The 461,373-nt window shown below is 52.9% G+C and carries 353 protein-coding genes, 3 tRNA genes and 24 pseudogenes (2 of these 380 only partly in view); 173 read left to right on the top strand and 207 right to left on the bottom strand.

Annotated elements, in window-relative coordinates; all coding sequences use genetic code 11:
- Positions 1 to 69, bottom strand: the start of a protein-coding gene (locus KRAC_RS19340) for an ABC transporter substrate-binding protein (protein ID WP_007909886.1). Its footprint begins 1,233 nt before the window's first position; only the first 69 of its 1,302 coding nucleotides appear in the window; it begins with the start codon at positions 67 to 69; its stop codon lies beyond the left edge, outside the window.
- Positions 70 to 691: 622 nt separating this feature from the next.
- On the opposite strand from KRAC_RS19340, the gene KRAC_RS66205 reads away from it, so the two are divergent.
- Both KRAC_RS66205 and KRAC_RS19330 read left to right on the top strand, forming a co-directional pair.
- Positions 692 to 1,021: a hypothetical protein gene (locus KRAC_RS66205; protein WP_007909884.1), complete on the top strand. Its 330-nt coding sequence runs from the start codon at positions 692 to 694 to the stop codon at positions 1,019 to 1,021.
- A gap of 137 nt (positions 1,022 to 1,158) precedes the next feature.
- A complete protein-coding gene (locus tag KRAC_RS19330) occupies positions 1,159 to 1,443 on the top strand; it encodes a hypothetical protein (protein WP_169460913.1) in 285 nt (94 codons plus the stop codon).
- 133 nt (positions 1,444 to 1,576) lie between these two features.
- Here the strand turns inward: KRAC_RS19330 and KRAC_RS19325 are convergent, their stop codons facing one another.
- Positions 1,577 to 3,457, bottom strand: coding sequence for a glycosyltransferase (locus KRAC_RS19325; protein ID WP_007909882.1), 1,881 nt, complete (start codon positions 3,455 to 3,457; stop codon positions 1,577 to 1,579).
- 652 nt (positions 3,458 to 4,109) lie between these two features.
- Between KRAC_RS19325 and KRAC_RS19320 the strand changes: the two genes are divergently transcribed.
- Complete coding sequence (locus tag KRAC_RS19320; protein WP_007909881.1) at positions 4,110 to 5,123, top strand: universal stress protein; 1,014 nt, start codon at positions 4,110 to 4,112, stop codon at positions 5,121 to 5,123.
- A 1-nt stretch (position 5,124) separates the two neighbouring features.
- The gene (locus KRAC_RS19315) at positions 5,125 to 6,117 is read left to right on the top strand and encodes a universal stress protein (protein WP_007909880.1); all 993 of its coding nucleotides are present in this window, start codon (positions 5,125 to 5,127) and stop codon (positions 6,115 to 6,117) included.
- Between the two features lie 78 nt (positions 6,118 to 6,195).
- Here the strand turns inward: KRAC_RS19315 and KRAC_RS19310 are convergent, their stop codons facing one another.
- Positions 6,196 to 6,423 (bottom strand): DUF2795 domain-containing protein, encoded by a 228-nt coding sequence (locus tag KRAC_RS19310; RefSeq protein ID WP_007909879.1) that lies wholly within the window; start codon positions 6,421 to 6,423, stop codon positions 6,196 to 6,198.
- 222 nt (positions 6,424 to 6,645) lie between these two features.
- Here KRAC_RS19310 and egtB point away from each other — a divergent pair, with 222 nt between their 5' ends.
- A complete protein-coding gene (gene egtB / locus KRAC_RS19305) occupies positions 6,646 to 7,956 on the top strand; it encodes an ergothioneine biosynthesis protein EgtB (protein ID WP_007909878.1) in 1,311 nt (436 codons plus the stop codon).
- Entirely contained in the window at positions 7,949 to 8,917 is a 969-nt protein-coding gene (gene egtD / locus KRAC_RS19300) for an L-histidine N(alpha)-methyltransferase (RefSeq protein WP_007909877.1), read from the top strand. The genes egtB and egtD overlap by 8 nt, the downstream gene beginning before the upstream one ends.
- Positions 8,918 to 8,994: 77 nt before the next feature.
- Here the strand turns inward: egtD and KRAC_RS19295 are convergent, their stop codons facing one another.
- The 6 genes from KRAC_RS19295 to KRAC_RS19265 all read right to left on the bottom strand — a co-directional run bounded on the left by KRAC_RS19295 (position 8,995) and on the right by KRAC_RS19265 (position 19,708).
- On the bottom strand, positions 8,995 to 10,272 hold the full coding sequence (locus KRAC_RS19295; RefSeq protein ID WP_007909876.1) for a zinc ribbon domain-containing protein: 1,278 nt from the start codon (positions 10,270 to 10,272) through the stop codon (positions 8,995 to 8,997).
- Between the two features lie 214 nt (positions 10,273 to 10,486).
- Positions 10,487 to 11,830 (bottom strand): TIGR02679 family protein, encoded by a 1,344-nt coding sequence (locus KRAC_RS19285; RefSeq protein ID WP_007909869.1) that lies wholly within the window; start codon positions 11,828 to 11,830, stop codon positions 10,487 to 10,489.
- Positions 11,831 to 11,832: 2 nt separating this feature from the next.
- Positions 11,833 to 16,179, bottom strand: coding sequence for a TIGR02680 family protein (locus KRAC_RS19280; protein ID WP_007909868.1), 4,347 nt, complete (start codon positions 16,177 to 16,179; stop codon positions 11,833 to 11,835).
- A 14-nt stretch (positions 16,180 to 16,193) separates the two neighbouring features.
- Positions 16,194 to 17,576 carry a TIGR02678 family protein gene (locus tag KRAC_RS19275; RefSeq protein ID WP_007909867.1) on the bottom strand — a complete coding sequence of 461 codons (1,383 nt, stop codon included), beginning with the start codon at positions 17,574 to 17,576 and terminating at the stop codon, positions 16,194 to 16,196.
- A 27-nt stretch (positions 17,577 to 17,603) separates the two neighbouring features.
- On the bottom strand, positions 17,604 to 19,178 hold the full coding sequence (locus KRAC_RS19270) for a DUF2397 domain-containing protein (RefSeq protein ID WP_007909866.1): 1,575 nt from the start codon (positions 19,176 to 19,178) through the stop codon (positions 17,604 to 17,606).
- 89 nt (positions 19,179 to 19,267) lie between these two features.
- Positions 19,268 to 19,708 carry a UPF0158 family protein gene (locus KRAC_RS19265; RefSeq protein WP_007909865.1) on the bottom strand — a complete coding sequence of 147 codons (441 nt, stop codon included), beginning with the start codon at positions 19,706 to 19,708 and terminating at the stop codon, positions 19,268 to 19,270.
- A gap of 687 nt (positions 19,709 to 20,395) precedes the next feature.
- On the opposite strand from KRAC_RS19265, the gene KRAC_RS19260 reads away from it, so the two are divergent.
- A complete protein-coding gene (locus KRAC_RS19260) occupies positions 20,396 to 21,109 on the top strand; it encodes a DsbA family oxidoreductase (RefSeq protein ID WP_007909864.1) in 714 nt (237 codons plus the stop codon).
- A 104-nt stretch (positions 21,110 to 21,213) separates the two neighbouring features.
- On the opposite strand, the gene KRAC_RS19255 is transcribed toward KRAC_RS19260, so the two are convergent.
- From KRAC_RS19255 to KRAC_RS19220, 8 genes are all read right to left on the bottom strand, one after another.
- Positions 21,214 to 21,624, bottom strand: coding sequence for a nitroreductase family deazaflavin-dependent oxidoreductase (locus tag KRAC_RS19255; RefSeq protein ID WP_007909863.1), 411 nt, complete (start codon positions 21,622 to 21,624; stop codon positions 21,214 to 21,216).
- Positions 21,625 to 22,027: 403 nt separating this feature from the next.
- The gene (locus tag KRAC_RS19250) at positions 22,028 to 23,110 is read right to left on the bottom strand and encodes a lactonase family protein (RefSeq protein WP_007909861.1); all 1,083 of its coding nucleotides are present in this window, start codon (positions 23,108 to 23,110) and stop codon (positions 22,028 to 22,030) included.
- Positions 23,111 to 23,219: 109 nt separating this feature from the next.
- On the bottom strand, positions 23,220 to 23,777 hold the full coding sequence (locus KRAC_RS19245; RefSeq protein ID WP_052568411.1) for an RNA-guided endonuclease InsQ/TnpB family protein: 558 nt from the start codon (positions 23,775 to 23,777) through the stop codon (positions 23,220 to 23,222).
- Positions 23,770 to 25,566: a group II intron reverse transcriptase/maturase gene (ltrA, locus tag KRAC_RS19240; RefSeq protein ID WP_007909860.1), complete on the bottom strand. Its 1,797-nt coding sequence runs from the start codon at positions 25,564 to 25,566 to the stop codon at positions 23,770 to 23,772. Before ltrA (KRAC_RS19240) ends, KRAC_RS19245 begins: the two co-directional genes overlap by 8 nt.
- A gap of 582 nt (positions 25,567 to 26,148) precedes the next feature.
- Positions 26,149 to 26,841: an RNA-guided endonuclease InsQ/TnpB family protein gene (locus KRAC_RS19235; RefSeq protein ID WP_075164315.1), complete on the bottom strand. Its 693-nt coding sequence runs from the start codon at positions 26,839 to 26,841 to the stop codon at positions 26,149 to 26,151.
- 2 nt (positions 26,842 to 26,843) lie between these two features.
- Complete coding sequence (locus tag KRAC_RS19230; protein ID WP_007909859.1) at positions 26,844 to 27,416, bottom strand: IS607 family transposase; 573 nt, start codon at positions 27,414 to 27,416, stop codon at positions 26,844 to 26,846.
- 101 nt (positions 27,417 to 27,517) lie between these two features.
- Entirely contained in the window at positions 27,518 to 30,079 is a 2,562-nt protein-coding gene (locus tag KRAC_RS19225) for a serine/threonine-protein kinase (RefSeq protein ID WP_007909857.1), read from the bottom strand.
- 257 nt (positions 30,080 to 30,336) lie between these two features.
- A complete protein-coding gene (locus tag KRAC_RS19220) occupies positions 30,337 to 31,587 on the bottom strand; it encodes a hypothetical protein (protein WP_040443878.1) in 1,251 nt (416 codons plus the stop codon).
- Between the two features lie 322 nt (positions 31,588 to 31,909).
- Between KRAC_RS19220 and KRAC_RS79550 the strand changes: the two genes are divergently transcribed.
- From KRAC_RS79550 to KRAC_RS19150, 16 genes and pseudogenes are all read left to right on the top strand, one after another.
- Positions 31,910 to 32,161, top strand: a complete 252-nt coding sequence (locus KRAC_RS79550; RefSeq protein WP_075164314.1) for an excisionase family DNA-binding protein — start codon at positions 31,910 to 31,912, stop codon at positions 32,159 to 32,161.
- A 481-nt stretch (positions 32,162 to 32,642) separates the two neighbouring features.
- The gene (locus tag KRAC_RS19215; RefSeq protein ID WP_007909855.1) at positions 32,643 to 34,811 is read left to right on the top strand and encodes a twin-arginine translocation signal domain-containing protein; all 2,169 of its coding nucleotides are present in this window, start codon (positions 32,643 to 32,645) and stop codon (positions 34,809 to 34,811) included.
- 160 nt (positions 34,812 to 34,971) lie between these two features.
- Entirely contained in the window at positions 34,972 to 36,090 is a 1,119-nt protein-coding gene (locus KRAC_RS19210) for a glycoside hydrolase family 18 protein (protein ID WP_007909853.1), read from the top strand.
- 306 nt (positions 36,091 to 36,396) lie between these two features.
- On the top strand, positions 36,397 to 37,542 hold the full coding sequence (locus KRAC_RS19205; RefSeq protein ID WP_007909851.1) for a winged helix DNA-binding domain-containing protein: 1,146 nt from the start codon (positions 36,397 to 36,399) through the stop codon (positions 37,540 to 37,542).
- A 307-nt stretch (positions 37,543 to 37,849) separates the two neighbouring features.
- Complete coding sequence (locus tag KRAC_RS19200; protein WP_007909849.1) at positions 37,850 to 38,728, top strand: SPFH domain-containing protein; 879 nt, start codon at positions 37,850 to 37,852, stop codon at positions 38,726 to 38,728.
- 59 nt (positions 38,729 to 38,787) lie between these two features.
- The gene (locus KRAC_RS19195; RefSeq protein ID WP_007909843.1) at positions 38,788 to 39,333 is read left to right on the top strand and encodes a hypothetical protein; all 546 of its coding nucleotides are present in this window, start codon (positions 38,788 to 38,790) and stop codon (positions 39,331 to 39,333) included.
- Positions 39,334 to 39,445: 112 nt separating this feature from the next.
- A pseudogene (locus KRAC_RS79545) lies at positions 39,446 to 40,128 on the top strand (response regulator transcription factor).
- Positions 40,128 to 40,916, top strand: coding sequence for a sensor histidine kinase (locus tag KRAC_RS19185; RefSeq protein WP_007909835.1), 789 nt, complete (start codon positions 40,128 to 40,130; stop codon positions 40,914 to 40,916). The pseudogene KRAC_RS79545 and the gene KRAC_RS19185 overlap by 1 nt, the downstream one beginning before the upstream one ends.
- Before the next feature lie 115 nt (positions 40,917 to 41,031).
- On the top strand, positions 41,032 to 41,358 hold the full coding sequence (locus tag KRAC_RS76105; protein WP_040443876.1) for a hypothetical protein: 327 nt from the start codon (positions 41,032 to 41,034) through the stop codon (positions 41,356 to 41,358).
- Positions 41,288 to 41,734 carry a hypothetical protein gene (locus tag KRAC_RS76100; RefSeq protein ID WP_244422204.1) on the top strand — a complete coding sequence of 149 codons (447 nt, stop codon included), beginning with the start codon at positions 41,288 to 41,290 and terminating at the stop codon, positions 41,732 to 41,734. The genes KRAC_RS76105 and KRAC_RS76100 overlap by 71 nt, the downstream gene beginning before the upstream one ends.
- Before the next feature lie 582 nt (positions 41,735 to 42,316).
- Complete coding sequence (ltrA, locus tag KRAC_RS19170) at positions 42,317 to 44,113, top strand: group II intron reverse transcriptase/maturase (protein ID WP_007905969.1); 1,797 nt, start codon at positions 42,317 to 42,319, stop codon at positions 44,111 to 44,113.
- On the top strand, positions 44,106 to 44,687 hold the full coding sequence (locus KRAC_RS19165) for an IS200/IS605 family accessory protein TnpB-related protein (protein WP_052568409.1): 582 nt from the start codon (positions 44,106 to 44,108) through the stop codon (positions 44,685 to 44,687). Before ltrA (KRAC_RS19170) ends, KRAC_RS19165 begins: the two co-directional genes overlap by 8 nt.
- A gap of 4 nt (positions 44,688 to 44,691) precedes the next feature.
- Positions 44,692 to 45,117 (top strand): ATP-binding protein, encoded by a 426-nt coding sequence (locus KRAC_RS19160; protein ID WP_083814737.1) that lies wholly within the window; start codon positions 44,692 to 44,694, stop codon positions 45,115 to 45,117.
- Positions 45,118 to 45,569: 452 nt separating this feature from the next.
- The gene (gene iscB, locus KRAC_RS19155; protein ID WP_007909834.1) at positions 45,570 to 46,868 is read left to right on the top strand and encodes an RNA-guided endonuclease IscB; all 1,299 of its coding nucleotides are present in this window, start codon (positions 45,570 to 45,572) and stop codon (positions 46,866 to 46,868) included.
- Complete coding sequence (gene tnpA / locus KRAC_RS66190) at positions 46,784 to 47,179, top strand: IS200/IS605 family transposase (RefSeq protein ID WP_007909833.1); 396 nt, start codon at positions 46,784 to 46,786, stop codon at positions 47,177 to 47,179. Before iscB ends, tnpA begins: the two co-directional genes overlap by 85 nt.
- A 77-nt stretch (positions 47,180 to 47,256) precedes the next feature.
- On the top strand, positions 47,257 to 48,108 hold the full coding sequence (locus tag KRAC_RS19150; protein ID WP_007909832.1) for an alpha/beta fold hydrolase: 852 nt from the start codon (positions 47,257 to 47,259) through the stop codon (positions 48,106 to 48,108).
- 69 nt (positions 48,109 to 48,177) lie between these two features.
- On the opposite strand, the gene metE is transcribed toward KRAC_RS19150, so the two are convergent.
- On the bottom strand, positions 48,178 to 50,508 hold the full coding sequence (metE, locus tag KRAC_RS19145; protein WP_007909831.1) for a 5-methyltetrahydropteroyltriglutamate--homocysteine S-methyltransferase: 2,331 nt from the start codon (positions 50,506 to 50,508) through the stop codon (positions 48,178 to 48,180).
- A 132-nt stretch (positions 50,509 to 50,640) separates the two neighbouring features.
- On the opposite strand from metE, the gene KRAC_RS19140 reads away from it, so the two are divergent.
- The 6 genes from KRAC_RS19140 to KRAC_RS19115 all read left to right on the top strand — a co-directional run bounded on the left by KRAC_RS19140 (position 50,641) and on the right by KRAC_RS19115 (position 59,040).
- Positions 50,641 to 51,258 (top strand): TetR/AcrR family transcriptional regulator, encoded by a 618-nt coding sequence (locus KRAC_RS19140; protein WP_007909829.1) that lies wholly within the window; start codon positions 50,641 to 50,643, stop codon positions 51,256 to 51,258.
- Positions 51,259 to 51,289: 31 nt separating this feature from the next.
- A complete protein-coding gene (locus tag KRAC_RS19135) occupies positions 51,290 to 52,381 on the top strand; it encodes a winged helix DNA-binding domain-containing protein (RefSeq protein ID WP_007909827.1) in 1,092 nt (363 codons plus the stop codon).
- A gap of 514 nt (positions 52,382 to 52,895) precedes the next feature.
- Entirely contained in the window at positions 52,896 to 53,753 is an 858-nt protein-coding gene (locus KRAC_RS19130; protein WP_007909824.1) for a sensor histidine kinase, read from the top strand.
- A 443-nt stretch (positions 53,754 to 54,196) separates the two neighbouring features.
- Entirely contained in the window at positions 54,197 to 55,453 is a 1,257-nt protein-coding gene (locus tag KRAC_RS19125) for an MFS transporter (RefSeq protein ID WP_007909823.1), read from the top strand.
- A gap of 147 nt (positions 55,454 to 55,600) precedes the next feature.
- Positions 55,601 to 57,799 carry a winged helix-turn-helix domain-containing protein gene (locus KRAC_RS76095; RefSeq protein ID WP_007909821.1) on the top strand — a complete coding sequence of 733 codons (2,199 nt, stop codon included), beginning with the start codon at positions 55,601 to 55,603 and terminating at the stop codon, positions 57,797 to 57,799.
- Between the two features lie 197 nt (positions 57,800 to 57,996).
- Positions 57,997 to 59,040 (top strand): alpha/beta fold hydrolase, encoded by a 1,044-nt coding sequence (locus KRAC_RS19115; protein WP_007909816.1) that lies wholly within the window; start codon positions 57,997 to 57,999, stop codon positions 59,038 to 59,040.
- A gap of 51 nt (positions 59,041 to 59,091) precedes the next feature.
- On the opposite strand, the gene KRAC_RS19110 is transcribed toward KRAC_RS19115, so the two are convergent.
- The 7 genes from KRAC_RS19110 to KRAC_RS19080 all read right to left on the bottom strand — a co-directional run bounded on the left by KRAC_RS19110 (position 59,092) and on the right by KRAC_RS19080 (position 64,694).
- The gene (locus KRAC_RS19110) at positions 59,092 to 59,544 is read right to left on the bottom strand and encodes a nitroreductase family deazaflavin-dependent oxidoreductase (RefSeq protein WP_007909814.1); all 453 of its coding nucleotides are present in this window, start codon (positions 59,542 to 59,544) and stop codon (positions 59,092 to 59,094) included.
- A 30-nt stretch (positions 59,545 to 59,574) separates the two neighbouring features.
- A complete protein-coding gene (locus KRAC_RS19105; protein WP_007909812.1) occupies positions 59,575 to 60,453 on the bottom strand; it encodes a haloalkane dehalogenase in 879 nt (292 codons plus the stop codon).
- Between the two features lie 59 nt (positions 60,454 to 60,512).
- Positions 60,513 to 61,754 carry an NAD(P)/FAD-dependent oxidoreductase gene (locus tag KRAC_RS19100; RefSeq protein ID WP_007909811.1) on the bottom strand — a complete coding sequence of 414 codons (1,242 nt, stop codon included), beginning with the start codon at positions 61,752 to 61,754 and terminating at the stop codon, positions 60,513 to 60,515.
- Positions 61,751 to 62,209, bottom strand: coding sequence for a nitroreductase family deazaflavin-dependent oxidoreductase (locus KRAC_RS19095; RefSeq protein WP_007909810.1), 459 nt, complete (start codon positions 62,207 to 62,209; stop codon positions 61,751 to 61,753). Before KRAC_RS19095 ends, KRAC_RS19100 begins: the two co-directional genes overlap by 4 nt.
- A gap of 39 nt (positions 62,210 to 62,248) precedes the next feature.
- The gene (locus KRAC_RS19090; protein WP_007909809.1) at positions 62,249 to 62,953 is read right to left on the bottom strand and encodes an NAD(P)-dependent oxidoreductase; all 705 of its coding nucleotides are present in this window, start codon (positions 62,951 to 62,953) and stop codon (positions 62,249 to 62,251) included.
- The gene (locus KRAC_RS19085) at positions 62,950 to 63,660 is read right to left on the bottom strand and encodes a peroxiredoxin-like family protein (protein ID WP_007909808.1); all 711 of its coding nucleotides are present in this window, start codon (positions 63,658 to 63,660) and stop codon (positions 62,950 to 62,952) included. Before KRAC_RS19085 ends, KRAC_RS19090 begins: the two co-directional genes overlap by 4 nt.
- A gap of 77 nt (positions 63,661 to 63,737) precedes the next feature.
- On the bottom strand, positions 63,738 to 64,694 hold the full coding sequence (locus KRAC_RS19080) for an MmyB family transcriptional regulator (RefSeq protein ID WP_007909807.1): 957 nt from the start codon (positions 64,692 to 64,694) through the stop codon (positions 63,738 to 63,740).
- 272 nt (positions 64,695 to 64,966) lie between these two features.
- Between KRAC_RS19080 and KRAC_RS19075 the strand changes: the two genes are divergently transcribed.
- Complete coding sequence (locus tag KRAC_RS19075; RefSeq protein ID WP_007909806.1) at positions 64,967 to 65,716, top strand: SDR family NAD(P)-dependent oxidoreductase; 750 nt, start codon at positions 64,967 to 64,969, stop codon at positions 65,714 to 65,716.
- A gap of 223 nt (positions 65,717 to 65,939) precedes the next feature.
- On the opposite strand, the gene KRAC_RS19070 is transcribed toward KRAC_RS19075, so the two are convergent.
- The gene (locus tag KRAC_RS19070; RefSeq protein ID WP_007909805.1) at positions 65,940 to 67,511 is read right to left on the bottom strand and encodes an HD domain-containing phosphohydrolase; all 1,572 of its coding nucleotides are present in this window, start codon (positions 67,509 to 67,511) and stop codon (positions 65,940 to 65,942) included.
- Positions 67,512 to 67,736: 225 nt separating this feature from the next.
- Between KRAC_RS19070 and KRAC_RS19065 the strand changes: the two genes are divergently transcribed.
- Positions 67,737 to 68,084, top strand: coding sequence for a hypothetical protein (locus KRAC_RS19065; RefSeq protein WP_007909803.1), 348 nt, complete (start codon positions 67,737 to 67,739; stop codon positions 68,082 to 68,084).
- Positions 68,085 to 68,277: 193 nt separating this feature from the next.
- A pseudogene (locus KRAC_RS66185) lies at positions 68,278 to 69,779 on the top strand (zinc ribbon domain-containing protein).
- Positions 69,780 to 69,912: 133 nt separating this feature from the next.
- On the opposite strand, the gene KRAC_RS19050 reads toward KRAC_RS66185, so the two are convergent.
- Positions 69,913 to 71,079, bottom strand: a complete 1,167-nt coding sequence (locus KRAC_RS19050; RefSeq protein WP_007909790.1) for an alpha/beta hydrolase family protein — start codon at positions 71,077 to 71,079, stop codon at positions 69,913 to 69,915.
- 260 nt (positions 71,080 to 71,339) lie between these two features.
- On the opposite strand from KRAC_RS19050, the pseudogene KRAC_RS66180 reads away from it, so the two are divergent.
- Together KRAC_RS66180 and KRAC_RS19035 are read left to right on the top strand one after the other, a co-directional pair.
- Positions 71,340 to 72,965: pseudogene (locus tag KRAC_RS66180) on the top strand (nuclease/transposase family protein).
- Between the two features lie 247 nt (positions 72,966 to 73,212).
- Positions 73,213 to 76,458, top strand: coding sequence for an ATP-binding protein (locus tag KRAC_RS19035; RefSeq protein WP_007909787.1), 3,246 nt, complete (start codon positions 73,213 to 73,215; stop codon positions 76,456 to 76,458).
- A 57-nt stretch (positions 76,459 to 76,515) separates the two neighbouring features.
- On the opposite strand, the gene KRAC_RS19030 is transcribed toward KRAC_RS19035, so the two are convergent.
- The 3 genes from KRAC_RS19030 to KRAC_RS19020 are packed head-to-tail and all read right to left on the bottom strand — an operon-like array spanning position 76,516 to position 80,234.
- On the bottom strand, positions 76,516 to 79,227 hold the full coding sequence (locus KRAC_RS19030) for an ABC transporter permease (protein ID WP_007909786.1): 2,712 nt from the start codon (positions 79,225 to 79,227) through the stop codon (positions 76,516 to 76,518).
- Positions 79,228 to 79,250: 23 nt separating this feature from the next.
- Entirely contained in the window at positions 79,251 to 80,006 is a 756-nt protein-coding gene (locus tag KRAC_RS19025; protein ID WP_007909784.1) for an ABC transporter ATP-binding protein, read from the bottom strand.
- A 21-nt stretch (positions 80,007 to 80,027) separates the two neighbouring features.
- A complete protein-coding gene (locus tag KRAC_RS19020; RefSeq protein WP_007909783.1) occupies positions 80,028 to 80,234 on the bottom strand; it encodes a hypothetical protein in 207 nt (68 codons plus the stop codon).
- A gap of 212 nt (positions 80,235 to 80,446) precedes the next feature.
- On the opposite strand from KRAC_RS19020, the gene KRAC_RS19015 reads away from it, so the two are divergent.
- Positions 80,447 to 80,950: a GNAT family N-acetyltransferase gene (locus tag KRAC_RS19015; RefSeq protein ID WP_007909781.1), complete on the top strand. Its 504-nt coding sequence runs from the start codon at positions 80,447 to 80,449 to the stop codon at positions 80,948 to 80,950.
- A 1,278-nt stretch (positions 80,951 to 82,228) separates the two neighbouring features.
- Here the strand turns inward: KRAC_RS19015 and KRAC_RS19010 are convergent.
- A complete protein-coding gene (locus tag KRAC_RS19010; protein WP_007909777.1) occupies positions 82,229 to 83,020 on the bottom strand; it encodes a hypothetical protein in 792 nt (263 codons plus the stop codon).
- 434 nt (positions 83,021 to 83,454) lie between these two features.
- Between KRAC_RS19010 and KRAC_RS19005 the strand changes: the two genes are divergently transcribed.
- Together KRAC_RS19005 and KRAC_RS19000 are read left to right on the top strand one after the other, a co-directional pair.
- Complete coding sequence (locus KRAC_RS19005) at positions 83,455 to 83,922, top strand: SRPBCC family protein (RefSeq protein WP_007909774.1); 468 nt, start codon at positions 83,455 to 83,457, stop codon at positions 83,920 to 83,922.
- Positions 83,923 to 83,980: 58 nt separating this feature from the next.
- Positions 83,981 to 85,090: a hypothetical protein gene (locus KRAC_RS19000; RefSeq protein ID WP_007909768.1), complete on the top strand. Its 1,110-nt coding sequence runs from the start codon at positions 83,981 to 83,983 to the stop codon at positions 85,088 to 85,090.
- Positions 85,091 to 85,345: 255 nt separating this feature from the next.
- Here KRAC_RS19000 and KRAC_RS18995 read toward each other — a convergent pair whose 3' ends face one another.
- The 3 genes from KRAC_RS18995 to KRAC_RS18985 form a co-directional block, all read right to left on the bottom strand.
- Entirely contained in the window at positions 85,346 to 86,380 is a 1,035-nt protein-coding gene (locus KRAC_RS18995; protein WP_007909766.1) for a universal stress protein, read from the bottom strand.
- 181 nt (positions 86,381 to 86,561) lie between these two features.
- Positions 86,562 to 88,298, bottom strand: coding sequence for a bifunctional aminoglycoside phosphotransferase/ATP-binding protein (locus KRAC_RS18990; RefSeq protein ID WP_007909764.1), 1,737 nt, complete (start codon positions 88,296 to 88,298; stop codon positions 86,562 to 86,564).
- Positions 88,299 to 88,504: 206 nt separating this feature from the next.
- Positions 88,505 to 88,819: a hypothetical protein gene (locus KRAC_RS18985; RefSeq protein WP_040443865.1), complete on the bottom strand. Its 315-nt coding sequence runs from the start codon at positions 88,817 to 88,819 to the stop codon at positions 88,505 to 88,507.
- A gap of 371 nt (positions 88,820 to 89,190) precedes the next feature.
- On the opposite strand from KRAC_RS18985, the gene KRAC_RS18980 reads away from it, so the two are divergent.
- The gene (locus KRAC_RS18980; RefSeq protein WP_007909762.1) at positions 89,191 to 90,093 is read left to right on the top strand and encodes an aminoglycoside phosphotransferase family protein; all 903 of its coding nucleotides are present in this window, start codon (positions 89,191 to 89,193) and stop codon (positions 90,091 to 90,093) included.
- Positions 90,094 to 90,215: 122 nt separating this feature from the next.
- On the opposite strand, the gene KRAC_RS18975 is transcribed toward KRAC_RS18980, so the two are convergent.
- Entirely contained in the window at positions 90,216 to 90,728 is a 513-nt protein-coding gene (locus tag KRAC_RS18975) for a hypothetical protein (RefSeq protein ID WP_007909761.1), read from the bottom strand.
- A gap of 636 nt (positions 90,729 to 91,364) precedes the next feature.
- On the opposite strand from KRAC_RS18975, the gene KRAC_RS18970 reads away from it, so the two are divergent.
- Together KRAC_RS18970 and KRAC_RS18965 are read left to right on the top strand one after the other, a co-directional pair.
- Positions 91,365 to 91,895: a YceI family protein gene (locus tag KRAC_RS18970; protein WP_007909759.1), complete on the top strand. Its 531-nt coding sequence runs from the start codon at positions 91,365 to 91,367 to the stop codon at positions 91,893 to 91,895.
- 349 nt (positions 91,896 to 92,244) lie between these two features.
- Positions 92,245 to 93,882, top strand: a complete 1,638-nt coding sequence (locus tag KRAC_RS18965; protein ID WP_007909758.1) for a zinc ribbon domain-containing protein — start codon at positions 92,245 to 92,247, stop codon at positions 93,880 to 93,882.
- Between the two features lie 317 nt (positions 93,883 to 94,199).
- Here the strand turns inward: KRAC_RS18965 and KRAC_RS18960 are convergent, their stop codons facing one another.
- Both KRAC_RS18960 and KRAC_RS18955 read right to left on the bottom strand, forming a co-directional pair.
- On the bottom strand, positions 94,200 to 94,712 hold the full coding sequence (locus tag KRAC_RS18960; RefSeq protein WP_040443863.1) for a sensor histidine kinase: 513 nt from the start codon (positions 94,710 to 94,712) through the stop codon (positions 94,200 to 94,202).
- A 42-nt stretch (positions 94,713 to 94,754) separates the two neighbouring features.
- Positions 94,755 to 95,057, bottom strand: a complete 303-nt coding sequence (locus KRAC_RS18955; RefSeq protein ID WP_007909757.1) for a putative quinol monooxygenase — start codon at positions 95,055 to 95,057, stop codon at positions 94,755 to 94,757.
- 474 nt (positions 95,058 to 95,531) lie between these two features.
- Between KRAC_RS18955 and KRAC_RS18950 the strand changes: the two genes are divergently transcribed.
- Positions 95,532 to 96,245 carry a nucleotidyltransferase domain-containing protein gene (locus KRAC_RS18950; protein WP_007909755.1) on the top strand — a complete coding sequence of 238 codons (714 nt, stop codon included), beginning with the start codon at positions 95,532 to 95,534 and terminating at the stop codon, positions 96,243 to 96,245.
- 48 nt (positions 96,246 to 96,293) lie between these two features.
- Here KRAC_RS18950 and KRAC_RS18945 read toward each other — a convergent pair whose 3' ends face one another.
- The gene (locus tag KRAC_RS18945) at positions 96,294 to 96,659 is read right to left on the bottom strand and encodes a VOC family protein (protein WP_007909754.1); all 366 of its coding nucleotides are present in this window, start codon (positions 96,657 to 96,659) and stop codon (positions 96,294 to 96,296) included.
- Between the two features lie 591 nt (positions 96,660 to 97,250).
- On the opposite strand from KRAC_RS18945, the gene KRAC_RS18940 reads away from it, so the two are divergent.
- On the top strand, positions 97,251 to 98,567 hold the full coding sequence (locus KRAC_RS18940; RefSeq protein WP_007909750.1) for an MFS transporter: 1,317 nt from the start codon (positions 97,251 to 97,253) through the stop codon (positions 98,565 to 98,567).
- Positions 98,568 to 98,739: 172 nt separating this feature from the next.
- On the opposite strand, the gene KRAC_RS18935 is transcribed toward KRAC_RS18940, so the two are convergent.
- Complete coding sequence (locus KRAC_RS18935) at positions 98,740 to 99,384, bottom strand: acetate uptake transporter (protein WP_007909748.1); 645 nt, start codon at positions 99,382 to 99,384, stop codon at positions 98,740 to 98,742.
- Positions 99,385 to 99,745: 361 nt separating this feature from the next.
- Between KRAC_RS18935 and ctaD the strand changes: the two genes are divergently transcribed.
- The 7 genes and pseudogenes from ctaD to KRAC_RS18895 all read left to right on the top strand — a co-directional run bounded on the left by ctaD (position 99,746) and on the right by KRAC_RS18895 (position 106,699).
- Entirely contained in the window at positions 99,746 to 101,434 is a 1,689-nt protein-coding gene (gene ctaD / locus KRAC_RS18930) for a cytochrome c oxidase subunit I (protein ID WP_007909746.1), read from the top strand.
- Between the two features lie 183 nt (positions 101,435 to 101,617).
- A complete protein-coding gene (locus KRAC_RS18925) occupies positions 101,618 to 102,229 on the top strand; it encodes a helix-turn-helix domain-containing protein (RefSeq protein ID WP_007909744.1) in 612 nt (203 codons plus the stop codon).
- 13 nt (positions 102,230 to 102,242) lie between these two features.
- On the top strand, positions 102,243 to 103,724 hold the full coding sequence (locus KRAC_RS18920; RefSeq protein ID WP_007909743.1) for a pyridoxal phosphate-dependent decarboxylase family protein: 1,482 nt from the start codon (positions 102,243 to 102,245) through the stop codon (positions 103,722 to 103,724).
- On the top strand, positions 103,721 to 104,191 hold the full coding sequence (locus KRAC_RS18915; RefSeq protein ID WP_040443859.1) for an HAD family hydrolase: 471 nt from the start codon (positions 103,721 to 103,723) through the stop codon (positions 104,189 to 104,191). The genes KRAC_RS18920 and KRAC_RS18915 overlap by 4 nt, the downstream gene beginning before the upstream one ends.
- Before the next feature lie 200 nt (positions 104,192 to 104,391).
- A pseudogene (locus KRAC_RS66175) lies at positions 104,392 to 105,952 on the top strand (nuclease/transposase family protein); the annotation flags it as partial.
- A 57-nt stretch (positions 105,953 to 106,009) separates the two neighbouring features.
- The gene (locus KRAC_RS79540) at positions 106,010 to 106,195 is read left to right on the top strand and encodes an HAD hydrolase-like protein (RefSeq protein WP_085954414.1); all 186 of its coding nucleotides are present in this window, start codon (positions 106,010 to 106,012) and stop codon (positions 106,193 to 106,195) included.
- Between the two features lie 291 nt (positions 106,196 to 106,486).
- Positions 106,487 to 106,699: a DUF2795 domain-containing protein gene (locus tag KRAC_RS18895; protein ID WP_007909742.1), complete on the top strand. Its 213-nt coding sequence runs from the start codon at positions 106,487 to 106,489 to the stop codon at positions 106,697 to 106,699.
- A 192-nt stretch (positions 106,700 to 106,891) separates the two neighbouring features.
- Here KRAC_RS18895 and KRAC_RS18890 read toward each other — a convergent pair whose 3' ends face one another.
- On the bottom strand, positions 106,892 to 108,124 hold the full coding sequence (locus tag KRAC_RS18890; protein ID WP_007909741.1) for an RNA-guided endonuclease InsQ/TnpB family protein: 1,233 nt from the start codon (positions 108,122 to 108,124) through the stop codon (positions 106,892 to 106,894).
- A 246-nt stretch (positions 108,125 to 108,370) separates the two neighbouring features.
- Here KRAC_RS18890 and KRAC_RS18885 point away from each other — a divergent pair, with 246 nt between their 5' ends.
- Together KRAC_RS18885 and KRAC_RS18880 are read left to right on the top strand one after the other, a co-directional pair.
- Entirely contained in the window at positions 108,371 to 109,111 is a 741-nt protein-coding gene (locus KRAC_RS18885) for a TetR/AcrR family transcriptional regulator (RefSeq protein WP_007909740.1), read from the top strand.
- A gap of 215 nt (positions 109,112 to 109,326) precedes the next feature.
- Complete coding sequence (locus KRAC_RS18880) at positions 109,327 to 110,001, top strand: methyltransferase family protein (RefSeq protein WP_007909738.1); 675 nt, start codon at positions 109,327 to 109,329, stop codon at positions 109,999 to 110,001.
- A gap of 189 nt (positions 110,002 to 110,190) precedes the next feature.
- On the opposite strand, the gene KRAC_RS18875 is transcribed toward KRAC_RS18880, so the two are convergent.
- From KRAC_RS18875 to KRAC_RS18795, 17 genes and pseudogenes are all read right to left on the bottom strand, one after another.
- Positions 110,191 to 110,436: a heavy-metal-associated domain-containing protein gene (locus tag KRAC_RS18875; RefSeq protein WP_007909736.1), complete on the bottom strand. Its 246-nt coding sequence runs from the start codon at positions 110,434 to 110,436 to the stop codon at positions 110,191 to 110,193.
- Between the two features lie 194 nt (positions 110,437 to 110,630).
- Positions 110,631 to 112,904, bottom strand: a complete 2,274-nt coding sequence (locus KRAC_RS61980; protein WP_007909734.1) for a WD40 repeat domain-containing serine/threonine protein kinase — start codon at positions 112,902 to 112,904, stop codon at positions 110,631 to 110,633.
- A 4-nt stretch (positions 112,905 to 112,908) separates the two neighbouring features.
- Positions 112,909 to 115,098 (bottom strand): WD40 repeat domain-containing serine/threonine protein kinase, encoded by a 2,190-nt coding sequence (locus KRAC_RS61975; protein WP_007909732.1) that lies wholly within the window; start codon positions 115,096 to 115,098, stop codon positions 112,909 to 112,911.
- Positions 115,099 to 115,101: 3 nt separating this feature from the next.
- Positions 115,102 to 117,447: a WD40 repeat domain-containing serine/threonine protein kinase gene (locus KRAC_RS61970; protein WP_007909730.1), complete on the bottom strand. Its 2,346-nt coding sequence runs from the start codon at positions 117,445 to 117,447 to the stop codon at positions 115,102 to 115,104.
- A 3-nt stretch (positions 117,448 to 117,450) separates the two neighbouring features.
- Positions 117,451 to 119,649: a WD40 repeat domain-containing serine/threonine protein kinase gene (locus KRAC_RS61965; protein WP_007909729.1), complete on the bottom strand. Its 2,199-nt coding sequence runs from the start codon at positions 119,647 to 119,649 to the stop codon at positions 117,451 to 117,453.
- 170 nt (positions 119,650 to 119,819) lie between these two features.
- Complete coding sequence (locus KRAC_RS18850) at positions 119,820 to 120,746, bottom strand: diacylglycerol kinase catalytic domain-containing protein (protein ID WP_007909723.1); 927 nt, start codon at positions 120,744 to 120,746, stop codon at positions 119,820 to 119,822.
- An 83-nt stretch (positions 120,747 to 120,829) separates the two neighbouring features.
- Positions 120,830 to 121,696 carry an SPFH domain-containing protein gene (locus tag KRAC_RS18845; RefSeq protein WP_040443855.1) on the bottom strand — a complete coding sequence of 289 codons (867 nt, stop codon included), beginning with the start codon at positions 121,694 to 121,696 and terminating at the stop codon, positions 120,830 to 120,832.
- Between the two features lie 262 nt (positions 121,697 to 121,958).
- On the bottom strand, positions 121,959 to 122,252 hold the full coding sequence (locus tag KRAC_RS71380) for a hypothetical protein (protein ID WP_007909721.1): 294 nt from the start codon (positions 122,250 to 122,252) through the stop codon (positions 121,959 to 121,961).
- A gap of 350 nt (positions 122,253 to 122,602) precedes the next feature.
- Entirely contained in the window at positions 122,603 to 123,529 is a 927-nt protein-coding gene (locus KRAC_RS18835) for an acetamidase/formamidase family protein (protein ID WP_007909720.1), read from the bottom strand.
- A 92-nt stretch (positions 123,530 to 123,621) separates the two neighbouring features.
- Positions 123,622 to 124,919 (bottom strand): annotated as a pseudogene (locus tag KRAC_RS18830) (RNA-guided endonuclease InsQ/TnpB family protein).
- Positions 124,906 to 125,490, bottom strand: coding sequence for an IS607 family transposase (locus tag KRAC_RS18825; protein ID WP_007909699.1), 585 nt, complete (start codon positions 125,488 to 125,490; stop codon positions 124,906 to 124,908). Before KRAC_RS18825 ends, KRAC_RS18830 begins: the two are co-directional and overlap by 14 nt.
- A 212-nt stretch (positions 125,491 to 125,702) precedes the next feature.
- The gene (locus KRAC_RS18820; protein WP_007909698.1) at positions 125,703 to 126,581 is read right to left on the bottom strand and encodes an ABC transporter ATP-binding protein; all 879 of its coding nucleotides are present in this window, start codon (positions 126,579 to 126,581) and stop codon (positions 125,703 to 125,705) included.
- Positions 126,582 to 126,610: 29 nt separating this feature from the next.
- Positions 126,611 to 127,396 (bottom strand): hypothetical protein, encoded by a 786-nt coding sequence (locus KRAC_RS18815; protein WP_007909697.1) that lies wholly within the window; start codon positions 127,394 to 127,396, stop codon positions 126,611 to 126,613.
- Between the two features lies 1 nt (position 127,397).
- Positions 127,398 to 128,261: a hypothetical protein gene (locus tag KRAC_RS18810; protein WP_007909696.1), complete on the bottom strand. Its 864-nt coding sequence runs from the start codon at positions 128,259 to 128,261 to the stop codon at positions 127,398 to 127,400.
- Positions 128,262 to 128,355: 94 nt separating this feature from the next.
- On the bottom strand, positions 128,356 to 129,309 hold the full coding sequence (locus tag KRAC_RS18805; RefSeq protein WP_007909694.1) for an anti-sigma factor family protein: 954 nt from the start codon (positions 129,307 to 129,309) through the stop codon (positions 128,356 to 128,358).
- A gap of 8 nt (positions 129,310 to 129,317) precedes the next feature.
- The gene (locus KRAC_RS18800; RefSeq protein ID WP_007909693.1) at positions 129,318 to 129,875 is read right to left on the bottom strand and encodes an RNA polymerase sigma factor; all 558 of its coding nucleotides are present in this window, start codon (positions 129,873 to 129,875) and stop codon (positions 129,318 to 129,320) included.
- 518 nt (positions 129,876 to 130,393) lie between these two features.
- Positions 130,394 to 132,964 carry a PAS domain S-box protein gene (locus tag KRAC_RS18795; RefSeq protein WP_007909692.1) on the bottom strand — a complete coding sequence of 857 codons (2,571 nt, stop codon included), beginning with the start codon at positions 132,962 to 132,964 and terminating at the stop codon, positions 130,394 to 130,396.
- A 568-nt stretch (positions 132,965 to 133,532) separates the two neighbouring features.
- On the opposite strand from KRAC_RS18795, the gene KRAC_RS18790 reads away from it, so the two are divergent.
- Positions 133,533 to 134,174 carry a hypothetical protein gene (locus KRAC_RS18790; RefSeq protein ID WP_007909690.1) on the top strand — a complete coding sequence of 214 codons (642 nt, stop codon included), beginning with the start codon at positions 133,533 to 133,535 and terminating at the stop codon, positions 134,172 to 134,174.
- A gap of 132 nt (positions 134,175 to 134,306) precedes the next feature.
- Here the strand turns inward: KRAC_RS18790 and KRAC_RS18785 are convergent, their stop codons facing one another.
- The 8 genes from KRAC_RS18785 to KRAC_RS18755 form a co-directional block, all read right to left on the bottom strand.
- Entirely contained in the window at positions 134,307 to 134,615 is a 309-nt protein-coding gene (locus KRAC_RS18785; RefSeq protein WP_040443852.1) for a zinc ribbon domain-containing protein, read from the bottom strand.
- Positions 134,616 to 134,902: 287 nt separating this feature from the next.
- Positions 134,903 to 135,631: an RNA-guided endonuclease InsQ/TnpB family protein gene (locus KRAC_RS76085; RefSeq protein WP_052568403.1), complete on the bottom strand. Its 729-nt coding sequence runs from the start codon at positions 135,629 to 135,631 to the stop codon at positions 134,903 to 134,905.
- On the bottom strand, positions 135,628 to 136,101 hold the full coding sequence (locus KRAC_RS76080; RefSeq protein ID WP_052568401.1) for an RNA-guided endonuclease InsQ/TnpB family protein: 474 nt from the start codon (positions 136,099 to 136,101) through the stop codon (positions 135,628 to 135,630). Before KRAC_RS76080 ends, KRAC_RS76085 begins: the two co-directional genes overlap by 4 nt.
- A gap of 419 nt (positions 136,102 to 136,520) precedes the next feature.
- Complete coding sequence (locus KRAC_RS18775; protein ID WP_007909689.1) at positions 136,521 to 138,872, bottom strand: glycoside hydrolase family 3 N-terminal domain-containing protein; 2,352 nt, start codon at positions 138,870 to 138,872, stop codon at positions 136,521 to 136,523.
- A 141-nt stretch (positions 138,873 to 139,013) separates the two neighbouring features.
- Positions 139,014 to 139,886 (bottom strand): carbohydrate ABC transporter permease, encoded by an 873-nt coding sequence (locus KRAC_RS18770; RefSeq protein ID WP_007909688.1) that lies wholly within the window; start codon positions 139,884 to 139,886, stop codon positions 139,014 to 139,016.
- A gap of 12 nt (positions 139,887 to 139,898) precedes the next feature.
- Positions 139,899 to 140,945: a carbohydrate ABC transporter permease gene (locus KRAC_RS18765; protein WP_169460912.1), complete on the bottom strand. Its 1,047-nt coding sequence runs from the start codon at positions 140,943 to 140,945 to the stop codon at positions 139,899 to 139,901.
- A gap of 133 nt (positions 140,946 to 141,078) precedes the next feature.
- A complete protein-coding gene (locus tag KRAC_RS18760) occupies positions 141,079 to 142,377 on the bottom strand; it encodes an extracellular solute-binding protein (protein WP_007909686.1) in 1,299 nt (432 codons plus the stop codon).
- A 412-nt stretch (positions 142,378 to 142,789) separates the two neighbouring features.
- A complete protein-coding gene (locus KRAC_RS18755; protein ID WP_007909685.1) occupies positions 142,790 to 143,842 on the bottom strand; it encodes a LacI family DNA-binding transcriptional regulator in 1,053 nt (350 codons plus the stop codon).
- 479 nt (positions 143,843 to 144,321) lie between these two features.
- On the opposite strand from KRAC_RS18755, the pseudogene KRAC_RS79535 reads away from it, so the two are divergent.
- Positions 144,322 to 144,541 (top strand): annotated as a pseudogene (locus tag KRAC_RS79535) (family 43 glycosylhydrolase); the annotation flags it as partial.
- A 395-nt stretch (positions 144,542 to 144,936) separates the two neighbouring features.
- Here the strand turns inward: KRAC_RS79535 and KRAC_RS74575 are convergent.
- From KRAC_RS74575 to KRAC_RS18715, 5 genes and pseudogenes are all read right to left on the bottom strand, one after another.
- Positions 144,937 to 146,829: a carbohydrate binding domain-containing protein gene (locus KRAC_RS74575; protein WP_007909681.1), complete on the bottom strand. Its 1,893-nt coding sequence runs from the start codon at positions 146,827 to 146,829 to the stop codon at positions 144,937 to 144,939.
- Positions 146,830 to 147,654: 825 nt separating this feature from the next.
- Positions 147,655 to 149,406: a pentapeptide repeat-containing protein gene (locus KRAC_RS61950; protein WP_007909676.1), complete on the bottom strand. Its 1,752-nt coding sequence runs from the start codon at positions 149,404 to 149,406 to the stop codon at positions 147,655 to 147,657.
- 371 nt (positions 149,407 to 149,777) lie between these two features.
- Positions 149,778 to 151,643 (bottom strand): cellulose binding domain-containing protein, encoded by a 1,866-nt coding sequence (locus KRAC_RS18730; RefSeq protein WP_157506804.1) that lies wholly within the window; start codon positions 151,641 to 151,643, stop codon positions 149,778 to 149,780.
- A gap of 204 nt (positions 151,644 to 151,847) precedes the next feature.
- A pseudogene (locus tag KRAC_RS66160) lies at positions 151,848 to 153,381 on the bottom strand (RNA-guided endonuclease TnpB family protein).
- Between the two features lie 331 nt (positions 153,382 to 153,712).
- Complete coding sequence (locus tag KRAC_RS18715) at positions 153,713 to 154,309, bottom strand: hypothetical protein (RefSeq protein ID WP_007909672.1); 597 nt, start codon at positions 154,307 to 154,309, stop codon at positions 153,713 to 153,715.
- A 401-nt stretch (positions 154,310 to 154,710) separates the two neighbouring features.
- Between KRAC_RS18715 and KRAC_RS18710 the strand changes: the two genes are divergently transcribed.
- Positions 154,711 to 156,624, top strand: coding sequence for a glycoside hydrolase family 6 protein (locus KRAC_RS18710; RefSeq protein WP_007909670.1), 1,914 nt, complete (start codon positions 154,711 to 154,713; stop codon positions 156,622 to 156,624).
- A gap of 279 nt (positions 156,625 to 156,903) precedes the next feature.
- Positions 156,904 to 157,845 (top strand): helix-turn-helix domain-containing protein, encoded by a 942-nt coding sequence (locus KRAC_RS66155; protein ID WP_007909668.1) that lies wholly within the window; start codon positions 156,904 to 156,906, stop codon positions 157,843 to 157,845.
- A gap of 27 nt (positions 157,846 to 157,872) precedes the next feature.
- Here KRAC_RS66155 and KRAC_RS18700 read toward each other — a convergent pair whose 3' ends face one another.
- The 6 genes from KRAC_RS18700 to KRAC_RS18675 form a co-directional block, all read right to left on the bottom strand.
- Entirely contained in the window at positions 157,873 to 158,685 is an 813-nt protein-coding gene (locus KRAC_RS18700; RefSeq protein ID WP_007909666.1) for an alpha/beta fold hydrolase, read from the bottom strand.
- Between the two features lie 12 nt (positions 158,686 to 158,697).
- Complete coding sequence (locus tag KRAC_RS18695) at positions 158,698 to 159,198, bottom strand: SRPBCC domain-containing protein (protein WP_007909664.1); 501 nt, start codon at positions 159,196 to 159,198, stop codon at positions 158,698 to 158,700.
- On the bottom strand, positions 159,191 to 159,541 hold the full coding sequence (locus tag KRAC_RS18690; protein WP_007909663.1) for an ArsR/SmtB family transcription factor: 351 nt from the start codon (positions 159,539 to 159,541) through the stop codon (positions 159,191 to 159,193). Before KRAC_RS18690 ends, KRAC_RS18695 begins: the two co-directional genes overlap by 8 nt.
- A gap of 64 nt (positions 159,542 to 159,605) precedes the next feature.
- A complete protein-coding gene (locus KRAC_RS18685) occupies positions 159,606 to 161,054 on the bottom strand; it encodes a glycoside hydrolase family protein (protein WP_007909661.1) in 1,449 nt (482 codons plus the stop codon).
- A 142-nt stretch (positions 161,055 to 161,196) separates the two neighbouring features.
- The gene (locus KRAC_RS18680) at positions 161,197 to 164,334 is read right to left on the bottom strand and encodes a winged helix-turn-helix domain-containing protein (RefSeq protein ID WP_007909659.1); all 3,138 of its coding nucleotides are present in this window, start codon (positions 164,332 to 164,334) and stop codon (positions 161,197 to 161,199) included.
- A gap of 227 nt (positions 164,335 to 164,561) precedes the next feature.
- Entirely contained in the window at positions 164,562 to 166,637 is a 2,076-nt protein-coding gene (locus KRAC_RS18675) for a glycosyl hydrolase family 28-related protein (protein WP_007909657.1), read from the bottom strand.
- Positions 166,638 to 167,831: 1,194 nt separating this feature from the next.
- Between KRAC_RS18675 and KRAC_RS18670 the strand changes: the two genes are divergently transcribed.
- Positions 167,832 to 169,751 (top strand): glycoside hydrolase family 30 beta sandwich domain-containing protein, encoded by a 1,920-nt coding sequence (locus KRAC_RS18670; protein WP_007909656.1) that lies wholly within the window; start codon positions 167,832 to 167,834, stop codon positions 169,749 to 169,751.
- 277 nt (positions 169,752 to 170,028) lie between these two features.
- Here the strand turns inward: KRAC_RS18670 and KRAC_RS18665 are convergent, their stop codons facing one another.
- Together KRAC_RS18665 and KRAC_RS76075 are read right to left on the bottom strand one after the other, a co-directional pair.
- Positions 170,029 to 171,813: a glycoside hydrolase family 36 protein gene (locus KRAC_RS18665; protein ID WP_007909646.1), complete on the bottom strand. Its 1,785-nt coding sequence runs from the start codon at positions 171,811 to 171,813 to the stop codon at positions 170,029 to 170,031.
- Positions 171,814 to 172,026: 213 nt separating this feature from the next.
- Positions 172,027 to 172,248 (bottom strand): hypothetical protein, encoded by a 222-nt coding sequence (locus KRAC_RS76075; protein ID WP_244422202.1) that lies wholly within the window; start codon positions 172,246 to 172,248, stop codon positions 172,027 to 172,029.
- Between the two features lie 13 nt (positions 172,249 to 172,261).
- Between KRAC_RS76075 and KRAC_RS66150 the strand changes: the two genes are divergently transcribed.
- The 4 genes from KRAC_RS66150 (at position 172,262) to KRAC_RS76065 (ending at position 175,728) form a co-directional block, all read left to right on the top strand.
- Positions 172,262 to 172,774, top strand: coding sequence for a hypothetical protein (locus KRAC_RS66150; RefSeq protein ID WP_244422200.1), 513 nt, complete (start codon positions 172,262 to 172,264; stop codon positions 172,772 to 172,774).
- A gap of 582 nt (positions 172,775 to 173,356) precedes the next feature.
- The gene (gene ltrA, locus KRAC_RS18650; RefSeq protein ID WP_007905969.1) at positions 173,357 to 175,153 is read left to right on the top strand and encodes a group II intron reverse transcriptase/maturase; all 1,797 of its coding nucleotides are present in this window, start codon (positions 173,357 to 173,359) and stop codon (positions 175,151 to 175,153) included.
- Positions 175,146 to 175,424 (top strand): transposase, encoded by a 279-nt coding sequence (locus KRAC_RS76070; protein ID WP_052568397.1) that lies wholly within the window; start codon positions 175,146 to 175,148, stop codon positions 175,422 to 175,424. Before ltrA (KRAC_RS18650) ends, KRAC_RS76070 begins: the two co-directional genes overlap by 8 nt.
- Positions 175,369 to 175,728 (top strand): zinc ribbon domain-containing protein, encoded by a 360-nt coding sequence (locus KRAC_RS76065; protein ID WP_244422199.1) that lies wholly within the window; start codon positions 175,369 to 175,371, stop codon positions 175,726 to 175,728. The genes KRAC_RS76070 and KRAC_RS76065 overlap by 56 nt, the downstream gene beginning before the upstream one ends.
- 436 nt (positions 175,729 to 176,164) lie before the next feature.
- On the opposite strand, the gene KRAC_RS18640 is transcribed toward KRAC_RS76065, so the two are convergent.
- Positions 176,165 to 177,646 carry an FAD-dependent oxidoreductase gene (locus KRAC_RS18640; RefSeq protein WP_244422197.1) on the bottom strand — a complete coding sequence of 494 codons (1,482 nt, stop codon included), beginning with the start codon at positions 177,644 to 177,646 and terminating at the stop codon, positions 176,165 to 176,167.
- 189 nt (positions 177,647 to 177,835) lie between these two features.
- The gene (locus tag KRAC_RS18635; protein WP_007909642.1) at positions 177,836 to 178,300 is read right to left on the bottom strand and encodes an FMN-binding protein; all 465 of its coding nucleotides are present in this window, start codon (positions 178,298 to 178,300) and stop codon (positions 177,836 to 177,838) included.
- Positions 178,301 to 178,756: 456 nt separating this feature from the next.
- On the opposite strand from KRAC_RS18635, the pseudogene KRAC_RS61935 reads away from it, so the two are divergent.
- Together KRAC_RS61935 and KRAC_RS18630 are read left to right on the top strand one after the other, a co-directional pair.
- Positions 178,757 to 178,927: pseudogene (locus tag KRAC_RS61935) on the top strand (MerR family DNA-binding transcriptional regulator); the annotation flags it as partial.
- A gap of 77 nt (positions 178,928 to 179,004) precedes the next feature.
- Positions 179,005 to 180,300, top strand: coding sequence for an RNA-guided endonuclease InsQ/TnpB family protein (locus tag KRAC_RS18630; protein WP_007909639.1), 1,296 nt, complete (start codon positions 179,005 to 179,007; stop codon positions 180,298 to 180,300).
- Positions 180,301 to 180,548: 248 nt separating this feature from the next.
- Here KRAC_RS18630 and KRAC_RS18625 read toward each other — a convergent pair whose 3' ends face one another.
- Both KRAC_RS18625 and KRAC_RS18620 read right to left on the bottom strand, forming a co-directional pair.
- Positions 180,549 to 181,247 (bottom strand): response regulator transcription factor, encoded by a 699-nt coding sequence (locus KRAC_RS18625; protein WP_007909638.1) that lies wholly within the window; start codon positions 181,245 to 181,247, stop codon positions 180,549 to 180,551.
- Positions 181,240 to 182,472, bottom strand: coding sequence for a sensor histidine kinase (locus KRAC_RS18620; RefSeq protein ID WP_007909637.1), 1,233 nt, complete (start codon positions 182,470 to 182,472; stop codon positions 181,240 to 181,242). Before KRAC_RS18620 ends, KRAC_RS18625 begins: the two co-directional genes overlap by 8 nt.
- Before the next feature lie 763 nt (positions 182,473 to 183,235).
- Between KRAC_RS18620 and KRAC_RS18615 the strand changes: the two genes are divergently transcribed.
- Complete coding sequence (locus KRAC_RS18615) at positions 183,236 to 184,915, top strand: sensor histidine kinase (protein ID WP_007909636.1); 1,680 nt, start codon at positions 183,236 to 183,238, stop codon at positions 184,913 to 184,915.
- Positions 184,916 to 184,980: 65 nt separating this feature from the next.
- On the opposite strand, the gene KRAC_RS18610 is transcribed toward KRAC_RS18615, so the two are convergent.
- The 4 genes and pseudogenes from KRAC_RS18610 to KRAC_RS18595 all read right to left on the bottom strand — a co-directional run bounded on the left by KRAC_RS18610 (position 184,981) and on the right by KRAC_RS18595 (position 188,232).
- Positions 184,981 to 185,373, bottom strand: a complete 393-nt coding sequence (locus KRAC_RS18610; RefSeq protein ID WP_007909634.1) for a hypothetical protein — start codon at positions 185,371 to 185,373, stop codon at positions 184,981 to 184,983.
- Between the two features lie 67 nt (positions 185,374 to 185,440).
- A complete protein-coding gene (locus KRAC_RS18605) occupies positions 185,441 to 186,541 on the bottom strand; it encodes an IS4 family transposase (RefSeq protein WP_157507188.1) in 1,101 nt (366 codons plus the stop codon).
- Positions 186,542 to 186,650: 109 nt separating this feature from the next.
- Positions 186,651 to 186,839 (bottom strand): annotated as a pseudogene (locus KRAC_RS76060) (IS4/Tn5 family transposase DNA-binding protein); the annotation flags it as partial.
- Between the two features lie 160 nt (positions 186,840 to 186,999).
- Positions 187,000 to 188,232, bottom strand: coding sequence for an ISAs1 family transposase (locus tag KRAC_RS18595; protein WP_007909633.1), 1,233 nt, complete (start codon positions 188,230 to 188,232; stop codon positions 187,000 to 187,002).
- 476 nt (positions 188,233 to 188,708) lie between these two features.
- Here KRAC_RS18595 and KRAC_RS18590 point away from each other — a divergent pair, with 476 nt between their 5' ends.
- Entirely contained in the window at positions 188,709 to 190,004 is a 1,296-nt protein-coding gene (locus KRAC_RS18590; RefSeq protein WP_007909631.1) for an RNA-guided endonuclease InsQ/TnpB family protein, read from the top strand.
- A gap of 719 nt (positions 190,005 to 190,723) precedes the next feature.
- Here the strand turns inward: KRAC_RS18590 and KRAC_RS18580 are convergent.
- On the bottom strand, positions 190,724 to 191,986 hold the full coding sequence (locus KRAC_RS18580) for a phosphodiester glycosidase family protein (protein WP_007909629.1): 1,263 nt from the start codon (positions 191,984 to 191,986) through the stop codon (positions 190,724 to 190,726).
- 536 nt (positions 191,987 to 192,522) lie between these two features.
- Between KRAC_RS18580 and KRAC_RS18575 the strand changes: the two genes are divergently transcribed.
- The 3 genes from KRAC_RS18575 (at position 192,523) to KRAC_RS18565 (ending at position 195,816) form a co-directional block, all read left to right on the top strand.
- Positions 192,523 to 192,939 carry a hypothetical protein gene (locus KRAC_RS18575; protein WP_040443839.1) on the top strand — a complete coding sequence of 139 codons (417 nt, stop codon included), beginning with the start codon at positions 192,523 to 192,525 and terminating at the stop codon, positions 192,937 to 192,939.
- Between the two features lie 226 nt (positions 192,940 to 193,165).
- Positions 193,166 to 194,818: a winged helix-turn-helix domain-containing protein gene (locus KRAC_RS18570; RefSeq protein WP_157506801.1), complete on the top strand. Its 1,653-nt coding sequence runs from the start codon at positions 193,166 to 193,168 to the stop codon at positions 194,816 to 194,818.
- On the top strand, positions 194,734 to 195,816 hold the full coding sequence (locus tag KRAC_RS18565; RefSeq protein WP_169460910.1) for a LuxR C-terminal-related transcriptional regulator: 1,083 nt from the start codon (positions 194,734 to 194,736) through the stop codon (positions 195,814 to 195,816). Before KRAC_RS18570 ends, KRAC_RS18565 begins: the two co-directional genes overlap by 85 nt.
- 414 nt (positions 195,817 to 196,230) lie before the next feature.
- Here the strand turns inward: KRAC_RS18565 and KRAC_RS18555 are convergent, their stop codons facing one another.
- A complete protein-coding gene (locus KRAC_RS18555) occupies positions 196,231 to 197,463 on the bottom strand; it encodes an RNA-guided endonuclease InsQ/TnpB family protein (RefSeq protein WP_007909626.1) in 1,233 nt (410 codons plus the stop codon).
- Between the two features lie 59 nt (positions 197,464 to 197,522).
- Between KRAC_RS18555 and KRAC_RS18550 the strand changes: the two genes are divergently transcribed.
- From KRAC_RS18550 to KRAC_RS18540, 3 genes and pseudogenes are all read left to right on the top strand, one after another.
- A complete protein-coding gene (locus tag KRAC_RS18550; protein ID WP_007909625.1) occupies positions 197,523 to 198,143 on the top strand; it encodes a VC0807 family protein in 621 nt (206 codons plus the stop codon).
- 65 nt (positions 198,144 to 198,208) lie between these two features.
- Entirely contained in the window at positions 198,209 to 199,231 is a 1,023-nt protein-coding gene (locus KRAC_RS18545; protein ID WP_007909624.1) for a hypothetical protein, read from the top strand.
- Between the two features lie 24 nt (positions 199,232 to 199,255).
- Positions 199,256 to 199,917, top strand: a pseudogene (locus KRAC_RS18540) (RNA-guided endonuclease InsQ/TnpB family protein).
- A gap of 662 nt (positions 199,918 to 200,579) precedes the next feature.
- Here KRAC_RS18540 and KRAC_RS18530 read toward each other — a convergent pair.
- Positions 200,580 to 201,134 carry a hypothetical protein gene (locus tag KRAC_RS18530; RefSeq protein ID WP_007909622.1) on the bottom strand — a complete coding sequence of 185 codons (555 nt, stop codon included), beginning with the start codon at positions 201,132 to 201,134 and terminating at the stop codon, positions 200,580 to 200,582.
- 603 nt (positions 201,135 to 201,737) lie between these two features.
- On the opposite strand from KRAC_RS18530, the gene KRAC_RS18520 reads away from it, so the two are divergent.
- From KRAC_RS18520 to KRAC_RS18475, 10 genes and pseudogenes are all read left to right on the top strand, one after another.
- Complete coding sequence (locus tag KRAC_RS18520) at positions 201,738 to 202,373, top strand: LUD domain-containing protein (RefSeq protein ID WP_007909619.1); 636 nt, start codon at positions 201,738 to 201,740, stop codon at positions 202,371 to 202,373.
- On the top strand, positions 202,354 to 203,046 hold the full coding sequence (locus KRAC_RS18515; RefSeq protein ID WP_338010121.1) for an NADPH-dependent F420 reductase: 693 nt from the start codon (positions 202,354 to 202,356) through the stop codon (positions 203,044 to 203,046). The genes KRAC_RS18520 and KRAC_RS18515 overlap by 20 nt, the downstream gene beginning before the upstream one ends.
- A gap of 47 nt (positions 203,047 to 203,093) precedes the next feature.
- A complete protein-coding gene (locus KRAC_RS18510) occupies positions 203,094 to 204,182 on the top strand; it encodes an LLM class flavin-dependent oxidoreductase (protein WP_007909615.1) in 1,089 nt (362 codons plus the stop codon).
- Between the two features lie 196 nt (positions 204,183 to 204,378).
- Positions 204,379 to 205,827: a PAS domain-containing sensor histidine kinase gene (locus KRAC_RS18505; protein ID WP_007909613.1), complete on the top strand. Its 1,449-nt coding sequence runs from the start codon at positions 204,379 to 204,381 to the stop codon at positions 205,825 to 205,827.
- 436 nt (positions 205,828 to 206,263) lie between these two features.
- Positions 206,264 to 206,635, top strand: coding sequence for a response regulator (locus KRAC_RS18500; RefSeq protein ID WP_075164368.1), 372 nt, complete (start codon positions 206,264 to 206,266; stop codon positions 206,633 to 206,635).
- Between the two features lie 112 nt (positions 206,636 to 206,747).
- Positions 206,748 to 207,203 carry a MerR family transcriptional regulator gene (locus KRAC_RS18495; protein ID WP_007909608.1) on the top strand — a complete coding sequence of 152 codons (456 nt, stop codon included), beginning with the start codon at positions 206,748 to 206,750 and terminating at the stop codon, positions 207,201 to 207,203.
- A gap of 19 nt (positions 207,204 to 207,222) precedes the next feature.
- Positions 207,223 to 208,170: an SDR family NAD(P)-dependent oxidoreductase gene (locus KRAC_RS18490; protein ID WP_007909606.1), complete on the top strand. Its 948-nt coding sequence runs from the start codon at positions 207,223 to 207,225 to the stop codon at positions 208,168 to 208,170.
- A 241-nt stretch (positions 208,171 to 208,411) separates the two neighbouring features.
- A pseudogene (locus tag KRAC_RS18485) lies at positions 208,412 to 209,721 on the top strand (RNA-guided endonuclease InsQ/TnpB family protein).
- A gap of 302 nt (positions 209,722 to 210,023) precedes the next feature.
- Positions 210,024 to 210,251, top strand: coding sequence for a GNAT family N-acetyltransferase (locus KRAC_RS18480; protein WP_244422189.1), 228 nt, complete (start codon positions 210,024 to 210,026; stop codon positions 210,249 to 210,251).
- Between the two features lie 37 nt (positions 210,252 to 210,288).
- On the top strand, positions 210,289 to 210,813 hold the full coding sequence (locus KRAC_RS18475; RefSeq protein WP_007909604.1) for a GNAT family N-acetyltransferase: 525 nt from the start codon (positions 210,289 to 210,291) through the stop codon (positions 210,811 to 210,813).
- Between the two features lie 344 nt (positions 210,814 to 211,157).
- Here the strand turns inward: KRAC_RS18475 and KRAC_RS66130 are convergent, their stop codons facing one another.
- The 3 genes from KRAC_RS66130 to KRAC_RS18460 all read right to left on the bottom strand — a co-directional run bounded on the left by KRAC_RS66130 (position 211,158) and on the right by KRAC_RS18460 (position 214,134).
- Positions 211,158 to 211,739: an HNH endonuclease gene (locus KRAC_RS66130; protein WP_007909602.1), complete on the bottom strand. Its 582-nt coding sequence runs from the start codon at positions 211,737 to 211,739 to the stop codon at positions 211,158 to 211,160.
- Positions 211,740 to 212,044: 305 nt separating this feature from the next.
- The gene (locus KRAC_RS79530) at positions 212,045 to 212,233 is read right to left on the bottom strand and encodes a WD40 domain-containing protein (protein ID WP_157506798.1); all 189 of its coding nucleotides are present in this window, start codon (positions 212,231 to 212,233) and stop codon (positions 212,045 to 212,047) included.
- A 662-nt stretch (positions 212,234 to 212,895) separates the two neighbouring features.
- Entirely contained in the window at positions 212,896 to 214,134 is a 1,239-nt protein-coding gene (locus KRAC_RS18460) for a serine hydrolase domain-containing protein (protein WP_007909596.1), read from the bottom strand.
- Positions 214,135 to 214,176: 42 nt separating this feature from the next.
- Here KRAC_RS18460 and KRAC_RS71370 point away from each other — a divergent pair, with 42 nt between their 5' ends.
- Positions 214,177 to 214,455, top strand: a complete 279-nt coding sequence (locus KRAC_RS71370; RefSeq protein ID WP_157506796.1) for a hypothetical protein — start codon at positions 214,177 to 214,179, stop codon at positions 214,453 to 214,455.
- A gap of 125 nt (positions 214,456 to 214,580) precedes the next feature.
- Here KRAC_RS71370 and KRAC_RS18450 read toward each other — a convergent pair whose 3' ends face one another.
- The 6 genes and pseudogenes from KRAC_RS18450 to KRAC_RS18430 all read right to left on the bottom strand — a co-directional run bounded on the left by KRAC_RS18450 (position 214,581) and on the right by KRAC_RS18430 (position 219,047).
- Positions 214,581 to 215,144, bottom strand: a complete 564-nt coding sequence (locus KRAC_RS18450; RefSeq protein WP_007909594.1) for a cysteine hydrolase family protein — start codon at positions 215,142 to 215,144, stop codon at positions 214,581 to 214,583.
- 86 nt (positions 215,145 to 215,230) lie between these two features.
- Entirely contained in the window at positions 215,231 to 216,145 is a 915-nt protein-coding gene (locus KRAC_RS18445; RefSeq protein ID WP_007909592.1) for a GlxA family transcriptional regulator, read from the bottom strand.
- Between the two features lie 29 nt (positions 216,146 to 216,174).
- A pseudogene (locus KRAC_RS79525) lies at positions 216,175 to 217,381 on the bottom strand (RNA-guided endonuclease InsQ/TnpB family protein).
- 635 nt (positions 217,382 to 218,016) lie between these two features.
- The gene (locus tag KRAC_RS18435) at positions 218,017 to 218,367 is read right to left on the bottom strand and encodes a hypothetical protein (RefSeq protein ID WP_007909578.1); all 351 of its coding nucleotides are present in this window, start codon (positions 218,365 to 218,367) and stop codon (positions 218,017 to 218,019) included.
- Between the two features lie 36 nt (positions 218,368 to 218,403).
- Positions 218,404 to 218,451, bottom strand: a pseudogene (locus tag KRAC_RS79520) (SEC-C metal-binding domain-containing protein); the annotation flags it as partial.
- A gap of 161 nt (positions 218,452 to 218,612) precedes the next feature.
- Positions 218,613 to 219,047, bottom strand: a complete 435-nt coding sequence (locus KRAC_RS18430; RefSeq protein ID WP_007909576.1) for a UPF0158 family protein — start codon at positions 219,045 to 219,047, stop codon at positions 218,613 to 218,615.
- Positions 219,048 to 219,735: 688 nt separating this feature from the next.
- On the opposite strand from KRAC_RS18430, the gene KRAC_RS18420 reads away from it, so the two are divergent.
- The gene (locus KRAC_RS18420; protein ID WP_007909572.1) at positions 219,736 to 220,701 is read left to right on the top strand and encodes an antibiotic biosynthesis monooxygenase; all 966 of its coding nucleotides are present in this window, start codon (positions 219,736 to 219,738) and stop codon (positions 220,699 to 220,701) included.
- Here the strand turns inward: KRAC_RS18420 and KRAC_RS18415 are convergent.
- The 3 genes from KRAC_RS18415 to KRAC_RS18405 all read right to left on the bottom strand — a co-directional run bounded on the left by KRAC_RS18415 (position 220,628) and on the right by KRAC_RS18405 (position 225,776).
- Positions 220,628 to 222,127 (bottom strand): 8-oxoguanine deaminase, encoded by a 1,500-nt coding sequence (locus KRAC_RS18415; RefSeq protein WP_007909570.1) that lies wholly within the window; start codon positions 222,125 to 222,127, stop codon positions 220,628 to 220,630. The genes KRAC_RS18420 and KRAC_RS18415 overlap by 74 nt on opposite strands.
- A gap of 122 nt (positions 222,128 to 222,249) precedes the next feature.
- Complete coding sequence (locus tag KRAC_RS18410) at positions 222,250 to 224,949, bottom strand: molybdopterin-dependent oxidoreductase (RefSeq protein ID WP_007909568.1); 2,700 nt, start codon at positions 224,947 to 224,949, stop codon at positions 222,250 to 222,252.
- Positions 224,946 to 225,776, bottom strand: a complete 831-nt coding sequence (locus KRAC_RS18405) for an FAD binding domain-containing protein (protein ID WP_007909566.1) — start codon at positions 225,774 to 225,776, stop codon at positions 224,946 to 224,948. Before KRAC_RS18405 ends, KRAC_RS18410 begins: the two co-directional genes overlap by 4 nt.
- Before the next feature lie 311 nt (positions 225,777 to 226,087).
- Between KRAC_RS18405 and KRAC_RS18400 the strand changes: the two genes are divergently transcribed.
- On the top strand, positions 226,088 to 226,921 hold the full coding sequence (locus KRAC_RS18400) for an NAD-dependent epimerase/dehydratase family protein (RefSeq protein ID WP_007909565.1): 834 nt from the start codon (positions 226,088 to 226,090) through the stop codon (positions 226,919 to 226,921).
- 117 nt (positions 226,922 to 227,038) lie between these two features.
- Here KRAC_RS18400 and KRAC_RS79030 read toward each other — a convergent pair whose 3' ends face one another.
- Positions 227,039 to 227,386, bottom strand: coding sequence for a hypothetical protein (locus tag KRAC_RS79030; protein WP_157506793.1), 348 nt, complete (start codon positions 227,384 to 227,386; stop codon positions 227,039 to 227,041).
- Positions 227,387 to 228,288: 902 nt separating this feature from the next.
- On the opposite strand from KRAC_RS79030, the gene KRAC_RS18385 reads away from it, so the two are divergent.
- On the top strand, positions 228,289 to 228,888 hold the full coding sequence (locus tag KRAC_RS18385) for a TetR/AcrR family transcriptional regulator (protein WP_007909563.1): 600 nt from the start codon (positions 228,289 to 228,291) through the stop codon (positions 228,886 to 228,888).
- Positions 228,889 to 229,077: 189 nt separating this feature from the next.
- On the opposite strand, the gene KRAC_RS18380 is transcribed toward KRAC_RS18385, so the two are convergent.
- From KRAC_RS18380 to KRAC_RS18360, 5 genes are all read right to left on the bottom strand, one after another.
- Entirely contained in the window at positions 229,078 to 229,674 is a 597-nt protein-coding gene (locus KRAC_RS18380; RefSeq protein ID WP_007909562.1) for a DUF6230 family protein, read from the bottom strand.
- 165 nt (positions 229,675 to 229,839) lie between these two features.
- On the bottom strand, positions 229,840 to 230,610 hold the full coding sequence (locus KRAC_RS18375; protein WP_007909559.1) for a hypothetical protein: 771 nt from the start codon (positions 230,608 to 230,610) through the stop codon (positions 229,840 to 229,842).
- A gap of 236 nt (positions 230,611 to 230,846) precedes the next feature.
- Complete coding sequence (locus KRAC_RS18370; protein WP_007909558.1) at positions 230,847 to 231,461, bottom strand: DUF6230 family protein; 615 nt, start codon at positions 231,459 to 231,461, stop codon at positions 230,847 to 230,849.
- A gap of 216 nt (positions 231,462 to 231,677) precedes the next feature.
- The gene (locus tag KRAC_RS61925) at positions 231,678 to 232,322 is read right to left on the bottom strand and encodes a DUF6114 domain-containing protein (RefSeq protein WP_007909557.1); all 645 of its coding nucleotides are present in this window, start codon (positions 232,320 to 232,322) and stop codon (positions 231,678 to 231,680) included.
- 214 nt (positions 232,323 to 232,536) lie between these two features.
- The gene (locus tag KRAC_RS18360; protein WP_007909556.1) at positions 232,537 to 233,118 is read right to left on the bottom strand and encodes a TetR/AcrR family transcriptional regulator; all 582 of its coding nucleotides are present in this window, start codon (positions 233,116 to 233,118) and stop codon (positions 232,537 to 232,539) included.
- A 376-nt stretch (positions 233,119 to 233,494) separates the two neighbouring features.
- Between KRAC_RS18360 and KRAC_RS18355 the strand changes: the two genes are divergently transcribed.
- The 5 genes from KRAC_RS18355 (at position 233,495) to KRAC_RS74560 (ending at position 238,223) form a co-directional block, all read left to right on the top strand.
- Entirely contained in the window at positions 233,495 to 234,067 is a 573-nt protein-coding gene (locus tag KRAC_RS18355; protein ID WP_052568389.1) for a TetR/AcrR family transcriptional regulator, read from the top strand.
- 113 nt (positions 234,068 to 234,180) lie between these two features.
- Complete coding sequence (locus KRAC_RS18350; RefSeq protein WP_157506790.1) at positions 234,181 to 235,602, top strand: cytochrome P450; 1,422 nt, start codon at positions 234,181 to 234,183, stop codon at positions 235,600 to 235,602.
- Positions 235,603 to 235,681: 79 nt separating this feature from the next.
- Complete coding sequence (locus tag KRAC_RS18345; protein WP_083814728.1) at positions 235,682 to 237,463, top strand: long-chain-fatty-acid--CoA ligase; 1,782 nt, start codon at positions 235,682 to 235,684, stop codon at positions 237,461 to 237,463.
- A 159-nt stretch (positions 237,464 to 237,622) separates the two neighbouring features.
- Positions 237,623 to 237,817 carry a hypothetical protein gene (locus KRAC_RS74565; RefSeq protein WP_040443824.1) on the top strand — a complete coding sequence of 65 codons (195 nt, stop codon included), beginning with the start codon at positions 237,623 to 237,625 and terminating at the stop codon, positions 237,815 to 237,817.
- Entirely contained in the window at positions 237,768 to 238,223 is a 456-nt protein-coding gene (locus tag KRAC_RS74560; protein WP_211221297.1) for a glycoside hydrolase family 3 protein, read from the top strand. Before KRAC_RS74565 ends, KRAC_RS74560 begins: the two co-directional genes overlap by 50 nt.
- Positions 238,224 to 238,249: 26 nt before the next feature.
- On the opposite strand, the gene KRAC_RS18330 is transcribed toward KRAC_RS74560, so the two are convergent.
- Positions 238,250 to 239,845 (bottom strand): phytoene desaturase family protein, encoded by a 1,596-nt coding sequence (locus tag KRAC_RS18330; RefSeq protein WP_007909552.1) that lies wholly within the window; start codon positions 239,843 to 239,845, stop codon positions 238,250 to 238,252.
- A gap of 484 nt (positions 239,846 to 240,329) precedes the next feature.
- Here KRAC_RS18330 and KRAC_RS18325 point away from each other — a divergent pair, with 484 nt between their 5' ends.
- Positions 240,330 to 241,283, top strand: coding sequence for an aldo/keto reductase (locus KRAC_RS18325; RefSeq protein ID WP_007909551.1), 954 nt, complete (start codon positions 240,330 to 240,332; stop codon positions 241,281 to 241,283).
- A gap of 263 nt (positions 241,284 to 241,546) precedes the next feature.
- On the opposite strand, the gene KRAC_RS18320 is transcribed toward KRAC_RS18325, so the two are convergent.
- The 3 genes from KRAC_RS18320 to KRAC_RS18310 form a co-directional block, all read right to left on the bottom strand.
- On the bottom strand, positions 241,547 to 241,996 hold the full coding sequence (locus KRAC_RS18320) for a nitroreductase family deazaflavin-dependent oxidoreductase (RefSeq protein WP_007909550.1): 450 nt from the start codon (positions 241,994 to 241,996) through the stop codon (positions 241,547 to 241,549).
- Positions 241,997 to 242,007: 11 nt separating this feature from the next.
- A complete protein-coding gene (locus tag KRAC_RS18315) occupies positions 242,008 to 242,337 on the bottom strand; it encodes a putative quinol monooxygenase (protein WP_007909549.1) in 330 nt (109 codons plus the stop codon).
- 74 nt (positions 242,338 to 242,411) lie between these two features.
- On the bottom strand, positions 242,412 to 243,071 hold the full coding sequence (locus KRAC_RS18310; RefSeq protein WP_052568387.1) for a TetR/AcrR family transcriptional regulator: 660 nt from the start codon (positions 243,069 to 243,071) through the stop codon (positions 242,412 to 242,414).
- Positions 243,072 to 243,785: 714 nt separating this feature from the next.
- On the opposite strand from KRAC_RS18310, the gene KRAC_RS18300 reads away from it, so the two are divergent.
- The 6 genes from KRAC_RS18300 (at position 243,786) to KRAC_RS18275 (ending at position 255,114) form a co-directional block, all read left to right on the top strand.
- Complete coding sequence (locus KRAC_RS18300) at positions 243,786 to 246,860, top strand: winged helix-turn-helix domain-containing protein (RefSeq protein WP_007909546.1); 3,075 nt, start codon at positions 243,786 to 243,788, stop codon at positions 246,858 to 246,860.
- 121 nt (positions 246,861 to 246,981) lie between these two features.
- Positions 246,982 to 248,499, top strand: coding sequence for a serine hydrolase (locus KRAC_RS18295; protein ID WP_007909545.1), 1,518 nt, complete (start codon positions 246,982 to 246,984; stop codon positions 248,497 to 248,499).
- Complete coding sequence (locus KRAC_RS18290; RefSeq protein WP_007909543.1) at positions 248,499 to 250,253, top strand: serine hydrolase; 1,755 nt, start codon at positions 248,499 to 248,501, stop codon at positions 250,251 to 250,253. The genes KRAC_RS18295 and KRAC_RS18290 overlap by 1 nt, the downstream gene beginning before the upstream one ends.
- A gap of 173 nt (positions 250,254 to 250,426) precedes the next feature.
- Positions 250,427 to 251,929, top strand: a complete 1,503-nt coding sequence (locus KRAC_RS18285; RefSeq protein ID WP_007909542.1) for a serine hydrolase — start codon at positions 250,427 to 250,429, stop codon at positions 251,927 to 251,929.
- Between the two features lie 201 nt (positions 251,930 to 252,130).
- Entirely contained in the window at positions 252,131 to 253,843 is a 1,713-nt protein-coding gene (locus KRAC_RS18280) for a peptide ABC transporter substrate-binding protein (RefSeq protein WP_007909539.1), read from the top strand.
- Between the two features lie 191 nt (positions 253,844 to 254,034).
- Positions 254,035 to 255,114, top strand: coding sequence for a dipeptide epimerase (locus KRAC_RS18275; RefSeq protein WP_007909538.1), 1,080 nt, complete (start codon positions 254,035 to 254,037; stop codon positions 255,112 to 255,114).
- A 409-nt stretch (positions 255,115 to 255,523) separates the two neighbouring features.
- On the opposite strand, the gene KRAC_RS71360 is transcribed toward KRAC_RS18275, so the two are convergent.
- The gene (locus KRAC_RS71360; protein WP_157506785.1) at positions 255,524 to 255,691 is read right to left on the bottom strand and encodes a hypothetical protein; all 168 of its coding nucleotides are present in this window, start codon (positions 255,689 to 255,691) and stop codon (positions 255,524 to 255,526) included.
- 284 nt (positions 255,692 to 255,975) lie between these two features.
- Between KRAC_RS71360 and KRAC_RS18270 the strand changes: the two genes are divergently transcribed.
- On the top strand, positions 255,976 to 257,217 hold the full coding sequence (locus tag KRAC_RS18270; RefSeq protein WP_007909534.1) for an MFS transporter: 1,242 nt from the start codon (positions 255,976 to 255,978) through the stop codon (positions 257,215 to 257,217).
- Positions 257,218 to 257,475: 258 nt separating this feature from the next.
- On the opposite strand, the pseudogene KRAC_RS66120 reads toward KRAC_RS18270, so the two are convergent.
- Positions 257,476 to 258,641, bottom strand: a pseudogene (locus tag KRAC_RS66120) (RNA-guided endonuclease InsQ/TnpB family protein).
- Between the two features lie 527 nt (positions 258,642 to 259,168).
- Here KRAC_RS66120 and KRAC_RS18260 point away from each other — a divergent pair.
- Complete coding sequence (locus tag KRAC_RS18260; protein WP_007909532.1) at positions 259,169 to 260,281, top strand: DSD1 family PLP-dependent enzyme; 1,113 nt, start codon at positions 259,169 to 259,171, stop codon at positions 260,279 to 260,281.
- 446 nt (positions 260,282 to 260,727) lie between these two features.
- On the opposite strand, the gene KRAC_RS18255 is transcribed toward KRAC_RS18260, so the two are convergent.
- From KRAC_RS18255 to KRAC_RS61910, 3 genes are all read right to left on the bottom strand, one after another.
- Positions 260,728 to 261,219 carry a hypothetical protein gene (locus KRAC_RS18255; RefSeq protein WP_007909530.1) on the bottom strand — a complete coding sequence of 164 codons (492 nt, stop codon included), beginning with the start codon at positions 261,217 to 261,219 and terminating at the stop codon, positions 260,728 to 260,730.
- A gap of 520 nt (positions 261,220 to 261,739) precedes the next feature.
- Positions 261,740 to 263,122, bottom strand: a complete 1,383-nt coding sequence (locus KRAC_RS18250; RefSeq protein WP_007909528.1) for an MBL fold metallo-hydrolase — start codon at positions 263,120 to 263,122, stop codon at positions 261,740 to 261,742.
- Between the two features lie 126 nt (positions 263,123 to 263,248).
- Positions 263,249 to 263,965, bottom strand: coding sequence for a carboxylesterase family protein (locus KRAC_RS61910; protein ID WP_244422176.1), 717 nt, complete (start codon positions 263,963 to 263,965; stop codon positions 263,249 to 263,251).
- Positions 263,966 to 264,480: 515 nt separating this feature from the next.
- Here KRAC_RS61910 and KRAC_RS18240 point away from each other — a divergent pair.
- Both KRAC_RS18240 and KRAC_RS61905 read left to right on the top strand, forming a co-directional pair.
- Entirely contained in the window at positions 264,481 to 265,188 is a 708-nt protein-coding gene (locus KRAC_RS18240; RefSeq protein ID WP_007909522.1) for a response regulator transcription factor, read from the top strand.
- Between the two features lie 9 nt (positions 265,189 to 265,197).
- A complete protein-coding gene (locus KRAC_RS61905) occupies positions 265,198 to 266,751 on the top strand; it encodes a sensor histidine kinase (protein WP_007909520.1) in 1,554 nt (517 codons plus the stop codon).
- Here the strand turns inward: KRAC_RS61905 and KRAC_RS18230 are convergent.
- From KRAC_RS18230 to KRAC_RS18180, 10 genes and pseudogenes are all read right to left on the bottom strand, one after another.
- Positions 266,678 to 269,005: a xanthine dehydrogenase family protein molybdopterin-binding subunit gene (locus KRAC_RS18230; protein WP_007909518.1), complete on the bottom strand. Its 2,328-nt coding sequence runs from the start codon at positions 269,003 to 269,005 to the stop codon at positions 266,678 to 266,680. The genes KRAC_RS61905 and KRAC_RS18230 overlap by 74 nt on opposite strands.
- 2 nt (positions 269,006 to 269,007) lie before the next feature.
- Complete coding sequence (locus KRAC_RS18225; protein ID WP_007909516.1) at positions 269,008 to 269,556, bottom strand: (2Fe-2S)-binding protein; 549 nt, start codon at positions 269,554 to 269,556, stop codon at positions 269,008 to 269,010.
- Complete coding sequence (locus tag KRAC_RS18220; protein ID WP_007909514.1) at positions 269,553 to 270,488, bottom strand: PLP-dependent cysteine synthase family protein; 936 nt, start codon at positions 270,486 to 270,488, stop codon at positions 269,553 to 269,555. The genes KRAC_RS18225 and KRAC_RS18220 overlap by 4 nt, the downstream gene beginning before the upstream one ends.
- Before the next feature lie 21 nt (positions 270,489 to 270,509).
- Positions 270,510 to 271,970 (bottom strand): pyridoxal phosphate-dependent decarboxylase family protein, encoded by a 1,461-nt coding sequence (locus tag KRAC_RS18215; RefSeq protein ID WP_040444440.1) that lies wholly within the window; start codon positions 271,968 to 271,970, stop codon positions 270,510 to 270,512.
- Positions 271,971 to 272,022: 52 nt separating this feature from the next.
- Positions 272,023 to 272,919 carry an FAD binding domain-containing protein gene (locus KRAC_RS18210; protein WP_007909507.1) on the bottom strand — a complete coding sequence of 299 codons (897 nt, stop codon included), beginning with the start codon at positions 272,917 to 272,919 and terminating at the stop codon, positions 272,023 to 272,025.
- Between the two features lie 327 nt (positions 272,920 to 273,246).
- Positions 273,247 to 274,618 (bottom strand): annotated as a pseudogene (locus tag KRAC_RS18200) (zinc ribbon domain-containing protein).
- Positions 274,619 to 274,817: 199 nt separating this feature from the next.
- Positions 274,818 to 275,765, bottom strand: a complete 948-nt coding sequence (locus tag KRAC_RS61900; protein ID WP_007909505.1) for an integrase core domain-containing protein — start codon at positions 275,763 to 275,765, stop codon at positions 274,818 to 274,820.
- Positions 275,747 to 276,154, bottom strand: coding sequence for a helix-turn-helix domain-containing protein (locus KRAC_RS69135; RefSeq protein ID WP_040442046.1), 408 nt, complete (start codon positions 276,152 to 276,154; stop codon positions 275,747 to 275,749). Before KRAC_RS69135 ends, KRAC_RS61900 begins: the two co-directional genes overlap by 19 nt.
- A 324-nt stretch (positions 276,155 to 276,478) precedes the next feature.
- Positions 276,479 to 276,676: pseudogene (locus KRAC_RS79025) on the bottom strand (transposase); the annotation flags it as partial.
- A gap of 100 nt (positions 276,677 to 276,776) precedes the next feature.
- Entirely contained in the window at positions 276,777 to 278,183 is a 1,407-nt protein-coding gene (locus tag KRAC_RS18180; RefSeq protein WP_007909502.1) for an outer membrane protein assembly factor BamB, read from the bottom strand.
- 1,453 nt (positions 278,184 to 279,636) lie between these two features.
- Here KRAC_RS18180 and KRAC_RS79020 point away from each other — a divergent pair.
- Both KRAC_RS79020 and KRAC_RS18170 read left to right on the top strand, forming a co-directional pair.
- Positions 279,637 to 279,879, top strand: a complete 243-nt coding sequence (locus tag KRAC_RS79020) for an HNH endonuclease (protein WP_083814865.1) — start codon at positions 279,637 to 279,639, stop codon at positions 279,877 to 279,879.
- A 22-nt stretch (positions 279,880 to 279,901) separates the two neighbouring features.
- Positions 279,902 to 280,069: pseudogene (locus KRAC_RS18170) on the top strand (Tn3 family transposase); the annotation flags it as partial.
- A 218-nt stretch (positions 280,070 to 280,287) separates the two neighbouring features.
- On the opposite strand, the pseudogene KRAC_RS66110 reads toward KRAC_RS18170, so the two are convergent.
- A pseudogene (locus KRAC_RS66110) lies at positions 280,288 to 281,455 on the bottom strand (RNA-guided endonuclease InsQ/TnpB family protein).
- A gap of 489 nt (positions 281,456 to 281,944) precedes the next feature.
- Between KRAC_RS66110 and KRAC_RS18155 the strand changes: the two are divergent.
- The gene (locus tag KRAC_RS18155; RefSeq protein WP_007909495.1) at positions 281,945 to 282,265 is read left to right on the top strand and encodes an RNA recognition motif domain-containing protein; all 321 of its coding nucleotides are present in this window, start codon (positions 281,945 to 281,947) and stop codon (positions 282,263 to 282,265) included.
- Between the two features lie 255 nt (positions 282,266 to 282,520).
- On the opposite strand, the gene KRAC_RS18150 is transcribed toward KRAC_RS18155, so the two are convergent.
- A complete protein-coding gene (locus tag KRAC_RS18150; RefSeq protein ID WP_007909494.1) occupies positions 282,521 to 283,894 on the bottom strand; it encodes a transposase in 1,374 nt (457 codons plus the stop codon).
- Positions 283,895 to 284,151: 257 nt separating this feature from the next.
- Here KRAC_RS18150 and KRAC_RS18145 point away from each other — a divergent pair, with 257 nt between their 5' ends.
- The 13 genes and pseudogenes from KRAC_RS18145 to KRAC_RS18080 all read left to right on the top strand — a co-directional run bounded on the left by KRAC_RS18145 (position 284,152) and on the right by KRAC_RS18080 (position 298,936).
- Positions 284,152 to 285,003, top strand: a complete 852-nt coding sequence (locus KRAC_RS18145) for an N-acyl homoserine lactonase family protein (protein ID WP_007909493.1) — start codon at positions 284,152 to 284,154, stop codon at positions 285,001 to 285,003.
- A gap of 18 nt (positions 285,004 to 285,021) precedes the next feature.
- On the top strand, positions 285,022 to 285,498 hold the full coding sequence (locus tag KRAC_RS18140; RefSeq protein ID WP_007909492.1) for a MarR family winged helix-turn-helix transcriptional regulator: 477 nt from the start codon (positions 285,022 to 285,024) through the stop codon (positions 285,496 to 285,498).
- Positions 285,499 to 286,358: 860 nt separating this feature from the next.
- Positions 286,359 to 288,018 (top strand): annotated as a pseudogene (locus KRAC_RS79015) (nuclease/transposase family protein).
- A gap of 438 nt (positions 288,019 to 288,456) precedes the next feature.
- Complete coding sequence (locus KRAC_RS18125; RefSeq protein WP_007909491.1) at positions 288,457 to 289,311, top strand: MerR family transcriptional regulator; 855 nt, start codon at positions 288,457 to 288,459, stop codon at positions 289,309 to 289,311.
- Positions 289,312 to 289,343: 32 nt separating this feature from the next.
- The gene (locus KRAC_RS18120; protein WP_007909490.1) at positions 289,344 to 290,438 is read left to right on the top strand and encodes an MFS transporter; all 1,095 of its coding nucleotides are present in this window, start codon (positions 289,344 to 289,346) and stop codon (positions 290,436 to 290,438) included.
- Positions 290,439 to 290,489: 51 nt separating this feature from the next.
- Entirely contained in the window at positions 290,490 to 293,111 is a 2,622-nt protein-coding gene (locus KRAC_RS18115; protein ID WP_007909489.1) for a family 43 glycosylhydrolase, read from the top strand.
- Between the two features lie 334 nt (positions 293,112 to 293,445).
- Positions 293,446 to 294,075, top strand: coding sequence for a hypothetical protein (locus tag KRAC_RS18105; protein WP_007909488.1), 630 nt, complete (start codon positions 293,446 to 293,448; stop codon positions 294,073 to 294,075).
- Between the two features lie 2 nt (positions 294,076 to 294,077).
- Entirely contained in the window at positions 294,078 to 295,367 is a 1,290-nt protein-coding gene (locus KRAC_RS18100; RefSeq protein ID WP_007909485.1) for a hypothetical protein, read from the top strand.
- A 93-nt stretch (positions 295,368 to 295,460) separates the two neighbouring features.
- Positions 295,461 to 297,590: a sensor histidine kinase gene (locus tag KRAC_RS18095; RefSeq protein ID WP_007909483.1), complete on the top strand. Its 2,130-nt coding sequence runs from the start codon at positions 295,461 to 295,463 to the stop codon at positions 297,588 to 297,590.
- 7 nt (positions 297,591 to 297,597) lie between these two features.
- Positions 297,598 to 298,260 (top strand): response regulator transcription factor, encoded by a 663-nt coding sequence (locus KRAC_RS18090; protein WP_007909481.1) that lies wholly within the window; start codon positions 297,598 to 297,600, stop codon positions 298,258 to 298,260.
- 101 nt (positions 298,261 to 298,361) lie between these two features.
- Entirely contained in the window at positions 298,362 to 298,490 is a 129-nt protein-coding gene (locus KRAC_RS78340) for a hypothetical protein (protein ID WP_274532127.1), read from the top strand.
- 19 nt (positions 298,491 to 298,509) lie between these two features.
- A tRNA-OTHER gene (locus KRAC_RS18085) sits at positions 298,510 to 298,598 on the top strand.
- Positions 298,599 to 298,864: 266 nt separating this feature from the next.
- Positions 298,865 to 298,936, top strand: a tRNA-Glu gene (locus KRAC_RS18080).
- Between the two features lie 52 nt (positions 298,937 to 298,988).
- Here KRAC_RS18080 and KRAC_RS71350 read toward each other — a convergent pair.
- From KRAC_RS71350 to KRAC_RS78325, 3 genes and pseudogenes are all read right to left on the bottom strand, one after another.
- Positions 298,989 to 299,309: a hypothetical protein gene (locus KRAC_RS71350; RefSeq protein ID WP_157506782.1), complete on the bottom strand. Its 321-nt coding sequence runs from the start codon at positions 299,307 to 299,309 to the stop codon at positions 298,989 to 298,991.
- 269 nt (positions 299,310 to 299,578) lie between these two features.
- A pseudogene (locus KRAC_RS79515) lies at positions 299,579 to 300,739 on the bottom strand (RNA-guided endonuclease TnpB family protein).
- A 1,265-nt stretch (positions 300,740 to 302,004) separates the two neighbouring features.
- Entirely contained in the window at positions 302,005 to 302,139 is a 135-nt protein-coding gene (locus KRAC_RS78325; protein WP_007909473.1) for a hypothetical protein, read from the bottom strand.
- A 320-nt stretch (positions 302,140 to 302,459) separates the two neighbouring features.
- On the opposite strand from KRAC_RS78325, the gene KRAC_RS61885 reads away from it, so the two are divergent.
- From KRAC_RS61885 to KRAC_RS18035, 7 genes are all read left to right on the top strand, one after another.
- Positions 302,460 to 304,028, top strand: a complete 1,569-nt coding sequence (locus KRAC_RS61885; RefSeq protein WP_007909472.1) for a MauE/DoxX family redox-associated membrane protein — start codon at positions 302,460 to 302,462, stop codon at positions 304,026 to 304,028.
- Positions 304,029 to 304,123: 95 nt separating this feature from the next.
- The gene (tatA, locus tag KRAC_RS78320; protein WP_007909471.1) at positions 304,124 to 304,393 is read left to right on the top strand and encodes a twin-arginine translocase TatA/TatE family subunit; all 270 of its coding nucleotides are present in this window, start codon (positions 304,124 to 304,126) and stop codon (positions 304,391 to 304,393) included.
- Positions 304,394 to 304,422: 29 nt separating this feature from the next.
- Complete coding sequence (tatC, locus tag KRAC_RS18055) at positions 304,423 to 305,256, top strand: twin-arginine translocase subunit TatC (RefSeq protein WP_007909470.1); 834 nt, start codon at positions 304,423 to 304,425, stop codon at positions 305,254 to 305,256.
- 336 nt (positions 305,257 to 305,592) lie between these two features.
- On the top strand, positions 305,593 to 306,828 hold the full coding sequence (locus KRAC_RS18050) for a glycosyltransferase (protein ID WP_007909469.1): 1,236 nt from the start codon (positions 305,593 to 305,595) through the stop codon (positions 306,826 to 306,828).
- Positions 306,829 to 306,844: 16 nt separating this feature from the next.
- Positions 306,845 to 307,594, top strand: coding sequence for a sugar transferase (locus KRAC_RS18045; RefSeq protein ID WP_052568373.1), 750 nt, complete (start codon positions 306,845 to 306,847; stop codon positions 307,592 to 307,594).
- Between the two features lie 16 nt (positions 307,595 to 307,610).
- The gene (locus KRAC_RS18040; RefSeq protein WP_007909467.1) at positions 307,611 to 309,518 is read left to right on the top strand and encodes a tyrosine-protein kinase domain-containing protein; all 1,908 of its coding nucleotides are present in this window, start codon (positions 307,611 to 307,613) and stop codon (positions 309,516 to 309,518) included.
- A gap of 2 nt (positions 309,519 to 309,520) precedes the next feature.
- Positions 309,521 to 312,691 (top strand): oligosaccharide flippase family protein, encoded by a 3,171-nt coding sequence (locus KRAC_RS18035; protein WP_083814721.1) that lies wholly within the window; start codon positions 309,521 to 309,523, stop codon positions 312,689 to 312,691.
- 95 nt (positions 312,692 to 312,786) lie between these two features.
- Here KRAC_RS18035 and tnpB read toward each other — a convergent pair whose 3' ends face one another.
- Positions 312,787 to 313,965: an IS200/IS605 family element RNA-guided endonuclease TnpB gene (gene tnpB, locus KRAC_RS18030; RefSeq protein WP_007909464.1), complete on the bottom strand. Its 1,179-nt coding sequence runs from the start codon at positions 313,963 to 313,965 to the stop codon at positions 312,787 to 312,789.
- 155 nt (positions 313,966 to 314,120) lie between these two features.
- Here tnpB and KRAC_RS18025 point away from each other — a divergent pair, with 155 nt between their 5' ends.
- Genes KRAC_RS18025 through KRAC_RS18015 form a run of 3 tightly spaced genes read left to right on the top strand, consistent with a single transcriptional unit; the run spans position 314,121 to position 317,437 of the window.
- Positions 314,121 to 315,308, top strand: a complete 1,188-nt coding sequence (locus KRAC_RS18025; protein WP_007909463.1) for a glycosyltransferase family 4 protein — start codon at positions 314,121 to 314,123, stop codon at positions 315,306 to 315,308.
- Positions 315,309 to 315,328: 20 nt separating this feature from the next.
- Positions 315,329 to 316,240 (top strand): glycosyltransferase, encoded by a 912-nt coding sequence (locus tag KRAC_RS18020; RefSeq protein ID WP_007909462.1) that lies wholly within the window; start codon positions 315,329 to 315,331, stop codon positions 316,238 to 316,240.
- Between the two features lie 6 nt (positions 316,241 to 316,246).
- Complete coding sequence (locus KRAC_RS18015; RefSeq protein WP_007909461.1) at positions 316,247 to 317,437, top strand: glycoside hydrolase family 5 protein; 1,191 nt, start codon at positions 316,247 to 316,249, stop codon at positions 317,435 to 317,437.
- A gap of 160 nt (positions 317,438 to 317,597) precedes the next feature.
- Here the strand turns inward: KRAC_RS18015 and KRAC_RS18010 are convergent, their stop codons facing one another.
- Both KRAC_RS18010 and KRAC_RS18005 read right to left on the bottom strand, forming a co-directional pair.
- The gene (locus KRAC_RS18010) at positions 317,598 to 327,638 is read right to left on the bottom strand and encodes a non-ribosomal peptide synthetase (RefSeq protein ID WP_007909460.1); all 10,041 of its coding nucleotides are present in this window, start codon (positions 327,636 to 327,638) and stop codon (positions 317,598 to 317,600) included.
- Positions 327,639 to 328,247: 609 nt separating this feature from the next.
- Positions 328,248 to 328,538: a hypothetical protein gene (locus KRAC_RS18005; RefSeq protein ID WP_007909459.1), complete on the bottom strand. Its 291-nt coding sequence runs from the start codon at positions 328,536 to 328,538 to the stop codon at positions 328,248 to 328,250.
- A 920-nt stretch (positions 328,539 to 329,458) separates the two neighbouring features.
- On the opposite strand from KRAC_RS18005, the gene KRAC_RS17995 reads away from it, so the two are divergent.
- Both KRAC_RS17995 and KRAC_RS17990 read left to right on the top strand, forming a co-directional pair.
- Positions 329,459 to 331,642 carry a PAS domain-containing sensor histidine kinase gene (locus KRAC_RS17995; protein WP_040443809.1) on the top strand — a complete coding sequence of 728 codons (2,184 nt, stop codon included), beginning with the start codon at positions 329,459 to 329,461 and terminating at the stop codon, positions 331,640 to 331,642.
- A 272-nt stretch (positions 331,643 to 331,914) separates the two neighbouring features.
- Positions 331,915 to 335,964, top strand: coding sequence for a PAS domain S-box protein (locus KRAC_RS17990; RefSeq protein ID WP_007909455.1), 4,050 nt, complete (start codon positions 331,915 to 331,917; stop codon positions 335,962 to 335,964).
- 385 nt (positions 335,965 to 336,349) lie between these two features.
- On the opposite strand, the gene KRAC_RS71340 is transcribed toward KRAC_RS17990, so the two are convergent.
- The 3 genes from KRAC_RS71340 to KRAC_RS17980 all read right to left on the bottom strand — a co-directional run bounded on the left by KRAC_RS71340 (position 336,350) and on the right by KRAC_RS17980 (position 338,657).
- Positions 336,350 to 336,550 (bottom strand): hypothetical protein, encoded by a 201-nt coding sequence (locus KRAC_RS71340; protein WP_007909454.1) that lies wholly within the window; start codon positions 336,548 to 336,550, stop codon positions 336,350 to 336,352.
- Positions 336,551 to 337,172: 622 nt separating this feature from the next.
- Entirely contained in the window at positions 337,173 to 337,379 is a 207-nt protein-coding gene (locus KRAC_RS17985) for a hypothetical protein (RefSeq protein ID WP_040443808.1), read from the bottom strand.
- A 159-nt stretch (positions 337,380 to 337,538) separates the two neighbouring features.
- On the bottom strand, positions 337,539 to 338,657 hold the full coding sequence (locus tag KRAC_RS17980; protein ID WP_007909442.1) for a hypothetical protein: 1,119 nt from the start codon (positions 338,655 to 338,657) through the stop codon (positions 337,539 to 337,541).
- A 272-nt stretch (positions 338,658 to 338,929) separates the two neighbouring features.
- Between KRAC_RS17980 and KRAC_RS17975 the strand changes: the two genes are divergently transcribed.
- Both KRAC_RS17975 and KRAC_RS17970 read left to right on the top strand, forming a co-directional pair.
- On the top strand, positions 338,930 to 339,481 hold the full coding sequence (locus KRAC_RS17975) for a helix-turn-helix domain-containing protein (RefSeq protein WP_007906090.1): 552 nt from the start codon (positions 338,930 to 338,932) through the stop codon (positions 339,479 to 339,481).
- Between the two features lie 5 nt (positions 339,482 to 339,486).
- Positions 339,487 to 340,221, top strand: coding sequence for a transposase (locus KRAC_RS17970; RefSeq protein WP_052568371.1), 735 nt, complete (start codon positions 339,487 to 339,489; stop codon positions 340,219 to 340,221).
- 34 nt (positions 340,222 to 340,255) lie between these two features.
- On the opposite strand, the gene KRAC_RS76010 is transcribed toward KRAC_RS17970, so the two are convergent.
- The 3 genes from KRAC_RS76010 to KRAC_RS17950 all read right to left on the bottom strand — a co-directional run bounded on the left by KRAC_RS76010 (position 340,256) and on the right by KRAC_RS17950 (position 343,970).
- Complete coding sequence (locus KRAC_RS76010) at positions 340,256 to 341,611, bottom strand: transposase (RefSeq protein WP_007909441.1); 1,356 nt, start codon at positions 341,609 to 341,611, stop codon at positions 340,256 to 340,258.
- A gap of 1,005 nt (positions 341,612 to 342,616) precedes the next feature.
- Positions 342,617 to 342,985 carry an ATP-binding cassette domain-containing protein gene (locus KRAC_RS17955; RefSeq protein WP_075164307.1) on the bottom strand — a complete coding sequence of 123 codons (369 nt, stop codon included), beginning with the start codon at positions 342,983 to 342,985 and terminating at the stop codon, positions 342,617 to 342,619.
- Positions 342,891 to 343,970 carry an ATP-binding cassette domain-containing protein gene (locus KRAC_RS17950; protein WP_040443805.1) on the bottom strand — a complete coding sequence of 360 codons (1,080 nt, stop codon included), beginning with the start codon at positions 343,968 to 343,970 and terminating at the stop codon, positions 342,891 to 342,893. Before KRAC_RS17950 ends, KRAC_RS17955 begins: the two co-directional genes overlap by 95 nt.
- 488 nt (positions 343,971 to 344,458) lie before the next feature.
- Here KRAC_RS17950 and KRAC_RS79510 point away from each other — a divergent pair.
- From KRAC_RS79510 to KRAC_RS17895, 11 genes and pseudogenes are all read left to right on the top strand, one after another.
- A protein-coding gene (locus tag KRAC_RS79510; protein ID WP_007909437.1) for an IS5 family transposase occupies positions 344,459 to 345,311 on the top strand; the annotation gives its coding sequence in 2 pieces (ribosomal slippage) (positions 344,459 to 344,842 and positions 344,844 to 345,311; 852 coding nt in all).
- 520 nt (positions 345,312 to 345,831) lie between these two features.
- On the top strand, positions 345,832 to 347,190 hold the full coding sequence (locus KRAC_RS17940) for a GAF domain-containing sensor histidine kinase (RefSeq protein ID WP_007909435.1): 1,359 nt from the start codon (positions 345,832 to 345,834) through the stop codon (positions 347,188 to 347,190).
- Positions 347,187 to 347,825, top strand: a complete 639-nt coding sequence (locus tag KRAC_RS17935; RefSeq protein ID WP_007909433.1) for a response regulator — start codon at positions 347,187 to 347,189, stop codon at positions 347,823 to 347,825. Before KRAC_RS17940 ends, KRAC_RS17935 begins: the two co-directional genes overlap by 4 nt.
- 237 nt (positions 347,826 to 348,062) lie before the next feature.
- Positions 348,063 to 348,941 (top strand): FAD binding domain-containing protein, encoded by an 879-nt coding sequence (locus tag KRAC_RS17930; protein ID WP_007909431.1) that lies wholly within the window; start codon positions 348,063 to 348,065, stop codon positions 348,939 to 348,941.
- A 1-nt stretch (position 348,942) separates the two neighbouring features.
- Positions 348,943 to 349,455: a (2Fe-2S)-binding protein gene (locus KRAC_RS17925; protein WP_007909429.1), complete on the top strand. Its 513-nt coding sequence runs from the start codon at positions 348,943 to 348,945 to the stop codon at positions 349,453 to 349,455.
- Positions 349,455 to 351,824: an aerobic carbon-monoxide dehydrogenase large subunit gene (locus KRAC_RS17920; protein WP_007909428.1), complete on the top strand. Its 2,370-nt coding sequence runs from the start codon at positions 349,455 to 349,457 to the stop codon at positions 351,822 to 351,824. Before KRAC_RS17925 ends, KRAC_RS17920 begins: the two co-directional genes overlap by 1 nt.
- 82 nt (positions 351,825 to 351,906) lie before the next feature.
- Positions 351,907 to 352,869, top strand: a complete 963-nt coding sequence (locus KRAC_RS17915; protein ID WP_007909427.1) for an XdhC family protein — start codon at positions 351,907 to 351,909, stop codon at positions 352,867 to 352,869.
- Positions 352,870 to 352,876: 7 nt separating this feature from the next.
- Entirely contained in the window at positions 352,877 to 353,344 is a 468-nt protein-coding gene (locus KRAC_RS61870; protein ID WP_007909425.1) for an SRPBCC family protein, read from the top strand.
- A 282-nt stretch (positions 353,345 to 353,626) separates the two neighbouring features.
- Positions 353,627 to 354,277, top strand: coding sequence for an IS607 family transposase (locus tag KRAC_RS17905; protein WP_007909423.1), 651 nt, complete (start codon positions 353,627 to 353,629; stop codon positions 354,275 to 354,277).
- Positions 354,237 to 355,400 (top strand): annotated as a pseudogene (locus tag KRAC_RS17900) (RNA-guided endonuclease InsQ/TnpB family protein). Before KRAC_RS17905 ends, KRAC_RS17900 begins: the two are co-directional and overlap by 41 nt.
- A 119-nt stretch (positions 355,401 to 355,519) precedes the next feature.
- Positions 355,520 to 356,230 (top strand): IS6 family transposase, encoded by a 711-nt coding sequence (locus KRAC_RS17895; RefSeq protein WP_040444417.1) that lies wholly within the window; start codon positions 355,520 to 355,522, stop codon positions 356,228 to 356,230.
- A gap of 782 nt (positions 356,231 to 357,012) precedes the next feature.
- Here the strand turns inward: KRAC_RS17895 and KRAC_RS71315 are convergent.
- Positions 357,013 to 357,162, bottom strand: coding sequence for a hypothetical protein (locus KRAC_RS71315; protein WP_007909419.1), 150 nt, complete (start codon positions 357,160 to 357,162; stop codon positions 357,013 to 357,015).
- A 104-nt stretch (positions 357,163 to 357,266) separates the two neighbouring features.
- Here KRAC_RS71315 and KRAC_RS17885 point away from each other — a divergent pair, with 104 nt between their 5' ends.
- Both KRAC_RS17885 and KRAC_RS17880 read left to right on the top strand, forming a co-directional pair.
- On the top strand, positions 357,267 to 357,749 hold the full coding sequence (locus KRAC_RS17885) for a hypothetical protein (protein ID WP_007909418.1): 483 nt from the start codon (positions 357,267 to 357,269) through the stop codon (positions 357,747 to 357,749).
- A gap of 6 nt (positions 357,750 to 357,755) precedes the next feature.
- On the top strand, positions 357,756 to 358,070 hold the full coding sequence (locus KRAC_RS17880) for a hypothetical protein (protein WP_007909417.1): 315 nt from the start codon (positions 357,756 to 357,758) through the stop codon (positions 358,068 to 358,070).
- Positions 358,071 to 358,561: 491 nt separating this feature from the next.
- On the opposite strand, the gene istB is transcribed toward KRAC_RS17880, so the two are convergent.
- The 7 genes from istB to KRAC_RS17850 all read right to left on the bottom strand — a co-directional run bounded on the left by istB (position 358,562) and on the right by KRAC_RS17850 (position 366,023).
- Positions 358,562 to 359,356, bottom strand: a complete 795-nt coding sequence (istB, locus tag KRAC_RS17875; protein ID WP_007909416.1) for an IS21-like element helper ATPase IstB — start codon at positions 359,354 to 359,356, stop codon at positions 358,562 to 358,564.
- Positions 359,353 to 360,876, bottom strand: a complete 1,524-nt coding sequence (istA, locus tag KRAC_RS17870; RefSeq protein ID WP_007909414.1) for an IS21 family transposase — start codon at positions 360,874 to 360,876, stop codon at positions 359,353 to 359,355. The genes istB and istA overlap by 4 nt, the downstream gene beginning before the upstream one ends.
- 249 nt (positions 360,877 to 361,125) lie before the next feature.
- Positions 361,126 to 362,565: an APC family permease gene (locus KRAC_RS17865; RefSeq protein ID WP_007909412.1), complete on the bottom strand. Its 1,440-nt coding sequence runs from the start codon at positions 362,563 to 362,565 to the stop codon at positions 361,126 to 361,128.
- Positions 362,566 to 362,628: 63 nt separating this feature from the next.
- On the bottom strand, positions 362,629 to 364,179 hold the full coding sequence (locus KRAC_RS17860) for an APC family permease (RefSeq protein ID WP_007909410.1): 1,551 nt from the start codon (positions 364,177 to 364,179) through the stop codon (positions 362,629 to 362,631).
- Positions 364,180 to 364,201: 22 nt separating this feature from the next.
- On the bottom strand, positions 364,202 to 364,522 hold the full coding sequence (locus KRAC_RS73755; RefSeq protein WP_169460908.1) for a hypothetical protein: 321 nt from the start codon (positions 364,520 to 364,522) through the stop codon (positions 364,202 to 364,204).
- Between the two features lie 281 nt (positions 364,523 to 364,803).
- On the bottom strand, positions 364,804 to 365,562 hold the full coding sequence (locus KRAC_RS17855; RefSeq protein WP_007909408.1) for a hypothetical protein: 759 nt from the start codon (positions 365,560 to 365,562) through the stop codon (positions 364,804 to 364,806).
- Positions 365,563 to 365,780: 218 nt separating this feature from the next.
- Complete coding sequence (locus KRAC_RS17850; RefSeq protein WP_007909406.1) at positions 365,781 to 366,023, bottom strand: helix-turn-helix domain-containing protein; 243 nt, start codon at positions 366,021 to 366,023, stop codon at positions 365,781 to 365,783.
- A 255-nt stretch (positions 366,024 to 366,278) separates the two neighbouring features.
- On the opposite strand from KRAC_RS17850, the gene KRAC_RS17845 reads away from it, so the two are divergent.
- Positions 366,279 to 366,494 carry a helix-turn-helix domain-containing protein gene (locus tag KRAC_RS17845; protein ID WP_007909404.1) on the top strand — a complete coding sequence of 72 codons (216 nt, stop codon included), beginning with the start codon at positions 366,279 to 366,281 and terminating at the stop codon, positions 366,492 to 366,494.
- A gap of 83 nt (positions 366,495 to 366,577) precedes the next feature.
- Here the strand turns inward: KRAC_RS17845 and KRAC_RS78315 are convergent, their stop codons facing one another.
- The 13 genes from KRAC_RS78315 to KRAC_RS17785 form a co-directional block, all read right to left on the bottom strand.
- Positions 366,578 to 367,417 carry an NUDIX hydrolase gene (locus tag KRAC_RS78315; protein WP_007909402.1) on the bottom strand — a complete coding sequence of 280 codons (840 nt, stop codon included), beginning with the start codon at positions 367,415 to 367,417 and terminating at the stop codon, positions 366,578 to 366,580.
- Between the two features lie 34 nt (positions 367,418 to 367,451).
- Positions 367,452 to 368,498 carry a phosphotransferase gene (locus KRAC_RS17835; protein WP_007909400.1) on the bottom strand — a complete coding sequence of 349 codons (1,047 nt, stop codon included), beginning with the start codon at positions 368,496 to 368,498 and terminating at the stop codon, positions 367,452 to 367,454.
- Between the two features lie 14 nt (positions 368,499 to 368,512).
- Positions 368,513 to 368,812 carry a lasso peptide biosynthesis protein gene (locus tag KRAC_RS79505; protein WP_157506774.1) on the bottom strand — a complete coding sequence of 100 codons (300 nt, stop codon included), beginning with the start codon at positions 368,810 to 368,812 and terminating at the stop codon, positions 368,513 to 368,515.
- Between the two features lie 680 nt (positions 368,813 to 369,492).
- Positions 369,493 to 371,283: an asparagine synthase-related protein gene (locus KRAC_RS17825; RefSeq protein ID WP_007909398.1), complete on the bottom strand. Its 1,791-nt coding sequence runs from the start codon at positions 371,281 to 371,283 to the stop codon at positions 369,493 to 369,495.
- 153 nt (positions 371,284 to 371,436) lie between these two features.
- Positions 371,437 to 371,613: a hypothetical protein gene (locus tag KRAC_RS71300; protein ID WP_157506771.1), complete on the bottom strand. Its 177-nt coding sequence runs from the start codon at positions 371,611 to 371,613 to the stop codon at positions 371,437 to 371,439.
- Positions 371,614 to 371,788: 175 nt separating this feature from the next.
- On the bottom strand, positions 371,789 to 372,166 hold the full coding sequence (locus tag KRAC_RS17815) for a hypothetical protein (RefSeq protein WP_007909396.1): 378 nt from the start codon (positions 372,164 to 372,166) through the stop codon (positions 371,789 to 371,791).
- A gap of 23 nt (positions 372,167 to 372,189) precedes the next feature.
- A complete protein-coding gene (locus KRAC_RS17810; protein WP_007909395.1) occupies positions 372,190 to 372,585 on the bottom strand; it encodes a hypothetical protein in 396 nt (131 codons plus the stop codon).
- Positions 372,586 to 372,796: 211 nt separating this feature from the next.
- Complete coding sequence (locus KRAC_RS17805) at positions 372,797 to 373,564, bottom strand: TauD/TfdA family dioxygenase (RefSeq protein WP_007909394.1); 768 nt, start codon at positions 373,562 to 373,564, stop codon at positions 372,797 to 372,799.
- 205 nt (positions 373,565 to 373,769) lie between these two features.
- Positions 373,770 to 375,098 (bottom strand): helix-turn-helix domain-containing protein, encoded by a 1,329-nt coding sequence (locus KRAC_RS66080; RefSeq protein WP_007909393.1) that lies wholly within the window; start codon positions 375,096 to 375,098, stop codon positions 373,770 to 373,772.
- A 48-nt stretch (positions 375,099 to 375,146) separates the two neighbouring features.
- Complete coding sequence (locus KRAC_RS17795) at positions 375,147 to 375,587, bottom strand: NUDIX hydrolase (RefSeq protein ID WP_007909392.1); 441 nt, start codon at positions 375,585 to 375,587, stop codon at positions 375,147 to 375,149.
- 372 nt (positions 375,588 to 375,959) lie between these two features.
- Positions 375,960 to 376,130, bottom strand: a complete 171-nt coding sequence (locus tag KRAC_RS71295; protein WP_007909391.1) for a hypothetical protein — start codon at positions 376,128 to 376,130, stop codon at positions 375,960 to 375,962.
- Positions 376,131 to 376,468: 338 nt separating this feature from the next.
- Positions 376,469 to 376,897, bottom strand: coding sequence for a response regulator (locus tag KRAC_RS17790; RefSeq protein ID WP_007909389.1), 429 nt, complete (start codon positions 376,895 to 376,897; stop codon positions 376,469 to 376,471).
- Positions 376,898 to 377,062: 165 nt separating this feature from the next.
- Positions 377,063 to 378,280: a helix-turn-helix domain-containing protein gene (locus tag KRAC_RS17785; RefSeq protein WP_007909388.1), complete on the bottom strand. Its 1,218-nt coding sequence runs from the start codon at positions 378,278 to 378,280 to the stop codon at positions 377,063 to 377,065.
- A 221-nt stretch (positions 378,281 to 378,501) separates the two neighbouring features.
- Here KRAC_RS17785 and KRAC_RS61850 point away from each other — a divergent pair, with 221 nt between their 5' ends.
- The 3 genes from KRAC_RS61850 (at position 378,502) to KRAC_RS17770 (ending at position 381,420) form a co-directional block, all read left to right on the top strand.
- Entirely contained in the window at positions 378,502 to 379,608 is a 1,107-nt protein-coding gene (locus KRAC_RS61850; protein ID WP_007909386.1) for an NUDIX hydrolase, read from the top strand.
- 11 nt (positions 379,609 to 379,619) lie between these two features.
- Entirely contained in the window at positions 379,620 to 380,480 is an 861-nt protein-coding gene (locus KRAC_RS17775; RefSeq protein ID WP_007909383.1) for a PHP domain-containing protein, read from the top strand.
- Between the two features lie 220 nt (positions 380,481 to 380,700).
- Positions 380,701 to 381,420: a YdcF family protein gene (locus KRAC_RS17770; protein ID WP_007909379.1), complete on the top strand. Its 720-nt coding sequence runs from the start codon at positions 380,701 to 380,703 to the stop codon at positions 381,418 to 381,420.
- Between the two features lie 89 nt (positions 381,421 to 381,509).
- Here the strand turns inward: KRAC_RS17770 and KRAC_RS17765 are convergent, their stop codons facing one another.
- The 8 genes and pseudogenes from KRAC_RS17765 to dnaE all read right to left on the bottom strand — a co-directional run bounded on the left by KRAC_RS17765 (position 381,510) and on the right by dnaE (position 391,622).
- Positions 381,510 to 382,376: a PP2C family protein-serine/threonine phosphatase gene (locus KRAC_RS17765; RefSeq protein WP_007909377.1), complete on the bottom strand. Its 867-nt coding sequence runs from the start codon at positions 382,374 to 382,376 to the stop codon at positions 381,510 to 381,512.
- 86 nt (positions 382,377 to 382,462) lie between these two features.
- Entirely contained in the window at positions 382,463 to 383,614 is a 1,152-nt protein-coding gene (locus KRAC_RS61845; protein WP_007909376.1) for a methyltransferase domain-containing protein, read from the bottom strand.
- 19 nt (positions 383,615 to 383,633) lie between these two features.
- Positions 383,634 to 384,623 (bottom strand): MvdC/MvdD family ATP grasp protein, encoded by a 990-nt coding sequence (locus tag KRAC_RS17755; protein ID WP_007909375.1) that lies wholly within the window; start codon positions 384,621 to 384,623, stop codon positions 383,634 to 383,636.
- 131 nt (positions 384,624 to 384,754) lie between these two features.
- On the bottom strand, positions 384,755 to 386,143 hold the full coding sequence (locus KRAC_RS17750; protein WP_007909374.1) for a zinc ribbon domain-containing protein: 1,389 nt from the start codon (positions 386,141 to 386,143) through the stop codon (positions 384,755 to 384,757).
- Position 386,144: 1 nt separating this feature from the next.
- The gene (locus KRAC_RS17745) at positions 386,145 to 387,281 is read right to left on the bottom strand and encodes a transposase (protein ID WP_007909372.1); all 1,137 of its coding nucleotides are present in this window, start codon (positions 387,279 to 387,281) and stop codon (positions 386,145 to 386,147) included.
- An 81-nt stretch (positions 387,282 to 387,362) separates the two neighbouring features.
- A pseudogene (locus tag KRAC_RS17740) lies at positions 387,363 to 387,551 on the bottom strand (RNA-guided endonuclease TnpB family protein); the annotation flags it as partial.
- Positions 387,552 to 387,711: 160 nt separating this feature from the next.
- Positions 387,712 to 387,942 carry a hypothetical protein gene (locus KRAC_RS17735; RefSeq protein WP_007909368.1) on the bottom strand — a complete coding sequence of 77 codons (231 nt, stop codon included), beginning with the start codon at positions 387,940 to 387,942 and terminating at the stop codon, positions 387,712 to 387,714.
- A gap of 167 nt (positions 387,943 to 388,109) precedes the next feature.
- A complete protein-coding gene (gene dnaE / locus KRAC_RS17730) occupies positions 388,110 to 391,622 on the bottom strand; it encodes a DNA polymerase III subunit alpha (protein WP_007909363.1) in 3,513 nt (1,170 codons plus the stop codon).
- A gap of 394 nt (positions 391,623 to 392,016) precedes the next feature.
- Here dnaE and KRAC_RS61840 point away from each other — a divergent pair, with 394 nt between their 5' ends.
- The 3 genes from KRAC_RS61840 (at position 392,017) to KRAC_RS17715 (ending at position 395,342) form a co-directional block, all read left to right on the top strand.
- Positions 392,017 to 393,171 carry a protein-L-isoaspartate O-methyltransferase family protein gene (locus tag KRAC_RS61840; RefSeq protein WP_007909361.1) on the top strand — a complete coding sequence of 385 codons (1,155 nt, stop codon included), beginning with the start codon at positions 392,017 to 392,019 and terminating at the stop codon, positions 393,169 to 393,171.
- Between the two features lie 291 nt (positions 393,172 to 393,462).
- Positions 393,463 to 394,596: a glycine oxidase ThiO gene (gene thiO, locus KRAC_RS17720; RefSeq protein ID WP_007909359.1), complete on the top strand. Its 1,134-nt coding sequence runs from the start codon at positions 393,463 to 393,465 to the stop codon at positions 394,594 to 394,596.
- A gap of 35 nt (positions 394,597 to 394,631) precedes the next feature.
- Positions 394,632 to 395,342 carry a hypothetical protein gene (locus KRAC_RS17715; protein WP_040443800.1) on the top strand — a complete coding sequence of 237 codons (711 nt, stop codon included), beginning with the start codon at positions 394,632 to 394,634 and terminating at the stop codon, positions 395,340 to 395,342.
- 24 nt (positions 395,343 to 395,366) lie between these two features.
- On the opposite strand, the gene KRAC_RS17710 is transcribed toward KRAC_RS17715, so the two are convergent.
- The 4 genes from KRAC_RS17710 to KRAC_RS61835 form a co-directional block, all read right to left on the bottom strand.
- On the bottom strand, positions 395,367 to 396,374 hold the full coding sequence (locus tag KRAC_RS17710; RefSeq protein WP_007909354.1) for a phosphotransferase enzyme family protein: 1,008 nt from the start codon (positions 396,372 to 396,374) through the stop codon (positions 395,367 to 395,369).
- A 96-nt stretch (positions 396,375 to 396,470) separates the two neighbouring features.
- Complete coding sequence (locus KRAC_RS17705) at positions 396,471 to 397,364, bottom strand: hypothetical protein (protein WP_007909353.1); 894 nt, start codon at positions 397,362 to 397,364, stop codon at positions 396,471 to 396,473.
- 62 nt (positions 397,365 to 397,426) lie between these two features.
- Positions 397,427 to 397,999, bottom strand: a complete 573-nt coding sequence (locus tag KRAC_RS17700) for a class I SAM-dependent DNA methyltransferase (protein ID WP_007909352.1) — start codon at positions 397,997 to 397,999, stop codon at positions 397,427 to 397,429.
- Between the two features lie 128 nt (positions 398,000 to 398,127).
- Positions 398,128 to 398,706 (bottom strand): GNAT family N-acetyltransferase, encoded by a 579-nt coding sequence (locus KRAC_RS61835; RefSeq protein ID WP_007909350.1) that lies wholly within the window; start codon positions 398,704 to 398,706, stop codon positions 398,128 to 398,130.
- Positions 398,707 to 399,470: 764 nt separating this feature from the next.
- Here KRAC_RS61835 and KRAC_RS17690 point away from each other — a divergent pair.
- A complete protein-coding gene (locus tag KRAC_RS17690; protein ID WP_007909348.1) occupies positions 399,471 to 400,037 on the top strand; it encodes a non-canonical purine NTP pyrophosphatase in 567 nt (188 codons plus the stop codon).
- Between the two features lie 20 nt (positions 400,038 to 400,057).
- Here KRAC_RS17690 and KRAC_RS17685 read toward each other — a convergent pair whose 3' ends face one another.
- On the bottom strand, positions 400,058 to 400,699 hold the full coding sequence (locus tag KRAC_RS17685) for a hypothetical protein (protein WP_007909347.1): 642 nt from the start codon (positions 400,697 to 400,699) through the stop codon (positions 400,058 to 400,060).
- 629 nt (positions 400,700 to 401,328) lie between these two features.
- Between KRAC_RS17685 and KRAC_RS17675 the strand changes: the two genes are divergently transcribed.
- From KRAC_RS17675 to KRAC_RS17660, 4 genes are all read left to right on the top strand, one after another.
- Complete coding sequence (locus KRAC_RS17675) at positions 401,329 to 401,697, top strand: iron chaperone (RefSeq protein WP_007909346.1); 369 nt, start codon at positions 401,329 to 401,331, stop codon at positions 401,695 to 401,697.
- A gap of 50 nt (positions 401,698 to 401,747) precedes the next feature.
- A complete protein-coding gene (locus tag KRAC_RS17670) occupies positions 401,748 to 402,536 on the top strand; it encodes an alpha/beta fold hydrolase (RefSeq protein ID WP_007909345.1) in 789 nt (262 codons plus the stop codon).
- A 142-nt stretch (positions 402,537 to 402,678) separates the two neighbouring features.
- Positions 402,679 to 402,972 carry an isochorismatase family protein gene (locus tag KRAC_RS17665; RefSeq protein WP_052568358.1) on the top strand — a complete coding sequence of 98 codons (294 nt, stop codon included), beginning with the start codon at positions 402,679 to 402,681 and terminating at the stop codon, positions 402,970 to 402,972.
- Between the two features lie 418 nt (positions 402,973 to 403,390).
- Positions 403,391 to 404,356 (top strand): hypothetical protein, encoded by a 966-nt coding sequence (locus KRAC_RS17660; RefSeq protein ID WP_007909344.1) that lies wholly within the window; start codon positions 403,391 to 403,393, stop codon positions 404,354 to 404,356.
- 596 nt (positions 404,357 to 404,952) lie between these two features.
- On the opposite strand, the gene ltrA (KRAC_RS17650) is transcribed toward KRAC_RS17660, so the two are convergent.
- From ltrA (KRAC_RS17650) to KRAC_RS17635, 5 genes are all read right to left on the bottom strand, one after another.
- Positions 404,953 to 406,677 (bottom strand): group II intron reverse transcriptase/maturase, encoded by a 1,725-nt coding sequence (gene ltrA / locus KRAC_RS17650; protein ID WP_007909343.1) that lies wholly within the window; start codon positions 406,675 to 406,677, stop codon positions 404,953 to 404,955.
- A gap of 655 nt (positions 406,678 to 407,332) precedes the next feature.
- A complete protein-coding gene (locus tag KRAC_RS17645) occupies positions 407,333 to 408,187 on the bottom strand; it encodes an HNH endonuclease (RefSeq protein WP_052568356.1) in 855 nt (284 codons plus the stop codon).
- 118 nt (positions 408,188 to 408,305) lie between these two features.
- The gene (gene ltrA, locus KRAC_RS17640) at positions 408,306 to 410,084 is read right to left on the bottom strand and encodes a group II intron reverse transcriptase/maturase (protein WP_007909340.1); all 1,779 of its coding nucleotides are present in this window, start codon (positions 410,082 to 410,084) and stop codon (positions 408,306 to 408,308) included.
- 287 nt (positions 410,085 to 410,371) lie between these two features.
- Positions 410,372 to 410,503, bottom strand: a complete 132-nt coding sequence (locus KRAC_RS78310) for a hypothetical protein (protein ID WP_007909331.1) — start codon at positions 410,501 to 410,503, stop codon at positions 410,372 to 410,374.
- An 81-nt stretch (positions 410,504 to 410,584) separates the two neighbouring features.
- Entirely contained in the window at positions 410,585 to 411,313 is a 729-nt protein-coding gene (locus KRAC_RS17635) for a reverse transcriptase/maturase family protein (protein ID WP_157506766.1), read from the bottom strand.
- 35 nt (positions 411,314 to 411,348) lie between these two features.
- Here KRAC_RS17635 and KRAC_RS17630 point away from each other — a divergent pair, with 35 nt between their 5' ends.
- From KRAC_RS17630 to KRAC_RS17620, 3 genes are read left to right on the top strand one after another with little or no spacing between them, the layout of a single operon-like run.
- On the top strand, positions 411,349 to 411,612 hold the full coding sequence (locus KRAC_RS17630; RefSeq protein WP_040443796.1) for a DUF5372 family protein: 264 nt from the start codon (positions 411,349 to 411,351) through the stop codon (positions 411,610 to 411,612).
- A gap of 50 nt (positions 411,613 to 411,662) precedes the next feature.
- On the top strand, positions 411,663 to 411,866 hold the full coding sequence (locus tag KRAC_RS17625) for a hypothetical protein (protein WP_169460907.1): 204 nt from the start codon (positions 411,663 to 411,665) through the stop codon (positions 411,864 to 411,866).
- Entirely contained in the window at positions 411,829 to 413,946 is a 2,118-nt protein-coding gene (locus tag KRAC_RS17620; RefSeq protein WP_007909329.1) for a recombinase family protein, read from the top strand. Before KRAC_RS17625 ends, KRAC_RS17620 begins: the two co-directional genes overlap by 38 nt.
- A 24-nt stretch (positions 413,947 to 413,970) precedes the next feature.
- On the opposite strand, the gene KRAC_RS17615 is transcribed toward KRAC_RS17620, so the two are convergent.
- Both KRAC_RS17615 and KRAC_RS17610 read right to left on the bottom strand, forming a co-directional pair.
- Positions 413,971 to 414,348 carry a hypothetical protein gene (locus KRAC_RS17615; protein ID WP_007909328.1) on the bottom strand — a complete coding sequence of 126 codons (378 nt, stop codon included), beginning with the start codon at positions 414,346 to 414,348 and terminating at the stop codon, positions 413,971 to 413,973.
- Positions 414,349 to 414,913: 565 nt separating this feature from the next.
- Positions 414,914 to 415,264, bottom strand: coding sequence for a DUF7694 domain-containing protein (locus KRAC_RS17610; RefSeq protein WP_007909327.1), 351 nt, complete (start codon positions 415,262 to 415,264; stop codon positions 414,914 to 414,916).
- A gap of 971 nt (positions 415,265 to 416,235) precedes the next feature.
- Between KRAC_RS17610 and KRAC_RS17605 the strand changes: the two genes are divergently transcribed.
- From KRAC_RS17605 to KRAC_RS17595, 3 genes are all read left to right on the top strand, one after another.
- Complete coding sequence (locus KRAC_RS17605) at positions 416,236 to 416,613, top strand: hypothetical protein (protein WP_007909325.1); 378 nt, start codon at positions 416,236 to 416,238, stop codon at positions 416,611 to 416,613.
- 193 nt (positions 416,614 to 416,806) lie between these two features.
- Positions 416,807 to 417,019 (top strand): helix-turn-helix domain-containing protein, encoded by a 213-nt coding sequence (locus KRAC_RS17600; RefSeq protein ID WP_007909324.1) that lies wholly within the window; start codon positions 416,807 to 416,809, stop codon positions 417,017 to 417,019.
- A 168-nt stretch (positions 417,020 to 417,187) separates the two neighbouring features.
- Positions 417,188 to 418,324 carry a tyrosine-type recombinase/integrase gene (locus tag KRAC_RS17595; protein ID WP_007909323.1) on the top strand — a complete coding sequence of 379 codons (1,137 nt, stop codon included), beginning with the start codon at positions 417,188 to 417,190 and terminating at the stop codon, positions 418,322 to 418,324.
- A 110-nt stretch (positions 418,325 to 418,434) separates the two neighbouring features.
- On the opposite strand, the gene KRAC_RS17590 is transcribed toward KRAC_RS17595, so the two are convergent.
- From KRAC_RS17590 to KRAC_RS17545, 10 genes are all read right to left on the bottom strand, one after another.
- A tRNA-Leu gene (locus KRAC_RS17590) sits at positions 418,435 to 418,515 on the bottom strand.
- 76 nt (positions 418,516 to 418,591) lie between these two features.
- Positions 418,592 to 419,578, bottom strand: coding sequence for an acetyl-CoA carboxylase carboxyltransferase subunit alpha (locus tag KRAC_RS17585; RefSeq protein WP_007909322.1), 987 nt, complete (start codon positions 419,576 to 419,578; stop codon positions 418,592 to 418,594).
- A gap of 84 nt (positions 419,579 to 419,662) precedes the next feature.
- Entirely contained in the window at positions 419,663 to 420,550 is an 888-nt protein-coding gene (gene accD / locus KRAC_RS17580) for an acetyl-CoA carboxylase, carboxyltransferase subunit beta (RefSeq protein WP_007909320.1), read from the bottom strand.
- Between the two features lie 15 nt (positions 420,551 to 420,565).
- Entirely contained in the window at positions 420,566 to 421,579 is a 1,014-nt protein-coding gene (gene ftsY / locus KRAC_RS17575; RefSeq protein ID WP_007909318.1) for a signal recognition particle-docking protein FtsY, read from the bottom strand.
- 1,139 nt (positions 421,580 to 422,718) lie between these two features.
- The gene (locus KRAC_RS17570; RefSeq protein WP_083814718.1) at positions 422,719 to 423,249 is read right to left on the bottom strand and encodes a site-specific integrase; all 531 of its coding nucleotides are present in this window, start codon (positions 423,247 to 423,249) and stop codon (positions 422,719 to 422,721) included.
- Positions 423,250 to 423,255: 6 nt separating this feature from the next.
- The gene (locus KRAC_RS78305) at positions 423,256 to 423,801 is read right to left on the bottom strand and encodes an ISAs1 family transposase (protein WP_052568076.1); all 546 of its coding nucleotides are present in this window, start codon (positions 423,799 to 423,801) and stop codon (positions 423,256 to 423,258) included.
- Positions 423,740 to 424,456, bottom strand: a complete 717-nt coding sequence (locus KRAC_RS78300) for an ISAs1 family transposase (protein ID WP_040443781.1) — start codon at positions 424,454 to 424,456, stop codon at positions 423,740 to 423,742. The genes KRAC_RS78305 and KRAC_RS78300 overlap by 62 nt, the downstream gene beginning before the upstream one ends.
- 253 nt (positions 424,457 to 424,709) lie before the next feature.
- Positions 424,710 to 424,898 carry a helix-turn-helix domain-containing protein gene (locus KRAC_RS17555; protein WP_007909315.1) on the bottom strand — a complete coding sequence of 63 codons (189 nt, stop codon included), beginning with the start codon at positions 424,896 to 424,898 and terminating at the stop codon, positions 424,710 to 424,712.
- 1 nt (position 424,899) lies between these two features.
- A complete protein-coding gene (locus tag KRAC_RS17550; protein WP_007909314.1) occupies positions 424,900 to 425,478 on the bottom strand; it encodes a hypothetical protein in 579 nt (192 codons plus the stop codon).
- A 19-nt stretch (positions 425,479 to 425,497) separates the two neighbouring features.
- A complete protein-coding gene (locus KRAC_RS17545) occupies positions 425,498 to 426,220 on the bottom strand; it encodes a hypothetical protein (RefSeq protein WP_007909313.1) in 723 nt (240 codons plus the stop codon).
- Between KRAC_RS17545 and KRAC_RS17540 the strand changes: the two genes are divergently transcribed.
- The 6 genes from KRAC_RS17540 to KRAC_RS17500 all read left to right on the top strand — a co-directional run bounded on the left by KRAC_RS17540 (position 426,165) and on the right by KRAC_RS17500 (position 438,293).
- Positions 426,165 to 427,808: a tetratricopeptide repeat protein gene (locus tag KRAC_RS17540; protein WP_075164304.1), complete on the top strand. Its 1,644-nt coding sequence runs from the start codon at positions 426,165 to 426,167 to the stop codon at positions 427,806 to 427,808. The genes KRAC_RS17545 and KRAC_RS17540 overlap by 56 nt on opposite strands.
- A 1,961-nt stretch (positions 427,809 to 429,769) precedes the next feature.
- Positions 429,770 to 431,455, top strand: coding sequence for an McrB family protein (locus tag KRAC_RS17525; protein ID WP_007909305.1), 1,686 nt, complete (start codon positions 429,770 to 429,772; stop codon positions 431,453 to 431,455).
- On the top strand, positions 431,430 to 433,172 hold the full coding sequence (locus KRAC_RS17520; RefSeq protein ID WP_007909302.1) for a DUF2357 domain-containing protein: 1,743 nt from the start codon (positions 431,430 to 431,432) through the stop codon (positions 433,170 to 433,172). Before KRAC_RS17525 ends, KRAC_RS17520 begins: the two co-directional genes overlap by 26 nt.
- Before the next feature lie 358 nt (positions 433,173 to 433,530).
- Complete coding sequence (locus KRAC_RS17510) at positions 433,531 to 434,064, top strand: hypothetical protein (protein WP_007909299.1); 534 nt, start codon at positions 433,531 to 433,533, stop codon at positions 434,062 to 434,064.
- 184 nt (positions 434,065 to 434,248) lie between these two features.
- Entirely contained in the window at positions 434,249 to 436,213 is a 1,965-nt protein-coding gene (locus KRAC_RS17505; RefSeq protein ID WP_007909298.1) for a WD40 repeat domain-containing protein, read from the top strand.
- A 1,054-nt stretch (positions 436,214 to 437,267) separates the two neighbouring features.
- The gene (locus tag KRAC_RS17500; RefSeq protein ID WP_157506763.1) at positions 437,268 to 438,293 is read left to right on the top strand and encodes a sigma-70 family RNA polymerase sigma factor; all 1,026 of its coding nucleotides are present in this window, start codon (positions 437,268 to 437,270) and stop codon (positions 438,291 to 438,293) included.
- A gap of 93 nt (positions 438,294 to 438,386) precedes the next feature.
- On the opposite strand, the gene prfB is transcribed toward KRAC_RS17500, so the two are convergent.
- From prfB to rnhC, 6 genes are all read right to left on the bottom strand, one after another.
- Positions 438,387 to 439,515, bottom strand: a protein-coding gene (prfB, locus tag KRAC_RS17495) for a peptide chain release factor 2 (RefSeq protein WP_157506760.1) whose coding sequence is annotated in 2 segments (ribosomal slippage) — positions 438,387 to 439,448 and positions 439,450 to 439,515 — 1,128 coding nt in all. Because the reading frame shifts where the segments join, the coding sequence is not laid out codon by codon here.
- 55 nt (positions 439,516 to 439,570) lie between these two features.
- Positions 439,571 to 440,740 carry a hypothetical protein gene (locus KRAC_RS17490; RefSeq protein WP_007909292.1) on the bottom strand — a complete coding sequence of 390 codons (1,170 nt, stop codon included), beginning with the start codon at positions 440,738 to 440,740 and terminating at the stop codon, positions 439,571 to 439,573.
- 252 nt (positions 440,741 to 440,992) lie between these two features.
- Positions 440,993 to 441,691: a zinc ribbon domain-containing protein gene (locus tag KRAC_RS17485; protein ID WP_007909290.1), complete on the bottom strand. Its 699-nt coding sequence runs from the start codon at positions 441,689 to 441,691 to the stop codon at positions 440,993 to 440,995.
- Positions 441,692 to 441,899: 208 nt separating this feature from the next.
- Positions 441,900 to 442,484: a GNAT family N-acetyltransferase gene (locus tag KRAC_RS17480; RefSeq protein ID WP_007909288.1), complete on the bottom strand. Its 585-nt coding sequence runs from the start codon at positions 442,482 to 442,484 to the stop codon at positions 441,900 to 441,902.
- Between the two features lie 92 nt (positions 442,485 to 442,576).
- On the bottom strand, positions 442,577 to 443,560 hold the full coding sequence (locus KRAC_RS17475) for a zinc ribbon domain-containing protein (protein WP_007909287.1): 984 nt from the start codon (positions 443,558 to 443,560) through the stop codon (positions 442,577 to 442,579).
- Positions 443,561 to 443,664: 104 nt separating this feature from the next.
- Positions 443,665 to 444,600, bottom strand: coding sequence for a ribonuclease HIII (rnhC, locus tag KRAC_RS17470; protein WP_007909285.1), 936 nt, complete (start codon positions 444,598 to 444,600; stop codon positions 443,665 to 443,667).
- A 289-nt stretch (positions 444,601 to 444,889) separates the two neighbouring features.
- On the opposite strand from rnhC, the gene KRAC_RS61825 reads away from it, so the two are divergent.
- The 3 genes from KRAC_RS61825 to tmk all read left to right on the top strand — a co-directional run bounded on the left by KRAC_RS61825 (position 444,890) and on the right by tmk (position 448,322).
- Positions 444,890 to 446,944: an exonuclease domain-containing protein gene (locus KRAC_RS61825; protein ID WP_007909283.1), complete on the top strand. Its 2,055-nt coding sequence runs from the start codon at positions 444,890 to 444,892 to the stop codon at positions 446,942 to 446,944.
- A gap of 124 nt (positions 446,945 to 447,068) precedes the next feature.
- Positions 447,069 to 447,665: a dCTP deaminase gene (gene dcd / locus KRAC_RS17460; protein WP_007909281.1), complete on the top strand. Its 597-nt coding sequence runs from the start codon at positions 447,069 to 447,071 to the stop codon at positions 447,663 to 447,665.
- 3 nt (positions 447,666 to 447,668) lie between these two features.
- Positions 447,669 to 448,322 carry a dTMP kinase gene (gene tmk, locus KRAC_RS17455; RefSeq protein ID WP_007909279.1) on the top strand — a complete coding sequence of 218 codons (654 nt, stop codon included), beginning with the start codon at positions 447,669 to 447,671 and terminating at the stop codon, positions 448,320 to 448,322.
- On the opposite strand, the pseudogene KRAC_RS17450 reads toward tmk, so the two are convergent.
- The 8 genes and pseudogenes from KRAC_RS17450 to KRAC_RS74555 form a co-directional block, all read right to left on the bottom strand.
- A pseudogene (locus tag KRAC_RS17450) lies at positions 448,302 to 449,973 on the bottom strand (nuclease/transposase family protein). The gene tmk and the pseudogene KRAC_RS17450 sit on opposite strands and share 21 nt — an antisense overlap.
- A gap of 286 nt (positions 449,974 to 450,259) precedes the next feature.
- Complete coding sequence (locus tag KRAC_RS17445; protein ID WP_007909277.1) at positions 450,260 to 451,111, bottom strand: nucleotidyltransferase domain-containing protein; 852 nt, start codon at positions 451,109 to 451,111, stop codon at positions 450,260 to 450,262.
- A 41-nt stretch (positions 451,112 to 451,152) separates the two neighbouring features.
- The gene (locus KRAC_RS17440; protein ID WP_007909276.1) at positions 451,153 to 452,127 is read right to left on the bottom strand and encodes a D-2-hydroxyacid dehydrogenase family protein; all 975 of its coding nucleotides are present in this window, start codon (positions 452,125 to 452,127) and stop codon (positions 451,153 to 451,155) included.
- Positions 452,128 to 452,178: 51 nt separating this feature from the next.
- Positions 452,179 to 452,697 (bottom strand): annotated as a pseudogene (locus tag KRAC_RS79500) (ATP-binding cassette domain-containing protein); the annotation flags it as partial.
- Between the two features lie 270 nt (positions 452,698 to 452,967).
- On the bottom strand, positions 452,968 to 455,766 hold the full coding sequence (locus KRAC_RS17430; protein WP_007909275.1) for an ABC transporter permease: 2,799 nt from the start codon (positions 455,764 to 455,766) through the stop codon (positions 452,968 to 452,970).
- Positions 455,763 to 456,509: an ABC transporter ATP-binding protein gene (locus KRAC_RS17425; protein WP_007909274.1), complete on the bottom strand. Its 747-nt coding sequence runs from the start codon at positions 456,507 to 456,509 to the stop codon at positions 455,763 to 455,765. Before KRAC_RS17425 ends, KRAC_RS17430 begins: the two co-directional genes overlap by 4 nt.
- Positions 456,510 to 456,697: 188 nt before the next feature.
- Positions 456,698 to 457,156, bottom strand: a complete 459-nt coding sequence (locus KRAC_RS17420) for a DedA family protein (protein WP_244422275.1) — start codon at positions 457,154 to 457,156, stop codon at positions 456,698 to 456,700.
- Positions 457,157 to 457,190: 34 nt separating this feature from the next.
- Positions 457,191 to 457,376: a hypothetical protein gene (locus KRAC_RS74555; RefSeq protein WP_211221295.1), complete on the bottom strand. Its 186-nt coding sequence runs from the start codon at positions 457,374 to 457,376 to the stop codon at positions 457,191 to 457,193.
- Between the two features lie 169 nt (positions 457,377 to 457,545).
- On the opposite strand from KRAC_RS74555, the gene KRAC_RS17415 reads away from it, so the two are divergent.
- Complete coding sequence (locus KRAC_RS17415) at positions 457,546 to 458,220, top strand: response regulator (protein ID WP_007909273.1); 675 nt, start codon at positions 457,546 to 457,548, stop codon at positions 458,218 to 458,220.
- A gap of 17 nt (positions 458,221 to 458,237) precedes the next feature.
- Complete coding sequence (locus KRAC_RS17410) at positions 458,238 to 459,473, top strand: sensor histidine kinase (RefSeq protein ID WP_083814715.1); 1,236 nt, start codon at positions 458,238 to 458,240, stop codon at positions 459,471 to 459,473.
- Positions 459,474 to 459,510: 37 nt separating this feature from the next.
- Here KRAC_RS17410 and KRAC_RS17405 read toward each other — a convergent pair whose 3' ends face one another.
- On the bottom strand, positions 459,511 to 459,879 hold the full coding sequence (locus tag KRAC_RS17405; RefSeq protein WP_007909270.1) for a tetratricopeptide repeat protein: 369 nt from the start codon (positions 459,877 to 459,879) through the stop codon (positions 459,511 to 459,513).
- 17 nt (positions 459,880 to 459,896) lie between these two features.
- Positions 459,897 to 460,544: a nucleotidyltransferase family protein gene (locus KRAC_RS17400; protein WP_052568350.1), complete on the bottom strand. Its 648-nt coding sequence runs from the start codon at positions 460,542 to 460,544 to the stop codon at positions 459,897 to 459,899.
- A gap of 281 nt (positions 460,545 to 460,825) precedes the next feature.
- On the opposite strand from KRAC_RS17400, the gene larE reads away from it, so the two are divergent.
- On the top strand, positions 460,826 to 461,373 hold the 5' portion of the coding sequence (gene larE, locus KRAC_RS17395) for an ATP-dependent sacrificial sulfur transferase LarE (protein WP_007909268.1). It continues 334 nt past the right edge of the window; the window shows 548 of its 882 coding nt (coding positions 1-548); its start codon is at positions 460,826 to 460,828; its stop codon lies off the right edge, out of view.

Below are 461,373 nucleotides of genomic sequence, written 5' to 3'. Positions count from 1 at the left end.
CAATGCACTGGTTCCGACGACGACCTTGCCGCCATCCACAAGAAATTGCCGACGTGTCGTAGAATGCATAGTTTTAAAATACTCCTCGATTCCTTTGATGAAGACAGAAAGGATACATGCTCAGTGTCGCGAATGAGCCGTGAGGAATGGTCCAGGGTTCGTATGGACTTCTACCTAATAACATAGAAAAATAGGGTAGAAGGAAGAGCGATCCTACAAGAAGAGGATCGGTCACAGGAGCGAAAGCTTCCTCGCTGGACACACTCGTCTATGAGCTGATCAGGATTCAGGCAAAGCGCGGATTCAAGCGGCGCTGTGCATAGGCGTGAAAAAGATTGCACGTGATTTTGCTACTATTTCTATCACTCAATCTTTCTTGCCATTGCTATACAGTTGATATATTGTATATACCAATAGACTGCTTGTTCACACTATGCCATACTAAATCTCTTCTGTCAACATGCGAGCTCGCTTTATTTTTGTTGAGGCTAGTATAAAAGGGTAGAAAATAGATACTTATAGTTGTGGCCCAGGAGGGGTGCGCGATTATAGGTGGTGTTGTGTGTGCCTGGTGGGGGCTAGCGCGTTTGCAGCTTTATGGTCGGGCTAGTGACGAAATGGCTTAAGCGTGCGTGTCTTCTTGAGAGAATACTTGTGCCAGTAGTGTTTAGTACTCAGGAGGTAATAACGCATGACCCATTCTATGCATGATACGCATGGTGATCACGAACACACTGAACAGTGCGGGCATACCGCGGTCGTCCACGAAGGGCATATCGACTACCTGCATGAAGGTCACCTGCACCATCCCCACGAGGGGCATTATGATGAGCATGTGATTGACGTGAATGCGCAGAATCCCGCCTCGTGTCAGCCAATGGAGTGCTCCTGTGGCGGCCATGATGCCTCCCAGCATGAGCAGGTTCCCCATGGCGATCACTATGATTACCTCTATCAGGGGCACCTGCATCATCCACATGGTGACCACTGCGACGATCATGGCTCCCTACAGACGCGCTAGCCTGGCAGGCAGAAGCACAGAAGCCACGGCGAGAGGATGATCCAACGCGCCGTGGCTTCTTTTATCCAACTTTAAGGTGCTTGTTGTTGCTTGTATAACGAGAAGAGAAAAGTATCTTTTTCCTGGTAGGCGGCCATGTGTATGCCGCCATTCTCGATGAAGGAGCGAGCGTCATGGAGACCTTCCCCCAACCCGAAGAGCGTCGCGATGATATTCCTATTCCGGCTTCGCTGCCTCATGCGGAGGGATGCGATGACATTGGGCGTGAGAACGATTTAGAAAGGTATTCGCCAGTGGGGTCAGGAGAGCCAGAGGTGCTTTCACAGCCCCCTGTCGAGGGGAGAGTGGATATCGCTGAGGATATTGAGCAGGAGCAGCAACAAGCCTATAATTCGGCGAAAGACCGGGAGAAGAAGCCGTAGGATCAGTGGATGTTCTATGGAGAGGGATGCCTGGGACAACAAAAAAGAGGGTTCGTGCTCAGGCCTGAGCACGAACCCTCACGTCATAACGCTATTAGACAACCGTGATAAAGGAATGAGAGGCGTCTAGCGTTTACGCTAAAAGTTCTTGCATATCGAGCTGGACTATTTCTGGAGTAAGGTCAACAGGAAGCTGCTCCTCCGCCAGGCGTTTGACCCATTGGTAGTTCCCCTCAATAGGGATATCCTGTAGGAGTTGCTGTGCCAGGAAGAGCCAGTTGATGGCGTTAGGTAGCGTCAGGTAATCGCTATTAGCGCGCTCGGTGGCATCCTGGCTCATGCGCTGATACTTCTCTGTTTCGGTAAGCAGGGTATACAGATGCTTCGCTACCTGGGTCGTGTTGCCTGGCTCGATCAGGTGGCCGGTAATACCATCCTCGATCTGGAGTGGAATACCCCCCACATTATAGGCAATGACGGGCCTCCCTTTCATCAGGGCCTCCGTCACCTTGACCTCAAAGCCCTCTTTGGTTGAGAGCTGAAGCACCACTTTGCTTCTACGTAGTAGCATGTTGAGCACCTGGTCGCGATGTGGCAGGCGTAACACCTTGATATCATGCGCGAAATGGGCGTATGGCGCTGTTTGCAGGATGTTCCAGATGAGATTATAGATGGGAGCGCCATCGGGATCATCAATCGAGCCATTGCCTGCAATGACCAGTTGTGGAACGGGTAGGCACTGCTCCTCTAACATCTCACGCAGCTTGCGATAGGCGTCCAGTACATCGGGTATGCCTTTGGAGGGATCGAAGCGCGCGATCTGCACAATGAAGGAACGTGTTTCATCCAATGGAGTCTGACCGGCAGCTTCCAGGTAGGTATTGAAGAGCTGCATATAGGTATCGAGCTGCTTCTCGCTCAGCGGCTTGTTCAGGCCATCGAGCGGGTCAGTGGTCGCAGGCATGTAGAAGACCTTGTCCGCGGACACATTATCCGGAATAAACATGCTCATGGGGTGGCTCACAAAGTAGTCCGCGAGCTGAATCTTTTCCCACAAGAAGCTCCAGGTGACATGCTGTGGTGTACCTGGCTGGTTGGCCAGGCCACTCACGATCTGGATATGTGAGCGGTAAATGATCTTTGCCTTGGGATTGACGCGCTTAATATGCGGAATAAGGCCAGCCGGCTGAGGATCATCAATCACGACTACGTTTGCCTGGGTGAAAACCTCGTGCAGCATCGCCGCGTTCTCTTCCGTCCAGGACTCGTAGACCTGTATATCTTCAGGCGTGAGCACCGTGTCGGGACTTGAGACGGCTTGCAGGACATTATGTACTTTAGTCTTTGTGATGTCGAAAACTTCCTTGCTGGGCTGAAGAATATACCAGTGGGCATCGACATCAAAGAGGCGGAGAAGTCGGATGAGGGCATGGCGCATTAAGGCGACGCCACCACCACGCGGGGTCGCGTTGATGAAAATGAGTTTTCGACCCTGTAGGCTCTGGGCCAGGGCTTCCAGGCGCGCGAAGTCGGATGGTGGCGTGACGCGACGGTAATCTTCCTTTGTCACCAGCTCCGATGTGAGAACCTCATTGACGCTGGTGAGCACCGGGTCCACAATATTTTGCTCATCGAATGTTTCCATCATCGTCTTTATACCTGAGGCCAGGGTCGTATCCGCATCTGCTGGCAGGTGGAAGGGGACAATATCCTCTTCAAGCCAGAGACGGGAGTGCAGATCCTGGAAGCGAGGATCGTGCGTAAAGGTACTGGCAATGTACTGTAGGTTGTGTTCCTGGGCGGCCTGGCGCAAAAAGGTGAGAACCTGCTCTACTCCATCCTGGTGGAGTGGTTGAGTAAACGCATGAAACTCCGCATCCTGTTCGCTTTTACGAGTGGCTGCTATATGTAAAGTGTTATCTTCTAGTCGAATGCCAGCGTATTTCGCAGTTGGATTTGCAGTTGGTTTTGTATTTGCGTTGCTCGTACCAGGAGTGTAAACATTTTTCAACATCGCGTACTTCTTTATTTCTTCATTTCAAGAACCAGCATCGGGCTTAAAACCGCGACCTTGGTTTTACACTTCATATGTAACTAAGTATAACTTCGCCAGCGGGTTACATCGGTACCAGGTCATGAGCCATGATGCCAACGCTTCCTGGTTGCTTGAACCAGTTGCGCCCCTCTCGAGCGAGAGCCATTGAACGACGTGGACCAGGCAACCCTTTACCATGAAAGAACAACCGTGAACGCCGCTTCACAGCGACTAGCTTCGCTCACACGATTACATGGTCTGCCGTGTTCTATACCCTACTATCGACCTCTTCATTGCTGGAAACATAATCCCTAGTACTTTATGGCGTGGACACCATAGCATCGATAAATGGCGTAAGGAAAACGAATATAGCTCTTCCTCGCATTTTCCTCTATGGCTTGATCCCGTCTCACCACCTGACCTTCTTATTTTACAGCTTAGCCGTGAACTGTTTCTATCAATATAAACAAAAAAAAACTCCACATTATTTCTGGCGGGATTTCTCAAAGGTGGGCCGCTGGTTGGCTTAGTGGCTGAGATACAGGAGGCAAACTATACTGAATGTGTGATGAGGATGTCAGTGGGGAGCAGAGGAGGCATGCGAGATGGGTAGCAAAAGGAGGAGAAAATAGTGTTTAAGCGCATTCTAGTTCCCCTGGATGGCTCTCCTCGGGCAGAGCGCGCGCTTCCGCTAGCAAAAAGGATAGCGCGTGCCACACGAGGCTCGATTGTCCTGGTTTACGTGGTGGATCCAGTAAGTGATCTCTGGGCAGTGGAACAGGCCCCCCTGGTGGAGATGCGCCTGCGAGAGGCCGAGATGTATCTCAACAGTCTACTAAGTCCTGCACCAACGGGGGAGGAGGCAGAGATAACGGAGCCGCCCATCCCCGCTGAAACGTTGTTACTGCGTGGAAGCGCAGCTGCCAGCATTCTGAATGCGGCCTCTGAAACGCAGGCGGATGGTATTGTAATGTGTAGCCATGGACAAAATGCTGCTTCACACTGGCGTATCGGCGGAGTCGCAGCCAAAGTCGTACGGCACGCGAAAGTCCCGGTCTTGATGCTCAAAGAGGAGGGCGGGGTGCCTGCGGGCCCACATCCAGACGCGACTGAACCCCTCCGCGTGCTGGTGCCATTGGATGGCTCGGCGCCCGCCAGGACAGCGCTTACATCGGCGGCTTCTCTGCTGGCGGACCTGGCTCCACAAACGCCCGCTCAATTGCATCTCCTACATGTCATTCCTGCTAATGTACAGCTTTTAGAAAATGAAGGGCGTAGACGCGAACTGGTGCAGAAGGCGGGAGAATACTTGCAGTCCATGGCTAAAAAGCTCAAGGAGAGCCTGGTGGAACCCTCGCTCTCGCCAAAAAACTTTATGGTCACCTGGTCTGTTATCCTGGACAATGACGTCGCGAACGCCATCGTGCGCGTGGCCGAACAGGGCGATACGCAGGATGGTCTCGGGAGCATGCCCAGGTGTGATGGGATCGCGATGGCGACGCATGGCTTGAGTGGCATCCGGCGTTGGGCCATGGGCAGTGTGACGGAGCGCGTGTTGCATGGTACGCGGTTGCCGCTTTTGATTACGCGTCCAGCCTGGGTCGAGGAGCATGCAGAGGAAGAGGAGACTGAGGAGGAGACATAAGATGTTTCACAATGTTCTGGTTCCTCTGGATGGGTCCGCGTTTGCTGAACGCGTACTCCCACTTGCCGCTGCCATTGTGCGCCGTTCGGGGGGAACGTTGTTTCTGGCACGCGTGGTGCGAGTCATTGATAATATGGGGTCATATATGGCGCTTGCCAATCCCTATGCCTGCTATATGTATGCCGATGACGATGTCGACTCGGCAGAGGATGCGAAGAACTATCTCACACACCTGACTCAGACACCAGTGGTCGCTGGTATAGAGACTCAGCAAGTGGTCTTATATGGCGAGGCGGCATCGTCTCTGCTCGCCTTTGCGCGTGAGCAGCATGTGGATATGTTCGTGATGAGTACGCATGGGAGGACTGGTTTTAAGCGCTGGATGCTGGGAAGCGTAGCGCAAAAGGTGGCGCGCCATAGTCATGTGCCGGTACTCATTATGAGTCGTGCATGCCTGCGAGAGGAATGCCTTACGCTTGAGAAGCCAGGTGCGCTCTGCACCCTGGTTGGCCTGGATGGGTCCAGGTGGGCAGAGTCAGCGCTGTATCCAGCGGCGCAACTGGTGTCTCTGCTCTCAGCACCCCAGCAAGGTGAATTGCACCTGGTACGCGTAATTCAGTCACTCTCTAGCGATGAACTCGCCCTGTACCGTCGCGCGTGCCTCGTCCAGAACATTGAAGAAGAGGCGGCATCGTTGGCACATGAGTATCTCAAGAACCTGGTAGCCAGGTTGAAAGACACGCTTGAAGCGGAAACCAGCGTACGGCTATCATGGGCGATTGTGAAGGGGAGCGACTCGGCCCATACCCTGCTTCACCTGACTGAGACCAGTCAGAGTGATGAAGCAACTCAGCTTTGTCACCTGGTAGCGCTTGCTACACATGGACGTGGTGGCTTTGAGTGCTGGGTTATGGGGAGCACTGCTGAGCGCGTCCTGGCTGCGGCGACGAGGCCCGTATTGCTGGTACGTCCTGATCTCAGGAAAGCATCGTAGCAGTGGGTGGGTACCTGTTCCTTACAGCATGGAACATGTACCCACCCGCTATAGAAGCGGGCTAAACAGGGAAATGGCTTAGAGCTTGAATCCCCCCATATTTCCCAGGTTCCCCATGTTTTTTTGGAGGTCACTCTTGAGTTCATCAGACGAATTATAGGTTTTTTCGGGCAGGCGATCAATAACCGCCGTAATCTGCGGATTGCCCCCGCCAAACTGCTGTGCCATCTGTTTAAGATTGGATGTGGACACAGGGAAGGGAATCTTATTGATCATCTGGTCTACCTGGGTAATGTCAAAGTTCATTCTGGTATTTCCTTTCTGTTTCTCAAGCAAATATCTATGCACCCATGGGATGCTTACGGATCTGTTTTCATCATAAACATGTAGCAAAGGGGAAAGAGTGATGTGAGAGAATCTGCCATCGTGTGGTTTTTTCCGCAGTGTATGCTGAAAGCGAATGCACCATTGGCAGAAACTAATTCAGCATATCCTTGGGCGTTATGCCACCACTAAAGGAGAATACTCATGGTAGATTACGCACAGCCCAAAACATCCTCGGCCCTGGCCCTCTCCCGCCATGCTCTCTCTGAGCAGTACAAACAGGTGCGCGCCTTCTCTGAACTGATCTGTAAGCCGCTGGTGACAGAAGACTATGTTGTGCAATCTATGCCGGATGTCAGCCCGACGAAATGGCATTTAGCCCATGTGAGCTGGTTCTGGGAGACGTTCGTGCTCTCCGCCGCCCAGCCTGGCTATACCTCGCTCCATCCCCAATACACATATCTTTTCAATTCCTACTACAATAGCGTGGGCGCGCGCCATTGTCGTCCCAGGCGTGGCCTGATCTCTCGTCCAACTGTTACGGAAACCTACCAGTATCGCCGCTATGTCGATGAGCACATGCAGGCCCTGTTTGAGCATCTCGATGAGAGCCGCTTGAGCGCGCTCACACCCGTTATCACGCTGGGTCTGCATCATGAGCAGCAGCACCAGGAGTTGATGCTTACCGATATCAAGCATGTGCTCTCCTGTAATCCTCTCAATCCTGCCTATCATGAGGCTCCTGCCTCTCCCTCGCTCTCGGTCGCGCCCCTGAGTTGGATAACTTATCAAGAGGACGTCTACTGGATAGGGCATAAGGGAGATGGGTTTGCCTTTGACAACGAGGGACCCCGGCATAAAACCTATGTCCAGTCCTTCCAACTGGGATCACGCCTGGTCACCAATGGTGAATACCTTGAGTTTATCGAGGATGGCGGCTATAGCACACCTACGCTCTGGCTCTCGGATGGCTGGCGTACCGTGCAAGAGCAGCAGTGGCAGGCGCCTCTCTACTGGGAGAAACGGGATGGTCAGTGGTGCATGATGACCTTGAGCGGCCTGCGCGCGGTCAACAAATACGAGCCTGTCTGCCATGTCAGCTACTACGAGGCCGATGCCTATGCCCACTGGAAGCATGCCAGGCTTGCGACCGAGGCAGAGTGGGAGGTCGCGGCCAGTGGCCTGGACGTGAGAGGGAACTTTGTGGAGAGCGGCGTCTATCATCCCGTTCCCATGCAGGCTACGCTTCAGAAAGAAGGCCCCACGCAGATGTATGGCGATGTCTGGGAGTGGACACAGAGTGCCTATGCTCCTTATCCAGGCTTCCGACCCGCGCCAGGAGCGGTTGGTGAGTATAACGGTAAGTTCATGTGTAACCAGTTTGTCCTGCGTGGTGGTTCGTGTGTCACCTCTCTCTCGCACATACGCCCAACCTATCGCAACTTCTTCCCACCCGATGCGCGCTGGCAATTTACAGGCATTCGCCTGGCCAGGGAGGTAGAGGCGCATGCGTAGCAAGCACCTGACACTCCAACTGCTTGATTGCGCCCCCACCTGCACAACGTTGCGGCAGGAGGTCATGCAGGGATTACAGCAGTCGCCCAAGACCCTGCCCAGTAAATACTTCTATGATGAGCCAGGGTCCAGGCTCTTCGCTCAGATCTGCGAACTGGAGACCTATTATCCAACGCGCACCGAAAGGCGGATCATGCAACAGTGCGTGGGAGAACTTGCTGAACTGCTCGGGCCAGACTGCTTGCTTGTCGAGTATGGGAGTGGCAATAGCCTGAAGACGCGCATGTTACTCGATACGCTGAAGGACCTGGTGGGATATATTCCTATAGACATTTCAAAAGCGTATCTGAAGGAGGCGGCTATCGCCCTGGCGCTGGCCTATCCAGCGCTCGAAGTACTGCCTGTCTGCGCCGACTATACCAGTGAGTTTGAGCTTCCCGTGCCTGCGAGAGCGGTGCGCCAGCGCATCGGCTACTTTCCCGGGTCCACAATTGGCAACTTTGAGCCAATGGAGGCCCGGCGCTTCCTGCAACAGATCGCGCGCACCTGTAGAGGTGGAGGGCTGCTCATCGGCGTCGACCTCAAAAAAGACTTTACGGTCCTGCACCATGCCTATAATGATCCGCAGGGGATCACCGCCCAATTTAACCTGAATCTCTTGCGACGACTCAACCAGGAGTTGGAGGCCGATTTCCAGCTCGCGCAATTTCGCCATTACGCTTGCTATAATCCGAGTGAGGGACGTATCGAGATGCATCTTGTGAGCCTGGAGGAACAGGTTGTGCATATCGATGATATCGAGATCCCTTTTAAGCGTGGCGAAAGCATCTGGACCGAGAGTTCCTATAAATATTCCCTGGAGGAGTTTGCGCGCCTGGCGCGGGCCGCTGGCTTTCGCGTTGAACGCGCCTGGTGCGACGAACAGCACCTCTTTAGCGTCCAGTACCTGGCAACCCTCTAGTTTATAGGCGGTATGGTGAAGCCCTGGCAGCCTACGGCTGCCAGGGCTTCACCATACCGCCTATAAAATCACATGGTCTATTTGAATTGCAGGTCAATGGTTTGTTGCGGCACGGAGCCAGTAGAGGGCGTATTTAATAGAATAAACGTACAATTGGGGTTGCCATCGGGAATCATAAATGCGGCGGTACCGGTCACGTTCGATTGATTAGAGTCGATGCTGGTAGGGACATCACTGTCGCCGTCTGGGGGGCTTGTGGTGTCGCCAGATTGGAGGCGCATATAATCGCCATCGTAGCCAATAAACGTCTTGGAACTGGTATTATCCATGCGTAGCTTGAGCACGACAAAGCGCTTTCCGTTATCGGCCTGTTTGCTCTGGAAGCTCATTTGCAGCGTCGCGCTGGTAATCGTCCAGGTCACATCGGCATACTGGACATGCTTATTGGGTGTGATCGTCGTTGGCTGGTATTTCGTCACGTCTGCATCGGATTTCAAAGGAATATCAATCTGGGCCTCAGTGCTCTTGCCCAGGCGGAGGGTCAACTGGTCTGGCTTAATATTCGTGGCTACCGGGAAATCAAGCCAGTTATCGCGCTTGGTCGAGGCATCGGGACCCGAAGATTTTTGCATGTTGCCTGGCGCGATGCTATTGCCACCGGGCAGAATCAGATGCGCGACGTCTCCATAGTAATAATACGATCCTTTTGAAGAGGTATTATCCTCTTTCAGGTTTAAGCGCAGCAGACCCGTCTGGTTCCCATTCTCATCACCTGGCAGGCTGTTCGCCTGCTGAGCATTGACGATGTTGATGGAGACGCTGGCATAGGTAACGGCCTTGGTATTGAGTGTCGTCGTGATGACTGAACCACCACTGGTGCCTGAGTTATCCGAGCTACTGCCATTAGAGTTATAGGTAGATGGCGTGCTGCGAGAAGCACTGGTGACGGCGCCTTTGATCCATTGGAAACCAAGGTATCCCGCTCCGCCACAGAGCGAGAGTATCACTAGCAGGATAAGTACCGTTCCGCACCCGATCTGTCTGAGCGCTTTGCCTGATGAAGAGGGCTGGGCCTGAGCGTAGGATGGGACGGGCTGGTAATTCATGGGCCGTTCATAGGCTTGCTGTGAGATGGCTGGTCCTTGAGAAGGTGGTGGAGGAGGAGGCGTGGGTGTGGGCGAACTCCATTGGGTTGCCTCGTGCTGGAGTTCACGATACTGAAGTTCCCCTGGCGTACGTTCCGTCGGCTTATTGATATCTTCCTCAACGATTGAGCCACAGTTTGAGCAGAAGCGCTGTCCCGCGCCCAGGGGTGATCCACACGAGGGGCAGGAACGACCTGGTTGTTGAACCATGGAAGTGTTCTCCTTACATTGTATGAGCCTCTATGCGCTTGATAAAGCGGCGCAAAAAAAAGACCGTTGTACAACTGAAGTAAAAAAAGTTGCCAAAGTGGATGAGAAGCGGTCTTACATGATCAACGCTGATGGGCGCATACTTTGGAGAATGAGAAACACTTCATTTGTATTAGCAACTTGCTAATCGATGCAAGAAAAGTATAATGAGTCTCTATGCTCGCTCTTGCTCTTGTTCGTTGAATGCTGTGAGGAGGTGGGCGATGCCTTCCTGGTAGGCCCATTGCTGGTGTGTTTGTAGTGCTTGTACAAGGGTGGTGAAGATGGTGGGGAGCGCCTTGAGTTGGGCTAACTCGTTAGCTGGGGCGAGCACGCCACCGACCTGGAGGGCGAGCATATAGGCCTCTGGATCGATGTGCCAGGGGGTGCAGTGGTTAGGATAACGGTCAAGGAAGTGAGCAGCGATCTGGAGTCCTTTGAGATCGAAGTCGCCACTGTAGTGAAACCGATAATCGGGCGTGGCTGCGATGAGCTTGTCGAGCAGGGTCAGGGCCGCCACGCTGGGCCAGCCAGCGGTGCATATGATGGTGGGGGCCTGTGTGGTGCCAGGTAGATTGTCAATGACCTCCTCAAAGACCTGGGGATTCTCGATGATATAGATATCTCTGGTGACAGCCTGGACGCTGCCCCAATCCCACAGTTGGCGCAGGGTCAGGGGGAGAATACGCTCTCCCGCGGCGGCGATCATTGGGTCGGGCGTGCCATCCTGAAAAGATGCGCTAGCAAGGTTGAAGGCGACAACATAGGAGGAGATGGTATCGACTTGCAAGCCGACCTCCATGTAGAGGCGCAGGACATCCTCGCGGTTCAGACCGGGTTGGAGTGGTGTATGTGTGAGGTCGCCGAGTGCCAGCAAGAGCAGTCGTCCCGCCGCCCGGTTGGGATCAAGCATATGTGGGTCGCCACTGGTTTGCTGGGCGAAAAGCGCCAGGCGTTGCGGCATGGCCTCACCCGGTAACTGGTCGAGGATGTGTGCAATATAGCCAATAACCTCCAGTTGTCGCGCCTGCTCTTCTGGCCTGGCATTTTTGTAGCGTGAGAAGAGCCATTCTTGCCCATGTGTGCCCTCTGTGAGCCAGGTGCGACCTCGCGATGCTTCTGGCAAGGATGTGCGAAGCGTGTCGAGTGCGTCTCGAAAGGCCTGTTGGTGGGCGGTCTGGGTGGCACGGCGCTGGTGACGCGTCACCAGCGCGGAGGCGGGGAAGAAGGCTGCAAGAAGCTCGGGGAGGGTGCAGGCGAAGCCGCTACGCCTGAGCGCGTTATCAACGTCGCTCGCCCTGACCTTGAGTGTGGGACCTGAAGAAGGGGGCTTGCCGAGAAAACTGGCGATCTCGCGGCGCTCCTGGGGCGTGCTCTCCTCCAGCATGATCTGCCCTCCGACCTGCCCCAGCTCAAGATATTTGTCGCGTAGCCTGACGAGCAGGCGCGACAGGCCAGCCTGCGTAAAGAAGGCAACTGCCCTCTGGACATTGGCCTGATCGTGCTTGTTCTGCTCCATATTTATTCAGCCTGCATGCCTGTTTTATCACTCCAGAATGAGGCGGAGGCTGTGGCTATCGCTGAGCCTTTGTCGTGAATCATCAGGTAGCGCGCGCTGGCGGGAATTTTGGAGCCAGCGCCACTGACCTGTGGGCCAGTCATGATCCACTGGAAGCCCTGCGCTACCAGGAACTCCATGATGCGCTGGGTGTTGCTGGCACTTACTTTATCAAAGGCCTCGTCGAGCGCGAGGAGGCGAGGGGCGCCAGGGCTGGCGCTGCCATAGAGCGCGCCCAGCGCGGCGAAGAGCGGCACATAGAGCGCGAAGAGCTGTTCGGCACCGCTACGTGTGCCTGCCAGGCGGTCCGTCAGGCGTTGGCGCTGGCCCCCAATGGGCGTCACCCAGACGTCGAAGTGGAACCACTCGCGATAATCGAAGATCTGCTCCAGGGCCTCCATAAAGTTTAGATCGGGAGACTCTTGCTGGCGCAGGCGAACCGCCTCTATCTCGCGGCGGAATGCGTTCATCAAGGTGTCGCCCTCCTCGTCGGTGAGGGCCTGGGCTGGCTTGCGCAGGAGGCGATGCTGTTGTGCGAGCTGGCTGCCCAGGCGCGTCTGGTCGTACTCGGCGGGCGGCTTCCATTGCAGGGCGTAGTGCTCGCCAATCATAGGCAGGTTGCTGAGCACAGTGTTAATTTGCTGCACCCATTCCTCGGCCTCCAGAATATGCATGCGGATGGCCTCGGCGATCTCTTGTAGCAAGAAGTCCTCGAAGAGTTGGCGCTCCTGCTCATCGAGCAGGGTTCTCTGCATCTCAATGCGCTCGCTCAGGATCTTCAGTAGTTCGATAGGGCGGCTTTGGTTCTCATGGAGGAAATGCACACGCCCCTGCCTGTCGAGGTCTGGTCCATATTCGAGGAGTTGCGATTGCTCTTGATTGAATCTCCGCGCCAGGTCGTTATAGGCATCCCGGTACGCGTTTTCGAGTCGCTCTTTGCGTTGTGGAACCTCGCTCTCGGAGAGCGCGCCATCGAGCAGATGGTGCGCGGCGGCCAGCGCTTCAGTCTGGCTGGCGGCTAACAGCGCCTCTACCGGGTAGGCTGTCAGGAGCTCAAGGAAGCGGGCCTGTCTCTGTACACACTCTTCCTGGGCCTCCTGCAAGTGGGCCTCGATCTCTACGAGGTTGCCTGCGAGATTCTGATAGCGCTCGTCGGCACGGGTGTGTTTTTGCCGGGCCTCATCAAGCTCACCGGTGAGGCTGTCATCGCGCTCACGCAACACGCGTAGTCGTTCGCTAAGTTCCTCGGCATTCGCGAGCGAGGCCACACGCTGAAACTCTTCCATCTCAGCACGGGCCTGGAGCATCTGTTGGTGTACATGCTCATATAAGTGTGTGCTATTGACCTCGTTCGCCTGAGCCTGTTCCAGGGTTGCGCTGGCCCGCTGGTATTCTTCCCAGCTATGGGCGAGGCTCTGGAAGTGTGTTTGCAGCGAGTTGGCCTGGTTTTTGAGTTCAATAACGCTGAAGAGCGTGGCCTGGACGCGGCCAGCATCGCTGGCGAGTGCCGAAACGCCCTGGCTCTCGCGCTCAAGCTGCGCGGTGATGGTGTTATAACTTTGCCGCGCCTCTTGTGTGTGCTGGCGTGCCTTCTGATACCGGTCTCTGGCTGTGTTGAGTGTCTTCTGGGTCTGCACGAGTTCAAGGTAAACCTCTTCCAGGCCACTCTGGGGGAGTACCTTGCGTAACTGCGTTTGCTTCTCCTGTACCTGCTCAAGCTGTTGCTCATAGGCGAAGAGGCGGTTGGTGAACCATTGAAACTCCTCTTCGAGCTGGGCCTGCTGGCTCTCCAACGTTTCCAGCTCGCGCTGCCGTGTACGCAGGCGTGTCTTGCGCCCGATGTAGCGAGCCTGGCCTGGACCGGCGTGGCCACTCAGCAACCCATGTATCCACTGGCCGCTGCTCTCCATGCCGTATATATCACTGGAATGCAGCGTGGCGATGATGTCTGCGGTGAGCGTTTCCCACTGTCCAGTAGGCGCCTGGAGAGCGGTGTCAAAACACAGAATACCTCTTGTCTGCGATGCGTGTGTGCGCGGCTGCAAGCGCCTGAGATCGAGCCAGCAATCGCTGAGGTCTTCGCTGGCAAGGAGCGTGGCGGCGGCGTCTTGCTGGGAAGGCTGGACGACGAGCGCATTGAGCAGGCCCGCGTCCTCTAACGCGGACTCGATACGTCCCGTTTCCTGTTCGTCGCTGCCGGGGGCGAAGTCGAGCAGGGTGTAGAGCGGGAGGGCGGTGATGCCCTGTTCCGCTAGCCGGGTGCGGGCGCGTATATGCCTCTCTGCGTGCTCTGGCTGGTATTCTGGTTCAGCCTTTTTACGCTCATACAGCTCTTTTAGCACCTGGCGTTCGTGTGTCTTGCCGCCGATGAGGAGGTGCAATTCGTGCATCTCGTCCTGTACCTCGGCGGCGGCCTCACTCATCTCGCGCTCAAGGCGTGCGATGGTCTGGTGGTAGCCGCTGAGCAGGGCCGCGAAGCGCTCGACCAGCGTGCCTTCCTGAGCCTCATCGCTCTCCAGGAGGAGCTCTATCTCATCTGCTGGGAATGTTGCTACTGAAGCTGTGTCATCATTAAGCTTGAACGTCTCAAGGGCCTGCTCAACCTGCTGTTGTGCCTGGCGGGAGCTGTCGTGGAGCGCCTGGAGATGGCTGCGTACCTCGTCAAGCTCTTGAAAGCGTGTCGTCTCAAGCTGACGTGCGTTCTGCACTTTGTTATCCAGTTGTGTGCGTTGCTGGTGCAGGGCTTCAAGGCGCTGGAGCCAGGCTATACGTTCCTCGGCAGTTGCGCCGAGAAGCGTGGTCACGCCGGAGGGAATTTCGGGCGCGAAGGATGCATTTGTTGCAAAGGCCTTCACCTGCGCGATAGCGCTCTCGATTTGGATCGCGGCAGCCTCCCAGAGCGCCTTCTCGGCGGCGAGGGTATGCAGTGTACGCAACTGGGCCGCGCTCTCATCCTTCATCCGGCTGAAGCGTGTCTGCTGGCGTTGGACGCTTTGTTCGCTGGCGTTGCTGGCATGGCGCGCGGCGTCGAGGCTCTGTTGTTGCAGGTTCATCTGTGCGGTCGCGGCCTGGACGCGCTGGCGTACCGCGGCAAGCTGGGTTGCCACCTGGAGACCTTCGCTTGCTTCTAGCGCCCTGATCTGCCCGTGGATTTGTTGCTGCTCCTCTTGTAGCAATTGTGAACGCTGCCTGGCCTCCGTGCGCTCTTTATCGGCGCGTTCCAGGGAGCGACGAAGGTTGCTCGCCCGGCTCTGGGCCGCGTCCTCGACTAACTGTGCCCCCTCATATTCGCAGGCCGCCAGTTGTGCGCGGACGCTGGCGAGATGCTGAAGCGAGCGGTGAAGGCGCTCGGCGGCGTCATAGGATTGCTGGACGCGCTCAATCTCGCTCTGGATGGAGTCGATGCGTTCGATGGTACCGATGACGCGCGAAGTGGTTTCGCTGGAGATCTTGCGCAGCGACATTTTTAGATAGTCGTGGACGCGCGAGAAGTTGAGCTCGGTGCTCAGATTTGGGCGGCGCAGGATGAGCAGGAGATTGATCAGCTTCTCGAAATCCTTGCTATCGTGAAAGCCGAAGAGGTAGCGGGCGACCTGGCGCTCGTATTCAGCCTGCGTCTCGCAGATGATGCCATGCCCTTCGAGCAGTTGTTTGAAGCGCAGGTGGTCATAGGCGCGCTTCTCGCCTTTATTTTTCGTGTCATAGATAGTATCGAGCTCGTAGCCGAGGCGTGAGCCATCGGTAATCAGGAAGCGCAGTGCGCGAATGCGCTCGGTGGTGTTGGCGTTGCCAGAGATGCTCAAGCCGATGGTGAGGAAGCGTGTGCTTGTCCGGTCACCGTTCTCCCAGCGTTGGCGTAGTTCGTCGGCGATGGGTGGTCTATCGTTATCGCACCATTCAAATTCCAGGGCGATATAGGCGGTGCGGCGCTCGTGCTGGTAGGGGGTGGCTGAATTGCTGTCGCCAAGTACATAGTATTCGATGCGGCGTTCGCGACCACCAAAGGTATCGAGGCGGTTGGGGCGCAGGTCGCCCTCAAGCGCGAGCGGGAGCGCGGCGGTCAGCACTGTGGATTTGCCGCTGGCATTTTCGCCCGCCAGAAAGAGGCGACCATGCGGGACTTCAAATTCCTGGCGTCCATAGAGCCAGAAATTGGTCAGGATGATGCGGCGCAAGCGATAGCCCTCGGGACCGCCTGCTTGTGCCTGGAGGGTCTCGACAAAGCGTGTGACCTGGTTTGTAAGCGCATCTTCCGAGTTCTCATCGAGCGTCGCTGTCCATTCGGTGAGCTGGTCGAATGTTTCTTGCATAAATCTCTCTTCTCTTACTCCAATCCGGGTAGGGTCGTGGAACGTGTTTTTTGGGCGCGCTTCGAGCTGGCTTTTGCGCGCCCGCGAGTGCTTGTCGTGGCCTCTGGGCCTGGCTTCTCATAGGTGGCGGCATAGCGGGCGGCGGTTGGCAGGATAAGCAGTTGCCCTTCCTCGTCGGGGCCGCGTAGCAGGCCGACCTGGCGCATCTTCTTGTACACATCTTGCAGTAGCACGCGTGAGCTTTTGCTGCGAGCCTCGTTGCCCCAGTTCTCGCCACATTGTTCGCGTACACTATACAGGAGCGCGCTCATATCTTCGACGGAGACATGCAGGCAACCAAAGGCATCGGGCGGGGACCACGCGCTGATCTCGACCTGCTTGCGGATAGCCTGGCAGAGCAGGAGCGTAATCTGATCATTGGTGCCATAGAGGGAAAAGGGGGCGATAGGCCCCAGGGCCATGCCACTCGCGCGTACGACACAGGCATAATCACGCTGGATATCCAGCAGCCAGCCAAAGGTATCAAGAAGCTCATTGGCAACGCTGTCGGCGTGCGTAAGCAGCTCGGCGAAGGCGGAGGGGTCATCGAAGCGGAAGAGCGTGGGGCCGAGCAGAAGTGTCCGCCAGGCGCGTACGAGGGCGGGCGACCTTGTCATATCCGTGAGTAAGGCTGGTTGGAGCGCCGTAGCTGGATCGGACAGGTGTGCTGCCGTGCTCTCAACGGTCTGTGGATTGAGCGCGGCCACCAGTGAGCGTGCCACAGGCGTAAACTCGTACAGGACATCGGCATTTCCGGCCTGCTCCACCCATTCCCGTGTCTGTCCATCGACGAGTTGTAGTCCTCCCAGCTCCTCCAGGTAGTGGAGCGCGCGCTGCATGCTATAACGGTCGGCTGTCCTGCGAAAATCGAATGGCTCTTCACCATCGAGCCCGAGAGCCGACTGTTCCTGAACCTGCTCGGCCAGTTGCGAAAGCAGAAATTGTAGCTCATTGCCGCGACCCGTCAATTGCCGGTTCTCCGAGTACCAGAGCAGCCAGGTTAAGCAAGCAAAATCCTTTGGCTCCTTCAGCCGTTCGTAGAGATAGCCAGGAGTGAGGGCGTTGAGATGGCGCTCCAGGCGGATCACACTGCTATTGCGCTGAATGCGCCAGCCTGTATGCTGATCATGCCATGCCTGCAAGGTATAGTAGTGATGTTGTACCAGGCGGAACAGGTCGCCTTGATGGGAGTGAATAACCTCTTTCTCCATCAACGTCACGTGTGCCTTGAGCAGATCCGCCGTCATGGTTGCCCGGCGAATGCGGTGATTTACCACGTTGGCGGGGTGTTGTTCTCCCTGGGCTGGCTCTATGCCTTCGCCTATCGGGATGTCTTGCTGAACTTCAGTCTCTTGCATGCTCTCTATCCTGTGTGGGTGCTTGCTTTATACCAGCTTTCTCTGCGCCTGCAGTACACTTGCTTGTTGGCGTGACAGACGATAGCGTGGGAGGAACAGGGTACCATCGTCGGCGTGGAGAAGCGTGTAGATCCGCTCGTCTGGATTCAATAGTGTAATGATGGAGCTATCGAGGGCGCGATACTGATGGGAGGTATGCCCCTGGCAGGCATCAATGATCTCGGTGAGCACAGTGCGGTCATCCACGCTCACATGGGTAAGCGCGCCAAGGTCCAGTGTATCGGTGGCGAAGAGATGGGCAATGCGTGCTCGCTGTTCTTGTAGCCGTGTCTCATGCTGTATCACGAGATCACGGATAATGGTCTGGTTATCGATGATGGGATCTTCCAGGGCTGGATTGCCGCGAAAGCTGCGATTCACCGGCCGCAAGTAGAGGGTCACGGCAGGAGCCTCTTGCCAGACGTTGGGCTGCTGGGAATCATAGGTCGCGCTTGGGTCACCAGCGAAGCTCTCAGGCAGGTGGACTGGCAGGTGATTGGCGAAGGCGACAGAGAACAATTGCTGGGCTGTCTCGCCATCGCGGGTCGTGAGCAAATGTCGTGCCAGTGTATCCAGGTGCGTGGCGTAGTTGGCGTTGGGACGAGCGCTTGCAGCCAGTGTCGAAGCGCGCCGCACGACCTTATCAACCTCGGCGAGGGCGTTGCGGCGGAAGGAATCGGCGTTCTTCCCCTCGGCGAACCAGTTTTGCAAGGCCTCGACCTGGTTGCTGGCCTCCTGCCGCAACTCTTCGGGGGCACGCCTGCTCTCGGCGGTCGGCGTGGGCGGCTCAAGGTAGCGGGCAACAATATCGATCAGTGCTGATTGTTTACCCGTTGCTCTCCACATAGAGAGCTGCTCGCGGATGCGTCTGCTATATTGGGTTAAGGCCTGAGCAAAGCCATGCACGTAGGCGACAACCGCCGACTTATAGAGCTGAAATGCTTCCAGGTCAGGGCGAGCCTGTTGAGCGGCACTGATCATCGTCGCAAGATATTGCGCGGCCTCGCGTGCCATCGTGTTCCAGACCTCAAAGGCGCGTTGCCATTCCTCTGCGAGCTCGCGTCCACGGGTTGAGTCCAGATCCAGGCCAGAGCTTTGCAGGGCGTCATCGATAGACTGGAGAGAGGCCCACAGGCGCGGAAGATCGCCCTGGCGCAGCGAACCTCTGGCGGCGCTGGCACGATGTTGCTCATCGAGAAATGTCTCGATGGCGATAGCCTCGGGCGTGGCCTGGTAGAGCAGGGCGGGTGAGAGGAAGCTGGCGATAGAGGAGGCGCGACTGGAGTCGTAGATGGTCGTTATATTGCCCCACTCTTTCAGTGCCACCAGGTCATTCTGGCATTGTTCAAGTGTATATTCAGGATCGAAGGCGGCACGGACTGCGTCACGAATCTCCTGTATCGTGAGCTGATAGCTATAAAACTCACGATGCTGTTGGAGGAAGGTGCGCATAATTGTGCGATACCAGCGAATGCGATTGGAACTGACAAGATAGCTAAAGATCGGCAAGCGATCTGTGATATTAAATGCGGGAGAAGTGGGAAGACCTTCAGTCGTATTCATTGGCTCCAAACTCTTCTATCTATCTCTGGCTCTATTGCCCCATTTCGGCTATTCTATCACACATGTCTATGCATATCCAGCACAATCTTTTACTGCTCAAATATGTCCTTGAGCCATGTCTCCACTGCTTCGTTGATCCGCTGCTCCCTCCAGTCATACCAGGCTTGCTGCCACTTGCTTCCCCTTGTCGCTAACACATCTTTAAAGCGCCTGAACGCGCCTTTCCCACTCAAAGCAATGGCTAAATTTTCGGCGGCACGTTCGTCTTTGGGTGCGACTATCTCATCCACGAAATCGGCCATCCATTGATAGGCCTCAGAGGAGGGGATACGGTCAATGCGCTCATAGTCGTTGCTTCCATCGACCTCTGCCGCCATTTTTTCTTGCTCTTCCTCATCGTCATCTTCTGACCAGAAGAGCACTTCGCCCGTGACCTTGTTGAGGTAATACATATGACTCAGGTCGCTATCTTCTATTGCTACTTCCAGCATATCCATATCGATGGGTTTGCCATTGGGAAGGATTGCCATAGCTGAGATCTCCTCCTGCTATTTTTTGCTGTTCTACATGTGCGAAATGCTAGGCACAATTGCAATTTGCGGATATCACATGTGTCTATATGTGGGATGGGGTCTTGAAGGTGATTTGAAACGTGTGATTATGGCGATGTCTACTACATGGGGAAATCCTGCCAAAAATGTTAAAGCCGAGATGCTGCCCGATATCTGGTAAGCACTCGGCTTTAACTCATTTCTCTCAGTCGTGAAAGTTTAAGAGACACTGCAGAGAAATGCATCTTTGTTGGCGGTGTTTCTTGCGCAACTTTCATTGGCGCAAACCACATAGCAAAGACGGCCTTCCAATATTGACGCGTCTCTTTATTGGGACATTATTAGTATAGACCCAGATTTGCTTTTTTGCAAACACTGCAGTATGTATTCAAGGGCTGTCTGCCAAGTTTCTTCTGGCTCTTGCCCCGGCTCGCGCAGCGAGCCTTGGAGTAAAGAAGGTGTGTGTGGGAAACGGCAAAGCCGTTTCCCACACACACCTTCTTTACTCCTGAGTGCCGCAGGCACGAAGGTTCTTCGGGGAAGATTTTTTCGCTGGCGATTGTTCTTATATGGCAGAGTACGCTATTTATAGAGCAATGTTATTATGAAGCGCGTCACCCTGCTCACATTCGGGGGCGCGCACAAGAATAAGGGAGAGAACCATCCATGAAGGTTGAAATCTGGTCCGATGTTGCCTGCCCCTGGTGCTACATTGGGAAGCGACACTTTGAGGCCGCGCTGGCAGAGTTTCCACAGCGCGAGCAGGTTGATATTATCTGGCGCAGCTATCAGCTTGACCCCAACGCCCCCCGCGACTCGAAGCAAACAACAGGCGAGGCCCTCGCGAAGAAGTTTGGTGGACCCGAGAAGGTAAAGGTTATGAACGAGCGCGTGACACAGGTCGCCGCCGAAGCTGGTCTGGAGTATCATCTAGACACTGCCATCTACGACAACACCTTTGACGCGCACCGCCTGATCCATTTCGCGGCTCACAAGAACCTCCAGGATGAGGCCAAAGAGCGCTTGCTCAAAGCGCACTTTACCGAGGGCGCGGCGGTCTCCGACATTAATGAGCTTGTGCGCCTGGGGACCGAGATTGGTCTCGATGCCGATGAGCTGCAGGGGGCGCTTGAGAGCGATGCCTATGCCGACGAGGTAAAGGCGGACTTCCAGCGTGGCAGTATGTTTGGCATTCAGGGTGTTCCTTTCTTCGCCATTGATGAGAAGTATGGGGTCTCCGGCGCGCAGCCGAGCCAGGTATTTGCGGAGGTGCTCATGAAGGCGTGGTCCGAGTCCCATCCACTTATCAATCTCAGCGGAAGCACGCAGGACGCGGGCGTCTGTGAAGGCGACAATTGCGCCATTCCCCAGAACGACTAAGAGCTTAAGAGGAGGCATGGGCTTTGTATAAAGATCGCGCAAAAGCCCATGCCTTCCTTCACGAGTGGATAGTGGCAAGTATTCTCAACATGCTTTTGCTGCGATTAGATGCGCTCGAGCAGGAAAACGGGGATCTCGCGGGCGGTCTTCTTCTGATATTCGCCGTAAGGGGGAAAGACCGAGATTGCCTTCGCGAAGGCCTGCGCCCGCTCATCGCCACTGAGCAACCTGGCCCTGGCAGGAAACTTCTCACTTCCAACCTCAACCGTGATATTGGAATGTGCCATGAGATTGTGATACCATAGAGGATGCTTCGGTGAGCCTCCCTTGGAGGCGACCGCAAGATAGGTATCCCCATAAGGAACTGACATTAACGGATAGATACGCTCCTGGCCTGATTTCGCCCCCTTTGTTGTAATGAGGATCAAAGGTGCCCAACCTGGGACCTTTCCACTATTAGCGCGAAATTCCTCGACAACTTTTTGATTGCGCTCAATGAACTCAGTATCATTCATGCTCTGTATCTCCTTATCTATCTCCTGGATATTGGATTTCCTCTCCCCATTTTAACACGTGCCCATTTGCTCGATCTGCCCATCAGGAAGAAAGAGTGGTTCAGGTCTCACGCGAGCCTTCCCCATGAACAATGTGCAATATAGGATTAGACCATAACACGCCCTGGGCAACCTCTCGCGCTCCGAACATTGGCTGGTCAACCTCTCCAGCGCGGACGGCAATTACTCAAACGGGAGCGTGACCAATACCATGAGCATCCTGTCACCTGAAACCAATACCATTGTCACCACGTTTGCTACTTATAAGACCTCGATGCTCTATCTTTCGGGTCCCCTCGCCATCGCGGGCTGGACACAACTTTAACCAGGAGATATTACAACAAATCGGCCAAACTCGCATAATCTAGCTCTTTCTGCTCACAAATTGTATGCACGAGGCCCCTGGAATGGCAACTCTGACCACGGGTTCTCCGAGGGCTTGTTCGCTCTCTACTACGGGGAGGACCGTGATCTCGCCGCTATACTGGTTCGCGACCAGCAAGAACCGCCCGTTGGGCGTGATGGCGAAGTTGCGCGGCCAATCGCCGCCCGTGGGCGCAGTTGCCAGGCGCGGCCACTCTCCATCTGGGGCAACGGCAAAAGCTGCGATACTATTATGGCCTCGATTCGAGACATAGAGCCATTCGCCTGAGGGGGCAAAGTGAATATCGGCAACCGCACTCTCAGGGGTGCCTGGCGGTAGCGTTTCGAGTACCTGGCGTGCTTCGAGGTGACAGTCTTCCACGGTGTAGTCGTAGATGACTACGGTGTTGTCTAATTCGCATGCGACCGCGAGCTGTGGATATTGGGGATGAAAAGCCATATGGCGAGGACCGGCTCCAGGCCGGGCGTGAACCTGTGCGTGCGCTTTGAGAGTTCCTTTAACAGGATCAAAGGCATAGATGACAAGCTGATCAATTCCCAGGTCTGCCACGATCAGAAAGCGGTTATCAGGCGTAAAGGTCGCCGAGTGCGCATGTGGACCCTCCTGTCGCTCTGGATTTGGCCCGCTCCCATGGTGTTGGATATGCTCGCTCATTGCGCCAAGACTGCCGTCATCCTGAATGGGAAAGACAGCGACCGTTCCGCTGCCATAGTTGGATACGACCAGCCACTTGCCGCTGGCATCCAGCGCCAGGTGACAGGGCCAGTTGCCACCACTGGCCTGGCTGTTCAAGAGGGGCGAAGTCGCCTGCGCGCCGATATTGTCCAGTGCCAGCCCCCAGACCGAGCCGGCCTTGCCATCTACCTGTTCACTTTGTTCGCTTACCGCATAGAGCCAGCGCCGGTTGGGGTGAGCGAGAATAAAGGATGGATGCACAATGCCAGCAGAGGACCCTTTGGCCATCAATGCTCCAGTTGTCGTGTCAAAGGTAAAGGCATGAATGCCGGTTGCATCGGCAGTGGCATAGCTGCCAACATAGACTGTATAGTGGGAATTCGTCATTTGATGCTCCTAAGCAGTGGATGTGCGAAAGCGCGTTATGTCATCACAGGCGGCGTGCTTTCTAAGAAAGTATTATGTCACAGTTCACCTAAACAATGACAAGCATTGCTCAGTATGTAGGAGCACCTACTGGACGGACTGCCACGCCCTCTATCCCCTGCCCGAAGGATTCAGGGATTGCTTTTCGAATGATATTGAGACTGCCATTCACATCCGCATTGATGTGCCTCCCCGTGTTCGTACGGAACAAACCTCGTTTGACTCGCTTGCCCACATAGCGCTCATGATGGCAGATGGGTTCAAGGTCAAGAAAGCTGCACTTGCTGGTGTGGCTTTCTTCTTGGGGGATGACGCGTATGCCAACCAACTCAGCCTTGTAGATCAGCATGTCAATAAAACGCGCAAAGGGGAGTTGCACAAACTGCTGATTGGTCCTGCGCCCCATGTTCGCTTCTTGCTTCCATCCATCATTTTTGCCAATGACCAGCGTTCCGATGCCTTCCTCGACCAACCGTTCTATGATGCGATGGCTTTGCGTATGTAAGTAGTGGTCGATCTTGCATGTACGCTTATTCGTCAGGCGTTCTAAGCGAGGGGAGGTAAAGCGCTCGTGCTTGCTCAGATGGCTTTGGAGTCGTGAGCGTTCTTTGTTGTTAAAACTAAGCATGAGTGTCACCACTCCTACTCGTCTTCAAAACCGTGCTTGACAGTTTCCCGTCACACGGCTCCTCAGTAACATGGCCTTTGTCGTAGGTACCGTTGGCCTTTTTCGAGTGGCGCTCGTCGTGGCAATGACGATGGAGAGCGAACTTGTTGCTCAATTCCTCTCCGCCTCCTTCACTTTTCGGGGTAATGTGATCGATCTCTATGAGGTCTTCATCTTTGAAGTACAGTCCACACCAACGGCATTTTCCCTCTTGCTTCTGTAAAAGTTTTGCTTTAACTCCGTTAAGAAGCGGGTGTTTCTTGAGTCGCTGGCTCCAGTAAAGAAGATTTCCGTCATATGGGCTGGCAGTTCCTTTCACTTTTACATGACGCCGGATGTATGTTTGTTGGTGGTTTCGTAGTTGTAGGTCGGGGGTTCGGAAGATCCATCCCTTTCCTTCATCCACTTTCCAATACTTTTGCATAATCCAGTGTCGATTTTTGTTTGGGTGCCTGCGATTCGCCCATCTTTCCAGTTGTCGAAAAAGTACCATGTCGCAGTGCTTGAATGCCCTTCTTGCACAGATGCTTCGGTAGTAGTTTGCCCATCCGTAAATGACCGGGTTCAACTCTTTAATGAGCTTTTCCTGTTTCATGCTCCGGTGCTCTGCTACCAGACGATGCGTTTCTTTCACATGGTGCGCAATCGCTTCCTTACTGGGTCTGATGAGTGTCTTGAAGCCAAGTGGTTGACCATTAGGCCGCTTTCCGGTGTGTGTTTTCCCCATCGGATACTGGCGTATGGTGAAACCAAGGAAATCAAATCCCGTTTTTCCCTGATATTCCATCAAGGTGTGCGTGATCCGTGTCTTGCTCGGCTTGAGTTCTAGTCCAATGCGCTGTAACCATTCCGAAAGGATTTCTTTTGCTTTTTCGACGCCTTCGAGCTTGGGATGGAAAACCACCAGATCATCGGCGTAGCGGACAAATTTGGGTCGTCCCTCCTTCCACCGGTAGACCGCTATCAAGTCCGTTTCCATACCATGAAGCGCGATATTCATAAGTAATGGTGAGATGACTCCCCCCTGCGGGGTTCCTTTCCGGGTCTCGTCAAATATGCCATTATCAATGATTCCCGCTTTGAGCCAAGCTTTCACAAGCAGCCTTACTGCGGGATAGGTGTCGAGTTTGGCGAGAAGTGCCTGATGATCAATATGATCAAATGCTCCTTTAATATCGGCATCCAGGACATACTTTGCCTGTGTGCAGATATTGGTGTGAATGGTTTGAATTGCATCATGACAGGAACGTCCAGGGCGGAAACCAAAGCTATTGGGTTCAAATTTGGCTTCCCATTGTGGCTCTAAAGCGAACTTTACGAGGCACTGGTGCGAGCGATCTCGCATGATGGGAATCCCCAAGGGTCTTTTCTCATCCTTTCCAGGCTTGGGAATATAGATCCTTCGCACTGGTTGGGGTTTGTATTGAGACCATTGCTTGGGGTGGATTTGTTCAGCCAGAGTGAAACGCTGGGCCGGTTTGACTGATTTTACTCCGTCAATGCCTGCTGTGCGTTTTCCCTGGTTGTCTTGGGTCACTCGTCGAACCGCTAAAAGCCTTGTCGCTCTGGATTTCATCAGAAGTTTCTGTAGTTTGTGGACTGCTCTTGTGTTGCCACGGCTCTCGGCTTTGAAGATGCGCTTTTGTAGGCGGTAAACATGCTGCTCGAGCTTGCGCCAGGGCAGTTTGTTCCAACTTTCACTCTCAGGGTCAGGTGGTAGCTTGATCTTGGGTGCCTTCGTTTTCACCATACTACTCGTTTCTCTTCATTCCATGTTACCGTGCCTACGTCAGCATATCCTGGGCATTACCCCAGGCATTGGCTTTTTAGGCAATCCTTCTCGGAGGCAGCTTGCGGATGGTTTCCTGCTCATCGTATCGACCTCCAATGAGAGCGTACCTTCGAGTTACTCCGTTCCGATTATCTGTTTTGCGCTGCCGTAGGTTTGTGCTATCCACCGGGTACGCTAGTGAGTGAGGCAGGGTATCACTACACTACCCTTTCACTTTCTCCATTGTTTCGCAGATTGGTACCTTACCTTTTGGTCAAGTCTATCAGCCTGTTTGACTTGTTCAACCTAACGATGGTTCCGTTGCACATTCGCGTTATTCATTCTGTTGAATGAACTACTAACCATAGCCGCCTGACTCGGAGATGGGTCTGCTTCAGACTAGCAGTTTCCTCTCCTGGATACCCGCTTTACGGATTGAGGACCAGTCGCTACCGTAGGGCATCGTCTTTCCGTGCTCACTTCACAGGTGAGGAATTGCACCTCACGTCAGATAATCAGTTATCAAGACATTGATCAATGTCTTGCCAGCCTTCCCCTTACTTATCCAGCAAGTTTCGGCTGAACGGATCGCACGTAGCACTGATTGATACTTTTCAGGGGACGCCCGTTAACAAGCACAGGCTCAAAGCCTGCTTTGTTTGAAGTTAGCGTCGCCAAATTGTTCAACCCAATATCAATACCAGCCACAAGCAAAGGGTCAACGACAGCCGGTTTTGGCTCCTGCTCATAGACAATCTCTATCACATAGAAGCCATTGCGAGGAACCATGCGAACTTGATTGACGTGAGGATGTTTGGTCGGAATTTCAAGACCGAGTTGTGATGGGGCCACCATTCCTTTCTTGAGGGCCTTTTTTGAGATGGCCTGAATATCATAGACGAGAATGTTTCGCCCTTTGTGTTTGTGTTTGTATTTTGGCAACTTGGGGCGACCTAAGAACTTTGAAGGGTCTTCAAACCACGCTGCAAGCCCTTTGCGAAATGCCTTCCAGTTCTTCTCAAGCAAACGCAAAACATCATTGCTTACCTTACGCGGCAAGGCTTTGTAGGCATCAGTGTGCTTGACCAGATGATAGACCTCTGCATATCCCAGGTACTTTCCAGTCTGAATGAACGCCTGGCGCATGTGATAGTTTGCCAGATTGTAGAGGTTCTTGGAAGCAAAGGACGCAGCATCGATGGCAGCATAGCGCACATCGCCTTGATGAATGAAATGACGTTCGACCAGTTGCATCCTTACTCGTCCTTTGCTTCTAATTCCCTGACCATTTTCTCTGTCTTGCGTTTAGCACGGCGTTGCCCATACATCCGTGCGGTGAACGAATACAAGATAGCCGTCAAATCAGCCATCAAGTCTTCTTTATCATCCTCTGCTTGATTCACAACCTCAATAGTTCGCCCTTGGATCGCTAAAAGCATTTCAAGGTAGTGAAATCCAAAGCGCGTCAGACGATCACGGTGCTCAACCACAATGCGGGTAATGCTGGTATCCTTCAGAAGAGAGAGCAACTTGGGATGACTGTCGTTGACCCCTGAAGCAATCTCTTTGACACTCAGGCTGATTTGATAGCCTTTTGCAGCACAATAGGAACTCAAGCGTTCAACTTGTCGTTCTAGGTTGTCTTTACGCTCCCTCGTCGAAACACGAGCGTAAATGGCTATCTTTTCGGCCTGAGTAGTTGGCTCTTCTGGAGTGACAAGAATCGTTCCAGAAGGGGCTTGGTAGCCCTTGATTTGACCAGCTTGCCACCAACGAAACGCCGTTCGGTAACTAATGCCTTGTTGTTTTGCGTATTGACTCAAATTCATACAACAAATGTACTATAAATGGCTACATTTGTCAATATATGGCATCATTTCTTGCGAACGGTTTCTCACACCACCTGGCTGCTTTGTGCAATCTCTACCGGTTACTTGCCTTCGCTCTGTTGCTCTACCAATGCATGCGACGATGTCATCAGTTGCTCGGCCTGCTGATGCGCTGCCAGCGCTCGATCAGGATCTCCGAGCATCTCATAGACCTGCTCCAATTGTCTCCAGGCCTCCATATCTTTAGGGCTGGCGGCCAGGTAGTTTTGATAATCCGCTATGGCCTCAGTAAGATGCGCGAGTTCTCGTTGACTCTGTGCTCGGGTCAAGTAGGCTTCAGCAAGTTCTTCATCCAACGTGAGCGCCTGGGTGCAGTCGGCAATGGCCTGTGCATAATTGTGTGCTTGATACGAGGCTGTGGCGCGTGTCTGCCAGTTGGCAGCATCATCTGGGTTTCTTTCGATCAACTGGCTAAAAGCCTGGTAGGCCCTGTCATTCTGACCAATTGCCAGAAAAACGTTTCCGCGTGTCTGCCAGGGGAGATAGTGCTCGGGATCAAGCGCGCTGGCTCTGCGACAATCGACGAGCGCGCTATTATAGTGCTTCATCTCCAGGTTGCACAGAGCGCGCATGGCGTAGGCAAAGGCGTTATGGGGATTGAATTTAAGTGCTCTGCTATATTGCTGGTGCGCTGAGACAAAACGGTCGTTATACGCGGAACACGATGCCAGTTGAAACCAGGCTTCGGAGAGCGTTGGATGGCGCTGGATGACGCGCAGCAACATGTCTCGAACCAGGTCGTTTCCCCCCAGCTTGAGAAGCAGCGAGGTGAACTCAGACCAGTACTTTGCATTTGTCGGATCGAGTGCAAACGCTTTCTCAAACTCCACCAGCGCCTGCTCATATTGCTGCAAGGTATACAACAGCAGGGCGCGCTCATGATAGGCACGCGTGTAGGTTGGACGAACCTTCGCTGCTTGCGAAAGCTCTTCTAACGCACGTGAGTAATCCCCGAGTTTGATAGATATGCAACCAAGAAGATACCAGCCATCAGCAGATGCCGGCTCCAGTTCCAACGCTCGGGTAAAAGCGATACGGGCCTGCTCATACTCTTCGAGATCATAGGAAATCCCACCCAGCGCGACCCAGGTGTGAGTATCATGCGGGTTTATTTCCTGTGCGTGCCTGATGCAGGCCAGCGCCTCTTCATGTCTGCCAAGTTTATGCAATAACATTGCCTGCTCGTTGTACGCGAGAACCAGGGTTGGCTCTAGTTCCAGGGCCTGCTGGATATTGTCCTGCGCCTTCTGGAATTCGCCAAGTTCACGGTAGACTCCAGCCTGATTGGCATACGCGAGGGCGAAACGTGGGAAAAGCGTAATGGCCTGCTGAAAGTCCGCGAGCGCCGCCTGGAACTGCTCCAACCTTTGATAGGCATAGCCGCGATTATTATACATAACCGCGTCCGCATCATCACGTTCAAGGATGTGGGTCTGGTTGGCGATGGCCTGCTCAAATTGTTCCAACTTGTGATAGACCAGGGCGCGATATTTATACGCGACTTGTAGGTCGGGAGCGAACTCAACCACATGATTTAGATCTTCTAGCGCCGCGGCGTAGTCTTTGAGCTCATATTTGATCAGAGCCCGGTGGGCATAGGCCTCGTAGAAACGGGGATTGAGCGCTAGCGCACGACTACAGGTCTCTTTGGCCTCTTCGTAGCGTTTGGCGTCATGGAGCACCAGCGCCTGGTCGGCCCAAAGCTGGGCACTGGCTTCCTGCGCCCAGTCAATGGGCAGGGCATAAAAATCAGCTTTGGCCTGGCTGGCTTCTTCCAGGGCATCTGCGAAGGCCATGACGTTGGGATAACGCTCATCGGGGTTTATCGCCAGGGCTCGCATGATTACCGCTTCGGCGCCAGCAGGCAGATCGGGAATCTGGTCGCCCAATGGTAGGGGCGGCGTTGCTCCCTGGAAATACGCGGCAAACTGGTGGGTCGAGCCATAAAAAGGAAAGTTGCCGCTTAGCCAGTTGTAGACGGTCACGCCAAGGGCATATTGATCGCTGTTGGGGATCGGAGACCCGAAGAACTGCTCAGGTGCCATATAGTATAGAGTGCCGGAGAAGCGGTAGGGATCATCGGGATCACCGTCACCCTTGTGCGTAAGCGCCGCCAGCCCAAAGTCACTGAGCAAGATTTCCTCGTTGACCCCGAACAGCATATTTTGTGGCTTCACATCACGATGAATTACTCCCAGTTCATGAGCGTAATGCAGTGCTGACGCGACCTGGCGCACGCGTGAGACAATCAGGGCCAGCGGGAAAATTACCCCTAGAGGATAACGCCGCGCAAAGGCTCCATAGGAGCAGTACTCCATCGCCACATACGGTGTTTCTCCCTCCAACTGGCCATCCAGCACATGCACAATATGGGTGTGTTGCATTTGTTGCAATATGCGGAATTCCTGCTGAAAAGCTGCGACAGCCTCTGCATAGGCTTCTTTCTCTTCCTCGTCGTCATCAGAGAAAGTATGGAGTACTTTGAGAGCGACCTGAGTCTGCTTTGTGGTATGTTCCGCGAGAAATACCTTCCCAAAGCCGCCTGAACCAATCTGGCGTTTGAGGCGATAGGGGCCGATCTGAGAAGCAATGGCCGTGAGCATTCTGTATCCTCCACAACGCTGCTTAAGGCAGGAACGTTCCTGCCTGGTTTTTATCGTTATATGCAGAAACATTGTAAGGTTGATTTAGAAAACTCGTCAAGAGCTGTTTGCCCTCTTGCCAGGCCTGGCATCTCTTCTCATCACAAGCAAGACTGATTTTGAATCGATAGAAGTGCTTGCGAAGCAGCCTTTTTTCTAAGGCATGAAAGATCTAGACTGAGGCCTCTCCGGCATACATGCACGGAGGTTCCTGTTCCTCACCCACCGTTTCCGGCCTCTCCCGAAGGAGAAACCGGCTCTTGGTGGAGATAGGCAGGACTTTTCAGCCGACGCGCTCTGGCACGGGCAGCTTTGCCAGAAGCCGACACGCCCATGCTTCGGGGGAATGGCTCCCCTTCATTCGCACGTTGTTGCAGATCCTCCATCACGGCTCGCAGGCGCGGCTCCGCACCTTCCCAGACAGGCTGGGTGATGGAGGGTGTTGTTTGCTCAGGTTCCAGGTGGGCAATCAGGAAGGCCGAATACAGATCACGTTGCACTGGTCCCAACCCGCACTCACAACGGTGCCAACGCTGTGATCGTGGCTTCTTGTGATACTGCCCCGACTTCTGGCAGTACTGAGACAGTTTGGTCTGGTAGGCTGAAACTTCGCGCAGGGTGCCGCCAGTTTTTGCAACTATGCGAGTCAAATGCGCTAGAAACATCCCTGGTGCGCGAAGTCCGATGCTCCGACCATACTGCTTCTGCCATCCTTTGAACGAGGTTTTCTCTATGGTGATCGTGGTGCCCACCGAAGCGATGCGATGAGCCAGGTGTCCATGCAGACTCTTGCGGTGAGCAGCCAGCCGTCTTTCGGTCGTGGCGTGTTGTCTCCTGGTCGCCTGGTATCGCTTACTCTCCCTCCATTTGAGACGACCCTTGCCCTTTTTGACACGGCCCTTTTCGTCGTAATTGTTGGGATTCGTGGCGCGTCTTTGCCGGTCCATCTTGCGCTGCAACCGGCGTTTTTTGCTGGCATTGGGGGAAAGCTCCTGGCAGAACGTGACCAGGTCCGCCTTTGCTCGACGAGGGACAAGAGCGAGGGTCGATGGGCCAATATCCAGGCCAATCGTGTCTTTGCCTCCCTCCTCATGCTTCGGTTTGACGAAGGCATGGCCCTCTAAAACCAATTGCACGGAATAACGATTGCTGTCTTTATCGGCTCCCTGTGCCTGTGGTGAGGAAGCTTTGCGGCGAACCAGGCGCACATACTTGATGGGGTGGCGCATGCCATGCTGCACCACCGGGTCTCCCCAGTCGATGATGGCTGGGATGACCTCTTGGTTCCAGATCAGGAAGCCGCCATCGCCCGCATTGGGATCACATACGAAGCGCATGCCGACATCGTTGCGTTTGCCCTCCACGCTATCGATGCCACGTCCCTTGCTGCGGAAGCGTACTCGTGTGGCTTTCCCAACACAGACCCGGTTGACCGCCTGATAGGCGCGAGTCGCAAGGGTTTGAGCCATCGTGCTCTCGATGTGATCAGCGATCCACGAGACACGGGCACGCTTGGCATACTCGTGTAGCTCGTATTCGGAGAAGTGATACTTCTTACGTAAGGCAGAAAAAGCCTGAGCGCGTTGCTGTTTGTGCGAGCGTGGGAGAGCCCGCGCCTTGTTCCATGCAGAGGATCATTGCGCATGCATCGGAGCCGCTTCATGGCTTCAGCAAGCAGAGCGTTGTAGAGGCACCGAGCCGCTTCCAGGTGCGCACGTACATGGTGTTCCTGGCTCCAATCGATCTGGAGAGGGAGTTCGAGAAGAAAGGTCGGTGTCGCGGGCTCGCTTCATGATGTGCGTTGCCTTCCAATGCAGAATATCTCTTCAGAAAGAGAGGGGATTACTGCCCGTCCCTCGTGTCTTTCTCCACGTTCACATGCCTACACAGCTATTCCAGTTGAGCAGGCTTCTTCCGGTCACTCGACGATGTACCGTTCGGAAATGGATTCGTGAGAAGCAACTCCGCGCTCTTCAGGTAGGTCGAAGAGGAGGATACCGGATCCGGCGCTCTGACTTCCATGAGCTTCGCGCGCAAGCGTGAGACAATACAAGACGATAATCGTTCTTCATCCTGTGGAGAACACAGTGCGAAAGAAGAGCGATGCTTCCTCTCCACCCAACCAGCCCGAAAGGAACGCCCATTCATCCCCGCCTTAGAAAGAGCGGGGCTTTCTGGGCCGTTCTCTGTAAATCTCACCGCTACGAGATCTTGTATGGTGGTATAGATATATTGACCTTATGCTTAGAAGCATGGTATTCTCTCTCTAGAGGTTATTTGGCATGCTGTGAGCGAAACGCCAGGTGAACAAGTACGCATGAAGCGGAAAGGCCTCCAGGCAAGAGCTTGCTAACAGAGAATGCCGCGTTTGCTAGATATTTCAAGGAGGAAATATGTCTATTCCTTTCACAAAAATTCCCCTTTGTTTCCGTTCCCCTCTTTCTTTTCGCTGGTGACACCTTCCCAGTCCCTCAAGACGCGGGACTTCCAGGTTTATTTCTCGCCTTTCATGGAGGAAAGTACGATGAGAGTTTCTCGACGACGTTTCCTGGCTGGCTCTGCCATTGTGGTAGGTTCTCTGGGCCTATTACCCGAGGTCATGGGCTCGCATACCACATATGCTGCCTCTGCCCCTATCGGCCAGACGATCTGGCTCCAGACAACAAATAACAACAGTTATGTGAGTGCGCGCATCAATCAGACGAATGCTCCCTTGCAGGCCACAGCAACCCAGGTCCAGGCCTGGGAGGAGTTTGATGTCGTTGATGCTGGCAACGGTCTTATTGCTTTGCGCGCACACGCCAACAATAATTATGTGAGTGCGCGCATCAGTCAGACGAATGTTCCCTTGCAGGCTACCGCAACTCAAGTGCAAGGGTGGGAGCAATTTAGCTGGTTGCCGCAGAGCAATGGAACGATTGCTTTACAGTCGGCGGCCAATGGTAACTATGTGAGTGCGCGCACTGATCAGACCAATACACCTCTAGATGCCAACATAACGCAGATTCAGGGGTGGGAACAGTTCCGCTGGGGACTGGTCAGCGGACCCGGGACGCCGAATTTTGGTCCCAATGTGTATGTTTTTGATCCCACGATGTCCAGTGCAACGATTCAAAACACCTTGACGTCGGTCTTCAATCAACAGCAGAGTAATCAATTTGGCACGAATCGCTATGCCTTCCTCTTCAAGCCGGGCGTCTACAACGTTGATGTCAACCTTGGCTTCTATACGCAGGCGCTGGGGCTTGGCTATCTGCCCGACGATGTGACGATCAATGGCGCGGTTCATGTCTCAGCCGCCTGGATGCAGGGGAACGCCACCCTGAACTTTTGGCGCGGGGCCGAGAACATGGCCGTGATTCCTCCCACGGGCACCAACGTCTGGGCGGTGTCGCAGGCCGCGCCTTTCCGCCGCATGGATGTGCATGGAAACATGCAACTGGATGACGGTGGCTGGTCTAGTGGTGGCTTCCTGGCTGATACGAATGTCACGGGCCAGGTCAACTCGGGTTCGCAACAGCAGTGGCTGTCCAGGAATGACCAGTTGGGGAGCTGGACTGGCTCCAACTGGAACATGGTCTTCGTTGGGGTCAACGGCGCACCGGGACAAAGCTTTCCTCATCCACCATACACCGTAGTTGGCCAGGCACCTGTAATACGAGAAAAGCCGTTTCTGTATATCGATCAGTCCGGCAACTACCAGGTCTTTGTTCCCACGCTGCGGACCAACGCCCAGGGGACAAGCTGGGCGAGTGGGTCGCCAGCCGGAACATCCATCCCCCTCAGTCAGTTCTATATTGCCCAGCCAGGCGATACCTCGACGACGCTCAATAACGCGCTCTCGCAGGGGTTAAACCTGCTCTTCACGCCCGGCATCTATTCCCTCAGCAATACAATTCAGGTGACGCGTGCGAACACGGTGGTCCTTGGCCTAGGCCTGGCCACGCTGCAACCGCAAAATGGGATCATCCCTATGACCGTCGCCGATGTCGATGGCGTCTCGATCGCGGGCCTGCTCTTTGACGCGGGCTCGGCCAACTCGCCAGTTCTGTTGCAAGTTGGCCCGAGTGGATCTTCACAGAGTCACGCGGCCAACCCAACGCTGCTGAGCGATGTCTTCTTCAGGATTGGCGGCGCCGCAGCCGGGCGGGCCACTCAGAGCCTGGTGATCAACAGTAATGATGTCATTCTCGATGACCTCTGGCTCTGGCGCGCGGACCATGGCAACGCCAATAGCGTTGGTTGGACCATCAATACCGCCGCCAATGGCCTGATTGTCAATGGCAATAACGTGACCGCGTATGGCCTGTTCGTCGAGCATTATCAGCAGTACCAGGTCATCTGGAACGGTAACGGTGGCCGTACCTACTTCTTCCAGAACGAACTCCCCTACGATCCACCCAATCAAGCAGCCTGGATGAACGGCAGTACCAACGGCTTCGCGGCCTACAAGGTGGCGAATGCCGTTACCAGCCACCAGGCATGGGGATTGGGCAGCTACTGCTACTTCAATGTGAATCCTGGCGTGGTCGAGGATCATTCCTTTGAGGTTCCCACTACCTCCGGGGTCCAGTTCCACGATATGGTCACCGTCTCGCTGGGCGGAACCGGCACGATTACTCACATTATCAACACGACTGGCGGTCCATCGAACTCCAGCACCAATGTCGCTGACCAGGTCAGCTACCCCTAAGCTGGTTCGCATAGGCTCAACATTCGCTATCCGGGGTGATATCACGCCGGATAGCGAATGGGTACGCCACTCAGCTGGAGGTTGCAGGACCTCTTTTTCGCTTCATTTCACGAACGTTTTGTTTGATGTATGTAAATCCCTTATTTTTGAGGAGGAGAGAATGCCACACAAAAAGCTCGTAGCTCATGTATTAGGCATCTGTACGGCACTGTTTCTGCTCTTTATCCACGTTCCTCTTAGCAAAGCCTCATCCCATGTAGGAGCCGCCACTTCTACCCCGATCTCGGTCTATGGCGCCTGGCAGTGTAGTAACGATGGCTGCCTCTGGGGAACGGTACGCAGTGTGACTGAGTTCGATAGCAAAAATCATTGGCTTATTGATCGAGGAGATGGTGTTCCCTCTGTAAATCTGGTGGTCTTGAGCTTCGTTCAACCGCTCAAATTGCTCAATAAGACCACAGATGCGCAAACGACGCAGGGCCTTCCCATTGGGATGACAGCGGATATTGTGAATTATTTCAAGAGTCATAATATCCGCGTCATGCTCTCCATCGGCGGGATTACCTATGTCAGTGCCTGGAATCAGGCACTTGCCACCAATCCCACTCAGTTAGGGCTTAACGCGGCAGCGGTCGCTCAACAATTGGGAGTGGGCATCGAGATTGACTATGAAGAGTCAAGCTCACCCAATTTAACTGGGCTGCAAGCATTCATTGATGCCTATCGTTCTATGGAGCCCTACGATGCGACGGGGAGCAATCCCGCGGCGCGCTTGACTATTGATCTGGCTGCTGGCGATCGGTGGCTGATAGGCTTGACGACGAAGGCGACCACATCCTGGCTTACAACTTCGACTCCTGTACTCGATTATGCCAATGCCATGGTGCCGAGCAGACAGCCAAGCAGTGCGAGCAGCGCAGAGGCGAACTGGCAAGAACATATTGATGGGAAGCCCCAGTATAGTCCCCCGATTCCTCCACTTGCTCCAGCCAAGCTCACCGGAGGTCTCTATATTACCAGTGCCAACGGGGCCGTTCAGCCGGAATGCTACCATTTCAGTGGATCGCTCATAGATACCACTGGCAGCTATGTGCATTCGGTGGCTCCTAACGGAGCAGGGACCACGAGTGGGATGCTAGGCTATATGTTCTGGGCTGCCGAGTGTCCTTCAGCGCGGGGTACCTGTACAACCCCTCCAAATAGCTGCGAAGGAGGAGTAGGCGTAGGGGGGCAGACCTATACCATTCCTGTCCCCATGCCTCAACTTCGGCAGGGATGAGGAAACCCGCTCAGAAAAGATGAGCTTGACCCTTTTAATAAAAAGTGTGAGAAGACATGAGAGTGTCTTCTCACACTTTGAGCGCTCACTGAGCATAACGATATACATGCAGTTTGGTGGTGAGTCGGAGAAGCCCTTTTTAGAGCAACGAATCTGCTCGCGCGGGCGATAGCCTGCGTGCGATTCTCAGCCCCCAGTTTGTGGCGGATATTGCTATGAATGAGGGCGGATTGTGTCTCCCTTTTGAGATATACTTTGCTTGTACGTAGAAACCAGGCAGGAGAGCAAGGTGTAAAGGAGAGACTGATGGGCGAACGCATCCTAACTCTACGCGAGCTAAATCGTGCCACTCTGGCGAGGCAGCTTTTGTTGGAGCGGACTAGCATAACTCCCCTGGCCGCGATCAGACAGGTGGCAGGTTTGCAGGGCCAGCTCGCTAATCCGCCATATATAGGGCTATGGAGTCGCTTGCAGGCCTTCCAGAGAGTGGATCTGACAAGCTTGCTGGAACGGCGCGAGGTAGTGAGGACGTCGATGATGCGCCGCACACTGCACCTGACAACTACTGAGGATTATGTGAATTTCCGGCCTGCGCTGGCCACTTTGCATGCGCGTCAACTGGAGAGCTTTTTTGGTCAGCCGCTCGCCAGCGGCCTCACAAGAGAGCGTCTGTTGACTGAGATGCAGGGCTTTCTGCGTGAGAAGCCACGCACCAATGTCGAGCTGCGCGCTCGCCTGGCCGAACTGGTACCGCAGATGGACGAGCGCCTGCTTTACGCCGTGCGCGTGGCTCTCTCGCTGATCCAGGTCTTCCCCGGTGGCACCTGGGGTGTCGGTGGTAGCCCGGCCTATACCGAGGCTCAGGCCTGGTTAGGGCGCTCATTTGTTCCTCCTGCAGAAGGCCTGCGTGTGCTCATCCGCAGCTACCTCGCTGCCTTTGGTCCGGCTAGCGCCAAGGATCTGCAAATCTGGTCTGGCCTTAGTCGCCTTCAGTCAGCAGTCGAGATCCTGCGCCCAGAGCTCACTACCTTCCGCGACGAGCAGGGCCGCGAACTCTTCGACCTACCCGGCGCGCTCTTGCCATCTGCGCATACTCCTGCGCCCATACGTTTTATCCCCGATTTTGACAATCTCATTCTGGCCTACAACGACCGCCAGCGCATCATTCCCGACCACTACCGCTCTTATGTCATCCCTGGCAGATCTCTTGTCCTGCCTACCTTTCTCGTCGATGGCTTCGTCAGTGGCATCTGGTATATCGAGCGCACCCCTACCGTAGCCAGGCTCATTATCCAGCCCTTTGAGCCTCTTCCGGTCAGCATATCACAGGAATTGCAGGCAGAAGGCCAGCGCCTGCTGGCCTGGGCCGCAGAGAAGATTGACACTTTTGAGATTGTGGTCAGCCCGTACGATGGAAGCGGCGGCAAACAGAATATGTGGGGACGTTTATAAGCGGTGCCCAATTAGTTCCGTAATCCAGCCAGTCCCGTTGGTGTCGGAACACCGTTGCTTTCTCCTCGGTAACGACCAACCACTTCCATACCTGGTTCGATGCATTGCTCCTCGCTACGTTAGATAAAGCATACTCTTTAACGGCTGTCCCATCTTGAAAGGGTGTTCTCAAAGCAGGGGTATCCAAAAGTAGAGGTATCCAGAGGCCGATATTTGATGAGATCCAAAAGATATCGTCTATCAGTATGGCAGAAGTTTTTGTCTGCCAGCAGGTTGGCCATACTCTTCTGAGATAATAGGAGGTATTATGACAGGCATCCGTAACGTGATTTCGACGTTGAGCGAAAACGGCGAGGAGATAATGGGGCCAGAAATTCTCCTCTGGCATTATCCCCACAATGGCATCATGAATGGCTCGTTGCTTACGGTGGAGAGCAACCATTTCTGCGTTCTCAAGTCGCGGGGAGCTATTCTCAATGTCTACGAAACAGGGCAGTATACGATTCAGACCCCTGATCGTCCTCTTTTCGGCTCAATGCAACAGGCCTTCTATGGTGGGCAGAGCCCCTGGCAGTATGAGGCGCTCTACATCAATCGTGCCAAGCTCGTGCTGAAAACAACCGGCATGGCTCTCTCACGAGAAATGGCCGAGATGGTCTATAGCGTGGATTACTATGTTCATGTTGAGACGCGCGAGGCCGCGGTACAACTTGTCCAACACATGCCCTACCGGGGACATGCATTGACAACGCAAGAGATCAACGCCTATGCTGGCCCCGTCATTGAGCAGGCGGTCAACCAGGTTGTGCAGATTACCCCCCTCGAAGTGGTGAATGAAAAGATTCACGATCTTTCGCAGATCGTATTTCAGCACCTCCAGCAATTCCTGGCGACGTATGGAATCGCGCTCAATACAGTGAAAGTTCTGGTGTTCCCTCGCGATGAGCGCATGAAGGCGCTGATTTCGCTCAAGGCTTTTGGTTTGAGCGAGCTAGATGCGGTGCGTTACTACACAGCGATGTTGATGGCGGAAAGAGGGATTGTCTCCGCTCCCAATATGGCGATTGGCCAACCCTTCAATGTCAATGGTGTACAGCCAACCACAAATGCTGATCACTATACGGCCAACTCATCACACGCTCCTGCACCCACTCCTCCACGCGCACCGGTTCAGCCACCTCGCTAAAAGAATAATCAAAGGGATACGGGCAAGCTCATGCTTGCCCGTTATCGGGAGGGATCGAGATGAGTTCACAACCATCCAACAATCCGCTCGTGCAACAATTGCAATTGCTGCTCACGGGCTACGGCTATAACTTCTATAATAAGACAGACCAGGCACGCGCGGACGATGTGCTTGTGCGAGAGCGAGCCTCCTACTCTCTTTCACAAGCGGTATCCCTGCTCGCGCAATTGCGTAGCGATTATCATACGCGCTTCATTCCTCCTCTGACGCGTGCCAACCCTGATCCACCCCAGGAAGCCATGGCGCAAATACGAGCTATTGAGGCGGCTCAACAGGCCCTTGCGAGTGTGGAATCTGGCATCCGTGGGATGTCGGTCCCGACCCAGGATCGTATATGGTGGCGCTTTCGGCAAGAGCACGCTCTTTTGACACAGTTGCTGAACTTTGACCTGCTACTTGTACGCGGCAGTGAGCGAATATATCAGCACGTTTCGCGTATAACTCCTGAGGATTGGGCGAGTCAGAGCGCTACGCTACGCCAGATGACGCAACAACTGGCTCAGACTGCGAAGGAGCGGGAGCGCTTCCTGCTCATACAGCTTTAGCCCACGGAGAATATCAGCTCAGGCAAGGTTACTATTATCAATGGGCTGGATGCGTGTTGGATGGGATCGTCAGGTTGTTGTTCTTATTCCATAAACAGGGCGGACTATTTCTGTGAGCACTATTTTACTGGTAGATGATGATGTTCATCTTCGGGAGCTATCGCGTATCTTTCTACAACAGGAAGGCTTTACGCTCGCTGAGGCGTCTGATGGCGTTGAGGCCCTTGCCGTCTTTGCACAAAGCAAAATCGACCTGGTTATCCTTGATATCATGATGCCAAAGATGGACGGCTGGAAGTTGTGTCAGGAGCTACGCAGGTACTCTGATGTCCCCATCCTCATGCTCACAGCCAGGGGGAAACCAGCCAGAAACTCAAAGGTTTCCAGGTGGGTACTGATGATTACCTGGTCAAGCCTTTTGAGCCACCTGAACTGGTTGCCAGGGTCAAGGCTCTGTTGAAGCGCTATCGCATTGCTACCTCACAGCAGCTTCAGGTTGGTGAGCTACGTATGGATCACAAAACCTTTGAAATGAGTGTGCATGGGGAACGCCTCACGTTACCCCTGAAAGAATTTGAGGTACTGTTCAAGCTGGCGAGCGAGCCAGGAAGGAAGGAAGGAAGGACTTTTTCTCGCGACCAGTTGATTGAGGATATATGGGGCTATGACTTTGCGGGCAATGAACGTACCCTGGATGTGCATATTAATCGGCTTCGCGAGCGCTTTCCGGAAGATCAGCATTCCTTCCGCATAAAAACTATCCGGGGTCTGGGATATCGGTTGGAGGTGGACTGATGAAGACGAGGTGGGTTATTCAGGTTACTGCTGTGGGTGTGGTCGTGATGTTGCTCTTGTGTGGTATCTGGGCTGGCGTCTTTTTCCTGACGGCGTCGCTGTATGCTGCGACTGGCTTGACGCTTCCTCCCTTCCTGGTTCAGGTCTTGAATTCACTCTTTGGTCTATTGGTATTTGTCTTGCTTTTCACTGTCTACATTGCCTGGAGCAGCGCCAGGTCAGAAGTCAGGCGACAACGCATGCAGGTCTTTGAACCAATTATCGAGGCGATGAAGCGAATCGCGAAAGGCGATTTTCAGATCAGGCTCGACCCAGAGGTTGGGGCCAATGGGTTTACAAGTGAACTGACGAAGAGTGTGAATCAAATGGCTGAAGAGTTAAACCAGATGGAGCATATGCGACAGGAGTTTATATCGAATGTGTCGCATGAAATCCAGTCACTGTTGACCTCAATTCAGGGCTTTGCGCAGGCTCTGCATGATAAACACCTGTCGGTTTTAGAGAGAGAACACTATCTTGGTGTTATCGAAACCGATAGCATGCGGCTCTCCAGAATGACTGAGAATATGCTCAAGCTTGCCTCCCTGGAATCAAAGCATCTGACGGTTGAGCCGAAGTCTTATCGCCTGGATAAACAGATCAGAACGTTGATCCTGGCTTGTGAGCCACAGTGGACGCGTAAAGCCATCACTATGGAGGCCGATCTGGAAGAGATCTTGCTTTTCGCGAATGAAAACCTACTCTCGCAGGTGTTAAAAACGTTTCCAAGCAATTATGCCCAATGTTGACAAATGAAGGCGTCTCTGGTAGAGTTCTGTTGGAAAGAATGTTCTTCAATCAAAGAACAAGAGAGAGGCACATCGACTCGAAGGACGTGTTGTTGGAAAAGGAGGAGGCCACCAGATGCAGTTGGTCGAACGACATCTCATTCGTCTCCATGATGCACGCTTTGCCGTCATTGACCAGGCGGCCTTTGCCTCCAAAAACCTGTACAACCAGGCCAATTATCACGTCCGGCAAGCCTTCATTCATGAGGGAACCTACCTGCCCTACGCTGTCATCTTTCATCGCTTGAAACAGCATGAAGCCTATCAAGCCCTCCCTCGCAAAGTCAGTAATGCCATCCTCATTCAGCTTCACAAGAATTGGATCAGCTTTTTTGCGCGTAATGGAGGCCTATCGCGAAGACCCCTCCGCCTTCACGGGACGCCCCAAGATCCCTGGCTATAAAGACAAGGCCAAAGGCCGCTTCATGCTCATCTACGAGAAAAAAGCCCTGGGCAAGAGAGCATTCAAGCGCACAGGCAAACTGGTCCCATCAGGATTGCCGATCGAAATTACGACTCAGATCACCTGGGAGGCCATGAGGCAGGTTCGCATCGTTCCACGCGCCGATGGTTACATGGTCGAGGTTGTCTATGAGCAGGAGATCCAACCGGCTGCGGTCACCCCGCAGCTTCGAGCCGCCGTGGATGTGGGCGTCAATGTGCTCGCAGCCATCACCAGCGACAAACCTGGTTTTGTGCCTCGTCTGGTGAGTGGCAAACCCCTCAAAAGCCTCAATCAGTGCTACGTGCGATCCGTTCAGCCGAAACTTGCTGGATAAGTAAGGGGAAGGCTGGCAAGACATTGATCAATGTCTTGATAACTGATTATCTGACGTGAGGTGCAATTCCTCACCTGTGAAGTGAGCACGGAAAGACGATGCCCTACGGTAGCGACTGGTCCTCAATCCGTAAAGCGGGTATCCAGGAGAGGAAACTGCTAGTCTGAAGCAGACCCATCTCCGAGTCAGGCGGCTATGGTTAGCAGTTCATTCAACAGAATGAATAACGCGAATGTGCAACGGAACCATCGTTAGGTTGAACAAGTCAAACAGGCTGATAGACTTGACCAAAAGGTAAGGTACCAATCTGCGAAACAATGGAGAAAGTGAAAGGGTAGTGTCGTGATACCCTGCCTCACTCACTAGCGTACCCGGTGGATAGCACAAACCTACGGCAGCGCAAAACAGATAATCGGAACGGAGTAACTCGAAGGTACGCTCTCATTGGAGGTCGATACGATGAGCAGGAAACCATCCGCAAGCTGCCTCCGAGAAGGATTGCCTAAAAAGCCAATGCCTGGGGTAATGCCCAGGATATGCTGACGTAGGCACGGTAACATGGAATGAAGAGAAACGAGTAGTATGGTGAAAACGAAGGCACCCAAGATCAAGCTACCACCTGACCCTGAGAGTGAAAGTTGGAACAAGCTGCCCTGGCGCAAGCTCGAGCAGCATGTTTACCGCCTACAAAAGCGCATCTTCAAAGCCGAGAGCCGTGGCAACACAAGAGCAGTCCACAAACTACAGAAACTTCTGATGAAATCCAGAGCGACAAGGCTTTTAGCGGTTCGACGAGTGACCCAAGACAACCAGGGAAAACGCACAGCAGGCATTGACGGAGTAAAATCAGTCAAACCGGCCCAGCGTTTCACTCTGGCTGAACAAATCCACCCCAAGCAATGGTCTCAATACAAACCCCAACCAGTGCGAAGGATCTATATTCCCAAGCCTGGAAAGGATGAGAAAAGACCCTTGGGGATTCCCATCATGCGAGATCGCTCGCACCAGTGCCTCGTAAAGTTCGCTTTAGAGCCACAATGGGAAGCCAAATTTGAACCCAATAGCTTTGGTTTCCGCCCTGGACGTTCCTGTCATGATGCAATTCAAACCATTCACACCAATATCTGCACACAGGCAAAGTATGTCCTGGATGCCGATATTAAAGGAGCATTTGATCATATTGATCATCAGGCACTTCTCGCCAAACTCGACACCTATCCCGCAGTAAGGCTGCTTGTGAAAGCTTGGCTCAAAGCGGGAATCATTGATAATGGCATATTTGACGAGACCCGGAAAGGAACCCCGCAGGGGGGAGTCATCTCACCATTACTTATGAATATCGCGCTTCATGGTATGGAAACGGACTTGATAGCGGCCTACCGGTGGAAGGAGGGACGACCCAAATTTGTCCGCTACGCCGATGATCTGGTGGTTTTCCATCCCAAGCTCGAAGGCGTCGAAAAAGCAAAAGAAATCCTTTCGGAATGGTTACAGCGCATTGGACTAGAACTCAAGCCGAGCAAGACACGGATCACGCACACCTTGATGGAATATCAGGGAAAAACGGGATTTGATTTCCTTGGTTTCACCATACGCCAGTATCCGATGGGGAAAACACACACCGGAAAGCGGCCTAATGGTCAACCACTTGGCTTCAAGACACTCATCAGACCCAGTAAGGAAGCGATTGCGCACCATGTGAAAGAAACGCATCGTCTGGTAGCAGAGCACCGGAGCATGAAACAGGAAAAGCTCATTAAAGAGTTGAACCCGGTCATTTACGGATGGGCAAACTACTACCGAAGCATCTGTGCAAGAAGGGCATTCAAGCACTGCGACATGGTACTTTTTCGACAACTGGAAAGATGGGCGAATCGCAGGCACCCAAACAAAAATCGACACTGGATTATGCAAAAGTATTGGAAAGTGGATGAAGGAAAGGGATGGATCTTCCGAACCCCCGACCTACAACTACGAAACCACCAACAAACATACATCCGGCGTCATGTAAAAGTGAAAGGAACTGCCAGCCCATATGACGGAAATCTTCTTTACTGGAGCCAGCGACTCAAGAAACACCCGCTTCTTAACGGAGTTAAAGCAAAACTTTTACAGAAGCAAGAGGGAAAATGCCGTTGGTGTGGACTGTACTTCAAAGATGAAGACCTCATAGAGATCGATCACATTACCCCGAAAAGTGAAGGAGGCGGAGAGGAATTGAGCAACAAGTTCGCTCTCCATCGTCATTGCCACGACGAGCGCCACTCGAAAAAGGCCAACGGTACCTACGACAAAGGCCATGTTACTGAGGAGCCGTGTGACGGGAAACTGTCAAGCACGGTTTTGAAGACGAGTAGGAGTGGTGACACTCATGCTTAGTTTTAACAACAAACACCGGGCCAAGCAGCAGAAACGCCTCGCGCATGAGAACCGATACACCTCGCGCCAGTTGGATCGTGTGACGACGAAGCGCAATCGCCGTGTGGATGCGTATTTACACACGGCCAGCCGTCGGATCATTGATCTGTTGGTGAGCGAAGGTATCGGAACGCTGGTGAGTGGCAAAAATCCCTTGTGGAAACAAGAGGTGACCATGGGGCGCAGGAACAACCAGCAATTTGTGCAGCTTTCCCATGCTCGTTTCATTGAGCAGTTGACCTACAAAGCGCACCTGGTTGGGATCAGGGTCATCCTTCAGGAAGAAAGCTACACCAGCAAGGCAAGCTTTCTGGACGGCGACCCTCTTCCAACCTATGAGGCCAACGCTGCTGAGAAGCCGGTGTTCTCAGGCAAGCGTGTGGCTCGCAGTTGGTATCGTGCCAAGGATGGACGCCTCATTCATGCCGATATCAACGGAGCGTATAACATTTTACGCAAAAGTAGCTCCGACCCTTTGCAAGTGGGGCGAGGAGTAGTGGGAGCCGCAGTTCTCCCTAGACGGCTGGCCGTCTGAACGGATGGCACATAGGCATATGGGTCATCATTTTAAGATACTGTGGAGTAATCTCCTACACAACAGTATTAAATTCACGCCAGAAGGTGGAAAAGTGTGTGTAGAAGTGCATCGGCGGGATCGTTGCATCGAATGCAGGATTACAGATACGGGTATAGGTATCCCCCTGGAGGCGCAAACGCGTATCTTTGAGCGCTTCTATAAGGTCGATGCCTCACGGGAGCGTGCCCGCGAGGGAAGCGGATTAGGACTCGCCATCGTCAGGAAAATAGTGGAACTCCACCAGGGGACCATTGGGGTGGTGAGTCAACCACATGCCGGAACGAGTATGCTTGTCTCCTTGCCGATAACAGAGTATGTTCAGCAGAATAAGTTCGCCAGAAAAAGCCACCCGCTCACTCTCATTCAGAGTGAGCGGGGCTTTTTCTAGCAGGTGCCAATTTAAATTGTGTTTACAAAACCCATGTATTGTTCTCCATGAGACCTAACGTTGCATACGCCTGACGTTGGCGTTGAGAGGATCAAGTCTATATGTCAGATACATCGAAGCAATGAGGTGAACTACCACTGAGCTGAAGACTCAGTGGCTTCTTCGGAAGTCGTTGGGTCTGAGGTTCGGTCGCTTTTTCGGAAGCTCAAGTTCACCAGACTCCTCACCAGAAATGGTGAGACCGTTCGCTAGGTCATGACACCTGCGGTTGACGCATCAGACCGTTGCTCTGTCGCCTGGGTTTAAGTAGGGCTGAGGAAAGGCCCGGTGATCCAGGTGTAAAAAGCCTTTTGAACACTGTCGAGATGAGGTCGGATTCCCTGCATGGTCATAGTGCAGGGATACGCATCACCCGGCGCTTGCCGGAGTTTTTTCCGAAAGGATTCTCTTCCATGAACATTGCCTATGTACTTTCACCCGATAAAGCACCATTGATGCCCTGTCAGCCAGTGATTGCCCGTCTCTTACTCAAAGAGGGGAAAGCCAAGGTGAGACACCGAACGCCATTCACCATTCAGCTCCTGGCACAACCAGAGCAGATCTACACACAACCATTCACGCATGGCGTAGACACCGGTAGCGTGGTCATCGGATCAGCCGTGGCTGATGAGCGTGGATTTGTTGTGTATCTCTCAGAGGTACAGATACGCAACGATATCGCCGAGACGATGAAGGAACGGGCCAGGGCACGCCGCAATCGTCGCAACCGCAAAACACGATACCGTCCTATGCGCTGGCTCAATCGTAAAAACTCCATCAAGCAAGGACGCTTCTCACCCACCATGAAAAGCAAGATTGATACTCATCTGCGAGAAATCCGTTTTGTCCAATCACTCTTGCCTATCACCTCCATTGTACTAGAAACAGGAACCTTTGACCCTCATGCACTCAAGAACCCTGAAGTATTGCACAACAAATGGCTCTACCAGAAGGGTATCAACTATGGGTATGCCAACACGAAAGCCTATGTGCTTACACGAGACGGCTACCTGTGCCAGCACTGCAAGGGGAAATCAAAGGAGACACGGTTAGAAGTTCATCACATCATCTTCAGAAGTCAGAACGGAAGCGATGAGGAAGCGAATTTACTCACCCTCTGCAAAACCTGTCACGATGGACTGCATGCAGGCACAATCACCCTGAAACGCACAGGCAAGAAAAAGGGAACCTTGCGACATGCGACGCAGATGAATAGCATCCGCATTCAGTTACTCAAGCGTGTTGAGGCAGAGGAAACCTGGGGCTTTGTCACCAAAGAACATCGCATCCTGGCAGGGTTGCCCAAAGAGCATGTCTTTGATGCAACGATGATTGCGACGCGAGGGGTGAAGCCAACCTTCTGCACGACGAGTGTGCTCTCAAAACGCTGTGTATCTGACGGGGACTACCAGCAAACAAAGGGGGTGCGGAGCGAACAGAGAATCACTACTGGCAAGATCAGTGGATTTCGAAAATTTGACAAGGTGCGTTACCTGGGGCAGGAGTACTTTATCAAGGGGCGCATATCTACTGGATATGCAATCTTGATGGATATCTCTGGTAACAAAGTCGCATTGAAACCAATACCCAAGTTTGACAAGATGAAGAGAGTGAATGCACGTTCATCATGGATTATGCTACAAAGAACCATGCTAAATTCCTCATGCTCTATCACTTCATCTTTGTCTGTAAGTACCGCAAAAGCCTTTTAACGCGCTATGGAGATGAGACAAAAAGGATATTCGAGGTCATTGCGAAACAATCAGACTTTTCTTTTGAGGCAATGGAAGTGGACCAGGATCATATTCACTGTCTCGTGAAAAGCGAACTGAGGATAGCACCACTCGCGATTGTACGAAGGTTAAAGCAAGAATCGACTCTTCAGCTTTGGAGAGCGCACGAAGGTGAATTAAGAAGACACTTTTGGAAGGAAAGGACATTCTGGAGTGATGGATACTTTTGTTGCACTATCGGTAACGCCAGCCAGGATACAATACGCCAGTATATTGAGAGTCAAGGGTGAGAAGCGGCGATTCATCCACGAGGCTGAAGACCTCGTGGTTTTCTCGCCGCCGTCCTATAAAAAAGGAGAACTTTTTCATGAGTAGCACAAAATCGAACACCTTACGTGTGCCTGGCGCGACTCTTTCCTATGAGGTGCGTGGAAGCGGTCCTCTCCTGCTTCTTATCGTTGGTGGAGGCAATGATCGCATTGTCTTCAATGGGATTGTGGACTATCTCGCCGATCAATATACCGTTGTGACCTATGATCGCCGGGGCCTTTCGCGCAGTCAGCTCGATAATCCAGGTGAAGAACAGCACGTCGAGGTACACAGCGACGATGCCCATCGTTTGCTTAAAGCCTTGGGGAGTGACTATGAACCGGCATATGTATTCGGTAGTAGCGGCGGTGCCATTATTGGACTTGACCTGGTGGCCCGCCACTCCGGGCAGGTCTATACGCTGGTCGCGCATGAGCCGCCAACGCACCTATTGCCCGAAACTGACCCCATCCAGGAGATGAAAGGCATCCAGGATGTGTACAGGCATTCAGGAGTTATGGCGGCTTTACAGGCGCTCTTTCAGTTGGCTGGCCTGAACGAGGACCGCCTAGAGATGGTGAGCGAGCTACCTGCCTCTATAAAGGATCAGGCTGTGAAGAACACGATCTTCTTCTTTGAGCATGAGGTAGCCATGTACGACCACTACCTACTGGATTTTGCCGCGCTCGCAAGCGCCACCAGTCAAACGCGAATCGTGCTTGCTGGCGGACATGACTATCAGGAGGCCGCGACATACTTAAGCGCCGCCGCCGTAGCGGACCGGCTCGGAACGGATATGGTAGAATTCCCGGGCCGCCACGTGGGCTATGTGAGCAATCCGAGGGCGTTTGCCCACCGCTTGCGCGAAGTACTTGACGAGAGGCCAGTTCAAATTTCCCAAATTTTGTGAACGAAGACACTGCTTTATCGCACAAACCTGGGCATCAATGCAAATGCTCCTTGTCTGATCCCTAGACCATTACAAGGCACCGGTTTGCAGCGATAGTGAGGATCGTACTTGTTGGGTGGCAGAGACCATATGTTTCAACGCTGGCTTGACTTCTTCCCACTTGCGCGTCTTGAGACCACAATCAGGATTCACCCACAACTGTTCAGACGGAAGAATCTGGAGGACGAGACGCAGTTTCTCATCAAAATCCTGTGTTGTCGGCACATGCGGCGAGTGCACATCGTAGATGCCAAGTCCAATGCCGTTAGGATAGCGATAGGCTCTGAGCGCCTCCAGGAGATCGAACTGAGAGCGCGAGGCTTCGATGAGGACCACATCAGCATCCATGCTGGCGATCTCAGGAACGATGTCATCAAACTTTGAGTAGCACAGATGGGTGTGGATCTGCGTTTCGTCACGTACACCGTTTGCAGCCAGGCGGAAACAGAAGATCGCCCAGGAGAGATACTCCTGCCAGTCAGCATGGTGTAGGGGAAAGCCCTCACGCAGCGCTGGCTCATCGATCTGAATCGCGCGTATGCCAGCCGCTTCCAGGTCCAGGACTTCCTCGCGAATCGCCAGGGCAATCTGCTTGCATGTTTCTGAACGGGGCTGGTCATCTCGCACAAAGGACCACTGCATGATGGTCACCGGTCCGGTGAGCATCCCTCTGACCGGGCGAGCGGTGAGCGATTGCGCAAAGCGTGACCACTCAACGGTTATCTGCCCGGGGCGTGCCACGTCACCATAAATGATCGGGGGACGCACGGCACGCGATCCATAGCTCTGTACCCATCCATGCTGTGTCAGCAGCATCCCGGTCAGATACTCACCAAAGTATTCGACCATATCACCCCGCTCTACCTCGCCATGCACCAGCATATCTAGTCCGGCCTCCTCCTGAAAGCGAATCACCTCTTCGATCCCTTGCTTGAGGAAGGCTTCATAGCTGTTCTGATCCATCTTGTGGCTCTTGTAGGCGGCACGCGCTGCGCGCACATCTGCTGTCTGCGGATAGGAGCCAAGCGTCGTGGTGGGTAAAAGCGGCAGCTTTAGTCCAGCTTGCTGACGCTCTTTGCGCACATGATATGGCTGCGAACGTTGCGCCATCTGCTCTGTAATGGCCTGGACGTCTCGGGCAACCTCCATCTTGTGAATGCGTGTTGAACTGCGCCTGCTCTCCAGTGCCTGCCTATTGGCCAGGAGCGCGGACTCAATCGTCTCCCGACCCTCATTGAGCGCGCGGGTGAGCAGGCTGATCTCCTCGACCTTTTGCCTGGCGAAGGCGAGCCAGGAACGCATCTCTTCGTCAAGATGCGTCTCTTGCATCGCATCAATAGGCACGTGCAGCAGTGAGCAGGAGGCGCCGAGCAAGACTCGCTCTGTGCCAAGCGCCTGCACAGCTTGCGAAGCCACAGTCAGCACATGCTCAAAATCAGTGAGCCAGATGTTGCGTCCATCGACAAGGCCGAGAGAGAGTGAGAGCGAGGACGGGGCCTGCGCAAGCGCCTCTTCAAGTTGTTCTGGAGCGCGAACCAGGTCAAGGTGCAGCGCATCTATGGGCAACTGTAACGCCAGCGGCAGGTTCTCGCGCAGATCGCCAAAGTAGGTGGCGAGTAAGATGCGCAGTGATGGAGCCTGGGCCGCTCTCTGCGCTGCCAGGCGCGTATAGGCAGATCGGTAGGCTGCCCGCGTCGCCTCATCCAGGTCGAGAACCAGGCACGGCTCATCGATCTGTACCCACTCAGCACCCGCCTGCGCCAGGGCTTGCAGAATCTCCTCATAGACAGGCAGGAGGGCATCCAGCGGTGCAAGCTGGTTCATCCCACTCTGTGTTGTCTTACCGAGCAGCAAGAAGGAGAGCGGGCCGAGCAGCACTGGACATGTCTGGATGCCCAACGCCTTCGCCTCCAAAAACTCCTCGACAGGCTTGCGTGAGGCAAGATGAAACGCTTGCCCTGGCTCAAACTCAGGGACGATATAGTGATAATTGGTGTCGAACCACTTGGTCATCTCCATGGCAGGAACCGCATTGGCCTGGTCCATGTCCTTCTCCATGCCACGCGCCATAGCGAAATAGGTATGCAGATCAACCAGACCACCATTCCATTGATAGCGTCTAGGAACGGCTCCGACCAGGGCGATTGTATCAAGCACATGGTCGTAGAGGGAAAAATCGTTAGATGGGATGTGCGTCAGACCAGACTGGTGTTGCAACTGCCAGCGCTGCTTGCGTAGTGTGCTTGCCTGCTCAAGCAGTTCTGTTTCAGTGATTCGACCAGACCAGAACTGTTCAAGCGCCTTTTTCAGTTCGCGCCTGGCGCCAAGACGCGGATAGCCAGGGATCATTGCTTGGACCATTTTCAACTCTCTTTCACACTGTCAAATGACAATCATCATCTCCGTGTTTGTAAATCGAATGTTCGTTTTATAAACACGGCCAGTTCTATGATATCATAGGTGAGGCAATAAGAGCAAAGGAGGACTCACCCCATGCCAGCAAAGCCCGGCATCCACGAGGCTGCTCGCCGAACGCAAATTTTGCGCGCCGCACGCAGTTGTATTGTGGAACTTGGCTATGAGCGTGTGACGATGCGTGACGTGGCGGAAACGGCCGGAGTCAGCACCGGAACCATCGTCCATTATTTTGGTGATAAAGACACCATGCTTGAGGCTGCGCTCCTTGAGAAAGTGCAGGATACCGGTATTGCCTTTCGGGCGGCGCTCACTGGTGCCCAGAGTGCATGGGAACGTCTGGAGCGCCTGGTAACGGCCAGTCTGCCCGAAAGCGAGGAGGTCCGCGACGAATGGCGCTTGTGGCTGACCTTCTGGGGTGAAGTCACACGCAATGCACGGCTGCGCGCGGTCAGTGAGAAACAACATCGCCGCTGGACGCGTTTTTTGGCGCGCATCATCGCCGAAGGGAGCGCTTCCGGCGAATTCGCAGCAGTTGATTCTGCTATCGTTGCAACGCAACTGGCGGCGTTGATCGATGGATTGGCTATTCAAGCCACGCTCCAGAATCCTGCACTTAGCCCTACACAGATGCGCCAGATCTGTCTGAGTGCGCTCCAACGACTCCTGTACGCGAATCAATCAGTGAAACCATGAATACATGTAGATCATGAGGGAGAAGACAGGCATGGACATTGCGCAGCAACGATTGCTGAGCCAGCAGATTAACGGTGAGCGCTGCCAGACGCCGGAAGAGGTGGTGCGCTGGCTGGGCGCGATACAGGCGCAGGAGTATCAGGAGGCGTTGTGGGCGATTGGCCTGCGCATGCGCGCCTCGACACTGGCAATGGTCGAGCACGCAATAGCCGAGGGGAAGATCGTACGCACCTGGCCTATGCGCGGCACGCTGCATTTTGTTCCGGCGCAAGATGCGAAATGGATGCTGGAACTGACGGCCACGCGCATGATCGCGAAGGATAAGCGCAGACAGGAGCAGCTCGAACTCGACGAGGCGATCATCGAGCGTGCCGCGCAACTCCTTCACGACGCGCTGTACGGTGGCAAGCGCCTCTCGCGCCCTGGTGTCATGACGCTATGGGAAGATGCGGGCATCAGCACCAGGGCGCAGCGTGGTTATCACTTGCTGTGGTATCTAGCACAAACAGGGCTGATCTGCCTGGGGCCATACGAGGGCAAGCAGCAGACCTTTGTGCTGCTCGATGAATGGGTGCCACAACCACGTAAATTCTCGCGCGAGGAGGCCCTGAACGAGCTTGTGAAGCGCTATGTGGCGAGTCATGGACCGGTTACTGTTCACGACTTCGCCTGGTGGACAGGTTTGACCATCAGCGAGGCCAGGACCGGATTTCACGCTGTCCGAAGCGAGCTGCGTGTCGAGAAGCACAATGGGCAGGAGTACTGGTTCTCCAGTGACGCGCTCAGCGGCGAGGCACATCCATTCTCTGAGTTCTACTTGCTACCCGGCTTCGATGAATACCTGCTTGGATACAAGGACCGTAGTGCCGTGCTTGCCACTGAGCATGTCCAGAAAGTCGTGCCGGGCAACAATGGCGTCTTCATGCCCATGCTCGTCGTCGCGGGCCAGATTGTCGGCACCTGGAAGCGCACGCTGAAGAAGAGTGAGCTTGATATCCTCCTCAAACCCTTCGACCAATCCTCCGACCTGGAGACAGAGGCGCGCGAGGCGATCAACTCCTATTACGACTTTCGTGGCCTGCCGAGACGTTTACGGCATTCTCCCTTTCCGCAACAAAGGTGATCTATTCATATCCTGTGAAATCTCTCTTGTCTCCAAGGCGTATCATAAAAATGAAATATCATATCCCCGCTGCATAATCTCCCCTCTCGTAGCAACGAAGCAAGGGCTTGGTAAATGATCAGGAGTGTCTTATGATGCCAAGGAGAAAAATAAGCCAGTACCTTAATCGCCAGAGAGTGGTGCATCATGAGGCTACCATATACCTTCCAAGGTGGCGCCTACCCGTTTTTGGATATCTCATCGGACTCTTCCTCACGGGTTTAGCAGTGCTCTTAGCTCTTCTTATTCCAAGCGTACGTGTTATGTGGGTACCCTTGTGCCTTGCATCTGTTATCGTTGGCTTTGTGTGGGGGTAAGTCCTGCTCTGGTAACGACTCTGGTTGGGTTTCTTGCTTTTTTCCTCATTGTCTTTCCCCATTTCGATATGGTGAGTCTGAATTTTGGAACTGCCATAGCAACACTTGGCCCTTTCGTATGTGCCCAATGCATAATCGCTGTTCTCGCAGGCCAGAATATGGTGAAATACTGGCGTATACGTGTGGCCGAACAAGAGGTGCATGGCTATGCCCAGGAACTGGCAGCAACGAACCAGAAACTTGAACAAATCAATCAAGAGCTTGAGCGAGCCAATCATCTCAAGGATTATTTTATGATACGTGCGGCTCACGAGTTACGAACTCCTCTTACCACCATACTAGGAGAAGTGCAACTCGCCTTACGACGTCTGGATAAAGCGAAAAGTACAGAGAAAGAATCACTTTTGTGGAGAAGGCATTTTGACAAAATTGAGGCACGGACACGTGTGTTGCAAGCATTGGTTGAAGATCTGATTGAGTTCAGTAGTTTACATACTGGGGAGAAGATCTTGCAGTTTGGCCCCTGCGATTTCAGCAAGATTTGTGGTGAGGTCGTCGAGAATCAACGTACGTATTCAGGTCGCCAGATTGAGCTACAACTTCCTCCCGATCCTATAATCATTCAAGCTGATGGCAAACGACTTACCCAGGTTGTGATTAACCTGGTGAGCAATGCTCTTCACTACTCATTAGAAGACACGGTGATCTCTATTGGCGCACACGTGGAGGATGCCTCTGTGCTTTTCCAGGTACATAATGAGGGACCTGCTCTTTCTCTCGAGCAGCAGTCACACCTTTTTGACCCATTTTATCGTACTCCTTACGCCGAGACTTTTTTCAGAGAAGGTTGGGGCCTGGGGCTCACTGTGAGTAAAGAAATTGTCGAGCGCCACGGCGGGCAAATCTGGGTAAAATCCATTGAGGGAGAAGGCACTACCTTTTTTGTACAAATCCCTCTTCAGGTAGAGCAGAATATTCAGGCTTTTTCCCATCAACCAGCCAGGAAAATGGCTTGACTTGCAATGGCATTCTCACATGAGTTACAGCCGCAAGCGAGAAAGCCCCGTCTTTTAAGCTGAGATGGTCCCTGAGAGCATGTTCAAGATCGTATTGTGATTCTCTGACTTCCCTGGCTCATTCATTGCAATGGGCAACCTGAACATGCTATACTATGGCAAGCAAGCGTCGTTTATCTAACAGAAAGAAAGGGGCACTCTTATGCAGCACATTCCTTCGACAAACAGATGGTGCATCCTTTCCTGGTTGTGTGCGAGTACCTTGCGCTAAGATATCCCTGTGTGTTTCCTCCCTTGTGTTGCCCTCGACCTCGAAGATGATCAGCCCTCATACATGGCCTGATTTCGGATGCATCCATCACTTCCTTATTCATTTTTGCAGGCATTTTATGCCGGCATGCTTTTCGTGCAATTTATAAAGCTAACTAAAAAGGAACAATTTCGTGATAGAGAATCAAAATCAGGTTGTGATCAAAGAAGAGATATCAGAGGCACGTGCGCCTCTTCCGCTGTGGCGGAATCGGGACTATCTGCTCCTCTGGGGTGGTCAGGTGGTCTCGCAGACTGGCTCACAGGTGTCACAGTTGGCTTTTCCGCTGCTGATCCTCGCGCTCACCCATTCACCTGCTCAGGCCGGGATCGCGGCGGCGCTGCGTACCATTCCTTATCTCTTCCTCAGTTTGCCCGCAGGTGCCCTGATGGATCGATGGGATCGCAAGAAGGTGATGATCTTCTGTGATATTGGGCGATTTCTGAGTATGGCAAGCATACCGCTGGCGCTGTTCTTCGGTCATCTGACCCTTATCCAACTGTATCTCGTCTCACTTCTTGAAGGGACCCTCTTTGTCTTCTTCGATCTCGCCGAAGTCTCCAGCCTGCCCCAGGTGGTCTCAAAGGAGCAGTTGTCTGCCGCCAGCGCGCAAAATATCGCGACCTATAATATCGCGATGCTCCTCGGCTCGCCGCTGGGTGGCCTCCTCTATAGTGTTAGGAGCCTCTTCCCTTTTCTTGCAGACACTGTCTCGTATTTCTGCTCTTGTCTTTCGCTTCTCTTCATTCGGACCTCATTTCAACAGGAGCGTACAGCAGGGGCCTCACGTGCTTTGATGACAGAGGTCAAAGAGGGCCTGAAGTGGCTATGGGAGCAGCGCTTCATTCGCTCGCTGGCACTGCTCCTGTGCGGAATCAATCTGATGACCGGGGGAATCACGTTGGTCAGTATTGTGCTGGGGCAACATGTGCATGCCTCGACGGTAGACCTTGGCGTCCTGTTCGCCGTCGCAGGGGTGGCCGGGGTGCTTGGTGCGCTGGCGGCGCCGCTGCTCCACCGCCGTCTGAGCTTCTTTGTGATCTCTCTCATCACCTTGTGGGCACAGGCATTGCTTGCACCTTTGCTGATCCTGGCTCCCAACCTGCTCACGCTTGGGGCTATTCTCGCCCTCCTCTTTTTCCTTTTCCCTATCTTTGATGTTCTGCAGCGGAGTCAGCGTATGGCCCTGATCCCTGATGCCTTACAGGGTCGCATCAATAGTGTGTACCGACTGATTGTCTTTAGTAGTAACCCCGTGAGCCTGGCGCTGACTGGGTTCCTGCTCCAGAATGCCGGGACGACTTTCACCATCTTGCTCATGGCAGGCGGCCTTATGCTTCTTGCGCTCGCAGCCACACTGAACCCGCACATGCGTCGGGTCGCTGCCTAAAAAATGATTGGGTGATGGGTCAGTTGACTCATCACCCAATCATTTTTTAGGAAGGAAGCGCAACAAGTTTTTATCCAAAAGCTTCTTTATCTGTTATACTTCTCAGATAAGATATTTCTGACATCAACAACTGGAAAGGGCGGCTCTGTGCTTGGCGATAGGCCTTTTGAAAAGGATACTAACCTGATTCCTGCTCCATCTGCGCTGCCGCTGCTGGAAACCAAGCTGCATCCGCCACTTCTCTCAGGGAAGCTGGTCAGACGAACTTGCTTGCTTGAACAGCTTGACGCGAGCCTGAACTACAAAGTGACGGTGCTCCAGGCGCCAGCAGGTTCTGGCAAAACGACGCTGGTTAATCAGTGGCGGCATCTCCATTTTCCTGACGCACAGGACACATCGGGAGCAGATGCCGTTCTTGCCTGGCTTTCGCTTGATGTTGGCGACAACGATCTCCTGCGCTTCTGGCGCTACCTCATGACTGCCTGCCTCAAATTCCTGGCACCGGAGCAGCAGGCCTCGGGACAGGCTGCGCTGGCCCTGCTTAGTCCGCTCACTCCTTCACCCTTTGAGCCACCTGCCTTGGACTCGGCTCTGACGCAGTTGCTCAACACCCTTGCGCACTCGCCCTTCGAGGGTCTGCTGGTAATCGACGACTATCATGTGATCGAGGATGCTCGTGTTCATGAGACGCTGGCCTTTTTTATCAATCATCTGCCTGCCAGAGCCCATGTCCTGCTGCTTTCGCGTTCTGAACCGCCACTTCCGCTCCTGCGCTGGCGAGCCAGGGGTGAGGTATACGAGCTACAGACAAGCGATTTGCGCTTCTCCCTCCAGGAGACAGCAGCGTTCTTTCGCCAGGCCCTCCCTCACGACCTGTCGCCAATGGGTCTGCAGCAACTTGATAACAAGCTGGAGGGGTGGGCTGCCGGATTACGCTTGCTCTCGCTGGCCCTCTCGAAATGGCGAACCCAGGAGGCCATTGAGCAGGCCGTCCTCTCGCTTGGCGCGCTGGATACTGCTGCCGATCGCTCGCTACTCGATTACTTTGTCTACGAGATTTTGGAGACGCAGCCTGAGCCAATGCAGAGCTTTCTCCTTCAAACCAGCATTCTCGGTCGTCTCTCTGCTACGCTGTGTGTAGCCGTCACTGGGGATGAGCAGAGCGTGGCTCAACTGGAAGCAGTCCAGCAGGCTGGACTCTTTCTGGAGGCCCTGGAGGGACCCGGAGGTTGGTATCGCTATCATGCGCTCTTTGCGGCAGCCATGCGGCATGAGGCCGAACGGAGGCTGGGCGAAGAGCGCTTGTGCACCCTCTCCCTGCGGGCCAGTATGTGGTATGAGCAGGAGGCGCTGCTCACGGAGGCTATCGAGGCTGCATATCTGGCGCAGGATATAGAGCGCGTTGCGCGGCTGATCGAGCGCGTACACACGCAAAACTTCTCTGAGCCGCAAACGATGCTGCGGTGGATGGAACAACTTCCAGAAGCGGTTGTACGCGCGCATCCCATGCTCTGCTTTCTCTTTGCCACCGAACTCCGCTTTCCGGTGAAACTCTGGTTTGCTCAGGAAGCAGCGTTAGCCACTGAGGTAGCTGCTATTCCTGATGGCGAACGCGTGCGTATCGAGAGGCTATTGCAACTGGCCGAAGAGGGCTGGCAGCGCAGTGGCGACGTCTCCTGGATTGGTGCCACCTGGGCACACCGCGCTTTGAGCGCCTTGCTGGATGAAGCCCCCTTCTCTTCAGTTGTGCATTTCGCCCGGCAGGCGCTCATCTTCTTGCCGCGAAAAGGAGCGTTGGATCGGCGCGTGCAGATGTATCGGTCGACATGCCTCTATTTTGTTGGCAAGGAAAAGCTGGATCTTGGCCAGGTGAGTGAGGCGCTAGAGATGCTGCTCCAGGCTCAGGAGGATAACCTTCCGCCTGGCAACCGCTTTCTTGCCGTTGATATCCTCCTGACATTGGGTAAGATCTACCTGGCCCAGGGCGACTTCGCGCTCGCGCAAACGCATCTTCGCCAGGCGCTCTTAAGCGCTTGCAAACTCTCTGATGAGAAGGTGATCGTAGAGGCGCAGCGTGAGCTGGACAGACTGGAAGGGAGAGTGGAAACCAACGGACTGGTGGAGCCGCTCTCCGCGCACGAAGAACGAGTGCTGCACCTGCTGATCGCGGGCTTGAGCAACCAGGAGATCGCGAGCGAATTGATTATCTCAGTCAATACTGTGAAGTACCACATCAAGCACCTCTACCAGAAGCTAGGTGTCAGCAACCGCCTCCAGGCCAGTGAGGCGGCGCGCCAGTTACATCTCTCCTCTGCCTCTGAGGCTCAGCGCCATGAGCCACACTAGATAGCCGCCTCTCTCTTCACTACCGCCTCGCCTCGCTGTCAACTACCCTTCGCACTACCCGCATGGGTGGGGAGTTCTTCTCCTGAAATGGCTATACTCTCAACAGTAGCAAGCAATGACAACAGGCACACAATAAAAAAACAAAAATCTTGCTCTTCTCTCCAGAGAGATGGCGCGAAAAGAAAGCGAAAATATTCATGGCTATCAACATGTTCACCGCTCTTATGACACGCAAAAGCACGCAGCAAAAGCTCGCGAAAGCGCTTATGATCACTACTCCCAATGGGATTGTCAATGAACGTTTCATCAAGGCTGGTGGTATCGACCAGTGGATCACGATCCGCGGCGAGGACCGCCGCAACCCGGTCCTGTTTTTTGTCCATGGTGGCCCAGGCTCAACCTATTCGATCTTTGCTCCACTATTACGTTCCTGGGAAAAGTACTTTACGCTCGTTCAGTGGGATCAGCGCGGCGCGGGCAAGACCTTCCACAAAAATGGGAAGGCTGGCACCGGCCCCCTCACGTTTGGGCGCCTGGTCCAGGATGGGATCGAGATCGCGGAGTTTTTGCGCCAATACCTTGGTCAGCCCATCATTCTCGTGGGCAGTTCGGTCGGAAGCATTACAGGGACCATGATGGTCAAACATCGGCCTGAGTTGTTTGCCGCCTATGTGGGCACCGACCAAAATAGCACGCCTGATGCCAGCGAGCTTTCGTATCAACTGACGCTGGAGTGGCTTCGCGCCTCAGGCAATACCCGAGGTGTGAAAGCAGTGGAGAAACTTGGAGCCAGGAAAGGGAAGCTTACTGTTAAAGAGTTTACAGCACTGCACCAGTGGACAATCAAGGCCAACCCAACGATTCCAAACATGATTATGGATATCATGCTGCCAGCCATGCTGACCTCACCCGATCACACGCTGGGAGATCTTATAGACATCTTCAAGGGCATGAACTTCTCAACTGAGCAACTGCTTGACGAACTTATGGTGGCGGACCTTCGCACGCTTGGAACGCGATTCGATGTCCCATTCTTCGTCTTTCAGGGTGATACGGATGCGGTCACGCCAACAGCCGCGGCGAAAGCTTACTTTGACACACTCGAGACCCCGCACAAGGAATTTGCCCTGATCAAACAGGCGGGTCATCTCGCGGCTTTTGCCCGGCCGGAACAGTTTCTCAACGAACTCCTGCAACGGGTGCGGCCATTGGTACTCGCCTCGGTCGTTGGCACGAAATAATGAGCACACTGCCCCCCGCAGGATGCGGAGGGCAGTGTGCTCATATAAGGTTCACATGGCGCTCTGTAACAAAAACACAGGATGTTTGCCCGCCACACGCTCAAATTCCTCAAAGGAAGATTTCGCGTCGACCTGGTAGTAGCTAGCAAAGGGGTTGCCACCCTTGATATCTTCTTGCAAGACGAGGGCCGCCTCCTTGAGGGACAGTTCTCGTGCATTGACCCTTTCAACGCGACGCCCACGCGCGAGGGTAGCCTCTCCCGCGGCTTGCAGATTGCGCACCCAGGCCACGGCTCCAAACGGGGAGGCCAGATAGCGCTTCCCATTACGCTCAATAGTCACAATCGGGACCGTACGTGGCTGTCCACTTTTGCGCCCACGCACCGTAAGCAGGTACATAGGGTAGTTGCCGGGTCCTACGAGCTTTAAGCCCGCGCGCAACAGGGTCGTTGTCATAACGTTTCCCAAATTGACAAACCACGGAGCCTTATTTGTTTTTGCCATCTGTTTCTTCTCACTCTCCTATGATGTACATTATGCCAGGGTGTGCAGCCAACTTGCGAGCGCGCTGCCAATCTCATCAGGAGAGTCCTCCTGGATAAAGTGACGTCCTGGCACAGTGATCTCGCGTTGCGCGGGCCAGGTATGACAGAAAGCGCGTTCGCTCGGCGGCATCGAGCCTGGATCGCCCTGAATGTAGAGTTTGGGGATGGGGCTTTGGGAAAGCCACTCTCCGTAAGTCGTGATGATCTCTGCCATATCGGCTGGCTCGCCATCAAAGGGAGCCTGGCGAGGCCATGCCAGTGTAGGACGGCGCGCTTCGCCCGCCTCAGCAAAGGGGCGGCGATAGTGAGCCATCTCTTCCTCGGTCAAGCTGCGCAGCATACCACCAGGAAGAGCTCGCTCGATAAAGAAGTTTTGTTCCAGAATCATCTGTTCCCCTGCGGGAGATCGCACTGCCTGAAGAAACTCACGGAAGGGTGAGGGGATCTCACTCCAGGTGCGTGGCTTGACGATTGCTTCCATGTAGGCGATGCCGCGCACCTTGTCCCGGTGACGGTACGCCCAGTCAAAGCCCAGGGCCGATCCCCAGTCATGTACCACCAGGATGACGTGCTCCTTGATATCAAGCTGGTCGAGAAGTGCATCCAGGTAGCGACGGTGCTCAACGAAGGTGTAGGAGGTGGGGCCGCTGCCTGGCAGCTTCTCCGAATCACCCATGCCGATGAGATCAGGCGCGATACAACGGCCAAGCGCCTCGACATGAGGCAGAATGTTGCGCCAGAGGTAAGAGGAGGTGGGATTGCCGTGCAGAAACACCACCGGGTCTCCACTTCCTTCTTCTACATAGGCCATCTCTCGCCCTAGAACCAGTTGCCGCTTTTTCTGATAGGGAAATTTCTGACTAATCATAGTGCTCTCTATTGCTGTTGTTCTCTCAACATGAGAACTATACTGCATATTCATAGAAACTATTTTAAAGCAGATGAAGGATGCTCTTCAAGGGTTAGCTTTTGACGCTGTTGCTCATATCGTCCCTTCCCTACCCACGAAAGCAGGCCTGGAAAGCGCTGTTGCGCCAGCGTGGCTGTGACGACAAAGCCCACGAATGCCTCGCGCGTGAGGGCACCAAACCGGCCTGTGATGTAGGGTGGCCTGGGTCTATCATCAGGAGTAAGTGGGAGGAACAGCGCGTGGTTTCGCCCCAGAGCAACAGCCTGGGCCACGTAGGCGAAGCTGAGCGGTTTGGGGAGCTTGCCTGCCAGTTCGGTGCTCAAACAATCAGCCGCGTGAGCGCCCATAATCGATGCCGTGAAGGCGCTCATACGTACGTGTGATACTCCCGGGTTCTCGACAGGCAAGGCCGCGTCACCAATCGCGAGAATCTGGGGGTGAGAGATCGAATGCAGAAAGGGATTGACGAGAACCTGGTCGCGCTCATTTACAGCCAGGCCAGCTTCTCTTGCCAGAGGTTGTACCACAAAGCCCGTCGTCCAGATGCACAGGTCGCAGGGGAGTTCGCGCCCCCCTTCCATGGCCACGCTTTGCGCGCGTACGGCACTTACCGTGCTCTGATCGACGATCTCGACGCCCAGGCTTAGCAGTCTCCGCCGGAAAATGTCGGCCACGCTCTTGTCCCAGGAGCGAGCGAGCTCCCCCCGCGTCACCAGGCTGACCTTGATCTGAGGATAGATGCTTGCCACCTGCGTCGCGGTTTCGATGCCGGTGGCGCCTCCGCCACAGACCACTACTCGACCGCCTCTGGCACCGATTTCGGGAAGCCTTTCGCGCAAGGCCGAGGCTGAGAACAGACCCCTTGCCGAGAGGCTGTAGGCATATTGCTCCACCCCAGGGACGTTGTGGCGGTCTGTCATACTCCCCAGTGCGTAGATCAGGTAGTCGTACTCCAACTCATGCTCTTGCTGCTGCTGATCCAGGACCGCGACCCGGCGATGGTCGGGGTCAAGGCTGGTGACTCGCCCTTGAAAAAACTGGATGTGCGTCTTACGCAGAATTTGAGAAAATGGGCGACTAAAGATGCGCTGATTGGTGGCAAACTCATGCAGCCTGGGGCGTATGGTGAAGGTATCTGCTTCGTCGACCAGGGTGACCTGGACAGACTCGTGAGCCACTTTGCCAGACAATCGTAGGGTGAAGACCAGGCCCGCAATCCCCGCACCAAGAACAAGAATACGTGTGGACGGTTGCGTCATGATTGCCATCCTTTCCTTTCCAACTCAAACAGCGGATGGCCGACCACTGCACGCTCAAACTCCTCAAGTGAAGAGTGTACCGTGACGCCAAATTTGTTCGCGAAGGGGTAGCCGTGCTTGACTTCCTCTCGTAAAACGAGGGCCGCCTCCTCATGAGACCGTTCTCTTGCCATGACCGTTTCAGAACGACGACCACGCGTGAGGGTAGCCTCTCCCGCTGCCCGCAGATTGAGCACCCAATTCCCTGCTCCAGCGCAAGCCACACAGCGCTTTCCACTGTGCTCAAGAAGCGCGAGCGGGACGGTACGCGGCCGCCCGCTTTTGCGCCCATGTACCGTGAGCAGGTAGATGTGGTAGCCCCCAAAGCCTGTGAATTTGAAGCCCGCACGCAGGAGGGTCGTTGACATAACATTTGCCAAACGTACAAACAGAGGAGCATGATATGTTTTTGCCATAATTATGACCAATCCCTTAGAGTGTTTTTGTCCTTCTTCTCAGCTTTTGGCGGGCTCTTTGAAGGCCTCTTGCAGCATAAACTTTAGCATGCTGGGTTGCGCCGAAAATGTTGCCACTGCGATCACCTTACGTGCGTACTGGTCTGTGGCGAGCTGTTTGAGCATGCAGTCGGCCAGGTCTGCCCTGGAGGTAAATTGTCGGCTGATGTGATCTTCAGCCACCCGGTAATCGGTGACGGTTTCTGTCTCAAAGAGACCAGAGGGCCGGACGACCGTCCAGTCAAGGTCGCTCTTCCTCAACATCGTTTCCATCTCTTTCATATCCGCGTAGGTCGTCTTCCCAATCGTGGACATGACGATCGGTTGCAGAATTTTATCAAAGATGAAACCGCCTCCCGTCTCATGGTTCGTACCAGTCGCGCTTGAACTAACACAGATGACGCGACGAACGCCGGAGTGCTTCATGGCTTGTGTGATATGGGCCATGCCCCGCGAATAGATGGCAATTGGCTCGCGACTAAAGGAGACACCAAGGGTGGAGAGGACGGCATCTTGTCCAGTAACGGCCTGTTCAACCAGCGCGAGATCGAACACGTCTCCACCCATCACGTTCAAGTGGGCATCTTGCAGGGGGAAGGCTTCCGGATGGCGAGTAACGGCCGTCACGATATACCCTGCCTCCAGGGCCTGTTTCGTCAAGATTTTTCCTGTCGCGCCATTCGCACCAAAGATGACGATTTTCATTTTAACTCCTTAAGCCGCGCGATCACGGCCGATGGATCAAGCCGGTGGAAAAAGTTCGAGTCGACGGAAGCCAGGCGAACCGTCCTGGATTGGTCGATGAGAAATGTTCCTGGCACCGGCAATTCCCATGAGTTATCGCCGTTGTAGACAGGTAAGTCTGCGCCAATCTGGGCATGCAAGGCTTTCCCCGCTTCGTCTAGTGCGAAGGCAAGCCCGTACGCTCGTGCCACACGATTCCCCCTATCTGAAAGTACGACAAAGGCCAGCTCGTGCTTTTCCTGTGTTGAGAGGCTATGATCTGGCGTCTGTGGAGAAATCGCGACAAGTGTTGCCCCCAGTTCCTGGAGCTGCGGTAACGCCTTCTGATAGGCACGCAATTCCAGGTTGCAGTAGGGACACCATTCGCCGCGATAGAATATGATGACGACCGGCCCCTGTGTGAGTAGCTGCGAGAGCGTCATCGCTTGCCCCAAGGCGTCAGGCAGCGTGAAATCGGGCGCCTGCTCATCTTCCTTCAGCGCGGATTCCGCGACGCCAGACGCGGCAAGGTGCTCAATGTGGCTATCCACTTGCCTCGCCATTTCTTCTGGGACATATTTTGCCCCCCGAGCCACGAATGTATCAATCTGTTCCTGCAATGGAATGTCGGTTGGAATCGTGCTTGCTACTATGCTTGCTAAAGAGCCTGATGGGATATTTGTTGCCATCTTCCCTCTTTCCTTTTCTCTCAATGGAGATGTTATGCTCATGACCACTCTTCGTGATCATCTATAGAGAAAGAGGGTTACGCGGTCACTTTTGGGACAACTTTCTGGCCTGATTTTGCCCATGCCAGATCATTGAGCATAGATCCCTCTGCATTGCTAAGGGATGCAATGACAGCGCGAGCCGCGTCATCCAGGGGGAGAAGCGCCATGATACAGGGATACATGTGGCTACAGACCGAGATGCGAATATGCTGGAGTTGAATGGGGAGCATTTCTCCAGTTGTGGCATTTTGGCCGAGCAGCAACTTTGATGGCTCCTGGTGCTGATCGCGTAGCTCAGGTGTTCGCTCCCAATGCTGACGAAAATCGGCGACTGCGCAGAACTGGTCTACCAGTTCTTGATACCACGGCTCAAATTGATATAACCTGTTGCTTTGCTTAAAGAGTTGAATGCCCCGTGATACACCAGCCTGCCAGGCTGTGATGGCCTGCTCATTAAAGGTTGAGCGCCTTCGGATCGGCAAGTCATACCGAAAAAATAAAGGGAGGACATGTCGTTGTGTACGTGGAAGCGCGGTGAGTAAGGGAAGCTCAAAGAGACGCTGGAAGGCTTCGTTGAGGGCTTCTATTTCCAGGGTATGTGTCACAAGCATGGCGGGATAGGGGAGGGTTCTCATGAGCTGTCGGGCCTGCTCTAACGCTTGCTGGAGTTCAAGACCCTTTAATTCAAGACTTTCTGGAAGATAACGAGCGGCTAAGAGCAAGTCATTGCGCTGGGCAATGGTACATTCCAGATAATCGGCAATCTGCATCAACGTCTGGCGGCTGGGAATTCGCTGTGAGCGGCCGACCAGCAAATTTTTATAGGTAGGACACACTTCATCAGTTAGCTCCTGTTGCGTAAAGCGTTTGAGGAGTGGATGAGGGTGATCCCTCACCTCTTCCTGACGAGCGAGCCGCAGGATTTCAATCTCCTCAAGAGTATCGCGCAGCACATTTGATCTCTGAGAAGATTTGGGTTTGCTTTCAATCATGCCTCTCTCCTGCTATGAGGATTGGATAAGATTTATCAAGCCATAGAGAATGATCTCTCGCCAATCCAGGTGTAGTTTTACACTTGGTACAACACCTGCTGCCTCCTATACTATTTCCTGGAACCAATACCTACTGCCTCTTCGGAAAACTCGAGTATGCTTGCAGGGCAGTGACGCTGGTTTCAGCACAAGAGATATGATCAATAGAGATGTTTTTCTGCAAAAGGGGTAATTTGCAGGAACGACCATAGGTAAGAAGAAAAGGAACAATCATGACCAAACTCGAAGGGAAAGTTGCTGTTATCACGGGTGGGAACAGCGGCATTGGCCTCGCCACAGCTCAGCGCTTCGTCGCAGAGGGGGCATATGTCTATATCACCGGTCGCCGTCAGGGCCTACTCGATGAGGCAGTCAAGCAGATCGGGAGAAATATTACTGGAGTTCAATCGGATATCTCGAATCTCGCGGATCTTGATCGTTTGTATACTACGGTCAAGCAGCGTCACGATCACATTGACATCCTCTTCGCCAACGCTGGTGGGGGAGAACTGGTTGCATTGGAGGCCATCACTGAAGCTCACTTTGATCAAACGATTAACACCAATGTCAAAGGGACGCTCTTTACCGTGCAAAAGGCACTTCCCCTCTTGAGAGACGGCGGTTCAGTCATTCTCACTGGCTCGACGACCTCGATTACAGGTATTGAAGCGTTGAGTGTTTACAGTGCAGCCAAGGCTGCTGTACGCTCGTTCGCGCGCAGTTGGATTCTGGACCTGAGAGCCCGCCAGATCCGGGTCAACGCGATCAGCCCTGGCCCGACCAATACGCCGGGACTGAATGGCTTAGTACAGACTGAGGAGGAGCGTGAACAGCTTTTGACGCACTTCGCGTCCATCGTGCCACTAGGGCGATTAGGCGATCCTGACGAAATTGCGAAAGCCGCCGTGTTCCTCGCATCGGATGAGAGCAGCTTTGTCAACGGGATTGAACTCTTCGTCGATGGAGGGCAGGCTCAAATCTAAATGATCCTGGTCGCAGGTGTCTCATCGAGATACCTGCGATGTGTTTTACCTGGCTGCTTTGTTCCTGGATAGCTAGCTTTCACCCACATGTGCTAGAATGAGACCTTTGCCCGCATGCATTATCTCGCCGGGTACGAACGCTGGCCACCGGGGGCGCTTCACAAGGGCGCGAGGCACAGCCCCCAAAGTTTGCTCTCCTTAACCTGATGAGATTCTCATAATGCTAGACGAGGTTTTGTTGTACGGCGTAGGCAACCGCGGCAGTGCGGCAGGAGACGCCGAATTTTGTATAGATATGGGCCAGGTGGTGTTCAACCGTTTTTTTACTGATACTCAGGGTGCGTGCGATTTGAGGGGTGTTCTGGCCCTGGGTGAGGAGGCGCACCACCTCTATTTCGCGCTGGGTCAGATCGGTCGCCTGTGAACGCTTCAGCACTGCTTTCTTGCCGACATCGCCAGCTTGCAAGGATGCGACCAGGGCCTCATAGCATATGGGGTCAAGTTGTGTTCCCACGTATGCAGACATTGAAGCAAGTACACGCGAAGGTTGCTCCTCATGCTGTTGCCCATCTTGCATTGCGCGCACATAGGTGTTGGCGACGGCAAGAATACGCCCTGCAAGTGGTATCTGCTCACCCTGGAGTTGCCTATGGTAGCCTTGCCCGTTGACCCATTCGTGATGGGATGCGGCAATGGGGGCAAGGTCGCGCAACGGAGCGACCTGTTCCAGGACACGCTGGGTATAGTAAGAGTGGAGGCGATAAATTTCCCATTCGCTTTGGGATCTACGTGCTCCTTTGACAAGAATACCAAAGGGTGTCGCGACCTTGCCAATGTCATGAACCAGGGCCGAACATTTCAATGTGTAGAGTTCGCCAGGGTTCAAGTCAAGCTGCTTGCCTACGCCCTCCGCTACCTGAGCGACAAGTTGTGAGTGATGCCAGGTTCCAGGCGTCTTGCCATCAACAAAGTCCGCCAGAGCCTGGCATACATCTTCTTTGCGATCTGTCGTGACAGTATCAGCGGATGTATATGGGCGCATTTGTATGATCGCCTGGCGGGTTATTGGGTGCTCCAGGTCGTCTCCCTCCTGGTCTGAGCGGGTCAGTTGCAGAAATGCTTCCACGATGTCGGGATCAAAGCGGGTACCTTGCCTTTCTCTGGCGAGGGTGCGTGCTGCGGCTGTTCCTCCAACACTGGTTGTGAGTTCCATGACCTGTGCCAGGTGTAAGATGCGCGCGGGAAGCGGGATCTCGCTGGCCTTTAAACTATAGGCCAACCCTTTGCCATCCCAACGTTCCCACTGGAAGCGGAGCGTGTGTTGCACAGTCTCTGGAAACCCGAGCCTGCGCGCAAAGAGTTCAGCCACTTCACAATGTCCGCGCATGGCTTCACGAATGACAGGGCCACATTGGGCGAGGAAGGAGAAGAGCCTGGCGACGCGACTGGGGAAGCGTGCATCCAGGGGGACATTGCGCGAGAGCCAGCCCAGCATTTCATGAAGCTGTGATGGGTCGACGAGCATAAAATCAGCGCGTGGTACCTGTTCGTCGTCTGGAAAGAAGGCCGAAATACCTGCCGAGCAGGCAGTGCAGCCGACATCCTTGAGCAGCGCGCCGTAGAAGACGGCTTCCTGTATATCGGGCGAGAGTCGAAGGGCGCAGGCCAGCTGGAGGCCGAGGTAGGCGCTTTTTAGCCCATGCTCCATATCCTCGCCAAATCCCATACCCGTGGCAAAGGAAAGCGCGCAGAGCAGCGTCGCTAGATTCTCATCTGACCGCTTGTTTTCAACCATAACACGCTCTCACCTGTGTTGCGCAAACAGTTCTCTATTCTATAAAAAAAGATTTGGATATAGGGGAACTCACCGATGTATGACCATAAGGTTATATGCTACACTTCTCTCACATTATACCTATTATCGCGGAAGAAGCAAAGTACAAGAGTAGATAGTAATAACACCATCCTGAAAGCAGATAGATTGCTCTTGTTGTCGGAAAGGTAGAGAGGAAGGATGTATATGAAGAGAGGTGGAAAGGTGCTAGAAGGAACTGAATCATATATTGTATGTACATGTTCACTTTCTGTTTTGAGACAACTCGTCTATGAAATTGAAGATAAAATTAAGGCAGAAGCTGCGGGAGAAGCAAAAATTGTCTATTCTGGCTCGAGCCAGCGCAGACAGGAAGGGATTATTTGTATCTGGCTCAATGGTGAAAAGGTGCCGCTCTTTTTCAAGAATAGCCTTTTCAGAATGCTGCATATGGATGAGGATATTCTTGATTTCTCCACTGTTCCCCTGCCTCTTTCTCAGCACATCGACATTACGTCTTTGATGCCCCTGCCTAGTTCGCAAATGCTTTATTGATCTTAGTCAAGTACCCGTCCCCTTCAAGGAGACGGGCTTGTTATGACATTTTGGGCTTGAGCCCACCGCAAGCCCCGTCTCTTGGGAGCGGGGTAAGGTGTGTCCGGGCTTGAGCCCTTGCTTGTTGAAAAGATGTTCTAGGCATGCTATACTCAGTATCAGGAGGAGCACACGGGGCAAGGAGAAAGCAGACATGGCCAAGGCGACCAGCACGATACGATCGGCATTGCACTACCAGCCGCAGCATGCTGAAGTCTTTGCGGCCAATCAGGCCCTCTTCAACCGTGTCGTCGCCTTCTACTTCGAGTGTATCCAGGCTCATGAAGGCCTCCTGGCTCTCACAAACAAAGAGGCGCTCACGGCGCTGGAAAGGCTCACCCATGCGACAGAGGCAAACCCGGCGCCCATCATGCCGCTCACAGACATCGCCCCAGATATCCCGGCCATGTTTCGCCGTGCCGCCATCAATGCGGCGCTTGGTTCTTCTCGCTCCTTCTTTTCCTCGCTCAAAAAATGGCGAGCGCGCAAGGAGAAACACGAATTAAAGAAGCCTCGCAAGGGCAAAAAGTCGAAGCCGTTCCGAGAGCGACCACCGGTCCCACCACGTAGTTGGAACAAGTCGGTTCCCTTCTACGCGAGCCAGTGGAAAGAGCGCTATGATCACTGCATCCTGCGGCATCGGTCTGGACCGGGACGTGTTGGTCCTGGCTCAAGGTTGGTCTGCTCTCACGCGATCTCCCCGAAGGTTTCCAGATGGGGAGCCCTTCCCTGGTTCGCAGGGGAAAGCAGTGGTGGCTGCATACTCCCATCGAAAAGACCTTCGCTGCTCCCGCCAACGTTGAGCAGCAGATCACGACCAATCCACAGACCCGCATCTGTGCGGTCGATCTCAATCTCGACCAGCACATAGCCGTATGCAGCGTCCAGACAGTTGAAGGCACCATCCTGGCCACCTCCTTCATCGGAAATGGCACAGAGATAGCGGGCTTTAGGAAGTTGCTGCTTGGACGCATTGCACGCAACCGATCACAGACTGGCATCATGGCGGAGAATGAACAGGACAATGCCGACCTCTGGCGCAAAATCCGCCATCTTGATGAACACATCGCGCACCTGGTCAGCGGTCGCATTGTCCAGTTCGCCAAGGAACATCAGGCCAGCATCCTGGTCTTTGAGCACCTGGGCAATCTCCAGCCAGAAAAGGGGAAGTATTCGCGTCGTGGCAATACGAAGCGAGCCTACTGGATGAAAGGGCGCATTTTCCGCTACAGCAAATATAAGGCGTGGAATGCAAGTGGCATCATCACCAGCTGGGTCAATCCGCGCAATACCAGCAGACAATGTCATCGCTGCCACGCCGCTGTCATTCGCTACAATCAGGGACAGCCAGAATCGGGCTATACTCCCGGCGCTGCTCTGGTCGTCTGCCCACAGTGCCAGATGCGCGGACACGCCGACCGCAATGCCAGTCTCAAGATCGGTCAGCGCTTGCTTGAGCGCTATGGAGAACCCTTCAAAGAAAAGCCTCATACTGCTGTGCGACGTGCAGGCAGAGTCTCGAAAGAGACAGGTGTTGCTCTCTCCCAAGACGCCAAACGTCAAAAGGGACCATCCATCTCTGAGGCTAGGCATGGAGAACGCAACGTGCATGGCACCGCGCAACAGGGAACGCTCTGGATGGACGAGCGACCCTGAGCTATTCCTCCCCCACTACGGCAGTCAAACCGAGTAGAGGCTACGCCTCACCTACTCAGAATGCCGACTACGGAAGAGTGGCAGAAGCTGCTCGGTTTCAACCGATGCGGAGTGTCACATGTAGCAAGAATGATTACAGATGCAATACGCGCGTCAGATACGATTCCACTTGTGTGTCATACCACTGGGGATCGAGATTCCATGATTGGACATGGTTGGCACCATTGACGCGATCATAGGTGACAATATCGGTATGTGCTTGCGCGAAGGCATCGCTTACCGAGACGGGCGTGGTGGTATCATCTGTGCCATGGAAGAGCAGAATTGGTGTCTTGCCCTGCGGCTGCTTGAGCTGGTTGAGCGCGTCGAAATTGATTCTGGCGCGTTGAGTGGCGAAGAACTCGGCGGTGCTGGCAACCACATCTGGCAAGTAGCGACTGGCGGCCTGAAAGCTCAGCGTGGAGCGCCAATCGAGCAGGGGGGCATCGAGCACGAGCGCCTGAACGTTGCTCGCATATTGTGAGCGATGCTGGAACGCTTCAACGATCGCCCCACCCATCGACCAGCCATATAGCACGAGGTGGTGGGCGCCATGCGCCAGGGCATACTTGACGCCAGCCTCCAGATCCTGCCACTCGGTATCACCAAGATGATAGTAGCCATCCGTGCTGGCTGGAGCATTCATATCATTTCTATACGAGATGGCAAGCATTGGTATGCCAAGTTTCGCCAGTGGTTGCATGAAACGCAGGCTGCTATCAAGCGTATCGCCTCGCCCATGAACCAGGATGCCCCAGGTATCCAGCTTACCAGGCACATACCAGGCGGGCATCTCTCCTAAAGACGTCGAGACTTGAACGGTGCTGATGTGTAGCTCCAGTGCATCCTTCAATCCGTTTAGATATACCTCTCTATTCCAGGAAACCATAGTGTGTGATGTCAGAGGGGCGGTTGTCTGGAGTAACTGGCGCGTCACGGTGTCTTGGTTTTCGTCGGTAATCTTGCCCACTATGGCCGCTCCGTTGGCCCAGGTGATACCAAATGTACCTGGCTGCTCGGTGTCCTGGGTGTGTGGCAGCGTCACCACTTGCGTGCTCACATTGGTTGCCTCTAAATTATAGGATATATCGTGCGTAGGTACTAAAAGTACATTGGAGAAGTAATAGCCAATGCCTCCGCACGCGATCACGCATAGAAGAATCAGCGAGAGCAAGGTCGCTATGATCCTTTGCGGACTCAGAAGGCGAGGTTTCCTGGGGGCTACAACCCGAACAGGCGTATTGCTGATGAAAGTGCTCATGAAAACTTCCTTGCTATTCTAAAGTGATATATTGGGCCACGAGAATATTTTTCTTATGGTGCTTTTACAGAGATCGTGGCGAGAAAGCCCCGGTCATTGATGCCGAGGATGAACCCCCATCTGGGGGCACGGTCGCCACTCCCGTGCGCGAGAAGAGAACAGAAGAAAGAACACCTCTAGAACTTGCGTTCTTCCAGTCTCTCTGGTAGAATAGACGTACGACGATTGGTCGCATGTGTGAGCTTGAAGGAGGAGCGCAGATGCCCAAGACACGCCAGGAATCGCGCAAGCAGGAGAAACGACCTGCGACCCCCACCTTTCTGCTCGAACTGCCTCTGGTCGTCGATCCAGGACAAGCCGCCCGCCTGCGCGCTCACCTGGAAGCGGCTCGCCAGCTCTACAATGCCATCCTCTCCGAAGGCCAGAAGCGTTTGAGGCACATGCGGGCTACTTCCGCCTGGCAAGAGGCATGTGCTCTTCCTCGTACTCAGAAGGCTGAACGAGCAGCGGCCTTCTCCTCCTTGCGCAAAGTTTCTGGCTTCACCGAGGCAGCCTTGCATGAAGCGGTCAAGGGGCTGCGCGTGGGCTGGATTGCTGAGCATATCGAGGCGGTGCTGGCGCAAACCCTGGCCACCCGCGCCTACCGTGCCCTCAATCGCGTCTGCCTGGGCAAAGCCAAACGCGTGCGTTTCAAGAGCCGAGGACGCGGCTTCTCCAGCATCGAGAACAAGCGCAACGACACGAGCCTTCGGTTTGTACTCCAGCCGCCCGAAACCGGAAACGCAGGCTTTCTCTTCTGGAACGGAGACCACCTTCCTGCCCTTATCGACTGGAAGGATCCAGTGGTCACGCATGGCCTCAAGCATCGCATCAAGTATGCTCGCCTCATCCAACGTCCCGCCAGTAGTCCCAGAGCGGCAGGAGCCGATGCACAGGGCTCTCGCTACGTGGTCCAACTGGCCCTGGAAGGCAAGCCTCACCACAAACCCAAGCACAAGGTTGGCACGGGCACCGTTGGAGGGGATCTGGGACCCTCGACCCTGGCCCTCGCTCCCCAGGAAGGGGAGGCGAGTCTGGAAGTGCTTTGTGCTGAGCTCGCTCCTGATGCCAAAGCCATTCACCGCCTGCAGCGGCAGATGGATCGGCAGAGGCGAGCAGCCAATCCTGAGCACTACGACGACAAGGGGCGCATCAAAAAGCAGGGCAAGCAGAAGCTGTGATGGAAGCAGAGCAGGCGCTATCAGACAACGCGACGACGCAAAGCCACCAAAGAGCGCAAGCTGGCAGCCCACCGTAAGAGCCTGCATGGGCGCAAGATTCACGAGATCGTCGCACTGGGCAGCATCATCATCATCGAAAAGATTTCCTACAAGGCGTGGCAGAAGCAGTTTGGCAAGAGCGTGGGACTGCGAGCCCCAGGGATGTTTGTAGACCTCTTGAGGCGCACCGTTGCAAGCACGGGCGGCATCCTGGTGGAAGTTCCCATACGCACGACCGCGCTGAGCCAATGGTGCCACGGCTGTGGCAAGAAGGTCAAGAAGCCGCTCTCTCAGCGTTGGCACCAGTGCTCCTGTGGTGTGGGTCCCGTCCAACGCGACCTGTATTCGGCCTTCCTTGCTGCCTACCTTGATCCAGCAGATCCCATTCCCTCGTGTGCCCGATACCAGAGGTATTGGGAAGGTGCGGAAGCGCGCCTGCGGGCAGCACACGAGCGTACAGCACAACGCGCGAAAGAGGGGCAGACTCTTCCCCGAAGCTTTGGCATTCCCAGAGCCAGAGCGCGTCTGCCCGAAAGTCCAGGCGAACCTACACAAGAGCCAGCCTTTCTGCTTCGGCACGCAAGACCGGAAGCGTGGAACGAACGCCTGGAACCCCCATTGCTGTAGCGCGGCGCGGGGAGCTCTCAGCATATCAACAACGACCATTGTCACCTGAGTATATGTCTCTCTGCCACTCCAAACATGGGTCATTAGACCCATTTATGTGCCCTCCCATTCTCTGGCCCTACCGAACTGGGAAAGATTCATGCTATACTAAGTTATGGAAATGTGGTGAAAAGAGCAGAAGCGTTGATAGATTATTTGCTCCTTCCACAAAAAGGCATCTCTAGCGCTCTTGAAAGGCAGGCTCCAGATGGTTCCCCCTCTTCACCTGTATCTACTGGGTACCTTCTTGCTCATTTCAGGTGATACTCCGGTGAAGACCGTTACCAGCCCTCGATTACAATCCTTGCTTGCGTACCTTGTGCTCCACCGCGATGTTCCTCAAGATCGCTCTCACCTGGCCTTTCTGCTCTGGCCTGATTCAACGGAGGCTCAGGCACACACAAATCTGCGCAAGCTAGTCCATCAATTGCGCAAACTGCTTCCAGGCATCGATCATTTTCTTCACGCCGATACGCAAAGCCTCCAGTGGCTTCCAGATCACGATGTCTCCTGGTCCCTGGATGTTATGCAGCTTGAAGAGGCACTTGCTCAGGCCGCGCAAGCGGAACAGGCTCAGGATGCAGCGGCATTGCGCCAGGCTCTTGAATATGCACAACGTCTCTATCGTGGAGATTTGCTCCCTGGCTGCTATGATGAGTGGATATTATCAGAGCGGGATCGCCTTCGTCAGCGCTATTTCACCTCCTCTGAACGCTTGCTTGTCCTCTTAGAACAAGAGCGCGACTACGAGACGGCGATCACCGTCGCGCAGCAACTCCTGCGCCAGGATCCGCTACAAGAGGCCACGGCCCGACAACTCATTCGCTTGTATGCCTTGAAAGGCGACCGGGCTGCGGCCTTACGTGTCTACCATAGTCTTGCCTCACTTCTGGAGCGAGAGCTTGGAACGGAGCCTGTCGAACTGACACGCGTTGCCTATGAGACCCTGCTTCAGGCGGATCTGCCTTCCAGAGTTCCGACTGGCTCCCTCTCGGCACGCCAGTCGGCTCCGCCACTGCTTGGGCGAAACGCCGAGTGGAAATCTTTGCAAGATGCCTGGCGGCGAGCGGCAGGTGGACAGGCGCACGTCGTGCTACTCACCGGAGAGGCGGGCCTTGGTAAGACGCGCCTGGCAGAGGAGATGGAAGCCTGGGTTAGCCGACAGGGGTTCGCGACAGCGAGCGCGCGTTGCTACGCGACCCTTGGAGCGCTTGCCTATGCCCCACTTACTTCCTGGCTACGCAGTGACGCGCTCAAATCCAGTTTCTCGATCCTTGAGGGTCACACGTTGACAGAGATTGCGCGCCTGGTGCCTGAGACAATCGCGAAACGGCCTGAGCTTGCGCGCCCAGCCGCGCTTACAGAAGGATGGCAGCGCCAGGCGTTTTTTGAAGCGCTTGCACACGCGGTTCTCAATACGGATCAGCCACTCCTGCTCCTGCTCGATGATGTGCAATGGTGTGATCAGGAGACCCTCCACTGGCTTCACTACCTGCTGTGTTTTGAGCCGCGAGCGCGTCTGCTCCTGGTTGGCACCGTGCGTACAGAAGAGACCTCAGCCGCGCATCCTTTGTTTCCCTTTCTGGCAGCCTTACAGCGTGACAGGTTGGTAACGGAGCTTTCCCTCGTGCCACTCACGCGCTCTGAGACAATCTCCCTTGCAGAACATATCACTGGCGAAACCCTCCCTTCTGCCATGAGCAACACACTTTACCAGGAGACCGAGGGTAATCCGCTCTTTGTGATCGAGATGCTGCGTGCTGGTCGGATAGAGCAGCACGACTACGCGCACCCGCTTCTCACGCATTCAGCTTCAACACTCCCTCCAACCATCCAGACCATCCTCTCAACCCGTTTCGCACAACTCTCTCCATATGCACGCGATATTGCCAACGTGGCGGCTGTCATTGGGCATGCTTTCCCTTTCTCCATTCTTGCGCGTGCCAGTGAACATGATGAAGAAACCGTCGTGCAGGGATTAGATGAGCTGTGGCAGCGGCGCCTTGTGCGTGAACAAGCTGGCGAAATAGCTGAGACCTATGACTTTTCCCACGACAAACTGCGTGAGTATTTGTATACCTCGCTCAGTCCGACACGACGACGACTGCTGCATCGGCGCATAGCGGACGCATTGCAAGCAATCTCTACCCGGGACCTGAATGCAGTCAGCGGACAGATTGCCGCGCATTATGAACGCGGGGGCCTTTTTGCCCAGGCTGTACCATTCTATCTACGAGCAGGTGAGGCTGCCTTTCGTATCTATGCCAATACAGAGGCTCTCCACGCATTGGAGCAGGCCGTGGCTCTGCTTGATCAGCATCCGCATGCCTCTTACGAGGTGGCGTGGGAAACCATCGCTCAGATCTATGCTGTTCTAGGTGATGTCTTTATGGCGAAAGGTGACCACGAGCACACATTGCAGGCCTATGAGCGTGCGCTGCAGGTGATTCCCCAGGAGGCGTTCCTCTGGCAAGCCCGCTTGCACTGTCAGATTGCCCGAGCCTGGAACCAGGTCTCCAACAATCCTCATGATACCTCGCATGTGAATGCGCGTGAGGCGTTTGGAGAGGCAGAACGAATGCTCCGACACGTTTGGGAGCCGGAAAACCAGGTCTGGCGAGATCAGTGGATAGAGCTGCATTTTGCCCAACTATTGCCCCTGCGAGGGACCGTCGAGCATATGACAGCGACCATCGAAGCGATGCGCCCCGTCGTTGAGCAGTATGGGACGGGTGAACAACGCAAACTACTGAAAGAAGTCGAAGGCCTGCGTAATGGTATCCGTGATCGCTATGTGTTCTCAGAACAGGCGGTTGCATCCAGGCGCGCAACGCTGAGCGCTTTTTTGCGAACAGGAGATAAGAGCCAGATTGCCATTGGTCATATGTCGCTCGGCATTGTGCTCTTATGGGTTGGGCATACGGATGAAGCTGAAGAACAGCTCATGATCGCATTCCGCCTGGGGGAAGAGATAGAGATTACCTGGCTGCAAACGCGTTGCCTGACGTTTTTGCCGTTCGTTTACAGGCGGCGTGGACAGGTCGAGCGTGTATGCCATCTTCTCGCACAGGCGCAGGCCATAGGCGCAACAGAAAATAATAGTATTTTCTCCGGGCATCGTGCCTGGATCGCCTGGCGTGAGGGAAACCTGGCCGAGGCAGAAACCTTTGCCCAGCAGTCGATGGAGCAAGGGCAACACCAGCAGACAGAAATGAACCCTTTTCTGTGGGTAAGTCTCTGGCCACTGCTCGGTGTCGCGCTCAAGCAGGAGAAGCTAGAGGCGGCTGTGCGCCATGTACGCAGTATGCTCGATCCCTCACAACAATCGCCACCCGAGGCATTGAAGGCCTTGCTGGAGCAGGCACTGCGTGCATGGGACGCGAAAGAGCAGGAAGAGACACGCACCCTGCTACAGCAGAGTATACAATGTGCCGAGCAGGGCGGCTATCTCTAATCTACACGAAAAAGAAGCAGGCGTTCTATGTGAATAGAACGCCTGCTCGCTTACTCGCTACTCGTACTTAAGGATGAGCAGTGGACGGACTCGAACCGCATTCCAGGCAACCAGGACTGCGGTCAGGATTGCGAAGAGAGTCGGAAGAACCAGCATACTCACAATAACTTCGGGCTGCATGTTGAGCGTCAGATTGTTTTGAAAGAAGAACTTGCTTCCCAGAGCGACGCCACCAGCCGCAAGCAGGGTTGCGATGAAGGCGCCGATGCCGCCCGTGATGCCACTCTCGATCACGACCTGCCCCAGGATCGTGCTACTGGTGTAGCCAACCGACTTGAGAATGCCCAGCTCGCGCCTGCGTTCCAGCATGGCGAGCGCCACCGAATTGGCGATGATAATCAGGCCCGCAATCACCGAGAGCGAGGCGACGCCGATGATCACATTCAAGAAACTACTTACCTGCTGGGTAAAGGAGGTCGCGGCATCGCTCAGGTTCTGCACCGAAGCGTTGGGGACACGGCTGTTCAAGTCATGCAGTGCCTGGTCCACCTGGCTGGAGGCGACCTTCATATAGAAGACGGACGTTTTCGCATGGTTCCCCGAACTGAGGTCGTTAACAAGCGCGGTTGGTACCAGCACCTTGCCCAATGTCTCGAAACTGGTGGAGACCGAGACGATACCTACAACCTCGACATCCTTGCGAACCTTGCCATCCAGGCTGGAGAGTGTGATCGTATCGCCGACCTTGAGATTCATTTGCGCCCAACCCTTGCTCGTCATAATCTGGCTGACAAGCACATGATTGGTGTTGGCATCCTGGGCCGTCAGATTACGCCCTTCGGTGATCTTCTGTGCGGGAAGCGAATGAGCCAGGTCGTAGCCCTCGATTCCTCCCAATTGACTGAGATCTTGCTGCAGAGCACCGCCTGGAATGACCTGCTTGGTCGGTTGCCCATTAATGGCCAGGGGCAGCGTCATCGTGAAGGGATCTTCTCGGCTCGCGCTCACTCCCGCAATACTGTTGATATGTGCTCGCAGTGTGTTCGCATCCTTATCCGTCGTCGTGGCGACGAGATTATACGGTGTATTTTGTGCTAGCGTGTTGGAGATCAGCGAACTGAGATCCTGCCCGAAGCCAATGTCGATGCCAAGACCATAGATGCCGATGAAAAGCGCCAGCAAGGTGGTCGTTGTCCGCGCACGCCGTCGATTCAGGTTGCGCAGGGCCATCTTCACATTGACTTTCCACTGTCTCGGGAGGAGTGGGACAACAATCCCGAGCAGCGAGATGAGCAACAGGAAGATGCCAAACACCGGGAGAAACTGGTAGACCAGGATCGCTACAGCTATGCCTAGCAACACGAGTAGGATATGCGTGATATGGGCGTGTTCAGGAACTGGCAGCTTGCCCACAGCGAGCACAATCAGGCTAAAGAGGCCGCTTAGCAGCAGGAGCGCCACGAATACCCCGTACGTGACTTCAATTCCAAGCGCGACGTTGTTGCTCAAGATCACAATCGCCAGCAGGCAGAAGAGGAGTGAGAATAGTACAAGCAAAAGGATGGTCTGTACACGGCCACTGGTGCTCTTCTGCTCAAGCTCGCGCAACACGTGCAGGGGCCGAATTTGCGCTGCCTGGACAATCGGTAGCAGGCCGAAAATCAGCGCCGTAACACAGCCAACCACTACGCCACTGAGAAGCAATCCAGGACTCAGGACAAAGGGAACGTTTGAGCCCAGGTTTTCGAGCAGGGTACGTATCAGAGCGCTCACGCCTATCGCGATCGCTGCCCCAAGCGTCCCGCCTACCAGTCCGAGGAGCCCTGCTTCCAGCCCAAAGAGCAGGTAGAGATCTCTACGCTGATAGCCTGCGGTCTTGAGCATGGCGATCTCGGTTTTGCGACGCGAGAGGAGGACCTGCATAGTATTGACGATGCCTACGCCACCAATCAGGAGCGCGATCAGGCCCGCAATCTCTAAGAACTTGTTGACCAGGTCAATAGAGGATTGCTGTCCCTTGAGGACGTCTGTCGCTGTCTGTGTTGTTACCAGAGGAAATTGTGCGTTGATCGCCTTGACTGCTCTATCGGTGTGTGCCTGATCGGCGGTATTGATGTCCACCAGGGTATAGTTCATGACTGAGGTCGAGGCCTGGTAATCATAGGTTGATAGGAGCATGAGATTGCCCGCCTGCGCAAACGTCCCGCTATTGGCAATGACCCCGGCGATCGTGATGGTGAGTGTCTCTCCCGTCCCCTGTGGCGTTTTCACATAGACATTGAATAGGTCGCCAAAGTGTTTGTGGTAGGTCGAGAGAAAGTGTTCGGTGACGAGCACGTGATTGTCTGTTAACAGGCGCGCTACTGTGGCGCCGTTGGGTTGTACAAAGGTTGGTGGTGAGACCAGGGGATAGGCATTCGAGTCGACGGCCTCAAGCGTGAATGCCTGCACCGAGGCATCCGCGTTATTGAGCGTCCCACTCACACGTGTCACTGCGGTATAGCTGGTAATCGTGCCAGCCTCCTTGATCTGCTCGAAGGCGTTTAGGTCTTTGGCCTGGAGTGGGGCGCCCTCAGCGATGACGGCGATATCACCGCCATTGGCCTCGCGCGCGTTTGTTGCGAGAGAGTGTTGGAGCATAAAGCCAACAAGTTGCAGGGCCACGATAGCCATGACGCCCACGGTTACACAAAACACTGCCAGAAGCGTATGCTGCCCACCACGAAGCAATGAACGCAATGTATATTTCAGGTATATGGAAGCTTTCATCTCTCTGCCTCTTTCTGCGAGAACTACTGGGTAATGATGCCCTGGGACGGATCGATATCCGCGACTAGCCCGTCGACAATGCGAATAGCGTGGTCGGCGTGCGAGGCGACAACCGGGTCGTGGGTGGCAATAATGAATGTCTTGCCCGTTTGGGCGCGCAGATTGGTAATGAGCGTGAGCACATTTTCACCATTGCGGGCATCCAGGTTCCCGGTTGGCTCATCGGCGATCACCAGGGCAGGATCGCAAGACAAGGCACGTGCAATCGCGACCCGCTGCTGTTCACCACCAGAGAGCTGATTGGGCCGGTGATGGAAACGATGTGAGAGCCCAACCAAGTCCAACAATTCTCGTGCTCGCGCCGAAGGGGAGCCGGGATGCTTGCCCACATAGAGGGGAACCTCTACATTCTCCTGGGCTGTGAGGGTTGGAATAAGGTTGTAGGCCTGAAAGACCATCCCAATCTTCAGGTTCCGCATTCCAGCCAGGCGACCTTCGTTCATTCGTGTGATATCGATGCCGTCGATCAACACACGTCCCGTCGTTGGGTTGTCCAGGCCAGCAATGATGCCGAGCAGGGTGCTTTTTCCTGAGCCGGAGGGTCCGACGATGGAGACGAACTCGGCTCCGCGAATCTGGAAGCTGATGCCTTTCAGGATGTCGATATGCTCACGTCCCAGGGGCAGGCGCTTGGTGATATCCTGGACATCCATCACAACGGCGTGCTTGCTTTCAAGAGTGTGATTATGCATATTCTCGATGTTTGTCATTTCATTCATCGTGGTATCTTCCTTTTTCTTTTATGCTTGCGTGTGATTTGATTGAGCTTCGGCTAAGAGTTGGATAAGGAGAGGCACAAGTGCTGGCCAGTCGCGAAAGTAGCGTACCTCGCCATTGGGGAATAGCTGGATTTTGCCTCGCCACTCTGTCTGATCGGTCCTGATCTCTTCTTCCCAGACGCGAACCGTAAACAAATGAGAGCGAGAGCGCATGTTCGAATCTTGCATAATGACCTCTCTCCTCTTCCTGATCTTGCCCCTCGTGTGAGGCTGCAAGTTGTGAGAAATGTGAGGTTGTTCTTCCTCTTGAGAAGAGTGTAGGATATGGACCGTTGCAAAAGCGTTGCATTCCAGCGTTCCTATTATCGTTTGCATGTGGACTCAAAGATCGTGCGTGATAGAATGAAACGCAAAAATAATGTGATAGAGAGGAAAAATATATGTATGTTCTCACCCGGTCAGTGAGGCAAGATGATGAGCCATTTCTCTGGGATATGCTCTATTATGCGGCTCATATGTACGAGGATGGCGAAATGGATACTGATGCGGCAAAAAACAATCCTGACCTACAGAAATACGTTCGGGGGTGGGGCCGAGAAACGGATGTCGGGGTCCTTGCGCTGCACCCATCCAATCAACGCCCGTTAGGAGCGGCCTGGCTTCGCGTCCTCATCGAAGAAAAGAAAATGTCGCGCTTGATTCCTGATGGTACGCCAGAACTGGCCATAGCTGTTCTACCTGACTATGTTGGGCAAGGGATAGGCACCCAATTGATGTGTCATGTCTTGGAAGCGGCCCGTAAGATATATCCAGCGGTTATGTTAAGTGTGCGGCGAAACAACCCGGCTTTGCATCTTTACGAACGAATGGGCTTTGAAATCGTGGATATCGCCATCAATCGCGTGGGAAGCGAATCATCTGTGATGCTTCTTCGTTTTCATTAATTCTCCATACAACACCCCCAGAGAAACTGCTGAATGCATGAAGACCTTTTTTGAAATACGAAGACTTTCGCGTGGTTCTATAAAAGGCACCAACAAGGCACCAGGAAAAGCTCATGATATTGTGCTCTTCCTGGTGCCTTCTTTATTTCAAAGGACATTCCTTGGAGACGAACAGAAAATTGGGTATCACCTGGAGTAACGAGCCGCGCTATGCTCTTGATGGTCAGAGTCCTTCAGTGGAAGAAAGAGCGTGAGTGCTAATAAGCATTTGCTGCATCAAGAGATCACGAAACCCTACCCTCTGAGAACCATTTGTGTGCGCTGTGAGATCAACGGCTTCGAAAGGCTTCCAGGTGTCTATCGAAGTGCCTCTTGATATATGGTACACTCGGAGAGCGAGACGAGCAGGCCTGCGGTTTGTTTATCAAGTAGAGTAGGGGCCGGTCGCCCATTACTGGGTCGCCCGTACCCCTCTCTCCGAACCGGTACGTGCCGCTTCTCACGGCATACGGCTCTCCACTTCGCCTGAGTACTTGCTTCTGAGTTATCGGGACAGCATCAGCACATCCCACTTTCCTCTTCGGTGTTCTTCAGGCTCCGCTAGCTCACTTCCCCCCAGACAGAGTTGGTTTCGTCTGTGTTACCACAGCTTATCCCTCTTGCCGGTACTGCTCTATGCAGTCAGCACAAGCCATTACAGCCGCACATTGGGTAATATTGAGCTTCCGTCATCATGCAGGTGTAACCCTGTTTAGATGATCCCGCATTTTCAGCAGAGTGAGTTTAGACGTGCTCCAGGTGTCCCGTTCGTCCCGTATTGCCCTCGTAGAAAGGGTCTGCCAACATCGATGGATAAGGCCGCATCTGCATTCTACGTCCTTAGATGTTGGACCCAACGTTTGTAGTCACCTTCCGTTGGAGTCGCGGGTGAAGACCAGTAGGACTAGGATTGACGCAGTTTAGCATTCGCCATACACGTCTTGCACTAACCACCCAGAGGATTGGTGACTTCCTCTTACATGGCTGTCCTCGCATGCTATGGTCGCCCTCCTCTTTCGAGGGTTGGGGTAAGCGAGGAGTGCATAGAACCGTCCATCAGTTCTAATACCTTTTTGGTACACTCACTTTCTGCCGCTGATGCGGCGCACTGCAGTACCCGCTCGTCTCGGCCCGATAGGGCTGACCATGCCTGGAAAGGTGGAGACGCCAAGCCGCCCGCGATACTGTGGGGCTCGTCTTCGCTGCGGCTATAATCATGCTGCGGTTTCCTTTCCTCTCTCAGTAGGTAATGAATACAAAGCGGATATGCTGAATATCTGGAAGGGTCGCATTGTTGGAGAAGGACACAGATTGTCCCCCTGCTCGTGCTAATAAGAGGTTTTTCGCCTGGGCTTGGTTCTTGCCTGCAATGCTTGCCTTTAGGTGTTCCTGCTCAGCCTGTGAGAATTGATACACCCATATGCTTGCCCCTGTCGCCCAGATGGTCGTTGTTCCCTGTGCCGTGGTGGTGATATGAACGTCTCCGCTTGTCGCGTACCCTGCTCCTAGCTGCTGCTTTGCCTGAGTGGTAAGTGCCTGGGTGATGAGTGTTTGTAGGGCTTGCGTCTGGTAGACGATGCCTGTACATGTCTCGTCGAGGGTGACATGCACACTTGCTGCCTCGTCTCCTGGCTGATGATCGGCGCTCGTCTTCTGCTGGCAATGCAACGGGGTTGCCAATGTCTCGGTGCTCTGGACCTGCGTTTGTAATGCTGTGGTGGTGCTCTGGTCAAGGCTGGCTTTCAGGCTCGCGCTTGCGCTGTCGATGTCATGCTGGGTCACGGTCTGATAGTTGCGTGCGTCCTGCCTTCCGCTCAAGGCTCCGTTTACAGCAGAGATGTTGGCGCGACAACAGGGACCATAAATCACGCCTGCCTTGAGGTTGCCTGCTGGTCGTGCCTGGGTCGCGTGGGCGCTCACGCTGGCTTGTCCGAGCGTGGGATAATTGACTGCACTCACGGTGATATCCTGGTCAGTGACTATCTGTACTCCGTTGGCTGCGGTGACGAGGGTTCCTGATGATCTTTGCATACTGGTCTGAATCGTTTGTTCGTGCTAAGTTTGTATATATCTTGCGGCAGCAGGCAACAACGGCGTAAACAGTAAAACTCCCTATAGCATCTCACTTATAAAGGCATCGCCTGTATAAAAATATATTTTTAGCGAAAAATAAGCAATTTTGGGAATGTATAATTTATAGATGATGGAGAACACTATATCGAACGTTTGCTCGATATACAAACAGCTTAATGTTTATTGTTGGTCACGTGCTAGCGCAGTACTCTTCATTAGGACCTTTATATGTATATTGACTGCATTCTATGCTGCTGCTATAGTTCGTTTAGCGTTTATATTTTATGTGTGAATCATATAGAGGCATTGCACTCATAGATGGAAAGCCTCTGCTTCGCGAGAAACGCAAAAAACGCCTTATTTATCTTTTTGCCAGCGAAAGGATGTGTTTTATGGCGCAGGACTCATTCGAAATTGACACTTTTATTGAGGCGTCACCTGAAAAGGTGAAGAGTTTCCTCTCTACACTTAGTAACCATACCCAGATTCATCCGCTTATTGTTAATATCGCATATGAGAAAACAACGAAGGCGGCTGATGGTTCGCGTATTGATCATTATAAGATTCGTGATCGTATGAAGCAGGGTCCCTTTATGACGACCTTTACCTATAGCGTAGAGATGAGCATCAATACTCGGGGCGAAATTGTCTACGACGCGCACCAGTCTCCAGGCATCTATTTGCACAATGTTAGTGTCTGTCTCCCTGAGGGAAATGGAACGCGAATACAAGAGCGTGTTGAAATTACGGCACCGAGCTTGCTTATCAAAACGGTTTATAAGCAAGGTTTAGCATCGCATAAAGAGATGTTCGCGAAGCTCAAAGCAATACTGGAGGGCACACCTATTCCTAGCAAGTAGAAAAATAGAGCTTTGTCGTGTATTCCCTTTAGTCATAGCAGTGAAAGGAGGCTAGCTTATGACGCACCCTACCAATACCGAGACGCGGGCAAGTTTGCCATTGCGTGAAACCTCTGTGCCGCCATTACCCCGAACAAACTGGTGGTTGCGGATGACAAGTACTGGTTGGGATTTACCCCAGGAAACAATTGAGCAACGTGAGAAGGTTCGCCGCAGTCGCCTGACTTCCTGGATTTTGCTGGGCATGCTTGTCACTCTTGTGGCCTTCATTCCCGCTACCTTTATGGACAGAGCCTCAGCTTTTGCCGTCCTCTTTGCTCTTGCAGGTGTGCTGGTCGCGATGCTATGCAATCGCATGGGCCTGGTCACTGTGGCAGGAACTATTCTAGTGATACTAACGTGTTTGGCAGTCATCGGTGTTGTTCTAGGTTCAGCGGATGGCAAAATTCACCTGGTTTATTTGCCCGCGTACGATGTTCTGGTTATCTCTGTAATTCTTGGTGCCTCTATTCTCCCACGTGGTGCAGCGTTCATCATTGCGGGTGTGAATGTTGTCCTTATTTATGGCGATCTGATGTTGCAGCCCTGGTCCACTGATCTTCACCAGGCTCTATCTCAATACAGCATGGCTGTTATCGCTGGGCGTCCGGTAGCGATTCAGATTATGACAGCCGTTATCGCCTTTCTCTGGGTACGTGGCATGGATCAAGCAGTGCGACGTGCTGATCGGGCAGAGGAATTGCGGACTATTGAGCAACGCTTTAGTATGGCCGAGACTGAACGCAAAGCACGAGTGGAAGAGTTTGTGCAGGAGGTCATCAATGCTTTGCGTTTATTGGCAAATGGCCAGGAAGGTCTCATCATTTTATCTTCGGACCATCCACTACATCAGCAAGGGATGTTCATCAACAACCAGTTGAGGCAGTTCTATCGTCTCAAGCAAGGCGGCGCTACAAATGAGCAGACAGCTTACGCTGCTAAGTTGCTTTTAACAATGCTACAGCGTATCAACACTGGTCAGAGTATGGTCAATGGGCTTGATCCTCAGCTCTTCATGACCCAGGTACCCGTGATTGATGAGATTTCCTGGCATCTCTACTACATGCTCCAGGGAAAATATGCTCCTATGCTGTCACCCCGTTCGCCAGCGCAGGATGGTCGGATTTGAGCTAGGGGAGGAAAGGGAATGACATCCTGCTCAGATCATTGGATGCAAATGTATGTAAGCGTGCATTTGCATCTACTGGTCGAGGGGCGAAACCTTCCTGAATAGTTGCTTCAGACGCGTGCGCCGATGAATCTGGCAGATATCGTTTCCCACCTGGAGCGTGAAGGGCATTGGGAAGGTGCGCTTACACATATCCATCGCGACGGGCGAATGGGTATTGTGGAGATATGTAGGAGGCTCTCGGGTAGCGAGCCTCTATCCCGGTTGCTGTATCTCCTGATGTGAAACTGTTGCTGTGCTCGGGATAGATTCTTTGGACGTGGCATGCGTGTGTACAATCAGCAGAGGCACCGTCGTCATATCCAGCACATGCTCGGTAATACTTCTATGTAAGAGATGTTGTAAACCAGTTCTGCCGTGGGTAGACATGGCGATCAGATCGCAGCCTGCGTATCCTGGGACATCGCCAATACACTCGCTTTCACGAAAAATGCACTTCCAGATCTCCTTTTCACGTGTATACGTCACCACGGAATAACTTGTCGCAAACGCCGATGAGGCAAACTCACCCATGCGCAGGCGTGTGGCAATCGAAGCCAGGTAGGCCTCTGCTTCCGCCTGCACGGCCTCATTTTGCTGCTCCGCCTGAGCGCTTGTGAAATGCTCATGAGCGGTGACGGAGCGGACAGCGCAGGTGAGATGGATCTGCCCTTGTGCACTGCCAGCCAGGAGGCATGCCATCTCCGCCGCGGGCAGCAAGGCTTCCTCAGCCTGTGGTGAGCCATCCAACGGCACCAATACTCGTGGCACGTGGAATGACTGGCCTGGCTGAAGCATCAGAGGGGAACACCCGTCGCGCATGACTAAAACCGGGACCGGGCTGTGGCGAATCACATACTGGGCGATACTGCCAAAGAACCAGCGTGCGATCCCTGTCTGCCCCTGACTACGCATTACGATGAGGTCTGCCAGTCGCTCGCCCACGATCTGCACAATTGTGGCACCGGGAATACCAACCACCACCTCCGTGGATACAGCGATATCCTCCAGTTTCGAGGTACGAATGACATGTTTGAGATAGGTCTGGGCATCATGGACAAATGTTGTACGAATTTGCTCAGCCATGTAGCCAGGCACTGTTGGATAGAGACTTGTATAGAGAAGCTCAGGCGTAATTACTTTCACAAGCAATAGCGAGGCGCCAGTTGCGCGCGCCAGGAAAGCCGCCATAGATAACGCCTCTTCGGCACGTTTTGAGCCGTCAAGTGGGATAAGTATGCGCTTGAACATTGATGATCTCCTTCGTCCACTTTGACCTTGACACTCACCAGATAGCGGCATCAAGGTGCTATCAATAGCGTCACTAGGAGTGTAGTTGCTATGCCTCACATGTTTCTCTCGCTCTTACGAAAGCCCATCACAGCGCAATCACGGCACTAGCAGTGTCGTTACAGCTTATTCTACTACTAGACTAAGCGTAGCGCGAGGTACACTCTAGCGATAGCTTTGTCAGAAGTTGCTGCACTGTTTCCACAAGAGGAGAGGTCGTTGTGAGAAGGATATGTGTAACCCATGGTTCCAACGCAGATTCAAAGGGTTCCCAGTGTGCGGCTTGCGTGGCGTACAAATCTGGACGACCATCTGAGGCCAGAACAGCTTCAGGGGACGCTTCATGGCTGGTACCATCGAAATGGCTTTGCCAGCGACCATGGAGCCGCGCCAGTGCGACCTCTGGCGGGCAGACACACTCGATAAAAACGACCTTGGCCCCCAATGCCACCGCTGCACGCGCCAATACCTGTCGTTCCTCCCGACGTGAAAAGCTGGCATCAAGGATCACTGACCGCCCCTGCTCCAGATATGGTAGCGCGTGTTGTGCAAGAGCCGCATACGTCTTCCTGTTCCAGGAGGGGGTATAGTTTCCTTTGCCATAATGTTCCGCCTGATGCATAGCGGGCGACTGCCGTGTGAGTTGTTTACGGATGACGTCCGAGGAGAACAAAGGAAAGGAGAGATGCTGTTGCAATGTGTGGGCGAGCGTGCTCTTCCCGCTACTCATGAGTCCGCCTATGCAGAGTAGCAGCGGGTGATGCGTGTCGCTGTTTGTGGTGCGAACGGCGAAGGCAAAGAGGTCAGAGGCCTCCTGAATAGCTTGCCTGCTCTGATCAGTTTCGATCTCGGGATCATCGAGGAGGAATGCGGTCACCTTGCCGCGTACGCAAGCTCGGTAACAGATATAAAAAGGGAGAAGTGTGTAGAGATCGGTATCCCCGGTCTCTGCGATATAGGCCTGGAGGAAGTTCATTGAGAGATCATGGTGCCGTGCCATCTCTAGCTCCATCACCAAAAACGCGACTTCACTGGCGACATCTCCGTAGCGAAAGCGCTCGTTGAACTCTATACGATCAAGCAGGAGGATATGTCGAGCGGGGGAATGGTTGGTAGTGGGCAATACATAGACATGCTGCAAACGCAGATCCCCGTGACAATCACGGATGCGTCCTTGTAATAGACGTCGCGTGAAGAGTGGGTCATGCGCCTGCAAGAACTGAGCGACGTAGCGGCGCAGTGCGTCATAAGCTTCTCGTTCTAGCACACGACCGATATAGGGTTGGATCTGGCGAAAATTTTCTTCCCAGTTCTGCCGTATCGTCTGCGCGTCACCAAAGGTGGTGATAGAGGCATTCGTAGGGGTTGCCATATGAAAACGTGCAATCGTCTGCGCGACCTCGCGCATTATTTCAGGGGTGATCTGACCTGCCTGAATGAGGGAGGCGAGTGTCGTATCTTCGGGCAAGCGTCGCATCACGACCGCGTAGTCAATGACGATTCCCTCTTGATAGTGTGTCCCAGCTTCAGGCAACTCATCGCTCGCGAGGACTGGGCCTATGCGGAAGTGTTCTCCTGAGCATTGAAGAATAGGGGCCACTCCAAGATAAACATTCGGGGCCAGCGGCGCATTTAACAGGACCTCTTGCAGGCAGAAGTAGCGACGTCGTGAAGGCGTTGTGTAGTTACAGAAGCCAAAGTCTCGCGGCTTTTTTATCTTGTACACGTACTGCGGCGTGAGCAACACCACAGAGAGATGGGTCTGCTTCTCACTGATCTCCTGCGTCCCATCACAGGAAAAGTCCTTTTCCTCTCGTAGAGCACGAAGCATGGACTGAAAAAGATTTTCTTGCTGCATATCTTGTTCTGAATGAGACATAATGCTCCTCTGCTTCAGGATAGAGTTATCATCACAAGAATATCCTATGAACATTACAAAACTATCACCAGTGCTTTGCGAGTATTCACAATGTCTTCACGCTTCTATTCTATTATGACCCTGACAACGTATCCCACAGACATCTATATCTTCAGTGTTGCGCGAGCAACACAGGCGTGAGTGAGACGGAGAGATGCACATGACCATCACGCACCTCTGTTGGAATTTTCTTGTTCCCAGACGACAAACAGGGGACTTTGCTCCCGTCGCTGTACTTTAAACAGGGAGAGGGTCGGGTGCTCGGGGACAGTGATTCGTTGAACGTGCTCAACGTCGTGAAGCGCATCCGTCATTCTGCGATATGTCTCTGCGGCTGGATAGGGCTGCTTGAACACCCCATCTTCATAGTGTAGCAGCTTATACTTGTCAAAGAGTAGGCGCATCAGATTCGCGCGATCAACGTTCTCATTGGCTAGATTCCAACAGAGCATTTTCTGGACGCCCGCTGAAAGCGCAAGCACGCGGGTGCAGCAAGTTTTTTGCGTGATGAAACGCCCAGGCCACAAGCCGCTGCCACAAGCAGCGTCAACACGCTGAGAACTTTCTTGAGGGGGATGATCATGAGCCCCAGGAGGTCCGCACTCAAATGTCGCGTCCTAGCGTGATTGGCCTCTGGGTGCGAAACTACCAATGTGGGATAGTGCTATGTAAGTTTATAGCTTACATAGCACTATCCCAATTAAACATGAAAATTTACTATTGGATACCTTAGTGCCTTAAAGCTCGAGGCCAGCTTTATAACTTAGGCAAAATACAATCCATATGATAAACTGTCATAATGGATAGAGCTGATCATATACGCAGTATTGTTGTACCTGAGCGAGTTCGGCTGATGGCCGAGCAATCAAGCACCCAGACAAGACAGTGGCTTAAAGACCTCCCTGGTCTTATTGCCGAGCTTGAGCAAGAATGGGAACTTAGCATTGGCCAACCGCTTTCCGGAGGATCTTCGGCATACGTAGCGCCAGTAAAAACTGCAAGCGGAAATGCAGTCATAAAGATAGATATGCCGAGACCTTACGGCTTTCAGCAAGAGATAGACACTATTATCCGTGCGAATGGCCACGGCTACGTTCGAGTGTTAAAGTTTGACTACGAGCGACGTGCCTTGCTTCTAGAGCAGCTCGGACTATCCATGCAAGATATTCAATTGGAACCTAAGCAGGCAATAAGATTGCTGTGCAAGATACTTAAACAAGCATGGCTTGTACCATCTGGTGCGGATCAGACTATTAACGCCTTGGCGTACAAAGCGCAGACATTGGCTCAGCTCATAAGCGAGCTATGGGTCAAACTTGAACGGCCATGCTCTGAGAAAATTGTCTCTCAGGCCTTGGAGTTTGCGTGCCGGCGCATGGATGCTTTTGACCGTGAACGATGCGTAGTCGTACATGGAGACCCCCATCCAGCAAATGCACTTCAGGTACTTGCCCCACGTGCTGGAGCTGAGTCGGGCTATGTCTTTGTTGATCCAGAGGGCTTCCTCTGTGAGCCAGAATATGATCTTGGGGTGGTCATGCGGGACTGGAATGAGGAGTTGCTTGCAGCAGCCGATCCTATTACTTTAGCCCACGAATATTGCGAGCTACTCGCCAAGGAATCTGGCCTCGATGAAGCCACTATTTGGGAATGGGGCTTTATCGAGCGCGTATCAACTGGTTTATATATTTGCGCCTACGGTTCAAGTGAGCATGGTCAGCCATTTTTCAAAACAGCACAACGCTTGCTGGGGTAGTGCTACGTAAGCTGGCAGCTTACGTAGCACTACCCCAATGAGAGAGATCCATCGTCTCTCCTTTTCTTTCCGGTCGTGCTGCTCTCTCCCATTGCTCCATCTCTCCATTGCCCTGGATGAGCTCAACGCAAAAAAACTTGCCGCACCTCAAGCACGCAACGCGTGACGATTTCACGGCAGTTGATACGATGGCGTTTCTGTTCCAGTTCGAGGGAACAACCCTGCATAAACATCTGTGCCTGTGGCGGCAGCATTTCCCTCTGCTCATACAGTTCCGCAATAGCATCTCGTTGCGTGGCCTGTGCCAGGGTCTCGCCCTGTGGGGTTTCCATCATCTTCGTGAAAATGTTTTGCAGAATGGGCAGATTCTCCATGAAATTGAAGAAACTCGGGCCGTTGTATTCACCGCAGAAGATCGGCTTCTGATACCCCAGGGCGGCCATTTTCTGCCTGACCGCATCGATGTTTGCCGTGATGGCATCGAGGTCTCCATAGAGATGGAGATCGAAAACATCGAAGTCATCAGCGCTTTCCCGTAGTAGGTAATCAAAGAAGTCTTGCTCCGCTTGCAGATCAGGATGCTGAGCGTCGGCGGATGGGTAAAATGCGTCAACGGCGCCAGCAAGGATCACCATGGCCTCTGGACACGCTCTTTGCGCACTGTATAATGAACCCCCAATCGGCTACGAAAGGCAAAGGAAGAGATGCCATCTAACCACGTAAACCAGGCAGGCCGCTCAGAAGTAATGTCACGGAGAACAGTACTATTCCCATCAGAAAGTTCATAGGCTTGTGCTTCTTGGGAGCAATGGACAAGATACATCACTCGTTTGGGCATGAACAGTCCTTTATGAGAAAGAGTGGTAGTGTATTACCTAAAAACGTTATTTGTTGGGAAAGTATAGCACAGAAACCATGTTTAGGTAATAAGGAAAACATTTGTTGCCATGTAGGATGATCGTGGCTGATATTGCTTTAGCCATGAGGAGTCGTCATCTCAGTCTGTGAGCTTGCCTCACTTTTATAGCGTAGTGAAGTTTTAGAATATACTATTCTCGAAGGAGGAGAGAGCGCATGTAGAAAACGCAGAAGACCTATTCGCCCAAATGTAAGCGAGAAACTGCGCGGCACTGCTTTTAAAGCGACACAACCGCTAAATATATGACATACCCAGGGTAAAGAGACGAAGTAAGAAGAAGGGGTCGATCTCTCCTCTCTCACGCACGTATCTACGCTTTGTGGAGTTTGGCCATCTTTGTAGGAGTATCTCTATGTACTGGGACATTGATCCTTATCACACGCTCGTTGAATTTTCCGTGAAACATCTAATGATTAATGTCGTCAAAGGACGATTTAACGAGGTACAGGGAAGTATTTATCTGGATACCCAGCAACCGGAAAATTCTTGGGTAAAGGCATCGGTCAACACGGCTAGCCTCTCAACGAGTATTGAGCAGAGAGATATACACCTGCGCTCTGCTGATTTCTTTGACGTCGAACAATATCCTACAATTACCTTTGAGAGCACGCGAGTCAGGCGTACTACCTCCAAAAGCTGTGTTATCACTGGTAACCTGGCCTTGCGTGGCATTACGCATACTGTCAGTTTTCAAACAGATTTCAATGGCTACGCACGCGATCCCTTTAGCGATGGCTGGCGACTTGGCCTCCTCTCAGTGGCTACCATCGACCGGCGCATGTTTGGTATGCACTTCAACCAGGTCTTGGACATGGGCATCTCTCTTGTCGGATACGACACGCGCATTGAGCTTTGCATAGAAGCCGTCAAGAAGCCCTCATAGAGCAGCGTTGCCAGTAAAGGTCTGAAGCTATTGAGCGATCCTTCTCTATTGGCCTATAAGGAGAAAGGGATACTTACGAGAAGCCGCTGATCTTTAGACCATGCGGAGACGTCACGAAAACAACTATGGTTGTTGTTCCACTTGGGCAGGCGTGATATTTTTGTCTCGCTTTTTACAGAGAAGGTGGCGAGAAAGCCCCGGTCATTGATGCCGGGGATGAATCGCCACCCCCGCGTGAGCGTGAGGACCGGAAAAAGCCAGCCTTCTAGAACTTGTGTTCTTCTCGACTCTCTGGTACAATAGACGTGCGAGGATCAATCGCACGTACGAGATTGAAGAAGGGGCCAGAATGTCGAAGAAGTGTCAGGGACAACGCAAGAAGAAGGAACAGCAGGAGAAACGGCCTGCCACCCCCACCTTTCTGCTCGAACTGCCCCTGGTCGTCAATGCAGGGCAAGCCACCCGCCTGCGTGCTCACCTGGAAGCCGCTCGTCAGCTCTACAATGCCATCCTCTCCCAAGGACAGAGGCGCCTGCGCCGCATGCGGGCTGACCTCGCCTGGCAAGAGGCTCGTGCCCTTCCTCGCACCCACAAAGCGGAACGAGCCGCCGCCTTCTCCGCCTTGCGCAAAACGTATGGCTTCTCCGAAGTCGCCCTGCATGAAGCGGTCAAGGGGCTGCGCGTGGGCTGGATTGCCGAGCACATCGAGGCCGTGCTGGCCCAAACCCTGGCCACCCGCGCCTATCGTGCCCTCAATCGCGCCTGCCTGGGGAAAGCGAAACGCGTGCGTTTCAAGAGCCGAGGACGCGGCTTCTCCAGTCTCGAGAATAAGCGCAACGATACCAGCCTGCGCTTCGTTCTGCAACCACCCGAGGAGGGAAACGCCGGGTCTCTGCTCTGGAACGGAGACCAGTTGCCCGCCCTCATCGATTGGAAGGATGAAGTGGTGACCCATGGGCTCAGGCACCGCATCAAGTTTGCCCGCCTCATCCAGCGTCCTGCCAGCAGCCCCAGAGCGGCGGGCGCTGATGAAGAGGGCTATCGCTATGTCGTGCAACTCGCACTGGAGGGCAAGCCCCACCGAAAGAAAAAACACCCAGCTGGCACGAGTATTGTTGGCGGTGACCTTGGTCCCTCCACCCTGGCCCTCTTTCCCCAGCAAGGAGAGGCAAGCCTGGAGGTGTTCTGTGCACAACTGGCGCCTGATGCTAAAGCCATTCGTCGCTTGCAACGGCAGATGGATCGGCAACGAAAGGCGGCCAATCCTGAGCACTACGACGAGAAGGGGCGCATCAAAAAACAAGGCAAGAAAAAGCTGCACTGGAAGCAGAGTAAGCGCTACCAGGCCACCCGGCAACGCAAAGTGACCAAAGAGCGAAAGCTGGCGGCACACCGCAAGAGCCTGCATGGGCGCAAGGTGCATGAAGTGGTGAAGCTGGGCAGCACCATCATCATCGAAAAGATTTCCTATAAGGCATGGCAGAAGCAATTTGGGAAGAGTGTGGGACTGCGAGCACCAGGGATGTTTGTGGAACTGTTGAGGCGCACCGTTGAGAGTACGGGCGGCATCCTGGTAGAAGTCCCCACACGCACCACCGCGCTGAGCCAGTGGTGTCATGGCTGTGGCAAGAAGCTCAAGAAGCCGCTTTCGCAGCGTTGGCATCAGTGCGAGTGTGGCGTGGGTCCCGTGCAACGCGACCTGTATTCGGCGTTTCTGGCTGCCTACCTTGATCCAGCAGACCCCATTCCCTCGTGTGCCCGATACCAGGGGTATTGGGAAGGTGCGGAAGCGCGCCTGCGGGCAGCACACGAGCGTCTCACACAACGCGCGAAAGAGGGGCAGACCTTGCCCCGAAGCATGGGTTTGACTCGTGCGAGAGCGCGTCTGCCCGAAAGTTCAGGGGGACCACCACTAGAGCCAGCTTTCTTGCTGAAGCGAGAAGGACGGGAAGCGTGGGCCGAACTCCTGGAACCCCCGTCGCTTTAGCGCGGGGAGCTTCAGAGCGATCTGAGCGATGCTAATGTTGGCATGATATTCCTGTTCAATAGACGCTATGACCCACTCAACCAGGCCAACAGCCTCCTTGTGAGGTTGAGTATCTGAGAGCTCCCCGCGCTAAAGCGCTGACACTTATACACAAATATGCGATCTTGAGAAAGAACACGGAAGCGATGCGCTGCAGGTGCCTCGTTTTTCCCCACACGAGAGGTGACACACGTTCGGTGAAAACGTCGCTTGTCTCGCCAAGCTGAAAGCACATCATTGTGCATCGAGGAGCGTTTTTTCAACACCTTTCCCTCGCATCATTCTGAGGATCTTCTACAAACTTTCATATTTGTGTATAAGTGACAGGCATCAATGACCGGGGCTTTCTCGCTACGTTCTCTGTAAAGAAAGTGCGGTTGCACTTGCGCCTGCAGCGCATGATATTCGGCATTGCGTTGATTTAATGTCGCGACGTATTCGCGTTCAATGAGTGTATTCAAGCGCGCAACCATCGTGTTAAAGGCATTCCCTAGCTGCGCGATTTCATCTTCTCCATCAGTGACAAAGCGAGTGTGCAGATTCCCTTCTTGCACCTGCATCATGGCAACAATCATATGTTGAAAAGGGGTGATAATCCAGCGAGAGAGAAAGAAAAATACGAGAAGGGTAGTGCAGACCGCGCCGATGGCAAAGCCCCTCTTCCTATTCTTGCAACGGTATTTCATCAGGGCGTTGACGGATGGCGTGCTGAAATAGCCGCCATAGCCACAGTTTCTAGTGGGAAAACGACGGAAACCTCGCCAGGACCTCAAGATCCTGGCGAGGTTCAAACTCCATCTGCTTCCTTCGGCACATAACGATCTTTGCAGCCTCTATCCAGGAAGTTTGGCCGCCAGGATATCAACCTTCTCCATGACCAGTGACCCTTCGACAAACTGTTCGGAAGCTCTCGCCTGCAACTGCGCCGCACGGGCATTGAAGTGTGCGAGCCTCCCTTCTTCGTCCGGGAATGCATCGAAGACGCCGAACGTCGAGGGTCCCAGGCGGATCGCGAACCAGGCGGTCGTTGCTGGCTCCTCCTGGATTGCTGCCAACGCTTCTTTGAGGGCGCGCTCGACATCCGCCTCTTTTCCGGGCTTTGCCTCATATCGAATGAGAAACCCTACAGTCACCATGTTGTATCTCCTTTTTCTCTTGTATTTGCACTAGGTGTCTGAAACCCCGCATGAACGTGAGCTTGTCTTTCTCGCAAGAACAGCTCTCGCTCATTGGTAGGTGAAGCTTCTGCTGGTCCTCTTCGAGAGAGCATCTTCCAGGCAATCACGCGCATTGGACCATTTTCTGCTCACAGGGAAGAGTATACTAGGGGAAATGTGTTGTACCAAGTGCAAAACTACACCTGGATTGGCAAGAGATCGTCTCGCTTGTTTGCGGATCGAGTCTCTCCCAGTTCCAACAGCAGGAGAGAGGTATGATGAACATCGAACCTGACGCTTCTCACACGCCAGATGTGCCGCGTGATGTCCTTGGCGAGGGTGCAACTAATTCATTTGCAGAAGTCGAGCATTGAGAAATTTGGCTCGATTGAGAGCAAATCCATGAATAAGGAGATACATACTAGATAAAAACCTATGAAAGGAGATGCTGATTTGTTGTATCAGACCCTCCTGCAAGAGATAATCGAAGAGGCATTTGGGCAGGAAGAGATCATTGGCATCCTGCTCACTGGCTCCGTCGCGAGAGGTGATGCCTTGCCGGGAGCCGATCTTGACCTACGCTTCATTCTTACTCCAGGTGCCAGGCGTGAGTTTCATAGAGGGTTGCGCCAGGGGGTTCTGGTTGAGCAGGGATATGCTGATGCGGCAGGAGCTCAGTACAAACTCGAAACGAACCCAATGGAAGTCTATGCCTATCTAGATGGTCGTATCTTCTTTGATCCGCAGGGAATCCTCGCGCGCCTGAAAGAACAGGCGCAAAGACGTTTTGAGACCTACCGGATCTCTGAACAAGAGCGGGAGAAAATCACCTCCTGGCTAGAGGCTGCTCGCTTCAAAATACGTGTAGCTGAGAGAGGGGGCCATCTGTTGAAAGCAGCTTTCGCGGCTGGGACAGTTTCTTGGCAGGTTATCGAGGGGCTATGGGCTGCAAATAACAGGCCACTTCCACCTAACGGATCAATCTGGGCGCACCTCAAGGATTTATCACAAGGACCTCCTGATGTCGAAGAGCTGCTAAAACAATTCTTTTGTGGGGAAACTAAGCAGCGTGTGCAGGTTGCTCTAGAGCTTCTTGATTGGATTTTGCTGTACTTGGATAGTGAGGGAAAAACTTCTCTTCTGCTTGAGCCAGGGGTGCAAGATTGATTGTACCAATCAATCTTGCATTTGAGTATGCAGATGCCCTCGAGCTGATCAATCAACTGCGGTGAGCACCTCAACCATAAAGCTGCCTGGTGCTTGCACATAAAAATTCCAGGCATACTTTCCTCCAGGCATAGCGTGACTCCGCTGTGGTGGTTTCATCTCAAACCCACCATCTTTCAGCTGGTGATAGATCGTGTTGACTTGTTCTGCATTCTTCTGGACAAAGCCGATATGAAACGAGTTGGGATAGTTCACCTGACCAGCTTTTGTCAAGGTGAAAATCAGGTTGTCGTCGTCGGTGAGCACCGTCAACATCTGATTGTCGGCTAGTGTACGTAACCCAAAGTATGTTTCGAGAAAGTGGGTTGCTGCTGAGATGTCAGTAACGGTCAAATTGATATGGTTCAATTTCATAGGAAGCTCCTTTTATCTGGAGAAAGAAATCTCCATTGGCTAAATGTCAACCATTTTTCTGCACGTTCTCTCAGGAGAGGCATGGTGAGGGTGACTATTTCCATAATCACCATATCTAAAGAGGGTTGGGTCGTTCTTTTTGGGACAGCTTTCCAGTCTGATTTAGGTATTGTCAACTTGACAATACTTATGCTCCTCACAACCGACCCCATTCTTGATGAATGCTCTGTATAGTCATTGACACCAGAAACAGTCTCTCTGGTAACTTATATGAGCCTGGTTTGGGGTCATTTACCGAATTAGTGGAGGGAATGCCCGGTCATTGATGCCGGAGATGAACCTCCGCCTCCATGTTCATTAGTCGCAAAACACGAGACGAAAACAACAGCAAAAGAACTAGGCTCTGGCGTAATTCCGTTCGTCTATGGCCGAGCAAAAGGAACAGTGGATTCCGATCTTTCATGTTTGCATACCTTATTCGCCTTGTTTATAGAGAATTTATACATTGTATGCACGTACCCACCCGGTTACACTATAAAAAGTAAAGTTTCTTCATCAAAATCCTCATTTTTAGTCTAGCAAGGATATTTTATGTTATCGCCCTCTATTGAGAATATAAAAGATACTAAAAAACTTTCGGAATCATCTCACCTTGTTCAAACACGAGCTTTTGCTTTCCCATCGTCACTACGCCCATTAGCGGAAAAAAATTTCGCGCTTCTATGGGTAGGAGCATTTCTTTCAAATGCTGGCTTTTGGATTCAATCTATTGGGCAAGGTTGGCAAGTGCTTCAACTCACCAATTCTGCCCTGTTGCTTGGCCTGGTCACCTTCATAGCAACATTGCCTAACCTTCTCCTCTCCCCTATTGGGGGAGTCATAGCTGACCGTTTCAATCGGCGCCATCTGCTCCTCTTTACACAGTGCTTCTATATGCTCATCTCCCTTCTCATGGGCATTCTTACCACCTTACACATCATCACTGTCTGGCAGATTATTCTTCTTGCACTGCTTAATGGGGTATTCAGTTCGGTTGGCTTCCCCGCATGGCAAACATTTGTTGGCGACCTGTTACCGCCATCGCAGTTAAGGCAGGGCATCGCGCTCAACTCAACTCAATTTAATCTCTCGCGTGTGATCGGTCCAGCTATTGGAGGTCTCTCCGTAGGCATCTTTGGGATCGCAGGCTCATACTACTTCAATGCTCTAAGCTATATTGCGGTCATTATTCCACTCCTCCTGATGCACACCGCCAATCGAGAGCAACGCAAAAGTGCGCACAAAAGTATGTGGAGCGACCTACGCGATGGCCTGTATTACGTGCGACAGCGACCTATGGCTCAAATCGTGCTCTTGCTGCAATTCTTTATTGCCTTTCTGGTTTTTCCCTACCAGACACTGCTTCCAATCTTTGCCAACAATATCTACCATATCGGGGCCACCGGGCTGGGTTTATTGAACTCTGCGGCAGGTATTGGGGCTCTCCTTGGTTCCATCATTCTGGTCATGATGACACAACGCATTCAAAATGGGTCGCGTATCTTGTTGATTGTCTGTTGCCTGGGAGGAGGCGCTTGCCTGGCTTTTGCGCTCTCTAACAGTTTACCACTCTCCCTGGCCCTGCTCATTTGTATAGGTATGTGCTCAGTGCTCTCCTCAACCCTTACCAATACCATCCTACAAATGATGGTGCCGCAGGAGATGCGTTCGCGCGTTCTCAGCCTTTGGATACTGACCGCGTTTGGCCTCGCGCCACTTGGCAACCTTGGTGCTGGTTGGATCGCTCAGAACATTGGAGCGTCTCTGACGCTAGGCATTGCTGGTTCAGTATGTGTGATCCTCGCACTATGCACATTTGGTTTCCACAGCAAAATGAGAACTCTTCCTGAACGGGAAAACAGACCGTGATGGGGAATATACCCTGCAAGAAGGAAGAAAAGAAGGGCAGCTTTTAGTATGAGCGAGATGAGATAGGCAAAATACTCATCTCCGGCACCTTACCTCTTGAGCATGTTTTCTCGTACCACCTGACGATCGCTCTAGGTACGTACGAGAAAACATGCTGAACATCGATGCGTGCTTATTCAACCGCAACAGGTCCACGTCCGCCTGTTGGCAGCGTGATACCAGCGGAAGTACGCAGCATACTGGCAACCGCCGCATACCAGGCAACGAGTGCGCAGATGATAGCCAGCCAACCACCAATGCCAAGCCACACCCGGTTAAATCCTGTTAGGTGTCCGATAGCCAGACAGAGGTAGGCCAGAAACAACAAACCAATGGTCGCAAGGTAGACCATATTCATTCTGAGTGATCCAACGAGAGTCACCGCAAGAAGAATGGCCCAGCATAGGTAGAAAAGCCCTAAGAGGAGATGCTGCACTCCCGTACTCATGCTCGCTAAGATGCCAAACCCTGGCATGAAGATCACGCCAAGGGCTGTGAGGAAGCCGCCATACGAAGTAAAGAGCGTAGCCGCTTCCATACTTCCTTTGCGGAACTCCCACATTCCAGCCAGAATTTGAACAACTCCTCCCACGAGAAGGATCGGTCCAATAGCTCTGAGGGCGCCTTGATTTCCAAATGGAAGAATAAAACCAGCGTACCAGGAGCCAAGAATTGCCGTAGTCAGTGCAAGAACGCTCAGCCCAAGAGGGATAGGGCTTGCAATACGCTCTTCCGTCAAGTCACGAGGAGCCGATGATCTTGTTGAGTATTGAGCCATGATAGTTCTCCTTTCGGGAGAAGATCGCCAAGGTACTATGCCTCACTCTAGAACCACATGTTCCTAGTCATCCTGACAATCATCCTTTGCTGTCTCTAAGACGAAGTCGTCGAGTGTCTACAGATTGTCACTCTCAGGAGTTGTGCGCTTCTTGACTATTAGGTTGAGATTTTTCTGTGAGGAAGATTGTGAGAACATTTTAGGAACACCTAGAATCACGTTGAGTGATATTTTTACGTGACTGATCCTTAAAACACAGGGGAGAATATCTTGAGATTGCATTGACTATACTTAAAAGATAAAATGAAGTATGTGATGTTACTAGTGTTGGTATAGAAGAGATGTTTTGGAGAAATCATATATGGCAACTCGCACTAGTAATAGAGAGTCAGTGAGCGTACGTGAGAGGCACTTGAGTGATACCTATATTGGTAGCTGGCTCACGACAACCGATCACAAAGAGATCGGCATCATGTACATTGTCACGGCTTTCTTCTTCTTCCTGATCGGCGGTGTGGAGGCACTCTTCATTCGGGCACAACTGGCGGTCCCCAATGGGAAAGTGCTCAGTCCCGAAGAATATAACCAGATTTTCACGATGCACGGCACGACGATGATCTTCTTATTCGTCATGCCGATATTGTCGGGGCTGGGCAACTATGTTGTACCTCTGATGCTTGGAGCACGCGATATGGCATTCCCGCGCATGAATGCCTTTGCGTACTGGATCTTGCTTTTTGGTAGCCTCTTCTTACAGTCCAGCTTTCTGTTGAGCGTGGCCCCTAATGGGGGCTGGTTCATGTACGCTCCTTTGAGTCTGACGGCAAATGCCTGCGGTATCCATGCCTATCAGTGTACACCTGGGATGAACGCGGATTTCTGGATTCTGGGTATAACCATGCTTGGCATCTCCTCAATCGCAGGATCGCTTAACTTTGTTGTGACGATTCTAAAGATGCGCGCGCCTGGCATGAGCATTAACCGTATACCGCTCTTCACGTGGATGATCCTGGTCATGGCGTTTCTGATATTATTCGCAATGCCAAGTCTGACGGCGGCGAGTCTGATGCTGCTGCTGGATCGCCATCTTGGGACGCATTTCTATCAGTTTGCCTATGGTGGTGACCCGCTTCTGTGGCAACATTTGTTCTGGTCATTTGGTCATCCTGAGGTATATATCCTGATTCTGCCGGCTTTCGGTATTGTCTCGGAGGTCTTGCCGGTCTTCTCACGCAAACCCATCTTTGGTTATACTTTTATCGCGTGGTCTGGTGTGGCGATTGGCTTCTTGAGTTTCACTGTCTGGGCACATCACATGTTTGCCGTTGGTCTGCCACCTGTCGCACAGGCGTTCTTCGCCTCCAGCACGGTTCTCATCGCGGTACCAACCGCCGTAAAGATCTTCAACTGGCTGGGAACGATCTACAAGGGGAAATTGAGCTTTAAAGCTCCTATGATCTTCGCGCTCGGTTTTATTGCTATGTTCCTCATCGGTGGTTTGAATGGGGCCGCGCTGGCTGTTGTGCCTTTTGACTACCAGGCCACGGACAGCTATTTTGTGGTCTCGCACATTCACTACGTGCTCTTCGGTGGTAGCGTAATGGCAATCTTCGCGGGCCTCTTCTACTGGTTTCCCAAGATGACCGGCAAATTGATGAATGAGAGGCTGGCACATATTCAATTCTGGCTGATGATGATTGGTATGAACCTGGCATTCTTCCCCATGCATATCCTGGGGCTACTGGGCATGCCACGTCGCGTCTATACCTATCCAGCGAATTTAGGTTGGAACGAATTGAACCTGATGTCGACAATTGGAGCCTTCTTGATTGGTATCGCGGTCATGGTCTTCCTCTGCAACTTTGTCACAAGCATGAAGTCGGGTCAGAAGGTAGGGAATGATCCCTGGGACGGCTTTACCCTGGAGTGGGATACGACATCGCCGCCGAAGAAGTATAACTTCCTTACCATACCCATAGTCCACAGTCGCCGCCCATTCTATGACAAGAAGAATCCTGAGACCGCAGATTGGAAGTCAGCCATTCACTAGAGGATGAGAGAACAATTAGGACGACGTGAATGACGTCAGCGGCTATCACTCCGCCCTATGACATAGAGGACATACAGAGCGACATCCATGAGTTATTTGAGAAAAAGGGAATAGTGGTCGTACCTTCTCTCTTGTCAAATTCCTCTATAGCGAATATAATTTCTCTATGGAGGTGATTTTGTTATGGAAGTACCAATGCCACGTTTGGGGAGTGGACTTGATCTGACTGACTTAGGAGCGCGTATTCGTTCGGAACGACTCCGTCGGCATCTCTCTCTTGAGGTCCTTTCTTCACAATCTGGAGTCAGCAGTAGCATGCTCTCTGATATTGAGCGCGGCAAAAAAGTGCCATCCGTCCTCGTGCTTGATTCTATTGCAACAGCCTTGGGAACCAGTCTCGCTCGGTTTCTTGAAGAAGAACAACAAGCAAAGGTGATTGTTCTGCGTCATAGGGAGCAAGAGGTTGTACAAGACCCGTCAGGTTGGGAGCGGCGCATTCTCTCTCCCGTTTTGCCTGGAATAGAGTTTGAGTTTATGCGTACCACCATCTTGCCAGGAGTTGATGCGGGGGTCTTTCTTCCTCACGGCACTGGTTCACGCGAATATATCGCTGTCGAAGAAGGAACCTTGCAACTGACCTTGAACGGCACTGTCTATCTGCTCCAGGCCGGAGACAGTATCTATTATACTGGAGACTGTCATCATGCTTTTACCAATCTAGGGGAAAAGCCCTGCACCTATTACCTTGTGATGGAGATTCCACCCTCTCCCGTTCCACATGTTCATCATAGATAAGTGAGTTCGTTGTATGTCTGATTCCTTCGTATCTCCTCTTGTAGAGGATCTGGTCACGTTTCGCCGACTCGGCCATCTGGCAGTCGATATGGCCGCCGATTACCTGGAAACTCTCCGAGATCGCCCTGTATTCGTCCCTATGACTCCTGATGAGCGACAGGCGTTACTGACCCAGGACTTGTCCGAAGAGGGAATACCGCCAGAAGAACTGCTGGTCACTATTCGGGATCGTCTTTTTACCCATCCCATGGGCAATGGGCATCCTCGCTTTTTCGGCTGGGTCAATTCGCCTCCCGCGCTACCTGGCATTCTCGCTGAATTCTTGGCGGCGACCCTCAATCCCAGCTGCGCAGGGGGAGATCACGCGGCCATTTATCTAGAATACAGCGTCATCCGCTGGCTGATGGAATTGATCGGTTTCCCTCAAGAGAAAAGTATGGGGCTTTTCGTGAGTGGGGCCTCGATGGCAACGTTGACCTGCCTGGCAGCAGCGCGCTTCTGGGCGGCGAAAGAAGCGGGATGGAACGTACGGGAACGAGGGCTGCAAGCACAGAATCCAGATTTGGTCCTCTATCTCTCGGAAGAAGGGCACGGATGCATTCGCAAAGCTGCCGAGATGCTTGGCCTCGGTAGCAACTCCTTGCACCTGCTTCCAACCGATTCAACCTTTCGGATGGATGTGACTGCACTTCGAGCAGCCATTCAAGCTGACCGAGCTGCGGGGCGGCAGCCTTTTTGTGTGGCGGCAAGTGCAGGAACGGTCAATACCGGGGCAATCGATCCTTTGTCTCTCCTGGCAGATATGTGTGCAGAAGAGTCACTCTGGTTGCATGTGGATGGGGCCTATGGCGCGTTCGGCAAAGTGGATCCGCAGGTTGCACCCCTGTTTGAGGGATTTGAACGCGCGCAGTCGGTCGCCATCGATCCGCACAAATGGCTCTCGGTCCCCGTCGAATGTGGTTGTGCCCTGGTTTCAGATAAACACCTGCTTCGTGAAACCTTTAGCCTTGTCCCTCCCTATCTGCAGCTTGAAGAAGGCAAAGGTTTTGCGAATCTCCCCTGGTTCTCCGAGTATGGTTTCCAGCAAACTCGTGGTTTTCGCGCACTGAAGGTATGGATGGTCTTACAAACCACGGGACGTCAGGGTCTGGTACAGCGTATCCAGCATCACAATACTCTTGCGCGGCAGCTGGCATCGCTGATTGATGCCGCTCCTGACTTTGAACGTGTTGCTCCAGTGACGCTGTCTATCGTCTGTTTCCGTTACCTCCCCTTGGAACGGAAAGGAGATGAGGAGGGTATTGAGCAGATGAACCGTGCTCTGGTTCCTTTGCTCCAATTGGCAGGAGAAGCCTTTCTCACCAGTACTGTCCTCCACGGCCAGTTTGCGTTGCGTGCTTGCATTCTTCACGATACCACAACCTCGGATGATCTCAGGATCTTATTGGAGAGCGTGCGACACGCAGCAGAGCTTTCCCGAAAGCAGGAGCAATGATCATAGAAAAACACTACAGTGCCTACTTCTTTGACCTGGGCGGCACATTACTTGCCCTTGAGCAGGATGAGATCGCCTGCTCTGAGACGGGGAAGGTCACGCTGTTGCCAGGTGTGAGAGATCATCTTTTGCCTCTACGCGGAACACCTGTGTTTGTTATTACCAATCAAGCAGCTGTGGCTTTGGGGCAACTCTCTGAAGCGACAGCACGAGGCTTTCTTGATCAGATCAATGCTGTGGTTGGGCAGGTGATTACAGAGAACGGCCCAGAAAGCCCCGCTTTTTCTAAGGCGGGGATGAATGGGCGTTCCTTTCGGGCTGGTTGGGTGGAGGGGAAGCATCACTCTTCTTTCGTACTGTGTTCTCCACAAGATGAAGAAAGATCATCGTCTTCTCTTGTCTCACGCTTGCGCGCGAAACTCCTTTCAGTCAGAACGCCGGATCCGGTATCCTCCTCTTCGACCTAACGTAATCGCACGGAGTTGCTTCTCACGAATCCATTTCCGAACGGTACGTCGTCGAGTTACCGGAAGAAGCCTGCCCAACTGGAATAGCTGTGTAGACATGTGAACGTGTGGAAAGACACGAGGGACGGGCAGCTGTCCCGTCTCTTTCTCAAGAGATACTCTGCATCGGAAGGCAAAGCACGTCATGAAGCGAGCCCGCGACACCGACCTTTCTTCTTGAACTCCCTCTCCAAGTCGATTGGAGCCAGGAACGCCATGTACGTGCGCACCTGGAAGCGGCTCGGTGCCTCTACAACGCTCTGCTTGCTGAAGCCATGAAGCGGCTCCGATGCATGCGCAATGATCCGGCATGGAACAAGGCGCGGGCTCTCCCACACTCGCACAAACAGAAACGCGCTCAGGCTTTTTCTGCCTTACGCACAAAATACCACTTCTCGGAATATGAGATGCACGAGTCTGCCAAGCGTGCCCGTGTCTCCTGGATCGTCGACCACATCGAGAGCACCATGGCTCAAACCCTTGCGACTCGCGCCTATCAGGCGGTCAATCGGGTCTGTGTTGGGAAAGCCAAACGAGTACGCTTCCGCAGCAAGGGACGTGGCATTGATAGCGTGGAGGGCAAACGCAACGACGCCGGCATGCGCTTCGTGCTGGACCCCAATGCGGGAGACGGTGGCTTCTTGATCTGGAACCAAGAGGTCATTCCGGCGATCATCGACTGGCACGATCCCGTGATCCAGCATGGTATGCGCCACAAGATCAAATATGTCCGCCTGGTCCGCCGCAAGGCTTCCTCGCCATCCGCTCAAGGGGCCGATCACGATGGCAATCGCTATGCGCGTCCAGCTCATCTTAGAGGGGCACGCACTCATCAAGAAAAAGCACGTGCAGACCGGAACCGACACGATTGGTCTGGATATCGGCCCCTCCAGCCTTGCCATTGTGCCGCGCGAGGGCAAAGCCGATCTGGTCACGTTCTGCGAGGAATTAACCCAGAACGCCCGAAAAAAGCGGCGCATCCAACGGAAAATGGACCGGCAACGCCGTGCCAACAATCCAGAAAACTACGATGAGCAAGGCCGGGTGAAGTCGGGCAAACGCCTGCGTTGGAAGGAGAGCAAGCGGTACCAGGCGACCAGGAGACAACACGCCAATACTGAGCGCAGACTCGCAGCACACCGCAAGAGTCTGCATGGCAATCTGGCTCATCGCATCGCTTCGGTGGGGAACACGATCACCATAGAGAAAACCTCGTTCAAAGGATGGCAGAAGCAGTATGGTCGGAGCATCGGACTTCGCGCACCAGGGATGTTTCTAGCGCATTTGACTCGCATAGTTGCAAAAACTGGCGGCACCCTGCACGAAGCCTCAGCCTACCAGACCAGACTCTCTCAGTACTGCCAGAAGTCGGGGCAGTATCACAAGAAGCCAAGATCAGAGCGCTGGCACCAATGTCCTTGCAGATTCGGGCCGGTGCAGCGTGATCTCTACTCGGCATTCTTGCTGGCCTACCTGGAACCGCAGCAAACGATGCCCTCTATCACCCAGCCTATCTGGGAAGGTGCGGAGCCGCGCCTGCAAGCCGTGATGGAGGAGCTTCAACAACGTGCAAATGAGGGGCAGCCCTTGCCCCGAAGCATGGGCTTAGTGGCTCGACGCAAAAGCGGAGCTGCCCGTGCCGGAGCGCGTCGGCTGAAAAGTCCTGCCTATCTCCACCAAGAGCCGGTTTCTCCTTCGGGAGAGGCCGGAAACGGTGGGTGAGGAACAGGAACCTCCGTGCATGTATGCCGGAGAGGCCTCAGTGACTATCGCATCTGTATGCATCATCCGCTCGCCGGCTGCCCTTGCCGTAAGCCACAACCTGGAATGGTTTTCGATCTGGCGCGAACGCATACAATCAATCTGGCACAAGCCGTGTTGATTGGAGATACTGCAAACGATGAGCAATGTGCTCAACTCGCTGGTATTGGGACATTTTTATGGGCACATGCCTTTTTTAAGTAAACACGCTGCCACTGCATTTGTGTAGTTTCTTCGTCCTGTCCATTCTGTTAGGTTGATACCCCAACATATGCTATTTTTTCATCTTCTTCATACTAATGAAGGACGACAGAGCGAGCAGAAAGCTTTCCTCCTGTTCTCCTTTCTTCCGCACCGGCGAAGGAAACGAGAATCGGCAAGCAATCAGAACCTCCTCTGTTTCAAGATGATTGCGTGGATACAACACAGACGTGTGTTCCACGTCGTACATACGACCATGTATTGGAAAAAACAGGAAAATAGGAGAATAGTGATATGTCACAACAACCAGCGAATCCCGCTCAGGTCGAGAAGTGCCTCAAGGGAATGGACTATCCGGCCGACAAACAAGAAGTGATCAACTATGCCAAGCAACATGGAGCCGATACGCAAGTCGAACAAGCACTGAACCGCTTACCCAATGAGACATTCAATAAGCCGACGGATGTCAGCAAGGCTATTGGCGAGATGGATCGTGGTCAGAGATAAGCACGTGTAAGGCGCACATGGAAGAGACACGACTGGGAAAGCATATGATAGCTTATGCTCTCCCAGCCGTTTTTTTTTGCTCCTTGTGGCTATACACTACGGTCAGTACCCTACGGCTAAAGCCGAGGGCTTGGAGTTGTGTCTGAACTCCACCGCAATTCAGCATACCTTTTCAGGCGTGCGGCTTTGGCTTCATCGTCCGACACAGAAGGCGCGTACTGACAAGAGGCCCGTTCCTCTCCAGTCTTGCCGGATAAGAAGCGTTCGCATCGCAATGTTTCTTGCACCAACCAGATCGGCATGGAGCGTGTACTGACAATTCTGACAGACGAAGAGCAATCCTTTGTTGGGTCTATTCTCTTTGCAGGTGTGCCCACATTTGGGGCACGCTTGCGAGGTAGAGTTGGCATCGACCTTGATCGCCATACTTCGATGCAAGAGCGCTTTATAGGCAATCATGCTATGCAACTCAGCGAAGGACCATTTGGAGAAGGTACGATTGGCTTTTCGCTGTTTTGCACTTTTGCCTTTGCGTCGTTTGGTACGCTCTCGAATATCTGTCAGATGCTCCAGTCCAATCAAGCTTTGAGGGTGCTGTAGGACAATCCGCTTACTCACGACATGATTGGTATTCTGCTTCAACCGTCTCTCTCGTCCACTGATGGCAACGAGCCTTCTTGTCGCTGAACGAGTGCCTTTCTTTTGCAGACGTTTTCTCAGTCGTGCGGAGTGGTTTGCCTTGGGGACAATCTGTTTGCCTGAATGGAAGGTGCAATCCCCTTGCATCGTCGCCGTGACGGCAAGGTATCGCATCCCCACATCCACGCCAACGACTTGCTTGTGTGTTTCAGGTGTAGGATCAGCCGTCTCAATTTCAAGAGAGACAAGGAGGTAAAATTGTTTCTTGGGCTTGTCATACCAGAGTTTCGATGCACCAATCTCCGTACCACGCTGGATCAATGCCACATGCTTATTGTAGCCAGTATAGGGCACGATAACACGTCCCTCAAGGGTCAGGATGCTCACCTGCTGCTCTTTCTTGAAGGTGTAGTCTTTCTTGTACTGATAGGTCAACGTGGGGGAGATGAACTTGGGAGCCTTATCAAGCCCTTTGTAGCGTTTCTTGGTCTTCCCTTCCTTACGATGAACAGCATTGTTCTTGACCTTTGTCCAGAGGGTTTTATACGAGGCACCAACTTGGCGAGGAACAGAACAGGCCATTTGCGAAGGCAGATGAAAACGGAGGCGGATCTCTTCGTAGGTGGCATCTTGCAAACGAACAGCATTGCTCATCTTGCCATGCTCAAAGGCGTACTGGCTCACATAATTGAGAGAATCCCGATACGCCAGTTGCGTTGTACGTAATGCCTTGAATTGCTCGGGCGTTGTATTTAATTTGAGTTTCGCTGTTACTACCGTTTGCATACGCTAAATTATACCATAGTTTTCATCTAACTGTCAACAATACATGAGCAGATGAGAGCATGTCTACGGCGTATTCCACCCAAGCCACCGACAAAGGAACGCCGCATTCCTCCCCATGCCTGAAAGGGCAGGGGCATCCTGCGGCGTTTTGGGTGAAAAGACCTCTGCTCTTTTACACCTTGACAAGAGAAATTTGTTGACTATAATTAATAGTCAGAGTGTCTTTTTATTGACTGAGGAGAGGCAATGGCACGAATCGTTAGACCAGAACAATACGCAGCCAAACGTGCACAGATCCTCAATACGGCCCAGCGACTGATGTTGAGCAAGGGGTATGAACGCATGTCGATCCAGGATATCCTGGAGGAAGTGCGAATCTCAAGAGGGGCCTTCCATCATTATTTCGCCTCGCGCGAAGCCTTGTTAGAATCCTTCATCAAGCAGGTCAAGGAAGAGTCGGGGAAGCCGCTTCGACAGCTCATTGATGACCCTAAGCTGAGCGCCCGCGAAAAATTCCAGGGCTTCTTTGATACGCTGGACCGTTTGAGAATGGAGCGCAAGGCGGAAGTGGTCAGGATTGGGCGTGTCTGGTATTCCGATAGCAATGCCGTTGTGCGACTCAGAGTGACTGAGGCGATTGCCAGACAGCGAGCGCAACTGCTCAACGAGATAGTCCGGCAAGGCATTCAGGAAGGCAGCTTTGTCGTCGCTTATCCTGACAACGCAGGGGAAGTCATTGTGACCCTGTTACAAGGAATGGGAGACAGGCATGCTGAATTACTGTTCGCCTTAGACCAGACGCGCGACAATGATCAACGCCTCATCGAAGAGATCGTTACTACCCATGTCGTCTACATGGATGCTATCGAGCGAGTATTAGGCGTGCCACCGTACACCTTCTACCGAACTAATGCCGAAGGGGCGCAACTCTGGGTTGAGGCGATACGAGAGAACAATCAGCAAGAAGATCCAGGACAAGCTCCCTAACGGGGTTACAACATATCTTTCACGTCCAATCGGCGATGCCACACTACTGAGCCGATAGAACGCGCGGCGAGAAAAGACCCTCACAGGAGAAGCAGGACAAGCTCCTTATAAGGGAACAAGGACAAGACCCCCAACAGGTCTTAACACGTCCTCCACGTCCAATTGGCAAGCGAATGAGCCAAGGGAACGCGCGACGAGAAAAGAGAGAAGCAATCATGAAGACTGGCCTTCAAGCAGCAGGAACAGGACTTATTGGACTTGTAGTGTTTGGGTTGGTGTTGTTTTTGCCAGCGTGGACATTCAATTATTGGCAAGCATGGGTTTTTATTGCCGTCTTTACCCTCTCGACGAGTGTCCCTAGCATCTACTTGAGTCTGAAGAATCCGGCAGCCCTTGAGCGGCGTATGCATGCTGGGCCAGCGGCGGAAACCAGAACAGTGCAGAAAATTATTATCTCTGGCGCACTCCTATCGCTGCCAGCGGTGATGATATTCAGCGCCTTCGACCATCGTTTTGGCTGGTCGCCAGTGCCAACGGCTGTCTCAGTGATTGGGGATGCTCTAGTCGCGATTGGACTTGGTATCGCCATGTTTGTGGTCATACAGAATAGTTATGCAGCCGCCAACATCACGGTAGAGGCGGACCAGAAAGTCATCTCCACCGGTCTCTATGGGCTCGTGCGGCACCCAATGTATGTGGGAACGCTGATCATGATGGTAGGCATCCCCCTGGCGCTCGACTCCTGGTGGGGGCTTGTCATCCTCATCCCTGGCGTGATTGGGCTCGCCTTCCGCATCCTCGACGAAGAAAAGATGCTCAAGCAAGAGTTAGACGGATATAGTGAATACACACAGAAGGTACACTATCGGTTGGTGCCATACGTGTGGTAAAGGCGGGGTTTTGTCATGAATCAGTGGAAATCCTGATCGCAGCCATGTAAATGCGATTTTGTCTCATTTGATACAGAGAGTAAGAATACTCTGGCTTCTCTCTCCACATCTCACAGGAGAAATAAAGGCTGGAGAAGCGTTTATCGCCCCATTGATGACGTTAGGGGAAAACGCTTCTCTAATTGCTCTTTATGCTGTTCCCCAACGAACCTTGTACTGATGAGATGTTCCCGCTGATTGTTGCTCAATTGCCGTTTCAATGTGTGTGGTGGGTAGGTCTTCCGCTGTCGTCAAAATGACGGTAGCTTCGTTGTCCTGTGTACGTGTGAGTTCGACCTGTTGGGTACCAGGAAGCGCAAGAAGTGCCTGACGAATCCGGGCGTCGCATTTCTCGCATGTGACATCTTCGACCTGAAAATGATACTGGTGCGACATGAAGGGTTCCTTTCTTTACTGCTAGCTTGCTTCATGTTTTTCTTCGCTCCCTTCAAGAACATGGAAGAGGAGGAATGGTCACCGTTTTCGAAGGACGCACGACATATATCTATTTCCATCTCTAGTGTACTCAAAAGAGAACTGCTTTGTCTACTCGTAGGACGCTCTATTGATGCACCCTATATCTGACAAACCTATCCCGCATCGACTTGCCAGATGATCACTGAGTGATCAGCGGAGGCAGAGGCCAGGAAACGACCATCAGGTGACCAGGAAAGGTCGAAGATATCGCTACTGTGTCCATTGTTTTTGCCAAAGGATAGGTCGGGCAACTTGAAACCGTTGCTGGTCCTGTGAGAGCGCGAGTTCGCGAGATCCCAGATGTAGATCTGATTACTGCCAAGGTAGCAGCCAGCCACATAGCGGCCATTGGAGGACCATGTGAGTTTGCTAACCTGGAGTAACCCTTTGAGTATGGGGTCGGCGACGGTCAAAAGCGTAACAATTTTGTGTTGTTGAAGGTCAAAGATGGCCGCGACATCGAAGGCGTCGACGAGGATCTGATTGGGCTGAGCCGGCGAGGTTGCCAAGCTGCGCATATTGAGTGTCTGGCGAGTCTGTGCCCATACCTCGAGCGCAGCAGAGCGGTCGGGAAGAGGGAATACCTGCTGTTTCCCCGTCTGGAGATCCCAGGCGAGCAGGTGAAACTTGTTGTCCAAACCAAGGAGGAGAGATCCGTTGAGAGACCAGCGAATAACAGAGATTTCATAGTAATCTTTGGCACTCGTAACACTATTATTAAAGAGCTTGATAATTCCCTGGCCCTTAGTTGTGCTGGGAGCATTCCAGAAAGCGATCTGGTTCTGGTCGGTCACGGTAGCGATAGACTTGCCATCAGGAGACCAGGCAGGCGAGGAAACCTCGTTGATCGTATCATAGTTTCCGCTACGATCACTATTGAGAGCAATACGAGCCCGGGGTGCGAAGACATCAATAGTCGCAACCGTTCTGGCAAAGGTATACGTAACAGATGCCTCACTCTCCCGAGGGACGGTTACCAGAAAGCGGCCATCAGGGGACCAGCCCAGGTCATGGCGATAGTTTTCCGCGAATAGTTTCCATTGAGCAGCAGGCTGTGTAACTGATTGTGTTGTTTTTGTCGGCGCCTGTAAGAGAGGGGTTGGGTCCCAGACCATGATCCGGGTATCGAGACTGCCAGATGCGAGAAAACGCCCCTGTGGGTTCCAGCACACATTATTCACACTATCGGCATGGCCGGTAAACTTAAGGCGAGGAATACCTGGAATCAGGCGTTGTGGCCCACGGTGCGGTGTTGCTTCTGGTTGATAGGCGTTAGCGAGGGCATAGCTTCCGCCAGCCAGGAGTATGGTAGTGGCGGCTCCGCCAAGCAGAAGCGAGCGGCGTGAGAGAGGCCGAAGCGCGCCAGCGGTTGTGGCTAACTGTTCTTGTGCCGCCTGATCTCCAATGCTGTTTGCGTTCTGGGAGCGTAATCGATCACGGTGGGCTGCTTCGCCTGCCTGAGGAGGAGAAGAGCGTAGTTCGGCCATGGGTTTGATTAAGGTCGAAGCTGGATCGTTTTCAACGCGTGGAACGAGATGCGGTGGGTGATGCAAGCGTTCTAATTCATCAACAAAGGCCACGCACGAGGCTGGGCGCTGATCAGGATCTTTTGCCAGGCCACGTAAGAGGACGTGCTCAATGTCCTGGGAAAGCCCAGGATTGAACTGGCGTGGTGAGGGCGGCACGTCCTGGATGTGTTTGAGCGCGACGGCGAAGGGACTATCGCCCTCGAAAGGGACATGACCTGTGAGGAGTTTGTAGGCTACGACTGCCAGGCTATAGCGGTCGCTGGCGGGGAGTGCTTTGCCGAGGCTCTGTTCAGGAGCCATATAGAGAGGTGTGCCCGAACCAGCTTTTGTCTGGCTGCGAAATGCCTGAGTCGTGAGTAGCGTCGCGATACCGAAGTCAGAGATGAAGAGCCAGTGATCTTGCAGCAACATATTGGCGGGCTTGATATCACGATGCAATATCCGTTTACTGTGTGCGAAATCAATGGCCTCAGCAGCCTGGCGCAGATAACGCAGCGCAATGGAGCGCGGTAATGGTTGTCCCTGTTCGCGTAAGAGAGTCTCAAGTGATCCGCCAGAAATAAGGGGCATGATGAGATACGTTATCACATCGTCGGCAAGCGCAAACTCGCCGAAATCATGGACGGAAAGAATGTGCGGGTGTTCAAGCGAGGCAACCAGGCGTGCTTCACGATTGAAGGCTTGAAAGTATGTCTGTTGTGAGCGAAAAACTGGCGAAAGCAGTTTCACCGCTACCTGGCGTTGGAGATCGGTATCTTCCGCCAGCCAGACTTCGCCCATCCCGCCCCGCCCCAACAACCTTTGTAAGCGGTAGCGTCCCAACATATGGTCTTGCCATTGTGTTTGTTGCGCTAACATAGGGCTATCCTCGCACTTTCCAGATCAAAATAGAGGCATTGTCATCTCCATAGCTTGCTGCCAACCATTTGCCATCAGGCGACCAGGAGAGTGCCTTAACGCTTCGCGTGCCAGTGGTTGTACTGGTAAGCGGACCATGTATGGGATGAGCGTTCTCTTGACGATTCCAGAGGAAAATTTCCCCGCCAGTGGTGCCAGCAGCTACCGCAGGAGTGAGTGATGCGGGATTGCAGGCGATACAATTAATGCTCGGCGCGCTAATGGTAGGATCCAGAGGTATGTTCGCGTCGTCGGTTGGCTTTCTCAAGCTAGAGGGAATTTGAAGGGAGTGGGGCATTAGTGCCTTATCCTGAGAAGAGAAGTAGCTGATGCTGCCAGCATCAGAGTTCGTGAACATTACAAGTGTTTGACTATCCGCGGCCCAGGCAGCGTCATAACTTGATGAAGGTAAGGGCAGCGTGCTGCGTGGCTGCCAGCTTGTGGTGGTAGGTGATATCTGGAAGGAACCAATAACAATGTTGTCATCACGCAGGAATGCCACCTGTGTCCCATCAGGGGAGAGAGACAGCGTGTCGGATTTGAAGGATATATTTTTGGCCGCATTTGGGTCAATGACATGCAGATTTTGTAGCTGCGCGTCCAGCGTACACATCTCAGTACGGCTCGGCGTTTTCTTTGAGGTATCTTCTGGAATGAATCTGAGTATCACCAGGGAGTTGTTGGGGAGCCAGCAGAGGCTGAAGTAGCGTTCTAGCGTTAGGGGAGGAGTGAGAGGGGTCAGTTGTGGTGAGAAGATACCTAGTTGTGCCTTGTTATTGTTGAGATAGTTCGCCACGGCCACTCGTTGCCCATCCCGTGACCACGCCACGAGAGACCCATCAAACTCATATTGCAGGTGTTTCCCACTATATAATGGGGATGTATCAGAACGATCTGGTTTCTGTAGGAGACTGGCAATATCCCAGCGCAGTACCAGCGTATCGTCACCGGCGGTAATAAGTGTTTTACTATCAGGGGACCAGGCCATTTGAGTGGGCGCAGTATTATGCCCAGTCAGCACAAGCGCCAGATCGCGTGACTCTGAGGGAGCAGGACGAGCAGAGAGGGGAGGCTGGGACGGGAGTATGGGAGAAGAGGTAGAGGTATGCCGTAGCCAGCCCCAGGTCCCCAGTGTTCCACCAGTCACAAAGGCAACCGCGACCGCGCTACCGAGCAGGAATTGACGACGGTCAGGTCGTGTAACCTTCTGGTGTGTTGCGTCATGAATGGATTCGTCCTCAAACGCGAGCGTCGGCAGATCATATTGCGTACGCAAAGCGACATACTGGTGCGCAGTATGCTTATAGGCATGCTCTAACTGTTCCACCATTTCCCCTGCCAGGGCGGGGCGTTGTTGGGGCTCTTTTGCCAGGCCTTGAAGCAGGATCCGCTCGAAGGTAGCCGAGAGCGCAGCGTTGAATTGACGCGGCGAGGGCGGCTTTTCTAATGCATGCTGCATCATCGTCGCGAGCGCTGTCTCGCCCTCAAAGGGAAGATGACCTGTAAAGAGTTGATAGGCAATAACCGCGAGGCTATAGATGTCGCTCGTTGTCGTGGCCCGGCCCTGAGCCTGTTCGGGAGCCATATATTCTGGTGTTCCCAGGTCACTTTCGCCCCTGGCGTCTTGTTCAGGAGATGTCAAGAGGCGTGCAATGCCGAAATCCGCAAGCAAGAGCCAGCGCCCATCGCGTATTAGCATATTAGCAGGCTTAATATCGCGGTGGATGATATGCTGCTGGTGAGCGTGATCGATGGCCTCAGCGGCTTGCTTGAGGAGCATAAATGCCTTATCCGCTGGAAGCGGTTGATTAGATTTAAGGTAATCTTGCAGCGAACCGCCCTCAATAAACGGTAGCACTATATAGGGGAGCGTTTCTCCTGAAGGGAGTGGTTGTTTCCCATAGTCATGGATTTGAAGTATGTGGGGATGAGCAAGAGCCGCGACCGCTCTTGCCACTCGCTCGAAGCGCCGCGCGAAGGCGCGATCCTGTTGCGGATGAATAGGTAGCGTTTTCACTGCTACCTGGCGCTCAAGACGTGGATCCCGGCAGAGCCAGATATCGCCTGTATTGCCGCGTCCGATGCGGCGTAGTATCTGGTAGCGTCCCAACGAGTTCACATTGAGGCGTTGAAGTGTTGTATAGGTATTTATCATTGTCTACGCTCCATCTACCTGCCAGATCAGGACTATGCCATCAGTTGCTGAAGATGCTATATAGCGCCCATCAGGTGACCAGGCCAGGTCGACAATAACTTCTCCCTGGCTGTGCCCATTGTTTTTGCCGAAGGCCAGTTCAGGAAGGTGATGACCATCCGAGGAGAGGTGAGGCTGCGTATTATGCAAGTCCCAGACGAAGATTTGATTACTGCTCAAATAGGTGCCCGCGACATAACGGCCATTGGGTGACCATGTGAGTTGTCCCAATTGCGGACAAAACTTATTGAAAGTTGAATAGGATGGTATCATGACGCTGCGGTGTGCGTCCGGGTCAGCACAGCCCAGGGTGGAAAGCACCTTTTTTTGAGCAGTGTCAAAGATGACGGCAATATCGATATCGCTGGCAAGGAACTGCGTCGGGATAGTGGGCGAATTGAGGAATGTCAAGAAATACACGATACCCTTTTCCCCTTTTGTTTCAGGAAGGGTCAGTAGCGTGGCTCTCTGACCGGTCTGGACATTCCAGCTCGTAATGCTGTTTGGCTGAAAGTATTCCAGAATTTGCTGCTCGTCACGTGACCAGCAGAGGGTAGGAGGGGCATCAAAGAGATCCGACACTGTATCCTGCGTGGATTGCTCAGGATTGGTAAAGCGTTTGAAGACACCACGGGTCGTTCCCGCCTCTGGATGCCAGAGCGAAATATTACCTTGCTTGGTTCCTGTCGCCAGCACCTGATTAGAAGGTGACCAACTCAGGCCTCTATACAATCTATCTGCGCTGGTGCTGGGATCAGTGTAGAGCTGAAGAGAGGCGCGAGGCTGAAAGGCATCGACTGTTGCCAGGACTGCATCTGAGCCTGCCCATCCTTGCAGGGGGGCAAAGAGCGCCAGGGCGTGTCCATCTGGCGACCAGGTCAGGCTATTGCGGTTAACAGTGGCTCCAATTTTCCAAATCGCCGAAGCGTGGGAGAGGTTGCTCGGCGCATGCCTCTGGGAAGAGAGATGGGTGTCAAGGTCCCAGACCTGGACCAGGTTATCGTAGCCAGCGGTTGCCAGGTAGCGGCCGCGAGGGTGCCAGCGGATATTCCAGATAATATCGGTCAGTCCATTGAGTTTCAGAATGGGTCGTCCGGGGTGCAACTGTTGGGGGCCAGGCACCTGCGTATATGAGCGATAGAGCGAACTTCCCAACGCCAGGCCTGAGCCAGTCAGGAAGACAGCTGCCGAGGTGACACCCAGCATAAAAGCCCGCCTGTTAACGTGAGCGCGTTTGCGCGTCTGACCGGATATTTGTGTTTGTGTCGTTTCAAGAGCTTGCCCTGTTGAAGATGTGCGTGGATGTGTGCCAGGTGTGGCGAGTTTAAACGTAGAGGCAATCCCAACGGGAAGGGTTTGATTGGGATCGTTCTCTCGCGTAGCATTGCGTGCGCGCTTATTCCAGGGCGCGATAAGTGTTGCATCGGGATCATCTGCCTTTGTGACATGAGGCTGTTGGGGTGTTTGTAAACTCTGCTCCAGGGCCGTCACAAAGGCCACACAGTTCGAAGGGCGCTCCTCAGGATGTTTTGAAAGCGCGGTAAGTAGCAGTTGCGCGGCCTCCTCGGGAAGTTGAGGCTGAAACTGACGAGGAGAAGGAGGCGGTTCCTGAATATGTTTGAGCAGCACAGCGAGAGCATCTTCGCCCTCAAATGGTAGCCTGCCAGTGAACAGTTGATAGGCAATGACTGCGAGGCTGTAGAGATCGCTGGCAGGAACAGCCTTCTCCTGGATGCGTTCGGGGGCCATATATTCCGGGGTGCCGACTGCCACACTGGTACGACTGTGATAAGTCGAGGTCGAGAGTAAGCGAGCAATGCCAAAATCGGAGAGATAGAGCTGATCATCCTGGAGCAGCATATTGGAGGGCGTCACATCACGATGTAGCACCTGTCGACTGTGCGCGTAGTCAATGGCCTCAGCAGCCTGGCGTAGATAGCGCAAACTCACCCTGGTAGGAAGAAGTTCCGCCATGCTCTCCATACGATTGCGCAACGTACCCCCATTGAGAAATGGCATGACCAGGTAGGTAATGACATCATCACCATGGTGTAGTTCCCCAAAATCATGGACAGAGAGAATATGGGGGTGATCGAGTGAGGCGGCTAGACGGGCCTCGTTGTGGAAGGCATCCAGGTATTCCTTCTCACTATCGAGAACAGGGAGCAAGAGTTTGATCGCTACATGGCGATGGAGTTGGGTATCTTCAGCCTGCCAGACCTCACCCATTCCCCCACGCCCAAGCAGGCTGAGCAGGAGATAACGTCCGAGTGAGCGGCCCTGCCATTGATGTGTTTGATGCGCGAGCATTATCTATCGTCCTTCTAGCTGCCAGATGAGAAGCGAGAGATCGCGGTCATCGAACGCAGCGGCCAGCCATTTACCATCGGGCGACCAGGAGAGCGTAGGTATAGGCGTTGTGCGGCCAAGTGTATCAAGCGTGCGAACGGGTGTGGCCTTGCTTTCATTCACATTCCAGAGATATAAGTCACCGGTATCTGTGCCGGCGGCCAGAGCGGGTGAAGTCGACGTTGGATTGCATGCTATGCAGTTGATATTCCGTGGTTTCCCCTCACTGGTCGTAGGGACTGTGAAGGCATGTAAAGCTGGAGATCGCTCCTGCCAGTTATAAACAAACAGTTTGGGGGCAATCTCGGAGAGCACGACGATACGTTTGCCATCGGCGACCCAGCGGGCATCGCTAATAGTGTCCCCTTCATACCCGGTGTGGGGTGCTGGCAGGAGGGTGAAACGTTCCTTTACGCGCCAGTCGGGGTGATCAGAAAGCGAGAACGCCCCCACTTCGATGTTCCTTCCGCGGAGAAAGGCGTAGAGCGTTGTATTCGTTGCTGAAGGAGTGATCAATACATTGTCTCCGGCAATGAGATCGTTCGCGCGCGTAAATAGTTTGGTTGGCTGGCTGGGATTACGTGTATCTACAACATAGACCGTATAGTTTCCAGGGTCAGTAGGATTCTGCTGTGTGTACCCCTCAATGTGTACGAGCGCGAGTTGGGTATTGGAGAGCCAGGTGAGCCCTGCGAGGGGATTTGTGCCATCTGCAAGGGTAATCGTTGCCCTCTCGTGAAATTTGGCGTCACAAAGCTGGACCTGGACCTTTTGCTCGTTCCAGACGGTATTGGCAATCGCCAATGTTTTGCCATCGGGCGACCAGGCGGGATAGAGTTGCCCGCCGTAATAAGGCAGGGATTGAGCCGCGTAGAGAGGAGCGCCCGGTGCTCGATCAGGTTGACGCAAGAGATCCTCAATATCCCAACGCAGTACATAGCCATCCAAGCCAGCGGAAAAGAGCGATGTACTCTCGAGCGACCAGGAGAGGCTGTTTATATGTCTTGCATGTCCGGTCAGAACTAATGAGGGCTTATTAGGACCTGTAGAGGGTGGACGAGCCGAGAGGGCGGGCGGTTGTGGTAGGTCCTGGAGACGTGTCGGCTCTATATGTATGTAGCCCCATGCTCCTAGCGCTCCACCCGCGATGAGCGCGGTGCCAGAGACACCCGCGAAGAGGAGTTGACGACGCGAGAGTGCCCGTTTGCCCGTCTCCTGCGTTGCAGCCTCTCCTGGTGACTTCTCGCGAAATACAAGTTCCGGATGCTCTTCTAGTGTGCCCAGGTGCCGAAATACAAAGGAAGAATCAAAAAAAGCCTGCTCCAATTGTTGGACGAACTCACTTGCGAGCGCAGGGCGTTTTTGCGGGTCTTTGGCCAGGCCCTGTAAGAGTACTTGCTCAAACGTGGCAGGAAGATCGTTGCTATACTGGCGCGGAGAGGGTGGAGGAAGTGTTAGATGCTGCATGATCGTAGCTAGAGCGGTCTCTCCCTGAAAAGGGAGGTGTCCGGTGAAGAATTGAAAGGCGATCACAGCCAGGCTATAATTGTCGCTCGTGATCGTTGCCTTGCCTTGTGCCTGCTCAGGTGCCATGTATTCAGGGGTGCCGAAGCCTACACTCCCCTTCGTCATCTGCACGTTTGACGTGAGTATGCGGGCAATACCGAAATCGGCCAGGAGAAGCCACCGTTCATCGCGCAGGAGCATATTATCGGGCTTAATATCGCGGTGGATGATGCCCTGTTTATGCGCGTAATCAATGGCCTCGGCTGCCTGTTTCAAGAAGAGAAAGATTCCCTGAGGAGGCAGCAGGTATGGCCGAATTGCCAGGTACTTACCGAGGGAGCTGCCCTGAATATACGGCATGACGATAAAAGGAAGAAGTGAGCCGTCTGGCAATACTTCTTTCCCATAATCATGGACTTCTAAAATATGGGGATGTGTCAGGGCGGCAGCTGATCTGGCCTCATGTTCAAAGCGTCTTACAAAGTCCTGATCCTGCTGTCCATGAATGGGCAATGTTTTAATCGCTACCTGGCGACCTAAGCGAGGATCATCACAGAGCCAAACCTCACCCATTCCACCGCGTCCAATGCGCCGTACGATCTTATAGCGGCCTAGGGTGACCACTTCTGTGACCGGTAAAACATCCTGTTTTTCCATACACGCTTTCGTTTAATCCTTCATGCAAGATTCCGACTGTTATCCAGTACTATAGCAGAAATAGAGCGAGATGAATATATGCTACATCACTTTTTCGCCTGGTATCTCCGACGGGCAAGAGATATGCTATACTGGATCCAAAAAGTAGAAGAGGTCATTACCTGCATAGCTCATTGGGCCGCGACAAAGTGTGCCTTTCGTTCTGCCAGTCCCACACGCGCAATCAGACCAGAATGGAAGGCAAGATAGTCACTCTCGATACCATCGCTAAAAATAACGCCGTTATCGGGCATTTGCGAGGTAATCACAAGCTCCTGGCCTGGTTTGAGTTGTCCAAAGACGATATTTACCTGGGAAACCTTCGAGACAAATGGTTCACGAACTGTGTACCAGAGCGTATCAGCATCCCATGGTGCTACTGGCAACACCTGTTCATGCCCCTGAGGGTACGCAATTGCCCATGCCCCCTGCACAATCGAGCGTAACCAACCAGTACTGCCCGCACCGGTAGAGACAATAATGCCACTCGATATCTGTGCTTCGTGCTGTTCCCCAAGTTGGAGCAGATAGCGGGCTGATGTGTGGCTACGCTGACCGATAAACAGGTCATTGATGGCGTATAATATCTGACCATCGTTCAACGTCGCCTTCACCATCGAGACGTGTCGTATCTCGCTGCGTCCCCGCGCGGCCTGCTCGACAACGCTCCGCACCTGTTCGTAGTGAAAAGGAATCAGGACTCCATCGATGCGTTGAGGATCAGGGTTGAGAGCCAGGATGGGCTGTGTTGTGAGGTACTTGGCGGTATTGATGACCAGCCCGTCAGGTCCGATCGTCACGACCAGGTCGTGCTCACGAAACTGGTAGGTCGGCAGGAAGTCCCGATCAATGAAATGTTGCTTTACTGTAGATGGGAGATGTTGGCGCACAAAGTCAACGGCACGGCGGTACTGTGCATCGGCCTGCTCATACTCGCTAAATGCGACCTGATTCTGTTCCAGATAGAAACGCGCCTGCGCCCAACTATTCATGCGCTGCACCAACTCCTCCAGAGCCGTTTTTCTGGTTACAACAACAATGCGTTCAATCGCAGCCATAAATCCTCCCATGGTGTAGCAGTAGCCAGGAACAGATGCGTTACATGCGTATGCCTGTTCCTGGGGTGGTATGTGTTCGAGGCTTACTGCCCATGCAATAATTGTTCAAGGATCTCAGAGGTGATCGTCAAATTGCCGATCTTATGGGCGTTATCCGCAAAATCGTGGAAGGATAGGGCAAGCAGTTGTTTAACCTCAAGCTCACTATAAGGGGCGAGGCGAATACGCATAGCCATCGCCTCGTACTCGGCCTCCTGACGAGTATTCTCTCCTTGCAGGTTGACGAGTTCCTTACGACGCTCTTCCAAAACCACAGAGGTTGCCAGCTCATTCTGCTTGATCTTACGTTCCTGCTCGACTGCCTCCGCTCGGCGCGAATAGATGGCCTGGTCCGCGCGACGCTGTAGTGCCTCACGCTGTTCTGCCTCCAGTGCCTTCGTCATCTCCGGCGTCGCTTTCAGTGCTGTATAGAAGAGGCTCATGCACTCAATACCCAGGGCTGCCAGTTCATTTCCCTCACGTAGACGGGTCAGGACATTCCGGGCCAGTGACTCCGAGCTGCGCAGGGCATCCTCAAGCGAGAGTTGTTGGAGCTGATTCCGCGTATGCATCTGCACAATGTTGACAATGCGCTGCTGCAACTTGACCGGGTCCTCACTCTGGTAGCGACGCGTGCGTGGTTGAACCGTAAAATTGAGGAGCTGTGCCATCGTCTCAGGCGCAACAATACGAAACGTCACCTGACCCTGGACAGTTACGGCCTGGAAATTGTTTGTCGTCTCGTTAAAGATGAAGGGCGCATCCACTGTCGAGATTGGCACCAGTGAGATCGACGTATGGGGTGCCCAATACCAGAAAGAGAGACCCGCGCCACGTCTCACCACATGTCCATTCACATACGCAAGAATATACTCTGTTGGCTCTGATTTAAAGTATGAGAAGAGTGCCATGCTGATTTCCCTTTCCATGCGAGCGAGCATGAACCTGCATATCTGCTACTTAGTGTAATATACACACTAAGTAGTGTACAGAAAAAGCCAGGGAAAGTCAAGCATTATTGATGAGGAAACCTTCCAGATTGCAGTGAAGAAGTATAGAGTGGAAGAAGCGAGTACACGCTAAGAAGTCGGGTAGCGAACTTGAGGTATGAAGAGCGGGTATCCGAGAAGGATACCCGCTTTCTTTTGTTTCTTTATAACAGTGGCGACGAGGCTAGCGGAGCCAGCCACTGGTATAACACCAGCCGCGTTTATAATCCCAGCGATGATGATGATCATGATCCCAGCCACGGCGATGACCATAATACCAATCATGGTCATGATCATTGCGACCATTGTCATGATCATTGCGACCATTGTCATGATCATTGCGACCATTGCCATGATAGGGGCTATAGCCTTGAGCCCCTGCGACCTGTTCCAATTCCTGTTCGGAGAGGTCGTGGATCCCTAATTGCTCTGTAAGCGAGGAAGCACGTGTGATGGGGGCGAGTGTATGAGACTTCATAGGTTCGTTCCTTTCTCCATCAGAAAATGTACTATTGAAAAACGTTGTACTTTTCAAACTCTTTTTGAGAGCAAATGGTGCAACCTGATTGCAAGATAGTATATATCATGCTTATGTCTTTATTTTACTTATAAAGATAAACGATGGCAATCTATGTTGTGATTTATCCTATTACAAGTAAAATAATAATCAGTATGAATTAATGGTTTTTGAAGGAGGTGCGACAAGATTGTAGAAAGAAGGCTGTGGCGTGAATCAGCTTCTCACGCTCAGCCACGTTGCAAAATTACTTTATGTCTAGAAAAGACAGGCCTGAAGCTGAGGGCACTCTTGCCGCCATTCAGGTGGTACTATTTTATGGAGCCGTCAAGGAGTACCGCATGCACACCATGCACTCCGTTGGCAATTTGTGTGATCCGCAAATCCACGATGAGACTCGCCAGCGCGAGCGCTTGTGAGCGGGGTATGTCGTACTGCTCACGCATCAGATCGAGCATGGCCTCGAGTGCAATGAAAGATGCTTCATGCAGATTCTCATGAAAGCCCAGGGTTAGCCATGCATTGGGCGTTCTCACACGTGGAGTCTTCAAGGGCATGTTGTCACGCACATGGAATGTCAAATCAACGCGCTCCATAGGGCATTCGATAGCCACGCCGCTTACCTCACCATCCCCCTGGACGCCGTGCCCATCACCAACAGAGAAGAGTGCTCCAGGAACGCTGATTGGCAGATAGAGTGTGCTGCCAGCGACCAATTCCTTACAATCAATATTGCCGCCACAGAAGCGCGGGGGGATAGTGGAATGGATGCCGGGTTCATCGGGAGGCATGCCCATCACACCCATAAATGGGCGTAGTGCAATGGTATGGCCGTACTGATCTGTCCCAGTCATGGCATCAGCATCAAGTGCCCAGTGAAGCAGTTCGCGCTTCTCAACGAGTCCCAGATACCTGTTTATAGCACTTTGCCGACCTCCAGCGCTCGTCCACCCCCAGTTTCCCGGCCGTACCTCGTTTATCTGTATTTCGAGCGTCATCCCGGGCTGGGCACCATGAATGGTTATGGGGCCGCACAGCGCATGACCATTATCGTGCACAGTGTCGCGTGGTTCAAAGCGATTCTGCGACTCCTCTGTAGAGGGACCAAGATGCCAACCGGCATCAAGGGTACGAAAATAGACGGCATCACCCGATGCAATAGTAAGTATGGGGGGAAACTCGCGGGAAAAGCTTCCGTGGAGACTGGCTCGTTCTGGCCCAATGCTGTAAATGCTCATGCAGTGGCTCCTCTCTTGTTGCGCACATCTCAAAACGCTGCAATTCCACCTGATTATAACAGAAGGAGACGGACATCATAGTTCCGTCGCGACTAGCGAATCCTGACAGGAGCCAGGATTTTCTCGCGAGCGGGTTTGTGAGGGAATGACTTCCTCACCGGATGGACTACCGGCAGATGGACCCTGCACTCCCCATCCTCTACTCCCTTGCGCTCGAAAGCTCCAGGAGCTACTTTGCGGATAATATTCCCTGCGCCATTGACATCAGCATGGATGACCCGCCCATCGGCTGCTCGATACAGTCCCCGCTCGATGCGCTTGCCGCTAAACTGGTAGGCCACCTGCTCGCCTTTGCGATACACGGGCAGGGGGTCGAGATCAAGCAAGCTGGCTTTGCTCGTGTACGACTCTTCGGTGAGGATCACGCGAATGCCGACCAGTTCCGCTTTATACTGGAGCATCTGAATGAAGCGCGCATGCGGGATCTGCACAAAGTGCTGATTGGTGCGCTTCCCTAAGCGGATCTCTTGTTTTTGCAACGGATTCTTGCCCATGATCAACGTCCCGATCCCCTCGGCGACCAAAAGATCAATCAGGAAGCGGCTGGCCGTATGCAGGTCGTGCTCGATCCGCCGGTTGCGTCGAGTCGTCAACTGTTCCACGCGCCGACTTCGGCCAGGATGTCCGAGGGATTTCTGGAGCACTGCTCGTTGTTTGTTATAATACTGGTTACAGGACTTGATGCCGCGCCCGTTAACAATCACCGGGACAAAGCCTGGTTTGTTTGAAGTTAGCGTGGCCAGATTATCCATACCCGGATCGAGTCCGGCGAGCAGATCAGGATCAACCGCCGTGACGGTGGGTTCGTGTTCAGAGATGACTTCGACCACTACATAGCCCACTTTGGGAACCACGCGCACCTGCGCGATGGCTTTGGGGTCTTGCCGGGTTTTCACCTGGATGCCAGTTGCGAGGGCTGGATGATCCCCCGATCCAGGGTCCGTTTGCCCCGGCTCACCGCTTGCATGGTATAGACGAGCAGGTTACGCCCCTTCGCCTTGGGCAAGTACTTTGGGAGGTGAGGACGCCCCACGAACTTTGCCGGGGTCTCTCGATACACCAGAAGCGCCGCCCAGAAACTCGACCAGGCGGTGCAGACCTGCTTGAGCACCTGTTGCGCGACTTTGGCAGGCAACGCCCGGTAGGCCTCGTGCTCTTGCATCCGCTTATCCAGCGCAGGATAGGAGAGGCTGGTGTTGGTCAAAAAGAAGGTTTGACGCAACTCATAGAGGGCGGCATTGTAGAGATTCTTGGAGGCAAAACAGGCTGCATCCACGCAGGCAAAGCGCGGATCGGTCTGCGCAATCACATGCTTTTCAACCAGTTGCATCTTGCGCCTCCAATTCCTGGACAATGCGCTCGGTCTTTCGTTTCGCTCGACGCTGCCCATAGAGTCTGGCACAGAAGCTATAAATGATGCTCGTCAGGTCGGTGAGCAGATCTTCGGTCCCATTTTCGGCCTGATTGACCACCTCGATTTCCCGCCCGTAAGCGGTGAGGAGCGTCTCAATATAGCGAAAGCCAAAGCGCGTCCCCCGGTCTTTGTGTTCAATGACAATCCGCCCGACGTTGGGATCAGCCAGGAGCGCCAGAAACTTGGGCCGATTGTCGTTGACCCCCGAACCAATTTCTTTGACCACCTTGCTCACCTGATAGCCACGAGCCGCACAGTACGCCACGAGCCGCTCCGCCTGACTGTCCAGGTTCGCCTTGTTCTCGGCTGAGGAGACGCGGGTGTACACCACCGTCGCAGCTTTCACCGGGCTGGCGGATCTTGCAGATTCATCGATCAGGATCGTGTGCGCTCCCACGCGTCGACCCTGAATCTTGCCGTCTCGGAACCAGCGCCAGGCCGTCTCATAGCGGACCCCTTGTTGTTTTGCGTAATCACTGAGTTTCATAGGAAAAGTGTACCAGGATGCTCAGTGATTATCAAGGATTCGCTATAACTTCAATGATCGGTTTCAATACTTCTTTTTATCAGATATTGCCCCTCGCTCGTTTTCTGAAGCTGTGGGGCAGGGGAACCGTTTGGGGAGAGGATTAGGGTCTGTTCCTCTCCTCTTTGCGGCGATGAGAAGCTTCTAGCGGGCAAGGTCGCTGTTGCTATTGTTCATGGTTTGCTGCCCTGCCGGAGCCAGACGTAGCCGTCTTCTAATGTTGGTGAGAGACGTTGTACGTCTTGCACTGGTCCTCGTGGTTCTGGCCCGACCACATGGTAGAGCGTTCCCCCTCTTTGCGACAGCGCCGAGATGACGCTCAAATCCAGCGGAGGGGTATAGTTGGGCGCCGCGAGAAATTGCCAGGTGTGGCCTGAAGCCTCCTCGATCAACTGACGTGTGAGGCCATCAAAAACCAGCCTGCCTTTATCAAGCACCGCCAGGCGCTCACAGGTCTGATTGATATCCTCAACAACGTGAGTGGAAAGAATCACGATACGGTCTTCGGCAAGCCTCGTCAAGAGAGTACGCAGGCGAATGCGTTCTTCAGGATCAAGCCCCGTAGTCGGCTCGTCGATGACCAGAACCTGTGGATCACCTAGCAAGGCCTGGGCGATTCCCAGGCGGCGTTTCATGCCACCCGAGTAGGTTTTGATTTGACGATCGGCGTGCTCGGCCAGATTGACGATATTCAGCAGGGCCGCGATTTGTCGGCGGCGTGCGTTGCGATCGTATAGACGTTTAAGCAGACCCATATAGTCCAGAAATTCGCGCCCGGTCAGGTCCGGGTAGAAGCCGAGTTCCTGGGGAAGATAGCCCAGATGGGCGCGTACCATCTTGCGTTGCGTACGCTGGCTCAAATCCGAGGAACCAATGATCACACGTCCATTAGTCGGGCGCAGGAGCGTGGCCAGAATGCGCAGCAAGGTTGTTTTCCCAGCTCCATTGGGACCGAGCAGGCCAAACATGCCCTGCTCAATGCGCAGATCAATACCTTTTAGCGCTTCATGCGAACCATAGCGTTTCGATACATGTTCAACCAGAATATTCATGAAGTCTCTCTTTCTTGCGCAGACAATCGTTAGTGGAAATTGCCCAACAAGCGCTCTTCGCGGCGCAACAACCACCAGTTCCAGATAGCGAGCGCCAGAGCGATACCCAGTAATGCCAGGCGGTTTGTCCACCAATCTCGCGCGTCTTGCTCTCCCCAGTAGGTATAAGGAATGATGAACGGGTGAGTAGCCTGGATAGGGAGTAGCTTCGCCTGTAAGAAAAAAGCGCCCGCCAGAGGGATGGTAGCGATAGCCATGCCAAGCGCGGCGTTGTGTGTGGCGAGTGAGCCAAACAGACCCAACGTACCCATGACCAGCACTGGGGACAGCCAGACCAGCAGGAGAAAGAGTGGGCTTTGCTGCCTCGCGTAGCTGATCCCGTTCTCCAGCGACCAGGCCAGGTAAGCGGCGGAACAGAGCAGGAGCACGAAGAAGGCAAGCCCAGAGCGCCAGTTCACCACCTGATACAGTCCTGCGCGCGTTGCCATTACCACTTCCAGGAGGGGATCGCCCACGATGAGCGAACTGGCAAGCATTCCCGCAAGTAGCCCCGCGCCAGGTTCCATCACAAACCGGCTTAGTTCGATGGCGTTACTCAGACCTTGAGAACCACCAGCGTGCAATTGCAGCCAGACCAGGCCACCAAAACCAAGAAAGCTGAGAGACAGAAGGAGAAAAAGCCACCAGTTGAGCAGGCGCAGGTGATAGCATGCCAATAAAGCAGCTTCGCGCAAGGGCATATGTCGTTGCGTCGAAACAGGGGTGTACTGCCATGAGAAGGGATCATGCAGCGCGGCTTTCTCGCTTGTTCGCATCTTATGCTTTCTCCTTCTGCTGTTGTTGGAAGGCCAGCCATCCGTACATCAGAAAAAGCGCTACGATGGCAGTAAGGAGCAACACCACGATATTGAGCAGTGCTAGTGGCTGTGAGGTGTGAAAATTTGGATCGGCGTATTGCATATGGGGTACAGGAAAGAACACTGGATAGATATAGATGCCGCTCGGATTAAAAATACTGGATCCGAACCCATACTGCCCCAGACCTGTCTCGAAGTAAAACCAGAGCAGTGAAAAACCAACCTGGACAAGACGTAGTGGCAGGAAGCTCGTCAGCAGGAGTGTCAGGCTCACAGCAGCGAGGGAGGAAGGGACAAAGACGAGCAGGAAAGCCAGGAGAAACTTTGAGAGGAGCACTGCTGACCAGCCCAGCAGCATCGTCATCAGCGCACAGAGCAGGTAACTGAGAAACGCTGGCACAAGCACAGCTACATAGTTGCCGAGAAACTTGCCCAGAACATAGCGCGCAGATCCCTGCGGAGTAGCACGCTGCAATTCAACCATGCCCAAATGTTGATCCCTTCTCAGGCGATCAACCACGAGCAGGGCCGCTACAAGGCCAAAAAACATCACGCCATAAACAACTGTATTAGAGACCAGAAGGTTGTCCAGATCCACGGATGTAAAATGTTCGCGAACATACATCGAGGTTGGGGGGAGATGTAACAAAAAGGTCGCAGCCTGCACAGTGAGCAGTAATAGCAGGGCAGTAGCGCCGGCGAAGGCCAACCAGAGGCCCCAGCGCCGCCACTGCATCGTAATCTCGGCCTGCATGATGCCCCAGATCTGCCCAACTGCGCCGAGAAAAGCACCACCGGGCGCAACGCGAGGAATAACTATCATTGAGCAGGACGCTCCTTTCTCTTAAAAAGCGTGATGAACACAAAGGCGGTCAGAACGGTAATTACGAACACAGTGACAGCGCGATTCGTAGGTTTCATCGAGCAAAATGCTCCTTTCTTTCAAGAAGAGTAAACGACAGCAACAGAGCCAGGGCGGCGACCATGACCAACAGAGGCCCCTGGTGCCAGAAATTCTCGTATTGTTGAAGCCCTGGTGTCTGCGGAAGTGTTTGTCCACCGCCAAGCAGGAATGCTTGCACACTGCTAAACAAGCGCAGCGCCCAGAGAGCGATGCAGACCAGCACGGCAGTGCTCGCGTTCACCAGAATGCTCAGCAGCAGGGCAATGGCGCTCAAGCAACAGAGCGGGGCCAGCCAGTTTGCCAGAAACCAGGTCGGCGTGACGATGCCCTGCACTGCCAGGAACGGTAGCACCAGGCCGCAGTTGAGCAGCAGGTCATAGCCGAAGACCAGACAGCAGCGCACACCCAGCACCAGGCGTGGTGAGGTCAGTGTGACCAGCGTCATCTCGCGAGCGGGATCGACCTCCTGACCATAGAGAAAGGCCATGCCAAGCGCGGTAAGCAGGGCAGCTAGCAGCGCCGCCGTGCCTGGAGAATGCTGCCATGGGGGCAGATACACCATCAAGCTGACCAAAGGCACTATGAACAAGGGCATCCAAAAGAGATCGCGACGAATCAGGCGAGCCTGCATCCAGAAATGCTCTCCACATACTGTCAAGGCAAACCAACAAGCCTGGAGCAAGAGGTGCAATCTGAACCAGGGTGGAACCGAGGGCCGCAGGTCGATCTGCTGCTCGATCTGCATGAAGAGATCGTATCGCGGCTCAGGGGTTTGCGCACTTACTCCTCGCATAGCCTGACGCAGTTGGGTCCAAGCCCTGACCTCTGCCTGGCAGGAGGCGCACCCAGCCAGATGAGCCTCAACGGTTGACTGCTCCTCTGCGGAGAGCGTGCGGTTCGCTAACCATTCCAACTGGTCCACAGGACAGGTGGAACGAGAGAAATGATGCTCATGATGCAGCGTCATAAAGAATGCTATGCCTCCCATCCATTGCGTAATAGGGCTGCTTTTAAGGCGCGCCGGGCGTAGCTCAAACGACTCTTCACCGTACCCAGAGGAACGCCGACAATGGCGGCGATCTCTTTACTTGCAAAATCTTGGAAAAAGGCCAGCTCCAGTACCTCGCGGTGTTCGGGGGTCAAACAGGCCAGGGCTTTGGCGATCTCTTCGTATGTTGTTTGGCGCAGCACGTCGGTCTCCGGGTCCTGCTCCTCGTCTGGGAGGTCCAGCACCGCCTCCAGATCGATAAAAGTGGCGCTGGCATTCCGGCGCAGAGCCTTGAAAGCCTGGTGATGAGCAATTCCGAAAATCCAGCGTGCAGCCGGAGCGACCCCCTGAAAGGTATGCGCTTTCTGCCAGATAATCACGATGACCTCTTGCAGGACATCTTCAGCTAACTCTTTCTGTTCCAGCAGGTGAAAGAGATAGCTAAACAGCGGACGCTGGAAACGCGCGTAAACCTCGGCCAGCGCTTCGCGATCTCTTTTTGCCACTCGCGCCAGCAAGAGGTTTTCGGGAGATTCTCGACGCATTTCTCTCTCGATGGCCCTGCTTGTATGTCTGGAAAATCCAATACAAATCAACTCACCTCGCCTCCTTATAAAGTAAGTACCCCAAAAGCGAGAAATGGTTCAAACAGATGAGAAGCCATAGTACAAAAAGGACGAGAGGTAAATACAGCGGCTTGGGAAAATGACGTTGACCCGCTTGTATGTTTACCACAGAACGAGAGGAGTGGATATATTACACGAGAGGAGTGGATATATTACACGAGAGGGGTGGATATATTACACGAGAGGGGTGGATATATTACACGAGAGGAGTGGATATATTACACGAGAGGGGTGGATATACTACGAGATGGTGTGAGAAGAGGGCAAGGGGAGGTGAAACTGGGTTGACCCATGAGGCTGAGACCTCGAACGAAAGATGGCGATCCCGCTCCCTGTTCAACTCGCTCAGATCGGACGATATTCTCTCGCCCCCGTTCGTACGATCTGAGCTTGTATACAAGCGGGTCAACGTCACCCATGGAAAACCAGGAAACTGTTCAATCAAGGGTATCCCTCTTCTTGGGAAGGGTCACCGTAAAGATCGATCCTTTTCCGACTGCGCTCTCCACTGTGATGGTTCCCCCATGACGCTTGACGATCTCCGCCACAATGTACAATCCCATTCCCAGTCCCGGGATCGCTTTCTGTTTGGGACCAGTGACCCGATAGAAGCGCTCAAAGATTTTGTCGCGCTGCTCTCGCGGGATACCCAGGCCATGATCGCGCACACGGATCGTGACGGTCTCTGGGGAGGCCTCGAGGTCCATCTCGACGGTCTCTGCACCGGGAGAATACTTGATGGCATTGCTGATCAAGTTGGTGAAGACCTGTCCGAGCCGGTCTCGATCCGCCATCAGGTTGGCCTGCACGGCGCCACGCACCAGGATGCTATGGCTGGGATGAGTTTGTTGCATGGTGTCGGCAATCTCTCGCAGCAATGCGTCGAGATCCACCGTCTCCTGCCGATACTCCAGCCTGCCTGCCTGGATTTTGGAGACATCCAGCAACTCTTCCACGAGCCGGGTGACTTTGTTGATCTGGGTCTCCATGCTGGAAAGAGCCGGAGCAGAAGTCTGGAATCCTTGCATTGCCAGTTGCCTGCGTAGCAAGGATGTATGCATTTTCAAGGCCGTGAGCGGGCTCCTCAGTTCATGGCTGGCCATGCTGATAAAGTCATCCTTGCGCTGCTCCAACTCCTTGCGGGCCGAATTATCCAGCACAAAGCCGATCATCTGGCGCGGATGGTCCTGGAAGGTGACGGCACCTGCTAATATAGGAAGACGACTGCCATCTTTACACACTAGCTCGGTTTCCATGGGCGTGTGCTGCCCATGGGTAGCTACCTCCTGGAGCACGCGCTGGAAGAGAGGCGCATGTTCGGGGGGAGTGATCTTCATCCTGGACAACGTTCTGCTGTTGAGATCTTCTCGTGTATAGCCGGTCATGTGGAGAAACGCGTCATTGGCATCCACCAGCACTTCCTCCTCCCCCTCGTTTGAAGTAATCCCGATAATATTGGAGTCGATGAGGGCGCGGATGCGTTCCTGGCTCTGGCGTAAGGCTTCCTCCGTCCGTTTCTGCTCCTCGATGTCGGTGTTGGTCCCAAACCACTTGACGATCTGGCCTGTTTCATCGCGCACCGGCATGGCGCGGGCTAAGAACCAGCGATACTCCCCCGCCTGACCATTTCTGAGACGATGTTCGCACTCAAAGGGTTCACCTGTTGCGAGTGTGTGATGCCGAAGAGCCAGCGAGCGTTCAACATCCTCAGGATGCAAGAACTGACGCCATCCATAGCCTTGGAGTTGCTCAAAAGTGGCATGCGTATACTCACAATAGCGCTGATTACAATAGTCAAGACGGCCATCTGGTCGAGTGGTCCACACGAGCTGCGGCACCGTTTCGGCCAGCACGCGCAGGTTTTCCTCGCTGGCTTTGATTCTCTGTTCAGCTTGTTTCTGTTTATCGATATCAGTACAGGTGCCAATCCAGTGCAGGATCGTGCCCTCTGCATTTCGCTGCGGCATGCCTCGTACAAGAAACCAGCGATACGCTCCGCTTATACCGTCTTGCATGCGATGTTCCACTTCATAGGGCACGCCTCTCTGAATGGCGGTCTGCCACACATCCCATACACGTTGCTGGTCATCAGGATGCACAGTTGCTATCCAGCTATCACCTTCGACCTGTTCGCGGGGTATCGCCAGATAATCGATCAAGCGTTGGTTGTTGTAGATGACATGCCCATCTGGTCTTGCGATCCACACAAAGTGGGGGATGGCATCGACCAGGGTGCGCAATTCGTCTTCGATGCGCTTTCGCTCGGTGATATCCCGCCCTGCACAGATGAGATACTCGACCTGCTGGCTGGTATCACGATGGGAGGTAATCGTCATCAAAATGTCCAGCGACAGGTCACTTCGTGGATGGATTCTGGCCTCAAAGCGCACGGTTTCTCCCCTGCTAGCTCGCGCAATGGCTGCGCGCAATTGCTGTTGGACAGCAGGGTCATGGGACCATGCTGGGGAGTCGGCAAATGGTTTGCCAATCACCTCCTCTCGCTGGAGGTGTGCATCGGCCAGGGGACGCTGATTGATGTCGAGAACTAGCCCCTCAGGGGTCAAGATGGTGACCCCATCAGAGAAGCTTTCCAGGAGATCTCGATACATGTGTTCGTTCCGGCTAAAGGCATTCTGGGGGGACCGTGGTTCCAGATATTCCTGGAAAAAGATCGAGAGACCTTCGTTTGTAGGTGAGAGCCAGGCGTGCAGCCAGCTGTTGGTGCCGGGAGAAATATACTCCACTTCGGTTGATTCTCGGGTCTGTTTGGCTTTCTGGACAGCCTGGTAGAGCGATGTACTCACCAGTTGGGGCGCGCCACGCCACAACGGCTTGCCACAGACATCGTCTCGTGTGGCTCCAATCATGGCCTGTGCGTGTGCATTGGCATACACAATCGTCGCGTCGTCATCGAGAAGAAACAAGGCACCGGGAAGCGTCTCAAGAAGAGTGAGGAGCGTCTCATTCGATGCAGGAGTGATATGTTTTTTCTGCTTTGTATGAGACATATCGCGCTCATATCCCTTTCACATACCTCGATCCCTGAGAATGAAGACGCATTCCTGCTCTGATCTTAAGATGAATACTCCAATGATGTGAGAGCGTCGAGAAATAAGCAGACTACACTCTTTGGAGTGCCAGAGAAACCCCTCCATTTCTCTAGAGTCAAGGTAATACATCGGAGGTATCCTTCGTTTCTTTAGGTTGTGTTGTAAGAAAGAAGCTGATGACCTGTAAGCAATTTTTCAATTATTCACGCATTGAGGCGGAGACCAGCTGATCTCCGCCTCAATGCCTGTTTTTTCTTTCTTCTTTGCTTGAGGTTACCTCGTTGCGCAACCCGTGGGCTGATCCGACGATTTGGTAAAGAAGCCGGGGTCTTTGTGAGTCTTTCAAACGCAGTCAATTTACAGAATATGAATGAATGAAGAGAGATGCGAAGCATGAGCACTGCTTGCTCACCCTAAAACCTCATTTACCGCTTGTTTTTCGTGGAAAAATTGAGTAAACTCTTTTGCTGTAGCAACATAAATAGATGAATCTATCTCTTAAAATGAAAGTAAAGAGACAAAAAGAATGACTGAAGAGCTTACTTCTCCCGTCGTACACCAAGAGGCACAACAGCCTGGGCAAGATGAACTGTTACTGCACCGTCAGCGTCTCTTGCAAGATGAAGCGCAAAGCGTACTGAAGGAACTGAACTTGATCGAATTGCTGAGTGCAGGGGGTGTTGTCAGACAAACGGGCAGTACTGTTCTAGGATTGATGGTCTGGCGCGACATCGACCTGCAAGTTTCTAGTTCAGGCTTGAGCATTGAGCGTGCATTTGAGATCATGCATCCACTGTTGACACATCCACGCGTTAAGCAAGTGCGCTACTTGCATCAGAGCGATCACTTCAAGCTCGCTGACTTAGATGAGCGGTATTTTTTTATGGTGTACTATGAGCACGCTGGACAGGCTGAATGGAAGCTTGACATCTCCTTCTGGCTTGCCGAGGGCGTTCGCCCAGAACCGCTTCATGAGGCTATTGAGCAACAACTGACTCCAGAAACCCGTCTCACTATTCTTCGGATCAAGGATGTGTGGTATCAACTTCCCGCCTACCGGGTCGAAGTGGCTAGTACGGATATTTACGATGCCGTTTTACAGCATGGGGTGCGTACACTCACCGAATTCGATCAGTACCTTGCCGCACGCGGAAAACCCACGCGCTAGCTCAGACTATTCTCAATGTCGCTGGTATCTAACGCCTTCGGACAGGCTTGCTTTCTTGTCGTGCGCTGGGACTACAGGTTTATTCTAAAACCCGGGTAAAGTGCGTTTAGTGGTCAGTGAAGTACCCCACGCCTAAAGGCGGGGGCTTCGACAGTGGTCGGTACCCTCCTTGGAGGGAACCGATCTCTGTGGGGCGCTTCCCACCCCGACCACCTTCCTGGTGGCTTTGCGTTTCTTGCGTTCGCGAATGGGTCCGTGCAGCTCATAGCGGCGCAGGATGTTGAGAGCGGCATTCTCATCGCGATCTAACTCAGCCCCACACGTGGGACAGGAATGCCATCGCTCCGAGAGGTCTTTGGGGACCAGGTGGTAATTTGGGCCAAGAGTGAGCAGGTTTCGGCGCGAAGCATGATCAATCGGCGCGAAGAGTGAGCAGCTCAACCATTGATGGGAAGAGAAACCGCTTGAGAGGCGGATTGTTCTGGATCGTTTTTGTAAATTCGCGTGCGAATTTGCCCGTTATATGCAGGCTTCAGTAGTAGTCTGACCTGGCGAGACTCGCTCCTTTCAACCCAAAAACTGGGCCGAGGGAGAGGCGCTTCTGCTCACAATTCAAGCAAATTTTGCTCATGAATTTACACCGCCGAAAGTGATGAACGCGCTTCCAGAGCCATGTTTCCAAACAGCAATAGTTGAGCTGCTCACTCTTCGCGCCGATTGATCACTCGTCACCCTAAAACCTGATCAATCTTCGCACTTACTACCACCAGGACCCCGCAGCCACTGCACAGCTGACTCGTTTGCTGGGGCGCCACCTTCACCACCATGCCGCCAGCCTCTTCCGCTTTGCAGGCACACAGTGTGATGAACCGACCCCAGGCCGCATCCAGGATACTCTTGTTGAGGCCACCTTTGGCTGCCGCTCCATTGGGCAGATAGTGCGTCACCGCCGCTGCCGTGCCACTGTTGCTCCCCTGCAGAGGTGCAGGGGCTTCCGCAGGTTTGAGTTTGGGTCTTGCCGTCATATTGGGGATCTGCAACGCTTCAAACACCAGCATCCCATACTGATTGACCAACTGGCGCGACGCCTTATGCAGGAAGTCCTGTCGACGATGGCGCACCTTGCGGTAGAGTCGCGTCAAGGCACGCTTGGCTCGGGCGCGTCGATGACTGCCCCGCTTACGCCGAGAGAGCCTGCGATGGGCCTCCTTGATCTGCTGCTCGGTGGAACGGTAGATGCGCGGATTGGCGATCTGCTCGCCTGTGGAGAGCGTGGCATAGGAGGTAATGCCCATATCAATGCCCACCGTCTTCGTGGAGGGATGCACCGGCGTTGCACCAATGGCCTGCTCCACGCTGAAAACCGCATACCATTGGTCGCCATCGTGTTTGATGGTGCAGCCTTTGATGGGTCGATGCATCACCATCTTGAGATGCCCGATCTTCGAGAGCTTCAACCGACAGGTTTCTTCTTCTTGGTGTCATGGGACGTGAGGGCGCCGATGATCTCATAGCCACTCTGCGGATAGGTGAAGGAGCGATAGCGAGCGTTGGATTTATAGCGTGGATAGCCTGGGGTCTGCCCCTCATCAACGCGCCGAAAGAAGGCCTTCATGGCTTTATCGAGGCGTCTCAATACATCCTGTTGGACCTGGGAATAGATCTCCTGATACTCGGGACGCTCCTCTTTGAGCTGAGGCAATTGCTCGGATTGCATGCCATAGGAGACCGAGACGCCTGCCATTTTGTAGGCGGCGGTGCGTTCTTCCAGGCTCGCATTGCAGAGCTCTTTACAGCGCCGAAGCGTCCAGAGAAGGGTGTCTTCTTGCTTGCGGGTGGGATACAGGCGATAGACAGAGGCTTTGACGCGCACCGGCAACGCTGTCTCATCTGGCTGTCGCTCTGGTGTCTCCCTCGCGTCTTCCATGTATCCCCTCCTCTCACGGCATTTCTGCTCACTTCGGTGCTGAGATCTTGTTACAGGTATAGAACAGGATTTCAAGAAGCAGTATACAGAAGCCTCGCGTTTCTGTCAAGCCCTCGCTTTTCTTTGTTGTCCCAACCACCCAAGCCACTCCCACAAGGAACGGCCCTTGTATTCCCCATGGCTCAAGCCAGGGGTTTTACGGGCCGGTTTGATAATATGTGTTGTATGTCAAGTCTGCTGACACCTCCAGGCGTTCTCGTGTCATAGTTCTTTTCTCTTGCTCAAACGTATTGCTTTTAGTGATGGGAGTGAATATGTCTGCCTGGGTGAAGGAAGACTCACCGCGTTTTGGCAGGAGCGTGTCAATTTCCGCGCCAGATATCTATATACGAACTTATTACGCCTGATAGAGATAAAGTCTAAAGAATACGTACTGTCGTGTTCACAACTTCGCGTTGCTTATATTCGATAAGCGGGCCGTCGAGGATAAGCGTACTTTCTGCTCGGATATCGGCAGAGGAGGCGCCAACGCTAAAGGTAAACGCGCCAGGCTCGGTGACGAAGCGCATGTATGGATCGTAGAAGGCCAGGCGAGAAGGATGGACGGTGAAGGTGACCTGGCGGCACTCACCAGGTGCGAGCGAGATGCGCGCGAAGCCGAGCAGCAGGCGATCAGGCCGGGCCACTGAGGCGACATCATCGCGTCCATAAAGCTGCACTACCTCATCGCCAGCGAATTTGCCAGTATTCTCAACCTCAATAGAGATCGCGATTGGTCCGGTGATATCCGTCGCATGTATGCTCAAATCGCCGTACGCGAAGGTGGTATAGCTCAGGCCATGCCCAAAGGGAAAGAGCGGCGTGGGTGGCGAGTCGATATAATCGCCGAAGAGTGGTATACGATCCGCGCCGGCGCGCTGGCCCGCGAAGATTGGCACCTGTCCGACCGAGCGCGGGAGGGTGACGGGCAGGCGGCCTGCGGGATTGACTTTGCCGGTGAGCACGTCGGCCAGACCATGGCCGCCCTCTTCGCCAGCTGGGAATAGCTGGAGCAGTGCGTTGGCCTGGGACGCGACGCTGGCTAGCGTATGCACGCGCCCGCTGAGTACGGCCACTACCAGTGGTGTGCCCGTGCCGGCGAGGAGATTGATGAGTTCGGGCTGCATACCTGTGAGGTCCAGGCTGGTGGAGTCGTTGCCTTCGCCCACAGTGACGGGACGCAAAAGGCCGCTCTTGCCGGCCACCACTGCTACGATTATATCGGCCTCGCGCACGATCCGTAACGCGTCCTCGAAGCCTGAAGTGTCGTTGCCCAGCACCTCGCAGCCTCTGGCGTAGGAAATTTCGACATCGGGTAGCGCGGCACGCAACCCGGCCAGTGGCGTAACATGAGGCGTGAAGTAGGGGCCGGGCGCATAGTTCCCCGCCGTCTGCGGAGTAGCGAGACCCGCGATCTCAACATCCTGTGCCGCCTGGTAGAGTATTTCCTGGTGCGCTGGATAGTGATAATCGCCCTGCAAGAGCCGCTCATCATCCGCACCGGGGCCAATCACCGCGATGCGTTTGATCGTTGGAGCCAGCGGGAGCACTCCATCGTTGGTGAGGAGAATAGTTGATTCGGCAACTGCCCGGCGCGCCAGTGTGCGCTGCTCAGGAGTTTGGAAGATCGCGTGGGCCACGGCATCATCGACATATGGCTGCTCAAAGAGTCCAAGCTGGAATTTCAGGTGCAGCACGCGGCGCACTGCCATATCGACCACTTCTCTAGCAAGCCGCCCAGCCTCAATCTCGGCTTTGAGCGGCTCTCCGTAGCAGTCCAGGGTTGGCAGTTCCATATCGAGGCCGGCCAGCAGAGCCAGGCGCCCTGCTTCCCCGCGGGTTGCAGCTACGCGATGATAGTTCATCAGTTGGGTTACCGCGTCGTAGTCTGCCACGACCACACCGCCAAAGCCCAGCTCCTCGCGTAGCAGGCCGGTCAGAATAGCCGGGCTGCCGGTGCAGGGCAGGCCATCGACTGAGGCATAAGAATTCATCACCGTGGCAAGCCCGGTATTGCGGATGACGGCAGCGAAGGGCTCAGCGTAGACCTCGCGCAGTTCGCGTGGGCCGAGTTGTACTGGTCCCCAGTTACGCCCACCATCTGACATGGCATAGCCTAGGAAGTGCTTGCCTGTCGCTGCTACACCCTGACGCAAATCGTCGCTCTGCAAACCCCGCACATAGGCGCTACCGAGCGCGCCGATTAACACGGGATCTTCGCCATACGTTTCCTCAACGCGTCCCCAGCGGGGATCGCGGGCCACATCGAGGACTGGCGCCAGGGCGTGACGCGCGCCCACAGCGAGCATCTGGGCACGGATCACCCCGGCCACCTCTGTTACCAGCGCGGGGTTCCAGGTTGCGGCCAGCCCAAGACCTTGAGGAAACACTGTCGCATCGCGATGGCAGAAGCCGCCCGTTGCCTCTTCATGCACAATGACAGGGATGCCCAGGCGCGTCCGTTCAAGGGCGACTTTCTGGATCGCATTCATAAAGGCAGCACTCTCGCGTGGGTGCAGGCCGGTAGCGGCACCAATCCGCGTCACCTGCCCGATCCCATGCGGTATTTGCCTGGCAACCTCTTCCGGGTCAAACGTGCCCGCGCGGACAAAAGAGGTGCTCCAGAGACAGCCGAGCTGCGCCAGCTTCTCATCAAGCGTCATCAGAGAGAGTAAATGCTCAACCCGCTCCTCAAGCGAGGCATGGGGATCGCGATAGGATGGCGTGGACATAGAACTAGAGATGCTCCTTTATAGAGAAACAGGGAGAGGCATTTTGCACAAGAGAGCCCTTCAGTGAAGCCAGGCAGCAACAAGCAAGATGCCTGGCCACTGATCGCGCCTTTTTCCCTGGAAAGTCCGTGCGCAAAATGGCTACCCTTTCACAGCGCCGGCTGTTAAACCAGCAATCAGATGGCGTTCCGCGAAGAGATAGAAGATCAGAGCGGGAATCATCATGAGCGAGATATAGGCCATGACCGCAGCCCAATCGGTGCTATGCTCGCCCTGAAACTGCATGACTCCTAGCGGGACAGTCCACAGCTTGGAGTCGTTGAGCACAATGAGTGGGAGGAAAAAGTTATTCCAGCTTGCCACGACGTTCAACATAACAATCACGGCCAACGAAGGGCGAGCCAGAGGCAGCAAGATGCGCCAGAAGAAATCGATATGCGTTCCTCCATCAATGTACGTGGCATCTTCCAACTCACCTGGAATGGCCTGGAAGAAGTTGCGCAGGATCAGGATTGTTGTTGGCAGGGCAAAGGCCACTTGCGGCAGGATCACAGCCCACAGTGTATTCAGCAGTTGGAGATTGCGCAGAGTGACGTAGAGCGGCAAAATAGCCATAGCGAATGGGAGCAGCAGGCCAATCAGCAGGATATTGAATATTATTTCGCGCCCCCGGAAAGGCATGCGCGAGAAAACAAAGGCTGCCGGGCAGGCGACAACGAGCAGCAAGACCACTGTCGAGATGGTTACAATCAGGCTATTCGCTAGTGATTGCCAGAAGACGCCCTGGCTCAGAACAGAGGTTAAGTTCTCCCAGTGCCAGACCGCCGGCAGCGAGAATGGCGTAGTGCTCAACTCAGCTGTAGTCTTGAAGGCTCCCAGGAAAGCCGTCAGAATCGGAATCAGCATAAAGATGGCGACCACGACACATATCAAATAACGTATAGACAATCCAGCTATATGTTGTGGCTTCACGCGTCGTCGCATGCCCGTGTTTCGTTGCAGGCTAACGTCCATCAATTTTCTCCTTTATGCGGTTGGCCCGGTGACGCTGCCAGCCAGGTCTTTGCTCATCACGAAACGCTGGTACGTCAATGCGAACACAAGGCAGATCATAAACATTAGCACGCCTACCGCACTGCCATAGCCCATTGCAAAGCTCTCGAAACCGCTTTTCATCAGATAGGTCGCCATGGTTTCGGTGGCATGCACCGGACCGCCGTTGGTCATGATCCAGATCAGATCAAAATATTGCAGAGAACCCAGCGCTGACAGCAGGATGGTCAGACGAATGGTGCTGCCCAGCAGCGGAATGGTAATATGGCGCACAGTCTGCAGCATGGTGGCTCCATCGATCCGCGCGGCCTCGACAAGCTCGTCGGGAATATTCTGAATCGCGGCGGCGTAGAGCACCAGGGAGAGCCCCAGGTATTTCCAGGTCATCGTCATGAAGATGGCGTAGAGCACCACATGGGTATCGGCTATCCAGAGCGGACTCTGAGAGCCGGGGAACAGGTGCTGCCAGACTACGGTCAGAAGCCCGTTCGGCTGGTAGATAAAGAGCCAGATGACGCCCGCTACCACATCGGAAAGAATGTAGGGCATAAAGAAAATCATGCGGAAAACGGTGCGACCAGGGAGCGTTTTGCCAATGATCAACGCCAGGACGAGAGAGAGCGGCAATTGCAGGGCTAGCGAGAGCACCAGGATGATCAGATTATGCTCGAGTGCTAGAAGAAATGTCGCACTTTTAAGGGCAGTGACGAAATTGCGCAACCCCACGAAATTCGTCAGGGGCCCCAGGCCACTCCAACTCCAGAGACTATAATAGGCGGCCTGGACGATTGGAAACAGCACAATTATGGAGTAGAGCACGGCACAGGGCAACAAGAAGAGCACAATCGTGCTAATATACTTGGTTCTTCTACGTCGGAACTTAGCAGGTTGCGGCAGTACCGGCGTGTCCGTCGTGCTGCGGGAGCCAGTGATCAGTTGCATCCGAGAATCCTTTCCAAAGCTCTTCAGCGAGCCTGGATAGCGGTGCCGATCCATCGCGCGTAGAGCGAAACAGCGCAAGGGCGCTGTTCTCTCTGTCCGCGACAGATCAGCATCCGCACCCTTTTCCGCAAGAGTTAGTGTAGGAGCAATCCCCTGCACCATCGGGTTTTTTATGCCCTGCAACTCTTTTGGTTGTGCGATACAGATAAATCTATTGATTCAATGACGCAACTACCGCATCATCAATTGCCTTGGCCGTAGCCTGCGGGGTGACAGTTCCGGCATACAGACCCTGTATCTGATCCAGGAGTACCTGGCCGACCGCTGGGGGAAGGAACTGATCATAGTAGAGCTGGAAGTAGGGCGCAGCAGCGGCCATCGCGTCGACTTCCTTCCTCAGTGGATCGGTGACGGCAGCCTCCGCTGTTTTGATCGGTGGTACGGCGATGTTTTGTGAGACCATCGTGGCTGCATTTGTCGCGTTGGTCATGAATTTCAGAAAATCGGCTGTCTCCGCTAGTGGGGCGTTCTTGCCGACCGCGTAGCCGCCGCCGCCGCCCATCACATCGGTCGGGTTGCCAGCTCCACCTTCGACCATTGGAAATGGGAAGAGACCGAAATCAGGGCCTTTTTTATCAGTGGCTACCCCCTTGTCATTACCGGGAGCCCATTGCCCCATCAATTCCATAGCGGCCTTACCATTGCCCATCGTGGTCTGCTGATCAGTATAGGCTGCTCCCAGATAGCCTTTTTGGAAAGGATTCAAGGCTACCAGCTCCTGTAGATGCACACCAGCTTGCACAAATGGGGGATCGGCGAACGATCCACCTCCCGTGCGGTTATACGCTTTATCAAACGCGGCTTTGCCGCCCAGGCGCACGGCCAGGTAGGTCCAGTAGTACATGGCCGGCCATTTGTCTTTCGCGCCCAGCCCGATAGGAGTGATGCCTGAGGCCTGTAGCTTCTTGATCGTCTGTAAGAAATCGGTCCAGGTTGCTGGAGGCGTCGTGATTCCTGCTTTGGCAAACAGTGCTTTGTTATACCAGAAGCCGACCGCACCATTATCGGTAGGAACAGCGTAATATTTGCCATTATCGCCATAGACGTTCAAAGCCGATGTATCAAACGTGCTACCCCAGCTCCCCTGGAGATAAGACGATATGTCTTGCACCAGTCCGGCCTTCGCGTATTGCAAAAGCACGCCGCCGCCCCAGGTCGTAAAGAGGTCCGGGGGTGAACCTGACTGCATGACCGTTGTAAGCTTCTGTTTAAACGCATCGTTTTCGAGGACGGTAATGCTGAACTTCACGTTCGGATGAGCCTTCGTGTACTGATTGGCAAGGCCCTGCAAGAACGATTTGCCCGGATCACCGGTGGTGATATGCCACCAGTTAATAGTCACTGGCCCGCCGGAGGAGGAAGAAGAAGACCCACAGGCTGCCAGCAGCGAAGGTATCGACAGGGCCGCGCCTGCCGCGCCTACAGATGCAAGAAAATCGCGTCGTTTCATAAGGTTGTATGCTCCCTTCAAAAATACACATGGAGAGTAGCCCGACTCTGGACAGACAACAACCGGGTTCGCCACTGTCGTTCTCGTTGTCGTTGTTCTCTACCAGGGAAGTACATCAAGCATGATGGCACGACCATACGACAGGACGAATAACCAAGAATCTCAGGAAAAGTAAGACCTCCTTTTCTTTTGTAAAAAAGCGCGTATCGTGCCCAGTCAAATAAGGATTTACAGCGAGAATGCCTGCCATTTAAACGAATTCATGGCAGTTTTTCAACTGAAAAAGGATGAGCTTAACTACCATGCAAGCCCAAACAGCCAATGTAGGTCAGTCCCATGCCACATTATGAGAGAAAGCTCATACGCTGAAAGCGCCTGGCAGCGTGGCAAGTTATCTGAGAAACGGCACATTTTAACTGGTAAATGACAGGGCCTGGCACGACTCGCGGATAATCAGGTGGGTCGGTAGTTCGATGCGCTCGATCTCCGCGTTGGGGTGTGCAATATATTTCAAGAGGAGATGAGCGGCACTTCGCCCCATCTCTTCGAGAGGCTGGCGAATCGTTGTCAGCGCGGGATGGACATAAGAGGCCTGGGGGATATCATCGAAGCCCACGATCGATAGATCCTCAGGCAGGCGCAGTCCGCGCTCTCTTGCGGCCTCCATGACTCCGAAGGCCATCATATCGTTGGACGCAAAGATTGCGGTAGGCCGCTCAGACAAGCTGAGCAGCTCCTGGGCGCATTGATAGCCCTGTGGCTGCATAAAATTGCCCTCGCTGATCAGGTGCGGATCGGCGGGAATGCCATGGTCCTTCAGTGCCGCGTGATAGCCATCCAGGCGATCGCGCGCGCTGCCCAATTCCATCGTGCCGGTAATAAACCCGATGCGCTGGTGTCCCAACGAGAGTAAAAAGGACATCGCGTCATAGGCTCCGCGAAAATTGGTTGCTGAAACAGATGGGACGTTCTGTTTATTGTTGAGATAGTCTACGATCACATGCGGAAACTGGCGCTGGCGCAGCGTATCCAGATATGCCGCCGCGTTGCGCGGCAGAATCAGCAGCAGACCATCAGCTAGCCCGCGCGTAAGCTTGGTTACGTAGGCCGATTCTTTCGTCTTGCGCCGGTGTGTTGTATAGAGCATCAGATCGTAGTTTTCGGCGTCCAGCGCTTCATCGATGCCGCGAATAATTTCATCCATGTAGCTGCTGCTGAGGTAATCGACCAGCAAACCAACGACCCGCGACTCACCTCCAGCCAGACTGCGTGCCTGCATATTGACTACGTAACCGAGTTGAGCCATGGCCCGCAAAACACGCTCACGCTTTTCAGGACTCACATGAGCTTTATTATTGATCACACGCGAAACAGTCGCATATGACACTCCGGCTTCATCGGCGACATCAACAATTGTGATTTCGCGCGCCATCTGGCCCCCTTTGTCCGTCTCTCTCTGCCGCAAAACTTGTGCTCCTTCAACGTTGGAGGATGGATTTCCTTTGCCTGGATCAAGCCATCAAAAACAGCGACCAGGCTATTTGCTCGATCCGCCCCAGGGGTGAATTTGCAAACGTTTACAATCTCTGTTCCAGTAATACCATAGACTCTCGTTTACTGTCAAGACTTTTTTCGGCTCTTTTCCTGCGCGGCACAAAGAAATCATGAAAATACTGAAAAGAGAGGGCATTGCAGGGTATCTCTCATCTCTTACCGGAGCGCTAAAGGCCCTCGCAGAAGCCTCTCTTTAACCATCTTACCCGTATTTTAAAGTGTCTGGAAGAAAAAAAGGCACTTGCTCCTCGAATCGCTGCTAGTTCTTACATACATAGTTCTGCACTTTTTTCACCGAGGTTGACAGCAGAGAAGAATAGAGTATATCTTCTGTAGGATTTGCAAACGTTTGCAAAGATAATTCTGTGTGTAAGGGTAAGGGATGTGCCTATGAGTGAGAAGTTGACCTACACAAATCCGGTACTACCAGGCTTCTACCCTGATCCGAGCGTGTGTCGTGTTGACCAGGAGTATTACCTGGTGACGAGCAGCTTTGAATATTTTCCTAGCGAATATCGGCGCTTCGCGAGGCATCTTTGCGCCGACCCTGCGTTATCACGCGGGGCGTTTTTATATGGTGACGACGAATGTTTCATACGGTGGCGATTTTTTTTGTATGCCGCTGGAGTAAGGTGTCAGCCCTGGATGCGGCAGGGGCTCGATTTGAAAGTGTTTACGATAATCTTCTAAGTGACCAGTATCCCAAAAGTGTAGTGTCACCAGGTGGCAAGCTCGTTTCCTCATTGCAGATGTGCTGATGATCGTGGTGGCTTTTGCTAGGCAGATGTACTCCCGCCTCTCTCGTCGCTGGTTCTGCTCTCACCCATTCTACTCTCATTAGTACATAGGTTTAACAAGCAGGGGCTAAAGCCCTGAAAAAACGCCTCACCACTACTATTGAAACAGCGTGGCTTGCGGCGGGTTCCCTTCCGTCAAGACCCCAAATGATCACAGACGGGGATAGCTGCTTGAGCCATCCCCGTCTGTGAGTGCTTACTGATCTAGCTAGCTTAGTACAACATCATCGTAGTTCGTGTAGGTCGCGTCGCCAGCATAGTTATCGTCGTGACTGATCAACTTCAGGGTATAGGAGTGGCCAGCCGTCACCGTAGCCGACACCTGGACCCAGGTCCCGTTGGTGTTACAGGTCTTGGCCAGGACGGTCGAGGTCGTACCACTCGTGTTGTCCTTCAGTGTCGACGTTGCCCAGTCATAGGTCAGCGTATCCGGACAATACACGCGATACCAGAAGGTCAGATGCGTCTTCCCACTGGGCACCGTGAAGGTCTGGCTGATGCTGCTATCACCGTTCGTAGGCGAGGTTCCGCCCACCCGAGCGGAATAACTGCCCGAATGCACCGTGGTGCTGATCGAGGTCGTCCCGGAGGAGGTCCAGCCGGAGAGGCTCCCCGTCTCGAAGCCGCCGTTGGTAATGCCACCACCGCTCGTTGATGTGACAGTCACCGTCACGGAGGTGCTGTGGGTGGCACTGCCTTCGGTGCCAGTCACGCTAACGGTATAGGTTCCCGTCGCGACCGATGAGCCAACAGAGACGGTCAGGGTCGAGGAGCTACCCGCCGTGACCGAAGTGGGCGAGAGCGAGGCTGTTGGACCGGAAGGCGAGATGCTCGCCGAGAGGCTAACGGTTCCCGCCGAGCCACTGGTTACCGCGGTGCTGATCGTAGAGGTGCCGCTACCACCGGGAGCAATAGACAGGCTGGTGGGACTGGCGCTGATCGAGAAATCATTCGTTGTGGTTCCTCCACCAACGATGGGGTGGGATATATCGCACCTGTTGGTGTCATTCGACCAGGTCGATTGCATGGTGTAGGTGCCGTTGCCCATCGTGACGTTAGCGGAGGCACCCTGGCCGGAGGAGATCCAGGCGCACTCATCCGCGTTCTCTTGCCCACTACTGCTGCTCGTCCAACCGCCAGCGGGATTCTGGTCGGTAATGGTTTCGGAGTATTCGTGGCCTTCGACCATGGTGAAGCCATCGAGGGTGCCTGCCGAGCCAGAGTTAACGAAGTTCTGGCCGCAGCTGCTGCCAGCGTCTAGAACATATGGCATGTTGGTGAAGGCGATATCACCGTAGGGCGAGCTGGCCGCACCGCCAGAAAGCGTCGTGTCGCCATTATAGTCGTGCCACGCGCAAAACCCTCCCGTCCTCCAGCCGTCGGGGTTGGTTCCGGTCGCCGAGAGGACCACGTACTGCGAATAGCGGTTGCTTGCCGCCGTCGTGTTGCCGAAGTGCCCGGCAGCCTTGATTGCCTCGTTGGCTAACTGGTTTCCGCTCGCAGTACCTGGCTCGGCACCGGAGTTATCGTACCAGACACCAGAGAACGCACCACCAGTCGGGTAGCCAACATGCGCAGCACTCGATAGGCAACTGGTAGCACCTGCCGACACGCCGGAACCGTCACAGTACTGGGTCATCACGCCTGACCACAGTTCGTTGCCAGTGCCCAGACCTTTGAACATATTCTGCAGACGTGGCGCGGCACCAGCGGAGTCGTTGGAAAAAGTCAGGTTGCCACTGCTGTCAGTGCTCTGAGTTCCCCACTGGGTGCCCCAGAAAACCAGATAGACTTTCTCTTTGCCGCTGGTCACACCAATGCCGTCGATGCCACCACCATAGGACAGTGTGTTCGCGGACGCTGCCGGAGTTGAGCTCGAATGGGTCTGCTGATAGGCTTTGATCTTAACCTGTTGACTGGTCGTAGGGACCGCGCCATGTCGGTAGCTGTGCTGGTACGCAGGCGAGTAGGGATTCGTGTCCAGGGAGGAAGCCGTGTTCTCTTGTGAGGCTGGCGCCGCAAATACGGTCAGGGGGGTTAAGGCTGCCAGGATGAGAACAAACATGGAGACTGCAAACGCTCGGATAGCTCGTTTCTGCACGGAAAACTCCTTTTTTGTGTGAAAAGAAACGATCCTCTAATGGCGAACAGGAGATTTTCATGGGAGGATGGCTGGCACTCATTGTCACCATTCATACGAACGTGACGGACTCCTCCCGGCAAAATGGCCCATTTTTGTACGAATCCTTGTACTCTCCCTTCATTGTCGCCATTATTACTCTTAAGTATAGCTATCCCTTCTTCACAGGCACTTCATTAGAAATTTCATAACGTTTTGGGAATATTTTGTTAAAGGTACAAGAAATGTATCTCACAGAAAACAAGGTCAACACTTTTTTAGCGGTTTTTTCATGTTCTCTGGATTTATTATGGTAGAATGCGAAAAAAATCTGGCAGGATCCTGATTTCGCTTCTATTGAGCTTGACAATTACATAAGCAATTACATAAGCAATTACATAAGACAAGAGAAGCAACATGACTATTTGATAAATGCCCCGAAAAGTGGCTTTGTCCACGGGATGCGCCATGAGCTGACAGCATTTGCATCAAATAATTTTGATATATTAAGGCGAATATGTCAGAGAAGAAGACCAAAAACAAGGGGAAAAGCGATTACTGATGAGTGCTTTTCGTCGGCGTTTGTTTCGTGTAATGGACCCAAAAACCTGGTTCATACACACTTTCGATGATACAAGAAGCTTTCTACTGCTAAGCTTTTAGATGGAGCAACTTCTGGAGCCAGGCCTCTAATGAGAGATGGCTTGAAACAGAACTATTATCATCGAAAGTGTGCATGAACCTGTTAAGCTCTTTCAATACTGTGATTTAACACGCTAGCGCAACAGCAGCTTTCTCTGGGGAGTGTCAATCCTTGTCCTTTGTCGTCTCGTTACCTGTCTTGTGAGATGGTAGCGTTCTCCCTTGAGGGAGCGTAGTTGATGAGGTTTCTACAGGGTCCCTTTGTGCTGAGGAAGGGGATGAGATATCAGATTGAGATGCATCAATTATGAGGCCATCAGTGATAGCGCCCATTGTTTTATAGATGAGCAATTGATCTTCTGTCAGTCCACGGGCTCCTATGAGATTGGTCTGGCTGAGATTCGCTTTGAAGAGGTTGGTTCTCTCAAATTTTGCTCTCTTAAGATTAGCCTGGCTAAGATTGGCACCGCTAAGATCGGTATTCTCAAGAACGGCTCTTTCAAGGTTACTTCTTTTAAGATTGGCTCCATTGAGCCTGGCATTGCTGAGATCAGCCCCATAAAGCGTAGCCCTCTCAAGGTTTGCTCTGAAGAGTGTGATTCCGTTCAGTTTGACTCCTTTGAGCTTAGCCCCCTCAAGTTGAGCATTCTCAAGGTTGGCTTTCATAAGATTGGCTCCATTGAGGTTGGCGTCATTGAGGTTGACATCTTTCAGGTCGGCATCTTCAAGATTCGCTTTCACAAAACTTGCTCTATTAAGATTAGCTCCTTTGAGGTTGACTCCTTCCAGCTTGGTCCCATTAAGGTTTGCTCCCGCGAGATTGGCTCCTTCGAGGTTGGCGCTTTTGAGATCGGCCTCATTGAGGTTGGCGCTTTTCAAATTAACCCCTCCAAGGTCCGCTCCTTTGAGATTTGCTCCCGCGAGGTTGGCTCCTTCGAGGTTGGCGCTTTTGAGATCGGCCTCATTGAGGTTGGCGCTTTTCAAATTAACCCCTCCAAGGTCTGCTCCCTTGAGATTGGCTCCCGCGAGATTGGCTCCTTCGAGGTTGGCGCTTTTGAGATCGGCCTCATTGAGGTTGGCTCCTCTGAGATCGGCTCCTTTGAGATCGGCTTGCTGTAGAGAAGCATATGGCATCCAGATGTTTCTTACGTCTGCCAGAGCGAGATATGCATTATCCAATTGAATCCTAGTAGCATCTAACATCTGGGGACTTTCATCATTCTGGCTTCTGGCAAGTGGGAAAGCCTCTCGGAAGATAACGATTAGTGTTTGGCTTAGAGTGGTGAGAGGCGCAGTTTGATTTTCTGAAGGAGACGAAGCCCTTGGAAGACATAAATGAGCAACTGCTAGATCAAAGGTTTGTGTATAAAACTGCTCATAGCCTGGACGTAGAAAGGTTCGCAAGAGAATGGCCGAACCGATTCTGGTTCCTTCTTTTTCATCCCCCAAGCCCGTGACAGCAGATTGGAAACGTTCTTCCGCTCGCTTTTCCCGTTCGGCTTGCCGATCTTTCAATTCCTTATCTTGCTCAATTCGCCTATCCTCTGACGCCTTGTTTTGCGTATCTTTCCGACCTACACTCCATTGCCAAAAGCCAAAGAGCACACCAATGACAATCACAAGAGTAGAAAGGGCACTCGAGAGAATAGTGGCGACGTTACTCCACAACCAATTGTCCCTTGTGTGCTGCTGGTCATTGAGTTCTTGTGTGAGCAGCTCTTTATTCAGAGTAGTCACTGTCAAATCTTCTGTGGGTGTTGTTTGTACTGTAGCGGTACCTGCTATTGCATTCTTCGATAAAGTCTGCTTGGCATAAACAGTAGGCACAGATAGCACAGTTATGAGTATGAGGAGAAAAAGCATTGTACTTGTGATGATAATACCAATTGGCCATAAACCTTTTTTGAGCCAATACATTGGCCGATCCTCCAGATCTTTTTGCTTTTCTACTCATATTCTACCCGGAAACTGCGATGAGTGGAAGAGTCTCTCTGCAAGGAACCATATAGACCTCACATCTTATCCATAAAATATGGCATACCTTGTTTATAGATGTGTTTTTGGTGACAAGGAGGTTCTGTTTAGAATGCATCACATATAGCAATTACACTTATAATTTTTATATATGCCATACTTTTTGATGAATTACAAGAAATTGGGACCCGTCGATTCGCCTACTCTTGCATCTATTGCGAATGCTGTACAGATTTTGCCCATTGCGGGGAACGTGAGAGGAGGAGGCAAACAATCAGCTGTAGGTGTCGTGCTTGTTTGCCTCAGTAAAAAGTTTAGCCAGCAACACTGCAGGGAGAACCATTGAGGGTGAAGGAGGTTGGTGAGGTATTAGCGCCACTCCAGGATCCATTAAAGCCAGGTTCCGAACTGACTGTGCCTCCCGCCGGGATTGATCCGTTATAGGAGAGGTTAGTAATCGTCACATTGGCCCCACTCTGCGTGTAGTTTCCGTTCCACAACTGGGTGATTTTCTGCCCATTGGGGAAGGCGAATTGCAGGCTCCAGCCGTTGATCGGTGTCGAGCTGGTATTGGTAATCGTAAAGGTCGCGCCAAAGCCACCTGTCCACTGATTGGTCACCGTATAGGCCACCTTACAGCTCCCAGAAGTCGGCGTAGGTGTTGGGGTATTGGGTGGGGTTGGAGTTGGCGTGGGCGTACTCGTCGTGGTTGGGGTTGGAGTAGGTGTTCCACCTGTGCCCGGCTGCAGAATCACCGTCGTGAGTGAGTAGGGCGCGATCGTCACGCTGGAGGACGAGCCAGAAGCAGAGGTAATCGCACTGCTAGTCTCGCCATAGGAGTACACCGTCGCCGTAGAAGCGCCGTTGTAACTGCTGAGTCCCAACGAAACCGTGTAGCTGTTATTCGGGTCTTTGTTGATTAGCAGTACAGCAAGATTCCCATTGGCTTGTTTGACCGCATGGGCAACTACCAGGCTCTGATTCGACGAAGACGAGACCATGGTGTCGCCCGCCTGGCCGAGGTAGTTGAGCATTTGCAGGCCGTAGTAAGCGGGGAAAGGTGTATTGGCCGCTGGCTCGCAAATACCCGAAGTCGAACTCGTACAACTGCCATTGGAGAGCACACCGTAATCGCCGTACTGAGCGTTGCCATACAGCGAAGAACTGGTATTTCCAGCCGTTGCGCCATTGTGCAACGTCCACCAGTCAACGTTGGTGACGCCATTCTCCAACCAGTTCATATAATTGTCGGCCTCGAAAAGTACGTTCACGACGCTGACCGTCTGCTTCCCAGGATTGGAGGAAACTGAGTTGGTCTCTGTCACGAAAATCTGGATTGCGCTGGCGTGAGCCCCACAATACTGGTTCAATTCGGAGCGCAGGGTAGAGACCATCCCGGCGATCTGCGCTGATGCTGAGAGCAGGGTCGCGTCAGATTCGTTGCCAGGATTTTGAGGGTACCAGTGGACGATTGCGAAATCGATGGAGGAACACGCGGTCGAGAGCACCGTCGTATTCCAGGGTTGCGGCGAAGCCGAGTTGGTCACGCTATCGGGCCAGTTGCCGGGGGTAGTAAGCACTGCGCCAATCTTAATCGTGGGGTCAACGGCCTTCATCGCTTGACTATAGCTCACGACGTTACTGGCATACGTGGCGGAGGTGTGAGCGTTGTTGTTAAACTCCCAGCTGGCACCATACGTGCCATCGCCATAGATCTCATTGCCGATTTCCCAGTACTTGATGCCATAGGTGTGACCGGTGCTACTCCCTCCGGTATACGTCGGGACAGGCCCTGTATAGCCCGAGCCTCCTTTATTGGCATACTGCACCCAATCGGCGGCCTCCTGTGGTGTCCCGGCACCATAGTCGGCTGTGATGATTGGCTGTGCGCCAACCGATTGCGCCATATTCATGAAGGCGTCAAAAGTATTGTTTGGATTCGCATACCCCTGCCCTGACACCGTTGTATTGGACTGCCAGTGATACACGTTTGAGGTCGAGCCACCAGGATAACGCAGCGTACGGATCCCCGCGTTTTTCACCGCGCTGCTCGCTGCACTATCCAGAAGGTTCCCATCCCATACCGCGGTATTAAGTCCCTTACTGGCGCCGGTCAGTGTGCCCAGCGACTGCCCCGCATTCACCGTGACCTGGGCACTCATCGCGCTCGCCGTACGCATTGAGGCCATTGCCTGCCCCAGTGGACTCAATGCGACGATACATCCGATTAGAAGGCAACATACCGCCGCGCCGGGCAGCCACTTTGCCTGCCGACTAGACACAAATAAACCAATGAACTTCCTTGTGACACTCCGCATCGGCTAAAGCCGAGCAGCTTCTGACACTGTGCCGTAGTCGGATTCGTGAGATAGGTGGCGTAGCCACTACTCAAAGTGAATCCGTAGTTGGGACGCAATATCTAAGAGGCGCGCACCCATCCGGCGCCTTCCTCTCTGGGCGGTGCCATGCCCGTTGGCATGATCTCCACGCCTTGCCGCAAGGATAGATGGTCCCAGCTGGCGTTTGGCATCCTGGGAGATCCCAACACCTGAGCCTTTCGGCTCCCTCTTCGCACGTCGCGTCAGAGCATGAGGCTTTTCCTTCAAAGGTGCTTGCGTACGCTCGATCAAACGCTGTCCAACTCTCAGGCTGGCATTTCTGTCGGCATGATCGCGCATCTGGCACTGTGGGCAGAAGCAGAGGGCGGCGCCGGGAGTATAGCCCTCCTGGGGTTGTCCCTGGTTGTAGCGCACGATCAGGCTATGACAACGATGGCATTCCCGGCTGGTATGGCGCGGATTGACACGGGTCGTGATGAGACCGCCTGCATCCCACGCCTTATACTTTGAGTAGCGGAAGATGCGCCCCTTCATCCAGTAGGCGCGTTTCCTATTGCTACGGCGGGAATATTTGCCCTTCTCTGGTTTGAGAGTCCCCAGGTGTTCAAAAACCAGTATGCTTGCTCCGTTCTTTCGAGCGAACAGGACAATGCGGCTGCTCACCAGGTGCGCGATCTGTTCGTCGACATGCCTGATTTTGGCCCAGAGGGCAGCATTGTCCTGTTCATTTTCGGCAATGATGCCAGTCTGAGATCGGTTGCGTGCAATACGTCCAAGCAGTTGCGCGCCTTGTGCCCGATACCGCTGCGCCATTCCCAATGAAGGAAGTAGCCAGGATGGTGCCGTCAACGGTCTGGACGCTGCACACAGCTACGTGATGGTCGAGATTGAGATCCACCGCGCAGATCCGTGTCTGGGCGGTGGTGAGTTGCTCTATGACTTTTGCGGGAGCCTCGAATGTCTTCTCGATGGGAGTATGCAACCACCAGCGATCTCCTTTGCGGACAAGTTGCGGACTGCCCATCTCGAAGCCATCGGGGAGATCGCGACAGAGGATCTGTATTTTAAGCCAGGACCAGCACGAGCCGGTCCAGACTTTGAGCATGATAGAATGGGTATGACGCTCGCGCCAAAGGCTTGCGTAGAAGGGAGCTGACTTCTTCCATGATCGGGGTGGGACCGGTGGCCGCTCCCTGAACGGCCTCTTCTTGCCCTTCTTCGTTTGCTTGGCTTCGTGCCTCTCCTTCCGTGCTCGCCATGTTTTAAGGGAGGAAGAAAATGCGCGGGCCGAACCAAGGGCCGCATTGATGGCGGCACGTCTGAACATCGCCGGGATATCTGGCGCGAGATCAGTGAGGGGCATGATGGGATTGGGGTTTGCAGCCGTTGCATGGGTGAGTTTCTCCAGGGCCGTGAGGGCCTGCTTATTTTTGAGGGCAAGAAGACCTTCGTGTGCCTGGATGACTTCAAAATAAAAGGCCATGACGCGATTGAAGAGGACCTGGTTTGCCGCGAAGTAGTCGGCATACTGCGGCGGATAGTGTAACGCTTGCCTGATAGTTTTCGTGGCTTTTGCCATGTTCAGTACCTCCTCTCGCAAAATATATGGTATCTCTCTTCGAGAATACCAGACTGATGTGAAATTGTCAAACATATGTTCTATAGAGTACTCTCTTTTATAAGGGCTCAAGCTCAAGAACACGCCTCATCACGGTCTAAAGAACCGTGGCTTGCGGCGGGCTAAAGCCTCATCCTTGTCATTGCATACTCTCTTTCCGAATAAACGTCCTTTTTGAAGTGAGTCATGTCCCTTCTTTGTGTGTTGTATGACCACGTAAGATGCCGTTACCCGCATATATAGATCCACGGCATGTATCACGAGATCCTTGACGAACACTATGGGTGCGCGTTCATCGCGTTGTAAAGGTAAACGACTGCAACATTTGCATAAAGCTCACATTTGCCTGGCCAAATGTTGCGGTTGGCCCATAGTACTCGACCTTATACGTCACGGTATTTTTCGACTGAGGAGGGAAGTTTGTCACGAGAAGGAAAAGATTCCCCTGCACGCCAGGATCGGTAATCGCCAGGCTTCCCGTTGCGCTCCGCTGAATCCAGGTCACTTTGCCCGTGGCGAAGGTTTGGGGAACGGATATGTCCTGTGCGTTTGCCAGCAGCGTGCCTTTGAAGTGGGACATGGCCTGATCGGCTACCACACTGGCATCTGGCTCACCTGCTCGATCGGGATCGGCAAAGATGGCCAGCACATTTCTCCCCTGAGGATCGGCAAACGTCACCTGGTTACCCGAAGCGTGCACACCCCAGTTTGATGGGTAATTGAGCGTGAAGCCCGCTCCTTGGTACGTTCGCAGCGTCACTACTGGAGCTGGCTTTGGCTGCGGATCACTTGTGGCAGTGTCGCCGCAGGCCGCCAGCGCCATTAGCAGGAACCAGATACTCAAAGCTAGTGTTGTGTACTGGGTAGCCCGTTTCCAGAACAAAATCATAAGTGAAAGATGTTCCTCCTGCTCTCAATGGTGTCCACCTATCCCGTTCCGCTCACAGTGGTACAGAAGAAAAGTATACGGTTTCTCTCCGGGAAAGCCACGGCACATGCGAAGCATCCAATCGACAGATAAGAGGCAGGTTCCTAAAGGACATGCTATCTCACTGCTGATCAAGTGTCTTCTATCTGTTCTGGTTTGTTTCCCCTCCGCCTTCTATCATTTGTCTATAGCCGTACTCGCTCACACGAACGATGCTAGCAACGCCGGAGCTGGCATCTGGTAGAGATGAATTGCGGCATATACCAATCAAGGATGAGAAGGTATCGATGAAGCAAACGCTATATGTGAGAAAGGAGGTAACCAGGAGCGTTTGCCTTAGTTTCACCCAAAGGAGGGGGAGAATGCGCGAATTTAAGCGCGATTTCTCTGAGAGCGGATTGCGAAGGTCCCTGTTCAAAAGGCCACTTCGCAGTCTGGGTTTGCTTACCTGTATGCTGCTCATAGCGATGAGCAGTCTTTTTCTGTGGGTGACGCCCACGCACGCAGCCTCGTACTGCCAGGTGACTTACACGGTGACCAACCAGTGGACTGGTGGCTTCGGGACGAGTTTCACTATCCAGAATACCAGCGACTCCAACTGGAGCAACTGGACGTTGACCTTCGCCTTCCCTGCTAGCGGCCAGCAAGTCACACAGCTCTGGAATGGCAACTATACGCAGTCTGGTCAGAACGTCTCGATTACGAATCTGTCGTATAATGGTTCTGTCCCGGCTGGTAGCACAGTCAGCTCAGAGCCTGGCTTCAATGGCTCATGGACGACGAGCAATCCCGTGCCGACCAGTTTCTCTATTAATGGGAACGTTTGTACTGGTTCTGGCGGCGGCGGCACTCCCACATCAACGCCCACAAATACGCCGACCAGCACGCCGACCTCGACACCGACCAGTACACCCACTAGCACGCCGACCTCGACACCGACCAGCACGCCGTCCCCAACCCCGACCGGTACTCCCGTGACAGGTGGCGGTCACGTGCAAAATCCGTATGCTGGGGCGCAGGGTTTCCTCAACCCCAACTACGTTGCGGAAGTGAAGGCATCTGCGACCTCTGTGGGTGGCACGCTTGGTGCGAAGGAGGCAGCGGTTGCCAATTATCCAACGGCCATCTGGCTCGATAGCATGGCGGCAGTCACCGGTGGAGCAGGTTACACCTCTAGCCTGCTTGATTACTTGAATGCCGCGGAGACACAGGCGGCCAGCAGCAGCCAGCCGATCATAGTAACCATTGTCGTTTATGATCTGCCCGACCGCGACTGTGCTGCCCTCGCCTCCAACGGTGAACTACAGATCGCCAACAATGGCCTGCAGACCTACGAGCACAACTACATTGATGTGATCGCGTCTGATTTAAGCCAGTCGCGGTTCTCTAATCTGCGTGTCTCGGCGATCATTGAGCCGGATTCCCTGCCGAACCTGGTTACCAACCTGAATATTCAGAATTGTGCTGACGCGAACTCCAGTGGCGTCTATGTGCAGGGGGTTCAGTACGCGCTCAACAAGCTACACGCGATCTCGAACGTGTACAATTTCCTCGACATCGCTCACTCCGGCTGGCTCGGCTGGAATAGTAACTTCCAGCCATTCGTCAATCTGGCCACCAGTGTGGCAAAAGGCACGACCGCGGGAGTGAGCAGTCTCGATGGCTTTATTAGCAACACGGCCAACTACACGCCAACCGTTGAGCCATACATGACTGCCAACCAGCAGGTTGGTGGCCAGCCAGTGCGCTCGGCGAGCTTCTTCCAGTGGAACACGTACATTGACGAACAGAGTTACGACGTTGACATGCGCAATGCCTTTATCGCTGCTGGCTTCCCCAGCACCATTGGCATGCTGATCGATACGTCGCGTAACGGTTGGGGTGGTCCTAAGCGCCCGACTGGCCCGAGTACCTCGACCGACTTGAACACGTTTGTCAATGCTACCAGGATCGACCAGCGCATCGCCAAGGGCAACTGGTGCAACCAGCCCGGCGGCATTGGCGCTCGCCCAGTCGCCAATCCAGCAGCAGGCTTTGACGCCTATGTCTGGATCAAACCACCTGGTGAGTCCGATGGTTCCAGCTCGCTGATTCCGACTGGTCCGAACAACCCGACTGGTAAGGGCTTTGATCGCATGTGCGACCCGACGTTTGGCGGAGATGCGCTCAACAACAACATGCCTACCGGAGCCATGCCCAACGCCCCGGTCTCGGGAGCCTGGTTCCAGGCGGCATTCGATACGCTCGTCTCCAACGCCTACCCGGCTTTCCCGTAAATCGGCTCCACCCCTTTTCGCGCTGGCAAATTCCAGCAGACGGCTCGTTCATCCCTCCATTATTCATATGGGAGATGAATGAGCCGTCCTTCTATTCACTTTCTATTCACTTTCCCCTTTCTTGTTGATTTCTCGGATGTTTCATGATAAAGAGTTGTAAGAGGGGGAAATGGAATAAATGGGTGAAAACAATTAATTGGGATAATTCATTGCAGAAGATTTTGTGAGCATGATGCTACTTAATCGAACGTTTACAGCAAGAGGCTATTGGAGGGACCTATGGCATCTAATCATCGTTTGAGACAGGTGCGCGAACTACGAGGTTGGTCGCAGGCAAAGGTTGCTGAACAAATCGGCACAGACGCAACAACGGTGAGTCGCTGGGAACGTGGACTCTTTTCGCCCACTCCGTATTTTCGTGAGAAACTCTGCGCACTTTTCGACCAGAATGCCGAGGAGTTGGGGCTACTGGAGAGTTCGCGTCGATTATGCGAGGAAGGATGTGGTGATCTACCTCTCCAACCGCCTGGTATTCTGTCCTCACCGCACGCACATGGGGAGCGGTCGAGAGAAGAAATTTGCGAGGAGGAGGCTATTCCGCCCGTTGTGCCTTCCTGTACGTATATCGTTCACATACGTCCGGATCATAGGACGCTAGGTATTGCGCTGGCCCTGCTTGTTATCTCAGCCTTTTTTCTAGGGGGCTTTTCATTCAAAGAGATGTATCCTCTCGTTTCACCCTCATCCTCAGGCGTTCATGCTTTCTTGCCCACCCAGGAAAACGTAAGCACCAAGGGAAGGGTGCCTGATAGATCAAGTAACCGTACAATACCACTCTTGACACCTATACCGTCGCCTGCCCCATCTCCTACGCCTGCGATATCTTCTGCCTCCGTGATACCCTCATCTTCCTCTCTCGAAGTCGAGGCTGATCCCAGGAATTTAACTCCTCAGGAGTGTAGTCTGGAAACACTTGGCTACAGATGCGATGTGAAACTCTGGTTCTATACCAACGGACAGGGGGTGTCATCCTGGATCTGGAAAACCGGCCCCGCGACGCTCCCAGTGCAGTTCACCCCGCTTCAGGGAACAGGTCAGCCAGGGCAACCATGCCAGTTGACGCTCTATATCCATAGCACGCCGGGCCAGCGTGGCCAACTGACATTTACGATTACTTCCTCGGTCGGCAACGCTACCGCGATGGTAACCTGGCAGGGATAGAACGTGTGGGCTTTCCTTTTAGAAGTATCAGGCAGTGAAGAACTCGACCAGGGCGGGAACAAGGGCTTCTGCCTTGACCATGTGGGTTTGCCCTTCCAGGGTGCGGTAGTTCGCATGGGGGAGCGTCTGGGACAGCGCGTGCATTGCATGCCGCATCCATGTCGGACTCTTTCCCCCGTCCATGACCAGGATTGGAGCGTTGATGTTGGACCCTAGCGTAGGCGGCAATGGTTTGCCTGAGCCGTGAGCGACAATGATGCTGATGTCGTACGGCAAGGTATGCGCTACAGCGGTCAATTTCGACCACATCGGGAAGAGCGGCATAATGGCAAGCATAAAACCGGGCGTTCCAACCTGTTTCATGAACATTTTGACCGCTTTCGAGCGCTGGTTCTGCGCAACAGCCTCTTTGAGCCTGGCTAAGAATGCCTGCGTTACCGGTTTGCCTGTCTCATCGACAACAAATGGCGCTTCATAGAGAGCCAGTTTTGTAATCCCTGGTAGCTGATTTGCTGCTTCCATGGCAAGTGCGGCACCTGAGGATTGCCCGGCCACATACGCTGTTCCACCTACGGCCTCAATGAGGGCCGCAAGATCCTCGACTTCTCGCTCAACCGCATATGGTTGGGTATCATCGCTTTCGCCGCGCCCCCGGCGGTCATAGGTGATGACGGTGAAATGAGGAGCCAGCTTTGCCGCCAGGTCCTGGGAAGGCCCGAATTGCCGGTAGCAGAGCGCCCCATCCACCAGGATGAGAACGGGTCCTTGGCCAACTTGAGAGTACTCGACAACGGTGCCGTCTTTGGACGTAACGGTATGCTGCGCGAGGGTGGTAGTCATGGAGCTTCTCCTTTACTTCGCTTGCAATGTTTGCGCATACTCGACCAGGTAGTCCCAGGTCATGTTCATTCCTTGTAGCATTCCCATATCGAGAGCGACGTTGAGATCCGCTGCACTCTCGAACTGAACGTGCGCAGTCACTCTCGTTTTCCCACCCTCTTCGGCGAAAAGGATAGTGGTCAGATGCTCAGGAATACCCTCAATCGGGTTGGCATATTCGTCGGCAAAGGTCGAAGTGTAGACCAGTTTCTCCGGTAGTATGATTTCGCGGTACACACTGCGCGCCCAGTGCTCCTGACCCTCTGGCGAACGCATCGCGTAGTGCCAGATGCCACCCGGTTGTAGGTCGATGGTGCAGGTGGGCACGGTGTAGGGCTGAGGTGCCCACCAACGCTTGAGATGCTCTGGCTGGGTAAAGACCTGAAACACCAGTGCGCGGGGGGCAGCGAATTGCCGTTCTACAATAAATTCCTGTTCGCCAGCACGGTCACTCAGAGAATGGGAATCAAACATTGTTCTCCTCAATTCGATTGCTTGTCTGTTGCTCAGTACCCTGTATTTCCAGGAGGTAGTTGTCCAGGCGGTCGAAGCGTTCTTCCCAGAGGTGACGAAATGAGTAAAGCCAGGATTCCAGTTCCTGGAATGGCTCACGCCTCAGCCGATAAATCCGTCGATTGGCTTGCGGCTGGACCTCGACGATGCCCGCCTCGCTCAAAACCTTGAGATGCTTCGATACCTGCGGCTGCTGCAGTCCCAGCTGATCTGTGATTTCTCCTACCGTCAGAGGGCCACCACGCAACAGTTCAATAATGTGTAAGCGATTTGGCTCCGTCAGAGCAGTCCACAGTGTTTTCATACTCCAAGTATACCTCAAAAGGAATATGCTCGTCAAGCAACATTCCTTTTGAGGTATGTTGCGGCTATTGTGTGAGAAATACAGGTGTGAGTGAGATGGGGAGATGCACCTGACCAGCGCGCACTTCTGTTGGTATGTTCTGACCAAATACATCAATAGCATGAGCCTGTGGCGCAGACCATGTCCATGTAAAGGGCGTGGGGGGGGCATCTTCGCCTGAGAAGGTATCGCGCCGCTCCCAGACGACAAACAGGGGACTTCGCTCCTGCCGGTGGACTTCAAACAGGGAGAGGGTCGGGTGCTCGGGAACAGTGATTCGTTGAATGTGCTCAACGTCGTGAAGCGCATCCGTCATTCTGCGATATGCCTCTGCCGCTGGATAGGGCTGCTTGAACACCCCATCTTCATAGTGTAGCAGCTTATACTTGTCAAAGAGCAGGTGCATCAGGTTCGCTCGATCAACGTTCTCATTGGCCAGATTCCAGCAGAGCATTTTCTGGACGCCTGCTGAAAGTGCAAGCATGCAACGCGTGACGATTTCACGGCAGTTGATACGATGGCGTTTCTGTTCCAGTTCGAGGGAACAACCCTGCATAAACATCTGTGCCTGTGGCGGCAGCATTTCCCTTTGCTCATACAACTCCGCAATGGCATCTCGTTGCGTGGCCTGTGCCAGGGTCTCGCCCTGTGGGGTTTCCATCATCTTCGTGAAAATGTTTTGCAGAATGGGCAGATTCTCCACGAAATTGAAGAAACTCGGGCCGTTGTATTCACCGCAGAAGATCGGCTTCTGATACCCCAGGGCGGCCATTTTCTGCCTGACCGCATCGATGTTTGCCGTGATGGCATCGAGGTCTCCATAGAGATGGAGATCGAAAACATCGAAGTCATCAGCGCTTTCCCGTAGTAGGTAATCAAAGAAGTCTTGCTCCGCTTGCAGATCAGGATGCTGAGCGTCGGCGGATGGGTAAAATGCGTCAACGGCGCCAGCAAGGATCACCATGGCCTCTGGATCAAGCTCTTTGACGGCACGCGAGAAGACCTGGAGGTGGTTCACATAGTCTTGCGCTGTTCCTTCCCAGAGCAGAGGGTTCGTCGGCTCATTTTCGCATTGCCAGTAACGGACCCGCCCCTTGCAGTGTGAGACCAGCGTACGCACAAAATGATCATACTCCTCTGGATGACGCGACGGGGAGGGTGGCTGAAAATTGGTGGCATGCCGCGTGCCCCACGACGAACTAGATTGGAGCGTGATCCACGCTTCATCGGACGGCCCTAGTTGCTCTAGCAAGGCATCAACGGCATCCCAGACGAAGCGCCCTCGCTCAGGTTCTATCTGGTTCCAGAAAAGAAAGAGCCTGACCATGTGTGCTCCCAATTGGTGAATCTGTGGCATAAACACATCTGCCTTGATTCCCATATGACCATAGAGGGGACCTCGCACAATACCAAATGGGGAATGTTGTCTGATGGGTTCATCTCTTCCAGTTGCTCGCTCGTGAGATTGATTCATATACGCTCTTCCTTCCGTTCTTGCTTGCTACTCGCTTGCGCTTTTCTCAAGCGACTGCTGGAAGTATAGAGGACAGGCTGGTAGATCGACATCCTCCAACCGGGTGGTTTTATGGGTGTTCTAAAATCTGGAAGGTGTCTCGTTAGAGCTGTTTCAGGTGGTGTGCTGCCTCATAGGCTTGCAGGCGATTGCTGACGCCCAGCTTGCGATAGAGATGTTTGACGTGGTCCTTCACGGTATTGACCGAGATGACCAGTTCTTTGGCGATCTCCTGGTTGGTGTGCCCGGCAACCAGGAACTGCAAGACACGCTGTTCCTGCGGAGAAAGCGGCTCGAATGGCTGCTGCTCGAAGGGAGAGGGCAAGAGGGCGCCTTCCCCTCCAGAAATTGTCAGAGCGCGCAAGAGCATCTGCCCAAAGAAACGCAGCGTTTTTTCATGAATACCAGGCAGCAGTGAACGGAGCAAGCGTGCCAGGGGCGCCCCTTCGGCGAGGAAGACGCGGAGAAATCCTTCGTTGTGTGCCTGGGAGAGGGCTTGCCGGAGCCACTTCCGAGCCTCGTCTTGCTGCTTACAGGCCGTCTGCGCCAGAGTCAGAAGCACCTGGATCTCTAGTTGCCCATGTACATACCGTTTTTCCTGGGCCAGTGATAGGAGTTGCTCAAGCAGACACACCGCGGTGTTGGTCTCGCCCTCCGCAAGCTGAAGGCGTGCCTGGAGGATGTTCACCATCATGCTTTGGATAAAGGAATATGATGTCCCTGCTGTGTTTGCCAGCGTCGTTACCGTGCGTTGGGCCACGAGATGATCATCTATGGCCAGTTGGAGACGGGCCTGCAAGGCCAGGACCTCAGGGAGCAGGTCCTCTGCCTCCTGGGTCGATGTGACGTGCAGTCGCGCAAGGAGCGTGGCGAGCCGAAGCGAGGCGGCGGCCTCCTGACCGCGTGCGGCAGAAAGGAGCGCAAGGAAATACGTGATTCTCTCGTTGCCTTCCTGCCCCAGCTTTTGTGTACGCTCCAATGCTTCGCTGATTCGCTGTTCTGCGGCTTTCAGGTCGTTCCATTCAAGAGCAAGCTGCGCCAGACCGAGTAACGCCCGTACGCAGTCTTCGCTGTTCCCCTGTGAGTATCCTGAGGAGAGGGCCTCGCGGTAATACGCATGCGCTTGATGGAGTTCACCTAAGGCTGTACAGACGGCTCCCATCCTCAGGTAGATCTCGCTCAGGAACTGGCTGCTGGAGCGCTCCTGACTGATAGTAAGCGCTTCTTGAAGGAGCCGCTGTGCCTCTTCAAAGCGTCCCTGGTGTAATGCGTCTGATCCAACAATTCCCAGGCAGATGGTGCGCCACTCCCATGTGCCCGTTCGCCCAGCATCATCTGAGTCACCATCTGCGAAGAACCCCAGGGCCGTCGTGGCATGCTCCACGGCCTCCTGCTGGGAGACAGGATGAAGTGAAGCGTTGAGCGCCCGAAAGGCGAAAATCATACCAACCCAGGACTGCATTCCAAGGTAGCGCCAGGCATCCTCTGCTTTTTGGAGCAAAGCCTCGATGCGTCCCTTCTCCTTGTGGGAAGGAGGAATCTGTCCGTCCTGGAACCGGAGGGTGAGAGCGGCGTAGAGACAGAGTGCTGGATGTGCCTTCACGACTGCGTCCGGGATTTGTTCTAACCAACCTCTTAGCGTGTGTAATTCATATCGTTGGTCGCTGGCGCCAAAACGTTCGATCAGTTGTGCAGCACGTTCTGTGTCCTGGGCACAGAAAGCGGCTTCAATAGCCTCTCCAGGCCGAGCATGTTGCTCATACCAGTGACTTGCCTGCTGTGCCACGGTGTGCAACGCCTCCTCTCCCAGACGCCGCCTGGCTTCAAGGCGCATAGCTGAAGCCCACAGGGAGTGATAGCGATACCATGGTTCTGTTTCATCCAGCGCTTCCAGGAAGAGCCCGGCCCGTTCGAGTGTTTCTAGCAGCGCGGCGCTCTGCTGCCTGCCTGTGACGGCATCACAAAGAGGGCCGGTCAGGAGGGGAAGTTCGCTTGTCTGGAGCAAAAAGAGTTGAAGTGGCTCAGGTTGGGTCGTTAGGACTTCACCGACAAAGTAGTCGAGCAATTGGCGACGGTAGGAGTCGAGGTACTGCCATCCATGCAGTGTGGTGAGGTACCGTTCCACGTTCTCTGGTGTCATGTGGCCAGCCAGGCTGAGCAAGCGGAGCCCAGCCGGCCACCCTTGCAAAAGGGTCTCAAGGTGTGCGATCGTTTGCTCTGAGGGGGCGGAGCCGGTGATGTGTTGTAGAAAAGTCGCCGTTTCCAGCGTTGAGAAACGCAGGTCAGCTGGAGAAAACTCTTGCATGCTCCCTTGCGCGCGCCAGCGAGCGAGAGGGAAAGGCGGCTCGCTCCGCGTCAGGATCACCACATGCAACTGGGGCGGAAGGTGCTCAAGAAAAAAGGCCATAGCCTCGTGAAGACGAGGGTCGGTAATGACGTGATACTCATCCAGGACCAGGATGCCGGGGCCTTCCTGGGTGGAGAGATCATTGAGGACGGTGGTCAGTATGGTGCGTAGGGGGACCGAGACAAAAGGTGGTTGGAGCGTGGAGCGCAGGTGTGCAAGCGCCGTTTCCCCGATCTCCTTGTGCCATGTCTGGCAGGCAGCAATGAGAGAACACCAGAAATGAATGGGGTCATTATCGTTTTTCACGAGGGCGATCCAGGCAGTACGAGCAATGGCATGGTGTTCCTGACGCTCAGCCAACCAGGAATTGACCAGGGTCGTTTTGCCAAAACCGGCGGGTGCCCAGACGAGTGTGAGCTGATGCGAGCGCCAGGCATCGAGTTTCGCAAACAGATGCGAGCGCTCTACAAGGGCAAGCGGAAGGCGGGGAGGGTGGAATCTGGACATGAGCAGGGGAGAAAACAACGAGGGGGACGACGGTTGGGTGGAATCAGCACTGTGAGAAGAGACAGCCTGTGTGAACCGTTGCGCCACGTCTTCTAAATGCGCAGGAGAGAGATCTGTCATTCGGCCCAGGTAGCGCTTGATGGTTCTTCCCTGGCAAGAACGATAGCCATACCAGTAGGGTCCGTTCCTCTGGACACGCTCTTTGCGCACTGTATAGTGGACCCCCGATCGACTACGAAAGGCAAAGGAAGGGATGCCCTCTAACCACGCCAACCAGGCAGGACGCTCAGCGGTAAGGTCACGGAGAAGGGTGCTATTGCCATCAGAAAATTCATAGGCTTGTGCTTCCTGGGACCAATGGACAAGATACATCACTCGTTTGGGCATGAATGGCCAGTCCTTTACGCGAAAGAGTGGGGAATGTATTACCTAAAACCACCATATGTCGGAAAAGTATAGCACAGAAATCATTTTTAGGTAATAACGCAAACAGACCGAGACTGGGCTTTTCCAACGGTGGGGCAAGAGGGGGCATCCAATGGGGCAAGGTTAACCTTGCCCCACATGGGTAGCCAGAAAAATCAGAGATGACTCATAGTTCGCGATCTAACCGCTTACCAGGCGGAGGGAGGCGGAGGAGGGACGACCGGTGGCCGATCGTTACAGGTGATCGTGTTCGGCAGCTCCCACGGTGCGAGCCAGGGACCGGTGGTCCCGCCTCCGGTGTTGCCGCCGAGGTCGGTCACTTTGAACTCTGAGCCCGCCGACGTGAAGTGGAAGGAGCCGCAGTTGTTGATGCCGACGGCACCGACGTTGCGCGCGATGACGTTTTGGAATGTCGCGTTTCCGGAGGAACGCGCACTCAGCACCGACGTGCCCGTTCCATCGACGTGGATGCCCTGGAAATGGACGTTCGAGATGGAGTAGAGATCCTTCACTGGGAAGTCGGAAACCATCAGGATCGCGTTATACGTGTTCTGCAGGAAGTTGTCACCGCTCACCTCGATGTCCGCCGTGAGAGAGCCTTCGAGCGCGTAGAGCCAGATCGCTCCAAGGCCGATCTGCCAATTGAGCTCGAATGAGCCAGCCCGCACGGTCGTGTTGTTCGTGAACCGGAGGTAGCCGGCGAACGGGGTCGAGCCGAAGCGCGATCCCGCGTGGAGGCCGCTGCCCTCGCGTACAGGGTCGGCGACGATGTTGTTCGACACGGTGTTGTTGTGACCACCATAGATGGCGATTCCGTTCGCGAGCACCGGGTTCTGTACCGTGTTGTGGTCGAACACGTTGTTGGCGTCCTCGATTCCGGGCTGCCCTCCGACCGCCTGTGACCACATCGCGAGTCCGTCATCACCCGTATTGCGAATGAGCGAATTGACGACTCTCGAGTTTGTCACTCCCTGGTGGAAGTTGATGCCGTCCGCGATCTGGTCCGCGATGACTGTGTTCTTGACTTCCACGTTGTTCATCGGCCCGTCGAGCCAGATGCCAACTTTCGTGTGATGGATGTAGAGGCCATCGATCGTCGAGTCGCTCAGCGCCCCACCGATTCCGTTCACCTGATCGGTGTCGATTCGCTCTCGGACGTCGCCCTCGATTGCGAAGTTCGACAGGTGTACGTTGTGACTCCCGCCATCGGCTGCATACTTGCCGTAGAAACCGACGCCCGTGTGCACGGAGCCGTCGGGCGCCGGTGAGGTGAGCGTGACCTGATGGCCTTTGACGATCGACCACCAGCTGCCGGCACCTTCGACAGTGACATTATCGACGATGATGTGCCTGTTCACCTGGAACGTTCCGGCCGGGATATAGACCGTCTTACCTGAGGCTTTCGCCGCCTGGATCGCGCGATCGAACGCATCCGCGGAGTCGCGCATGCCGCTCGGATCGGCGCCGAAGGTAGTCACGGAAACGGAGTTCTTCGGCTGCGGCGCGGGATCGGCGATCTTCTGAAAGTCGACGAGGTCGATGACCGTCCACGCTGCGTTCGAATCGGCAGGCATGGTCAGGCGGACGACATCTCCCGCCTGGTAGGTGTTATGGAGCAGCAGGCGCTGCTCGTCGTAGAAGTGCATTGGCCTGAACGGTTTCGTTATGGTCGGTGGCGGTGTCGTAGAAGCCGGAACGCACGAGCACTCGGTGATCCACCAGTCCGGGTGTAGCAAGTCCGCATTCGGGTCGTTCGTGAACGGATATTGGTTGTAGAGCCATGAGTACTTCGAGGTCAGTGCGATCGTATGCGGATGCGTATTCTCATTGCCGTTGTGGTCCACGCTCACGGTCAACGGGGTGTTGATTCCGCCGCCGGTCGGAGCGTCGGGGATTGCGTAGCGGATAGTCACCGCGTTCGCCTGCTGCGTGAGCGTGAACGCGACGGACTGGCCAGGCGTGAGCTGTACGGCTTGCCGGCCTGATGCCTCGCTCGACAGCGTGTAAGCCGACGTGTCGAACGGGAGTATCGTCCCGTTCGTTGTGGCGTTCTCGGCCTCCTGCTGGACGATACCGAGCTGGGCGCCGCGTCCTGCAACGAGCGACGGGTCGATCGCGGCGACGGTCACGCGCGGGGAAGTTGCGGCTCTGACAGCCGCGTGGGGAAAAGGTACCACCAGACTGACTGCGCTCACCAGCATAAGCAAGGCAACAAGCCCCGCCAGTCTCATTTTTTTGCGCCTCGTGCGCACAATGTCTTGCATAAAAATATATTCCTTTCTGCTTATTCCATTAAGGCCCTGAAAGTATATCCTGCTGGGTACTGATCCTCCTTATCTATTTGCTGCAATGAAAATAATAGCGTCAGAGAATGTCAGAAGTACGCTTCTATTACTTCTTAACTGCTAATATACATGGAAATCTATGACTCAAATGCTAAGAGAATAGTAACAAACAACATGTAGTCCTTACGTCATGTCGTGGGTATTTCAGATATACCTTTCAACATGAACGGGCTCGAAAAATAGACCATGTAAGCCATACGTCTAGAAGTACAGGGAGAAAAACGAGCCGTGATATGGGTGAGTTCGCATACAATGCTGTGGCTTAAAGCGTTCCCTGGCTTCTGGCACGCCGCAAAGGCATCAGCTTCATAGCTTCAAAAGACACCTCCTCGCAGAGAGTTTCTTCGTCAAACATCGACAAAAGAATAAAAGGAGCCAGAGAAAGAGTTATTGTTCAAATGGGAGAAGACATACGAATTGCAAACGCTCCCAATACGCAGAACGGCTATCTCCTGGCAGATCTTTCAGTCAAAGAGACAACTTTAGTGCTCATGATTGTTCTGCTCTCTTTGAGAAAAAAGGGTAACGTTTACTCTTCCTTATAGAGAAAAGTAGCATAGAAAAACACCATTGTCAAGGAAAGTGGGGTTTTTCTTTTTCTGTTTTCTAAGATTGAACAGTCAGGCCTGGCTAAAATCGAATATCAGGCCAAAATACTTAATATTTTGGATCACTTTTCAGCCCATCTGGAAAAATAAACTAGGTTAACGTTTACCTAAAAACTTATAATCTCCCCTACGAGGAAACACATTTGCTTTCTGATAGGATGAAAAGCTCTGGAGTCAGAGGAAGAGAGAAGTTCTTTTTTAGCACCTTCATCCAGATTCGGTGTGATCACTATGGTATAGAGGTCTAGACATATTGACATTTTGGAAGGAGGATAGGTATATTTTGTAGAGCGCTAGTATTTTGCAGAAATGCTGATAAAGGCGCGATATGTACCTGGAAAAGACATACATGAGAAGGAGTGAATGTAACTTGATGCAACCCTTATTGGGTAGAAGGTGTCTCATGCCATTGACGGGTTAATGCTATTGAGTCATCCCGCATTATGGGGAAGGAGCCTGTTGCATTTGTTTGTGTCCGACCAACAAAAGTATCAAGGAGGATTATATGTTCTGGTCGACCTTTTTGCGCAAAGTACCTGTACAGGTGCTTCATATCAGCGTGATCTGTACTGTTGTCGTATGTAATGTCTTTGCCCTCTTCTTGAGTACGTATCAGGCGCATGCTGCTGGCGAAGCGGTCAGTGCGTGGCTCACCACCGGCGATCTGAGCACACATCTTGCGCAACAATCTAATCTCACGTTTGCCACTGGCAGCGGTTCTGGAAACGTGATCACCGTCAACGAGAACCAGACCTATCAACAAATGGATGGCTTTGGAGCCTCTTTTACTGACTCCTCCGCGTGGCTTGTCTACAACAAGATGAGCAGTAGCCAGCGCTCTGCGTTGATGAATAATCTCTTTAGTAGCAGTAGCGGCATTGGTCTGAACTTCCTCCGCCAGCCTATAGGAGCTTCAGATCTAACGCGGCCAGCTCCTGCAGTGGGTGAGTATTCGTATGATGACATGCCCAGTGGGCAGACCGATCCGACGCTGGCGCACTTCTCCATCTCCCACGATTCCGCCTACATCATTCCAGTGCTCCAACAGGCGTTGCAGATCAACCCCACTCTCAAGATTATGGGCACGCCCTGGAGCCCTCCTGGCTGGATGAAGTCGACCGGCTCGATGGAGGGTGGCACACTCAACACGAGCGCCTATAGTGCCTATGCCAACTACTTCGTCAAATACATTCAGGCATATCAGGCACAGGGACTGCCCATCTATGCCATTACACCGCAAAACGAGCCTCTCTATGTGCCCAATGGCTATCCTGGGATGTCTTTTCCGGCGAGCGATGAGACCAACTTTATCAAAAACAACCTGGGGCCAGCCTTTGCCAGTAACGGCATTACAACGAAAATCCTGGGCTACGATCACAACTGGGATCAACCAGGCTATCCTACCACCATTCTGAGTGACTCAACCGCCAACCCCTATACTGCTGGTACCGCCTGGCACTGTTATGGTGGTACCGTCGATGCGCAGACGTCGGTGCATAACTCGTTCCCCAACAAAGATACCTGGGAGACCGAATGTTCTGGTGGTTCATGGGAAAATAGCAATGGCTTCCCTAACACGATGTCACTGCTGATCGGCGTTGTGCGCAATTGGGGCAAGTCGGTTGTCCGCTGGGGCATGGTGCTTGATCCCAATGGCCAGCCTAATCTCGGCACAGGTGCGGCCTGCTCCACCTGTCGCGGCGTTGTCAGCGTGGATCAGAGCAATGGCAACGTTACGTATAACGGGGATTACTACGGTCTGGGGCAGGCCAGTAAGTTCGTCACACCTGGTGCCTACCATATTGATTCCAGCGCTGGCAGCAATGGCATTCAGAATGTCGCCTTCAAGAATCCCGATGGAACCAAAGTGCTGGTTGCCTATAACTCCGCATCCAGCAGTCAGACCTTCAATGTGCAGTGGGGTGGGGAATCGTTTGCCTATACACTGCCAGCAGGCGCGGCAGTAACCTTTAAATGGAGTGGGTCACAAACGGGTGGTGGTTCTGGAGCTCCGGTGGGTCATACCATCTGGCTCCAAACAACGAACAATACCAACTATGTGAGCGCCCGAACGGACCAAAGCAATACGCCCCTGGATGCAAACGTGACCCAGGTGCAGGCCTGGGAAGAGTTTGATGTGATTGATGCTGGCAATGGGCTCATCGCTTTGAGGGCACACGCGAATAACAACTATGTGAGTGCCCGCAAAGATCAAACCAATTCGCCGCTGGAGGCAATTGCAACCCAGGTGCAGGCCTGGGAAGAGTTCAGGTGGCTTCCACAGAGCAATGGGACGGTCGCGCTGCAAGCCATAGCCAATAACAACTATGTGAGCGCCCGAACGGACCAAACGAATACGCCCCTGGATGCAAATGTGACCCAGGTACAGGGCTGGGAGCAATTCACGTGGGGGCAGGTGTCGTAGTGAAGCAAGGTTGTGCGATTGAGTGGTGCGATGGATGTTGCGGCTAGAGACGACTCTCAGAGAACCGCTCTTTTGGTAGCACAAAAAGGACCTGGCAGAACACTTCTGCCAGGTCCTTTTTGCGCGATACTGGGTGTGTCGTGCTGTGATGCTTTTGCCTAACTGGTTGCAAGCTTGGGAAGATGTCCTTGTTGTTTTGCGAGCGAGCCTGTCCAGAAACGACGATCTTCATTGCCTTGTTATGCGCCGGGTAAGTGAATTGTTATGATAAGCCTGATTAGTCCCGTAAGTGTAAGGAGATAACACCAGCGGGTGGGATAGCGAGACGATGGATGCCGGCTGTAAGATGTAACGTTTCGGAACGTACGAGATGACCCTGGCAGTCAAAGGTTTTGACAGAGCGCCTACCTGTATCAATTGGTAGTTCAAGAAAGAGGCGTTGCTCAAGGGTGCCATTGACGATAAGCAGATGTGCAGGAACCTCGCCGATAGGTTTAAGGACTGTATCCAGGTAGGCCGCGATCACCTGTTTCGTAGGAGTAGAGGCGAGTACAACAGGGTAAGAAGATTCGGGATTGAGGGGCATCAACCTGCCATCCAGAAGCACATCGCGATGTTCACGCCAGAACGAGAGCCAGAAGCGCACAATGTTGCGGTGTGACTCAGGCAGCTGATCGAGCAAGATCGAGATTTGAGGTACCGAGAAAAGAATATTGATGAACTGTAAGGCGACCACCTCAGGAGTTTCATCTTTATGCCACATCAGCATATCGGAGTGAGCAGCCGTCGAGCCGCAGAGTAAGCGAATATCCAGAGTGCGTACACGGTTCGTCACAAACTCATAAGGGCAGTCACCGGCGCGAAACATATTGCCATATTTACGCATCAGAGGGCCAACATAGGATTGGCGGAACTCGATCAAGATATCTGGCTTGAGGGTGTGCAGGCGTGTCGTGATATCGGTAAGCAGGCGATCGACAGCTTTGTTTACTGAGCGTTCATCCTGACCTGGTTGTAAGGAAGCAGGTTCATTGTCGGAGGGGTGGAAGCTATCCACAAAGTCCAATTTAAAACCATCGAGGTCCCATTCGCGAACCGCCTGTTCGTAAAGTTGGATCAAATATTCGCGCACTTCAGGGTAGCGTGGATCGACAACACCCGTACTCATCAGGCCGGGCATGGTGTAGAGTAAGCGATCTTTAAAGCGTTCCCAGGCCTGACTATACATCCCAATAAAGGGAACCGAGTACCAGAGAATATATTTCATACCTAGCTCGTGTACGCGGTCAACATGGGCACGCATATCTGGTATTTTTTCGTGCGCCGCCTGCCAGTCGCCACAATAGGCATAGCCACGAGCATTATCCGTTGTTTGCCAGCCATCATCCACAATCACTGACTCGCAGCCAAGCGTTTTGGAGATGCGGCACTGCTCTTCAACATTTTCCGGAGTCAGGGCCTGATGAATACTATACCATGTAGAGTACATCGGTAAGCGAGCCTGTTCGGGGACGGGTTGGGGGGTGTAGCCGGGTTGTGTTGCCCACCAGTGCTGGACATCTGCGAGCGCCTCATAGTAAGGGATTGCCCGAGTATCGAAGCGTAGAGTTGCCTCATAACTGGCGAGGAAGGGAGAAGATTCTTGGAAGAGATGGAGGGCACAGTGGAGCATGCCCGTTTCCTCGTTCACACCAACGCGTACTTCAACCGTTTCCAGCGCATCAGAGAATGCAAAGGTCAGGCGATTCTCATTTTGAGCGTTCAGGAGAGAACTGACCGGCATCTGTGAAGTCACCTTTGCTTTATAGCCGCGTATCCAATCGGGTAACAGTGTTTTATTGCGGTCGCTTGCAGGGTGCCAGTGGGTATAAATATCGTGGATGGGTAGTTCCCAGCGCAGTTTGACTTGTGGCAGGTAGTTCGCGGTCTGGGAGTTTGATAGAAGGTGTAAATGAATGAGGTGCACACTCTCCGTGAGAGTGGTGGTGGTCAGGGATGCTGTAAAGTGTTCGCCGACATCCTCGATGCGGAAACGGTGGGTGTCTATGCACAATGCTGACATTGTTGAGATCTCCATTGTTCTGCTAGATGTTGTTGCGTCACCGTAGGAATTCTGGGAATATAGCTAATAATAGCATGTTTTCTCAAGAGTAATATGGGGACGAGGGGGTGTGATAAACGTTTCCAAGGAATCATTCGAGATATTGACAAATGGAGACATCTCTGGTAGAGTTTCTTTAGAAAGAATGTTCTTGTGTGAAATGCCAAGAGAGGTTCACCGACACGAAGGACGTGTTGTTGGAAAAGGAGGAGGCACCAGGGGCAGTTGGTCGAACGACATCTCATTCGTCATCAGGATGCACGCTTTGCCGTCATTGATCGAGCAGCCTTTGCCTCCAAGAACCTCTATAACCAGGCCAATTACCAGATCCGACAAGCCTTCATTCACGAGGGAACCTACCTGCCCTACGCTGCCATCTTCCATCGCTTGAAACACCACGAGGCCTATTGTGCCCTGCCTCGCAAAGTCAGTAATGCCATCCTCATTCAGCTTCACGACAATTGGGTCAGCTTTTTTGCGCGTGATGGAAGCCTACCGCCAAGACCCCACTCCCTTTACGGGACGCCCCAAGATCCCTGGCTATCAAGACAAGACCAAGGGACGCTTCCTGCTCATCTACGAGAAAAAAGCCCTGGGCAAGAGGGCATTCAAGCGCACGGGCAAGCTCGTCCCATCAGGATTGCCCATCGAGATCGCGACTCAGATCACCTGGGAAGCCATCCGGCAGGTTCGCATCGTTCCACGCGCTGATGGCTACATGCTGGAGGTCGTCTATGAGCAGGAGATCCAACCGGCTGCGGTCAACCCACAGCTTCGGGCAGCCGTGGATGTGGGTGTCAATGTGCTCGCAGCCATCACCAGCGACAAACCTGGTTTTGTGCCTCGTCTGGTGAGTGGCAAACCCCTCAAAAGCCTCAATCAGTGCTACGTGCGATCCGTTCAGCCGAAACTTGCTGGATAAGTAAGGGGAAGGCTGGCAAGACATTGATCAATGTCTTGATAACTGATTATCTGACGTGAGGTGCAATTCCTCACCTGTGAAGTGAGCACGGAAAGACGATGCCCTACGGTAGCGACTGGTCCTCAATCCGTAAAGCGGGTATCCAGGAGAGGAAACTGCTAGTCTGAAGCAGACCCATCTCCGAGTCAGGCGGCTATGGTTAGCAGTTCATTCAACAGAATGAATAACGCGAATGTGCAACGGAACCATCGTTAGGTTGAACAAGTCAAACAGGCTGATAGACTTGACCAAAAGGTAAGGTACCAATCTGCGAAACAATGGAGAAAGTGAAAGGGTAGTGTAGTGATACCCTGCCTCACTCACTAGCGTACCCGGTGGATAGCACAAACCTACGGCAGCGCAAAACAGATAATCGGAACGGAGTAACTCGAAGGTACGCTCTCATTGGAGGTCGATACGATGAGCAGGAAACCATCCGCAAGCTGCCTCCGAGAAGGATTGCCTAAAAAGCCAATGCCTGGGGTAATGCCCAGGATATGCTGACGTAGGCACGGTAACATGGAATGAAGAGAAACGAGTAGTATGGTGAAAACGAAGGCACCCAAGATCAAGCTACCACCTGACCCTGAGAGTGAAAGTTGGAACAAGCTGCCCTGGCGCAAGCTCGAGCAGCATGTTTACCGCCTACAAAAGCGCATCTTCAAAGCCGAGAGCCGTGGCAACACAAGAGCAGTCCACAAACTACAGAAACTTCTGATGAAATCCAGAGCGACAAGGCTTTTAGCGGTTCGACGAGTGACCCAAGACAACCAGGGAAAACGCACAGCAGGCATTGACGGAGTAAAATCAGTCAAACCGGCCCAGCGTTTCACTCTGGCTGAACAAATCCACCCCAAGCAATGGTCTCAATACAAACCCCAACCAGTGCGAAGGATCTATATTCCCAAGCCTGGAAAGGATGAGAAAAGACCCTTGGGGATTCCCATCATGCGAGATCGCTCGCACCAGTGCCTCGTAAAGTTCGCTTTAGAGCCACAATGGGAAGCCAAATTTGAACCCAATAGCTTTGGTTTCCGCCCTGGACGTTCCTGTCATGATGCAATTCAAACCATTCACACCAATATCTGCACACAGGCAAAGTATGTCCTGGATGCCGATATTAAAGGAGCATTTGATCATATTGATCATCAGGCACTTCTCGCCAAACTCGACACCTATCCCGCAGTAAGGCTGCTTGTGAAAGCTTGGCTCAAAGCGGGAATCATTGATAATGGCATATTTGACGAGACCCGGAAAGGAACCCCGCAGGGGGGAGTCATCTCACCATTACTTATGAATATCGCGCTTCATGGTATGGAAACGGACTTGATAGCGGCCTACCGGTGGAAGGAGGGACGACCCAAATTTGTCCGCTACGCCGATGATCTGGTGGTTTTCCATCCCAAGCTCGAAGGCGTCGAAAAAGCAAAAGAAATCCTTTCGGAATGGTTACAGCGCATTGGACTAGAACTCAAGCCGAGCAAGACACGGATCACGCACACCTTGATGGAATATCAGGGAAAAACGGGATTTGATTTCCTTGGTTTCACCATACGCCAGTATCCGATGGGGAAAACACACACCGGAAAGCGGCCTAATGGTCAACCACTTGGCTTCAAGACACTCATCAGACCCAGTAAGGAAGCGATTGCGCACCATGTGAAAGAAACGCATCGTCTGGTAGCAGAGCACCGGAGCATGAAACAGGAAAAGCTCATTAAAGAGTTGAACCCGGTCATTTACGGATGGGCAAACTACTACCGAAGCATCTGTGCAAGAAGGGCATTCAAGCACTGCGACATGGTACTTTTTCGACAACTGGAAAGATGGGCGAATCGCAGGCACCCAAACAAAAATCGACACTGGATTATGCAAAAGTATTGGAAAGTGGATGAAGGAAAGGGATGGATCTTCCGAACCCCCGACCTACAACTACGAAACCACCAACAAACATACATCCGGCGTCATGTAAAAGTGAAAGGAACTGCCAGCCCATATGACGGAAATCTTCTTTACTGGAGCCAGCGACTCAAGAAACACCCGCTTCTTAACGGAGTTAAAGCAAAACTTTTACAGAAGCAAGAGGGAAAATGCCGTTGGTGTGGACTGTACTTCAAAGATGAAGACCTCATAGAGATCGATCACATTACCCCGAAAAGTGAAGGAGGCGGAGAGGAATTGAGCAACAAGTTCGCTCTCCATCGTCATTGCCACGACGAGCGCCACTCGAAAAAGGCCAACGGTACCTACGACAAAGGCCATGTTACTGAGGAGCCGTGTGACGGGAAACTGTCAAGCACGGTTTTGAAGACGAGTAGGAGTGGTGACACTCATGCTTAGTTTTAACAACAAACAGCGCGCCAGGCAGCAGCAACGCCTCGCGCATGAGAACCGATACACCTCGCGCCACCTGGATCGTGTGACGACGAAGCGCAATCGTCGTGTGGATGCGTATTTACACATGGCCAGCCGTCGCATCATTGATCTGTTGGTGAGCGAAGGCATCGGAACGCTGGTGATTGGCAAGAATCCCTTCTGGAAAACAGAATGTGAGTATGGGACGCAGGACCAATCAGCAGTTTGTGCAGCTTCCCCATGCCCGTTTCATTGAGCAGTTAACCTACAAAGCGCACCTGGTTGGAATCAGGGTCATCCTTCAGGAAGAAAGCTACACCAGCAAGGCCAGTTTTCTGGACGGTGACCCCATCCCAACGTATGAAGCCAACACGGCTGAGAAGCCAGTGTTCTCAGGCAAGCGTGTGGCTCGCAGTTGGTATCGTGCCAGGGATGGACGCCTCATTCATGCCGATATCAACGGATCGTACAACATCTTACGCAAAAGTAACTCCGACCCTTTGCAAGTGGGGCGAGGAGTAGCGGGAGCCGCAGTTCTCCCCAGACGGCTGGCCGTCTGAACGGATGACTTATAGGCATATTCGTCATCATTTTAAGATACTGTGGGGACTTTCTTAACATAAACGCGCTTGGCATCTTCTCAGTTTTTGCTGGCTGGCGGGACGATGGCGTGAGGCGTCGTCTCCCACTCGCCGAGAACTCAAGTCCTCGACACAGCACTGTCACCAGATACTCGTCCTGGTGCTGCTTAATGAACGCATACTTTCTGGTGGAACACGCGAAAAGATGTCGATCGCTTTTTAGGACGTCGCGCTCCTTAGTAAACTCTCTCTCTCAAGGTTACTCCCTTCACAAAGGTGGGCCATGGTCAGGTTTCTCTATTTTCAGCGTTACGATTAGACCAGAACGACAATACATCTCAAGAGGGGTTAATATCCCTTTGAGAGGTATTGTCGTTTCTCACTGACAAATGCAAAACAACATAGTGACGACATATCATGTAAGTCCTGGGAAAAAGTCTTTCTTTATCTGGTTTGGCCTGATGTGCATATGCCCCAGCATCTCTACAGAGGCTCGTACCATCTCTGGCGGCCCGGACAAGTAGTACGTACGCTCTCTATAATCTGGGACAGTAGCATAAATGACTTGCTCATTGAGCCTGCCCACCAGGCCCGGCCAGTTGCGTGGAACGGCTGTTGTATCGGTCACGACAGGGTATACTTTGGCGCCGAGTTGGGCTTGCGCCGCTTGGAGAACGTCGACGTAGACAAACTCATTCGCGGTTTTGTTGACGTAGAAGAGAATAATGTCGCGTTTCTCCCGGGTATCAAGGAGGTACTTCAGCATGCTGCGAAAGGGCGTAATTCCTATGCCGCCCGCGATGAAGACGAGTTTTTGTTGCGGGTTCGCGGGAAGGGTAAAATCTCCGGCTATCTGAGCCGCCATAATTTTTGTCCGACCATCCATTGTGGTCATGGCATGCTTAAAAGAGCTACCCTCGGGATAAAAGCGTATGCCTACGTGAACAAGTTTTTCTGTTGGTGATGAGGCGAGCGTAAAGTATCGCCGATTCCCTCTGCTATCAGCGTGAGGATGATCGAGTGTGAACTCCATATATTGCCCGGGGGCAAATGCCAGCTGTTGGGAGGGTTTGAAAACGAAATCCATCACACCGGGAGCCAGCTTGACCTTCCTGCTTAATTTCAGCAGCACTTTTGTCTTCGGACTCACCAGGTACGAGAAAATGTTTCCCAGAACCAGGGCAATCTCGGGGGTCGAGTACACTGAGCCGATATGCAGTTGTGGAATGAAGAGCACGCCAACGATCGCCGCATAAAGCCGCCGTAGTGACCTGGTTGGCGGAGCTGTGAGTGGCTCCGTGAGCATGATCGTGGTGAAGAAAAAGAGGGGCGACCCGAGCAGCATTTGTTTTAGATGGGTGAGGAGCGCATTGCCCTGTAGCAGTGTCACCACGCACGAACATGCCAGCGCAACGCCACAACACACGAGAACGACATCCTCCTGACGTATCTTACGCGCTACCAGCCAGCCACCAAAGAGCACGAGGGGTAACATGTCTGTCGTGCCCACCCACCAGCTTGCTGACTTATTCAACACAACCGCAGTAATGACAACCGCGATTGCTGCTGGATTGAAGAGGTGTTTGTGACGCACGGCGAGTATGTATTTAGAAGCCATTGCCAGGATCGCTGCCCAGCCGAGGAATTGGATATCACCGGAAGACTGGGCTGGATCGAGAATCAATGCCAGAATGAGCGCTGTGATTGTAGCTGATTCAACATTCGCTGGTACGGCAAACACACGCGCCAGAATAGTATTCATGGCCCAACACATGATGAGCAAAAAGAGCGTTGATGCCAGGAGCATGAGTGGGGAAAAAGAAAGGAGCTTAAAGCATGATAGGAGCATTGCTAATCCGAGCATCCCTATCAGGGCATAGAGTACCAATCGATACATAGTGATTCTGTCTAAGACATAATCTATGGGTTTGGTTATCATTGGCGACACACATACCTTTCAAAGCCACTGGTAAAGGTTGCTCTGCCTTGAGCATCAATCATATATCCTTATCTTCCTGAGTCACGAATGGGTCGACGATCTCGACCGTAATGGGTATCCCCATAAGTAGGCGCGTGTGTTTCATGTTTATTTTGCCTGAGAAAGAGCGTCGGTAAGCGATTGTATAAAAGCGTTGCTCGTATCCGTGGCCCCCGAGACCAGGTCGACTTGAGCACTTTGTGCTTGAATTGCTTCTTGGGAGAGGATAGGGTCAGCGTAGGCATTGATAGAGATCGATCGGCTTCGATCGCTTGGATACTGCAAAAACGCTACAGACGTTATTTTCCCATTCTGAATAACAGCTTTTACCTGAACGTTGCCCCAGGTCGCATCGTCAACACTTCCGACATATGAACCATCTTTGTACGAGCCAGAGCCGGATGAACCCGCTGAACTGGTAGGAGGCGAGGCCACATTTGTAGGAGATGTGTTTGCCGGTGAATTTGAATTGGTCGAACCGGTTGGTAGGAGCGCGACAGCATTTGAGTGATACAAAAAGCTGTAGAGGAGGAAGGCTCCTATGATAAGCACGGCAACGGTGAATTTTTTCATGGGTCTATGTAACCTCCCAGAAGTATTCTCATTGGTCTCGCACGCAACGATGTTTTTTGCCCGACAAAGCGTCAGGCGGTGGGCACCAATTTGGCAATGCTTGCTCGGTCGTACATATGGTATGTCCCTTGAGTATAAGGAAGGAGAGGGGCAACATATTTGGCATAGCATTAGGCCGGTCTGTTAGCGGCGAAAGTTTTATTCTATTGGTGGTCTCAGTATAGCCATTGACGCTGAGCGCTGCATCGTCTCTTTCGCCATTCTTTCGATACCTCTTTTGACAGTGGCGGAAGCGGCATTGATGGCAAGTTTGCGTCTTATGTCTACATTGACTATTTGGCGGCGAAGGCAAGGAGACGAGAATGTAGCATGGAGAAAAAAAGCGTTTGGTGCCTGCGAGAAGGAGATACATACTAGGTATTGACAACGTGTGCGAAAGTAAGTGAGAATAAGTAGATATACGCAGTCGTACCGTTTGCCAAGCAGGTGGATGTCAGCGTGAAAACAGTGCAGCGCTGGGACCGAGAAAGCAGGCTCAAAGCCAAACGAACGCTTTCTGGGCGTCGCTCCTCTCATGAGGTCGATCTGACCACGGCGCTCAACCTTCCGAAGTTGCCAGCCGCTCGCTGAACGAGAGCCACTTGCCGGGTGTCGAGTCCTGCTCAACTGGAATTCCCGCAAAGCGGGAGAAAAGGCGCTCAAGGATGAAAACCGCGCACAAGATCCGGATGAACCCCACGCCTGAACAGGTGGAGTATCTCAAACGAGCCTGTGGCACGAGGCGGTTTATCTACAACTGGGGACGGGAGCAGTGGGAGAAGCAGTATCAGGCGTATACAGCTGAGCAGGAAACCGTTCCCCAAGAGCAGCGCGTGCTCAACCCGCCACATGCCCTCGCACTCAAGAAGCAATTTAACGAGATCCGGGAGCAGGAGTACCCATGGACCTATCAGGTGACGAAGTGTGTGGTGGAGGGTGCGTTCGATGACCTCAAGAAAGCGTATGACAACTTCTTTGCGGGCCGAGCGAACTACCCGCAGTACAAGAAAAAGGGGAAGTCGCACGAGTCGTTCTATCTCTCCAACGATAAATTCACCTTGGGAAGCCATTGGATCTCGATTCCCGGACTTGGCCGCTTCATCCTCGATCAGCGCCAAACGAAGAAGGACCGAGGCAAGCTCTTACGCAGACTGGGAACGGTGAACCTCGCCGAAAAACTGCGCTTCGTCGAAAAGGGGAAAGCCACCACTCCCACGAAGAAGCGCAACCAGCGCAAGCACGTCGTGTGCGAACGGGTCAAGATCCTGGGGGCGACGGTCTGCTGTGAAGCGGGGCACTGGTACGTCTCCATCCAAGGAGACATCACACGGGAGCGCCCTAAAGCTCCCGAAGCAGTGGTGGGGGTAGATGTGGGCGTAAAGCACGCTGCTGTGGTGAGCGATGGGCGCAGGCTTGAGAACCAAAGGCCATTAGCGCTCCATCTCAAGAAACTCGGCAAGCTGCAACGCCAACTCAGTAAGAAAGAGAAGACGAAAGACCCGCAAACCAGGCGAACCGTGTTCAGTAAGAATTACGAGAAGCAACGACTCAAGGTCGCACGCAAGCATCAGCAGATCGCCAACATTCGGCGGGATGTGCAGCACAAGTTCACGAGCGAACTGGCGCGCACCTGTGGGGCCATCGGCATCGAAGACCTCAACATCCTGGGGATGATGGCCAACCGGAAGCTCTCGCGTGCCGTGGCCGATGCCGCGATGGGGCAACTGTTGCAGTTCCTCAAGACCAAAGTGGCCAACGCCGGGGGAGAGCTCTTCATCGCCTCGCGCTGGTTCCCTTCGACCAAACGCTGTTCGTGCTGTGGGCAGGTCAAAAAGCGCATGCCGCTCAAACACCGCACCTATCAGTGCGTGGCCTGTGGGCTGGTGATCGACCGGGATCTCAATGCCGCCTTGAATTTGCTGTGGTTCGCAACAGAAGAGCTTCGCCAGCTTCACGCGTAAAGCTGGCCGTCCTGGAGAGTGGCTACCGCCGGACGTAAAATGCCTGGGGAGTTGATGTGAGACCGAAACGGGAGGGCCGATCCAAAGGTTCCCGTGCGCTGGCTATCGACGATGAAGCAGGAAGAACTGACCGCTCGAGGGTGTTTACACACGTTCGAGTATGAGAAAGGTAGCAGGTATTCGAAGTGATTGAGCGTTAGTGTATCAAACGGGTGCCTAAAACCTCTGCCTTCAGCCGTGAGGAGTCGTCACCAGTTTTCATCTCTTTCATCGTTGGGTGACAAAATACCGTAGCGAATGGCGACCGTGATAGCTGACGCTCGCGAAGTGACATTCAGTTTCGTATAAATACTGGTCAGATATGCTCGAACTGTTCTCTCCGCAATGCCCAAATGCCTGGCAATGTCTTTACTCCGATCACCGCGTGCGACCGCTATAAGGACTTCTCTCTCTCGCTCGGTTAAATCGATGGAGCTTTGATGGCTCTGATTACTTGCGCGAGGCTCGAAAGGCGCGGATTTTGTTGTATAAGAGAGAAGTCGTGCCATGATATCAGATTGCATCAGGATTTCTCCTCTGGCTGCGGCACGGATCGCGTTGAGTAAGGTGTCTAGCCGAATATCCTTGAGCAGGTAGCCACAGGCTCCTGCTTGTAATCCACGAATCATGAGATCATCTTCATTGTAGGTCGTGAGGATAAGAATGGCGACTTGTGGAGAGCATCGGCGAATTTGCTCAATGGCGGTGATACCATCCATAGAAGGCATACGCAGATCCATAAGAACCACATCTGGCTGTAATTCTTCCATCAGTCGTAAGGCTGTCTCGCCATCCGCAGCGTCACCGACGACCTGGAACTCGTCACTGGCCTCTTCTAGCATCAAACGCACTCCTTCGCGAATAATGGTATGGTCATCGACGATCATCACGCGAATTTTTTTATTCATCAAGTGCCCCTTTCTGCTCGAGCGGTATCTGGAACCGTAATACCGTTCCCTGTCCTTGTTTGCTCTCTACATCCAGGCAACCACCTATCAGGTGTGCGCGTTCGCGCAGGCCAAGCAGACCGTAATGTCCAACCTGCGTCGCGATAACTGTGGGGTCGAATCCTTTTCCATTATCGCGTATTTCGATGAGCAATTGTTTCTTGTCGCGAGTCGTCGTACAGATGGCACGAATCCAGGCGTGCTGTGCCTGGGCGTGGCGGGCTATGTTGGCGAGACCTTCAGTAATCACCCGTAGCACATGTATCTGTTGTGTGGAAGAGGTAAGCGAGAGTGCATTAAGGTCAACGCTACAGGCTATGCCAGTGGCTCTGCTGAAGCGGGCGACCTTTTCCTGTACTGTGAGTGTGAGGCTCTCAACATGTTCTACATCCATACGCAAATCATAAATAGCGCTACGGGCCTCTGCCAGCGTTTCTCGTGTTTGTACCATTGCCTGTTGAATGATATTTTGTGCAGGCTCATAGCGTTGGTTGGTCAGTCGTCGATCCGTGACCTCTAATTGCATGGCTAAGCCAGCCAGCCCTTGGACCAGGGTATCATGTAATTCACGTGCCATCCGCTGCCGCTCAGTAGTGAGGGTGAGTTTCTCCACATGGAGAGCGTAAGCAGAGAGCTGAGCGTGCGCAATTTCAAGGTCCTTGAGCAATTTCTGCGCCTGCTCGCGTGCGTGTACCTGCTGAAGGTAGAGAACGGTAAAACTGACGGCAAACACAAAAATTGGTGCGGCAAATCCCCGTAGTGCCTCTCCTAGTTCGTGAGGAATAGTGACGTAGAGAATAAACGTAGCCAGGAGCAAGGAAGTGATATAGGTCCCAATCGCTATCACGCGGGTCTGATTCTGAAATACGCTGGTTTCCAAGATAAGTGTGAGATAGAGGCCCATCGTGACATCCCATTCATGAATGAGAATGCAAAGGCCCAGTGCGAGCAGACTTTGGAGGATGCACATCAGTAATTGCCGCGATTGCGATACTTGAGCGAACCGATCCGAAAGATAAAACCAGTGGATGACGATATGAATAATCATCAGGATCGTAAACAGGAGGATCTCTGGAAGGGCGAGTGTATGCTCAGGAATTCCTTGCAGTCGAAGCCCCCAGAGATAGATGAGGCCCAGCCACAATAGTATAAACCAGCGAAACAGGCGAGAGTGATAGGAATCCATGTATCGGCTTTCTTTGGCGCTGTGCAATCAACAAACGTTGGCACACATTATAGCACTCATGATAGCTGCTTGATAATGACCTGTTCCGACAGTGTCGAAAGAGGTAAATTCGTATTTGAAAAACGAGGATTGACCTGACGTTATTGGGCTTTAGCCCGCCGCAAGCCACGGGGATTCATCCCGTGGTTAGGCGTTTGCGGCTTTAGCCCTTGCCCTTCCGTTTTTTCTGTACGCGAAAAGAATTGATCAGCAGTACATTGAGAACTGAATAGTGTATGGGTTCCATAGCGAAGGGCTATGGGTAAAAACGCTACCGTGTTAGCCAAAGACCACGGCTACTTGCTAAAGAGAGCAATTGCAACGTGTAGGCATTTCAATCAACGTACAAAAGTATCAGGGGATAATCGATTGCTCCCCTGTAGTTGGTCGAATGGCACGACCCACGGATAGCAGCAATGCTATGCGCGTAGCTCGCAAGGAGAAAATGTACTTGCGAGAAGCCACTGGTCTTTAGACCATGTGGAGTGTCACTAGATTCCCACGTTCATAGCGAATCAGGCCTGTAGGGTACGATATGTGAGATTGACACTCCCGCGTGCCTTAGCCGGGGGAGTGTCAAAAAAACTCTCAGGTTGTTTAGACTTCTATAATGAACAGGGAAAGGTTGCAAAGCGCATCTACGCCAACTTCCTATTTGTTCCTTTTAAAATGAAAGAAATAGATGCATTGTCCTTCTAAAGATACAGTAGAGAGGTAAGCCTGTATGGGTCAGAACGACGCAACATCGCTTTCCAACGACGCACGACTTCTCTCGGAAAATGGGGTCTATACGGAATCCTTGCGAGACGCCACAACGACTCACCCTGAAAAATATGTTTATAAAGAACACTCCTGGCATGGTTTCCGCATCTACTCCTTTGTACCCTCATTCCTCCCAACAAGCTTGCGTGTCCCTGCTCTTGGCTACCTTCTTGCGATATTGCTCCCACTGTTCATCGTGCTCGGCATGATGTTTCTTACCCCCATCTCGCCTTATTTTCTCTTTGCAGATGTGTTGCTTCTGATTGTTGTGCTCATCATGTCCTTAGGATGGGGAACGCTTCCTGGCCTTCTTGCGGCAGGGGAAGGTATCCTGCTCTGGATACTTCTCATCCTTCCACCTTTTTTGTCACTGGAATTGCGTCATATGGAGCACGTTTATAATGTCCTCATCAGCAGCATCGCGTCCTTGGGTCTTTGCCTTCTCCTCAGTCAGATACAATATACGCGCCAACAAGCGAAGAAGTCACGTGCTGAGCTGGCACGTGTCCTTCTCTTAGCTCCCGTTCCTGTGCTGATGGCCAGAGGCCAAGCGTTCCGTGTGGTATTGCTCAATCCTGTGATGAGAGAGCAATTTGGGATAGGAGACATCATCGGCAAACCGATGAAAGAAGCATTTGCTGATGCCGATTTTCAAGAAATCATCACCTCCTTGGAGCATGTCATGACAACAAAGGAATCGCTCAGCATACATGAATATCATATTTCGAGGTCAACGACGACCAACCATATCCACAAAGAGTACTATCTCAATCTGTTTTTTCAACCCGTTTCTTGCCTGACTGGGGACACCGAGGACATCATTCTCTATGCGGTCGATGTGACAGAAGAAGTTCTCGCGCGCGACAAGATAGAACATCTGCTGAGAGAGCTCAACGCATTTCTAGATGTGATTGCACATGAGTTACGAACTCCATTGGCGGCGATCAAGGTAAGTACGCAATATACCCAACACCTGCTCACTCGTCTCCAACGTATCCTTGATCAACAAGATCTCTCCGCCGATGGGATGAAATTAGTCCTCAAGACGCACAAGTATCTGGATGGAACTCTCCAACAAGCAGAACTGCAAAATCGCTTGATCCAGGATCTCCTTGATGCCGCACGTTTACGAGATGCGCGGTTGACGTTGCACCCCCAGCCTTGTAACCTCATAGCGCTTCTGCGCAGTAGCCTTGAGACGCAGAGACGGCTGTACCCTGAGCGGACCATCACCCTCACCCTCCCAACAGAGGACGAGATTGTTGTCATGGCTGACCCTGAACGTGTTGTACAAGTGTTTACGAACTACTTGACCAATGCCTTGAAATATTCTGCACCCACGGCTCCTGTGAGTGTGTATGTGACCTGGGAAACATCTCAGGTTCGTGTCAGTGTTCAGGATCAAGGACCTGGCGTTACTGCCGAACAGCAGCAGCGGGTCTGGGAGCGATTTTACCGCGTACCTGGCATTCATGTACAAAGCGGATCAGGAGTGAGTCTGGGACTAGGCCTCTATATTTGCCGCACCCTTGTTGAGCTTCAAGGGGGTCAGGTTGGTCTCCACAGCGTCCCTGGAGAAGGATCGACCTTCTGGTTTACCTTGCCAGCGATCCAACAGATCAACATCTCATCTCAATCATAGCCTCTGCTGTCTAGAATCTGTTAAAGACTCTTTCCCTAATTTTTGGCGGAACCTGTTGATCCTCCTTACGAGCAAGAAGTCTTCTTGCTCGTAAGGCCCAGCATGGCCCCGAACCAGCCCATGAGAGTGCCACAGGCCATGTCGAACGCAATGAACAAGAGGTTATTGACGAGTATTGTCCTGACAACCCACCACATAGTATTGCCCACAAGTTGAGGGAAAGTGCCCTGGTCGTGAGAGATGCCCGATGCCACGAGCATGAGCAATGAGGCAAACGAAATGGCAATAATCGCAATAATGATATAGATCGCTAACCCGCTGAAGAGGCCAGCCTTTAGCCCTGTCAGCAGTCCGGTGCGAATGCTTCCTGTTTTCCTGGTTATGAGCCATCCCGCGAAGGCATAAAAAGGGAGATGTTTACTAGATCTTGACAAAGTGTGCAAATGTGCGTGAAACATTCCACACGGTTCCAGAAATTGGACTGGAAAGTCCCGGTGTTTCAACCTGACAAGTTAACACAAATGCTCAAGGAGAGAAAGAAGCAGCCAGATGAACGCCTTCCAGGACTGTTTGGACATACAACCAACCGCGCCACAAGGTCATCCATCCCGGAGGTCCATCCCCCTTGCGGTTGAAATAGCCGCCGAAACTGGCAATGGTGTGCCACAGTTCCCTGACGCTCATGTGCCCGATTGGACGCCTGGCCAGACGGGCAACGACCTGCACGACGTCGGAGCTCATCACCTCCGTCGCCTCTGCCTCCGGAGCGTTCTGGGCGATCTCTCGCAGACACAACAAGCGCAAGGCCATCGGCGTGAGGACCGCCAGCAGTCGAAACAGCGCCTCCACGCTGCGCATCTGCCGCTGCTCGATCCGGCAGCCGGTTTTGAGCGCGTGATGGAACTCTTCCAGAAGCCAGCGCCAGCCATACCACTGGACCCGTTGCCACGCCTGTTCGGTAGTGGCAATCGGCACCGTCGTGACGAGCAGCCATTCCAACGGTTCCGCCCCGGCGGGTGGCTCGGGTTCCCACACGCGCAGGACCCACACCGGCAGTTCCTGCTTGTCCCAGGAGGCTCCGTGCTGCGGCGGCTGGATCAAGACGCGCTGAAAGCTCACCCGGAGCAGGGTATCGCGAGCGGGACGCTGGTGTTCGGCTCGCACATGGAAGACTCGTGCGTCCTGCGCTGGCTTGCTCTCTGCCTGTTTGCGCAGATGATGCAAGACCCGTCCGGCTTCCTGTTCCTCTGGCTCCAACGCGACCAAGCGGTCCTGGCACACACGGATTACGAAGTCACATCCCAGCTTTCGGCACACTTCCCAGAACGTGAAGAGGTCGGCTCCGCTCTCCCCCACGTGTACCCAATGGCTGCCACTGGGTGGGGAGCCGATGTGCTGCGCGCTGCGTTCCCAGACTTGCGACTCGCGGGGGCGCGCTCGACGCTGTGCCCGCGTTTCGTGGGCTGGCGCGCTTTGCCGGACAAAGGGGTCTTGATGGGCACAGCCCAGGATCTGCTTGTTCTCGGCATCGACCGCCAGCACCGTGTGGATGTGGAACTCCCGTCCTCGATCTCCCTTCCCAACGGGTCCAACTCCGCTCGTGCTCGTATGGCTCGTGAGCGTGATGCGCCGTCTGGTCTGCGATCAACAAGACCCACGCGCGCTCCGCCGCCATCTGACGGGTTTGTGCCCAATGGGGCTGCATGATCTGCTCATGGCTGATCTCTGGGGTGTTCAGGAAGCGATACGCTGCCATCGTCTCACTCACGTTGCGCATCGCGTTGGGCAAGGAGGCCGCTGGCTCCTCTGCCAGCGCCGCTGCGATCTGCACCAGTCGGTCGGTTCGTCGCGGATCTCCCAATTCCGCCGAGGCGAAGGTCTGGCTTGCCCATTCTTCCGGGTTTTCCCATTCTTTCGGGTTCATCTTTCTCCCTCCTTTGCTTGCTCTCGCTCCTTTCTTTTAGCGTATCAGACTTGTGTTAACTTGTCAGGTTTCAACCAGGGGATGCGCAAGTCGTTCCTTTTTGGGACGCGGTCGGGAAAATCGATGTTCCCCCAACCCAGGGCTTTTCGGTTTACCCGTCCTACCGCGATAACGTGCCACACAGCAGTTGCAGGGCTTCATGAGGTTGAGCACAAAAATGACGCATGGCGGAGGCCGCATTTTTGACGTTCAGCCAATCCATCAAGGCAAGAACCCCTCCATTGAGCGCGGCCAGGGCCTCTGGGGCTCCCGCCAGACGCACTTGAGAGGCATCTTCCCCCATGGTGACGTCACGTCGATAATGCAGACGATTCTCAATGCGCCAATGAGTTTGTTGGTATGCCAAGAGACGAGCAGCAGTGGCCTGCCTTGGCGTCAAATTGGTCAACCCATAGACGATCTCTTCTCGAGTGGTGCCATCCTTGAGATGGGTGCTGTGCCGACGCAACCGGAAAACCTGTGCGATCCCTGCCCATTGCGGCTCAAACCAGGCATTCATCTGCGTGCTGCTCCAAAGCTCTCTGATCTCCAAACGCCCATGGCCTTTTTGGGTCGTCCTGGCATACTGCCATTCTTCACGTTGGGCATCTTTGTCCTCGAAAAAATCGCTGAGATCTTCATAGAGCTGAGGCTGATTGAGCTTGGCAATCAGCAGATAATAGCCTCCGTAGCTCTGCACGCTGGCACACCACTTCTTCTGCGTATGCATGGCATCGGCGCTGAGAATGCGACCTTTGACCAGGGCTGGATGCAGCAAGGTGGCGGCAGCACTGATCTCGTTTTCTTTTTTTGCCACTGCCCGTTGCGCAATGACGATCCCACTTTGACACTCATAAAGCGAGAGCAGATGGACTGGCGGCTGGTTAGGCGCCTGATGCTTCTGGGTTCCTCGCATGGCTTTGCCATCCATCGCCAACTGTGTCAGTTCTTTCGTTTCGCCTGGCGTGTGGAGCCGACTGGGTTCGTCCCCACATTGCTCAATCGCTCTGGCTTTCAGCAGCACACTTGCAAACGCTGCTGCAATCTCATTGCTCTCACAATGCATGAGCGCAAACGTGCAGGTGGAATTGGTCGGAAAGCACCTGGGCCACCCAAGGAGACTTTGGATCTGTGGCTTCCTTTCCTGTATCCACTCCAAAATGCCATGGATGCTCGTTTCCCCTGCCAGCTTCCCCAAGAGCAAGAGCGTCAAAATGAGAGGAAGCGGATATCGCTTTCCCCGTTTGCCGCGCCCATCTTTCACCTGAGAAAAAGCGGCGTAGAAGGATGCTGGATCAATGCTCATGGCTTCTGGAAAGGCTTTTTCCTCGTCGCCAAATATGCTAAGGTACATGCAGTGTCATTTCTCGCTTTCTTAGAGGTGTTTTGTGATTGTTTCTAAGTCTAGCAAGAAATGGCTTCTTTTTCACGCTTTTCGGGAAAACCAAAAAGCCCTGTCCCCCAACCAAACTCCCCTTGACAGTTCTCACCTTCTCTGGTACACTTGTTCCAATTTACCAGAAGGAGCGTCGCTCTCGTCGATGGCGGACATTCCCACCAGCGTCCGGGTGCGGGCTCGGGTCGGACGAGAGAACCCATCACTGGGCGAATGAGGAGACCGCTGTCTCCAAAGCCCGATGTGGAGGAGGGGGCGAGCCCATCGACCCAACGTCTGGCGGACCTGTCACCCGAACCTGTTCTTTGGGCAAGGAGCGTGACAGCCAACCCAGCCCCCATCCCATTCCTGGCGGGGAGGAGCAGTCACTGTAGTGAGCCGTTCTTTGTGCGGATGGCGTCAGTACCGCAAAGCGTGAGAGAAGGCACTCAACAATGAAAACGGCGCACAAAATCCGGATGAATCCGACCCCTGAACACGTGGAGTATCTCAAACGGGCCTGTGGGACGAGACGGTTCATCTACAATTGGGGACGGGAACAGTGGGAAAAGCAGTATCACGCGTACAAGCTGGAACAGGAAACGACTCCCCAAGAGCAACGTGTGCTCAAGCCCCCGAACGCTCTCGCGCTCAAGCAGCAGTTCCATGCCATTCGGGAAGCAGCCTATCCGTGGACCTATGACGTGACCAAGTGTGTGGTGGAGGGAGCCTTTGCCGATTTGGGAAAAGCCTACAGCAATTTCTTTGCCGGGCGGGCAGCGTATCCTCAGTACAAGAAGAAAGGCACCTCCCACGAATCGTTTTATCTGGCCAATGACAAATTCACGATAGGCAGTCATTGGATCGCCATTCCTGGACTTGGTCGCTTCATCTTGGATCAGCGCAAGCAGCAATCGGATCGAGGCAAGCGTAGGCGGAAGCTGGGAACGGTCAATCTGGCAGAAAAGCTGCGCTTTGTCACGCAGGGGAACGCCTGCGTCCCAACGAAGAAGCGCACGCGACGCAAACACGTCCTGTGTGATGAGGTCAAGATTCTAGGGGCCACCGTGTCGTGTGAAGCGGGGCACTGGTACGTGAGCATCCAGGTCGAGATCACCTGTGGGCGTCCTCCCACGCCCGAACCGGTGGTGGGAGTGGATGTGGGCGTGAAGCAGGCTGCTGTGGTTTCCGATGGACGCAGGCTTGAGAACCAAAAGCCGTTGGCACGCCATCTGGGGAAGCTCGGCAAGCTGCAACGCCAGCTCTCGAAGAAGCAGAAAGCCAAAGACCCGGAAACGGGGAAAACCACGTTCAGCAAGAACTATCAGAAGCAGCGGTTGAAGGTGGCTCGCAAGCATCAGCAGATCGCCGCCATTCGCCGGGATGTCCAGCACAAGTTCACGACCGGGATTGCTCGAACGTGCGGAGCCATTGGCATCGAAGACCTCAACATCCTGGGAATGATGGCCAATCGGAAGCTCTCACGCGCCGTTGCGGATGCGGCGATGGGGCAACTCCTGCAGTTCTTGAAAACCAAGGTGGCGGCTTCTGGCGGAAACCTCTTCATGGCCTCTCGCTGGTTTCCCTCCACCAAACGCTGCTCGGGCTGTGGACACGTCAAGAAACGCATGCCACTGAAACATCGGACCTATCATTGCTTGGTGTGTGGGCTGGTCATCGATCGGGATCTCAACGCTGCTCTGAATCTGGAGCAGTTCGCACGCGATATGCTTCGCCACCTTCTCGCCTAAAGGTGGTCGTCCTGGGTAGTGGCTACGACCGGACGTGAAAGTGCCTGTGGAGCTGATGTGAGACCGAAACGGGAGGGCTGATCCAAAGGTTCCCGTGCGCTGGCAGTCGGCTGTGAAGCAGGAACAACTGACCGCTCAGAGGCGTCTTGCACACCTTTGAGTATGAGAAAGGTAGCAGGTTAACGAAACTCAGGATGAGGGTATCCGTGAGAGCAACGACATCATTGGTCTTAAAAGTGAGTGACATATCTGAATGGTAGCTGAACACAGCCTTTTGTGGCATCATCACGTAGAGGATAACCCTCAGCACAAAGATGATAAGGGCCGTGAGGAGAGCGTATTTAAGGGCTGACACTGGTCTGGGGCTGGTAACGATTGTCTTTGCATCATGCATAAAGATTCTCCCACATATTCACTCTGTGTATGGATACGCGGACTTACATAGATCCCTCAATTGGCGTGATAAGCGATTTGAATATGTGCTGCGAGCTGGCCATCTTCTTGTTGGTGTTGACCTATCGGGCAGTTCCGCTTTCCGCGTGAAAACCTGCTCACAAGAGTAGAACATGCTTTTGAGCATCAGTATGCAGAAACATGCCTCTTCTGTCAAGTTCCCATCTCTCCATTTCCCCCTCCCTTCCCACAAGGAACGCCTCTTTCATCCCCATGCATGAATGCAGGGTCTTCAGAGGCGGCCAAGGATAAAGTAGTATTGAGCGTTATCGGTAGCGGAGTGTTGATGGCTGGCTGGCCTGCTGCTCTGTTTTATAGATTAGCAGACTATTGGCGACCAAGCGCTCATGACCGTCCGAGAGCGTATTGATGACTGATACCCTGTTCTGTCCCGGCAGGCGCGCGACCATCTCGGCAGAGCCACCACCATCAAAGAGGAGGGCCTGGTAGGCTCCATGCTCTAGTAGGTAACCCGCCATCTGTGAACGCGTCAGGCCGTGGCTGTGGTCTGGTCCCGCCTCGCGCCCATCGAAGACGACGAAGATGGCGTGCCTGCCATCTCGCGAGATGCCCACGGCGGTCAACGGATTGACGGCGGCGCTATCGCCAAGCTCGCTGGCATTGGGGATCTGCCCATCTTTGACCAATTGTGGACCCCCACCCAGGGCGTATAGCAGATCACTATCGGGCATAAGCTGCTGGGTGATGTTCAGTGTATCTCCCGGGTGGATATTGGCCTGGAGCCACCGTCCCGACTTACCGCCGCCTACCAGGGCCTGCTGATCGCCCGTAAGCTTGTTTAGCGTTGTCATATTCGTTTGGAGCGAGGTAACAATGTATCGAGAGCCATCAACCGGCTTGAGGAGCGCTACCGTGTATCCGCTCACACTCATAGCGCCGAGGCGGGAGGTTACCAGCAGCATGCCGCCATCTCTGGGGACTGCGTAGCGGTTGACCGCGTTCAGGGGGTGACTGGCGCTGCCAGTGCTGACGGTCCCGCTGAACTGTTCGTGATCGATGACCATATTCCCATCGCTATTGATGCCAAAGACGGCAAAATCGTTGGCATTGCGTGATGGCGGGGTTGGACTCTGCCAGAGTTCGCCGTTGATCATCACCATATTGATTGGAGCGCCCGTTGTGTTGATCTCGAAGAAGTCGCCATTGATGCCAGCCAGCGCCTGCGAGCGGTTCGCCATCGAGCCAACCGTCTCGCCCCGACTCAACAGTTGATCGTTGGCCTGCATGACCCCCAGGCGTAGATAAGGATCGGAGAGATCGACGTTCAACAGACTGGCATGCTGAGGCCCGTCAGCCGTACTCAGGGTCTCCGTCGAGATCTGTAAGCCCCTGGCCAGAGCCTGGTCAAGCGTTTGCTTTTCATTCAGCACCAGGGGCCAGTTGGGAGGCGTGTCAGAACGCCATGGACGTGCCACTTTGGCGTATGCCAAAGCCGATTGTCCGGCAAGCAGCATTAGAAGCGCCGCACATAGAAAAAGCTGCGCAGCCCCGTGCTTGTGTATCAACATATGCTCATTTTCCTTGTAATAAATAGTATGCTCTTTACTTAATTTTACAGGGATTGATAAATAATAATGTAATATATGCACGAATACTAATAATTTTCATGTGTCAACATGGGAGACCTGGAGGTTGGGGGGAAGCAGTTAACCTCGCTTGGGCTAAAGCCAGCAATTGAGGACGAAAAAATCGTATTGATCGAGCGTTGAGCAGCCTGTACTAGTTTTGTCTTCGTGCAATGGTTGGGAGAGTTGCGATACAAAATATCCCCAACCATTTTGCGCCTTTCCCTATCGGAAAGGCGTCTTCCCCGGAGAACTCACACACTTTTTCCAAGGATAGCAAACTTTCCTTGAGGTTTTATCACCGGCCTGCTATACTCCCTGTTAGGCAACTGTTAGGAGCATGCCTAACACCTCCACCATCTTTCCACGGGAGGGATTACCATCAAGAAGCTGTCAGCGACAACTGGGATCGTCCAAAACGAGACGCTGGTTTACGAACACCAGGGGCAGCAAGTGGCAGCCGCCATCGGGACGCCTTCTTGGTATGCTGGCTCGAAACGGCAGCCGCCTTCACGTTTGAATGCGAAGCGGGGACGTTTACCGCGCATAAAAGGAGGGCAGGGAATCGGCGTGGCGGCTGGTATTGGCGCGCCTATCGTCGGAAACTCGGACAACTCGCCACTTGTTACCTCGGCGTCTCCGCAAACTTGACGCTGCCCTGCCTGTGTGAGGCGGCCCGCCGCCTAGCAGCACGTCTTGAGGACACATCAACCGAGAAAGAAGCATCAAGTCAAGAGCATGGTTCGCAGACCCTCCCCTCGCCTGACGTTCTGACACCCGTTCTGATCCTGAATACGAAACTCGCTGTTCCGCGTCTGCCAGTGCAGCATGTATCACGCCCCCGTCTCCACACCCTCTTAGACCTGTCACTTATACACAAATATGAACGTTTGTAGAAGATCCTCAGAATGATGCGAGGGAGAGGTGTTGGAAAAAACGCCCCTTGATGCACAATGATGTGCTTTCAGCTTGGCGAGACAAGCGACGTTTTCACCGAACGTGTGTCACCTCTCGTGTGGGGAAAAACGAGGCACCTGCAGCGCATCGCTTCCGTGTTCTTTCTCAAGATCGCATATTTGTGTATAAGTGACAGCCCTCTTAGACCAGGGGGTGCAACGGCCCTTGACGCTCTGCTCGGCTCCCGCTGGCTTCGGGAAGACAACGCTGCTCGCGGAGTGGGCCACTGCGACTCCCTTCCCTGTAGTCTGGCTGTCGTGCGAGGAGGCGGATAATGATCCAGTGCGCTTCCTCTCTTATCTTCAGGCTGCTCTGGCGAGCCTGGATAAGCGCACTGGCGCCACCATCAGAGCCAATCAATTTGCACCCACCTCTTCATTGGAAGAGGCGATGACGCATCTTCTCAACGATCTTGTCCGTTTGCTCCAGCAGGATACAGTCATGATTCTGGATGATTACCACCTCCTGACATCCGAGACGATCTATGCTCTCATGCAATTCCTGCTGGATCATCTGCCCGCTCGCTTACATCTGATCATCGCAACACGCGTTGATCCACCGTTGCCCCTGGCACGCCTGCGGGCACGTAATCAGGTCAGCGAATTGCGAACGGAGGAACTCTGCTTTGTCTCCTCGGAAGTCGAAGCATTTGTGCACACCATGAGCCTCACGCTCTCCAGCGAAGCGATGCACCTTTTGGAAGAGCGCACCGAGGGCTGGATCGCTGGCATCCAATTGCTGACACTGGCGCTGCATGGGAGGGCTGATGCTGCCGGGTTTCTGCGGCAAGCAGGCGGTGTGCATCGTTTTCTCCGCGAGTATGTGAGCGAAGAAATTCTGGGGCAGCAGTCAGCGGAGACGCAACATTTTCTGCTCTCCACCTGCCTCCTGCGACGGCTCTGCGGACCATTGTGCGACGCGGTGCTTGATGAGGTTGGTAGCAAGGATCGCCTGGCGCAACTGCGCACCGCTAATCTCTTTATCAGTGTTCTGGATGAGGCGGAAACCTGGTATCGCTACCATCCCTTCTTTGCTGAAGCGTTATCGGCACACCTGCGAGAGCGGGAACCTGAGCGCATACCAGAGCTGTATCGTCGGGCCAGTCTCTGGTATGAAGAGCAGCACCAGGAAGAGGAAGCCTGCGCGTACGCCTTGCTCGCGGGAGATCAGCCCCGTGCAGCGGCTCTCCTGGAGAGGCTGATGCCGCAACTGTTTGAACAGGGAGAGTTTTTACACATGCGAGCATTTCTCTCTCAACTCCCGCCAGCTTTGATTACTGCCTCCCCATTGCTTTCTCTGACCTCGATCTGGGTACAGGGGTTCGGCCAGCGCCCTCTTTTCAACTCAGAGCAATCGGTGAAGATGTTGGCTTCGCACCTCAAGGAGCAGATACTGATACAGAGGTGGGATGATTCTGTCGGCTTTGCTGAACTGCCCGAGGTTCTCCCGCTCTTGCAGACATGGGCGGCTATGGCTCAGGGCGATATGGAGCGTTCGATCACCCTCGCCCAGCAGGCAAGAGCTATGCACTCTCCTGCTGAAAGCGCGCTGAGCCGTTTTATCACGGCGGGCCACCAGATGACGCTTGGCGTTCTCTATCGTGCGCACGGCGATCTGGAATCTGCCGAGCAGGTACTCCTTGAAGCTTTCCCTATGGGCAGAATACGTGCAGATCATCCTCAGTTTTTGACTACCGCACCTACGATCGCGGAAATCTATGAAGCGCGGGGCAGTTGCGCGCACTTGGACACCTCTATGACGATGTGTTCCAGCAGCTCGCTCAGAGAGAGAACTCGTCCTCTCTTTACCTTGCTTTGATGCAAGTACGCCAGGCCAGCCTGTTCCATGAGTGGAATCAGCTTGCCGAAGCTGAGGCGAGCGCACAGCATGCAAGGGAGCTGGTTCAACGCTTGAAACTGCCTATCTCCACCATGCTCTTCATCAGCTCCTGGGTACAGGTGCGCGTTGCCTGGGCATTGGGCAACATTGATCAAGCCAAGCAACTGCTCACACAAGCTGCGTTCGATCTGGCGACATTTCCACATCCTTCTGCTCCTGAGCTAGCGCATGCAGGGAAAAGAAGTGCGGAAATATTCTCCGTGCGTTTTGCGCTCTTGCAGGGTCAGCTTGAGCAAGCCGAACATTGGGAAGCAAGACGCAGATTACGTTTTGATGATCGGCTGCCATCTCCTCTTTCGCGCTACGATTATCTTGATTATGTGACTCTGGCGCGCATCTTGCTGGCCCGGGGACGTCTCCAACGAAAGCCAGTGGCGCTCACAGAGGTATTGATGCTGCTGGACCAGTTACGTACGATCTCCGTGAGGAGGAATCTGGCTGGCTGGTTCAGAGAGATCCAGATCCTCACAGCATTAGTCATGCTTGCACAGGGCCAGACGAGACAGGCCCTCTTCACGCTCGGACCAGTGTTGGCCCAGGCCGAACCAGAAGGCTACGTGCGCCTCTTTGCTGATGAGGGAGAGGGGATGGCACATCTGCTCGCGCAGATTACCCCTTTTACCTCTGCCTCGCCTGACTATATTCAGTTGCTCCAGGCTGCGCTTGTTCCTATGCCGCAGGCACCTGCTGCGCTTTCGCTCCCAACATCACGTCAGTCTCTCCCCGATCCTTTGAGTCCTCGTGAACAGGAAGTGCTTCAATTGGTGGCTCTTGGCCTCTCAAACCAGGAGATCGCGGACCGATTGGTCATCAGCCTGCACACGGTCAAACTCCATGTCAAACATCTTCTTGCCAAACTCGCGGTGATCAATCGCACCCAGGCAGTTGCCCGTGCCCGCGAACTCCATCTGCTCTAAATCAAGAATACAATACTCCTCCCCAATACCTCCTTCGAGGGACGTCATATGCTCCCTCTTGCGGTAGACTCTTTCTAGCGACCTCGATGATATGGCAGATAGGTATGCCTATTCATATATGGGAAGCAATGATAAATATCAAGATCATTTAATGCTTCAAAAGCGAAAGAAGGTGATATCCTATGTCAAACCTACGGATCTCAAATCAACAGGCGTTCTCTCCACAAACGATCTGGATGAGGCTTCTTCCTACGCTCATCTATGCGGCGATTGTCCCCTATCTCATCTGTCTCGTGGCTACTGGGAGCTTTCATCTCTCAGAGGTCAGTACCCTACGGCGAAAGCCGAGGGCTTGGAGTTGTGTCTGAACTCCACCGCAATTCAGCATACCGTTTCAGGCGTGCTGCTTTGGCTTCATCGTCCGACACAGAAGGCGCGTACTGACAAGAGGCCCGTTCCTCTCCAGTCTTGCCGGATAAGAAGCGTTCGCATCGCAATGTTTCTTGCACCAACCAGATCGGCATGGAGCGTGTACTGACAATTCTGACAGACGAAGAGCAATCCTTTGTTGGGCCTATTCTCTTTGCAGGTGTGCCCACATTTGGGGCACGCTTGCGAGGTAGAGTTGGCATCGACCTTGATTGCCATACTTCGATGCAAGAGCGCTTTATAGGCAATCATGCTATGCAACTCAGCGAAGGACCATTTGGAGAAGGTACGATTGGCTTTTCGCTGTTTTGCACTTTTGCCTTTGCGTCGTTTGGTACGCTCTCGAATATCTGTCAGATGCTCCAGTCCAATCAAGCTTTGAGGGTGCTGTAGGACAATCCGCTTACTCACGACATGATTGGTATTCTGCTTCAACCGTCTCTCTCGTCCACTGATGGCAACGAGCCTTCTTGTCGCTGAACGAGTGCCTTTCTTTTGCAGACGTTTTCTCAGTCGTGCGGAGTGGTTTGCCTTGGGGACAATCTGTTTGCCTGAATGGAAGGTGCAATCCCCTTGCATCGTCGCCGTGACGGCAAGGTATCGCATCCCCACATCCACTCCGGCGACCTGCTTGTGCGTTTCAGGTGTAGGATCAGCCGTCTCAATTGCAAGAGAGACAAGGAGGTAAAATTGTTTCCTGGGCTTGTCATACCAGAGTTTCGATGCACCAATCTCCGCTCCACGCTGGATCAATGCCACATGCTTATTGTAGCCAGTAGAGGGCACGATAACACGTCCCTCAAGGGTCAGGATGCTCACCTGCTGCTCTTTCTTGAAGGTGTAGTCTTTCTTGTACTGATAGGTCAACGTGGGGGAGATGAACGTGGGAGCCTTATCAAGCCCTTTGTAGCGTTTCTTGGTCTTCCCTTCCTTACGATGAACAGCATTGTTCTTGACCTTTGTCCAGAGGGTTTTATACGAGGCTCCAACTTGGCGAGGAACAGAACAGGCCATTTGCGAAGGCAGATGAAAACGGAGGCGGATCTCTTCGTAGGTGGCATCTTGCAAACGAACAGCATTGCTCATCTTGCCATGCGCAAAGGCGTACTGGCTCACATAGTTGAGAGAATCCCGATACGCCAGTTGCGTTGTACGTAATGCCTTGAATTGCTCGGGCGTTGTATTCAATTTGAGTTTCGCTGTTACTACCGTTTGCATACGCTAAATTATACCATAGTTTTCATCTGACTGTCAACAATACATGAGCAGATGAGAGCATGTCTACGGCGTATTCCACCCAAGCCACCGACAAAGGAACGCCGCATTCCTCCCCATGCCTGAAAGGGCAGGGGCATCCTGCGGCGTTTTGGGTGAATGCGCTCTTGCTGGCTGCCATTTCGCCAGCGTCTGGCTCGCTCATCGAACTGGTGCGCAAGCGACGATTGAGCTTGATCGGCTCGTTTGCGCTGGTGGGTATCGCTGTGAAACTCTTGAGCGCATTGCTCTTCAATGATGCTCGCCTCGTGCTGATTAGCCACTCGTTGATGGTTGGCGTGTTTGGGCTGCTTATGCTGGGCTCAGTACTGATTGGGAAGCCGGTTCTGCTGGTGCTCATTAAAAGTGGATTGGGGGAGAGGTCACAGGTGCAGAAAGCACAGCTTGAGCGGAGTTTTCAATCCTCAGGGGCACACCGCCGCTTTATGCTCCTGACAACAGCCTGGGGAATGGCATTGCTGCTCATGCTGATTATCTGCGTGATTCTCACCTACACGCTCCCCATTGCTCAGGTCATTCTGCTCAAACCGGTGATCGACTATGGGATCATCGCGGCCCTGATTGCGGGCTCTCTGACTTTCAGGTCTATCCTGGTCGCGAGAAAACGCCAGCAAAACGCCTGATAGTGGCAACAGTTGGAAGATGAAACCTATCATTCAACAAAGGAAGCACAAAGAAAGGGGAAATCATGCAACGCAAAGGGATAAACTATGATGTCGGCATTGAGCTGAAGCACATAACACGGCCGATATTTGACATTGGCGTGGTGCATCATGAGCTGGAAATTATCAAGAAGGACCTCCACTGTAATGCCGTCAGGATTGTAGGCACGGATATTGACCAGTTGATAACAGCGGCAGAGGATGCTCTTAAGCAAGGCCTGGAGGTATGGCTTTCCCCTTGGCGCCCTGAGAAAAGCGCACAAGAAACGCTTGATTACATCGTCACGTGTGCAGCAGCGGCTGAAGTCTTGCGCCAACGATTTCCAGCCTTGATTTTTATCCTGGGGAGTGAGCTGACCCTTTTTATGCAGGGTATCATACCAGGAAAGACGGTCCTTGAGCGAGTCGGCAATCCTGCATTTCGGGAATACATTCAAACAGGAGCACATCACAAACCGCTTCATGCATTTTTAGCACAAGCCACCAGAGCTGTCCGACAGGTGTTTCATGGGAACGTCACGTATGCGTCGGTGCAACTGGAAGCCGTTGATTGGAGTCTCTTTGACTTCGTGTGCCTTGACCATTATCGAGAAGCGCGTAACAGAGATGCTTACGCCGAATCACTGAAACGATACTTTCTCCACGGTAAACCTGTCATCATTACCGAGTTCGGCTGTTGCACCTATCAAGGGGCCGAGCATGCAGGTGGGAGAGGTTGGATGATTGTTGACTTTCTCAAAACACCACCGCAACTCAATGGAATGTATGTGCGTGACGAGGAGTTGCAGGCACAGGAACTTTCTGACTTGCTTGCACTCCTTGAAGGTGCTGGAGTAGATGGGATGTTTGTCTTCACCTTTGTCGCACCCGCTTTTCCGTATCATGAAGACCCACGCTACGACCTCGACATGGCAAGCTACGCCCTCGTGAAAAGCTATACAGGCAAGCATGGGGTAAGCTATCCTGAGATGATGTGGGAGCCAAAAGAAGCATTTAAGACTCTCGCCAAATCCTTTGCCAAACACGAGAGCGGCGTATCAGCTTCTTGAGCAACGTGCTGTGAAGTGGAGGCGATGCCACGCACACCCTACACTGATGAGGCTGTGGGGATTGATTTGGGCATCTCGAAGCTGGCAACGCTCTCCACTGGTGATGTCATTGAGAATCCCAAACAGTATCGCAAGGCAGAGAAGAATCTTGAGAAGGCACAGCAAGCCCTATCACGTAAGAAGCGGGGTCCAATCGACGTAAGAAGGCAGTCAAGCGTGTGGCTCGTCTGCATCGCAAAGTGCGCAACCAGCGCAACGATTATCTTCACCAATGGTCGCGCCGTCTGATCAACATCTACGAAACTATCGTGTTTGAAAATATTCAGCCTACGAACCTGTCGCGAAGGGCAAAGCCCAAACAGGATGAGGAGACAGGCAAATACCTTCCTAATGGAGCAAGTGCTAAATCTGGCCTCAACAAAAGCATTTTAGATGCTGGTTGGAGTCAATTCATCACGTTCTGTCAGTACAAAGCGGAAGAAGCTGGTACTGTACAGGTTGTGAAAGTTGATCCCAAGCATACCAGCCAAATATGCAGCAGTTGTGGCACTGTTCGCAAGAAAGAACTCTCTGAGCGGTGGCACTCATGTGAGTGCGGGTGCGAACTGGATCGGGACCACAATGCTGCAAGAAACATAAAAAATATTTGGCTTGGACGGAGCCTTCAGGAAGCGCAAGCCTCCTGAGAAGCCCCCGGCTTTATGTACGGAATCTTGATAGAGATGAAAAGCGTGTTGTAGGATACCAATGGAGAGGCAGCGAGGAGGAGCTCCCCTCGTTCCAGGGAACTGAAGACCCCTGCCCGGCTTTTGGGTAGACCCCTCACGGCTGATTGGGCGATGCGTGCAGGACCCCTCATACGCATCTGGGTTGATCCCTTGTACATGAATGGGTGCGCCGCATCGGCAGTTCCTTGCCTCTCCCACCAGAGCTTTGATCGCCGTTTTCCTCCTCCTGTTCGCGCCAACGTCATTACGCGCTGGTTTAAGGTTGAAATGACATCTTTTTTTAAGAGAGAAAAGAGTGATCATTTTTTCGCTTCAATGGCACATCATGTCTCTGAGCATGCTACACTCGCACAGCCATTGAGGCAAAACACCCTCAATCGACTCGGAATTTTACCGGCGCTGACACCTCCACATACTCTTCTTTTCCTGGCCAAGATCCCATACGCATCAACCGTGGGGAGTCGTCACTTGGACACGCCAATACTCGGCAGTACTGGCACGAGTTGGATCAGGAAAAAGAGGTCTCGCGTGGTGGTGCGCAGGATTCTCTGAGAACCAGCGAGGTTGAGAGTTCTACGAGAGAGCCTTGATGTACTGAACAGGATCATTGCCTCACCTGATCAGCATGCCCAGGTGATCGTGTGCGTATTCACTGGCCCCTGGAAGAAGAATAAACCGTGTGCGCAGGAAGTGAAGGGCACACTGATGGTTACCAATACCGACTGACCAGGAGCAAGGTTACCACTAGCCGGACGAAAAACGATGCCTCCAGGGACATTGGTGAAGGCTCTCCAGGGTAAAGAACTCTGATTGCTTGTTCCAGACAACACGCGTGCGAAGCAGACATAGACTCCGTTTTTGTTGCAATCCAGATGCCCAACAATACTCATAGATGCGGGCCTCAGATCGAGAATGGCGGGTGCAGGGGATGAGGGTGGCGCCAGGGGTGAGGTCGGCACCGGCTGTGGAATGGCAGTGGGAGTTGGAGTGGAAGCCTGCGTCGGTTCTACCGTGGAAGTCGAGACCGGCGTGAGCGCAGCCGTAGGAGTTGCCTTGCTCGCTTCCGGACCTGTCTCCGCCTTGGAGGGAGCATTACTACTGCTACCACAACCAGCAAACACTAACAGAAGCACGAGTGTGAAAACATAAAGGAGTGTACGGTTTCGTGTCATCATTACGCTTATCCTCCATGAAAAGGGGGGTAGGTACAGCCAAATTAGCTGTTTCTACATTTTGGTATCTACCAATGGGAATACATCAAGTAGCTGAATTGAACTTGAAGGGAAACTGAAATGAGGATAAATGCAGATAACAACATAAGGTAGAGGCACAGACATTGAGGAGAAGGAAATGGTATTGGGTTCTGACATAATTCCCCTTCTAAATTCCGCTAAGGGGTGGCAAGAGGTAAAGCCTCAAAAAAACTTTATCCGTGCTTCATCCTCCTTGACAGGAACATTAAATTAGTTTATACTTCAACTATCAAAGACAGGGAGATGCATGAAGCATGAACTCAACCTTGGTGTACGGACATGGTTGCATCTTAACCGCGTCAGGTTTAAGGTTGAAAAACACCTTACAAAGCATCTGGAACACTATGACCTACCCTTGATCGGGATCTTGAACCAGACTAATTTTTTGCTCTATTGGTTTAACTGTAAACGAATTTGGCAAAAAAAGCATCTTCATTGAGAACTATATAAAAGAAAGTCAAGAGCAAAGAGAAACTTTCCCCGTAGAAAGGCCCTTTGCTCCAGATCGGTAAAGGAGTTATAGACATGGGCAAATCTCAGTTGGTACCAAATACGGAATTTCGTTATCTTGCACCGCTGGAGCGCGTGGCGAAAACCGCCGAGGCCCTCACCGCCAATGGTATGCGGACCTTCGTGGTCGCTAACGCTGAGGAGGCACGCAAGAAGGTTTTCGAGCTGATCCCCAGTGGCGCTGAGGTTTTCAATGCGACCTCGTACACCCTTGATCAGATTGGAGTCGCTGGTGAGATCGAGTCATCCGGTCGCTATGATGTCGTGCGCAATCGCCTGGTCGAGCTTGATCAGGAGGGACAGAAGCGTGCCAAACGCCAGCTGGGTGCTGCGCCTGATGTACTTGTCGCCAGTGTTCACGCTATCACAGAGCAGGGCCAGTTGATGATTGCTTCAATGAGCGGGAGCCAGCTGGGACCCGGCGTGTCTGGCGCTGCAAAGGTTATCTACGTGGTCGGTACACAGAAGCTGGTTGCGAACCTCAATGAGGGCATCCGCCGCATTCATGAATACACATTGCCACTTGAAGATGAGCGTGCTTTCAATGCCTATGGCGTCAATAGCGCGGTGAACAAACTGCTAATCGTCAATCGGGAGATTTTCCCTGAGCGCATTTCTGTCATTCTGGTTAATGAGAACCTTGGCTTCTAAACTCATGATGACAACTATCACTCCGCCGCATGTGCGGCTACCACGGATCGCTGTGCTCGGGGCGGGTCATGTCGGCCCGATCATCGCACGAGTCGCGATAGAGGCAGGCTACAACGTGACGATCTCCGCTTCGGGTGACCCTGAGAAGATCGAGCTGATCGCGCAGGTGCTCTCCCCTGGAGCCGAGCCACGACGGGCAGCAGACGCTGTCCGTCAGGCGGACATTGTCGTGCTGGCGCTTCCGCTTCACAAGTTCACGACGCTGGACCCTTCCCTGCTGGACGGTAAGCTTGTTGTCGACGTGATGAACTATTGGCCGCCTGTCGACGGAGTTCAGGAGCTGTTCGAGGATCATCGATACGGCAGTAGCGAGATTGTCCAGCGCCGGCTCGCGAGGTCAATGGTCGTCAAGACCCTCAACCACATTGGCTACCACGAGCTCGAAAACGAACGCCGACCAAAAGGTTCGCCGGAACGCCGCGCGCTCGGGGTTGCCGGCGACGATCCACACGCGGTGGACATGGTGGCGGACTTTATTGAGCGCATCGGCTACGACGCTGTGCGGTTCGACCGTCTGAGCGCGGGCCGCCTGCTCGAACCAGGGGGCCCTATCTTCGGGGCTTCGCTACATAAAACCGAATTTGAGCTGGCGGTCCGCGCCGAGACAGCGTAGATTAGCACCGACTTGCTCAGGCCCATACGAGAAAGGAAAACATCGATATGACAACAACACCGTTCAGTGCTGCACCCGTGCAGTTCCCACTTACCTTTGGCCTCCACACCTTTGGCGATGTCACGCATGATGAGGAGGATCGCCCACTCTCGCATGCTCAGGCAATCCGGAATGTCGTCGAACAAGGTACCCTTGCTGACCAGGTCGGCGTGGATTTCTTCGGGATTGGCGAACACCACACTGATGACTTCCCGATGCCGGCTGCCGACGTGGTGCTCAGCGCGATCGCTGCACGCACCTCCCATATCCATCTCGGTCCGGCCGTCATAGTATTGAGTTCGGACGATCCGGTTCGCGTGTTTCAGCGCTACTCCACGCTTAACGCCATCTCCAGTGGACGGGTAGAGGTCGTCCTTGGACGAGGCTCCAGCATCGACTCGTTCCCTCTCTTCGGCTACGACCTTGCCGACTACGAGGTTCTCTTCGAGGAGAAGGTCGCCTTATTCGCTGAGATTGTCAAGGGCGGTCCCGTTACCTGGCAGGGCGAGACCCGTGCGTCGCTCCACAGCCAGGATATTGTGCCGCACACTGAATTTGGACCGTTTCCGGTGTGGGTCGGTGTCGGCGGAAGCCCTCAGTCGGTCATCCGCGCCGCAAGCCACGGCTTCTCGCTGATGCTCGCTATCATCGGCGGATCCCCGTTGCGATTCGCGCCTTTCTCACAACTGTTCCGGCAGGCCCTGGAGCGTCTCGGGCGCACTCCTTTGCCAGTGGGCGTGCACTCGCTGGGTCACGTCGACGTGACCGACGAGAAGGCCCGCGAAGCGTTCTGGCCGCGCTACCGGGAGGTGATGCGCCGCTACAGCAGGATCCGCGGATTCGCCATCCCGACCAGGGAATCCTTTCTTCACGAGGTTGGGCCACAGGGAGCGCTCTACGTGGGGTCGCCAGAGACCGTTGCCCAGAAAATCGCGGCTAATCTCCCTGCTCTCGGCGCGACCCGCTTCGATCTGAAATACGGGATGGGAGGCCTCTCGCATCAAGCCCTCATGACCGCTATCGAGCTTTACGGCACACAAGTGGTCCCCCGTGTTCGCGAACTCCTGGCGGAAGCGCGAGATAACAGCTCTCAGTGAGAGGATCGAAGTGTGGGCTGAAACTTGGGCCAGTGGTCAGGTGTGTGCGGCGCAAGATTCTATTCAAAGTGCGCAAGAACGTAGGCGATTGTCAATTTCCTCTGAGATATTCTTAAGGCAAGAGAAAGGTAGTAGAGGACAAACATTTTACCTCCAGGGATGGGGCCATGGAAAAGGGCTACGGAGAGATATGTCTATGTGTCAAATAAATGGCTTTCAGCAAGTGGAAGAAGAGCTTCGCCTCATCGTCGAAAAGACGCCCAACCTGATCTGGGTCGCAACTCCCGATGGTTCTATCACCTTCTGTAATCAGTCCCTGGCTGATTATACAGGATTGAAGTGCGAGCAGATCATGAAAGAGAACTGGTTGCGCTTTATACATCCTGGTGAACAACACGCCGCCGCCGCCGCATGGAAGGAAGCCGTACAAACTGATTCAGTGTATGAGGAGGAGCATCGTCTCGGCAATGGCGCGGGCGGAACGTACCACTGGTTCCTGGTAAGGGTTGTTCCCCTAAAAAAAGTTGGAGGGAGCACAGTCAAATGGCTTGGTGTTTGCACGAATATTGATGAGCAGAAACGCCTGGAAAAGAGCTTGCGCGTCAGCGAGGCTTGTTTCAGCGCGTTGTTTCAGTCCAATATTCTTGGGTTGACGATTGGTGACAGCAATGGTCTTATTCACGATGCGAATGAGGCGTTTCTCTCCATGCTCGGCTACACACGAGATGAGTTGCTTAATGGCACGGTACGTGTGGAGGCCCTGACCCCACCGGAGTCTCATTCCCTGAACAAACAAATATTCCGCAACCTGCTAGAAACTGGCGTTCTCTCACCAATAGAAAAAGATCATCTCAGTAAAGATGGCAATCTTGTTCCTACCCTGGTGGGGGCAGCCCTGCTTGAGGGTGAGCAGAGCCAGCATATTGCATTTCTGCTCGATATGACGGAGCGCAAAGAGTTGGAGCGACGTAAAGATGAATTTATTAGTATCGCCAGCCATGAGTTGAAAGTCCCATTGACTGCCCTGACGCTCTTATCCTCTCGCCTGAGAAAGAAACTGACTGGAAACGATGGTTTTGCGGCAGAACAAGTGCTCACGCGAATGGAAGGGCAGGTGCGAACGTTGACCCGTTTGATTAACGACCTGTTAGATGTCTCCAAAATTCAGATGGGGAAATTTGATTACGCGGATGAATCACTCGATCTGGCCTCGCTCATTCACGAGGTTGTTGCCGAATGCCAGCACGCGACCACCACTCACACCCTGGAAGTGCATGGAGCTCTTTCGGGCTCTTTTGTAGGAGACCGAGATCGATTGAGCCAGGTGGTGACTAATCTTCTAACGAACGCGGTGAAATACTCTCCCCAGGCCAATCGTGTGGATATTCACTTGAGCCGCTCATCCGGCTACGCGCGTATCCACGTTCAGGATTACGGAGTGGGTATTCCTAAAGAGCAGCAGCAAATCATCTTTGAACGCTTTAATCGAGGCACCTACTCGCGCAAAGAGCGAGCCTTCCCAGGGCTGGGTATGGGACTGTATATTGCGCAAGAAATCGTCAAACATTATCAGGGAGAGATTCTGGTAGAAAGCGAAGAAGGAAAAGGAGCCATATTCACCCTTTCACTTCCAATGGCGTTATGACCCGATCTTTTTCATTCTGGGCACATGGGAGAAACAATCCTTCTCAGGCGCGAAGGCGTAGGTAATGGTGCTGGCTTTTAAATTGCCCTGCCTTTTCGCTAGAATTGGTTGTGTTTGCTCTCCCCTAAAGGAGCGTGAGATGAAATTGGAACACAGAACAGCCCTGATCAACGGAGAAACCAGTGAGTGGCATTGGCCAGGCAACGGCGCGTTTATTCGTCGCTGAAGGAGCTCAGGTAGAGATCAGAGGAAACATTTCAGCGGATGGTGACGCAGGCACAAATTAGTTCTGAATACTTCAGAGAGCGCTCACGTCATCTCCTGATGTAAAGCCATGAGATACTCATGAAACGGTCATGGATGACTCATGTTCATTGAACCGAAAAGAGATCTTGCGATGAGAGAGTATGGCTTATATGTCAGAAAGGCAGTGGGAATGAGGAAACGCATTTTAGTTGTCGACGACGATCAGGTTTTGCGATCGCTCATACAAGAACTGTTGGAAGAGGAAGCCTATGAGGTAGATACGGCCATCGATGGCGTGGACGCCTTAGACCGGCTGGACCATCAACGGAACGTGTACGATGTGATCTTGCTTGATTTAACGATGCCACGTCTCAATGGACTGCAATTCTTGCAAAAGGTACAAGCGCAAGATCCGACCCTCTTGCGCTCGATCATTGCCCTCAGTGCAGACAAGGAAACTCTTCAACAATCTGCTTGTATGGGAATTGGCAACACGCTGAAGAAACCGTTTGATCCGGAAGAGTTGCTTGTGCTGGTTGAGCGAGCGATGTGCTGGCCTTAGGAGAAATCGATAGCTCCATCTTTTTGACCATTGCTGCCTACTTTGCAACAGCCCTGATAGAAACATTGACAGCTCTTGACATCAAGCACTTGAGGTTTTTTATACTACGGACATGAAGAAGACATCATCTATTGAGCATCAAGAAACCTATACTATTCACGAAGTGGCTCAAAGAAGTGGGTTGAGCATTCCGACCCTCAGATACTACGAAGAGATAGGGCTTGTGCCTGATGTCTGGCGTGATACAAGCAGTGGTCATCGACGCTATAGTGCTGACACGGTGCAGATTATAGAGTCACTGGCAAACTTGCGTGCCGTTGGCATGAGCATAGAAGAGATGCGTACCTATCTGACACTTCGCGAACGGGGTGACGAGACAGCAGTCGAAAAGCGAGAACTTTTTCAGGCGCATGCCGAAGAAGTGGGGAAGCAGATTGCGCGGCTGCAAATACATCAACGCTACCTCTCGTTTAAAGTCGCCTACTGGGATGCCCGGGCCCGTGGTGATATGGACGAAGCCGCGCGCATCGCTCAAGAGTACGAGCGTATTGTGAAGGATTTAAGATAACCAGTAAAGGAGAAAACACATGGCAGAATTACTAACAACACCATTTGGTGCGACAACAACCGCGATGGAAGTCATTGAAGGGATAGATTTACGTGGGAAACGAGCTATTATCACAGGTGGTTCAGGCGGGATCGGAGTAGAAACGGCTCGTGCTCTGGCGCACGCTGGTGCTGAAGTGATGCTCGCTGTCCGCAATATCGATGCAGGTGAGCAGACAGCCGAAGACATCAGGCAGACGACAGGCAACCAGCATATTCATGTCGGGCAGGTCAACCTGTCAGACCTGAATTCGGTACGTGCGTTTGTGCAAGGCTGGCAGGGACCACTTGATATCCTCGTCAACAACGCCGGTGTCATGGCCATTCCAACGCGGGAGGTCAGTGCACAAGGGCACGAAATGCAATTCGCCACCAACCACCTTGGCCACTTTGCGCTGGCGCTTGGTCTGCACGACGCGCTGGCGGCGGCGGGCCATGCCCGTATTGTGTCGGTCAGTTCGGTCGGTCATATCAATGGCGAGGTTGATTTTGATGACATCGACTTTCACTATCGCCCCTATGACGCATGGGTCTCCTATGGACAAGCCAAGACGGCCAACGTCCTGTTTGCGGTAGAAGCAGCCAGACGTTGGGCAGATGATGGCATTGTTGCCAATGCGCTGAACCCTGGGCGCATCGCCAGTACCAATCTTGGACGCTACATGAAAGATGCCCCGGTCAATTCCGCCCAATCAGGCCTGGCAAGCAGGGGAGTCTCGGTGAAGAACATCGAGCAAGGCGCTGCGACCTCTGTTTTGCTGGCCGCCTCACCGTTAGTCGAGAGCGTCAGCGGTCGCTATTTTGAAGACTGTAACGAAGCTGGGCCGCATCAGCCTGGTATTCGTCGCGGTGTCGCGGTCTATGCAATCGACCCGGACAACGCGAGAAGATTGTGGAATATATCCCAGCACATGCTCAACGAAGCATGATGACGTCCACAGCATCTGGTACGTCAGACCAATAGCGCTCACTACATCCGCAACGATGTACCGCCAGGATGAAACGACCCATCTTTTCACCGAAAATGCCGCAGGATGCCCCTGCCCTTTGAGGCATGGGAGGAATGCGGCGTTCCTTTGTAGGTGGCTTGGGTGGAATACGCTGTAGACATGCTTTCATCTGCTCATGTATTATTTACAGTCAGATGAAAACCATGGTATAATTTAGCGTATGCAAACGGCATTAACAGCGAAACTCAAATTGAATACAACGCCCGAGCAATTCAAGGCATTACGTACAACGCAACTGGCGTATCGTGATTCACTCAACTATGTGAGCCAGTACGCCTTTGCGCATGGCAAATTGAGTAATGCTCTTCGTTTGCAAGATGCCACCTACGAAGAGATCCGCCTCCGTTTTCATCTGCCTTCGCAAATGGCCTGTTCTGTTCCTCGCCAAGTTGGTGCCTCGTATAAAGCCCTCTGGACAAAGGTCAAGAACAATGCTGCTCATCGTAAGGCAGGTCTCACCAAGAAACGGTATAAAGGGCTTGATCAGGCTCCTACGTTTCTCTCTCCCACGTTGACCTACCAGTAGAAGAAAGACTACACGTTCAAGAAAGAGCAGCACGTGAGTATTCTCACTCTCGATGGACGTATCGTTGTGCCCTATACTGGCTACAATAAGCATGTGGCATTGATCCAGCGTGGTACGGAGATCGGTGCATCGAAACTCTGGTATGACAAAGCCAAGAAGCAATTTTACCTCCTTGTCTCCCTGGAAGTGGAGATGGCTGATCCTACCCCCGAAACACACAAGCAAGTCGTTGGCGTGGATGTGGGGATGCGATACCTTGCCGTCACGGCGACCATGCAAGGGAATTGCACCTTCCATGCTGACATCTCTACGGTTGCCAAATCACACCACTCTGCACGACTGAGAAAGCGTCTGCAAAAAAAAAGGCACTCGTTCTGCAACGAGAAGGCTCGTTGCCATCAGTGGACGAGAGAGACGGTTGAAAGCAAACGTCAATCATGTCGTGAGTAAACGGATTGTTACCCACTATTCTCAAAGCTTGATTGGACTGGAGCATCTGACAGATATTCGCGAGCAGACCAAACGACGGAAAGGCAAAAGTGCCAAACAGCGCAAAGCCAATCGTGCCTTTTCCAAATGGTCCTTTGCAGAGTTGCACAGTATGATCGCTTATAAAGCGCTCTTGCATCGAAGTACGGCGATCAAGGTGGATGCCAACTACACCTCGCAGGCCTGCCCCAAATGTGGGCACACCTGCAAAGAGAATTGTCCTCACAAGGGCTTGCTCTTTCTCTGTCAGAATTGTCAGTACACGCTCCATGCCGATCTGGTTGGTGCAAGAAACATTGCGATGCGAACGCTTCTTATCCGGCAAGACTGGAGAGGAACGGGCCTCTTGTCAGTACGCGCCTTCTGTGTCGGACGATGAAGCCAAAGCAGCACGCCTGAGAAGGTATGCTGAATTGCGGTGGAGTTCAGACACAACTCCAAGCCCTCGGCTTTAGCCGTAGGGTACTGACTGTTGTCCACAACACACAACGACCGCATTCCAGTTGCAGTATCGGCCCCCGATGAATGAGACCATGGTCCCAAACGAAAATGAGCACTTGGTCACGCTGGCGTTGCACATGGCGCTGGCTCGCCGACGTCCGCGACCTGGCCTGCTGCGGCGAAGAACAATCCTGGGTTACAAAAATATGTCCAGGGATGGGGACGCGCGACCGACATAGGGGTCCTCGCGCTGCATCCACACGTTCAGCACCCGCTAGGAGCTGCCTGGATTCGCCTGCTCATCGAAGAAAAGAAAATGTCTCGCTTGATTCCTGATGGCACACCAGAACTCACGATTGCCGTTTTGCCAGACTTTCTGGGGCAAGGGATAGGCACGCAATTGCTCAAGCACCTCTTAGAAGTAGCCAGCAAGGTGTATCCAGCCTTGATGCTAAGCGTTCGTAAGAGCAATCCTGCTCGATACCTCTACGAGTGGATGGGCTTTGAAATCGTGGATACTGCTTTGTTGTGTTATGATCATTGATATAAATTTATTGATCTATGAAAGGTAATGAGCCACTATGTTACGCGGAGAAAAAATCTACCTGCGTCCCTTTGTTCAGGAAGATTTACCTCTATTCAAAGGCTGGAACAATAGCATTGAATATTTGAGTGAATACAATTTTTTCGGTTTAAGCGGCAGTAGCCGTCGTGAACAAGGCTTCCATGAAGATGGGTTGCTTAGCTCGAAGTTTGGCGCTCTGGTGGTAGCAACGAACGAGGGAGAGGTTGCTGGCGATGTGAGTTATCACCAGGAGCGTTACGGTCCAAATGAAGGGAGCGTTGCCTATAATATCGGCATCGCCCTGGTCCCTGAACATCGCGGCAAAGGTTATGGCGTCGAAGCTCAGCACCTGCTCGCGGAATATCTCTTCGCAGTCTATCCAGTGAAACGCGTTGAGGCCACAACGGATATTGCCAATATACCCGAACAACGTGCGCTGGAGAAGGCCGGTTTTACACGCGAAGGCGTCCTCCGCCAGGTCCAGTGGCGCAATGGCGACTGGCACGATATGGTGATTTATAGCAAGCTGCGCGGGGAATAAATTCTATCAAAAAACTGGGTAGCAACGCGGAACATCTGGCGTTATTACCCAGTTTTTCTTTTGTAACGCTGGCCTGTATACCATAGTGAGAACGTGATACCTGAGAAAGGAACTGCTTTTGTGACCATGCAAGAATACCCGGACGCTTGGTCTGGTTGGCAACCATCTACCGCGCATACGCTGCTGAGCTACAACGCTCTATCTATAGCAAAGTAGGCGAATCAGCGCTGGCTGAAGATCTGACCAGCACAGTTTATCACGCAAAGTGCAGGAGAGTCGCTTAATATTGGGGTTTACAGTTATCCACTGATCTAATGACGACGTTTATGGAGAACTCGCTAATGTTAAGACATCGGGCGTTGAGCTGCCTCTTTCTGCCAGGTAGGATTGGCCTTGATCGCGGTAGCACTTTGATGGGAGTAACGCTTTGTGTCTTCTCGTACACGTTTGTTATACGATTCCCAGTCATCAAGATGGCCAATAAGCAGATGATGCGTGCGGCCCCTGATTTCGCAGAGAGTGATCAAGTTATTCGGGTCAAGTTCGAGTTCCGGGTAGAGATGGAAAGGTTTGATATGGTGAACCTGTAATCCTTTTCCCCGGTGACCACAGACCACACAAGCTGGCTCGTGGCTGAGATGCTCATGAGCTACTCTGGGCCACTCAGGACTGCGAGCTCTGTCGTACTGATTAGCAACTCTGGCACCAGGGTCTTTTTGCCAGGATGGAATGCGCCCATTTACCTTCGGAATGTCTTTCTTGTTGATCGAAGTACGTTTCCGTGCGGGAGCTTGACCCCTGGCTGAGCTATGTCCTCGTTTACGCCGGGGACGCGGTCTAAGATGAATAATGGCAAGTACAAAAACGAGAAACACAACGATTACGAACGTAGCTGCTAAAAGTGGATTATCTACCGAAATGTGCATATTTCTTTTTCTCCGCTATGGGCAAAAACATTCAAAGTAGGCGTGCTAAAAATGTTCTTTGCTGATAAGTTCTTAAAAAAGAATATATGACTTTATAAGAAAATACAATCCTTTAAGGTCTATGACTCTCCGATGCGTATTCTATTAAGAAAGTAGCTCGGATCTGCCCATCTTTGCTGTAAATCCCTACATGAAACTGGTCACTTTTACCACAATTATCCTGGTGAGCAAACTGTTTGAGGTAGCTTGCTCACCAGGATAATTGTACAGATTCCACCAGTTTCAGCTTATTTACCAGAAGTCGCTCAACTTCCGCCTCTCCACACCACTCTGAGCCTGACCCAGCCATTCAACGTCGGATAGGCAAGTACGATGCGCTCTTCCTTTATGTCCCACACATTGACAACATTGGTGCCATTCGCTACCGCTAGCAACCTGCCATCAGGTGACCAGTCGAGATGGTTGATCCAGTTGGATGTGGTTGGGTCAAGCAAGTGATGAGAACGTTGAGTATGGGGAAACTGTTGGAGAGGATATAGGCCTCTGGGAGGATTGTGCGGAAAATGCAGCCAAGAACCCTCCTGCTCCAAGCGCCGCCAATCCAATCGTTCCTATTCCTAGCAATATGCCTTTTTTAGACAGTTGCCTCCTTGATAATGAGTGAGCAGGTTGAGAAGGTTCTTTCTCTTGAGAGGTAGTGTGCGTTCGGTGGAAGAATGATGCACTTTCTCAGACGTGAGTTGTGTCGAAGACGAGACTGTGTGAGCAAAATGATCCGGCGAAGCCGGATCATTTTGCGAAGGAAGCGGAAAAATCTCATGTTCTCCGAAAAGTGTTTCAGGACGCATGATGTTTCCTTGCGCCTGATTCCAATATCCTCAAGCGGATAAACTGTACATTTTGGATTCATGAGCCTGGCTCACTTTGGGTGTTTCGATTATTGCAGAGCGATGAAGAGGTATCTCCTGGATAACGAAATGGTAGGAATGAGAAGCAATTTGCAAGAATGACCTCGGCTCGATTCCGGTGACTGCGAAGCTTTCAGGGAGAGATACGGAGAGGGAGGATATTCTGCACGGATCTGCAGAGGAAGCCGCTCGCCCTGTCACTCATGATGGGAAGCGAGGGTCAGAGCGGCCCCCTTGCATCACGCGCTTCAATCAGCAATCGCCTGATACGTGAGCGTCAAAAAATCTTCGCCGACCTGTGTGTAGAACGGGTTGGCACTCCCAGCTTGAAGCAGCAGGGTTGCCATCAAATGCTCCTGTGGATCGACGAGGAAGAGCGTGCCAAACGCTCCAGGCCAACTCAAGGAGCCAACGCTGGGTCCGAGCCCAATCTGTTTGGTCCTGATCGCAACCCCATAGCCAAACCCTCGGTTGGTCCACATCCCTGATCGATCCGCATCGTAGCGATCAAAGGCAAAAAAGGGATGGTTATGTTGCTCCGAGGTGAGATAGTCGGTTGTCATCGCCTCCACAGTCTTGCGTGAGAGCAAACGGACCCCATCGAGTTCCCCTTTGCCTAGGAGCATCCGTCCAAACCGCTGGTAATCATCAGCGGTGGAAACGAGGCCAGCTCCTCCGGATGGAAAGAGTGGCGGCTCAGCCCAGCCCGTGCTCTGGGGATGATCGGCCACCGTGAGTTCTCCGGTCGCAGCTTTCGCATAGAGCACTGCCAGCCTGCTGCGTTTTTCTGGTGGTATCCAGAAACTGGTATCCACCATCCCCAGTGGTTCGAAGATGCGCTCACGCAACACCGTTTCCAGCGGCTGGCCAGTGATCCGGGCAATGAGCACTCCAAGCACGTCAGAAGCCACCTGGTAGAGCCACCGCGCTCCAGGCTCATAGACCAACGGGAGCGCACCCAGACGCGCCATCCAGGCGTCAGGGTCCAGTCGCTCCTCCTGCTCAAGTCGTGGCGGATAGGGCATCAAAGCAAAAATCTCGGGCCAAAGCGAAGATGTTCCCCACCCGATGCCCAGACGATAGGTGAGCAGGTCGTGCAGTGTGATCGAGCGCGGAGCTGGATAGACCTCCTCAGGCGAGCCATCCGGGTCGCGCATGACCATGCGCTGGGCCAGCTCTGGGAGCCAGGAGTCCACTGGATCGTAAAGACGAATCCTGCCTTCTTCGACGAGCGTTAAGGCGGCGACCGCGGTCACCGGCTTGGTCATGGACATGAGGCGGAAGAGGGTATCGCGCTGGATAGGAATCCGTGCCTCTCGGTCCTGCCAGCCAATGGCCTCGACATAGGCTTGCACACCATGTCGGTGGATGAGGGTGACGATCCCTGCGATCTCGTCACGCTCGACGTAGCCACGCAAGACATGGGTCAAATGGCTTAGGCGTTCTCGCGATAACCCTCCATACGGGGCGCTTGCTCTTTCTCGCATGTCACATTCTTTCCTTCAGTTGGTACAAATGGTCAGAGTGACTTGTACCCGAAACACATCCTGGTCTACAAGCGGCGGGGAGTGCAGGCTATTTTTCACGAGTTTCCAGATCGCTGCTTCGACCAGGTTGGCAGGCCACCGCCCGGCGAGACGGCTTTCGACCTCTTCGACGCTGGCAGCATCTCCCCAGGGCCAGATCTCCTGCGCAGCCAGTACAATCTTAGCATAGGCAGGAAACGTCTTGCGCCTGGCATGCAAGAACACCAGATTGTAGTGGCGCTGCCTGTGAGTGTACGCTCGGGTGCCAATGCCGGAGCGTAATACTTCTTGACAATTTGAACAGCCACATCTGCAGGATTGGCCTCCATAATATGAGCCTGCCCGTAAATGGTCAGATATCTGGAGCCGGTGTGATCATTGATCAGCAAGGAAATGCCCAGCAGTGTTCACACCAGGTTGCGCAATACCTCATCGGTGGTGACGATCGTCGCAAACGTCCGATGCAAGTTGACCAGGCTCATGGCATGGACCTCTTCTGCTGGATGCAGAACCCCATCAGGCCCAACCCGGTCAAAGGTCGCTGTGCCGTCGGAGACCACGAACGTGTGAAAGTCCAGGTCCCCTGCCATACGTGCCGTGGTTTCTACGCAACCATTGGTCATAAACCCGGTAATGAACAGTGTGGTGATCCCTGCTTGGTGCAGACGCTCTTCGAAGTCCGTTCCCATAAAGGCGCTGTGCACCCGTTTTTGAATGATGGGTTCTCCTGCAAGAGGGCGCACGATATCTCTGATCTCGGCTTCGGGTGTCCCCACTCTGAAAAGCGTGTCCGGCCCCTGTTCCAGATGCTGAAAGTAAAACAGCGGTCTTCTGCTTTCTCTCCAGGCGCGCAAGAGCCGGGCAATATTGGTCTCGGCCTCTGGATTGTTGCGGCGGCCCCATTTGGGATGGTCCCAAACATTTTGGACGTCAATCAGAACGAGTGCCGCATTTTGTGGGATCGGAGACATAGGTTCTTTTTCCTTCACTTATGTTCATGAAAAACAGCATTTTGGGAGAGACAGGTGCGAGAGTCCAAGCAGATACTGCCTCTTTGTCACCGGCTAGCAGATGGAGGCGTTCCATAGTGTTTGTGCCAGACCCGACGAAACTGCCGAGCATCTCCAAATCCGCTTTTGGTGGCAATCGCTTCCAACGAGAGGGAGGTCTCGCGTACCAGTTGGGTCGCTACCTCCAGGCGCAGCAGCAGGTGATACTGATGTGGCGTAATCCCCGTCGCTGCTTTGAACGCACGGGCCAGAGAACGCTCGCTCGTCTGACCAACGCTGGCCAGATCGGCAAGCGTCGCAGGTTCGCTGACATGCTCGGCTAACCAGTCCTGGACCCGGTGGATGCAAGAATCGAGATGGGAGCGATACTGGAGATAGACACTCACCTGCTGGTGCAGACCGCTGCGTCGGAAATAGATGACCAGTTGGCGGGCAACCTCAGCAGCGATCCGAGGTCCGCAGTCCTGCTCAAGTAACCAGAGTGCCATATCGATGCCAGAGGCCACTCCCGCACTGGTAATGATCCCATGATCATGCACATACAGGACTCCATCGACTACCTGAGCCGTTGGATAGCAGGACTGGAGCTCTGAGAGAAATTTCCAGTGAGTGGTACACCGTCGCCGATGAAGCAACTCTGCCTCGCCCAGAGCAGCCGTGCCTGAGCAAATGGAAGCAACCTGTGCTCCAGCATGATAGTTTTCCTGGAGCCAGGGTTTGGTCTCCTCATTGAGCAAATTACGGCTCTGGCTAGGTGAGGCACCAGTTCCTGGCACGATAACAAGCGAACGCCCGTCGATGTCTGGGAGCCGTTGCAGGCGAGCAAGCGAGAGGTGCTGCGCTGAGCGAATTTCCTCGGACGTCGCGCAAAAGAGCAGCGTATAAGGTGCTCCAAACAGACGCGCGGCGGTATCAAACACCTGGACGGGACCTGCGAGATCGAGTAATTGAACCTGTGGCAACAGTTCACCTAAACAATGACAGGCATTGCTCAGTATGTGGGAGCACCCACTGGACGGACTGCCACGCCCACGATCCCTTGCCCGAAGGAGTCAGGGATTGCTTTTCGGATAATGTTGAGGCTGCCATTCACATCGGCATTGATACGCCTGCCAGTACTGGTACGAAACAAGCCACGTTTGATGCGTTTGCCCAGGTAGTGCTCATGATGGCAAATTGGCTCAAGATCAAGAAAGCTACACTTACTGGTGTGGCTTTCTTCTTGGAGGATCACATGTATTCCCACCAATTCTGCTTTCTAGTTGAGCATATCAATGAAGCGAGCAAAGGGGATTTGCACAAACTGTTGATTGTTGCGCTTCCCTATGTTGATTTCTTGCTTCCACCCATCGTTCTTCCCGATTACGACTGTTCCTATACCTTCCTCAACGAGATGCTCGATGATACGATGGCTTTGGGTGTGCAAGTAATGATCAATTTTGCGTGTGCGCTTCTGGGTAAGGCGTTCTAAACGAGTGGAGGTATGACGCTTGTGCTTGCTGAGATGGCACTGTAACCTTGCACGTTCTTTGTTATACCATTGGTTGATGTGCTTCAGCGGACGCCCGTTAACCAGCAGAGGCGTAAAGCCTGCTTTGTTTGATGTTAGCGTTGCTACGTTATTCAATCCAATATCGATACCAGCGACGAGCAAAGGATCAACTCCTGCGTGTTTGGGTTCTTGTTCGTAGACCACTTCTATAATATAGAACCCACTACGAGGAATGATACGAGCTTGTTTGACGTTGTTCTGTTTGGTAGGAATCTCGATTCCCAGTTGTGATGGAGCAATCATTCCTCGCTTCTTGAGGGCTTTCTTCGAGAGAGCTTGTCTATCGTAAATGAGGATATTGCGCCCCTTTTGTTTGTCTTTGTACGCGAGGCAGCTTAGGACGACCTTGAAACTTCGATGGATCTTCAAACCACGCTGCAAGCCCTTTACGAAACGACTTCCAGTTCTTCTCAAGAAGCCGAAGGACATCATTGCTCACTTTACGCGGCAAGGCTTGGTAGGCTTCGGTGTCCTTCACCAGATGATAGACCTCAGCTATACTGAGGTACGTACCCGTATGGATGAAGGATTGGCGCATGCGGTAGTTCGCGAGATTATAGAGGTTTTTGGAGGCGAAGGAGGCTGCATCGATGGCAGTATACCGAGAATCACCTTTGCAGATGACATGCCGCTCAACGAGTTGCATCCTACAGCACCTCTTTTCCTTTTATTTCCCCTGTATTGTGCTATAAATGCCAGTATATGTCAATATTTGACAATCTATGGCACTATTTCTTAGGAAAGATTTTAACACCAGAAAGACCACTGAGCGTGGTTTGCTCGGCGTTGCTTCTTCTGACAGTTTGTTCATGGCTCTAGTATGCCTCAGGTTTCTGTCGCCTGCCAGGGGGGATCAAGCCAGGATGCGGACAAATCCTGCCACATTTGACGCGAATCGCTTTTGCATTGAGAGTGTGCTGTATCCGGGCCAAAGCTGTACATATGAGTACGATTACGGCACAACCACAGAACTCAGGTTGAAGGTGATTGGTGCACGGGACACGGAAACGAAGGGGCAGGCCATCCGCATTCTGGCCAGGATACTCCGCCGCTACGGGTGTGCGATGTTTGTGGTCAGCCAGCCAGCGACGTCTGTTCTCAATGTATCTTTGAGAACAAGGGCTGGCTCTGCGAGGAACATGCAGGGAGCCACGAGTGTGGCGAAGATATGCTCTTGCTAGTGGTGAACTCGCCTCGCGTTGGTATGTACGCGTATGCTGGCTAACCTGCTGTCGTTTTCTGTGAGCGCAGGTGCAATATTCAGGCGCGGCGATAGCTTTTTCACGGCCTTCTCCGTAGTTCTTTGGGTGGGGTAGGAGGCGTGTCAAACTGCATCTGTGGAGCGCTCAACTGAAGTGGGCGCAACAGGTCCAGCAAGACCTGCATCCTCGTATCGCTCAGCGTACTGACCAGCAGTGTGTTGGGCTCCTGCAGTTCGAGATCGCCAAAACAGATAGTGCCTAATGGGGGCGCATCATAGGCCGGGTCTCCCCAATAGACCCAGAAGGTTCGTTGGGGTGTCTTCTCTATACAATAGAGCCGCTCATCGGCTTGCAAAAAGGCATGCACCGTCTGCGTATCAACAGGGGTAAAACGAGCACTCTGTGGGTGCAGCAGACTATATCCTTGCATATCGGGATTGGGACAGACGGGGCGCCAGTAGGGCAGGGGTTGACAACAGTCAGCAAACGCACGACCACTTCCGCAAGGGCAACTTGCCTCGGCCTTCGTCGGTAGATAACTGAGGCGGTGGCTTTCTCTCCAGGATGGTCGGGGTCAGGATCTTTCACGCGCGGCCGCCAATGTGTGATCGTGGCCAGGACGCCTCTATTGGGATCAAGTTGGCGCAGGTCATAGGTCTCAAACGTCTCCATAGGCTAGAGCACCTCCCGTAACCATGCCTCCATTGCTTCTTTGAGTCGCTGGTCTCGCCAGTCATACCAGGTCTGCGTCCACTGCTCTCCTGTTGTGTATAACGTATCTTTAAAGCGTCTAAATGCGCCTTTCCCATGTAAGGCAGTGGATAATTTCTGGGCGGCGCGTTGATCTTTGGGAGCAACTACTTCCTCCACAAAATCGCTCATCCATTGATACGCTTCAGAGGATGGGATACGCTCAATGCGTACATAGTCGTTGCTCCCATCGATTTCTTCTGCCAGTCGTTCTTGCTCGTCCATATCATAATATTCCGATAAGAAGAGTACTTCTCCTGTTTGAGTATTGAGGTAATACGTGTTGCCCAGGTTGGAGTCTTCCATCGCGACCTCAAGCATCTCCATATCGATAGGCTTACCATTGGGAAGGGTGGTCATAGCAATGATCTTCTCCTCTGATTTTTTCTTTTTTCGCTGTTCTGCACCGGATCAATGCCAACTGTGTGTCAATGTGAGAATATCACACGCGACAATATTTGGAGAATCTTCAGCGTGTACACCTGTTCTTTTTTGGTGTGCATCGCATCAGCACTGAGAATGCGGTTTGTGATCAGGGCCGGATGCAGCAGGGCAACTGCGGCACTGATCTCATTCTCACGGCTTTTCACGGCGCGTTGCGCTAGCACAAGAACGAATCGACACCTCTGCGTTTTTCTGTCAGCTTTGCAGTCAACGATGCGTTTTCCTTTTTGGGAAAACGCTCTCATGAACGTCTAGAAGCGACCTGAGACCATCATCATCATAAAAGAGGTGCTGGTGGAGAGATTCGTGGGCGCCTCCCCGCCCCTTTTTGCAGCTGTCCGCCAGGGCGCTCCCTGTGCGGCGTGAGAGAAACTATAGTTCATCGAGGCGCATCGTAATTCGTTGGCGTCCAGCGGCTTAGCCGTCAATTTGCTGTCAAAACTGAGGGGTCCTGAAAAGCTTTTAACTGGATTCACGGGGCACAAGCACAGGCGGTTCTACCAATTCTAACTTGATTTGTGTTGTGCATACTATAATAAATCAAGAGTCATAGCAATAAACGGAATCATATAATAGATGAAGTTCAGAGGTGCATTTCTCGAAGATGAGTACATCCGCTGTCACGCTCGTTACCCACACCTGCGTTATGCCAGGTCGTACTGATGATTTCGTACAGCAGCAGCAGAAGGTGAGCGATGCCGTCGCCAGGTTTCCCGGTTATCTTGACCACACGGTTGTTCCACCAGCTCCTCCTGTGCAAACCGATTGGGTAATCGTCCAACGTTTCCAGAGCGTCGAAGCGGCGCGAGCATGGCTCCAATCAGAACAAAGGCAACACCTGCTCGACGCACTTCAGCCGCTCCTGGTTGGACAGGACGACATCCATCTTTTCACGCAGGACGTGTCTCGCTACTCCCCCGCCTCTGTGTCCGCGATCATCTCTACACGGGTCAAGCCGGGCCAGCAAAATGCCTTTCTGCGCTGGTACCAGCGGATCTCCGCAGCTCAGGCGCAGTTCGAGGGTTTTCAAGGCTACAAGCTTGAACCGCCGATCCCAGGTGTTCAAGACGACTGGGTGACGATCCTACGTTTTGATTCCGATGCCAATCTCGAAGCCTGGCTTAACTCTGAGCAGCGTAAACAAGTACTCCAGGAGGCGGACGCATTTAGCCTTGATACCCGCATGCGGAAGGCGCGCGTAGGGTTCGACGCGTGGCTCAGATTCACGGGCTGCGAGCAGCAGAGCACTCCTCCTGGATGGAAGGTGAATATGCTCGTGCTGTTAGCACTGTATCCTACTGTCTTCCTGTTCTCGATCTTCGTGCAGACGCCGCTTCTTATGAGCAATGGAATGCCTTTCTGGCTCGCCTTGTTTTTTGGCAACGCCTTCAGCACTGTGCTTCTTGGTTGGGTCTTAGTACCATGGCTTAGCAAGCTGCTTGGCTGGTGGCTGCAACCTTCGGATCGTGCAGCTTCCCAGGTGTCCCGACACCGGATCACCTGGGCCGGGACCGCGCTTGTCCTGTTGCTTTATGTGGCGTTCCTGCTCGTGTTCTCGCGCTTGCCGTGACGACTACATCACTTACCCGTTGTCCGACAAGGTTTGCGGCATGGCGGTTATGCTCCTCAATCACGGGTGCGATATCGAGCGTCGCGATCTCCCCTTTGTCGACAATCAGACGTCCACCCACGACGGTATAGTGAGCACGTTGTGGCGCACAGAATACCACGGCGGCAACGGGGTCGCTAAGCGCGCCCGCGTAGCCAACAGTGTTCAGATCAAGGGTGAAGAAGTCCGCGCACTTGCCTGGCTCCAATGATCCAATGTCGGATCGCCCAAGCACCTGCGCTCCCCCGCGGGTTGCGATCTCCAATACTTCACGCGCCGTCATCCATTCCTTCTCTCTCAAGGGATCGGAGGTGGAGAGCAACGTCATCGGCCCCTCGGGGGGCCACAGTCCCATCTTCAGTCTGGCAAGCAGCATAGCCTCTCGTATTTCGATGAGCATATTGGAGGCGTCATTACTCGACGAGCCATCGACTCCAATGCCTACCTTCACGCTGTGGTCCAGGCACTTCTTGATGGGAGCGATGCCCGAGGCGAGTCGCATGTTCGATGATGGACAGTGGCACACTCCCGTGCCCCTCTTGGCGAAGAGGCGGATTTCGTCGTCGTTGACATGTACGGCATGGGCGTACCATACGTCGTCTGCGATCCAGCCCAGTGTCTCCAGATAGGCGACGGGTCGCATTTGAAAATGCTCGAGCGTATAGCGCTCTTCATCTAACGTCTCGCAGAGATGCGTATGCAACCGAACCCCACGCTCTCGCGCCAGGTGTGCGGATTCGCGCATCAGGTCCGTGGTGACACTAAATGGAGAGCAAGGTGCCAGGACAACCTGCAACATCGATCCGGGGTTGGGATCATGGTATTGCTGAATGAGTCGGAGGGAATCTGCAAGAATTGCCTCCTCCTTTTCGACGCAATTATCCGGGGGGAGACCTCCCTTTGACTCACCGAGCGACATACTTCCGCGCGCGGCAATAAAACGCATCCCCAGTTCCCGGGCGGCATGGATCTGGTCGTCGAGCTTACAACCGTTCTGGAAGACGTACGTATGGTCGAAGACAGTGGTACAACCGGAGAGCGCGAGCTCGGCGAGGCCGATAATCGTCGTTGTACGAGATGCCTCTGGCGTACGACGGCTCCAGATGGGATAGAGTGCGCTAAGCCAGCGGAAGAGATTGGTGTTCTGGGCCGCGGGCAGGTTTCTGGCCAGGACCTGGTCCAGGTGGTGATGACAGTTTACAAAGCCGGGCAGCATGATCTGTCCACGCAGGTCGAGTACTGTGTCAGCCGAAGTGGGCAACTCATTCGTGGGTGCCACCTGCACGATGAAGCCATCCCGAGCGAATAACCCGGCTTCCCGTAACTCCCTGCGCTCGTCATCCATTGTGACTACAACCATAGCATTCTTTGCGAGCAGTGTTGTCATCTGTCACTCCTTTTTCATGCTAGAAGCTGCTCTAGAGCAGGCTCATTGAAAGCCGTTCGCTCCTTCATGCCAAGTCAACCTCGCTGCTTTCACGTTATCGCCTGCATGGTAGCGATGAAGGCTCAGGGTTGGAAGCTGAGCCTTTCGAAGATGCGATCTGGCGTCAGCGGTAAGTCAGGGAAGCGGATGCCGGTCGCATCGGCGACGGCGTTCGCAATCGCGGGAGCGACTGGATTGATCGCGCACTCGCCTTGCGACTTGGCTCCGAGAGGGCCAACTGTATCGAAGGTGTCGGCGAAGTACACTTCGCTGCGGGGAACGTCGGCAAAGGCCGGAATCCGGTAGTTGCGCAACGCAGGATTCACCATAGCGCCATTGCCGTCGTACACCATCTTTTCATAGAGTGCCCAGCCGAAACCCATTGCAATTGCACCCTCAATTTGGCCTCGGCACTGCATCGGGTTGATCGGCCTGCCGATATCCGCCGCCTGCACGCTTTGCAAGATTTCGATCTCGCCAGTGACACGGTGAACGGCGACACGGACCCCGTGAACATTGAAGGCAACCGAGCGCGGCGACAAATAACCCTTGCGCCTGGCCTCGAAGCGATGGCCCTCCCCGGTACCGAGGGCATACAGCTCTACTAGCGGGATCCGTCGCTCCCCGCAGAGGACGCAATCGTCCTCCAAACGGCAAGTGGAGGGTGCCGCCTTCGTAAGGCGAGCGGCAAACTCAATGATGTTGTCGCGCAATGCCGTTGCTGCCAGAGCCACCGCCCGACCAGCAACGACCGTTCCTGTACTGGCGAATGTGCCGGTATCGTAAGGGGTCTGATCGGTATCGGCATTGATGATGGCAATACTCTCCGCTCGCGAGCCGAGAACCGAAGCGGCAATCTGGCGGTGCGAAGTAACCGACCCGTTCCCCATCTCCGTCGAGCCGACCGCGAGATGATAGCAGCCATCAAGGAGGAGCTTCATCTCCGCACCTGACCGGTGTTCAGTGGGTGGTCCACTTTCCAACATTGCCAACGCGATCCCCATCCCCTCGACCCAATCCTCCCCCTCGGGCTTGGGAGAGCCGTGCCCACTCGCCAATACAGCTTCAACACGGTCGAGGCACTGGTCGAGGCCATAACTGCCGAAAGTAACGTCCTGGGGATCCTTCCAGATCGATTCTATCCAGTCGCATGGCCGAATCATGTTCTTGCGACGGATCTCGAACGCACTGATGCCAAGCAACTGCGCCAGATCGTCGATGGCACATTCGATAGCGAAGGTCGTTTGCGAGGAACCGTATCCACGGAAGCCTCCAGCCGGAACCATGTTGGTATAGACCGCGTATCCGTCGGCCTTCTTGTTGGCGCATCGATAGACGGTGAGTGGGTTGCCGAGTGCGGCCGCGAGCGTCTCACTGGCATGGCCGCCATAGGCGCCAGTATTGGAAACAACGTGCAGTTCTATCGCGGTAAGCGTCCCGTCGTTCTTGGCCCCGAGCTTGACGCGGGTGGTCATTGGATGACGCGTGGTCGCACCAATAAACTGCTCCTCGCGGGTGAACTCCCACATTACGGGTCGCCCGGTTTTCAGCACGGCCAGGACACACAAATCCTCGGTGAGCATCTCCTGTTTCCCGCCGAACCCGCCGCCGACGCGCTCGGTGAAGACATGGAAATTGCGCGGCAATAGCCCGAAGATGTGACAGAGCTTGCCCTTGGTGATGAATGGTGCCTGCGAGCTGGTGCGCACGTGAAGGCGTTCGTCATCGCCTTTCCACGCAATGCAGCCGTGCGTTTCGAGATGGGCATGCTGCACCCGGGAAGTTGAATACGTCATCTCGTGGACGGCGTCGGCTTCTTTGAACCCTGCTTCGACGCTGCCTATCTCGCCGTGAATGTCGACGAAGATGTTCCGATCCGACTCGCCGCCTTTATCGTGAAGGAGGGGCGCCCCCGGTTTCATCGCCTCTTGGGGATCGAAGACGGCGGGAAGGATCTCATACTCCACGTCGAGCAGCCGGCACGCCGCTTCGGCAGCACCAACGGTCTCGGCGACAACGGCGGCGATCCTTTGCCCGGCGAAGCGGACGACATTGTCGAGGACGTAGGTATCGTCGGGATCGACGAGGTGGTCTTCATGGGTTGCAGTGCTGTAGAGCTGACGGGGGACATCCTCCCAGGTAAAAATGTCAACGACACCGGGAACAGACATGGCCTTGCTGCGGTCAATGGCACGGATGCGCGCGTGCGGGTGCGGCGAGCGCAAGACTTTCAGGTGGAGCATTGAGTCCATCGTGATGTCGAGCGTGTAACGGGCGCATCCAGTGACGATCGCTTCCCCGAACGGGTTCTTCAAACTCCTTCCACAGGCCTTGCCGGCGATATCTTCATCGGAGGAAACGATGCCGTGAAAGGCGTTGTAGATGCTATGGTAGCCGGTACATCGACACAAATTGCCCTTGAGAACTTGGGGCAGATCAGCTTGCGCATCGCCCTCGAGCGCCGCCGCTGTCATAATCATGCCCGCCGTGCAGAAGCCACATTGAAATGCCTGTGCATCGAGGAATGCTTGCTGCATAGGGTGCAGCTTGCCATCTTGCTGCAACCCCTCAATCGTCGTGACCTGGCGATTGGCGGCGCGAAAGGCGGGAATCAGACAACTATGTACGGGTACACCATCGAGCCAGACAGTGCACGCGCCGCAGTCGCCAGCATCACACCCTTTCTTGACGCCGAAGAAGCCACGTTCGCGCAAGAATGTTCTCAGGCATTGGCCGGGCCGCGGCTCGGCTGAAAACCTCTTGTTATTGATCGTGTAGTTCACATCCCGGCTCCCTTCTCCGCCAGCTCGGCGCGGATTTGCTCGGCGTAGTAGTAGGTAAGATGGCGCCGATAGTCCGGCGTCCCATGGACATCGTCGAAATAGAGTCTGTCGGGAATCATCGTCTCAATCCGGTGACGCAGTTCGTTGGCGGTTGGCACCCGATCAAAGCGTAACTGTACTGGTCGGGCCGTCGCCGCAGTGATAGTGAGCTGCAGATCACTATCACGCATGTTCTGGGTCCCGATGACGAGCACCGTCGAGCGTCCGAGATGTGTCAGCGAGGAACGGCGGAATGCGAACCGCCTGGTGAGCGCAGCAGTGGGGATATGGATGTTGCGCAGCAGCTCTCCGGGCTGTAATATATTCGCATGGTTTCCGGTAACGAAATCAGTGGCCAGAACTTGCCGTGGCTCAGCTTCGCGCGGCCACAATGTATACACTCCTTCAAGCGCGACGGCTAGGGAAATCATCGCGCCCGCTGGTAATGACATGCAGATGTTCCCGCCGACTGTCGCCGCATTCCAAATCTTGAACGAGGCCAGTAGCGAACAGCAGCACTCACGCAGGAGAGGTGCTGCCGTCCACTGCGGTGGCGCCGCGAATTGGTCCAACTCGACGATCCGGCAGGTAGCGGCAATGTCAAGCCCATCCTCCGATGCGTGCAGCGCAGGCCAGTGGAATGTTTCAAGGTCGATCAGCGTATCGACGGCCAGTTGCGGCTCTGAGAACAACCAGGTGCCACCAGCCAGCCACGCATACCCATCGCGCCAGATGACTGCATCGGCTAATGCAGGGTGTTTCACTTCCTTAATGGTATTCAGGTCCATAGAACCTACCCTTATCTGCTACGAGGTTATGATGTCCTGCTCCAGGAACGCGCCGCTCGGGCGGATCAGAGAAAGACACCAGAACTCAGGACCAGCTCTCATGGCATCTTTGTCTTTCTTACTACCATTCTACGTGACCCATCTGAATAGTTACGCTTTATACTCTTTCCTGTAGCATTCTTGTGTTATTCTATAAGTAGCCTCAACGCATATGATGAACTGGCCGATGAAACCATATAGTTATTTCATAGCCACATCATCGACAGTGTTGTCCTTTGTAGTTTTTTATCAAGCAGGAAGATCTTCAACGTATGAAAAAGATTGTTGTTACCGGCGGCAGTGGCAAAGCCGGGAGAGCCGTCATTCGCGAGCTCATAGATCATAATTATGAAGTACTCAACGTCGATCTGGTGCCACCTCGTGAAGAGATTTCACCATTCCTTAAAGTGGACCTGACAGATTTGGGGCAGACCATCGAGACGCTTCAAGGAGCCTATGGCGTCGTGCATCTCGGCGCAATCCCGGCACCTGGCAGGCAGACCGAGGGCACAACTTTTAGCAATAATACGCTTAGTACATATAATATTTTTAGTGCAGCTGTTTCATCAGGTCTGAAGCGCGTTGTGTGGGCATCAAGTGAGACCACACTGGGCCTGCCTTTCGACCGTGAGAAACCCAGTTACGCTCCTATCGATGAGCAGCATCCTCTCTATCCAGAGTCCAGCTATGCGCTCTCCAAAGTCATCAGTGAAGAGATGGCACGGCAATTCAACCGCTGGAGCGGCATACCTTTTGTAGGCTTGCGCTTCTCTAATATCATGGAGCCGCACGACTACGCTCGCTTCCCATCGTTTTCAGAGGACGTACTGACGCGCAAATGGAATTTGTGGGGATACGTCGACGCCCGTGATGTCGCACAGAGTTGCCGCCTGGGTCTCGAAGCCGATATCACTGGAGCTGAAACCTTTATTATCGCCGCTACGGATACTACACAGAACCAGACCAACAGCGAGTTAATGGCCGAAGTCTATCCCGGCGTGCCATTACGTGAGGGGGTCGGCGAGCATGAGACACTGCTCTCGATCGACAAAGCTCGCAGACTGCTGGGCTACGCTCCCAAATACTCCTGGCGCGAACAGGCGTAGGAACTCTTTAACTCCCGGCATCCGGCAGGGGCACTCACCACGGCGGGTCAGCGCGCGTGGTGAGTGCCCCTGCCGGTCTGAGAGCCGTCCGAGCTGATGTATGCTCTACTGTGGCGGCTAGTTGGCGCCGATGACCTTGAAGTCCTGGCTGACGAAGACGTGGTGCGGCCAGTTGATGCCGATGTTGTGGGCCTCGTACTCGCCGTTGCTCAGCTGCACAACACGGTCGACGACGCCCCCCGGGTAGGCGGCCAGCGCAGCTTCCGTCGCCTTATTCGCTGTCGTTCCGCTGACGATCGTCCCCGACCCCTCAGTGTAGTTCGCCGGAATCTGACCGACCTGCTTTGACGTGGTCGGTGCACCGCGCTGGAAGGGGATCACCCCTGCCGTCGAGGACGTCGCAGATCCGCTGCCAGTCGGTTGCACGATGACCTGCGTGGCCGTGATGGTCGTTCCGTTGGTCATCCCAAGTACGAGGACACTTTCGCCTGTTGTAATGGCACTCGCCGAGGTCGAGCTCGTCCCCTTCTGGTATGTCGTAGAGGACGCCTCGTTGACGGTCACCTTCTGACCCGCTGATGTTGATATTGTGAAGCTCGACGTGGACACGTTGCTGACCGTGCCAGATGATCCCCCAGAGGCCGGTCCAGACCGAGCGTTGGATCCCCCGCCGGATCCATGACCGCCAGCGAAGCCGCTGCCGGGGTGCCCTGCTGTTGCCGAGGAGGAAGCGGTTGCAGTTCCACTGCTGCTACTACCACAGGCCGCCAGGATTATGGTTGCTGCAAGTAAGAGAAAAGTAACACTTATGAATGTTTTTATTTTTAGTGACAGTGACGTTCGTATCGACATTTTCTTTACTTCCTTTTATGTATATAAATGAGGAAACATACGTGACAAGGAAACGATCAAGAACCTGTGATAATTTTGCTTGATCTCAGTTGCTGCTTTGTGTTAGCAACCTCTGTCAGAGTTTCCCTTCTCGATACGTTCAATTTTAGCAGGATTATTATGAAGATCTTATGATGAAGCAGTCAAGCTTTTGTTTGTTTTGTTGTCTGAGGTGTAAGTAAGCGAGCAAGCGAACGTGCCGCTAAAAATATTGGTAGGGTTGCGGTTTTGCACAATTTCGCAAGCTGGGATACAAGAAAACCATCGTCGTTCTGGCTCATAGTATCTTGGCCGTCATCCATCAGCTGGACGAGACTGTTGCAAAGCGCTCTCTTGACATTCCTGTGCGCCATTCGTATGATGGCTATCATGTATAGTTAAAGAAAAGTTGGGAAATTTCTTCTGTGAAGACTGAAGGCACATCGGAATGTGCTGAAGAAACAAGCGCATTGGAAAGAAACGAGAGAGGCATAGAGATGAAGCGTTCTCGGCAAGAGAAACAGCTAACGCATCAACGGATCGTTCAGAACGCAGCGCAGCAGATCCGTGTGGAAGGCGTCAATGGCGTCGGCATTGCGGATCTGATGGGGCAAGCTGGCTTAACGCATGGAGGATTTTATGCCCACTTCCGCAACAAAGACGCTCTGCTCGCGGAAATTTGCCAAGCAGGAATAGCTGAGACTGTAGAGAGACTCTCTCAGGCAGTTGATCATGCGCCAGCAGGGGCAAAGCTCTCTGCTCTCGTGCATAGGTACCTGAGTATCTCTCACCGCGATGATCCATCTCACGGTTGTGTGATGCCGTCTCTGGCAGCAGATCTTGCTCGTCGTCCAGAAGAGGTACGCACAGCATTTACGGAAGGATACGAAGAACTTCTTCAGCTTGTTGCTTCCGTCTTGCCGGAAGATTCCGACGAGAACCGTTACGATGCTGCCATAGCCCTATTCTCTGGGATGGTTGGGACATTGCTACTGGCGCGCACAGTGAATGACCCAACGCTGAGCGAACGCATCCTGCGTGCCAATCGAGATTTTTTGATTCAAACGTTCTCAAAAACATCTTCGGAGAACGAGTAGCATCGCGCGCTCGCCAACTTCGTTTCACTGCCCCCTCTTGACATGTTGATGATTGCGTACTTTTATATGGTGGTCAACATATAAAAGTACGCAATCAGGGAGAGCGGTTACTAACAGTGTCGGGTTACACCTGTTCTTTTACAGCGGTCGTCTTGCCTCTGGATACCTACTGGCATACGCTGTACGGTATTAATGTGTAATAGAGAGTGTCAGCCCGGGCAGAGTCATACTATTGGCAATCACATATGGCGCGCTGATAGTGACATTGTTCAACGTAACGGTTTGGACATCGGACCCGAAGGCATTGTCGTTGGCATTATTGAATATTGCCTGGCCCTCGAACGTCGCCAGGTCAGAGGAGAGAACTGACAGGTCGGTCGTCAGACCAGTCGTGGTGACTGGCGTATTCTGACCCGCTTTCAAGGTCACCATGACATTGCCAATAACCGGCAAGACAATCGCCTTGGAGATTACCAAATCCGAAAGCGTCCCATCGAGCTGGTTGACCGCGGGGGAACTAGTATCGACTGGGGTAATTCCCGGATAGAGGCGCAAGCTCGTGGTCTTGATGCTTGCCGCCTTGAGCGTCACAGGGATGGGCACTGCCACTGTCATAGCAAGCGTGCCCCTGGAGATAAGAACGATCATACCTCCAAGGAGGGCCAATGCTACAAGCATTACAGTCCAGAATATGGGTGGCTTGACCGTGCCAATGACTGCCTCCTGCTCAGGCTGCTCCTGCTCTTCACTATTCAGGCTTTCGTCAGCGAAAGGTTTCTGTTCCATATTTATGGCTTCCCTCCCATTTATTGCCCTGGTGTACCTCCTGACTCTTCAGGTTCACTCTTGGCGCCTTCGACGCTTCGGGGAAGGGAGTGTGTGGGAATGCCTCAGGCATTCCCACACACTCCCTTCCCCGAATGCAAAATCAAGAGGCGTGTTCAGGTTGGCTCAACATATCAAGCAAAGAAGCAAACACGGACATTTTTTAGGCGTGGGTGTAGGCGTCGGTCCAGATGGAGGCGTCAGCGTCGGCAGAGGCAGCGATGGCGTCCCCGTAGGTATTGGCGTTCCATTAGCTGGTGGTGTTGTCGTAGGTGAGGGTGTATCCGTAGGTGGCGACGCCTTTAGCGGCGCGGGAGCTGTCTCGGATACTGCCATTTGGAAACTGGTGACGGTAAAGGTATTCGCATAAATAGAGGTATCCACCTTTAATGTCACATTCTTCATCACCAATCTTGGGACGGTACCGCCAGCCGCCAGGATCAGCAAATCGGCTTTATTCGCGAAACTTTTGAGCCCGGTATTGACATCCTGGAAAAGGCCGGTTTTAATCGCCACGCCAGTCGCCGATACCGATCCATTCGACGAGAGCACCAGGTTCACACCATAAAATGGATGGCTCAAGCTAAACCCGGTCATTGTAGACGAGCTAAAGGTGAGCGTGGGGTGAAGTGGGTCAGGCAATGAATTCATGTGCGCGTTCATGCCAATGATTTCGGTCGCCTCTAAGGTATAGTCGCCCGAAGCCGCGAATGGCCCATTTGAAGAATAATTTACTTTGGTACCAGATGACGAGAAGGCACTCAGGGCGTCTTGCGATTGCGAAGGATGCGCATAGGCCTCAACAGGATGCATAAGTAGGAGCATGGTTCCCACGATCAGACCGAGAGAGAGAATGGGAATACATAACCTTATGACCTTACGTCGCGAAGAGTACACGTCGTCCACTCTCCTTTATGGTGGGAGCAGTGTTGCTCCTCCGCAAAGTGGAAACAGCACCGCTGAAAAAATATAGCAAATAAGTAAAAAGTAGTATTTGATGGATTGTAAATAAGGGGCCCAGGGAGCCTGTACGGCCCCCTGGTGGAGTACGGGTGTCCCCATGTGTGATAAAGGGTCGGGTTATCAGCACACACACGAATACGCCACATACAGGCATCACGCTGGCAGCCGCTTTAATTCACCGTGAGCGTCAACCCCGGCAGGGTCATGCTATTGGCGATCATGTATGGCGCGCTAATGTCGATATTGTTCAATGTAACGCTTTGGGCATCGATTTCGAAGGCGTTGCCATTGGCATTGCTGCTTACCGCCTGGCCGTTGAACGTCGCCGACTCAGAGTGGAGACCCGCCAGGTCGGTCGTCAGGCCAGTCGTGCTGACCGGCGTATTATTCTGACCCGCCTTCAAGGTAATCGTCATATTGCCGACAACCGGCAAGGAAACCGTCTTGGTGATTACCAGGTCCGAGAGCGTCCCATCGAGCTGGTTGACTGCAACAGCAGTTTTCCCATCGGCCTGGGAAATCCCCGGGTAGAGGCGGAATCTCGTGGTCTTGATGCTTGAGGCCTTGACCGTCACAGGGATCGGCACCGCCGCCGCCATGGCGACTGCGCCCTTGGAGATAAGAAAAGTCATACCGCTAAGGAAGGTCAATGCGACCAGCATTACAACCCAAAATGCTGTACGGTTGACCCTGCCAATGGCTGGCTCCTGCTCAGGTCGCTCCTGCTCTTCATCGTGAAGATCCGGATTGATCGGGGTTTCGTCGGCGAAAGGTTCCTGTTCCATAAGGTTGCACACCCGCTTTCAACAAAATAGCAAACGGTCGTCTTGTTTTGACTGTGAACCAGGCAATTCGGCCAGGGAAAGGCATCCATGTCTTTAAACTGGCTTTTTTGTCTGGTTCACAGATAACTTGGCCAGAAGAAGGCATCCATGCCTTCTTGAACTGGCTTGCAGCACTACAACGAACATTCTACAAGCTGAGTTTCGTGATCAATATGGTTAGTGTGAGTGAGGAAAAGGTTTCTTCATCCATCCTGGGAGCTTGCGTGGGAGTTTATAATTCGTGACGCTTTGAGACGAACGGTTCCGGGACCGGGAAACAGGCTGCCAGGCAACACCCATAGCGCCACCTATGATACCCAGTAACATGCCTAAGCCCAGGCCGCCAGCGGCGACAGGGAGAGAGACGAGAGAAAGTACGACGGCGCTTGCTCCGGTAACAAGTGCGTTGGAAGGGACCAGTAACTGGATGAATCCCATGACTAAGAGCAGGCCACCCACCAGCAACCCAGCCCAAATATTACTACCCGGTAAGAGCGCGAATGGAAGCAGTTCAATCGGACCCCAGAGGACCAGGAGCCCCGCGAGTATGATGAGGATTGATCCCGAGAATGGACGTGTTCTGCGCCACAATTTGAAACGTGACCATTCTCGCCAGTTGTCCTTCTGCTTCGTCTTCTTCTTCCCCGGGCGCGAAAGTGACGGAAGACGTAAGGGGAAGGCCGATCGCAGTTGTGCTGCTGACGGGCGTTTCCAAGACCAGTGTTTGGGTTCTGTGGCGAGCTTTGTGCCGGACGTTTCTCCCCCGGCATTGGTGTCCTTAGCCTGAACCACAGCGATGGTTGGGTCGTCTTGATTGGCCATCGCGAGTGCCTCCTGTTCTCTACATTGAGGAAAAAAAACTGACTGACTATCAATCAATGGTCTTATATACAAAAATAAAAGATAGCACTGCATTTGTCAAGCACATGGGAAAAAATAGCAAAAATGGGAAGGGGTCAAGGTTATGACTACTAAGGGTGAGGCGCGCATTGGCGCGGCTTTCAACTCTGCCGGGATCGCGCCTATATGCGACGCCTCAATCTATTCCAAGCGCCCGGCAGACAAATCGCGCGGTTTCTTCGATAAAGTGTTCAATCGATAACGGTGAATTGTAGAGATAGCACTGAAGTGTGGCATAGTAGACCGTCCCTACAATGAGTGTCGCGGAGATAGCGGGATCGATTGAACTATTGATTGTCCCTTGCGTCTGCTCATAGCGAAGCAGTTCGGAGATCAAGCGGTGATACGGCTCGAAGACGAGTTCATTCTCTGAAGCCGATTCGACGAGATGGGTCAGGGCAAGTACATCACGATACGTACTCAAAATGCCAAATATTTCTTTGATGCTCCTCTCGATCTTCTGCTCAATAGGACGAGGCTCCGTAAACACGTGCATAAGCGCCGCCTGGACCTCATTTTGCATCTCTATCGTGAGGGTTTTGACAATGGAGGCTTTGGAAGGGAAATACCAGTAAAATGTTCCCTGCGCGACCCCCGCTTTGGCGACAATTTCAGAAACGGTGGTGGCTTCATACCCTTTCTCGGCCATGATCTCTCGTGAGACCTTGAGCAGTTCGGCGCGGCGGTCGACTTTAGGATGCTTCGCGTTTTGATGCATACGTATTGTTACCCCTGGTTGAGTAAAAAATTCTTTTGCAAAGTTTTTTTTAGAATAGCACACCAGGGACATAAAGTACATTATCCCGTAGGATCGCGATGTACTTCTCGCACCTGTCAGCTCACAAGGTTACTTTCCGGAGAAAGGGGTGGTGGGGTGGTTGTTGAGTGTATTTTCTCAACAACCACCCCACCACCCCTTTCTCTTTGAGTGCCGCAGGCGCGAAGACAATTTGAATAAAAATCAGAATTGAATTTAGTTCAAATTTATGTTATGCTCCAGATGAGAGCGCAGGCAACGTTACCAGAATGCCCTGGCTTGGGGAATGCTTGAGCGTATGGGCTTGGGAAATAAAAAAATGAAGGAAACCAGCATAGTGCACAAGCGAGTTCCACGGCGTCAACGCTTAATTGAGATTGGCATGGACTTATTCGGGAACCGGTCGTATGAAGAGATCTCCATTGATGATATCGCGGCTGCGGCGGATATCTCGAAGGGGCTCCTCTATTACTACTTTCCCACCAAGCACGACTTTTACGCGGCGGTCATTCAGCATGCCGCGGAGCAACTCCTCCGGGAGACGGAGCCCGATCCAGGTCTTGAGCCAACGGAACGCTTGCGGAGCAGCTTGAGGGCTTATTTTAGCTATGTTGATCGTCACGCGACTGCGTACATGGCACTGCTCCGGGGAGGCATCGGCGTGGATGCGCAGGTCGCGGCTATTATGGACAATGTGCGCCAGTCCTATGTTCAGCGCGTCTCCGAAAACATCATGCGTGGCCGCCCCCTCTCTCCGAGGCAGCGGATCGCCATCAATGGGTGGATCGGCTTTGTTGAGGCCACAAGTATTGCCTGGCTCAATCAGCGTTGTATCGACCAGGAGGAACTCTGCGACCTGGCCACCGCGGCCTTCGCTATGCTATTGCGTGGAGGTTCCCATGAACCCTGATAGTGAAAGCTTTTAAAGATTTCCAGCAAACGATCATGATTGATGGCGTGCCGGTTCACTACCGGGTAGTGGGCCAGGGAGAGCCTCTTTCTCAGAGTACAAGGAGTAACATCTTGGCACAACACGTTCAAACGACTCCCTCCCGCGCTGTTCCGTGCCTGACGAGGAGTGAAGCTTTTTCATTCCTCCTCTTCCATGATCCACTGAACACCCCTTTACGCCTGGCGCGCAAATATGGGGATGTCTTTTACTTCCAGGCGGGGCGCAATAAGGTCTTTTTCCTCAATCATCCCGATGATATCCGCGAGCTGCTTGTGGTGCAGCACGAAAACTTTCGCAAGGGCGAAGGGGTCATGATCCTCGAGCGTATGCTTGGCAAGGGCCTGATTACCAATGATGGCGCCGCGCATAAGCAGCAGCGGCGACTGGTTCAACCAGCCTTTCACCGGCGGCGCATCGCCAGCTATGCCCAGGCAATGGTTGAGGCAGCGCAGCAGCAAGCACACGCCTGGCAAGATGGCGCAACTGTGGATATGTCTCAGGAGATGATGCAGTTAACGCTGGTCATTGTCGGGAAGACACTGTTCAACACGGATGTTGGGGAGGAGGCCAACACGGTCCAGGCTGCGCTCGTGACCGCTATGGAGGCTTTTCGCAAATTGGGTCTCTCGCCTGTGGGGGAGCTGGTCGAACGCTTGCCTCTCCCCATTCACGCGCGCCTGCGACGCGCGCGTGAGCGGCTCGACAAAGTGGTCTATCGCATCATCGATGAACATCGCCAACAGGGAATCGACCAGGGCGACCTCCTCTCTATGCTCTTGATGGCGCGAGACGAGGAGGGGAACGTCATGAATGACCAGCAATTGCGCGACGAGGTGATGACCCTGTTCCTGGCGGGTCATGAGACGACCTCGAATGCCCTGACCTGGACGTGGTATCTCCTGGCGCAACATCCAGAGGTGCGCGAGAAGGTCCAGCAAGAGGTCGATACCGTGCTGGCGGGCCGCACGGCAACCATTGAGGACCTTCCACGCTTGACCTATACCGAGCAGGTCTTGATGGAGTCGATGCGTCTCTGCCCGCCCGTCTGGGCCATTGATCGACGTGTTACTCGGGACACTACGCTACGCGGCATCTCTCTTCCTAAGTGGTCAAGGGTGGTGATGAGCCAGTACGTAGTGCATCATGACCCACGCTTCTATCCTGAGCCGGAGAAATTCGATCCCGAGCGTTGGACGCCTGAGGCCCAGGCGACGCGCCCAAAGTTCGCGTATTTTCCCTTCGGTGGTGGACCGCGCCTCTGTATTGGCGAGGCCTTCGCCTGGACCGAGAGCATTTTGCTCCTGGCGACCCTGTCTCAGCACTGGGAGGCGCGCCTGGCGCCTGGGGCGCGTGTCAAGTTTCAACCTGCCGTTACCCTGCGCCCCCAATATGGTATCAAAATGACGCTGCATAAGCGTTGTTCGTCAGTATCTCAAGCGGAAAAGGCCCAGGTACCAACAACTGCACAAAGCGAGGGGCTCTTAAGGGAATGATCTCTCGCCACTGCGGTGCTGAGGAGGAAGGCCAGATACATCGTTCGACCAGTACCAACAAGGAGGAGGCTCACGATCTATGCCTGATGCACTCTCTATTCCAGATGTTCAGACCGGTCGTCAACAATTATTCAATAGGCAAGCCAGTGATCGGGAAGCGTATTTGCGAAGCCATCCCTGGGTGCGCCACTATGAAGAGGGCGTCCCGGATTTAATCGACCTTCCCGATGAGTCATTGACCTGGATTCTTGATGATGTGGCCAAAAGTTTCCCTGACCAGACGGCGTTTATCTACTATAACACCAGGATTACCTATGCTCGCTTCTTTACCCTGGTGCATGCCTTCGCCATTCAACTCCAGCGCCTGGGAATACAGCCGGGAGACCGCGTTGCTCTTTCCCTGCCCAACATTCCTCAGTACCCTATCGCGTTTTTTGCCATTCTCAAAATCGGCGCGGTCGCGGTTCCCACCAACCCGCTCTACACCGAGCATGAACTCGCGCATCAACTCAGCGACTCGGGCGCGCGCATCCTGATCATGCTGGACATGTTCTATCCCATCGTCCGCAACGCGCGCTCGCGCATACCAGTAGAGCATATCATTATTACTAGCGTCACGGATTACTTCTCCCCCATCCTGCGTGCCCTGTATCCACTTACCCAGTTGCGTAGCAAGCCGCCTTCTCCCAAACTGACGTTCAAAGAGCTGCGGGCCGATCCGTGCCTGCACCTCATGAAGGAGATGCAGGCACGGACCACGGACAGCGAAGTGGCGACCTTCAAGCCCGTGCCTGTAAAGAGCGACGACCTGGCGGTCCTGCAATATACCGGCGGGACCACAGGCATCGCCAAAGGCGCGATGTTGACCCATCGCAACCTGCTGGCCAATACGCTACAAACGACGAAATGGGTCCCCAAGGGCAAAGAGGGACAGGAAAGCGCCGTCTGTGTGGCCCCTTTTTTCCATGCCTATGGCATGACAGTCTGTATGAACCTGGGGATCTACGCGGGAGCGACGCTCATTCTGCTGCCGCGCTTTCAGCCCAAAGAGGTCGCGCGAGCCCTGCGCCGCTATCGTCCAAGCATGTTCCCCGGCATTCCGACGATGTATATTGCTATCATGCGCGAACTGGGCAAGGAGAAAAATCTTGACTTCATGCAGTCAATCAAATACAGCATCAGTGGAGCCGCGCCGCTGCCAGCCCAGGTACAAAACGACTTCAACGCCATGACGCAGGGAAAGCTTGTCGAGGGGTACGGCTTAAGCGAAGCCGCGCCGGTCACGCACTGTAATCCCCTGACCGAGAAGTCACGCAATGGCAGTATCGGCCTCCCCCTGCCGAACGTTGAGGCCGCGATCCTCAATGCCGAGACGGGCGATCCCCTCCCTATCGGCGAAGTGGGGGAGATTGTGGTGAAGGGGCCGAACATCATGCGTGGATACTGGAAGCGTGAAGAGGAGACAAGGGCTCTCTTCACCAATGGTTGGATGCGTACGGGCGACCTTGGCAGAATGGACGAAGATGGCTACTTCTACGTGGTCGAGCGCGCGAAGGACATGATCATCGCCAGCGGCTTCAATGTCTATCCGCGTGAAGTCGAGGAGGTACTCTTCCAGCATCCTGCCGTCGAAGAGGCAGCGGTGAAAGGGATCGCCGACGCGTACCGGGGAGAGACAGTCGCCGCCTTCATCGTCCTCAAAGACGGCTATCAGCCAGACGAAGCAAACAAGCAGAGTATACTCGCGTTTTGTAAGCAGCGGCTTGCGGCATATAAAATGCCCAAGATGCTTGAATTCCGCGACGAACTGCCCAAGTCCCTGGTAGGCAAGGTGCTCAGAAGAAAGCTCCAGGTGGAGTAGTAATGCCCACGGGATGCGCAACGAGGTTACAGCAAGCAAACGATATACTCTGAATTGGCCTCACAAGCAATTTCATATTTACCATTTGCTTGTTGGTGGTTTTTGTAACCCCGCTGGCGGGTTTGCATGCGGCACTGGGGCAAGATGTAGAGATACAGTATGCAAAGGGCTTGTGAGGTCCTGGGCGATGACCGCTCCGGTTTCGCCGCAGCGGTGCAGGCAGCGCGTGATGCCGATGTCGCCGTGGTTGTGGTCGCCGGACGGAGCGGTCTGCTGCGCCCGGTTACGGTCGGCGAGGCCAACGATGCAACCAATCTTGACCTCACCGGTTGGTGTGCAGCCCGAGCCGATTGAAGCGCTCGCTGCCAGCGGTGCACCCCTGGTCGTCGTCGTGCTCAGCGGGCGCGTCCATACGCTGGCCGCGGTCGCACACCAGGCCAGTGCACTCCTCCAGCTATTTCCAGCAGGGGAGGAAGGCGGCAACGGCCTGGCCGATGTGCTAACCGGGAAAGCAAATCCGAGTGGACGGTCTGCCCGTCAGCATGCCACGCGTGGTCGGGCAGGTGCCAAACTACGTGGGAACCCGCGCCGGGGGCGATCGCGCGATGTTCTTCGATGGGTACATCGACGCCCCAACTTCGCCGCTGTTCGCCTTAAGACCAGGCGGATCAGATCCACGCGCAGAGGGCATAGCGGCTGGGTGGCAATTTGCCATCTTATCCCTTTTCGCGACGGGAAGGAAGCGCCGAAACTGCTGTAAATCGAGCTCTTCCGCGGGACGCCATCCTATCGTATCTCTTCGGGGGACGCATTCAAGAGCTGTTGCGCGACAATGTAGCCTGAGCCCCCGTTAATTCCATGCCCTGGCCATGTTGCTGCTCCCAACAGAAAGAGATTGGGTATTGGAGAGTTATGCCCTGGTTGACTGGGAAGCGGGCGGAAGAGGTAGCTCTGAGCCAGATCATGTGCACCTCCATATGGATCACCCGGGCCTTGATTGGGGCTGAACTGTGCCAGTGTATCGGGTGTAATCACAGCGTGACCGATAATAGCACCAGGAATATTTGGAATATGCCTTCCCACAATATCAATGACTCGCTCCGCAAAGCGTTCAGTAAGGTCGTGTGTCCACGTTCCGTCACCTACATCGATCAGATCGGCAGCATCACCCCGAGGGTGAGTGGGCACCTCAAGGACCTGAACGCGCATAATGGATTTCCCTTCCGGTGCACGTGACGGATCGAGGTTCGTTGGGCAATCCACAGTAAACGTCGGTTTTACCGGAAGTAAGCCGGCCATTCCTTGGGCAATGGCGAGGGTGCACCCATCGAGTCCATCCGTTAAGTGTGGCTGTCCCACGCTACTGAAGCGCTCGTCTGGCCAACGTGGCGGCTCACTAAGCGCCAGGTGAATCTGCACACATCCACGTCCATACCTGAACTGTTTGGCCTGTGTACGCAGAGATTCATCGACATCTGTATCAGCAAGCAGAGAGAGGTAGAGCTGATCTGGATTCATCGAAGCAACGACGGCCTGGCGCGCACGGAACTCTTCACCGCTGGTTGTACGTACGCACGAGGCTTGCCCGTGTTCTACAAGGATACGATTGACGTGAGCCTGCGTGCGTATTACTCCCCCCTGATCTATCACCAGTTGTGTCAGCGCGCGCGCCAGCATTTCGCTTCCCCCCTCGGGTATTGGCATGCCCCCTCCCATTAATGCCAACACGATGAGTTTAACCCAGATACCGCTGCCGGCTTCGTCGGGAGTGCGTCCCATATGCATGGTCCAGGGGGCAAGCATTGCGCGCAAGACTGAAGACTGGAAAGGACTGAGTACAGTGCGCGCAGTATCAAATAGCGAAGCGGCAAAGGATGAATAGCCGGGATGCTTCTCATCATGCAGTAGACGCGTTAGGATCTCCTGTGCGCTAGGTGAGGTAAGATCCAGATTAAATAGAGAGAAAACATCGTTCACATAAGGGTTGAGCGATTCCAGTAGACGAATGAGGGTAGCTCCATCACCGGGAGCAAGTCGCTCCGCCTCTGTGATGAGTGCCTCGATAGACCGTGGAAACACCGCTGTTTGACCATCTTCCAGGGATACACCCGTTGGTAGATCGGTATTTAAATAATGCAATCCCCGCTTTGTCAGTGCGTCTCCGAGATCAGCATAGGCTGGTCCAGTGAGGAAGAGGGGATGTGCAGCAGAATAGACGTCGTGTTTAAAGCCGGGAAGTGTCAACTCATCCGTGCGAACCAGCCCCCCTGGGCGATCATTTTTCTCCAGCACGAGGACACTGCGTCCCGCGCGTGTGAGGTAGGCTGCGGTAACGAGCGCATTGTGACCGCTACCAATGATAACGATATCATATGTTTCCATTGTGCGCACTCCTTGCGGTATGGGTAGAACTACTTCGATCGCATATACGAAAGACATCCTAATGCATGAAACTTTCTAAGGAGAAAGTAACGTTGATACCACTTCAGTATGCTTGACGCATCTACGAATTCCGTACAACATGTCTGAAAGGATTTAGTTCCTGTATCCTGCCACTCTTAAATGCTATACGTTTGCACTTTTATCTTTTAGCTGATGCATATTTTAATCTGCCAAGCGCCATAGTATGATGTCACCAGTGCCACCATTCGTGAGAGAGCCGGAAGGTGGTTTGTCTCGATTTGTGTGCACAGAACCCCAAGCAGCTACAGGCGACGTCATTGGCGTTGACCTGGGGATCAAGCGGCTGGCCACCCTTTCTGACGAACGCACCTTCGAGAATCCCAAGGCGCTGGGATAGCATGGCTGTGGTGTTTGAAGTTACCAGTAAGATATAAGCATATTCTGGCAAGAAAGGATTTGGAATATGCAAACACGTCAACTTGGAAAGACAGGCATGCAGATCACGCGAATCGGCCTGGGAACCTGGGCTATCGGTGGCGGTCAGTGGGAATTTGGTTGGGGACCACAGGACGACCGAGAGTCCATAGATACGGTCCACCGTGCACTAGACTTGGGCATCAACTGGATCGATACCGCCGCTGTGTATGGATTGGGCCGCTCCGAAAAGATCGTCGGTCAGGCCATTAAAGGTCGTGAGAGGTCATATATCTTCACGAAGTGCTCCATGATCTGGGATGAGAACCGAAAGATAAGCCATAGCCTCAAAGCTGACTCGATTCGCCGAGAAGCCGAAAACAGCTTGAAACGTCTCGACATTGACGTTATCGATCTCTATCAAATCCACTGGCCCGATCCTGAGCCTGATATTGAGGAGGGCTGGAGCACACTCGCCGCGCTGAAGAAGGAGGGCAAAGTACGCCACATTGGCGTCTCGAACTTCAATATTGAGCAGATGCGTCGTGCTGAGAAGATCGCGCCGGTTGAGACACTTCAGCCGCCCTACTCGCTGATTGATCGAGCTGTTGAGAAGGAAATTCTGCCCTATTGTCAGCAGAACAATATCGGCGTCATTGTCTACTCACCGATGGCCTCTGGCTTGCTGACCGGTCGTATGACGCCTGAACGCATTGCGCATCTGCCTGATGATGACTGGCGGAAAGGGAATCCGGAATATCAAGAGCCGCGTCTGTCGCGCAACCTGATGCTGGCAGCGTTGCTCGCGGACATTGGTAAGCAGCACAACGTCACGGCGGGCGTCATCGCTATTGCCTGGACACTGCGTAATCCAGCCGTCACGGCTGCCATCGTTGGTGCGCGCCATCCCAGCCAGATTGAAGAACTGGCTCCGGCAGCGGATTTCAGCCTCAGTGATAGCGAGTACGCACAGATCGAGAAGTTTCTGGCAGAGCATCCCTAAAGGCTCCCGTTCTTGAGCCTTTACACGTACACACAACTCTTGGATCTGGGGGGAAAACGTGGGAGCGATGCGCTGCCCATGCCTCGTTCCCCCCCCCCGAGAAGTGCCCCGCTTCCTATGTTCTCCCAGCGGGGACCCGGCCCCCTGTGAGAGCGGGCCGGGAGTCGCTTGCCGATGACGCGGGATGCATCGCCACCTCCGCTGCCAACGGGGGAAAGGGAATAGCTCGAAGCGTGGGCAGAACGCCTGGAACCCTCGCTGCTTTAGCAGGTGGAGCTCTCGGTCATCACCTGAAACACTGGATGCCGCAGCGTTTCACGCTCGAAGTCTTGCAGCGAGGATTCGACGGTCGCCTCGAAGTAGCCTTGTGTGATAGGGCCACCCGCGCCTATGCATCCCTTCAGAATAGGTGCCGCCTCCTCTGGCTCGAGCTCGACGACGCTGATGGTCTCGCAACGGCGCCCAAGGGTGAGCGTCGCCTCCTTTGCCGCTCGTAGGTTGCGCACCCAGTCGACGATACCAAAGGTGGCAACCAGATAGCGCTCTCCATTCTGCTCAACAACCGCAATTGGGGTCGTGCGTGGCTGGCCGCTCTTGCGTCCCCGCACCGTGAGCAGGTGTATCGGCCCCACCTTCAATCCCGCGCGGACAAAGGTCATCGCCAGGACATTGCCCGCTTGCCGTAGAAACGTGTGTCGATATGCCTTTGCCATATATACATCCTTTATCCTTCAAGAATGGCGCGAACCTTATACTCGCGCGAATCCGGCGTCGCGATCTGGCGTAATTCGACCAGTAGCGGCGTATCCGCCTTCTCAAACACCTTGGCGGTGGCGACCTGTAACGCTTCATGGCTACTGTATTGCGCGTAGTTTACTACGCGAGTACCATCGACGCTGGCGTGAAAATTGGCCGAGACAAAGCCAGGTACTTCCATTCGGAGCATCCTCGCAATCTCAATCAGCAGTTCCAGACCTCTCTGCTGATTCTCCGGCTCAAATGTGAACGTATTAATGGTCGTCACGACGTCATTGTCCTGTGAGATGGTTCCCATAGATGTTCTCCCCTTTTCTCAAGTGCTCTCACACTATATGGTTGTATGACCAACCAATTTTGTACGTAAAAAAACTACTTCTCGGGCGTCGGTTCCGCGCTAAGCAAGTGTTGAACAAGTTCATATGCCGCCGTAAGGTCGAGGCCGGGCTGTGCCAGTTGTTGTAGGGCCAGCCCATCGGTGCAGGCGTGGAATACCGCCGCGATGGCCTGTGCTCGTGTCTCATCGAGACCCATCTGCTCCTGAATCGTCTGCGCGATGCCCTCTCGCCCCTTTGCCAGCATTTCGCCTATTGCGGATAGAAAGTCCGGGTTACGCAAGCCGAGAGCATAGAGCTCATAGCGTAGCCGATACCACGCCGTATGCTCGCGGCTGACAGTAGCAACTGCGAGCATCGCCACGTCCGCGAACGTGCGCTCACTTGACAGCTTCCGCAACTCCTGCATCAATTGCTGATGAAAGCGCGCCCCCGCTTCATAGATGACAGCCAAGAGCAGTTCATCCTTGGAGGCGAAGTAATAATGGAACAGACCAGGCGAGACATCAGCTTTGCGCGCGATCTCTTTAACCGTTGTGGCGTCAATGCCTTTCTCGGAGAGAAGGCTATAGCCAGCGTCAATCAGGCGCTCGCGGTTATCTCGCTGGTGTGTCCAGGTTTTCTTCGGTTTCTTTTCTGTTTGGTCGTCCATACAAATATGATAACGTGACGAGGGCCGTTTTGTCAAGGCAGGCAAAATGAAGCCCTCTCTGCATTTCTGATAAGATAGAAGGGAGTAAATGTGTAGGAGTGGTTCTCTATGCAAGGACGACAGAGAAAACATTGGGCTTTCTTGCCAATCCAAAGGTGTACAATATTGAAAAAGCTATTCAAGAACAGGAGGAAGGTAGCTCGACTGTTCCAAGGAGGGATGTGAGAACTGGTGATCGGGCCATTATCTGGAAAGCCAAAGGGAATGATCAGCAGAGAGGAACTGTCACACTGGCCGAAGTGCTGACAGATCCTCTCTGCAAATGCTCGTAACGAGCAGTACTGGGCAGATCAACAAAAAGCAAATGAGCAAGTAGGTCCAGTTCACGAGCGCTACTACGTCCCCACGGTTTGCCCCTTGTGGGACAATCGGATAGATGTGCCTCTTTTGAGGGAAGTAAGTGTCGCTCGCGCGACAGGTGGAACGGTATTTCACGTTACCCTTGATCAATGGGACACGCTTATGGAGGTTGTGGGGGGCCTGGAAGCATTCCTGAAATAGCAAGCGTTGAATGTGCCATCACAGAATAAGCAGGGAAAAGACGTTCGGGACAAGGACACACCCTTAATGCCGTTCTCCGTCGAACCGTACGCGATGGAGCAAGTAAAGGCCTTTTATATTTTCTCTATGGTTGCTGGGTAATTTTTGGGTAATACCGTATTACCCATTTCGTTGATTGCTTGACGGAGGTGAGTTTGTATGCCGCGTCGCTTGATGGAACGTGTTGTTGATAATCGGCTCACTTTGCCTTCATCATTCATAAATGCGTATGCGCCAATTGAGGTTGGCTCTTCTGCCTGGTTTACCTGGCTACAAGCCGAAGAGACGCATGCTTTTGCGTATCGGGCCGCTTACGGGTCCTTTACAGCCAGGCGAGAGTTCCGGCAGGGCAATGGTTACTGGTATGCCTACTGCTCCCGCAATGCAAAATTGCATAAAGCATATCTGGGTAAGTCGGAGGAACTTACCCAACAGCGCTTAAGTGATGTCCTTAAAAAGCTTTTAGAGCGCTCTGCTGGCAGAGAAGATATTCTTCATAAAAGTGATACGCGGCTAGAGCAATTACATGCTTCTCTTCTTCTGGCGAAAGCAGACATACCTCCGGTTCCCGGTAACCTGGTTGCACGTCCGCGTGTCATGCATACATTGCAGTGTGCCCTGGTATATCCACTGACTGTGGTGTGTGCGCCGGCTGGCTTCGGTAAGACAACACTTTTGAGTGAATGGGGTAACCGTAACAGGAGTTCAGTGGCATGGCTCTCTCTCGATAAAGACGATAATGATCCGCTCCGCTTCCTCGTGTATGTTGTCAAGGCGCTACAACAGCTCTGCCCTGGAGTTGGTCAACAGGTACTGGCAGCTCTATCCACTTCGTCCACATTTTCATTGACACATAGCTTGTACGCGGTAATAAACGATCTGGCAGCCAGAACTTCCTCTGTCACCTTTATCTTTGATGATTACCAGGCTATCGATCATGAAGCTATTCACGCCGCTGTTCAGACAGTCGCTGAAAGCCTCCCCCCACATATCCACTTTATCCTTGCCTGTCGTAGTGCGCCCGCTCTGCCGCTGGCACGGTTGCGCGCAAATAATAAATTGGCTGATATAGATGTTGCTACACTTCGTTTTACCCGGGAAGAGGTAGACACGCTTTTTAGCGCAGGGGTGAAGCCACGACTTACTGCGGAGGAACTAGAAATACTATTTCAGCATACCGAGGGATGGATTGCAGGTCTGCGCTTGTTTTCCCTGGCAATGCTAAGTAGATCAGGCTCCTCTTTTGCTGTTTCTTTGTCGACTGGCAATCGCTACGTTATAGCATACTTGCTTGAGGAGATATTCGATCACCTTCCCGCACAGATAAGGACTTTTCTCTTGCACACATCTATTCTTGAGCGTTTGAATGGATCGCTGTGCAGGGCGGTCACAGACCAGGAGAATGCCGCGGCGTTATTAGAGTGGCTGATACAGGCAAATTTATTTATTTCCCCCTGTGCGGAGGCAGGAAACGTCTATCTCTATCATACCCTTTTTGCGGAAGCCCTGCGCCATAGGCTAGAGCTTGCCCATCCAGAACTCGTACCTGTCCTCCATGCCCGCGCCAGTCGCTGGTTTGAGGCTCGTCATGCTCTCGATAAAGCCATTAACCATGCCCTGGCGGCACAAGATCACGAGCGCTCTCCGGCGCTTATCGAGCAGGTGGCACAGGAATTTCTGGCAAAAGGTGAGATTGCCTGCCTACAGCGCTGGCTTGATGCTTTACCAGTTGAAGCGCTTTACGCGCGACCCCGCCTTTGTATGGCGGCAGCCTGGATACAACTGTTGACAACTCAGACTGGTTGCCATTCCTGGCTCGATGCGGCAGAGCAGGCCATTAACCAGCAAACAGAGATGCTCCTTCCGACTGTCGCGCAGGCAATGACGAATGAAGTACAGATATTACGAGCTATGCTGGTTATTGCCTGCAATGAATTTACGCGTGCTAGTGAGATGTGCCGCCAGATCCTCTCTCATCTGCCCGGAGAAAGGCTGTTTGAGCGAGGCCTGGCGTTGTTCGTATTAGGGATAGCACATTTGCGAGGGGCCGATGTGCATATCGCTGTGCAGGCTCTTTCTGAGGCGAGTAGCCACATTCAAGCCTTAGGGCATGATCTGTTGACGCAGTATATCATGGTCATCCAGGTAGAACTGTATCGCATGCAAGGCTATCTCCTCCAAGCGGCCAGGCTTTGCCAGCAAATTATTAAGCATTCCCCACAACAAGATGGGCAGCCTTTTCCAATGGTAGGTATTGCTCAGGTATGGCTAGGTGACCTTTTTCTGGAATGGAACGACCTGGAGCAGGCGAAACGTCATTTACTGCTGGGGTGGCAGATAGGGGAGCAAATCCATAGCAGACATATTACCGTGCACAGTGCTTTGAAGCTGGTTCACGTAGCGCAGGCACAGGGGGATATAGAGGAGGCAGAGCACTGGTTGCGCCAGGCAGAAGCGCTTGCTCAAAGAGCGAATATTATTGAAGAGATTGAAGAGGTAGCTGCTATACGCGCCTGGCTTGCGCTACGTCATAATCGCTTACGCGAAGCGCTGTTATGGGCACAGGAGCGTAACTTCTTCTGCGATGAAGTATTTCATCGGCAAGAGCAGGAGTATCTTATGTTTATCCGAGTAATGCTGGCAGCCGAGCAAAATGCTATGGACGGACAGTACATACAGCAGGCTCGTGCGGCGCTCATGTATCTCTATCGTTCGGCAGAGCAGGCAGGGCGGGTTCGCTCTCTTATAGATATCCTGATTTTACAATCTATAGCATTTTATATACAACAGCAGATAGAAGATGCTCTGGCAACACTCACGAAAGCAATGCATCTCGCTGAACAGGGAAGGCACATCTATCCTTTTGTGAGTGAAGGTGAGGTGGTCGAAAAGCTGTTGCGCCAACTCCTGGAACGACAACGTACACATAAAGCCGGCGAGCAGCAGGTGAATCTGGCATATCTGCGCACACTTACGACCGCTTTTGAACAGCCTACCCTGAGGATCCAGTTCGTTCCCTCCGTAGATGAACAACCTCTGTTCATCCCGCTGAGCTGGCGCGAACGCGAGGTGTTGTACTTAATGGCTACCGGGCGCAAGAACCGGGAGATTGCCAGAGAGCTGTTCGTCGTCACCGGGACGGTGAAGGCTCATATCAACAATATTTATCGTAAGTTGAATGTGAACAGCAGGGTGCAGGCTATAGCACGTGCCAAAACGCTACACCTACTTTGAAAATATACCTTTCACTTTTAACCTTTGGTAGATGTCTCTTACCAGACCGCTTGAGTACACTTCCTCTAATACCACTGGTGCAGTATCTACTAGGTTTGTGAAAGTTGAAAGGAAGAGTATTATGCGTGACTCGGCTGCAATATCTCCTTCAAATTCTGATCTGCAAGGCTTAGAAGACGTCATAGACCAGATTAGAAACGAGTGGGATATCCCGGGCCTGGCAACAGCCGTGATCAAGGATGGCCAGGTGATAGTATCGCAGGGCTTTGGCAAGCGCTCGGTCGCGGGTAATCTCGGCACTACAGATCAGACCCTCTTCGCCATTGGCTCATGTTCCAAGGCCTTTACGGCTATGGCGATTGCAATGCTCGTTGATGAGGGCGTCTTGAATTGGGATGAACCTATCAGGCGCTACTTGCCAGCATTCAAACTCTATGACCCAATAGCGACCGAGCAAACAACTGTGCGCGACCTGCTCGCCCATCGCACTGGCATGCCACGCTATGACCTGATGTGGTACAACTCTTCCCTTTCACGCAAAGAAGTGTTTGAGCGCCTCCCATACCTGGAACCCAACAAAGGCTTCCGCGAGGTCTGGCAATATCAGAACCTGATGTACATGACGGCAGGCTACCTGATCGAAGCCCTGGCGGGCCAAACCTGGGAGGAGTTCGTCCAGCAACGTATTTTGACGCCCCTGGGGATGACTACAACCAATTTCTCTACTAATGAATCGCAGCAAGCCCCCGACTTTGCCCTTCCCTACCGGGAAATCAAAGATGAAGTGCAGCAGATGGCGTTCTACGACCGTTTTCAGGCTGTAGGACCTGCCGGTTCGATTAACTCCAGTGTGCAGGATATGTGCAAGTGGCTGCAATGCCTGCTCAACAAGGGAACCTATGGCGAGACTACACTCGTTTCAGAGGCACAGTTTGCACAACTCGTCACGCCCCATATGGTCGTACCTGATGGGCCATTTTTCAACTACCCGGAACTCTTTCATCGCACCTATGGCCTGGGTTGGCTCATTACTTCCTATAGAGGGCATACCCTGCTCGAACATAGCGGTGGCATCGATGGCTTTAGTGCCCTGGTAAGCTTCCTGCCCGATGACAATATCGGTATTGTCACACTGACAAACCTGGATGGTCAATTTGCTCCTCAGGCTGTGCACTATATGCTGTTTGATCGCTTGCTAGGGCTGGATGAACGTCCCTGGAACGATCGCTTTAAGCAGGACTATCAGCGCATGAAAGAGCAAATGAAGAAGGTCAAAGACGATAGCCTGGGTCATCGTGTTTCAGATGCACCACTTTCTCACCCCCTCAATGCCTATACTGGAAGATTTGAGCACGCCTCAGCTCTGGGAGTATTTACCATCACTCGGGATTGCGAGACCCTCAAGGGCATGTATAACGATTCAGAGTACACATTCCAGCACCTGCATTACGATATCTTTCTTGTCTCATCAGAGCGTTTCCAACTTCATATGAAAGGCTCCTTTGCCACTGGCCTGGACGGTGATATCGAAAGTTTCTCCCTGCCTATCGAGCCAGGATTCAAGCCGCTCGTCTTCACGCGAGTAGCGGATAAAAGCTTGCGAGAGAAAAGTGTTTTAGAGAAAGAGGAAGCGATATAATGACGAATACATCTATACCTGCTACTGACCCAGAACTGCAAGGACTACCCGAAGTTATCGAAGCGATCAGAGACGAGTGGAACGTTCCAGGCCTGGCAACAGCCGTGATCAAGGATGATCAGGTGATTCTGTCGCGGGGCTTTGGCAAGCGTTCTGTCACGGATAATCTCGACACGACCGATCAGACCCTCTTCGCTATTGGTTCCAGTTCTAAGGCCTTTACCGCCATGGCGATTGCGATGCTCGTTGACGAGGGCATCGTAAATTGGGATGAGCCTATCAGGCGCTACTTGCCAGCATTCAAACTCTATGATCCAATAGCGACCGAGCAAACAACTGTGCGCGACCTGCTCGCCCATCGCACCGGCATGCCACGCTATGACCTGGGGTGGTACAACTCTTCCCTTTCACGCAAAGACCTCTTCGAGCGCCTCCAGTACCTGGAACCCAACAAGAAGTTCCGCGAGGTCTGGCAATACCAGAACCTGATGTATATGACGGCGGGCTATCTGATCGAAGTCCTGACAGGTCAGACCTGGGAGGAGTTTGTTCAGCACCATATTTTGACGCCCCTGGGGATGACTGCAACCAATTTCTCTACGAATGAGTCGCAGCAAGCCCCCGACTTTGCCCTTCCCTACAGGGAAGTCAAAGATGAAGTGCAGCGGATGGAGTTCTACAATCGTTTTCAGGCGGTAGGACCTGCCGGTTCGATCAACTCCAGCGTTCAGGATATATGTAAGTGGCTGCGATGCCTTCTCAACAAGGGACGCAATGGCGAGACCACCATTGTTTCAGAGGCACAGTTCGCGCAACTCGTAGCGCCCCATATGGTCGTACCTGGGGAGCACCCGGCGTTTAAGAAACGGCCGGAAACCTTTTATTACAGCTATGGCCTGGGTTGGGGCATTACTTCCTATAGAGGGCATACTCTTGTTGAGCATGGGGGCAATATCGATGGCTTTAGTGCCCTAGTGAGCTTCTTGCCCGATGACAATATCGGTATCGTTACACTGACAAACCTGGATGGGAACCTCGCGACTCAATCTGTGAACTATACCCTTTTTGACCGTTTACTGGGTTTGGAAGAGCGCCCCTGGAGCGCGCGCAACAAACAGTTCTTTCAAGGGCTAAAAGAGCAAGCAGAAAAGGCCAAGGAGAATACCCTGGACAGCCGTGTGCCAGATGCATCACTTTCTCACCCCCTCAAGGACTATACGGGAAGTTTCGAGCATCCCGGTCTTGGAACATTTACTATCACCCAGGATGGTGAGACCTTGAAGGGTATATATAACGATTCAGATTTCACATTCCAGCACTTGCATTACGATGTCTTTCTTGTCACGTCAGAGCGTTTCGAGATCCATATCAAAGGGGCTTTCGTTACGAATCTTGATGGCGATATCGAAAGCTTCTCCTTGCCTATCGAGCCAGAAGCCAAACCGATTGCCTTTATGCGGGTAGCGGGAAAGCACCTGCAAGCGAAGAGCGTCCTGGGGCAATTCTGTGGTGCATATGAGGTCATGGACCAGACTGCTACGGTCGCCTTCAAGAGTGAACATACCCTCTCTCTAACGCTGCCAGGCCAACCTACATACGAACTAGAGCCGTATAAGGAAGATTCCTTCCGTGTAAAGGGACTGAGTGGATACAGCGTTGCATTCCAGCGCGATGAGGCAGGAGTTGTAACGCAGGCCCTATTCAAGCAGCCATTTGGGACCCTGACAGGCACGAAAAAAGCAGAACAGCAGTAACAAAATTGTATATGTATTGCTGTATGCAATGTACGTAGGTTAAGGAACGACTCAGGCCCCATCTTCTCAAGAAGTTCTCAGCATCATTACCCAGGCCGATTCATAGCAGGTGGTGACCTGAGTCGTTATTGAATTGAGTTTTACAGGAGTTATTTGAGGAGGGCAGAGACGTAATGGCATATACATCACCTGCTTCTGCTACTGGCACAGATCTGCAAGGATACCCTGAGTTTGTTGAGGTAACTATGCAGGAGTGGAAGGTACCGGGAGTGGCAGTAGCGATTGTGAAGGATGACGAAATAGTTTTCGCGCAGGGGTTTGGTAAGCGGGACCTTGCCGAGAACCTGGAGGTCACGCCTCAAACTGTCTTCGCGATTGCCTCATGCTCCAAGGCTTTCACCACTATGGCGCTGGCTATCCTGGTGGATGAAGGGAAACTTAGCTGGGATGAGCCAGTCAGAAACTATTTCCCAGCCTTGAAACTCTGTGATCCCACGATCTCTAGGCTTGTCACATTGCGGGACCTGCTCTGCCACCGTACGGGCATACCTGGATACGATCTTGTGACTCTTCACTCTTTGATGACACGCAAAGAGTTGGTGGAGCGCCTTCAATACTTTGAGCTGAATAAGGGCTTTCGGACGACCTGGCAATATAACAACGCGATGTATTCCCTGGCAGGCTATCTTATCGAGGTGGTGACTGGACAAACCTGGGAAGCATTTGTGCAACAGCGTATTTTGAGCCCCCTTGGCATGACGAACACCTACTCCTCTGTGCGGGATATGCAGCAGATGGCGGATTTTGCGCTTCCCTACAAACTCATTCAGGATGAGTTGCAAAGAACGGATTTTTATACCAGGGAGGATGCCATCGGCCCTGCGGGTTCGATGAGTTCTAATGTGCTGGATATGAGCAAGTGGCTACGTTGCCTCCTCAATAAGGGAAAACATAGTGAAGGTACACTCGTGTCCGAGGAGCAATTCCGAGAGCTGACTTCTCCACAGATGGTCATGTCCGCATTCCCGCATAACCTCCCTAAATATCCCGAGGAGTTTTATTACAGCTACGCGCTTGGATGGTGGACGACATGTTACCGCGGGCATAAGCTTGTGCAGCACAGTGGCGGTATCAATGGCTTTAGTTGTTTAACGACGTTTCTGCCCGATGATAACATTGGTCTCGTAGTACTTACAAACAGACAAGCTCACCTGGTGCCGGTACATGGTATCTTTACCTATAGTGCTGTCGATCGCCTGCTGCAACTGGAAAAAGTTCCCTGGAATGAGCGTACCAGGCAAAGCTATGACAAGCTGAGGGAACAGGAAGCTAAAAGCCAACAAGAAAGCCTCGCTGCTCGTGTTCCAGATGCGCCGCTTTCTCATCCCCTCAGCGCCTATGCCGGGCAGTTTGAGCATCCTGGAGGTGGTACGTTTACCATTGTTCAAGATGATGACACCCTCAAAGGATGGCATAATGACCTGGAATACACCTTCCAGCACCTGCATTATGATGTCTTTCTTGTATTCCTGGAACATTATAACCTCTATCTCAAGGGCTCTTTTGTTACCAATCTTAACGGTGACATTGAAAGCTTTGTGCTTCCTCTGGAGCCTGCTGCCAAACCATTTGTATTTACGCGCTTAGTGGTTGAAGCTCCTGCTGCAAGCCTTTAAGGGAGCGTAAGGCAAACCACTATTATTCTGGTCAAACTGGCCTGCAACGTCTTTATCTTTTTTTGCTGAATGGCAATCTTGCCTTGAGCTACGCTCATTTTAAGGGGATATCAGAGATAGCTTCGAGCTCGCGTCACGCGAAGATTGCCATTCAGCTTTTTTTCGCCTAAGTGCAGTTCGAGAACATAAGGAGGAGTGATTATGCCGTATCGCAAATTTTTCCGATCAGCGCTTCTTCCTGGTATTTTGGGTATACTTGCCGTACTTGTTGTCGCCTGTAGCGGCGCTACAGGTCCAAGCAGCAATACAAACGCTACGCCAGCACCTGACAGTAAGCAAATTTTCCGTTTTCCAATCGGGCCCTCGGACTTTGGTTCTCTGGACCCTGCTCTTGCTGTGCAGAATATCGATATTTCTGCAATACAGATGATGTTCACCGGTCTGGTAGCACTATCATCAGATGGGAAGGTTACAGATCAACTCGCAAGCAACCATACCATTTCTTCGGATGGGCTTACCTATACATTCACACTCAGGCCCAACCTGACCTTTAGTGATGGTAGCCAGCTTACGGCTAACGACGTTGCTTACAGTATCAATCGCGCGTTGTTGCCCAGCACAAAATCACCGGCAGCTTCCTTTCTCAGTCCAATCAAGGATTTTACCAAAATTATTACCGGGCAGCTTCCTACATTGATCGGTGATAGCTTGATTGTGAAGGATGATCACACCATGTCTATCATCCTGGCTCAGCCGACAGCTTACTTTTTACAGGCGTTAGCAGCTCTACCAACTTCCTACACAGTCAATAAGAAGGTGGTAGAGAAATATGGTGCTAAGTGGACCGAACACCTGGGTGAAGGTGGAGGAGCAGGTCCCTTTAAGGCTTCTAGCTACAGTCATAATAAAGGGCTTACCCTGACCCCCAATACGAACTATTATGGACCCAAACCACGCTTGCAGCGAATAGAGTTGCAGCAGTCGGGTAGTACAGATACAACCTACAAATCCTATCAGGCAGGTCAGTTAGATTACGCAACTATTCCACTTGCCGACCTGGCAAATGCCAAGAAACGCTCAGATTACAAGCACACACCAACGTTAGGGTTGAATTATGTGCTCATGAATTACCTGGCAAAGCCCTTCAACAACATCAAGATCCGCCAGGCCCTTGCACTTGCCATTAATAAAGACATTCTAGCTCAGAATGTGATGCACGGCTCGGTTCTTCCTACGAACCATCTCATACCTCAGGGCGTGCCAGGCTATAGTCAAGCACTGACGGGGCCATCTGGTGTAACAAGCACCAAAGGTGATTTGCAGAAGGCGAAACAACTCTTTCAGGAGGGGTTACAGGAAGAAAACTATCAAAATGCCGCTGCTTTGCCGCCTATCACGCTTTCATACCTTGCAGGTAGCAACGATACTAAGAATCTTGTAACCGTCCTTGCGCAACAGTGGCAGACAGCCTTTGGCGTCAATATGCAGGTGTCTAGCATGGAGGCCAGCGCTCTGGTTCAGGCTCAATTGGGAACGACGGGCAAATCCGGTCCATTACAGATATGGACGATCTCGTATGGCAACTATGCTGATCCTCAGGCCTGGCTGAGTACATGGTTTGCGAAAGGCGCTCCATTCAACAATGCCAACTATGGACAAAATACCTCTAACAACGCCACCCAGCAACAGACCATTCAGAGTGAGCTTGCCCAGGCCGACGTAAACCAGAATCAGCAAGAGCGTCTACAGCAGTATCGTTCAGCTGAACAGCATCTGGTTGACGATGTCGCTGCGATTCCTCTCTACCAGGTGGAGGCACATGTACTCATTAATCCTAAACTACAAAATTATTCCCTGAACCCACTTGTTACTATCGCACCGAACGACTGGGGCAACATCTACATGAGTCTATAAATACAATCTCTTATTGCTCTCTTGCCTTTCCTGACCCGGTGCAAGAAGTTGGCAAGAGAGCAATATGTCCACATTTCAGGTAACTCTTCAGGGCACCTCTGCGTCACATACGCTTCGTTTCGCCACCGCAGGTGGCGAGGGGGTCCTAAATAGTTACATCGCATACGGAAAAGAAGGGAACCCTAGCAGATATGGTCCGCACAACGATCACAGCAGTAAAAGTCGAACCTCTTAACATTCCATTGCGCGAAACCTTTACCGTTACCACTGGAAGCGTCTCTGAAGCACGTAATGTCCTCATCACTATTGAACTTGCTGATGGAAGCATCGGCTATGGTGAATGCTCTCCATTCGCTCCTAGCACAGGTGAGTCACAGGAGACAGCCCTGGCAGCGGCGTGGGCCTGTGTTCCGTGGTTAGAGGGACAGGATGCCTCACGCTGGCGCCCCCTCTCTAAGCACATCAAGCATAACTACTACCATCAAAATACTGTACGCACAGGTATTGAAATGGCCCTGCTTGATGCCCTCACACGCTCGTATGGGATACCTCTCTATGTTTTTCTGGGCAATGCCAGCACGACTGTAGAAACTGACATGAGCATCCCCCTGACCTCGCCTGAGCATAGCTATGAACTGGCGCAGCAAATCGCGACACGTGGGGTCAAATATATCAAGATCAAAGTGGGCGTCGACATGCAGGAAGATATAGCGCGTATCGAAGCCATCCATCGTGCAGCTCCTACGCTAGCTCTTACGCTAGATGCCAATCAGGGCTATACTCCTGATGAGGCATTGTCGTGTCTGCGCCAGCTTGAAGCGCGCCGTATTTATCCGATCTTGCTGGAGCAACCTGTATACAAAGACGACTTTGAGGGACTGCGTTATGTTACACAGCATACGTCTGTTCCTGTTGCTGCAGATGAAAGTGCCGCTAGTCTGGCTGATGTGGAGCGACTAGTTGCCATGAAGGCCGTTAATGTGGTGAATATTAAGTTGATGAAATGTGGCATTGTCGAAGCGTTGGATATTGCTGCCCTTTGTCGTGCAACCTCCACGCAACTGATGATCGGTTCTATGATCGAATCGCGCCTGGGGACCAGCGCATCGGCACATTTTGTCGCTGGCCTGGGTGGCTTCCGCTTTATTGACCTGGATGTACCTCTATTGCTAGCGGAAGATCCCTTTACGGGAGGCTATGTAGAGCAACAGGGGGGCATCTATGATGTCTCTGGTATCGAGTCAGGGCTGGGCATAGCCAGGAAAGTCTGAAAAAAAGAGCGTTCGTCTTGTTTTGATACTCTCCCGGATTATGCATATTGACAGAGAAGAACCCGCCGCAAGCCCCGCGGCTTGCTGTTGACTGAACCGTAAATCTTCGTTTTTCAGAACCATATCTTTTCGTCAGATTCAAGTAAATGGGCCTGGGAAGCCAGGATAGAGGATATGAGGAAGAAGAGACTCCGCACCATAAATTTTCCAGTCCCTCAAAAGAAAGAAATACTTTTCTGCCTTGCCACGCCAGAAGAAAAAGCGCAGCATAACCTTTCGTGGGCTCTTGTGGTGAGGTGCTCTGTAAATCCCAAATTTGGTGAAGCAATTTCAGCACAATTATCTGAGGGAATAGCCTTCAAATTGCCTCAGATAATTGTGCCCATTTCCTTTCACAGAATGCTGGGATTTACAAGTAGAAGGCAGACACACCTCTCGCTTGCCCCCAATCCGCGTTGCCAGAATACCCATGAGCTGTGGCGTTGTCAGCACGCGCACCGAGCCAGCCGAGTCTTCCCATCCCCTTGCGCATGGATGGGAAGAGTGGATGGGTGGGGTGAGCAGTATTCATTGACACCGATGCGGTCTCCATGCTATCATCTGGCTGATGAGTAAAAGATATCTGTTCCCCTCAGGCGGTGTGAAACCGCTTTTGACCGCGTAAGCCCGGCACTTTTGGCTTACGTGGCTGTTTGTGAATAGCGCCCTCCTCACGCGCAGCGCTGATCGCGTTGGTGCGAGGATATGCGTTGTCTTCATCCTGCGATGTATCTCAGCCCCGTGTTGATTGGACCGCGCCTCGGTTGCCGGGCTCCTTTTGCTTCCCTTCTTGCAGAAACAAGTCGAACGAAAGGATGTTTCATGACCAACACGGAAGTCATTCCACCACAGCCCGTTTCCCTTTGGCGCAATCGTGACTATCTTTTGCTTTGGCTCGGCAACGCCGTCTCCTCGCTCGGCACTTCATGCACACAATTCGCGTTTCCACTGCTCATTGTGGGACTGACGCGTTCGATCGCTGCTGCCTCCCTCGCGTATAGCCTGGGACAGCTTCCCTACGTCCTGTTGAGCCTCCCCGCCGGGTCGCTGGTGGATCGCTGGCCGCGCAAACGCGTGATGCTGCTCTCTACCTTCTGCTTGATGGTGTGCGTGGCGAGCATTCCCCTGGCGCTGGGCCTTTCCAGCGGACTACTGCGGCTGCTTCTCCTCTACGCCATCGCCTTTGGCCTGGGAACCATTTCGCTTTTCTACGAGCTGGCCCAATTTGCAGCACTGGCATGGATCGTGCCAAAGAGCCAGCTCACCACAGCAGTCGCACAGAACGAGGTGATTGTTGGCTCCAGCGCGCTTGTCGGACCCGCCCTGGGCAGCTTGCTCTTTAGCATCAGCAGGTTGCTCCCGTTCGTCACCGACGCGCTTTCCTCTCTGATCTTGCTCAGCTCACTCTTCTCCATACGCTCGCCCATGCAAGATGAACGGAGGACGCAGCGTCACCACCTGCTCCAAGAAGTACGCGAGGGGCTCACCTGGCTGTGGGAGCATGAGGTCATACGCTCGATCTTCCTCATTTCCAGCTATGTCAACGTCACCATCACAGCCAGTATGCTTATCATCCTGGACATTGTGCAACAGCAGCATATCCCGTCGGTGCTCTACGGCCTGATCGGGGCATGTGGCGGCGTCGGAAACCTGCTTGGCGCGGCGCTCTGCCCGCCGTTGCAGCGGCGTATACGCATAGGTCTCACGCTTCGCTGTGCCCTGATCGTGTTCGTGGTGCTCTTCCCTCTCTATGGCTTCATCATGACGCCACTGCTGTTGGGAGCCGTCTTCGCTGCCATCGCTCTCTCTGACTCGATCCGTGCTATCTTCATGGACAGTTATCGCTTCGCTGTCGTTCCAGATGCCCTGCAAGGCCGCGTCAATGGCGTCTCTCGCCTGATCTTGTTCAGCGCCCAAACCCTCGGCTCCTTTGCACTCGGGCTGAGCCTGGAGCACCTGGGCGTGTTGCCGACCGTGGGCATCGTGTGGAGTGGCCTGCTTCTGATCACCGGATGGCTGTTTCTCTCTCAGCACATGCGGCAAGCGACATTCCCACACGAGTAAATCCCACCATGCTGCTGCTGATACTCATGTATAAATCCCAGCATTCTGTGAAAGGAAATGGGCACAATTATCTGAGGCAATTTGAAGGCTATTCCCTCAGATAATTGTGCTGAAATTGCTTCACCGAATTTGGGATTTACAGGTGCTCCAATCACTGCTCCAATTAATGTAGTAAAACGTATGCAAGCATAGCTCTGCTACACCTTTTGTTGTTCCTGTTTCATCCGTAGGAGCCTCAAGGCCGAAGCCTTTTTGGTCTTACCCCGCGTCCGCAGGCAAGTTTACGTCCTCGTCTGAGCCAATACCGGTGACGACTTGGTCAATGAGCCCGATCAAGTGAAGGGCTTCCCGCAGGATATTCTGGCTCGCATTATGATCGCGATCTTGCGGGAACTGAGAATAGGGGCATGATGGATTCTGGCAGAGGAAGGTGCGATCTTTGAGCGTCATCGCTTCCCACTTCCAGCCGCAGCAGTGGCAGGTCTTACTCGAAGGAAAGAAGCGTCCCACCTTGATCACCTGTCCACCCTGCTGCTCTACCTTCGCCCCGAGCAGGGAGAGCAGCTTGCCCAATGCTGCGTCAGAGAACGAACGAGACAGCCGCCGATTCTTGAGCAACCCGCTTCCGGTTGAGGTCTTCGATGCCAATGCTTCCATAGCAATTGGCAAGCCTGGTTGTGAGCTTGTGGAGCACATCGTCTCTCAGAGAGGTAATACGATAATGGAGTCGTGCCACCTGTCTACGCGCATTCTCGCGGTTTTTTGATCCCGGTTTGCGGCGATGCAGTCGCTTATTGGCCTGACGCAATTTTTTGAGCGCCGTTTTGAGGAAGGCTTGGTTCTCGACTCCCTCTCCTGTACTCAAGGTGGCCAATCGGTTCAGTCCGACATCGATACCAACAGCGGCTGGTTTCTTCGCCGGGATCGCATCTGGGAGTTCGACCTGGAGAGACACAAACCACCAGTCTGCTGACGCGCGTGATGCGTGCTCCTCTCACGCGACCTTTGAAGCGCAGATTTTCCGCCATGTTGACCCATCCGAGCTTAGGAACCCACAGACGATGATCCCCCAACTCGAATTGATCGTTGGCAAGGTAAAAGGAGGGTTTGTTTTGTTTCTTGCTCTTGAACTTGGGGCGTTTGGCTTTGCCTTCAAAAAACGCGGTGAAGGCTTTTCCTAGATCGAGAAAGGGCTGATCTGAGGCGTTATTCGTCACCTCCCATGTCCAGGGGAATTGCACCCGCCGGATCTCGTTGAATTGCTTCTTGAGTTTCAAGGCAGTGGGTTTCTCCCCGGCTTCGTATTAGCGGTTCCATTCGGCCAGCGCCCAATTCCACACAAAGCGTGCAACGCCTGCGGCACGAGCAAGGGAGTTGGCCTGCTCAGGTGTGGGATGCAGTCTGATCTTATGGGCGCGAATCATGCGGTTCTGCTCTTTCTCTTGCCTCCTATTTTCTCAAGTATAGGACAAACGTTCTCATCTGTCAAGAAGCTCGAAAGTGTGGCGTCTTGCCCACGGTTGGTCCCTTTTCCCACTTTTTTGGGAACAGTTGCGTTCTCTCTTTGCTGAGAACCAGCTAATGAAGGGCTTCCTCATGAACTCTTTTCAAGCTGAGTATACCCAAGATTCAGCAAAGAAACAAGCTCCTGCTCCATAACTTTTCGTTTTTGCCGAATATCTTTTCGCAAGAGAGCGTTGCTGAAAGATTTGTTTGCGAGAGGCAAAGGGGACAAAGGGAAAGAAAAGATATGGTGCAGAATGCGAGCGTTTTCTCCCGTTCTCTACTGAAATGCCAAGACCGATTTATGGTTCAGGCAGGAAAAGATATTCAACAATTAACACTTGCGGCGGGTTCTTCTCTGTCATATAGTGCTGTCAACACAAGAAATACGACTGATGAAAAAGTGACGATTTTTGAGAGATTTTAAGGAAAGAAGGGAAGAACGGGTATGCACCATCCGCAAGTGGGAGACTCATTAGATGAGCTCGACACCCCGTCGATGATTGTGGATCTGACGTTGATGGAGGAAAATATTGACAGGCTGATGCAACGTTTCCGAGAAAAGAAAATTCATGTCAGACCTCACCTGAAAACTGTGAAGAGCCCGGAGTTAGCGCGTAGATTGCTGGCAGCAGGCGCGGTTGGTGGTTGTGTTGCCAAGGTAAGTGAAGCCGAAGTAATGGCCCAGGAGGGAATTGACGATCTTTTAATTACGACCGAAATCGTAGGCAAACCAAAGCTATCACGGCTCGTCACCCTCATACAGCACCATCCACGTATCAAGGTCGTGATAGATAGCTTCATCGGCGCACAGGAGCTCAATACGGCTCTGCATGAGGCCCAGTTGGAGATCGATGTGCTGATCGATCTCAATGTAGGTCAAAACCGTTGTGGAGTGCTGCCCGGAAAAGAGGCTCTCACCCTGGCTCACTATTGTAGCAAACTGCCTCACCTACACCTTGTTGGCGTGCAGGGCTACGAGGGGCATTTACAACACATACACAGCCCAGAGGAGCGGACGCAGCGTTGCCACCAGGCAATGCGGCTACTCACCGAGACCGCCGCACAATTGCGATTTGAAGGCTTCCCTATCGAGGTCGTGACCACTGGAGGAACGGGGACCGCCGAGATCTGTGCCGACTATGGTGGGATCACTGAGGTGCAACCAGGCTCATTTATTTTCATGGATACAGATTACCGCAATGCCCTTGGCCCGACCTATGCGAACGCCTTAACCATTCTCTCAACGGTCATCAGCCGGCCAACACCTACCAGAGCCGTTATAGATGCTGGTCTCAAGTCGCTGTCTATCGATAGTGGCATGCCTGAACCCAAAGGGCTTCCAGGCATAGAGTACCAGCCAGGCGGGGATGAGCATGGTATTCTCACGTGGACGAAGATCGCAGACCCTGCGCAGGCTCACCTGGAAGTGGGTGATCGTATAGAGTTGATTCCAAGCCATATCGACACAACAGTTAACCTCCATGATCACTACTATGCCTATCGCGATGGAATGTTGGAGGCCATCTGGCCGGTCGCGGCCAGAGGAAAGGTACAGTGAAATACCTCACGCCTAAAGGCGGGGCTTCGATAGTGGTCAGCCTGACTGGGGTCGCTCGCCTGGATCGCCACGCCGGTGCCATAGCTCTGCCCGAGTCAGCGTAGCTGACCTCAATATTTGCTAATGAACAAGATGAGAAGCTTCCTCTGCGTCTGCGGCAGGAGTCCCACTATTTTTGATCAGAACCCTCGCCAGGGCTTTTCTTTCCAACATTCAATACCGGTACGCCGAATGTGGAGCGCTTTCTCCGACCATGAGCCCACTGGCGGTGGTCTCTTGTGCATGCTTACCGAGCCGAAGCCACCCTACCCCTACAGGTAGCGAGCGAGCGGTGGCGATTCCGTGGTCAGGCAGGCGCCAGGTGTGTGTTAAGCCCCTAAAAGAAAGGTGCGGCGATCTCCTCGCGAGGAGACTCGCCGCATTGTCTATTGTCGGTGTGGGTACGTTTATTTACTCTGCAAGAGGGTATAGATGGAATTGATATTCTTGCTGAAATTTATTGCAAACTTGTTCGCCTCGTCCTTAGAGACCTGGCCCTGGCTCACGCCTTTGTTCAGCAGAGTGGTGGTATCCTGCTTGAGATCTTTCTGAAGCTGCTGTTCGGAAACCCTTTGCGCTCTGGCAATATCGGTGACTTTCTTGCCTCCTTGAAGTTGACGATTAAGCTGATCGCTGCTGAGCTTGAGATCTTTTGCCACAGCGGCGACAAGCTCTGAACGGTGAGCCTTGAGATAATCAAGGGCGCTCAGCGTTTTCTGGCCGTGGTTGTTTGTATTGGAATCCTGTTTTGCTGGCTGACTCGTAGAGGTAGATTTGACCGTTTGGGCAGGTGTAATGCTGCTCGCATGCGCAGAGAGCGAACTAGTGAATGAGGTTCCCAAGAGCATAGCAATAGTGAGCACCAGGCTGCTTAATCCGATAAAGAATAGCTTTTTCATAGAGTTTTTCTCCTTTGTTATACATGCTAGTGGCTTATTGCGTGGGTTCATAGAGACCATATGCAATTTGATCTACGTGCTTTGGCAGAAGCGGTAATCATTGGTGACGTTCAACATCAAATTGAACTTATCCATACTATACGACAAATTTTTAAATAGATAATCACGAATATGTAAGGATTTTGTATAGTTATTGTGTTTGATCAAAAATGAGTAGGTATGTAGGTGTGTATATGTACACTCGGTGCCAGTTTGTAATGACAGCACTAATAGTAAACTTTGGCCACTATTCCTATCAGTTGCCGTGTGGGCCAGGATTTTCACGTTCTGGTGACCTTCCCTTGTTAAATAATAGGTGTGAAGCACATATTATGATATTTTTAAGATAAATAGTTTAACATATGAGACAGTAGAAAGTACGGGCGTTTTATACAAGGCATGGGAATACGTAATACCAAATCCGGTTGATCATTATTCAACCGGATTTGGTATCAGAAGTCGGGTATCGGACAGTTGACTTTTATTCCCATTCCTCAGGCAGCCTCAACGTGCGCCAGGCGCTCATACCGTCAATTATATTAAACACTTGCTCAAAACCATGGTGTTGGAGAAGCGATCCAGCAAGAGCACTGCGCTGACCACCAGCGCAGATTACCGCGTAAAAACGCGTGGTATCTAGTTCGCCAAGGCGCTGCTCTAATTCGTAAAAAGGGATATGCCAGGCACCTGCAATATGGCCCTCACACCACTCTCTAACATCGCGCACGTCCAGCACGACCAATCTGTTAAGCTGCTCATACAACTCTTCCACATGCAGTTGCTCCAACTTTTGCATCGGCAGCCGCGCTGCCTTCCAGGACTCCATATTCCCTTGGAGATAACCGCAAATGTGCTCATAGCCTACGACTGCAAGTTGCTCACTAGCCTGGGTGAAATCCTGAGTATTCTCAACAACCAGCAGGAGGTTTTTTTTAGGGGGTAGGGGTATAAGAAAACCGACACGCGTTGAAAAAGCTGAACCATGAAGACTAACCTGAAAAGCTCCTGGGATGTGTCCCAGGCAAAAGGCATCCGGTGTACGCGTATCAAGAATCAGTGCGCCCTGCTTCATGGCTCTCTGGAACGACAAGATATCAAGTGGTTCAGGAGAAGGTGCAGGAAGATGTCGGGTATAATCTTCCTTGTTGCGCTCAATAATGGTTGCCATATTAGGCGGGCGGACCGGGAGATTTTCATTCATGTCACGAACAAAAGCCGCGCGTGAATGAACAGTAAGCGCCGGATTATACTTGCGCTCAAATCCCATGGTAGAGCTGGTTTTCGCGTCCATCTGACGCCCGCAAAGTGAACCGGCCACATGAGAAGGATAGATTTCCACACACTCATTCATCTTGAGTAAACGCTCAAAGATGCTCTCATAGAGTGCATCGGCACCTTCCAATCCTGGGATCGCAAGGTCAGGACGCGCAAGGTCACCAATAAAGAGCGAGTCTCCAGTTAGTACCAGCCAGGGATCACTCCCCCGATTTGTATCGGATACTGCCAGAGCAATGTGTTCCGGACGGTGACCGGGCGTATGTATGACGCGCACCCTCACGGTTCCGAATAAGAGTTCCTCATCATCTTTGAGTTCCTGGTGGGCAAAAGAGACCTGCGCCAGTTCATGCATGTAGATGCGCGCGCCAGTTCGTCTGGCAAGATCGCCGTGGCCAGAGACGTGATCTGCATGAATATGCGTCTCAATGATTGCCTCTATATACATGCCCCTGTTCGTCGCAAGAGTGAGAATCTCATCGACCATATCGATACGCGGATCAACAACTGCGCAGACACCCGCGTTAAGACATCCCATAATATAGCTAGCACACCCCAAATCTTCTTTGACAAGCTGCTTGAAGTACATAGATTTCTCCTTTTTACGTTATCGCTGACGCATTGTGTATCTACTCACAGCATAAACGAGGTGGCTGAATATTCGACGAACTTTGCTGAATTTTTTTGTGGAGGTATTCAGGGGGAATTACGGAATTCATTTGTGCTGTGAAAAAAGCCATGAGAAAAAGCCTGTCACGCGCAAAGGGCTGGTGTTAAGCGAATATACGTATGGCCAGACTCCATGTCCCTGCCCGGCAAATTCGGTATAGTGAGGATGGCCTCCCGCTGCTTGAATGGCCGCGATCATCTCGCGTGATCCTGAAACGGGTATAGTGGGATCCATAGAACCGTGGAAGGCCCAGATGGGCAAGTTTTTCAGAACTGCCGCCTTCGATGGATCACCCGCGCCAGCGATGGGAGCGGCGGCAGCAAAGTACGTGGGCCAACGTTCGATGGCATCCCAGGTGCCCAGGCCCCCGTTGGAAAGCCCGGTAATGTAGAGACGATTGGAGTCTATACCGGTGTACATATGCTGGAGGGCATCGAGTAATTCTTTGGTCAAGAGAAGAGGAGTACTAGGTTGTGAGGGCTGGACGTAGGAGCCTTGATGCACATCCACATTGACCCACTGCTGAGATGACTCCATCTGCGGAATGACCACGAAACAGGGCCAGTTCTGCTGGATATGGGGATTGCCCGGTGCGTTGTAATCGGCGCTCCAGACGCTCGCATAGGGATCATTTAAAAGGAGTTTCTCATTCTGAGACAGCGTATTCCCTGGTTTGCTTCTCTCGCCTCCTCCATGTAAAAGCAATACTAGTGGATATTTGTGCGCAGGGTTGTAGTGTGCAGGAATGTAAAGATAATACACAAGAGAATCTCCTTGCGAGGGAAAGACATGCGCTGTATATCCCAGGTACGAGGATGCTGACACGCCAGGGGATGGAGGCTGGGCCTGGTGCTGCAAGATGAGCTCTCTAGAGAAAGACTGGAACGTCGCCGATGTGCTCAGATAGCTCCAGAGACTATACAATAGCAGCATGTTGATACAGGATAGGACAGCGCATATCCTGAGAGCTTTCCACTCGACTTTCCTTTTCATCCCCTGGGTACCATTTACTTTCCCCTTCTGATCTTTTTTCCACCTCATCTTGCCACGCCTTGTTGAAAATGCAAGAAAACTGGCTGAAAATTTGCTGAAAAAGCCCTTACCCGGAGATGAATGGGAACGCGGGCCAATGGCGTCATTGGCCCGCGCTCCCATTCATCACTGAACTTAACCGAACTTACAAAATGCTTACATTTTCATGTGCTTTTCTTGATGACGCAGAGATACGCTATGACTAATAGTAGTGGATACATTCATAACAAGGATTTATAAATCAAATGCCAGAAACTATCAGAGACAGTGCCCTCGATAAAACCAGACAGCCCAGTGTCTTGATCGTCGATGACGAGCCGCAGGTTAGAGACCTTCTCCAGATGGGTTTCTCCTATGAAGGATTTCAGGTATTTCTCGCCACAAATGGGCCTGATGCAACCCAGGTTGCGCAGGAGCAGCAGCCCGATGTGGTTATTTTAGACCTTATGCTGCCAGGCTATGATGGGCTGGAGGTCACGCGCCGGCTACGTCGCAGCCGCGACCTGCCGATCATTATGCTTACAGCCAGGGACGAGATAGACGATCGTGTAACCGGGCTAGATGCAGGGGCCGACGATTATCTCACCAAACCATTTGCCTTTCGCGAACTCATGGCAAGAACGCGCGCAGTGCTCCGGAGGCGCGGCAACAATATCGCCGATATTCTGACTTTTCAGGGTATCACCCTGAACCGGGGAACGCACCAGGTAACATTTCATGATCAGCCTATCGATTTCACGCCGCGTGAATTTGATCTTCTCGAGTTTTTTCTGATGAACCCCAGGCAGGCGCTTTCTCGCGATATGATCATGTCACGCGTCTGGGGCTATGACTACATGGGGGATGATAACATTGTCGAAGTATACATTCGCCATTTGCGGGAAAAGCTGCACGATACTCCGCCACGTCTCCTGCAAACGGTGCGTGGAGTAGGTTATACCCTAAGAGGATAAGGGTGAAGCATGCAAAAGAAAAGACGCCTCTCCCGTTGTATGCAACGCGTTCCCATTCGCTGGCGCCTGGCGCTAGTTTCTCTGGGTTTACTTGTCTTGCTTTTGAGCGCGTTGGGGATCATCGTCTCGTTTATCGCGGAACAGGCTCTTGTGACCAACGAGGTCAATGTCCTGCATAATGAGGCTCAGGTAGCACTCAAGGGCGTTACCAAAGATCTTCACCAACCGCAACAACGTCCCTTTGGGCTGGGGATTAATTTTCTCCCTTCGGCTGCTCCAGTCCCTGGCTTTGACGATACGGCCAGGTCTCTGCTCCACGCGTTGACCAGTCCAAGTACGAGTGCGGTGATTCTCACGACCACCGGGACGCCGTTGATCACAAATGCCTCTTCATCATTCGATGTTCCTGGTATAAACATCGCCTCTAGCCAGGTGCAACAAATCATCAAGAGCAATGTGCCTTATCTTCTGGCCAAAGACAATCTGGGACAGCATCAGCTTGTGGTCTTTATTCCACTGGTCAAAAATTTCCACACAACGGCCATTTTACAGGTTAGCACGCCGACAGCACCTATCGATGATTTTCTCACAACGTTCCACCTGATCTTGTTTCTGGGCATTATGTGTACATTCAGCATAGCCATTGCGCTCATATTTCCGCTCGTAAGCATTGCCCTGCGTCCGCTGGTTGAGATCGAACGTACCAGCCGGCAGATCGCACAGGGGGAGCTTTCGATACGCATCGATCAACCGCCGACCGATGACGAGATCGGACGATTAGCGCGTTCATTCAATGCCATGGTTGCCCGCCTAGAGACAGCTTTCCAGAAACAAAAACGCTTTGTCGGCGATGTCTCGCACGAACTACGCACGCCACTGACCGTGTTAAACGGAAATCTGGAGATGTTATTGCTAGGAGTGGATCGGGGAGATCGTGAAATCACACGTCACCTGGCCCGCGGAATGTTTGCCGAGGTGCGGCGTATGCATCGCATGGTTGAAGATTTGTTAGCCCTGACTCGTCTGGATGAAGGACGATTGGTGCTGCGCAAAGATACGGTCACTGTGGATACCTTACTCCACACAGTCTGCGAACAGGCAAACCATCTCGCGCATGGGCAAGAAATTCGCTGCCTGATTGAACCAGGACTCCCCGCGATTAGCGCTGATCGCGATCGGCTTCAGCAAATTCTGCTGAATCTGGTGGATAATGCGCTCAAATATACTCCTTTAGGGGGTCAGATAGAGCTACACGTTCTGAAAGAATCTCAGCGTACGGTAGCTCTCACCATCAACGATACCGGCCAAGGGATTTCGCCTGAAGCACTGCCACATGTCTTCGACCGCTTCTACCGGGCTGATCCCTCACGTAGCCGCTCCTCCGTCTACTCAGGCGGGAGCGGTCTGGGCCTTGCTATTGCCAAAGAGTTGGTGGAGGCCCAGCACGGAACCATTGAGATCAGCAGTACACTGGGCAAGGGCACGAGTGTTACTCTCCGCTTTCCCGCTCTTGTACAATTGGAGCGCGCGAAACGCCACGAATTGCCGGAGATGAAAGGGTAGATTGCTGTTGGAGCGCTCGGAAGACACGTTCGGACGTAATCGGCAATTCGGTAATGCGCACGCCAACTGCGGCGTAGATGGCATTGGCGATGGCGCCGGCAGAAGCTGCGGCTGGCGGCTCACCAATGCCGCGATTGCCAAATGCCCCCAATCCCTCGCCGGATTCCAGCATGATGGCTGTAATATCCGGCACATCAAGCGAGGTTGGAATGAGGTATTCGCGTAGCGAGGGAGTCTGAATCTGTCCGTTTGCGATGACAACCTGTTCCATCAAGCTGAACCCCAACCCCTGCGCCACTCCTCCTTGCATCTGTCCCGCGATGCTCTGGGGATGCAGCGCTCGTCCAACATCGTGGCAGCAGCTATACTTGAGAACTGTCACTTCACCCGTCTCTTCGTCCACTGCAACCTCTGCGGCATGCGCGCCAAAGGTGAAGTCCAGCCAGTCGATGCCAGTCCCACTGGCGCTCTCAAACTTTTTCTCGCGCGGCGTTTGAAACGTGACCTGTTCTTGCATCTTGAGGCCACGGCTTGCGGCCTCGGTCAAGATCGCCTCCAGAGTCACACCGCGCTTTGAATGATCCCGCACTTGAATACTGCCAGCGTGCCAAAGCAGATCTTCCTCCTGAGCCTCCAACATAGTTGCGGCTACACTCACGAGGCGCTTGCGCAAAGCTTCTGCGGCCATGTTCGCGACCTGGCTGGAATAGTAGAGGGTTTTTGAACCGGCAGTTGCGCCAACGAAAGGCGTGGTCGCGGTATCAGCGGTGTGCAACGTGACCTGAGAGAGCGGGATCTGGAGCACGCTGGCCACAATTTGAGCCACGCTGGAACGCTGCCCGCCGCCGAGGTCGCAGATACCTAGCGAGACAAGCACACGTCCATCGCGCTCCATCTCAATTGTACAGGTCGCCTGGTTGCCAGGTACGCCATAGCCGCTGAAATTGGCCGAAATGCCACGGCCAATTTTTTGCGAGCCGTTGGGGTTTTGTGTTACCGGCGGGACCTGTTCCAGCGCCTGCCATGCCTGGTGCGCGGATTCGTCCAGTAATGCTGCATTCTGAATAACCTGGCCGTTGGGCAAACTCTGACCGCGCCGCAGGTAATTACGGCGACGAAAATCCAGAGGGTCCATTTCCAGACGTAGGGCAAGCTGATCCATCTGGCTCTCATAGGCAAAATTGACCTGGGGACCACCAACGGCGCGCATTGCGCTGGTGAAAATGTTGTTGGTGTGTATCGCTTGCGTATCAAGCGAGGCATTGGGTACAAAGTACGGCCCGGTGGCCAACATGAGAGCATGGAGACAGACCAGCGAACTGCGATAGACGAACGGTCCCGCGTCGGCGATGATTTTCACCTGCATAGCTGTGAGCAGCCCCTCGCGGGTGGCTCCAGTTGTATAATGCATGATAAAGGGGTGGCGTTTCGAGTAAGCCAGGATCGACTCTTCGCGGGATGTGGTCATAAAAACGGGCAGCCTGGTTTCCCAGGCCAGGAGAGCCAGGTAAAGCTCAAGCGTGATATCAAGTTTGCGACCAAAACCACCGCCAACTAATGGACAGATGATCCGCACCTGTTCGGGCGGGAGCGCGAGAACCGCTGCTACTTGCGCCTGGTATTCCAGGGTCTGCGTTCCAATGCGCAAGACAAGCCGTCCCTCTTCATCGAACCAGGCCGAGCCGCTTTCGGTTTCAAGAGGCGCGTGATCAATCCAGGTGGTATGGTATGTTTGCTCGATGACCACATCCGCCTCGGCCATACCACGCGCGATGTCTCCACAATTGAGCCACTCATGGGCGGCAATATTGCCAGACGGTCCGATTTGCGGTGCGCCCGGCTGCATAGCCTCCAACGGATCAAAGACGGCTGGCAGGATCTCGTACTCAACTTCGATCAAACGCAGTGCCTGTTTGAGCAACTCACGTGACTCAGCCGCCACCAGGGCAATGGCCTGACCACTATACATGACGCGATCGTCGGCCAGAACCGGATGGTCCAACACTGTTGGGCCACCATACCATTTCCGGCCTGGAATGTCCGCAGCCGTAAGCACGGCACGAACGCCTGGGAGATAGCTGGCTGCTTCCGCATGAATGGAGAGAATACGCGCGGACGCGTGAGGGCTGCGCAGAACACCGCCATAGAGCATGCCTTCCATCCAGAAATCCTGGCTGTAGCGTGTCTTTCCGATTACCTTCTCCAGAGCGTCAATACGCGGAATCGAGACGCCGATAAATTCCTGCTCATTCAATGCTATGCTTCCTCTCTCCTCGTAACTTGCGTGCTGATGCAGGTTATCCGCTCGTTCGCGATGACGCTTTGCGAGCAAACCTGGCCGGACGCGGCTTCAATGGCGTCGACGATCGCCTGATAACCTGTACAGCGACAGAGGTTACCCGCGAGCGCTGTACGGATCTGGGTGCGCGTGGGATGCGGATTTGTCGCGAGCAGAGCCTGCGCGCTTAGCAATATGCCAGGTGTGCAGAAGCCGCATTGCGCTGCCCCGTGCTCGATAAATGCTTGCTGTAAAGGGTGCAGGTGTGCTTCATCTCCCAGCCCGCACACAGTGGTAATCGCGCTTTGCTCAGCCTGAACTGCCAACATCAGGCAGGCAAGGCGAGCTTCGCCATCGATCAGCACGGTGCAGGCGCCACAATCGCCCTGACCGCACCCCTCTTTGACCTCCCAGGCATGCAAATCCTGGCGCAACAGATCCAATAAAGTCTGCTCAGATGAGACTGTCACAGTTTTTTGCTCGCCATTCAGTTGAAAATGCACAGGATAGCGGTGTTCTGTATTCATAGAGCGGCTCCCAGTACTGCTGAAACCGGGTCATTCGCCATGTGCATAGTCCAGTTCTGTTCGCTGAGGTATTTCCAACCACCATCAGCCAGGATAATCACGATCTTTCCCTGTTTCATGTGTTCCGCTACACGTAAGGCTACATCCAGAACCGCGCCGCTGGAAGGACCAGCGAAAATGCCTTCTTGTTTGCGCAATTGCAGAGTGCGCAACCATGCCTGCTGGCTCGTGATCAACATTTTGTCGTCGAGCAGCGACTGGTCAAGCACTGGAGGGATAAAACCATCTGCGAGACTGCGTAAGCCCTGAATGCTCTCGCCTTGCATCGGCTCGGCAGCGACCACGCGGATGGCGGGGCTGTGCTCTTTCAAACGTTGTCCCATGCCGGTGAGAGTGCCTCCTGAGCCAAGGCCCGCGACCAGCACGCTGACGTCAGGCAAGTCATGCAGAATCTCTGCGCCAGTCGTTTCATAATGGGCGGCGGCATTCGCCAGATTGCCGTATTGAAAAAGCATCACATAACGCTTCTCTTGTTGAACCAGTTCCTGAGCGAGCCGGATCGCGCCATTGCTGCCTGCCGCTCCTGACGAAAGAATAACATCGGCTCCGTAAAGCTCAAGCATTCTGCGCTTCTCCTGAGTGCCTTTTTCGGAAACGACAGCAGTAAACCGATAACCTTTCATTCCAGCCACCAGAGCCAGGGCCACGCCCGTATTCCCGCTGGTTGGCTCCAACAAGATTGAATCAGTGTGTAGCAGCCCCTGTGCTTCCGCCTGCTCGATCATCTTTCTGGCAATTCGATCCTTAATGCTACCAGAGGGATTGACGCCCTCCATTTTCGCGAAAATCTGTACTCCAGAACGCGGGCTGAAGCTTTTGAGTTCGATCAGAGGCGTATTTCCAATGGTTTCCAGGATATTATGATAATACATAACGTACTCCTTTTTAAGGCATCAAATCGCTTCGACCTCACCCCTGAAATAAGACAGGGCTTTGGCTGTACGAAGTACTTCATTGACCATAGCGCGTACGTCTGTTTCGGTGGTCATATAATTGACAAAGCACGCTCGCAGAGTCTCTTTCCCGGCGAAATGGGTGCTGGTAAAGAAAGCTTTGCCGCGCTCCTGGATTGTATGAGCTAGAGTTTTGTTCAGCCGATCCAGCAGGCGCGGCTGATCGAGCAGCGTGTCCGGCGCGTAGCGAAAACGCACAATACTCAAAGGGCCATCGGCGAGAAGCTCCAGGGTGGGTTCTTCTTCGATCAGTTGCGCGAAGAGTCGAGCCATGCCGATATTACTGGCGATAGCGTTGATCAGCCCGCTGCGTCCAGCTGTGCGCACAACAGCCCAGACATCCAGGGCGCGAAAGCGGCGCGTGCGCTGGAGGGTATATTCTGACATCCAGGCTTCACGCTCATCCGGCTCGGTATGATTCAGGCGAAACGTATCGTGCAGCGTTGCACCGTTACGGACCAGGGCACATCCGCAATCAATGGGCACCGAGAGCCATTTGTGCTGGTCGGTCGCGAGTGAATCCACGCGTTCCAGCCCCTTGTAGAGCGGAGCGACCCCCTTATCCAGTACGCCAAAGGCTCCATAAGAGCCATCGACATGCAGCCAGAGACCTTCCTCAGCACAAAGGTCAGCCAGTTCGTCCAAAGGATCAATGGCTCCGGTTTCAACCGTTCCGGCGGTTGCCGCGACACAGAAAGGGGTAAAACCGGCAGCGCGATCGGCGCGGATGCGCCTGGAGAGCTGACCCACATCCATTTGCCAGGTCGAAGTGGAGGAAATGATGTGGATAGCATCGCTACCCAGACCCATGGCCTCAACGGATTTGCGCACGCTGAAATGGCCCTGGTCCGATTGATAGAGCACAAACGGACGCTGGAGGCCCTGAACGCCCTGCTTCCGCACATCCCAGCCCTGAGCCTGAGCCGCCCAATGACGCGCGGCCTGCAAACAGGTGAAATTAGCCTCTGAACCACCGCTGACAAAGACGCCCGCGCTTCCTTCAATGGGAAAACCACACAGCTCCATCACCCATTGCACTGCCCGTCGCTCCAGTTCCTGGCCAGCATGCTCGCCAATACCGCAGTTGGGATTCATAGCCGCCTCCAGCGGTTTGAGCAAAATTCCTGCGTGCGCGGGAGCCGAATTAATCCACCCCGCAAACCTGGGGTGCCCGTTGCCCTGAGGATAAGGCAGCAGCATTTCACGCAGAAAAGCCAGCGTCTCCTCGAAAGGTTGACCCTGTTCTGGTAAGACCTGGCGACGAACGACCGTGCGTACATCGTCTGGCATAGCTTGCCAGACCGGGCGATTCTGGATACCAGCCAGATAGGTCGCCATTTCATCAATAATCTGATAGCCCAGATCCCGCAGTTCGGCTTCACTGAAAGAAAAACCGGGCACCTGCGCTCTTCTGGAATCTACGGCATGCTCATTATATGCTTTTGTGTCTATTTCATTCATCAGGATAATTTCTCACATTCTCCATATCATCAACATACTTTATCTGCTCAAGCGCCTTTTTAACCAGCACACAACTCATTGCTAAACGATAAGAGCCAGAGGCCACTGTGTCATGGAGCGGTTCGGGCAAATCCGCGCGCAGCAGACTTATGCAACGATCAATGACCGTTGCTCGCAGAGGCAGTGCCTCATCATTGAGCAAAGTTTCTACACGCCGTGGGCGAAAAGGCTGGGAGGCGAAAGCTCCCACTGCGATGCGAGCTGCGGTAATGCGCTTCTCTCGGAAAGCGATATGCGTTGCGACACTGGCAATCGTTGCGGCTCCAGCCTTGCGATTGCTCATTTTTGTATAAAAAGATCGGGAGTCTGGGGAGTAAACAGGCACGCGAATCCAGGTAATCAACTCGCGGGAATCTGGCTCCTGGAGCAGGTAGTCGGCCACGCTGACTGTGCGCTGAGTAGCGGGCGCACCCACTTGCAGGATCAGCTGTGCGTCGAGGGCAAGTAGCGGAACCACTGCGTCTGTGATCGTAGTACGCGCAGAGGCAATATTTCCACCAAGAGTCGCAGCGCGCCGGACGAGAGGATTGCCCAAAGATCGGGCCATTTGCGCCAGGAGAGGGATATGTTGCTGAATAATGGCTTCACTCTCCAAATGGGAAAATGTAGCCAATGCTCCTATGTATATTGCCTGCTCATCCAGATGAATCTGCCTCAGTTCCATCAGCAAACGTAAGTCAAGCAGTGTATCGGGTTGAATTGCACCCCGGCGTAAATCGACAAGCAGGCGCGTCCCCCCTGCCAGTGGTTGCGTCACAAGATCTGTCTGACTCAAAGTTTGCAGGGTCGCTTGCAAAGTAGAAGGAACAACATATGCGAAACTGGTCATCTGGTATAGACACTCCTTTCACCGACAAGAGTGCCATAGTAAGTTGAATTTGGAGTGATCTTTCCTAAAAATTTGCTGAATAAACCCTGCTATTGCAGAATCTGAGCTTTCTCAGCAAGAATTGAATAAGTTTTTTTCGCGTGCCCTGTGCTAGAGTCTTTCCCTTTCCTTGGACCTGTTAGCAGAACAACTTGTGTGGGTGTCCAAAAAAGTGTCCCGAAGCAATTGGGACACTTTTGAGGATATTGTGACACTCCGCATGGGCTAAAGCCCAGCAGCTTCTGACGCGGCTCCGTAAGCGCCTGCGTGAGACATGTCCCGTAGGGACTACTCAAAATGGAGGCGTAGTGTGGTAGCTATATCTGAGAGGCGCGCACCCATCCGGCGCAATCCCCCCTGGGCGGTGCCAGGCCCGTTGGCGTGATCCCCTTGCCTTGCTTGAGCAAGAGATGGTTGCCCTTCGCGTTCGGCATCCTGGGAGATCCCAACACCTGGGTCTTTCGACCCCCTCATCGCACGTCGCGAATGAGCATGAGGCTTTTCCTTCAACGGTTCTTGGGAGCGCTCTCTCAAGCGCTGCCCGATTCTCAGACTGGCATTGCGGTCGGCATGGTCGCGCATCTGGCATTGTGGGCACAGGCAAAGTGCCGCGCCAGGCGTGTATCCCTCAACCGGCTCACCCTCATTGTAGCGAATGACGGGCGCGTGACAGCGATGGCATTCCCGACTCGTATTGCGGGGATTGACGCGGCACGTGATGAGACCACGTGCATTCCACGCCTTGTACTTTGAGTACTTGAAGATGCGCCCTGCGCATCCAGTATGCGCGTTTCATGTTGCTGCGGCGCGAATACGTGCCTTTTTGCGGGCGCAGGTTGCCGAGATGCTCGAAGACCAGTATGCTTGCTTGCTGCTCGATGGCGAACTGGACAATGCGGGCGCTCACCTGGTGCGCGATGTGCTCATCGACGTGCCTGATCTTGCGCCACAGATCAGCATTGTCCTGTTCCCCTTCGGCAATGATACCAGTCTGAGATCGGTTGCGTGCAATGCGTCCGAGCAGTCTTTTCCTAAAGCCCGATACCGCTGTGCCATTTCCAATGAAGGACGTCGCCAGGATGGTGCCTTCGACTGCCTGGACGGTACACACGGCTACATGCTGGTCGAGGTTCAAATCGACCGCGCAGATACGTGTCTCTTTGGACGCTATCTGTTCAACAACCTTGGCGGGGGCCTCCAACGTTTTCTCGATGGGAGTATGCAACCACCAGCTCTTGCCCTTGCGAACCAGTTGCGGGCTCCCAAGTGCATACCCCTCGGGAATATCGCGAGAAAGCGCACCAATTTTGAGCCAGGACCAGCACGAGCCGGTCCACACTCTGAGCATGATGGAGTGCTGAGAGCGTTCTTTCCACAAGCCCGCGTAGAAGGAGGCCGACTTGTTCCAGGTGCGCGGCGGGACCGGCGGCCGCTCCCTGAACGGCTGCTTCTTCTTGCTCTTTTTGCATGGTTTGGCCTCGTGCTTCTCTTTGCGTACTCGCCACGTTTTGAGCGAGGAGAAAAATGCGCGAGCAGAGCCAAGGGCCGCATTGATGGCGGCGCGCCGGAACATCGCGGGGATATCCGGGGCGATGTCGGAGAGTGGCAGAATGGGATGGGGGCTCTTCTCTGTATTGTTTTCCGACTTCAGCTCTTGCAAGAGTACTTGAGATTACAAAAAACAAGCGCTCAAGCAAAAAGCAAACGAGTAAGCATGAGAACATGAGCGAGAAAAATGAGGAAAGAGTCGTCCAGGAAGGGAGAAAAGTAGGCGCGCAAGTGATGAAGAGTAAACGAGCAAGCAGAAAAGTGGACAGCAGTCTCCTCGACGAATCTACTCCCGCAAGCAAGCACAAAGATTATCGCGCCTGGAGGTGTCGCCGTCGCAGGTTCATCATGCGCTGTCGTTCCTCTGAACGAGCGCGCTCTTGCATCAAGGCAATGTAGTCATCGAGCGGCATCCGTTGGCCTTGCAGCCCTTTGATGGGAAGCTGCTTGATGATGCTCTCATGCTGCAGAACCTCGAAGCAGCGCTCAACTGCATTGACACACAAGGTGATGAGCTGTCCAGCCAGTGCTTGCTTGATGGAATAGTCAGCCCCATCAACGCTCACGCGACCGTCTGACTTGACGCGTCGTGCATAGGTCCGCCCGTGAACCGCTTGTAAGCAGGCATCCGGGTCGACCACAGCTGGAAGCGCGGGTAAGGTGGGCAGAACAGGATGCGCCTGGCTGGGAGGACGATTGCGACAACTGCGCCCCTGATGAGGACGTTGTGTGTTGTAGAAGTGCTCAAAGGCCTCGGTAACGTTGCGCACCTCTTCGAGGGTCCCAGGACGATGTACGAACAGACATTCTTCTTTGTAGGTCCGATGATAGCGCTCCACATAGCAGTTAAGTTCCGGGTGGCGTGGTGGCAAGATATTGGGTTGCACGCCGACACACAAGAGAAATTGGCACAGGGCCGAGGGAAAATCGCGTGCTGTTGCACTTCCCACCCAGCGGGGATCGCGATCAAAAGTCAAGATGCTAGGACAGCCAGAGCGACGCAAGAAGGCGACCACCGCCTGGAAGGCCGTTTCCGCGTGAAAATCTTCATGAACCTGGGCATCGAGCAAGAGGGAGGTGCCCGCGTCGACAAAGTTGCACGCTTCGATCACATGCTGCCGCGCGGGCATCAGGATCATGCAGATCAGCAGGAACGGTGGAAATGTCTTTGAAGTCGAGTTGGACTTCTTCCAAAGGGGCTCTTGGCAGGCGCGGAGAGCGTTGACGAGGGGGATCGCGCTCAATGGCTCCTGCAGCATCCAGGATGCGCCAGATGGTGCGTGTCGAACGAGGCAAGCGGGCCTTTTTTGCCTGCAAGGCGCGCATCTCGCTGCAGATAATACAGGATCGCCAGTGGTCCAGGCGTGCGCTGCAACGGCTCTGGGGGAGCCTGACGGATCGAGAGCACCCGCTCTTTGACCTCAGTGTCAATGCGAGGAGGGTGATGGTGAGGGGCGCGAGAGCGAGAAAAGAAGATGGAAGCATCGAGCGCTCCCTGGGCTTGGGCTTCTCGAAACCGCTGACGCCAGGTACAAACCATGCTCACAGAGCAGCCGACCGCATCAGCATACTGCTGAAGTGTCCACTCAGGATGCTGCTGAAGCAGGTGGAAGAGGTGAGCACGCTTTCCAACATATTCAACTTCCATAACACTCCCTTTCTGAGAAGCGGAGAGCAGAGAAAACGATCACCTGTCATGGAGTTTACCTGATGAAAGGGAAGGGAGTCGAGCAAGCGGACAAGGGCTATTTCACAGTGAGAAGCAAGGAGTAAAAAGAGAGCCTGCTCGCTTCTCAAAATCAAGCGAGCAGGCTCTCTTTTTACTACTTGCTTGCTTATTTCAAGCAATCAAGGAAGCGCAAATTTACTGTTTGCTTGCTAAAACAAGCGAGCAAGTGCGATATTCATAGCTTGTTTGCTTTTTCGATCTCAAGTACTTTTGCGAGAGCCAAAGTCGGAAAACAATACACTTCTCCGTCGCATGGGTGAGTTTCTCCAGGGCGGTGAGGGCCTCCTTGTTCTTGAGAGAGAGGATGCCCTCATGAGCCTGGATGACCTCAAAGTAGAAGGCCACGACACGATTGTAGAGCGCCTGATGCTCCGCGAAGGAGTGGGCTGACTGTGGCGGATACTGCAACGCTTGCCTGATTGTTTTCGTGGCTTTTGCCATTTTTAGTACGTTTCTCTCAAAATATATTGTACCTCTTTTAGAGAGTACTACAATACGTTGGAGTCGTCAAACATATGTTCTCTATTGTGCTATGCAAGGGCTAAAGCCGGGGCACGCCCAACTGCCGCCGTTGAAACGGCGCAGCTTGCGGCGGGCTAAAGCCCGTTGTGTCATGCTGGGTGGTTTGGTTGATGATGAGCGCGGAGATGCGCAAGACATGATGCCAGAGTAACGTGCCATCGCTGCCGCGCATGGCATGAATACTCCCGTCATCGGTAGTGAAGTAGATGATGCTCTTTTCTATCAGCATGACGTTCCCTTTGACGGGGCGGTGCCAGAGCAGCATGCCGTCAGTAACGCGGCGGGCATCCACTCCCCCATTGGGTGTGCTAAAGTAGGTGAGACTGTCGTCCGCCTCTAATCCGTAGGCACTTCCACTGGTGGTATTGGGAGCGTGCCAGAGCAAAGAGCCATCGCTGGCGCGCAGAAAGTCTCTCGCGCCATTTTCGAAACAGAGGGCAACGACCTGGTCATAAGCGTTCACATACGCGCCCGCAACATTGGCTGCGGGTAGGTGTTTGTGCCAGAGCAAAGAGCCATCACTGGCGCGTAGCGCGTCTAACTCACCACTGGGGGTCAGGAAATAGAGCATGCCGTTTCTGATCGAAGAAAGGGTATCTGCTTGGACGTTCTTCTGGTTCCAGACGAGGGAGCCGTCGCTGGTGCGGAGGGCAGCCGCACTATGGTCCCATAAGTCCAGGTAGATCATGTGATTGTCTACCCCGAGGGGAAGGCCGTCGATGTTGTGGTGCCAGAGCGGAGAGCCGTCAGTGGCGCGGAATGCGCCCACGCCGCCGAAATCTGGGAGCGCATAGACAATGCCGTTTGCGACCCAAAGTCCTTGCCTGGCGACTTTCCGCTGCCAGACGAGGGAGCCATCGCTGACGCGCAGGGCTTTTATCGTCGTCTCTTCGCTGACAAAAACGAGCCCGTTTTCGACGCCAGACCAGCCAAGCCCTCTCCTTTGCCAGAGCACGGTTCCATCACTGATCCGCAGCGCATCGACCATTCCACTTTGTGGTTCTAACAGGAACACGACTCCATTGGTGCTGGCTACCGGATAGGCATCAACAAGCCCTGGGTGGCGCCAGAGCAGAGAACCATCGCTGGCGCGCAACGCGTGTATATTCTCGTCTGCTGTTGTGATATAGATCACCCCATCCAGCAGAGAGAGAGACTTTGGCACAAACGTTGGGTGAGCCACCACCGGAGTTCCCGCTGGATGGGTATCTTTGGCCCCCTGAGGTATATTCGGAAGCCAGAGAAAAAGAAAGACAAATCCTCCCATGATGGTCAGCAGGAGCAGGAACCAGCGTGTCTGGAATGAAAGACGTTGACCCTGAATGACCCGTATGCCCAACACCTTGTGAACTGTGCCTGGTGGGTCCAAATCGGTCATTTCGACTTCAGTATCGTTTATGGTTTGCTCATCTTCAGGCGTACCCACGACTCACCTCTTCTACGCAAAGCTGTTTTTTCGTACTTTTTCTCAAGAGAGTACAACATGTTCCTGAAGAGAAGCTGAAACGTGTCTACATTGCACCTTCATCGATAGGCAAGGCTACAAGCAGCACGTTCACTCAACTCATGGTCGCTTACCACTGGGTATTTTATAGCTCAAGCCCTCCCAAGTATGAGCAAGAACCCGTTTAGGAGAGCGAATGAGATTGGGATGCCCTGCCTGTTGGTCAACCAAAGCTACGATGAGAGTGACGGTGTACGTCGAAGTGACCTACAGACCATGGTGGCCTAACCAGAAAGAGTCTGACATTTCTGCGCGTATGAAAGGTCTATCATTTGGTCTATCATTTGCGACGCCAAAGGTAGACCTTTCTGAAGGGAGACAGGAGTTCCGTTCGTCTCCTCCACCTTAACCTTAGGGGTGCGACACGTTCGGTCGAGACCGATAGTTATCGGGGGATGATCGACAAGGAGTGATCCTTGATAACTTGAGTTTCGATGTTGGGCGCGGCTTTGAGCCAATTCCCAACCCCTTGTGAACAGGGAAATGCATCTTCCCCAGTGGTGAGACTGACTCTCAATCTGCTGAAGCGGGAAGAAAAGCGGGTAAGTCCCGACTCCAACGGGATCATCCCCGCAAGCCGGTCGTCATGGCTAGCGCAAGCGAAGGTCTGGTTGAGGCATCGTAACTGAGAACAAGCCGACGTGGAGTAGTGGCTTGACCAAATTGGTGAAGGATAGGGGCCTGGCATACCCCTAAGTGACCAGGGTTCACTCCCGATAAACCCGGTGCATAGGACCAGCCTAAAACGACGCAAAACGAAGCTCAGGAACGTGGGAACCAGCCATGTTCTCTCTGGCAACAGAGAAGGTGTCAACCCTATGGCATGGCTGGAAGGATTCCCCAAGAAGCGAAGGTTTGAGGTAATGCTCAGGATATGCTGACGTGGGGACGGTCAAAGAGAAGAAAGCGGACCAGGAAGCGTTGAGATCCGAAGGCACCGTGAACCCTGCCAGGGCCGCAAGGCAGCAACAGTAGCGAGTGAGTGGCTATGGCGCCGAAAGAACAGCTTTCAAGCTGGCTCATTACCAGTATCCATGACAAGGACTCTTTGACTGAGGAGCCGGATGCGGTTAACGTCGCACGTCCGGTTTTGAAGCGGAGGCGAGGGGAGCGATCCCCTCGTCGACCGCACCAGGGTAATTATCGCTGTGTAGATGTGAAGGATGGATGGCTGCTTGCCACAACGGAAAGTGTGAGGCGATATACAGGCATCTCACGTATCAATAGTAGTGTTCTTCGTTCACTGCCGAAAAAGGATGAATACGATGCTTCAGCCAAGGGAAAAAGTATCCCACTCTGCTGCAAAAGCCGTGCTCGTAGTGGAAGATGATACAGATATTGGAGCGTTTCTCGTCGAAGCCGTTCGAGAGGAGACATCATACTCCATCTCTGGGAAGAGCAACACGGAATCTGTCCACACTGCCAACAAAAGCTCACCGAACTTACCGGCTGGCATAGCCACCATATCATTTGGAGATCCAAAGGCGGCAGCGACGGACATGCAAACCGTGTCCTGCTTCACCCAGACTGTCACCGAGCCATTCACAGCCAGGGTTTATCTGTAACGAAGCCGTGTCCCCCCACAGGGGCTAGCGAGAGGCTTGAGCCGAATGAATGAGAAACCCTCTTGTCCAGTTCTCAGGTTGATGCCTCGGCTTAAAAACATCTATGAGCAGAAACTGTATCTGGTAGACAAAACGGATGAAGAGCACTATCCTCACCTGTCCCTGATCTTGGAGCGTGCAATCAACTGGGAACTGATTCGCCAGCAATACGATCAAATGGTCAAATATGCCACTGCCTCGCGCCAGCGACGGCCACGAAAGACTTCTTTCTCGCCTTCTACATGAATTGCTGCATGCTTAGCGGGAAAAACGGAAGGAAAAAATGTTATGACCTCAAGATGCCAGCATGAGGAACCTGCTCCGATTAATGTAGGAAAACGTATGCAAGCATCGCCTTCCTGCGTCTTTCGTTGTTGCTGCTTCATCCGTAGGTGCCTCAAGACCGGCTGGTCTTTTTGGTCTTACCCCGCGTCCACAGCCCAGTTTACGTCTTCGTCCGAGCCAGTACCGGAGACGGCTTGATCAACGAGCCCGATCAAGCGCAGGGCTTCCTGCAGGACATTGTGACCAGCATTGTGGTCGCGATCCTGGGGAAATTGAACATACGGGCAGGGGGAGTTCTGGCACACAAAGATGCGATCCTTGAGGGTCATCTGATCCCATGTCCACCCACAGCAGTGGCAGGTCTTGCTGGAAGGAAAGAAACGGTCTACCTTGATCACCTGTCCACCCCGTTGGGTGGCCTTGGCTTCCAGCAGGCGCACCAGAGTGCCCAGCGAGGCGTCGGAGAACGCGCGGGCTAGGCGCTGGTTTTTGGGCAGTCCCTTGAGATACAGGTTCTCCACCCCGATGATTCCATAACTGTCCGCCAGCCTGGTCGAGAGCTTCTGAAGGACATCCTGGCGCAAGCACACAATCTGGTAGTGCAGGCGTGCCACCTGCCTGCGTGCTTTTTCCCGATTCTTCGATCCCGGTTTTCTGCGATGCAGGCGTTTGTTGGCCTGGCGCAGCTTCTTGAGCGCGGTTTTGAGGAATGCTTGGTTCTCGACTTGCTCTCCCGTACTCAAGGTCGCCAGGCGGTTCAGTCCGACATCGATGCCCACCGCTGCCGCTTTCTTCACCGGGATCTCGTCAGGGAGTTCGACCTGGATGCTCACGAACCACCAATCTGCTGTTCTGGTGATGCGTGCACCGAGAACGTTTCCCTCAAAGCGGAGATTCTCTCTCGGCCATATTGACCCATCCGAGCTTGGGAACCCAGAGGCGATGATCCCCGACCTCGAATTGGTCGTTGGCGAGATAGAAGCTCGGCTTGCTGCGTTTCTTGCTCTTGAACTTCGGACGGCGAGCCTTCCCCTCGAAGAACGCCGTAAAGGCTTTGCCCAGATCAAGAAAAGGCTGGTCAGAGGCGTTCTTGGTCACATCCCAGGTCCAGGGGAATTGCTCCCGTCGGATCGCGTTAAATTGCTTCTTGAGCTTGAGGGCTGTCGGTTTCTCCCCGGCTTCATATTGCCGATTCCACTCGGCCAGCGCCCAATTCCACACGAAGCGGGCCACCCCTGCGGCGCGTGCAAAGGAGTTGGCCTGTTCTGAGGTGGGATTCAGTCTGATCTTATGGGCGCGAATCATGCGGTTCTGCTCTTTCTCCTGCCTGATGTTTCCTTAAGTATAGAACAGATGTCCTCATCTGTCAAGAAGCCCGAACGTGTGGCGTCTTGCCCACGGTTAATCCCTTTTTCCCACCTTTTTGGAAACAGTTGCATTCTCTTTCACGCAGGCACTATGCAATGATCTTACCCCCGATGATTGGATAGAGCCGGTAAAGCTGAGATATACTCTAGCAAATCAGGAAAGGGATCAAGATGGCAAAAGTCCAAAAGGTCTACACAAAAGAGTTCAAAGAGCAGGCTGTACATCTGGCGCAAACAAGCGGGAAGCCCATTAAACACAGAGTGATGCGATCTCACGGTTTCAAAACCGTCTCGTATCAGGGAATAAACTATCCCTCTATGTTGTTTTTGTTAACGTATGGCATTAGAAGGAATTGGATCGCTCCTGTGAGAGTTGGTTTCACGAGCATCAATTGTCGAGAGATGTCAGCACAGGAGTAGAATTAAGATGAGAATTTACGTTGGGGGCCTCCCCTATCAGTCAACCGAGCAGGATCTGATCCAGCTTTTTGAGCAGATCGGCCAGGTTACTTTCGCCACAGTCATCACCGATCGTGAGACCGGGCGCAGCAAAGGCTTTGGCTTTGTTGAGATGAGCAGCGATGACGAGGCTCGCGCGGCTATTGAGCAGCTGAACGGCTCAACCCTGGGCGACCGCACCATTACGGTCAACGAGGCGCGTGAGCGTCGCGCTCCCGGCGGTGGTGGTGGTGGCTATCAGAGCCGCGATCGCAGCTCAAATGGTGGTGGTTATCGCGACCGCTACTAGTCTCTTATAGCGAGAAAAGAAGAGAAGAGCATTCTCCCCCTGACAGGGGAGAATGCTCTTCTCTTCTTTTTAGCGAAAAATCGAAAGGCAGAAAGAAAGGCGCCAGTATTCCCAAGGCAAAGCGGTTTCCGGTCGTTCGCAATGCCCCAAAACTGCCTCCGCTTGCCCCAGTGTGACGATTCTCGTCACATTTTTCTGAATTTCTTCCCTTTCACGGAACTTCCAGAGAAGTTCTGATACATTCGGTTAGTTTACCTAAGTTTCGCCCAAAATAACAACAATCTGGAAGGGAGCAAGCAGCTCCTGCAAGGGATAGAGGAGTGAGTGAGCCAGGGGAGCGTCCTGATTGAGCTCGATCTCAACCACCTGATGCAACGCATTGAAACGGAGCAAACCGCTGACATGAAAGACATCACGCACCATACGCAAGATGCCATAACGATGGATTTTTGGGCTGTTCAGCCAGCGACGTGCCCAGACCACCACGTTGTGAGCCAGTGAGCCGAGCAGCGCCAGCATGTACTGCGCCTCAAAGCGCTTCTTATTGCGTTTCGTCAGTCCCAATCCCTGTTTATCACCCTTGAAGGAGGTTTCGATGCCTCCACCACGCTGATCATAAAAGGTCACATAGGCCAAGAGCACCGCCGTGGGATCAGCCGCTTGCGATGCCTCCCATCCCAGAAGGGGAAGAACCTGCTCAATCGAGAGCGAACACATCAGAATGCCATAAGCAAATGTGCCATCTCTTCTGCGACAGCGTACCGCAATACGTCGCATGGGACGGACGTAGCCAGCGGCTTCCTCGCTCACCCAGCCAAAGGAACGTTCCGACCAGGTGGGGTCCTGGACCCATTCCTTGACCGTTTGAGACAGTCGCGTGATACGTCGTCCCGAGTATTCTTTCGCCATGACCTCGTAGCCTCGGGAGAGCAGCCAATTGAGGTCGTCCTCGGTTCCCGCACCTGCATCGACACGGATAATGGTCCGTCTGCGTTTGGCATCGTCCAATTGCAAGGTCGTCTCAGCAGTCTCTACCAGCGGTTGCAGAGCCTTGATCAGTTGGACATTGCCTGCAAAAAGCTGATCGACCACGACTTCTTCATACTGGGTCGCCAGCACACGACCCAATTGCCGCCCTCGGCGATGATAGAGTCCTGCAAAATAGCCGCGCGTGGCAAACGCCGCTTTTGGTCCACAAGGCATGCCCGTCAGGTCCACGTCCAAGAGTTGAAAAGCGGCCTGATAGTCATGATGAAAGCCTTGGCTCTGAGCGCGGTAGATCTCATCGAGCGCCTGATGCAACTGAAGGACATTTTCCTCAGCACAGGCAGAAAGCGTCTCTTGCACCACCGACTGCTCAGCACAAGAGGTTCGACCGAAGGCTCGTTGCAAGCCCGGATCGGCTCGCAGCCGACTGTTGATTTCTACCAGTCCATGGGCTCCAGCCAACAGACTGATAAACGCATCCATCAGCTTGTCGAGAGGCGTATGCTTGATGGTTTTCTGCCTGATCTGCACTCTCTTGCGGATCGGGCTCAAGACATCCAATTGCTGCAATTTGGCTCCTATGGCGGCCAGGATGGCGCATCCAGTGAAATGGTTCGTTGTTGTTGTGATAGACTCGTTCATGGTGATACTCCTTTTTCTAATGAAAGCTCCTTTGTTCCTTCATTAGCTATGGAGTATCGCTCTGCTTTTTGCAAGCTCTGCACTGGCTCGCTGGACTGTCGTCAATTTGGGCGAAACTTAGGTAGTTTAAACGTCAATCTATAGGCACCAAAGAGAGAGAAAAAAGCTTGACAAAGTCAAATCGATGATGTATCATTCATTACAGATCATTGATGGCACAGCATCAATGATCTGTAATGAATGAGGAGACAAATATTATGCGTATCCATGCCATTCAGACAGGAACGGTCGCGATCAAAAAACGCCAGATGAGCGGCCAGGGAAATGGCTTTCTGCGCTTTGTGAATACCATGCTCGACACCAACTGGGCTGAGCCCTTACCCATCTATGCATGGGTGATTGAGCATCCTGAAGGGATTATTGTGGTTGACACTGGGGAAACTGCCCGTGCGACCGAACCGGGATATTTCCCCTGGTGGCACCCTTACTTCAAGAGCGTACGCGAATGGGTACGTCCTGAGGAGGAGATTGGACCACAACTACGCGCTCTGGGGATTGCCCCAAACGATGTGCGTTGGGTGTTGCTCACGCACTTTCACACCGATCACGCCGGTGGACTGCATCATTTCCCCAGGTCGAAGATTCTGGTCTCGCAGACAGAATATCAGGCCGCCCTCGGTTTTCGCGGGCAACGAAGTGGTTACCTCCCGCAGCACTGGCCGACCTGGTTCAAACCAACGTTGATCGATTTTGCGCCTCGACCTTTCGGGCCTTTTACACATAGCTCTCCGCTGACCCAGGCAGACGATGTCCAGTTGGTCTTTACCCCAGGTCATACGGTTGGGCATTACTCGGTCGTGGTCCAGGAAGAGGATCACGCGCTCTTTTTCGCAGCTGATGCCTCGTATACCCAACAGTTGATGCTGGACCAGGTCGTTGACGGAGTGACGCTGAATATGGCGCAATACCAGGAGACAGCGCGCCAAGTTCTGGCGTACCTCCAATCCGTGCCAACGGTCTACCTTCCTGCCCATGATCCGGAGTCTGCTCAAAGATTGGCCGCCCGTGCAGTTGCCGTTCCTGGTGAGCGCTTGATCCATGCCTCATGAAGAAGGAGAAACAGAGCCATGCAACCTGTTGAAGAATTCCGCTATCTCGTGCTCGCAGCACAACGCGAAGGGAACCGGCTATTAACAGAGGCGTTGCGTCCCCTTGATCTCACCCCATCGCAGGCAGAGGTGCTGCGCGTGCTTGAGGAGCATCAGCCGTTGTCACTGATTGCACTTGGGGATCTGCTCGTCTGCGAGAACGGCAGTCCAAGCAGACTGGTCAACGGGTTAGTCGAGGCGGACCTCGTCAAGCGTCTGCCATCTGCAACGAATGGCCGGATGGTGACGCTGACGTTGACCGAAACAGGGGAAGAGATGGCTACTCGTGTGAGGGCTGTTGAGGCAACGCTCTACGAGTTCATCACCAAGGCCACCCAGGGGCAGTCCCTCTCAGAGGGCATCACTCTCCTGTGGTGCCTGGTCGAGGGACGGCCAGGGGGAGAGGCAATCGCCCGACGCAAACGGCGTGCGCACGAAGCGAGCGAAGCCTTGTAGCTCTTCAATCAACTGTTTGAGGGGATAACGGTAATCTCCAGGACAAAACCTACGCTAAGACTTCATACAACTCCTCAGATTCCCGCTTTTGCGATAAAAGAGAAGAAAAAAGCGTATTAGAAGACACTGAAGGCGCCAGTGGCTTTTGATCTCTCTAGAGAACAAGCCAGAGGAGCGGATTCGCAGCTTATCGTAGGTTTTTGCTCCAGATAATACGGTGCTCCCATAAGGAAAAGGAATCCGCTCCGATGAAGTTTTCCAATAGTATCATTAGGTTCTGTCAGAACTGAGACCACAGATAACCGACGTTATAAGCATGCAAAAAACTGTAAATTTATGTAAAAAAGAGGAAAGGGAGCGTAGCTCTTCCGTTTTTCATGTATACAAAAAAATGCGTAGTGCTGTTCTATTCTTTTCCCTCAGCGTTTGTCATACTGGTGACAGCTTGCGCATCAATGTGACTGCTTCAACTACCTCAGATTGTCACACGACACTGTCAAATTTGGAAAGAAGCCGGTCGAATCCTGCATCATGACTATGGTGAAATGAGGCGTGTCTTTCCGGAAAGACACGAAGCTTTCATTGATTTGTCATGTGCGGTCTCGAGCAGAAGTCGAGAGCAGGCAATACAGGAAAAACCGTTAGGATCATTCGAGAAAAACGACCAATTTCACCTGATAATTTTACAGAGAACGTGGCGAGAAAGCCCCGGTCATTGATGCCGGGGATGAATCGCCTCCCCCGCGTGAGCGTGAGGACCGGAAAAAGCCAGTCTTCTAGAACTTGTGTTCTTCCCGACTCTCTGGTACAATAGCCGTGCGAGGATCGATCGCACGTATGAGATTGAAGGAGGAGCGGGGATGCCAAAGACATGCCGGGGACAACGCAAGAAGAAGGAACAGCAGGAGAAACGGCCTGCCACCCCCACCTTCCTGCTCGAACTGCCCCTGCTCGTCGATGCAGGGCAAGCCTCCCGCTTGCGTGCCCATTTGGAAGCTGCTCGTCAACTCTACAATGCCATCCTCTCCCAAGGCCAACAGCGCCTGCGTCGCATGCGGTCTGACCCTGCCTGGCAAGTGGCTCGTACCATTCCTCGCACCCAGAAAGCCGAACGGGCCGCCGCCTTCTCCGCCTTGCGCAAAGCGTATGGCTTCACCGAAGCAGTGTTGCATGAAGCCGTCAAAGGATTACGCGTCGGCTGGATTGCCGAGCATATCGAGGCGGTCCTCGCCCAAACCCTGGCCACTCGCGCCTATCGCGCCCTCAATCGCGTCTGCCTGGGGAAAGGAAAGCGGGTGCGTTTTAAGAGCCGAGGATGTGGCTTCTCCAGCATCGAGAACAAACGCAACGATACCAGCCTGCGCTTTGTGTTGCAACCACCCGAGGAGGGAAACGCAGGGTATCTGCTCTGGAACGGAGACCAGCTGCCCGCCCTCATCGATTGGAAGGATGAAGTGGTGACCCATGGGCTCAGGCACCGCATCAAGTACGCTCGCCTCATCCAACGTCCCGCCAGCAGCCCCAGAGCGGCGGGCGCTGATGCCCATGGGGATCGCTACGCGCGTGCAACTCGCTTTGGAAGGCAAGCCCCACCAGAAGAAGAAGCACACGGTTGGCATGAGTATCGTTGGCGGTGACCTTGGTCCCTCCACCCTGGCTCTCTTCCCCCAGGAGGGAGAGGCAAGCCTGGAGGTGTTCTGCGCAGAACTAGCTCCCGAGGCCCGTGCCATTCGTCGCTTGCAACGGCAGATGGAGCGGCAACGAAGGGCGGCTAATCCCGAGCACTACGACGAGAAGGGGCACATCAAAAAACAAGGCAAGAAAAAGCTGCGCTGGAAGCAGAGTAAGCGCTACCAGATCACCCGACGACGCAAAGCCACCAAAGAGCGCACGTTGGCAGCGCACCGCAAGAGCCTGCATGGGCGCAAAGTGCATCAGGTAGTGAAGCTTGGCAGCACCATCATCATCGAAAAGATTTCCTACAAGGCATGGCAGAAGCAGTTTGGCAAGAGTGTGGGACTGCGAGCACCTGGGATGTTTGTGGAACTGTTGAGGCGCACCGTTGCAAGCACGGGCGGCATCCTGGTGGAAGTTCCTACGCGCACGACGGCGCTGAGCCAATGGTGTCACGGCTGCGGCAGACGGGTCAAGAAGCCGCTTTCTCAGCGCTGGCATCACTGTGCATGTGGCGTGGGGCCAGTGCAACGTGACCTGTATTCGGCGTTTCTTGCCGCCTCCCTCGATCCAGCAGACCCCATTCCCTCGTGTGCCCGATACCAGGAGTATTGGGAAGGTGCGGAGGCGCGCCTGCGGGCAGCACACGAGCGTACAGCACAACGCGCGAAAGAGGGGCAGATCTTGCCCCGAAGCTTGGGTGTGACTCGAGCCAGAGCGCGTCTGCCCAAAAGTCTGAGGGAACCCACACAAGAGCCAGCCTCTCTTGCCCAAGCAGGAAGGCTGGAAGCGTGGACGGAACGCTCAGAACCCCCGCTGCTTTCGCACGGGGAGTCTTCAGAGTAGCAAATTGTCGAAAGCATCATCCTCTGTCTATCTGGAGCGTCTATCAACTCCTGATCCCGCAATCAGAAATGCACCAGATTACGACAACAGACAGAACCCAACTTCACTCGGCTTCCTGGTCATTACGCCACCTTCCTTACCCACTCCAAGGAAGAGGAGCCTTGACTCTCAAGCCACTTGAGAGTGTATCCTTTGATCAGAACAGAGGAGCAGCAGCAAAAACCGATGGTATCGGCCTATCTGGCTTGTCTTGTTCCAAACAGGTGATAAATCCTGTTGACAGCCCAGATGTCACGAACAGTATGCTCGGCAAAACATGCTGGCGCGCGTCCGAACGGTTCGTTCGACCCATCACACGAAAAAAGGAGCTGCCCCGCTACGGCGGCGCTGGAAGCTTCTCCTGGCAAAGCCGCGTTGTATGGAGTAAAGGAGGCAACGATGTTCAAGATCGGGGAATTCTCCAAACTAGTGCAGGTTCCGGTTCCCACCTTGCGCTATTACGATCAAGTAGGTCTTCTCAAGCCGGTCGAGGTAGATGACTTCACCGGCTATCGTTACTACTCTGCCAGCCAATTGCCGCGCTTGAATCGCATCCTGGCACTCAAGGGCCTCGGTTTCGAGCTTGCGCAGATTGGCGTAGTGCTGACGGAAGGGTTAACGCCAGAGCAGATGCGTGGCATGCTGCGTCTGCGTCATGCCCAGCTCAGCCAACAGCTGGGCGAGATGCAAAGTCAACTCGTCGAGGTGGAAGGACGTTTGCAACAGATTGAACAGGAGGAAACGTTGTCCACGTATGATGTCATTCTCAAGCACGTCGAACCGCTGCTGGTCGCCTCTGTCCGGGCAACGCTTCCCACACACAATGAGATCAGTCTGCTGTATGCGGAAGTGTACGCCGCGCTTGAGGAGCATGAGAACTGTGCCGGGCAACCATTCGTCATCTGGTACGACGATGAGTACAAAGACCAGGACATTGAGAGGGCCGCTGCGGTTGCGTTGCGCCATCGGGTTCCAGAGAGCGGACGGGTGCGCATTCACGAGTTACCCGCCGCTCTGATGGCAACCATAGTCCACCAGGGTGGTGGTACCACGCGCGTCGAAGCACAGGAGGTGATCCTCACGTGGATCGAGGCGAATGGCTACCGGATCATTGGACCATCACGAGAAGTCTCTCTGCATACCACCCTCCCCATCTCTCACGACGATGCCTCCTGCGTGACGGAAATGCAATTCCCGGTGGAAAAGGCGGTTCCCTCTCACGACTTGCTCCACAGCAAGCAGCGCTCTCTCTGACCACCCAAATGTTCTTTGAAGGAGAAAAGAAGATGTCTGCAACGCTGGCACAGCGGCTTGGCCTGCCGAAGATGCACGGGCATGGGGCTCTCGTGGTGGCCTACCTGATCGATGCGCTGGGAACCGGGCTGTACCTGCCCTTCTCGCTGTTGTACTTTCAGCGGGTTGCTGGCTTCGCCCTCCCAGCCATTGGCGTAGCTCTTTCCATCGCGACAGCTCTGACTTTGCCGATGATCCCGCTCATGGGCACCCTTGTTGATCGCTTGGGGGCAAAGCCAATGGTTGTGGCTGCTCAGGTGCTCCAGGCGCTGGGGTTCCTGGGCTATCTCGTCGTCCACAGTATCGCTGTACTGGGCGTTTCGGCTTTCCTCGTAATGGCAGGGGCACGCCTCTTCTATGTGGCATCCAGTGTCCTGATCACTGAAGTCGCCAGCCCCGACGAGCGCGACCGCTGGTATGGCTTGACCGGGGCGACGCAGAATCTGGGCATTGGGGTTGGCAGCTTGTTGGCTGGCTTTCTCGTGACATTCGCTGGGACCATAGGCTATCACGTACTCATTGTGGAGAATGTGCTCAGCTTCGGGCTTTCAGCCCTACTGCTCCTGCACCAATCACCACGACGACCTCGCCCGCGTCGTGAGAGCTTCAAGCCGATCAGCTCCCTTGCGGTCCTCTCCGACCGTCCATTTCTCGTGCTGGTGGCGTGCAATGTCCTGTTCACCCTCGCGCTCTCTCTGCTGTCTACCGGGTTGCCTCTCTACATAACCGAGACCTTGAACCTCTCGACGGTGGTGCTTGGAACGTTGTCCGCCTTCGGTACCGGGCTGTTGATCGTGACCCAGACTCTTGTGATGCGGCTTCTCGAGCCGTATCGCCGCACACGCTCCCTGGCGGTTGCCAGCCTCCTACGGGCTCTGGGATACGCCTTGTTAGCGTTGGCTCTGTTCCTCCCCCGCTCCTTGCTCCTCCCCTATCTGTTTGTGACCGTTGTGGTCAATACCCTGGCGAGTCTGATCGCAAATCCGACGGCGATTGCGTTAGCGGCAGCGAGCAGTCCTGCACATCTGCAAGGACGCTATATTGACAAAAACAAATTTTGCATGTTACATTTGTTTACAACGTTGTAAAACGAAGACGATGAACTTGCAAGGAGGCATCCTCAGGCAAAGGAGTTGCACATGCCACGATTATTTGCAATAGCGAAATCGTCGCTATTGAAACGTTTCCCCCGCTATAGCATTGCTCTGCTGATCATGCTACTGTTGTTTCCGCTTTCTGCCAGTGCCCAGGCCGCTTCCGTAACGCGTAGCGCCCAGGCACAAGCAAATAAGCAGGCAGGCAATACCTATAGCAATCCGATCATTGCCCAGACAGCCGCAGATCCAACGATTACCAAGGGGCTTGATGGATATTACTATGTCGTTGCGACCTCGGATCTCTGGTCCGATGGTTCGTTCCATATTCTTCCCATCCAGCGCTCAACGGACCTCGTTCACTGGCAATTTGTGGGCGATGCGTTCCCGACTCGGCCCGATTGGGTTGATCCCACTGCTGGCCTCTGGGCACCTGACATCCAGTATTTTAATCATAAGTACTATATGTACTATACCGTGTCGAATACTAAGGCTTTGCCCAAGTATGGCACGACGGCTGGTCCCAGCTCAATAGGCGTCGCGGTGGCTAATAGCCCGGCTGGGCCATGGCAGGACGCGGGCCCTTCAGCTGGTGGAAGTTTCCAGCACGGGCCGATTGTTCCCCCACGTGCCTGTGTCTTCAATACCGACCCTAACTGCTACTACTGGACTATCGATCCCGCCGTCTTTACCGACCACGATGGTCAGCGCTATATGTACTATGGCAGCTTTTTCGGCGGCACCCTGGTCCAGAAATTAGCACCTGACGGTCTGCAAGTGACCGGACCTTCGTACCAGATTGGACATTGGGACCGCTATGAGGGTACCTATGTGATACGCCATGATGTCAACGGCAAGGCGTATTACTATAACTTCTCTTCCTCGGGCAATTGTTGCAATGGCCCCGAAAGCCCCTATAGCGTCGTTGTTAGCCGCGCCACCTCGCCGTTAGGACCGTTTATCGATCAGAATGGCTATCCTATGGAGACGCCATCCACACAGCCTGTACCGACTCAGCGCCCTTCTATTGATCCCGCCGGCGTCAACAGTGGAGCTCAGGGCGGTGGCTACCCCACGCTCAAGCAGAATGGTAACAAGTGGCGAGGTATTGGACATAACGCCATGATTACGGATCTCTCCGGGCAGGATTGGATCATCTATCATGGTGTCGATGAGAATGATGGCTGGGTAAAAGGCTCAGGCATCTCATTCCGTCAGTTGTTTATGGATCGCGTGGACTGGACGGCGGATGGTTGGCCGATTGTTAACGATGGCAAGGGGCCATCGCTCACCAATGTTGCTCCAGTTACCACGCCAACCTTTGGTGATAACTTTAATGCGACAACCAGCTCTTTGAATGTGAACTGGAATAGGCTGAGCGGAAACTGGCAGAGCAATGCGGGAGATGCCACCACAGGCGGTTTTGTCACGCAAACAGGGCCGAATGGTCAAGGCTTGCTCGTCAGCCAGATGACGATTCCCCAGGGCTACCGTACAGAGCTAGATCTCAGGCTGGAAAAAGCTGGACCTGCCGGGCGCTATGGAGGAGTAGTCTCTTATCGCCAGGAAGGAGACAATAACTCTGCCTTTATTGCGGCCTTCATTGATCCCGCTCACAATACGCTGGTGACCGTTCCCTATCAGAATGGACACGCTATCCAGGGTGAGCAGGTCACGCCGCTGCCTGCCAATTTCGATCCCTCAGACTGGCATCACCTGATCATCGATGATGAAAGCGGCCAGTCAGGTCAGGCGCGCTTGCGTTTTACGCTCTCTGACACGCAGCGCGATCCGCTCGCGGTACAGGAGCGAATGCTACCTGCTTCCTTCCGTGTGAATGATAGCAAGGTTGGCATTATCACTGAGAATGCGCAGGCCGACTTCGACAATATTGCTACTGCACCCTTGAATCATCATGTCGCGCCACCACAGCAAACACCACAGGCTGGTACTCTGCTCTCGCCGTACTCTGACGAGTTCAACGGGAGACTGGGACCGCAGTGGTCATGGGCACATGAAGATGCAATCCGGCACACGTTCGTCAATGGACAACTCTCAATCACCATCAATGGTGATCTTTATCGCAATCAGAACAGTGCAACCAATCTTCTGCTAGAGAATCAGCCTGCCGGTAACTATATGATGGAAACCAAACTCACGTTTGATCCAAATACTAATTACCAGCAAGCAGGCCTGCTCATCTATAGTGATGATGATCACTATATTAAAGTTGGCGTGACGCACCATGAATCGTTAAACAAAGTCATCGCTGGTCATGAAACGCTGGACCCCACTCCAGGCGATCAAAAGACCTGCGATGTGCAGCCATCGCCCACCAGCAACATTGCTGTCAAGGCCTATACCACGCAGCAATGTCCGCTGGAAGGTGAGAGTTGGGATTACCTCTCAAATCCCCAACCGACCCAGAACGGGAGTACGGCGACAAAGCCGACTGTTATCACCTGGCTGCGCATCTATCGCGATGGGAATGTCTATACGCCCTATAGCAGCGTGGATGGCGTTCATTGGATCAGAGGGAATGCATGGGATCTTAGCCCAGTATCGTCAGCATACCCTATCAAGATTGGCCTGTTTGGCTTCTCTTCTGGACCTGTCAATACCATTCCCGCGTACTTTGATTATGTCCACGTCTATAATCAACCCTAGTTAGCCCTGACCCCGAATCATATAAGGGAGGCCCAGGATACGCGTAAAAATCGCTCATGGCGATACATTTTATGCGTATCCTGGGCCTCCCTCTCGTTGGGACATTTATCCCGCTTGAGTGTTCTCCATAGGACAAATAGCCCGCAAGAATTGGGTCGTTGTCCCATGACAAGGCAATAGCCTCTCCAGTACCATTGAAGTAGCGATATGAAAAACGTTTCACTTGTGAATGTAGCATCGGCTTTTGTACCCGGCGCGGCTCTCGCAGGCACGCCCTGCTGCGTGCCTGCATACCAATGGGAAGCAGGAAAAACCTGCAAGGAGGCTATCACCCATGTTATCAACTCCTTTAAAGCGTTTGAGCGGGCTGAGCCTGCTCGCTGGCAGCGTTATCGTGATCGTCGGCATTGTGCCGGGCTTTTTTGTAGACTCCGGTCCGGCTGATACGCTCAGCGTTGCCACTGCCCTGATCCGCCTGACTGGCGCGATGCTGGTAGTGCTGGGCCTGCCCGGCGTCTCTCTTGGAGGCAACCAGAGAACTGGGGTTCTGGGGCTGATCGGATCTGTTTGCACGTCGCTCTTTTTCCTCATGGCCCTGGCCACGGAGCCCATCTTCGCCTTTGTCTTTCCCTACCTGGCTGTCAAAGACCCGTCGCTCGTGAGCGGCCCGCCTCCGGCCCCACTGTTCATCTTCTTTACGATTGACGGCCTGATGTTGCTCATAGGCGGCGTCCTGCTGGGCATCGCCATTCTGCGCTCCGCCACCTCACCTCGCTGGTCTGGCCTGGCGCTCATCATCGGCGCCCTGGTCAGTTTCGCCGGTGGCTTCTTCCAGGGTCCCATCGGTGATCTGGGCACAGTGATCGTCTTGATCGGACTGATCTGGCTGACCATCGGTCTGTGGCCGAAGCAGGCCGATGCCACGGCCAGTGCTGCTGTTTTACCAGCGAGCGTAAGAGGATAAATATGCTTCAACCATCATCGAGCCAGGGCCTGCCTTCCCGGCAGCCTGGCACAACGATATCACATTTGCAGGGCAGGCCGCTCCTGGTTGCCAGAATCCTCTGGCTGCTCCTGGTTGCTGCGGCGCTGATCACTTTTATCGCGAGCATCCCGGGCGCTTTCGCCGCCGCCCATATCGTCTGCCCCTCCGCCGCCGAATGCAGCGGCGGTCTCACGGTGAACCAGGCGCGCCAGCTCGCACACCTGGGCCTCTCTCTCGATTTTTATGGCGCTCTGGGTGTCGGACTCTCGATTTTCCTTGAGGTGGTCTATGTTACAATCGGCGTGATAATCTTCTGGCTCAAAGCCGACGACTGGATGGCGCTCTTAGGTTCCTTGACGCTGGTGACCTTTGGTTCGGTCTTTCGCGACTTCAATCCAGATCCCTCGGCCTCTCTGTTTCTCTATGTCCTGGCCCTCGTGATGGCCTTCTTCGGCAATTGTTGCATCGGTCTCTTTTTCTATCTATTTCCCAGCGGAGCATTTGCTCCGCGTTGGGTACGTTGGCTCGCACTGATCTGGGTGGCCTACTGGGCTATCAAAACTCTGATTCTGGGCACGGTTCTCGCCAACTCTGGCCTGGATCTTGTCTTCTTTCTTGGCCTGCTGCTGAGCGTAGTAGCCACGCAAATCTATCGCTACCGGCGCGTCTCAACGCCCGAGCAGCGCCGGCAAACGAAATGGGTGGTCTTCGGCCTCTCCCTGGCTCTGCTGGGCTTTCTCTCGTTGATAATCGTGGCATCGGTGATCCCGCTGCCGATCATTCCCGACCTGATTGGGAGTAGCCTGCTCTACGTCTTTCTCTCACTTATCCCGCTCTCCATCGGCGTTGCCATGCTGCGTTCGCGCCTGTGGGACATCGATGTTATTATCAATCGCGCGCTGGTCTACGGTATTCTGACCGTCTCTCTGGCGCTGATTTATGGCGGCAGTATTCTCGCCTTGCAGGCCATCTTGCAAATCTTTCTCAGCGGGAACCAGTTCGCCATTGTCGGCTCTACCCTGTTGATCGCGCTCCTCTTCCAGCCTCTGCGCCGCCGTATCCAGGCGCTGATTGATCGCCGCTTCTATCGCCGCAAGTACGACGCGGCCAGGACGCTGGAGACGTTCAGCGCTACCCTGCGAAGCGAGGTCGATCTAAACCAGTTGAGCGAGCATCTGGTAACCGTAATCGAGGAGACGATGCAGCCTGAATGCATCTCTCTCTGGCTCTGCAAAATCGGTCCGAAAAGAGCACCGGACGCGAATATGTAGCCCCGACACTATACACGCAGCCCATCTTTGGGTAGAATGAAGAGCAAACAATCGCCGCGTTTAATCGATTTCCAGCAAAGGCGGGTAGGCAACATGAATCTGGACCAGGCTCACACGCAGTCAGGCGCGCCTCAACGCGCGCAGAGTCAGGCTGAGGCGCGTCTGCGAGGAGGCTGGCTGATCCTGGCCAGGACGCTCTGGGTGGTTGTGCTCGCACTGTCTGTCGGCCTCTTCATCTCCAGCATCCCTTTCATCTTCGCCGATGCCCACGTCGTCTGTTCCGCCGCCGATTGTAGCAACAATAGCAGCCTTACCGCGGTCCAGGCGCGCGAACTGCAACACCTGGGCCTCTCTCTCGATTTTTATGCCTATCAGGGCGTCGCGTGGTCGATCTTTCTTGAATTTATCTATATCGCTGTCGGTATGGTGATCTTCTGGTGCCGGTCCGACGATTGGATAGCGCTCTTAGGCTCTCTGTCTCTGGTGACCTTTGGCGCGATCTTCCGCGGCTTTAACCCGGAGCCATCGCTTTCGCTGGTTCTCTACATTCTCTCGCTCGTGATGGCGTTCTTCGGCAACTGCTGTATTGGCCTCTTCTTCTACCTGTTCCCCTCGGGACATTTCGCACCGCGCTGGGTGTTCTGGATCGCGCTGGTCTGGGTGCTGTACTGGGCCGTCAAAAATCTGGTTATGGGTATGATCACCACGAATTCCGGCCCCGACTTCGTGATCTTTCTTTGCCTACTCCTGAGCATGGTCGTTACCCAGGTGTATCGCTATCGACGCGTCTCCACCTTTGAGCAGCGCCGGCAAACGAAGTGGGTCGTCTTCGGCCTCTCTCTGGCCCTGCTGGGCTTTCTCTCGTTGATGATCGTGGCATCACTAGTCCCGCTGCCGATCATTCCCGACCTGATTGGGAGTAGCCTGCTCTACGTCTTTCTCTCGCTTATCCCGCTCTCTATCGGCGTTGCCATCCTGCGTTCGCATCTGTGGGATATTGATATCATCATCAAACGCGCACTGGTCTATGGCGCACTCACTACCTGCGTGGTCACCCTCTATGTCCTGGTCGTTGTCGGGCTTGGCGCATTGCTGCAAGCCAGCGGCAACCTGCTTATCTCGCTGCTGGCGACCGGCTTGGTCGCGGTCCTCTTTCAGCCGCTGCGCGAACGTCTCCAGCAGGTCGTCAATCGCCTGCTGTATGGGGAACGCAACGATCCGTACAAAGTTATTTCGCACCTGGGAAGCCGCCTGGAAGCGGCGCTGGCCCCTGAAACAGTTCTGCCAACAATTGTGGAGACAGTTGCCCAGGCGCTCAAGTTGCCCTATGTCGCGATCGCCTTGAAAGAGGGGAGCGAACTCTTGACCACAGCATCCTATGGCGAACTGAGAGAGAAGCCTCTTTCTCTGTCGCTTACCTACCAGAGTGAGCAGATTGGCGAACTCATTCTCGCGCCTCGTGGACCGGCCGAACCATTCTCAGCCGCTGATCGCCAGTTGTTGAATGACCTGGCGCGTCAGGCGGGCATCGCCGCGCACGCCATTCGCCTCACCACCGACCTCCAGCTCCTGACCGGCGATTTACAGCAATCTCGCACGCAACTTGTGACGGCTCGTGAAGAGGAACGCCGTCGCCTGCGCCGCGATCTTCACGATGGACTTGGTCCCGCCCTCGCCACGATCACGCTCCAGGCCGAAGCGGCCCGCGATGCTATCTCAACGGAACCTGACCAGGCCGTATTCCTGCTGGAAAGCCTGGTCAACCAGGCCCAGACGGCCATTAGCGATATCCGCCGCCTGGTCTATGATCTGCGCCCGCCGGCTCTCGATGACCTTGGCCTGATCGCCGCTGTGCGCGCTCAGATCATGCACTACGAGCATACCGGCCTGCGCGTGACTATCGACGCGCCTTCACACCTGCCGGAGCTTTCAGCCGCGGTCGAGGTCGCGGCCTATCGGATTATTCAGGAAGCGCTCACCAACGTCATGCGCCATGCGGGCGCTCGCTCGTGCCTGATCCAGCTGGACTGTGACGACGCGCTCAACCTGGCGATCAGGGACGATGGGCGCGGCCTGCCCGCCGAGCCCTCGCTGGGCGTAGGCATCCGCTCTATGCGCGAGCGAGCTGCTGAGCTGGGCGGCTCTTGCAGCGTGGAGAACGTGCCATCGGGTGGAACCCGTGTAAACGTGGTTCTGCCACTTGAAACAGAACAGCAGGAGTAATTGAGCTATGGAGCCAATTCGCGTACTGATTGCCGATGATCACGCACCCTTTCGCGAAGGTTTGCGCGCGCTCTTGCGCTCGGAAGGCGACATCGAAACTGTTGGCGAGGCCGCTACAGGCAGAGAGGCCATTGCCAGGGTTGCAGACCTGCAGCCTGACGTTATTTTGATGGACCTGCATATGCCCGATGGCAACGGCATCGAGGCAACACACTCCATCCTTGCTTCCAGCCCGCACATCAGCATCCTCGTGCTGACTATGTTTGAAGACGATGACTCCGTTTTCGCCGCTCTGCAGGCTGGCGCGCGTGGCTACCTTCTCAAAGGCGCGCTCAAGGCCGAAATCCTGCGCGCCATTCGCGGCGTGAGTCAGGGAGAGGCCATCTTCGGGCCTACCATCGCCAAACGCCTGATGTCCTACTTTGCCATGCTCAAACCTTCCGCACCCCTGCCCGCGCCCCCTGCCCAGGCTTTCCCTGAACTGACCGAACGCGAACAAGAGATCCTCGCCTTGATTGCTCAGCACCTTACCAACAGCGAGATCACCGAGCGCCTCGTGCTCAGCCCCAAAACCGTGCGCAATCACGTCTCTAATATCTTCAGCAAACTCCAGGTTGCCACGCGTGCCCAGGCTATTATCCGCGCTCGAGAAGCTGGTTGGGGGACATAGGCAAGAGAGACTCCCGAAAATCACTTTAACGGCATCATGTCATTTTTCAAACAATACGCTCCTAGTATTGTTTTTTGAGGTGGATGGGTGGAGTGTATGCCTTGGTTGAATCAGTGGATGCACGAGGATGGGTGACGCTTCTTTTTGACACGGCTGCGGGTCCTGCCACCTATCCGGTGAGAATGCGTGTGGACGCTCTGGGTGAGACGGTCACGATTGTTGATGGCTAGACATCAAACGAACCGATTTCCCCATGTAGCTCAGGTGGCGGAGCACTGTCAGAGTGCGGAGCTGCAATCGCGTACAGAGGTCACTGGTTCGAGTCCAGTCGCAGGGTTCTCACTTTTTCCCATACTTTGTCTCTACACCCAGTACGCCGCTCGCAGTAAGGGTTAAGTATCCATGTTTGGCTGAACTCATGTCCTGTGATGCCCTGCGTCTCCGAGCGACAGGCTACACCACAGTTTGTCGGCGTTCCGCAGACGAGACAGGGAAGTTCTTTATCAAATTTAAGTTCGACACAGAACTCATCCATATCTTTTTCTTTCTTTCTTTCTTTCTTTCTTTCTTTTAGGATATGAACCAGGGAAAGGTGATCCTACTTGGCCTCATTGTGTAAAGGTTAGCATAGGAGACTTTCAATCTTCTGACGAGGGTTCGTTTCCCTTTGAGGCTATTAATGTGCCGTAACGCTCGGTGGGGTGCTTTCGACGGGCTGCCGAAGGCACTCAAGCATTCTTGGGAGCCTTGAGGCATGACCTCGCCGAGCGACCAGGCTGAAGCGTGCTGAGTGGGGAGAGCAAGCGATGCCGCCGGGCCCGACCCATTGTGGGGGTGATAGACTCGCAGAGCGAGAGCGACCGGCCTGCGGTGACGCACTCAATGTAGTACCTGGTCGCTCTCGGCACGAAGTGCTCATCATCCCCGCAATGGGCGGCATCGCCCCCCACTCGGTGGCTGTAACGCTGGCCTGCGAGGGTGGAGCGGTGGTGTGGCGGACTGGGGGGCGGCGCTTGTACGCGGCGGTGGGGCAGGGGTCCCCGCGGCACTACGTACAACCGCTCCGGCGAAGGTCGTACAAGAGTTGCTGGGCCATAGTCAGATTAGCATGACGCTTGATATATACTCTCATGTTTTGCCGAATATGCAGCGAGATGCTATCGAAAGATTGAACCAAGCTCTGAGTCTTGGTCTGGAAGTTGAAGGAGAAAGTGAAGATGAGTAAGAGAAACGATTGGAATTAAGAAGAGTACTATTAGATGATGGTATTGATAGCATTGACATCCTCCCCACGGCTAAAGCCGGGGGATTCCTCGAATCACTTCGAGGCTTTCCTGCTTCGTCGAGAACTGCCTGGTTTGGTTTTCACCGCTCCAGGTCTTCTGCTCTCTCCACAGGCATGGACCGTGAGTCCCACGGCAAGGATATTGTTTGCTGCATTGATGTCACGGTCGTGATGGACACCACATTCAGGGCAGGTCCATTCACGCACATCAAGCGTGAGAGCGTCGAGAAGATGACCGCACTCGAAGCAGCGCTTACTGGAAGGGTACCACCGATCAATCTTGACCAGGGTTCGACCATACCAGTCGGCTTTGTATTCCAATTGGGACACAAACTCAGACCATCCGACATCGCTTATCGCTTTGGCGAGCTTCTCGTTCTTGACCATGTTTTTGACTGCCAGCGACTCAACACAGATCGTTTGGTTTTCACGGATCAGTCGTGTCGAGAGCTTGTGCAGGCGCGTCACGGCGACGATCAGCGATACGGGCATGAAGACGCGCTACCTTGAGACGTGCCTTGTCTCGATTCTTTGAGCCCTTTTTCTTCCTGGCATGACGACGTTGTGCTTTGGCAAGCTTCTTCTCATCTTTGTGAAAGAATTTGGGATTGCCCACGATCTCACCAGTCGAGAGAACCACAAAGGACTTCAAGCCAAGATCAGCGCCAAGAGCATTCTCATTAGAGGGTAAATGTTCAATCTCATCTTCAGCTAGAATGCTGATAAAGTAGCGATCAGCACAGTCTTTGGTGATGGTCACACTCGAAGGAGTTACATCATCAGGAAGAGGACGCGACCAGCGAATATCAAGTGGCTCACTCATCTTAGCGAGTGTAAGAGCCCCATTGCGCCATGTGAAGGCCGTGCCAGCATAGGTAGCAGATTGAAGGTAGGATACTCTGCGCGACCTTCAAAGAAATTGATGAAGGCTCTATCGAGGTTACGCAAGGATTGCTGCAAAGGAACGGATGCAACTTCAGAAAGCCATGAATACTCTTTCTGCTTTTTCAAGTCAGGGAGCAGAGCAGAAAGGTCTTTGTAGTAGAGGCGTTGGTTGTCATTGTAGAAGGCATCCGTCTTCTTACGCAACGCCCAATTATAGACGAAACGAACACAACCAAAAGTACGAGCAAAAATCTGTTTCTGCTCGTCAGAGGGATAAAACCTGTACTTGTAGGCGCGTTTCTGTTTCACATTCTACATTTTAGCATATATCATGTAGAATGTGAAAAGAAAGGATGAAAAGTCAAAAGAAAGGAATGGCGTCATTCATCCCCATAGCTAGAAGCCTGCCTTCTATACGCATTTAACATTGGCAAATGGGAGGCAGCATCAGATGCGGGACGGGAAGCTTGAGCTTTCACATCTCTGTTTGCCAGCTCTTCTTTCCAAGACAGCTTCTTCAGCCAAGTGGCAAAATCACTTTGTTAAATGTGTATAGAAGGCAGAGCTAGAAGCAAGGGGTCCTCTGACGCCTAATTAGAGATAGAGTTTGCCGGGTATTTCAAAAATAGCAGAATCTATCCTGCTATTTTTGGTGAAGGTCTTCTCTCTCATCGTCGGGAGTATTTTTGAGTTTGTAAGGGTGGTGTAAATAGATAAGTGTATCGCAAGGACCGTAGGGTTTAGCTATAGCTTTTGGTGTTTCATGCATTAGAGAGGGAAGAGCGGATGAGCGCAAACCGTTTTGAGGAGTTGACTAGAGTTGTAGTCAGCAGTACATCCCGTCGACAGGCTCTAAAAACGCTTGCCGTTGGAGTCCTGGGGGGAGCCCTTGGTTTTGGTGAGATTCATACCGCAAGAGCGGCAGGGTGCAAGAGCAGTGCTTCCACCTGTGTGCATAGCAGTGACTGCTGCTCAAAGCGCTGCTTCTATAGTGGTGTGGCGGGTGGATTAGTCTGCGCTTGAGCGTGAGCTGCATGGAAAGCACTGTGAGCATTCTCCGTTGTTGGCTTTCGAGGAGAGGAGAAAGCGCATGGCATCCAGCCATTTTGACGAGTTGACCAGGTCTATAGCTCGTAGCACGTCACGCCGACAAGCAATAAAAGCTATTGTTGTTGGTACCCTGGGAGGGGCGCTCGGTTTTAGCGGAGTTCGTATCGCAGGAGCAGTCGGTTGCCTACATAGTGGTCGTTGTAAGCATGATAACGACTGTTGCTCAAAGGTCTGCAGATTTACAAGTACAGGGGGCGATTTTTTCTGCGGTTAAGCGCGGGTTGTGGTAGGAACCATTACTTACTCTCGACAAGAGGAGAAAACATATGGCATCCAGCCATTTTGACGACTTGACCAGAAAGTTACTGTGTCGAGGGTAAGGATACTAGGACGCATTATCACCAATCCTACCTGTATTCAGGTAGCGTTTCCAGGAGCGTAACGTTGCCTGTTACACTGCTGAAGCATTCAGATTCTAAACGTAAAGAAGGGAAAGTTACATGGCATCAAACAACTTCGACGATTTAACCAAAGTACTGGCCAATAGTACATCCCGTCGTCAGACAATCAAAGCGCTCTTTGTGGCAACCATAGGCGGTGCGCTTGGCCTGGGGAGCATTGGTACCGCACTGGCAGCGGGAGAGGCTTGTGGAGGTCACGGGGCTTCCTGTAAAGCTAACAATGACTGCTGCACATACACCTGTGACAAAAGTTCGGGCACGTGTAGCTGTCGAGCAACGAACTTCAGTTGTAGCGCTCCAGCTGAGTGCTGTTCCAAAACTTGTACTGGCGGGAAATGTGCGTAGTGCTGTAGGGCCGGGATTTTTCACCAATCTCGTTATCGTGGCTGCTCAGGCAGTACGACTACCGCTCTGCCATTGATCCTTTCACACTCGATCAAACGAGTAAGGGAGGTGGGTGTTTCACGGAGCGCCCATCTCTTAATAAAGCATATCCAGGTCTAAAGGGGGATGAATTCATGGCTGTTACTCTCCTGCTTCTACGACTCCTGCTCTCGGTCGTCTTCCTGATAGCAGGCCTCGCCAAGCTGGCCGATCTACCTGGTTCGCAGAAGGCCCTCCACAACTTTGGTGTACCTGAAGCGTTGGCCGGGTTGATGGGGATAGTACTGCCAATCGTTGAAATTGGCGTTGCCGTAGCCCTTATTCCCCGAACGTGGTCCTGGTATGGGGCGATAGGAGCATTCGCGCTCCTGCTCATGTTTATCGTGGGTATCAGTTACAACCTGGCGCTTGGGCGTAGGCCAGATTGCCATTGTTTCGGTCAGTTGCACTCAGCTCCGGTGGGAACCTCGACGCTTGTGCGCAACATTTTGTTAGTGCTAGGTGCTGCTTTTGTCATCTGGTTTGGACGTGTTAGCACTGGATTGAGTGCTACAAGCTGGTTTACAACCTTGCCCCTGGCACAACAGCTCACACTCGTTGCCGCTGTTATCGCGCTGGCTCTGATAGCTGGCGAGGGCTGGCTTCTCTTGCATGCCCTGGGTCAGCAAGGGCGGCTGCTCCTGCGCCTTGAGCGTACAGAGAGCCGACTTGCACAAGAGGGGTTCATGTTCGCGATGCCAGAAAGAGAAAGGTCGGTAACGGGTCTGCCAGTCGGTGCCAAGGCTCCAGCTTTTTCTGGGACCAGCCTCGATGAGAAAAAGATCTCGCTCGATGGTTTGTGCGCGTCTGGAAAACCAGTTGTGCTCATATTCACCAGTTCTACCTGTGTTCCCTGCTCCGAACTCTTGCCGGAGATTGGACGCTGGCAACGAGATTACGCGGATAAGCTGACCATTGCCTTGCTTAGCCACGGCTCCACTCAAGAGAACTCCGCCAAAGCAGCCGAGCATGGAATTTCGCGTATCGTGCTCCAGCGCTTGAATGAGATAGATATTCTCTTCGATGTGCAACGAACACCAAGCGCGGTACTCATTGGCCCTGATGGCTTCATCGAAAGCTCTATTGTTGTAGGTTCAGAGGATATTCAAACCCTGGTCTCTAGAGCGGCAAGCTTGCGTCAGCCACCTGTAGTGCTTCTGGGCAACGGTGGCAGAGCCCAGCCAGAACCTTCAGTCCTTGAGATTGGAACACAGGCCCCCGCTTTTCGTCTTCCTGACCTTAAAGGCGAGCCAGTATCCTTGAGCGCTTTTCGTAACACTCTCACCCTGCTGCTCTTCTGGAATCCAGGCTGCGGTTTCTGTAAGAGCATGCTTTCAGACTTGAAAGCATGGGAAGCCAATCCTCCGCAGGGAGCGCCCAGGCTCCTCGTCATCTCAGACGGGACGGCAGAGGAAAATCGCCTTATGGGTTTGCGTTCACCTGTATTGCTCGATAAAGAGGGCGCTGTGAGAATGTTGTTTGGCTCAAATGGGACGCCGACGGCAATGCTAGTGGATGCCCAGGGGAAAATTGCCTCTGCTCTGGCGGAAGGGGCTCCTGATGTCCTGGCGCTTGCTGGCCATGTCAAAGAAGAGGTCCCATCACCACGAGCGCGCTTAGATCTTATAAAGCTCGTTGTAGGGAGAAGCAGGCTGCAAAGCTAGCCTCTCCCAGTGAATATAGCGCCTGGAGCGGGAGTGCTGCAACTCGCGCCTGGATTATATGGTATAGAATCTGGTTACCAGAAAGGATCATCGCTATGGGGTTTCATATGCCAGAATTGATCATCCTCCTCGTCGTCGCGCTGCTGATCTTTGGCCCCAAAAAGCTGCCCGAAATGGGTTCAGCCATCGGGAAGAGCATTAAAGCGCTCCGTAAAGGCATGGATGAGATCGCAAATCCCAAAGCTGAGGAAACGCCTGAGCCGGAAACCCAAGAGGCGCTGCCGGACCCTCACAAGGAATTGAATAGCCTGACGAGCATTCATGATACTAGCAAAGAGATCGACGCTGACAAACGGGCTAATTAAGCCTGTTTGTCAGTGTGGGGAGAGGTTTTATGGCAACGAGAAGAATAGAGGATGATCCCCTGGAGATACCGGGCAACCTTGTCTCTGAAAGCGAGGAAGCTGATACCAGCGAACTCTCCAATATGTCACTGCTCGATCATCTCGAAGAGCTCCGCTGGCGCATTGTGAAATCGTTGATTGCTATTGTCATTTGTACTGTCGTGACCTTCTTCTTTCGCGTACAGATCATGGATTTTCTTACCAGGCCTCTGCCTGCGGCGGCGAACGCGCTGGGAGGGGGTAAAGTTAAGCTGGTTGTTACGGGGATCGGAGAAGGTTTTACGACCCATCTCTTGCTTGCGCTCGTTGGCGGTTTTGTCCTGGCGCTACCGGTGATTTTATATCAGGTCTGGGCCTTTATTGTGCCTGGCCTCTATCAGCACGAAAAGAAGTACGCTGTCTCGTTTATCGTTGCAGGCCTCCTGCTCTTTCTAGCCGGCTTGGTGCTGGGGTATATTGTCCTCTCCTACCCGGTCAATTGGCTCGTGAACTTTGCCTCAGATAGTTTTACCGAACTGATTTCGGTCAGTAGCTACTTTAAATTCGTCGCGTTATTCCTGCTGGCCTTTGGCCTTGTCTTCGAGATTCCTCTAGTCCTAACTTTCCTCTCGCTTATTGGGGTTATCACAGCGGAGACCCTGAGCCGGAAACGGGCCGCCTCGCATGTGGGGATGTGGATTGCTGCCACATTTCTGACGCCAGGGGCCGATTTCTACAGCCCAATCTTCCTGGGCGTGGCTATGTCTGGCTTGTTCGAGTTGTCCATTGGTTTAATCAAGCTCACTCAGCGTATGCGTGAACGTAATGAGCGTGCACAGAGCTAGCAGTGAGTTATCACTCTAAGCAGGGCTCTCCCTCACTTTGCGTGAAAGCCTGTGCAGGCCGAGAGAGCGAAGAAGGTGACGACTCCCCACGGCTAAAGCCAGGGGTTTCCAGAGGCCGATAGCGATAAGGGCTAAAGCCTCGAAATAGGAGAAATGATAAAAACCAAGCAAATAGTGAGACAATATAGGCTACTTTAGCGATATCTTATATAGGTACAAATATTGAGATAGGCGTAGGGAGTCCATGAAGGCTATACCTTTGCCCTGGAAGGGTAGTTAGGAAAACTCTCGCCGTTAATTGTTAAAAAGATATTTATGAAGTTTTGGAGACTATCCATGCATATTTTGTTTGTTGCACCTTATCCATTATCGCGTATTCGCATTCGGTCATATGGATTTGTAAGTCAACTGGCAAAACGGCATGATGTAACAGCGTTGGTGCTTTGTTCCAATAAGCGCGAAGTTCGTGATGTACAGGCTCTGAGAGATGATGGCCTGGCGATATACGCTGTTGAGGATAAGCGCGTGTGGAAGGTATGGCGTACATTGCGTGCTATCTTCACGTCTCAGCCATTACAGGTGGCCTTCGATGCTTCTCCTCGCCTCTGTGCAGCTCTCAATGAGCATATGGCTGGCGGAGACTTTGACCTTGTGCATGTTGAGTTTATTCGCGCGCTCGGTGCTCTGCCACAAGAGATAAGTCTTCCAGTAGTCTGGGACGCTGTAGATTGTATTAGCATGCTCTATGAGCAGGGGACGAAATACGGCGCGACTCCTATGCTACGCTTGATAGGCAAAAGTGAAGCCGCGCGCACACGCGCATATGAATATACGCAGCTCCGGCGCTTTCAGCATGTACTGGTGACCTCGCCTCGCGACCAAGAGGCACTCAGGCTTATCGCGCAAGATGCTGGGCTTGGAGCGGATAAGCGGCCTCCCGCGCCCATTACCGTTCTGCCACATGGCGTGGATCAAGAGTATTACCAATACTATCAAGGGGAACGGCAGCCAGATATGCTCATCTTCTCAGGCAAGATGAGCTTTCACGCCAATGTAGCAGGGGCGCTACACTTGGCGAAAAACATCATGCCTTTGATATGGCGTGAGCGTCCACAGGTACGCCTGGTGATAGCTGGTAGTAAGCCACCAGCCAGCGTGCGTTCCCTGGCGCGGGACCCACGTGTTGACGTAACCGGATATATTGATGATCTTCGATCTTTCATCAGAGAGGCCCATGTGGCGGTCTGTCCCTTACCATATGCCGTAGGTGTGCAAAATAAGGCTCTCGAGGCTATGGCCCTGGGAACTCCAGTTGTTGCCAGCTCTCACGTCACCGCCGGTTTAAAGGCTGTGCCTGGACAAGATATTCTAGTTGCCGATGAACCAGAGCTATTCGCACAAGCTGTGTTATGCCTGCTAGACGACCAGGCATTATGGCAGACGATTTCTCAAAATGGGCATATGTATATTGAAAAGCACCATAATTGGAAGCATATTGTGAATGATTTAACATCAATATATGCGCAAAGCATATATGATACTAATGCTAGCCTGTTTGCACAGGAGCGTTAAGTAAAGAGCACTGCTTATGAAGGCAAGCATAAAAGTGTATGTTGGAGGAGATCAGGGCATGGTGAATCAAAGCGTGTATAGTACGCTTAACTATGGACAATCGCAATTGCTGATGTCTTTTATTGCGCTTCACGATATGCAGTGGCAGAAGGCGCGTGTTTCACGAGTCTACCATATGACGAAACGAGCGCTTGATATTACTGGAGCTCTGTGTGGATTGGCTCTGTTAGGCATAGCATTGGTGTTTGTCGGTATTCTTATGTATTGCGAAGATCCAGGACCTCTTTTTTATAAGCAGAAACGGGTCGGGCGTTATGGGAAGCCTTTTTATTTGTATAAATTACGCACTATGATAGTCAATGCGGATGAGTACCTCAAGCAGCATCCAGCTTTGTTAGCTGAATGGCAGATGAATGGCAAATTGCAAAATGATCCTCGTATTACAAGGATTGGAAGGTTTCTCCGCCGTACGAGCCTTGACGAGCTACCGCAAATGTTGAACGTGTTGCGTGGAGATATGAGCCTGGTTGGTCCCAGGGCGATCCAATTTTCTGAGATCGAAGCCTTTAGCGAGCTATTTGCCTTGCGTCAGATGGTTAAGCCCGGTCTGACTGGCTTGTGGCAGGTCAGTGGACGTTCGATGACCAGCTATGAACAGCGAAATATTCTTGATTGTACTTACGTTCTGGAATGCTCACTAAGAATGGATCTGCAAATCCTGATAAAGACACTCCCTGTCGTTCTGAACGGAGATGGAGCTTTTTAAAAAAGAGAGTGCAAAAATGCAAATATATATACAGCATTTCCTTTGGGTACTGAAGCGCTATGTATTGCTGATTCTGGCGGGCGTCGTGCTCTGCTCAGTGCTGACGGGAGTCGTCAGTGTCATGAAAGCGCCAAAGTATGAGGCCGTTGCCACGATCCAGGTCTCTATCGCCACTGGCGATAGCACAAACGATGTATATAGTAACCAGGCACTTGCCGTCAGCTATGCTCTCAAGATGACTAATAACGATGTGCTTAAAGCGGCCTCGCAGAAATCGGGAGTATCAGTAAGTGATCTAGAGCGTTCTATCACAGCCTCGCCCCTCGATCAGACGCAACTCATTGGCGTGCATGCGATAACGGAAAACGCCCAAAAGTCTGCCTTTGAGGCCAACGCCGTCGCCAATGCTTTTATTGAATATGAGAAGGGTAGCGAGGCCCGGCGCCTACAGGGGATCCTTGACAAACTCCGGCCCGAAATAACAACCGCTCAGAGCGCGGGTGATCAGACCGCCGCCAGCGGATTGCAGGCGACCTATAACAATGTGCAGATCCAGCTCTCTATGTTGGAGAACGGGCTCTTCCTTGAAGAGCAGGCGTTGCCACCAACCACGCCCAATGGCACCAGTTTGACGACTAACCTTGTCCTGGGCTTTGGATTAAGCCTGGTTTTGATGTGTGTCTTTGCGATTCTGCTTGACTGGATTGACGTTTCGATTAAGACGCCAGAAGATGTGGCCCGGCTGGCTCAGCTTGAGCCATTGGGTAGTATTCCACTACGCAAGGGCATCTCAACGCTTGCTCCGCCCATAGTTGCCAATGATGAGGTACTGGACGAGGCATTTACAGTTGTTGGAGCCAATTTCCAGGCTTTGTATGTGGGCCAGCGCTCTCTGCTCGTGACGGGCATGCGCGGTCGCGATGGCGTTACGACGGTTGCATCTCAGCTAGCAATTTCCCTGGCACAGGCTGGATTGCGCGTATTGCTGATTGACGCCAATTTGCGTCGACCAACGCAGCATCAGGTGTTTAAGGCGAATAACGCGCGCGGTCTAGCATCAGTATTGCCAGATGTCTATGTACTGAAGAAGCAGCGCTCTCAGTTGCCCGCGTGGCTTAGCCAATGGAAAACGCCGATGCCGAATCTCTGGCTATTGCCTGCTGGAACCGTCTCGGTTCCTCCCCTGACCGTTCTGCGCTCGATGGAGCTACGGAAGCTTGTGGATTGGCTGGTGCAGGATATTACCGCGCCGGGAGGCAGCTCAGCGGTAGACCTGGTTATTTTTGACGCGCCCTCGCTAGATGCGCAGGCTGACGTCAGCACGCTCGCCGCTCTCTGCGATGGATGTGTGCTTGTGATGGAGGCTGGAAAGACAAGCAAGGATAGCCTGAAAACCGCCCAGGCCCTGCTCCAGCGCCTCTCTGCTCCTCTCGTTGGTGTCGTGGTCAATCGCCAGAAAGAGACACATCATCCTTATTTCTATGCAGGCCAGCAACAGGAGGAAGGCGTGGTTGTAGACACGGTTCCTGTCGCCAAATACGTGCCCCGGCGCTCAGTAGAAGAGGTAGCAGTCGCACCTGTCCCTTCTCCTAAACCGGGCCCAGTACTTCCCTCTTCCGCTCCCCCCACGCCTGATGTGCCGACTGCTCTACTCGCCTCGGAGGAGATATCCGCGCCCGCACTGGTTGCCAGATCTGCCACTCTGACTCCTGAAACGCGAAAGAGTAGTGGCCCGCAATCTTTTGAACAGAGTGAAGAGCACGCCCCCCAGGCCGAAGCCCAGACTAACCCGCGTGTAGGTATTGCGCGAGCGAGTGGTTGGAAGGCACCGAGCGCTAAAAAGGCAGAGGAGGATGACAATTGGGGACGTTCGCAGCATGTCATTTCTGCATCAGAGCAGTCTTATCAGCAGAATAGAAACTAGCCATGGATATGTCTACTGAGGAGCGAGCGGTGAGGAGAAGCCCTTCTCCGCAGCCGCTCCGGCGGGTGCTTGCCGAAAACTTTACCTTTTCGCTACCACAGGCTCTATTGTTGTTGCTTTTCATCCTGTTCATGCTTCTGGCGGTTGCGGGGAGTGCGGGTATTGTCTCGCCAGCGCTTGCCATTGGAGGGCTTATGGGTGCGGGCGTCGTCGCTTTGACACTGCGCTATCCACTCATAGCCTTAATCCTGGTCTGTATGGGCGCGGGTCTGCCGTCGTTTCTTGTGCCGGTGCCGGGGCATACAATGCGTCCAATTGAAGCCGCGTTGTTTCTATGTGTGGGTCTCATTATTGTGCGTCGCCCTACATTCCACCCACGAATGCCCCACATGATGATGGCGATATTCTTCATTATCGCCATCATATCCTTTATACACGTGCCGCAGATAGGCGATTTGAACTCGTATGGAGCGAATAAGCGACTCTATGGCGCACTGTTACTGGTGTTATCCTTCTTCGTTGGTACATTCTTTGCCGGCTATGTCAAAGATGTCTCCTCGTTTTTGACGCTCGCGCTCTTGTCGAATGTGCCAATGTTGTCGATTGGCTTAGGGCAGGCGCTAAAACTTCCCATGCCGGAACTGCTGGTGCCAAGCCAGGCCATTGAGGTGACGCAAGAGGGGCGTTTAAGCGGACCATTCGACTCCCCTACCACGTTCGCCTATTCCATGTTGGTGGTGTTCGCGGTAGCTCTGGCTTGCTGGCTACTTGGCACGCGCAGGCGAGACCGCGTGGTGGGCTTTTGTATGAGTATAGCCTCGGCTGCGGAATTGCTGCTGAGTGGCACGCGTATGGCGTGCGTGGTAGCTCTACTCCTCTTGATCGTAGCGCTCCTGATGACGCGACGTTATAAGACGTTGCTCGCTACTCTCGGTGGCGTGGCGCTTGGGGTTGCGCTTCTCTTTAATATCTTGCTTCCTAAATTCTTGCATGGCGAGGCGTCTGATAGCAATCGCTTCTTTCTGTGGGGCAAGGCTCTACATTTAATTGAGGAGAATCCCTGGGTAGGCATTGGCATGGCTCAGTTCCCCAACTATTACAGTGCCTACGTCGTGAGCCTTGCGGATCGTCTCGATCCAGCAGGAATCAGCGTGCATAACCAGTATCTGGAATGGGCAATGGAGAGCGGGGTCTTATGGTGTATTGCAGGTGTTCTTCTGATGCTAAGCCTGCTTGTGATTTGCCGGCGAGCGTATACCGCCGCACGCGAAACGCGTGTGATCCACCTGGCGGCCATTTTGATGGTGATTGGATATCTCTGTATCTGCCTGACGGATGTACCATTTGACAAGCCGGAATCAACGACATGGCTCTTTCTCATCGCAGGTGTCGCTGTTGGATGTGCCGTGCGGGTGCGTTCGAGGGCAACACGAGTGACAACCATAGCACCTCGGAGCGTGTCGGCTCAGCGCGTAGCAAAGGTGCAGGTCGATCAAGAAAATGAGCAGGAGAAAGCCAGGCTAGCCTTTATCCCTGGGATGACTGATACAGGGAAGATAACCTTACGTTTGCCGACGCCATATATGCGAGCACTCAATAGTGAGCGTATTCAATCCGCTAAGGGCTATCTACCTCCATCACCAAGACTACAGAGCTATGATGCGTCAAGAGAATTGACAATGCCGCTCCCTGCACTTGACCTTGGAGCGGATGCGGTGGCTCCTAGCGCGCGCAAAACCAGCCACTCAATCATTATTCAGTTGATCTCATGGGCAATTGCGATACCAATCATTTTTCCAACAACCGCGATGCTTACTCGCTCCTTTGGACCTGTGCGCTATGGCGAATATAACTTTATGCTAACGGTCCTGGCGATATGTGCATTGCTCTCCCTGACTGGCATGGATCCCTTAATCAGTCGCTATTTGAGCCGACAAAAGCGTGAGCAGTGGAGTGAAACACTTAGCGACGCGCTAAGTACACGCCTGCTCACTGGCGTCATAGTCGCAGCTGGCGCAGCACTGGTGACCTGCCTTATTCCAATAGAGAGCGAGCAACGCAGCCTGCTCCTTCTTGGTTATGGCACATTGCTCTTTAGTTACTCTTTTAATTGCGTGCGCTGTGTCTATGAAACTGCTTTTGGTACGGAACAACGAGTTGGTGCAATATCGCTGTTGACGACAATCAACCGCATAACAACAGCCGGGCTGATCGGGTTGGCCGTGTATCTGCACCTCTCCTTCCTCTGGATGTATGTATTAATTGCCTATTCTGATATTCCCTACTTTATTATTCTTGTGATCCTTTCATCGCGGCGTTATAAGGTACGCCTTCGCTTCAGGCCCAAGCGTATGTGGAAGATTATTACTGAAAGCCTTGTCTTCACCGGCCACGATGCCCTTGCGCTTCTCACTGGACAGATGGATGTGTTAGTTTTGCAGCCTCTTGGGGGAATGCTGAATGTAGGTATCTATTCGCTTGCCCTGAGAATTACCAATCCACTCATGAATATTGTCTTTGCTTATGTAAGCGGGTTATTCCCCTATCTGAGCAAGACGTTTGAAGAGGGCTTCAATGCTTTCTCAAATCTCTATTATGAGTCAACGCGTATCCTGGCGCTTGGGATTGTTCCATTGGCGGCGTTTGTAGTTATCATGGCTCCCCAGATTGTGGGGCTGATTGCAGGTCCTGAGTATACGATGGCTGTCGCGTCAACCCAGTTTTTAATGATAGGTATTACTTTAGGCTTCTTTACGCAATTAGCGGTGCGAACTTGTATGGCAGCCAATAAAGAGAACAGAATTCCTCTCATTACAGGTGCAACTCTGATCGTCAACATTGTCTCGAATGTGATGTTTATTTCACTATGGGGCGCAACAGGGGCAGCGATTGCCGCCGTAATAAGCGAAGCATTCTCTGTCTGCTCCTTCTCATTACTACTCGCGCGCGATGTTCAACTCTGGCGTATTCTGCGTGTCTTCGCACAGATTATTGTTGGGACTATTCCTGGTGCACTCTTTCTGATCTGGCAAGTGCAGTGGTCGTTATTCTACCTCGCACCTGTGTTCTTTGCACTTGTGCTTGTTGGTTGTTCTCTAACCAGGGCGGTATCACTGAAGGATATTCGACTGATTCGTCAGGTAGTCTTGAAACGGACAGGCAAAGCCGCTTAATGTGGAAGGAAGTATATGTGGGAAAAAGATATGTACAAACAAACGATCTTGGAATTGACATCCTCCCCACGGCTCAAGCCGGGGGATTCCTCGAATCACTTCGAGGCTTTCCTGCTTCGTCGAGAACTGCCTGGTTTGGTTTTCACCGCTCCAGGTCTTCTGTTCTCTCCACAGGCATGAACCGTGAGTCCCACGGCAAGGATATTGTTTGCTGCATTGATGTCACGGTCGTGATGAACACCACATTCAGGGCAGGTCCATTCACGCACATCAAGCGTGAGAGCGTCGAGAAGATGACCGCACTCGAAGCAGCGCTTACTGGAAGGGTACCACCGATCAATCTTGACCAGGGTTCGACCATACCAGTCGGCTTTGTATTCCAATTGGGACACAAACTCAGACCATCCGACATCGCTTATCGCTTTGGCGAGCTTCTCATTCTTGACCATGTTTTTGACTGCCAGCGACTCAACACAGATCGTTTGGTTTTCACGGATCAGTCGTGTCGAGAGCTTGTGCAGGAAATCACGGCGTCGATCAGCGATATGGGCATGAAGACGCGCAACCTTCTTGCGTGCCTTGTCTCGGTTCTTGCTACCTTTTTTCTTCTTGGCATGTCGTCTCTGAGCACGTGCCAGATGCTTCTCATCTTTGGCGAAGAATCTGGGGTTGCCAACAATTTCCCCAGAGGACAAGGCCACAAAGGATTTCAGCCCAAGATCAGCACCTATCGCCTTCTCATTGCAAGGCAGATGCGCAATGTCCTCTTCTACCAGCAGAGAGATGAAGTAGCGATCAGCCGCATCTTTCGTGATAGTGACGCTCGAAGGAATGGCCTCGTTTGGCAAAGGACGCGACCACACGATCTGGAGAGGTTCGCTCATCTTGGCAAGTGTAAGAGAGCCATTGCGCCAGGTGAAGGCATTTGCTGTATAGGTAGCCGATTGCGCGTTTCGCTTTTTGTGGAAGGTGGGGTACTTGGCCCGTCCTTCAAAGAAGTTGAGAAACGCTTTGTCCAGGTGACGAAGAGCTTGCTGCAATGGCACACTGGAAACCTCGTTCAACCATTGCGTCTCTTCTTGCTTTTTCAAGTCAGTCAACAGGATACTCAACTCTTTGTAGTAGAGTCGCTGGTGGTCCTTGTAATAGGCATCGGTTTTCTTGCGCAATGCCCAGTTATAGACGAAACGACAACACCCAAAGGTCTGGGCAAGCATCTGCCGCTGTTCTGGTGTGGGATACACCCGATACTTGAAAGCGCGTTTCTGTTTCATACGTTACATTGTAGCAGTTACGGTGTAAAAAGGCAATACCTCTTTCCATCCTCTCTCCCCCACAAAAGGAACGCGCCATTCATCCCCATGTTTCAAAACAGGGATCTTCTGGCGCGGTTTGATAATAATTTCGTACTAAATAAGAGGAGTCTTATATGCGTGTCGCAATTGATTTAATAATCGCGGAAAAAGAACCTGGTGGGATGCTTTTTGCTACTCGCGCTTTATTAGAAGGATTAGCACGAACTGACCAGACAAACGAATATATCGTTATCACAACACGTCCTAAAGAATATAGAGAGCTTGCCAACGCGCCTTCTATCACTATCTATCCGGTGAAGTTGCGTACCTGGCGAGGGATTTTGATTCAGCACCAGTTGACATTGCCGGATATCCTTAAGAAATTGAAGCCAGATGTTCTTCACGTTCCGGCCTTTGCCGCGCCTATTGGCTGGCACGGTCCACTGGTTATCACTGTGCATGACCTGGCATTTCTCAAAGTTCCCCAACAATCATCCCTGTATGCACGCCTGTACTGGCAGTATCTCTTGCGTGAAAGCGTGCGCCGCGCGCAATGCGTCATCTCGATATCAGAGCAGACAAGCGAAGAATTGCGAACGCTTTGGGGCATTGAAGATGAACGAATTCACTTGATCCATAACGCCATCCGTCCCTTGTTGCGCCTGGATACGGTAGCGAATGAAGCACAGGTGGGGATGCACCAGCGTTACGGCAAGCGTTATATTCTGCACGTAGGGCGTATCATGCCGCGTAAAAACGTAGAGACGCTTATCGCGGCCTTCAATGCCATCGCTGATTGTTTACCTGATCTGAATCTGGTGTTAGCAGGCGGCGCTGGCTATGATAGTGCTGAGGTCATCCAGCAGGCAAAAAAATCGCCGTTTCACGAGCGTATTCATCTGGCTGGCTGGATTCCTGATGAGGATATGAGCGCGTTGTACGCTGCGGCCGAGGTCCTGGTTGTGCCCTCAAAGCATGAAGGTTTTGGCCTGCCTGCTCTTGAGGCAATGGTTTGCGAGACGCCTGTCATTGCTAGCCCTGGAGCTGCCAGTATGGAGATCGCTGGGGGCGCCGTTATGCGTGTCGATTGTGAGGACGCCTCAAAGCTGTCTGAAGCTATCGTTGCGGTTGTTACCAACCAGGCGCTACGTGAGCAATTGGTGGGGCACGGCAAAACACAGGTTGAGCCATTTACCTGCGAGAGTTGTGCGCGAGCGACTCGTCGAATCTATGAACTAGCAGCTGGTCTGCCCTCTACGAATGGAATGAACCAGGAGCCCGTCGTGGCAAGGAGCAGATCAATCTTCTCGCGTGCTCGCTGATGATTAAGGAGCGCTATCGCATGACCAAACCTCATGTCAGTATTATTATCCCTTTCTCCCGTAAGGAGCAGACACAGGTTGTTTTGGCGTGTTTGGAGCAACAGACATATCCAGCGGATCTTGTAGAGATTTTGCTTGTCGGCGCGCAGAGCAGTGTCCTGTCCCAACACTATGCCATTAAGGCCGTCGAAACGAAGCCCATTTACTATCCTGGTGAGGCACGAAACATTGGTGCGCACGAGGCAACAGGCAAGTATCTCTTGTTCCTCGATGATGATTGTGCTCCGGCTGCTAACTGGATTGAAGAGAACATCGCGGCCTTGGGGCGACCAGGAATAGGTGCTGTGGGAGGCCAGATTACAGGTAAGTCGAGGGCCTTTTTCGCGCGTTGCGTGGACTTCAGTCGCTTTGGTTTCTATCAAATCGGGAGAGAGCGAGAGATGGTGGTCTGCTCCGCCAGTCTGGGGGTCGCGAAAGAAGTCTTCATGGAAGTAGGCGGGTTTGATGAGACACTGCGTTCCGAGGAGGACATGGATTTCTGTTTCCGTTTGCAAGCACATGGCTATAGAACACTCTATCAGCCAGCCATCAAGGTTGTGCATGACCATCGGCGTACCACGCTCAGCGCCTTGCTACGTTATAGCTACTTTTATGGTCGCGTGAGTGGCCTGCATGTAAAGCGCCTCTATCCAGGCTTATCCCGACGCAACAAGATCCTGTTGATGGTTCAGCAACCACACCTGTATCCGTTGATGATGCTGCCTATTTCTCTAGGGGCTACACTCAATATCGTGCGCCTGACCGTACGCGAATACCCGGCTGTCTTACTATACGCTCCCTTTATTGTCGCGTCCAAGCTCGCAAGTCATATCGGCATCTGGCGCTGGCTCTTCTATGGCACGCACCCTCAGCGGATAGTGAAGACGGAATAGACGTATATGTTTATTGGAAGAACCAAGCGAGCCTGGCTTCTACTGCTCATTCTTGTCTTGATCCTAGCAAGCCTGGTAGCGACTATAAGGCTCACAGCCCATAGCGAGGCTGTCTTCTCTTCCCCTGCGACTCCTACGGTCTCGAAGCATAGGCTCTCTCCCATCCCCTCGTATTCTGTTGAAGGCAGGATGATCTTTGATAACCAGGGAAAGCTCTATGTCCCTTATGGTGTGCACAGTACGGCTCTGTTTCAGCCCGATTGGCGGCATAGCCTTGATTACAAAAATTTTACGCGGGATCAGATCAAGGCTGCGCGGACCTTCTGGCATTCCAATGTGATTACATTTCAGATCTCGCGCGAGAACTTGTTCCCCGACCGGCAACATCCCACAACGTTGGATGGCGACTATCTAGCGGCCATGGATCGAGCTGTCTCGTGGACAACGCAGGAGCACATGAATGTCATCTTCAACCTGCAAACTGAGGCGTCAAGCAATGAGATGATGGCGACCCCGGCTGATATGACGTTCTGGTGGGTTGTCGCGGGACGCTATAAGGAGAATCAGAAGGTCTTCTTTGACATCTTTAACGAGCCGCGAAACTTTTATGACTGGAATCTCTGGCAGAATGGCGGCGTGCGTGATGGCGTGCAGTATGTGGGAATGCAGCAACTTGTAGATGCCATACGCCAGACAGGAGCCCAAAATCTGATCCTGGCGCAGGGGCAGGGCGCGGGTGAGAGCTTCGACTATGACAACTTTCGCGATCATCTGTTGAAGGGCGCGAACATTGTCTATGCGATCCATCCCTATTTAAACAATACGCAGCATGCGACGCGAGATGATTGGGAGAGCTGGTGGGGGCTGTCCGTGCGCAAGCTAGATGTTCCCTTTGTGATTGGTGAATGGAACGAAACGCCAGGGAGTGGTTGTATCGCAAATGCCGGTACGGTCGTTCCCCAATTTCTTACGTACGTGCAGGCGTTGCATATCGGGCTGATTGCCTGGGCGCTTACTCCGGGCGCACTTATTCGCAGCGACGGCGCCGGAGATGCTTCCTGGGACTGGACTAACCTGACCAGCTTTGATACTCCTACCTATGCCTGCAATGATGAAATGAACTATCCCTATTTTGATCCCCAGGCTCAGGGCGCGGGCCAACTCCTCCTTCAATTCCTGCGTACCAATTCGCCTTAAAGCCTTGTGCAAAAAAGATGATCGATCAACACTGTTAATCAGTGGATCCGCCAGATTGTAGGGCCTATGCTGGCATGGACCTTACAACTCTCCGTGTCATTTGGTGGATGTGCCAATAGCGTTTTAACAGCGTCGATCCCTGTTGTGCGTTTTCTCCTCTCTACTCTGTGCGGTCTTTGGTGAGTTCACCGATACAGGTGCGCAGTGCGTCTGCTAGAACATGTATATACCTGGTACGGCTTGTCAGGTGGTTGCCCTCGACTTCATAGACCTCGACATCTTGCTTGCTTGCGAGCAGGTTGGTCCAGAAGGTCCTTCTCCCTGCGTTATCTTCTTTGGCCCAGAAGATCGCGAGCTTTCCACGATGTGGCCGAACTGTATAGTTGGAGGCAATCCAGCAGAAGAGGCTGTTGTAGTTCTCGTGCAGCTTCTCTATGGGCGGGAAGACCCATTGGAAGTTTGGGTGCGGTAGCTCTACCTCCTCTGGATCACGAGTCCCCAGGGTCTCGCGCTCCTTTTTGAGGAGGCGCTGGCGATAGTTCCACAATCTGATATATTCATAGGCATGGAGTGTACGGAAGAAGAGCCTATCCTGTCGTTTCATATCCAGGCGGAGAATGGGTTGGAGGTTGCGTATGCCTTTCATCAGCCAGGAAGAGAAGGTAGGCGCACTTCCGGGATCCATCATAATCAACTTCTCTACTTCTTGCCCCTCCTTTTGAAGTTGCCGTGCCATTTCGTAGGCGATGAGCGCGCCATTACACCAGCCACCGAGCAGGTAAGGACCTTCAGGTTGAAGCGTGCGCATAGCTTTGATATGGGCCGTCGCTACTTCTTCCAACGTAGGAATGACATCGAGGCCCGTATAGATGTATGGCTCCAACAGGTAGAATGGGCGCTCTGGCCCCAGAGCCTGGGAGAGCTTTAAGCTATAGAATGCCTTCCCATTCCAGTCTCCGTGAAGGAAGAAGAATGGGCGTTTCGTACCGCTTGCCTGGACTGCGACAACTGGCGTGCGTGTCTCGCTACGTTTGTCGGACTTGATGCTCTCAGCCAGGCGCTCAATTGTTGGGCTCTTAAACAGTATTGAGAGTGGCAAGGACTTACCGCTCATTCGTTGTACTTGAGCCACCATGCGTGCAGCTAGCAGGGAATGACCGCCCAGGGCAAAGAAGTCGTCGCGGATACCGATGGGGCGCACATTCAACAAATCTTCCCATATATCTACCAGTTGACGCTGCATGAGCGTTTGCGGTTCGACGTAAGTCCCCTTAACATCCAGGTGTTCGTTTTCTGGTTTAGGTAAAGCACGGCGGTCAACCTTGCCGTTAGGCGTGAGCGGTAGTGCATCGAGAGTGACAACGAGCGCTGGAACCATGTACGCAGGCAACGCAGCGCTCAAGTGATCTCGTAGCTCCTGTTGGGTGACCTGTTGATCTGGTTGACAGACGACATAGGCGACCAGGCGTGTATCGCTAGGACCCTCTTCGCGTGCCACGACAATGGCTTGGCGGATGGCCTGGTGCTGGGAGAGCACGGTCTCAATCTCGCCGAGCTCCAGGCGCATCCCTCGCACCTTGACCTGCTGGTCCACGCGCCCCAGGTATTCCAGGGTACCGTCGGGCAGGTAGCGTGCCCAGTCTCCTGTCTTGAAGAAGCGCACGTCGGAGTCAGGGCGCAGCGGATCAGCAAGGAAGACAGCCTCGGTGAGGTCAGGGCGTTGGTGATAGCCACGCGCGACCCCATCGCCACCGAGGTAGAGCTCTCCGGGAACGCTCACGGGCACAGGTCGTCGCTGCTGATCGAGCAGATAAACGCGCATGTTTGCGATGGGGCGTCCGATGAGCACGCGTTCGGCCTGGGGAGGAAGCTCATAGCAGGTTGCATCGGCGGCCACCTCTGAGGAGCCATAGAGGTTGAGTAACTTGCTCTGTAGCAATGCTTGCTGGAAGCGGCGTACCAGGTCGAGGGGAAGCGCCTCTCCGCTACAAATCCAGTGGCGCAGATGGGGCAGGCGTGTTTGCAGGTCGGGCTGGCTCTCCAGCAAGACGCGCAAGAGCGAGGGGACCAGGACCAGGCGTGAGACCTGGTGCTGAGCGAGCAGATCCAGGAATTGCTGTGTGTCCTTCACCGCGGCTTCTGGAAAGAGCACGAGCCTGACGCCTTGCAGGAGCGGACCAAAGATCTCCCAGACGGCATCGACGAAGTTGAGGGTCGTCTTCTGCGCGCAGACCTCGTCGGAGGCGAAGGGATACTGGGTCCACATCCAGTGGAAGCGGTTGAGGCTGGCGCGATGGGTGCCCAGGACCCCTTTGGGTCGGCCCGTTGAGCCGGAGGTGTAGAGCAGGTAGGCCAGCGATTCACCCGTGATCTCAGCGGCGGGATTCTCGGTCCGTTCCTGGGCGATGCGCTCCCAATCGCGGTCGAGACAGAGTGCGTGGATGTCGCTGTCCAGAGGAAGCGTGTTGATATGCCGCTCCTGGGTGAGCAGGAGAGAGACCTGGGCATCGTGCAGCATGAAGCGCAGGCGCTCCTGAGGGAAGGTTGGATCGAGGGGGACGTACGCGGCACCAGCCTTGAGGATAGCGAGCAAGGCGACAATCATGGTGCGAGAGCGTTCCAGAGCGATGCCAACGCGTGCTTCTGGCATAATGCCCTCATGGCGGAGGAAGTGTGCAAGCTGATTGGCGCGAGCGTTGAGGTCACGATAGGTCAGGGTCCCTTCGGCGTCGATGAGCGCGAGAGCGCCGGGCGTGCGCTCAACCTGCTCCTCGAAGAGACGTTGAATGGTGCCCTCGTGAGGATAGGTGGCATGCGTATTGTTCCAGTCGAGCAGGAGCTGGCGTTGCTCCGCCTCGCTCAGCATGGGAAGTTTTCGCGCCTGTTGTTCAGGATGGGCGACCATGCTTTCGAGTAGGCGTCGCCAGTGCTCAGCCATCCGGGCTATTGTTCCCTCATCAAAGAGGTCGGTGCTGTATTCGAGGAGCCCTTCAATGCCATCGGGACGATCTGCCAGTTCAAGCGAGAGATCAAACATGGCTGCGCCAGTTGGCACGTTTTTCTGTGTGAAATCCCAGTTGGATGCTCCATCTGCCAGAGGGGGATCGAGAGTCAGGAAGACCTGGAAGAGCGGACTCTGACCAAGTGAGCGGTCTGGTTGGAGTTCCTGAACGAGCCTGTCAAAGGGCATATGCTGGTGCGCATGGGCGGCCAGGACATTCTCCCGCACGCGCGCGAGCAATTCACGCACACTGGGATCCCCAGAGAGGTCGTTGCGCAACACCAGCGTATTGATGCAGTAGCCCACCATGGTATCGATCTGGGTCAGCCCGCGCTCGGCGGAGGTCGTGCCCAGCAGAATATCTTGCTGTCCAGTATAGCGCTCAAGTAGGAGCAGGAAGGCGGTGGTGAGTGTCATATAGAGCGAGACTTTCTCTTGCTGGCTCAAATGCTTGAGAGCCTCGCTCAGCGAAGGGGGCAGCGTGAAGTTGTACAAGGCGCCTTTGTGTGTGGGCTGCGTGGGTCGTGGCCGATCGGTTGGGAGTTCGAGGAGGGTCGGCGCTCCCTCCAGCATCAGCTTCCAAAAGTCTAGCTCCCGCGAGAGAACGTCGTCCTGTAGCCACTGGCGCTGCCATGCCGCGAAATCACCCATCTGCGTGGGAACGTCCGGAAGGCCGGGTATCTCGCCATGCACAAAGGCGCTATAGAGCGTCGCTAGCTCACGAAGCATCAGATTAATTGACCAGCCATCAGCGATGATGTGGTGCATGGTGAGGAGCAAGAGATGCTCTTCGCTTTCCAGGTGGAAGAGCGAGGCGCGGAAGAGCGGGCCATGCTGCAAATCGAAAGTCCGCTGTACTTCATGTGTGACAAGGCGGTGAGCCTCGGCCTCACGCTCCTCGGTAGGCAGGTCTTCAAGGTGGTGAATGGTGATCGGGATGGGACGTGCGGGAGCAATGACTTGCACCGGTTCATCATGCTGTGTGGCGAAGGTTGTGCGCAAGGCCTCATGGTGCATGACTAATGCATCTAGGCTCTGCTGTAGCGCGCCCAGATTTAACGCCTGGCACAGCCGCATCGTCGCCTGAAGATTGTAAGCAGTAGTATTGTCATCTAACTGGTCAACGAACCAGAGACCACGTTGGGCTAAGGAGGTTGGGAGCAACACCGTCCCGTCTGCCTGGGCCTGGCGAGGCGCGACGCGTATTTCTGGCAGTTGTGTACTGGTATCACCGGATTTGGCCTGAAGCAGAAATGCTGCTTGCTGGGCGATAGTTGGCGTCTCGAAGAACAGGCGTAGTGGCAACTCGGTCTGTAAGTTGGTGTAGACGCGGGCCGCGACCTGCATCGCGAGCAGCGAGTGACCACCCAGGACAAAGAAGTTATCATGGATACCGATGTGTTCTCTGCCTAACACATGCGACCAGATATGTGCCATCTCCTGCTCAATGGCGGTACGTGGCGCGATATAGCTCTCAATGCCCTCGTGAGCGCTGATATCTGGCATCGGAAGGGCGCGGCGGTCCACTTTGCCATTGGGCGTTTGCGGCAGCGTTTCCAGGACGACAAAGACAGAAGGTACCATATAAGCTGGTAGATGCGCCTGCGCCAAGCGCCGTAGCTCGCTTGTGTCAGGTACACATCCTGGCTGTGGAAGGATGTAGGCGACCAGGCGTTGATTGCCGGGCTCGTCCTCGCGCACAAGTGTCACTGCCTGTTGGACGGCTGGATGGCGTGCGAGTACTGATTCTATTTCGCCCAGTTCGATCCGATAGCCACGTAATTTCACCTGGTGATCGATGCGTCCAATGAGCTCAAGAGTTCCATCGACGCGCAAGCGTGCCAGGTCACCTGTGCGATAGAGCCGTACCTCTTTCCCCTGGATACGACACATCGGGAAGCGCTCGGCGGTCAATTCCGGGCGGCGCAAGTAGCCACGTGCCAGGCCATCTCCGCCAATCGTGAGCTCACCAGGGATGCCAGGGGGCAGGGGCTGTCCGTAGGCATCGAGAATGTAGATACTGGTGTTGGCGATAGGCCCTCCCACCGAGATACTTTGGTCCTCAGGCTCAATCTTGTTGAGAGTGGACCAGATCGTGGTTTCAGTTGGTCCATACATGTTATAGAGCGAGCCGACTCTGGACAGGAGTTGTCGTGCCAGTTCGAGAGGAAGCGCCTCACCGCCACAGAGGGCCTTGAGAGCGGGATGGCCCTTCCAGCCAGTGCTCAGAAGTAGACGCCAGGTGATGGGCGTGGCCTGCATAACGCTGATCTGTTCACGCTCCAAGAGCGCGGCGAGCGCGCTTCCGCTGGTTGCGTCATCGCGGCTGGCGATAATGAGGCGCGCGCCAACCACCAGGGGCAGGTAGAGTTCCAGGCCCGCGATGTCGAAGGAGAGCGTGGTGACCGCGAGCAAGCGATCTTGAGCATTTAGCCCGGGTTCCTCGCGCATTGAGAGGAGGAAATTGACCAGGGCATGCTGTGAGATCTGGACGCCCTTGGGTTTCCCTGTCGAGCCAGAGGTATAGATGACATAGGCAAGCTGCTCGCCATCGATGACCGGGTCAAGATTCTTTTCGTCGTTTGACGCCATCTGTTCACGATCCCGATCTATGTAGACAGTGTGTCCCGCATGTGGCGGGAGCTGAGAAGCCAGTGCTTGCTGAGTGAGGAGGACTGGTGCCTGCGCATCTTCAAGCATGAAGGCGATGCGCTCGACTGGATAGGTGGGATCAAGCGGGAGGTAGGCTCCCCCCGCTTTGAGGATGCCCAGCAAGGCAACGATCGTATCGAGCGAGCGCTCCAGGCAGAGACCGACGAGCGTATCGCGTCCAACGCCCAGTGTACGCAGATATCGTGCGAGCTGGTTCGCGCGGGCGTTGAGCTCCCGGTAGGTATAGGACGTATCCGCGAACGTCACGGCAATACTCTCCGGGGTGCGTGTGACCTGCTCTTCAAAAAGCTGATGAACCCTCTTGTCACGTGGGTAGTCGCGTCGGGTTGTATGAACTTGGGCCAGCAGCTGTTCAGACTCGTTCTGCGTCAGCAGAGATATGTCCGCGAGATGTTGCCCTGGATCGGCCACGATCTGGGTGAGCAAGTGCTGCCAGTGTTCGGCCATGCGCTCAATTGTCGCTGCGTCAAAGAGGTCCGTGCTATATTCGAAGTGTCCAATAAGGCCCTCAAGATGGTCATCCAGCTCAAGCGAGAGGTCGAACTTGCTGCCTCCTGTTCCCACGGCCATGCGTGTGAGCGTCCAGGGCGTTGTGGAGGGAGAGGAGGGGGGATCAAGCTGGATCGCAACCTGGAAGAGGGCGTTCTGGCCTGTTGTGCGCACAAGCTGTAACTCCCGTACAAGCGTCTCAAAAGGAAGATCCTGGTGAGCATGGGCGTCCAACGTCGTGTCGCGCACGCGGCGTAGCAACTCGCGCAACGTCGGATTCCCCGCGAGGTTGGCGCGTAGGGCCACGGTATTGAGGAAGAGGCCCATGACCTCCTGCACTTCGGGAAGCTGACGATCAGCGATTGCGCTCCCAAGAACGATATCGTCTTGCCCGGTATAGCGATGGAGGAGCAGCTGGAAGGCCGCGACCAGGATGATGTAGGGAGTCACCTCTTCCTGGCGGCTGGCAGCTTGAATGGCCTCTGTAAGCGCCCTGCTAAGGGGAAATGTATGTGTCGCGCCACGTGTTGTTGGCGTCGCGGGGCGCGGCCTGTCGGTAGGCAATTCTAAGGCGCCAGGCGCGTTGGCAAGCTGCTGCTTCCAGTAAGAGAGATGCTCTTTGAGCCGGTCTTCGCGCAGGGCCTCACGTTGCCAGAGCGCGAAGTCGGCGTATTGAATTGGGAGCTCCGGCAGATCTGGTTGCTGACCTGTAGCGAAGGATGTATAGAGTCGTTCTAGCTCTTTAAAGAAGATACCGATCGTCCAACCATCGGAGATGATATGGTGGATGAAGAGCGCGAGCACATACTGTTGGGGGGTCAGGTGATAGATGGTGACGCGCCAGAGGGGGCCAAGTGTGAGATCAAAGGCTTGCTGGGCTTCAGCCTCGATCAAGCGCTGTGTGGTCAGCTCTCGTATGTGTTCTGGTTCGGCCTGAAGATCGACCTCTTTCAATGTAAAGGGCTGTGCTGGTCGAATGATTTGCTGTGGCTGTCCATCGATAAGCGCGAAGTGGCTGCGCAGAATCTCGTGGCGTTGTTGTATCGCCTCCAGGCTCATGCGCAGGGCCTCCACATGCAATTCGCCTGTGAAGTGCATCAATGCAGGAATGGTGTAGGCGGGATTTCCAGGTGTCAATTGATCCATAAACCAGAGTCGTTGCTGCGCGAAGGAGACTGGCACGACCATGACCTTTTGCCCATCCATTGAAGATGCCACGGAAAGTGGTTGCCACGCGCGGACGAAGGGGCGTAGTGGTGGAAGTGCGTCTGTCTCTTGTCGCGTCTTGAGCTGCTCGATATATTTGGAGAGTTGGGCGATAGTAGGAGCCTCGAAGAGAGCGCGAAGGGGGAGTGTGACCTGTATGCTTGCGCGCAAACGCGAGATGACCTGTGCCGCCAGCAGGGAATGTCCACCGAGCGCGAAGAAGTTATCATGAATGCCAATCTGCTCACGACCGAGCTCCTGCGACCAGGTGTCCACAAGTACCTGCTCAGCCGGGGTGCGTGGTGCGACATAATCTTCTCGCAGATTGGCACGCGTGGTGACCGGGGCTGGAAGGGCGCGACGGTCTACTTTCCCATTGGGACTGAGAGGGAGTTCGCTTAGTTCCAGAAAGGCTGATGGCACCATATACTCAGGAACGTGTTGCAGCATGTACTGTTGCAGCTCGTGTATGCTTCCAGGCTGTTCCTTATGCCAGACAATATACGCGACCAGGCGTTTATCGCCAGGAATATCCTCGCGTGCCACCACCACGACCTCTCGCACAGCGGAATAATGGCCAATGGTCGCCTCAACCTCGCCCAATTCGATGCGGAAGCCACGCAACTTAATCTGATGGTCTATGCGACCCAGGTATGCAATCTCGCCTCCTGGTGTATAACGTGCCAGGTCGCCTGTACGATAGAGGCGAGCGTTGGCATCCTGGCTAAAGGGATTGGCAATAAAACGCTCGTTGGTCAATTCCGCTCGATTGAGGTAGCCGCGTGCGACCCCAATACCGCCAATATGCAACTCACCTGGTACGCCAACAGGCACGGGCTGACCATAGCGGTTAAGGATATAGATCTGGGTGTTGGCGATAGGATAGCCAATTGGCACGATATGCCGCTGGTTGTTGCGCTGACATTCCCAATAGGTCGCGTCAATAGCGGCTTCAGTCGGACCATAGAGATTATGTAGTGCCGCACCGTGGCGAGCGAAGAAGCTCTCTTGCAATTCATAGGGGAGTGCTTCACCGCTACACATGACCTGTCTCAGGCTGGTGCACTGTTCAAGACCCGGTTCCATCACAAAAACCTGGAGCATTGAGGGTACGAAGTGAAGGGTTGTAATCTGCTGCTCTTGAATGAGCGAGACCAGGTACGCGCTATCTTTATGCCCCTCGGGGCGCGCTACGACGAGTCGCGCGCCTGCCATCATCGGCCAGAAGAATTCCCAGACTGAGACATCGAAACTGAATGGAGTCTTCTGCAAGACGCAATCCTGCTCCGTCAACTGATAAGCATCTTGCATCCAGAGCAAGCGATTACAAATGCCACGGTGCGTATTGATGACACCTTTCGGTTTTCCTGTTGATCCAGAGGTATAGATGACATAGGCTGCGTTCCCAGGTTGCGCGATAGTAGGAAGATTGCCGCTATCTTCTTGTGCGATTATCTCCCATTCTGTGTCCAGGCAGATGATGTGCCTATTATCCGCTATCAATGTATCTGCGAGGTGAGCCTGGGTGAGTAGGATAAGTTGCTGCTGGTGCTCACTTTGCGCTATGTCCTCAAGCATAAAGGTGATGCGTTCAGATGGATAGGTTGGGTCGAGCGGGACATATGCTCCGCCTGCTTTTAGAACAGCGAGTAGGGCCACAACCATCTCAATTGAGCGTTCCATAGAGACGCCAACAAGTACCTCGGGCCCTACCCCTAGTTTGCGTAGATAGCGTGCAAGTTGATTCGCATGCTCGTTTAGTTCCCGATAGGAGAGTTGTCTGTGCTCAAAAATGAGTGCAGGTCTTTCAGGAGTGCGCTCAATCTGAGCCTCTATAAGCTGATGAAGACAGAGGTCATTAGGATATGCCTTTGCGGTATGGTTCCACTCAATCACAATCTGTTGATGTTCTTCTTCGGTGAGGAGAGGCAGAGCCGCGAGAGGTTGCGTTAGCGCATTGACCATGGCTGCGAGTAATATCTGCAATTGTTCTGTTTGGCGTGCTATGGTAGTAGAGTCAAACAGAGCCTGATTATAGCTCATCTGGCCTATGATATTCTCACCCTGGTCGATGAATTGCAGCGCAAGGTCACCTGGTACGGCCCGCGAATCCTCTGCCGAGGGGATGATCCTCAAGGCCGTAGGAGTAGAACGGAGCGATTCGGAAAAGGCAAATTGCACCTGAAAAGGCGAAGGACATACCAAATTATGTTCCGTTTTTAACTTCTTGAGTACATGTGTGAAGGGAATGTCCTGGTACCTGGTGGTTTGTATGAGTTCCTGGTGTGTTCGCTCAAACAGTGATTGTATTGTTGGATTCTCTGTAAAGAGGGTGCGTAAAGGATACACGTTATTAGAAAAGGGTGCTTGTTGCTCGGATTGAAGCGATCTATCCGTTGGTGAGTGAACACCAATGAAGAATTCATCCTGATTCGTATAGAAGTGGAGTAGCACTTGAAATCCTGTCAGGAAGAGTGCCGACAATGTAACATCTCTTAGCCGACAATACGCTCTGAGTGTACTAACGAGTGATTGTGGCAATGTCCATGTATAGATCGCTTCTTCATTGTTCGTATGCACGGAACGTGGATAGTCGACAGGCAATTTAAGCTCTGTGGGCATAGTAAAGAGGTACGCTTTCCAATAAGCAATGTGCTCCTCCATCTCCTGGTCTCGTATTTGCTCCTGTTCAAAGGGCAAGGAAATACCGCCTTTTGTATGGGTATGCATGGATGTATCATCAATAGCCGATGAAATCCGCACCTGTTCTTCCAATTTTTCCGTCTCTATGAGAGTGTGTTGATTTTTCGGTGTTTTTTTTGTAGTAGACATACAAACCCATCCCTTATCTAGAGTCTTATTAGATCAATGAAATTCTGTTTTACTTTCGGCTTTCCTGAATTGATCTTAGCGATGTTTAGTCTGTCTTAAGAAGAAAGGCGAGCAATTTTTGCTTCTTAATAAAGATAATCGTTACTATCCATGCGAACGCACCAAGAAATAGTCCATATTTCTTACCTCATAGACTAATTGCCGAATGGAGGTTGTTGTATTGAGAGTGGGAAGCCAACGGTATTCTGGCGATAATCAGAGAATGAGTTGATCGTAACATACAACATGAGAATCGTTTGTGAAGTTGCTCACATTCATGAATTTGTTTATTACACAAGCGTTGAGCTATGTTCAGGAACATGGTTTAATTACAGAGATTGTGGCAGGCTGTACTCGGAAAATCAATGAGGTGCAAGCGCGGGATGGCACCTTTATTGGGGGAGTTGAAGTGGGAACCCGAAGGAGGTGACACTCTCCGGGCCAAGAAAAGCTGTCAAGGAGGCGATCTGCTTGGGAAATCGCGAACCATCGAGCGTGAGAACTTGAATGGCAAATGCTCGATAAGATCGTGTTGCTTCATCAGCTCGATACACCACAAAGGCTGATTGCTCATTGGCACGCGTCGGAGATAGACGCCACTGTTTTTGGAGGCCAGGGGGAAATAAAACCGCAAAGAGAACGCGGCGAATTGCGTCTCGTCTCTGGTACCACGAAGGAACCGGTGGCATAGAGAGGGCAACTTGCCTCAGCCTTCGTTGGCAGGTAACTGAGGGTGGTGGCTTTCTCTCCCGGATGGTCAGGGTTTGGATCCTTCACGCGTGGTCGCCAATGTGCCATCATGGCCAGAACGCCTCCACTGGGATCACGTTGGCGCAGGTCATAGGTCTCAAACGTCTCCACGGGCTGGAGTACCTCCCATTCTCACGGCTTTCCACGGTGCGTTGCACTAGCACAAGAGCGAATCGACACCCTTTGCGTTTTGCCGTCAGTTTTGCTGTCAACGATGCGTTCCCCAAAAAAGAGAGACGCTCTCGGGAGTGTCTAGAAGCGGTGTGAGAGTATCATCATTATAAAGAGGTGCTGGTGGAGAGATCCGTGGGTGCCTCCCCGCCCCTTTTCGCCGTTGTCCGCCAAGGTGCTTCCCGAGCGGCTTGAGAGGGACCATTATTCATCAGGAACCGTCGTAATCTGCTGGCGTCCGGCGGCTTTGCTGTCAATTTGCCGTCAAAATTGGCGAGGCGAAGGGTGCTCTCCCCCGAGTTCCCGATGAGTCATCCAGGCGGTTGCTAGCGAGTACGGTCGTTATTGAGTTAGAGAGACAAAAAAGGTGCTCTGCAGAGCCTGGCGCTGATTTTGTGAAAGCTCTATTTGCAGCAATGAAAAACTCTGCCATTTATGCTTACAAGGACAAGATTGGGAATGTTGTATTAGATAAGTTCAAAGACTGTTTCGTAGAAATTTAGGTTGCGCACAATACCATTGACAACCATGTACTTTTGGAGTAGTCTTTTTCATACGCGACCACTAGACATTCTCCTCTAGAGAAAAAGGCTCTTCTCGACAGTAAAAGGAATGGTACCTTTTGCTCGTAAGAGAATGACGTTCACGACTGTTCAGCAAGACACCTCCTGTATTCGAAAAGAGAGGGAGTTCATGCCTGCCGTAAAGGGTACGTGAAGGCACCAAAAGACGTAATCTCTTGAAGAAGGGTGGCATGGTGAAAGTCCTGCCAGGTAGTACCACACTGTTTCATGAAGCGAGCAAACATGCTTCTTTTGCCCAAGGGACTGAGCAAAGGGGAAAAGGAGATAGGCAACGCTATGTGCTCTGTCGATGCTTCTGTGGGCGTTTCACCCACATCACATCCTCAACTGACATCGCTGTTGGAGACACTTTCTGATACACTGATCTTCCTCGATCCATCAGCGACAATCTACTATGCCAGTACACGAGCAGCGGCCATGCTCGGGACAAGCAAACAAAAATTGCAAGGGGGCACCCTCTGGCAAGGCGCTCCTCATCTGGTGGGCACCGCGCTCTACCAGGCCGTTACCACTGCCATTCATACGCAGGAGTCGCTTGCAATCACCTATCGCTGTCCAATCACCCAGAACTGGCTGCGTGTGCGCCTCTTGCCGACGCATGGTGGCGTCCTCCTCTTTTTCCAGAAAGGGAAGGAGCCTGTACGGCTCTCTGATGCTCTTCCCCAGAGCGAACAGCGCTATCGCAGCCTGCTGGAGAGCTTTACAGACGGAATCGTCATCCTCACCCCTGAAGGGCTGATCATCGACATCAATCAGCACCCTCTCGTGGTGGCCCAGGTCAGCCGAGAGGAGGTCATCGGCCGACCAATGGTCGACTTTCCCACGTGGAAGTCCGCACCAGTCGCGCAAAAGCAACTGCGCGCCGCCATTGCGCGGGCCAGCGGAGGCGAAACGGTCCACTTTGAGGTCAGACTCTACCCGCAGGCCGAACATTACCGGGACCTTGCGCTGGTCATCATCCCACATCATGCTGACAACCAGCGCATCGAGTACCTAACCTGTGTAGGCCTCGAGGTGACTGAGCGGAAGCAGGCCGAGGAAGAATGGCGCGTCCTGCTCGATGTGCTCCCTCACTTCGTCTGGGTGATGCGTCCTGATGGCTCTCCCTCTTACCAGAATCGGCGCTGGCGTGACTATACCACCGTGGCCGTTGAAGACGACCAGGGGATAGACGGATGGAGCCATTGGATTCATCCTGATGATCGACAACGCGTTCTCGAAACGTGGCAGGCCGCTGTGCAGTCAGGGAACCCGTACGAAGTGCAGCATCGACTCCTGGAAGGGGAAACGGGAACGTATCGCTGGTATCTCACGCGAGGCGTGCCCAGAAAAGATCAGCAGGGAGTGATCTGGCAATGGGTGCGCACCTGCACGAACGTTGACGAGCTGAAAGAGGTGGAGACCGCTTTGTACCAGAGCCGGGAACGGATGCGCACCCTGATGGACTCGAATATCATAGGCATCTTCATCTCCAGAGACGATGAGATCATCGAGGCCAACAACACGTTCTTGCGTATGACCGGCTATAGCCAGGAGGACCTGCGCCAGGGGAACATGGACTGGTTCCGCATGACGCATCCAGACTCTTTTACTCGAACGCAACAGGCACAGCAAGAACTCACGCAGCATCAGACGCTGCTTCCCTATGAGAAAGAGTACGTGTGTAAAGATGGGAGCCGGCTTCCGGTGCTCGTATGTGCCGTGGCGTTCCCTTTCGATCCTTCGCAGAATATCTGCTTTGTGCTCGATAATTCTGCACGTAAAGAACTGGAGTTGCGCAAAGAGAACTTTCTGAGCATGGCCAGCCATGAACTCAAGACACCATTGACCGCTATCAAGATGCGTTTGCAACTGGCACGAGTACGGCTTCTCAAGCAAGGGTTGGGTGAGGCGGCGACCATGCTTTCACGAGCGGAGGAGCCAGTTCATCTCCTCGATCGCTTGATCGGCGAGTTGCTGGACGTCTCCAAACTCCAGGCCGGAAAGCTTGACTACCTTTACGAGCCAGTAGATATGGAGGCGTTGGTGTATGAGATTGCCGAAACAACGCAACTGATGAGTACCACCCACACCATCGTGGTGCATGGATCGGCTCCCGGCACCGTCATCGGCGATAAAGGTCGGCTCGAACAGGTCTTTATCAACCTGATCAGCAATGCCATCGCGTACTCGCCCGATGCCAACACGGTTGATATTGACCTGCATGCCACCTCCGAGGCCGTCACGGTCAGCGTGCGAGATTATGGCATCGGCATTCCACAGGGGCAGCGCGAGAAAATCTTCGAGCGCTTCTACCGGGCATTTGATCTGAGTCAGCGAGCAGTTCCAGGCCTGGGAATGGGATTGACGATTGCACAAGAGATTGTCACACAGCATGGGGGAACGATTACAGTGCAGAGCGAAGAGGGGAAAGGCTCGACTTTTCAGGTGACACTTCCCCTCGAGAGACCCACCTCATAGCATCCTGGGAGAGACGACACCCTCATTTCGCGCTAAAAGCGCGTGGGCATTCGTTCTCCGCATACCGCCTTCATAGCGGGAACGGGTCAAGAATCCTCTGTGGACCCACGTGGAGAGAGGCTGGAAGGCAGGAAGACGTCATCACTCCACCCGGTGAGGGCCCATTCACGGGAAGCGAGGCAACTGCCCTGGCGCAGCCCTCTCCTGAGGCTCAAAACAGGAACACATTGTTGTTTTCAGGGATGAGGGTACGTGAAAGGGGTACAGACAGCATGAAATACAATCCACAAAGTAGCGAGTATATTGCTCTCACATCGCGCGACACGCTCCTGAGCATCCTTGAGAGGCTCCCTGACGCGTTGTTTTTCGTCGATGACACTGCAAGGATTGTGTATGCCAATACGAGCGCGCAGACCATGCTAGGCGCATCACGAGAAGCATTACTGGGAAACTCCTTCTGGCGCGGTGTTCCACAACTGGTGAGCCCCTCACTCTATCAGGCCGTGCGCAAGACCAGGCAAACCCAGGAACCGACCGACGTGGAGTATCATTCTCCCGTGACCCGGACCTGGCTGCACGCGCATCTCGCTCCGACCGTTGGGGGACTCACGTTGCAATTCCACCAGATGAGAGCACCAACACCACACCAGGAGACGTTTCCCCGGGGCGAGCGCCTCTGCATCGATGACCTGGATGGCCTTCATACCAGGATCGGGATTCTGACGCCCGAGGGGATCGTGTTGGACATCAATGCGGTCCCGTTAGACGACGCGCAGGTCCCACGCGAGGAGGTGATTGGCAAACCGCTGGCCGAGACCCCCTGGTGGTCCTTTGCTCCTGCCAGTCAAGAGCAGCTGCGCGCCGCCATCGCGCGAGCCAACGCAGGAGAAACGGTGTGTTTCGAGGCCCTGGTTCGCCCGAGGGAAGGGATGCTCCTTTCCTTTGAGAGCGTGATCACCCCCCACATGGATGCGGATCATCACGTCGAGTACCTCGTCATCGCCGGCATCGACGTCACCGCGCGCAAGCGAGCCGAAAGAGACATCCATGCGCTCATCGATGCCATCCCCCAGTTGGTCTGGACCGGGCGACCGGACGGCTACGTCGACTCGTATAATCAACGCTGGCGCGATTATACCGGCCTGACCACCGAAGAGGCCCAGGGGGATGGATGGATGCAGTGTACACATCCGGAGGACCGGCAACGCGTCCTGGAGACATGGCAGCGCGCCGTCCAGACCGGCGAGCCGTATGAAACGGAACAGCGCCTGCGCCATGGCACCACTGGGGAGTATCGCTGGTTCCTGATGCAAGCAACACCCTACACCGATGCGCAGGGCACGATCCTCAAATATGTTGGCACCTGCACCGATATTCATGACAAAAAGCGGGCCGAAGCAGAACTGCGTGCCCTGATCGATGCCATCCCCCAGTTGGTCTGGATGCTGGGCCCCGATGGCTCGAGTGAATACGGCAACCAACGCTGGTGTGACTATACCAACATGTCCTTTGAACAATACCAGGGGGACGGCTGGCTCCAGGCCATCCACCCTGACGATTATCAGCACACGCTGATGCTCTGGCGTCATGCGCTTGAAACAGGTGAACCCTTCGAGATCGAATATCGTCTCAAGAATGGCCAAACGGGGGGCTATCGCTGGTTCTTAGCTCGTGCGCTCCCGGTACGCGATGAAGCAGGCCAGATCCTCAAGTGGTTTGGCACCTGCACCGATATTCATGAGAAAAAGCAGATCGAAGACGACATCCGTGCCCTGGTTGATGCCATCCCCCAATTTGTCTGGATCATGCACCCCGATGGTTCTGCTGAATACGCGAACCCACGCTGGTGTGAGTATACCGGCATGACCTCCCAACACTACCAGGGGGACGGCTGGCTCCAGGCCATCCACCCCGATGACCGGCAACGTGTCCTGGCGGGGTGGCAGAGCGCCGTCCAGGCAGGCAGGCCCTATGAAGGGGAACAGCGCCTGCGCAATAGCACCACCGGAGACTATCGTTGGTTTCTTGCCAGAGGAGCGCCGTTCAAAGATGCGCAGGGCACGATCCTGAAATATTTTGGCACCACCACTGACATCGATGAGCAGAAACAGGCTGAACAGAGAAGCAAAGCCAGTGAGGAGAACTGGCGGGTGCTGGCCGAAACGGTGCCGCAGATGGTGTGGACGACGCGCCCAAATGGCCAGCACGAGTATGTGAACCAGCGCTGGTGTGACTACATGGGGGTTACGGTTGAGCACATGCAAAGCGACCGATGGGCTCCTCTCCCGTTCATCCATCCCGATGATCGGGAAGGCACCCGAGCGCTCTGGCAGCATGCACTGGACACGGGAGGAATGTATGAGCACGAAGAGCGTTTCAGAAATAGCCAGACCGGAGCCTATCGCTGGTTCTTAGCCCGCGCCATGCCGGTGCGCGATGGAGCAGGCCAGATCCTCAAATGGTTTGGCACCATCACTGACATCGAGGACCAGAAACGCATCGAGCAGCAGCTCAAAGAAAGCGAGGAGAACTGGCGCGTGCTGGCCGAAACGGTGCCGCAGCTCGTGTGGGCATCGTCGCCAGATGGACGGGTTGAGTATTGGAATCAACGGTGGTATACCTATACCGGTTCCGCCCCTGAACACGCATTGGGCCATGAATGGAGCCAGTTCTTGCACCCTGACGAGTATCAGCACACCCTGATGGTCTGGCATCATGTGCTCGAAACGGGGAGACCCTATGAGATCGAATATCGTCTGAAGGAGGGCCAAACGGGTGCGTATCGCTGGTTCTTAGTTCGCGGCATGCCGGTACGCGACGACACCAGTCAGATCGTCAAGTGGTTTGGCACCTGTACCGACATTGAGGACCAGAAACAGGCTGAACAGAAAATCAAAGAAAGCGAGCAGTACTGGCGTGTGCTGGCCGAAACAGTGCCACAATTCGTGTGGATAGGGCAACCGGGCGGCTCGAAAGAGTATTACAATCAGCGCTGGTTCGACTATGCTCATGCCGCTTTTGAGCAATTGCAAGGCGATGGATGGCTTGAGTTCTTGCACCCCGATGATTATGAACGGACGCAGGCTCTTGGACGTCATGCGCGTGAAACGGGTGAGCCCTATGAGATCGAAAATCGTTTGAAGGACGGCAAAACAGGGACCTATCGCTGGTTCTTAACGCGCGGGGTGCCGGTACGTGATGACACCGGTCAGATCGTCAAGTGGTTTGGGACGGTCACCGACATCGACGAGCAGAAACGGACGGAGGAGGCCTTGCGCCAGAGCCAGGAACGCGTCAACATCCTGATGAACTCCAGTATTATCGGAATCTTTCTCGCCGAAGGTGAGCAGATTGTGGATGCCAATGACACCTATCTGCGCATGACCGGCTATACGCGGGATGATCTGCGTGCCAGGAGCATCAGCTGGATGCGCATGACGCCTCCAGAGTATCTGGCTCGTACCCAGCAAGCGCGCCAAGAACTCGTCGTTCAACAATATGGAACCCCTTATGAGAAAGAATATGTCTGTAAAGATGGCAGCCGACTTCCCGTGGTCGTAGGAGTCGTGGCCTTACGACGCGACCCGCTCCACACGATCGGCTTTGTGCTGGATAATTCGGCCCGCAAGGAGCTGGAACAACGCAAAGATGATTTTATCAGCATGGCCAGCCATGAGCTCAGGAACCCGCTCGCTGCCTTAAAGATGCAGACCCAACTGGTGCAAAAACGACTGGAAAGGCAATCTCTTCACGAGGCTGCCACAGCGCTTTCCAGGGTGGAGGGGCCCGTCAAGCAACTTGAACGCCTGATTGGCGAGTTACTGGATGTCTCCAAGATCCAGGCGGGCAAGTTGGAGTACGTCCGGGAGACGGTCGATCTCGATGCGTTGCTCCACGAGGTGGCCGACACGATGCAGCAGCTCAGTACGACGCATATCATTGCGGTGCGCGGTGCGGTACCACACTCACTGGTCGGGGACAAAGATCGACTCGGACAGGTCTTCATCAACCTGATCAGCAATGCCATCAAGTATTCTCCCGGCGCAGAAACGGTCGAGATGGACCTCGACGCCTCCCCAGAGGCGGCCATCATCGGTGTGCACGATCATGGCCTGGGCATCCCACGAGAACAGTGCGACAAGATTTTTGAGCGGTTCTATCGGGCCGCTGGTCCCAAGCAGAAAGCGATCCCCGGCTTGGGCATGGGGTTGTACATTGTGGCAGAGATCGTCAAGCGTCATGGGGGGACCATTACGGTGGACAGCACCGTCGGGGAAGGATCGACCTTTACGGTGACCCTTCCCCTCAACAGAGATACCTGAGTAGTGAAAGAACACGACGTGCGTCATTGGGGGTTGTGGTGCAGCGACACAGGAATGTGGTTGAAGGCCAATTCGAGCGCGAGCTAGCCTTAGAGAAGCTGTAATGCATGCCAAAAGAGCAGAGAGAACGAAGCATACCTTCCTACCGGTTTCGCTCCTCTCGCACGATGCCCCATCTTTCTGGGCTGGGTTTGTGGGAGCAGTCCAACCGTTTTGCTGTCACTTTTGCCGTCAACGATGCGTTTCGCCAAAAAGGGAAGCGTTCTCAGGAGCGTCTAGAATAGGCCTGAGAGCGTCGTCCTCATAAGAGGGAGACGGTGGAGAGATCCGTGGGCGCCTCCCCGCCCCTTTCCGCCGCTGTCCGTTGGGGCACTTCCCGTGAGGGTTAAGGGGAATCACCGCCCGCCGAGGCGCCTCGTAATCCTCTGGTGTTCGGCGGCTTTGCCGTCAATTTGTAGTCAAATTCGGTGAAGTGAGAGGTACTCTCCCCTCGAGTTTCCAATGTGCCATCCAGGCGGTTGCCAGCGAGTACGACCGTGCTTGTGAGCCAAAAGAGGGAACTATCGGGAGACAGTTTATCCGCCATCGATCCGCCATCGATCCGCCACCCGATCTGTCTCCTGGCTTGCCGGCGCGATGCTCGTGCACCGCTTTATGAGGAGGAAGAGATGGCATGTTGGTACCCACCCTGATGCTGGGCGCATCTTAATTGGTCTGATCCGCAAGGTAACTGGTGAGAGGCAATTCAGGCTCGTACAATTGCTGACCTAGAGCACGCTGTGGGCAAATATTCGTTCCTGGCAGGAGTACTGTGCGGCGAACAGTGAGCTAGAGGCTCCGGTACGCTTTGCCTCGTTCTCATATGGGGAGGTGCTGGTTCAGAACGTGCAAGTCGCATTGGAGAGGCAAGAGCGCTGACATCTGCAGCCAATTGATCTCGCCTTCGTCGTGCGTTCGGTGCTCCAGGTGTGTGTAGGGACTGAGTTTCTAAAAAGGATTAGGATGAAGAGATATAAAAAAATATTATTTTGAAAGATTAATTAAACATATTTTGCGTAAGAGCGGATGATTTGTTAAAATCGAGATAAAAGAGTGAAAGAGGATCTCAATTTATGCTAAAAGAAATTACTATACGTACTCATAAAGCTTTGAAAAGGTGTTCTTTGCTTGGCTTAGTGCAGGTTCAAGTGACCCTTTGTGTAAGAGGGTCAAATAGGGTTATATCCAAATTGATCGCATACGTGCGTCATAACTTCCTGGGCTATGAGTAAGCGTGCCGATTCGACGATCTGTTTGTTATGAACCAAAGCGTCTCTGCGGACCTGGAGAACGTAGCCTATCGTTGGGCACACCACCTGCTCACTCTCTATCACACGCTCATCTGCCAGCGCTTCACGCCGATGGAACGCCTGCACGTTATTCGCTTCTTGATAGATCTCTGTTTCTCTCGTGCTCCAAGGAAGATGGTATGCATGCTCTCAGCGAGGGCAATCACTCCAAATCACGTTCAGATCCAGCCCCGCAGAAGATGGAGCGACTTTCCCCGTCTATGCAGAGATGAGCATGTGACGGGTTCAGCCTTTTTCAGCCTGGTGAACCAGATCCCGGAATTCCTGCGTTGCCTGGCTCGCGTATCCTCCCATGATGCCTGCTCTGTTGAATGAAACGGTGGGGCAACTTGAAAAAGCGGTGGCAGAGACAAGCCAGGCACCCTCCTGAAAAAAAGTCAGCACATCATAGCTGCCTTCCGCTCCCTGCGAGTTACAGCTGGAATCCTTGTTGGGGGGCCAGGGGAGCAAGTTGTACGCAGTGTGATACAATTTCTGGATGGTGCTCTGGTCTCTAGAAATGCGGAAATCCGGCCCGGAGCCTGGCTGTATGCTAACAGGAGCGTGCTCGATTTCCAATGTATCGGGCCTGGCTGGCGCGAACGTCATGCTGGAAAGCTCCTGGTCCAACTGCTGCTGGAATTGCCCGGTCAGGCGCAAGGCAGGAAACGTTGTCTTTCCGACCATTTTGACCAGCGAGCAGCCACCGCGAAACACCTGGGCGCGCAGGAGGACCTCACCCTTGTAGAAGAAGAGGTCATCGTAGGTGGAGGTCTGATCTCCGCAGAATCCGGTTATGGACGATGGAGTAGAGAGGAAGGTAGAGAGGTATGTGAAGAGCCTTTGTACCTTTCCGGCCGATGTGATCTTCGCGTAGAGTGGGACCTGTACGTTGCCCTGGTACCGTACAATCTCCAGGTGATCAGGATGTGTAACGTGAGGAGCGCTGGTGATGGCCTGATCGAGGAGTGACCAGAAATCCTGGTTGGCCTGGCGCAAATCGCCGCCGCGCAAAAAGAGATCACTGCAGCCTCCCCGGTCAGCTATGACGGTCTCCGCCCTTTGTGCACCTGCCCAGAAAACCAGTTGATATCCAGGGCCACCTATGCCTGGACAGGCTCGTCCTGGCGCTGGCTGTGGAGAGGCCAGCGCGGCCTTATAGAGTTGTTGTGCGGTTTCTTGTTTGCTGACATACAGCGTCTCTGGAGATGTATTCCCATATAAAAAAAACTCGATCTGGAGTTTGGTCAAATCGGCGCTGCTATGCAGATTCACCAATGGTTTTGGATCACAGGCTGTAAAGAGCAGGGTGCAGAGTATTGCTATCAGCGCAAGTGGAAAAAGGTGCAGTGGTGTCCTCATCATAAAATCTCCCTTGATTATGGTCATTACGTGAAGGAGATATTCCTCATTAGTAGACGTTTTCGGCCATGCCTTTGTTGCAATATTGGGTCAGGGATTCACAGTATTGAAGATACCATGCAAAAAGAAGTCCGAATACCGTGACTCCTTGATATCATCTCATCTCTTCATTGCACAGATGGTTACTTGAACCTGCACTAGTGGGTCAACTCGCAATTGAGCACCAGGAGGGAAGCGGAGGTGATAGAATAGGGGGAGAAAGAAGGAAAACGTCCATGGCTCAATCCCCAAAACACCCTCTGCGTCCCTTGAGCGAGCAGGAAGAGCGTGAATTGCAGCGCATCGTCAAGGCCAGCAGTGAACGGATAGACGTGGCGCGGCGAGCCAAAGCGCTGCTGGCAGTAGCGGCCTCGCAGTCTTTTCCGCAGGCAGCATTGGTGGCAGGCTTTAGAGAGGCATGCAGTGTGCGCGAGTTGGTCGAGCGCTTCAATGAGCACGGTTTGGCAGCGCTTTCGATTGCTGCTGGTCGTGGGCGCAAGCCGACCTACACGAGCGCGCAGCAGGCGCGTATTCTGCAAGAAGTACACAGGACCCCAGATCGGCAGACCGATCAGACTGCTACCTGGTCACTCTCCTTACTGCGCAAGGCACTGCAAGCCTCGGATCTGCCTCACATCGCCAACGAAACCATTCGTCAGGTGCTGCATGGTTCAGGCTACAGCTATCAGCGAACACGCACCTGGTGCCGCACCGGCTACGCGCTGCGCAAACGCAAAGGCGGCACGGTGACGACCTATGACGAGCAAACACTGGAAAAAAAAGACTGATCGAGTTGGCATGCGAGCACGCGGAAGCTGCCGGGATCGTGCAACTCAATGAAGATGAAGCTGGACCGTATCAGGCCATCCCACAGCCGGGCTCCTCGTGGCAACCAGAGGGCCATCCCCTCTTGCATCCCCACGAGTACGAGCGTGGGGGCACCGCTAAACTGCTGACCCTCTTTCGCCCTGCCACAGGCCAGCTCCGAGCGAAAGGGGTGCTCTCCGCTCCCAATGCCGTCTTGCATCCCTGGCAGAAAGAGCAACTCTCGGAGGTGTTGGACGAATTGGAGAAAAAGCAGCCAGCAGAGACCTTGCCGCCGGAAGCAGAGCGGGCGCACTATGCACAGTGGAAAACGTGGTTGTGGCCACACGAGAACGATGAGGGGCTTCCTCCCTTACGCATCGTGCTCGTGTGGGACAATCTGGCTGGGCACCTGACTCCCGACCTTGTGGTATGGTTGTTTCATCATGGGGTGATGCCGCTCTACACTCCCGTTGGTGGCTCGTGGCTCAATATGGCAGAGTCGGTACAACGCATCATTGTGCCGCGCGCTTTGTCTGGGCAACATCCCAAGAACCCCCAACAAGTCATCGACTGGTTGGAGCAAACAGTGGCCGGTTGGAACGTGAAGCCGACGCCCTTTGTCTGGAATGGCAAGCGCAGGCGACGGCGCGAACGCGCGCGGACACGCCGTCTGTCCGGATCGAGCGCTGCAGTGATTCGAGGGTATTCAATTGCAAGCTGACCCACTAGTGGGTCAGTTGCCAAGTTTTGTCCGGTTAAGCTGCCTTTCGGTAGTAGCGGACCGAGCGAAGACGTCGAGGAATGACGTAAGCAGCGGTGGCACCAGAACCTCCCACACGATGGCGCCGTGCATAGGCTCGATCCCGGCGTGCATGCCGCTTGCCGCCCCAGATAAAAGGCGTGGGACGACGATTCCAACCTGCGACGGCATCAGTAAGCCACTGCTTGAGGATCTCGACATCATAGGTATGATAGCCTTGCAATGCTCTCCGTTTGATGATCCGTTGCACCGACTCCGCCATGTTGAGCCAGGAACCTGCATTGGGCGTGGAAAGTAAGAGAATGCCATGCTCTGCACACCACTGCACCAGGCTGTGGCTTTTGTGCCCGGCCAGATTGTCCCAGATCAAGAGGATTCTGACGGGAGGGAAAAAGCGATCCAACTGCTCGGCGGCTGGATAGATATCCCAATCCTGCCAACGCCGGCCAGTTGGAACCGTCTCGGGAGCAGGAGGACACTGTTTCAAGATGTCTGTCAATTCTCGCTGCAACCAGGGATGCAGAATGGCATTGGTACTTTGCTGAACCACTTCGGCGCGCAGTTCTCCAGTGGCAGGGCGGAACAAGGTGAGTAATTTCGCCGTTTCCCCTCGCAGGTATTGATGCGCCTGGCGTGCCGGTCGATTTTCCACCTGCCAGGAACTGCCAGGCTGTGGAATGGTCTGATACGGACCAGCCTCGTCTTCGCACCATACCTGGAACCCAAGCTGTTCGCCAATCAGATAGGCTCGCTCAATCACTGCTGTTTTTTCCTGGGTATATTCGTCATAGCTTTCTTCAACACGACCATCCTTTTTGCGTAGGGTCTTGCCTGTCTCACACCAGGTCCGACTCTTTTGCCAGCTGTAACCAGCCTCATGCAGCGTGTAGAGAATAGTAAATGTGCTCACTCGCGGCAATCCGTCAGGGGCTTCTCGTAAGGCACGTCGTAACGTAGCAAGTGACCACGTCGCTGTGCCGTCTTCTTTGCGCAAGGGATGGCGACGGAGTTCTTGGACAATCCGTGTTCGTTCAGTCGAGCCATAGCTGCGGGGATGGCCACGGCGAGGAAGGTCATCCAGAGCAACAAGACCTCGTTCATGAAAGCGGCGAATCAGCCGGGCAACGGTTTTCGGGGTTTTCCAGCCAGCTGCTTTTGCGGCATCTGTCAGGTTTTTTCCCGCTTCGATAGCCAGAAGAGCAACGGCTCGCTGATGGCGGTTCAGACGTTCGCTGGGAGCATGGCTGATGCGTGTGAGTTCGCTGCGTTCGGCATCCGTAAGAGGGCGGAGGGGTTGAGTAATGGGATGGGACATACCGTGGGGTTCTTGAAGCGTCCTTTCATGGATCATGGGTTCTTATGTTCTCCTTGAGTATGTCACAACCGGACAAGACTTGGCAACTGACCCACTAGCAGGAAAAGGCGCGGAAGTGCCCTATCAGGATGCATTATTTGAATGTATGGTAAGTACTGTAGATCCTGCCGAGATTTTCTCCTTATGAGCAAATATACCTGAGATATGCTCATAAGGTAATCTTTTTGCCCCAAAGTGGACATGAGGCATATTATCTGTCAACCATCAATTTTATCGGTTTACACGCAACTTTGCTGATAGGAAATCTGATATAATGCAGCTAGTGATACATGGCTGTGTTTTGGGACACGTTGGTTTTGGGCTCTCTGCCTATGATGTCCAGAGAGAGGGAGTGAAAAGATGTCCGACAGAACGGCGAATCAGTGCAATTTTTGCGCGAAAGTGAATAGAGAAGAGGCAACAACGTGTGAAGTCTGCGGTCACGAACTTCATCGTGCAACCGAGCTGCAATCTTCTCAAACCAATGGTAGAAAGAAAGGACTTCGCTTTATCCTCTCGCGAATTGGTGCCGTTGATGCCTTACATCTTCATTTACATTGAAGAGGCTCATTCTTCCACAGTCTCGCTGATACCAGGATCATCTTCCAGACCAGCGAGGGTGCGTAAGAGCCATTTTATCAGGCAAACAACAAGTAAAAACGCTTCTTTTTGTGAGAAGCTGTACTGAAGCTGTACTAAGCTCTGGTTTTGCCAAAAAACAAAACGCCCTCAGGAACGTCTAGAATGGTCCTGAGGGCGTCATCCTACGATGAGGGAGGTGCCGGTGGAGAGATCCGTGGGCGCCTCCCCATTCTTATTCGCCGCTGTCCGCCAAGGAGCTCCCCGTGCGGATTGAGATGGACCATCGTTCATCGGCGCGTGTCGTAATCCGCTGGCGTCCGGCGGCTTTGCTGTCAATTTGTTGTCAAGATTGCGAATCGATTTACTTTCTCGGGTGTTGCCTGGTTTGCCCATCACTGGTAGAAGGACGCTGGAGAACGTTCATGAGGACCTCCTTTTCTTGAGCGGTGAGACATCAGCTACAGGAGACGAGCCTTGGGCCAGGTAAAGGGACCAGAACTCGCGCGCGTTCTGTTCCAGCTCGTCATGGGTGCCCATCTCCGCGAGCCGTCCATCGACCAGTACCGCAATCGTGTCAGCCTGGCGAATGGTGTCGTAGCGGTGGGTGGCAAACAGAATAATTTTCTCACGCGAGAGCCGCGCGAGCAGTTCGAAGATCTGGCGTTCCCCAACCGGATCCAGGCTCGCGCTCGGTTCATCGAGCATGAGCAACGGGGCATCGTGGTAGAGCAGCCGCGCCAGAGCCAGGCGCTGCCATTGCCCCCCCGGACAGATCGGCAGCCCTGCCAAAGCCTGCCCCCACTACGATGTCCAGCCCATCAGGCAACGCTCGCACCACTGCCTCCAGCCCGGCCTGCCGCAGCGCCTTCCAGATGCGCTCTTCTGGCAGGTACTCAAAGCGCATGGTCACATTGTGGCGAATACTGAACGGGAAATGGGCCGGCTCCTGGAAGAGCATGGCCCTGGTACAGGCTGCAAGGGATACTTCTTCGCCAGTGGAAAGGGTGGCCATCAGCCGGCCGCTGGTGGGAGCAACGAGGCCGGAGAGCAGTTTGATGAGCGTGCTCTTGCCGGCTCCATTGGTGCCCACGATCGCGGTCAGCCCTGGCTTGAACATACACGAGACGTCAGTGAGAGCCTCTTTCTGCGTTTCGGGATAGGTATAGGAGATCCCTTCGAGCTGAATGGAGTCCAAACGAGACGCAGAGACCAGCAGCGGCGTTGTTTCGGACGAATCGGCGACGGGATCAAACGAGGTGCCCAGAAAGTCGAAAAGCGTTTCGGCATACAGCAGGGATTCGCGTAGCGAGCGGTATTGGTAGAGGAAGGAATTGATCATCCCGGAGAGCATGGAGATACCAGGAATGAGCACGGCAAAACTGGCCACGCTGAGTTGCCCGCGACCAAGAAGCGCGAAGGCCGCCGTAAGCGCCAGTCCCAGCCCGATGACCTGGGCCAGGGCGGCCCCGGTGCGCAAGCCCAGAAAGCGCGCGGTGAGGCGCTTCAATTCCGCCAGGTAGCGCTCGGCTAAATGTGTATATTCGCGTGAGACCAGGTCGCTCTGGTAAACGCGCACATCGCGCTGGAAGTCGGCATCCACCTGCATATTGGTCAGCACATCCATGCGCAGTTGCTGGGGAGCCGAGCGCTCTTGCAGGCTGTACATGGCGTGGCTGAGCCTGCGCTCGGTGATCAGCGCCGGAATGGCAATCACGATCAAAGCGACGACCATCAGCGGAGCCAGGGCAAAGAGTGTCGCGGCCAGACTGAGCACTCCCAGTAAGATTGGCAGCGTGGAGAGCAGCGAGTCAACCAGGATAATGGAGCGCTGCGCGGCTTCGCGAATGACCAGCCCGTAGCGTGCTTGAGGCGAAATTCCGTGTCTAGAACCCTGGAATATCGGTGAAGGAACGCTTTCACCCGTTGCCTTCTCCTATAAAAAGAATTCTCCAACACTACCAGTAAACCGCAATATGGCAGAGCGCGACAAATGCGGACAAGTAATCTGATGCGTCGCAGACTCTGCCAAGATGGATCAACCTGACATAACAGGAATGCATGGTTGGCGGAACCGATACCCTACTCCCGTGATCGTTTCGAGATACGTAGGATGCCTGGGATCGTCTTCGATTCTGGAGGCTGGACGTTCTCATATTTTCTCTTACCGGTCTTAGAGTGTGTCGTAAGAGGCTCATAGAGCCAAGAATAAACTGAAAGGAGACAATCAAGAGACGCAATAAACTGAACAAGGAGCCGAATCTGATGAATGAGAGCATCACGAGAAAGCGCTATCCATCGGATCTGACCGATGCGCAATGGGAGCGGTTGGCTCCCTTTATCCCGCCACCTTCTCCCAATGCGACCCAGGAGGTCATTCCCAGGCGAGAAATCATCAATGGCATCCTCTATGTTCTGCGGACAGGCTGTTCTTGGCGGCAAATGCCCCACGACCTGCCCGATGGCAAAACAGCGTACCACTACTTCCGTCGCTGGAAACTCGATGGAATCTGGGAAAACGTGATGCATGCCTTGCGCCGTCAGGCTCGTGGCTCGATAGGGCGAGAGGAAGAACCAAGCGCCGGTATCGTCGATAGCCAATCCAGCAAAACCAGTCCTGTCCCAGGCATCGAACGTGGCTACGATGCCGGGAAAAAAAATCTGGGGACGCAAAAGGCACCTCCTCGTTGATACTCAGGGCTTCATCCTGGCCATCAAGGTGCTTGCAGCCAACATCGCGGATCGGGCAGGCGCTCATTTCTTGCTCGATGGGCTAGCGTCTGTGTTTCCTCGTCTTTCTCATCTCTTTGCCGATCATGGCTACGATGGAGAGCCGTTTGAACAATGGCTCTGGCAACATCTTGGATGGGAAATTGAGATTGTTCCGCCTCCATCGCATTGGGAACTCATCAATGGGCAACCCGTTGAAATTGGCAAACCCCAAGGAGGATTCCAGGTTCAACGCAAACGATGGATTGTTGAACGAACTTTTGGTTGGCTTATTCGCTTTCGACGGCTTGCTCGCGATTATGAGGGTTCGCCCTCAAGTAGCGAGGCCTTTATCCAGGTGGCTGCCATCCGTCTCTTCTTGACTCGTTTAGCTCCTTCCCGATACTGAATATTCGTCTTACGACACACTCTTAGAGCTTAAGCACTCGAAATGCGTTTAAGATTCTAGGAGCGAATATGGTATACTTTGCTCAGTGTATTCCCTCTGTTGTCTCTTACCTGGGAGTGAGTGACACTCCACATGGTCTAAAGACCAGTGGCTTCTCGCAAGTACATTTTCTCCTTGCGAGCTACGCGCATAGCATTGCTGCTATCCGTGGGTCGTGCCATTCGACCAACTACAGGGGAGCAATCGATTATCCCCTGATACTTTTGTACGTTGATTGAAATGCCTACACGTTGCAATTGCTCTCTTTAGCAAGTAGCCGTGGTCTTTGGCTAACACGGTAGCGTTTTTACCCATAGCCCTTCGCTATGGAACCCATACACTATTCAGTTCTCAATGTACTGCTGATCAATTCTTTTCGCGTACAGAAAAAACGGAAGGGCAAGGGCTAAAGCCGCAAACGCCTAACCACGGGATGAATCCCCGTGGCTTGCGGTGGGCTAAAGCCCAATAACGTCACGATATGGCCCAACCCATCGATGAGAGTCGTGCTCAGCTCATTACAAACTTGCAGCAACAGGCTGAAGAGTTAGCACAATTAAACAGGATTGCAATTGCGCTGACGTCTGAGTTTGACTTACAGCGTCTATTGCAGATGATGACAGATGCAGCACGCAAAGTAACTGCTGCTCAATATGCTGCATTCTTTCTCATACCCGAAATCGTGGAAGAATGTGCTACTACTCCCACAAAGAAAGCAAGTTTTCGTCTGGCCGCTATCTCCGGTGCATCAGAGCACATAGCGGCTCATTTTCGTCGCCTGGGTGTAGTCGAAGGTGTTGGAGTACTCTATCCTGTCTTCTGGGAAGGTGCATCCATTATTATCGACGATGTCCTGAAGGACCCTCGTTATGTAGGCATTCCAAAGGGGCATATTTCTGTACGCAGCTTTCTGGGTGTGCAATTGCGTACCCGTGAGGGAGCAATTCTGGGCGCATTCCTGATTGGCGATACACGTCCTGGATGTTTCACAAACCGCCACTTTGAACTCATCGAGGCTTTGAGTGCGCAAGCAGCAGTCGCTATCCATAATGCTCAACTTATCGCGCGTGAACGTCGAGCTATGGAAGCTTATGCTGCCCACCTGGAAAGTGAAGTCCGTGAGCGTACCGCCGAACTGGAGCGCCAGAACCAGGAATTGAGCAAGTTCGCAACACACCTCCAGCAGTTACACCACGAGCTAACCGAGGTCCAGAAGCGTCAGATGCTTGGCGAAGAGCGCAGACGGATTGCCCAGGAACTCCATGATCGTGTACAACAAACATTGTTCACGATTGGCTTGAAAGCGGATTGGGTTAAAGAACAACTGGAGCCTGGTTCGTCACTGCTTCATGCATTACGCTCAATTAAACAGCTTGCTTCTTTAGGAACTGCCCAGGTGCGTGATGCAATCTTTGCGCTGTCCTCGGCAGAGCTTCCCGAAGAGGGGCTGGTGAAAATGCTCTATACCCAGATTCGTGATTTGCGCGAAGCGACTTCTATTGAAGCGGATCTGGTCGTGGCAGAATGGACTATAGCGCCATCAGCTTGTGTCGAGAAAACGCTGCTGACTGTTGCTCAAGAGGCCCTTTCTAATGTGCGCCGCCACGCATGTGCTACGATTGTGATTGTGACGGTGCAGGTAACAGGTGAACATGCGATACTGGTCGTTCAAGATAATGGCATTGGTCTCCCCACTCAGGTATTACAGTCGTATGATAAGGATGCTATGCACCTGGGCTTGCGAGGAATGAGGCGTAGGATAGAAGAGCTTGGCGGGCACTTTACGCTGGTGAATGGCGAAGAGGGTGGGCTTATCGTAAAGGCGGTGGTCCCATTATGATCCGCTTACTGATTATTGACGATCACGAGATGGTACGTGAAGGACTCAAGGCGATACTCATGACCGAGCCAGATTTTAGTATTGTCGGTGATGCTGCCACTGCCGTCCAGGCCCTCGAATTGATTGAACGTCTCCAACCAGATATCGCCTTGCTCGATGTTCGCCTTCCTGATTCGAGCGGAATCGAGGTCTGTCGCACTGTGACTGAACGTTTCCCCGAGACAGCAGTGATTATCCTGACCACCTTTACGGATGAAACGTTAGTGGCAGAATGTATTCAGGCAGGGGCGCGTGGTTACATTGTCAAGGATATCGAACGCTTCGACTTGAAACGCTCAATTCGGGCCGTTGCACGAGGGGAGGGAGCTATTGACCCCAAGGCTGCCGCTGTTCTCATGACCCAACTACGTCGTGCCCCACAGACAAATCCTGAACTTTCTCTTGAATCCCTCAGTTCTCAGCAGCTTGTGATTCTGCGTTTTGTCGCGCAAGGGTTATCTAGCCGTGAAATTGCCAAGAAGCTCTACTTGAGTGAGAACACAATCAAGGGCTATGTACAAGAAATTTTGCATCGTCTCAATGTCAAGAATCGTACTGAGGCAGTGATGGTTGCCGTCAAACATGGATGGCTATAGATTGTAGAGACCTCCTGGCGCGTATTCCCCCCTCCTTTTGTATATACCCTCTTCCCTCCTTTTGGAAACCCTCTTCCCTCCTTTTGTAGGTAACACTGGATACAAGGTGCGACTATACTGAAGGTAGATAGAGGCCCGCATGCTTCTACTATACGTACCTCCCTGTCGGTCTGGCGTTTTGTATTCGATGATGACGCGCAGAAGATTTGCGCGTCAACAGATGTTGGAGGTGTTATTTTGATTCCCGGTTCCTTCGATTATGTAGCAGCGAGCAGTGTTCCCGAAGCTATAGCTCTGCTACAACAACATGGCGATGAAGCCAAGGTATTGGCTGGGGGTCACAGCCTTATTCCCATCTTGCGTTTCCGCCTTGCCAGCCCCTCAATTCTCATCGATATCAATCGTATTGCTGAATTGGAATATATTCGGGAGGCCGATGGTGTGCTGCATATCGGTGCACTCACACGCGAAGCGGAGTTAGATCACTCCTCTCTCATTCGCGTTCGCTATCCCATTCTCCAGGATACTGCGAAGGTCGTAGCTGACCCGGTAGTACGCAACTGGGCCACTGTTGGAGGCAATCTTGCTCATGCCGACCCTGCGAACGATCATCCCGCAACGATGATTGCGCTGGGGGCAAGTGTGGTCGCTGTGGGTCCTGGTGGGCAGCGTGTAATCCCTATTGAAGCCTTCTTTACCGACTCGTCCTTTGAAACGACGCTTGACCCTCTTGAAATCCTCACTGAAATTCGCATACCTGCCCCCCCTGAGCACAGTGGTGGAGCCTACCTGAAGCTTGAGCGCAAAGTAGGTGATTATGCCATTGCAGGAGTCGCGGTCTATGTGGTGTTGGATAGTGGTGGACTGGTGACCCATGCGGGTATTGGTCTCACGAATGTCGGACCCTCTCCTCTCAAAGCTCGTGATGCCGAGCAAGCGCTGCTTGGCAAACACTTTGATGAAACAGCTATTCGTCGAGCCGCCGATCTTGCCGCGGCAGCATCCCAACCAACGAGCGATACTCGCGGTACTGCGGAATACAAGCGTGCTATGGTGCGCACACTATGTAGTCGTGCTTTACGTAAAGCCTCAGTTCGCGCCGCAGGAGGGGAATAAGATGAGCAAACACCCGATCAGTGTCACTATTAATGGTACGGCGTACGAGGATACTGTCGATTCACGCACCCTCCTTGTCCACTGGATTCGCGATGGCTTACATCTGACTGGCACCCATATTGGCTGTGACACGACTTCCTGTGGGGCCTGTACAATCCTCGTCGATGGCAAAGCAACCAAGTCATGTACGATGTTCGCTGTCCAGGCTAATGGTCGTCAGATTGTAACTGTGGAGGGCCTGGAGCAGGGCGACAGGCTTCATCCCATGCAAGAAGGCTTTCATGAGAAGCACGCCTTGCAATGCGGCTATTGTACGCCGGGTATGATGATGGCGGCCATTGCACTGCTGCAGCGCAACCCTCATCCCAGTGAACAGGAGATACGGGAGGGCATCTCAGGAAACCTGTGTCGTTGTACAGGCTATGTCAATATTGTCCGTGCTATCCAGTATGCTGCTGAAAAAATGAGTGCGTCTGAGCCAGTTCCGGTCCCTGCCGGTGAGGGAGATGATTAATGGCAAGCGAAATACATGCTCATCATGGCCTGGGTGAACCCTATAAGCGTAAAGAAGATGCGCGTTTTATTCGCGGACAAGGGACATATGTTGACGATGTACAATTGCCTGGCATGCTCTACGGAGACATTGTCCGTAGTCCCTATGCGCACGCACTCATCAGGAATATCGATAGCAGTGAAGCAATGAAGGTTCCTGGTGTCGTGGCAGTCATCACGGGGAAAGACCTGGAAGCCGCTGGCCTGGCCTGGATGCCAACGCTCTCCGCCGATATGGAAGCAGTGTTAGCCGTTGATCGTGTATTGTATCAGATGCAAGAAGTTGCCTTCGTCGTCGCTACCAGCCGTTACGCGGCCGCTGATGGAGTTGCCGCTGTAGATGTCGATTACGAACCGCTACCCGTTGTTGTTGATCCCAAGAAGGCTCTTGATCCTGAGGCGCCGTTGCTGCGTCCCGATAAAAAGGAGAAGCAGCCTACGAACCAGATTTATCACTGGGAAACAGGAGATGAAGACGCGACGAATGCAGCCTTTGCCGAAGCTGAGCGGAATGGCGTGGTTATCAAGCAAGACCTCTATATTCCGCGTATCCATCCTGCGCCAATTGAGACCTGCGGCTGTGTCGCCAACTATCACAAGGCCACAGGGAAGCTCACTGTCTGGCTGACATCGCAGGCACCACATGCCCACCGCACGCTCTTCGCGATGGTGGCAGGGCTGCCAGAGCATCGTATCCGTATCATCTCTCCAGATGTTGGCGGTGGTTTTGGCAACAAAGTCCCCATTTATCCAGGCTACGTCTGCGCCGTGGTTGCCTCAGTGACGACGGGCAAGCCAGTCAAATGGATCGAGGATCGCTCTGAAAATATTGGTAGTACGGGCTTCGCTCGCGATTACCATATTCATGCGGAGATCGCAGCGGATAAAGATGGCATGGTCAACGCGCTGCGTGTACATACGCTGGCCGATCATGGCGCCTTTGACGCCGCAGCACAACCGACAAAATTTCCGGCAGGTCTGTTCCACATTTGCACGGGCTCCTATGACTTTAAACATGCCTTTGTGGATGTTGATGCAGTGCATACCAACAAAGCGCCTGGCGGTATTGCCTATCGTTGCTCGTTCCGCGTTACGGAAGCATCGTATTTGATTGAGCGTATGATGGATACATTGGCGCATGATTTGGGGAAAGATCCGGCGCAGTTACGTCTGCAAAACTTTATCAAGCCGGAGGCGTTTCCCTATCGCTCGGCATTGAACTGGACCTTTGATAGTGGCAATTATGAGGGTGCATTACACCTGGCGATGAAGAATATTGATTATGAGGCACTGCGTCAGGAGCAGGCGGAGAAGCGTGCGCGTGGCGAACTGATGGGCATTGGTATCTCAACCTTTACTGAAATCGTCGGGGCTGGCCCAGGGAAGCATTTTGATATCGCGGGCATTCAGATGTTCGATAGCTGCGAAGTGCGCGTACATCCAACTGGAAAAGTGCTCGCACGTATTGGCGTGCAAACGCAAGGTCAAGGACATGAAACGACCTTTGCCCAGATCATCGCGGCAGAATTAGGGCTGTCGCCAGATGATGTTGATGTTGAACATGGCGATACGGATACCGCGCCTTATGGCCTGGGAACCTATGCCAGCCGTAGTACGCCTGTAGCGGGTGCGGCAACGGCATTAGCTGCGCGCAAAGTGCGTGAGAAAGCCAAAAAGATCGCGGCTTACCTCTTAGAGGTGGGGGAGGAAGATCTGGAATGGGAGCCAGGACGTTTCTTTGTCAAAGGTGCGCCTGCTAAGGGGAAGACCATTCAGGATTTAGCCTTTGCTGCCTATACCAATTGCCCGCCATACCTGGAACCTGGATTGGAGGCGGTCAACTATTATGACCCGCCCAACCTCACGTATCCCTTCGGGGCCTATATTTGTGTTGTAGACATCGATCGTGGCACGGGTATGGTTCATATTCGTCGCTTTATGGCGGTCGATGACTGCGGTACTGTCATCAATCCGATGGTGGTTGAGGGACAGATACATGGTGGGCTGACACAGGGATTAGCTCCAGCTATGTATGAGGAACTGGCCTATGATGCGGATGGCAATATCCTGGCTGGAAACTTCCAGGATTACTTAATACCAACCGCAATGGAGACCCCTCTCTGGGAGACGGACAGGACAGTCACTCCTTCACCCCATCATCCCATTGGGGCTAAAGGTGTCGGCGAATCGCCTACAGTAGGAGCGCCGCAAGCGATTGTGAACGCCGTTGTGGACGCATTGGCACACGTCGGTGTGCGTCATATCGATATGCCACTGACGCCCTGGAAGGTATGGAACATCCTCAAAGAAAAAGGCCTGACCTCAGACTGAGAGTCCCTCGGTGCTTCTGGACGGCGTGCCTATTCATCAGGAGAAAGACACGCCGCCTTATCTCCTTGTGTGGGAGGGTGTTATGTCTTCAACTCATACACTCCTTGAGCTCGCTCACCAGTTGGAGCAGGCCGGAAAACCTTTCGTCATAGCGACAGTCGTGTGGTGTGAACGCCCGACGTCAGCGAAACCAGGAGCCAGGGCCATTATTGAGGCTGATGGGCACATAACGGGATGGATTGGAGGAAGTTGCGCACAACCTGTGGTGGTGCGAGAAGCAGTGCGTGCGCTGCGGGAAGGGGGGGAACCTTCCCTGTTACGTCTTGGCGCGCCAGTTACCGTAGGCATACATCGTGATGTGCGCGCCTTTCCCATGTCGTGTGCCAGTGGGGGCATACTGGAGATTTATATGGAGCCGCATCTTCCTCAGCCTCAGCTCATCCTTGTGGGTGACTCACCGGTCGTGGCTGCGTTGAGTCAACTTGCACCAGTACTTGACTTTGCGGTCACTCACCTGAACCATACTGACTTAAGCCAGGTACCCATTGATCAGCGAACACTCATTGTCGTCGCTACGCACGGTCAATACGATGAGGATGTGCTCACACAGGCTTTGCAGAGTCCAGCAGCGTACGTGGGAATGGTTGCAAGTCACCGCCGTGCAGATGCTTGCCGATCCTATTTACGTATGTCTGGTTTGGAAGAACGCCAGATAGCGCGCTTAAAAGCCCCGGCTGGCCTTGATATCGGAGCGATGACCCCTGAGGAAATAGCATCGAGCATCCTGGCCGAACTGGTGCAGGTCCGCAGGCAATCCATCCTGATGGAGGGGGGTGGTGAGAACGTTGCTGCTGAAGGGCAAGACTCTCTCTCTTCTGCGGTTCATAGTACGGCTCTTGATCCCGTATGTGGCATGATGGTGGAAATAGCCAACGCTCGACACCTAAGTACCTATAATGGCCGTAATGTCTATTTCTGCTGCCCGGCCTGCAAACGCCTGTTTGAAGCCAATCCAGAAGAATATCTCGTACAGAGCGAAAGGTGAGCATGCTATGGAATTCTCGGGCTCTCAGACGATTACTGTATCTATTGAGCGCGTATGGGCTTATCTCCTGGATGTGAACAAGGTGGCAGCATGTGCACCTGGTTTCCGAAGCCTGGAAGAATTGGAACCTGAACACTGGAAGGCTGTGATTGCCGCAGGCGTGGGGCCTGTGAAAGCAAAATTTACACTCGATGTAACCCGCCCGGAGATGCAAGAGCCAAATTACATGGTGGTGAAAGGACGTGGGAAGGCTCCAGGAAGTGCCGTTGAGCTAGAGGGCCGTATGCGTCTCGTTGCAGAAGGGGCAGAGCGGACTCGTATGGATTGGAACGCACATGTAGTGGTGAGTGGCACTCTTGCCAGCGTGGGGGGACGCCTTATGAGCAGCACTGCAGAGAAACTTACAGGTCAATTCTTTGATTGTTTGAAAGCTAACTTGCTAGCTGTTGATACCGCTGAAGCGAGTAGTCACTGACTTCTACCTTACTGAATGAAATCGGTTGCATTGCAAGAAAAAGCCGATCTGCTACAGTTGAGAGAAAAGAGCTCAAGCCCGCGAGGAACCCGCCTTACCGTTGGGGCTGTAAGCCCCGCGGCTTGCGACGGGTTCTTCTCTGTCAAGAGGGCTAAATAAGCATCATTTACCTATTCTCCTCTGCTCGGTTGTGTTGCAAGAAATAAGCTGATCTGCTACAGTCGAGCGAAAAGAGTCTTTAACAGTATTGAAAAAGCGATGATGATGTGTTAGAATATATGTATGGAGCATACATATTCGCCAAAACAATTTGGCCAGTTGATTGGAAAATCAGTCAATACCTTGCAAAAATGGGATCGCAAGGGCATCTTGCCAGCGTTCCGTAGCCCGACGAATCGCCGCTACTACACGCATGAACAATATCTGGCTTATCGCGGGTTAATTTCCTCGGAGCAAGGGTTGGTGATTGCGTATGCTCGCGTGTCTTCTCCTGGTCAGAAAAAAGATCTGGCTCTCCAGAAGGAAGCACTTCGAGCATACTGCCAGGAGCATGCTATCAAGGTAGATCAGTGGGTAGAAGATATCGGCTCCGCACTCAATTACAAACGCAAAGGCTTTCATCAGGTCATTGAACAAATCGAGCTGGGATTGGTTAAGCGGGTGGTGATCGGCTTTCAGGATCGTTTTGTTCGCTTTGGCTACGACTGGTTTGAGCAGTTCTGTGAACGGCACGGAACCGAGATCACCGTTATTCATGACGAAACCTTCTCCCCAGAAGAAGAACTGGTTCGGGATCTGATGGCTATCGTCACGGTATTTTCAGCACGACTTCATGGCCTGCGTTCCCAGAAGAACCTGATCCGTGCAGCGGCTCTGGGAAAGGACATAACGGATGATCAAGGCACACAAGATCAGACTCCATCCCACACCTGAGCAAGCCGTCTCTATTGCCAAAGCCGCAGGGACCGCCCGCTTCGTGTGGAATTGGGCGCTGGCTGAGTGGAACCGGCAGTATGAGGCAGGAGAAAAGCCCACCGCCTTGAAACTCAAGAAGCAATTCAACGAGATCCGGCGTGAACAGTACCCCTGGACATGGGAAGTCACGAAGAACGCCTCTGATCAGCCGTTTCTGGACCTGGGCAAAGCATTTACCGCTTTCTTTGAAGGCAAGGCTCACCGCCCGCGCTTTAAGAGCAAGAAGCGGAGCAAACCAAGCTTCTACCTTGCCAACGATCAATTCGAGTTGGGGGATCACCGTCTGTGGGTTCCTAAGCTCGGATGGGTCAACATGGCGGAAAATCTGCGCTTCAAAGGTCGCGTGAGAGGAGCACGCATCACGAAAACAGCAGACTGGTGGTTTGTGTCTCTCCAGGTCGAACTCCCAGATGCGATCCCGGCAAAGAAACCAGCCGCTGTTGGTATCGATGTCGGACTAAACCGATTGGCCACCTTGAGTACAGGAGAGGGAGTCGAGAACCAAGCCTTCCTCAAAACGGCGCTCAAAAAATTGCGTCAGGCCAATAAGCGACTGCATCGCCGCAAACCGGGATCAAAAAACCGCGAGAAAGCGCGTAGACAGGTGGCACGACTCCATTATCGTATTACCTCTCTGAGAGACGATGTGCTCCACAAGCTCACAACCAGGCTTGCCAATTGCTATGGAAGCATTGGCATCGAAGACCTCAACCGGAAGCGGGTTGCTCAAGAATCGGCGGCTGTCTCGTTCGTTCTCTGACGCAGCATTGGGCAAGCTGCTCTCCCTGCTCGGGCGAAGGTAGAGCAGCAGGGTGGACAGGTGATCAAGGTGGGACGCTTCTTTCCTTCGAGTAAGACCTGCCACTGCTGCGGCTGGAAGTGGGAAGCGATGACGCTCAAAGATCGCACCTTCCTCTGCCAGAATCCATCATGCCCCTATTCTCAGTTCCCGCAAGATCGCGATCATAATGCGAGCCAGAATATCCTGCGGGAAGCCCTTCACTTGATCGGGCTCATTGACCAAGTCGTCACCGGTATTGGCTCAGACGAGGACGTAAACTTGCCTGCGGACGCGGGGTAAGACCAAAAAGGCTTCGGCCTTGAGGCTCCTACGGATGAAACAGGAACAACAAAAGGTGTAGCAGAGCTATGCTTGCATACGTTTTACTACATTAATTGGAGCAGGAAGAGGATTTCGTCATAGCAGAGCAGCACCCGTTCAAATGGCGCCACTTCCAAGCCGACATCATTCTCTTGTGCGTGAGATGGTATCTTCGCTCTGCTTTGAGCTATCGCGACTTGGAGGAAATGATGCTTGAGCGTGGATTGCATGTCGACCATACGACAATCTATCGCTGGGTTCAGCACTATGCGCCCGAACTCGAACGACGGTGTCGAGCGCACTTGAAGACCACGGCGGACTCCTGGCGGGTCGATGAAACCTACATCAAAGTCAAAAAAGAGTGGGTGTATTTGTATCGAGCGGTTGATTCGCGGGGAAACATGCTCGATTTCTTTTTCAGTTCGACGCGAGATACACAAGGTGCTAAACAGTTTCTTCTCAAAACGCTCACCGCATCCCATACCAGCGAGCCACGAGTTATCAACGTGGACAAAAACGCGGCCTATCCCAAAGCGTTTGCGGAATTGAAAGCGGAAGGGTGTCTTCCCAAAAGGTGTGAATTGCGGCAAGTGAAATATCTCAATAATTTGGTTGAACAAGATCATCGCTTCATCAAACGGTTAACGAAGCCAGGGATGGGCTTTTTCTTCTTCCAAACAGCTTGGCGAGCCCTCCAAGGGTACGAGACGATGAACATGCTGAGGAAAGGGCAAGTACAAGGGGTAGCAAAAGGGGATGTTGGAGGGCAGGTCTCGCTGGTCGCCACACTGTTTGGAGTGATCGCCTAACTGAATGAGGAGAACCTCTTCACATCCATCTTGCCCTCATCATCGTTTTTGCAACACAATCCGTGGGCGTGCCTCTGCCACCTTCAGACGAGAAGTGTCGCCTTCAAACTCTTATCAGGAGTCCGAACACGCCCCCCAGCTTTTGATCAAGAGTCAAGCTCCAAGTGCGTTAGAGGGTTCCCTTCCCAGCGGATAGCTATGCCGCCGTGCTTCTCCACCTTCAATGGTAGATTCTTTGTGGTGAAAATGCAAGCTCGTCATTGAAGCTTTCGTCTGAAATGCGTTTGAGCCGGCGAGCGACCACTTTGTCGTTGTCAGGAGAAGCTTTGCTTGTTCAACCAGGCAATGGATTACGTATTGGTGAGGTGTGCATCGCATCAGCATTGAGAATGCGGTTTGTGACCAGGGCTGGATGCAGCAGGGCAACTGCGGCACAAATCTCGTTCTCACGGCTTTCCACGGCGCGTTGCGCCAGCACAAGAACGAATCGACACCTCTGCGTTTCGCTGTCAGTTTTGCTGTCAACGATGTGTTCTCCAAAAAAAGTGAAACTCTCTCATGAGTGTCTAGAAGCGGCATGAGAGCATCATCATCATAAAAGAACTGCAGGTGGAGAGATTCGCAGGCGCCTCCCCGCCCCTTTTCGCCGCTGTCCGCCACGGCGCTTCCCATGCGGCGTGAGAGGAATCGTCGTTCATCGGCGGACATCGTAATCCGCAGGCGTCCGGCGGCTTTGCCGTCAATTTGTAGTCAAATTTGGTGAAGTGAGAGGTACTCTCCCCTCAAGTTTCCAATGTGCCATCCAGACGGTTGCCAGCGAGTACGACCGTGCTTGTGAGCCAAAAGAGGCAACTATCGGGAGACAGTTTATCCGCCATCGATCCGCCATCGATCCGCCATCGATCCGCCATATCCGCCATCAGTTCCGCCATCGATCCGCCATATCCGCCATCGATCCGCCATCAATTTCGCCATCCGATCTGTCTCTTGACTTGCTGGTACAATGCTCGTACCCTGTTTGTATGAGGAGGAAGAGATGAGCATGCAATCTGTTGATACCCATCCTGATGCCGAGCGGGTCTTCATCGGCCTGATCCGCAAGGCCCCTGTGGAGAGGCGGTTCAGACTTGTGCAATCGTTGACCCAGAGTACACTGTGGGCGAATATCCGCTCCTGGCGAGAGCGCTATGCGGGGAACACTGAGCGGGAGGCTGCGGTACGCTTTGTCTCGTTCTCGTACGGGAAGGCGCTTGCTCAGCACGTACAAGCCGCATTAGAGAAGCAAGAGCATTGGCACCTGCAGCCAATGGATCTCGCCTCCGTTGCGCGTTCTGTGTTCCAGGCGTGTGAGAGGATAGAGGTGCCCTGTTACCTCGGCGGCTCGATTGCCAGTTCGCTTCACGGCATGCAACAGGTGGCGCAAGATATTGATCCTCTTGTCGAACTCGACGAACAAAACCTCTCCGCCTTCCTGGCACCCCTTGAACGTGATTTTCTCTTTGAGAAGAACTCCATCTAGGAGGCGGTGCGACGGCGCACGCCCTTTTCCCTCTTGCATCTCGGCTCACTGGCGAAGGTCGATGTCATTGTCCCTCGATGTACTGCTTTTGATACCACTATGTCTCGGCTGGTGACTCGTTACAAGCTTGATGAACGGTACCCTCCTTTCCCCGTTGCTTCGGCCAGTGAAATGATTCTCTTTAAGCTTCGGCGCTTTCACCTGGCTTCGGTCGTGCGAACTGATGGTATGAGAGACGACGCGGAGTGGAACGACATCGTGGGTATGATCAAAGTGCAAGGAGCGAATCTCGATGTGGAGCTTCTGGAAGGATGGGCGTGAACGCTGAACATATCGGAAATGTGGCGGCAGGCCCTGGAAGATGCAAGGCGTGACGAGACTTTGAGAGTGGGACATGCTCCTCAAAACAATCGTATACTTGCTGTAGGGCATAAGCACAGGTGTTTGATCAAAGAACTGTTGAAACGGAGAGCAAGGAGGACTATTTCAGATGCCCATGTATGGTGATGTTCATGACAGGTAACCTTGCAAGGTCTGCACTCTTTCGGACATTTCTTCAGACATTGCGCTTGAACTGCTTTGGTGGAGTGTTCAAAGTGAGGCGCAATATCATTCCTTGCCACACACTCCACTAAAGCAGTTCAACATCAAGACGTGTCATAAGTGCTGTCAAAAAAGTGTATTTTGCAAGGGAAAAGTGTACCAATTTTTACTCGAAAACTGTGCCAAGAGATTCATTGACAAAATTTGTTTGTAACCGAAACGTGTACCAGTTTTTACTCGAAAACTGTGCCACTCCCCACGGAGATGCTTCAGACTTCTGGAGCGGCTACTGGTTCGCCGCTCCCTTCTCCCAAGGATTCTTGGTGCTGGAGTTGCTGGCGAAAGCGATATGAGGTTCCCACAAATTCTAGGATCGTGGCCCGATGAGTGAGCCGATCCAGGAGCGCCGCGGACATCCGCTCATCGCTCCCCATGATGCGGCCCCATTCAGCAAAGTGCAGGTTCGTCGTCACGATGACTGCGACTCGTTCGTAGAGAGCTGAACACAGTTGAAACAAGAGTTGAGCCCCAGTGGGGGTGAACGGGATAAAGTCTAATTCATCCAGGACAATCAGCTCGTGTTTACAGATCTGAGCCATGATCCGTGAGAGTTGGTACTCTTGCTGCGCTTTGATCAGATCATTTATCAGTCCAGCTACATTGTAAAAGCGCACCCGACGGCCTTGTCGACACGCAGCCAGAGTCAATCCCGTCGCTACATGCGATTTGCCTAAACCAGGATTTCCCAGCAAGATCACAGGCTCGGCGTTGGTGATATAGACACCCTGCGCCAGTTCGAGGATGCGCGCTTTGGGAACAGAGGGCACACTGCTCCACTCAAAGTCAGCCAGCTCTTTGAGCACCGGGAAGTGGGCTTGTTGGATGGCTCGTTCAATGCGATGCGCTTCTCGATTGGCCACTTCTTCTTGAGCCAGCGCCAACAGGTAACGCTCGTAGCTCAAGTTCGTGCGTGCGGCCTCCTGAGCCAACGGTTGATAAGACTGCGCAAAAGAGGGCAGACGCAGTTGCTTCAAGTAGGTTTCCAGCAGAAATTCCGGCTTCATTGGGCAACTCCTCTCCCAATCAATTGGTCATACCACGCTAAATCAATGGCCTGGCTTCCCAGGCTCGCCAGATGGGGTCTGTCAGACAAATCCAGCAGGGGCCGGGCCTCGACTTCAGCCTGGCCATGCTCCAGGCAGTGTTTTACTCCATCAAGGTGGGTACAACCAAAGGCGAGTGCCTGTTCAATGGCTTGCTCCACCACAGAGGCAGGATACTGCTGATGCAAACGTAAAATGCGCACAAACTCTTTGACTCCTCGCCCCTCGGGCCACTTCTCCCGCAAGTGGGCAAGCAGCCGATGGTAGGAGGACGGCCAATCCACTTTCCATTGCTTCAACGGACGGGCATACTCAAACGCTCCCAGGCGTATCTCCAACAAAAACAGGTAATGGAGTGGGTTAAACACATCTTGCTCGCGTCCATACGAGCGCTCATGCACAGCGAGCAACTGCCCCTTGTCATAGATCTCCACCGTAAAGGGATAGGCTTTCAGGGTCAGAAGCTTGCGAGCCTGCTCTGTTGGCACCGAGTAGCGGTTGGTGTCATAGCTCACTTGGCTGTAGGGAGTCAGATGGACTTGCCGCGTCACACAACAGTCAAAAGCCCGCTTGGGCAAAGGCCGAAGCGCTGGTTGCTCAATTTTCCAGGCTTGCCCGATCGAGAGCGGTTGCCGATGCACGACACGCACATCGTCACGCAGGCACTTCTCCAAGAGAGAGCGATTGAGCTCAGTGTATGACTCGACCTGGGGCATGGGCACGAGGTAATTTCTCCGGCTAAACCCAACTGACCCCTCAACGCCTCCTTTCTCATGTCCTTGAGCGGGCGTACAGAAATGAGAAGCAAACAGGTAGTGACTACGAAAGGCGACAAAAGCGCGCTGTTCTTCTCGTATCCGTCCTTCGATGAGTGGCTTGAGAGCAGCGGCGAGATTATCATAGCTAATCCGATGCGGCACGCCGCCGAAGTGTTCAAAGGCACACACATGGCCATACAAGAAGGCTTCTTGCTTCTGAGATGGGAAACACATCACAAACGTGCGGCGAGAATACGACAGGTGCATGACAAACACTTGCACGGTTTGCTGGATCCCGCCCACAATCACCTGAGCTTCCCCCCAATCCACCTGCGCATCCTGGCCGGGGTCAAACTCCAGAGGCAAAAAGGTCGCCGGGCGTTTGTGTGTTTTGCGCCAGCGCACCCCATACATCTGTATGCTTGACTCGCTACCAGAGTAGCCTTCAGTTTGGAGGAGCTCAAAGAGTTTGTGTGCCGTGTAGCGCTGCTTCTTGGGTAAGTGGGCATTCTCGGCAAGCAAGGCGTCCAATCGGGCCTGGTAGGGTCCCAGCACGGGAGATGGACGCGGCCTCTTCAAGGTGTATTCTGGTGGCCGGTCAGCATGCAGCGCTTTGCTGACCGTCTGTCGCGAGATACCCAGCGTGCGGGCAATGGCTCGTTCGGATTGCTCTTCCACATGATACATGCGCCGAATCTGTTCATATTGTTCCAAGGTGATCATCTCCCTCGCTCCTCTCATGCAAGGGGATAACAGATCCTTGCATGAGAGAAGATTACCCACCCTTGGTACACTTTTCAATTGTAAAAGTCAGTGTCGCTGGCCTACTTTTAGTTTACAAAATACAATAGGCCTGATACAGATGCCGTTCAACGGCTTCGACAAGTGTGATTTGGGTTTTGTCCATCTCTTTTCCTTGTGTAGATTGTCACCTGGGTTATCCCCAGGTGACATGGTGATTCGAGCGTGTGTTTAGGCGCTCTGCTTGAGAGCATGCCCTGTTTTTCGGTGCTGCCAATGATGCCACAGAAGCAGGAGGTTTCCAAGCACGATCCACCCAAGAGCGATATAGGGTGCATACATGAGGGGAGGGGCAGGAACTGGAACGACTGAGCTATAGGCCGCAATGGCGGAGATGATGATGGCGATGACAGGCAGGAGCAGATTAATCACCAGGCGAAGGGGTGAGGCTGTCCCCTTGTTCCGAAGGCTCACCATTACCCATGACAGTGACGCCAGGATGTAGGCCAGCAGGATCAAGAGTGAGGCCGTGATGGCAAGAAAACCGTAGAACAGGAATGGGCCTAAGAGCACACCGAGCGTGAGACCAAGTAGGAAGGTGATTCCCAGGACCACGCCGATGGCGACTATGGGCGTTTTGTGACGCTGATGGGTTCTGCTCAGGAGAAACGGGAAGCGACGATCACGGGCCATGGCAAAAAGCATGCGGCTTGCAAGCGTGAGGCCCGCTAAGGAAGCCGTCCATCCCGAGATAGCCACGACCAGATCCAGCAGACTCGCAAAGAGCGTCCCCCCATAGCGAGTCGCGAGTGTGTCCAGAGGGGTTTGATCACGTGCCAGGGCATCGATATGTGTTGTCCCATACCCGATGACGAAACTGTAGGAGACAAGGACATAGAAGACCAGGCCAACGACGATTGCCAGCATTACGGCGCGTGGAATGACCCGCTGCGCCCGGTGTGTTTCCTCGCCCAGCACCGTGCTGGACTCGAACCCAATGAAGGAGGTGAAGGCGAAGATCACCCCAAAGAACACTGCCGAGAGGCCCCCAGGTGATGCAGAAGGGAGCAAGGGAACGAGTGAAAAACCCTCCGCTCTACCATGCCGGAGAATGAGCAGCGCCAGGAGCAACACGGCCCCAGCCCCGACAGCAGACAAGAGAAGGACGACTCTTGTGGAGAGGCGTATGTCAAAGAAGGCGCAGGCCCCAAGTGCGAGCAGAAGCACCACAAAAGGAAGCAACCAGGGAAGCGTGATGCCAAAGAGGTGCTCAAGAACGGTGGCCGTGAACAGGCTGGAGATGGCAAGGGTAAAAGAAACGCCGACGGCGAAGGCCCCTGCATACATCCAGCCTCCGAGAAAACCATATCCTGCTCCGAGTCCTTGTGTAATGTAGGTGTAGAGGCTGCCTGCATGGGCAATCCGACGGGAAAATTGCAGAAAGACATAGGCCAGGCAAAGGCTCGCCAACCCGGCGATCAGATAGGCAAGGGGCGACGCGACGCCTGCGGAGGCTGCAACAAAGGAGATGGAGAGGGCAATTCCCATCTCCAGTGCGAGCAATCCTACTGATTGGGCCAGAGCATCAAAGAGACCTAAGCGTCCAGCTCGTAGTTTCGTGGTTGGTTCATCGTGAGGCACCAGGGCCTCAGAGAGGGTATCCTGACTCATACCAATGATTCCTTTCATACCAAACGTGGAGAAACCAGACAACGATGCCTTCCTCCACCTCAATCAGGAGGAAGACCGTTGTGTACTGAGCAGTGAGGCGAGGTCTTCACTTTCTGGCATCATGTAGCTATAGAGAGCACCCAGAGCCATGCTAGTGAGCACAATGAGCAATACCCAGAATCCCCATTCCTGGCTGTTGAGGGTGGTCGGAACCGGGGAACCAGCAAAGAAGGCACTCCAGATCGCGACAAGCGACGCCCCGATTCCTGCGATGGCTGCCAGGTGTAAGACCCAGGGAGCCACGAGCGCACAGGCATGTAGCTCGCGGCGGTAGCGCAGAAAGAGGATCATGCCAGCGACAAACAACCCGATCATCGCGGCATTCCAGACAACGGACGCGCCATTCATGACCACGAGAAAGATGGCAAGCGAGAATTGTTGATTGGTGGGGGCGAAGGCCGGTGCAAGAAAAAAGAGACAGGCGATGAAGAGGGTGTTTATTCCCGTCTGAAACCAGAGGGCATGGTATGGAACCCCTTGAGGGGAGAGCCGCGAGAACCAGGAAGGCAGTCGCCGATCCAGGCTGGCAACCAGCAAAAAGCGTGAAAAGAGCTGATTGTACACAGCCGTCGCACAGAGAAAATAGCCGATGAGCACCAGCGCGTTGAAGACCCCAAGGAGATGCCCAGGACCTGATCCAAACACACGCTCAAAGATTTCCGTCATGAAAGCAGGATTTCCCAGGTCTTGCGGTGGGACCACAACGAGGATGCCAAAGGTTGCCACCAGATAGCCTATCATGATAATACATGTCCCATAGAGTAACGCTCGGTTGCCTGCGTGGCGATGCTTCATTTCCACACCCATGTTCAAAGGGATGGCCACACCCAATAATGCCACAATCACGGTGGCAAAGACCGGGTAATTCTCACTCCCAATATGCCAACTTTGCGTCGAAAGGTTCCCCTGAATGGGATGCCCCGTTGCCAGCCAGACGAGGCCGGATCCCCCAAGGAGCAGCATCATCCCCAAATAGCAGGGAAAGATGACATATAACATCTGCTGAAACAGGCGGTGTGGAAGCCAGCAGAGGAGTTGAGCGACGAAGAGGACGACGAGTTCCACCAGGCCCTGCTGCCAGGGAAGCTGGAACCAGGAAGCATTGAGCAACTGAAGGCTACTGACAACGGCTCCGGCTTCAACGGTCAGCCCGATGGCTCCAGGCCACCAGTTGCAAAAGAAGCCCAGGAACGAATCCCAGAAATTGCCAAAGGCGAGGTGAAACCACTGATAGATACATGCTTCGCCTGGAAAGAGACGAAAGAGTTGCCCTGCAACCAGCGCACTGGGGAGCAAAAAGGTCAGGAACCCAATGATCCAATAGATGATAGAGGCGCCACCAGCCCCGGCAACGAGAGGGATATTGGTGACCAGGAGCACTGCGATCAGACAAAAGATCAGCAGGTCACGCGTGCGCAGCGTGCGTGGCAACAGGTGCTTCGAGGCAAGGGAGGCTGAGGGAAGCAGCCCCTGGCCTTCTTCCGGCAGCGTTGGCATCTCCGCCGTCGCTTGCTCGGCCAGCGCTTCAGGTGGCGCGGTCGTTAATGAATGCATACGAACGTATCCTCCTTTAAATTTAGGAATGGTGAGGTTTGCCGATCCAACCGGATCGGTAACACGCGTTTAAAATGGGGGACATCTGCTCACATGTCTTGTGGAGCAGGTCAGCGATCTCCTGTACTGTTCGCTGTCCGTCCACGAGAGCGAACGTCATCCGAGAGAGCCGATGCGAGCACGCTGGCATGTCCTGGAGAAGACGATACGGACGATCAGTTCCTGTCCAAGTACTGAGACCCTCTTGTTCCTCGAACGAGGGAGGGGAAGGCGCTCTCTCAGCAGGTTTCAGCCAGGACATGGCAGGCGGAAGAGATGGAACAGAGATGGTGTCTTGTTCCAATGACGTATTCTCCTGGAGTGGTTCTAAGGCCCAGGTAAATGGGCCAGATTCCTTGAATTGGCGCATGAAAGACAGAGAGTCTACGACGACAGAAGAGGCCTCTGCTGTGTCAAGGACACAGGTCGTGGGGTGTCCCTGGACCAGCGTGACGCGCGCTTGTCAGGAAGAGGAAGCCACTGGAGAAAGGTGTAACGTACCGTTTTGTTCGGAAATGGCAAGCAACTGGAACAATCCCCTGAGATCTGTCGTGTGCATGAGACCCTCTTCCATCTCCTTTCTGGTTAGAGCAGGCTTTGCGAGGCCAGTTCAAGTTGGCGTGCTTCTTGCTGCAAATGGGTACTGGCATCTTGGAAATGCTCTGTCATCTCGTGGGCGCTTTTCATCGCCTGGTCAATGCGCTCTAAGGTCATGTCTTTTGCTAAGCTTTCTCCCATCGAACGGGCAAGCGTTGCAATGTGGTGAATATCCTGCATGAGAGCCTGTTCAAACTCCTGCTTTTGTGAACTGGGAGGAAAGGCGTTGAGCAACTCCTGAACGCGCCTTTGGATACTCTGAGAGCCGGTGAAGATGAGACCACAATCTCGCATAATGGACTGGCGGCGGGCCGATAATCTTAGACTGGCTCCCGTCAAAATCGCGGTACTGGTGTTGTGTTCGGTTGCTATGTCTTGCGCCCCTTGAGCCAGATTCGTAACTGAACCTGTGGTATGAATAATTTCGCGCGTAGCTTTGCGAATAGGCCGGATAATGGGAAGTGCGGCCCAGGTGGCAACTAAAACAATCGCGACCACAAGAACCAGGAGCACTAAAATGGCATTGCGTCCAGCAAGGATCGTGAAGGTTCTCCCTGTGACCAGGAATGCGAGCAGGATGGTAGGAAGAAATGCCACACAGCAAAGTGCAAAGAGCAGACGGAGCTTGAGCCCCAACCCAGTTAGGAGTAATAGGGAAACTAAAGAGACGTTTGTCGGGTCATCGTAATGTAAGGACGCAGTTGTTTGATGACGATCTTCTTCTTGTAAAGAGAAGCCAGTGTTCATGAGATTACCCTTTCTATGAACGAATGGTATGGCTTACTGCAATGGTGGTTTCTTCTTGCGCCATGGCACACTGCGTTGGGTCACCACCCGCACTTCCCTCCCTCTCTCTCTAATCAGCAGATATTTTATATTTAAATAGTTATGATTAAATATAAATATTGCCTACTTGATTGTCAAGAGCAAAACAATGCCAGGAGGGAAGGCATGACTTTTCGGTCCTAAGCTTCTTCTGCGCTTCTCTCTTCAGGCGCATCTTGAAGAAGCGTCAAAAGAGGGACATGAAGGGCCTTCGCAATGATTGCTAAGGTCGCAACAGAGGTATCGGCTCGTTCGTCCTCCCATAAAGGCGAAATCGTCTCCAGCGGTAGCCCAGAGCGCGCTGCAAGTCCTTCGCGGTCAAGTTGTTGTGCTTCCGCAGTCTCGCGAACTCTCAATTGCCACCCTGTGTGTTTTGCACCCATCAGTATTCCTCCTCCTTGTCAGAAACATTACGCCATAGAGAAGAAACCTTTCCATGCGCAATCAAAGAACATCTCTGTCTTCGTGCATTCTTCAACATTTTCTTTGATTGAAGAAATGTGGTTTGTAATCAAACGATACTAGTTAAACATATATGTTTAACTGCTATGTACAAACTGTATCTTGTTTGGTATGCTTAGTAAAACAGAATGAAGAAAGAAGAAAGCATGGTGTGTGATCCCACCAGCTAGGACGCTATGTATCGATTACGCATCCAAGAAATTGCCGTTTCTAAAGGCATCAAACAGATTGACCTTGTTCGCCAGGCCAATATTTCTCTCGGGACGGCCCATAAACTCTGGAATAATCCCACAACAGACGTGCAGCTCTCGACGCTTGAACGGATCGCGAAGCTGTTACAGGTCCCTGTAACGCAGCTCATCGAAGATATTCCTGACGCTGCTGATAAATAGTTATCAGCAAGATTGCAGCTTCAGCCCTCAATGCACGTTATGTGCAAAGCACAACATACATATTTTATAGCATTTTTACATCTTTACGGTGCCGAAATTTGTGAAAGCATACGATATGATGCTCTCAGTTGCTTTGCAACCCATTTCACATGTTCAGGTGTATCCAGGTCCTCGATGCGTGCGAAATCCATCCATTGCCCCTCAAACTCTGATGCGCCAACCTGGGTATGAGCAGCTATGAGATAGAGAAAATCATAGTGGGAATGTGTCTGAAGATCCTCACAGAGAATTAAATAGGGCTGCGGATGCACCTGCGCATCACCAATCTGCATTCCAACACAAGCCTGCTGTCCCAAGAAATTGACCGTATATCCTGTCTCCTCTTGCACTTCCCTTCGAAGTGCCTCATCTGGAAACTCACCATCTTCAACGTGTCCACCAGGTGGAAACCACTGGTTCCCTTTAGGAATCAGTAACATCTGTGTTCGCGCCTCGTTAAGCACATAGCCAGTTGCGGTATAGTCGAAGCAATGACGCTTTATTGCCACCTGCAGGCGGCGATTGATGAGCGCGCGCCGGCTCTGCTCTGCAAACATAATTCCACGCAACTGCTCGATGAAAATTTGAGGCTCAAGCACGTAATCAACAGAATCACTGAGTATTTCATCAGCAGACGTGGAGCAGGCAAGCAATACCACCGAATCAGGATAGTCTTTGCGCCATCGGCTTCCCATATGCGCATCGCAGATTTGAAAAGCGTCCTGTTCAGAAGTCAACAGATTGGCTAGTAGTTCCGTCTTACTAGGAAGACATATCACATTTGGTGTGGTGAAGAGCACCTGTTGTATCTCATCTACGAGCGTGGTAAGGAATGAATGCTCAATAAGCAAAAAGATCAAGCTCCCCTTTTTTTCTTCCTTCATCTCTTTCTACTTCTCCTTTCTTTTCGTGCAATGATTATCTCTCATAGGCCTCATCACCCTCCTCTGAGAAAAGATCTTGCCCACAAGATGCCATGGTCTCTGCCAAACAATAACTCTTCTGTAATCGTTTGAGGCCATTTTGCATGGCGTCAGGCCACTGACGTTTCTGTGAACGCAACAACACCAGTGCGGCTCGCCACGCAACTGCAAAGCGTACGGCATGAGGAAGAAAATCTTGTTCTGCAGTCGTCAATGCGCGCCATTGGCGATAACCTTTCATACTTGCTCGTAGGCGTGCTCGATCCACGATATCAGGAAGATCACCTTGTGAATCACATTGTCCAAAGAGCAAAAATACTCCCAGATCCAATACTGCTGGGCCGAGGCCAGCAAATTCCCAATCAATCAGAGACGCTATACCCTCTTTAAAGAGTACATTAGGAACCCACACATCGCCGTGTACCAGCGTTTGCGGTAGCGATATCGGCAAGAAGACGTGCTCAAATGTGCGTTGTATCCACTTGTACAACTCCTGGTGTGCTTTTGGCACAGATGCAAGCGACAGAAAGCGCTGAAAGGATGCATGCATCGTTGTCTGATTCCAGCATGAGAATGGATGATTGGAAGGCAGTGGGAGCTGATGTAAACGCCCTAATGTGGCCCCAATATGCTCAAAGGTTGAGAGCGACTGGCCGTCTACGGTCCCTGGAAGAAACGATGTCATCAGCAAAGTCCAGTTTTCAGCACGGCATAACGCTCCACCGCGCGAGGGAATCAGCACAGGGGCAGGATAGTCCCATTGCTCAAGGTGGCGTAGAAGGTTCACACGGTGCTCAAGCCACTCTTCAAGCGACTGATGAGTATTCCAGGCAAACACATCATCGTGACGATAGGAATCGTGATAAGCTTGCAGTATACCTGACCAGTACTTGCTCTTCACCCGAAACAGGAAATATGTTCGCTCGGTACCAGGCCCTCGTCCTGCTAGCTCTAAGAACTGAACATCATTTTTCGGCACTTGCGGATACTGCACTCGCACCTGCTGTTGAAAGAATGTGTCATATTTCTCTGGTTTTATCATTTTTGTACTATCCTTCACCTTCTCATTGCATTCTCTATATCTTCAGCAAGAACAGGAAACCGCATAAGCTCCGCATAGCCAAAAACAATTTCGGGCGCTTCGTTGATTGGATGTGTGGCTACTTCTGTCCAGGCATGATACGCTTGTGTTCCTGAGCCATAGGAGAATCTCGCGCACGCCAGAACCAGTTGTGCTGGCAACCCAAGCGCACGCAGATAAGCACAGAGCCCTAAAGAACGTGGGATACACAGCCCCTTTGACTCTTCATTTTCTTCTAACGAAGCAGGAGGCCCAAATAGGAACAAAAGATGCATAGGTACCTGGCTTGTCAGCAATTCACGGCGCGCGAGAGATAGCATCTCATCTGACGGAAGCGACGAAAGAGCAGAAGAGGAAGGGCGTATCTGCTCAAGGAATCGGAGACAGGGTGCAATCCATCGCTCCTCTCGGCGATAGATGAGAAGTACATGTATTGCCTGTATGATTGCACGCATGCGTGCTCGGCAGGAAATATGAGGGCATACCATTGACATATTTTGCTTAGCAAAGAATATATCCCACGAGAGTCGTTGCCACGATCTGACCCAGAGAGGGGATTGCAACGCTGGTTGTACTATCACTGCCGGTCGTATCATGCTTGGGCGAGGCCTTGGGTACCCATGATCTGGTGATGCTCCCTGTTCAACGGTTGGTTCTAGAAGGCCAAGGTGCTCTAAGTGATCCTGGAACGCCTCAAGCGCCTGGCGGAGTTCTGTATCAGAGCCCTCAATATCCTGGCGAAGAAGCACAATGGCATCCTCAACCGTGTCTGTCGTGAGTAAGGCTGAACACAGAAGAGACTGACATGGGTCCAGTTCATAATACAGATCTGATGCGGCATTCACCAGAACCCCCATTTCGTCAACACGCGCAAACGCAACAAAGGGTGTCAACCGCACACGTGCTTGAGTATGCTCTTGTGATGGAAGCGCCTGGGTGTCTTCACCGCTTCTGCTCATCCTATCCTCACTCCTTCCTTCTGATACGTTTGTAAAAAACGCTCCACCATTGCTGTTGCGATAAGCGTATGATAATTCGCACGGATGAACCGATCCTGGCTGAGAACAACAAAAAGCTTCTGCTGATCAATGATGCCTTGACGGGCAAGGATGGTTTCTGGCTTTCCTAACAACTCAGCGAGTAAGTCCTTCTGAGATAAACAAAATTGCTGACCAACAGCATTGGGCCACATACCTCGACAACGCTGGACAATAGCCGCAGGTAAACGATGAGCAAACGCCAATCGCAAAGCTGGTTTTTGAATTTTCTGCCCTTGATATGGGATAAGACGATAGCTATCAGGAAGATGAGCCGCAAATGCTTGAATGGCTGGCTCCCTATATGGATGGACAGCACGGACCTGATATTGCCGCCAAATTGACTCCACCGCGAGATCTTGAGGAGAAAAGTCAAGTGTCGTTTCACTGGCAAAATCAGAGCAACACTCAATCGTTTTCATCTTCTCTAGATCACAATCGATCAGAAAATCGGCTTGCCGCGCGTGAGTCTGAGGCGTTTGTCCCGAAGTTGTTAGTGTACGAGTACTGATCAGCGAATGTGAAGCAAAAATACTCCGAAAGATATCTGAAAGAAACCAATTGGTAGAGAGAGTATGAAGCAGCACCGTGCCTTTGTCTCGTAACGGAACGGGATCACGCAGAATCTGCCCAAGAACATAGGACTCGCGTGGGCCAAAGGTAACATCACCATATCGTCCCGTCACCAGCACATGCACCTGATCGCTCGCAAGTTTCTGCGCAATTTGCTCAAACCACCTAAGCGCAGGATGTCCATAAGGATGAGGAGCTGCGTTATAGCTAGAGAGGGTGAGATAGTCAGCGCCAGTACTTCCAACAACTGTATGCAGTGGAATCTGCAAAGCATCGCAGACCGCTTGTGCAAAATACGCTTCACTTGCAGATGGATGCTCAAACTCAATATGATAGGCGACCACATCTGTGCCCAGTTCGGCAAGAGCTGCGGCAAGGGCCGCAGAATCAATCCCGCCGCTAAGAAGCACGCCTATTTTCTGTCCCAATCGTACCAATGGCCGCAAAGCATCAAGCAGTGTGTCATGCGTAAGCGCAGCCCAATCTTCTAAGGTGATACAATGCGGAACAGGAGCGGCTGTCGGTTTTGAGAGAGGGAACACCTGTTCACTATGAGGTGTCAACACAACAGCTGTACCAGCTCGAACCCAGGAGAGATGATGATAGACAAAGGCATCATCGCCTCTACAGCATGCAGTAAGTGCAGCAGAATCCAGAGCGTCTCCAGGCTCAACGAGGTCTGAAGGGTTTGTAGACCAGGAGAGACTCTCCCCATGCCTTCGATAAAATGGAGTTTCATTACTAGTTTCAGTTTTGAAAAGGACAACCTTTTCCTCTGAAACCCAACATCCTGCCAGATCATGTAGACGGTCTTCACAGAAAAGCTTTTGTTCAGTGAGAAGACTCTGAGGATCATGTTGGCTCATAAGCCTGGCGATTGTTTCCGAAGATGTAATTCCCGCAAGGAAGAGCCTATTTTCTCGCTCAGACTGGTGGGTTGCTGTTAATTGATGAGCATACAATTGTTGGATCCCCAGATCCCCTGCTCTATCATACCGAGAACGAGAAAAAAGAGATGGTCTAGAAGGCTGATCATGTTCTACCATCTGTTGATAACGCAACTTCAATGAAGAGATATTATCGCCCCATGATCTTTTTATGCCAGCAAATCCTGCATGTAGTATATCCTGTAACATATATTACACTCTCCATTTTCAATGTCACGTTTCACCCAAGAAGCCAGGTACAGAAAAAGTTAAAGATGTCTTCACTCTGCGCGCTGGCCTCTTCTGATCTCACATATGAGAGCCAGTCATCACGAGCGTGATGACTGGCTCATGTGCGCCAGCTTACGCACGATTTTCATAGTAGCTATCATATTCCTTCGAGTTTCCGCCCGACCCCGTTTTTGCTTTGATGCGCCCGGCAGGCCGAATTGCTGCTGAGGTAAGCGCGAGCCGTCGTGAGATCGCTGCGGATACTTGCCCCTGTCCTTGTGTAGAAGAGGAGGTAACTTGATGCTGCATGTTAAGATACTCCTTTCGCGTCTTCATTCCCATCCTTCTCTTCGAAGAGAAGCGATAGGTACTCATAGTTCTGTCCCTGATCAATTCACTTCAGCCACATGAGGAATAAGGTTGACCAGGCATGAGCCGTCTCTCCAAGACAAACAGCTCATGTCTGCTACCTCTGTCCCGGGCATTACGCTTGAGCTGTCTCCTCGTTTTGTATCAGCCCGACATCTTCTGAAGACACAGAAAAGATGCGAAGAGGTGCAGAGAGGTAATCGATCACATCCTCATCCTGAAGAAAGTGCCGAATAACATTGCGAAATCTCTCTGATGATTGTGTCCGATCCCAAGAGAGAAGGAGAAACCCTTGCTTATCTACTTGTGTTTCCCCATACAAGGCGATACGTGCTTCCCCTGTTGCATCCTTACGCAGTTGAGCCGCTTCAATTTTATCGGACAGTTCGTCAACCAACGCTCTTCGTGCCTCTTTCCTACAGAGAATAAAAAGGCACTCTTTCGTCGTGTTCATCGTCTTTACCACGTCATCAGTAGCGATAATACCAATCATGATTGTGTTGCCATCCTTTGCTATCAGAGCTGACGCTGGCCGGAAGCTAAAAAGAAGTCAAACTGCGTCTGATGCGCATTCCATTCCGCAGTGAGACTAGAAACCACGGTTTGATACCTTTGAGGATCAATACCAGGCTCTTGCACAAACAGTGACTTCATTCCTTTAAAGGCCTCGCTCATATCGGTTGCGAGCAAACTTCCTAGTCGTTTACCCCATGATCCGAGAGGCAGCATCAGAATCTTGGTTTGGGTGTGTTGCAATTGCATTTGATGCAGGAAAGCACCAATATTGGTTGTAGCAGCGGCATTAATGCCGCGTGCCTTTAAACCAGATATACCCCGCGTTGCTGAGATATATTCGGTTTCAATCTGGTTCAAGAGCCGCGCTATTTCGCTTTGATTGGATGCCCTTTCCATTGCGTAGCCTCCTACGGTATCAGTCAAAGTGACTCACCCGAAGCAACCTCTCTAGAATCTCAGGGTGGAAATTAATTTGTTCTCTCTTATAAATCACTCAGTTTATTCGCGCTTCTTTGCAATTGTTCGTGAGCTAAACAGGTCTTCTCGACGACAAGTCATACTTATGTATGATGTACTAGCACGTTGTGTCCTACAAAACCATTCTGTTTTAATCGGGGCCGAAGCCAGGATGGATGCGCTGCCCAATAGGTGTATTCGTTGCTGTTTGGAGCAAGATTCTATACATCTCCCTTCCCCCGCTAAATGCCGTCCTACCGTGTAACCATCGCCTGTTTTGTACGATGTAGCCCTGGTGCTTCTGTAAAGCAAACACGATCTTGTGTTGGTCTAGTAGTTCCAGGAAAATGGGAAGGACGCTACTGACGGGGGCAGAGTAGTATCCCAGGCTATCATAACGGAATCTGATACAAAGTTTGCCACTAGGGAGTGTGCTAAAAATAGAACTTTCTAGCGGCGTTTCTGCACCGGCAAAGATAACTGAGCGTGGCTTAGCAAGCGTTTGAAGGACATATGGATGCCGTGTTGCGAGAAGTTGATAGATGTGCTTCCCATCAACGAAGAGAGATAAACCGCCTGTTTCCCCTGGTTCAGCGCACCAAAATACAACCAGTGTTGCCGGTTCAGCGATACTACTTCCATCGGTATGCAGCGTTAGGGCTGCATCAGTGAAAGCCTGGTAACTATCTTTAGGCAACAAAGCGTCATGTTTGACAATGCGCGTTACACCATATTCGTCTGAGTCCCGGTGTGCAAGAGATTTGCCTAATTTTGCGCAAAAAAAACGTAACTCTTCAACGGAGTGGATCTTATCAAAAGTGACCAGCCCCTTTGTCTCTAAGCTACTCCCAATTAGCTCTTCTGCGTTTTCCTGAGATATATCAATATAGAAAGTGTGAAAACTCACTGCCTTGCTCATGCCAGCTCCTTTTCATCTCTTATAGAACCAGGTATAAAAACTACTTCCTAGCATGAAAAGCATACTTTTTCTCTTAATGGGAGTCAAATGACAATTTGTCATGTTCTCTTGCTTATTTATCTTAGAGGGATTTGAAGAAAGATAAACTCTTGAATCTGCTGTGGGTGCAATATTAGGAGGGCTTCTATTGTTGAGCAGAAGGCACCTATGGGCCATGAACAGAGAGCCTATCTAGAAGTAATCTGGCTTCTTCTCCCAGCTTCTGAGCAGGTTGATGGGCATCGACAGTTTTTAATGCGCGCATAGCTCGCTGAACTTGATGCGGCAATTTATACAGCTCTGCTCCCATAAGAGCTGCTTGGAGCCTGGCTAAGCCATCATCGACTTTGCCGAGATGAAACATAGCCTGCGCTGTCGTTAATTGCGAAATAACATACCATTGAGGCGCAACAGGAATAGAAGTAAGCTGGCTCTGATTTTGTTCAAGCAGGCGGGAATGTTCGCTGATCTGTCCTAAACTGAGTAATCCACGAATATGTATTTCGTGGATCATCACGGGATTGAAGGTCGAAGTAAAATTTGTGGCTCGATTTTGAACATAGAGAACTGTTCGCATAACCTCGCCAAAGTTTTCTCTTTCTCCCATTTCGCCGTAGGTGCGGGCTAAAAGAGCTGCTACAGATCCCTGGGCAATGTTATCAGGGGCAAGAAATAGAGCCTTCTCAAGACACGCAAGAGCTTTTTCATACTGTTTATATTTACGTAGCTCGTTGCCATAACCCCGATAGATCTCCGCCTGTATAGGAGCATCCCCAAACTCATCTACAATTGCGGCAGCTTTTTTGAAAAATTCGACGCTTACCCATAATTCTTCTTCAGGAAGCAAGTCTCCTAAAAGAATGCCGAGCATTGCTTGAGCTGAGGCAAGAGTGAGAAGGAGACGGACGTTACTCTTATCTTGTTCAGCCTGAGCTTCTAAACGTAGAGTCAAGGGCCAGAGTTCATGTACGGCTGCATCAGCTCGTCCGGTTTCGCGTACTGTCTGACTGAGACGAATCACAGACGGCGCGATCTCTACCAGTTCTGAACCGGAAAAACTAAGCGAGCCATTTGGAGCGATGCCTAGCCATTGTTCGGGAATAGCGAGACAGTGGGCGATACGTGAGAGAACAGCAATATCTCGGAGCCCTTGACCATTTTCTAATTTGGAAATATATGATTGGTCAAAACCTAAGATCGTGGCTAGATCGCGTTGAGTAAGGTGATGAATGGAACGATAATGCTTGAGAACTTGTCCGACATCAGACAGATTAACAGGTTGGGTTTTCTGAACACTGTCGAGAATAGAACGAAGGGTAAACGTACCCTGGCGGGATGGAGCGAGAACAGGGAGGAGCGGAGATGTTGACGAATCAACACTCCGCCCGCTATCTTGACAAGGCCAGCAAAAATCAGAGAGATTATACCTGTTTAATCGAACGCCACATTTGCGGCAACACCTCTCAGAAATAGGTTGAAGACCTTGAGTAGCCATTGCTCACGCCTCCCACATGCGCACAAAAAAAGATGCCCTGAAACATATTTACGAGGTAATTGTACGTTGAAGATAAGCCAGCCAGGCCAAAATGGACTTTTTATAGCCCTCCGGCATCTGAAGGTCTGGAATCTGTTCGGGAGAGAACTGACCAACGGCTTTATGCTCCGGGCTATGCGTTACTTCGGCAAAAGGGGTAGGATAACAACCATAGGTGAGAATCAGCACATCGACGCCTTCAAAAATATGGTAAACCCAGGAATCAAGTAACGGGCCGGTTTGCGCTGTCAGTCCCAGCTCTTCTTCAATTTCTCGGATCACGCATACCTCCGGCGCTTCACCAAGTTCTAATTTCCCGCCTGGCAGTTCCCATTCGTCACGCTCATTTTTGAGCAAAACGACTTTGTCGTTATGATAGACAATCCCTTTGACGGAAACAGGGAAACGATACGCTTTATTGTCTTGTGGTACTGGATGCAAGGACGCCATAAAGAAGGTACACTCCTTTAGTTTTAATTTTGTGCTACGCACGTTATTTCATTCAGTAAAGTGCCTCCTGGATTATACCATGCAATGATGCATTCTGTTCCTCTAGTGGGTCATTTGCCCGCTCCGATGGCATTCTATGGCATTTGCGAGGGCCTTTCATGCGGTGTCACCGATTATCCAATACGGCTACAGATGGCAAGTGACCCACTAGGCTTTGGGTTATTTGATTGGCAATGGTTCCCGATGGTTGGCTCTTGTCGAGATGGCTCCGGCTGGTGGTAGCTCCCGTCGAGGCGGCTCTCGGTTGACTGGCTCCCGTTGATGGAGGCGCTCGCTAACTAGGTCCGGCTGGTCATAGTTGGCTCTGGATCGTCAAGGGCTGCTACTGGTTATGGGGCGTCGGCCTGCCAGCGTCGCGGGAGTGGGTTGTCCGAGGGGACTCTGGTGACTGGCTCCCGCAAGGCCCGCCGCATTGGCCGCTGAACTGCGCGGGCCTAGTGTGTGGCAGAGACAAAAGAGCGATGTGGGCTGGACCTCTTTCATAGACTCATCTCCCTGGAATTCCTTCTCGTATGGCTCATATCACACCTTATGCTGGTCGCTCTCATTCTTTTTCAAGCACCACAAGATGTTGCCATACAATAAATACCCGCCTCTCCTCATTGCGTGGAACAGCTACTTCAGAGAGAGCAGGTGTTCCCTCTCCTTTGTAGCGTTGGGCAAGAAATAGGGAACCTCATCATGTCCATGGCTGATTTGACGCTCTTGGTACTCTCACACCTTCGATATATGCCAATCTTGACTTCTTGTAAGGGATGACCTGACACACGTGCGATGGTCAAGCGTTTTAAAAGAAACATTTCGCCTTCTCCATATGAATATCAACTTAAGCATGTTGCGCTTATAGGCAGAGAAGAGCTTGCATCGAGCGCTCTTTTTGATAAAGCATCTTGCACAGTTTGAATGAGCGCTTGCGTCGTAAATGGTTTGGAGAGATAAAGATGAACACCTGCTAGACGAGCCTTGAGACGATCTACAACTCCATTATGGCGTGAAAGCATCATCATTGGCGTCTCCTTCCAGGCAGGTTTAGACCTCAAATACCGCGCGATCTCGTACCCATTCATCTTAGGCAAATCGATATCCAGGATCACCAAGTCAGGAATCTGAGTACCAGAGATCTGAAAGGATTTCACTGCTTCTACCCCATCGGGAAAGCTTTGGACAGAGAATCCTTCTCGCCTCAACGTAATTTCAACGATCTTACGAATCGTGGTTGAATCATCAATAACCATAACAAAAGCACTCATAAACGTCTCCCAACCAATTACACTAGAATGAGTTGTGTATTAGCTATAGAGATCTTACCTGATGTAGCGGAGAAGCATAGGAAATCAATAGAAATTTGCACACAAGTTGCGCTTGCTTGCTTGATGGCAAATAGAGGAGCGGTACGTGGTTTTGTAAGAATATACCTAGAGGCTGCCTTGCAGTGTTTGCAACAAGTCTTTTACTCTCATATCATGAGGATGATTCTGAGCAATTTTGAACGCGAGGACTTCACTACGACGGATATTATAGAGTGACTGAGTTGAGCAGGCAAGCTTCCAGCCTTCTGAAAGATAGAAGCAGCAACTTAAATCTTTACTTGCATAAAGTGCTTCAGCATATTGAATAGAAAGGCGCGCTCTCATCCTTGTCATATTTAAGTCAAGCTTTTCTTCAAGCTTTTCATAGTATTCAATAGCATTAGTAGTCTTGCCTATGAGAGCATGACATTGGGACCAGCAATCTTGAATGGCTCGTTCTGTACAGCGCGTTGAGTGACTAAGGAGCAATTCATCGTCTTCATGGTCAACCTCACTCATCAGTCTTCGTGCTTCTGATAAGGAAGTCAAACAATTTGTATCACTTAACATACCTTGAACTTCTGCATAACCTATGGCGAGGTAGGCTCTTAGGACTGCTGGTGAATGTTTCGAGATTTCACGTGCTACTTCATACAACTTCAATGCTTCGTTGAGATGCCTCTGTTTCTGTCTTTCAGCCTTAGATTGGTTTTGGTTACTCTGAGTAAGACGGCATTGAATAAGATGTACTCCAGCTAAACGCCCGATTGCTAAAGCATTTAATTCGGTACTTTCCCCTTGCTGTGCTAAAAGCGAAGCTTCACGAAAGCATTTCTCGGCTGCTGCTAACTGGAGTTGATCACGTGTAATCATGCCCTTGATTTGGTAGTTATGGCTAAGTATGGATAGTACTGTATTTTTTTCTTTGGAGGTGCTTGTTGTAAATGCAAATTGAGTGAGCCGTTGGATGTGAGCATCCAGGTTTTTATCAGCTGCTAATGTACTACCAAGATAATAAAGGTCCAATCGCATTCGTAAATTATCGAGAAATGTTTCTAGCTCACCTAAGTTTGCTTCTCCTAATCTACCCGTCTCAGCTAAAGGATAGTAGGTAGGAACTTGTATCAAAGTGCTTTCTGATAAATCAAGGCATTGTGGCGGGATTTGTAATGTCCATGCGAGTGTACGACGTAGACGAATATCCTCGATAAAATCCTGTTGTTCAAGTTTAACAATGGTTCTTCTGCTTTTGCCAATGCGTCGCCCTAGCTCTTCTTGTGAAATGCCTAACTGGCTTTCACGATATTTTTGTATAAGTTTCCCATGATGGTTAGTTGCTCGCATGTTAATATTTGTCCTGATGGCATATGATGCAAAATACAATGTATTGATTACAAGGATATGCTAACATAATTCAAACATATTCTCAATATTCTTGAGCGTTTTGTTTGCATCTAGGGCAATTTGTATGCTTTCCAAGTAATTTGGTTCGTGACAAAAGTTGTGTTATCATCTCGAAAAAACCTATGTTTTACAGTCGAAGATGTGAAGGAACGATGCTACATATGAGTCAAGCTATTATTCATATAGGGGTAAGTGGGCATCAACAGCTAGGCAATGAAGCCACATACCATTTTGTAAAGCAACAGTTTTCTAAGCTAATTCGAGAGCACCAAGAGCAGGGGAAACAGGTTGTGCTCTATTCTGCACTTGCTCTGGGCGCCGATCAGCTTTTTGTGCGGACCGCTCTCGAATTGAGCGTTGCTGTTGAGGTAGTAATTCCCTGTGAGCAGTATGAAAGTATTTTTACTGAGCCTGCTGATCGAGAGAATTATCATCGCTTATTGAGCCTCTGCCAAGATATTCATTATCTTCCCTCAAAGGAGTGCTCCGATGATGCTTATCTTTTCGCTGGTCAATGGATCGCAGACCATAGTGATCTTATGGTTTTGGCATGGAATGGCCAACCTGCGAAAGGGCGTAGTGGTACAGGGGATATAGCAAACTATGCTCGCTCCATACATCGTCCATTTGTTCATTTGCATACAGGGAAACATGTAGTTACCATGTGTGGTGGTGTTTCTCTTCGAGAGAGGGAACAAAAATCCATATCGCCTAAACGCGACTTTATAACATCAGAAAAGGTTATCTATCAGGGGAAAACGATACATGTTAATCAGTATCAATTACAAATGCCAGATGGACGCATAGTAGTGCGCGATATCGTTGAGCGGCCTGAAAGTGTATTGGTTTTGCCCGTAAGTACAGACAACATCGTTATGCTGATAGAAGAGTATGATTTAGGAGCAGGTGTCTGGCAGTTGACGTTACCTGGTGGAAAACTCGAAAATCCTTCGGAGTCTGACAGTGTCTTTGAGCAAGCGCAGCAAGAACTGAGACAAGAAATTGGATATAAAGCAGGAAGATTAGAAAAACTGCTTACCAGTTACAGTCATCCTGGGTATGTTTCTCATAAAGTACATTTCTTGGTCGCGTATGATCTTGAATGGTCTCCCTTAGAAGGCGATACAAACGAAGAAATACGAGTTCATACCTATACTCTACAAGAAGCATTAGCATTAACATATGATGATTTACGTTGTGATCCTGAAGCCGCTTTAGCACTCTGGCTATACACGGGAAAAAGTCGAAACGAGAAAAAACTTCTCTAAAGGAGTCTCACTTGCGAGTATCAATTCCTGTTGATGCATCTATTGATTTGCACATGCATACCACCTATAGCGACGGACGCTGGTCCGCAGAGGAATTGCTCGCCTACGTTGCGCAAGAAGGTTTTGATGTGATCGCGGTGACCGATCATGATCGCGTTGAAATGGTTGCGAGTATCCAACAATTAGGGAAATCAAAAGGGATACATGTACTGGCCGAAGTGGAGATTAGCGCAGAGTGGCGCGGTATGATGGGAGATGTCCTCTGTTATGGTTTCGATCCTCATGACAAAGCGCTGGTGGCAGTCACCGATAGAGTGCGAGCGGGCCAAAAAGCAAATGCAGAGGAAGTCTATGAGGAACTGGTACGTCGAGGCTATCAGTTTCCACGACGAGATGAAATTTTAAAGGCAAAGGGAGGCGAGTTACGTGTGGCTGGTGACAGTGCGAATCTCTTAGTCAAACATGGATATGTACCTGATTGGTCTACTGCCTTAGATCTGATACGTGATGCAGGGTACAGAGAAATCAAAGTGGATATGGCAGAAATAGTAGATACTGTCCATCGCAGTGGTGGCATTGCGTTCATTGCGCATCCTGGCCGTGGGCAACATGAATCACAAGAGTTTACCTTTTATACTCCAGCTCTTCTTGACCAGGTGCGTGCCGAGATCCCGCTTGACGGGATAGAGGTCTACTATCCCACACATACTCCTGAACTGATTGAAACCTACCACGCATACGCACAGCAACAAGATTTACTTATAAGTGCTGGCTCTGATTCACATGGCCCTCCAGGTCGTATGCCCATCAAACACCATGCAACGCTTTGCCGTTCCCTGCTTGAGCGATTAGGGATTGACACGAGAAGTTAGGAGAAGTAATGCATTTTTCATTTTGGTGCAGGTGAGGTATGGGGCACTTAACAGTAAAATTGGATATGAAAGTGTTGATTCCCACTAACTTTTTGCCAGAAATAGGCTCTGAATTGGATTGGCTCAAGGCAATTGGTAGTGATATTGTTCAACTTAATGGTTTAGCTTGGAGGAAGGAACGAGAATTTCTTGTATAAAGCATGTACTCTCGTAAATTAATATGAATGAAGGACAAAAGGTTCTTTGGGCTATTTCTGCAATAACGCTAAGCTTCATTTTTATTTGGCTGCTCTTTTATACGCGAGGAAAACGCTTCGCGCTGAGAGACAAACTCCAAAAAGTTGATGCCATCGTCGTACTCGCCGGGACGCGAGGAAATGTTGAGTTTCTGCACAAAAAAGTAGAAACCGCAGCTCGATTATATCGTGACGGCTGGGCGAAACACATTATCTGCGGAGGGAAATTCAGCGCTAAAGTGACGGACAGCCCGCAACTCATGTCGCAGGAAGAATTGCGGCTGGCGGTTGATCAAGGGCGTATTCAGGAAAAAGACATTGCGCGGGCTGCTGCGACCTGGGATATTGCTTTAGGCGCGCGATATATGCGCGACAAAGCTATGGCATACGGCGTTCCTGATGATGCCATTGTTCTCGAAGAGGAGTCACTTCACACGCGCGAAACGGCTGAATATGTGCTTGATATTGTACAAAAACACAAATGGTATAAAATTATTCTGGTAACATCGCCTTTTCACCAGTTGCGTACTTATCTCACATTTGCCAAAGTTTTTCTCCCTTATGACATCCAAATTAGTAACTATTACGCGGATTCAGACTCGTGGCACCCAATGGCTTGGTTTTTGTCTAAATCGAATCGTGAGTTGCTCGATAGTGAAATGAAGCGCATCCAAATGTATAGGGCAAAAGGTGATCTCCTGTGAAGATGGATTTCTTTCTTGCCAAAGAAACGTAAAAAGTTTCAGGCGAGAGCACCAGCAAACTTCCTAATTGCCTAAATGTTTTCTCCACTCTAGATCTTATAAGCTTGGGAGAACATATACCAAGCAACAATCGCGCTGATGTCATCTTCCTTTGCACGAATATGAGGTTGCTGTGAACGGTGATATGCAGCGCTTATAAGGCGTTGCGCACTGTGCTCTGGTGGCCCTTGGAGCACTTCTGCAATTTCTTCATCGGTGAGATTGTCATGGAGACCATCGGTACATATCACGATCCTATCGCCAGGAGTAAGAGCAAGAGAATATGGCTGAATGGGAGGGAAATCTGCCCAACCGACCGCACAGGTAATTTTATTTCTTCGGCGAAAGTGCGTCATATCTTGTAATGACAGATCGCCATCACGTGCAACTTGCTCGATACGCCAACTCTCCTCCTTTGTCAGAATCCCACGTCGAATAGCCCAAGGAAAATACCCATTATCTTCCGTCAAACGTTGAATTTTCCCTGATCTCAGAAGATAGGCGCGACTGTCCCCAACGTTGGCAATGGTCATATAGACTTCATCGTTTTGAAGTGAAAGAACTCCAACGGTTGCAGTGGTAGCTGGCCGTTTTTCCCCTGATGGAAGGTGGAGCGCAGCGATAACCGTATCTGCCTGCTGCAATACGGCTCGCAAGTGTATTTCAATCTGCGCTAGTGACTTCTGATGGTTCGTTGTCGCAAGATTTTTCCAGGACGCTGCAATTGTTCTTCCAGCAAGGCGAGATACTAATTGTCCCTTATCACGTCCACCGACCGAATCAAAAACACCCAGGAGCCCCGTGTCCTGATCGATGAAAATATAATCTTCACTCTGGGTGAGTTGCGCTCTCTTGTGATTGGCACTCTCAATCACAAATTGATTCCCAAGGATGTTCCTTAGGCATTGTTTAACCATATTGCCTCTGCCGTCTAGAATGTCTTCTTTTTGAGGCTTTCACATACTATGGGTAGAGTATTTCTGGCGTAAATACCATAGAGTTTTTACTCCTCAAAGGGCCATATGTTACCAGATGAAGTTATCAAAGAAAGATATTGCTTCCCGTCGACCATCTCCATTTCGAAGTGATACTGTGTAATCGAAGGCGTTCCACAATGGAGCCACAAACTATACGTACTTACCAGTTGGTTCCAAATTGAGTAGGCACATGAACGTATGCCATACAGTGAGACCTGGTGCGTTCGTTGATTGAAGACAAGATATCCCTGAGGGGAAGAGTATTGGTAGAAAATCATTTCTTGCTCTTTTGGTCGTTGAAACGTGTGAAGATCAGGAATACGTTTATAAAGAAAAAAAGAGAAATGATGATTTTCTCGCAACAGATTGAGTGGGAAGAGCGAGGGAGAGTGAGGAAACGAGGTAATGCACGATGCTCGCATATCGATCTGAATGTTCCGTTTAGCATAGTGTTCGTCGCGCAATACCATAAAGGAGGCGGGGCCTACAATCTGTCCCTTGAGCCCCTCTTCTTGTTTCTGGGCTTTGAGTATACCTCCGAGAGGTGCATATCGCGGCTGCAAAACGCAAACAAGAATCCCTTGAGGCTTCAATTGTTGCATCCACGCGAGAGGCACATGAGGGGAGCTTGCCGTGACAACGATACGGTCGTAAGGGGCATTTTGGTGATAGCCAGCACTCCCATCGCCAGTAGCAATTGTCATTCCATCTTCGTTGCCTACTTCTTTGAGAGCTTGCCTTGCTTCTTCCAGAGCAGTGCTATCTATATCAATGGTTGTTATGAATCGAGGATCTTTGGTGAGTTGAGCAAGAAGCGCTGCGTTGTACCCTGTTCCGGTTCCAACTTCTAATACCTTCATACCTGCTTGAACATCCAATACATCAAGCATACGAGCCATCACACTCGGTTGGGAACTCGAACTTAAGGTGCGCCCATATTCATCGACGCGTGTTACTAATGGCTGATCTTTGTATATGTGTTCATACCACTCTCGCGACTCCTTGCGTTCATAGCGCGTCCATTCGCGGGTTCCGGCACGATGCACATAATAATGAGAGAGAAAGGGATGGCGAGGAACCGTTAAAAAGGCTTCTGCGACGGATGGCGAAAGATCCTGAATGGCTTGGATGTTGGAAACAAGCCGTTGTTGATGTTCGCGAAAAGTTATTGTATCCATATACTGCTCTTTTTTCTCTCTATGACGATTTCCCTGTTACTAACAAGTCTACCAGCGCTTCTGTAAGAGGTAAACCTGTATGATTCTCAATCCAACCCCATTGTCCATAGGGGTTGAGCTCCAAAAATACATACTCGTTTTGAGGAGTCACGATTACATCAATGGCTGAAAATTCTAAGTCAAATCGATGTACTAGTGCGAGGCTATGCTCTTCAATCTCTCGGGGTAACTGATGAATACGATACGATAACTCCTCATATCCCATGCGGAAGTCAATTTTTGCTCGCTCGCTCTGCTGAGAATGAATTTCAGCAGCGAATACACGTGATCCTATCACGTTAATTCGCAATTCAAACGCTTTTGGGATGTATTGTTGAAAGAGCGTGGCCGTGGATGTAATAGATGGAGCATGTTCTTGTAATGCTGATCGCGTCATTTTGGTTGTGTAGATTGCACCACGCCATGGTTCCCCTTTCTTTGGCCGAGGGATACCCTGGTTAAACGGTTTATAAATAACTTCTCCCTGGCACTCGTCAAAAAAACAAAGTACAGCTTGTGGATCATTAGTAATAAGGGTTTTGGGAATACTCCAACCGAGCTGCCGCGCATATTCAAGCTGCTTAGGCTTGCATTCGGCTGCTGCGATTGCGTCTGGAAGGCTGACCCACAAACAAGAAAGGCTCTGCAATAAGCCGCCAAATCCTTTGCGAGCCTCGGCTCTCGCATACTCATATCCCGTTTCGGACATTGCGGGGAAAGCGTATGTTTTGGTCGGTCGACGATACCAGATACTACAAAATTCCTCCAGGTGATGATGAGAGTCTCCCAAAAGAAATGTTCCTTGCCAACCATCCTCATTTCTATCGAGTCGAGCAGCAACTCGAAGAAATTGAGGAAAGTCGGCAGTATCGAAACGTAACCAGGGGATGCGCCGTCTTTGAAGTTCACTGACGACGCGTTCCAAATGGTCATCGGTTGGACGTGAATAGATGCCAACAAGAGGTTTCATTAGTTACTCTTTTATGCTTTTCTGCTGTGTTAGAACAAACATCTCTTTCTTGTGACACTCCGCATCGGCTAAAGCCGAGCAGCTTCTGACACTGTGCCGTAGTCGGGTTCGTGAGACAGGTGGCGTAGCCACTACTCAAAGTGAACCCGTAGTTGGGACGCAATATCTGGGAAAGACGCGCCCATCCGGCGCCTTCTCCCCTGGGCGGTGCCATGCCCGTTGGCATGATCTCCACGCCTGGCCGCAGGGATGGATGGTCCCATCTGGCGTTTGGCATCCTGGGAGATCCCAACACCTGAGTCTTTCGACTCCCTCTTCGCACGTTGCGAACGAGCATGAGGCTTTTCCTTCAACGGTTCTTGCGTCCGCTCGATCAAGCGCTGTCCGACACGGATACTGGCATTGCGGTCGGCATGATCGCGCATCTGGCATTGTGGGCACAGACAGAGTGCGGCACCGGAGGTGTAGCCTTCCACAGGGTGTCCCTGGTTATAGCGAATGACAGCGGCGTGACAGCGATGGCATTCTCTGCTCGTATTGCGCGGATTCACACGGCAGGTGATGATGCCGCCTGCATGCCAGGCTTTGTACGTTGCGTAGCGGAACATGCGCCCCTTCATCCAGTAGGCGCGTTTGCTATTGCTCCGGCGCGAATACGTGCCCTTCTCCGGTTGCAGGTTGCCCAGATGTTCAAAAACCAGGATGCTCGTCTTGTGCTCGCTGGCGAACTGGACAATGCGAGCGCTCACCAGATGCGCGATCTGCTCGTCCACGTGCCTGATCTTCGCCCAGAGGTCGGCATTGTCCTGTTCGTTCTCGGCGATGAGACCAGTCTGTGATCGGTTGCGTGCAATGCGTCCAAGCAGTTGTTTCCTACAGCCCGATACCGCTGTGCCATTTCCGATGAAGGACGTAGCCAGGATGGTGCCGTCAACTGTCTGGACACTGCACACAGCGAGATGCTTGTCGAGATTGAGATCCACCGCACAGAGACGTGTCTGGGCGGTGGTGAGTTGCTCTCCGCTCTTTGCGGGAGTCTCGAAGGTCTTCTCAATGGGAGTATGCAGCCACCAGCGATCCCCCTTGCGAACAAGCTGTGGACTGCCCATCGCGTACCCATCGGGGAGCTCGCGACCGAGGATGTGGACTTTGAGCCAGGACCAGCACGAGCCGGTCCAGACCTTGAGCACGATACCATGCGTATGACGCTCATGCCAAAGGCTTGCGTAGAAGGGAACCGACTTGTTCCATGATCGGGGTGGGACTGGTGGCCGCTCCCGAAACGGCCTCTTCTTGCGCTTTTTCGTGTGTTTGGCTTCGTGTTTCTGCTTCCGTGCTCGCCATGTTTTGAGGGAGGAGAAAAATGCGCGGGCCGAACCAAGGGCCGCATTGATGGCGGCGCGTCTGAACATCGCCGGGATATCTGGCGCGAGATCGGTGAGCGGCATGATCGGATGGGGGCTAGACTCCGTTGCATGCGTGAGTTTCTCCAGGGCCGTGAGGCTCTCTCCCTGACACATTTTAAAAACGTAGCGAAAAGCGCCATCCAGAAGCATGTTTGCGGAAAGGGAGGCAGTGAACCAGGTCAGCTGGGTTGCTTGTTCGACGCAGAATATCCAACAGCCAGAGGCGTCCGAGACGAAAGATGCCTTTGTCACGCCGATCAGTACGATCAAAACGATCTCGTTTGCCATGATGCATGCACGAGGCAGCCAAATGACTGACCCACCACATCGCCAGAAAAAGCGCCAGCAGCAAACGATTGAGGCGAGCTTCTTCCTTGACCAAACTGGCTTCCAATGTCCAGCCGCGACGTTTGCTGTCCTGAAAGGTTGACTCAACACGCATGCGTAATGCATACTCGTTCACCCGCCGTTTGCCGGCTTTCAGGTCGGAAATCAGGATCCAGCCTTCCTCGCAATCGGGCATCCAACAGGCACTCACGTAGGTTTCGATCGTGTCCTCTTTCCAGACTTTTGCCCATCCATACCATTGCTGTCCCCTTTTGTGCACAAATGCATCAAAACGGGACCAGGAACTCCAAGCGTCGCCCATCTTGCGCTGACAGGTATGTTCTTTCGAGACACGTAACAGATAGTGCCACTTGCGATCGCGACAGAGCTTGACCAATGGGAAACCTGCCAAGCCTCGATCCGCGAGCAAGGTGCAATCCGTCCCGGTCAGATGCAGGATGGTGCGATCCAGCAGCCGTGCCACAATGCTCCATTGTTTCTCTTCCCATTTCTCTTGAGCTGGCATCACTGCCCATGCGACGGGCAAGACCCGTGAATGCACGAGCAGCCCCAGATAGACGATGGTTGCATCGTCGCGAAATGGCGTGCAATCCAGCACGAACCGCAGCGACTTCCCGCGCCAGAATACCAATACCTGCGATAAAAAATCGTCCCAGACGTTCGTGACCACGACCCGATCATTGGCGAGAAAACGGGCAAGCCTCCGTTCGATGCTGGTCATCTTCGCTGGATCGATACCATGCAAACTGATACCTTCGGCCACTCGTTGCAGCACAGCATTTCCTGTGAACACGATGCCGATGACAAACAAGGCAAGCGTTTTCTTTTGATGCCCATGGATCTTTGGAAACAACTCCTTGACTTGAGCGCTCCATCGTTCCCATAATACAGCGGATGCATCCATTGAGGCCGTTCCTCCGAGAATGATTTTTGCTTTCTTCTCTTTGGACGGTCTCTTTTTCTGCTCGCTTCCTCTCTAGCTAAAATGTGTCAGGGAGAGAGGGGCCGTGAGGGCCTGCTTGTTTTTGAGTGAAAGGAGACCCTCGTGCGCCTGAATACAGTCGAAATAAAAGGCCACGACACGATTGAAGAGGGCCTGATTTGCCGCGAAGTAGGCAGCATACTGCGGCGGATAGTGCAACGCCTGCCTGATGGTTTTCGTGGCTTTTGCCATTTTCAGGACCTCCTCTCACAAAATAGATGGTATCTCTCGTAGAGCATACTCTGCTGATGTGAAATTGTCAAACATGTGTTCTATGAGTACCAGGTTTGATAAGGGCTCAAGCCCAATAACACGCCTCACCACGGTCGAAAGAACCGTGGCTTGCGGCGGGCTAAAGCCCTATCCTGTCATCCTTGTCATCATCTTTGTCCTCGTCCTCATCAGGAATCCAATCAGTATCAATTTTGTCTGGATCATTCCCGTCACCTGTCGTAATTTCAGGTTCCATCGTCGTCTGAGCCATCTGTGGTTGTGTGGGTAATGGGAGTACTTGACGAAAGTGCAGACCAAAGGGTTCTAATAACGCTTCTCTTTCTTGGAAAGCTTGTGTGTGTTGAACCATAGAAATCACCCCTTGTAAATAGAAGAATCTACTACTGGGCTTAGTATATCATATTTTTCTATTAAAGTGATATCAAGATACATGTTATTTTTTAATGAAAAATCTATTGTAGGGTGATTTGGTTTGCGAAGATGTATAAGGGAGGATATCATACCCTCCCCCTTCTCCTAAAAAGGTTGGATTTTGATATTCTCTTCCCCGAGAATCTTTGCCACTTGCTGATGAAGCAGTGGCGTAAAATCAATGGTGTTCTCATGAGGGGTAAGGCGAGCACACCATTCCCCATTACAGACCTCGATTTCGTAGAGATCATGTCCTTTTTCGGCACGACGGAGGCAAGCATGTAGATCCTGCACCTTTATTTTGGCATCGGAGATGGCGATTTCATCTCCTCCCCATGAATGCAGGGTGAACCAGATCAAGTGCCGCTGGCGGTTCATTTCCTTCTCCACAGCCTGAAGAGGTTCAATCTTGCTACAAAGGACATTGACCTCGTCACGCTGCTCTCTGTATTGGGTCTCGCCAGTCAGGAGCACGACCTTGTCTTCCTCGATGTGCTCTTTGAACGTCTCGTAGTCACGAGGAAAGACGGTAACAACCATACCCCCCTGAGCATCTTCAAGGGTGAAGCTGCACATCATGTCACCCTTCTTGGTGCTGAACGCACGAATGTTGGTGATGACACCTCCCAGAGTAATAGTTCCTTTCCCGACCTCCGCTCCTTTTTCCAGCAGTTCCGTTGTGCTATGCGTCACGCGTCCATCAAACAGATGCGCTAAATACGTAAGTGGGTGAGGTGAAATATAGATGCCTATCAGCTCCTTTTCCCAGTCCAGGAGTTGCTTGCGTGATATCTCTGCTGCCTCCACAAGGGAAAAAACAAGCGGAACCGGGGCAGATGCGAGATCTTTAAAGAGACTAAATACTTCTCGTTCTCTGGCCTGGCGCTCTCGTTTGCCGTAGGTAATCGCTGTTTCCACTGAAGCCAGGAGTTGATGACGTTTCCCTTCTCCCTCCAGAGAGTCCAGAGCGCCCGCTTTAATGAGGTTTTCAATGACGCCTTTTCCCACGCCCACGCGAACGCAGAAATCCACGAGTGAGGTAAATGGTCCATTATCCGTGCGCGCACGCAGAATCTCGGTAATTGGCCCCTCACCGATACCTTTGATGGCCAGCAGGCCAAAGCGAATGTTCCCCTCCTCAACAGAGAAGCCCAATTCACTTTTGTTGATATCTGGCCCCAGTACCTTGACGCCCATCTTATGGGCTTCTGCAATGAAGACTGCCACCTGCTTCGAGTCACCGGCATCTGCCGTGAGGGCCGCTGCCATGTACTCTGCTGGATAATTGGCCTTGAGGTAGGCCGTATAGTAGGCGACCACGCCGTAACTTGCGGCATGTGCCTTATTGAAACCGTAACCACCAAAGGGAAGGACTAGTTCAAAGAGCTTTTCCGCCGCCGCAGCCTTCATTCCATTATTGACACACCCCTGAATAAAATCGCCTTTATACCCCTCCACTTCCTCCATCTTCTTTTTACTCAGGGCTTTCCGGAACTTGTTGACTTTACCCCAGGAGAAACCAGCCAGGTTGTTGGCGATCTGAAGCACCTGGTCCTGATAGACGATCACTCCATACGACTCGGCGAGCCATTCCGAAAGGCGAGGGTCAAGATACTCAATCTTTTTGCGTCCATGCTTACAGGCCACAAACTCGGGGATGCTATCCATGGGGCCGGGACGATAGAGAGCCACCATGGCCATGATGTCTTCAATACATGTTGGTTTGAGCTGTTTAAGATACTCGCGCATCTTTGCTGACTCTAGCTGAAAGACTGCAATGGCATCACCACGAGAGAGCATCGCAAATGCTTTCTCCCTGCGCTCACGTAAGACAGGATCAGGTGTGGGGTCAACGGGAATGTGCTCCAGGAGCAATTCCTCACCCTGCGTCCTGGCCACAAAATTGAGCGCCTCCCTGAGCACAGAAAGGTTGGCAAGTCCGAGGAAGTCATACTTGATGAGTCCTAAATTATCTTCTAGCCACTTATGCTCGTAACCACAGACCAGGGGAGTCGTTGGGTCCTTGGGATCTTTGCGCGAAAGAGGCACAATCTCATTGAGCGGCCTGGCCGAGAGAAGGACGCCCGCTGCATGAACGCCAGTTGACCGATTCAGGCCCTCTAACTGACGGGCAAAGTCAATGATTTCGCTAACTTCCCCATTTTGGGTATAGAGCATCCTCAGTTCAGCGACGTCATCAAGCGAGCTTTGGAGCGTCACCTTTGGCCCTGTTGGGATGAGGCGCGTAATCCGCTCTCCAAGATCCGTCTTTCCCAGAGCGCGGGCCACATCTTTGACCGATCCTTTTGCTGCCAGCGTATTGAAGGTCACCATCTGGGCCGTCTTCTCAAGCCCATAGCGCTGCATGGTATAGTTGATGACTTCTTCACGTCTGGAATCAGGGTAATCCATATCAATATCGGGCATGTCATTGCGCTCAGGGTTCATGAAGCGCTCAAAGAGTAAGCCATAGCGCAACGGATCAACATTGGTAATGCCCAGGCAATAGGCAATGAGACTTCCCGCAGCCGATCCCCTGGCCAGACAGGTGATACCATGATCGCGAGCATAGTTGGTCACATCCTGCTGAATCAGAAAGTAGCTCGCAAAGCCTTTCTGCTTGATGATGCTAAACTCGTAATCAATTTGCTCTTGCACACTGGTACTTACCTCCCCAAAGCGCCACCGCGCTCCCTTTAAACAGAGATCGTAGAGGTAGTCATCGGGAGAGGGAAAGCCAGCAGGGATATCAAAGGTTGGTAGCCCTGCCTTCTTCGCTGTCGGATCAATCTGGCAACGTTCGGCAAGTAACACCGTATTGCGCAGAACATCAGGGATATCTGGATAGAGGAGTGCCATCTCCTGCGGGGATTTGAGGAAGTACTCGTCGGAGTCAAATCGGAAACGATCAGGGTCATCGTACCGATTGCCCATTTGAATACAGAGGAAGAGGTCATGCGCATTGGCTTGGTCTTTGTTTACGTAGTGCAAATCATTGGTGAGAATGGCAGGCACATGCATACTCTGATAGATCTGGTAGAGGCCAGTATTGCATGCGTCTTGAGGAGATCCTTTGCCATAGTGCTGTTGGAACTCCAAGTAAAAGTTCTCAGGACCAAAAACATCTTGATACCAGCGGACAGCACGTCGCGCCGAATCCATATCCTGCCTCTCCACCAGGAGTTCTGGAATCTCTCCACCCAGGCAGGATGATGTCGCAATGAGCCCCTCGGCATGATTCTTTAACATCTTCTTGTCAATACGAGGTTTTCCATAGTAGAGGCCCTGTGTAAATCCCAGTGTGGTCAATTTCATCAGGTTCTCATACCCGGCCTGAGTATGAGCGAGAAGCACCAGATGCCAGTAGGCGTTGCTTTTCTTTGGCTTATAATTCACGTCATCCACAAGATAGGCTTCCATACCAATAACTGGATGGATCCCTTGTTTCTGGCACTCCAGATAAAACTCCATGGCACCATACATAGCGCCATGATCAGTTATCGCCAGGTGTTCCATGCCTAATGCTTTGGCTTGTTTGATCAGCGTCGGAATACGACTGAGTCCATCAAGCAAAGAATACTCGGTATGGACATGTAAGTGCGCAAAATCGCTCGCCATACACATCTCCCTCGACAAAATATGTACTGGTATTATAACAAATGATTTATTGCCTTTCTGCAGTTATTAAACGAAGAAATGTGCGGAAGAGAGACTATACATCAAGGATAGGAAAAAGATGATTTCCTACCAGAAATACCTACTTATCCCATCTCGTCCCTCTTTTGCCACCAGAAACATGGTAAACTCAAAGAAGAAAAAGCAAAAATCATGAATAGATTATAAAAAGGCAAAAAGAGAGGCTTGTGGGGTGTCAACAAACAAAAAACACAGAGGGTATGCACGCCTTATAGGAGTATGTATCTCGTTCCTGAAAAAATGTATTACGTCTGTAGTCACCGGCGTCCTGTCTATCATCTCTCACAAGAGCCGAGAAAGGAGCATAACCCAGCTAATGAGACAGTCCCAAACAGCACAATATCGCCAGCAGCTTGTGGAAACCATCGAGGTTTCACTTGGATATCACCTTTCCGCACGTGTTCGCGATGCCTTTCTGACCATTCCTCGTGAAGCCTTTGTAGACCAGTACTATCAGCGACGCAGCAATACGTTAGACTGGGATGTGATCCTTCACCCTACTCTCGAAGAACTCTATCAGGACGATTATTTGGTAACCAGAATCAATGAACGCAAGATGTCAAGCAGTTCGAGCTCACAACCCTCAATTATGGCCGCTCAACTGGAAGCACTCGCACTTGCCCCAGGGCAACGCGTTCTAGAAATCGGGTCAGGAACGGGGTATAACGCAGGTCTTATGGCCCATATGGTGGAACCATTGGGGACAGTGGTCAGCGTTGATATCGCTGAGGATCTGGTGCTGCGCGCGGCAGATCGGCTCCGACACATAGGGATCAACAATGTAGAGACATTTGCTGCCGATGGATATGAGGGATACGCACCGTATGCGCCCTATGATCGGTTGTTAGCAACGTGTGGCGTGACGGCCATTCCTCCGTTTTGGCTTCCGCAACTTCGAGAGGGGGGTATCCTGATCACCAATGTGCTCCTTCCCCTGGCGAGTATCTTTGTGCGTATTAAGAAGGTTGGAAATACCGGTGTTGGGACGTTCCTTCCCATTCGAGCTGGTTATATGCGACTCACTGGCCCCAATAGTAGTCCTCTTGTCCCCAGATTTCATTGGAAAGAGTTGTCGAGCTTACCCAAGAAAACGCTTCAGCTTGAGGAGGATGTTGAAGCGCTCTTAAAACAATCAAACAGCTTTGCCGTTCTGCTCCATTGTTTTTGCCCCACGCTCACAAAAGCCTACTTTCGCCCTTCTCCTGAGCAGGAACAACCCTATGCCCTCTACCTGATTTCGCAGCCGCAACACGAAACCATCGTCTGTGTTCAAAAAGGCTGTCTTACCTGTTATGGGCAAGCAGAGCCCATAGCAAGTGCCATCCAGTCCTGTCTCCAAACTTATCACGACCTGGGCGATCCACAGGTGGAAGAGTATGTCCTCTCACTCAACGAAACAGCTATGACAATCAGCCGAAATGGTCGAGAGTTCTTGTTACCCGGCCTTATGGATACGTCTCTTCTTTCTTGAAATTGGTAAGAAGAGATATCAATGGAGCGAAAGGATCGACCTTATGAGCGAAGCGCACACAGAGGGTTATTTCTTTCTCATCGTACCAGAGGAAAGGGCTTGCCAGGACACACTATGCTCCTTCATCGTTGAACAACGATGAAGGAGCATACCTTGGTGGAAGACTCAAGTCTGCTCTTGGATGAGAAATGTGAGCAATAGAAGATGAACTAGATATATTTTGTTCATCTTCTATTGAGGTAATATGGGCTGAAAAGGCGAAGAGCATCTTTTTGAAGGAGAATTTCCGTTATGACAAAATCAACCGATATCCTTGTTATAGGAGGCGGCGTTATTGGTTGCTCTATCGCCTACTTCTTGCGTAAAAATGGGATAAAGGTATCTGTCGTGGAAAAAGGAAATATTGGAGCTCAAGCATCAGGCGCTGCTGTAGGACTCCTCGCACCAATTCGCCCATTAGCACAGCTCGACGCTTACAAAGCGCTATTACTGGCTGGTATGAGGCGGTTCCCGGCAATTCTCCCCGAGCTAGAAGCAATCACAGGCCTCAGGGTGACCTATGAACAGACAGGCACATTACGCCTTCTACCACTTGAAAAGGTCGCACCTACACAAGCCTGGGTAAGAGAGTGGCAAAACGCTGGCTTTAGCATGCAGCTTCTTTCCAAAGAAGAGCTCTATGCGAATGAGCCTCGGCTTCTTCCAGGTGTAGAGGGCGCAGTCAGTATCAAGGACGAAGCCCAGGTGTCACCATCACAACTGGTACAGGTATTCGCACAAGCAGCACGTGAGTTGGGGGCTCATTTCTATGAGAATACGGAAGTTGTAGAGATACAACGATCTGATAATACTTCCTGTGTTACTGGTGTTCGTACTGCAAAGAACGAGATCATCTCTTGTGGCACACTTATTATTGCGGCGGGAGCCTGGTCAAAAGATATAGGCCACTTGTTGGACGTATCCATTCCTGTACATCCTGTGCGGGGAGAACTCATCGCAGTCAAACAACTGTCACCTCCACTACAGCCTATTCTCTTTGACGAAGGTATTTTTGATGAGGATATCTATCTCGCCCCCAAACCTGATGGCACTATTATCATAGGATCAACCAAAGCTCATGTCGGTTTTGACACTTCTGTTTCCAGTGGAGGGATTTTACATTTACTAACGGTTGCGACACGACTCCTTCCTGATCTTACGACTTCTTCTATTCATCGCACATGGGCGGGTTTACGCCCCAAAACACCCCGCTCAAAACCAATCATAGGTCGTGTTCCACACTGGAACAATGTTCTTGTCGCAAGTGGGCATGGAGGCTTTGGCATCACCTTGAGTATTCTGACAGGTGAGGTTATCACCGAACTCATCGTCACAAACAAAACTCCGAAGAGTATCCTTCCGTTCCTTCCTGAGGAAACATATTAAACGACGAAAACCAAGACTGTGAGCAAGTACTACTGATGAAATATGAGGTAGAGATGCTTTTTGCTGTAGACATTGATAGAACCGTTGCGATAGATCGTAGCGCTTACGCCACCTTTATCAGCCAATCTCTCCATCTCTCCTTTTCGCCAGAGGTTCTCTCATCCATAGGGAGTTTTTGGGAGTTCTGCCAACTTCCTGAAGTTATCGCCTACCGCAGCGCTTCCCTAAACAATGAAAGTTGCTTTCAAGAAGCTTACATACAGGCTAAAACATCTCTCGAGGTTCTTGCTGGACTGCATCCTATTTCCGGTGCAGCCAATGGGGTGTATACTCTCATGCAGTATGGGAAAGTTGCTTACTATACCTCACGCGATCTCACCATGCAGGACACAACGCACGCGTGGTTCGCCCAACACAACTTTCCCCCCGAACGAGAAATTGTTTCTTGCAAGAATTTCTATGTTAAATATATGGCATCATATGCGAACACCAAAGCGACCAATGAACCGGTTATTCTTATTGATGACAATGCGAGTAAATTGATCAGTGCCTGGCCTCGCACTGTCGAGAAGTGGCCTATTCTCGCAGAATATCCTTTACGTCTGACGCTCGTTGCCTTTGGTGTTCCCCTGAATACTCTTCCGCTTCATACTGTTCCCTTTCCCGTGCTCACTTTACCGAGTTGGGAATCTGAACACATACAAGCACTTCTCATGCAAATTCTTGAGGAGAAAATGTCTTTCTAGCAATTTTGTGGTTTAAAATGATCATTACAGCATTTTTGCCAGTTGCGCCCACCTTGTCGTAAATGGCTGCGAATCACTCGTGCTCAAGAGCTGTCGAAGGCTCTGGTTGTTATCGAGATAGTAAGAACGCCATCCCCACAGATTGTTCAATTGTACCCAAGTGTAGACTTTAGCGGTGAGATGAAGCACCTCCATAGGAAGAGGAAACACTTGTTGATAGGCCTCGAGGAAACGCTGACATCGAGAAGGATCAAGGGCAAAAACGTAGTGCAAGGTGCGAAGAATCTCCCAGGCCCGTGGCCCCGAACATGCTTGATCCCAATCAATGATGGCGCTGACCCTCCCATGTGAAAAGAAAAGATTGGTCTCTTGGAAATCACCGTGGAGTGGTTGCCACGGTAAAGCATTCAGCTCAGATACATCCACATCACTGGCAGTAAGAAGATACTGTTTCCGCGCTCGAAGCGCACTAAGCACCCGCTGATCGAGGTCATCAAGAGCTTCCTTGGCAGGAATGACTATTTCAAGCTCTTCAATTTTTGCTATTGTCTGTTCACGATTCACAACGAGAGACAACGGTCGAGTAGTGGGCAGACAATATGAAGAAAGGACCAGGTGTACCTCTGCGAGTGAATGTCCCATTGCGGAAATGATCTCGCCCACATGAGACTGATTTGAATTGAGCATAGCACGTGAAAGTTGCTCACCTTGGGCAAATGGATACAAAGCATAAAAATGTCCATCCCGCTCAAGAAATGTCTCGCAACCTGATGAGATGGGCAAAGGAGCAATAGCGGGAAGATGGTGAGATTGTACATAACGAGCGATAGCATGCTCATTGACAATACGAAATCGTTTCTCTGGAGGATAGCTATATATTCGTAGAACATATTTTGCTTCCCTGGTTGTCAGAAGAAATACATTATGAATGGTGCCAGTCAGTGGCTTTTGCACCGAAACCAGAGGCGGAATATTCCATGTTGCACAGATCTCATCATGATTGAATCCCATAGACTCATTTTCAAAAAGCATCTTTTCCTCTGTTTCTCTCGAGTAAACACTATGGCATCAGGCTTTTTCTGCCTACGAGAACACAACGCGTCTATCGCAGAACCTCATCTTAGAGCATCAGTTCGGCTTATTCACTCGTATTTTTACGTAGGCTCTATCATCATAGGATACATTTCCGGCTGCAACGCCTTTTGTGGAGAGATATTTGCGAAAGAGGAGAGGATCTTCAGCCAGCAGGTCTTGCAACGCTTGCTCAGAAGATGCTACTGTCTCTTTTAATACAGGGTAGCCATCTGAAGCCAGAATAATAGTTGTCGTATCTTCGGGCAAAGGAAGAACACGGATGCCTTCATCAGGGACATGAAAGCCATCAAGTACGGGGAACCAGTACTGACCGGCTGAAGGGTTGTTTTGGAATAGCATTTGCCGCTCTAGGAGCGGCAAAATAAACGCTCGGCCAGTATCCTCCTGACGCAATTGGTCAAGAGATTTCCCCTGAGCAATCTCTGCCTCTAAAAACAACGAGCGAGCCAGGGATGTAATACGGTCTACTTCTTTGGTATTGACAATGTGTTCCTGATTGAGCAGACACTGGCAATCACCAACCAGCCATACCTCTCTCCGAAAAAAGCTCACAGCGATGAAAGAAGCAACCGCACGTTGCACCGGGTCAGCTTGCATGATATCAACGACCTTATGCTGCTCATATAACTGCTGGAGTGCCATCGTCAATTGATCAACAGCCTGACGCGCAGTAACATTAGGCGGAAGCGATGCAAAAGCATTTCGTATGACTGTTGCACCCCTGCGGCCTCCTGTTTGACCATCCCATCTTCTCGGCGTTTTCGAGGTCGCTCCATCAATGACCGCAACAAAATGGGGGCCAGCATAGATGATATCCTCACACTCCTGCTCAATACCCGTTTTTGCTGCGAGAAACCGTTCTTCTACGGTGTATGGGAGTGAGACAACATCCGTTGACGTTTGAATTGAAGAGTGGTCCTCTACCATGCGTAACCTCTCTCAACGTTCCTGCGAGTGAGATATTTTGCCAAACGGGTCGGCCTCAACTCTTAACGTTGTGCGATGATATGAAACGTATGCCAGTGTTTGGGAGTGCCATCGGCAGTCGTACTGTCTCTCTCGCCTTCCCTAAAGACATGGAGAGAAAGGCCTTGGAGGACGGCTCTGGCTTGCCCTTGGGTAAGGAAGGTGAACGACGAACCGGGGGTATTCCATTCGTCGTTCACACCAAAAAAGTGACCGCTGAAAATGCCGCCAGGTCGCAAAGCTTCGCGAAGGCGGGTAAATACCTCCTCAAAGACTGCTGGTTGCTGGAAGGGAAGCGACCACTGGGCGGTAATCAGATCATATGTTGAGGGGACAAAGTCAAACTGCGCAAATGCCGAATGCACCCAATGCACCTGCTCTGGCGGAAATACCGCAAGGTAGGGCAAGGCCTCTTCATCTTTATCGACAGCGGTGACATGAAAACCGTGCTCCACAAGAAACTTCACATCTCGCCCAGCACCACAACCAAGGTCCAGAGCGTATCCCCTCAATGGAAGCAACGCAACAGCTTGTCTGAGGAGCCGCGAAGGTTCATTATCTTTGGTGCGTTCATAGAAGTAGTTAGTAGGAGCCATATCTGCTTCTCCCTCAAGACAGTTGCAAGCGGAAATATGTAAATCGCTCTTAGCACAATACGAGTACTACAAAAGCAGATGTCCTTAAAGCTTCTACTATAGAGAAGTGCTCTCAACACTTGTTTCTTTCACCTGTTTGCCATACACCTTTCACCATGGCTCTTGGTTCTCTGAAGACGAAAGAGTAAGACCTCGGGCTCTCTTCCTTGGGCAACATAACGCTCAGGAAGAGGGCCTTCACAACGCATTCCTACTTTTTCGAGTACCCTGGCAGAGGCCTGGTTTTCTTTCCAGCATCTTGCCTCTAAACACATCAACGATGTTTGCTCAAAACAATAGGCAACAACAACTGTAAGGGCTTCCGTCATATATCCTTGTCCCCAGGCATTACGAGACAAGAGATAGGTCACCTCCGCGCTTGGGACATCATTCCTCCAATTTTTGAGAAAGATGCGCCCAATAAGCTGACGCTGATCGAGTTGTTCGATCCCCCAACAGACCAATTGCCCCTGGTGCTGCTTGAGCAAAAGCGCTCTGACATACGCCTGACAAGCGGCAAGGGTAGCAAAAGGAGCCAGGTTGAAGTAGCGCAACGTTTCAGGATCGGCCATGATGGCAGAGAGCGCTGGCGCATCCTCTGCCTTGAGAGCCCGCAGGTGAAGCCGCAGCGTCATCAAGGGAACTGGCTGAGGAGACGGATTATGCATGTTGTTGAGACATTTCCTGGTGCAAATCGAGCTGCCCCACAAAGGTATTGATGAACACGAAGTCAATAAGACCTCGATTGGTATGCCATATGTCTAAGGGCCTCCCTTCAGAACGCAGCACATCGAGTACCCATTGCTGTACAGAAATCCATCGGCTCGTTGTCATATGCACTCCTTCTGTGTCAGACAACGCTTGCTCTCATAAGCCCTTGGGTTCATCAATTGTTTCTTCCTCACCAAGAGAACACCTATCGAATCAAGAACAAATGGGCGGCCTTGTGTCCATAACTTCTTCAAACGGGTAACATTGCTGACAACAAGGGTGCTGCTTTCGGTTCTTCAGCCCGAGATGAGGGCTTCGTTGCTTCGTGAAATGTTCACCTACAGAAAGAATTCTGTGACAACGAATACATTGTAGCTCTCTTCTTGCTTCAAAGATGGGCTGCTCTACGGTATCAGAACCTCGTGCCAGCCTGCCAGCTACCAAATAAGACATTGGCGGTTGCGTGACTCGGATAGTGCCCTTTAGCTCTTTCGACTTCATAGCAAATTCTACCTTCTCACTTTGGTCAACAAACTCTTCTCGAGAAGTCGGATCTGGTTTATGGTCAAGACGGATGGCCGCTAGATAATGCACTCCCTTTGTTTTCAAGGTGGTCGAAAAGTCTTTCCTTGTTCTTTGCTAGCTGTCTTTTTACCGCCAGGTGTAGTAAGATCTTATCTGATCTTACTCTATTTACAACTTAACAAGCAAGAGGATGCGTATGGATAAAATACTGTTTATTACAGGAAACAAGGAGAAACTCCGTGAGGTCAGGGCATTGATACCAGCAATCCAAGATATCGATATGGAGCTTCCAGAAATTCAGGAGATTGATGCGCACAAGATCATTCTTGCGAAGCTTCTGGAAGCCAAAAAACACCAGTTGAGTTCCTTCATTGTAGAGGATACATCACTGTATCTCGACTCAATGAATGGGCTACCTGGACCATTGGCGAAATGGTTTGAGAAAACCATAGGGATTGAAGGAATCTATGCACTGACTGAAACATTCAAGAACGCGAGAGCGACGGCGAGAGCATTGATTGGCTATGCAGAAGAAAACGGTACTGTTCACTTTTTTGAAGGATCCCTCACTGGAACAGTTGTGGCGCCACGTGGCACTGATGGTTTTGGGTGGGATGCCATATTTCAACCAGATGGGTACGCAAAAACATTCGCTGAGATGTTGCCGGAAGAAAAAGGTCAGTGCAGTATGCGGAAAATAGCCGTAGAAGCTTTGCGGAACTATCTTGCACAAAGAACTACAACAGAGGAGGTCTCCTCTTGAGAGACCTCATAGACTATCATTTATGGCAGCGGAGTTTCTGTTCTTTGAGAAAAGTAGATGTGTTTGAGAAAATGGGTAAAATCTCTCATCTCTTCTTGGTACTCGGCAAGCTTTTGTTGCTGAATATCCAGAGGGGCACACAAGTAAAAATCATGAGATCCCTGGCTTTCCATACGCGTTCGGCTATTGCCTAAGCGGTGGAGTATCAGTCTTCGATCAAACGAGACCACACGGCCTTCGTAGAAACGTGAAAGGTACTGAACTAATGCATCGCGCATAGCACATTGTTGCATCCGTATCTGGATGTTGAGGAGGTGTCTCTCTTCATACTTCTCTTTGAGACGAGTCTGAGCTGCTTCAATCACAGAAAGATTGACTTGTCTCTCTCTGAGTCCATCGACTTCTCGCTGCAATGCATCAACATCATCACTCACCATAATGTATTGCTTGTGTGATTTTCTACTCGTAGGGTTCCTCATTTCGATATCAACCCATGGTAACAAGAGGCCCCTTTCGTCAATATGACCGCCACAAGACATAACTGTGGTAATGCTCAGAGCATTCAAAGCCACAACGGTTTCAAAAATGTCTGTGTCAATTGGCATACCCAATTGATCAGTGACTTTGGTAAATTTGCCAATGAATGCATTCCATTCTTGCATGCGACATTACCATCCCTTGAAAAAAGATAATTTAAATGTTTCTGTATCGAATTGTATTTGATATGTCAATGCGCTTTTAAAATCAGATGGATCAGGGTAATCGCATCCAATTCACCCCGTCCAGAACGCGCAGGAGATCGTCGTTGTTCCAGCCAGCTTTGAGACGCTTGGCTTTGATGCCAACCCGCGACGAGGTTTCCTGGCGCAAAAAGATTGATGTCAGTTATCATATATCCTGCGTGGGTTTATCATATAATCTGCCACGAGGCTCTGTGCTTTGAGCCAACTGCCTCTCACATAATCTGGCGTGACCACATTTTCTTGTATCGAGACATTTATAGTCCATCTATTTTGCGCGCTTCTTTAGCCCAACGCCAATATATGTGCGAGAAGCGCCACGTTACAGTTTTTATGTAACTTCGCTGATGAAAAAGAGAAATCTCTTCCATGCGTACCAAAAACCTTGGGTTCTTTCAGAGAAGGCATCAGGACAAGATGGCAAGATGCGAGAAGTTTTTTTCCTTTTCAACATGCTATACTGATCGAGTGAAGCGTTTGGATGATAACTGTCGCCTGGCAGGCAATCAAGTTGCGAGGCCGAATATCCTGGCAAGGAAGGAGATAAACCTATGACAGACAAAAAGCCCTTCGCGACTATTGACGAATACATTAGTATCTTTCCGGCGGATATCCAGGTCATCCTTGAAAAGGTGAGGCAGGCAATACACAAAGCGGCGCCTGAAGCCGCGGAGACAATGAGCTACGCGATACCTACCTTCGACCTCAATGGCAAACACGTCGTGTTCTTCGCTGGTTGGAAACACCATATTTCCTTGTATCCGCTCCCAGCAGGCGATGAAGCTTTCCAGCAAGCAATAGCGCACTATAAAAGAGCAAAGGGTTCCATACAGTTCCCCTTAGATAAACCGATCCCATACGATTTGGTGGTGCAAATTGTGACCCTCCTCATAAAGGAAACCCCAGAAAAAGGATCATGACCGTTTTCCAGAGTGCGAGATTCAGATGAACGAGCAACAAGGGAGATGCTATGAAGCAAGCCCAGTCAGCCGATGGCACGATCATCGCATACGATCAAATTGGCAATGGACCCGCAGTGATTTTAATAGATGGAGCATTAGGCTCTCGAGCATTTGGATTTATGGTGCCGCTAGCAGCCGGGCTTTCACCACACTTCACGGTAATCACCTATGACCGTAGGGGGCGAGGCGAGAGCACAGATACACAGCCGTTTACCCTTGAGCGCGAAATTGAGGATATCGAAGCTCTCATCAACGAAGCGGGGGGTGAGGCATGCTTATACGGCATCTCCTCCGGCGCTGCCCTGGCTCTGGAGGCAACGCTCAAGCTCGGCGATAAGGTGAAGAAACTGGCCCTCTACGAACCACCATATAACGATGATGAAGCCGCACGACAAGCATTGAGGAATTACAAAAAGCAGCTTGCGGAAGTGCTTGCAGAGGGCCGCAAGGGCGACGCGCTGGGGCTTTTTATGATGCTGGTGGGAATGCCGCCTGAACATCTTGAGGGAGCGCGCCAGCAGCCGATGTGGCCAATGTGGGAAGCCGTAGCCCACACCTTGCCCTATGATGCCGGGGCTCTTGGCGAGGATGGCTCAGTCCCCACCGAGAAAGCCGCCAGGATTCCTGTGCCGACGCTCGTCATGGACGGTTCTGCATCATTCCCCTTCATGAATACCACAGCAGTGGCGCTAGCGAAGGCTCTCCCCAACGGCGAGCATCGTACCTTGGAAGGTCAGACCCACGAAGTCGAGGCAAAAGTCCTTGCTCCCGCGCTGGTGAAATTCTTCGACACGTAACACTGCTATTGATCTTGGCGGATGGGCTTTCTCTCAAATCAGGCCATGAGCCCAACATGCAGGTAATGAGGGCAGTTCATTGGAAGTTCATTCCGCCGGGTGGCAGGTCCACCCGCAGATCGCGCCCTAGGAGGGCGAAACAGTGCTGAGTAAACGCGCCTCGGATTCGTTTTATCAGACCTCCCTCCAACAAGAACTGGAAGCATTGGGCATTATGCACTTGGGCGTCACCGGCTGTAAAACACAGTATTGCATCGATACGATCAGCCGGCGCGCTACCACCCTGGGCTATGATGTCACCCTGGCCAGCGACGCCCACACCACCACCGAGAGCGGCACCCTGGCGGCGGCGCAGATCGTGGCCCATCACAATGAAACGCTGGATGACTTTGGCAACGACGAATACGTGGTTGTGGTCAAGCCGAGCAGCGAGTAAACGGCGTTGGCTCTTTTCCAGGAACTCTCACCAACGTTCATGAGTGAAGAAGAGCCTCATTGGTTCTGGCCTAGACACGCAGGTTCTCAACATATTCATAAGGCAAGTGGCAGGCGGCTATACAACTACCTGCCACTTGTCTTATGAGTCAAAAATAAGATGCGATTGCCCTGGTTAGCTATAAGAGTGTGTTGTAGATTGATGTATAACTATGTTATAATTTCTCTTATGTTATGATCTTTCAGTTACTCAAGTAAAAGCTGTTGTGCCTCTTTCAGCTACAATTAAATCGTAACACCTCATTGTATATATTGATAGGGTTTTCTCATTTTTGGGTCCCTTGACATACATCTTTTTATCTTCAAAATTTGCCTCTTTGACTAACTACATTTAACACCTGGCAGGATGGGGATAATCGATGGCTAAAACACAGCAAGATGTTGTTATTTACAATGAGAAATCCTTCTCAACTGCGCAAAGCCAATTTGAAAAGGATCTGAAAAAACAGCAGCGTGAAGGGTGGAGGTTGGTGAGTGTTACACCGACCAAAAAGCGAGCCTTTGGACGCATTATCCAATTGACTGCAATCTACGAAAGAGATGTGGCGGACGACGGTAGAACATCAACAGCGACCAGAACTCAAGAAAAAGCGCAAGAAGCGGCGATTATCGCTGCAAATAAGGCTAGAGCAAAAGCTGAAAGGCAGGCAAGGTACCAAGAAGCCCAAAGAATTGCCAGAGAGAGGGAACTAGCATACCAAGCTAGCCTTAGCCCTGAACAACTTCAGCAATACCTCAAGCGCAAACGCAGGAAAAATCTTATTATTGCGGCTATAATATTAGGTTCGCTTATTCTGTATTTTGTGGTGGCAGCCAATAATCCTGCCATGCAGGCAAGCATCAACGCGGATCTTACACCAGTGCCAACTGACACACCAGTACCACCTACCCCCACACCTAATCTCAAGACGACACGTGGAGTCGAGGCGTATGTTACGCAGTTATTAGGTTCTGGAATTGGGGGGGCGCAGGTAACCAAAGTGACTTATGACCCAGATCAGAAATCTCTAGAGGTGTATTTCTATCAGGACGCGTTTTGGGATAATGGTTCTGCAAAGACCGAAATTGAATTCGACTGTTTCAATGTACTAAAGGACATCTGGATGGATAACACTCTCAAGGGAATGCTCACCTTTGTGACATTTCACCTTCAATCGAAGCTAACCGATGTTTATGGAAATAGCAGCACTGACGATATTGGACGGGCAACTCTCACAAAAGATACGGCCTCCAAATTCCATTGGGATAACCTATCCGAGCAGGATGCCTGGAATAATCAAATCTACGACGATCAGTGGATGTTGCCAGATATAGCGAAAAGCTAGCGGTTTTTGGACCTACCTCATTCGCTGGGGTAGGCTCTTTTTTGAGAAAGTGCTATGGCATCTTATGCCTCGGACCACCTGCTCACATTGGCATTAAAATCAATCAGCTCAGAGCTAAGAAAAGACGCCCTCCGCTCTTTGGAGACCCAAGATTACCAAAGTTTGGTAATGTGATTATTTATAGAATTGCCTGCGCAAAAAAAGAGCGTTTTGCTAACTCATTGTGGACGTCTTCAGGTATTGCATGTAAAAAGATGCAGTACCTGAAGACGTCTTTCATTGCCTATCTATTAGGAGCGTTTGCGTTTCTCCTGTTGGAGAAGGGTTCTCATTTCCTCTTCGGAAAGGCAATCTGCTGGACGCTCGTTGGCGGGCCATGGCTCCTGTTGCGCGCCATCAAGGGCTGCTTCGGTGACTAGGCGCTGGGTGAAGCCAAAGGGAAAACGGAACGTATCATTATTAATGGTCCAAAGGTGGTAGGGTAGGAAGCGAACGTCCGATTACTTGGATCGCTCGGCATCCCGCCGAGTAGCCGGGAGGCGTTACCGCCTCCAAGCCCTCTAAGAACGACACGTGCAAGTTTCCCTGCATGCCGCTCAAGCCTTTCTAACGCCCCGTGAGGGACGCGGTTTCGAGACGGTTAGCCCTTGACGATGAAGCCGCTCATGACATTCTGGGTGGAGAAGGACGCGATTTCCTGTCTGATCTCTGCCACCGTGACTTCTCCACTCAATATGATGGCTGTGCCATCCTGTGAGCTTCGTAATCTTGCGGTTACAAAGAGGACAGAGGCCGCCTTGTTGTTTCCAGAGGTGAAGCAATGTCCGTTTGCCTTTCAGGTTGTGTACCATCTTTACGTCAAGCCGTTTTTCGAAGTACGTTTCCCATTCAGGATCATAGGGATTGGCTTCGCTCCGAATTTTGATATGCCTTTCAATAGGAATACTGCTCGCCTTTACGAGACGGATTGGTTGCAATGTCCCCTCACGTCCAAAGATTTCTCCTGTGAACACCCAATTCTGCCCCCCAGAGGATTTGAAGTATTTCTTCTTGATCCAGGTGTGAGGCTTGTGTGGGTGCCTTCGTTTCGCCCATTGCCAGAGCGCCTGAAAGATCGCATGATCCACTTTGTTGTAGGTTTTTGAGCTTACCACGTGCCGGTGATAATTGCCCCACCCTCGAATTTTCGGATTGAGTTGGGCAATGAGATTCCCTGCTGTGGCTTGCTTGTTCGCCTTGATAACTTTTCGGATACCCTTCAAAAACGTGTGGATGTTCTTTTTGGAGGGGGTAATCAGCAATTTTCCGTTGTATTTTCGGAGATGCTGTCCGAGAAAATCAAGGCCGTTCTCAATGTGCGTGATGAGCGTTTTCTCTTGGGAGAGTGTGAGCCCGCGTTCCCTCATGAATTGCTCCACGAGCGATTTTACTTCGTTTTCCAAGACCTCTTTCGACTTGCCTGTCACGATAAAATCATCGGCAAAGCGAACAAAATTGATCTTCTCGTTACTTCCTCCGCGAGGATGCTTTGGAAACTTCTTACGAAGCTCCTTTTCAAGACCATTTAAGGTCATGTTGGCGAGGACGGGTGAACAAATTGCCCCTTGAGGTGTACCTTCTTCCGTTACATGGAGAACATCCTTTTCCATGAATCCTGCTTTGAGCCATCTTTGAAGAATTACTTTTTCCATAGGGATATGCGCCAGAAGCCATTCATGCGAGATTTGATCGAAGCACGATTTAATGTCGCCTTCGAGTATCCATTGGGCTGAGTTCTGTCGAGACAGAGCTGAAAAACATTGCTCAATGGCATCTGCCGGAGAGCGTTCTTGACGGAATCCGTAGGAATTGGGGTCACTGGTGACTTCTGCAATGGGGTCCAGAGCCAGCAGGTAGAGAGCTTGCATGGCTCGGTCCCTCATGCAAGGAATCGAGAGTGGGCGCATCTTCCCTGAGCTTTTTGGGATGTACACCCGTCTAAGCGGCTTGGGATGATACCCCCTTTGTCGCAATTCTTGGATGGCTTGCGCTTTCTGACTTGGCATGGTCCAGATTTCTCCGTCCACGCCTGGCGTCTTTCGCCCCTGGTTTTCCGTCACTCGTCGTACAGCAAGTGCTTTGCCGCTAAACGAGCGGGTTAAGATCCGTTGCAAAGCTTTCACCTTGCCCCATTTCTTTGCCTTCGTTGCCTTGACGATACGCATCTGGAGCCGACACACGTTTCGGTGGGCTGTATTCCAATCAATGGAATCCCAGTCTACTTCTTCGTGGGAAACCGCACCAGCATCCATTCCTGTCTGAGCAGGTGTGTTTGCCGCCATCTGCCTTGTTTCCTTTCTCGGTTTGCCAAACTTTCTCGTCATGAAAGACCAGATGGAAGTCTGCCCGCTTTCGCGTGGGGCATCTGCCCCTATCTGCTCCATTACAGAGCAGCTTTTGCTTTTTCCATCTTCCTGTTTCCGCCGTTCTATCGGCTTTCTTTACAGTTGGCTTTCCCGATGTCGGGGGAACGACGGAGTTTCCACGTTCTGCATACATACCCGAATGACGTAGGTCTCGCCTGTTCGCCGGTGGCATTCTGTCTGCGTCAGGACATGAGGGAAATCCCGATCCAGCCACGTCCCTTTTGGGTCAAGCCTCTCAGCACGTTTGGCTTGTTGCCGGTTTACGACGTTTATCAGCGATTCACTTCTCATTGACCATATCATTCACCCTAGCTCCAGACCGCTTTCGTGCTAGCAGTCACGCTTCTTCCTCACGGATGGAGCGCCACTCTCTCGAGTGAGGCTACATTGTCCTAGGAGCTTCACACAACATGGTTGCCCCTGCTGCATGTCCTAGTAGAGTACCGATGGCAGAACATCGGGTTGAGTCCTGTTTCCAGGCTCAACTGCTATGTATGCAACTTCGTGTCGCAACCCTCCGAACCGGACGTAAACCTTTCAGCTTATCCGGCTCTCCATGAAGAATCTGCTTTCATCGGAGTTTTTCTGGCGCGGGTAGTTTTCCTGCTGTCAGGAGTCTGTGGCAGCGCCTACAGAGTACCAAGGTCTTTCGATTCCTGGCAATCATCATTTGCTGCCATGGCTCTTTTCCCTTTTGAATACTCTTGAGCCCTCTGACATGGTGGATCTCAAACGGGCCTTGCATCGTCTCACAATATTCGCATTGTTGCGAGTTCAGCCTCCTGACCAGTTCCGTTGTGTTCATCGCAAAGCTCACACGTGGCAACAGGTCGAGGATTGGCTCCGTGATGCGTGGCATTTTCCATGTCTTTGTTCTAAAGAGCTTTCGGGTACGTGTCTCGCCTTTGACGTGATAATGGACGCCGTGGCTTCCATCCCTCAGTCTCATGCTTCTGGCGATCTGATTTACCGTTTGTTTTCGCTTGGCAGCCAATGTCTTGAATAAACTTACCTGCCATAGTCGGTACGGTTTGTTTATCCGCGTTTTCACATCTTTTGCCAGTGCATAGTAGTTCGCCAGTCCCTGAAGTTCGGCATTGTAGATCGAGATGATTTCCACCTCGCTTAGGTTGGTCTGTTGTGGGCGATGGAGGGCTTTGAACTTCTGGTAGTTCCCGTACCCTTTCTCCGTACAGAATTTTTCCAGTCGTCCTTTGGGGATATGCAATTGCATCTGTTCAGTGACGCTTTTCATCGTCGTGTGGCGCGTGCCACGTTTGAGCTTGATGATCCTGCGTCCTGTGTAGATTTTCAAGGTATATCCCAGGAAGTCCACTCCTTTTTGCGCATGAACTATTGAGGATTTTTCTTCCGCAATGTTCAGCTTCAACTCAGTAGCCACATAGTCTTGTACCTGCTGTTTCATCCGTTCCGCATCCGCCTTCGACCCGGTCACTCCGATGTCGGGTAAGGAAGTCGTATTGCTACGACTCCCTCCCCTTGAAACTGGGCGTGCGCCTCTCAGCGCACCCAGCTTGAGTACATCACGAGCAGCACGACTCCTTCTTCTCTTTTTGCTTTGACCGTTGAGTGGTTGCGCTTTCGTCTTTCAGAAGTTCCTGGTCGTTGTACTTCTGGCAGTCGCGCATCGTTCGTTCGGTCACAGCATGAATGTGCTGATGGCAGAGCAGGTGAACCAGTACCAAGTTGCTGTAGGTATCCTTGCCACCCTGAGATTTTGCGAGGCGATGGTGAACGTGTAGTTCTTCGTCGTTGAAGAGGGATTCCCCACATTCTAAACATCGGCCCTTTTGCCGTTTGGCAAGCTTCTGTTTGGAGAATGTGAGGTCTTTTGCTTTTGCCGCCTGCCTCTTCATCCAGTAGTCCGCTAGACGCGGATCATCTGGTGATGAAGTGCCTTTGACCAGCACATGCCGTTCTATCGGGAACCAGCTAAACTTGAGTAAGTAGGCTCCTGTTTGTTTGTCGCCAAATACCCAGGGGTCCAGTCGATCCAGATGAAATCGGCCCCAGTATTTCTGGTGTCGCCAGTCTTTTGATTTCTTGGGGTGCATGCGTCTGGTATGACGGTCTGCCTTGTAGAACATCCATCGATCCAGGCTGCTGAAGATTTCTTTAGCAACTGCTGTGCGAAAGTAGTTAGCCCATCCTCGAATGACAGGATTTAGCTTTCCCAAGACCACTTGAATATTGGTTCCTTGTACCTTTTTCCAGAGGTCCTTGAGCTTCTTTTGCACATCGTGTATTGATTCTTTGCTGGGTTTGATCAAGAGTTTCCATCCCGTCCGTGAGGTTAGTGGCGCAGGGTAGTGTCGAATGTTAAAGCCCAGAAAAGAAAACCCTTCAGTGAGGTGAACAATGCGCGTCTTTTCCTCTGAGAGTGTTAGACCTCGCTCCTTCAGCCATTCCACCAGGATCTTCTGGACCTGTTCGGCATCTTCCTTGGTTTCACAGAAGCAGACGAAATCATCCGCATACCTCACGACTGCACGTTTACCAATGAGTTGGCCCCGGTAGTCATACTTGACGCCGATGGCTTCTTCCATCCCATGCAACGCAATGTTGGCCAGCACTGGCGACACGACGCCGCCCTGCGGGGTTCCTTGCTCCGTTGCATGAAACGTTCCATGTTCCACATAGCCTGCTTTGAGCCATTGTTTAATGAGTTCCTTTCCAGGAACAGGCCCAAGGGTTTTGAGCAGGTATTCGTGCGAAATGTTGTCAAAGGCCCCTCGTATGTCGGCATCGAGAACCCACTTCTTGGTCTTGTTGGGACGGGCCAAGCCGTAGATCTTCTCGATGGCATCGTGGGAACTTCGTCCTGGACGGAACCCATAGCTACTTCCTTCAAATCTGGCTTCCCAGGCTGGCTCAAGGGCATTCTTGACCATTGCTTGCAGGCAGCGATCCACGACGACGGGGATGCCTAATGGCCTGAGCTTATTGTTCGCTTTTGGGATGTAAACTCTTCTTGCTGGCTTGGCTTGCCAGAGGGTGTAATGAGCGAGCGCATCGACCATCCTTGCTCTGGCGGCTGGTGTTTTGATCACCAGTTTGTCCACTCCCGGCGTGTGTTTCCCAGCGTTGATCTGCGCTACTCGTCGCACGCTCATCAACCGATTCGAGTAGCTTTTCAGCATGAGTTTTTGGAGCGAGCGCACCTTTTTCAGGTTGCCCTCTTGTGTGGCCCGAAAGATGCGGTGTCTCAAGTTACGAACAGTCCGGTTAGCCTTCTGCCAATCAATGGTGTTCCAATCGGTCTGCTTCTCGGTTCCGTTTGCTAGGCACTCTTGTGCTTGCATCTAACTTTTCCCTTGATAAGTATCTTTCACATCGATCTTTGGGTGATGTACCAGGATCACGTCAGCCACCTTTCAGCGTGGGTATTTCTGTTTCCAGCCCTATCTGCCCAGTTATGGATTTCTGTTGCCTTTCGGCTGGCAGTGTTCGCTTCTTGATCCTTCCCTTTCCCACTGGGGAATTCGGCCTTCCTTACGGTTGGCTTACTAGAGCTATCGACCATGATCTAGACCTCATTGGGGTTATCACGTTCCGCATGTGTGAGGCGCAATCGGTGAGGGTGCCCTCTTTACTGCGGGGACTGGGTATCCTTTCCTGTGATTTCGCAGCCCACAGGGACCGTTGTCCCATTCATCATCGTATCAGCCGTTACGATGACCACGACGTCACGCAGCCTCGTCAAGGGTTCACTTGCGTTCATCCTTCCGATTTTCTCCTTGCCCGGTTGCCTCGTTCGGCTCGAAGCTCCCTTAGACGTTACCTCTCGCTTTCCACTTCACCGTTACCAGTGTCGCAGAGAGAGATTGGAGACAGCCCCGGATACTAGGCTGGGAGCGCCTTTGCTCCTCTCAACACAAGCGACATCGTGTCGCACCACGAAGTCATCGGCATATCTACAATAGTAGAGTCGTCGGTAATGTGGATCGAGTGGGTCACCCGCTGGAAGGGGTTTACGTTCTTTTTCAAGTGCCGCAATCTCTCTTTTCGCGGTTGTCAGGTCCAGTTTCTTCTGGTCTACTGCCTTCCTGATGACCTTTATTTTTCTTGAAAGCGCGACGTACTGCTTGTTTGGTGCTCTCTTCTTTCCCTTCATGAATTGGTTACTCATATGTTGCATGAAGCAATCAAGCTCATGAAGGTAGATGTTGGAAAGGACGGGTGAACAAATGCCTCCCTGCGGGGCACCGCTGTACGTCTTATGGAATTTCCAGTCCTCCAGATATCCCGCTTTCAGCAGTTGTCTGATGAGGTCAAGAAACCGAAGGTCTCCGATTTTCTTTGTTAATAGCCTCATGAGAATCTCATGATTCATATTGTCAAAGAAACCCTGTATATCCATATCCACGATCCATTTGATGCCCGTCCAGTCATGCTCAATCTGTTTCAAGGCAGTGAGTGGAGACCGCCCTGGGCGAAATCCATGTGAGTCATTCGAGAAGATTGGCTCATAGATTCGTTCGAGCAAAATCCGTATCACTTCCTGGACTAGCTTGTCATCGCCAGTTGGCATATTCACAGCACACTACCCCCTTTACCAAAGGATCTGTGGAATGGGTAACGGTAACCCATCCCCACCACCCTCTGCACGGGCAGCGCGTCCAGCTCGTCCGCGTGCGACGCGGGCCAGATCCTGACCTCATCATTCGCATGCCCGACGGCTATCACGGAGCCATCGCAGCCAGTTTGACCGACTACGCAGGGCCAGCTGATCCTGATCTCAGTGCAGTTGAACCCCCGTTGCTCTCGATTGAGGGCTTGTGGCAGATCGCGCAATGGGTCAGGCAGCAGAAAGGAGCCCATGAGATATGATAGAGCTATCTGCCTGTCTTGTGGTTTGGGCACAGCAAGGAGGTCGCTGCATGGTCCCACTTCCCTCTTCTGATCAGGAGCAGAGCGCGTTGGTCCACATCTGGGCTCACCTCTCTTCTGACCTGCAAATCCGCGTCATTAGCCTCTTAGCACAGTTAGCTTTGAATGCAGTCGTAACGCGTCCTGCTAGCCAGTGTGAAAGAGAGGAGGCGTGCGATGCCGATCCAGCAGCACACCCTCAAAATCCGTCCTGATCATCTCAGCAGGCAAGCGGTGATCTATGTGCGCCAATCGACGCTGCTGCAAGTTCGCGAGAATATCGGCAGTACCACGCGCCAATATGACCTGGTCAAGCGCGCGCACGAGTTGGGCTGGGAACAGGCAGGCATCGAAGTGATTGACCAGGATCAAGGGCAATCCGGTTCCTCGACCATCGGACGCGACGGTTTTCAATTGCTGGTGGCTGAAGTCGGGCTGGGCCATGTAGGAGCGGTCCTGAGTTTGGAAGTCTCGCGCTTGGCCCGCTCATGCAGTGATTGGTATCGCCTGCTGGAGATCTGTGCTCTCACTGATACCCTGGTCATTGACGAGGAGGGCGTCTACGACCCTGGCTTGTACAATGACCGTCTTCTGTTGGGCTTCAAGGGGACCATGAGCGAAGCGGAACTGCATTGGCTGCATCAGCGCTTGCAGGGTGGCAAGCTGACCAAAGCCGAACAAGGGAAGCTGCGCTTCCGCCTGCCGAGCGGACTCATCTATGACCCGGTGGGACATGTGGTCCTTGATCCCGATGAGGCGGTTCAGGGAGCCATCCGTTTGGTGTTCACCCTCTTTGAGCAGCATCAATCGGCGCTGGCCGTGGTAAGCCACTTCGCCAAGCATCAGTTGCGCTTCCCTACCCGGCACTGGGGCGGTGCCCGTTCTGGTGAGTTGGAGTGGGTACCACTCTGTCATGGCCGAGTGTTAGATGTATTGCATAGCCCGCTGTATGCCGGAGCTTACGTCTACGGGCGAACGCACACCCGTCGGCACGCCCTGCCCGGCGAAGAACCACGGATCAAGGGACGTACACGCAGAGTCAAGCAGGAGGAGTGGCCCATCGTGCTGCTGGACAGGCATCCAGGCTACATCACCTGGGACCAGTTCCGGTGCAATCAGCAGCAATTGGCTGATAACCAGAATACCCCAGCTGCTGCCCACCGAGGAGCGGTACGTGACGGTCCTTCGCTCTTGCAAGGGATCGTGCTCTGTGGCTCGTGTGGCCGTCGGATGAGCGTACGCTATCAGCGCGAGGGATCGGTGTTGATCTACGAATGCAGCCAGGCACATATCCAGTTGGCGGTCAAGGTCTGCCAGACCATGCGAGGGGATCGCATTGACCAGGTCGTTGGTAAGGCGCTGTTGGAAGCCATGGAGCCAGCGCAGTTGGAAGTCGCGCTCTCGGCTCTCGCCCATCTGGAGGGGCGTGCCAAACAACTCGATCAGCAGGCAAAGCGGCAAATTGAGCGGGCGCAGTACGATGCTGACCTGGCGCGCCGACGCTACCATGCAGTGGACCCAGAGAATCGACTCGTGGCGCGTAGCCTGGAACGGGACTGGAACGAGAAACTCGTGGAAGTGGATCGGCTGGAACGGGAATATCAAACCCAACCGGTGCCTGATGCACTGAGGCTGTCGGCGGAGCAACGGGAACAGATCCGCGCGCTGGCCCAGGACCTGCCGACGCTCTGGGGCGCTCCCACGACGACGAACGCCCAACGGAAACAACTCGTGCGCTGGCTGATCAAAGACGTGACCCTGGCCAAGCGTGGCGACCTGGTGGTGATCGACATTCGCTGGCAGACAGAGGCCCGCACCAGTCTGTCCATCCCGCGCCTCAAAAAATCGTGGGAGCTTCGCCAAACCCAACCGGAGGTCATTGCATCTATCCAGAAATGGGCTCCCACCTATTCGGACGCATCCATGGCTAGTTTGCTGAATGAAGCTGGATACAGCGCTGGCGGAGGAGGAATGTTTACGGCGAAGAAAGTGCAATCCCTGCGGTATGATTACCAGATTGAGGCAGGCTGCCCTCAGGGCCCGGCAGCGTGCCCCACCGGGCAGCGTGGTGATGGGCGCTATTCAGCACGAACAGTGGCCACCTTGCTTCATGTCAATATCTCAACCATTGCGAAGTGGTGTGAAACGGGGCGCTTGGAGTATGTGCAAACGGCTCCTCATGGACCACGCTGGATTACGCTCACCCCAGAACGCATCGCGGAGCTTCGTAAGCCGACGCAACAACATTGGAAATCCAGTCAGGCTGGAAAGTCACAGCAGAACGTGGTAGAGTAGTACGAAGAGGGTGGGCTGGGGCTTCTAGTCCACCCCGTTGGCGACCATCGGTATTCCGAAACGCGCCGGGAAAGAGAGGCAGTATGAAAGACCTATCGGGACACCAAGAGGCCTCTTTTTGCCGTTCTTTTTGGGAATGTAGATACGCCTGACAGGTTTTGGATGGTAGGTTCCATTGCGTAGTTGGTTGATCAAGGCTTCTACGCGTTCATAGGAGAACCCATCCAGGGTATTGTCGTTGATTCCCTTTGTCACTGCGCCTGTATTGGCATAGATGCGGGAGTACGCTTCTACCCAGAGAAGAGGGTTTTCCATGAGCCGGAACAGACCGTTGAGTTGTTTCCCTTGTCTAGAAATGTCTCCGATGGTCTCAAGTCTCCTAATCACTGTAGCGGTTAGCATCAGCACAACCTCCTTTTCGGTTGACTTGTGACGATTCTTCACTCCCTCCCTTCCTCCCAAAGAGCGGGCTTTCGCGAACATTACTGCTCACTTATACTGCTCTCGGTGCTCTGCTGAGAGAGCCTGCAAGTTCCGTTACGAACTCACTTTGAGTAATATGGAGGGTCCGTTACCATGCAGGTAGGGTGCTACCTGTGTAGGTAATCCCGCGTTTTCAGCAGGTCGAGTTCTGGCATACGTAGGCGTCCCGTTCGTCCCTTCCCTCTGTATGGAGGGTCCGTCAGAGCCAGTGGATGAAGTGGCACACTACCAATACCGCTTCAGACTCTGAGACAGCGTTTGTAGCTATCTTCCGCTGCCACAGCCAAAATTAATATCGGTGGACTGGGATTCAGACAGTTTAGTTTTCGCCATATATGCCTTGTGCTGACCACTTGGTCGGTGATAGCTCCTTCTTACGCGGCCTTTTCCTCACATGCTATGGTTGCCCTATCCTTTCGAACTTCGGGGTAGGTGAGGCGCACACAGGAGATTCCACTTCTCCTGATAGCTTGTTTTCGCCAAGCTATGCTCGAACACTGCCGACGATGCGGCGCACGTAGTGATTGGCTGTGTCTACTTCCCTTGAGCGAGCGGGAAAAAGTTCAACGCCTTCGCATTCAGGCCCCACTAACTCGTCTTTTATACGCATTTTGTCCCTATACGGCACAAAGATTTCCCTGTCTAAGCGCCGAAACGAGAGGTGGATCAGATCGGGGCCGCCGTCGTTTGCCTTGAGGCGTCTGAGGTGGACCTGATAGCGGCTGTTGAGATAGATCTCACTTTCAGGGTCTCGTGGATCTTGCTCACACTGGATAAACGGGGTCCAGGGGATACTCAGAAGATCGTGTGTGTGGTGCGGTTTCTTGCGTTTCATCGCTTTTTCTTTCTTTATAAAAACAGGTGACGCCTTACTGGGGCGCCATCTGTCGCTTTTCAAACCAATTCTTGTGGTGTCGGCCTAATACTCATCTTCGTTGTGAGCAGTCTTGTGCTCTTGTTGTGTAGCAAGAGGCGTTCCTGTCACCTGCTGACAATAGTGCTCCGCCGTTTCTGCCCCAAAGAATCCTGAGAGGATCTCTTGAGCATCAAAGTGATGCCCAAAACAGGTGACCCCACCTGGCGCAAATGAGACACCGCAAGAGCCTGCGCTGTCTGATTGAAGACATCAGCTGTTTATCCTTTCATCTGGCTTCCAAAGAGGAAGACATCTCCTTTTGAGGCAAGGAGGGTTCCTACTTTGCGGGCGACTTCCAGATCCTTCTCATCTGGCCCCTGCCGTTCATAGAGCCCGAGCACGCGAAGTGGGACAGCAGCACTCAAGGCGATGGCGAGATGGCTTGAGGCAACCGACGATGGCTGGAGAGGAGATGTGTCTATGTGAGCGTGAGATGAGCTTTGCGGCTGGCGTGCTGCTGCTTTTCTCTCGGCACGACGCTGTCGTTTTGCCTTTCGTTCTGATATTGATGTATTGCTCCTTCTGTTCAACAACAGACACACACAACGCCCTCTGCCAGTTCTGATCGAATGACATCAGCGCTGACAGGGGGCTTCATACAAAAGACACATGCAGGGAGAATGCATTGTCCCTGCATGCAGGTGTGTCCCTCTTTCTTCTCTCGCGCATGTCCTGGCTGTGGGCGTGAAGCTCGACCAGAAGCACCACGACGTGCCTGGTGGTGGGCTTTTCTAGTGGAAGACAACCGCATGCGCACAGAGAGGCATGAACAGAGAGAGGAAAGAGGGAGGAATGACGTGGGGAAACTAGCCTGATTACGAGGGCCAATCAGTCAGGGTGGAGAGGATGTCACAATCGCAGCGAATTCTTCGTGTTCGGAGCTGCGTCAGGTGGCGGTGAATGAAGTTCTTTCCGCCCCATATGACCCCAATGATGCAGAGGTGATGTATGAGATCCAGACCTATCTGGCCTGGGCTGAGTCTCAGAGGCTTCCTGCAGAAGAAGAGCAGACGCTCCTTACCAATTTACCACGCCCCTTGGTGCAATGGATGAGTGCTCTGGGCAAGCGTATTGATACTGATCGCTATTCTATTGGCGTGCGTCTGGCTCCTCGAAGTCGTCGACGTGTCATTGAAATTATTGAGCATGCCAAGCCAGAACGGGTCTGGCATTTGGCCAACCAGCAGCAGATTCTTGCATGGCTGGAATGGTACGCTCACTCAGCTGTTGTTGTGCCTGAACAGGTGAGCGAAGTCGTCTCCCTCTAAGAGCGGAAGTAGCGCTTTGCTGGGCAGCATATGTATGCCGTATATGCAGAAAGCACTGGAAATCATGTGTTTATCTCGATCTTTAGAGCCTCTACAAAATGGCCCAAGCTCAAGCATAAAAGCTAGTGTGGGGTGAGTGATCTCATTGAGGATTTCTTGTAGCCAAGATTGATGATTATGAAAAGGAGCAGTTATGGAACAGTATGACGTCATGCCATCTCTTCAGTTGCTTCTGACGATTCCTCAAGTCGCGAAGGCTCTGAACCTGGGCCGAACAAAGGTCTACGAATTGATTGAAAAGGAAAACTTACCTGTCCAACGGTTTGGGCGTGCTATACGGGTCTCACAGGAGGATTTAGTGCTCTGGCTAAAGGAGAGGCAGGCAAAGGATGTCGGTGGTACATGAGTGAAATGCGTATGAGAAACGTGCCCCTCTTCCAGCCATTATATGCAGATCTGAATTGCATCGCATAGGATTTTTGTAGGACGTATGTTCACAACTGATGCTCATCATGGTACTCTAGAGGCCGGTGCAGCTTTGCACTGAGAATAGATTGAAAAGGAGCTTTACCCTATGGCAAGACGAGGCCACGGTGAAGGATCTATCTATCACAGGAATGATGGCAGATGGGCCGCCGTCATTTCCCTGGACAATGGTAAACGGAAAACGTTGTACGGAAAGACGCGCAAGGAGGTACAGGAAAAGCTCAAGAAGGCGCTCCACGAGCAGCAGGAAGGGAGGCTTATCACGGCCCCGCAGCAGACTATCAAGCACTACCTCGAGTACTGGCTGGAGGAGGTGCATCGGCAGAACATTCGCATTCGTACCTATGAGCGGTATGAGGAAATTGTCCGCCTTCACCTCGTACCGGCGTTGGGACACCACATGCTGCAAAAGCTGGCCCCGCAGCATCTCCAGACGTTTTACAACAGCAAACTGCGGGAGGGGCTCTCGGCCACCACTGTGATCAGCTTTCACAATGTGCTGCATAAAGCCCTGGATCATGCTATGCGCTGGAGGCTCATGGCGTATAACGTCTGTGATCTGGTCTCACCGCCGCGGCGAAAACACATAGAACTGGAGACGTTGAATATGGAGCAGGCCCAGCAGTTTCTCTCTGCCGTTCGAGACCACCCCCAGGAGGCGCTCTTTCTGCTTGCCATCGGGACCGGAATGCGCCGGGGCGAGATCATGGGCCTGAAGTGGCGCGACATCGACCTGGCTACCAGGAGGCTTCAGGTCCGCCGGGTGCTGACACGCATCCCGAGCAGGATCTCGGGTAAGGGGTATATCGAGGACGAACCCAAGAGCGAGAAGAGCCGGAGGAATATCGTGTTACCCTCTTTTGTGCTGGAGGGTCTCAAACAGCATCGTGTGCGCCAGCTGGAGGCGAAGTTGAAGGCCGGCCCGCGGTGGGAGGAGCACGATTATGTGTTCTGCACGTCGGTGGGAACGCATGTGAACCCCGACAGGGATATCCAGGAGCCGTTCAAGAAGCTGCTCAAGAAAGCGGGGCTGCCGAATATCCGCTTTCACGACCTGCGGCACAGCGCTGCGACGCTCATGCTGAGCATGGGAGTACATCCCAAGATCGTCCAGGAGATCCTGGGGCACAGCCGGATCAATATGACGCTGGACGTGTATTCTCACGTGTTGCCGACGATGCAGAAGGATGCGATGAGGCTGCTCGACGATGCCCTGGGGAGCTAGAAGGCGTTTTGCTGTCACTTTTGCTGTCAACGATGCGTTTCGCCAAAAAGGGAAACGCCCTCAGGAACGTCTAGAATGGGCCTGAGAGCGTCGTCCTCATAAGAGGGAGGTGCCGGTGGAGAGATTCGAACCCTCAACCCTTGCGGGATCTGTTTTTGAGACAGACGCGTATACCGTTCCGCCACACCGGCAGGTGTTCGTGATGCAAGGCATATTCATCACTTGCGATGCCTATAATAGCGCATTCACGAACAGAAGTCAAGGGGATCAGACCCCAATTTCTGAGCTTGTCTCGAGCACCTCGTGGTCGAATTGACCGATGACTCTGAACTTCTCGTAGCGTTTGGCCAGCAGTTCATCGGTGGGGAGCTGCTTGAGCTCTTCAAGGTTGCGCAGGAGGGAGACCTTTAAGGCTTCGGCTGCCAGGTGATGGTTGCGGTGCGCTCCTCCCAGTGGCTCGGGGATGATCTCGTCGACGATCTTGAAGGAGAGCAGGTCCTTGGCGCGAATGCGCTGCCCCTCGGCTGCCAGGGGCGCCTGGCCCGCATCACGCCAGATGATATTGGCCGCTGCCTCAGGGGCCGCGACGGTGTAGTAGCTGTGCTCAAACATGAGGATGCGGTCAGCGATGCTGATGGCGAGCGCGCCACCGCTGTTGCCCTCACCAATGACGATGGCAAGGATGGGTACACGCAGGCGGGGCATGAGGTAGAGGCAGGAGGCGATAGCTTCGGATTGTCCACGCTCTTCGTCCACCAGGGCGGGGGAGGCGCCAGAGGTATCGATGAGGTTGATGATGGGGAAGCCGAACTTCTCGGCTTGCTGCATCATGCGGTAGGCTTTGCGATAGCCTTCAGGATGGGGCATGCCCAGGTTGCGATATTGTTGCTCTTTCATATCGCGTCCCTTTTGATGCCCAATGAGCATGACGGTCTGCTCTCCCAGGCGGGCGGTGCCGGCGACAATGGCATGATCATCGGCAAAAGAGCGGTCGCCGTGCAGTTCAAAGAAGTCATCACAAATATGCTTGATGTAGTCGAGGGTGTAGGGACGGTTTTTATGGCGCGCGACCTGCACAGTTTGCCAGGCGGTCAGGTTGCTGTAGATCTCCTCGGTACGCTTACGCAGATCATTTTCCAGGCTTTGTAGCTGTTTGGTTTCATCTGGTTTTAAGCGCTCGCCCTTGCGCTGAAGTCCGTTGATTTTCTTTTCCAACTCCGCGAGCGGCTTTTCAAAGTCTAGATCATAAGGCATCGTATGTATCTTCCTCTACTTGGCTAATCCTCTATCTAAATGAGACACCAGAACACAAGATGGAAGCAAGCAGACTCCCTTTTTCTATTTGGTCGAGGGCGCATACATGGTGAGTAGGCGCGAGAGCGTCTGGCGTAGTTCGTGGCGGTGAACAACCGTGTCGATCATGCCGTGTTCCAGGGCAAAGTTGGAATTGATGGTTCCTTCGGGCAGCTTAATGTGCATAAAGCCTTCAATTACACGAGGGCCGGTGAAACAGACAAGCGCACCGGGTTCGGCCAGGATCACATCGCCCAGGAAGGCAAAGCTGGCTGAGACGCCGCCTGTGGTGGGATCGGTAAGCAGGCTAAAATAAGGGAGTCCAGCCTCACCAAGCTTGGCGAGTGCGGCCGAGGTTTTGGCCATTTGCATGAGGGAGAAGATGCCTTCCTGCATGCGAGCGCCGCCCGAGGTGGAGACGACCAGCACTGGTAGTTGGCGCTCAATAGCCAGCTCAATCGTGCGCGTAATCTTCTCTCCAACGACGGATCCCATGCTGCCACCCATGAAGTGGAAGTCCATCACGGCCAGGGCCAGGGACTGGCCATCAACGGTGGCAATACCGCTGACGACCGCCTCATTCTGGCCGGCTTTCTGCCGTTCCTCGATGAGCTTATTGGCGTAGTCAGGCTGATTGGCCATATTGGCGGGACGGGCGGTGAATTTGAGCGGATCGCCTGGAATCATGGTGGCATCCGTCTCTTCAAAGCTATTGGAATCGACGAGCAGCGTAATGCGTTCGCGTGCCGTCAAGCGAAAATGATGGTTACAGCGTGAGCAGACTTTTTGATTCTTCTCCCAGTCGCGTCCATATAAAATCTCTTTGCATTTTGGGCATTTGACAACAATATTGCCCATCGCAGTGAGCGAAGACTGCGCGCGTGCTGCCGAGAAGGTGGAACTGTTCGATGGAGCAGCCGCTTCTTTCACCATACTAGGTCCTCCTGGTTATTCTTGTGTGAAGAGAGCCGCAACGAAGCTCTGTGGATCAAAGGGAATCAAGTTTTCGACCTTCTCACCTGTCGCAATGAATTTAATGGGCACACCCAGGTCGTCAGCGACGGCAAACGCGAACCCACCCTTGGCGGTGCTATCCAATTTGCTAATAATGACGCCTGTCAGGCCAATGTCTTCCGCGAACTTACGCGCCTGCAAGAGCGCGTTCTGTCCGGTCGTCGCATCAATAACAATGAGCAGCTCATGTGGGCCATCGGGGATAAACTTCTGGATGACCTTGTTGATCTTTTTTAGCTCCTCCATAAGATTATACTTAGTATGCAAGCGACCAGCGGTATCAACGATCAAGACATCGCTGCCACGCGATTGAGCGGCCTGGATGGCGTCATAGACGACCGCGCCCGGGTCAGCGTTTGGCTGTTGACTGATAACGGGAACGGAGATGCGCTGCCCCCATTCTTTGAGCTGATCAATCGCGGCGGCGCGGAAGGTGTCGGCCGCGGCCAGTATGACCTGGCGCCCTTCGCGCGAGAGACGGTGGGCCATTTTCGCAATGGAGGTCGTCTTCCCAGAGCCATTGACCCCGATGACAAGAATGACTGTCAGGGGAGAGCGTTGCGAGAGGCGTAGTGGGGAGGGATCACCAAGCAGCATGACCAGTTCTTCTCGTAAGGCGCGTTGCACCTGGGCGCCGGTGCGCATATGCTCATTTTCGGCACGCTGGCGCAGGCGTTCAATCAGCCAGATGGTGGTGCTGGGACCGACATCTGCGGCCAGTAGCGACTCTTCGAGATCGTCCCACATCTCATCCGTGATCAGATCGGTCTCCTCTACGACCTCACTCATGCGACTAAAGAGTTGACGTGTGCGGTTAAGAAAGCCGAAGCGTTGTGGTGATTGTTGTTCTGGACGGGAAGGAGCATCTCCTGCTCGTTCCTGAGCAGGACCCTGATTCTTGTCGTCGGATTCTTCTTGTGGTTTCTGCCCAAAGAAGCGATTGAACACGTTGTGTTGACTCCTTATGTATCTCTTCTCTATGCTGAACGTATAAGTGCGTTATGTATAAAAGCAGTCCCTTTACCAGGCGAAGAAAAAATAGATCACTATGACTCACCTGGATAAAAGTGAGTGACCCTCTCTTTAGCAGGGAAGCGAAAGAGAGCGATATCTCCCTCGGTTGTGCCCGAGAGCTTCTAGGAGTCGACCTCCACGCCATAATGCCTTACGGCGGGAACTTCAGTCCCCACAGAGTATAACATTGTGACGCGGAACAGGACAAGAGGACCGGAAATGCTCATCGTGCAGAACAACATTTTAGCAGGAGAAATCCTGCTAAAATGCAATACACGTCAGTGAGTGGTTGAAACCACCCAAAGACGTGCAAAGCGAAACAACATCTCAGCCCTATTGGCGACCGCTACGATATGAGTGGAGTGAGCCGTCACTGATAGGTTCGTTAATGATGATGTCGCCGTTACGGATTTTTATATTGTACAAGCAGGAGGGGTTGGTGCAGACCCATGCCTTGTACTCGATGGAAGCTCCCTGGCTACCGAAATCCGAAAGCGGAACCAGATCACCTTCACTACATTTGCGACACCGAGGAAATGCGTTTTCCACGAAATCGCCTCCTTCCTTCTCTCTGGAGGGTATATTCGCTTGCCTAACCAGGTTCAAGCGAGGCTTAACAAAAAAGTAAGCCGAGGGGGGAGCCTCCGCCGCTGCATCCGCATCCCCACAGCAGGTCTAATCCATGCCTCTCCTATCATACCACAACTCCATCCCAATGTCAGCAAGTATGTGAAGAAATATTCATGTTCCTGGGGGAGGTGCAAGAGCGCTTCACCAACCAGGCACATAGAAGAGAGGTGAAACAAGAGAACAGACATCCCTGGCTACGCCTTCCCTACTGAGCGTGAAATTGCGAGGACAACGCTCGGAACACCCGCGTTCTTTTGCTTCTTACTTCCAGCATAACACAAATATGTATGCCCACTTGGCTATACAGGCCACTTCATGCAGTTGCATGAACAAATTCACAGCAGTGTTGACAGCAGTATGGCGAAAAAGTCATCATTTTTGGGTCGAATTTGGTCAAAAAGAGAGGGCCAGGAATATCACTGGCCCGTTGTTGGTTTTCTCCTCTATCCTTGCCCATAGATCCTGTCAATCTCATTGCTTGCCACTTCTGCCATGCGCTCGGTCACATGACCGTAGATATTCACTGTGACGCGGATGTCGGAGTGTCCCAGCATTTCCGAGACGGTTTTCATCGGGACGCCTGCGGCCAACAAGGCCGTGGCGACATTGTGGCGAAGGTCGTGTGGCACGATGCCATTGGCGCGCTTCGCGGGCAAGTCGCATTCCTGTGTGAGAAATCTATAGAAGTGTGCTCTGACTGTGCTATCCCACATGTGTCCTGAACGCGTGCGTGGGTTGGCGAAGATAAGGTCACTCTCTACCCACTTTGCTGATTCCAGACGCTGTTCAATCTGATTGATGTGATGTGTACTCAGGGCCTCTATAGCAAGGTTAGGAAGCGGGAGCGTGCGATTGCTCGTGCGTGACTTTGGGTCTGACTCGAAAAGTATACGCTCTGTCTCGTCATAGCTCACGGTCGATTCGATACGCAACAATTTTCTTTCAATGTCAACCTGGTTCCAGTGGAGCGCCAGGGTTTCTCAAAAGTCCTGAAGCAACCAAGCAAGAGCCTCCTCTGGATGAGAGGCAAAACGACGAAGCTGGCGAGCGACGGTGGAAACCCGGTGCAGGTGCATGAGAGAAAGAACCACGTTATTGAGCACGGCCAGCATTTCCATCACCGGAATGAAGCGGACTCGGCAACGGTCCTCCCCAAGGGTGGCATCTCGATGCCAGTGGAGATGATTCTCCACCTTCCAGTGTGCTCGAAGGTAGTGCAGAAGACGTTCTGGAGGACAATGCCTCAGAGAAAGCGTTGTTAACCCGTAGCGAACCTCGCAACTGTGCTTCCCTTTGATCGTTCGTTCGCGCTGTAAGCGAAAGACCTGTCCAATCTCGCCCCAATCCTTGAAGAACAAGCCATTGAGATCGGGACTGCTCATAATCGAGCGACGTTCCAGACGACCATGGCCCTTGTCAAGCTGAGTATACGATTGCCAGGTGCTCTGATCTGCTTGCGGGTCTTCAAAAAACAGTTCGAGGTCCGCGCGAGCAACAGGTGTATTGTCCTTGATGATGAGAATCACCTCCCCTCCAGCTCGTGCGCACCAGCCGAGTCATCTCGTGATAGCTTTGCGCCGCATCAACGGTGATCACTCGCCCTTTACATGTCACCTCGGTCAGAAACGGTTTGAGCGCGCCAACCTCATTCGTCTTAGAGCCAATGGGGATCTGCTGGAGGACCACACCCGTTTCTGCTTCATAAATATGCAGAAGATGTTGTTGGGGATGCTCTCCTCCATATGCCTGCTCCCCAGTGCTTTTGAGCGCTTTGCCATCAATGGCCAGATGGACGTGCTGGTCGTCTGGCTCTCCTTCTCGCTGGTGGCTCATCTGGCGCACAAACCACGCGGCCAGATGAGCATTGACCTGTTGACTGTCTAAGCGTGCCAGGACGTAGCTGTAGGTATTGGCACAAGGCATCCGTTTCCAGGAAAGGTTCACATTCGCGCGGATGACCTTTTCCTGATCCTTTGCCCATTCACTTGCTGCTAGCAGGCTGCTCATCCCCGCCAATTTTGCCAGGACGACCACCAGCAGCACCCCCGCGAGGTCATATTGCCTTCCTCGTGCTTTTCTTCCGTCTCTCAGATGGTGACAAACCTGATACAGGGATTGCATCTGTCTCGACGAGCAGACGGGCTCCCCCTTGTTTTCTTCCAGCAATGTTGTATAGTCCATGCTGAGTCACTCCTTGAATGCTGTGTTTTTTGATGTCATGCATTCTACTGGATTGACTCTTCTTTTTCACCCCTCACCAGACTTTTGAGAAACCCTGGGTAGGCATGGTGGGTCTCCTTCCCAAAGGAAAGCCCACATGTTATACTATTCTGAACATGTGGGCTTCAAGGTTCACACGCGCGGTCTATCTCTGTCATGTCGCTAAACAGGTCTCAGAGAACCGCGCTTTTTTTGTCTTTTTGTAAGAGCTGTGCTAAGAGGCCGCGCTACTGGAAAGAACCTTATTAAGCGCTTCGCGCTTGATTCTGTACGCCTGACGGGCGTTCACATGCGGCAAGACCACCGCCTCTAGCGCGCCCTGCTTGACCCAACGGCGCACGGTGGTATCATCGACGCGCAGGATACGAGCGACTTCAGAAACGGTTAAGAGTTCGCTACTCATGTTAAGCTTCTCCTTTTTCTTCGCTATCCCATAGCTTCAAGGGACGACCTGGTCGCCGGTGCCGTAGGCGTTTCACTTCTGCTTCCAGGTCAAAGCGCGTGCGCTCGGGAAGTTTCATTAAACGCTCTACGGCCTCCTTGCGGCCAACAATGAGGGCTCCAACAAAGACGCAATGCCCATAGTGGCCGCGCCGGAGCCGGTCAAATTTATCAGGTTTATCGGGAAGGTGAAAATCTTTGGCGGGAGGAAGCGATTGCTCGAAGCGTATCTTGTAGGGCTCGTACCATTCCAGACTATCCATGGCCAGGACGGGAACGGAGATGCAGCTGTCGTGAGTTCCCACTACGGCCGCTTCCATGCCGCTGTTATAGGTGTTCAAGCAAAACGTATACCAATCAGACGAGCGGGCCAGGATGACGACCCACAGTTCGCGCCGGTGCTTCTCGGAGTAGATGCGGATACGCCGCCCGTTGCTCGAGGCGGAGCCAGGAAGAATGCGCACGCCTAGTTGCCGCTGCTGGTGCTGGATGGCCCGTTGCGTATCCTCAAGGGTGTACTGGCAGTAGCGTCGTTTCGGCATGCGCGCTCACCTTCACTTCCTATGCATCATCCTCAGGCATCTCCTCGGCGACGCGATTGATTTGACGCATGCCAGCCTGAAAGACCACATCGAACACCGTCTTTTGTTGGGCGCGTAGTTCCTGCAACTCCTCGCGCTGGTTCTGAACCATCGCTTGAAATTGCCTTGCGTTATCAATCATCGACTGGGCATTGATCTGTGATTGGATGACGGTTGAGAGGTTGGTGGCCCTGGTCGTGATCTTCGCGACTTTCTGCTCGATGGTCTCTTTCTTCTTGTGCAGGTGCCCACTACAGGCCCAGTCAGCGACCGCACAGAGGACCACGCGAATGGCGATAGCTGCATAAACCAACCAGGGAATGGTTGCCATGATTGCCTTCGCGCCCTGGGCAATCGCGCTATCGCCTGCTACTGACTGATCGCCACCAAGGGCCTGAATGACGATGGCTGACGCCAGCTGGGCAACGCCACAGCCCAGACTCATCACAGCCCAAATGATCAGCTGCGCCTTGTAGGCCTTCTTGCGCTCTTCAGACTTGCTGAAATTCATGGAGTACACCATCGCCACACGCAAGCCCTCCAGCGCATAGCCAATCACATACATGATCAGGATGAAGCGTTCCCAGGAGAAATCCCGAAATCCTGTCATGAAGAGGCCGTCCTCATAGCCAAAGGAGAGGAAGAAGATGAGGGGAACGACCAGGCGCACCAGGACGATCCAACTATACTCTGATAAAGCCATAGAACTTGATCCTTCTCTTGTTAATGCTTACTACATGCGTGGCAATGTTTGTATTAAGCTTAGTAACTTCGAACAGGCCATTCTATACTATGATAAAGCCATAGAGCTCGATCCTGCCCATATTTTCGCTTACTTTAATCGTGCCCTTAGTTACGATCTGCTTGGAGATTTTCAGCAAGCGCTTGTGAATTATGATAAAGCCATAGAGCTCGATCCTTCTCTTGCTATGGCTTATCATCTGCGTGGAAAAATTTATGCTAAGCGAAAGGATTTCTTGCAGGCCTTTTCGAATTATAGTCAGGCTATTAAACTCGATCCTTCTTGCGCGGACTTCTACTACTATCAAGGTAATGCTTATGCATTGATTGGATATCCTCGACAAGCGGTTCGGAACTATAACAAAGCCATAGAGCTTGATCCTTCCGATGCAATATATTATTGTAATCGTGGTATTGCTTATTTTGAGCTGAATGAACTCAAACAGGCCCTTACGAACTGCAACAAAGCCATAGAGCTCGATCCTTCTCTTGCTATGGCTTATCATCTGCGTGGAAAAATTTATACCAAGCTTGGAGATTCCCAACAAGGTCTCTTGAACTATAATCAAGCTATTAAACTTGATCCTTCTCTTGAAAAAACTTCTAGCAAACCAGCGGAAACAGAAGGGAGTGACTCTTTTGTTGAAGATTCTTTTTCAATAAATTATGTTAACATTGGTATTGATTATGCCGAAGCTGGAGATATTCAGAAAGCGCTCTCAAACTTCAAAAAAGCCATAGAGCTTGATCCTTCTGATTCAATAGCATATTATAATTGTGGTCTTGCTTACGAAAAGCTTGGTGATTTGCAGCTAGCCATTGTAAATTATGGTCGATCAATAGAACTTAATCCCTCTTATTTTTGGGCCATCTATAAACTTGCTGATGCTTATCAAGAAATCGGAGATTATCAGCAAGCTTTGATAAGCTATAACCAAGCTATCAACCTCAAACCATTAAAAGCAGAGATCTACAATAACCGTGGTGTTGCTTACGAAAAGCTTGGTGATTGGCAACTGGCTATTGTAAATTATCGTCAATCAATAGAACTCAATCCCTCTTATTTTCGAGCCATCTATAATCTTGCTGTTGCTTATCAAGAAATCGGAGATTTTGAGCAAGCTTTGATAAGCTATAACCAGGCGATAAAGCTCGAACCATTAAAAGCAGATATCTACAATAACCGTGGCAATGTCTATCATAAGCTGGGCATTGTATATCAAGCCATAGTAGATTATAGCCAATCCATTAAACTTAACCCTTCTCATCCAATTACTTACTTCAACCGGGGAGGATCTCATGCTAAGCTCGGGAATATAGAGCAAGCCATAGAAGATTATAGCCGGGCTATAGAGCTCGATCCTTCTTTCGCCAATGCTTATTTTTCCCGTGCTCAGATTTATGATGCTATTGGAGAGCTGCAACAAGCAATTGGGGACTATGATAAAGCTTTTAAACTCAAGCCTTCTCTCGTAACAACCTATGAGAAAGCACACACTAGTTTTAGTAGTTATGAAGAGGATGAGGAAAATTACGGCGAGGACTTGTAAAAGACAAGGAGTCAAACGCACTTTTGGTGAATGTGGCCGAGTCATTGATATAAAGATTATCGCGCCTTGCTTCCTGTGCCCATAGAGCCCTATAATCTGCCAAAAGAATATAATTATTTCTATCTTTCTTTAGAAAGAGATAATTGGTATGGTACACACACTCATTTGCCCTACATGTGGAGCAACCAACGAGCAAACTCGCACCCATTGTTTTGCCTGTGGGCAATTTCTGACGATTGGACAAGGGCTACCGGAAGCTGTACGACAAAACCGGACCTCTGGTTTCGCTCTTGCTGGCTTTGTTTTGGGTCTCTGCAATCTCATTCTGGGACTGATCCCTTTTTATGGACTTATTCCTGCTGCTGTAGGAATCATCTTGTCGTGTTGTGGGTTGGGGTCTGTTTCTCGGAGAGGGTTGGCGATTGCAGGGTTGATACTATCGTGCTTAGCAGTAGTCATGACGCTATGCAGTTGTGCTCTTTGGAGTAACATGACCTATCCAGGTTAGCGCCAGATCTATACTCTCATTATTGTGGAAATTATGAAAGGAATGAATAGCTCAGAGAAAGCCAATAAATGACTTGAAAAGCGGCTCTGAGACTTTCTTAGGGATAGGGATCTTAATAATCCATAAGAGAGCCAGAATTATAAATACAACAAGAAAGACATCAATATAATAAGCTCTCTCCATCATCATCAAAACTGATACTGCTGGCGAACCCCTCTCGACCGCATCAGAGCGGCATTGTAAAGAGCGCGTCTGGATCCCAAGCATGCTGAAAGCTCCTCAATCTTCGGTGAAATGCGGAATATGTTAGCAATTTCTCCTTTTGTCAATCTTCTATTTTGCTCAAGGGTGTTCACAGACCCAGCCCTCTTCACGTTACGGCCGTTCCCTGGCTACCTCATCGCTTTCTCCAAGGTTCGCCAGCGGTATCTTCTGAGGTCGTGTAGATCTCATGCGGAGTGGTGCGTTTGCAACGCATGACGTTTCTTCTGAGGTCGTGTAGATCTCATGCGGAGTGGTGCGTTTGCAACGCATGACGTTTCAAAACTGCGTTTGAGCCAGATCTCACACCAACAAAGCACAAGGTAGATTTAATAAACCCGCTTGGGGAGACAATATAGACGTGGTAAGCAATGTAGAAAAATGACGGCAGTTTTGACGGCAAATAACATCATATTTTGTGTGGTGTTGTGTAACATATGGGCATTTTGGAGTGGCGTAAAGGCGCTTAAAAAACGGTGCGGTAGAAAGTAAGAAGAGAAGGAAATGCACATTTGAATAGGTTTAGTATACCTCATTATTGCAGCAAATACTGCATGGCCCATTAGCTTGCGTACAGGAGCCGAATTAGGAAAAGGGGCAGTTTTGTTCTCTGTCCTTTCAGCTATCGGTGCTCTAGTCGTGGCCTACGTTTTGTATAACGAGAAAGTAAATGTCTACCAGGTTATAGGACTGATACTGGGAGTCATCTCTATAGCTTTCCTCTCGGAGGAGATCGAAGCTACTGAAGTTGCCCTGGAAATGGCCGAGTCGGAAGCTAAGACCAAAATAGATTGAGATGTTTGCAGGTGAAGGGGATAGATTGGGTGAAACATCAAGTTAAGCCCAATCTATCCTCTTACTGTTCTCTAATCATCTAGTGCTAATTGAAAAAGATTGACTAGCAAAAAATACGGTTAACGTGCTGAGGTGCTTACGCCTTTATGCTACCATAAAGTCTCTTTTGGTTTACTACAAAAGATGTACTGTGTTAAAATCGGCATCTAAGCTCCCTTAATCTAGATCGCTATGCGAATTGAGCTAATTGATGTATGCAATGAAATTGCGATAGATAGACATATTCGCTTTTTGCATATCTGCTATGGGACATAAATTTATGGGATGGAAGCTTAGATGGTAACCTTGATTTATAAACTTAGCTGATTTGCAGGTAACAGTTTAGAGAGGAGAATCTATGCCAAATTTTTGGATTGAGAAGACATTAGTGAGGCGAAGAGATGATCGCATACATGGCGAATACGCTTTAGGAAAAGCATTGTGGTCTCCACAAAAAGGAAAAGACGGGGCAGATATTTATCATTTTATGCGCGAAGTGGAACCGGGTGATATTGTCCTTCATTTCATAGATAATGCAGAGATTACGGGTGTTTCGACTGTACAATCCAAGATGGAAGAATTTGGGGGAGTGGCAAATACACAATGGGGAGAAGGCCCCTCTTATCTTGTGAGACTACGCGATTTTGTGCCCCTGAATCCACCTCTGAAAAGAGATATGATCCTCAACGAGCGATATAAATCAAGGCTGCAAGGTCTTATTAATTCTGGCATAAAAAATCTTTTTTACAACCGCGAATTAAATCTCAGGCAAGGCAGCTACCTCACGCCAGCCCCTAGGACACTCATAGAGATCCTTAATGATGCCTATCGAGAAGAAACAGGATCTCTTCTCTTTGACCTCAATCGGGAAATTCCTACACTCGTTGCTCTCCAAGCACTTTCTACTCCGTTGGGAGCTCACATTATTGATAGCAGAGTAATAGAAAACAGCAGTAGTGAGCCTAGTGATCCCTCTGAAGATTCGGCTTTTGAGATGAAAAGTGCGCCTATGACAGAAAAGGCGCTACTGGATCATATTAAGCAGTACATAGAAGCGAAAGGATATTACTTCGATGAGGAAACAATTTACAACTATCATATCTGCCTTAAAACCAGGCCTTTTGTGATACTTGCGGGCGTATCGGGTACTGGGAAATCGAAGTTGAGCCAACTGTACGCAGAAGCGATTGGATATACAAGAAAAAATGACCATTACCTCCGTCTCCCCGTCCGCCCAAGCTGGGATGATGACCGCTATCTTCTAGGATACCTCAATACGATCACCAACGAATACGTTACGGAGTCCGCTTTGGAGTTCCTCATCCAAGCTCAAAGGGATGAACATAGCCTGTTTTTCTTGTGCTTGGATGAAATGAACCTCGCCCATGTTGAGTACTATTTCTCTCAATTTCTCAGCGCTCTTGAGGAAGAACACCCACAAGACCGAGAAATTATACTTCTGGGCAGAAAAGCACAGGAGGTACTTACCTCAAAGAAGAAAACACTCGATATGCCTTCTTCCATTACAATACCCGCGAATTTCCTTCTCGCCGGCACGATTAACGTTGATGAAACAACTCAACCTTTAAGCGATAAAGTCATGGACCGCGCGAATACCATTGAGTTTTTTACGGTGAACTTGGAGAAGATACCTTCAAAGAGTCAAACGCGAGAACCGATGAGGGTATCGGCACATATTTGGCAGAGCTATCAATCCAGTGAGCCTGATACATCTTATCGTGCCTTACTTATCGAGATTTCCCAGATTTTGCTGAAAGGAGATATCGGGCTTGGGTATCGCGTTGCCAGAGAAATCGAAATGTACCTGGCCAATAGCAAAGATATTTTAACTCCAGAAGTCGCCTTCGATCTACAAGTGAAGCAGCGAATCCTTCCTCATATTCGCGGGACAGAAGTTATCAAAGAGTCTCTCGATGATCTCTTAGGGCTTATGGAGAAGTACAATTTTGTACGCTCAGCAAAACGGCTGCAAAAAATGCAGGAGAGGTTGAGGCGCGATGGATACGTCAATTTCTGGCAGTGATACGTGGTTTATATTAAACGGGGAACCATTGATTTTCAGCAGCGCAGATGAGAATTTGGATGCGAAAGTAACCGAGTGTAATAGTAGCAGTAGGCGTGGCAGTATTATTAGGGTCACGCCAAACATCCCTTCGCCTGAAGTAAAATTTTCATGTGAAGGTGAAGATATCGAATCGGCGTATCTAGGGATATGGGAATGGCGCCCACCGCTCGGCTTCGCCGGGCTTTGTGAATTACATTGCACAGTCGCCGGTTATTCACCATTGATTGCAAAAGTCCGTGTCTTTCCAGAGAAACTGACCCAGGATCGCTATGAAGGTATGTTAACAGACCTCCAGGGAATAGCGGTGGACTTACTCATCCGCCTCAATTCCTGGTCAAGTGAGAAAGCTATCCTCCAACTCCGGGAGACCACAGTCTCTCCTCTGAGAGAATATTTGCTTTTGAAAAAAATTATCCATACAATGGAAGATGTCGTGTATCACATCCATCGTGATCCACATCGCCGGCTTGGAGCGCAGAGGAAACAAAAACTCCTTCATGAAGTGCGCCTCTTTTCTCACGCCACAATTCCCGTGCCAGGCGAAACGGTTTCCCTTCCAGCGGGAGTGTCTGCTTCCCTTGGCCATGCACAATTGCCAACGTCGTGGATCGTCCCAGAAAGTAAGCCCACGTATGATGTGTATGAAAACCGTTTGCTAAAACATTTCCTACGGCACCAGCTCACGTCGAAGCTTTTCTTTGTCCAGAAACGAGCAGAAGAAGACTGCCTGCGTTTAGAAAAAGACCTTATGGTTGCAATAGCAAATCATTGGAATACCGATAGATTAGAAACAGAGATAAAGAAACTCAAAGAAGCGGTCGCTGACTGCAAGCGGATGATGAAGCAGTGCATTCTGTGGGCCGATAAACATTTTTTGAAGACGGTGAAAACCTCCAATATCTCCGGTAAGGCAACGCAAGTCTTACTGAAGAGTCCATCATATGGGCGCTTTTTCCAGTTGTACCTCCATTTTCAACAGGAATTGTCAGTTAGTTTAAAATCTCACAATTCTGTGACTGATCTAGCGATGCGCAAGGTGTGCGACCTCTATGAGGTTTGGTGTGTATTTACCGTGACCCAGATGATCGTAGAAGAACTGGTGCAAGCGCACTATGCCATTGCATCAAATGCACTCTTTTTTGAGATAGAAAGAAACCAGTTTGAGTTCACCGTGCGGAAAAACGATCCGAGTATCATCTTGCGCCGCGGTAATGTGAAAGTCCAAATAATCTATGAGCCACTCTACAAATCAAAGAAATATCTTTCTTCTGCGGCTCCTGCTACGATCGCTGTGCATACCGATGACAAAGATCAACTCACGCCTGATATGGCTGTAGAGATTTACAAGGATGGAGAGCCAATAGGCTTGATCATCTTCGATGCGAAGTACAAGTGGGGTGGCCTTGATGGCTCCCGCACTCCCAACAGAGATGACAAAAATAAGATGCGCGAGTATCGGGATAATATCTGCTCCATAAAAAGCGGCCCAACGCATACCACTCCAATACAGCGAATTGTGTCCAATGCGTACATTCTTTACCCTGGCGACGCACTATGGCAAGAACCCCTTAACAAAGTCGGGGCAATTCCCCTTATACCTAATATGAGCGAAGATCAAAAACGCGACGCGGCAAATGTAATAAGGTCCTTGTTACAAGCGGCCTCCCTATTGTAGTGATTGTGTTAAAGGATGTTATTTAGAACCTCGAAAATGTCTCTATGCTAAGTACAAGACGCCAAAGAAAATTTCGCACTATCCTTAAACAATTAAGGCAGCAAATTGACAGCAGATTTGCTATCAATTCAAAATTACAAGCGGTCCTCAGTAAACACTTCGAGCTTAATTTACGCTCAAAAAACCTCTTGGATAACGCGAAAAACGGGTCGCTAGGGACCTATTGGCTCCCCGGTTTTAAGCATCCACCCAAACAGGTGGGCACCGAAGCCCAGCACGCCTAAAGCGGTTACTAGCACGGCCTCTGACAGTATTTGATAGCAGATCGCAAATGTTTTAGTGTAGAAAGGTATTAAAAGTGGCAATAGGACAGGCTTATTCTGACGTTCTTACCCAGCGTGAGAAAAAGGCGCTCGAAACAGCATGTAGCGTAATCATAGATGAGGCATTCGAAAATCTCAAAGATTTGGAAGATGGGGAAAGTGTTTCACAAACCATCTTTGGCTTATATCTCCCTCCACGGTATCTCCCCAAATATAACTATCTCTTTTGCAAGAGCTTCACTGTTTGCCTCATCACAGCCCTTTACAAGCTAACGCTACCAGAAGGGACACGGTTTGCATCAGTAGCAGAAGAACTAGCAGCCTGGGTCATTATCCAGAAGGCAGAAGGTATTCTTGAACCAGGAGCCAATGAAGATCCTTTTGAGGATTTTGTACAGACCATTTTTGAGGATGAGCACTTTCAATACCTCTATCAAGACGCCTTTGACGGAATCGATGAAACAGACGCAGGCGCACAAATGGGAATGGCTTCACTTTCTTTTGATGACTGGTTCAAGCCATTTAATGAGAATGATGCTTCTCGACAGGTCCATCCATATGTGTTATAAACCAGTTCACAGCGTCTTTCTACATGGTTTTGATGTACATCATTTTTACATCAAAGACTATGCAGAATGGTGCAGGTTAGTTACCAAACATTCAGGCGTTGAAGTAGCTAATAGAACATGAAAATAGATGAAAAACTCGTCGTTACATAGAAGATGTATTATACGTTATTATCTGCAGGTCAAGATGAGAACTGCGTTAACAGCCCTTCACGGTCGGTTTTTAGATTCCTATGCTCTCCCCCGCTGGGGTGATATCTCCCTTGACGAACCGTACCTGTGGCAGTATTTGATAGAGCATCTAATTGCTGCACAGCGAGTCGAGAGCATCCTCTCCACAGCGAAAGATCTCCGGTATCTGGCGACAAAGACATGGAAGTACGGAGTTTCTGCAGTGGAACGTGATCTCCAGGTGGTGATAAACAAGAGTGTTGATGACCCCTCGCTTGCTCTTTTCCATCGGCTCTTTTTCAGAGCCGCTCATCTACTGAGTCAGGGACAAACGCCGGCCGATATACAAGCAATGATGTTGACTTATTGCAATCAGACGGAGGACGGAAAGGTGCTGTATCCAGGCTGGCAACAAGAGCTTATGACTGGTCCCAGCCTTCTTCCCTGGCATTCATGGCCACGGATAGAGAGCAGTACACTTCTCCGTACCCTCAGAGGCCATACCGATACGGTGAATGCGTGTGCGATCAGCCCCGATGGAACCTGGATCGTCTCGGCTTCCGATGATCGGACCCTTAAAGTCTGGGATGCCCTCACTGGAGCAGAACGACACACCCTCAGCGGCCATACCAATTGGGTGACTGCGTGTGCGATCAGCCCCGATGGCAAGTGGATCATCTCGGCTTCCGCTGATCAAACGCTCAAAGTCTGGCATACCCACACCGGGGAGCTACAACATACCCTTAGCGGCCATACCAGCAGAGTGAATGGGTGCGCTATTAGTTCGGATGGAACCTGGATCGTCTCGGCTTCCGCTGATCGGACCCTCAAAGTCTGGCATACCCACACCGGAGAGCTACGACATACCCTCCATGGCCATACCGGTTCGGTGAATGGGTGCGCGATCAGCCCCGATGGAACCTGGATCGTCTCGGCTTCTGATGATCAAACGCTCAAAGTCTGGGATGCCCTCACTGGAGCAGAACGACACACCTTCCATGGCCATACCGGTCCGGTGAATGGGTGCGCGATCAGTCCCGATGGCAAGTGGATCGTCTCGGCTTCCGCTGATACCACGCTCAAAGTCTGGGATGTCCTCACTGGAGCAGAACGACACACCTTCCATGGCCATACCGGTCTGGTGAATGGGTGCGCGATCAGCCCCGATGGAACCTGGATCGTCTCGGCTTCCTATGATCAAACACTCAAAGTCTGGGATGTCCTCACTGGAGCAGAACGACACACCCTCCATGGCCATACCGGTCCGGTGAATGGGTGCGCGATCAGTCCCGATGGCAAGTGGATCGTCTCGGCTTCCTATGATCAAACACTCAAAGTCTGGGGTGCCCTCACTGGAGCAGAACGACACACCTTCCATGGCCATACCAGTTGGGTGTATACGTGTGCGATCAGTCCCGATGGAACCTGGATCGTCTCGGCTTCTCTTGATACCACGCTCAAAGTCTGGGATGTCCTCACTGGAGCAGAACGACACACCTTCCATGGCCATACCGATACGGTGACTGCGTGTGCGATCAGCCCCGATGGAACCTGGATTGTCTCGGCTTCTGATGATGAGACCCTCAAAGTCTGGGATGCCCTCACTGGGGCAGAACGACACACCCTCAGCGGCCATACCAATTGGGTGACTGCGTGTGCGATCAGCCCCGATGGCAAGTGGATCATCTCGGCTTCCGCTGATCAAACGCTCAAAGTCTGGGATGTCCTCACAAGGGCAGAACGATACACACTTCATGGCCATACCAATTGGGTGAGGGGGTGCGTGATCAGCCCCGATGGCAAGTGGATCGTCTCGGCTTCCGAAGATAAGACACTCAAAGTGTGGGATTTGAATCAGGGAAAGTGTGTTACAACCTTCTATGCTGATACCCCATTTTACAGCTGTGCTTGGCATCCTGATAGTATTCATCTCATAGCAACAGGAGGAAACAATCTCTACTTCCTGCAAATGGTTTGTTAACATACAGGCTACCTCATGAAAGAGAATACTCTTTCCTTACCTAGACGTTAATATTAGATAACTAGCAGCAAAGCACCTGATAGAGTATGTCCTATCAGGTGCTTTGCTGCTATGCTCTATGACTGTTCTCTTCCTAGCGGCTCATCCGCACTTTTGATGATGAGGCCGGAGAGCATGCGCAACTGGACAAACGAACCACAAAAAGCTGTGTTCAACGAAGCAGAGGTTATCCTACGGGAGGTCATGCCGCCTGATCCTGACAACAGTTGTCCTTTGCTTCATCATCAAAACTGCGTTTGAGCCATTTGAGCCCCCAAATACGAACTTTGGTGCTCAAAGCAGATTTCATAAACCCGCTTACAGAGACAATGTAGACGTGATAAGCAATGTAGAAAAATGACAGCAGTTTTGACAGCAAATAACATTGTATTTCATATGAAATTGTGTAACATATGGGTAATTTAGAGCACAAAAAAGGAGCTTGATAAGCGGGTAGGGGGACTATTGATGAGGGGGAATTATTGCGTTTCTTACTTCCAGCATAACAGGTGAAACAACTCTAGTCAAGCATGGCTATCTATTCATGTTACTGCGCGCAAGGGTTGGGCAAAAATCCTCAAACATGGAAAACTCTTCATGGAAGAGGTCTACTTTGCTCTATAGCAGTGAGCAGCCAGGAAGGCGTGCTGGATGTCGTGCTTGAGCACGTATGATATGCCAAATTTTATGTAGACTGAAATATGGGGTCAATTTTCCCTATAAAAGTGTGTTCGCTTGCCGATAGTATTACTGTTACAGCTTTCTACCAGCTTGCGAGGAGTGAAAGGAGTGAACTATGTCAATGGGGACTAGAGTTTGGCACGTTTCTTGCACTAATAGAAAAGTGGGAGAGCATATCGCGGACGACACGTTAGAAAAAACACAGCCGGGAGAGATGGCGTTTCTAGACAGAGCCATATAACAGTGCCAGAGAACTGGCAAGCGCACCCGACTGCATCGCATTACCTAGAGGTCCGTTTTGAGTTTCTCGTTTGCGTCTGTCTGTGAAGGTAGTATGGAAAAAGGAGTAGATGTCGTGGGAGCAAGAGGAAAAAGAGCATCCCAGAGTGTGGATACCGAAGTGACAGTCACGTTGAGCAAGAGAAAACACACCAAAGACCTGATGGACGATGGCGTGGAGATAGAAAGTGAAAAGGATTTCATCTATGCCTGCGAGGAGGAGGTAGATGGGGAAGAGGATCAGCGTGGGGCGGTCGATGACTCCGTAAAGCAGTACCTGAAAGAGATTGGTATGTATCCACTGCTCACCGCCGAGCAGGAGCTGCAACTGGCAGAACGTGTGGCGCGGGGCGATCAGTATGCCCGGCAGCGCTTGATTGAGGCTAACTTGCGCCTGGTCGTCAGTATCGCGAAGCGCTATTCCAATCAGGGGTTACCGCTACTCGACCTGATTCAGGAGGGCAATATCGGGTTGATGCGCGCGACACAGAAGTTTGATTACAAGCGTGGCTTCCGCTTTAGCACCTATGCCACCTGGTGGATTCGCCAGGCTATAAGCCGGGCCATCGCTGAGCATTCTCGCAGCATTCATATTCCTGTCCACGTCGTAGAACTTATTTACAAGATCAAGCGTATTACACGTCGCTTGTATCAGGAGCAAGGTGTTGAGCCATTACCGGAGCAGGTAGCGGCTGAACTAGGCCTGCCGCGTGAGCGCGTCGTCGAACTACTCAATGTCTCGGAGCAGCCCATCTCGCTGGATGCGCCGATGGCCGATGATGAGGAGTACCATCTCTCAGATATGCTCGAAGATACTAGCATGGCGCCCACGATTGATGTGGTCTCGCAGCAGTTGCAGCGTGAGCATATCGAGCAAGCCATGACCGTCCTCAATCCTCGCGAGCGTACGATCATTGAGATGCGCTATGGGCTAAAAGACGGACATTCCCTCTCGCTCGACGAGGTCAGCGTACTCTTCCACCTGACGCGTGAGCGTATTCGCCAGATCGAGGTGAAGGCTCTGCGCAAGCTGCGCTACCCGGAGCGCTATGAGGGTCTGCGCGACCTGGCGCGTGTATAGCAAGGAGAATAAGAGATGACCCGGACGGGAGAAACGTCCGGGCCTCTTTGTGTCTGGTCAAAAAACTGTGTGCTACTGCTTCCACATTTTGAGCTAGTCTTCCGCGACCGCGGCGGGACTTGCAACGCCAGATGCCTGCTCCTGTAAGTAGGCGTGAATGAAGGGGTCAACATTGCCAGCCAGGTACGCGGTGGTGTCACTGGTCTCGTGGTTGGTGCGATGATCCTTGGCAATGTTATAGGGATGTACAATCACCGAGCGAATCTGCGTTCCGAAGTCGGCCTGGACATGCTCGCCTTTTAAGCGGGCCGCCTCCTCGTCGTGCTTCTTCTGCTCCAGCTCAAACAGGCGGGCCTTGAGGATCTTGAGCGCGACTTCCCGGTTCTGAAGCTGTGAGCGCTCGTTCTGACAGGTCACGACAATACCGCTCGGAACGTGGCGCATCCGCACGGCGGAGTCAGTTTTGTTGACGTGCTGCCCACCCGCGCCCGTTGAGCGGTAGGTATCTACCTCGATATCTTCGGGTCGAATCGAAATCTCGATCGTGTTTTCGATATCGGGCATGAGCTCAACCTTCGCAAACGAGGTCTGGCGACGGTGCGCTGCGTCAAAGGGCGATAGACGAATGAGGCGATGTGTACCTGCTTCCGACCGCAGATACCCATAGGCAAAGCGCCCCTCGATCTCAACGGTCGCGCTCTTGATTCCGGCTTCTTCACCTTCACTATAGTCATAGATCTGGGTGCGGAAGCGATGTTGGTCCGCCCAGCGCAGGTACATACGCAGAAGCATCTCAGCCCAATCCTGGGCATCGACGCCGCCGCTACCGGCGTGGATACTGAGGATGGCGTTTTTCTCGTCGTGTTCGCCACTGAGCATTAAGGCAAACTCTAACTTCTCGATCTGTTCCTCAATTGGGTGAATGGACTGCGCCACTTCGGCCTGCATATCATCATCTGGCTCCTCTTCCAGCATTAGGGCAAGTTCTTGCAGGTCTTTAAGCTGTGTGGCGAGCTGCTCCCAGGTCGTAACCTCTTCGCGCAGGGCATTGAGTTGTTGCATATGGGCCTGTGCTTTGCGGTTATCAGACCAGAAGTCTGGCTGCATGCTCTCTTCTTCAAGTTGTGTTACCTGGACTGCTTTGGTAGCCAGGTCAAAGACGCACCATAGTTTTCTCGACGCGTCTTTGTAAGCGTTCGATTTGTTGGGTCATTTCACTCATGGTCAGTATTGTAGCATATCATGAGGCACTGGTGTAGAGGCACCTTTGTCATATCTTAACTGAGCAGGACGTTGGTGAGCAGGAGCCGGGTGGTCTGCTGACCTGAGCGGGATGTGGTGAAGGCGAGGAGCAGGAGTGAGGGCTGACCAGGCAGATCATTCGTAAAATGCAGGGTGCCGGTAAAGCCTCCATTGGGTTGGATGGTGATGGCTTCGGTGTTGAGCACCGCCAGGTGGGTCAGGGTATGATCAAAGAGGAGGGCCGTGGGAGTGGACTGGCGCGCGGGAGTGCCTGCTTGATCAAGGGTGCCACTGAGGGTGAGGGGTGAGCTCGTTGCCATATCCAGGTTGTTGTGTGGCAGTGTCAGGCCTGGCGAGAAGGCGGAGGTGACAAACCAGAGCCCATGCTCGTCCGTTTGTATTAGGCGTTGCAGGGTCACATCAAGCTCACAGGACGGTTTCTCCTCAGTGAGCGTCAACTCGGCCTCGCCTGCTGATTGGTGGATCAGGTGTATATGTGTGCTATCTGCGGACCAGTGCAGCAGATTTTGTGCTAGAGAGGCCGCCGTTTTGAGAGGGTCGGACCAGGGCAGGATTGTTCCGGCGTTGGCTTGTGCCTGTAACTGTTGCGCCTCAGCGCGGCTTAAGACCGGGAAGAGCGCGGGGAATGGAACCTGTATGAAGGCGCCATTCTGCCAGCGATATTCGCGGTACATCGTTTGCTGGCCTGGTTGCATCAAGAGGTTGGTATCTGTGGGAAGGGTGGTATCGAGCTGACCGATGCTGAGCGAATGGGCCTGAGTAATGCTGGCTGTGCCCTGAATCAGGTCGTGAAGTTGGAAGACTGGTAGAAGGGTTGACTGGGAGGTCTGGCCTTGTTGAGAGCAGGTGTAGACATAGGCGTCGAGCAGGTGCCGTGGATCATCGGGATGACTTACCTGAACAAAGGTGCTTAGCTGCCCAGGTATGAGGTCACTGGTGATCTGCGTCACTGGTGGTAGTTGTTGTTCAGTAGTCGTTGCAAGGATCTGTTGGTAGTCTGCCTGGCGCAGAAGGTTCGCGCAGATTAAGGGTGGGAAAGCGAAGGACTGAACGGAGCGGAGAAACAGGTAGCTGACCAGGATACAGAGGGCGATAAACGCAATGACCATGGTACGCGGACGTGGATGGTAGGTTGTGTGTGGGAGGCGTGTTTCCCTGGTAGGGAGTGTCTGTGCGTTGTGCAACCTGGCTCTTCCCCTCCTCTTTCCATCAATACCTCCACTTTCTAGTCTAAAGAGGGTGACAAGCGAAATATATCATTATAGCCAGGGAAACGAGTAGATGCTGCTCTCTAGCAACTCATAGAAAACTAGGAGGGGTGTCGTGCTCATTATGCAATGAGCACGACACCCCTCCTGACTCCTGTGAAGCGCTTATCGTGGAGATGTACGCTTCACAAAAGCAAGAATGATGAGCCTAAATATGATACCGGGCCTCTAACCAAGCATATGATTAAATTGCATAATAAAGAGGACCATCGCGACAAGAATAAAGAGCATGCCCACCAGAATGGTGACCAGAGCTGTCGTGCGGCCACGTGAGGTCACACTCGTCGTGGCAGAATTCTCGGCGGATTGCCCTTGCTGGTAGGCCATGTTCCCCTGGGGGGTAAAGCTCCCCTGCGGTTGTGCAAAGCCTGGATATGAATACTGACCACCGCTCTGGGGCGCGTTCGCGAACGAAGACTGTGAAGCCGGGTAGCCTCTGCCCATAGGCTGCTGCATGCCGGAGAGACCTGGCTGAGAGGTGGGATAGCCTCCTCCCTGCGCATAGGTGTTGCCCTGAGGCTGCATGGTAGCTGGATTGCCTCCCATATTCGTATGCGCGTCCATCATGCTGGTCGCGTCATAGGCATTTTGTGTGCCGTAGTTCTGGTCTGCTCCGCGCAGCATGATCGGTTGGGGTCCACCCTGCGAGGGGTGACCGCCAAAGTTAGCCGTCGAGCCACCAGAATAGGGACGAGCTGCCTGTTGTGGTTGAGGCGCAAAGAACGACTGGGACTCAACCGTCTGGTCATTCGATCCTGTGACATCATAATTCTGGCCGGATTGGCCGTTTTCAACAGCTGCACCACACCGTGGGCAACGGGTGATACCGGGGGCCATTTGCTGACCGCATTGACCACAGAAAACCATGAAAACTCCTTTCAGACCCCGCTCAAACATCGCCGAGACGCGAGGCTGTTCGTGTGATAGTATACCCCATGGTCGGCCCATTGGGAACGGGCACAATCTCATATTCCAAACGAGAATGACATCTCAAATGCCACAGAAGAAGGACTTTCGGGCAAGGTCTTTATCGATATTGTTTAATCGCTTTGCATATAACAACGTTTCAGGCAGCTCATTTGTTCCAGTTTTGCCCCTCTGCTTCATGGAAGAGCTTTGCCATCGCATAGGCATCAACAAATTGTCCACGTACATCATAGGCATCTTTGAGCGTCCCCTCGATGACGAAGCCACGCCTGCTATAGAGCGAGATGCCTGCCTTATTATGGGTATGTACATCGAGTGCGAGGCGATGGAGGTGCAGGGAGCGCGCCCAGTTTTCCACGGCCAGAAAGAGTTGCGTGCCGATACCCTTGCCGCCATAGGCTTGCAGGACACCAATGAAGATATGGGCGCTATGGGCGGTGCGTCGTACCCTGCCCCTCTCTGCTCCCAGGCAACCGATCAGACGCTCGCCATGTTCTGCCACAAAGAGGATACCTGATGTCATGTCTTCCTGCTGGCGCGCAAAGCGCGTACGTAGCTCTTCAAGGTCTCCTTTGCGCTCGTCTGGTTCAAGGAGCATAAATGTCGTCTCTTGATCGAGTTGCCGCATGAGGGCCAGATATGCCTCGGCATCGCTGGCCTGAACTGGCCGAATGTGGATAATCTCTTCGCCCGGCGAGAGCTTATGGTGTATATGGAGAACGTCTTGCACCATTTTACCTTCCTAGGACAAAAACGCTTGAGATATTTATTAAGGAGAGCACTTGGGACGATCAGGGTACTCTCCTTCCAGGTGAAATTGGGCTATCAGGAGGCTTTGTTCATCTGTCCATCTACGAATTTGAGCGATCCGTCTGCCTGCTGGCTGACGATATAGTAGCCACTATACATGGTGGTCTGTCCATCCGTGGAGAGGGCTTGCAAGGTGAGGGAAACCTTTTGCCCCTGGGGATCATCGCTGCTACGGATCGTTTGGATGGTGTCTTTGTCAGTCGTAGCAAAGCCATTTTTAAAGTCATCATAGGTTTGATTGATGTGGGTCCAGAGATCATAGGCTTGTTGATATTGTTTGGCATTGATGTAGTTGTAGTAATTGTAAACTACGCTCTCGGCCTGGGCTGAGGTCACTGTTGGCGTCGGTGTGGTCTGGTTTGGAGTTGCCGTGGCCTCCGGTGTGTCAGTTGGTTGGGCCGTCGCCGTGTCTGTGGGTTGGTTGGCGGTTGTCGGAGTGGCCTGAGGGGCAGTCGTCGCTGTGGCATTATTGGCCGTGTTTGGGAAGAGTCTGCCCGGGCCAGCGAGTAAGATGCCCCCAGTCACAAGGACAAGCAGAACGGCGAGGGTGATGAGGGTGATGAGTAGCCCATTGCCGCGCCTGGGAGGCTGGGGCTGATAGTATGGAGTGGGCTGAGGAGGAGTGTAGCCCTCTTGTTGCTGCCTATAGGGATATGGGGATGGAGATACTGGATTGTAGGGATTAGAGGTATGAGGAGGGGGCGCGGGATAAGCGGGTGTTGGCCGTGTAGAGGACGGCACGGCACTCGTGGGCGCGTTGTTGTTGCTATAGGTTTCATAGCCTCTCTGATCCTGTTGCGTGCGTGCGGAATAGGCATCACCCGGCTGGCCTGGCTGATGCTGTGGTATCGCCTGCATCGAGACCTGCGTCTCGTTATTTATGTCATTGGTAGTAGGCGCTTGCTGGCCTACCGGGTTCTCATCGACCGGGGCGCCACAGCGGGGGCACTTCGTCGAGCCGGGTGGTATAAGCAAGCCACATTGACCACAAAACACCATATTGGCTTCTCAAATCCTTTCTCCAAGCAGGGTCTCTATATTTTCTCTATGATGCCAAATGAAGCAATAACATTTAGGGTATGAATACAATCAGGAATATTGTTCTATGATACAACAATCATGTCGGTCGTTTTGAAGTGGAGCTTGGCTACTTTGCGTAGGATGTCTGCCCCATGCTGTGCAACCAGTTCTCGTCCAATGGCAACAATCTGTGGATTGGAGGCGCCCTTGGGAAGCTCAATCCCTACGCTTCGTGAAAGCTTTGCCAGCTCACGAACAAAGGCGGCGCGCGCCATAATGGAGGCTGCGGCCACCGCAGTATCATCTTCGGCCCGGGGCCTCTGCTCCAGGGTAATTGAACACCCAGTTTGTCTTAAGGCATCAAGTAAGAGCCGCTCTGCACCAAACTGGTCGACAATAGCCAGCGACGCTGCCACGGTGGGTTGGAGGCGCGTAATAGTATGGGCGTGCGCCTGCGCAAGCAGCAAATTAAGATTTGGCGTTGCCTGGTAGAGCTGGTTATAGCGCTCGGGGTCATAGATACGTAGCAGGCCCTGCCCACGACAGATGCGTTCTATCTCGCTGGCCATCTCCAACATAACGGCATCGGTGAGGCGTTTGCTGTCGCGCACCCCCAGGGCGAGAAGTTGCTCCTCTGTGTGGTTATCCACGTAGAGCGCGGCCATGACCAGAGGACCATAGTAATCTCCTTTGCCTGATTCGTCGCACCCAATGCGTGCCAGTCCTGTAGCACGCGGTCGCTCTCCTGATGGATTCTTCATCGCGGTCTCTGTTGTGGTTACCTTTGATACTGTTGAGGAGCCACTCCAGGCTTTGAGCGCGCTTTGGAGTGTATTGGCCTGCCCTTGCACATTGATGCGCCCGGTGGTATAGAGCGTGACAGGCACGCTGATCTTGCCATCGCTGACTACGAACTGATACCCACTCTGTACTGCCTTCTTGCTGAGGATACGCCATCCCCGATCTGCGATATAGGTATGGAAGGCAGTAATGGTTGTCTCTAGCTTGCTTGCGGGCATCCTCTTTCCTTTCAACAGGATCGTGTTGTGGCGATCAATATCACCGGCTTTTTCGGCTATCTTACTGGTAAACGTTTTGAATGGCATCTTTGGAGACGTTAGTTGTTCCTATTGTAGCAGGAAGTGAGATTGGCGGTAATATATTTGCTCTTTTTATAGCCCTCTTGACTATTCTTTCCTTCGCACCAGTGGTGCGAAGGACTATGTACTTGTCAAAAGGGGCGAGGCGTGCTATTCTCGCACATATGATCTAATAGACGGCAATGTATTTGCGAAGTGGAGTTATGGCATGGCGCAGGTGGATGAGAATGGTGTGCCGCAGCGAGGGACATTACTACGCAGGGCACATGAACTGCTTGAGCAGGTCGGGCAACCGGTGGTGGAGGAGCAGTTAATCGAATATCTCTTTGGGGTGACGGGCGGTGGCAACTCCAATGGCTTCTGGACGATATTGTTGCGGCAGACATTGCGTGGATCTCCTCTCTTTGAAGCTCTCTCAGTCGGTGATGAAGACGAGATGGGTGGTCAAGAACGGCTATGGGGCTTGACTGCATGGAAACGCACGCAGCTTGCGCTTGAAGAGGTAGAGTTTGTGGTGGTGGATACCGAGACGACCGGGCTACGACCCGGGCCGGACCGTGTGATTGAGGTGGCGGGTGTGCGTATGCGCAATGGCGAGATCCTGGATACCTTTCAGAGCCTGGTGCATCCAGAGCGGCGCATCCCTCCCTTTATTGTACGTTTTACAGGTATTTCTCCAGAGATGCTAGCCGATGCGCCCAAGGCTCGCGATATCATGCCGGATTTCCTGCGTTTTATTGAGGGCGCAACCCTGGTTGGACATAATCTGAGCTTTGATGTCAATTTTCTCACGCACGAAGCCCAGTTGTTGGGTCTGCCCTTTCCTGTTGAGGGCCTGGATACAATTTTGCTCTCGCGGCGCTTGTTGCCAGGTCTGAAGCGCTTCAAGCTGGACATGGTGGCGCAATATTTACAGATCCAGACGCACAATCGGCACCGCGCTCTGGGTGATGCCCAGGTGACGGCCGATGTCTTTGCTCGCTTGCTTGAACGCGCAAAAATCCAGGAGATACATACGCTGGGGCATCTGCGCTTGCGCCAGCAGTTGCCCGTGGCCTGGAGTGGGGATATCACCCAGGTGGATGCGAAGATGGCGGCGCGTGGCCGGGCCGACGAGAAGCTTTCGGGCGTGGCGACGCGACCGAATGGGAGCCTCCTGCTCAATCCTGCCTGGCGGCGCAACTTTCCTGAGAAGCCCGGTGTCTATCTCATGCGGGATGAACACGGGCAGGTGATCTATGTTGGCAAGGCTAAATGCCTGAAGGACAGGCTGGGTTCCTATTATAGCCAGCCGCTGGGATACACGCGCAAGATGGATGGCCTCTTGCAGAATGTACGCGAGATCGAGACGCGGGTGCTGGGTTCAGAGCTGGAGGCGCTGCTGGTGGAGTCGCGGCTGATCAAAGAGTTGCAGCCGATGTATAATGTGCAATTGCGCAACTATGAACTCTATCCCTTTATCAAGATCGATGTACAGCATGCCTTCCCACGGGTCTACGCCACGCGCGAGATCGCGGCGGATGGTGCGCGCTACTTTGGTCCCTTCCGCAGCCGCAGGGTTGTGGATGCGACCATTGAATTGATGCAGAAGATCTTTCCTGTGCGCACCTGTACACGCAGCCTGCCACCGGCGGCGAAGGCTTCTGATCCCTGCTTGCGTCACCACCTGGGGCGCTGTCCCGCTCCCTGTCGGGGTGGCGTAGATGAGGATGAGTATCGTAAAATTATCGAACAGGTTTGTGCCTTCCTGGGTGGTGAGCGCGAAGATCTTTTTGATCGCCTGCGCCGACAGATGTTTGAGGCGGCGCAACAGCTCAACTTTGAGCGAGCCGCCTGGTTGCGCGACGCACTGCGCAGCGCCGACGAGGTCCTAATCGGCCAGCAGTTGATCACGGGCGCCGTTGAGGCCAATAATTTATTTATTGTCTATCCCTCGTCCGAGCTTGACCACAATGAACTCTTTCTGGTCAGACATGGTCGCTTGATTGCCCAGCAGCGCGTGGCCCATAATGAACCGGAGACAAAGCTGGCTCTGCGTGCCTTGCTGGTCCAGGCGCGTGACTTAGGGCGCCCGCCTGATATTGTGGGTCAGGCCGAAGTCGATCAAATTAATATTATCAGTCGTTGGATTCATCATCATAGTGAAGACCGGGCCTTCTTCCCATTTTCATCTGCCCTGGCAAGCGAGGAGGAGCAGGAGGCGTTGTTCGCACAGATCTGGCAACATATCGGTGCCGAACCACTCTTGCCGCTGGAAGAGTAGCTTCTTATCCGAAAACCCTGAGCGCGAAGCGCTAGTCACGCAAGTGACGTTGGGTTTCGGAATAAGATCTGGATAGAAGTGCGCGTGTATCGTATTTTTTCTTTTCATTGGAGACCGAAATAGCATGTTATTATCCGATAAACGTATCCTTGAAGAACTAGAGCAGGGCAATATCGTTATTGAACCCTTTGATATGCGTCATCTGGGAACCAACTCATATGACTGCCGCCTGGGCGAGTGGTATTTCCAGGGGGACGCCAATATAGAGGCCATGCACCTGGACAACCCTGATGAGATTCGTCGCTACTGGGGAATGCCCCGCCAGGCAAGCGAGGGAAAGATCGCGATTCGCCCCGGCACGACGATTCTGGCGCATACACAGGAGGTCATTGGTGGTCATAACGGCTACCTGGCAAAGATGTATTCGCGCAGCACGGTCGCGCGCTCGGGCCTCTCGGTCTGCCGCTGTGCCGGTGTGGGTGATGTGGGCTATATTAGCCGCTGGACCATGGAGATTAGCAATCATACGCAGACGACTATCTACGTCCCCGTGGGCTTCCGTATCTGCCAGTTGACCTTTGAATATGTTGGCGAGACACTCAAGGAGTACCACGGCAAATATGGCAAGCGCGCGGAGTCCTGGCGTCCAGAGGATATGCTCCCCAAGCCCTACTTTGACTGGGACTACGATGTTTATCGTACCGACAAGGGAGGCAAATAGGGCGTGGAACGTGGCGTGCTGATTTCGTTTGAGGGTCTCGATGGAGCGGGCAAGACGACGCAGATGAACCTGCTAGAGGCGTGGCTACAGAGTCAGGGAGTGTCATATCTGCGCACACGCGAGCCGGGTGGATCTCCCCTGGGTGTGGAGATCCGGCGCCTCCTGCTGAATCGTCCCGACCTGCATATCTCCCCCCTGGCCGAAGCCCTGCTCTTCCAGGCTGACCGCGCCCAGCATTTTGCTGAGGTGATCCTGCCCGCACTTGACGAGGGGAAAGTAATTGTTTCTGATCGCTGCTTTGATTCCAGCATTGCCTATCAAGGAGCGGCGCGTGGTGTTGGTGAGCAACTGGTGGAGGATCTCTCACTGTTGGCGACACAGGGACATCAGCCCGATCTAACTATCATGCTGGATCTGCCACCTGAGAAGGTGCAGCAACGCACCAACCTGGCTGTGGACCAGGGTGGTACGCGTACTGAGCAGAGCCATTTTGATCGCGAAACGGAGACCTTTCACCGGACCTTGCGCGAGGCCTTTCTCACGCTAGCCCGCAGGCATCCACAGCGCATCAAAGTGCTTGATGCCTCGCGTACTCCTGAAGTCATTCAGCGCGAAATCCAGGGTCACGTTGAGCGGCTATTGGCTATGCACAGCTGAAGACTCCCCGTGCGAAAGCAGCGGGGGTTCTGAGCGTTCCGTCCACGCTTCCAGCCTTCCTGCTTGGGCAAGAGAGGCTGGCTCTTGTGTAGGTTCCCTCAGACTTTTGGGCAGACGCGCTCTGGCTCGAGTCACACCCAAGCTTCGGGGCAAGATCTGCCCCTCTTTCGCGCGTTGTGCTGTACGCTCGTGTGCTGCCCGCAGGCGCGCCTCCGCACCCTCCCAATACTCCTGGTATCGGGCACACGAGGGAATGGGATTTGCTGGATCGAGGGAGGCGGCAAGAAACGCCGAATACAGGTCGCGTTGCACGGGCCCCACGCCACATGCACAGTGATGCCAGCGCTGAGAAAGCGGCTTCTTGACCCGTCTGCCACATCCGTGACACCATTGGCTCAGGGCCGTCGTGCGCGTGGGAACGCGCCACCAGGATGCCGCCCGTGCTTGCAACGGTGCGTCTTAATAACTCTACAAACATCCCAGGTGCTCGCAGTCCCACACTCTTGCCAAACGTTTTTTGCCACGCCTTGTAGGAAATCTTCTCAATGATGATGATATTGCCCTGCGCAACGATCTCGTGGACCTTACGCCCATGCAGACTCTTGCGATGGGCGGCCAGTTTGCGTTCTTTGCTGGCTTTGCGTCGTCGCGTGGCCTGGTAGCGCTTGCTCTGTTTCCATTGCAGTTTCTTCTTGCCCTGCTTCTTGATGCGCCCCTTCTCGTCGTAGTTTTCTGGGTTGGCGGCTCGCCTCTGCCGGTCCATCTGCCGTTGCAGCCGTCGAATGGCACGGGCCTCGGGAGCCAGTTCTGCGCAGAAGACCTCCAGGCTCGCCTCTCCCTCCTGGGGGAAGAGAGCCAGGGTGGAGGGACCAAGGTCACCGCCAACGATACTCATACCAACCGTGTGCTTTTTCTTCTGGTGGGGCTTGCCTTCCAAAGCGAGTTGCACGAAGTAGCGATCCCCATGGGCATCAGCGCCCGCCGCTCTGGGGCTGCTGGCGGGACGTTGGATGAGGCGAGCGTACTTGATGCGGTGCCTGAGCCCATGGGTCACGACTTCATCCTTCCAATCGATGAGAGCGGGCAGCTGGTCTCCGTTCCAGAGCAGATACCCTGTGTTTCCCTCCTCGGGTGGTTGCAGGACAAAGCGCAGGCTGGTATCGTTGCGTTTGTTCTCGATACTGGAGAAGCCGCGTCCTCGGCTCTTAAAACGCACCCGCCTTCCTTTCCCCAGACAGACGCGATTGAGGGCGCGATAGGCGCGAGTAGCCAGGGTTTGGGCTAACACCGCCTCGATATGCTCGGCAATCCAGCCGACGCGTAATCCTTTGACCGCTTCATGCAACGCCGCCTCGGTGAAGCCATACGCTTTGCGCAAGGCGGAGAAGGCGGCGGCCCGTTCGGCTTTCTGGGTGCGAGGAATGGTACGAGCCACGTGCCAGGCAGGGTCAGCGCGCATGCGACGCAAGCGCTGTTGGCCTTGGGAGAGGATGGCGTTGTAGAGTTGACGAGCGGCTTCCAAATGGGCACGCAAGCGGGAGGCTTGCCCTGCATCGACGACCAGGGGTAGTTCGAGCAGGAAGGTGGGAGTGGCAGGCCGTTTCTCCTGCTGTTCCTTCTTCTTGCGTTGTCCCCGGCATGTCTTTGGCATACCCGCTCCTCCTTCAATCTCATACGTGCGATTGATCCTCGCACGGCTATTGTACCAGAGAGTCGGGAAGAACACAAGTTCTAGAAGGCTGGCTTTTTCCGGCCCTCACGCTCACGCGGGAGTGGCGATTCATCCCCAGCATCAATGACCGGGGCTTTCTCGCCACGTTCTCTGTAAAATCAAGCTTCTACTCAAGATTTCTCGCCATGATATGATTCATTGTGTGAGAGGATGTGGTATGGCAGTCCTGCAGGACTGCCATACCACATCCTCTCACACAACTTTTTTATGCAGGCAAGCCCTGGGCTATCAGCAGGGCTTGCGTCTCTTTCCGTAGCACTTCAAGCCGCTCAAGCGCGGTCTTGAGATTCGCACTCTCTGGTGCGAGGAGCGTGTATATCTCGCCGATACGTTCAGCGAGTCGGGTGGGGACGAGCGGGAAGACGTTAGCGAGCACCACCGCGCCCTTCTCGTTCATCCAGTAGCAGGTGTTGAGCGCGAAGAGGACCTGGAGCAGGCAGGAAACAGCTCGGAAGCAGCAGCCCGCGACATAGGAAACATCACCGCGCCCGGCCGCTTTGGCCGCGTTCTGGATGGCGAAATCGATCTCCCAGAAGAAGCTTCGGACGATCCCCTCCTGCAATTGACGAGGGTAGGGTGTGGTCAGGGCTTTTAGGCGCTGGACCTCGCCCGCCGGGTCCCAGAGCACGCGGCAGAGCGCTATCTCTGACATATACATAGCGGTCGTAAAGCCATGTGGATGGCCCGGTTGGTAGTCAATGCTCACGCGTCCAGCGCGACTCTCGATAATGGAGCGCTCAACGGCGCGCAGGTCGCGGTAGAGGAAGTCGACATGCATCCCCTGCACCACCAGCCAGCCACCGCCATTGATGCGTGGTCCCCACCCGCCGAAATCAGTGAGGACATCCTGGCGATGTTCGTCATCTATCCTGGCCGCGATGGCGCGTAAGTGGCGCAGGTCAATGGGATTTTCGGAATCATAGTAGAGTCCCAGATCAATGTCTGAGGTTGGTGTTGCCGCCCCTCGGCCACGCGACCCACCAAGCACAATGCCAGATAGGCCAGGAGTGTCGCGAAGCTCCTCAAGTAGGAGAGCTAGTATTGTATCTGCTTTCAAGGAAGCATTCTCGTTTCTAGCAGTGTCTGAGTGAGACACGATTACGCATCTGGCTGTTTGCCAAAGACTTCGGGATTGACGACATTGATGGGGTGGCCGGCCTGGAAGGCGACTACCTGCTCGAAGGCTGCGCCAAAGAAGGATTCGTAGCTATCTTTCTCCACATACCCGATATGGGGTGTGCAAATGGCATTCTCCATATGCAGCAGAGGGTGGTCGGTGACTGGCTCGCTCTCGTAGACATCCACGGCGGCGGAGCCTGGGCGTCCAGCGCGCAGCGCCTCCTCTAATACGCCAGGGGCAATCAACCCGGCGCGACTGGTGTTGACCAGGAGCGCGGATGGCTTCATCGCCGCCAGGTCAGTGGCGGTCACGATCCCACGTGTAGCCTCTGCCATTTTGACATGAAGGGTAAGGATATCGGCGCGCTCGAAGAGCATCTGCTGGCTTCCGGCGGTCTCAAAGCCATCGGCCTGAGCGCGTGCTAGTGAGCCTTCGCGTCCCCACACGAGTACCTTCATCCCAAAGGCGCGACCGTAGCCAGCGACCAGGCTGCCGATCCTGCCATAGCCAAAGATGCCCAGAGTACGGTTGCGCAGACCGGTACCAAGCGTCGTCTGCCAGCGACCTGCCTTCATCGACGCGATCTCCTGGGGAATATGCCGTGTCGCGGTCAGGATCAGGCCCCAGGTCAGCTCGGCGGTGGAGTAGGAGGTCCCGCCACCCGCCGCGATGACGATTCCACGGCGCGTGCAGGCCGCGACATCGATATGGGGGTAGCCCCTGCCAGTCTGACTAATCAACTTGAGGTTGGGTAAGCGTTCCAGGAGGGCCTCGCTGATCTTTGTGCGCTCGCGGATAAGCACCAGGGCATCGGCCTCGCGAAAGCGGCTGGCAAGGGTCTCGATATCGGTGACGCTATCATTATAGATGGTGACGCTGTGTCCTTTAAGCTGCGCGAAGCAGTCGAGCTGCCGTATGGCATCCTGGTAGTCATCAGGGATAACAATTTTCAAAACTTTTCTTCTCCTTTGTTTTTGGTCTCAACGCTGAGGACGCGGGTGGGATCACGTGAGCATATCATGGCGAAATTTGCTGGTATAGAGGCGATAATAGGTACCTTCGTGTGCCAGCAGGTCGCTGTGGGTACCTTGCTCAACTACTTGACCCTGTTCCAGGACCACTATATTGTCTGCGTGCTCAATCGTGGAGAGGCGGTGGGCGATAACGATAGTGGTGCGATTCTGCATTAAATGCTCAAGCGCCTCCTGTACCAGCTTCTCGCTTTCATTGTCCAGCGAACTGGTCGCCTCGTCAAGAATCAAGATGCGTGGATTGCGCAAGAGAGCGCGAGCGATGGCGATGCGCTGGCGTTGTCCTACTGAGAGCTTGACACCACGTTCACCAACGAGTGTATCATAGCGCGCGGGTAGTTGCTCAATAAACTCAGTGGCATTGGCGGCCTGGGCGGCGGCTTCAATCTCGGCAAGTGAGGCATCCAGGTTGCCGTAGGCAATATTCTCGCGAATCGTGGTACTGAAGAGGACAGGTTCCTGCAGGACAATGCCAATCTGCTCGCGCAGGCTCCGCTTTTACCGATCATATAATCAAGTCGTTGTGACATAAAAAAGCACTCCAATGACCTTCTGGTATAGAAAGTTTTGAAAACGTTTTTGCTGAAAAAAACCTCTTTTTTTCTACGAAGCATGTTGGAATGCGGTTGCAAATGACATCGGGCAGGCGTGATGCCTTCCTGTGTCCTCTATTCCTATTTGCCTTCCTCAAAACACCGCTCCACTTCTCTCCACATCTGCCTGGAACTGGTGCGACCCAGTTCTAGGCAGATGCACATGCTTTTATTCATAGCGCAAGACGTCGAGAGGGCGTCTCTGTACCGTGCGCCAGGAAGCCAACAAGGAGGTAATCAATACCAGTGAGATCGCACCTCCGACGAGGCTAGCGAGCAACCATCCATTGGGACTAAAGCTCAAGACGACCACTGCGCCAGTGTTACTCAACTCGCTGGCAGTTGCGCGCAAGAAGGCATTGCCGAGCAGATTGGCGAGCAGGGCTACCAGGACTATAGCCAGGACTGCACTGGTTCCCCCAATAATGCCATACTCAAGTAAGATTTCCCCACGGATCGTTTGCTGGGTATACCCGAGCGCTTTCAAGATCCCCAGTTCCCGGCGCCGTTCGAACAGGTCCAGCACGACCGTGTTCGCCATGATGACCATGCCAGCCAGGAGTACAAAGCCGACAATCACGGTGAAGACCCAGACAATATTGGAGAGCCCTTGGAGATAGCTGTCAATGTCACTGGCCGGCGTTGGCACAAAGGCAACGCCAGGCAGCGCCTGTTCAAGCCTCGCTTCCGTTTGTGCCACCTGCGTGGGATTAACTTTCAGGTAGAAGACGGTTTGTGCCGTAGCCGGGGCCAGCGTCATCACGATATTCTGAGGCGTCAAGATGGGTGACACGTGCGTCAGCGAGATGCCCGCCGTCGTATATTCTCCAATGACCGTTAATGTTGTGCTGGTCTTGCTCTCTGTGTTTTCAACCGTCAGTGTGCTCCCAATGGTGAGTGGGAGTGTGTGAGCCAGGGCAGAAGAGTAGGGGATGAGCACATGATTGGTCCCAGCATCGCTTGCCTGCAAGTTGCGTCCGGCTACCAGATGAAAGAAGCGTGGATCAGGCGTCTGCTGATTGCTGAGATCATAGCCCTCAACGCCATCGAAGTCGCGCAGTGCCTGGACGGTGAGTGGCTCAGGTCGTCCGTTCTTCCCCGCAGAAGGCAGAAAGCTCTGCCAGGGCTGGCCATTGATTGCCACCAGGGATGTGGCCGAGATCGTCGTTGAGGAAGAAGCCAGCAGGTCTGGAAGCGTGGTCAGTTGTGCTCGCATCGCTCGTGCCTGGTTTTGTGGGAGCTTGACGACTACATTAAAGGAAAGGGTTTGATTCAAGGTGATGGCAAGCTGGCTTTGCAGATCTTGTCCAACCACCTGAAGACTGCCAATCACAAAGACTCCCACAAACAGGATCAGGACCAGCATGATCGTGCGCATTGGTCTTCTTCCAAGATTACGTAAAGCTATCCTGGTGTTCATCTTCCAGGGATGAGGCAGCAGTTTGACGGCCAGCGCGAGGAACAAGAGCACCATCGCCACGCCTCCTCCGACCGGGAAGAACGCAGAGAGAAGCACCGCGAGAACGATGCCGACAAGAACGATGGCCAGGTACTTCCTGCTGTAATGCTCCGGCGGAGAAAAGGTGCTGATGCCCCAGATGAGCGGGCGTAGACACAGGCTTAGGAGCACGAGGAACAGGACTGCTCCACAGACGCTCGCACAGGCCAGCAACAGATTCCGCAAAATGACACTTGCCAGCAGACAGAACAGGAGGACAATTAGGCCATACAGCAGCAAGATCAGGCTTCGGCCGCTGGCCGAGCCACTGTCTGAGCGGCCACGCAAAACTTCGATGGGACGAATCTGTGCGGACTGGACAATGGGCATCAGCCCGAAGCTCAGAGCCGTGCCTGTGCCCAGCGCAAGGCCGCTGCCCAGCGTCCAGGGATCAGGCTGAAATGGCACCAGGAGCAAGGTCGTTACCACGCCATAGCTGATGGCCAGCGCCATACTAGTTCCAACGAGACCGCCAAGTAAGCCCAGCGTGCCCGTTTCTATCCCAAAGAGCAGCGCGAGGCTGCTGCGACTGTAGCCCATCGTCTTGAGCAGCGCGATCTCTAGCGTGCGTCGGGCAAGGAGCATGCGCATGGTATTCAGAATGCCCAGACCCGCAATGAGCAGGACGAGCAGACCCGCCAGTTCTTGCAATTGCGTCGTCTGCTCGTTAAAAGCCTGTACGTGCTGTTGCACCTCGGTCGCGGTTTGGAAAGAGGCAGGGGGCAAATGTCCCTGCTGGACTTGCTGCTGGAGCGCGCGTAGCGCCTGATCCGTGTGGGCCTGATCTTGTGTGACTAGATCGACGCTGTCATACGCTACGGGCAATGCCAGATTGGCCGCCTGATAGGTCGCAAATGAGACCAGCACGAACGTATTGCCCACGCCATACCCGTTCGTATTAGCGATTACTCCGGCCAGGCGTGCCTGAAGTGTCCGCCCCGCCGCGTTCTGCTGCGGCGATTGGAGTTGGAGCGCAAAGGTATCGCCGACGTGCTTGTGGTAGTACGTCAGAAAAGTCTGCGTGACCACCACCTGATTCCCTGTCAGCAGCGTTTTCAGCGAACCGGATGCGGGAGAAACAAAGGTAGGTGCGGTCACCAGGGGAAAATGCGCTGGATCGACGACCTGCACCAGGAGCCCATTTGCCGGCGCGGGCAGGGTGGCAATGGCGCCCAGTTCCAGATTGACCGGAGTATAGCCCTGAATCGTCTGCTCGCGTTTGAGTCGCTCGAAGACTGCAAGATCACTTTGGGTGATGGGAGAGTTGCGGTCCGCGACCTGCATAGAAATGTCGCCTCCGTTGGCCGTGCGGGCGCTGTTCACGTAGGAACTGGTTGCCATCAGCCCGATCAACTGAATAGCCACAACCGCCATGACTCCAATTGCGATACAGATGAGAGCCATCTGCGTGGAGCCGCCACCGCGTCGCAATGAGCGCAGAGGATAGGTGACGAAGAGAGAGGCTTTCATCGCGTGCTTCCTCCTATCTGCTTGTGTATCTCCGCGATCATACCATCCACAAGTTGTACAACGCGGTCGGCATGCGCAGCCACAGCCGGGTCATGCGTCGCGAGCAGAAAGGTTTGGCCTGTCTGTGCTCGCAGATCCGCGATCAGCTTGAGCAACTTCTGACCGTTTTGCCCATCCAGGTTTCCCGTCGGCTCATCGGCAATGACCAAGGCTGGATCAGTTGCCAGCGCGCGCGCAATCGCCACACGCTGTTGTTCACCACCAGAAAGCTGCGCGGGTCGATGCAAGAGGCGATGTGAGAGTCCGACCAGATCCAGGAGTTCTCTGGCACGTGTGGAGATCTGGCCGGGATGTTTGCCCACGTACAGAGGCATTTCGACATTTTCTTGCGCGGTCAGCGTGGCAATCAGGTTATATGCCTGAAACACCATGCCGATTTTGCGATTGCGTACAGTAGCTAACTTTCCCTCAGACATCCGGGTAATATCGATGCCATCCAGCACGATCTGTCCGCTCGTCGGACTATCAAGGCCCGCGAGAATGCCGAGGAGCGTACTTTTGCCTGAGCCAGATGGCCCAACCAGCGTCAGCATTTCTCCTCTTTTCACGGTCAAGGAGATGCCTTTGAGAATGTCAATCTGTTCGCGTCCTAAGGGGAGCCGTTTCGTGATGGAAGACACCTCCATCACGAGAGGGGGTATTTGTGGATTAGGGAAGACACCTCTCTTTTGTTGTTTGTTCATCCTGTCTTTCTCCTTTTTATACCATTTGTGCAAAGAGAAGGTTATCATGTATCATGCCATTTGCCATCTTGCTCCATCTCGACGGTTTCTTTTGGCCCTGCGATGAACTGACCCCAGCGGAAATGCCGTTGGAAGGAGCTGAGAAAGAGTGTACTGCGATTTCCTGACAAGACGTTGACAGAGGGCGTCTATTCGAGCTTTGAGGGCGAGACTGGCTGCGCCTTGAGGTAATCATCCAGGGAACCAGGGAGGGCTCGTTCGGCCTCGTCTTCCAGGCGACGACTGTGGCGGTGCAAGATGAGGAACCAGGCGAGGCTGACGAGTCCTGCTCCTACGGTGGTGACAATCCCAATAGGTCCGCTGAACTGATACATGACATTCCCCAGGAAGTAGCCTGAGAGCCCTACGAGACTCGCCCACACAACTCCTCCGAGTGCGTTGAAGAGCAAAAAGGTGGGCCAGCTCATGCGGTTTGTGCCTGCCAGAAAGGCTGCCCAGGCGCGCAGGACGGCTACAAAGCGTCCAAAGAAGACAACTTTGCCGCCATGCTTGAGAAACAGGTAATGACCCAGTTTGAGTTGGCGCTCATTGAGGCAGATGTAACGCCCATAGCGACGGAGCAAGTGGTAACCAGCCGTCCGTCCGATCCAGAAGCCCAGGTTATCGCCCAGGATAGCACCGCTAGCTGCTGCGGCAATGACCCAGGGAATGGCCAGTTGATGCGTCCGTCATCCCTGCGGCAATAGCAGCAATGAGCAGCATCGTTTCGCCTGGAAAGGGGATGCCAGTGCTCTCAATGGTGACAAAGAGCAAGACTGCTCCATAGCCATAGGTGGCGAGAAGCTGTATGAGTTGTGTTCCATCCATCGAAAAACATCTTTCTATTTGCTGATCCTGACGACTCATTGATGGGTTCGGGGAGAGCGTACCCACTTCTTCTGACGGGGCCCTGACATCTCTGCCTTCTTTGTGTCAGCAGGGTGTCAGGTTTTTCAGCGATAATAGAGGGAAGAAGAGTGGAAAGGAAACGGGAGCTATGCGTATTCTCCTGGTTGAAGATCATCGGCGTTTGAATCACGAACTTCAGATGAGTTTAGTTGATGAGGGGTATGCCGTGGATACGGCGTTTGATGGGGTGGAGGGGCAGGCGTTTGCCGAGTCTACGCCTTACGATGTACTCATTCTTGATATCTTGCTGCCAGGAAAAGATGGACTGCAGGTGTGTCGAGACCTGCGGCGCCAGCATATCAATACACCGATTCTCTTGCTCACCGCTCGGGATACGGTGGCAGATCGTGTGCGTGGCCTGGATAGCGGAGCTGATGATTATCTGATCAAGCCCTTTGCTCTGAGTGAGCTGCTCGCTCGCCTGCGAGCCTTATTGCGACGCAATGGAGCAGAGAAAAGTGCTGTCCTGTGTGTGGGGGATCTGAGCCTCGATCCCGCAACCCATGTGGTTAAGCGGGCAGGGCAACGCATCGAACTCACCCCACGGCTCTTTGCGCTCCTCGAATATTTGATGCGCCACCCCAATCAGATCCTGACACGCGAGATGATTGCGAACCATATCTGGAGCTATGAGTTCACCGGAACCTTGAATGCTGTTGAGGTCTGTATGCGCCGTCTCCGCTGTCAGGTTGACGAAGCGTTCCCCATCAAAGTGTTAGAAACGGTGCGTGGTGTGGGCTATCGCTTGCACCCCCCAGAGTGAAAGCGATAAGGTGGCAAATGATGCGTATCCATGATGAAAAATGGCCAGAGAGCACTGATCAAACCTTCTGGCAAAAGATGATTTGCCAGTTCAACAGTATACGTGTTCGACTGACACTTTGGTATGCCATGACAACCATAGCCGTACTCGTGCTTTTTGGAGGATTATTGTATAGCACCATTATCAAGATGTTACCATCAACTTCTTCTCCAGATCTTTTGAGGATCGCGCAGCAGATCTTCTTGCTGGGACTGGCGATACTGCTGTTCATTACTGCTGGTGGCTATTGGCTGGCGACCAAAGCCATGCGTCCCGTCCGTCTGATTACCCGCACAGCACAGGAGATTGGTCAGACGGATCTGAGCCGACGCTTCCATCTCACCAGCAGCGATGAATTGGGCGAGTTGGCGGGCACGTTCGATAAGATGCTCAACCGCTTAGAGACCGTCTTGAACCGCCAACGTCAGTTTACGGCTGATGCGAGCCACGAGTTACGGACGCCACTCAGTATGCTTACGCTCGCGACAAACCGGGCTTTGTCTCAGAGGAGCAAGCCAGAGAGTTATGCCCAGGCCCTCGCCATGATCGCAGGGTATCGGCAGGAATTCTCCCTTATTCAGGCTGAGACCGACCACATGATCCGTCTGGTCAACGGCCTGTTACTACTCGCGCGAGCCGACATCGAACAGACTATCCTCTCCCCAGCAGAGGTTGATATGAGTGAAGTGGTCCTTGAGGTCGTGGAACGCTTTGCCCCATTGGCACAACAACGAGGAATTGAACTGGTTTTTGGGGAATTGCCCGAATTGTGCGTGCAGGGAGATCGTCTGTTACTGACCTTGATGGTGACCAATTTGATTGACAACGCGCTCAGATATACCGCAGGGATTGGCAACCATGTCCTGGTCGAGGGGCGTACTGCGAGGAGAGGAAAGCAAAGGTGGGGACGAGTATGGATAGAGGACAATGGGCCAGGAATCGCAGAAGAGCATCAGAGCCATCTCTTTGAGCGTTTTTATCGCGTGGATGTGGCACGCTCAGCTCTCCAGAGAGCAGAGGAAGATATTCATGAAGAAACGACGAGTGGAAGTGGGCTGGGCCTGGCGATTGTACAGTGGGTAGCACAAGTCCACCAAGGCGAAATTCGTCTGCACAGTACTCTGGGCCACGGCTCCTGCTTCGAAATCTGGCTACCGCTCTTGGGCGATGCTGATGAGAACGGAAGAAAAGATCCTTCTCATCTACAATTGTAGGACTATGTACTGACATATTTGCAGCTCGATAGAAACCTTAGAGCACTTCCAGGCGCTCTTTGCGGCGCTGGGCTTCGAGGTAATCCGGGTCGATCTCTAGAGCGCGATTGACGGCGGCCAGGGCCTCCTGTTTGTGTCCCAGGATACCCAGGACCCAGGCCTTGGCATCCCAGGCCGCCGCGTCGTGGTCCTGGAGGGTGAGTGACTGCTCGAAGTCTGCCAGGGCCTCCTGGTAGCGGGCGAGCATGGCGAAGCAGGTTCCACGGGCATACCAGGCTTCTGGATTGGCGGGGTTGAGCGCGACCGCTTTCTCCGCTGCGGCCAGGGCCTCTGTATAGCGGATGGCATTCGAGAGTTGTTGACTATATTGAAGCCAGAAGGCGGCCTGTTGTTCTTGTGTAGACATGGTTGTGAGCGACTCCTCTATTTATCTGAATGATGCTGTTTGTGCCACTCTTTGACGACGGCTTCATAGGCATCCCAGGTATCAACATCATAGCTGGCGTGGGGTGACCCCACCTCAATTGTGCTAACCTCGATACGATGGCGCATGAGCACGGTGCGCCCACCCTCATCTCCCTGTACCTCAAGCAACTCAGGAAAGAGACTGCGCTCGAAGAGCACTGGGTTCCCGCGTTGTCCCTGGTAGAGGGGTGCGATAATGTGGCTGTGTGTCGTGTGCCGAGCCTCCATAAGTGTATCGAGAATGGAGGCGGAGAGCAAGGGCTGGTCACCCAGAATGATCAGCGTGGAATCGCAGTCTGGCATCAAACGTGTCAGTTCCGTGAGACCCGTGTGAATGGAGGTGCTCATCCCTTGTTGGTAGTGTGAATTGTCGATAGGATGGACCTCTGGATGCGCGAGGTAGGGCGCGAGCACGGCGCGCAACTGCGCGGAGCGATGCCCGAGTACGAGCAGGACTGGTCGTGCTTGTGAGGCCAGGACCGCATCGAGGACATGCGCGATAACGGGACGATCTCCCAGGGGCAGCAAGAGCTTGTGACGGTCTTCACCGATGCGACTGGAGGTCCCCGCGGCAAGAATAATCGCGGCAGTGGTGCGCTCGCTCATAAATACTACGTCCTTCTTATCGTCTAAATGCGACTCCATGCATAGAAAGTATCCTGTGCTCATAGAGAGGCGATCCTGTTGGAATAGAGATGCAGGCTCCTCTTTGTTATATCACCTGGAGGATGATGGAGCATACATGCCTGAAAGAAGTGCTGCTCTTCCGTGCGTGTGTACAAAGCGGGTTGCCAGTGGTGCTATAATGACGTTCAGTTCGAACAGATTAGAGAATATGAAGAGGAATGCAAGTCGAGAAGCTCGTATCCTACCAGGAGTAAAGAAGAATGCTAAATTCCCCCCACACAATACAAGAACAAGTAGAGCCGTTGGATGCCCAGACGCAGGCGAAATATGAGCGTTTGCAAGAGATTTTGCGTGAGATGGAGTCGGTGCTGGTTGCCTATTCAGGTGGGGTCGACAGCGCGCTTTTGCTTAAGGTAGCACATGACGTCCTGGGTGACCGGGCGCTAGGCGCGATTGCCTCATCGGCAGCTTATGCTCCTGAAGAGACGCAAGAAGCGATCGAGGTTGCCACGCAGATGAGCCTGCCTCTTGTGACGCTGGAGACCCATGAGCTGGAGGATGAACGGTACGCGTCCAATACAGTCCAACGCTGTTACTTCTGTAAGACCGAGCTCTTCACAAGTCTGGAGCCGGTGGCGAAGGAGCACAATTTACGCCATATCGCTTATGGCGTCAACAAGGATGATGATGGAGATTTTCGTCCTGGGCAGAAGGCGGCGCGTGAGTTTGGTGTGCGGGGGCCGCTCAAAGAGGCGGAGATGGGTAAGAAAGAGATCCGCGCCATCGCGAAAATGCTGGGCATGCCGGT

It is taken from the genome of Ktedonobacter racemifer DSM 44963, assembly GCF_000178855.1.
Classification (GTDB): Bacteria; Chloroflexota; Ktedonobacteria; order Ktedonobacterales; family Ktedonobacteraceae; genus Ktedonobacter; species Ktedonobacter racemifer.
The sequence above is the reverse complement of the archived record's forward strand: the minus strand, read 5'-3'. Positions and strand labels throughout refer to the sequence as shown.

Excerpts from the sequence above, each read along its gene's own strand:
- KRAC_RS66205 (WP_007909884.1), top strand. The coding sequence starts at position 692 with ATGACCCATTCTATGCATGATACGCATGGTGATCACGAACACACTGAA.
- KRAC_RS19325 (WP_007909882.1), bottom strand. The coding sequence starts at position 3,457 with ATGTTGAAAAATGTTTACACTCCTGGTACGAGCAACGCAAATACAAAA.
- KRAC_RS19315 (WP_007909880.1), top strand. The coding sequence starts at position 5,125 with ATGTTTCACAATGTTCTGGTTCCTCTGGATGGGTCCGCGTTTGCTGAA.
- KRAC_RS19310 (WP_007909879.1), bottom strand. The coding sequence starts at position 6,423 with ATGAACTTTGACATTACCCAGGTAGACCAGATGATCAATAAGATTCCC.
- egtB (WP_007909878.1), top strand. The coding sequence starts at position 6,646 with ATGGTAGATTACGCACAGCCCAAAACATCCTCGGCCCTGGCCCTCTCC.
- egtD (WP_007909877.1), top strand. The coding sequence starts at position 7,949 with ATGCGTAGCAAGCACCTGACACTCCAACTGCTTGATTGCGCCCCCACC.
- KRAC_RS19295 (WP_007909876.1), bottom strand. The coding sequence starts at position 10,272 with ATGGTTCAACAACCAGGTCGTTCCTGCCCCTCGTGTGGATCACCCCTG.
- KRAC_RS19285 (WP_007909869.1), bottom strand. The coding sequence starts at position 11,830 with ATGGAGCAGAACAAGCACGATCAGGCCAATGTCCAGAGGGCAGTTGCC.
- KRAC_RS19280 (WP_007909868.1), bottom strand. The coding sequence starts at position 16,179 with ATGCAAGAAACATTCGACCAGCTCACCGAATGGACAGCGACGCTCGAT.
- KRAC_RS19275 (WP_007909867.1), bottom strand. The coding sequence starts at position 17,576 with ATGCAAGAGACTGAAGTTCAGCAAGACATCCCGATAGGCGAAGGCATA.
- KRAC_RS19270 (WP_007909866.1), bottom strand. The coding sequence starts at position 19,178 with ATGAATACGACTGAAGGTCTTCCCACTTCTCCCGCATTTAATATCACA.
- KRAC_RS19265 (WP_007909865.1), bottom strand. The coding sequence starts at position 19,708 with ATGGCAATCCTTCCCAATGGCAAACCCATCGATATGGATATGCTGGAA.
- KRAC_RS19260 (WP_007909864.1), top strand. The coding sequence starts at position 20,396 with ATGAAGGTTGAAATCTGGTCCGATGTTGCCTGCCCCTGGTGCTACATT.
- KRAC_RS19255 (WP_007909863.1), bottom strand. The coding sequence starts at position 21,624 with ATGAATGATACTGAGTTCATTGAGCGCAATCAAAAAGTTGTCGAGGAA.
- KRAC_RS19250 (WP_007909861.1), bottom strand. The coding sequence starts at position 23,110 with ATGACGAATTCCCACTATACAGTCTATGTTGGCAGCTATGCCACTGCC.
- KRAC_RS19245 (WP_052568411.1), bottom strand. The coding sequence starts at position 23,777 with ATGCTTAGTTTTAACAACAAAGAACGCTCACGACTCCAAAGCCATCTG.
- ltrA (WP_007909860.1), bottom strand. The coding sequence starts at position 25,566 with ATGGTGAAAACGAAGGCACCCAAGATCAAGCTACCACCTGACCCTGAG.
- KRAC_RS19235 (WP_075164315.1), bottom strand. The coding sequence starts at position 26,841 with ATGCAACTGGTCGAACGTCATTTCATTCATCAAGGCGATGTGCGCTAT.
- KRAC_RS19230 (WP_007909859.1), bottom strand. The coding sequence starts at position 27,416 with ATGAATTTGAGTCAATACGCAAAACAACAAGGCATTAGTTACCGAACG.
- KRAC_RS19225 (WP_007909857.1), bottom strand. The coding sequence starts at position 30,079 with ATGCTCACGGCCATTGCTTCTCAGATCGGCCCCTATCGCCTCAAACGC.
- KRAC_RS19220 (WP_040443878.1), bottom strand. The coding sequence starts at position 31,587 with ATGGCTCAAACCCTTGCGACTCGCGCCTATCAGGCGGTCAACCGGGTC.
- KRAC_RS79550 (WP_075164314.1), top strand. The coding sequence starts at position 31,910 with ATGATGTGCGTTGCCTTCCAATGCAGAATATCTCTTCAGAAAGAGAGG.
- KRAC_RS19215 (WP_007909855.1), top strand. The coding sequence starts at position 32,643 with ATGAGAGTTTCTCGACGACGTTTCCTGGCTGGCTCTGCCATTGTGGTA.
- KRAC_RS19210 (WP_007909853.1), top strand. The coding sequence starts at position 34,972 with ATGCCACACAAAAAGCTCGTAGCTCATGTATTAGGCATCTGTACGGCA.
- KRAC_RS19205 (WP_007909851.1), top strand. The coding sequence starts at position 36,397 with ATGGGCGAACGCATCCTAACTCTACGCGAGCTAAATCGTGCCACTCTG.
- KRAC_RS19200 (WP_007909849.1), top strand. The coding sequence starts at position 37,850 with ATGACAGGCATCCGTAACGTGATTTCGACGTTGAGCGAAAACGGCGAG.
- KRAC_RS19195 (WP_007909843.1), top strand. The coding sequence starts at position 38,788 with ATGAGTTCACAACCATCCAACAATCCGCTCGTGCAACAATTGCAATTG.
- KRAC_RS19185 (WP_007909835.1), top strand. The coding sequence starts at position 40,128 with ATGAAGACGAGGTGGGTTATTCAGGTTACTGCTGTGGGTGTGGTCGTG.
- KRAC_RS76105 (WP_040443876.1), top strand. The coding sequence starts at position 41,032 with ATGCAGTTGGTCGAACGACATCTCATTCGTCTCCATGATGCACGCTTT.
- ltrA (WP_007905969.1), top strand. The coding sequence starts at position 42,317 with ATGGTGAAAACGAAGGCACCCAAGATCAAGCTACCACCTGACCCTGAG.
- KRAC_RS19165 (WP_052568409.1), top strand. The coding sequence starts at position 44,106 with ATGCTTAGTTTTAACAACAAACACCGGGCCAAGCAGCAGAAACGCCTC.
- KRAC_RS19160 (WP_083814737.1), top strand. The coding sequence starts at position 44,692 with ATGGCACATAGGCATATGGGTCATCATTTTAAGATACTGTGGAGTAAT.
- iscB (WP_007909834.1), top strand. The coding sequence starts at position 45,570 with ATGAACATTGCCTATGTACTTTCACCCGATAAAGCACCATTGATGCCC.
- tnpA (WP_007909833.1), top strand. The coding sequence starts at position 46,784 with ATGGATTATGCTACAAAGAACCATGCTAAATTCCTCATGCTCTATCAC.
- KRAC_RS19150 (WP_007909832.1), top strand. The coding sequence starts at position 47,257 with ATGAGTAGCACAAAATCGAACACCTTACGTGTGCCTGGCGCGACTCTT.
- metE (WP_007909831.1), bottom strand. The coding sequence starts at position 50,508 with ATGGTCCAAGCAATGATCCCTGGCTATCCGCGTCTTGGCGCCAGGCGC.
- KRAC_RS19140 (WP_007909829.1), top strand. The coding sequence starts at position 50,641 with ATGCCAGCAAAGCCCGGCATCCACGAGGCTGCTCGCCGAACGCAAATT.
- KRAC_RS19135 (WP_007909827.1), top strand. The coding sequence starts at position 51,290 with ATGGACATTGCGCAGCAACGATTGCTGAGCCAGCAGATTAACGGTGAG.
- KRAC_RS19130 (WP_007909824.1), top strand. The coding sequence starts at position 52,896 with ATGGTGAAATACTGGCGTATACGTGTGGCCGAACAAGAGGTGCATGGC.
- KRAC_RS19115 (WP_007909816.1), top strand. The coding sequence starts at position 57,997 with ATGGCTATCAACATGTTCACCGCTCTTATGACACGCAAAAGCACGCAG.
- KRAC_RS19110 (WP_007909814.1), bottom strand. The coding sequence starts at position 59,544 with ATGGCAAAAACAAATAAGGCTCCGTGGTTTGTCAATTTGGGAAACGTT.
- KRAC_RS19105 (WP_007909812.1), bottom strand. The coding sequence starts at position 60,453 with ATGATTAGTCAGAAATTTCCCTATCAGAAAAAGCGGCAACTGGTTCTA.
- KRAC_RS19100 (WP_007909811.1), bottom strand. The coding sequence starts at position 61,754 with ATGACGCAACCGTCCACACGTATTCTTGTTCTTGGTGCGGGGATTGCG.
- KRAC_RS19095 (WP_007909810.1), bottom strand. The coding sequence starts at position 62,209 with ATGGCAAAAACATATCATGCTCCTCTGTTTGTACGTTTGGCAAATGTT.
- KRAC_RS19090 (WP_007909809.1), bottom strand. The coding sequence starts at position 62,953 with ATGAAAATCGTCATCTTTGGTGCGAATGGCGCGACAGGAAAAATCTTG.
- KRAC_RS19085 (WP_007909808.1), bottom strand. The coding sequence starts at position 63,660 with ATGGCAACAAATATCCCATCAGGCTCTTTAGCAAGCATAGTAGCAAGC.
- KRAC_RS19080 (WP_007909807.1), bottom strand. The coding sequence starts at position 64,694 with ATGATTGAAAGCAAACCCAAATCTTCTCAGAGATCAAATGTGCTGCGC.
- KRAC_RS19075 (WP_007909806.1), top strand. The coding sequence starts at position 64,967 with ATGACCAAACTCGAAGGGAAAGTTGCTGTTATCACGGGTGGGAACAGC.
- KRAC_RS19070 (WP_007909805.1), bottom strand. The coding sequence starts at position 67,511 with ATGGTTGAAAACAAGCGGTCAGATGAGAATCTAGCGACGCTGCTCTGC.
- KRAC_RS19065 (WP_007909803.1), top strand. The coding sequence starts at position 67,737 with ATGAAGAGAGGTGGAAAGGTGCTAGAAGGAACTGAATCATATATTGTA.
- KRAC_RS19050 (WP_007909790.1), bottom strand. The coding sequence starts at position 71,079 with ATGAGCACTTTCATCAGCAATACGCCTGTTCGGGTTGTAGCCCCCAGG.
- KRAC_RS19035 (WP_007909787.1), top strand. The coding sequence starts at position 73,213 with ATGGTTCCCCCTCTTCACCTGTATCTACTGGGTACCTTCTTGCTCATT.
- KRAC_RS19030 (WP_007909786.1), bottom strand. The coding sequence starts at position 79,227 with ATGAAAGCTTCCATATACCTGAAATATACATTGCGTTCATTGCTTCGT.
- KRAC_RS19025 (WP_007909784.1), bottom strand. The coding sequence starts at position 80,006 with ATGAATGAAATGACAAACATCGAGAATATGCATAATCACACTCTTGAA.
- KRAC_RS19020 (WP_007909783.1), bottom strand. The coding sequence starts at position 80,234 with ATGCAAGATTCGAACATGCGCTCTCGCTCTCATTTGTTTACGGTTCGC.
- KRAC_RS19015 (WP_007909781.1), top strand. The coding sequence starts at position 80,447 with ATGTATGTTCTCACCCGGTCAGTGAGGCAAGATGATGAGCCATTTCTC.
- KRAC_RS19010 (WP_007909777.1), bottom strand. The coding sequence starts at position 83,020 with ATGCAAAGATCATCAGGAACCCTCGTCACCGCAGCCAACGGAGTACAG.
- KRAC_RS19005 (WP_007909774.1), top strand. The coding sequence starts at position 83,455 with ATGGCGCAGGACTCATTCGAAATTGACACTTTTATTGAGGCGTCACCT.
- KRAC_RS19000 (WP_007909768.1), top strand. The coding sequence starts at position 83,981 with ATGACGCACCCTACCAATACCGAGACGCGGGCAAGTTTGCCATTGCGT.
- KRAC_RS18995 (WP_007909766.1), bottom strand. The coding sequence starts at position 86,380 with ATGTTCAAGCGCATACTTATCCCACTTGACGGCTCAAAACGTGCCGAA.
- KRAC_RS18990 (WP_007909764.1), bottom strand. The coding sequence starts at position 88,298 with ATGTCTCATTCAGAACAAGATATGCAGCAAGAAAATCTTTTTCAGTCC.
- KRAC_RS18980 (WP_007909762.1), top strand. The coding sequence starts at position 89,191 with ATGGCCGAGCAATCAAGCACCCAGACAAGACAGTGGCTTAAAGACCTC.
- KRAC_RS18975 (WP_007909761.1), bottom strand. The coding sequence starts at position 90,728 with ATGGTGATCCTTGCTGGCGCCGTTGACGCATTTTACCCATCCGCCGAC.
- KRAC_RS18970 (WP_007909759.1), top strand. The coding sequence starts at position 91,365 with ATGTACTGGGACATTGATCCTTATCACACGCTCGTTGAATTTTCCGTG.
- KRAC_RS18965 (WP_007909758.1), top strand. The coding sequence starts at position 92,245 with ATGTCGAAGAAGTGTCAGGGACAACGCAAGAAGAAGGAACAGCAGGAG.
- KRAC_RS18955 (WP_007909757.1), bottom strand. The coding sequence starts at position 95,057 with ATGGTGACTGTAGGGTTTCTCATTCGATATGAGGCAAAGCCCGGAAAA.
- KRAC_RS18945 (WP_007909754.1), bottom strand. The coding sequence starts at position 96,659 with ATGAAATTGAACCATATCAATTTGACCGTTACTGACATCTCAGCAGCA.
- KRAC_RS18940 (WP_007909750.1), top strand. The coding sequence starts at position 97,251 with ATGTTATCGCCCTCTATTGAGAATATAAAAGATACTAAAAAACTTTCG.
- KRAC_RS18935 (WP_007909748.1), bottom strand. The coding sequence starts at position 99,384 with ATGGCTCAATACTCAACAAGATCATCGGCTCCTCGTGACTTGACGGAA.
- ctaD (WP_007909746.1), top strand. The coding sequence starts at position 99,746 with ATGGCAACTCGCACTAGTAATAGAGAGTCAGTGAGCGTACGTGAGAGG.
- KRAC_RS18925 (WP_007909744.1), top strand. The coding sequence starts at position 101,618 with ATGGAAGTACCAATGCCACGTTTGGGGAGTGGACTTGATCTGACTGAC.
- KRAC_RS18920 (WP_007909743.1), top strand. The coding sequence starts at position 102,243 with ATGTCTGATTCCTTCGTATCTCCTCTTGTAGAGGATCTGGTCACGTTT.
- KRAC_RS18915 (WP_040443859.1), top strand. The coding sequence starts at position 103,721 with ATGATCATAGAAAAACACTACAGTGCCTACTTCTTTGACCTGGGCGGC.
- KRAC_RS79540 (WP_085954414.1), top strand. The coding sequence starts at position 106,010 with ATGCATCATCCGCTCGCCGGCTGCCCTTGCCGTAAGCCACAACCTGGA.
- KRAC_RS18895 (WP_007909742.1), top strand. The coding sequence starts at position 106,487 with ATGTCACAACAACCAGCGAATCCCGCTCAGGTCGAGAAGTGCCTCAAG.
- KRAC_RS18890 (WP_007909741.1), bottom strand. The coding sequence starts at position 108,124 with ATGCAAACGGTAGTAACAGCGAAACTCAAATTAAATACAACGCCCGAG.
- KRAC_RS18885 (WP_007909740.1), top strand. The coding sequence starts at position 108,371 with ATGGCACGAATCGTTAGACCAGAACAATACGCAGCCAAACGTGCACAG.
- KRAC_RS18880 (WP_007909738.1), top strand. The coding sequence starts at position 109,327 with ATGAAGACTGGCCTTCAAGCAGCAGGAACAGGACTTATTGGACTTGTA.
- KRAC_RS18875 (WP_007909736.1), bottom strand. The coding sequence starts at position 110,436 with ATGTCGCACCAGTATCATTTTCAGGTCGAAGATGTCACATGCGAGAAA.
- KRAC_RS61980 (WP_007909734.1), bottom strand. The coding sequence starts at position 112,904 with ATGTTAGCGCAACAAACACAATGGCAAGACCATATGTTGGGACGCTAC.
- KRAC_RS61975 (WP_007909732.1), bottom strand. The coding sequence starts at position 115,098 with ATGATAAATACCTATACAACACTTCAACGCCTCAATGTGAACTCGTTG.
- KRAC_RS61970 (WP_007909730.1), bottom strand. The coding sequence starts at position 117,447 with ATGCTCGCGCATCAAACACATCAATGGCAGGGCCGCTCACTCGGACGT.
- KRAC_RS61965 (WP_007909729.1), bottom strand. The coding sequence starts at position 119,649 with ATGGAAAAACAGGATGTTTTACCGGTCACAGAAGTGGTCACCCTAGGC.
- KRAC_RS18850 (WP_007909723.1), bottom strand. The coding sequence starts at position 120,746 with ATGGCTGCGATTGAACGCATTGTTGTTGTAACCAGAAAAACGGCTCTG.
- KRAC_RS18845 (WP_040443855.1), bottom strand. The coding sequence starts at position 121,696 with ATGGCACTCTTCTCATACTTTAAATCAGAGCCAACAGAGTATATTCTT.
- KRAC_RS71380 (WP_007909721.1), bottom strand. The coding sequence starts at position 122,252 with ATGAAGTCTCATACACTCGCCCCCATCACACGTGCTTCCTCGCTTACA.
- KRAC_RS18835 (WP_007909720.1), bottom strand. The coding sequence starts at position 123,529 with ATGAGCATTTACAGCATTGGGCCAGAACGAGCCAGTCTCCACGGAAGC.
- KRAC_RS18825 (WP_007909699.1), bottom strand. The coding sequence starts at position 125,490 with ATGAAACTCAGTGATTACGCAAAACAACAAGGGGTCCGCTATGAGACG.
- KRAC_RS18820 (WP_007909698.1), bottom strand. The coding sequence starts at position 126,581 with ATGAATATTCTGGTTGAACATGTATCGAAACGCTATGGTTCGCATGAA.
- KRAC_RS18815 (WP_007909697.1), bottom strand. The coding sequence starts at position 127,396 with ATGCGAACAAGCGAGAAAGCCGCGCTGCATGATCCCTTCTCATGGCAG.
- KRAC_RS18810 (WP_007909696.1), bottom strand. The coding sequence starts at position 128,261 with ATGATAGTTATTCCTCGCGTTGCGCCCGGTGGTGCTTTTCTCGGCGCA.
- KRAC_RS18805 (WP_007909694.1), bottom strand. The coding sequence starts at position 129,309 with ATGACGCTGCATCATGAGCATCATTTCTCTCGTTCCACCTGTCCTGTG.
- KRAC_RS18800 (WP_007909693.1), bottom strand. The coding sequence starts at position 129,875 with ATGCGTCGAGAATCTCCCGAAAACCTCTTGCTGGCGCGAGTGGCAAAA.
- KRAC_RS18795 (WP_007909692.1), bottom strand. The coding sequence starts at position 132,964 with ATGTCTCATACAAAGCAGAAAAAACATATCACTCCTGCATCGAATGAG.
- KRAC_RS18790 (WP_007909690.1), top strand. The coding sequence starts at position 133,533 with ATGACTGAAGAGCTTACTTCTCCCGTCGTACACCAAGAGGCACAACAG.
- KRAC_RS76080 (WP_052568401.1), bottom strand. The coding sequence starts at position 136,101 with ATGGAAGACGCGAGGGAGACACCAGAGCGACAGCCAGATGAGACAGCG.
- KRAC_RS18775 (WP_007909689.1), bottom strand. The coding sequence starts at position 138,872 with ATGTCCACGCCATCCTATCGCGATCCCCATGCCTCGCTTGAGGAGCGG.
- KRAC_RS18770 (WP_007909688.1), bottom strand. The coding sequence starts at position 139,886 with ATGGACGTTAGCCTGCAACGAAACACGGGCATGCGACGACGCGTGAAG.
- KRAC_RS18760 (WP_007909686.1), bottom strand. The coding sequence starts at position 142,377 with ATGAAACGACGCGATTTTCTTGCATCTGTAGGCGCGGCAGGCGCGGCC.
- KRAC_RS61950 (WP_007909676.1), bottom strand. The coding sequence starts at position 149,406 with ATGTATTGGCTCAAAAAAGGTTTATGGCCAATTGGTATTATCATCACA.
- KRAC_RS18730 (WP_157506804.1), bottom strand. The coding sequence starts at position 151,643 with ATGCGTACGGCGAGCGCGATGAGTGCCCAGGTCACGGTGAATGCGGGG.
- KRAC_RS18715 (WP_007909672.1), bottom strand. The coding sequence starts at position 154,309 with ATGATTTTGTTCTGGAAACGGGCTACCCAGTACACAACACTAGCTTTG.
- KRAC_RS18710 (WP_007909670.1), top strand. The coding sequence starts at position 154,711 with ATGCGCGAATTTAAGCGCGATTTCTCTGAGAGCGGATTGCGAAGGTCC.
- KRAC_RS66155 (WP_007909668.1), top strand. The coding sequence starts at position 156,904 with ATGGCATCTAATCATCGTTTGAGACAGGTGCGCGAACTACGAGGTTGG.
- KRAC_RS18700 (WP_007909666.1), bottom strand. The coding sequence starts at position 158,685 with ATGACTACCACCCTCGCGCAGCATACCGTTACGTCCAAAGACGGCACC.
- KRAC_RS18695 (WP_007909664.1), bottom strand. The coding sequence starts at position 159,198 with ATGTTTGATTCCCATTCTCTGAGTGACCGTGCTGGCGAACAGGAATTT.
- KRAC_RS18690 (WP_007909663.1), bottom strand. The coding sequence starts at position 159,541 with ATGAAAACACTGTGGACTGCTCTGACGGAGCCAAATCGCTTACACATT.
- KRAC_RS18685 (WP_007909661.1), bottom strand. The coding sequence starts at position 161,054 with ATGAATCAATCTCACGAGCGAGCAACTGGAAGAGATGAACCCATCAGA.
- KRAC_RS18680 (WP_007909659.1), bottom strand. The coding sequence starts at position 164,334 with ATGCCCAAACGAGTGATGTATCTTGTCCATTGGTCCCAGGAAGCACAA.
- KRAC_RS18675 (WP_007909657.1), bottom strand. The coding sequence starts at position 166,637 with ATGCAAGACATTGTGCGCACGAGGCGCAAAAAAATGAGACTGGCGGGG.
- KRAC_RS18670 (WP_007909656.1), top strand. The coding sequence starts at position 167,832 with ATGTTCTGGTCGACCTTTTTGCGCAAAGTACCTGTACAGGTGCTTCAT.
- KRAC_RS18665 (WP_007909646.1), bottom strand. The coding sequence starts at position 171,813 with ATGTCAGCATTGTGCATAGACACCCACCGTTTCCGCATCGAGGATGTC.
- ltrA (WP_007905969.1), top strand. The coding sequence starts at position 173,357 with ATGGTGAAAACGAAGGCACCCAAGATCAAGCTACCACCTGACCCTGAG.
- KRAC_RS76070 (WP_052568397.1), top strand. The coding sequence starts at position 175,146 with ATGCTTAGTTTTAACAACAAACAGCGCGCCAGGCAGCAGCAACGCCTC.
- KRAC_RS76065 (WP_244422199.1), top strand. The coding sequence starts at position 175,369 with ATGGGACGCAGGACCAATCAGCAGTTTGTGCAGCTTCCCCATGCCCGT.
- KRAC_RS18640 (WP_244422197.1), bottom strand. The coding sequence starts at position 177,646 with ATGTATCGATTGGTACTCTATGCCCTGATAGGGATGCTCGGATTAGCA.
- KRAC_RS18635 (WP_007909642.1), bottom strand. The coding sequence starts at position 178,300 with ATGAAAAAATTCACCGTTGCCGTGCTTATCATAGGAGCCTTCCTCCTC.
- KRAC_RS18630 (WP_007909639.1), top strand. The coding sequence starts at position 179,005 with ATGAAAACCGCGCACAAGATCCGGATGAACCCCACGCCTGAACAGGTG.
- KRAC_RS18625 (WP_007909638.1), bottom strand. The coding sequence starts at position 181,247 with ATGAATAAAAAAATTCGCGTGATGATCGTCGATGACCATACCATTATT.
- KRAC_RS18620 (WP_007909637.1), bottom strand. The coding sequence starts at position 182,472 with ATGGATTCCTATCACTCTCGCCTGTTTCGCTGGTTTATACTATTGTGG.
- KRAC_RS18615 (WP_007909636.1), top strand. The coding sequence starts at position 183,236 with ATGGGTCAGAACGACGCAACATCGCTTTCCAACGACGCACGACTTCTC.
- KRAC_RS18610 (WP_007909634.1), bottom strand. The coding sequence starts at position 185,373 with ATGTTTCACGCACATTTGCACACTTTGTCAAGATCTAGTAAACATCTC.
- KRAC_RS18595 (WP_007909633.1), bottom strand. The coding sequence starts at position 188,232 with ATGTACCTTAGCATATTTGGCGACGAGGAAAAAGCCTTTCCAGAAGCC.
- KRAC_RS18590 (WP_007909631.1), top strand. The coding sequence starts at position 188,709 with ATGAAAACGGCGCACAAAATCCGGATGAATCCGACCCCTGAACACGTG.
- KRAC_RS18580 (WP_007909629.1), bottom strand. The coding sequence starts at position 191,986 with ATGTTGATACACAAGCACGGGGCTGCGCAGCTTTTTCTATGTGCGGCG.
- KRAC_RS18555 (WP_007909626.1), bottom strand. The coding sequence starts at position 197,463 with ATGCAAACGGTAGTAACAGCGAAACTCAAATTGAATACAACGCCCGAG.
- KRAC_RS18550 (WP_007909625.1), top strand. The coding sequence starts at position 197,523 with ATGTCTACGGCGTATTCCACCCAAGCCACCGACAAAGGAACGCCGCAT.
- KRAC_RS18545 (WP_007909624.1), top strand. The coding sequence starts at position 198,209 with ATGCAACGCAAAGGGATAAACTATGATGTCGGCATTGAGCTGAAGCAC.
- KRAC_RS18530 (WP_007909622.1), bottom strand. The coding sequence starts at position 201,134 with ATGATGACACGAAACCGTACACTCCTTTATGTTTTCACACTCGTGCTT.
- KRAC_RS18520 (WP_007909619.1), top strand. The coding sequence starts at position 201,738 with ATGGGCAAATCTCAGTTGGTACCAAATACGGAATTTCGTTATCTTGCA.
- KRAC_RS18515 (WP_338010121.1), top strand. The coding sequence starts at position 202,354 with ATGAGAACCTTGGCTTCTAAACTCATGATGACAACTATCACTCCGCCG.
- KRAC_RS18510 (WP_007909615.1), top strand. The coding sequence starts at position 203,094 with ATGACAACAACACCGTTCAGTGCTGCACCCGTGCAGTTCCCACTTACC.
- KRAC_RS18505 (WP_007909613.1), top strand. The coding sequence starts at position 204,379 with ATGTGTCAAATAAATGGCTTTCAGCAAGTGGAAGAAGAGCTTCGCCTC.
- KRAC_RS18500 (WP_075164368.1), top strand. The coding sequence starts at position 206,264 with ATGAGGAAACGCATTTTAGTTGTCGACGACGATCAGGTTTTGCGATCG.
- KRAC_RS18495 (WP_007909608.1), top strand. The coding sequence starts at position 206,748 with ATGAAGAAGACATCATCTATTGAGCATCAAGAAACCTATACTATTCAC.
- KRAC_RS18490 (WP_007909606.1), top strand. The coding sequence starts at position 207,223 with ATGGCAGAATTACTAACAACACCATTTGGTGCGACAACAACCGCGATG.
- KRAC_RS18480 (WP_244422189.1), top strand. The coding sequence starts at position 210,024 with ATGTCTCGCTTGATTCCTGATGGCACACCAGAACTCACGATTGCCGTT.
- KRAC_RS18475 (WP_007909604.1), top strand. The coding sequence starts at position 210,289 with ATGTTACGCGGAGAAAAAATCTACCTGCGTCCCTTTGTTCAGGAAGAT.
- KRAC_RS66130 (WP_007909602.1), bottom strand. The coding sequence starts at position 211,739 with ATGCACATTTCGGTAGATAATCCACTTTTAGCAGCTACGTTCGTAATC.
- KRAC_RS18460 (WP_007909596.1), bottom strand. The coding sequence starts at position 214,134 with ATGCGAGAAAGAGCAAGCGCCCCGTATGGAGGGTTATCGCGAGAACGC.
- KRAC_RS18450 (WP_007909594.1), bottom strand. The coding sequence starts at position 215,144 with ATGTCTCCGATCCCACAAAATGCGGCACTCGTTCTGATTGACGTCCAA.
- KRAC_RS18435 (WP_007909578.1), bottom strand. The coding sequence starts at position 218,367 with ATGCAAGGATATAGTCTGCTGCACCCACAGAGTGCTCGTTTTACCCCT.
- KRAC_RS18430 (WP_007909576.1), bottom strand. The coding sequence starts at position 219,047 with ATGACCACCCTTCCCAATGGTAAGCCTATCGATATGGAGATGCTTGAG.
- KRAC_RS18420 (WP_007909572.1), top strand. The coding sequence starts at position 219,736 with ATGAGTACATCCGCTGTCACGCTCGTTACCCACACCTGCGTTATGCCA.
- KRAC_RS18415 (WP_007909570.1), bottom strand. The coding sequence starts at position 222,127 with ATGACAACACTGCTCGCAAAGAATGCTATGGTTGTAGTCACAATGGAT.
- KRAC_RS18405 (WP_007909566.1), bottom strand. The coding sequence starts at position 225,776 with ATGGACCTGAATACCATTAAGGAAGTGAAACACCCTGCATTAGCCGAT.
- KRAC_RS18400 (WP_007909565.1), top strand. The coding sequence starts at position 226,088 with ATGAAAAAGATTGTTGTTACCGGCGGCAGTGGCAAAGCCGGGAGAGCC.
- KRAC_RS79030 (WP_157506793.1), bottom strand. The coding sequence starts at position 227,386 with ATGACCAACGGAACGACCATCACGGCCACGCAGGTCATCGTGCAACCG.
- KRAC_RS18385 (WP_007909563.1), top strand. The coding sequence starts at position 228,289 with ATGAAGCGTTCTCGGCAAGAGAAACAGCTAACGCATCAACGGATCGTT.
- KRAC_RS18380 (WP_007909562.1), bottom strand. The coding sequence starts at position 229,674 with ATGGAACAGAAACCTTTCGCTGACGAAAGCCTGAATAGTGAAGAGCAG.
- KRAC_RS18370 (WP_007909558.1), bottom strand. The coding sequence starts at position 231,461 with ATGGAACAGGAACCTTTCGCCGACGAAACCCCGATCAATCCGGATCTT.
- KRAC_RS61925 (WP_007909557.1), bottom strand. The coding sequence starts at position 232,322 with ATGGCCAATCAAGACGACCCAACCATCGCTGTGGTTCAGGCTAAGGAC.
- KRAC_RS18360 (WP_007909556.1), bottom strand. The coding sequence starts at position 233,118 with ATGCATCAAAACGCGAAGCATCCTAAAGTCGACCGCCGCGCCGAACTG.
- KRAC_RS18345 (WP_083814728.1), top strand. The coding sequence starts at position 235,682 with ATGCCTGATGCACTCTCTATTCCAGATGTTCAGACCGGTCGTCAACAA.
- KRAC_RS74565 (WP_040443824.1), top strand. The coding sequence starts at position 237,623 with ATGCAAAGGGCTTGTGAGGTCCTGGGCGATGACCGCTCCGGTTTCGCC.
- KRAC_RS74560 (WP_211221297.1), top strand. The coding sequence starts at position 237,768 with ATGCAACCAATCTTGACCTCACCGGTTGGTGTGCAGCCCGAGCCGATT.
- KRAC_RS18330 (WP_007909552.1), bottom strand. The coding sequence starts at position 239,845 with ATGGAAACATATGATATCGTTATCATTGGTAGCGGTCACAATGCGCTC.
- KRAC_RS18325 (WP_007909551.1), top strand. The coding sequence starts at position 240,330 with ATGCAAACACGTCAACTTGGAAAGACAGGCATGCAGATCACGCGAATC.
- KRAC_RS18320 (WP_007909550.1), bottom strand. The coding sequence starts at position 241,996 with ATGGCAAAGGCATATCGACACACGTTTCTACGGCAAGCGGGCAATGTC.
- KRAC_RS18315 (WP_007909549.1), bottom strand. The coding sequence starts at position 242,337 with ATGGGAACCATCTCACAGGACAATGACGTCGTGACGACCATTAATACG.
- KRAC_RS18300 (WP_007909546.1), top strand. The coding sequence starts at position 243,786 with ATGCCGCGTCGCTTGATGGAACGTGTTGTTGATAATCGGCTCACTTTG.
- KRAC_RS18295 (WP_007909545.1), top strand. The coding sequence starts at position 246,982 with ATGCGTGACTCGGCTGCAATATCTCCTTCAAATTCTGATCTGCAAGGC.
- KRAC_RS18290 (WP_007909543.1), top strand. The coding sequence starts at position 248,499 with ATGACGAATACATCTATACCTGCTACTGACCCAGAACTGCAAGGACTA.
- KRAC_RS18285 (WP_007909542.1), top strand. The coding sequence starts at position 250,427 with ATGGCATATACATCACCTGCTTCTGCTACTGGCACAGATCTGCAAGGA.
- KRAC_RS18280 (WP_007909539.1), top strand. The coding sequence starts at position 252,131 with ATGCCGTATCGCAAATTTTTCCGATCAGCGCTTCTTCCTGGTATTTTG.
- KRAC_RS18275 (WP_007909538.1), top strand. The coding sequence starts at position 254,035 with ATGGTCCGCACAACGATCACAGCAGTAAAAGTCGAACCTCTTAACATT.
- KRAC_RS18270 (WP_007909534.1), top strand. The coding sequence starts at position 255,976 with ATGACCAACACGGAAGTCATTCCACCACAGCCCGTTTCCCTTTGGCGC.
- KRAC_RS18260 (WP_007909532.1), top strand. The coding sequence starts at position 259,169 with ATGCACCATCCGCAAGTGGGAGACTCATTAGATGAGCTCGACACCCCG.
- KRAC_RS18255 (WP_007909530.1), bottom strand. The coding sequence starts at position 261,219 with ATGAAAAAGCTATTCTTTATCGGATTAAGCAGCCTGGTGCTCACTATT.
- KRAC_RS18250 (WP_007909528.1), bottom strand. The coding sequence starts at position 263,122 with ATGTACTTCAAGCAGCTTGTCAAAGAAGATTTGGGGTGTGCTAGCTAT.
- KRAC_RS18240 (WP_007909522.1), top strand. The coding sequence starts at position 264,481 with ATGCCAGAAACTATCAGAGACAGTGCCCTCGATAAAACCAGACAGCCC.
- KRAC_RS61905 (WP_007909520.1), top strand. The coding sequence starts at position 265,198 with ATGCAAAAGAAAAGACGCCTCTCCCGTTGTATGCAACGCGTTCCCATT.
- KRAC_RS18225 (WP_007909516.1), bottom strand. The coding sequence starts at position 269,556 with ATGAATACAGAACACCGCTATCCTGTGCATTTTCAACTGAATGGCGAG.
- KRAC_RS18220 (WP_007909514.1), bottom strand. The coding sequence starts at position 270,488 with ATGTATTATCATAATATCCTGGAAACCATTGGAAATACGCCTCTGATC.
- KRAC_RS18210 (WP_007909507.1), bottom strand. The coding sequence starts at position 272,919 with ATGACCAGTTTCGCATATGTTGTTCCTTCTACTTTGCAAGCGACCCTG.
- KRAC_RS61900 (WP_007909505.1), bottom strand. The coding sequence starts at position 275,765 with ATGCTGCAGGAGCCATTGAGCGCGATCCCCCTCGTCAACGCTCTCCGC.
- KRAC_RS69135 (WP_040442046.1), bottom strand. The coding sequence starts at position 276,154 with ATGGAAGTTGAATATGTTGGAAAGCGTGCTCACCTCTTCCACCTGCTT.
- KRAC_RS18155 (WP_007909495.1), top strand. The coding sequence starts at position 281,945 with ATGAGAATTTACGTTGGGGGCCTCCCCTATCAGTCAACCGAGCAGGAT.
- KRAC_RS18150 (WP_007909494.1), bottom strand. The coding sequence starts at position 283,894 with ATGAACGAGTCTATCACAACAACAACGAACCATTTCACTGGATGCGCC.
- KRAC_RS18145 (WP_007909493.1), top strand. The coding sequence starts at position 284,152 with ATGCGTATCCATGCCATTCAGACAGGAACGGTCGCGATCAAAAAACGC.
- KRAC_RS18140 (WP_007909492.1), top strand. The coding sequence starts at position 285,022 with ATGCAACCTGTTGAAGAATTCCGCTATCTCGTGCTCGCAGCACAACGC.
- KRAC_RS18125 (WP_007909491.1), top strand. The coding sequence starts at position 288,457 with ATGTTCAAGATCGGGGAATTCTCCAAACTAGTGCAGGTTCCGGTTCCC.
- KRAC_RS18120 (WP_007909490.1), top strand. The coding sequence starts at position 289,344 with ATGTCTGCAACGCTGGCACAGCGGCTTGGCCTGCCGAAGATGCACGGG.
- KRAC_RS18115 (WP_007909489.1), top strand. The coding sequence starts at position 290,490 with ATGCCACGATTATTTGCAATAGCGAAATCGTCGCTATTGAAACGTTTC.
- KRAC_RS18105 (WP_007909488.1), top strand. The coding sequence starts at position 293,446 with ATGTTATCAACTCCTTTAAAGCGTTTGAGCGGGCTGAGCCTGCTCGCT.
- KRAC_RS18100 (WP_007909485.1), top strand. The coding sequence starts at position 294,078 with ATGCTTCAACCATCATCGAGCCAGGGCCTGCCTTCCCGGCAGCCTGGC.
- KRAC_RS18095 (WP_007909483.1), top strand. The coding sequence starts at position 295,461 with ATGAATCTGGACCAGGCTCACACGCAGTCAGGCGCGCCTCAACGCGCG.
- KRAC_RS18090 (WP_007909481.1), top strand. The coding sequence starts at position 297,598 with ATGGAGCCAATTCGCGTACTGATTGCCGATGATCACGCACCCTTTCGC.
- KRAC_RS61885 (WP_007909472.1), top strand. The coding sequence starts at position 302,460 with ATGGCTGTTACTCTCCTGCTTCTACGACTCCTGCTCTCGGTCGTCTTC.
- tatA (WP_007909471.1), top strand. The coding sequence starts at position 304,124 with ATGGGGTTTCATATGCCAGAATTGATCATCCTCCTCGTCGTCGCGCTG.
- tatC (WP_007909470.1), top strand. The coding sequence starts at position 304,423 with ATGGCAACGAGAAGAATAGAGGATGATCCCCTGGAGATACCGGGCAAC.
- KRAC_RS18050 (WP_007909469.1), top strand. The coding sequence starts at position 305,593 with ATGCATATTTTGTTTGTTGCACCTTATCCATTATCGCGTATTCGCATT.
- KRAC_RS18045 (WP_052568373.1), top strand. The coding sequence starts at position 306,845 with ATGAAGGCAAGCATAAAAGTGTATGTTGGAGGAGATCAGGGCATGGTG.
- KRAC_RS18040 (WP_007909467.1), top strand. The coding sequence starts at position 307,611 with ATGCAAATATATATACAGCATTTCCTTTGGGTACTGAAGCGCTATGTA.
- KRAC_RS18035 (WP_083814721.1), top strand. The coding sequence starts at position 309,521 with ATGGATATGTCTACTGAGGAGCGAGCGGTGAGGAGAAGCCCTTCTCCG.
- tnpB (WP_007909464.1), bottom strand. The coding sequence starts at position 313,965 with ATGAAACAGAAACGCGCTTTCAAGTATCGGGTGTATCCCACACCAGAA.
- KRAC_RS18025 (WP_007909463.1), top strand. The coding sequence starts at position 314,121 with ATGCGTGTCGCAATTGATTTAATAATCGCGGAAAAAGAACCTGGTGGG.
- KRAC_RS18020 (WP_007909462.1), top strand. The coding sequence starts at position 315,329 with ATGACCAAACCTCATGTCAGTATTATTATCCCTTTCTCCCGTAAGGAG.
- KRAC_RS18015 (WP_007909461.1), top strand. The coding sequence starts at position 316,247 with ATGTTTATTGGAAGAACCAAGCGAGCCTGGCTTCTACTGCTCATTCTT.
- KRAC_RS18010 (WP_007909460.1), bottom strand. The coding sequence starts at position 327,638 with ATGTCTACTACAAAAAAAACACCGAAAAATCAACACACTCTCATAGAG.
- KRAC_RS17995 (WP_040443809.1), top strand. The coding sequence starts at position 329,459 with ATGTGCTCTGTCGATGCTTCTGTGGGCGTTTCACCCACATCACATCCT.
- KRAC_RS17990 (WP_007909455.1), top strand. The coding sequence starts at position 331,915 with ATGAAATACAATCCACAAAGTAGCGAGTATATTGCTCTCACATCGCGC.
- KRAC_RS71340 (WP_007909454.1), bottom strand. The coding sequence starts at position 336,550 with ATGGCGGATAAACTGTCTCCCGATAGTTCCCTCTTTTGGCTCACAAGC.
- KRAC_RS17980 (WP_007909442.1), bottom strand. The coding sequence starts at position 338,657 with ATGATGAGGACACCACTGCACCTTTTTCCACTTGCGCTGATAGCAATA.
- KRAC_RS17975 (WP_007906090.1), top strand. The coding sequence starts at position 338,930 with ATGGCTCAATCCCCAAAACACCCTCTGCGTCCCTTGAGCGAGCAGGAA.
- KRAC_RS76010 (WP_007909441.1), bottom strand. The coding sequence starts at position 341,611 with ATGATCCATGAAAGGACGCTTCAAGAACCCCACGGTATGTCCCATCCC.
- KRAC_RS17940 (WP_007909435.1), top strand. The coding sequence starts at position 345,832 with ATGGCCCAACCCATCGATGAGAGTCGTGCTCAGCTCATTACAAACTTG.
- KRAC_RS17935 (WP_007909433.1), top strand. The coding sequence starts at position 347,187 with ATGATCCGCTTACTGATTATTGACGATCACGAGATGGTACGTGAAGGA.
- KRAC_RS17925 (WP_007909429.1), top strand. The coding sequence starts at position 348,943 with ATGAGCAAACACCCGATCAGTGTCACTATTAATGGTACGGCGTACGAG.
- KRAC_RS17920 (WP_007909428.1), top strand. The coding sequence starts at position 349,455 with ATGGCAAGCGAAATACATGCTCATCATGGCCTGGGTGAACCCTATAAG.
- KRAC_RS17915 (WP_007909427.1), top strand. The coding sequence starts at position 351,907 with ATGTCTTCAACTCATACACTCCTTGAGCTCGCTCACCAGTTGGAGCAG.
- KRAC_RS61870 (WP_007909425.1), top strand. The coding sequence starts at position 352,877 with ATGGAATTCTCGGGCTCTCAGACGATTACTGTATCTATTGAGCGCGTA.
- KRAC_RS17905 (WP_007909423.1), top strand. The coding sequence starts at position 353,627 with ATGGAGCATACATATTCGCCAAAACAATTTGGCCAGTTGATTGGAAAA.
- KRAC_RS71315 (WP_007909419.1), bottom strand. The coding sequence starts at position 357,162 with ATGGCGGAACTGATGGCGGATATGGCGGATCGATGGCGGATCGATGGC.
- KRAC_RS17885 (WP_007909418.1), top strand. The coding sequence starts at position 357,267 with ATGAGCATGCAATCTGTTGATACCCATCCTGATGCCGAGCGGGTCTTC.
- istB (WP_007909416.1), bottom strand. The coding sequence starts at position 359,356 with ATGAAGCCGGAATTTCTGCTGGAAACCTACTTGAAGCAACTGCGTCTG.
- istA (WP_007909414.1), bottom strand. The coding sequence starts at position 360,876 with ATGATCACCTTGGAACAATATGAACAGATTCGGCGCATGTATCATGTG.
- KRAC_RS17865 (WP_007909412.1), bottom strand. The coding sequence starts at position 362,565 with ATGAGTCAGGATACCCTCTCTGAGGCCCTGGTGCCTCACGATGAACCA.
- KRAC_RS17860 (WP_007909410.1), bottom strand. The coding sequence starts at position 364,179 with ATGCATTCATTAACGACCGCGCCACCTGAAGCGCTGGCCGAGCAAGCG.
- KRAC_RS17855 (WP_007909408.1), bottom strand. The coding sequence starts at position 365,562 with ATGAACACTGGCTTCTCTTTACAAGAAGAAGATCGTCATCAAACAACT.
- KRAC_RS17850 (WP_007909406.1), bottom strand. The coding sequence starts at position 366,023 with ATGGGTGCAAAACACACAGGGTGGCAATTGAGAGTTCGCGAGACTGCG.
- KRAC_RS17845 (WP_007909404.1), top strand. The coding sequence starts at position 366,279 with ATGTATCGATTACGCATCCAAGAAATTGCCGTTTCTAAAGGCATCAAA.
- KRAC_RS78315 (WP_007909402.1), bottom strand. The coding sequence starts at position 367,417 with ATGAAGGAAGAAAAAAAGGGGAGCTTGATCTTTTTGCTTATTGAGCAT.
- KRAC_RS17835 (WP_007909400.1), bottom strand. The coding sequence starts at position 368,498 with ATGATAAAACCAGAGAAATATGACACATTCTTTCAACAGCAGGTGCGA.
- KRAC_RS79505 (WP_157506774.1), bottom strand. The coding sequence starts at position 368,812 with ATGCATCTTTTGTTCCTATTTGGGCCTCCTGCTTCGTTAGAAGAAAAT.
- KRAC_RS17825 (WP_007909398.1), bottom strand. The coding sequence starts at position 371,283 with ATGTTACAGGATATACTACATGCAGGATTTGCTGGCATAAAAAGATCA.
- KRAC_RS71300 (WP_157506771.1), bottom strand. The coding sequence starts at position 371,613 with ATGCAGCATCAAGTTACCTCCTCTTCTACACAAGGACAGGGGCAAGTA.
- KRAC_RS17815 (WP_007909396.1), bottom strand. The coding sequence starts at position 372,166 with ATGATTGGTATTATCGCTACTGATGACGTGGTAAAGACGATGAACACG.
- KRAC_RS17810 (WP_007909395.1), bottom strand. The coding sequence starts at position 372,585 with ATGGAAAGGGCATCCAATCAAAGCGAAATAGCGCGGCTCTTGAACCAG.
- KRAC_RS17805 (WP_007909394.1), bottom strand. The coding sequence starts at position 373,564 with ATGAGCAAGGCAGTGAGTTTTCACACTTTCTATATTGATATATCTCAG.
- KRAC_RS66080 (WP_007909393.1), bottom strand. The coding sequence starts at position 375,098 with ATGGCTACTCAAGGTCTTCAACCTATTTCTGAGAGGTGTTGCCGCAAA.
- KRAC_RS17795 (WP_007909392.1), bottom strand. The coding sequence starts at position 375,587 with ATGGCGTCCTTGCATCCAGTACCACAAGACAATAAAGCGTATCGTTTC.
- KRAC_RS71295 (WP_007909391.1), bottom strand. The coding sequence starts at position 376,130 with ATGAAAGAGGTCCAGCCCACATCGCTCTTTTGTCTCTGCCACACACTA.
- KRAC_RS17790 (WP_007909389.1), bottom strand. The coding sequence starts at position 376,897 with ATGAGTGCTTTTGTTATGGTTATTGATGATTCAACCACGATTCGTAAG.
- KRAC_RS17785 (WP_007909388.1), bottom strand. The coding sequence starts at position 378,280 with ATGCGAGCAACTAACCATCATGGGAAACTTATACAAAAATATCGTGAA.
- KRAC_RS61850 (WP_007909386.1), top strand. The coding sequence starts at position 378,502 with ATGAGTCAAGCTATTATTCATATAGGGGTAAGTGGGCATCAACAGCTA.
- KRAC_RS17770 (WP_007909379.1), top strand. The coding sequence starts at position 380,701 with ATGAATGAAGGACAAAAGGTTCTTTGGGCTATTTCTGCAATAACGCTA.
- KRAC_RS17765 (WP_007909377.1), bottom strand. The coding sequence starts at position 382,376 with ATGGTTAAACAATGCCTAAGGAACATCCTTGGGAATCAATTTGTGATT.
- KRAC_RS61845 (WP_007909376.1), bottom strand. The coding sequence starts at position 383,614 with ATGGATACAATAACTTTTCGCGAACATCAACAACGGCTTGTTTCCAAC.
- KRAC_RS17755 (WP_007909375.1), bottom strand. The coding sequence starts at position 384,623 with ATGAAACCTCTTGTTGGCATCTATTCACGTCCAACCGATGACCATTTG.
- KRAC_RS17750 (WP_007909374.1), bottom strand. The coding sequence starts at position 386,143 with ATGTGTCAGGGAGAGAGCCTCACGGCCCTGGAGAAACTCACGCATGCA.
- KRAC_RS17745 (WP_007909372.1), bottom strand. The coding sequence starts at position 387,281 with ATGGATGCATCCGCTGTATTATGGGAACGATGGAGCGCTCAAGTCAAG.
- KRAC_RS17735 (WP_007909368.1), bottom strand. The coding sequence starts at position 387,942 with ATGGTTCAACACACACAAGCTTTCCAAGAAAGAGAAGCGTTATTAGAA.
- dnaE (WP_007909363.1), bottom strand. The coding sequence starts at position 391,622 with ATGGCGAGCGATTTTGCGCACTTACATGTCCATACCGAGTATTCTTTG.
- KRAC_RS61840 (WP_007909361.1), top strand. The coding sequence starts at position 392,017 with ATGAGACAGTCCCAAACAGCACAATATCGCCAGCAGCTTGTGGAAACC.
- thiO (WP_007909359.1), top strand. The coding sequence starts at position 393,463 with ATGACAAAATCAACCGATATCCTTGTTATAGGAGGCGGCGTTATTGGT.
- KRAC_RS17715 (WP_040443800.1), top strand. The coding sequence starts at position 394,632 with ATGAAATATGAGGTAGAGATGCTTTTTGCTGTAGACATTGATAGAACC.
- KRAC_RS17710 (WP_007909354.1), bottom strand. The coding sequence starts at position 396,374 with ATGCTTTTTGAAAATGAGTCTATGGGATTCAATCATGATGAGATCTGT.
- KRAC_RS17705 (WP_007909353.1), bottom strand. The coding sequence starts at position 397,364 with ATGGTAGAGGACCACTCTTCAATTCAAACGTCAACGGATGTTGTCTCA.
- KRAC_RS17700 (WP_007909352.1), bottom strand. The coding sequence starts at position 397,999 with ATGGCTCCTACTAACTACTTCTATGAACGCACCAAAGATAATGAACCT.
- KRAC_RS61835 (WP_007909350.1), bottom strand. The coding sequence starts at position 398,706 with ATGCATAATCCGTCTCCTCAGCCAGTTCCCTTGATGACGCTGCGGCTT.
- KRAC_RS17690 (WP_007909348.1), top strand. The coding sequence starts at position 399,471 with ATGGATAAAATACTGTTTATTACAGGAAACAAGGAGAAACTCCGTGAG.
- KRAC_RS17685 (WP_007909347.1), bottom strand. The coding sequence starts at position 400,699 with ATGCAAGAATGGAATGCATTCATTGGCAAATTTACCAAAGTCACTGAT.
- KRAC_RS17675 (WP_007909346.1), top strand. The coding sequence starts at position 401,329 with ATGACAGACAAAAAGCCCTTCGCGACTATTGACGAATACATTAGTATC.
- KRAC_RS17670 (WP_007909345.1), top strand. The coding sequence starts at position 401,748 with ATGAAGCAAGCCCAGTCAGCCGATGGCACGATCATCGCATACGATCAA.
- KRAC_RS17660 (WP_007909344.1), top strand. The coding sequence starts at position 403,391 with ATGGCTAAAACACAGCAAGATGTTGTTATTTACAATGAGAAATCCTTC.
- ltrA (WP_007909343.1), bottom strand. The coding sequence starts at position 406,677 with ATGGCGGCAAACACACCTGCTCAGACAGGAATGGATGCTGGTGCGGTT.
- KRAC_RS17645 (WP_052568356.1), bottom strand. The coding sequence starts at position 408,187 with ATGAAACAGCAGGTACAAGACTATGTGGCTACTGAGTTGAAGCTGAAC.
- ltrA (WP_007909340.1), bottom strand. The coding sequence starts at position 410,084 with ATGCAAGCACAAGAGTGCCTAGCAAACGGAACCGAGAAGCAGACCGAT.
- KRAC_RS78310 (WP_007909331.1), bottom strand. The coding sequence starts at position 410,503 with ATGAACGCAAGTGAACCCTTGACGAGGCTGCGTGACGTCGTGGTCATC.
- KRAC_RS17635 (WP_157506766.1), bottom strand. The coding sequence starts at position 411,313 with ATGCCAACTGGCGATGACAAGCTAGTCCAGGAAGTGATACGGATTTTG.
- KRAC_RS17625 (WP_169460907.1), top strand. The coding sequence starts at position 411,663 with ATGGTCCCACTTCCCTCTTCTGATCAGGAGCAGAGCGCGTTGGTCCAC.
- KRAC_RS17620 (WP_007909329.1), top strand. The coding sequence starts at position 411,829 with ATGCCGATCCAGCAGCACACCCTCAAAATCCGTCCTGATCATCTCAGC.
- KRAC_RS17615 (WP_007909328.1), bottom strand. The coding sequence starts at position 414,348 with ATGCTAACCGCTACAGTGATTAGGAGACTTGAGACCATCGGAGACATT.
- KRAC_RS17610 (WP_007909327.1), bottom strand. The coding sequence starts at position 415,264 with ATGAAACGCAAGAAACCGCACCACACACACGATCTTCTGAGTATCCCC.
- KRAC_RS17600 (WP_007909324.1), top strand. The coding sequence starts at position 416,807 with ATGGAACAGTATGACGTCATGCCATCTCTTCAGTTGCTTCTGACGATT.
- KRAC_RS17595 (WP_007909323.1), top strand. The coding sequence starts at position 417,188 with ATGGCAAGACGAGGCCACGGTGAAGGATCTATCTATCACAGGAATGAT.
- KRAC_RS17585 (WP_007909322.1), bottom strand. The coding sequence starts at position 419,578 with ATGCCTTATGATCTAGACTTTGAAAAGCCGCTCGCGGAGTTGGAAAAG.
- accD (WP_007909320.1), bottom strand. The coding sequence starts at position 420,550 with ATGGTGAAAGAAGCGGCTGCTCCATCGAACAGTTCCACCTTCTCGGCA.
- KRAC_RS78300 (WP_040443781.1), bottom strand. The coding sequence starts at position 424,456 with ATGGACTATACAACATTGCTGGAAGAAAACAAGGGGGAGCCCGTCTGC.
- KRAC_RS17555 (WP_007909315.1), bottom strand. The coding sequence starts at position 424,898 with ATGAGTAGCGAACTCTTAACCGTTTCTGAAGTCGCTCGTATCCTGCGC.
- KRAC_RS17550 (WP_007909314.1), bottom strand. The coding sequence starts at position 425,478 with ATGCCGAAACGACGCTACTGCCAGTACACCCTTGAGGATACGCAACGG.
- KRAC_RS17540 (WP_075164304.1), top strand. The coding sequence starts at position 426,165 with ATGAGGGGAACGACCAGGCGCACCAGGACGATCCAACTATACTCTGAT.
- KRAC_RS17545 (WP_007909313.1), bottom strand. The coding sequence starts at position 426,220 with ATGGCTTTATCAGAGTATAGTTGGATCGTCCTGGTGCGCCTGGTCGTT.
- KRAC_RS17525 (WP_007909305.1), top strand. The coding sequence starts at position 429,770 with ATGCCAAATTTTTGGATTGAGAAGACATTAGTGAGGCGAAGAGATGAT.
- KRAC_RS17520 (WP_007909302.1), top strand. The coding sequence starts at position 431,430 with ATGGATACGTCAATTTCTGGCAGTGATACGTGGTTTATATTAAACGGG.
- KRAC_RS17505 (WP_007909298.1), top strand. The coding sequence starts at position 434,249 with ATGAGAACTGCGTTAACAGCCCTTCACGGTCGGTTTTTAGATTCCTAT.
- KRAC_RS17500 (WP_157506763.1), top strand. The coding sequence starts at position 437,268 with ATGGAAAAAGGAGTAGATGTCGTGGGAGCAAGAGGAAAAAGAGCATCC.
- KRAC_RS17485 (WP_007909290.1), bottom strand. The coding sequence starts at position 441,691 with ATGGTTTTCTGTGGTCAATGCGGTCAGCAAATGGCCCCCGGTATCACC.
- KRAC_RS17480 (WP_007909288.1), bottom strand. The coding sequence starts at position 442,484 with ATGGTGCAAGACGTTCTCCATATACACCATAAGCTCTCGCCGGGCGAA.
- KRAC_RS17475 (WP_007909287.1), bottom strand. The coding sequence starts at position 443,560 with ATGGTGTTTTGTGGTCAATGTGGCTTGCTTATACCACCCGGCTCGACG.
- rnhC (WP_007909285.1), bottom strand. The coding sequence starts at position 444,600 with ATGCCCGCAAGCAAGCTAGAGACAACCATTACTGCCTTCCATACCTAT.
- KRAC_RS61825 (WP_007909283.1), top strand. The coding sequence starts at position 444,890 with ATGGCGCAGGTGGATGAGAATGGTGTGCCGCAGCGAGGGACATTACTA.
- dcd (WP_007909281.1), top strand. The coding sequence starts at position 447,069 with ATGTTATTATCCGATAAACGTATCCTTGAAGAACTAGAGCAGGGCAAT.
- KRAC_RS17430 (WP_007909275.1), bottom strand. The coding sequence starts at position 455,766 with ATGAAAGCCTCTCTCTTCGTCACCTATCCTCTGCGCTCATTGCGACGC.
- KRAC_RS17425 (WP_007909274.1), bottom strand. The coding sequence starts at position 456,509 with ATGAACAAACAACAAAAGAGAGGTGTCTTCCCTAATCCACAAATACCC.
- KRAC_RS74555 (WP_211221295.1), bottom strand. The coding sequence starts at position 457,376 with ATGGATGGAACACAACTCATACAGCTTCTCGCCACCTATGGCTATGGA.
- KRAC_RS17415 (WP_007909273.1), top strand. The coding sequence starts at position 457,546 with ATGCGTATTCTCCTGGTTGAAGATCATCGGCGTTTGAATCACGAACTT.
- KRAC_RS17410 (WP_083814715.1), top strand. The coding sequence starts at position 458,238 with ATGATGCGTATCCATGATGAAAAATGGCCAGAGAGCACTGATCAAACC.
- KRAC_RS17405 (WP_007909270.1), bottom strand. The coding sequence starts at position 459,879 with ATGTCTACACAAGAACAACAGGCCGCCTTCTGGCTTCAATATAGTCAA.
- KRAC_RS17400 (WP_052568350.1), bottom strand. The coding sequence starts at position 460,544 with ATGAGCGAGCGCACCACTGCCGCGATTATTCTTGCCGCGGGGACCTCC.